This window comes from Roseixanthobacter liquoris, assembly GCF_043195135.2.
GTDB lineage: Bacteria > Pseudomonadota > Alphaproteobacteria > Rhizobiales > Xanthobacteraceae > NCEH01.
On sequence record NZ_CM195537.1, the window covers coordinates 2013175 to 2472683 of the forward strand.

The window sequence follows — 459509 nt, forward strand, 5'->3', positions numbered from 1 at the left end:
TCCTTGGCTTGGGGCGCGGCCTGGGGCTTGGGCTTCGCGGCCGGCTTTGAAGCGTCCGCATCGCCCTTTGCCGCATCGCTTTTGGCGGCGGCATTCCTCGGCTTGGCGGCGGGTGCCTGCGGGTCCGCATTGGCGGTGGCGGCGGGCTTCTTCTTCGGCGCGGGCTTTTCGTCAGGTGCCATGGCCGCGTCGGGCGAGATGGGCGCGTTGCGCGGGCCGACGAAGACCGGGATCGGCGGCATGGAGGGCGGCAGGTTCTGCAGCAATGCCGCGCCCTCGCCCTTGCTGAACCCGGCCGCGACCGCCGCCGACACGGCATAGGAATTCGCGCCCTCGCCCTGGCCGGCGAACAGGTTGTCGTCCTCGTTCTCCGCTGCCGCCACGGCGCGCTTGCGGCCGCAGATCTGGGGCGACATGTCGGTGGGCGCGCCGCCCGTGTCGGCCAGCGTGTCGAGGGTGGGGGAGGAGGCGCCGAAGATCGACCAGGAGGGCTGGAAGCCCTTTTCGAACAGGAGCGCCGCCTGCTCGGTGCGCACCACGGCGGAGGGGGCGCCGAGGATCACCGCGATCAGCCGCTTGTTGCCGCGCGTGGCGGTGGCCACCAGATTGAAGCCCGAGGCGCAGATGAAGCCGGTCTTCATGCCGTCGGCGCCGGGATAGCGGTCGATCAGGCGATTGTAATTGCGCAGCACCCGCTTGCCGATCTTGATGGCCGGGATGCGGAACAGCATTTCATGTTCCGGGAAATGATAGATCAGCGCCCGCGCCAGCACCGCGAGGTCGCGCGCGGTGGTGAACTGGTCGCTATTGGGCAGGCCGTTGGGATTTTCGAAATGGGTGCCGGCCATGCCGAGGCGGGCGGCGGTGTCGTTCATCTCGGCGACGAAGGACGGCACGCTGCCGCCGACCCCTTCGGCGATCACCACCGCCATGTCATTGGCCGACTTGACCAGAAGCATCTTCAGCGCATTGTCGAGCGTCACCTGCGTGCCCGCGGCAAATCCCATCTTGGTGGGCTGCATGGAGGCCGCATAGGGCGAAACCGTCATCAGCGTATCGGGGGTGATGCGCCCCTCGCGCATGGCGTTCAGCGCCACATACACTGTCATCAGCTTGGTGACGGAGGCGGGATACCAGGGCTTGCCGGCTTCCTGCTGTTCCAGAACCTTGCCCGTGTCCGCTTCCACCAGAAGGATCGGGGTGGCGTGGCCTGCGGTCGCGAGCGCGCCGAGGGCGGCGATCGCGAAGGTCAGGCGGCGCAGCGCGCCGCGCGCGGACAGACAGGACAAGCCCGGCAAAGTTGGCTCCGTAGCTGGAAAGACCCCCGTGGCCTTGCTTTCCTTAGCTCTTTTCGGGCCATCCGGAAAGACGAAAGCGGTGCACGCGACCCTGCCATGCAAGCGTCAGCTTGAACGCAGGGCGCCCGCGGCTGCTTGAATCGCGTTTCTCCGCGGCGCGCGTGGCGCGGCGCTGCGGTGCGGCGGCGCTCACGTTTCCGCGAGCGGACGCTCCACATGCGTGCCGTCGTCCAGGAATTGCGCGCGCGCCAGCTCTGCGAACCGCCCGCCGAGCCGCATCAATTGCTCGAAACTCCCCGCCTCGATCACGCGCCCGTCGTCGAACACCAGGATGCGGTCGGCATTGCGCACCGTGGCGAGCCGATGGGCGATGACGAAGGTGGTGCGCCCTTTCATCACCTCGTCCAGAGCCGCCTGCACCTTGGCTTCGGTGGTGGCGTCGAGGGCGCTGGTGGCTTCGTCGAGGATCAGGATCGGCGGATCCTTCAGCAGGGCGCGGGCGATGGAGAGGCGCTGGCGCTCGCCGCCGGACAGTGCGCGCCCGCGCTCGCCCACCAGGGCGCGCAGGCCCTCGGGGTTGCGCTCCACCAGCTCCAGCGCCTGGGCGCGGGACAAGGCGAGGCGCATTTCCTCGCTCGTCGCATCGGGCTTGCCGACGCGCAGATTGTCCTCGATGGAGCGGTTGAACAGCATCGCTTCCTGGAACACCACGCCGATCTGCCGTCGCAGCGAGGAGAGCGTGATGTCCCGAATGTCGGTGCCATCCACGCGCACACGGCCGGACTGCGGATCGAACACCCGGTGCAGCATGGCAAGGGCGGTCGATTTTCCGGCGCCCGTCGTGCCCACCAGCGCGATGGTCTCGCCCGGCGCCGCGTGCAGGCTCACATCGCGCAGCGCCGCCCGCTTGCCGTCATAGGAGAAGGACACGTCCTCGAAGCGCACGTCGCCCTTCACCGCCGCGAGATCCAGCGCGCCGGGCCGGTCCCGCACGGCGCCGACCGTGTCGAGCACCTCGAAGAACTGGCCGAGCCCCGGCGCGCTCATCACCAGGTGGTTCACGAAGCTCACGGTGTGGTCGAGCCGGCCGATCAGCATGGTGGCGAAGCCCACATAGGTGACGATGTCGCCGATCGCCGCCAGGCCTTGCAGATGCAGCCAGGTGCCGATCAGCAGGATGGCGAGGATGGTCAAGGTGGTGGCGGCCTTGGTGGCCATGGAGACCACCGCCCACCACGACAGAACCGGAATCTGCGCCGCGAGGAGCTGGCTCGCGGTGGCGCGCAGGCCGCTCACCTCGGCCTCGATGCGGGTGTAGCTCTGGATCACCGCCACATTGCCCAGAGCGTCGGTGGCGTGCTCGGCGAGGCTGGAATTGTGCTCCTCCACCTCCTGCTGCATCGCCTGGGTGCGGTTCAGCACATAGGCCGTGACGATGCCGAACACCACGATCAGCACGATCAGCACCAGGCCGAGCCGCCAATTGATGTAGATGCCCACGGGCAGCAGCACGAGCAGCGAGACGATCGCCGCGCAATCCTCGCGGAAGAAGGAAAGCCAGGTGCTCCAGAGCGAATCCGTGCCCTGGAGCATCACCTTCAGCAACCGGCCGGAATGGGTCTCGCCATGGAAGGAGAGGGGCAGTTGAAGCACGTGCTCGAAGTATTCGGTCAGCACCCCGAGCCGCCGGCGATGGGCGAGGCGGTCGGCATGCAGCGAGATCAGCACGCCGGCGACGATGTTGAACAGGCCGAAGGCAACCCAGGCCGCGAGCAGCGGGGTCAGGATGGTGACGAGCGAGGGGCCGCCGTCGCGCTGCGCACCGGCCAGCGCCTCGATGATGCGGCCGAACAGGATCGGCTCGGCGAACTGGGCCATGGCGAGGGCGACATTGCCCAGCGCCAGCGCCAGCCCCACCTTCGCCAGCGGCCCCAGCATGCCGAGGGCCCGCGCATAGATGCGTAGCAATTGCATGGGCCGATCCTCCCCGATCGCGGTGCAGCAAAGCGGAGACAGAGCGCGCCCGCAAGGCGGCGAAACCGCGCCTTGGGGCTTATTTCACCGCGCGAGGGCCCGCAAGGCGGCGCAAAGCCCCGCCGCGGAGGCTCACACGTCGACGCTCGCCTTCAGCGCATTCTCCTGGATGAATTCGCGGCGCGGCTCCACCACGTCGCCCATCAGGCGATTGAAGAGATCGCCGGCGGCATCGACCTCCTTCACCTTCACCTGGAGCAGGGAGCGGGCGTTGATGTCGAGCGTGGTTTCCCAGAGCTGACCGGGGTTCATCTCGCCGAGGCCTTTGTAGCGCTGGAGCGAGAGGCCCTTGCGGCCGGCGTCGGTGACCGCGTCGAACAGGTCCACGGCGCCCAGAAGCACGGTCTCGTCGCTCTTGCGCTTGAGCCGCGCTTCGCCGGCGAACACCCCGTCGAGGGCGGCGGCCAGCGTATCGAGACGGCGGGCATCGGGCGAAACCAGGAAGGTGGCGTCGAGGAAATTGGTTTCCAGCACGCCGCGCACGGTGCGCGAGAAGCGGAACCCGGTTTCGTCGGCGACGCCGGTCCAGCCGCGCTCGGTCTCCTCGGCCAGCATGTTGAGGCGGCGCGTGACTTCGGTCATTTCCGCCTGGGCGTCGCGTTCGCGCAGCAGATGCGGCTTCAGCGCGCCGGCAAGCGCCGCCTGTTCCACGATCGCCTTGTTGTAGCGCGGGTGCAGCGCGTTCAGCGCGCCGCGCAATTGGCGCGAGGTCTCCACCACGGCGGCAAGATCGGCCCCGGCGCGCACCTCCCCCGAGGCGAGATGGAGCGCGGCGTCGTCAAGGCCGACATTGATGAGGTAATCCTCAAGCCCGCGCTCGTCCTTGATGTAGGTCTCGGACTTGCCGCGCGCCACTTTGTAGAGCGGCGGCTGGGCGATGTAGAGATGCCCGTTCTCCAGGATTTCCGGCATCTGCCGGAAGAAGAAGGTGAGTAGGAGCGTGCGAATGTGGGAGCCGTCCACGTCCGCGTCGGTCATGATGATGATCTTGTGGTAGCGCAGCTTGGCGATGTCGAAGTCATCGCGGCCGATGCCGGTGCCGAGCGCGGTGATCAGCGTGCCGATCTGCTCGGAGGACAGCATCTTGTCGAAGCGCGCGCGCTCCACATTGAGGATCTTGCCGCGCAGGGGCAGCACGGCCTGGAAGGCGCGGTCGCGGCCCTGCTTGGCGGAGCCGCCGGCCGAGTCACCCTCGACGATGAAGATTTCCGACTTGGCGGGATCGCGTTCCTGGCAGTCGGCAAGCTTGCCGGGCAGGGAGGCGATGTCGAGCGGGTTCTTGCGGCGCGTGAGTTCGCGCGCGCGGCGGGCGGCTTCGCGCGCGGCGGCGGCTTCCGCCACCTTGCCGACCACCGCCTTGGCCTCGGCCGGATTTTCCTCGAGCCAGGAATTCAGCGCCTCGCCCACCAGCGCCTCGACCACCGGGCGCACTTCGGAGGAGACCAGCTTGTCCTTGGTCTGGGACGAGAATTTCGGGTCCGGCACCTTCACGGAGAGCACGGCGGTCAGGCCCTCGCGGCAATCCTCGCCGGAGAGCGTGACCTTCTCCTTCTTGGTGATGCCGGAGCTTTCCGCATAGCCCATCACCTGGCGCGTCAGAGCGGCGGCAAAACCGGTGAAATGGGTGCCGCGATCGCGCTGCGGGATGTTGTTCGTGAAGCACAGGATGGTTTCGTGGTAGCTGTCGTTCCAGGAGAGCGCCGCTTCCACCTGGATGCCGTCGCGCTCCGAGCGGATCACGATGGGCTTGGCGATCACCGCCGTCTTGGAGCGGTCGAGATAGCGCACGAAGGCCTCCACGCCGCCTTCATACATCAGGTCCTCGATCCGCACGTCCGGGGTGCGGGCGTCGGTGAGGCGGATGCGCACGCCGGAATTCAGGAATGCCAGCTCGCGCAGGCGGTGTTCCAGGGTGGCGAAATCGAAGGCGATGTGGGTGAAGGTTTCCGGGCTGGGCGTGAACGTCACCATGGTGCCGCGCTTGCCGGGCGGGGCATCGCCCACCACCACCAGCGGGGCTTCCGCATCGCCATGGCGGAAGCGGATGAAATGCTCCTTGCCATTGCGCCAGATGGTGAGGTCCAGCACCGTGGACAGGGCGTTCACCACCGAGACGCCGACGCCGTGCAGGCCGCCGGAGACCTTGTAGGAATTCTGGTTGAACTTACCGCCGGCATGCAGCTGGGTCATGATGACCTCGGCCGCCGAGACGCCCTCCTCGGGATGCAGGTCGGTGGGAATGCCGCGCCCGTCGTCGGTCACGGTCACCGAGCCGTCGGCATTCAGCGTGACGGTGACTTCATTGGCATAGCCGGCCAGCGCCTCGTCGATGGCGTTGTCCACAACCTCATAGACCATGTGATGCAGGCCGGAGCCGTCATCGGTGTCGCCGATATACATGCCGGGCCGTTTGCGCACGGCATCGAGGCCCTTCAGCACCTGGATGGATTGTGCCCCGTAATCGTCGGGGGATGCCGCGGGCGCGGGTTCGGCCATGATGTGTCTCGAATCGTTGGAACGCTTAGATATCTTTTACCGCAAAGCCGCGGTTATTTGGTGGCAAGTGCCCGTCTCGTGCCCGTCTCGTGGCCCCTGCGACCGCGTGCCGAGGCCCGCGCCGCCAGCGCACGCACCGCCCGGTCGAAAACACGCGCGGCGGGACATGCGAAAACAGCGGCAAAACGGGCAAGGCGCGCCAACATCCATCACGCACGTGTGCGCTCGCGCGCGACCGACGTCAAGCCGGCACGACGTCGCCGCCCCCGCGCGGCCATCGGCATCGGCGAGAGACCGGCGCGCCGCCAGGGGGGCCGCGCGCAAGGGTCAGCGGCCGGCCGGGCGCTTTTCCGTCCCCGCGTCCTTGCGGGCGCTGTAGTGGTCGGCGAGGCAGGCGGAGGCGCCGCGGGTCAGGAGGGTGAATTTCATCAGTTCCTCCATCAGGTCCACCACCTGATCGTAGCAGGCCGACGGCTTCATCCGCCCCTCCTCCTCGAACGCGTTATAGGCTTCGGCGATCGCGCATTGGCTGGGGATGGCGATCATCCCCATGCGCTGGGCGAGAATGCGCATCTGATCGACGGCATTGAGGGTTTGCGACCCGCCGGAGATCTGCATCAGCGCCAGCGTCTTTCCCTGTGTGAGGCCGGGCGCGCCGGCGGGCAGGGGCAGCCAGTCGATCTGCGCCTTGAGGATCGCGGTCATGGCGCCGTTGCTCTCCGGGCTGCACCACACCTGGCCTTCCGACCAGCCGGACAGGGTACGCAGTTCCGCGACCCGGGGATGGTCCGCCGCAGCATCGTCGGGCAAAGGCAGGCCCAGCGGATCGAAGATGCGCACCTCCGCGCCGAATGCCTCCAGCACCATGGCCGCTTCCTGCGTGAGGAGACGGCTATAGGCGCGGGGGCCGGCCGAGCCGTGCAGCAGCAGGATGCGGGGCGGATGGGACGCGGGCGGGGCGAACAGCGCCGGCATGTCGGGCCTGCGAAACGCCTCGACGGAGAGCGGGCCGGGAACGATACGATCAATCAAGCCGGGGCCGGCAGTGGTGGACATGAGCAGGCCTCCTGCGTCTGCAAGTCCGCAGCGTCCCTGTGGGTTCCGCGAATGTCCTGGCATGGGCGAATCCACTGGCGTTCGACGCGACGCGGGGCGGTGATCTCGTGTGCAGCGCACAACCCGGACGTTCCGCGCACGGAGGGACAAGGTATATGCGAAGATCCGGAGGGTGGGATGGGCAGGATTGGCGGACGGCGCGACGCGGGTGAATCAACGGGTGGCATCAATGTAAGGGCCATTCGGCCAATTTTGAACATCGAACTCTTCGCGATGATCTCAAAAAGAACGAAGAGCGACCCGCAGCCGGGACCGCTTTGCCCGCCGCCGAAGCGCAGCGGGCCCGCAACCGGCCGGCGCCACGGGGCCGTCGGGATCGTGCAGGAGGGATCAGGATCGGCCCGAGGGGATCGCACCCGTGCCCCGCGCAATGGCGCGCACCGCGGATAGATCGGCGCCGGAGAGGGGAAGCCGGAGAGGGGAAAGGGGAGAAGAGAGGGCGCGTCGGGTGCGCGATGACCGGCTCCGCGCGGCCTTCCGCAGCGCGTGTGCCGCCGCGCGCCGCTCCCGCAGATGGAACGGCTCCGGTCCATCGCTCGGATGGCTTTTGCGGGCGGAGCGTCGGTCCCTGGCCGTCAGGGCGCGCGAAAGCGCCTGCACCGGCTTGAACTTCGAGACCCGAGGCAGGGCGCGGCGGATGCGTCCGCCCTGCGCCAGCGGTCCTTAAGCGGTCTGGCGGAACTCAGCGCTGGACATAGACCCGCGTGCCCAGCGGAACGCGCTGGTACAGATCGATGATATCCTGGTTCAGCAGGCGAATGCAGCCGCTCGACACCTGCTTGCCGATGCTGTCCGGCTCGATCGTGCCGTGCAGGCGGAACATGGTGTCGCGGTCGCCGTCATAGAGATAGAGCGCGCGCGGGCCGAGCGGGTTGGTCTCGCCGCCCGGCAGGCCGGCGGCATAGGGGCCGTACCGTTCCGGCTGGCGCGCGATCATGTTCGCGGTCGGCGTCCAGTGCGGCCATTTCTCCTTGCGCTTGATGGTCGCCCAGCCGCTGTAGCTGTAGCCCTGCTTGCCCACGCCCACGCCGTAGCGGATCGCCTTGCCGTCCTTCTCGACCAAATAGAGAAACTTGTTCTCGATATCGACGACGATGGTGCCGGGCGGATATTTGGTGGGATAGTCGACGATCTGGCGCAGATAGATCGGGTCGATCTCCGACACGTCCACCGCATCCACCTCGAACGGCTCGCCGGTCACCGGGCCGTAGATCGAAAGCGCCGCCGTGGAGGGGGCACCGCTGTTGTCGGTGACGCAAGCCGCCAGGAACAGCGGTGTGCCGAGAACGAAGAGCCGCCGGCTCAAAACGGCGGTGGGAAGGCTTTCGCTGGGCATGGGTCCCCGAAGCAGCTGCGAATCATGTCCACTTGGGTAGCATGCGCGGATTCGCGACGGGTGGCGAACGCGCCACACAGGGGGAAAAAGCACGGCCGGCCGGGGAAAATCCCGTCCCGCGACGGCGTGCGGCGGGTCACTCTTCCGCTACGACAGAGCCGGGGCTCACGGTGAAGCGCCGGGCGCCCTCCAGCCCCGCGAACACGCTCGGATCGGCCCCCGTCATCCACACCTGCGCGCCGAGCCGGGCCAGCGCGGCGAACAGGCCAAGCCGCCGTTCGGCGTCCAGATAGGCCGCCACATCGTCCAGAAGCACAATGGGCGCAAGGCCTTGCATGGCGGCGACGAGACGCGCGTGGGACAAGGCGAGGCCGATCAGCAGGGACTTCTGCTCCCCGGTGGAGCAGCGCGCCGCCGGCAGGGCCTTTTCCGCATGCGCCACAGTGAGGTCGCACAGATGCGGCCCCTCCAGCGTGCGGCCGGCGGCCCGGTCGCGGGGGCGGCTGTCACGCAAAAGTGCGCGGTAGCTGTCTTCCACCTGCAGGGCCGGCGCGTCGGCGAGCATGCGCTCCACGCTCCCGTCGAGGGCGATCGCGGCGAGCGGAAAGGGCGAGGCGGCGTCGCGGTCCGCCGCGATCTCGGCGCCCAGGCGCCCGACCGTCTCCAGCCGCGCGGCGGCGACGGCGACAGCGAGTTCGGCGACCTCGCGCTCCACCGCGTCGAGGAAGCGCGCGCTGCCGCTTTCCTCCAGCAGGCGGTTGCGCGCCCGCAAGGCGCGCTCCAGCGCGTTCACCCGCGTGCCGTGCGCGCCGTCCACGGCCAGGACCAGCCGGTCGAGAAACCGGCGCCGCTCGGAGGGCGGGCCGATGAACAGGCCGTCCATGTCCGGGGTGAGCCAGACCACCTTCAGATGGTCGAGGAACGCCGTGGCGGAAGCGACGCTTTCCCGTTCGATCCGACAGCGCCGTGCGCCGCTGCCCGCGCCGGGGTGCGCGTCCATGCCGGTCCCGAGATGGGCCGGGCCACAGATCCCCTCGATTTCCGCCGCGACCGCCCAGGAGCCGTCGCCGGGATGCTGCGCCACCGTGTCGAGCGCCGCCCGCCGCAGGCCGCGCCCCGGCGACAGCAGGGAGATCGCCTCCAGCAGATTGGTCTTGCCCGCACCATTGGGCCCGGTGAGGACGATGGGGCCGTGATCCACGCTGAGCTGGGCGGAGCCGTAGGAGCGGAAGCGGGTGAGGCTGAGCTTGCGGACCTGGGCGCGCGGTCCCGTCCGTGCGGGGGCGGGTGCGGCGGCGCCGGACGCGGCATCAGGCGCGCGGGTCATGCGATCTCAAGTCGGTTAAGGAATGGCGAGCGGAGCCCCCAAGATGGGCCTCGCCGCGCCCGACGCAAGGGGCGCCTGGGCAGAAGGCGCGCCTGCGCGGAAGGGGCGCCTGGGTAGAAGGGGCGCCTGCGCGGAAGCGGAACTTGCGCGGAAGGGGCGCGCGTGCGGCGCACCCCGCTCCGCCCGGGATCACACCCGCATGGGCATGAGCACGTAGAGCGCATCCGTCTTGGTGCTGTCGCGCACCAGCGTGGGCGAGCCGGAATCGGCGAGCTTCAATTCCGCCGTGTCGCCTTCGAGCTGGGCCGTGATGTCCAGCAGATAGCGGCTGTTGAAGCCGATATCGAGCGGCTCGGCGGCATAGTCCACTTCCAGCTCCTCGGTGGCGCTGCCGGAATCCGGATTGGTCACGGAAAGCACGAGCTTGCCGTCGTTGAGCGAGAGCTTCACCGCGCGGCCGCGCTCGCTCGATACGGTGGACACGCGGTCCACGGCGGCGGCGAAATCGGCCTTATCCACCAGCAGCACCTTGTCGTTGCCGGCGGGGATGACGCGGTTGTAGTCCGGGAACGTGCCGTCGATCAGCTTGGAGGTCAGGACGATGGCCCCCACCGCCACGCGGATCTTGGTGGTGGAGAGCGAGACGGTGACTTCCGCGTCCTTGTCCTCCAGCAGCTTCTGCACCTCGGCCACGGTCTTGCGGGGCACGATGATGCCCGGCATGCCGGCGGCGCCCTCCGGCGCTTCCAGCTCGGCCTGGGCGAGGCGGTGCCCGTCGGTCGCGACGGCGCGCAAGGTTGCCTTGCCGGCGCCCTTGCCCTCGGCCACGTGCAGGAAGATGCCGTTCAGATAATAGCGCGTCTCCTCGGTGGAGATGGCGAACTGGGTCTTGTCCACCAGACGGCGGAACTCGGCGCCCTTCAGCTTGAAGGCATGGGTGAATTCACCGGCGGCGAGATCGGGAAAATCTTCCTGCGGCAGGGTTTGCAGGGTGAAGCGGGCGCGGCCGGCACGCACCGCGAGGGTGCCGCGATCGCCGCTGGATTCCAGCAGCACCTGCGCGCCCTCCGGCAGCTTGCGCACGATGTCGTAGACGACATGGGCCGGCACCGTGGTGGCCCCTTCCTGGTCCACCTGGGCCGGGACGGTTTCAACCACCTCCAGATCGAGGTCGGTGGCCTTCAGCTCCAGCCCCGACGCGCCGGTGCGGATGAGCACATTGGCCAGGATCGGAATCGTGTTGCGGCGTTCGACGACGCGATGGACGTGGCTGAGCGATTTGAGAAGCTCGGCGCGTTCGACGGTGACCTTCATTGGCCCGGACCCGTAACTCTCGTGCGGGGAAACTAAGCACGCCCTGGCTGGCGCCAGTGCGGCCCGCGACCGGATCGTTCACAACGAACCCGTGGGCCGCAGACATTGCCGCCCGCGCTGCACCAAAGCAAGGGCATCTGGCCGCTTTTTCCCCGTTGCCGACGTGGAAGGCGGGCAATTCCCGCCTGGCGCGCACCGCGCGTGGCCCTCAAGGCCTCGCTTCGGGTGCACGGAATGGATTTTTCGCACCCGATCGGGCGCGGGGCGCGAGGGGCAGGGGGAAACCCTTGCCCGGCGGTCCTCACTCGTTGACGAGCTTCTTCAGCGCCTCGATCTCCTCGGCGAGGGCGCGATCGGTGGCGATCAGGCCGTCGATCTTGCGCACCGCGTGCAGAACCGTGGTGTGATCGCGCCCGCCGAAGCGGCGGCCGATTTCCGGCAGCGAGCGCAGGGTCAGCGTCTTGGCCAGATACATGGCGATCTGGCGCGGCTTGACCACATTGGCGGTGCGCCGCTGGGACAGAAGATCGGCCCGCGAGACATTATAGTGCTTGGCCACGACGCGCAGAATCTCATCCACCCGCACGCGCTTGGGATCGCATGGGCGCACGAGGTCGCGCACCGCGTTTTCGGCCATTTCCATGGTCACGGGCTCGCCCGTGAGCTTGTTGAAGGCGAGCAGCTTGTTGAGCGCGCCGTCCAGGTCGCGCCCGCTCTGGCCCACGGTGCGAGCGAGCAGCTCGAGCACATTGGCGGGCACGGAGAAGCCGCGATGCTGCTCGGCGAGGGCCGAGGAGCGGGTCTTGAGGATCTGGAGGCGCAGTTCCTCCTCCAGCTGGCCGAGCTCCACCACGAGGCCGCCGGCAAGGCGCGAGCGGACCCGGTCGTCGAGCGCGTCCAGCTCCGACGGCGGCCGGTCGGCGGCGACCACCACCTGCCGCCCGGCATCCATCAGGGCGTTGAGCGTATGGCAGAATTCCTGCTGCATATTCTTGCCGGTGAGGAATTGCAGGTCGTCGATCACCAGGGTGTCGATGGACCGCAGCGCATCCTTGAAGGCGATGGCGGCATGGGTCTTCAGCGCGGCGACGAAGCCGTACATGAAGCGCTCGGCGGTGAGATAGACCACGCGCCGTCCGCGGCTCGCGCCGGCCCAGGCCACCGCCTGGAGAAGGTGGGTCTTGCCGAGGCCCACGGCGGCATGGAGATAGAGCGGGTTGAAGATCGGGCCGGCGCCGGGCACGGCCTCCGCCACCTGGCGGGCGGCGGCATGGGCAAGCGTGTTGGACTTGCCCAGCACGAAGGTCTCGAACGTCAGGCGGGCATCGAGCGGCGAGCCCGCGCCCACGTCGGCCGGCATGGCGGTGGCGGCGACAGCCTGGGGGCGCGGCTCGGCGGCGCGCTCGACCACGACTTCGCGATGCTCATTGGCGGCCTTCAGCGGAATGGCGCGGGCGACGGCGGAGCGCACGGAGAGCTCCACCTTGCGGGCGGTGCCGCTTTCCTCCTGCCACAGCTCGGCGAGGCGCTCGACATAATGGTCCTGAATCCAGGCCTTCAGAAAGCGCGTGGGCACCGAGAGATGCACGCGGTCCGCGACCCGGTCCAGCTCGATGCGGGCGAACCAGCTGGTATAGGATTCCTCGCCGATCTCCTCGCGCAGGCGCTGGCGAACCCGGTCCCATTGCTGCGCGCAGAAATCCGCTGCCGAGGGCGCGGTCATAGTGGGGCGAAACTGCGCGACATCCACGGTTTCCGGTTTCAACATGAGGGTCTTTCCCGCCCGGGGCGGGTCCCTGGTTGCGACGCGGAGAGCGTTCGCGCCGGCGACGGCGCGTCTCCAAGTCCAAGTGAATGAGTAAGGTGAAGGTGAAGCGACGAAAGAGGGCTAGGCCCGAGGTTTCGTCACGAGGGCGCCCGGCGGGCGGGGTCCTCGACGGCGCGATCACGGAGCCGCTCATCCCGGTCGCGGCCGACGGTCCCGAAGGCCTGTTCGCGACGAAAATGAAGTGCGTCTTCGCTAGGTCTAGCGCCTGAGAGAGAAGTCATAGCCGCCCCATTCGCCGTCGAACAAAACGTTCTCCGGTTCTCCAATAAATAGAATAGTTTTTTGTTTATTTCTCTGTCCCAGATCAATCAAAGGATCAAAGACAGACTATCCCAAAAACCGGAACAATACGCAGGTGAAATGTACACGCAGCGCGGGAGGGGAGGTGAGACGCTAACGCACATAATACACCCTCCCTCCATCCACGAAGAGTCGTGAAACCGCTGCTCTATTGATGATTTCCTCGGGATGTCCCTCAGAGGTGAGATTGAACATACACAGCGTGTGGGGAGGGTGCAACGGCTTTCCCGGTCGCACTTCAATCCGGTGGAAATCGGGTGACAAACACATTTCTCCCGATGCTTTAGTTCAGCCGGCAAACCTCTGACTCGACTGCGAGATTCGCAATCCTTAACGGTTCGGGAGGCGGTCCTAGGATTCAAATCAAGAAGTATTTTTATACCTCTGGATGAGGCTCCCGCAGAGGTACTTCTCGGCTTGGCCCGTAACCCGTTAAGTCTCATAAGTTTTTCCTGATCGGTCGGGACCCTCGGCCAAACCCCACCCGGAAGGGCGTCGGCTTGACCTCGCTCCGGTTAGCGGCTAGGCGCCGCCCGGGGCAAGAATCGAGGGCCTTTTCGCGGGAAAATCGCCGGCGAGCCTTCGTCGGCTAAAGCGGGCGCCAGGTCCGGTGCCAAGTCCGGCGCGGGGCCCCGGTGCGGGGTCCGCACGCCCGCCGTTCGGCGCGGGAGGGCGCGCGGCGCACGGGGGAACCCGGTCCGCCCGCCGTGCGTCTGCGCCTTCGCGGCGCGGCTTCAAAATAAAAAAGCCCGGCAATGCCGGGCCATTCTATTGCTAAGCTTAGCCGCGGCGCGACGGGCACCGCGATCTTCAGCTCAGATCACGCGCTCAGCTTGCTGACGCGGGCCGCGAGGCGGGAAACCTTGCGGGAGGCGGTGTTCTTGTGAAGAACACCCTTGGTCACCGCCCGCATGATCTCGGGCTCGGCAGCCTTGAAAGCCGCGCTGGCGGCCGTTGCATCGCCCGTCGCGAGGGCGTCTTCCAGCTTGCGCAGAAAGGTGCGGACGCGCGAGCGGCGGTTCCGGTTAACCTCAGTGCGACGCTCGATCTTCCGCGCCGCCTTTTTGGCGGAGGGCGTATTGGCCATCGGCCGTCCTCTATCACGTTATCGCACGCAAACCGTGGCCAATGCGGCCCATTTGCGCTGCGTCTGAATGGCTGAACACGCCGGCAACCTCGGTCGCCAGCGAAGTGTCGGCGCTTATAGGAGCAGGATGGCCGGCAGTCAACTCCAGATCCATCCGTCATGCCAAAGCCGCGCCGATTTGATCCCGCTAAAGGCCGCCATGCCGGATCTTTCCGCTCAATGCCGGTCGTGAGGCTTGCGTCGGCAAGCGTGGTCTACAAAATACAGACGCGCGGAGCGCGGGCGGCATCGCCGCCCTGCGGGCCCGCGCCACCGCACGAAACTCTTTCGGAGGAATGACCATGGTCGCATCCGGCACCGCTGCCAATATCCCCCCGCGCAAGCACCCGCCCGAGACCGCCGTCTCGGATTTCCTGGTGACGCTGAATGCGCTGCTGAAGGACAGCCAATATACCGCCCTTTCCGAAGCGTTCGTTGCCTTCGCGAAGACCCATCCGGGCCTGGACTTCTTCATCGAGGAAGCGATTCCCGCCCGGGTCGCGGACCATGTGCTGAGCAAGACCGGCGCCGCGTCCGCCTTCACGACCTTCACGCTGCAAAATCCCAATTGGGCAGTGGACCTCCAGCGTTCCGCGCTCGATCCGCAGGCTTTCACCCGGATGATCACCGACATCGAGGCCAAGGTGGCTGCGCTCGCCGCCGCCAAGGCCCCGAAGGCGCCGGCCTGATCGGCGCGCCGTTCCGAATCCTGGTTGCGCGGAGCGCCCCAACCGGCGGTCCGCGCCCGAAGGGGGACGAACTGTCCCGCGACGCCGAGGCAACTGGACGAGGCCCCGCGCAATCGCGTATGTCACGCACAAACCTATAGAGCAGGTCGCGGCGTGCGCGCGAGCCGGAGGAATAGGCATGAGCGAAGTGACGGTGGCCGATCGGCCCGTGACGGATAGCCTGGTGACGGTGTTCGGCGGTTCCGGCTTTCTCGGCCGTTATGTGGTGCGCGCCCTGGCCCGCCGCGGCTATCGCATTCGCGTGGCGGTGCGGCGGCCCGATCTTGCGAATTTCCTGCTCCCTTATGGCTATGTGGGCCAGATCCAGCTGGTGCAGGCCAATGTGCGCTTCGCCGATTCGGTGCGCCGGGCGGTGCAGGAGTCCGACATCGTTGTGAATCTCGTGGGCGTGCTGGCCCCGCGCGGCCGCCAGAGCTTCGACGCGGTGCATGTCTATGGTGCCCGCGCCATCGCCACCGCCGCCGCCGAGGTGGGCGCGCGGGTGGTGCATGTCTCGGCCATCGGCGCCGATTCGTCGGCGACCGCCGCTTATGCCCGCACCAAGGGTCTGGGCGAGGAGGCGGTGCGCGCCGCCGTGCCGGACAGCATCATTCTGCGCCCCTCGCTGGTGTTCGGCCCGGAGGACGACTTCTTCAACCGTTTCGCCGCGATGACCCGCTTCGCCTTCGCCCTGCCGTTGATCGGCGGCGGCAAGACGCGCTTCCAGCCGGTGTTCGTGGCGGACGTGGCCGCCGCCGTCGAGCGGGCGGTGGACGGCAAGGCGAAAGCCGCCACGACGTACGAACTCGGCGGGCCGGAAGTGCGCACCTTCCGCGAGCTGATGGAATTGCTGCTGCGGGAAATCGGCAGCCATCGCATCCTGATGGACCTGCCGTTCGGCGTGGCGGACCTGATGGCCCGCGTGCTCGGCTGGGTGCCGGGCGGCAGCGCGCTGCTCACCCGCGACCAGGTGGCGATGCTGCATTTCGACAATGTGGTGTCCGACGCCGCGGTCGCGGAACACCGCACCATCCAGGATCTCGGCATCCTGCCCGCCGCCATGGCGAGTGTGCTGCCGAGCTATCTTTGGCGATTCCGCAAGGCGGGGCAGTTCACCCGCATCGAGACCTGAGGCGGATCTGAAACAAGACAAGGTGCGGCGCGGTGCGCCCGACGGTGGTGAGATGGGCGCGTTGGTTGCGGATGGGCCGAGGCCGGGCATCGAGGTGAAGATCTGCGGCGTCAACAGCGCCGCCGCCCTCGACGCGACGCTGGAGGCCGGCGCCGATCTCGTCGGGTTTGTGCATTTCGCCAGGAGCCCGCGCCATCTCCATTTGTCCGATGCCGCCGCGCTCTCCGCCCAGGTCAACGGCCGCGCCCTGAAGGTGGCGCTGCTGGTCGATCCGGACGACGCCCTGCTCGGCGACATCCTGGAAGCGGTGAAGCCGGATATCCTCCAATTGCACGGGCGCGAGACGGCCGAGCGGGTCGCGGAAATCCGCGCGCGCTTCGGCCTGCCGGTGATGAAGGCGCTCAGCATCGCCCGTGCCGCCGATCTCGATGTCGTCCCTGCCTATGCGGCGGTATCGGACCGCCTGCTGTTCGATGCCAAGCCCGCCCCGGACGATCTTTTGCCCGGCGGCAACGGCCGGGTGTTCGACTGGTCCGTGCTCGACGGCCTTGACCCCGGTCGCCCGATCATGCTTTCGGGTGGTCTGGACCCGGACAATGTGGCGCAGGCGATCGCCCGTGTGCGGGTCGACGGCGTCGATGTCTCCTCCGGCGTTGAAACCGCGCCGGGCGTGAAATCGGCGGAAAAGATCTTTGCCTTCGTCCGCGCCGCGCGCGCGGCGTCCCTTGCCTCCAGGGTGGAAAGTCAAGCCAAGTGACTGCGTTGAATTCCTATCGCACCGGCCCGGACGAGCGCGGTCATTTCGGCATCCATGGCGGGCGTTTCGTCGCCGAGACCCTGATGCCCGCGGTGCTGGAGCTGCAGGCCGCCTATGAGGCGGCCAAGGTCGATCCCGCCTTCAAGGCCGAGATGGACGGCTTTCTCACCCATTATGTGGGGCGGCCCTCGCCGCTCTATTTCGCCGAGCGCCTCACCGCGCATCTCGGCGGCGCGAAAATCTATCTCAAGCGCGAGGAGCTGAACCACACCGGCTCCCACAAGGTGAACAACGTCCTCGGCCAGATCCTGCTCGCCCGCCGCATGGGCAAGAAGCGCATCATCGCGGAGACCGGTGCCGGCCAGCACGGCGTGGCGACGGCGACGCTGTGCGCCCGCTTCGGCCTGGAGTGCGTGGTCTATATGGGCGCGGTGGACGTGGAGCGGCAGAAGCCGAACGTGTTCCGCATGAACATGCTGGGCGCGAGCGTGGTGCCGGTGCAATCGGGCACGCGCACGCTGAAGGATGCCATGAACGAGGCGCTGCGCGACTGGGTCACCAACGTGCACGACACCTTCTATTGCATCGGCACGGTGGCGGGTCCTCACCCCTATCCGGCCATGGTGCGCGACTTCCAGTCGATCATCGGCATCGAGGCGCGGGCGCAGATCCAGGAGATGGAAGGCCGCCTGCCGGATTCCCTGATCGCGGCGGTGGGCGGCGGCTCCAACGCCATCGGCCTGTTCCACGCCTTTCTCGATGATCCCGATGTGGAGATCTACGGCGTCGAGGCGGCGGGCCATGGCATTTCCAGCGGCCAGCATGCGGCCGCCATCATCGGCGGTCGGCCGGGCGTGCTGCACGGCAATCGCACCTATCTGCTGATGGACGACGACGGGCAGATCAAGGATGCCCATTCCATCTCTGCCGGCCTGGATTATCCCGGGATCGGGCCCGAGCATGCCTGGCTGCATGATATCGGCCGGGTGAAATATATTCCCTGCACCGATGCCGAGGCGCTTGAAGGCTTCATGCTGCTGTCGAAGCAGGAAGGCATCATCCCGGCGCTGGAATGCGCGCATGCCGTCGCCAAGGTGATGGAAATCGCGCCCACCAAGCCGAAGGATCATGTCATGATCGTCAATCTGTCGGGCCGCGGCGACAAGGACATCTTTGCCGTGGCGGAGCTTCTGGGGGGCCAGATATGAGATTTACATCTGCTTGCGCGGCCCTGGGTCTTGCCCTTCCGCTGTCTTTTGCCGCTCCGGCCGTGCTGCCCGCCTTCGCGGCGCCGGCCGGCCTCGCCCTGACCACCGGATCGGTGGTCACCGATCCGTCGGGCGCCTTCATCAGCGTGCAGGTGGCCAACAGCGGCACCCTCATGCTGAGCCAGATCGTCGTGACCTGCGATTTCTTCTCCAAGAGCAAGAAGAAGCTCGGCACCTCGTCCACGACGTTGTTTTCCACCTTCCCCGGCCTCACCGGGTCGGATCAGGTGCGCCTGATGGGCGCCACCAGCGCCGCGTCGGCGACCTGCGCCATCACCAGCCCGAACTGAGCGGGTCTCACTTTCCCCGGCCGCGCGCGGCCGGCCCCTTTCGCGGGGGACGAACAAAAGACGCATCATGACCACCCGCATCACCGCCCGTTTCGACACCCTCGCCGCCGAACGCCGTCCCGGCCTCGTCACCTTCATCACGGCGGGCGATCCCGATGCCGCGACCTCATTGGCGATCCTGAAGGCCCTGCCCGCGGCCGGCGCCGACGTGATCGAGCTGGGCGTGCCGTTCACCGATCCCATGGCGGACGGCCCGGCGATCCAGGCCGCCGGCCTGCGTGCGCTCAAGGGCGGGCAGACGCTGGCGAAGACGCTGGCCATGGTGCGCGCCTTCCGCGAGGGCGACGGCGCGACGCCGATCGTGCTGATGGGCTATTACAACCCGATCTATATTTATGGCGTCCCGCGCTTCCTGGCGGATGCGAAGGACGCCGGCGTGGACGGCCTGATCGTCGTCGATCTGCCGCCCGAGGAAGACGACGAACTGTGCCTGCCCGCGCTCGCGGCCGGCCTCGATTTCATCCGCCTCGCCACGCCGACCACGGACGACAAGCGCCTGCCGTCGGTGCTCGCCCATACGGCGGGCTTTGTCTATTACGTCTCGATCACCGGCATCACCGGCTCCGCGACGCCCGACGCCGATCTGGTTTCGGCTGCCGTCGCGCGCATCAAGGGACACACCGACCTGCCGGTGGCGGTGGGCTTCGGCGTGAAGACGCCGGCCCAGGCGGCGGCGATTGCAGCCGGCGCCGACGCCGTGGTGGTGGGCTCGGCCCTGGTGGATGTCGTGCGCACCTCGCTCGACGACGCGGGCGCCGCGACCGCGCAGACCGTTCCGGCCGTGGAAACCCTGGTGCGCGATCTCGCCGCCGCGGTGCGCGGCGTCGCCCGCCAGGCGGCCGAATAGGTCTCCCACGCCGGCCGCAGGCGCGTGCGGGCGGCGGGATCTTGGCGGTGTTGATCCGCCTCATGGCGGCGCGTGCCGGACGGTCGATGCTCCCTCCCGTTCTCATGGGAGGATGGACATGCCCCGCTCGCGCGTCACCCGCTTTATCGCCGCCTTGCTCGCCGGCTCGCTGCTGGCGGCACATCCCGCAGCCGCCTGCACCCGCGCGCTCTATGTCGGGGCCGATGGCCTCGTCATCACCGGCCGCTCGATGGATTGGGCGGAGGATATGCGCACCAATCTCTGGGCTTTTCCCAAAGGCATGGCGCGCGACGGCGCTGCCGGCCCGACGGCGCCGAAATGGGTCTCAAAATACGGCAGCCTGATCGCCTCGGGCTATGATGTGGGCACGGCGGACGGGATCAACGAGGCGGGGCTGGTGGTGAACCTGCTCTATCTCGATGAATCCGACTATGGCCACGACGCCGGCAAGCCGCCCATGTCGATCTCGCTCTGGGCGCAATATGTGCTCGACATGTTCGGCACCGTCTCCGAAGCGGTGGCGGCGCTGGAGGCGGAGCCGTTCCGCATCGTCGCTCCCGTGCTGCCGAACGGCGCCCCGGCGCAACTGCACCTCGCCCTTTCCGACGCCGATGGCGATTCCGCGATCCTCGAATATATCGGCGGCAAGCTCGTCGTTCACCACGGCAAGCAATATCAGGTGATGACCAATTCGCCGACCTTCGACCAGCAACTGGCGCTCAACGCCTATTGGGAGGAGATCGGCGGGCTCACCTTCCTGCCGGGCACGAACCGCGCATCGGATCGCTTTGCCCGGGCCTCGTTCCTCATCCATGCGGTGCCCAAGCAGGCCGATCCGCGCTTCATTTCGGCGGTGCCGGGGCAGAGCTATGCCAATCAGGCGGCGCTCAGCGTGCTCGGGGTCATGCGCAGCGTGGGCGTGCCGCTCGGCATCACCACGCCGAACCAGCCGAACATTTCCTCCTCCCTCTGGCGCACCGTCGCGGACCAGAAGAACAAGGTCTATTTCTTCGATTCCTCCACCAGCCCCAACGCGTTCTGGGTGCCGCTCGCCGACCTCGACCTGAAGGAGGGCGCGCCGGTGAAGAAACTGGTTCTGGAAGGCGGCAAGGTCTATTCCGGCAATGCGGCGGCGCGGTTCGAAGCCGCGACGCCCTTCACCTTCCTGCCGGCGAAGCCGTAAGGCGCGGGAAGCCACAAGGCGGGCCTCGGGCCGGGATCGCTCACCCGGCCCTTAAATCCGTCCCATGCTCCTGCGCCCGGTGCCGTGCGGCCGCCTCAAGCCCGCGCCGTCCGGCGCGGGGCAAGAAGATCGAGCAGCACGGTGCCGAGCGCCGCCACCACCAGATTGGCGGCGAGCGCCAGCAGCCCGACATAGATCGTGTACGACTCGCTGCCGAGGATGACGCGATGCACCGGCACCAGTCCGTCCGAGAAGACGATGAAGGAGCCGCCGCCGATCCCGACCACCCAGCCCGCCAGCAGCGCGCCGGCGCGGAACCAGCGGGTGAACAGGCCGAACACCACCGCCGGGAAGGTCTGGAGAATCCAGAGGCCGCCGAGCAATTGCAGGTCGATGGCGAACTTGGTCGGCAGGAAGATGATGCAGGCGAGCGCGCCCACCTTCACTACCAGCGATACGATCTTGGCCACCTGCGCTTCGCCGGCATCGGTCACCGCCGGGTTCACATAGGCCTTCCACACATTGCGGGTGAACAGGTTTGAGGCGCCGATGGACATCACCGCCGCCGGCACCAGCGCGCCGATGCCGATGGCGGCGAAGGCGAAGCCGGCGAACCAGCTCGGGAACAGGGTCTTGAACAGAACCGGCACCACATCCGTGGGGCTGGTCACCTTCACGCCCGCCGCGTGCGCCATGTAGCCGAGCAAAGCGATCAGGCCCAGCAGCACCGTATAGGCCGGCAGCAGGATCGCGTTCTTGCGGATGGTGTCCGCGCTTTGGGCCGCGAACACGCCGGTCAGGGTGTGGGGATACATGAAGGCGGCGAGCGCCGAGCCGAGCGCAAGCGTCGCGTAGGGCAGCATCTGCTGCGGCTGGAGCGTGAGGCCGGTGGCGCCGCCCTTGGCCGCAAAGGCGAGGTCCGCCGCGTGGAACACGGCGCCATAGCCGCCGAGCACCATCGGCACCAGCACCACCGCCACCAGCACGACCACATAGATCATGATGTCCTTGACGAAGGCGATCAGCGCCGGCGCGCGCAGGCCGGCCGAATAGGTATAGAGCGCGAGGATCAGGAAGGCGGCGATGATCGGGAATTCCCCGGTCAGCCCCATGGCCGAGATCACCGCCTGCATGCCCACCAGCTGAAGCGCGATGTAGGGCATGGTCGCGATGAGCCCGGTGAGCGCGACCACCAGTTCCAGCGCCCGGCTGCCATACATGCCGTGCACCACGTCCGCCGCCGTCACATGGCCGCTGGCATGGGCCACCTTCCACAGCTTCGGCATGACGAGGAAAATGAAGGGATAGACGATGATCGTGTAGGGCAGGGCGAAGAAGCCGTAGGCCCCCACCGCATAGACCAGCGCCGGCACGGCGATGACGGTATAAGCGGTGTAGAAATCGCCGCCCACCAGGAACCAGGTGATCCACACCCCGAACTGGCGGCCGCCGAGGCCCCATTCGTCGAGCTTGGCATGGTTGTCTGCCGCCTTCCAGCGCGAGGCGACGAAGCCCATCACGGTGACGAGCACAAAAAAGAACAGGAAGACCGACAGGGCGGTCCAATCGATGGCGCCGATCATTCCTTGGTCGCCTTATAAACCACATAGGTCAAAAGGGAGGTCAGCGGCACCCAGGCCAGCTGATACCAATAGAAGAACGGGAAGCCGAACAGCTCGGGCAGGCGTTCATTATAGAACGGCACCCACAGCAGCCCGAGGAAGGGCAAGAGCAGGAGGAGTCGCACCCGGGGTAAACCTTCTGGATGACAATCGACGGGCCGCTTAAACCGTTTAGAAAGCACCGTCCAATCAAAAAATCGGGCGTATTTTCATTCCTTAACGGAATAGCGCCTCGCCGCCGTGGTTTCGCCACCATGGGCGCCCAAGCCCTGTCGCGAGATGACGCAAGGGTCGGCGGCGCTCGATTTGCGCAGCGCAGCGCGACCGCACTTCCGTTCCTGCCCGCTCGGTATTACATGGAGCGCGCCACAGCCGGAGCATTCTCCTTGAATTGGATTTCCAACGTCGTCCGCCCGAAGATCCGCGATTTCCTGGCGCGCCGGGATGTGCCGGAGAATCTGTGGGTGAAGTGCCCGGAAACCGGGCAGATGGTGTTCCACAAGGATCTGGAGGCCAATCTCTATGTGATCCCGGGCTCCGGCTATCACATGCGCATGGACGCCACGAAGCGGCTGAAGGCCACCTTCGACGACGGTGCCTATGCGGAGGTCGCGCTTCCCGAGGTCACCATCGACCCGCTGAAGTTCCGCGACGAGCGCCGCTATGCCGACCGCCTCAAGGACGCCCGCACCAAGACCGGCATGCAGGATGCCGTGAAGGTCGCGACCGGCCTGCTGGAAGCCTTGCCGGTGACCATCGCGGTGCAGGATTTCGGATTCATGGGCGGTTCGCTCGGCATGGCCGCCGGCGAGGCGGTGGTGAAGGGGCTCCAGACGGCGGCTGAGAAGGGCACCCCCTTCATCATGTTCGCGGCTTCCGGCGGCGCGCGCATGCAGGAAGGCATTCTTTCCCTGATGCAGATGCCGCGCACCACGGTGGCGATCCAGGAATTGCGCGAGGCCAAGAAGCCTTACATCGTGGTCCTCACCAATCCGACCACCGGCGGCGTCACCGCCTCCTATGCCATGCTGGGTGACATCCAGATTGCCGAACCGGGCGCCCTCATTGGCTTTGCGGGTCCCCGCGTGATCGAGCAGACCATCCGCGAGAAGCTGCCGGACGGTTTCCAGCGGGCGGAATATCTGCGCGAGCACGGCATGATCGACATGGTGGTGCATCGCCACCAGATGCGCGAGACGCTGGGGCGCCTGTGCCGCATCCTGGTGAAGGCGCCGGCCGTGCCGCCCAAGGGGCGTCTGCCGCGCCCCGCCGCAGCCTGATGCCCACCCATCCATTGCGCCGCGCGGCCGAAGCCGCGCAGGGGTAGAAGACGATGTCCCTCTCCCGCCCCGTCGGCGGACCCGACGCCATTCTGGAGCGCCTCGCGGCGCTCCATCCCCAGCGCATCGACTTGTCGCTGGACCGGGTCCACCGTCTGCTTGCCGCGCTCGACCATCCCGAACTGCGCCTGCCGCCCGTGATCCACGTGGCGGGCACCAATGGCAAGGGCTCCACCATCGCCTTCCTGCGCGCGGCGTTGGAGGCGGCGGGCAAGCGCGTGCATGTCTATACCTCGCCCCATCTGGTGCGCTTCAACGAGCGCATCCGCCTCGCCGGCGCGCTGGTGGAGGATGCGGCCCTCTCGGACGCGCTCGACCGGGTGGAAGCGGCCAATGCCGGGGCGCCCATCACCCTGTTCGAGATCACGACGGCGGCCGCCTTCGTCCTGTTCGCCCAGGTGCCGGCGGACGTGCTGCTGCTGGAAGTCGGGCTCGGCGGGCGGCTCGACGCCACCAATGTGGTGGACGCGCCGCTGGCCAGCGTCATCACGCCGCTCTCCATCGACCATGTGGACTTCCTCGGCCCGACGCTGGAGCTGATCGCCGCCGAGAAGGCCGGCATCATCAAGCGCCGCGTGCCGGTCATTGTCGCCGGTCAGCCGGACGAGGCGCTGGCGGTGATTGAGCGCGCCGCCGCGCGCAAGCTCGCGCCCTTGTTCGCGCGGGGCCAGCAATGGACCATGCACGAGGAGGCGGGGCGGCTCGTCTATGCCGACGAGGCGGGCCTCCTCGATTTGCCGCGTCCGCGCCTCATGGGCGCCCACCAGATCGACAATGCCGGGCTTGCGGTGGCGACCTTGCGGGCGCTGCCGCAATTGGGCGTGACCGCCGCCGCCATCGAGGCCGGTCTGCGTGCGGCCGAGTGGCCGGCGCGGCTCCAGCGCCTTGCGCCCGGTCCCCTGACCGCGCGGGCGCCGGCGGACGTGGAAGTGTGGCTCGACGGCGGGCACAACGCCGCCGGCGGCGCCGCGCTTGCCACTGCCTTGGCGGAACTCGAAGAGCGCTATGCGCGCCCCCTGGTGATGATCGTCGGCATGCTGGGGTCCAAGGATGTGACGGCGTTCCTGGCCCCGTTCGCGGGCCTCGCGCGCGAGATCATCGCGGTTCCCGTGCCCGGCGAGCACAAGGGCCTGTCCCCCGAGGAGGTGGCCGCGGCCGCCGCCGCGCTCGGCATGTCCGGCTCGGTGGCGCGCGATGTGGGGGCGGCGCTGGATGGGCTCTCCACCTTTCCCCTCGTGCCGCCGCCCCGGGTGCTGATCGCCGGCTCGCTCTATCTGGCGGGTGCGGTGCTGCAGGAAAACGGCGCCGCCTTGCTCTGAAGGATCCCGCGCGCCGCGCCGCGACGTGCGGTCAGCCGGAGGTCGCATCCTCGTTCGGCCGATGGGGATCGGGCAGGGCGCCGGTGCCGGGTGTCTTGGCGGGATCGGTCAGGGCCGGGTCCGCATGGGGGCCTGCCGCCGGCTTGGCGTGGGGGCCTGCGGCCGGCTTGGCGGCGGCCTTGCCGGCGGGCTTCGACGGGGGCGGGTTGTTTCCGCTGGCGCCCGTGCCGGGCTTGCTCTCGTCGCGGGCGGGGTCTCGCGGTGACGCGGGCATGCGGGGTTCTCCTCTGTAATCCATTGGGATATAACGCGGGCGGACACATCCGGTTGCCTCGGCGGCAGGCGCACCTTGACTTACCGCGCCGCGAAGAGCAGCTTCCGGCCGCGCCATGAGGTGCCGGACGGTTCCGTCCACTCGTTCCCCAAAACCCACGGACAGGCATGCGCAGCTATTTGGACTTCGAGAAGCCGGTGGCCGAGCTCGAGGCGAAGGTGGAAGAACTGCGGGCACTTTCGAGCGGGGACGGCGTCGCCATTGCCGACGACGTGACGCGCCTTGAGGCCAAGGCCGCGGATGCCCTGGCGCAGCTCTATTCCACCCTCACCCCCTGGCAGAAGACCCTCGTGGCGCGCCATCCCGCGCGGCCGCATTTCGGCGATTTCGCCAAGGGCCTGTTCGACGAATTCACCCCCATGGCGGGGGATCGCAAGTATGGCGAGGACGAAGCCATCATCGGCGGCTTCGCGCGCTTCCGGGGCGAGCCCGTGTGCGTGATCGGCCATGAGAAGGGCTCCACCACGGAAACCCGCATCCGTCACAATTTCGGCATGGCGCGGCCCGAGGGCTATCGCAAGGCCGCGCGCCTGATGGAGCTGGCGGACCGCTTCAACCTGCCCATGATCGCGCTGGTGGATACCGCCGGCGCCTATCCCGGCATCGGCGCCGAGGAGCGCGGGCAGGCCGAGGCTATTGCCCGGTCCACCGACGCCTGCCTCGCGCTCGGCGCGCCCAATGTGGCGGTGGTGATCGGCGAGGGGGGCTCCGGCGGCGCCATCGCCATCGCCACGGCCAACACCGTCTTGATGCTGGAGCACGCCATCTACAGCGTGATCTCGCCCGAGGGCGCGGCCTCCATCCTGTGGCGCGACACCGCCAAGGCGCAGGAGGCGGCGACCAACATGAAGATCACCGCCCAGGACCTGGTGCGTTTCGGCGTCGTCGATTCGATCATCAAGGAGCCCACCGGCGGCGCCCATCGCGACCCCAAGGCCGCCATCGCCGCGACCGGGGATGCCATCGCCGAGGCGCTGAGCGGCATGGCCGGGATGGATGCGACTGCGGTGCGGAAGGCGCGGCGCGCCAAGTTCCTGGCGATCGGCCGCACGCTCTAGAGGTGGACACCGGCCGCTTTGTCTGGAACCATCTCATATTGGCCGCAATTCGCCGGTCTTGTGCGGCTAAGGGGCGCTAATTTATCGCTTTTTCGCCATCTTATGGTAACGCGCCGTCAAGGGTGGACCTTGCATCATGGCTCTTAGTGCGCCCGAAACGGACCTTGGAGTTCTGCGTTGAGCCGTCCGCTTCCCTTCTTTTCCCGTCTCCGGCTCGCGGCCCTGGCCGCCACCGCCGCGGTGGTCCTCGCCGGCTGCAACGGGCAGGGCGATCTGTCCCAGCGCGCCAAGCAGCCGCTGTCCCCGCAGATGGTCTCCCTGATCCAGGAAAAGGGCATGACGCCCTCCAGCCCGATCCTGGTGCGCCTCTTCAAGCAGGAATCCGAGCTTGAGGTCTGGAAGGAAAAGACCGACGGCACCTATGCGCTGCTGAAGACCTATCCGATCTGCCGCTGGTCGGGCGAGCTTGGCCCGAAGGTGAAGATGGGCGACCGTCAGGCGCCCGAGGGCTTCTATGCCATCACCCCGGCGCTGATGAATCCCAATTCCAATTATTATCTGGCGATCAACACCGGCTTTCCCAACGCGTTCGACAAGTCCTACGGCCGCACCGGCGAATTCCTGATGATCCACGGGGATTGCTCCTCGTCGGGCTGCTACGCCATGACCGACCAGCAGATCGCCGAGATTTTCGCGTTGGCGCGCGAGAGCTTCGCCGGCGGCCAGCGCTCGTTCCAGCTCCAGGCCATGCCGTTCCGCATGACGCCGAAGAACCTCGCCCGCCACCGCACCAACCCGAACATGGCGTTCTGGCGTAACCTCAAGGAAGGCTACGACAGCTTCGAGGTGACGAAGCAGGAGCCGAAGGTCAACGTGTGCGACCGGCACTATGTGTTCAACGCCCAGGTGGAAGGCGGGCGCGGCTTCGACGCCTCGGCTCCCTGCCCGAGCTATACGGTGCCCGCCGAGATCGCCGGCGCCGTCGCCGCCAAGCGCATGGCCGACGACCAGCAGATCGCCGCTCTGTCCAACTCGCTGCCCGTGGCGCCGGTGAAGACCGGCACCGACGGCGGCATGCACCCGGTGTTCCTCGCCAAGTTCCGTCCCGTCGGCGCCGAGGCGAACGATGCCACGGTGGATGTGAACGGGCCGCCGCCCGGCGAGATGCCCGAGACCACGCGCCCGCCGGGCGTCTCGCCCGAGGCCCAGCTGGCCGAGGCGGGGGGACCCGTGCGTCCCGGGGCGAATGCCTCCACGGCCTCTGCGAGTTTCGCGCCCACCACCTCCGCCACTTCCTCGCCCGCCGGCAGCGGGCCGCGTGTCGGATCGGCGCAGCAGACCGCCAGCCTGAACGGGCAGAACGTCGCCTCCGCGCCGGTCCTGCAAGGCTCCACGACCATCGTCACGCCGGGCGCGTTCTCCAGCGCGCGCTAGGGTCGATCGCCGTTCCTCCACCGCGGCACGGCCGGGCGCGTCCCGGCCCTCCCACGGCGCGCCGGCGCTCCCGATGCAGGCTTGCAGCGCCTGCGAGGCCTGCGGCCCAGGCCTGTCGATCGGTCCTCGGGCGCGTCGATTTTCCCGCCGCAAGGCCCCGCCGGCGCCCGTCGGGAGGCGAAATGTTTCACGTGAAACAATGACTTGGCGCAGACGAAGAGTGGTTTACTGGCGCTTCACCGCGGGTCTTCGGCGCACAGAACCGGCATTTCGGGCGAACGTTCGCCCAGGATGAATCCGGAGCGCCGCTCCGGTTCGGTTTCGCCGGCGCGACCCTTTCCGCCCGTTCCGCGATCCGCATCCCTGGGATAATCGCCAGTCGACGCCCGTTCGCCCGCGCGGCCGCGCCCAGAACGCAAAAACGCCCGGCTTGGCACCGGGCGTTTTCGTTCACAGGGGAGACGCCAGCCTCAGGCGAAGCGGCCGTGGCAGTGCTTGTACTTCTTGCCGGAGCCGCAGGGGCAATTCTCGTTGCGGCCCACCTTGCCCCAGCTCGCGGGATCGTTGGGATCGCGCGCGGCGACCGCGACGTCGCCGGCGATCTCCGGCCGGGGCCGGGTGCCGATGGCGGCGGCGGAGGCGGAAAATTCATCCTCGCCCGTGGTGGCGTCGATATGGTGCGCTTCCATGGCCGGCAGCGCCTCTTCCGGCGGCGGGGAGGTGACGATCTCCACCCGCATCAGCTGCGAGGTGACGATCTCGCGCAGGCGCCCCAGCATGGCGGAGAACAGCTGGAAGGCTTCGGACTTGTATTCGTTCAGCGGGTCGCGCTGGGCATAGCCGCGCAGGCCCACCACCTGGCGCAGATGGTCCAGCATGGCGATGTGCTCGCGCCACAGATGGTCCAGGGTCTGGAGCAGGATCGACTTCTCGATATAGCGCATGAGGTCGGGGCCATACTGGCCCGCCTTGCCCGCCATCCATTCGTCGGCGCGGCGGATGATGCGCTCGGTGACTTCCGGCCCGGCGATGCCTTCTTCCTGCGCCCAGGCTTCCACCGGCAGGTCGAGGGTCAGCACGTCGCGGACGGCGAAGTCCAGGCCCTTCACATCCCATTGCTCGGGATAGGAGTTTTCCGGAATATATTTGGCGACGAGGTCGGTGATGACCGAGTGGCGCATGTCCTCCACGGTCTCGGCGATATCGGCGTCGTTCATCAGGTCGAGCCGCTGCTCGAACACCACCTTGCGCTGATCGTTCAGAACGTCGTCATATTTGAGGACGTTCTTGCGCATGTCGTAATTGCGCGCCTCGACCTTCTGCTGGGCCTTCTCCAACGCCTTGTTGATCCAGGAATGGATGATGGCCTCGCCTTCCTTGAGGCCGAGCTTCTGGAGCATGCCGTCCAGCCGGTCGGACCCGAAGATGCGCATCAGATCGTCGTCGAGGGAGAGGAAGAATTTGGAGCGGCCGGGGTCGCCCTGGCGGCCGGAGCGGCCGCGCAGCTGGTTGTCGATGCGGCGGCTTTCGTGGCGCTCGGTGCCGAGCACGCACAACCCGCCGGCGGCCAGCGCCTTCTGCTTCATCTCGGCGACTTCCGCGCGGATGCGCGCTTCCGCCTCGGCCCGCTCGGGCCCCTCGGGCAGATGCTGCAATTCCTGCGCGACGCGCATCTCCACATTGCCGCCGAGCTGGATGTCGGTGCCGCGGCCGGCCATGTTGGTGGCGATGGTGATGGCGCCGGGCACGCCGGCCTGGGAGACGATATAGGCTTCCTGCTCGTGATAGCGGGCATTCAGCACCGCGAACGCCTTCTCGTGCCCGTGGCCGCTGAACGCGGCGGGGTCTGAGAAGTCCTTCTGCTTCAGGCCCGCCTGCTTGAGCATCTCGGCCAGCAGCTCGGATTTCTCGATCGAGGTGGTGCCCACCAGCACGGGCTGGCCGCGCTCGGCGCAATCCTTGATGACCTCGATGATGGCGGCATATTTCTCGTTGGCGGTGCGATACACCTCGTCGTCATCGTCCTTGCGGGCGATGGGAACGTTGGTGGGCACTTCCACGACGTCGAGCTTGTAGATGTCGCCGAACTCGGCCGCCTCGGTATTGGCGGTGCCGGTCATGCCGCCGAGCTTCTCGTAGAGGCGGAAATAATTCTGGAAGGTGATGGAGGCCAGCGTCTGGTTCTCGGGCTGAACCTGGACGTGCTCCTTGGCTTCCAGGGCCTGGTGCAGGCCTTCCGAATAGCGGCGGCCGGGCATCATGCGGCCGGTGAATTCGTCGATGATGACGACTTCATTGTTGCGGACGATATAGTCCTTGTCGCGCTGGAACAGCGTGTGGGCCCGCAACGCCTGGTTGACGTGGTGCACCACCGACACGTTCTCGATGTCGTAGAGCGAGGTGGATTTCAGCAAATCGGCGGCGGAGAGCATCTGCTCCATCTTCTCCATGCCGGCTTCGGTCATGGAGACGCTGCGCTGCTTCTCGTCCACCTCATAGTCGTCCTTGGTGAGGCGGGGGATATAGGTGTTGATCGTGTTGTAGAAATCCGAGCGGTCGTCGAGCGGGCCGGAAATGATGAGCGGCGTGCGCGCCTCGTCGATGAGGATCGAATCCACTTCGTCGACGATGGCGTAGAAATGCCCGCGCTGCACCATGTGCGCGCGGTCGTATTTCATATTGTCGCGCAGATAGTCGAAGCCCAGCTCGTTGTTGGTGGCATAGGTGACGTCGCTGGCATAGGCGGCGCGGCGCTGGTCGTCGTCCAGGCCGTGGACGATGATGCCGGTGGTGAGGCCGAGGAAATTATAGACCTTCGCCATCCATTCGGCGTCGCGCCGGGCGAGGTAGTCATTCACCGTCACCACGTGCACGCCCTTGCCGGCGAGCGCGTTGAGATAGACCGGCAGGGTGGCGACCAGGGTCTTGCCCTCGCCGGTCTTCATTTCGGCGATGTCGCCATTGTGCAGCACCATGCCGCCGATCAGCTGCACGTCGAACGGGCGCAGGCCGAGCACGCGCTTGGCCGCCTCGCGCACGGTGGCGAAGGCGGGCACCAGCAGGTCGTCCAGCTTCTTGCCGGCGGCGAGCTGGGCGCGGAATTCGGCCGTGCGCGCGCGCAGCTGATCGTCCGAAAGCGCGGAGATTTCGGGTTCGAGCGCGTTGATCGCCGCCACCATGGGGCGAAATCCGCGGACCATGCGGTCGTTCGCGGAGCCGAAGATCTTGCGGGCAAGTCCACCTAGCATCGTGACGTCTCTATTCCGTCCCGTCTCTTGTAGCGGAGGGGCGGAGACGGGCCGCCGGACCCTCCGGTCCATGAACTCGCCTTTCGACACGCGCAATGCGGCGCCAGCAAGTCCACGCTTGATATTCGCTTCACCCGGGGCCGAGCGCGCCCACGTCCGGCTGAAAGGCCGTCACGGTGCACGAGCCCATCCAGGATACGACGGGAGACTTATGAACGGGTCGCAGGCTTGTCAATGAGAGCCGGCCGCGCGGCGCCGCTTCCGGGGCGTTATTCCCCTCCGGCAGAGGCGGCGTCGCGAATTTAACCTGGGTTCCCGCACTGCGGCGGATGGCCTGTCATGGACTTGTCCGAGGGTGCTAAGTAGTATCCCGCACGATTGAGGTCCCGGGGGATTTGCGATGATGGGGCGGGTAACGCGTGTTTGCCGCGTCGGCTTGAATGCTGGCTTGCGCGCAGGCTTGAGTATGGCTGAAACTCCGGCCCGGATCGCGCTCGCGCTGCCGGTGATCGCCGTGGCGCTCGCAGGGTGCGAGGAGAAGAACACCTACGTCGCCCCGCCGCCGCCCAGCGTCACCGTCGCCGAAGCGACCTCCCAGCCCGTGGTGCGCTATCTCGAACTGACCGGCAACACCGCCTCGATCAATACGGTCGACCTCAACGCCCGCGTCCAGGGCTTCCTGACCGACATCAAATATAAGGACGGCGCCCTGGTGAAGAAGGGCACCGTCCTGTTCGTGATCGAGCAGGACCAGTACAAGGCCGACGTGGCCCAGGCCCAGGCGACGCTCTCCGCGAACCAGGCGCTCCAGGTCCAGGCCGAGGCCGAGTTCAACCGGCAGAATCAGCTCGCCAAGCAGGACTTCGCCTCCCAGGCCACCCTCGACCAGGCCCGCGCCAAGCGCGACCAGGCGGTGGCGAACGTGCAGAACGCCCAGGCCGCCCTGGACATCGCCAAGATCAATCTCGGCTACACCGAGGTGACCGCGCCGTTCGATGGCGTGGTGACCGCCCATCTCCAGGACGTCGGCGCCCTGGTCGGCTACAGCGGCCCCACCAAGCTTGCCACCATCGTCGAGGTGAACCCCATCTATGTGTGGTTCTCGCTCTCCGAAACCCAGGTGCTGAACATCAAGGAAGGCCTCGCCAAGCAGGGCCGGACCTTGCAGTCGGTGGCGCAGGACCTCGCCAACATCCCGGTGGAGATCGGCTTGCAGACCGAGCAGGGCTATCCCCACGCCGGCAAGCTCGACTACGTCTCCCCGCAGGTCGATCCCAATACCGGCACGCTGACCGTGCGCGGCATCTTCGACAACAAGGAGCTGGCGCTGATTCCCGGCCTGTTCGCCCGCGTGCGCCTGCCGCTCGGCCCCGCCAGCGACATGGTGGTGGTCAATGACGCGGCCATCGGCACCAATCAGAGCGGCAGCTATGTGCTGACCGTGGATGCCTCCGGCAAGGTGTCGGAGCAGGTGATCCATCTCGGCCAGCTGCAGGACAACGGGTTGCGCGCGCTCGCGTCGGGCCTCACGGCGGGAACCCAGGTGGTGGTCAACGGCCTCCAGCGGGCCGTGCCCGGTTCGAAGGTCACGGTGGAGAAGGGGAGCATGACCCCGGCGCCGCAGAAGAAGCCCATCACGCCGGCGATGAACACGCCGCCGAGCCCGTCCGCGACCACCTCCACCTCCGCGCCCGCTTCGACGGCTGCGCCTGCGGCCGCGACTCCGGTCGCGCCCCCTGCGGCACCCAAGAACTGACGGCCGATCCCTCGAACCACAGGCGGCGAACATGATCTCGCGCTTTTTCATCGAGCGACCGGTCCTTGCCAACGTCCTCGCTCTGCTTTTCGTCCTGATCGGCGCTGTCTGCCTGATCCGCCTGCCGGTGGCGCAATATCCCAATATCGTGCCGCCGACCGTCACGGTGACCACCAGCTATCCGGGTGCGAGCGCCAAGACCATCGTCGATACGGTGGCGCTGCCCATCGAGCAGCAGGTCAACGGCGTCCAGGACATGCTGTACATGCAGTCCTGGGCGGCCAGCGACGGCACCTACACGCTGGTGGTGACCTTCGCCATCGGCACCGACCCGAACATGGCGCAGGTGCTGGTGCAGAACCGCGTCTCCATCGCCATGGCCTCGCTGCCCTCGGCGGTGGCGACCCAGGGCGTCACGGTGCTCCAGAAGGGCACCTCGATCCTGGAATTCGTCGCGCTGACCTCGCCCGACGGGCGCTATGACGGCCTGTTCCTCTCCAACTACGCCGCCATCTATGTCCAGAACGAGCTGGCCCGCCTGAGCGGCGTCGGCAACGTGCTCATCTTCGGCGCCGGCGACTATGCCATGCGCGTCTGGATGGATCCGGACAAGATGCAGTCCGTGGGCCTGACGCCTTCGGACGTGGTCAATGCCATCAAGGGCCAGAGCCAGGAAGTCACCGCCGGCCAGGTGGGCATGCCGCCGGCGCCGGCGGGCACGAACTTCCAATATACGGTCAATATCCAGGGCCGCCTGAACGATGTCCCGGACTATGAGAACATCATCGTCAAGGTGGACAACCAGAACGGCGGGCGCATCCTGCGCGTGAAGGACATCGGCCGCGTCGAGCTGGGGGCGCAGAGCTACAGCAAGACCTTCCAGCTGGACAACAAGCCGGCCACCGGCATCGCCATCTTCCAATTGCCCGACGCCAACGCGCTCGACGTCGCGGCGGCGGTCAAGGCGAAGATGGAGCAGCTGAAGACCTCCTTCCCCGAAGGGGTCGCCTATACCGTCCCCTTCGACACCACGCTGTTCGTCGCCGCCTCCATCGGCGAGGTGTACAAGACGCTCTATGAAGCGGGCATCCTGGTGCTCGTCGTCATCATCCTGTTCCTGCAGGATTGGCGCGCCACCCTGGTGCCGGCGACCACGGTGCCGGTGACCATCATCGGCGCCTTCGCCGCCATGGCGGCCATGGGCTTCACCATCAACCTGTCCACGCTGTTCGCGCTCATCCTCGCCATCGGCATCGTCGTGGACGACGCCATCGTGATCGTGGAGGGCGTGGCGCGCCACATCGAGGAGGGGATGGAAGGCCAGCCGGCCGCCGAAAAGGCCATGGACGAATTGTTCGGCCCGGTCATCGGCATCACGCTGGTGCTGATGTCGGTGTTCCTGCCGGCCTCGTTCATCCCCGGCCTGACGGGCGAGATGTTCAAGCAATTCGCGCTGGTCATCGCCGCCACGGCCTTCATCTCGGCCATCAACGCCGCGACCCTGAAGCCCACCCAGTGCGCCCTGTGGCTGCGCAAGCCGACGCCGCCGGAAAAGCGCAACGTGGTCTATCGCGGCTTCAACGCCATCTATGACCGCTGCGAACGGGCCTATACCGGCCTGATCTCGCGCATGGTGCATGTTTCCGGCCTCATGGTGCTGGTGGCGCTGGCGCTGATCGCGCTCGCCGGCTACGGCTTGACCCGCGTGCCCACCTCGTTCCTGCCCATCGAGGACCAGGGCTATGTGGTGCTCGCGGTGCAATTGCCCGACGGCGCCTCCACCGAACGCACCCAGGCGATCGTCGAACGCGCCTCGGACATCTCCCAGAAGACCCCGGGCGTGAAGGTGGTGCTCGGCATCACCGGCATCTCGGCGCTGGACAATAACGCCACCCTCAGCAGCGCCGGCGTGCTCTATCTGACGTTCGACGACTGGAGCGTGCGCGCAAAGCACGAGGGCCAGGACCTCCTGTCCATCTACACCCACCTGAACACGGAACTGGGCAAGATCCAGGAAGCCAGCATCGCGGTGCTCGTGCCCCCGGCCATCCAGGGCATCGGCAATGCCGCCGGCTTCACCATGCAGCCGCAGATCCGCGACGGCAATTTCGACTATGTGCTGCTGGACCGCGTGGCCAATGCGATCATCGAGAAGGGGGAGGCGCAATCCTCCCTGTCGCATCTGTCCACCTCGTTCCGGGTCGGCGCGCCGCAATTGCAGGTGGACGTCAACCGCATCAAGGCGGAGACGCTGGGCGTCACGGTGAACCAGGTGTTCACCGCGGTCTCCACCTTTGTGGGCTCGGCCTACGTCACCCAGATCAACAAGTTCGGCAATGTGTTCCAGGTCTATGCCCAGGCCGAATCCAAGGCCCGCATCTCGCCGGAGGATCTGAACAATCTGAAGGTGAAGGCGGCCAATGGCACCATGGTGCCGCTGGGGACCTTGATCGACATCCGCGTCATCCCCGGCGCGCCGCTGATCTCGCTGTATAATCTGTACCCGACCGCCACCATCGTCGGCACCAATGCCCCGGGTTTCTCCTCCGGCCAGGCGCTGAGCGTGATGGAGCAGATCGCCAGCGCCACCTTGCCGCCGGGCATGGGCTTCGAATGGACCGCCATGTCCTACCAGGAGAAGCAGGTCGGCTCGCAGATGTACTATGTCTTCGCGCTGGCCATCCTGCTGGTCTACATGGTGCTCGCCGGCCAGTATGAAAGCTGGATCCAGCCCCTGTCGGTGATCCTGGCGGTGCCTCTGGCGCTGCTGGGCACGGTGGGCGCGCTGGTGGGGCTCGGGATCGCGAACAATCTCTACACCCAGATCGGCCTCGTGCTGCTGATCGCGCTTGCCTCCAAGAACGCCATCCTGATCGTCGAATATGCCCGCGAGAAACGGGCGGAGGGCATGGGCATCATGGAAGCGGCGGTGGAGGCCTCGCGCCTGCGGTTCCGGCCGATCCTGATGACCTCGTTCGCCTTCATCCTCGGCGTGCTGCCGCTGGTGTTCGCGACCGGGGCGGGCGCCAATTCGCGCAAGTCCATCGGCATCGCGGTGGTGAGCGGCATGCTCGCCTCCACCTGCCTTGCGGTGCTGTTCGTGCCGTCCTTCTACACGGTGCTCCAGCGCTTCGAGGAAAAGTACATGGGCAAGAAGAAGAAGCCTCACGGCGCGCCGGAAAGCGACGGTCCCGCCGCGCCCCCGGCAGGCCCGGTTTCCGGCCATCCCGCATCCGCCTGATGCGAGGACGGGCAGGGCCGCCCGCGCGGCCCTGCCTCAAAATGAGGCAATGCGCGCCGTAAACTCACGCTTTCTTGAGCCGATGCGCTTGTCTAACCTCAAGCCATGCCGTGCCAACCGGAGCTGGTGACCTGAATGACGATCCTCGCGAGCCTCCACCACGTCACCAGCTATTCCTATGACCGGCCCATCATGCTCGGCCCGCAGACCGTGCGCCTGCGCCCGGCGCCGCACAGCCGCACCGACATTCCCGCCTATTCGCTGAAGATCACGCCGGCCGAGCATTTCATCAACTGGCAGCAGGACCCGTTCGGCAACTGGCTGGCGCGGCTCGTGTTTCCGGAGAAGACCACCGAGTTCAAGGTCGAGGTGGACCTGCTCGCGCGCATGTCGGTGATCAATCCGTTCGACTTCTTCATCGAGGATTATGCCGACCATTTCCCGTTCGAATACGCCGCCGACCTGAAGGCCGAACTCGCCCCCTATCTCGCGCTCGAGGACGGCGGGCCGGCGCTGGACGCCTTCGTCGCCGCCGTGCCGCGCACCAAGACGCGCATGGTGGATTTCCTGGTCGCGCTCAACCAGCGCGTGCAGGCGGACGTCGGCTATGTGATCCGCATGGAACCGGGCGTGCAGACGCCGGACGAGACGCTGACCAGCAAGCTCGGCTCCTGCCGCGATTCCGGCTGGCTGCTGGTGCAGGTGCTGCGCCGCCTCGGCCTCGCCGCCCGCTTCGTCTCCGGCTATCTGATCCAGCTCAAGCCCGACGTGCCGGCGCTCGACGGTCCTTCCGGCACCGACGTGGACTTCACCGACCTGCACGCCTGGGCGGAAGTCTATCTGCCCGGCGCCGGCTGGATCGGCCTTGATGCCACCTCCGGCCTGCTGTGCGGCGAGGGGCATATCCCGCTGGCGGCCACGCCGCATTATCGCTCCGCCGCGCCGATCTCCGGCGGCGTCGAGCCGGCGGAAGTGGAATTCGATTTCGAAATGTCGGTGACCCGCGTCGCCGAGGCGCCGCGCGTGACGCTGCCGTTCTCGGACGAGAGCTGGGCCGCGCTCAACGCGCTCGGCGAGAAGGTCGACGCCGACCTGCTGACCAACGACGTGCGCCTCACCATGGGCGGCGAGCCCACCTTCGTCTCCATCGACGATTACGAGGGCGCGGAATGGAACACCGCCGCCCTCGGCCCGCAGAAGCGGGTGCGGGCGGACGATCTCGCCCGCCGCCTGCGCAAGCGCTTCGCGCCCGGCGGCCTGCTGCATTACGGCCAGGGCAAATGGTATCCCGGCGAGCCGCTGCCGCGCTGGTCGTTCGGCCTGTTCTGGCGCAAGGACGGCAAGCCGATCTGGCATGACGAGACGCTGATCGCCGACGAGGCCCATGATTACGGCGTCACCACCGCGGACGCGGAGCGATTCGCGGTCGCCCTCGCCGAGCGTCTGGGCCTCAGCCGAAAATATGTGCAGCCGGCCTATGAGGACAATGCCCACTTCCTGCTCAAGGAAGCCAATCTGCCGGAAAATCTCGAGCCCGGCGACAAGCGGCTGGCGGATCCCGAATCCCGCATCACCCTCGCGAAGGCGCTGTCCGAGGGGCTCGGCACGCCGCGCGGCTTCGTCATTCCGGTGCAGCGGCTGAATGCCCGCGGCGGCCAGGGCTGGCTGAGCGAGGTGTGGAAATTCCGCCGCGGTCACCTGTTCCTGGTGCCCGGCGACAGCGCCATCGGCTTCCGCCTGCCGCTGGATTCCCTGCCGTATCTTTCGCCGATCCTCTATCCCCACACCATTCCCGCCGACCCGATGGAGCCGCGCGGCCCGCTGCCCGATCCCGACGAGATGGCGCAGGGCTATGAGCGCGACGCGACCACCGGCCATGTGCCCTCCGCCGAGCGGGCGCGGCAGATCCTGTCCGATTATCTGGCGCGCGCGCCGGAGCCGGCCGACCAGGCCGTGCGCACGGCCGTGTCGGTCGAGGCGCGGGACGGGCGGCTGTGCGTGTTCCTGCCGCCGCTGACCACGCTGGAGGATTATCTCGCCTTCGTCTCGGCGGTGGAATCGGTGGCGGCCGAGATGAAGATGCCGGTGCATCTGGAGGGCTATCCGCCCCCGTTCGACCCGCGCCTGCAGGTGATCGGCCTCTCGCCCGATCCCGGCGTGCTGGAAGTGAACATCCATCCCGCCTCCGACTGGAAGGGATGCGTGGAGACCACCCGCATCGTCTATGAGGAGGCGCGCCTCGCCCGCCTCGGCACCGAGAAGTTCATGACCGACGGGCGCCACACCGGCACCGGCGGCGGCAACCACGTGGTGGTGGGCGGCATCACCCCGGCGGACAGCCCGTTCCTGCGCCGGCCGGACCTGCTGAAGAGCCTGCTGCTCTATTGGCAGCGCCACCCCTCGCTGTCCTACATGTTCTCGGGCGTGTTCATCGGCCCCACCTCGCAGCATCCGCGCATCGACGAGGCGCGGCACGACAGCCTGTACGAGCTGGAGATCGCCTTCTCCAAATTCCCCGCCCCGGGCACGGACCTGCCGCCGCCGCCCTGGCTGGTGGATCGCATGCTGCGCAACATCCTGATCGATGTGACGGGCAACACCCACCGCACCGAGATTTCCATCGACAAGCTCTATTCGCCGGACGGCCCCACGGGCCGGCTGGGGCTGGTGGAATTCCGCTGCTTCGAGATGCCGCCGGACTGGCGCATGAGCCTTGCCCAGCAATTGCTGCTGCGGGCGCTCATCGCGGCGCTGTGGCGCAAGCCGCTCTCCGGTTCGCTGGTGCGCTGGGGCACGGCGCTGAACGACCGCTTCATGCTGCCTTATTATGCCTGGGCCGATTTCCAGGACGTGCTCGCCGATTTGCGCGATGCCGGCTACGATTTCGATCCGCTCTGGTTCCAGGCCCAGTTCGAATTCCGCTTCCCGAGCTTCGGCAAGGTGCAGCGGGCGGGCGTGGACATCGAGCTGCGCCAGGCGCTGGAGCCCTGGCACGTGCTCGGCGAGGAAGCGGCCGCCGGCGGCACCGTGCGCTATGTGGACAGTTCGGTGGAGCGCGTGCAGGTGCAGGTGGACGGGTTCAACCCGGCCCGCCACGTGATGACCTGCAACGGGCGGCGCATCCCGCTCGCCCCCACGGGGCGCAACGGCACCTTCGTGGCGGGCGTGCGCTACAAGGCGTGGGATCCCTATTCCGCGCTGCATCCCACCATTCCGGTGCACACGCCTTTGGTGTTCGATCTCATCGACACCTGGAGCGGGCGTTCGCGCGGCGGGTTCGTCTATCACGTCTCCCATCCGGGCGGCCGCAGCTACGACACCTATCCGGTGAATTCCTACGAGGCGGAATCGCGCCGTCTCGCCCGGTTCGTGAACCACGGGCATACGCCGGGCGTGCCGCATGTGCCGGCGGAATCCGCGCCGGACGAATTCCCCACCACCCTCGACCTGCGGCGGCCCAGCGGAATCTGATCGCCCGCCGGCGGTAAAACCTGCCGGCGGAAAAGAAAACCAGCCAAGTCGCGGATAAGATCTTTCCTCGCGGGAAAAGTTCGGCAAGCTAGGGAGGCTGGGGATGGGCGCGCCGTGCGCGGGTCCATCTCCGGTTTCGCGCGCGGGCCGGTGGCGCGTCGGCGGTCGCCGCGCGTGCAAGACGCCGGCCTCGGCCGCGCCTGCCACTTCGACACGGCGGCCTCTCCCACGGTCGCGTGGGAACGCGGGGAGCTGGCGAAGCGGCGAACAAGGGATGATGCGGTGAACGGGCGATGCGGCGGCGCCGCGCGAACCGGCGGTCATGAGTCATACGAGCGGGCTCTCGGGAGGAAAGGCCAAGCGTGGACAAAGTGAGCCTGGCCGAGGACGCCAATCGCGATCCGTTCGCAGCCGCCGCGGTGGAAGCCGTTCTCGACGGCTACCAGACGCTGCCCGGCGTGCGCGACGAGATGATGGGCGCCGACGGCCGGCCGCGCGCCCATTGGCTGCCGTTCCTCACCGCGCTCGCGGAGCTGGGCCCGCAGGACGTGCGCCGGCGCTTCGGCGCCGCCGACCGCTACCTGCGCGACAGCGGCGTGTTCTATCGCGTCTATGACGACAAGGGCGGCGGCGAACGGCCGTGGGCGCTCAGCCATATTCCCCTGCTGCTGGACAAGGCGGACTGGGATGGCCTCGCCGCCGGGCTGGTGGAGCGCGCGCAATTGCTGGAAGCGCTGCTGGCCGATCTCTATGGCCCCGCGCATCTGGTGGAGCAGGGCGCGCTTCCCGCCGCGGCGGTCGCCGGCAGCCCGGAATTCCTGCGCCCCATGGTCGGCACCATGCCGCGCGGGGGCAAATTCCTGCGCTTCTACGCCGCCGACGTGGGGCGCGGCCCGGACGGGCGCTGGTGGGTGCTGTCGGATCGCACCCAGGCGCCCTCGGGCGTCGGCTATGCGCTGGAAAACCGCCTCGCCATGTCGCGTGCCCTGCCGGACATCTCGCGCACCATGCGCATGGACCGGCTGGCGGGCTTCTTCCAGGGCTTCCGCACCTCGCTGCTGAAGCTCGACCGCACCGGGGAGGGCCGGGTCGGCCTGATGACCCCCGGCGCGCTCAACGAAACCTATTTCGAACACGCTTTGCTCGCCCGCTACATGGGTTTCTCCCTGGTGGAGGGCGAGGACCTGGCGGTGCGGGGCGATGCGCTTTACGTGCGCACCGTGGCCGGGCTGAAGCGCGTGGACGTGGTGCTCCGCCGGCTCGATGCGGATTTCGCCGATCCGCTGGAATTGAACGCGCGCTCGCGCCTCGGCGTGCCGGGGCTCGCCCATGTGGCGCGCATCGGCGGGGTGGCGCTGGCCAATGCGCTCGGCTCGGGCCTGGTGGAGGCGCCGGCGCTGATGGCGTTCCTGCCGCGCCTCGCCATCAAGCTGCTCGGCCGTCCGCTCGCTCTGCCGCATGTGGGCACCTGGTGGTGCGGGCAGGCCGCCGAGCGGGCCCAGGTGATGGAGCATCTGGACGAACTCGTGGTCGCCTCCGCCTTCGGCACGCCGGTGCCCGGCATCGGCCGGCGCGGATCGGTGCTCGGCGCGGATCTCGGCCCCCAGGAGCGGCGGCAGCTCTCGGCGGTGATGGCGCGCCGCGGCGCCGACCTGGTGGGCCAGGATGTGGCGCGCATCTCCACCATGCCGGTGTGGACCGGCGACAAGCTCACGCCGCGCCCGTTCACGCTGCGCGTGTTCCTGGCCGCCACCGAGGACGGCTGGACCGTGATGCCCGGCGGCTTCTGCCGCATCTCGGAGCGGCTCGACGCGCGCGCCTTCTCGATCCAGCGCGGCGACCGCTCGGCGGATGTGTGGGTGCTGGCGGACCGCGAGGTGCCGGCCACCAGCCTCCTGCCCAGCCCGGACAATGTGCGGGTGCGCCGCTCCTCCGGCACGTTGCCGAGCCGCTCGGCGGACAATCTGTTCTGGCTCGGCCGCTATGTGGAGCGGGCCGAGGCCACCTTGCGGCTCGTGCGGGCGCTGGTGGGGCGCCTCGCGGAGACCGAGCCTTCCTCAAGCCCGCTGGTGATGCGCCTCATCACGCTGCTCTCGTCCTGGGGCGCGATGCCGCGCGATTTCGCCGGCGCCTCGCCGGGGCGCTATGCCATTGCCGCCCTCACGCGGCACGATCTGCCCGGCGGCCTGCCGCAGGTGGTGAAATCGGCCCGCGCCGCCGCCTCCGTGATCCGCGACCGCTTCTCGCCCGATGCCTGGCGGGCGCTGGTGGATCTGGAGGCCTGCCTCAAGGCGCCGGTGCCGACCGCGCCCACGGAAGCCGACGCCCATGAGCGGGCGGATGCCGCCCTGCGCATCATCGCCGCCTTCTCCGGCCTCGCCAGCGAGAACATGAACCGCCTCACCGGCTGGCGCTTCCTCGAACTCGGACGGCGCATCGAACGGGGCATGGCGCTGCTGCGCTTCGCCCGCACCTTCGCGGAGCAGGGCGCCCCGCGCGGCGCGCTCGACGTGCTGCTGCAACTCGCCGACAGCCAGATCACCTATCGCAGCCGCTATGTGGTGATCGAGGCGCGCGGCCCGGTGCTGGACCTCGTGCTGCTCGACCCGGACAATCCGCGCTCGCTCGCCTTCCAGGTGGAGCGCATCGCCGCCCATCTGCGGGTCCTGCCGGGGCGCGACCCGGACGAGCCGCCGCCGCGCTCGGAGCGCATCGTCGCGCGCATGCGGGCCGATCTCACCGCCGCCACCGCCGAGAGCTTCGACATCGAGGATTTCGACGCGCTGGAAGCCGATCTCGCCCAGCTCTCGGACGAGATCGCGGCGCATTATTTCATCCAGGGTCCGGCGGCGGACGTCGCCTGGCCGGGGCAGGGGTGAGGCGCCATGCTCTATGACATCCGCCAGACCACCACCTATCTCTACGGCGGGCAGGTGCGCGTCGCGCGGCAGGTGCTGCGCATGACCCCGGTGGACCGGCCGCATCACCAGAACGTCCTCTCCCATTCCCTTTCGACCGATCCTTTGGCGAGCGAGATGGAGCAGGGGCTCGATTTCTTCGGCAATGCGATTGCCTGGCTCACGCTCGACACGCCCCACGACCGGCTGGAGATTTCCACCCACAGCCGGGTCGAGGTGAAGGCCGCCCCGCTGCCCGATGTCCAGGCCACCCCGATGGTGGACGCGGTGCGCGAGGCGGCGTTCGCCAGCACCGATCTCGGCCCGAATTCGCCGGTGCACGGCCTCTATGCCAGCCGCTCCATTCCGCTCGATCCCGCCATCACCGACTGGACGGCGGAGAGCTGCGCCCCCGACCGCCCGATCCTCGCCGCCGCCTGGGAGGTGATGGAGCGCATCTATACCGACTTCGCCTATGAGCCCGGCGCCACCGACGTCACCACGCTGCCGCACGAGGCGTTCCTGGCCAAGCGCGGCGTGTGCCAGGATTTCGCCCATGTGATGATCGCCGGCCTGCGCGGGCTCGGCCTGTCCGCGCGCTATGTGTCGGGATATCTGCGCACGGTGCCGCCGGCGGGACAGGAGCGCCTCGCCGGCTCGGATGCCACCCACGCCTGGGCGGAGGTGTGGTGCGGGGAGGATTTGGGCTGGATCGGGCTCGATCCCACCAATGCGATCGCCGCCGGCAACGATCACATCATCCTCGCCGTCGGCCGCGACTATGCCGACGTGGCGCCGGTGGACGGCGTCATCGTCGCCTCGGGCGAGCACCTCCTCGCCGTCGGGGTGGACGTGGTGCCGGTGGAACGGCCCCATGCGGTGGCGCCGGCCTCATAGGGTCGGCGCCTTCATCCGTCCAAAGCCCCTACCGTCCAAAGCCCCTACCGTCCCTTGCCCATGACGAGGTCGGGGAAACCGGTGGCGATCTGGGGGAAGAGGCAGAGCAGGAGGACGGCGAGCATCATCAGCAGCACGAACGGAACGGTGCCCCAGATCACGTCCTTCAGCGGAATGTCGGGCGCGATGTTCTTGATGACGAAGATGTTCAGCCCCACGGGCGGATGGATCAGCCCCATCTCCATGACGATGGTCATCACCACGCCGAACCAGATCAAATCGAAGCCGGCGGCCTTCAGCGGCGGCAGGATGATCGGCGCGGTCATCAATATGATCGACACCGGCGGCAGGAAGAAGCCCAGCACCACCACCAGCACCAGAATGGTCGCCAATAGCAGCCATTTGGAGAGATGCAGCGCCACGATCGCCTGCGCCGCCGCCTGGGAGATGTGCAGATAGCTCATCACATAGGAATAGAGCAGCGACATGCCGATGATCAGCATCAGCATGGTGGCCTCCCGCAAGGTGGAGGTGAGGATCGGCTCGAGATCCTTCGGGGTCCACACCTGGTAGATGAGGGCGATCAGCACCAGGGCCAGGATCCCGCCGAGGCCGGCGGTCTCGGAGGGGGTGGCATAGCCGCCGTAGAGCGCCACCATGACGCCGGTGAGCAGCACCACGAAGGGCAGCACCCGCGGCAGCGCGGCGAAGCGGTCGCGCATGGTGAGGTGCTCTTCGTGCAGGATCGGGGAGGCTTCCCCGGTCTGTTCGTAGAGCAGCTTGGCGCGGGCGAATTCCTGGCGGAAGCGCACCATGGCATAGGCGGCGAACAGCATCACCAGCAGCAGGCCCGGGCCGAGGCCGGCGAGGAACAGGCGGCCGAGCGACTGCTCGGCGGCGACCGCATAGAGGATCATGGTGATGGAGGGCGGCAAAAGGATGCCGAGCGTTCCGCCGGCGGCGATCAGGCCGGCGGCAAAGCCGCCCGAATAGCCGCGCTTGCGCATCTCGGGAATGCCGGCGGAGCCGATGGCCGAGCAGGTGGCGGGGGAGGAGCCGGCCATGGCGGCGAACAGGGCGCAGGCGAACACATTGGCGATGCCGAGCCCGCCGGGGATCTTGTGCATCCAGGCATGGAGCGCGGAATAGAGATCCTGCCCGGCGCGCGACTTGCCGATGGCGGCGCCCTTGAGGATGAACAGGGGAATGGAGAGGAGGGTGATGGAGGCCATCTCCTCATAGACGTTCTGGGTGACCGTATCGAGGGATGCGGCGGGCATGAAGCCGAGCATGAACAGCACCGCCACCGCACCGAGCGCGAACGCGATGGGCATGCCGATGAACATGGTCAGCAGGGTCGCCCCGCCATACATCAGGCCGACGACGAGCGTGCTCATGGGCGCGTCCTCCGCGCGAGGGCGCAGGCGATCTGCAAGGCGATCTGGAACGACAGCAGGCCCATGCCCAGCATCATTACCCCATAGGGGATCCACAAAGGCGGCGCCCAGGTGGAGGAGGAGACATGGCCGTCGATCCAGGCCTCTTCCAGCAATACGAACGACTTCCAGGTGAAGAAGGCGCAGAAGGCGAAGCTGGCGATATCCACCAGCAGGAGGCGCACGGCATTGACGCGCGGCGACAGCAGCGCGCTCAGTGCCTCGATCGCCACATGGCCGCGCCGGCCCTGGACATAGGCCGCCGTCATGAAGGTGGCGCCCACCAGCAGGAACACGGATGCCTCGTCCTGCCAATAGGTGGGCGCATGGAATAGCAGGCGCGTCGCGACGCTGTAGGACAGGATCAGGCTCGCCGCCACGAGGGCGAGCGAGGCCAGGGCGACGATGATCCGGTTGACGAGGGACAGGCCTCCTTCGAGCACGGAGAGGACAGGGGGGAGCGGCTCGCCGGCCGAGGCGCGCGCCCCGGCCGGACCCAGATCAAAACCGTGGCTCATGCCCGCACGTCTTCCGCGAGCTTCAGCAGCTTGGCGGAGAGCGGCGTCTTCGCGGCATAGTCCTTCCAGGCCGTGTCGCGGGCGATGGCGCGCCATTTTTCCACGGTCGCGGCGTCGAGATCGTGGATCTTCGCGCCGGCCTTCTGGAACACCTCGGCGACCTTCTCGTCGTCCGCCATGGCGCCCGCCTTGCCGAACGCTTCCATCTCGGTGCCGACCGTATCGATCAGCTGCTGCTGGTCCTTCGGCAGGCCGTCATAGACCAGCTTGGAGATCAGCAGGGGCTCCAGCATGAACCAATAGGACTTGCCGCGGCCGGTGGTGAGGTTTTTGGACAATTCCTCCAGGCGGAACGAGATCAGGCTGGTGGAGGAGGTGATGCCGGCGTCGCAGGCGCCGGTCTGCATGGCCACATAAAGCTCGTTGGACGGCAGGGAGAGCACCGCCGCGCCGGCGGCCTGGAGCACCATGTCCATCTCGCGCGAGCCGCCGCGCACCTTCATGCCCTTGGCGTCCTCGGGCGACACCAGCGGCCGCTCGCGGCTCGCCACCCCGCCCGCCTGCCAGATCCAGGTGACGATGCGGATGCCCTTGCTTTCCAGATAGGATTCGAACTCCTGGCCCACCGGCTGGGTCTTCCAGGCGAGGCCCTGGTCATAGGAGGACACCAGGCCCGGCATGAGGCCGATATTGCATTCCGGCGCCTCGCCGCCGGCATAGGAGACGGGATACAGCGACATATCCAGCGCGCCCTTCCGCAAGGCGGAGAATTGCGCATTGGTCTTCATCAGCGAGGAGCCGGGATACAGCTCGAACTTCAGCTCGCCATTGGAGCGCTTCTCCACCTGCTCGGCGAACTTGCGGACGAGGCGGTCGCGAAAGTCGCCCTCCTCGCCGCCGGAGCTTGGAAACTGATGGGAGATCTTCAGCGTGGTGGCCGCGCGGGCGGGGCCGGTGAGCTTCAGAATGGCGGGGGCGGCGATGGCGCCGGCCAGCAGGTGGCGTCTCGTGATCAACATGGCGCATGTCCTCCTTGACCCGGAATGGGCGTTCGTCTTGGCGTTTCCTCGAAACCCGCCCCGGTTCGTCCGGGGTCGTGGCCCAGTCTTCTTCAGGCCCCGTCCTTTCCCTTGGCGCGGAAAGGCCGGGGGCAGCGCGCCGCTCAGGCGACGTTGCTGCGGTAAATGTCCTTGTAGGTGTCTCTCAGCACGTTCTTCTGCACCTTGCCCATGGTGTTGCGGGGCAGGTCATCGACGAAGATGATGCGCTTGGGCAGCTTGAACTTCGCGAGCCGGTCTTCCAGCGCGGCGTGGATATCGGCCTCGCCGATCCTGGCCCCGGCGGCGCGCACGACCACCGCCGTCACCCCCTCGCCGAAATCCTTGTGCGGCACGCCGATGACCGCGCTCTCCACCACCCCCGGCAGGGCGTCGATCTCGCCTTCCACTTCCTTGGGATAGACGTTGAAGCCGCCGGTGATGACGAGATCCTTGCCGCGCCCGACGATGTGCACATAGCCGCCCGCGTCGATCTTGCCGAGATCGCCGGTGATGAAGAAGCCGTCGTGGAACTCGCTGGCGGTCTTCTCCGGCAGCTTCCAATAGCCCTTGAACACGTTCGGCCCCTTGACCTCGATGGCGCCGATCTCGTCCGCCGCCAGCACCTTGCCGCTTTCCGGATCGGTGATGCGGATCTCGACGCCCGGCAGGGGGAAGCCCACCGTGCCGGCGCGCCGCTCGCCGTCGTAGGGATTGGAGGTGTTCATCCCGGTCTCGGTCATGCCGTAGCGCTCCAGGATCGCCTGGCCGGTGCGCTCGGCGAAGGCGCGATGGGTCTCGGCGAGCAGCGGGGCGGAGCCGGAGACGAACAGGCGCATGTGGGCGGTCGCCTCCCGCGTCAGGCCCTCCTGGTCCAGCAGGCGGGTGTAGAAGGTGGGCACCCCCATCAGGCAGGTGGCCTTCGGCATCAGGCGCAGCGTCTGGGCGGCGTCGAACTTCGGGCAGAAGATCATGCGGGCGCCGGCGAGCAGGATGATGTTGCTCGCCACGAACAGGCCGTGCGTGTGGAACAGCGGCAGCGCATGGATCAGCACGTCGTCCGCCGTGAAGCGCCAATAATCCCGCAGCGTGACGGCGTTGGAGAGCAGGTTGTCGTGGCTCAGCATGGCGCCCTTGGCGCGGCCGGTCGTGCCCGAGGTGTAGAGGATGCCGGCAAGGTCGTCCGGGCCGCGCGCCACGTCCTCGAACGTGCCGGGATAATCCTGCGCCTTCACGGTGAGCGAGCCGATGCCGTCCGCGCCCAGCGTCTCCACCTGCGGCACGCCGAGGCCGGCGGCGAGCGCGCGCACGTCGGCTTCGATCTCCGGCCGGCACACCACCACGGTCGGCTCGGCATCGGAGAGGAAATAGGACAGCTCCGCCAGCGTATAGGCCGTATTGAGCGGCAGATAGACCGCGCCCGCGCGCACCGCTGCGAGATAGAGCGCCAGCGCCGGCCAGGACTTCTCCACCTGCACCGCCACCCGGTCGCCCGGCTTCACCCCGAGCGCGACCAAAAGGTTCGCCATGCGGGCGGAGAGGGCGAAGGCGTCGGCATAGGTTTCCACCGCCCCGTCGGGATGCAGCACGAGCGGCGTTTCCAGGGCCGGCACCGCGGCCCGCATGGCGGAGAAGAGATGATTGGTTTGGGTCATGGCACAGGCACCAGGGAACGCGAGGCGACTTCGCCCCGCAGGAGTTTCTTGACGGCCGGGCTCGCCACCACCTCGCCCTTGCCGGCGAAGGCTTCGTGGTTCTTCTCGATGTCGGCCAGCACGTAGCGATAATTCACCATCAGGCCGGCGGCCTGGGCGATGCCCTTGGGCGAGAGGTCGCCCATGGGATTGATGCGCTCCAGCCGCGCGCCATTGCCGAGATGGAAGCGCGCCACCGGGTCCACCGGGCGCCCCTTGGCGGTCTTGGCGACGAGGAAATACTGCGCCGCCATGGCGCAGATCACCGGCGTCAGCTCGGCGCGGACATCGTCGCGCTCCTGCCAGTCCGGGGTTTCCAGCAGCTTGAGCGTGGTGCGATCGGCGGGGGTGAGAAGGGGGCTGTCCTCGTTGCGGATCTCGCCGTCGAGCCAGCCGCGGAAGGTGGGGGTGGGCGAGAGCGTGACGAAGGTGGTGAGGGAAGGCATCTCGCGGGAGATTTCCTCGACCACCTGCTTGATCAGGAAATTGCCGAAGCTCACGCCCGCAAGGCCGCGCTGGCAGTTGGAGATGGAATAGAACACCGCCGTGGTCGCGGTGGCGGGATCGAGCGGCGGGCCGCGCTCGGGGTCCAGGATCGGCGCGATGGCGGCCGCCGGCTCCTTCATCAGCGCGACTTCCACGAAGATCAGCGGCTCGTCCACCATGGCCGGGTGGAAGAAGGCGTAGCAGCGCCGGTCCGGGGCATCGACGCGGGCGCGCAGGTCGTTCCAATCCTTGATCTCGTGCACCGCCTCGTAGCGGATGATCTTTTCCAGCACGTTCGCGGGCGTGGACCAGTCGATACGGCGCAGCACCAGGAACCCCCGATTGAACCAGGAGGAGAAGAGATGGCCGAAATCGCGGTCCACCGGGGCGAGGTCCCGGCGGTGGACCATGGCGTCCATCAGATGCTCGCGCATGCGCACGAGGCTCGCCGTGGCGCCGGCGGCCATGTTGAAGCGGCGGAACAATTCCTGCCGGCGCGGCTCGCTGGCGCGGTGGATGGCGGCGATCGCGGCCTCGGCCGCATCGGTCTTGTCGCCGGCCTGCCCATAGGCGGCGATGGCTTGATCGAGCTTCGCCTTGTCCGGCCCGAAGGTGGTCAGCAGCGCCTCGAACAGGGCGATGCGCTCGCCGCTCTTCATGCGGGAATAGCGGTCGAGAATATCGGTGGCCAGCGCCACGCCGGAGGCTTCGCCGCGGCCGGACAGCAGGTCCTCGCAGCGGTCGATCAGGGTCGCGGCGCGGGTGGCGCCGCTGGTGCGGGTGGAGCGGTCCAGCAGCGCGCGCCCGCGTTCCGCGATGGTCGTCAGCAGGTCGCCGAAGAACGAGGTATTGGAACTCATGGCCGCCTTCCCGCAATGCAAGGTCGCCGCCCATGACACAGGGCGCGGCCCTTCCTGGCAAGGGGGCGGGCGCGGCGCGCGAAAATGTTTGACGCAGCGAAAGGGCTTTGCCCGCCCCGCCGGCGCCCGCCGGTCGCATCCGCCGGCCGCTGTCCGTCCCGGCGCGGAGCGCGCAGGCGTACGAAGGCCGGGGGCTTCGCGGCCGGTAGCTTCGGGGCCAGCGGTTCGGGCATCGGCGACCTTCCTGAATGGCGCCGGTATGAAAACCCGCCCTGCATTTCCTGTCAATGATCTTGTATGCAAGATTTGACTGGCTGCATTTTTATCGCCTGCTAAACTCGCCGCATCATCGCGGGAGGCCGATCGTGCGGGGCGAGGCGACACCACGTTTGCGGGAAGCACTGGAGGACGACATCGTCGCCGGCCGGCTGCGGCCGGGCCAGCGGCTGGACGAGGTGAGCCTCGCCGAGCGCTTCAACGTCTCGCGCACGCCGATCCGCGAGGCGCTGATCCAGCTCGCCTCTTCGGGGCTGGTGGAAATCCGACCCCGGCGCGGCGCCTTCGTGCTGCTGCTCGGGCCGCGCGAGCTGATTGAATCCTTCGAGCTGATGGCGGAGATCGAGGCCGCCTGCGCCCGCCTCGCCGCCCGGCGCATGGGGGAGGAGGACCGCGCCGCCCTTGAGAGCGCCCATCACGCCTGCGCGGACGCGGTGCGCGCCTGCGATCCGGAAGCTTATTATCCCACCAATGCGGCCTTTCACGCCGCCATCTACGCCGCCACGGGAAATCGCGTGCTGGCGGCGGAGGCGCTCCGCCTCCAGCGGCGTCTGCAACCCTACCGGCGCCTGCAATTGCGCGTGCCGCGCCGCATGGACGCTTCGTTCGCCGAGCATGAGGCGATCCTTTCGGCGCTTCTGGCGGGCGATGGAGACGCCGCCGCCCAGGAGCTTCGCGACCATGTGCTGGTGCAGGGCGAGCGCTTCATGTCGCTGATCACCGCCTTGCAGGACGAGGCGGAGGTGGTGGCGCGGGCGGGGTGAGCGTCTTCGCGGAAGGGGGACTCTCGCGCCCCGGCCCAGTGGAACGCCGCAGGCGTGGAACGCAGAGCCGGGGTCCAGCGCAATAAACAGCCGGAGGCGCTTCAAACCCGAAGGCGCGTTGCGCGTCCGCCGGCTGTGCCGAATTTTATCCTGGGTCCCGGCCCTGCGTTCCGGCTTCGCCGTCGCTGGACCGGGATACGCAGGGGGGTTTTCCGTGTGAGATCTCGATACGTCTCGCGCTCCAGCCCGGCGGAACCACAGGCTGCCCCGCGATCCGTCATGCGCCGGTGAAGAAATCCACCAGCAGCTTGACGTTGAGCGAGATCACCAGCAGGCCCGCCGCCGCCGCCAGGAAGGTCTGCCAGCGGGGCGCGACGAACACGCCCATCTTGCGCTTGTCGCCCGTGAACATGACCAGCGGCACGATGGCGAACGGCAATTGCAGCGACAGCACCACTTGGCTCAGGATCAGCAGGGACGAGGCGCCGGTCTCCCCATAGGCGATGGTGACCGCCGCCGCCGGCACGATGGCGATACAGCGGGTGATCAGCCGCCGCAGCCAGGGTTCGAGGCGGATGTGGAGGAACCCTTCCATCACCGCCTGCCCGGCGATGGTGGCGGTGACGGTGGAATTCAGCCCGCAGCACAAAAGCGCCACCGCGAACAGGGTGGGGGCAAGCGCGCTGCCGAGCAGCGGGTTCAGCAGTTCGTGCGCCTTGCCGAGGTCCGCCACTTCCCCACCCTGGCCGTGGAAGGCGGCCGCTGCGAGGATGAGGATCGAGGCATTGATGGTGAGCGCGAACATGAGCGCGAAGGTGGAATCCCAGGTCGCATAGCGGATCGCCTGGCGGATGCCGCTTTCGGTCCCGTCGTGCTTGCGGGTCTGCACGATCGCCGAGTGCAGGTAGAGATTGTGCGGCATCACCGTCGCGCCGAGGATGCCGAGCGCGAGATAGAGCATGTCGGGATTGGTGATGATTTCCGTCGTCGGCGCAAACCCGCGGATCACCTCGCCCCAATTGGGATCGGCCAAGGCGATCTGCACGCCGAAGCAGGCGGCGATCACGCCCAGCAGCCCCACCACCAGCGCCTCCACGAAGCGGAAGCCGAGCTTTTGCAGCCACAGGATGAGGAACACGTCCAGCGCGGTGATGATGACGCCGATTTCCAGCGGAATGCCGAACAGCAGATTGAGCCCGATGGCGGTGCCGATCACTTCCGCAAGGTCGGTGGCGCAGATCGCCGCCTCGGCGAGCGCCCACAGCACATAGGCGACCGGGCGGGGGAAGCTGTCGCGGCAGGCCTGGGCGAGATCGCGGCCGGTGGCGACGCCGAGCCGCGAGCACAGCGCCTGGAGCAGGATGGCGATGAGATTGGAGAGCAGCGCCACCGTGAGCAGCGCATAGCCGAAGCGCGAGCCGCCGGCGAGGGAGGTCGCCCAATTGCCGGGGTCCATATAGCCGGTGGCGACCAGATAGCCCGGCCCGAGGAAGGCGAACAGGCGCGCGAAGCCCCGGCGCTTGGTGACATCGATGGTGCCGTGCACATCCGACAGCGAGGGATCGCCCCGCTCGCGACGCCAGCCGTTCAAACCCGCCTGTCGTGAATGATCAAGCATGATGCCACCGCGCAGCGGATGAAGAGAAGCGCGCGCCGCGCGCGCCGAGGAAGCTTCGTTCGACACACCGGCCCGACAGGCGCCGGACCATGCGATTGCGAATGAGTTGCATTATCCTGACCTCCTTCCCGGGGTCTGTCAACTTTATTGCGAATAGTTCGCAAGAACCCTCGCGGCCCCGACATTCATGCAAAAGACGGTCCGCAGTGCGCTGCGCGAAAGCGTCGCGCGGTCTTCTGCGCGGAACTCAGGGCGGAGCCACTCCGCGCGAAGTCACCTGACGCCGCCGGGGCGGCATACATCTTTGGGGGCACGGGTCTGGTGCACGGACCCGGCGGGGGCATGCCAAAGGCGCAGGAGGCCGCCCTTGCGGGGCGGGCGCCGCACCGCCAAAGTCCGTTCCAACAAAAGCGGGAGGGATCGCCATGGTGGCGCCGGGACGTCCGGATACGGGCGCGGATACGTATGATTATATCGTTGTGGGCGCCGGATCGGCGGGCTGCGTGGTCGCGAACCGCCTCTCGGCGGACCCCAATGTGCGAGTCGCCATCGTCGAGGCCGGCGGCAAGGACGACTGGATCTGGTTCCACATTCCGGTGGGCTATCTGTTCGCCATCGGCAATCCGCGCGCGGACTGGTGCTTCAAGACCGAGCCCGAGGCCGGGCTGAACGGGCGCGTGCTCTCCTATCCGCGCGGCAAGACCATCGGCGGCTGCTCGGCCATCAATGCCATGATCTACATGCGCGGGCAGGCGGCCGATTACGACCATTGGCGCCAGCTCGGCCTGCCCGGCTGGGGCTGGGACGATGTGCTGCCGCTCTACAAGAAGCACGAGGACCATTTCCTCGGCCCCAATGCCCATCATGCGACAGGCGGGGAATGGCATGTCGAGTTTCCGCGCATCACCTGGCCGCTTCTCGACAAAGTGCGCGACGCGGCGGCGCAGGACGGCATCGCCGCCATCCCGGATTTCAATACCGGCGACAACGAAGGCTCCTGCTATTTCCACGTGAACCAGAAGCGCGGCCTGCGGTGGAGCGCGGCGCGCGGCTTCCTGAAGCCGGTGCTGTCACGGCGCAACCTCGATCTCATCACCGCCGGCCATGTGGAGAAGGTGCGTATCGAGGACAATCGCGCCACCGGCATCGTGCTGCGCACCCCGCAAGGGCAGCGCACCCTGACCGCCCGGCGCGAGGTGGTGCTGTGCGCCGGCGCGCTCGGCTCGCCGCAGGTGCTCATGCTCTCCGGCATCGGGCCGGGCGAGCACCTCCAGGCGAACGGCATCGCGACCGTGCTGGACAAGCCCGGCGTCGGCTCCAACCTTCAGGACCATCTGCAATTGCGCCTGGTGTTCAAGGTCTCCGGCATCGGCACGCTGAACGAGCGCTACCATTCGCTGGTCGGGCGCGCGGGCATGGGGCTGGAATATGCCTTCCTGCGGCGCGGGCCGCTGACCATGGCGCCGTCCCAGCTCGGCATCTTCACCCGCTCGGATGCGACGCAGGACCGGGCGAACCTGGAATTCCACGTGCAGCCGCTCTCGCTCGACAAGTTCGGCGACCCGCTGCACCGCTTCCCCGCCTTCACCATGAGCGTGTGCAACCTGCGCCCCACCTCGCGCGGCACGATCCGCCTCAAGACGGCGGATGCCGCGACCGCGCCGGCGATCCAGCCGCATTATCTTTCCACCGAGGAGGACCGCACGGTGGCGGCGCAATCGATCCGCGTCGCCCGCCGCATCGTGTCGCGCCCGGCGCTCGCGCCCTATCGGCCGGAAGAGATCCTGCCCGGTCCGGCGGTGGGGGACGATGACGCCTCGCTTGCGACGGCGGCCGGCAATGTGGGCACCACCATCTTCCACCCTGTGGGCACGGCGAAGATGGGCCTGCCCTCCGACCCCATGGCGGTGGTGGATGCGCGGCTGCGGGTGATCGGCATCGACGGGCTGCGGGTGGTGGATGCCTCCATCATGCCCACCATTACCTCCGGAAACACCAATTCCCCGGCCATCATGATCGGCGAGAAGGGGGCCGCCATGATCCTGGAGGATGCGCGCGCATGACATCCGTTCGTTTGCTTGGCGCGGCCGCCCAAGGCTCTGCCGCTCGGCGAGCTGCCGTCCTGCCTGTCCTTGCCTCCTTGCCTTTCCTTGCCGCGCTGCTGGCTCTGGTCGCGCCCCCGGCGCACGCGTCCTCGCCGGCGGCCTGGGCCGAGTTGGAGGGCAAGGCGCGCACGGCCTGCCTTGCGGCGAGCGGGCTCGCGAAGGCCCGTGTGGAAGGCGCGCCTGTGATGTTCGCCGCCCATGTTCTGGTGCTTGTGAAGGGCCACTGGCCGCAGCCGCACATGAAGAACCAGGCCGCGACCTTCGCCTGCCTCTATGACTCGCGCACCGGCACCGCCGAGGCGCAGGAATGGAGCAACGCCCCTTCCAGCCCGCCGCGATAACGGCGGCGCACGCGCCGCTCGCCTCCACTTTCCGCCGCGGCCGGGCGCGCCCGCGCCCCTGTGCCCGCGCGCCTGTTCCCGCTCCCCACGTGCCTGTGCGGTCCCCCTGCCGGGGGCCTGCCGGCTGAGCCTGCCCGGGTGAACGCCCTCCCGCGCGCCCATCGGCCATGTGCACAAGGCGCCGCCCGGCGCCCCCGACGATTGTCAATCGCCAGGGGATGGGTTAGAGCATTTCCCCTCTGTGCAAGCACCCGTAGCTCAGCTGGATAGAGCGCTGCCCTCCGAAGGCGCGTGTCAAGTGAGGCTATGGAAACAAGGAGTTCGAAAAGCACTTAGAATACAGGACTTTGCGAGATCGACCTTCACAGCTTCACACTCGCAAAAATTTCGCGTAAGCACTGCGTAAGCAACAGGCACCCGTAGCTCAGCTGGATAGAGCGCCACCCTCCGAAGGTGGAGGCCACACGTTCGAATCGTGTCGGGTGCGCCATTTTCGTGTGAAGGCGCTCACACTTTGATTCATCCTCTGACCGACGAAGAGGGTGCGTCTCAGAGCCGTCGAATTTTCTGAGCGATCATTTTGCTAAACCGTCACTAGCTGCTCTCAACGCACTGTCGGCCACTGCATTGGAGCAAGGCTTCCGAAAGGATCGCGTGGGGCGACGATCAAGCCAGCATGTCGAAGATCTGCTGCGGCTGGTCAGCCAAGATTCCTGTCCAAGCGACGAGCAACAGGAATGCCGCTCCGTTCATCCGTGCCACCTTGATGTTTCGCATAGCGCGGGCCACGGCGATGAGTCTGTGTAGTGCGGGATTCGAATTCCGCGACGACCAAATCGCACTGGATTCGAGGAATTCCTTATTGTCATTGATCGGCCGAATAATCACATCGGCCGCCGGCGTTCCTAGCGACGATGTGCTAACCAAGCTTAACCCGTAGCCTATCCCGACGAGATTCAGCAGGCTTTCTCGGCCGACGGGCTGGATGCTCACGTTAGGACGAAAGCCCAGTCCGCTGAGTCGCTTGACGAGGTAGTCATGAATCTCCGGCCCGGCGCCTCCATCGCTGACAACGAAGCGCTCATTGCGAATGTCGTCCCATCCAATTTCAGCGTGGTCAGCAAGCGGGTGATCGCGCGGCATGGCAACGCAGACCTGCTCCGTCCAAAACAGTTCAGTAAGATACCCAGGGACGTCGGGCACGCCCGTCGCAAACGCGACGTCGAGATCGCCCACAATCATCGAATGCAAGTTCTCCTGCGGGGTGGCTTCATGAACCACCACGTCGACATCCCCATGCTTTCGTCTGAACAGGGCGAGGAGTTCTCGGAGATAGCCTGAATTGAGGGAGGCGATGATCCCGAGATGGATCGCGCCACGCTCGCCGTCGCTAGCGGATGCAGCCAACTGCACGGCGCGATCAAAGTGGTTAATTCCCTTTGCTGCTTCGGACAAGAAGCGCTCGCCGGCGCGGGTGAGAAGCACTCCGTTCCGCGACCTCTCAAATAGAGAAAAGCCGAGACGATGCTCCAGCATATTTATCCGACGGCTTACCGAGGTCTGAGGAACACCGAGTGTTAGCGCCGCTTGCCGGAAGCTTCCTGTATTTGCCACCGCCATGGCATGACGAAGAAAGCGAAGATCCAGGGCGACGTCAGGCATCGAAATAGAGCCCAGACGACGAGTCGTATGCGGCGAGCAACTGTTGCGTTCGCTGAAATCGGCGTGGGCGTTTCATATTCTTGCTATTGCCAGACCATTGTCCGGTTCTCGACCGTAAATGGAGCCCTTATAGATGCTTCGGGTCGCGCATCAGTCGGTTGATCGCTAGCGAAGAGACCAGGGCGAAAACCGCTACAACCAGTAGCGCCGTCGAGAAGCCGTGCGAGAACGCCGTTCTTGCTTGTTCGATCGCGGTGTCACGCGCTGACCCGGTCAGTCCCGCCACCGCATTCGGGAGATCGCCAGCGACGACGGCGTCGCCGAATGCTGCGCTCCGATCGGGAAACTGGCGGCGAACCACAGTGGCGAGGATGCCGCTAAGCATCGCAAAACCCAGGAGGATGCCAGAGAACCGCGATGTCGTGCTGATGCCGGACGCCATACCGGCGCGTTCCCGAGGAACGACGCTCATGATCGCCTTCTGTGTTTCGCCGTTGAGAAGACCGCCGCCGCTGCCCAGCACCAGCATGCCGGTCATGACGGTCGACCAAGCACCCAGATGGGCTCCGAAGGCCGTCACGGCATTGCCGATCCCGACCAGCACGAGGCCGAGTGAGAGGATGCCTCTGGATGTGAACCGGCCACCGAGCAGTCGTCCCACATGCGGGAAGAGAAGCATCGCGAGTGCGAACGGCAGCATGGATGACCTGAGCCCCTTTTCTCCTCCGGTTTAGGCGAGAGTCCGAGGGTTGATTATTGGCCTCATGCGGCCTGGGTTTCCAGTGCCATTGTTGCGGCGAACTTGGTCGGGGACCGATTGCCGAGAGCTGAATGAGGGCGGTTCAGGTTGTAGTCCTCCTTCCATGTGGCGATGGCGGCACGGGCTTGGCCCAGGCTCGAGAACAGGGTCTCGTTCAGGCATTCGTCCCGGAAGCGACCGTTGAAGCTCTCGACGAAACCGTTCTGCATCGGCTTACCGGGAGCGATGTAGTGCCATTCGACGCCGCTCTGCTGGCACCATTTAAGAACGGCCATCGAGGTCAGTTCCGTTCCGTTGTCGGAAACGATGGTCGCAGGCCTGCCCCGGATGGCGAGCAGCGCGTCGAGCTCGCGCGTCACCCGAAGGCCCGAGAGCGAGGTGTCGGCGACCAGCGCCAGGCATTCCCGGCTGAAGTCGTCGACAACCGCCAGCACCCGGAAGCGGCGGCCATCCGTGAAGGCATCCGACACGAAGTCGAGGCTCCAGCGGACATTGATCCGATCCGGCACCAGGATAGGACGCCTTGTGCCGAGCGCCCGCTTGCGTCCCCCGCGCCGGCGCACCTGGAGCTTCTCCTCCCGGTAGAGCCGGCGCAGCTTCTTGTGGTTCACGACAATGCCCTGGCGCCTCAGCATGACATGGATCCGCCGGTAGCCGAACCGGCGGCGCTCACCGGCCACGGCCTTCATGGCCTCCCGCAGACTTGCATCGTCGCGACGCACACTTCGGTAGCGCACGCTGGTGCGATCGACGCCCAGGGCCTTGCACGCCCGACGCTGGCTCACCCCGTGCGCGGCACAGGCGTGGGCCACGGCTTGACGCCGTGCATCGGGCGTCACCATTTTTTTGCGGCGACATCCTTCAGGATGGCGTTGTCGAGCATCTGCTCGGCGAGCAGCTTCTTCAGGCGGGCGTTCTCATCCTCGAGCGCCTTCAGCCGCCGGGCATCGGACACATCCATGCCGCCGTACTTGGCCTTGAACTTGTAGAAGGTGGCCGGGGAGATGCCGTGCTTGCGGCAAACGTCAGCGGTCTTCGCGCCCGCCTCCTGCTCCTTCAGCATCCCAATGATCTGTTCCTCTGTGAACCGTGAGGCACGCATCGTCCGTCTCCGTGTCGACGGACTCTACCTAAATCTGGAGGAGGATCAGGGGCGCAGGTCAGATGCTCTTGCAGCAGCGGCGCGCAAGCATCACGTCGTCATCACCGTGGGCGTGAATGAGCGTGATCACGGGACGCTTTACAACAGCCTGGTCATCATCGACGCCGATGGCTCACTGCGGCTCAAGCACCGCAAGATCTCGCCGGCCTATCACGAGCGGATGATCTGGGGCGTCGGCGATGGCTCGACGCTACAGGTCGTCGAGACCGCCGTCGGCCGCGTCGGCGGTCTGATCTGCTGGGAACACTACAACCCGCTCGCCCGCTACGCGCTCATGGCCCAGCATGAGGAAATCCATGTCTCCCAATATCCGGGCTCACTGTTCGGTCCGACCTTTGCCGATCAGACTGAGACACAGATGCGTAACCACGCATTGGAGAGCGGTTGCTTCGTGGTCAACGCGACCGCCTGGCTGAGCGAAGAGCAGGTCGTTCAGATCTCCGGCGAGCATGGCGCCGCCGACATGATCCGCGGTGGCTCGATGACCGCGATCATCGATCCCGAGGGACGCCACGTCGTCCCGCCGCTGAGATCGGGCGAAGGAATTCTCATCGCCGATCTCGATCTCAAGCAGAACCTGATGCGCAAACGCGTGATGGATTCGGTTGGCCATTTCTCGCGGCCCGAACTACTGCGCCTGTTGATGACCAATCCGCCGGCAACGCCGATCGTCGATTCGGCCGCTTTGACGTCGGCGCCGCCCGCGCAAGTGCTGCGCGCGGAACTCCCGCATGTCGAGGCTGAACCTCTCTTGCTGACCGGTGCCCGAGACTGATCGAGAGGAACCTATTGGGGGCGTCTGGGATGGGATCGATATGCCCGGCTTCGTGACCGAAGGACGGACGCTCCACTACACACAGGAGGGCGAAGGCCCCGTCCTCCTGTTTCTCCATGGCCTTGGCGGAAACGCCGAGAATTGGATACTGCAGCGGAAAGCATTTTCTGCGGAGCGGCGCGTCGTGGCGCTCGATTTGCCGGGCCATGGACACTCTGACGGGCGCGACGTGGCGTTCAAGGATTATTGGAAGTCGATCCGCGCCCTTTGCAGGCATCTCGATGCCGAGCGGATCACCATCTGCGGTCTCTCCAAGGGAGCCCGCGCCGGCCTGATGCTGGCCGCCCGGCATCCGGAACTGGTCGATCGGATCGCGGTGATCAATGCCTTCGTTCATCTCAATCCCAGCGATGCCCAAATGCGTCGCGACCTCTACAATCTCCTGCTTGAACCCGACGGACCGCGGCGCTGGGCCCTCCGGTTGTTGGACCTGATGGGCGTGAGTGCCCACGGGGCGATCGTACGCGGCTTCCTCCGCTCGCTCGACACGATTGAGCCGAGGCATATCTGGTCGATCTTCCAGGAGCTCTTGGCGTTCGATCAGCGGCCTGAGCTGGCTGAGGTCCGTTGCCCGACCCTGCTCGTTCGTGGCGAACGCGACACCTTCGTTCCGCCCTACTGCGTCGACGAATTAAGGCCGCTGCTTTCGCGCCCCGGTCCTTGTAGAAAATCTCTGTACCGTCCTTGGTCGTCACGAACGACAGGAGTGATGCTTTGGGGTCGGATTGGGTGTGCGTGTCGATGCGGTCAGGGGTGCCGCGCTACCGCGCGACACCCCTGCCTTTTACTTCGAGAGGTGCTCGCGGATGCCGTCGGTCATCTGCTGGATGGCGGCCTCAGTGGAGGGCACATGCCGCAGCGCGTTCAGCAGGACGAAGTCGTGGATCGTACCGTTGTAGCGAACCGCGGCGACCTCGACGCCGGCCTCCTTGAGCTTGCGGGCGTAGGCCTCGCCCTCGTCCCGCAGGGGATCGTTTTCGGCGGTGATCACCAGCGCCGGCGGCAGACCCTTCAGCTCTTCGTTGCTGGCGCGGAGCGGCGAAACGTAGGGATTGTCGCGGGTCTTGGCATCGGGAGCATAGAGGTCCCAGCCATACTTCATGAAGTCACGGGCGAGGAAGTGGCCTTCACCGTATTCGTGATAGGAGGCCGTGTCGACGCTCGCGTCGGTCGCCGGGATCATCAGCACCTGGTAGGAGATCTTCGGACCGTTGCGATCCTTCGCCATGAGCGAAATCGCGGCGGTCATGTCGCCGCCGACGGAGTTGCCCGCAACCGCAATGCGGCTGCCGTCGGCACCGAATTCATCGGCATGCTTGGCGGCCCAGGTCAGCGCCGCATAGGATTCGTCGAGCTGCGTCGGGAACTTCGCCTGCGGCAGCGGGGTGTATTCGACGAAGACGCCGATCTGTCCCGACCCGACAACCAGGTCGCGCAGCAGGCGCTGATGGTTGCTGAAGTTGCCGACGATCCAGACGCCGCCGTGCATGAAGAACAGGATGCCTGGCTTGGCGGCCACATGGTCCGGCTTCATGATGTAGATCTTCACGGTCTTGCCGTCCTGCGTGATCGTCCGTTCGGTGGTCGTCACGCCCGACATATCGACGGTCGACTTGTTCTGGAGACCGGTGAGGATGTCCTGCGGCTGGGGCTGCGGGAGCTTCCAGAACGGGCTCGGGTCCTTGTTCAGCTCGACCAGGAACGAGCGAACGGCGGGATCGAGACGGGTGTCCGTGGCGATGTCCTCAGCATGGGCGGTTTGCGTCATGATAGTGGCTCCGAGCAGAAGAGTGGCGAGTTTGACTTGAAGGGACATGGCTGAATTCCTGACTGACTGTTGCGAGAGCCAGGCATGCCCGGCTGCCGACTGGAGCAGCGAGGCAGTTACTTGCCCGTGTTGTTCCCGGCGACGGACTTGTATTTACCCTCACCGTGACGGCGGATAATTCATGCGAAGGTATTAAGCGCGCGGAAGGTTTCGGCGATCGATGCGCCTAAGCGATTGTTATTTCTAGAACTTATCGTGCCGCAGAGCTGATGCGACGGGTTCATACCTGAGTATGATAGCGTCGGGGTGCGCGTCGGGACCGAGCCGCAAAAGCGCGCTCAACATCTGCCACCGCGCCCCTCGGAACACGGTCCTTAGCGACCGGGTCTTCAGCGACCGGGTCTTCAGCGCTCGGGCCTTCAGAACTCGGTCAGGAAAGCGGCTTCCCGCTGGAAGACCTGCGTCAGGTGGCGCATCACCGCGCGGATGCGGGTCATATATTCCAGGTCCTCATGGACCGAGACATAGATGTCGCGCATCACCACCACGTCCTCGGGCAGTATGGGGACCAGCCGGTCGTTGGACTTGGCCGAGAACAGCGGCAGCAGGGCGATGCCCGCGCCGGCGGCCACCGCGTTCTGCTGGGCGTGCATGCTGGTGGAGCGGAAGGCGACGGCCGGCGGGTCCAGCACGTCCAGCAGCCAGTGCACGGAGCGGATGGACACGAGATCCTCGATATAGTCGACGAAGACGTGGCCGGCGAGATCCTTCGGCTGCAGCGGCATGCCATGCGCCGCCAGATACTCGGCGGAGGCGAACAGGGCGAGGCGCATGCAGCCGGCCTTGCGCACCACCAGGCGCTGCCCGGTGGGCGGCACGAAGCCGATGGAGATGTCCGCCTCCCGCTTCGTCAGATTGATCAGGTGGCGCTCGGTGACCAGCTCGACAACGATGCCGGGCTCCTTCAGGGCGAATTCGGCGAACACCTTCGCCAGGAAAAAGGCGCCGATCCCCTCCATGGAGGCGACGCGGACCCGCCCCGTTGGCGAACTGGGGGCCGCGATGAGCGTTTCCTGGATCTCCGCGGCGTCCTGCTCGATCCGCTCGGCGATGGCGAACAGGCGGTGGCCCTGTTCGGTCAGCACGAAACCATCCGGCTTGCGATCGAACAGCTTGATCGCAAGATCCTTCTCCAGCTCGGAGATGCGGCGGCTCACGGTGGTATGATCGACCTTGAGCCGGCGTGCCGCGGGCATCAGCCGGTTCTGGCGCGCCAGTTCGAGGAAGAAGGTCAGATCGTTCCAGTTGAACACGAAGGGGACCGCCGACTCGCCTGCAGACCCGGGCATCATCCCGAGAAGAGGAGGCCCGTGGCAAGCATCAATACCCGGCCCCCTAGGAGGGGGCGAGGTCGCCCTGCGCGGACGACGCGTCGAGCGGCGCTCCGGCCTCCTGCCCGCGTCCGTCGCGCGGGGCATCCACGAACGCCGCCGGCGCCTGGCGCACGCGGTGAACCTTCAGGTCGAAGACGTCGTAGCGGTTGTAATAGCCGACCACGTCGTGGAACTGCTTCGGCTCGACGCAGCGCGCGAGGTCGAGCTCGGCGTAGAGAATGCCTTCCTCATCCTGCAACACCTCGCCGATCTGGTCGCCGGTGGGCGCGACGAAGAAGGAAGCCGCACGGGGCGTCTCGTCCAGGACCGCGGCGACCGTCCGGTCGCGCTCCACGAGCGCGTCGCGCATGGCCTTGTCCATATAGCCGGCGGTCACGATGCCGAAGGCCTTGGCCTCGAACGAGTGTGCGCTCGCCCGGATGCGGTTCGCGGCCACATTGTTGAAATTGCCGCCGCCGGAGGGCGGGCGCGTCGGCCAGATCGGCGGCCAGCTCGACACATGCACCTGCTCGCCCTGCGCCATGAGGGCATAGCGGGCCAGGGGATTGGTGTTCTCGCCGCAGATCAGCGTGCCGAGACGGCCGATCCGGGTGTCGGCGACGCGCAGGCCCTCGCCGTCGCCCGCCGCCCAGACCAGCTTCTCGTAGAAGGTGGGCACCAGCTTGCGGTGATGAACCAGGATCGCCCCGTCATCGCCGATGATGAGGTTCGTGTTCCAGATGCAGCCGACGCTGGCCCTCGAACGCTCGCTGACGCCGATCGATACGAACACGCCGAGGCGGCGCGCCTCGCGTCGAAGCAGTTCCACTTCCGGGCCGTCGACGAATACGGATTCCTCCACCATGCGGGCGAACAGATCGTGGTTCTGGATCGGCGCCCAGATCGCGGCCCACACGGGAAACGCGGGAATATAGGTCTCGGGAAACGCGACGAACTCCGCGCCCTGCCGCGCCGCCTCGCGCAGGATCGAGATCGCCTTCTCGGTCGTCGCCGCCTTGTCCAGGAAAATGGGGGCGGCATGGACGGCAGCGGCTTTGAAGCGGGGAAGCTTGACCATGTGGGACCTCGGTGATGGCCGGTCGAACGGCGCGAGCCTGGGCGCGCCCGTGCCGAACGCGGCGCGACATGCCGCCGGGATAGCATCCGTGCCGGGGAGCGTTGAGCATGCATCCGTGCAACGCGGCGTGCAGCCACGCACCGTCTGGCGGGCTGCACGGCGCCGTGCCGCCTCGATGATCATCGCTGCGCGGGGGCCATTTGCGTCGGAAAGGCCGCGGGGCCCAAGGTTCCGGCGGTCCGGGCGGCACACGCCCGGCCCGGAAACCGGCGCAAGTGTCCAATGAATGGGCACGGCCTGCACAATCGTTGGCCGGAGCATGTGCAGACGCCTTTGCAGCTTTCCGCAGTGCCCAGGTGCAATCCCCCTGGATATGGTCGCCTCAACCAGAATGAAGGGGAACCAACATGACTTCCAAGCTCGTGGGCCTGCTCTTCGCGGGTCTCGCCATCTTCGCCGTGCCGCCCGTCGCCGCGGCCAAGGATACGGTGAAGATCGCCTTCATCGGCCCGCTGACCGGCGGCAATGCCGCCGCCGGCATGGGCGGCCGCAATTCGGCGCAGCTGGCCGTGCAGCAGCGCAATGAAGATCCGAACGCGAAATATACCTATGAACTCGTGGTGCTCGACGACGAATGCAAGCCGAATATCGGCATCCAGGTCGCGACCAAGGCCGCGTCCGACCGCACCATCACGGCCGGCGTGACGCATTATTGCTCGGCGGTCGGCATCGCCACCGTGGATACCTATGCGAAGTTCAAGTTCCCGGTCGTGGTGTGGGGCGCGATCCTGCCCGAGATCACCTATGGCAATGACTACAAGCAGATCCATCGCGTCAACGGCACGATGATCAACGAGGGCCGGCTCGCCGCGAAGTTCCTGACCGAGCAGGGCGCAAAGACCTTCGTCGTCATCCACGACACCACCGACTACGGCAAGGGCCAGAACAAGTATTTCTCCGAATTCCTGAAGCCCACCGGCGGCGAGATCCTGGCGACCTTCCCGGTGAGCCCGGACCAGCAGGACTTCACGGCCGAGCTGACGCGCATCAAGGAACTGAAGCCGGACTATGTGTTCGTCGGCGGCCTGACCCCGCTCGGCGTGCGCGTGCGCTCGCAAATGGACCGGCTCGGCATCGAATCCCGCATGGCGGGCGTGTCGGGCATCATGACCGCCGGCTTCATCGAGGGCGCCGCGCAGGCGGCCGAAGGCACCATCTCGTTCCACAATGGCGCGCCGCTCTCGCGCTATGCCAGCGGCAAGGCGTTCGCCGACGCCTATGCCAAGGCGGGCTTCCGCGAGGACCCCGACGCCTATGGCCCGTTCGCCTATTCCGCCACCACCTTGATCATGGACGCTGTGGAGAAGGTGGGCCCCGACCGCGCCAAGGTCACCGAGGTGCTCAATGGCACCAAGGGCTACATGGCCCTCGTGGGCGAGATCAATTTCGACGACCATCGCCAGAACCTCGTGGATGCGAACGTCTACGTGGTTCAGGACGGAAAGTGGGTCTATTGGCCGGACAGCGACTATGCCTCCGGCAAGCGCAAGCTGGCCGGCAAGTGATGCCGCGCCGGGTCCCCTCGTCCCCGTCCGGAGCGCGCGCATGGATATAGGCATTCTCGCCCAGCACCTGTTCAACGGGCTGATGCTGGGCATGGTCTACGCGATGGTCGCGGTGGGTTTCTCGCTGTTCTTCGGCGTGCTGGACGTGATCAAGTTCTCGCACGGCGACGTGGTGAGCGTCGGGGCCTTCGCGGCCCTGGGGGGAGCCTCGGTGGTCGGACTGCTGGTCGACATGCCGGGGCTGGCCCTGGTGTTCGGCCTGCTCGCCGCCATCGCGGCGGGCAGCCTGGCCGGGGTGGTGATCGGGGGCGCTTTCGTGCTCCCGCTCCGCAACGCCCCGCCGGTGAACGTGCTGCTGGCCACGCTGATGGCCGGCACCATCCTGCGCGAGGCGATCCGCCTCGGCGTGCCGAACGGGGGCAATCCCAAGCCGTTTCCCGTCCTGTTGCCGCAATGGCAAATCTCCGCCGGCGCGTTCAGCGTGGGCTTCGACAGCGTGGCCATTCTCCTGGCCGGCATCGCCATCATCCTGGCGACGCACCTCCTCATCACCCGCACCCGCCTCGGCCTTGCCATCCGCGCGGTGGCGCAGGACGCGGACGTGGCCCGGCTCGCCGGCATCGACTTCCGCCGCACCGTGCTCGGCACCTTCGCGCTGGGCTCGGCGCTGGCCTCCGTGGCCGGGCTGATGCTCGGGCTCTATTATCGCGAGATCAATTTCAACATGGGCCTGGTGCTCGGCGTCATCGGCTTCGCCGCCGCCGTGGTGGGCGGGCTGGGGAGCCTGCTGGGCCCGATCCTCGGCGGCTTCCTGTTCGCCTTCGTGCAGACGCTCGTCACCATCGCCGTGCCGACGGCCAGCGCCTACAAGGATGTGGTGGCGTTCGCGGTTGTCATCGCGCTGATCGGCCTGTTCCCCACCGGCCTCATCGCCGAGCGCTCGAGCGAGCGGGTCTGACCATGAGCTCAACCAACATCGAAACCTCGCGCATGGGCATCCCGCCCGCCGGGCGCCTTCTTGCGCGCGCCGCCGCCGCCGGACTGCCGCTCGCCGCCTTCGCCGCGCTCGGCTGGCTGCTCCATGCCAAGCAGCAATGGGAAACGGGGCTCATCGTCGTCGGCTTCCTCGTCGCGGTGGTCGCGCTCGATCGCTCGCGGGCGGGCCGGGCGCTGACGCGGGCCTGCCGCAGCGAGGCGAGCATCGCCAACACCTCGGCTCTGCTTGCCACGCTGGCGCTGCTCTGGATCTTCCGGGAGGACCATTACGCCCTCCTGATGGTCGCCACCGTCGCGCTCTATGCCGCCGCGTGCGTCGGGCTCAATATCCAGATGGCGTTCGGCGGCATCGCCAATTTCGCCGCCGCCGCGTTCTTCTCCATCGGCGCCTATACGGCGGCCGTGCTCGCCGGGCATACCGCCCTGCCGCACCTGCTGGTGCTGGCGGCGGGCGGCGTGGCGACGGCGCTGATCGGCGTGCTGATGCTGCTGCCGGTGCTGCGCACCCGCGGGCATTACGTGGCCCTGGTCACCATCGCCTTCGGCGTGCTGCTGCGCACGCTGCTGGAAGTGAATGATACGTTCGGCGGGCCGCAGGGCATGAAAATCCCCGGCTTCGCACCCTTCGGCTTCGATTTCGGCGACGTCTCGACCATCGCCGGGGTCGATGTCTCCTTCTATCTGCCCTATGCCCTTGCCGGCGTGCTGCTGTTCGCGCTGACCTTCCTGGCGGGGCGGATGCTGGAGCGCTCCTGGATCGGCATCGCCATGGACGCGGTGCGCACCGACGAGATCGCCGCTTCCGCCTTCGGCCTGTCCCCCGCTCGGTGGAAGGCCACCGCCTTCCTGATCGGCAACGGCATGATCGGCGCCGCCGGCGCGCTCTACGGCATGATGAACGGCTTCGTGACGCCCAACGGCGCGGGCTTCGGCGAGTCGCTGATCATGCTGTCCATCATCGTGCTCGGCGGCCTCGGCAATTTCTGGGGCGCCATCCTGGCCGGCGCGGTCATGATCGTGCTGCCGGAGAAATTGCAGTCGATCCAGGAATACCGGCTCCTGATCTTCGCGGTGGTGGTCATTGCCATCCTGCGCTTCCGGCCATCCGGCATGCTGCCGCGGCCGCTGCGTGATCTCGGCGCCCGTGCGGGAGGCGCCTCATGAGCGCGCTTCTTGACTGCACGGGACTGTCGAAGCGGTTCGGCGGCCTCCTGGCGCTCGACGGGCTGGACCTCCATGTGGGACGCGGCGAGACCCTCGGCCTCGTCGGACCGAACGGTTCGGGCAAGACCACCTTCTTCAACGTGATCACCGGTCTCTACAATCCTTCCGGCGGCACGGCGGTGCTCGCCGGCGAGGACATCTATGCGAAGTCGCCCCAGTCCATCGGCCGGGCCGGGGTCGCGCGCACCTTCCAGCGCTGCCGCCTCATGCTGGACCAGACGGTGTTCGACAACATCGCGCTCGGGGTCCTGCGCAACAAGCCGCTTGGCCTCGTGGGAACGCTGTTGCGCCGCCGCCGGCTGCGGAGCGACATCGAGGCCACCATCGAGCGCGCGCTTCATCTGTCGCGCGGCTTCAACCCGGCGCTCGGCGACGCGCTGTTCCGCCCGGCGGGCGACCTCACCATGATCGACCGGCGGCGCGTGGAGATCTGCCGGGCGCTGATCGCCAGTCCCCGCCTGCTGCTCCTCGACGAACCGTCCGCCGGCATGACGCCCGACGAGACGCGCCGCCTCATGGACGACCTGCTCGCCTTCCGCGGCGAGGCGCCCGATCTCGCCGTGATCCTGGTTGAGCACGAAATGGATGTCATCCGCCGCGTATCCGACCGCTGCGTCGTGTTGAACTTCGGCCGCAAGATCTTCGACGGAGGCTTCGACGCCATGATCGAGGACGGCGAAGTGCAGACCGCCTATCTGGGGAGCGGACATTGACCAGCCGGACTGTTTCCGCCACCCGCAGCCTGGACGTCGCCGCGGTCACCTCTGGCTACGACCGCGCGGACGTGCTCAAGCAGGTCTCCATCGCCGTCGCGCCGGGGCAGGTGACCTGCATCCTCGGGGCGAACGGGGCCGGGAAGAGCACCCTCATCCGCACCATCCTGGGCCTGAACCGGGTGCGCTCGGGCGAGGTGCGGTTCGGCGACACGGTGCTCAACGATCTGCCGCCCCACAAGATCGTGGCGCTGGGCATCGGCGTCGTGCCCGAGGGCAACCGCGTCCTTCCGCGCATGAGCGTCGTTGAAAATCTTCAGGTCGGCGGCCTGCTGCAACGCGATGCGCGCAAGGTGGCGGCCCGCATGGAGGAGATGTTCGCCATCTTCCCGCGCCTGAAGGAGCGCCGCGCGCAACTGGCGGGCACCTTGTCGGGCGGCGAGCGCTCCATGCTCTCCATTGCGCGCGGGCTGATGACCGAGCCCGAGCTGGTAGTGTTCGACGAGCCCTCGCTCGGCCTGTCGCCGCTGTTCGTCGCCGAGGTGTTCAACATCGTGCGGCGGCTGAAGGAGAGCGGCCTGACCATCCTCCTGGTGGAGCAGAATGTGCGCCAGACGCTGGATGTGGCGGATCACGGCTACGTGCTCTCCCAGGGCCGCGTCGTCGCGTCGGGAGACACCGCGACCCTGCGCGGGGACGCCGAGCTGCATCGCGCCTATTTCGGGGTGCATTGAACGCTCCCCGCCAACGGTCTGCTTTTGCGCAGGCGCTTTTGCGATCTTTGCCACCTGTGCCGGCGGTGCGCCTGGTGCATGCTGGCGACGCGCGTCAGGAAACGAGGGACCGAGCCATGGGCGGTATCGCCATTCGACCGCAGGCAGCCACGGGGCAGGAGGCCCCGAGGTTTCTGGATGCTGCGCCCGCCGAGGCCGTCGGGCCGCAGGAGCGGATCGCGCCGCTGCGCAAGCCTCCCGGCTTCTCGCCGGCGGTGCAGCGCTGGTCGTTCCTGCTTCCCGCCGGGGAGACCGGCTTGCGCGTCGCCTTTTTCGGGGCGCAGGCGGCAATGCCCGAAGCGTTGGCGCATCACCCGCTGCACGATTGGGTGCGGGCACATCTTCTGGGGCACCCGTCCGGTCCCAGCTGCGTCGACTACGCCCGGTCGCGCCTGGCGAGCGGCCATGTGGAGCAGGTTATCTGCGCCTATTGGGTGAGCGAGGCCCGCTTCGGCGCCTGGTGGGCCGATGCGTCGGCGCAGGCGTGGTGGGACGCGCCGGAGCGGCTCAGCGGGCCTTTCGGCAGCTGGCGGGAGATGCTCGCCGTGCCGCGCGACCGGCAGGAAAGCATCTATTGGAAGGATTATCCCGCCGGCCTCATGCGCAGTCCCGACGTGGAGCTCTTCCCGACGCCCTATTGCGGCTATTACGGCGCCATGCGCGACCGCATCCCCCTGGCCGCCGCCGATCCGCTGGAATCCCCGCTGGCCGGCGCGCCGGCTGCCCATGCGGACCGCGCGGGCTTCGGCGAGCGCTGGCGGGTGCGCGTGCCGGCCAATCTCGCCGTCATCCGCTCCGCCAACACCTGGGGCCGGATGGATGGCGAGCAACTGGCCGATTATGAAGCCAAGCTGCGGGTTCCGTTGGAGGCCGGAATGAACTTCCTGGCTGAAAATCCGCTGCCCACCGGGTGCCTTGCCCTGCGCTGGCAGGGGACTGTGACATCGGACGGGGCGCCGGTGCCGGAGGAGCACGCTTTGGCCTATTTCCTGTCCCTGCACCACATGGAGCGCTGGGCGGAGGGGCATGCCACCCATGCCGCCATCTTCGGCGCCGCGATCCAGCGCTATGCCCATTACGGGGCAACCAACCAGCTGCGGACCTGGCACGAAGTCTATGTCCTGCCTGACGGCGGGCAGCTTTTCGAATATTTCAACTGCGCGCCGGACACCGGATTGCTGAACTGGTTCGAAGCCGAACAGCTGGCGCGGATATAGCGCCCGGATCGCGCGCCGGGAATAATCTCGGGCTGGACCTAATCGCGCAGTGTCCCGAGCGCCGCGCCGCTGGGTGACCTACGCCGCGGCTGCGGGCGTGACGTCGGTGGCCCGCGACACTTGGAGCGCTCCGGCCCCCTGCATCGCGCGTCTTGGCAAGCAGGACGCAAGCAGCCCGAATATTCTCGGCTCGGCGAGGCAGAAATCCCGCGCGGTCCCTCGCTCCGCTTGGACCGGTTGGGCCGCGCAGGCGCGGGGGCGTGTTGCATTTTAGATCTGGCGCTCTAAAACCGAGGCGGGTGCAGCGCGAGATCGGTATCAGCCATGGCCAGGCCGAGGGAATTCGACGAGGAGGTCGCACTGCGCGCCGCCGTCGAGTGCTTCTGGGAGCGCGGCTACGAGGCGACGTCGGTGCGCGATCTCGCGACGCGCATGGGGATCACCAATGCGAGCCTCTATAACGCCTTCGGCGACAAGCGCTCGCTCTATCGCCGGGCGCTCGACCGCTATGTGGAGCTCAGCTTCTCGGACCGCGTCGGCCGGTTCGCGGCCCTGCCGCCGCGCGAGGCCATCGGCGCTTTCTTCAAGGAGATCGTCGACCGCTCGGTGGAGGATCAGGGCCGCCGCGGCTGTATGCTGGTCAATTCGGCGCTGGAGGTTTCGCCCTATGATCCCGAATTCCAGCGGGTGGTGACGGAGGTCCTCGTGCAGGTGGAGGGGTTTTTCCGGCACTGCGCCCTGGCCGGACAGGAGGCGGGGACGATCGCCCGCCGCCAGTCCGCCGAGGATATCGGGCGCCTTCTGCTCGGGGTCCTGCTCGGCCTGCGGGTGCTCGCGCGCAACCGGCCGGAGCGCGCGCTGCTGGAAGGGCTGGTGCGCCCGGCCCTGGCCCTGCTGGACGAGACCGCCGATGGCGCGCGGGATGCGCTTGCATGACGCTCGCATCGCGCGAACAGGAATGGGCGGATCTGATGCGCGCCGCGATCGCCGGCGATGCCGCCGCCTATCGCGATTTCCTGCACGCCCTGACCCCGCATCTGCGCGCCATGGCGCGCCGGCGCTGCGACAGCTACGGCTCGCCGCGCAGCGATGCCGAGGACGTGGTCCAGGAAGTCCTGCTGGCGATCCACCTCAAGCGCGGCACCTGGGACCAGAGCCGCCCGCTCGGTCCCTGGCTTTCGGCCATCGTCCGCAACAAGATGGTGGATACGTTGCGGCGCCGGGGCCGGCATATCAATATTCCCATCGAGGATCTGTCCGACGTGCTGCAAGCGGCCGAGCCGACCGACGGCACGCAGGCGCACGATATTGACCGGATCCTGAGTACCTTGAAGGACCCGCAACGTGATATCGTTCGTTCCATATCGGTTGACGGAACCAGCGTGCGGGAAACCGCGGGTCGCTTGAACATGAGCGAAGGCGCAGTGCGCGTGGCCTTGCATCGGGCCTTGCGAACCCTCGCGGCGGCATATCGAGGCAATGTGTGAAGACGGACGATCTGATCGGAGTGCTGGCGCAGGACGCCGCCGTAACCTGGAAGCTGTCGAGCCGTCTGGCGCTGGCGTTCAGCCTGGGAGCGCTGGTCTCCACGCTGCTTTTCGCCCTCGCCGTCGGTGTGCGGCCGGACCTTCTGGCCGCGGGCGGCAGCGCGCGCTTCCTGTTCAAATTCCTGTACGCGTTCGCCTTGTTGCTGGGCGCGGCCGGTGCCGTTACGCGGATCGGCCGCCCGGGGGCGGGGATCGGGCCATGGGCGTTCCTGCTCATCGCGCTGCCCATCGCGCTGGCCCTGGCCGTCATGGTGGAAATGGTCGTGACGCCGGAAGCGCTCTGGGGCACGCGCCTGGTCGGGCGGAACGCCGCTTTCTGCCTCACCGTCATTCCGATCCTGGCGCTGGCGCCCCTGGCGTGCCTGATCGTCGCGCTGCGCGAGGGCGCGCCGTCCCGGCCGGGCCTTGCCGGCGCCCTCGCGGGCCTGGCCGCCAGCGGCATCGCCGCGACGCTCTATGCCTCCCATTGCCCGGACGACAGCCCGCTGTTCGTCGCGGTCTGGTATTCCCTGGCCATCGCCCTGGTGGTGGGCGCGGGCTATCTCATGGGCGCGCGGTTCCTGCGCTGGTGATGTCCGGCCCCGTGGCGCGATAGATCCGCCATCGGCCCGCGGCCTCCTCCACGGGCGTGAACAGCGCCGAGCGCGCGAACGGATCGCGGCTCCAGGCGCCGTCTTCCGGCGTGAGCAGCACGAGCTTGCAATCGAAATCGCGCACCAGGGCCGCAAGATCGTCCGGACTGCCGGTTCCGGCAAAAACCCGTTGGAACAGGTCCGATGCCCGGCCGCGCGCGTCCGCCGGCAAGGCGGCGAAGGCCAGGGTCAGTTCATTGCCCGCGAAGCAGGAGCGACGATCCGCCAGCAGCGCCCAGGACAGATTGACGGGCCAGGGCGCGAGCGTGCGCGTCATGGCGGGATTGCTCGCGATCCGCTCCTGCGGCGTTGAATGGCGGCGCACGGCCGCCCACAGGGCGGGCGCATCGCGGAAGCGGGCCGCGTCGGGCGATAGATCGCCGACGACGTTGGCGCGCAGCAGGACGAAGCCGTCCGGCATGGCGAGGCACGCCAGCACCAGCGCGCCGACGATCCCGGCGATGCGGCGCCCGGCGAGGCATCGCGCGAACCAGGCGCCGGCGCATGCGGTGAGGATCAGCAGGCCGGGCAGGACGGCGCGCCATCCCAGATCATTGTTCTCGCCCACCGTGCTCACCAGCAGCCAGCCGCCACACAGGCTGGCGAACGCCGCCGCCGAGAGGGCGGGCACCAGCGGGTCCTTCAGGCGGAACGCGGCAAGCGCGCCGATGATCCAGACGGCGGGGAACTCGATCGCCAGCAGGACCAGCCAATAAGCCGGAAGGTCGAGCAGACGGCGCCAGTCATCGGGCACCGCCGGGCCGAGGACGGCGAACGGGGAGATCAGCACCGGCAAGCCCCCGCCGCGTCCGGACGCGGCAGCGAGTTGCAGGCTCAGCAGGGGAAAGACGAGCGCGAGTGCGAGCGCGCCGGCAATCACGACCGCAATCACAAAAGGAAGGCGGGCGCCGGCTGGGGCGCTGAGCAGGAGCACGAGCCCCGCCGCGCCGGCGCAGAGCACGAAGGTGACGCCGCCGACCCACAAAGAGCTCTCGAAGCCGGCGGCGATCAGCAGCGCCAGCACGAGCACCAGCGCGAATTTCGGGGCCAGCTTAGGGACAAGGCGCGAGGCGCGAGGCTGGAACGAAGGCGCGTGCGCCAGTCGCTCCATCACCAGCACCGAAAGCACCACGGTTGCGCCCGCGGCGACATGGTGCGGGCTCCAGCTGGTCTGGAACAGCCAGCCGGCAAGGCCCGTGGCGGGCTCCAGCGCCGCATCGACCGCATCTGCGCCGAACAGCGCCGCGAGCACCGGGCGCAGCGATCCACCGAGCGCCGTGACGAGCACGAACAGCGCGCTGGCCCATCGGCCACCGGACAGCCGAAAGGCGAGGCCGCACACCAGAGCGAGGGAGGCAAAGCCGGTGAACCAGGTGGCGGCGATATCCGCCTCCCAGCCGGTTGCGCCCGAAAGGCGCGCAAGCTCGGCCGCGCTGAACAGCCAGAAATAATAATAAGCCGTGCTGCCCGGCCCGTGCGCGGTGCCGAGAAAGGGGTTCGCCGGCGGCACGCCGGTGCGCACGATCTCGTCCACCAGGGCGATCTTCGCATGGTCGTAGATGGAGCTCGCCAGCGCGACGCCTTCCGGCACGAGCTTGGGCAGGATGGCCAGCGCCGGCCCTATCGCCACCACCGCCGCCGCCGCGAAAATCCAGAGCGGCAGGGCGCGCGGGACGGGTTCGCCGTCCTTCGGCGCCGGCAGCAGAAGCGCGGCCGCGCCGGTCAGCAGGGTCGCGGCGAGGATGACGACCGGCGCGAAGCCGGCGAGCATCGCGGTGTGCAGGCCGACGAGGCCCTGCACCGCCCAGCCCAGGATTGGCGCCGCGGCCAGGGCCAGGTCGCGCCCCAGCGACAGGCGACGGGCGATGAGCCAGCCGAGCGGCACCCACAGCAGGAGGGCGAGCAGGGCGCAGAGGATCGCGGCGGATGGCGTGGCCATGAGGTTCCGTGCGGTGATCCTGCCGCGGCTGGGCGACGGCGAGGAGGTTCGGTCAGAGGCCGGCGAACCAGTTGAAGCCCTGATCTTCCCAGAATCCGCCGGGATAGGTGTTGGTCACTTCGATGGCCCGGATCCATTTGGGATTCTTGAAGCCGAGCTTGACAGCGGTGCGCAGGCGCAACGGCGCGCCATACGGGTCGGTGATGGGCTCGCCGGCATATTTGGTGGCGAGGATGGTCTGCGGATGCAGGGCCGAGGCCATGTCGATGCATTCCATGTAATCGTCATTGCCGTGGAAGGCGACATATTTGGCGCTCAGGTCCGCGCCGATGCGCGTCAGGAAGTCCCGCAGGTTCGGGCCGGACCATTGGCCGATATAGTCCCAGCCCTCCACGCAGATATGCTTAATGATGATTTCCTGCTCGGGCAGGGCGTACACTTGATCCAGCGTCCAGGGCCGCTTGTCGGCAATCAGGCCGGCCAGTTCCAGCTTCCATGTGGCAAGGTCGATGGGCTTGACGTCCTCGATCTCGTAATAGGCATTGAAGCGGGGCGGCTTGACCACCTGCTCCACGGAATAGGTCGGCGCGAGCTTGTTGGGATTGAACAGCAGGGACTGAACGCGATCGTTGAAGGACGAGACCGTCCGCAGCGCGCCCTGCACCGACTGGCGATCGGAGATATCGCATCCGGTGAGGAAGCTGAGCGCGCCGAGGCTCATCGCCCCGCGCAGCAGCTTGCGCCGGTCGATCTCCGCGACCAGCTTGCGGTTCTCCACCAGAAGCGATTGGTCCGGCTGGATTTTCGGACGAAAACGGGAGGCGGTGCGGGGGCGGATCATCGTCGGGCCTTCGGCTCAGGGCGTCGGGGAGGTGGGGGCGGGACCTGCGGCCGCACCTGCGGCCACCTGCGGGCCGCCGGTGAGCATGGCCAGGATGGTGCGCGGCACGAGCAGCGCGAGCATCACATGCACCACCATGAACAGGCAGATCGCCGTCATCCCGATGAAATGCGCGAGACGGGCGCCCTGGAAATCGGAGAACAGCGCGACCAGGACAGAGAATTGAACCGGCTTCCAGATCGCCAGGCCCGAGATGACCTGCACGATGATGACCAGGATCACGCCCACATAGAGCACCTTCTGCACCGCATTGTAGTGGGTGAGGTCGGTATGCTTGAGGCGGAAGGTCAGGGCGGCGATTGCTTCCGTGATCACCTCGCGCGGGCGGATGGGCAACAGCATGCGCCGGAAGCGGCCGGAGAACAGGCCATAGGCCAGATAGACGAGGCCGTTGATCATCAGGATCCACATGCCGAAGAAGTGCCATTGCAAGGCGTGCTGCGCCCAGATGCCAAGCACCATCCAGTCCGGGAAATGGAGAAATCCGAACAGGACTTCGTCGTTATAGATCTTCCAGCCGCTGCCGATCATGATGATCATCGCGATCGCATTGGTCCAATGGACGATGCGGATGAGAAGGGGATGCATCTTCATCGCTGTGGGTCCGTTCAATCCTCGAGCGCCAGGGTCAGCGGCGGCTGATTGCGATCCGAATGATCTCGTTCTTGTCGATGGGCTTGCCCTGGCCGGGGTCCCATGTGGCGAGTTTCGGCACGTCCTCGCGCGGGATATCCAGCAGGTTGATGTGCCGCGCGAGGATCGCGACCGTCTCGATGGGGATCGGCACCGGCCGTCCGCCGCGGCCGAACCATGCGCCTTCCGGCATGACGAGCACGATCGCGCCGTCCGGCTTCCTGGCGACTTCGGTCACATAGCCGAGGATGCGGTCGTCGAAGTCCTGGACCGGGATGCCGATCAGATCGCCGACGCGCACCTTCTGCGGGAACCGGGCATTCATCCGCTCTTCCGGCGTCTGCTCATCGTCGCTCACGGCCTGCTGGCCCTGGGTGTGGGCGCCGCCGGGCGCAGGTTCGGGCGAATTCTGCGCCATGAATGAATCCGCCCCGGGCGATGATCTTTTTTTGGCCGATGTCTCCCGCACGGGCGTCAGCCAGGCAGGACGATCGGCCCCGGCGCCCGCGCCGATCGGCTTGCATGAGACGACGGATCGGAGCGCGCGGTCTCCAACTCGTGTTTAGAGCCCGATCGCATCAGGCTCTACGGTGCACGCGAAACGAGGGAGCCCATCCCATGGCAGAACGTTCCGTGAAGCAGCCCTGTCCCGACCACCCCATCACCGTGTCGCGCCATCCGGGGCGGATTGTCGTTACCGCCGGCGGGCGGGTGATCGCCGATACGCGCGAGGCGCTGATGCTGCGTGAGGCGTCCTATCCCGGCGTGGCCTATATTCCCCGCAAGGACGTGGACATGGCGGCGCTCGCGCGCACCGATCACGCCACCTATTGCCCCTATAAGGGCGATTGCGCCTATTTCAGCATTCCCGGCGGAGCGCGGGGCGAAAACGCGGTGTGGACCTACGAGGCGCCGTTCCCGGCGGTGGCCGAGATCGCCGGTCATCTCGCGTTCTATCCCGACCGGGTGGATTCCATCGAGGACAAGCCGCTCACACCCTGAGCGGCTCACGTCCTGACCGGGGATGCTTCAGGCGGTCGGGGCGGGCTTCTGCACCCGCTCGGCCGTGTCGAGCGCCTGGGTGGTGTCGCCGGAAAGATCGGCGGCGAGGAAATCCGCGCTCTCGGGAATGGCGATGCGGAAATCCTCGATCCGCTCCAGGGCGAGCGTGATGGCCTCGCCCGCGCAATCCAGCACATGGCCGCCGAAGCGATGGTCGTCGCTGAGGAAATGCACATGCCAGCCGGGCACGCCGAGGCCCTTGGCATAAGAGGGCGTCCAGAAGCCGATCATGGTGCCGTCCACCTCGCGGCACTCGAACTCGGCCTGATGCGACGTCGCCTGGACCAGCGTCTCATGGGCGCCGGCCTTGCAGGCCACGCGATTGTGCACCCGCGCGAAATGGCCGGAGAGCCGCACGGCGAAGAACACATTGTCCGTGTGCCGCAGCGCGTCGAGCTGCGCCACCAGTTCGTGGATGGAGGCGAACGGCGCCAGCGTCACCGGCGCCTCGGGCGCAAAATGGGTGACGATGGCGAACGGCACCTGCTGGGCATCCTCCGCGCGGCGGATGGAGCCGTCGCCCCGCATCTGGAAGAAGGCGCCGTCGAGCGCGATCATCTCGCCGTCCAGATCGACGAAGGTGCCGAGCCCGAAATCCCCGTGCTCGCGCAGCGTGCCCACGGAGACCACGCCCTGGAACAGCCCCTCCACCAGCGCCCCGGAGGTGGAGACCTGGAACAGCGTGCCGTGGTCCACCTGGAGCGTGTCGGCGAGCGCGCGCGAGACGATGTGGGAGATCGTCTCCCCGCTCGCCGCGGCGGCGGCCTCAAGCGCGGTGGAGAGCGATTGGGAAATCTCGCATTTCAAGGTCGGCATGACGGCCCCCGCTTACGAGACGACATTGTCGTGCATGGCGGCGCCAAGCGCGATGTTGTGGCGATAATCCACCGGGATGTCGATCAGCACCGGCCCCGGCGTTTCCATGGCCTTGCGCAGGATCGGCACGAACTGGTCCGCATGCTCCACGCGGAAGCCGGTGGCGCCGAACGCCTCGGCATATTTCACCGTGTCGATGGCGCCGAAATCGGTGCCCGAATGGCGCTGGTATTTCATCATCTCCTGGAACGCGACCATATTGTAGGTGCCGTCGCGCCAGATCATGTGCACGAAATTGCACTTGAGGCGCACCGCCGTTTCCAGCTCCTGGGCGGAGAACAGGAAACCACCGTCGCCGGAGACCGAGAGCACCTTGTCGTTCGGCCGGGCAAGGCAGGCGGCAATCGCCCAGGGCAGCGCGACGCCAAGGGTCTGCTGGCCGTTGGAGATCAGCAATTGCTCCGGCCGGAAGCTGTAGAGATAGCGCGAATGCCAGATGTAGAACGAGCCGATGTCGAGGGCGAGGGTCACGTCCTCGGTGATGAAGGGTTGCAGGTCGGCGATGATGCGCAGGGGATGCATCGGCATGCCGGCTTCCCGCGCGCCGGCGGCCCGCACCTCCTCCAGCTCGCGCCGGGCCGCATCCAGCGCGGCATGGGGCACGAGGCGCGGGCGGCGCGGCAATAGGGCGGCGATCCGCGCCAGGGTGGCGGCGATGTCGCCGTACAATTCCACCGCCGGGCGGTAATCCATATCCACGGCGGCGATCACATGGTCGATATGGATCACCGGCCGGGTCTTGCCGGCATTCCACAAGGCCGCGTCATATTCGATCGGGTTGTAGCCGATGGCCACCACGAGGTCGGCGGCGTCGAGCAGGCGATCCGAGGGCTGGTTGTGGAACAGGCCGACGCGCCCGCCGAAGCAATCCAGCGCCGCGCGCGGCACCACGCCGGCGCCCTGGTAGGTGCACACGGTGGCGAGCGGATGGGACGCGAGCAGCGCCCGCACGGCGGCGGCATTGGCGGGGCGGCTCGCGTCCATGCCCAGCAGCAGCACCGGCAGGCGCGCCGCCTCGATCAGGCGCACCGCTTCCGCGATCTCCTCCTCCGGCGCGGCGCCGAGGCGCGGGACGCGGGCGGGGGTGAGCACGCGGTCCGGCGCCGGCTCGTTCATCACATCGTTGGGCAGCGAGACATAGGCCGCGCCCCGGCGGCCGGATTCCGCCGCGCGGAAGGCGTTGGCGAGGATCTCGCCGATGGATTCGCCGGCCTCGATCTCGGCCGCATAGCGCGTGACCGGGCGGAACAGATTGACCGTGTCGAGGCTCTGGTGGGTCTGCTTCATGATCTCCGCGCGCGGCACCGAGCCGCCGAGGCCGACCAGCGGCATGCCCTCGGAATTGGCGGTGGCAAAGCCGGTGACGAGATTGGTGCAGCCGGGGCCGGAGGTGACGAGGCACACGCCGGCGTTCCCGGTCATCTTGCCGACACCGGCGGCGATGAAGGCGGCGTTCTGCTCGTGCCGGCAGACCACCGTCTCGATGCCCGAGCCGTTCAGGCAATCATAGACCCGGTCCACCTTCGCGCCGGGAATGCCGAACACATGCTTTACGCCCTGCGCCTTGAGGTTGCGCACCAGCACTTCGGCTCCGCAGACTTCGTCCATGGCGTCCCTCCGTTCGGTCGTTGCCGTAAGCCCCATCGGTGGATCGGACCCTAAAGGCTTCGCATTAACGCGGAATGCCGCCAATGGGGAAAACGGGCCGTGTGCGGCCTCTCAGGTCGGCGCGGCCTCATCCTGCGGTGGGCGGCCGGAGAACAGGTCCGCCACCGGGCGGCTGGCGGGATGGTGGGCGCACAGGGTCAGCCCCGCGATCAGCAGCGGCACGCCGATGAAGGCGCCGGGCACGCCCCACAGGAAGCTCCAGAAAAACACCGCGAACAGCACCATGAAGGGCGAGGCGGCGAGCGCCTTGCCGGCGATGCGCGGCTCCAGATAGCTGCCCGAGAGGAATTGGATCACGTTCAGGCACACGAACACGAACGCCGCGCTCTGCCAGGATTCGAACTGCACCAGCGCGAACAGGGTGGGCAGCAGGGTGGCGACGAACGGGCCGATGAAGGGGATATAATTCATCGAGAAGGCGATGACCCCCCAGGCGGTCGCCAGCTCCATGCCCGAGGCCAGGGTGAAGCCCCACACCACGAGGCCGGTGGCGAGGCTCATGAGCGTGCGCACCAGCATGTAGCGCTGCATCTTCGCGCCGATGTCGGCGCCCGCCGCGAGCATGAACGGGCCGAACGTGCCGCCGCGCAGGCCGGCGAGCTGGCGCTTGAAGATGTCCACCTCCAGCAGGCCGAGGATGACGAACACGAAGGTCACGACCAGGAAGCTGGCGAGGCTCTGCATGCGGCTCGACAGGTCCTGGAACACCAGCAGCAGCCAGCGCACGTCGAAATGCTCGGTGATGATGGAGGCCATGACGAAGCCGTGGCCTTCCAGCCAGTCGTGGGCCTGCCCGTAGAGCGCCTGGAAGCGGGAGGCATTGGCGAACACCCATTGGCCGACGCGGGCAAAGCCCCACACCACCAGGCTGATGATGGTGCCCACCACCGCCAGCGTCGCCAGCAGGGTCGCGAGCGCGGCGACGACGCCCGGCAGGTAGCGCTGGAGCGCCTTCTGGAGCGGCCAGACGATGGCGATGACGAACAAAGCGAACACCACCGGGGCGACGATGGACTGGGCTTCCGAAATGGCGGCGAACGCGATGACCGCCGCGACGATCCCCACCAATACCCTGACCGCGCGATCCTTGATCATTCCCGCCCCTGTGCCCGCTTCTGTTGCTTTCAAAATCACGCCTGCGGCGGCATGGTGCCGTGCCGCACCGACATTTCCATGCCTTTGATCTTTTCGTAAAGCTTGATGTCGCTGGAATAGGGCCACCAGGAATACAGCAGCAGCTCCAGCGGGTGCCACAGCCCCACCCAGCCGGCGATCAGCAGGCCCTCGCCGAACAGATAGCCGAGCAGGCTGTCCGAGCCGAGCCACTTGTCCAGCGCCGTCGACAGGGCGAGGCAGGCGGCGAGGAAGAGCGCGCCGACCCGCAGCGCTCGGCGCCCTTCCAGGCGCACCTCCAGCATCTTGCGGCGGCAATATTGGATCTGGGACTCGCAATAGGTGGCGACCGCGCGGGGCAATTGGCGCACGAGCGCGTCGTCTTCCGTGCCCTGTGGCAGCCAGATCACCGCCTTGGTCCGGCTGGTGCGCCAGTCCTTCTGTGCCCGCATCGCGTCCATCACCTGGTCGATGCCGGACAGATCGATGGTCTCGCCCTCGAACGGGTCGACCTCGGGGACGCGGAAGAAATTCTTGATGTTGCTGAGCTGCAGATGGATTTCGCCGGGCGTCGCGGTCATCGGGTCTTGCCTGGATGGATGGGCCGGAAAACGGGCGGCGGGCTGCGGCGCGGCGGGCGCCGTGCACCATGGTCAAGCTGCGGCTTACACCATTTCGCGCGCGGCGGAAATTCGCCGGATCGCGCAGGCTTGAGGCCGCGGGCGGCGGCCGGCGGGCGGCGGGGGCGCGGTTTTGCTTGAAACGGGCGCGGATTTCCGCTTTGCAGGAAGCGGAACCGTCAGGGGACGAGCCGGGGGAGCGCGTGTCGCCATCGATCAGGGCAGGGCGTGCGTGCGCGACGCACCGCAAGCGGGCCACCGGCGTCGCGGCACGGGGTCTCGTGGCACGGGGTCTTGCGGCGTGCGGTCTGCGCGCGGCGCTGCTGGGCGTGGCGGCGCTGCTGGCGCTCAACGGCTGCACGCCCCATCCCGAGGGCGTCCTGGTGCCGCTCGCCACGGGCACGCCGGTCGCCGCCACGGTGGACATTCTGGCTGCCACCACCCGCGCGCCCACCGACCAGCCGGGAATCCTGTTCACCGGCGAGCGCGGGGACGCGCTCTCACTGACCAATATCGTCGTCTCCATTCCGCCCAACCGCACCGTCGGCTCGATCCAGTGGCCGCAGCCCGGCACCGCCGACCCGGCGCGCGACTTCGCCATTTCCGAGGTCGCGCCGGTGCCGCGCTCCGGCGTGCTGGACTGGTTCAAGGGCGCCAAGGGCAAGAAGCGGCGGGTGCTGATCTTCGTGCACGGCTTCAACACGCGCTTTGATTCCGCCGTGTTCCGCTTCGCCCAGATCGTCCACGACATGAATGCGGACCTGGCGCCGGTGCTGTTCTCCTGGCCCTCGCGCGGGCGCATCCTGGATTATGTCTACGACCGCGAGAGCACGAATTTTTCCCGCGACGACCTCGCCTATGTGATGCGCGCGGCGGCGCGCTCGCCTTATGTGGACGACGTGGTGGTGATGGCCCATTCCATGGGCGCGTGGCTGGCGGTGGAATCCCTGCGCCAGCTCGCGCTCCAGGACGGGCGCATCCCGGCCAAGATCTCCAACGTGGTGCTGGCCTCGCCCGATCTCGACATCGACGTGTTCCGCCGCCAGGTGGCGGAGATGGGCAAGGACCGCCCGCGCATCACCATCTTCGTGTCGCGCAACGATCATGCGCTCGGCCTCTCGCAGCTGATCGCCGGCGGGGTCACGCGCGTCGGCGCCATCGACCTCACGCAGCCCGACAAGGCCGCCCAGCTGGAGCAGGCCACCGGCATCGTGGTGCTCGACCTGTCCGGGCTTGAGAATGGCGACGCGCTCAACCATTCCAAGTTCGCCACCAGCCCCGAAGTGGTGCAATTGCTCGGCACGCGCCTGTCGTCCGGGCAGGATCTCGGAGACCGGGAAGGCGGCGGCGGGGCGGAGGCCGTGCAGGTGCTCGGCGCCGCCGTGGGCGGCGTCGTCACCGCCCCCATCACGGTGTTCACCGGCGGCCTGCGGAACTGACGCGGGGCCGACTTTCGCCGGCCCCGGTGTTTAAAGGCGTCGGAGCGCACCGGCTCAGAACGAGCCGGCTCAGAACGAACCGACCGTGCTGCCCAGCACGATCACCGCCACCAGCGCCAGGATCGCGCCCACCACCGCCACCATGACGATGTCGAAATAGCTCTTCGCGTGGGTCGAGCCGCAAACCGCGAGCAGGGTCACCACCGCGCCATTGTGCGGCAGGCTGTCGAGCGTGCCGGCGCCGATCACCGCCACGCGGTGCATCAGAGCGGGATCGAGCCCGGTTTCCGCCGCGAGCTTCATATAGGACGCGCCGAGCGCATCGAGCGCGATGGTGAGCCCGCCGGAAGCCGAGCCGGTGAGCGCCGCCAATATGTTGGTGGCGATGGCGAGCGACACCAGCGGCCCGCCCTGGATGCCGAGCACCCAGGTGCGCACCAGCTCGAACGCCGGCATGGCCGCCACCACCGCGCCGAAGCCCACCAGGCTCGCGACGCTGAAGGCCGGCAGCACCGAGGCATTGGCGCCCGCGTCCATGGTGGCCCGCAGGTCCGGCAGGCGGGCGAAATTGAACGCCAGCAGCACCAGGATCGCCGCCGTGAGCGCGGTCGCCACCGCCCACACGCCGCCCACGGCGGAGAGCGTGGTGGAGCCGAAGCGCGCTTCGGCGAGGAAGCTCACGTCCAGCCGGGGCAGGATCACCATGGACATCAGCAGGTTCACCAGCACCACCACCACCAGCGGCGTTGCCGCCACGAGGAAGGAGGGGCGGGTCGTGCTGTGGGCGCCGTGGGAGAGTTCCGCCGTGTCGAATTCATGGGAGGCGGTGGCGCGCTCGCGGATGAACTGGTCGTCCGCCACCCCCGCATCGAGCGGCGTCTCGTCGCCGAAGCCCTCGCCCTTCGCCCGCGCGGCACGCTCCGCCCGCATCAGCCACCACATGCCGAAGCCGAGCATGATCAGCGAAGCGATCACGCCCAGCCCCGGCGCCGCGAACGGCGTGGTGCCGAAGAATGGCATGGGGATGGCGTTCTGGATCGCCGGGGTGCCGGGCAGCGCCGACATGGTGAAGGTGGAGGTGCCGAGCGCGATGGCCGCCGGCATCAGGCGGCGCGGAATGCCGGCCGAGCGGAACAGGGCGATGGCCATGGGCGCGAGCACGAAGAAGGCGACGAACAGGCTGACCCCGCCATAGGTCACGATGGCGCCCGCCAGCACCACCGCCAGGATGGCGCGCTTTTCGCCGAGCTTTTCGGTCATGGTGTCGGCGATCACGCTCACCGAGCCGCTGTCGTCCATCAGCTTGCCGAACAGGGCGCCGAGCAGGAACAGCGGAAAGAACTGCGCCACGAAGGTGGCGGCATTGCTCATGAAGGTCTGCGTCCAGTGGGCGAGCAGCGGCTCGCCCGAGAACGCCGCCGCCACCAGCGCCGCGATGGGCGCCAGCAGCAGGATCGACCAGCCCCGGAAGGCCAGGAACAGGAGCAGGCCGAGGCCGAGGAGGATGCCGAGAAGTCCCATGGCTCACACGCCTTCCAGCAGCACGTCGAGATCGATGGAGGAGCGCTTGCCGAGATTGTCCGCATCCTTGGCGAGGAACGCCTCGGCGGACTTGCGGCCCTCGTCGCGCAGCATGGAAAGGAATTCCCATTCCGCATTGAGCTTGGAGGAATAGCCGAGCGTGGACATCAGCGCGTTGGGCACCATGTGGATGCGCATCTTCGCCCATTGCGCGCCCTCGGTGTTGCCGGGGTCGGCGACCTTGCGCAGCAGAGCGATCATGCGCAATTCCTTCAGCAGCACCGCGTTGAAGGATACCTCGTTGAGCCGGTTGAGGATTTCCCGCGCCGAATTGGGCGTGCCGGCGCGCTCGACCGGATTGATGGGGATCAGGATCGTGTCGTCCGAATCCAGCTCGCGCACCAGCGGCGTCATGGTGGGATTGCCGGAATAGCCGCCGTCCCAATAGCTCTCGCCGTCGATCTCGATGGCCTGGAACATGGTGGGCAGGCAGGCGGAGGCGAGCAGCACGTCGGGCGTGATCTCGGAATTGCGGAACACCCGCCCGCGCCCGGTGCGCACATTGGTGGCGGTGATGAACAGGCGGATCGGCGAGGTCTTCAGCCGCTCGAAATTGATCAGGTCGTCGAGGATGCCGCGCAGCGGGTGGGAATTGCCGGGGTTGAGGTCGTAGGGCGAATAGAGGCGCGACATCAGGTCGAGGGTGACGAACAGCGGGGAATTGTCGAGCGTCCAGCGCCCGAGCATCTTGTCGATGGGGCCGCGCTGGAACGGGCTGAAGCGGGCCGCTTCCGCCACGCGCTTCCAATAGGCTTCGAGCGCATCGCGCGCGCCTTGCGCGCCGCCCGCGGCGAAGCCGTCCGCCAGCACCGCCGCGTTCATGGCGCCCGCCGAGGTGCCGGAAATGCCGTCGATGCGCAGCCAGTCCTCTTCCAGCAGGCGGTCGAGCACGCCCCAGGTGAAGGCGCCGTGCGAGCCGCCGCCCTGGAGGGCGAGGTCGATCAAAAGCGGAGCACGCCCGCTGGCGGTTGATCCGGTCTGCATAATGCCTCCAATGTCCCGCGCGTCTCGTGCGCGGCCGGACCGCAGGCTGCGGCCCGGCCCGCTTATGCTAGGCCTTGGCCGCTTCGCCGGTGGGTTCCGGGGCGGCGTCGGGTCCGAACCAGCCGACATAGAGCGCCGGCAGGAAGATCAGGGTCAGCATCGTGCCCACCAGCAGGCCGCCCATGATGGCGAAGGCCATGGGCCCCCAGAACACGGTCGGCGCGATGGGGATCATGCCGAGCACCGTGGAAATGGCGGTGAGCATGATGGGGCGGAAGCGGGTGCAGGCGGCGAGGACCACCGCATCCTGAACCTTCGCCCCGCGCGCCCGCTCGGCCTCGATCTGGCCGATCAGGATCACCGCATTCTTGGTGATCATGCCGATCAAGGCGAGAATGCCGAGGATGGCGACGAAGCCGAGCGGCCGCCCGGAGGCGAGCAGGGCGGCCGAGACGCCGATCAGCCCCAGCGGCGCCACCGAGAGCACCAGCACCAGCCGCGAGAAGCTCTGGAGCTGGAACATCAGCACCGTGAGCATGATCAGCAGCATCACCGGCACCACCGCCAGCACCGAGGCGCGCGATTTCGCGCTCTCCTCCACCGTGCCGCCGGTGACGATGTGGTAGGAGCGCGGCAAGGTCTTCGCCAGCTCCTTGATCTTCGGCGCCAGCGCGCCGACCACCGTCTCGGGCAAGGCGCCGGCGATCACATCCGCCTGGACGGTGAGGGTGGCGACCCGGTCGCGCCGCCACACCACGGGATAGTCCTGCACATATTCGAAGCTGGCGAGCTGGCTCAGCGGCACCGTGCGGCCGCTCGGCAGGGGCACTTGCAGGCTGGCGAGATTGGCCAGCGAGACGCGCTGCTCGTCGGTGGCGCGGGCGACGACGTTCACCAGATAGATGTCGTCGCGCACCTGGGTCACCGGCGTGCCGGTCATCACCGTGTTGAGCACGCCGGCCAGCGCCTGGGTGCTGAGGCCGAGCAGGCGGGCCTGATCCTGGTCCACCGCGATGCGCACCTGCCGGCCGGGCTCGATCCAGTCGAAATTGACCTTCTCCACCTTGGCGTCGGAGGCCATAACGCCGGCAAGCTGGAAGGCGATCTGCCGCACCTTCTCGATATCCGGCCCGCTGACGCGATATTGCACCGGCCAGCCCACGGGCGGGCCGAGCTCCAGGGGATAGATGCGGCCCACCACGTTGGGGAATTGCTCCGCCAGCACCTTTTCCAGCTTCACCCGCAGGCGCTCGCGCGCCGCCACGTCCTTCGCGACGATCACCGACTGGGCGAAGAAATCATTGGGCAATTGCACGTTGAGCGGCAGGTAAAAGCGGATCGCCCCGCGCCCCACATAGGAGCTGAAGCGCTCCGCGTCGGGATCGGCGCGCACGATGGCGTCGAAGCGGTCCGTGATGTCCGCGCTGTTGTAGATCGAGGCATTCTGCGGCAGGCGCAGGTCCACCAGCAGCTCCGGCCGGTCCGAGGACGGGAAGAATTGCTGCGGGATCAGCGGGAGCGCCAGCACGGAGAGCACGAACAGGCCGACCGTGACGGCAACCGTGATCCAGCGCGCCTTCAGCGCCAGCTCAAGCAGCGAGCGGTACATGCCCAGGACCTTGCTGGGCTTTTCCGGCGCGTTCTTCTTGGTCTTGTCCGGCGCTTTCAGGATCACCACGCCCAGCAGCGGCGCGAACAGCACGGCCACGAACCAGGAGACGATGAGCGCGATGGAGACCACCGCGAACAAAGAGAAGGTGTATTCGCCCGCCGAGCTTGCTGCGAAGCCCACCGGCACGAAGCCGGCCACCGTCACGAACGTGCCCGCGAGCATGGCGAAGGCATAGGTGCGGAAGGCAAAGGTCGCCGCGCTCGCCTTGTCGTCGCCGGCCGCGAGGCGGTTCATCATGGCATCGGTGGTGGTCATGGCGTCGTCCACCATGAGCGCCAGAGCGATGATGAGCGCGCCGAGCGAGATGCGCTGCATGTCGATGCCGGCAAGCTCCATCACCGAGAACACCACGGCGAGCGTCAGCGGGATGGAGAGCGCCACCACCATGCCGGCGCGCACGCCGAGGCTGATGAAGCTCACCACCAGGATGATGCCCACCGCCTGCCAGAGCGAGGACATGAACTCGCCGATGGCGGTGTCAACCGTCACCGCCTGGTCGGCCACCAGATGCGGCTCGATGCCGATGGGCAGATCGGCGGTGATCTCCGCCATGGCGCTCTTCAGCCGCGACCCAAGGGCGAGGATATCGCCGCCGTCGCGCATGGCGATGGCAAGGCCGATGGCCGGCTGGCCGTTCACGCGGAACAGCGGCTGCGGCGGGTCGGCATAGGCGCGCCGCACGGTGGCGATATCGGAGAGCCGCAGCACGCGGCCGTTGACGACGAAATTGACGTTGGCGATATCCTGCTCGGAATCGAACGCGCCGGACACGCGCAGCGAGATCGCCTCTTCCCCGGTCTGCACGCTGCCGGCGGGGCTGACGATATTCTGGCTCTGCAGCGCGGCCAGCACCGCCGAGCGGTCGATGCCGAGGCTCGCCAGCTCCTGCATGTTGAACTCGACGAAGATCCGCTCGTCCTGCGCGCCCAGGATCTCGATCTTCGAGACATCGGGCACCTGGAGCAGCTTGGAGCGGACCTCCTCCACATAATCGCGCAATTCGCGCTGGCTGAAGCCGTCGGCGGTGAAACCGTAGATGATGCCGAAGGTGTCGCCGAACTCGTCGTTGAAGCCGGGCCCCTGCACGCCCTGCGGCAAGGTGTGGCGCATGTCGCCGATGCTCTTGCGCACATGGTACCAGATGTCCGGCACCTCCTGGGCGGTGGCGCTGCCCTTGAGGTTGACGAAGATGGTGGTGACGCCGGCGCTGGTATAGCTGCGCAGGAAGTCGAGCTTCGGCGTTTCCTGAAGCGTGCGCTCCAGCCGTTCCGTGACCTGCTTCAGCGTGTCCTCGACCGAGGCGCCGGGCCAGGAGGCCTGGACCACCATGGTCTTGATGATGAAGGTCGGGTCCTCGCCCCGGCCCAGCCGTTCATAGGAGAGCAGCCCCGCGAGCACGGCCACCGCCATGAAATAGATGACGATGGAGCGGTGCTTCAGCGCCCATTCGGAGAGATTGAGGCCGCTCACAGGTTCGCCCCCAGCAAACGCACCTGCTGCCCCGGATGGAGCGCCTGGACGCCCGCCGTCACGACGATTTCCGCGTCCTTGAGGCCGTCGGCCACGGTGACGGTGGCGGGGGAGAAGCGGGCGATGTCCACCGGCCGCAGGGCCACCGTCTTGGTCGAGGGATCGAAGATCCAGACCGCCGGCTTGCTGTCGATGCGGGTGAGCGCGCTCGCCGGGATCTCGATCACCGGGCCGGTGTCCACCGCGACCGCGCCATTGACCGTCGAGCCGAGGCGCATGGCCTCCGGCGGATTGATCAGGCCGACGCGGATCTGGAACGTGCGGGTGACGGGATCGGCCTGGGGCGCCACTTCGCGCACCCGGCCCTTGGCGGTCACGCCGCTGCCGTCCGCGAGCGACACCTGGACCTCGGGATCGGCCGGCAGGTCGCGCAGCACTTGGGCGGAAACGTCGAACACCGCGTCGCGCCCGTCCTTGCGGGCCACCTGGACGATGGCCTGGCCGGGCTGCACCACCTCGCCCTGCTCGGCGCGGCGGGCGGTGACGGTGCCGGGCGCGTCCGCCCGCAGCTCCGTGAAATCGAGCCGGTCGCTGGCGATCTTCACCTGCGCCTCGGCATCTTCCACCCGCGAGCGGGCGGTGAGATAGGCCTGTTCGGCCTGCTCGTACTGGGCGCGCGGGGTGAAGCCGCGGGCGAGCAGGGCGCGCTGGCGCTCATAGGTGTTGCGCGAGACGCCGAGCTGACCCTGGGCCGCGCTCAGCGCCGCCTGGGCCGAGCGCAGGGCGTTGGTCTCGTTCACGGGATCGAGCCGGGCGATGACCTGCCCGGCGTCCACGTGATCGCCCACATTCACCAGCCGCTCGATGATCCGCCCGCCGATGCGGAAGGCGTAGGTGACCTCGTTCATGGCCTCCACATGGCCGGTGAAGGTGAGGCCGTCCGGCGCGGTGCGGGTGGAGACCTTGATCGCGCGCACCGGCCGGATTTCGGGGGCGGCGGCGGTCTGCTCGCCGCCGCAGGCGGCCAGGGCGAGGGGGGAGAGGAGCGCAACCGCCAGCGCGAGCCGCCGTCCGGTGCTGCGCGCCTGTGCGCGCGTCTTCAGTTTGCTTGCGGACACGGAACGCTCCTTTCGGGCCAGTTCGTGCCGGGACGCGCCGAGGCATCACGCATAAAGCACCAACTTGGCATTGGGGTGACAGGGAAGTAACGCGGCGGACCTACAGGCCCCAGGGGGCGATCTACAGTCGCACTCTTCAGTTTCGCCGCGGGAATTGGCGGCCAATTCTTGACTGGGTGCGGTGGTTTCGCGCCGGCGCGCGAAATGTGCGAGCGCATCCTCATGGCGCGCTCCGTGCGGCCAGCGCGAGGGCGATCACGAGGCCGGCAAGCAGCGCTCCCGCCACCCCCCAGCGCCGCAGCACGTCGTCGAGCCGGCCGAGGCTCGCGAGCCCGCGCGCCAGCGAAGGTCCCAGGCGCTCGGCGAGCACCAGCACATCGCCCGCGGGCACTTCGGGAAGCGCCGGGCCGCGCTGGTGCAATGCGAATGCGAGCGCGAGGCCCAGCAGCACCGGCACCGCCGTCTTCTCCACATTCACCAAGGCAAACGCTGCGGCCAGCCGTTCGCCCGTCACCAGCGGATAGAGCGTGAACGGCAAAGCGAGCGCGAGCACGCTCAGCACGATCCAGGGCGCGAGCAGGCCCTGGGAGGGCAGGGGGAAGGCGGCGCGGCCCTTCGCGCTGTCGCGCAGCAGCAGCACGAACTTCGCCATCAGCAAAGTCGTGCCCGCCGCCGAGAGCGCCAGCAGGAAGCCGGCCGCGCCCTTGCCCATGGGGCCCTTGATGGCGAGCTTCGCCAGCGCCCCGCCGGTAAAGGGCAGGCCCGCGAGGCTGAGGCCGAGGAGCCCGGCGAGCCCGAGCACCGGCGTCACCGCCCCCGGCGCGCTCGCCGCCGCGATGCCCACGGCGAGGAACAGCGCGCCCTTCAGCAGGATATGATTGGCGGCATAGAAGGCGGCGATGGCGGCGGCGGCGCTATCGCCCTGCACGAGCGCGCCGCCGATGACCGTCGCGACCACGCCCATCTGGCTCACGGTGGAATAGGCCAGCACGCGCTTGGGATGCTTCTGCGTGAGCCCCAGCGCGATGCCGTAATAGGCGGTGATGATGCCGGCGATGCTCAGCGCAAGGCCCCAGTGGGGCAGCGCCACGCCGAGCGGCAGGAAGCGCAGCAGGCCGATCACGCCGGCCTTCACCACGATGCCGCTCAGCACCGCCGAGGCCGGCACCGGCGCCACGGAATGGGCGAGCGGCATCCACACGTGCAGCGGCACGAGGCCCATCTTCAGGGCGAACCCCACCACCAGCAGCAGGAGGATCGCGTCCCGCCAGGGCGAGAGCGGCCATTGGGCCACCGCGTCGCGGATCAGCGGATTGGCCTGCGGGCTGCCCGAGGCGAGCATGACGAAGGCGGCGATCAGCAGCGCCTCGCCGAGCAGGGTGAGCGCCAGATAGACGATGCCGGCGCGCCGTGCCTCGGCCGTGTCGTCATGGGCGGAGAGGCCGTAGGCGGCGAGGCTCACCAGCGCGAACGCGAGATAGAAGCTCGCCACGTCGGCGACGATGAACACGCCGAAACTGCCCGAGAGCGTGAGCAGCCACCACACGCAGAAGCCGCTCCGGCGCGGGTCCTTCGCCAGATAGGTGGCGGCATAGGCGCCGGCGGCGATCCACAGCAGGGCGGCGCCGCCCAGCAGGATCGCGCCCGGCACATCGAGAAAGAAGCTGATACGGAACGGCGCCGGCGCGACCAGAACGAACACGCCGCGCGGCACCAGCAGGGCGGCCAGCACTCCCGGCACCGCCGCCGGCGCCAGCAGCAGCGGGGCGATGCGGCGCACCGCCTTGAAGGCGCAGGCGAGCGCCAGCAGGAACGGCACCACCGGCGCGGCGATGAGAAGGGCGGCCGAAACAGTCATGGCACGGCTCCGTCCCAGCTCGCCGGACGGCCGATGGCGAGAAACGCCGCCGGCTGGAGCGGCACGAAGCCGAGCGCGACCGCGCCGAGCGCCAGCGCGAGGGCCACCATCTCCCGCCAGCGCGCGACCGGAACCGGCACCACGTCCGCATCGGGCCGTTGCAGCGCCGGCAGCAGCACCCGCAGCACATAGCCGGCGGCGAGCAGCCCGCCGACGAGGATCACGACGGCGATCCACCACGCGCCCTGCTGGACGGCGGAGGTGAGCAGCATGACCTTGGCGACGAACCCGCCGCTCGGCGGCAATCCCATCAGCGAGAGGCCACCGAGCCCAAAGGCGAAGACGCTGATGGGCACGATGCGGCCGATGCCGGAGAGCTGGGCGATGCGATCATGCCCCAGCGTCTCGGCGATCACCCCCGCCGCCATGAACATGGCCGCCTTCGACAGGGCGTGGGAGACGAGGTGCAGCGCCCCGCCGGTCCAGGCGATGGCGCCCCACACGCCTGCGCCGGCACTCGCGGCGGCGAGCGGGAACATGAGGAACAGATAGCCGATCTGCGCCGCCGTCGAATAGGCGATCAGCAGCTTCACCCGCGTCTGCCGCAGCGCGAACACGCCGCACAGCACCACGGCGCCCGCGCCCAGCGCGGCGAGGATCGGGGCTGCGGCGGCGGTCTGCGCGGGGCTCGCGATGTCGTACCAGAAGCGCACCACGAGAAAGATCGGCGCCTTCACCACCACGGCGGAGAGGATCGCACTGGCGGCGGCGGGCGCGCCCGCATGGGCGGCGGGCAGCCACAGATAGAAGGGAAACAGCGCCGCCTTCGCCACCATGCCGGCGGTCATCAGCGCGAGGGCGGCGAGCAGCGCCGGTGCGCCATGGGCGCGCTGCGCCAGCAGGAGAATGTCGAGCGTGCCGTAGGTGCCATAGAGCAGCGCCGCGCCCAGCAGATAGAGCACCGAGCCGAACAGGGCGAACAGCAGATATTGCAGCGCCGCCGAAAGCGTCTGCGCCCGCCCGTCGAGGCAGACCAGCGGCACGGCGGCGAAGGTGAGCAGCTCCAGCGCCACATAGAGCGCGAACAGGTCGTCCGCCACATAGACGAGGTTCAGCGCGCTCCACACGCCGAGCAGCAGCATCCAGAAGGCGAGCGGCAGGCGCGGCGTGTGCGCCCCCGGCGCGGTCATGGCGAACAGGCCGGCGGCGACGATCACCACCGCCGTCACGCCCAGCATGAAGGCGGAAAATCCGTCCGCCCGCAGGCCGACCCCGAGCGGAGGCGGGAAGCCGCCGAGGAAATAGGCGAGCGGCGCGCCGCTGCGCGCCACTTCGAAACAGAGGGCGCACACGATGGCGAGCCCGGCGGCCAGAAAGACCAGCGCGGAGCGTTCGGCGGGTCGCGCCTTCAACAGCAGCAGGGGCGCAAGCCCCAGCAGCGGCACGATGACCGCGAGCACCAGCAGCAGGCCGAGCGGGGAGGCGTGGGCGGCGAGCAGGCTCATGCCGCCTCCTCGCGCTCGCTCGATGCGGCGGGCGCGGCTTCGTCCGCCGGCTCCGGCGGCAGCGCCTGGAGCCGCCGCACCAGCGCGACCGCGAGCGCGGTGGCGGAGAAGGCGACCACGATGCCGGTGATGACCATGGCCTGGGGCACCGGATCGCCGCCGAAGCCGGCGCCCGCGCCGCGCCGCGCGATCACGCCGAACAGCAGGAAGATGCCGCCGCCGAGGATGTTGAACGCCAGGATGCGGCGCAGCGCGTCGCCCTGCACGATCAGCCCGTAAAGGCCGATGGCGACCAGCGCCGCGCCGGCGAGGCCGAACAGGGTGGGAATGGAGACGAGCGCGGTCATGGGGCGCTCCGCCCGTCCCGGACGTCGGGCGCCTGCGGCGGGTCCAGCACCAGCAGGCCCAGCGTCACGGCGATGGATAGGGTGATGGCGATTTCCACGATGACGATGATGGGTTTCGCAAGGCCCTCGGGATAGGCGAGGAACGCGCCCGCGACCACCACGCCGAGCGCGCCGACGGCGAGGAAGGAGAATGGGCCGAGCAGCAGCAGCGCCCGCAGCCCGCGTCCTCCGGCGGCCGGCGGCGCGCGCAGGCCCGCGAGCAGCACCAGCAGCCAGGAGGCGGCGAGCACCGCCCCGCCCTGGAACGCGCCGCCCGGCTTGTCGGCGCCGGTCCAGAACAGATAGAGGCCCATGACAAGCCCGAGCGGCGGCAGGAGGCGCGCCAGGAACACCAGCGGCGGCGTGGGCTCGAACCGCCACAAAGGCGGCGGCGCGCCGGCCCAGTCGCGGTCGGCGGAGAGCGACCACGCGCCGATCAGCGCCAGCAGCAGCACCACGGTTTCCAGCAGCGTATCGAGCGCGCGATAGACCAGCAGCACGGCGGTGACGGGATTGCCGAGCCCGGTCGCCTCCAGATGGGCGGCGGCCTCATCCGCCAGCGAGGGCGCGGGCTCCGGCAAGGTCAGCACCAGGGCCGCAAGGCCGCAGAAGACGGCGAAGGCGAGCAGGGCGGCGAGGCCGCGCACCGCCCCGCCCTGGGGCGCCACCGGCTTCGCGGCGGAAGCCGCGCGCAGCAGCACGAGCCCGGTGACGCCGCTGCCGATGGCGGCCTCGGTGAGCGCCACGTCCACGGCGTCCAGCCGCACCCACGCCAGCGCCAGCACAAGGCCGAGCCCGACAAAGCCGATGGCGGCGGCGAGCGCTTCGCGCGCGAGCAGAACGCGCAAGGCCAGCGCCAGCGCCAGCACGCCGAGAATGCCGTCGAGGACGAAGCTCACGTCGGTGTGCCTCCCCGCTCTTGCTCCGCCGAACCCGCTCCGGCGCCGGGGCTTTCGCCCTGGGCCACCTGCGCGAGCAATTGCGCCACGGTGCCGGAGGCGATCTGCACCAGCACCCAGACCGCCAGCATCTTCGCGCCGTCGAGCACGCTCCCCGCCTGGGGCAACAGGCCGAGCACGATCAGCGCCAGCCCCACATTGTCGGCCTTGGTCAGGGCGTGGAGGCGGGAGAGGGAATCGGGAAAGCGCAGCAGGCCGAGGGTTCCGGCCAGGAAAAAGCCGGTTCCGGCGATCAGGCAGGCGAGGGTGAAGACATCGCGCAGAAGGCTCATGGGGCCGGGCTCCGCTGCGTGGGAGCCTCGCCCGGCGGCGCCACCGCCGCGGGCACCGCGCGCACGCTGTGGAAGGCGGCGGCGGCGAAGGCGGCCAGCAGGGCCAGCAGCAGCGCCACGTCGAGCACCGCCGGCGCGCCCGTTCCGGCCGCGACCAGCAGCAGCACGGCGATGCCCACCGAGCCGAGCATCTGCACCGCCATCATCTGGTCGGCCGCCCCACGGCTGCGCCACAGGCGCGCCAAGGCGGCGGCGGCGAAGGCCAGCAGGACCGCGGCGAATCCGAGGAAGGTCTCAGCCATCGCGGGCGCCGTCCCCGATCGCGGCGCGGAAGGCCGCTTCGTCCCGCCGCAGGTCGTCGCGCACCGCGCTGCCGATGTCGAGGCAGTGCAGCACCAGCCCCGTATCCGACTCGCCGAGCGGCAGGGTGCCGGGCTGGAGCGCCGTGACGGCGCAGAAGGATTGCCGCTCGATCCCCCGCCGGCAGAGCGTCGCGAAGCTGACGAGGCCGGGCTCAATCGGCACCGGGGTGTGGAACGCCCGCCGTCCCACGTCCCACCCGGCGATCACCGAGCGGCCGGCGAAGCGCGTGGCAAAGGCCAGCAATGCGGCCGGCTTGGCCCGGCCCGCGCCGGGCGCCAGCAGGGACAGGCTCGCCCCTGCCGCCAGCGCGCAGATCACCGCGCCCGCGCCGAGATCCAGCGCCGAGACGCGGCCGAGCATGATCCAGAACAGGAAAAAACAGAGCCAGCGGCGGGCGAAGGCGGGGCCTGAACCCGGCTGTTCCGCCGGCGCGGTGCTTGCGGTTTCCGCCCTTCCGGCACCTGCCCTCATGACGGTCTCTCCAGCCCGGCGGACGCAACGTCCGGTGGGACTGTCAGGGTCGAAACGCTCCCGCGCACCCTGCTGATCGACGCGATACGGCAGGAAGCGGCGAGAAGATATTGGAAACTTGTATCGCCCGCCCCTGGGCGTTGCAACGCTCGCGCTCCCGCATCGCACGCGAAACGCGGGCCGCCACCGTCCCCTTGCCTTAGCGGCATGGCCGGCCCGCGCCCGCGCCGCGCCCGCATATCGCTCTGAAAACATCATTTATTTCAGTGCCTTATGTCCGCCTGCGCCGCCGGTCCGCCGGCGGCGGACTGCCAGTGCCGGCGGCGCGCCCCGCTGGAGGTCGGTGAAAATTGGGATGCGGGGAACAAGCGCGGGATTCTGCGCCCATTGCCGGCCCCCCGGAATGCGGCATAACTCGATGGGCCGGCGCACAAATACTGGGCGGGCGCGCAACAGCCCGAGCGGGAATGCGATATCGCACCGCGAAGGACGTCGAATAGTCGCCTGTCTGTTTTGCGTGCGGGTCGGATATTCCTTTGGCGGTTTTATAAAACCTCCACGGTCGCGGAATCAACATCATGAGTCATCTGGTGGTCTTTGGGTTCGATGGCATTCACGCCGCGGACGAGGTCTTGAACAAGCTGCGCTCCCTGCATGTGGAACATCTGATCGACCTCGAGGATGCGTGCGTGGTGGAGCGCGACGCGGAGGGCAAGGTCCATCTCAAGCAGGCGGTGAACCTCACCACCATCGGCGCGGCGCGCGGCGGCATGTCGGGCGCGCTGTGGGGCACGCTGGTGGGCATCCTGTTCCTCAACCCGCTCGCCGGCATGGCGATCGGCGCGGTGGCCGGTGCCGGCACGGGGGCGCTCTCCGGCTCGCTGGTGGATTTCGGCATCAACGACAGCTTCATCAAGGAGTTGGGCGGCACCATTCCGGCCAATTCCTCGGCCCTGTTCGTGCTGGTGCGCTCGGTGACAGAGGACAAGGTCCTGCCCGAGGTCGAGCCCTACAAGCCCCGCATCCTGAAGACCTCGCTCTCCAACGAGGCGGAAGAGCGCCTGCGCAACGCCCTCATCAAGGCCGCCTGAGCGCCAGCGCGAGGATCCGGCGCCCGCCGCGCGCGGGCGCCGACAGAACGAGCTGCCGCAACGGGCAGCCAGGGAGGATTTCATGACGGAGCACACCGGGCCGTCCGGCGAGGCCGGGGCGCATTATGTCTCCACCGGCCATCTGCCGTCGGGCGAGCGCATCGACCAATTGGTGATCGAGGCGCATAAGCGCTTCAAGGACAATGGGGACGGCGCCAATTCCACGGTCTATCCGGCGCTTGCCCGCGTGCCGCGCGACCTGTTCGGCATCTGCGTGGTGGGTACCGACGGCATCGTCCACGAGGTCGGCGACACCGACGTGCCCTTCACCCTCATGAGCGTGTCGAAGCCGTTCGTGTTCGCCTTGGTGTGCCAGGCCATCGGCCCGCGGCTGGCGCGCGAGAAGATCGGCGCCAATGCCACGGGGCTGGCATTCAATTCGCTCTCCGCCGTGGAGCGCAGCGCCGACGGGCTGACCAATCCCATGGTGAATTCCGGCGCCATCGCCACCACCTCGCTGGTGCCGGGCGAAACCGCCGACGCGAAATGGCGCTTCATCCACGAGGGCCTGTCCCGCTTCGCGGGGCGCACGCTGCCGCTGAACGAGGAGGTCTATGGCTGCGCCAGCGACACCAATTTCCGCAACCGCGCCATCGCCCGCCTGCTCCAGAGCCTGTCGCGCATCTATGCCGACCCCAAGGAGGCGACCGACCTCTACACCCGCCAATGCGCGCTCGACGTCACCGCCCACGACCTCGCCGTGATGGGCGCGACGCTGGCCGACGGCGGGGTCAATCCCATCACCAAGGAGCGCGTGGTGGACCCCATGGTCTGCCATTACGCCCTGGCGGTCATGGCCACCGCCGGGCTCTACGAGACCTCGGGCGACTGGCTCTACGAGATCGGCCTTCCGGGCAAGAGCGGCATCGGCGGCGGCATCGTCACGGTGTCGCCGGGCAAGGGCGGCCTCGGCACCTTCGCCCCGCCGCTCGATGCCGCCGGCAACAGCGTGAAGGGCCAGCTGGTGGCGCAATTCCTGTCCCAGAAGCTGGGCATGGACCTGTTCCTCTCGCAGCCCGCGACCTGAGATTTTAACGGCGCGGCGGCCGCGCCGCGTGTCGCACCCACCGGCGGCCCAAGCAGACCGCCGGGCCAATAAGCAAGAATCGGAGAAACGCCATGTCGGCCCACGCCGCGCCCGCGGATGCCTCTTCCGCGCCCTCCTCTTCCGCCCAATCCTGGGTGCCGATGATCGCCATCGCGCTCGGGCAGGTGATCATGTCGTTCAACGTCGCCTCGCTGCCGGTCGCGCTCGGCGGCATGGTGGCGAGCTTCAACGTGCCGCCCACGACGGTGGCCACCGCCATCGTCATGTATTCGCTCTCGGTGGCCGGCTTCGTCATGCTGGGGGCCAAGCTCAACCAGCGGTTCGGCGCGCTGCGGGTGTTCCGCACCGTGGTGGTGCTGTTCGGGTGCGCCCAGGTGCTGATGACCTTCAGCCCCAATGCCACCTTGATGATCCTCGCCCAGGGCCTGTGCGGCGCGGCCGGTGCCGCCTTGGTGCCCGCGCTGGTGGCGCTGATCGCGGAAAACTACACCGGCACCCAGCAGGCGACCGCGCTCGGCGCGCTCGGCTCGGCGCGTGCGGCGGCGGGGGTGACGGCGTTCCTGGTGGGCGGCATCCTCGGCACCTTCATCGGCTGGCGCCCGGCGTTCGGCATCCTGATCGTGCTGTCGGCGGTGGTGTTCGTGCTCAGCTTCCGCCTGAAGCCGGACCATGGCCGGCCGGAGGTGAAGATCGATTTCGTCGGCGTGGTGCTGGCGGCGGCCTCCATCATCATACTCTCGTTCGGCTTCAACAATCTCAACCGCTGGGGCCTCGGCCTCGCGCGGCCGGGGGCGCCGTTCGACGTGTTCGGCCTCTCGCCGGCCCCCATCATGATCATCATCGGCATCGTGCTCGGCCAGGCGTTCCTGGTGTGGACGCGCCGCCGGCAGGCGGCCGGCAAGACGCCGCTGCTGGCGCTGGAGGTGATCGCCTCGCCGCAGGAGCGCGCCGCCGTGTTCGCCATGTTCTCGGTGGTGGCGCTGGAGGCGGCGCTGAACTTCTCGGTGCCGCTCTATATCCAGATCGTCCAGGGCCGCTCGCCGCTCGCCACCGCCATCGCCATGATGCCGTTCAATCTCTCGGTGTTCTTCTCGGCCATGCTGATCGTGCGCTTCTACAAGCGGCTCACCCCGCGCCAGATCGGCCGCGCCGGTTTTCTTCTGTGCACGGTGGCGCTGCTGTGGCTGGCGTTCGTGGTGCATAACGACTGGAGTTCCGGCCCGGTGCTCATCGGCCTCGTCCTGTTCGGCATCGGCCAGGGCTCGCTGGTGACCTTGGTGTTCAACGTGCTCGTCACGGCTTCGCCCAAGGAGCTGGCGGGGGATGTGGGCTCGCTGCGCGGCACCGCCAACAATCTTGCCGCCGCCATCGGCACGGCGGTGGCCGGCGCGCTGCTGGTGGGCCTGCTCTCCGCCAGCATCATGCGCGGGCTCGCCGACAATCCCACCTTGCCGCCGGAAATCCAGGGCCAGGTGGATCTCGACGCCATCACCTTCGTCAGCAACGAGCGCCTCAAGGGCGTCCTGGAGCGCACCACCGCAACCCCGGCGCAAGTGGCGGAAGCGGTGCGCATCAATACCGATGCGCGTCTCGCGGCGCTGAAGATGGGCCTGCTGCTGATGGCGGGCCTGGCCCTCGTCACCATCATTCCGGCCGGGCGGCTGCCGGACTATATCCCCGGCACCCTTCCCGCCGAGGGACTGGACGAGAAGCCCCGCCCCGCCGCCCGGCGCTGAGGCGGCCCCTCACCCGTCCGCTGCGCGGCCGACCTCTCCCCGGCGGGGAGAGGTGAGGCTGGGGCTTGTCCCGACCTCCCCCTCTCCCCGTGGGGGAGAGGGCTGGGGTGAGGGGTGAGCGACCCCTTCGGCGGGCTTGAACTCATCCGGAAAGGCGCGGCCCCTCACCCGACCGCTGCGCGGCCGACCTCTCCCCGTGGGGAGAGGTGAAGCTGAGGCATATCCCGACCTCCCCCTCTCCCCGTGGGGGAGAGGGCTGGGGTGAGGGACCCTTTCGGCGCGCTCGGGACGAGCGGACCGCGCCCAATCCGGCGTCAGCGCACCCAGCGTCCGGGAATGAATACCCATTCGCCGCCGCGCAGCACCCATTGCGGGCCCACGTGGCGGAAGCCGGGGCGGGCGCGCTCCCAGCGGCCGGCGACCCAGACATAGCTGCGGCTGCGCGAGCTCCACATCCAATAGCCGGGCACCCAGACATAGCCGCGCCGGGCCGGCGGACGCGCCTCGCTTCGCGGCGCCGGGGGGCCGTTGAAATTGGGCGAACGGCGGTTGGGGATCTGCCATTGCTGGGCCTGGGCGTCGGGTGCCGCCGCGAGGCTCGCGAGCGGCACGGCGGCCCCCGCCATCAGGGATCTCAGGAAGCTGCGACGCGACAGCATGCTTTTCGTCCTCGCGCGCGCCGGCGGAGCGGCGCCTGAAAGAGCCGGCTTCCCGGAAAGGATGGGCCTCTTTCCGGGAAGCACTCTCGGAGCGGGGGAGCTCCGAGGGCCCTCGACGCACGAGTCGGGGGGGACGCCGGCGAAGAGGGCATCGGCAAGGCTAGGCAGTGTCCCCATAAATTTGCGTGGTCGGGCTTGTCGTGATTCAAGCTCCCGAACGGGGAGCTTGAGAGATGCGCCGCCACGAGTTGACCGACGAGGAATGGGCAATCATCGCCCCGCTGCTGCCGAACAAGGTGCGGGGTGTGGCGCGGGTGGATGACCGCCGGGTGATCAACGGCATCCTCTGGCGCTTCCGCACCGGAGCGCCGTGGCGGGATGTGCCAGAACGCTATGGTCCGCGCACAACCCTCTACAACCGCTTCGTGCGCTGGCGGGCCGCCGGGGTCTGGGACCGGCTGTTGGAAGCGGTCTCGAAAGCCTATGACGGCGACATCGTGATGATCGACAGCTCCTGCGTCCGGGTGCACCAGCACGGCGCCGCGATCAAAAAGGGGGCGAAGGCGGCACCGACGATCGTTGCATGGGACGCTCCCGGGGTGGCCTGACCACCAAAATCCACGCGTTGGTCGATGCTGAAGGCAGGCCCATCCATCTTGCTCTGACCGCCGGACAGGCGGGCGATGCACCGGCGGGGCGCGAGCTGCTGGCCCGGCTTGCTCCAGGCGGCATCCTTCTCGCCGACAAAGCTTACGACACCGACGCCATCCGCGCCGAGACGGCGCAACGCGGCACGTTCGCCAATGTCCCGCCACGCGTCATCCGCAAGCGCACCTTCGCCTTCTGCCCGTGGCTCTACCGGCAGAGAAACCAGATCGAGCGCTTCTTCAATCGGATCAAGCAGATGCGCGGCCTCGCCACGCGCTACGACAGGCGACCCGACAACTTCCTCGCAGCCCTCAAGCTCGCAGCCGTCCGCATCTGGATCAATGCGTTATGAGTCCGCCACCTAGCGCGGCCGGCCGGTCTTGCGATGAGCAAGCCGTCCCGCCTGTATGCGCTCGGTCCCAATCACCATGCGCGCGACGCGGTCCTGCTCCGGCAAATGGAACGTAACGGCAGCGTTCAACCTTGGCCTGTCCTGCGCTAACATGCCGGAGACCTGCGCCGTCAGCAGTCCGGGGGAGCAAGCGGAAACGACGTGTCTTTCGTGGCGATGAAGCAGAATCAGGCCATTGCCCCGCCGGCGCCGCCGGGCGAGCCGGCGGAGCCTTCGCCGCTCGCGCCCCTGCACTTCAGCACGGCCGACATGCCGCCGGCGGAGCAATTCGACGGCTGGCGCGATTTCATCGCATCCACCGTGGACCTCTCGCTCCTGGCCGCGCCCGCCGAGGGGTTCGCCGCCGACCAGACGGTCTGGGATCTCGGCCGCTTCGCCCTGACCTCGGCGCGCATGCCCGGCGCGGGCTATCAGCGCAGCTGGCGCCATCTCGGCAAGGACCCGATCGACCATTGGTGCCTCGTGCTCTACGAAAGCGAAAGTCCCGGCCGCCGCGCGCCGCTGGGGTTTCGCTCGCTGGCGCGGCCGTTCGTCGGCGCGGGCGCCGACCGGCGGGTGCTGAGCCTGTTCATCCCGCGCGACCTGTTCGCCGGCAATAGCGCGGCGCTGGATGCCGCGCCGCCGGACATTCCCGACACCGGGCTCGGCGGGCTGCTCGCGGATTACCTGCTGAGCCTGGAAAAGCAGCTGCCCCGCCTGAGCGCGGCCGATCTGCCCGCCGTCGCCGAGGCGACGCGCACCCTGCTCGCGGCCTGCCTCGCGCCGGGCGCGGATGCGCTGGCCGAGGCCCAGGCGCCGCTGCTGCGCACGACGCTGGAGCGGGCCCGGCGGGTGATCCAAGCCAATCTCAAGTCCCCCGCCCTGACGCCCGCCGGCCTCTGCCGCGAGCTCGGCATTTCCCGGTCGCGCCTGTACCGCCTGTTCGAGGATCTCGGCGGCGTCACGCGCTACATCCAGCGCCAGCGCCTGCTGGCGGCGCTGGCCGCCCTGTCCGATCCGGCCGATGGGCGCGCCATCGGGCAGATCGCGGAGCTGTTCGGCTTCGCCGATGCCTCCGGCTTCAGCCGGGCGTTTCGCGGCGAATTCGGCTTCAGCCCGAGCGATGCCCGCAGCGCCGCGCTCGCCGGACTGCCCCGCGCACCCACGCCGGCGCATCGCCCGCGCCAGGGCGGGATGCGCGACCTGGAAACCATCCTGCGCGGGCTCCAGGCGTGAGGCTTGCGCGCGGGGATGCGCGGCGGCCCATTTCGTCCGATATTGTCATGGAAACGTAACGGTAACCGATCAAGCGTTGTGCCGGAATTGGCGCATGGCGCGCTCGAGGAGGCACATATGGCATCTCGCATCCTGCCGGCGGCGCTGGTTGCCGCCGCACTGGCCTTCGCCGGCCCCGCATCCGCGCAGACCGAGATTCAATGGTGGCACGCCATGTCCGGCGCGCTCGGGGAAAAGCTGGAGAAGATCGCTGGCGATTTCAACGCCTCGCAGGGCGAGTACAAGATCGTTCCGGTGTTCAAGGGCTCCTATCCCGAGACCATGACCGGCGCGATCGCCGCCTTCCGCGCGCGGCAGCATCCCGCCATCGTGCAGGTGTTCGAGGTGGGAACCGCGACCCTGATGGCCGCCAAGGGCGCGGTCTATCCGGTCTACAAGCTGATGGCGGACGCGAACGAGCCGTTCGACCCCAAGGCCTATCTCCCCTCGGTCACCGGCTATTATTCCGACACGGCGGGCAACATGCTCTCCCTGCCGTTCAATTCCTCGACCGTGATCCTCTATTACAACAAGGATCTGTTCGCGAAGGCCGGGCTCGACCCCAACACCCCGCCCAAGACCTGGCCGGAGGTGGAGGCGGATGCCAAGACGCTCCAGGCCGCGGGGGTGCCGTGCGGCTTCACCACTCAATGGCCGTCCTGGGTGAATGTCGAGAATTTCTCCGCCTGGCACAATATTCCCATCGGCACGAAGCAGAACGGCATGGGCGGGCTCGACACCGTGCTGGAGATCGCCAATCCGCTGGTGGAGAGGCATTGGACCGCGCTGGCCATGTGGCAGGGCGCCAAGATCTATGATTACGGCGGACGCCAGTCGAAGGCCGATCCGAAATTCTTCTCCGGCGAATGCGCCATGTCCATCGGCTCGTCGGCGGCGCGGGCGGGCATTCTCGCCAATGCGAAATTCGATCTCGGCTATGGCATGCAGCCCTATTGGCCCGACGTGCAGGGCGCGCCGCAGAATTCCATCATCGGCGGCGCCTCGCTCTGGGTGCTGAACGGGCGGCCGAAGGAGGAATATCGCGGGGTCGCGAAATTCTTCTCCTATCTCTCGCGCGCCGACGTGCAGGCCTGGTGGCACCAGCAGACCGGCTATCTGCCGATCACCCAGGCGGCCTACGACCTGTCGAAAAGCCAGGGCTTCTACGAGAAGAACCCGGGCACCGACATTTCCATCCTCCAGATGACGCTGAACCCGCCCACGGAGAATTCCAAGGGGCTGCGCTTCGGCTCGTTCGTGCAGATCCGCGACGTGATCGAGGAGGAACTGGAAGCGACCCTCGCGGGCAAGAAGACGCCGAAGGAGGCGCTCGCCGCCGCCCAGGCGCGCGGCAACGAGATGCTGCGGGCGTTCGAGAAGGCCAACCAATAGGGGCGGGGCGGGCCGGCGCGGTCGCTGCAACCGGGAGCCGGCCGGCTCCGCCGCGCTGGCCCGACGGACCCTGGGACCAAGCCACATTCGGCGCCGGCATGGATCGTCGAGGCGCCGACGGCAGGTGCACGCGATTGTCGTTCCTCGACGGGGCGTCATCTTTCGCGCGTCATGGCCCGGCCTGGCCATCCCCGCCGCCGGCCGCGCGGATCTTGAAAAGCTGGCGCCAGCGGTACCGCGTGGAGGCACGGGACGGGCCCGTGCGCGACGATGCTCTGCCCCGACGGCATCACGTCTGACCGTCTATGGGGCCTATCCCGCCTGGGGATAGAGCGGGGCGAGGCGCGCGCCTCGGCGCTTGCGGGTGGAGCGGGCGCGCGCGGCGCATTCCGCGGTCACGGCGGAAAGGCAGGCGGCGCCGCTCCAGCGCCCCTGGCCGGCGCCCGAGAACCCGCCCCCGTAAAGATGCTGGCGCAGATCCTCCGCCGCCTTGGCCATGGCCGGCGTGCGGAAGGCGTGCGCGGCGAGTGCCTGCGTGCCCGCTTCGCCGGCGCGGGCCGGGACCGGCGTGCCCTCGGCCCGCGTCCAGGCGAGCAGGGCGGCATGGGCGGCCACCGCGTCGTCGGCCTTGCAGGCGGCGCGCAGATCCTCCAGCGCGGACCCGGCGCCGGCGGGAGCGCGGCCGCGCCTGCCATATGCCGGGCCCCTGGCGCGAGATGGCGCGCGCACGTCCCGAGGCCGGCGGCGGCGCAGCACCAGCGCCGTCAGACCCAGCACCAGCGCGACCACGGCAAGCGTGGCGGCGGCGCGCAGGCTCATCAATTCCCCGAGCCAGGCGCGCAGCTCTCCGAGCCAGGAGGGCAGCACGAGCGGCGTTTCGGCCGTCTCCAGCGGCGCCTGGGGCGCGGGGATCGGCGCGGCCGGCTGCGCCTGAAGCTGAGGGGCGGGGGAGCGGGCCGGCTCGACGGCGGCGACGGCGAAGGTCTCCGCCGGCAGATGGGCGGTTTCCTGGGTCTTGGTGTCGGTGTTCCACCAGCCCACGTCCAGGCCCGGCAGCGTGATGGCGCCGTCGCGCGTCGGCACCACCGAAATGGTCTTGGTCAGCACCGCGCCCGGCTTGCCGTTGATCAGCGCCTGGTCGGAGCGGCTTGATTCCTCGTATTGGCGCACGCCGTCGGCGTCCGCGATCGGCAGGGGCGGCAATTGATTGGGGGTGGCGCCCACCGCTTCCAGGGTGAGGGTGCGCGTCAGCGTCTCGCCCACCTTGGCCTGGGCGAGCGGCGGGTTCCAGGTGCTGGAGAGCGTGACCCCCTGGGCCGGCAGGAACCAGCCCACCGCGTCCGCCGGGCGCGCCTTGACCTCGATGCTCACGGGCGCCGAATGCAGCGTCACCTCGCGGCCGAGATTGGGATCCGCGCCGGCCAGGGGCACGGCGGCGTTGCGCCCGAGCAGGCGCGCCATTTCCGAGGGCAGGCCCCCGCCGGTAAAGCCGGGCAATTGCGCCTCCAGCGTGATCGGCCCGATCTCGATGGTGCCGCTGCGCTGGGGGCGCATGATGTAGCCTTGCTCGATCACCCGGTAGCGCTGGCGGCCCACCACCTTGCCGAACACGCGCTGTTCGCCGACCTTGGTGAAGGTGGCGCCCACCGCTTCCGGCGGCGTCAGGCGGCCGCCCAGCAGGTTTCCGGCGGTGTAGATGCGCACCGCCACGGGCATTTCGCCCTGCACATAGGGCGCGGGGCCCATGGGCTCCACCTGCACGAACAGCGGGCGCGCCTCGGCCGGATCCACGGCGGAGGCGGCATCCACCGACAGGCGGATCGGTGCCGTGCTCTGGCCGGCGAGGGCGAGCGCGGGCACGGTGACCGCGCCCGGACGCTTGGGCGCCAGCGTCAGGATCCATTCATTGACCTGGGTGCGTCGGCCGTTGACCAGTTCCACCCGGCTCGCCCGGTTGCGGTCCAGGATGTCGAAATCGCGCGCCAGCGGCGCGAGATCCGGCGGCTGGGTGCCGTCGCCGCCGATCAGCGAGATGACCAGTTCGAAGCTTTCGCCGACCGACATGGTGGTGCGGTCCACGCGCGCCGTGGGGCCGGCGGCGAACGCGGGCGCGGCGGCGCCGGCCAGCGCCGCCAGCACGAAAGCCAGCGCGAAAGCGCGCGCGAGGGCTCGCAGGGGCGCGGGGCGGCACAGGGCGCGGAGCAGGGGAGGGGGCGCTGTCATCTCTCAGTTCTGCGGCGGGTCGACGACGCCCGCGCCCCCATAATGGCTGCGGATGCGGGCGCGCAAAAGGCCGGTGGGATCGTCGGGCACCAGGCGCAGGGTCTGTGCGCGATTCTGGTCCTCCTCGGTCAAGGGCTTCGGCGCGCCCGGCTGCTGCGGCGGCTGGGGCGGCTCGGGCTGCTGCGGAGGCGGCTCGGGCGGCTTCTGCTCGGGCGGCTTCTGTTCCGGGGGCTTCTGCTCCGGGGGATTGGGCTTCGGCGGTTCAGATTTGGGCGGCTCGGGCTTCTGCGGCTCGGGCTTCTGTGGCTCGGGTTTCTGCGGCTCCGGCTTGGGCGGGGCCTTCGGCGGCTCCGGCTTGGGCGGCTCGGGCTTGGGCTCGGGTTTCTGCGGCGTGCCCTTCGGGTCCGGCGCGGGCGGCGGCTGATCGGGCTTCTTGTCGTCGCCTGGCTTCTGCGGCTTGTCCTTGTTCTCGTCCTTGCCGGGCTCGTCCTTCGGCTTCTGGTCGTTGCCGGATTTCGGATCGGGCTTGTCCTGGTCCTTCTTGTCCTGGTCCTTCTTCTGCTGGTCCTTCTTGCGCTGATCCAGCAGCTTCTGAACCAGATCCCGATTGAACAGGGCATCGGCGCGGATCGGGTCGTCCTGGCCCGGATGGGCGGCGAGCGCCGCGTCATAGGCCTTGAGCGCTTCTTCCAGCTTGCCGGCGCGGGCGAGCGCGTTGCCGCGATTGTAATCCCCGTCCGGCACCGTGGCGTAGGCGGCGGCCGCCTCCTCGAACGCACCGGCCTTATAAAGCGCGCTCGCCTGCCATTGCGGGTTTTCGAAGCTGCGCGCGGCGGCGCCGTAGTCCGCGCGGGCGAACGCGTCGGCGCCCTGCTGGTCGGGGGTGCGCCAAAGGCCGGTCCATGCCTGAGATGGGCCCGCTTCGGGACCGGGACGGCGGCCGGCGCCCTGCGGGTCCTGAGCCTGCGGGTTCTGCGGCTGCGCGCTTTGCCCATCCAGCCCGCGCAGGTCCAAGGTTTGCGCGGGGGCGCCTTGCGGGCCTGCGCCTTGCTGGCCTGTTCCTTGGGCCAGGGCATCGCGCGGGGCCAGCGCGCCGGCGAGCGCCGCCATCAGCAGCACCGCGATCCAGCCGCGGCGGAACGCCAGCGGCGCCAGCGCCAGCACGCCCAGCAGAAGCCAGGGGCCCATGTCCAGCCATTGGTCGGCGGACAGCCCGCTGTCCTGGAGCACCGTATCCAGCGGCGCAGCCGAGCCGGAGGCCTTGGCGAGAACCGTGTCCAGGTCGTTATCGCCGACGGTCATGGCGGAGAAGCTGCCGCGCCCGGCGGCGGCGATCTCCCGCAGGCCCGCTTCGTCCATGCGGGTGGTGAGCACCGTGCCGTCCCGCGCCCGCAGCACGCCGCCGTCGAAGGCCAGGAGCGGGCTCCCCGCCTGCGTCCCGACGCCGATGACATTGACCCGGTAGCCGGCCTGCGCGGCGGCCTTCGCGGCGGCCACCGTTGCCGCCGAATCATCGCCCGCCCCGTCGCTGATCAGCACGATGCGGCCCGCCGGGGCACCGGCATCGCGCAGCAGCGTGGCGGCGCGGCCGATCGCGAGATCCGGCCGGTCCGCGAGCACCGGCATCAGCTCGGTGGAGAGTTCCGGCAGCATCTGCGCGACGATGCGCGCATCCTCGGTCAAGGGCGCGGCGACGAAGGGCGCGTCGGCATAGATCACCAGTCCCACCTGTCCGCCGCGCATGCGGGCGAGGATGTCGTCCACCTTGTGCCGCGCCGCGCCGAGCCGCGAGGGGCTCTGGTCGGCGGCATTCATGGATTGGGCGAGGCTCAGCACGATCACGGTGGGGTCGAGCCGGTCGAGCGCCGGCGTGGGCAGCTTCTCCCAGGCCGGCCCGGCCATGGCGAGCGCGGCGAGCACCCAGCCGAGCAGCAGCGCCAGCGCCGGCCAGCGGCGCGCCCGGGCGGTTTCCTGAACGCTGAGATGGCGCAGCAGATGGGCATCCACCAGATGGCGCCACGGGCTGCCCCCCGCGCCGATCCGATGGAACGCGAGCGCGGCGAGCAGCAGCGCCGGCACGATCGCCAGAAGCCAGCCCGGCCGCAGGAAATGAAAGGTCGCCGGCCCGAAGAAGGCGAACAGATCGTGCAAGGTCTGCGACGCCGGCGTCATGGCCGCCCCCCGGCGCCGGAGGTCGCCTCGCCCGATGCCGCCCCGCCCGATGTCGCCGCGCGCGGCGCGCTGGCGCCGCGGCCACGGGCGAGGGCCGGCGCCAGGAGGATGGCGGCGAGGAGCAGGCTCAGCACCAGGGCGACGCCGAGCGGCCAGTGGAACAGCGCGACCGTGGGCGCGAGAAAAAGCGGCTCGCCCGCCGCTGGCTCCATGCGATTGATGTCGCGATAGATCGCCGCGAGGCCGGCGCTGTCGCGGGCGCGGAAATAGCGTCCGCCGGTCATGGCGGCGATCTGCGCCAGCGCCGCCTCGTCGAGGTCGGCGGAGGGATTGACGATCTGCTGGCCGATGGCGAGGCGGTCGGCGCCGACTCCGATGGCGTAGATCTTCACATGCTCCTGGCGCGCCAGCTCGGCCGCGTGGATCGGATCGAGCACGCCGGAATTATTGGCGCCGTCGGTCAGCAGCACCAGCACGCGCTTGTCCTCCGGCCGGTCCTGCAAGGTCTTCACCGCGAGGGCGATGGCATCGCCGATGGCGGTTTCCTGCCCGGTCATGCCGATGGTGGCCTGGGACAGCAGATCGCGCGTCACGTTGCGGTCGAAGGTCAGCGGGGTCTGGATATAGGCCCGGCTGGAGAACAGGATCAGCCCCACCCGGTCGCCGGAGCGGCGGGCGATGAAATCGTCGGCCACCGCCTTCACCACCGAGAGCCGGTCCGTGGGCAGGCCGTCCTGCGTCAGATCCTGCCGCGCCATGGAACCGGAGAGGTCCACCGCCATCATCAGGTCGCGGCCTTCCACCGGGATCGGCACCGGCTTGCCCACATAGCTCGGGCGCATGGCGGCGAGCACCAAGGCGAGCCAGATCAGCGTGAGCAAGGCGAGCTTGATGCCGCGCCGCAGGATCGCGCCCGCGCCGGTCGTGGGGGCGATCTCGGCGAAGAACGGCACGCGCAGCGCCCCCGCGCGGCTGCGCCGGGCGGCCGGCAGGAGATAGCGCGCGAGCAGGGGCAGCGGGAGCAGCGCGGCGGCCCAGAGCCATTGGAACTGGATCATGCGTTGCTCCGCACCCAGCGCCGCAGGGCGGCCACCAGCGCGTCGCGCGGCACGCCGTCGCCGCCGGGCGCATGGGCCGGCACGTAGGGCGCGGCCGCGACGAAGGCCGCGAGCGGCGGAGCAAGGCCCGCCTTGCCCTGCGCGAGCACGCGTTCCCACTCCGCGCCGGTGAGCGCCGCCGCCGCCGGATCGCCCGCGCGCGTCACCAGGATGCGGCGGATCAGCACCGCGCCGGCGGCGGCCACCGCGCGGGCGTCGCGATGGCGGGCGGTGTCGCGGGCGATGGCCTTCAATTCCTGGTCCACCCGATAGGCGAGCGTCTGGCGGCGGCGCCATTCCAGAACCGCGCCGATCAGGCCCAGCACCACCAGCAGGCCCGCCAGGATCCACCAGCCCGGCGCCAGCGGCCAGAAGGAGACCGCCCCGGGCAGATGGATGTCGCGCAGCCCGGCCAGCGGGTCCTCGGCGGGCGCGCCGGGCAGGGTTGCCGGAGCATCGGGAAGGGAGAAGGCCTGCGCCAGCTTCATGCGGCGGCCTTCCGGGCCTGCCGGCGGGCATTGCGCAGCCGCTCGGGATGCAGCAGCGCGGCCGGATCATCGCCGGTCTGGAGCTGAACGAAGGCCATGCCGCGCTGGCGCGAAAGAGCATCCAGCGCCGCGCGGCGGGCGGCAAAGCGCCCCGCATAGGTCTCGCGCATCGCCCGGTTGTCGCCGTCCAGCAGCCGCACCGCCGCGCCGTCGCTGACCGGATAGGCGCCGCGCGCCGGCATCGCCTCTTCCAGCGCGTCATAGACGAAGAGGTTCGTCACCTGCGCCTGGAGCGCCAGCCGGCTCAGCTCGCGCGCGGCGGCTTCGGTGAAATCGTGGAAATCGCTGATCAGGAAGACCAAGGTGCCGGGCCGCGCGGTGCGGCGCAGGCGCGCGACGGCCTCGGCGAGGGAAGGTTCGGGCGGTGCGGACGCGCCTTTCGCCGGCCTCGGGGCGGGCGAAAGCGCAAATCCCTCCTGCGTGCCGTCGGCCATGGCCTTGACGAAGCCGAGGACGCGCGCGCGGCTGCGCTGGGGGCTATAGGAATGAAGTCCGGAAGGGGCGGCGATCACCCCACCCACCCGGTCGCCGGCCTCGATGGAAATCCAGGTCAGCACCGCCGCCGCCTTCGCCGCGAGCACGGACTTGAACGTGTCGCGCGTGCCGAACCGCATGAAGCTGCGGCAATCCAGCAGGATCAGGACCGGGCGCTCGCGCTCTTCCTGGAACAGCTTGGTGTGGGTGCGCCCGGTGCGCGCCGTCACCCGCCAGTCGATGGTGCGGATGTCGTCGCCGGCCTGATAGAGGCGCACTTCGTCGAATTCCATGCCGCGGCCGCGGAACGCCGAGCGATAGCCGCCGAACTGCTGGCTGCGCACCTTGCCGCGCGGCGCGAACGCGCTTTTCCCGCCCTCCGGCCGCGCCGCGATCAAGTCCTCGAGGCGGGCGATGAGGCCATAGCTGGCGTCGGCTTCGGCATCGCTCATCTCTGGTCCTCGGGGCGGTTCACTTCACCGGCACGCGGGCGATCAGCGTGTCGAGGAAATCGTCGGCGCTCATGCCGTCGGCCTGGGCCTCGAAGGTCAGCAGGATGCGGTGGCGCAGCGCCGACTTGGCGATCGCCTGCACATCCTCCGGCACCACATAGTCCCGCCCGCGCAGCCAGGCGAAGGCGCGCGCGCAGCGGTCGAGCGCGATGGTGCCGCGCGGGCTGGCGCCGAACGCGATGACCCCGGCCAAGTCCTTCCCATAGCGCTGCGGCGTGCGGGTGGCGAACACGAATTGCAGGATATATTCCTCCACCGCCTCCGACATATAGGTGGCGAGCGCATCGCGCCGGGCGGCGAAGATGGCGGTCTGCGATACCCGTTCGCCGAAATCGATCACCTCGCCCTGCGCTTCCCCGCGCACCAGCCGCAGGATCTGCCGCTCGGCGGCGATGTCGGGATAATCCAGCTTCACATGCAGCAGGAAGCGGTCGAGCTGGGCCTCGGGCAGGGGATAGGTGCCTTCCTGCTCGATCGGGTTCTGGGTCGCCATCACCAGGAACAGCTTGGGCAGCACATAGGTCTTTCCGCCCACCGTCACCTGCCGCTCGGCCATCGCTTCCAGCAGCGCCGCCTGCACCTTGGCGGGGGCGCGGTTGATCTCGTCCGCCAGGATGAAATTGTGGAACACCGGGCCGGGCTGGAAGCGGAAGGAGCCGTCTTCCGGCCGGTAGATGTCGGTGCCGGTGAGATCGGACGGCAGAAGGTCCGGCGTGAACTGGATGCGCTGGTCGTCGCAATCGATGGCCCGGGCGAGCGCCTTGATGGCCTTGGTCTTGGCGAGGCCGGGCGCGCCTTCCACCAGCAGATGCCCGTCGGCCAGCACCGCCACCAGCAGCAGTTCCACGAACGCCGGCTGGCCGAGGATGCAGGTGTTCATATAGGCCGCGAGGCGTTCGAACACGAGATGCAGGTCCATGAGGCGCAGGTCGTCGGAGCCGGCCGCAGGGGGGGCAAGATGGGCGTGTGCGGCGTCGCGGGTCGGGTTCATCAAGGCTCAATCCGGTCTGGGTTAGCGACTCTATAGCCAGTGCTGCGTCGCACCGCACCGTGGGACAGATGATTTTTATGTAATGTGAAGCCGCAAGAACGGTATCATGAAGCCGTTCTTGCCGCGTACGTGATCCGAACGGCGCCTGGATGGGCGCCCCGGGGCGTCGGAGCGTTGGGGCCCGCTTGGCCGCGCGCGGTGCGGCATGGCGCTTGCATCGACCCCTCTGAGAGCCAGGAATTGACGCAAACGCGCCAATCCGCTGCAAGATCGGGGGCGACGACATGACCGATATGGTCGAACTGCAAAAGCGCAAGCAGCCGATCAATCTGGCCGTGGTGCATGTGGACCCGGACGCATTTGTCGCAAGCTTCATGGGCTGGCTGGAAATCACCGCCTTCATTACCGCCCAGCGCGCCGGCACCGCCACCATCCCCGCCGACGGGGTGACGCCCGCTTTGACCGCGGAAGACCTGAAAAGCCCCGGTGTCCGCAATGTCGGAAACGATGCGCTGTTCGCCTTCTGCATGACGGCGGCGCTGAAGGGCGACAAGGCGGCGGTGGAGGCCGTGGACACCGCGCTGAAAGCCAGCATGGGCGAGGATTATCCCGGCGCGCTCGCGGTCGGCTATTTCCGCGCCCACAACGAAAATCCGATCCTGCTGGAGGATTTCGTCGGCGTCGCCGGGCGCAAATGGCTGGAAGGCGACAGGCCGCCGCCGCCCATGCGGGCGCGGGAGGATTGGAACACCGGCCTGCGCTTCTTCGAGAAGGCCCGGCAATCCAATTTCATCCAGGAGGTGATCTATCCCCTCGCGCGCTGGATGCGGGCGCGCTGGAGCCTGATCGCGGAGAAGGAAGCCGCCTTCCTGCATCATATCGAGGACAATCTTCCGGTGCTGCGCGAGGCCCTGGAAGAGCCGCGCAACGACCAGCCCTTCATCGCCAACCTGCTGCTGAAGGCGGCGCCGGCGGTCGATATGGAATTGACCGAGGAATATCAGGGTTTTCTGCGCTCGCTGGCGCGGCGCTAGGGCGGCTTCGGCGCGCCGCGCGCAGGCCCTTGCGCGAGATCCAAACCCGACAGGCGCGCGGCGCCGGGTCGCACAATGTCCGCTTTCCCACACGCCGCACGCGTTCGACTTTGAAAGGCAGGGTCCATGAACGAATTGTTCGCCATCTGCTCCACCTATGAGATCGACGACGGCGGCGCGCGCGGCTTCGTGCTCGCGCGGCTGGACGAGACCGGGGCCAGCAAGCCCTGGCCGATCATCGTCACGCGCAAGTCCAACGCCTTCTTCGGCTTCGAGAACGCCTGCCCGCACCAGGGCGCGCGGCTCGACACCATTCCCGGCGAGTTCCTGGACGAGGACGGCAATTTCCTCACCTGCGGCAAGCACCGCGCCCAGTTCGACCTCGATACCGGCCATTGCTTCATCGGCCCGTGCCAGGGCCAGACGCTTACCCCGGTGGAGCTCGTCATCGACGATGGCGACGTGTGCCTGGTGGGCATCGAGCTGGCCGAGGAGGACGGGCTCGACATCGAGGAGCCCGACACCTTTCCCGAGGTGATGATCACCAGCGACTGACGCGCCGCACGCCGGCTTTCCGCTTGATTTTGCGACCCCTTTTGCGCCCCGCGACAGGCGCGTTTTCTCCCGACGTCGCGGGTCGCCCCGGCTCTGATCCGCCGATGCGAACGACGGCCACGCCTCGACGAGCCCCGTCGATTCCATCGAAGGACGACCCCCATGACCTCCGTTTCCGACACGCCTTTCGCCAAGCTTGAAACCGAGGGGCGGCTGTTGAAGCCGCTTCTGAGCGCCGATACCCATGTGGCCGGCCGCTTCGGCTATCGCGGCGACATCGCCTTCGACGGACCGGAGACCCTGTTGAAGGAAGTATTCTCGGTGTGCGAGAGCGGCAAGCCGGCGATCGGCTTCCTGGCCGGCTCCATCAAGGAATATGCGAGCCTGCCCAAGCTGGTCGAGACCTTCGGCGATGCCTTCGACGGCGCGGGAAACTATTTCATCTATATCGCCGATCTGCCGCAGGGAAACCGCTTCTACATCCGCTTCGGCGACGTGAAGGTGTTCGCCATCTATATCGACGAGACCAGCGTCTATAACGAGCTGATCGACACTTTCTATGTCGACAAGATCAAGCTGAAGAAGTTCGATACCTCGGCCAAGCTCGACGCCCTCGCCGATGTGGGTCTGAAGTATTCGAGCCTCTCGGACTATAAGGAGATGTCGTTCGAGGACGGCTTGAAGGTCAAGAACGCGGCCTGAGGGGCGTGCGATCCGGCCCTCAAGGTAAAGCTTGGTCAGTCCTGCGTACTGCTGCTCCAGGTGGTATGCAGGACGCCCGGCTGCTTCTCGATTTCGGCGATCACCGCATCGATCTCGGCGGCGTCCACGGCCGTGCTGACCAGGGTGGCGAGGATTTCCACTTTGTCGTTGCTGCGCTCGGTCACCTCCACGTCGCCGACCGGATAATGGGCCGCCTCCAGGCGCTCCACCAGCAGGTCGCGCACCTCGTCCAGGGCCGTGCTGGTGGTGATGACGAGCACCTCGTAGGTCTGCTCGGCGCTCTTGTCGTTGATGGGGATGCGGTTGATCAGATTCACCACCGGCCGCAGCAAGGTATTGCCGGCCAATACGAAAGCGGTGAGCAGGGCGGCTTCCGCGAGCATGTCCGTGCCGGCGCACGCGCCCACCGCCGCCGAGCACCACAAGGTGGCGGCGGTGTTGAGGCCGCGCACGTTCATGCCTTCCTTCATGATCACGCCGGCGCCCAAAAAGCCAATGCCTGAAACCACATAGGAGATGACCCGCACCGCCTCCGTCGTTCCGGCGATGCGCTGGGCCAGGTCCACGAAGGCGGCGGCGCCGATGGCCACCAGGACGTTGGTCCGCAGCCCCGCCGTGCGCTGGCGATACTGGCGTTCCGCGCCGATCAGCAGGCCGAAGACGAACGCCGCGGAGAAGCTGATGAACGTGTCAAAAAACTGTAACAAATCAAAAGTTTCGGCGAATTTCATGATTTCGCGGTCCCGCACGCGCCAGCTGGCCCAGCCTTAGCAGTCCGGGCGGAAATTGCCACCGTCGCGGACGCGGAAAAATCGCCGCCGCGCCAGCGACCGGGCGCGGCGCGCGCACCTCAGCCTGGGGCAAGGATGGCGGTTCAACGTGGGCGTGTCGCCGAACCGTCTCGGCGCGCAATCCGTGCCCCCGAGGAGGGCCGCCCATGGTCTCGCCCGCCGACCCCCGCTCCGTTGCGCCCTCGCCCATGGAGAGCCACGATTTCGACCCCGGCACCGCCTTCTGCGTGCGCTGCGGCTGCCATCGCAACATGGTGCTGCGGTTCGAGCGCGCCTGTATCGAGGCGACCAATGTCGTGGCCATGTCCCATCTGCGCGCCCGTGCCCGGATGCGCGAGGCGCTGGACGAACGGGCCTTCACCTCCTTGCGGTGATCCTCCTCGAAGCGTGTAGGAAATTAGTCCTTGACAGCGATGCGCTGTAGGACTATGGTCAGTTCATGTTCGAGAGTTGCGCCTGGCGCCGGCGGCCTGATCCGCCGATGCGTCGCGCTTCCCGCTTCGGACGACCGCTTCCAATCGCGAGATCCCCATGTCCCGCATCCCGCCCAAGGCGGCGGGTCAGGCGCGCGCCCTCTATGAGGCCGGCACGCCGATCCGCCAGATTGCCGCCGAAACCGGCCTGTCCCTCGCCTCGGTCTATTTCTGGGCCGATCGCATCGTCGAGAAGGACGGCACGGTGCATCACGCGCCCGCCCCGCGCCGCTATGTGGGCCGCACCACCAAGTCGCCGAGCCGCAGCCGCCGGCGTGCCTTCCTGGCGCGCCTGTGGCACGCCGCCGAGCGGCAGATGGATGAAATCGATGCCCGCATCGCCGCCTTGGACGCGGCCGATGCCTCGCCCGCCCGCCCGGGCGCGCGCGGCCCCGGCGCGCGCGACAGTGAGAAGGATGCGAAGGCGCTCGCGGTGCTGGCGCGCGTGGTGCGCGAACTCGGCGCCCTCGATGGCGAGGGCGCGGCGGGAAAAGCGTCCGCAGCGGCGAAAAGCGGCGCGGCCGCGCCATCGGAGGAGGGCCTGCGTGGACGAAACCTCGACACCTTCCGCCGCGAGCTTGCGCGCCGCCTTGATCGCCTGCGCGAAGGCGGGGACGGCGCCGAGCCTGCTGGCTGAACTGCCCGAGGCCGATGCCCGCCTGCTGCTCGCCGACTGGGAAATGTGGGCGCGGCCGGACCAATTGCCCCCCGATGTCGCCCAGGGCGGCGGCCCCTGGTCCACCTGGCTGGTGCTGGGCGGGCGCGGCGCCGGCAAGACCCGCGCCGGGGCGGAATGGGTGCGCGGCCTCGCGCTCGGCCGCCCGCCGTTCGCCGAACGCCCGGTGGGGCGCATCGCCCTGGTGGCGGAAACCATGTCGGACGTGCGCGAGGTGATGGTGGAGGGCGTCTCCGGCCTCCTCTCTGTCCATGGCGAGGGCGAGCGCCCATCCTGGGAGCCCACCCGGCGCCGGCTCGTGTGGCGCAACGGCGCGGTGGCCCAGGGCTTTTCCGCCGAGGACCCGGAAAGCCTGCGCGGTCCGCAATTCGAGGCCGCCTGGCTGGACGAGCTGGCCAAATGGCGGCGGGCGGACTCCACCTTCGACATGCTGCAATTCGGCCTGCGGCTCGGCGATCGGCCGCGCCAGATGATCACCACCACGCCGCGCCCCTCCGCTTTGCTCCGGCGCCTTTTGGCGGACCCGTCCACCGCCGTCAGCCGCGCCCGCACGGCGCAGAACGCGCTGCATCTCGCCCCCGGCTTTCTCGATGCGGTGCTGGCGCGCTATGGCGGCACCCGCCTCGGCCGGCAGGAGCTGGACGGCGAACTGATCGAGGACCGGCCCGACGCGCTCTGGTCCCGTCCGGCGCTGGAAGCGGCGCGCGAGGCGGAGGCGCCGCCGCTGGTGCGCATTGTCGTGGGTGTCGATCCGCCGGCATCATCGCGCGCCGGGGCGGATGCCTGCGGCCTGGTGTGCGCGGGCATCGATGCCTCCGGCATCGTCCATGTGCTGGCGGACGCGAGCGAAAGCGGCCTGCGCCCGGCGCTCTGGGCGGCCCGCGCGGTGGCGCTGTTCCGCCGCTTCGCGGCCGACCGGATCGTCGCCGAGGTGAACCAGGGCGGCGAGATGGTGAGCGCCGTGCTCGCCGAAGTGGACCCTTCCGTTCCGGTGGAGCAGGTGCGCGCCACGCGCGGAAAATTCCTGCGCGCCGAGCCGGTGGCCGCGCTCTACGAGCAGGGCCGCGTGCGCCATGCCGGCGCGTTTCCGGCGCTGGAGGACGAGATGTGCGATTTCGCCTTGGACGGGCTTTCCAGCGGCCGCTCGCCGGACCGCCTGGATGCGCTGGTCTGGGCCGTCACCGCCTTGGCCTTGGGCGTGAAATCCGCGCCGCCCCGGGTGCGGGGGCTTTAGGCGCGGGCATGGCCTGGAGGCGGCGCGTCCGTTCGAACGCCCTCCGGCCCCCTCCCTGACCCTCCCCCTCCGGCCCCCTCCCTGACCCTCCCCCTCCGGCCCCCTCCCTGACCCTCCCCCTCCGGCCCCCTCCCTGACCCTCCCCCTCCGGCCCCCTCCCTAACCCTCCCCCGCAAGCGGGAGAGGGGATCTGTCGTGCAGGTGGAGATGGCATCTCCTCGCCAGAACCTTCGTGCTCCCTCTCCCGCTTGCGGGGGAGGGAATCCATCGTGCAAAGGGAGACGGCATCTCGCCGCCGGAACCTTCGTGCTCCCTCTCCCGCTTGCGGGGGAGGGGTGGGGAGGGGGAACCCGTCGGCACCGCACGAACGCTATCCTCACGCCGGTCGGCCGGGCCGTTCGCGGCGCGGCGGGGGTCCCGAACACACGGCAGCCCCCTCCCTGACCCTCCCCCGCACGCGGGAGAGGGGATCTGTCGTGCAGGTGGAGATGGCATCTCGCCGCCGGAACCTTCGTGCTCCCTCTCCCGCTTGCGGGGGAGGGGTGGGGAGGGGGAACCCGTCGGCACCGCACGAACGCTATCCTCACGCCGGTCGGCCGGGCCGTTCGCGGCGCGGCGGGGGTCCCGAACACACGGCAGCCCCCTCCCTGACCTCCCCCACACGCGGGAGAGGGAATCCATCGTGCAAAGGGAGACGGCATCTCGCTGCCGGAAACCTTCCTGCTCCCTCTCCCGCTTGCGGGGGAGGGGTGGGGAGGGGGAACCCGTCCGCACCGCACGAACGCTATCCCCACGCCAACCGGCCGGGCCGTTCGCGGCGCGGCGGGGTTCCCGAACACACGGCAGCCCCCTCCCTAACCTGCCCCACACGCGGGAGAGGGGATCTGTCGTGCAAAGGGAGACGGCATCTCGCCGCCGGAACCTTCCTGCTCCCTCTCCCGCTTGCGGGGGAGGGGTGGGGAGGGGGAACCCGTCCGCACCGCACGCACACCATCCTCACGCCAACCGGTCGGGTCGCTCCCGACGCCGCGCGGTCTCGCCGGCCGGGGGCGGCGCGTCCGGGTCGAAACGCGACCAGCCGTCCTTGCGATAATCGTTCGCGCGGGCTGAGGGGTCCACTGCCGGCGGGGCGCGCAGGATGGTGCGGGCGGCGTCCAGCCGCAGGGCGTCCACCTTCGCCACCACCAGCGTCCCGCCGCGCCGGACGCTTTCGGCGCACAGATGGGCATCCTCCTCGGAAACGCCGCCGTCCATGAGCGCGCCGATGATGCCGCCCGCAGCCCCGCCCACGGCCGCGCCGGCCAACGCGCCGGCCGCCGTCGAAAGCAGCCAGCCGCCCGCGAGCACCGGGCCGATGCCGGGAATGGCGATGATGCCGAGCCCGGCCAGCAGCCCGCCCGCGCCGCCGATGCCGGCGCCGATGCCCGCCCCCGCGCCGGCATCGTGGATCACCTCGGCCACGTGGTCCGCGTGGTCCCGGTCCGCGTGCCCCTGCTCCGCGTTTTCCTGCTCCGCCGCGTCCTGCGGAGCGGCTTCCGCGCCCTTGGCGATGATCGAGATCGCCTCGCGCGGAATGCCGGCCATCTGGAGCGCGCGCACCGCCGCGACGGCATCGTCCTGGCTGTCGTAAAGGGCGGTCACGGTGGTGGTCATCGCGCTGGGCTCCTCGCTCGCATCGCAGGCGTCCCGACGGGACGGACCGTCGCGGGGTCGAAGCTTCGATCTTGCCTGCCAAATCCGCTTTGTGAAATCCGGCGCCGCGCAATCTCCGCGCCCCGGAGGCTCGCCTCTCAACGTATTGACCGCCGCCGCGTTCCAGGCGGCCCTTCAAGGAGCTTCCCGCATGCTCGCCTCCTTCCTCGCGCCGTTCCGCGCACGCCCCGCGGAGGCTTACGCACGCCCCGCGGAGGCGAAAGCCAGCCGCACGGCCTCGCTGGTCGCGGTCTTCAGCCAGGGGCGGGCGCGCTGGTCGCCGCGCGACTATGGCTCGCTGGCGCGCGAGGGGTTCCTGCGCAACGCCATCGCCTATCGCGCCGTGCGCATGGTGGGCGAGGCCGCCGCCAGCGTACCGCTGCTGCTCATGCAAGGCCCGCGCGAGCTCGACCGCCATCCGCTGCTGGATCTGCTCGCCCGCCCCAATCCGCGCGCCCAGGGCGCCGATCTGCTGGAGGCGCTGTGCGGCCATCTGATGGTGGCCGGAAACGCCTATCTGGAGGCGGTGGCGGTGGACGGCGCGGTGCGCGAACTGCACGTGCTGCGCCCCGACCGGGTGCGCGTGGTGCCCGGCCCGGAAGGCTGGCCGGAGGCGTTCGACTATACGCTCGATGGCCGCACCCTGCGCATCCACCAGGATGGCGCGGACACCGCCGGCGTGCCGCCGATCCTGCATCTCACCTTTTTCAATCCGCTGGACGATCATTACGGCTTCGCCCCGCTGGAGGCGGCCGCCCAGGCGCTCGACCTGCACAATGCCGCCACCGCCTGGAACAAGGCGCTGCTGGACAATGCCGCGCGCCCTTCCGGCGCCCTGGTCTATGGCGGGGCGGGATCGCTGAGCGACGAGCAGTTCGCGCGGCTGAAAGACGAATTGGAGGCGAGCTTCCAGGGCCCGACCAATGCCGGTCGCCCGCTGCTGCTGGAAGGCGGGCTCGACTGGAAGCCGCTCGCCATGAGCCCCAAGGACATGGATTTCGAGGCCGCCCGCAACGGCGCGGCGCGCGAGATCGCGCTGGCGCTCGGCGTGCCGCCCATGCTGCTCGGCATTCCCGGCGACAACACCTATGCCAATTATGCCGAGGCCCATCGCGCCCTGTGGCGGCTCACCGTTCTGCCCCTGGTGAAGCGGCTCGCGGCCTCGCTCTCCGCCTGGCTGGCGCCGGCCTATGGGGAGGGCCTCGTCCTGGTGCCGGACCTCGACCAGGTGGAGGCGCTCTCCTCCGAGCGCTCCGACCTCTGGGCGCGGGTGGGCGCGGCGGATTTCCTCACCGATGCGGAAAAGCGCGCGGCCGTGGGCTACGGCACCCGCGCGCCGGGCGTCTAGGCATCCCCATGGACGCCCTGATCCGCATCTTCGCCGAGCGCGGCGATCTGGCCCATCTCGCGCTGCTGCTGTGGGCGGCCAGCGCCTCTGCGGTGGCGTTCCGGGCGCTCGCGGGTCTGGCGAAGGCCACCGAGCGGCTGGATGATTTCGTGCGCGAGCTGGCACGCTTCAACGCCCGCCACGGCGGCGAGTGAGCGCTTGCCTGTCCCGGCCCAGCGACGGCTTTGCCGGAGCGCCGAGCCGGGACCCAGCGCATGAGTTCTGCGCAGCAGTCGAACGCGCTGCGCGCATTTGGATTGAAGCGCCTGCGGCGGTCCGTTGCGCTGGGTCCCGCCGCGCGTTCCACGCCTGCGGCGCTCCGCTTGGCCGGGACGCGAGGGTCGCGCTCCCGATCCCTGCGAGCTGGCCCGCTTCAACGCCCGGCACGGGAGCGAGTGAGCGCTTGCGTGTCCCGGCCCAGCGACGGCATCGCCGGAGCGCCGAGCCGGGACCCAGCGCATGAGTTCTGCGCAGCAGCCGAAAGCGCCGCGCGCACTTGGATTGAAGCGCCTGCGGCGGTCCCTTGCGCTGGGTCCCGGCGCGCGCTCCACGCCTGCGGCGTTCCGCTTGGCCGGGACGTGAGGGTCGCTCGTGACCCTGGTGTGCGGAATCAAGAGGCAGGCGCGCCGCGATCCCCGCGTGTCCCGGCCCAGCGACGGCTTTGCCGGAGCGCCGCGCCGGGACACGGCGCACGAGTTCTGCGCAGCAGCCGAAAGCGCCGCGCGCTTTGGATTGAAGCGCCTGCGGCGGTTCCCTGCGCTGGGTCCCGGCTCGCGTTCCACGCCCGTGGCGTTCCACTTGGCCGGGACGCGGGCGTTCGCTCCCCGCCATTCCCCCATCCCCAAACCGGAGATCCTCCATGCGTGCTCCCGGCCGCAAGGCGTCCATGCCGCGCATTCGTGCGTTCGGCCCGACCTTCCATCGCTCCACCGCAGCGCCGAGCGCGCCGGCCCCCGGCGGGGTGTTCCGCGAGTTCGTCGCGGCGCTGGAAAAGCTTGAGCGCGCCAAGCGCCGCAAGCCGCGCGGCGCCGATCCGAAGGGCGCATGAGCCCCCGTGTGCGCGATGCGCAGCTCCCGCCCGGCGCGGGGGAAGCGGGCGCCGACATCGCCGGCTATGCCTGCCGCTTCGAGATGCTCGACCTCGGCCGCGACATCATCGAGCGCGGCGCCTTCGCCGCCTGCCTCGCCGCGCGCGGGCCGGGCGCGGTGCGCATGCTCTATCAGCACGACCCCGCCGAACCCATCGGCGTGTGGACCCATATCGCGGAGGATGCGCGCGGGCTCTATGTGCGCGGGCGCCTCGCCGGCGACGTGGAGCGGGCGCGCGAGGTGGCGAGCCTGATCCGCCTCGGCGCGCTCGACGGGCTCTCCATCGGCTTCAAGGCCGCCGCCGCCCGCACCGATCCGCGCACCCGCGTGCGCCGCATCTCCCGCATTGATCTGTGGGAGATTTCCATCGTCACCTTCCCCATGCAGCCCGACGCCCGCGTGGTCCTCTCACCGGGCGGGCCGGCGGCGGCGTTCGACGGGGCGCGCACGGCCGCCCCGCGCGGCCGCGCCATTGCCGGCGGCGTGCCGGCCTGACGCGCGGCCCTTCTCCCGACCCTGCCGGCCGACCCGCCGGCCCTCTTTCCCACCCGGCCGACCCTGCCGGCCCGGCCTTCCTCTCCTCCTCCCACAGGACCGATCCATGACCCATCCCCTGAGCGCCCCCGAGACCAAGGTGACCACCCCCGAGGCGAACGAGGCGCATTTCGACCTCATGCTCGCGTTCGAGGCCTATAAGGCCGCCAACGAGCAGCGCCTGGGCGAGATCGAGCGGCGCGCCGCCGATCCCCTGACGCAGGAGAAGCTGGCGCGCCTCGATGCCGCCCTCGACAGCCAGAAGGCGCGCCTGGACGCCCATGTCACGAAGAGCCGCCGTCCCGCCCTCGGCGGCGCCCCGGAGCAGCGCGCGGGCGCGGCGCTGGAGCATGGCGACGCCTTTTCCGCTTATGTCCGCACCGGCGAGAGCGCCGGCCTGAAGGCGCTGGAGGCCAAGGCGCTCTCCGTCGGCAGCGGTGCCGATGGGGGCTATCTGGTGCCGGCGGAAACCGAGCATGAGATCGGCCGCCGCCTCACCCAGCTCTCCCCCATCCGCGCGCTCGCCAGCGTGCGCACCATCGGTTCGGGCACCTACAAGAAGCCGTTCATGAAGAGCGGCCCGGTGAGCGGCTGGGCGGCCGAGACCGCGGCCCGTCCCCAGACCGACAGCCCGGTGCTGGCCGAGCTCGCCTTCCCCGCCATGGAGCTTTACGCCATGCCGGCGGCCACCCAGGCGCTGCTCGACGACGCCCAGGTGAATCTGGAGGAATGGATCGCCGCCGAGGTGGACAGCGCCTTCGCCGACCAGGAGGGCGCGGCCTTCGTCAACGGCGACGGCATCGCCAAGCCCAAGGGGTTCCTCGCTTATGCCAAGGTGGCCGAGAGCGCCTGGACCTGGGACAAGGTGGGCTATGTGGCGAGCGGCGTCGCCGGTGCGTTTCCCGCCACCAATCCGTCCGATCCTCTGGTGGACCTGGTCTATGCGCTGAAGGGCGGCTATCGCCAGAATGCGAGCTTCGTGCTCAACCGCCGCACCCAGGCGGCGGTGCGCAAGCTGAAGGATGAGAGCGGCGATTATCTGTGGGCACCGCCCGCCGTGGCGGGCCAGGGCGCGAGCCTGATGGGCTTCCCGGTCGCCGAGAGCGAGGACATGCCGGACATCGCGGCCGATGCGTTTTCCATCGCCTTCGGCGATTTCCGCCGCTTCTACCTGGTGGTCGACCGCGCCGGCGTGCGGGTGCTGCGCGATCCGTATTCCGCCAAGCCCTATGTGCTGTTCTACACCACCAAGCGGGTGGGCGGCGGGATCCAGGATTTCGACGCCGCCAAGCTGCTGAAGTTCGCCGCGAGCTGAGCGCGGCGGGGCAGGGGCGGGCGGCTTGCGTCCGGCGCCGCGGGTCTGCGCTTGCGACCTTTCCCCCACCCCAACCCTCCCCCGCACGCGGGAGAGGGGGCTTATGGATTTTCGGGCGAGGGCGGCTCTTGCCACTATAGCGGCCGAACCCTCTCCCGCGTGCGGGGGAGGGCAGGGAGGGGGCGGTGCGCAGCACCGTGGTGCAGGTCGGACGCAGCGGTGCGGGAGCGCCGGGTTCGGCGTCTTCGATGCCGTCATGGCCGGGCCTGTCCCGGCCATCCAGGCGGCGCCGCGGGTCTGCGCTTGCGGCCTTCCCCCACCCCAACCCTCCCCCGCACGCGGGAGAGGGGGCCTGTGGTTCCGGTGGGAGGGTGGTTCTCGCCGCCAGAACGGAAAAACCCTCTCCCGCTTGCGGGGGAGGGCAGGGAGGGGGTGGCGCGTAGCGCCGTGGTGCGGGTCGGTGCTCCGGCGATACCGTCGCCGGTCCGCGATGCGACGATCTCCCGTCCTCAGTTCGCCAGCACGATGCAGGCGCCGCCGGCCTTGTGCAGGCGGGCGCAGAGGGCGTTCGCGTCGGCCCGCGTCTGGGCCGGAAGCCGCACCCGGTAGAATGGGCCGCGTCCGCGCCCCGGCACGCGGGTGCCGATGACCATGGGCGATGTCTCGCCGATCACGGCGGCAAAGCGCGTCGCGGCGCGGCTGTAGGCGGCGAGCGCCACGCTTTTCGAGAAGGCGCCCGCCACCTGCACGCCCCAGGGCGCGAAATCCGGGCTTTCGCTCGCGGAGGCGAGCGCCGGCTCGCCCTGGCGCAGGGAGGCCACCACCATGAGACAGCTCTTTCCCTCGTCGGAGAAAACCTTGCCCTCGCCGGAAAGACTCTTGCCCTCGCCGGAGAAAGCCCGCGCCGTGCCGGACCTCGCCTCGGTTCCCGAGGGCGCGTCCGTCTGCGCGGTCGCGCCGGTGTCGGGGCGCGTGTCCGGGGTGGACGGCTTGCCCGTCTGCGGTGCGCCCTGCACCGGCTTTTCGCCGCGCTTGACCGCCGCCCAGTCCTCGGCGCTGCGGCCGGTGATGAGGCGCACATACAGCCGCGTTTCCGAGGGCAGGCCGGAACGGCCGGCGAGGAATGCGTCCACGCGCGCGGGGCCGGCATTATAGGCCGCCGCCGCAAGGCCGAGATTGCCGAACCGGCGTTGAAGATCGGCCAAGAGGCTCGCCGCCGCCGGAAGCGCGGCTTCCGGATCGAACGGGTTCTTCAACCCGCGCTCGGCGGCCGTGCCGGGCATGAACTGGGCGATGCCCTGCGCGCCCTTGGAACTCACCACATGGCTGCGGAACGAACTTTCGCGCCAGATCAGGCGGGTGAGGAAGGCGGCGGGCAGGGCTTCCCGGCGCGCCGCATCCTCGATCAGGCGGCAGAGCGCCTGGTCCACGCTTTCCCCGCCCGCCGCCTCGGCCGAAGGCGCGCCGAGGGCGGCGGCGATGCAGACGCAGGCCAATGATCGCACCGCGCGGCCCCATGCGCGGGCGCGGGCCATCTCAGCCCTTCACCGGGCTGCCGAGGGCGCGGGCGGTGGAGGTGATCCAGTCGCGATGCAGGCCCACCAGCGTCACGCCCGTGACGCCGCCGCAGCCGCGCGCACCATTGGGGCCGGTGGCCCAGCCGATGACGCCCGCGACCTCGCCTTCCTGGAACGCCGGGCCGCCGCTGTCGCCCACGCAGCCGCCGGCGAGCCCGCTTTGCGGCGACAGGCGCGCCATGATGCCGCCGGTGGTGCCGATGGAGGGCAGCAGCGCGGTGCGCAGCTTGCCCGCGCTCTTCTCCGCCCCGTCGGCGGTGACGCCGAAGCCGGCGATGAGGAAGAATGATCCGCGCGCCGGCAGCCCGCCGTTGGCGATCCGCACCGGGCTGAAGCGCTCCGGCAGCGGCTCGGACAGCTTCACCAAGGCGAGGTCCGGAGTCGGCCGGCGGGTGCGGAATTGCTCGCCGTTGAAGGACGGATGGATCGCGATGCGCAGCGCCGGCAGGAGGCGCGGCGTGCCCTCGCCGATCAGCGCCACGGCATAGTCGCCGGCCGGCTGCACGCAATGGGCGGCGGTGAGCACCAAATCCTGCGCCACCACGCTGCCGGTGCAGGAGGCGCCGCGCGTCGAGACGATCAGCACCGTGTGCGCGGCGATCTCCTCCGGCGCCGCCTCGCCGCCGACGATGGCATGCACCGGAAGCGCGCTGAGGCTCAGCAGTCCCGCCAGCAGCAGGCCGGCAAGCAGCGCCGGCCCGCGCCGTCGGCGGCCGGGGCGGGCGGGGGTGGGCGATGGATCTGTCGCGTCGAAGGTCATCGCCCGTTTCTGCCGGCCCGCCGGGCCGTTCGTCAATGCCGCGCCGTCGGCCGGCACCCTCTTTTCATCCCGCGGAGACCCCCATGCCCGAACGCATCGACGGGCCTTCGGCCGAGCCTTTGACGCTCGCCGAGGCCAAGGCCTTCCTGCGCATCGACACCGATGCCGAGGACGCGGTCGTGTCCGCCCTCATCGCCGCCGCGCGGCAATGGGTGGAGAGCGAGACCCACCAGATCCTGCTGCACCAGACCTGGCGATTGACCCGCGACGCCTGGCCGCCGAGCGGCCTGATCGCCGCGCCGCTGGCGCCGGTGCGCGCGGTGCTCGCGGCCCGCATCGTCGCGGGCGACGGCGCCGCCACCGAGCTGCCGCTCGATCTCTTCACCGTGCGCGGCACCCGCATGCCGCCGTTGATCGCCGTGGACCTGACGCGCGCGCCAGTGCCGTCCCGCCCCCTCGGCGGCATCGTGCTGGAGCTGCAGGTGGGCTACGGCGCCACCGCCGCCGGCGTGCCGGCCGATCTGCTGCAGGCGGTGCGCCAGCTCGTCGCCTTCCTTCATGAGCATCGCGACGAACCGGGCGACCAGGGCCGCATGCCGGACAGCATCCTGGCGCTGCTGCGGCCTTATCGCGCGGTGCGGCTGTGAGCGGCGCCGGCGATCTGCGCCACCGCATCGTCCACCAGACGGCGGTGAGCCTGCCCGACGGCGCGGGCGGGGCGAGCACCACCTATCTCGCCGTGGACCAGATCTGGGGCCGCATCGAGACGCCTCCGGGCGACCCGGCGTTGAGCGCCGAGCGGCGGATGGCGACCCTGATCCACCGCATCACCGTGCGTGCGCCCAACACCATTTCGCGCGGCGACCGGCTGACGCTGGGCGCCCGCATCTTCGCCGTGGAGGCGCTGAGCGACCCGGACGGGCGCGGGCGCTTCACGCGCTGCCTGTGCCGGGAGGAGCAGACATGAGCACGCCCGTTTCCGGCCTCGACGGCCTTGCCCGCCGGCTCGAAGCGGCGTTCGCTGCGCGCCTCGCCGAACAGGCCGTGGAAGCGGCTGCGCGCGACCTTGCGGCGCGCCTCGCGCCCGCGCTCGGCTACCCGCCATCGGTGATCGTCGAGGGCGCCGCGCGCCGTGTCGGCACGGACGATCCCGCAGCGGTGGCGCGCGAGACCGGCACCCTGGCGCGGCCCGCCAATCCCTGGCTGGCGCCGGTGCTCGCCGAATTGCGCAGGAGCACATCATGAGCCCGCCCCTCACCAGCCCGGCTCTGGCGCTGCGCACCGCCATCCGCGCGCGTCTCGCCGCCGACGGGCCGCTGCTCGCGCTGCTCGGCGGGCCCAGGGTCTACGACCTGCCGCCGAAGGATGCCGCCTTTCCCTTCCTCACCCTGGGCGAGGCGGTGGTGGCGGACTGGTCCACCGCCACCGAGGCCGGCACCGAGCAGAGCCTGACCTTGCACGCCTGGTCGCGCGAGAGCGGACGGGCGGAAGCCTTCGCGCTCGCCGCCGCCGTGCAATCGGCGCTGCACGACGCGCCGCTCGCCCTGAACGGCCACCGCCTCGCCAATCTGCGCGCCACCACCGCCGAGGTGCGGCGCGACGAGGACGGGCGGACCTTCCACGCTCTGGTGCGCTTTCGCGCCGTCACCGAACCTGCTTGACGAGGAGAAAACCATGGCCGCGCAGAAGGGCAAGGACCTGCTGCTGAAGATGCACGACGGCGCCACCTACGTGACCGTGGCGGGCCTGCGCTCGCGCACGCTCGCCTTCAACGCCCAGAGCGTCGACATCACCCATTCGGACTCCGCCGGCCGCTGGCGCGAATTGCTCGCCGGGGCGGGGGTGAAGCGGGCCAGCGTCGCCGGCAGCGGCGTCTTCAAGGACGCCGCCTCCGACGCTTTGGTGCGCACCGCCTTCTTCGATGGGGCGCTGCGCGACTGCCAGGTGCTGATCCCGGATTTCGGCACCGTCTCCGGGCCGTTCCAGGTGACGGCGCTGGAGGTGGGCGCCGAGCACGACCGGGAAGTGACCTTCGACCTGACGCTGGAAAGCGCCGGCGAGATCAGCTTCGCCGCGCTCTGAGCGGCCTCCCCTGTTCCGCTCCCTCTCCCGCTTGCGGGGGAGGGCCGGAGAGGGGGAATGCCGCCATACCCGACAAAAATCCCATGAGGAGATCCCCATGCCGAACGCCCATCGCGGCGAGATCGAAGGCGTGCTCGACGGCCGGCCGCGCACTTTGGTGCTCACCCTCGGCGCGCTCGCCGAGCTGGAGCACGCGTTCGGCGCGAGCGACCTCGTGGCGCTCGCCGAGCGGTTCGAGACCGGGCGCCTGACGGCGCAGGACGTGGTGCGCATCATCGCCGCCGGCCTGCGCGGCGCCGGCGAAACGGTGAGCGACGCCGAGGTCGGCGCCATGCGCGCGGACGGCGGGGCGGTGGGCTATGCGCGCATCGTCTCGCGCCTGCTCGCCGCCACCTTCGCAGGTGCCGATCCGGCCCGCCCTCAGCCGCCGCAGACGGCCTGAGCGCGCCCGCGCGGCCCTTCCCCTGGGAAGGCGCCATGCGGGCCGGGCTCGGGCTTCTGCGGCTATCCTCAGAGCAATTCTGGCGCATGACGCCGCGCGAGCTTTCCGCCGCCGTGTCGGCCTTCACGCCGGCGCCGCACGCGAGGCTCGACCGCGCCGGCCTCGCCGCGCTGATGCAGCGCTTTCCCGATGCGGTTTGAGCAGGAGAAACCCATGACCCCGATGGACGGCATTTCGGTCAAGGTCGATGCCGACACCCGCCCGTTCCGCGACGCCCTGGCCGACAGCGAGCGGCTGGCACGCGGCTTCGCCAGCACCCTGGGCAACGCCTTCACCAGCATCGCCGTGAAGGGCAAGGATGTGGGCGACGTGGTCGAGGGCATCGGCACGCGGCTTTCGAGCCTGGCGTTGAATCTCGCCCTGAAGCCGGTGGAGCAGGGGATCTCGAACCTGTTTTCGAGCCTGCTGGAAGGCAAGGCGTTCGCGCGTGGCGGGGTGGTTGCGGAAGGGGCGGTGCGGCCGTTCGCGACCGGCGGCGTCCTGCAGGCGGCGGGCGGGGAGGGCCTGCAGGTACGCGCGTTCGCCAAGGGCGGTGTGGTCGCCGCGCCGACCTATTTTCCGCTCGGCAGCGGTGCCGGCCTGATGGGGGAACGCGGGGCGGAAGCGATCCTGCCGCTGGCGCGCGGCGCCGACGGCGCGCTCGGCGTGCGCACCCAGGACGGGGGCGCGCGGTCTTCCGTGACCGTGAACGTCAGCACGCCCGACGTGGGCAGTTTCCGCCGCTCGGACGCCTATCTCTCCGGCCTCGTGGCGCGGGCCGTGGCGCGGGCGCAGCGCGGCGCCTGAGCCGGCGGGACCGGCCTCAATCGGCCGTTTACTTGACCGTCTTCCAGGGATCGTAGGCGGGGCCGGGATTGCCGCTGGTGGTGGTGCTGGTGCCCGGATTTGGCGCGTTGCCCACCGCGGTGCCCGAGCCCGCATCCATGCGCACCGCGCCGCCCACCTTGATGCAGGTGTCGGTGCCCGGCGCAGGCTGGAACCCGGCGCCGAACTGGGCGCAGGGGTTTGCGCCGGGCTTCGCGGCATCGCCGGCAAGGGCGGCTCCCGCGCCGAACGTTCCGACCAGCACCGCGAGGGCGAGGCGGCGGCGCAGCGCGCCGGTCCGGCGCACGGAGGGGAAACGAGCGAACGGAAGACCCATGGCATCCTCGTGACGCGGCCCGGCCGGGCAAGATCGGGGGAACCCTTCGCGCAGTTTAGACCGGCAGATCGTGGCGCGTCCAAGGCGGAAACGGCAGCGCGCGGGAGGCCATCGCCGCCCCGAGCCGCCCCCCTGGCCCGAGGCGCCCGCCGCCTGCGAGACCGACCCGGCCGGCCATATCCTGACCTTGGCCTGACATGCCGTGGCTCGCTGCGCGAGATGCGCGCCGCGTCACTTCGTGCCTCGACGTCACTCCGTGCCTCAGCGTCACTCCGCGCCTCGACGCGACATGCCGTCGCCGGATGCACTTCGGCCGGATGCGCCTTGCCGCGACGCGTCCATAGTCCGGCGCGAGAGCGGGACGGGTTTCCCCGCAGCCGCGCCCCGGCACGCGGTGTCCTCGTTGGCAGGTGCGCTCGTTGGCAGGGGCCGGCTGGGAGCAGCAGGTGGCGGTTTCCGGACGGCCGGAACGGGCGGGGATTCTCCCGCGCCTGCGGGCGCCACGCAACGCTGCGCGGCCCGCGTCGAGCCTGCGGAACAGCCTCGCGGGGGCAATCGCATGGGACCAATCCCATCGGCCGAAGAACGCCGGTTCCGCGCCTCGCAGCTTTTGCGGCGGGTGGTTGCGGGTGCGTGGTTCAGGGCGCGCCGCCGGCGAACACGCGGCGGGAAGTCGCCGCCCTGGAGCGCGCCGTCATCGAACGTGCGGCTCTGGAGAATACGGCCCGGGAGCACGCGGCCCTGGAGAATACGGTCCTGAAGCACGGCCCAAGGGCGATGTCCGGGAGACGCGCTCCGGGAGCGGGGTGTTGAGAACACCACCGGCCGGACAATCCGGCCGGATGTCTTGGTCCTGCCTGCGCCGCAGCGCGGGCCGTTTGCGACATCAACATGCGCAGGATCCGCGCAGACACAAATTCCGCGCAGACGCATCATCCGCATGCGCCGAGGCCGATCCGGCCCCAGCCCTTCTTGTCAGCCCTTGGCGTCAGCTTTTCTTGGCCGCCGCCTTGGCCTTGGGCGCGGCTTTCGCGGGCGCCTTCGCAGCAGCCTTCGCCGGTGCCTTGGGCGCCGGTTCGGCGGCCTTCTTGGCGGCGGCGGACTTGTCCGCTGCGGCCTTGATGGCTGCGACCTTGCTCGCCGTGCTGGTCTTGGCGGGGGCCTTCGCCGTGGCCGCCTTGGGGGCCGGGGCCGGAGCGGCTTCCGCCTTCACGGCGGCGGCCTTGGGCGCAGCCGCCTTGGGAGCCGCGGGCTTGGGAGCGGCGGGCTTCTTCGCGGCGGGCTTGGCTGCCGGCTTTGCCGCCGGCTTTTTAGCAGCGGGGGCCTTGGCGGCCGCAGGCGCTTCGGCGGGCGCGGCGGCAGCGGGCGCCGGCGCGGCTTTGGCCTTCGCGGCGGGCTTCGCCGCAGCCTTCGCAGCCGGCTTGGCCGGTGCGGATTTCACTTCGGCGGCGGCCTTCGGCGCGGCGGCTTTCGGCGCGGCTGCCTTGGCCGCCGGCTTCTTGGCGGGCGCTGCCTCCGCCGCCGGCTTTGCGGCGGCCTTCGGGGCGGCGGCCTTCGCGGCCGCCGGCTTCGCCGCTGCGGATTTGGGGGCTGCGGCCTTTGCCGCAGGAGCCTTCATCGCAGGGGCCTTCACAGCAGGGGACTTGGGTGCTGCCGCGGGCTTCGCTGCGGCGGGTTCCGGCGCTTTCGCCGGGGCGGCGGCGGCGGGCTTTTTCGCGGTCTTCGTGGCCATGCTTCGGCTCCATCCTCAACGAGGAGTTGGAAGTCAAAGCTTCCCACTAATCTATGTCAAGACGCTGGATACTGAAAACACCTCAGAATTGGGAGGTTTTGAAACAATATGGCATCCTTTCATGAGGTTTTGTTCCCGCTGGACGTCGCCTTGGGCGCTTCGGGCGGGCCGGAGCGGGTCACGCAGGTGGTGACGAGCGCCTCCGGGCGCGAGGAGCGCAACGCCCGCTGCGCTGATTCGCGGCGTCGGTTCGACGCCGGCTACGGCGTGAAAACCCTCGCCGCTTTGCACGCCGTTCTGGCCTTCTTCGAGGAGCGGCGCGGGCGTCTCTACGGCTTCCGCTGGCGCGACCGGCTGGACCATTCCTCCGCCCCGCCGGGCAGCACGATTTCGCCCCTCGACCAGGCCCTCGGCACCGGCGATGGGGCACGCGCGGTGTTCGCCCTGACGAAGACCTACGGCGCCTTCCACGCCCCCTATGCGCGGGCCATCGCAAAGCCGGTCGCGGGCACCGTGCGGGTCGCCGTCGACGGGGTCGAGCAGGCGGAGGGCACGGCGTTCGGATGCGACCCCGCGAGCGGCCGCGTGACCTTCCTGCCGGGACATGTTCCCGGCCTCGGCGCGCGGGTCAGCGCGGGGTTCCAGTTCGACGTGCCGGTGCGCTTCGACACCGATTTCCTCGAGGTCAATCTCACCGCCTTCGCGGCCGGGGACATCCCCCGCATTCCGGTGATCGAAATCCGCTGACAGGAGCCGCCATGCGCCCCGTGCCGAATGCCCTTCAGGCCGCCCTCGACGGCGGCGCCACCACCTTCTGCCACGGCTGGCGTATCGCCCGCCGCGACGGCGTCACGCTCGGCTTCACAGACCATGACAACGACCTGCGCGTGGAGGGCCTCACGTTCCACGCGGCGGGCGGCATCGCGGGCAGCGAAAGCGTTGTCGCACAAGGCCTCGGCGTCACCGGCGCGGAGGTCTCCGGGGCGCTCTGCGCCGATACCTTGAGCGAGGCGGACCTCGCCGCCGGCCGCTTCGACGGCGCGCGCATCGAGCATCTGCTGATCGACTGGAGCGCGCCGGAAAATCACCTGCTGCTCCGGCGCGGAACGCTCGGCGAGGTGCGGCGCGAGGGCGCCGCCTTCACGGCCGAAATCCGCTCCCCCGCCGATGCGCTCAACCAGACCCGCGGGCGACTGTTTTCCGCCCTCTGCGATGCCGATCTCGGAGACGCGCGCTGCGGGGTGGACCTCACCGTCGCGCCCCATCTGCGCACGGGTGTGGTGGCCGGCGTGGAAGGCGCGCTCCGGCTGCGCCTGGCCGGGCTCGGAAGCATCGCCGCGCAGGCCTTCCTGGCCGGGCGGCTCAGCTTCACCTCGGGCCTCAACGCGGGCTTCTCCACCGAGGTGAAGCTGCACGAGGCGCAGGGCGAGACGCCGCTGTTTCAGCTCTGGCAGCGGCCGCCGGAAACCGTCAGTCCGGGCGATGGCGTCGTGCTCACGGCGGGCTGCGACAAGCGCTTTTTCACCTGCCGCGACCGGTTCGCCAATGCGCTCAATTTCCGCGGCTGCCCGCACATGCCGGGCAATGATTTCGTCATCACCATCGCCGTGCCCGGCGAGGGCGGATACGACGGCGGTGCGCTCTCGTGAGCCGCGGTCCCATCCTCTCCGCTTGCGTCACCCGCGCGTGCATCGTCGACGCGGCGCGGACCTGGCTCGGCACGCCCTATCTGCACCGGGCGTCGGTGCGGGGCGCGGGAGCCGATTGCCTCGGCCTCGTGCGCGGGGTCTGGCGCGGCCTGTACGGCGCCGAGCCGGAACCGCTCGCGCCCTATGCGCCGGACTGGGCGGAGGCCTCCCGCTGCGAGACCCTGGCGCTCTGCGCCGGGCGTCATCTGCGGGCGGTTCCGGTGGCGCAGGCGCAACCCGGCGACGTGGTGCTGTTCCGCTTCCGCGCGCATCTTCCGGCCAAGCACGCGGCCATTCTCTCCGCCCCCGGATTCATGATCCACGCCTATGACGGCGTCGCCGTGTGCGAAGGCCATCTGACGCCCTGGTGGCGCCGGCACCTGGCCTATGCCTTCGCGTTTCCGGGGGTGGAATAGGGTCGGGCCTGCGCCTGCGGCATCATCGCATGCCCCCTCCCCAACCCTCCCCCGCACGCGGGAGAGGGGCCTGTTGCGTGGGCGGTGAGAGCCGCTCATGCCGCCATGTGGGCGCGCTCCCTCTCCCGCGTGCGGGGGAGGGTCGGGGAGGGGGAAGCCCCACGCGCCGTATGCGCGCGCACCTTTCTTCATCCCCCCAACCCAATCGGAGATCCTCAATGGCGACGCTGCTTCTCGGCGCGGCCGGCTCGCTCGTGGGCGGCGCCTTTTTCGGGCCGCTCGGCGCGGTCGCCGGGCGCGCGCTCGGGGCGCTCGGCGGATCGATGGTGGACGGCGCGCTGCTTGGCGGCAGCCGCTCCAACGTGGTGCAGGGCGCCCGCCTGTCCGACCTCGACGTAATGACCTCCAGTGCCGGCGCGCCGGTGCCGCGCATCTATGGCCGCGTGCGCCTCGCCGGACAGGTGATCTGGGCGACGCGGCTGGAGGAGGTGGTCTCCACGAAGGTGCAGTCCAGTGGCGGCAAATCGAGCCGCGCGCAGAAGGTGACGACCACCACCATCTCCTATTCCTACTTCGCCAGCTTCGCCCTCGGCCTGTGCGAGGGCGAGGTGACCCGCATCGGCCGCATCTGGGCCGACGGCAAGCCGCTCGACACCTCGGGCCTCACGATGCGCGCCTATCTCGGCAGCGCCGACCAGCCCCCCGATCCCTGGATCGAGGCCAAGCAGGGGGCGGGCAATGTGCCGGCCTATCGCGGCCTTGCCTATCTCGTGTTCGAGCGCCTGCCGCTGGCGAAATTCGGCAATCGCGTGCCGCAGATCACGGTGGAAGTGGAGCGCGCGGTGGGGCGCCTCGAACCCCTGGTGAAGGCGGTGACCTTGATCCCCGGCGCCACCGAATTCGGCTATGAGCCGGGGCAGGTGCAGCGGGTGCTGGGACGCGGCGCCTATGGCGCGGAGAACCGCCACGTGACCAGCGCCGAGAGCGATCTGGACGCCGCGCTGGACCAGCTCCAGGCGGCCTGTCCCAACCTGCGGCGCGTCTCGCTCGTGGTCACCTGGTTCGGCGACGATCTGCGGGCCGGCATCTGCACCGTGCGGCCCAAGGTGGAGCGCGCGGTGAAGGACACCATCCCCTACGCCTGGACGGTCGGCTGGTTGCCGCGCCTGCTGGCGCCCATCGTCAGCGACCATGAGGGCCGCCCGGCCTATGGCGGCACGCCGAGCGATGCCAGCGTCATCGCGGCGATCCAGGCCCTGAAGGCGCGTGGCCTGGAGGTGACGCTGAACCCGTTCGTGATGATGGACATCGCGCCCGGCAACGGCCGGCCCGATCCGTGGACCGGGCAAGCCTCCCAGCCGGCCTATCCCTGGCGCGGACGCATCACCTGCGATCCCGCGCCGGGGCGCTCCGGTTCGCCCGATGGCGGGGCAGGTGCGGATGCGCAGGTGGCAGCGCTGTTCGGCACCGCGCAGCCCGCGCATTTCTCCAATTATTTCGGCGGCATCCTCTACATGGGGCCGGCCGAATGGAGCCTGCGCCGCATGGTGCTGCATTACGCCTTCCTCGCGCAGATGGCGGGGGGCGTGGAAACCTTCCTCATCGGCTCGGAATTCGCCGCGCTCACCCGCGTGCGCGGCGCCGGCGGCTCCTTTCCGGCGGCCCAGGCGCTGCGCGCGCTGGCGCAGGATGTCAAAGCCATGGTCGGCCCCGGAACCAAGGTGTCCTATGGCGCCGACTGGACCGAGTACGGCGCGCAGAGCTTTGCGAACGGCGATGTGCGCTTTCCGCTCGATGCGCTGTGGGCCTCGTCCGCCGTGGACTTCATCGGGGTGGATTATTATCCCCCGCTCGCCGACTGGCGCGACGGCCGCGCCCATCTCGATGCGGCCCTGGCGGAAGGTCCCTACGACCTCGATTATCTCACCGCCAACACCCGGCGCGGCGAAGCCTTCGACTGGTATTACGCCGATGATGCCGCCCGCGCCGCGCAGGTCCGCTCGCCCATTACCGACGGGGCTTATGGCGAGCCCTGGATCTATCGCCAGAAGGATCTCTGGTCGTTCTGGAGCCAGCCCCATCACGAGCGCGCGGCCGGCGTGCGCGCGGCGGTGCCGACCGCCTGGACGCCCGGCTCCAAGCCGTTCCGCCTGACCGAGGCGGGGTGCCCGGCGGTGGACAAGGGTGCCAACCGGCCGAGCACCTTTCCCGATGCGAAATCGGTGGAAGGCGGCCTGCCGCCCTTCTCCAACGGGGCCCGCGACGACCTGATGCAGCGCCGCACGCTGGAAGCGCTGCTCGGCGCCTTCGATCCCGACGCGGGCGCGGACGATGCCGACAACCCGCCCGCGCCGGCCTATGGCGGACGCATGGTGGAGGAGGGCGGCATCTTCCTGTGGACCTGGGACGCGCGGCCCTATCCGCAATTTCCGCTGGCCCGCGACGTGTGGGCGGACGGCGCCAATTGGGAGACCGGCCATTGGCTCACCGGCCGGCTCGGCGCCGCGCCGCTTTCAGCCGTCATCGAGACGGTGTGTGCCGACCATGGGGTCGAGAATGTCTCGGCGACCGGCGTGCTCGGCGTGGTGAGCGGCTTCATCGTGGATCGGCCCATGTCGGCCCGCAGCGCGCTCGAACCGCTGGCGCGCGCTTTTTCCTTCGACGCCCGCGAGGAGGGCGGCATCCTCGCTTTCCGCCCGCGCGGCGGGGCGGTCGCGGCGCGCATCGATGCCGCCGACCTGGTGGCGGGCGAGGATGGGGCGACTCTCTCGCTCGTGCGCGCGCAGGAGAGCGAGCTGCCGCTGGAAGTGGGCCTCAGCTTCATCGACGCGGGCGCCGATTATCGCACCGCCAGCGTCGGCTCGCGGCGCCTGGTGGGCGCGAGCCGACATGTGGCGCAGACCGAGATTCCCGTCGTCGCCTCGGACGCGGTGATGGTGCGCGCCGCCGACATCTGGCTTCAGGACCTGTGGGCCGGGCGCGAGAGCGCCACCTTCGCCCTGCCGCCGTCCCACATCGGCCTTGTGCCCGGCGACGTGGTGGAGATTGTCGACGGCGCACGCACGCGGATGCTGGAAATCATCCGCATCGAGGATGCGGACGCACGCGCCGTCACCGCCCGTTCCATCGAGCCGGAGGTGTTCGACACCCCCCTTCAGGGCGTGGCGACGGGCAGCGTGGCCCTGCCGCCGGCCTATGGCCCGCCGGCCGTCCAAGTGCTCGACCTGCCGCTGCTGTCGGCGGGCGATCCGGTGCCGCTGCAAGCGCTCGCCGCCGCCGCCGCGCCCTGGCCCGGCACGCTCGCCGTATGGCGCTCCGCCGACGGCGCGAGCTTCGAGGCGGTGGCCGCCTTCAGCTCTTCCTGCACCATGGGCGAGACGCTGGAGGATCTCGCGCCCGGCCCGCTCTGGCGGTTCGATCGCTCGACACCGCTACGGGTGCGGCTGGATGGCGGGCTGCTGCTCGGCGCCAGCGAGGGGCAGGTGCTGGAGGGGGCGAACGCCCTCGTTCTGCTGGCCGAGGGGCGGGCGCCGGAAATCCTGCAATTCACCCAGGCGGAGCTGGTGGACGGCGGGCTGTTCGTGCTGTCCGGCCTGCTGCGCGGGCAGGCCGGCACCGAGGCGGCGGGCGCCGCCGCATGGCCGGCGGGCACCGGCTTCGTTCTGCTGGACGGCAATATCGCCAGCGTGGCGAGCGGCGTTTCCGCCTTTGGCCGCGCCTATGTCTATCGCGTGGGCCGCGCGGACCGCGACCATGGCGACGCCTTCGTGACGCAGGTGAGCGCGCAGGTGGGCGGCGCGGCGCTGAAGCCCTATGCGCCGGTGCATCTTTCCGCCCGCCGGCAGGGCGGCGATATCGCGCTCGCCTGGATCCGCCGCACCCGCACCGACGGCGATGGATGGGATGCCGTCGACGTGCCGCTGGGCGAGGCGGTGGAAGCCTATCGGCTGGAGATTTTGTCCGGCGCCGCGGTGGTGCGGGCGGTGGAGGTGGCCGCGCCCGCCTTCACCTATCCCGCGAGCGCCGAGACGGCGGATTTCGGCGGCCCGCAAGCCGCGCTGAGCTTCCGCGTCGCCCAGCTCTCGGCGGTGCTCGGCGCGGGCGCGTTCGCCCAGGCGACGCTGGCGGTGTGAGGCTAATCGGGACGGAGTGCTTCCTCTGACGGAGGCGGACTTTGCCCCGTCTGCACGGGTCCTTCCCCTCTTCGGCAGGCCGCCACTCCCTCTCCCGCTTGCGGGGGAGGGCTGGGGAGGGGGCATCGCACTCCTTCTCGCGCCGAAGCCTTTGGGCGGAACACCCCTCACCTCAACGACCACCCCTCACCCCAGCCGCCGGCGGGAGGGGGGACCGGGTGGCGCGTGGGGCTCTCGCCCTGCGGGCTTCACGCCGCTCCTTAGCTTCCCCGCCATAGAGCTTCACCTCTTCCCGGCGGGGAGAGGCCGACTGCGGAGCGGGCGGGCGAGGGGCTTGCGCCTCGCGCGCCCAGACGCCCGGCTCACGCACCCGCAACCCCATTCCTTCCCACCCCAAGGAGGCTCCATGTCGTCCGACCAGTCCGCGCGCCTCGCGCTGCCCTATCTCGCGGCGGCGCAGGCGCAGAAGCATGTCACGCACAATGCCGCCGTGCGCGCACTCGACGCGCTGGTTCAACTGGTGCTCCAGAGCGTGACCCAGGCAAGCCCGCCCGGCGCCCCCTCCGACGGCCAATGCTGGTACGTCCCGGCGGGCGCCACCGGCCTGTGGAGCGGGAAGGCCGGCAGCATCGCCACCTATGACACCGGCGCCTGGGACTATCTGCCCTGCCGCGCCGGGTTCCTCGCCTATGTGGAAGACCAGGGCGCGCTGCTGATGTTCGGCGGCAGCGCGTGGGCGGCGCCGTTCGCCGGCAGCGGCGGCCAACTCGCGATCAGCCTGCACGGCGCCGCCATCCGCGCGCAGGTGCTGGAGGAGGATTGCCCCCTGTCCGGCGCCAGCGTCGACACCAGCATGGTCATTCCCGACCGCGCCATCGTGCTGGGCGTGACCAGCCGCACGCTGACCGCCATCACCGGCGCCGCCTCCTATGATGTCGGCATCGCCGCCGAGCGGGCGAAGTTCGGCGGCTCGCTCGGCATCGCCGCCGGCTCGACCAACGGCGGGGTGATCGGCCCCACCGCCTTCTATGCCCCCACCGCCCTGCGCATCAGCGCCAATGGCGGCGCCTTCACCGGCGGCAGCGTGCGCCTCGCCCTGCATCTGCTGCTGTGTCCCGGCCCCTCGGCCTGAGCCCTCGCGCCTCGCCCGACCGTGCATCCCCAGATGGAAAGACCCCAACCATGGCCTATGATTCCGCCCGCGATCCCCTGCGCGGCCATGCCGCCTCGGCTTCCTCTCCGGCCCGCGTCGTGCGCGTACTGGTGCCGTCCGACACGCTCGACCTCGATCCCTATGCCAAGAGCCTGTGGCTCTACGTGCCGCCGGACGTGGCGGGCGGCGTCGCCAGCGTGCGCGTCACGGCCGCCGGCGCCGCGAGCGACGCCGACACCGTGGACTTCCGCGCCCTGAGCGGCCTCCAGCCGCTGCCCCCGGTGCAGATCCGCCGCGTGTGGAGCACCGGCACCACGGCCGGCGTCATCCTCTATGCGCTGGCGGACCAATGATGCGGCTCGGCCTCTCGCTCCCCAGCGCCGCGCTCTATCGCCAGCGCAGCCAGCCCCCGGCGCCGGAGACCCTGGGTCTGCTGGCGCGCATGAGCGTTCCGCCGAGCCCGGCGCGGCGCACCCAGATCGACACGCTGGTGAAGGGCCTCATCGCCGCCGGCCTCTGGACCAAGCTCGATGCCTTGTACCTGACCGCCGCCCATGACGCGCAGGCGGCCCGGCTGAACCTCGTGCCCTGGACCGGCACGGTGACCAATCTCCTGCCCAACAGCACGATGCAGGGTGCCAATGTCGGCACAAATACGACACCGACAGGGTGGGCCGTCGGTGGACCGCCTGGCATCACGCGCTCCCTTGTTGGCCTAGGGACTGTAGGGGGGCTGCCTTATATCGATGTGCGGTACTCCGGGACCCTCAACATGTCTGGGTTTATCGCCGCGATCACGTTCTCACCGTCTCTGACGGGGACACCCGGCGGGCGCTATACGCACAGCGGATATTTTGCGCTGGTGGCGGGTTCATTTGGTGCAACAACCGCGTCGGTCAATATTCAGACCTTGGCTGCCGATGGGATCACGACGGTCGACAATTTCAGCGGGTCGGAGTTTTTCACGGGCCTCAATTCAACCATAGGGCGCCGGCTGGTTACGGCCGTCGCGGGCGGGACCGCCGCCTATGTGGTCCCACGCCTCCGCATGGTGTTCGGCTCCTCCGGTTCCGTGGTGGATTTCACCCTGCGCATCGCCGCACCCCAGCTTGTGCGGATGGACGTGCCGGGCAATTTCGTCCCCACCAGCGGGGCGGCGGCCTCCCAGGTGCAGACGCTGGCGCGGTTTGACCTCAGCGCGGTCAACTCGCCCCTGTTCACCGTGGATCGCGGCTACAGCGGCAACGGCACCACCAGCTATCTGGATACGAACGCCAATCCGGCCCAGGACTTCAACCGGCTCTCGTTGAATTCGGCGACCTATGGAACGTGGGTGCCCAGCGAGATTGCGATCACCTCCATGTCGATGGGCGATGCCGCCAATCTGGTGCTGATCCAGCCGAGGAACGACACGGGCGCGGTGGCGGCGCGGATCAATGATGGCGGGGGCATCACCCGTTCGGTGGCGAGTTCCGTCGGCCTGACGGCCGGCGACCGAGCGGCGGCGGCGGCCCGTTCGCTCTATAAGAACGGCGTCGAACTCGCCTCCGATACGACCGGCGTGTCGGTGGCGATGCCGACCGAACTCTACCTGCTGCGGCGCGGCGTCACCTTCTACCCCGGACAGGTCTCGGCGGCGTTTGCCGGTGCCTCCCTGACGGCCGCGCAGCATCTCGCGCTCTATTCCGCCCTGCGCACCTATCTCATCGCCCTGGGAGCCGCCGCATGAGCGACATCTATCTGCTGCTGACGGCGGAACTGGCCGAGGCGGTGCGCGGCCCGACGTCTCCGGGCGCCGCGCTGGCGCCGGTGCTGCTTGCCGATGCGGTGACATGGGTTCTGCCCATGGGGGTGCTCGACGATCCCGCCCATGCCGTGCGCCGGCCGCAGCTCGCCGCCTGCGCGACGCGAATCGTCCTGCCGCAGGAGTGGTGCACGGCCGATCCGGACAGTCTGGACTAGGCGGTCAGTACACGTCCTGCCAGACGTTGCAATAGGGATTTCCGTTATATTGCGTTGTTTTATACACGGATGTCCCGGTGAAGTAATAGCAGTCAAGCTCGTTGTCGCGTGCCAGATAGCTGTAAACCAGGCCGATCGAGTTGACTTCAAGATAAAATGAGAAACTCACGAACATAAGCGTGAAAATCAAAAACATTCGCCCCAGCGTGTGTTCCACGTGACATCCCCATTATTGGCGAAGCGGTGCCCGTGACCGAAATGGTCGTGCCGCGCCAATCAAATCCAAATCTTAACGAAAAATTATAGGAGGTGTGCATGGTAGCGTCCAGTTTCGACGCGGCCTTGGCGCGCGTGCTCGTCCACGAGGGCGGCTATAGCGATCACCCCGCCGATCCCGGCGGCCCCACCATGCAGGGCGTGATCCAGCGGGTCTACGATGCCTATCGCGCGTCCAAGGGCGCGCCGCGCCGCTCGGTGCGCCTGCTGGAGCGCGCCGAACTGGTGGAGATCTACCGGCGGCAATATTGGGATGCGGTGCGCGCCGACGACCTGCCGCCCGGGATCGATTATGTGGTGTTCGACGGCGCGGTGAATTCCGGCCCCGCCCAATCGCTGAAATGGCTTCAGCGTGCGCTCGGCGTTCCGGCCGACGGGGCGATTGGCGCGGTGACGCTCGCGGCGGCGGACGCCTGCGCCGATCGCGCCGCTCTGGTGGACGCGATCTGCGACCGCCGTCTGGCCATGCTGAAGAGCCTCGCCACGTTCAAGGTGTTCGGTGCGGGCTGGAGCCGGCGCGTCGCCGACGTGCAGCAGGCCGGGCGGGCCTGGGCGCGCGCCGGCGACGATGCCGCCGTTTCGCGGGTCCCGGTGCTGCCCCTGGATGCCGGCCCGGCGGGGGCGAAGGCGCCGGCCTCCAGCGCCGTCCCGCTTCCCGGTCCGCAGGCCGGCGCGAGCGCCGCGGCCGGCGGCCTCATGGCCTCGGCCCTCGCGGAGGCGGCGCGGCAGGTGGCGCCGCTGGCGAGCGGCTCACCCTCCCTGTCGCTGGTGTTCACCGGCCTGACCCTCGCCGGGCTGGTGCTCACCTGCGTGGGCATCGGTGCCGTCTGGTGGGCGGACCATGCCCGCACCCGGCAGGCGGGCGTGCTCGATCTCGCCGAGACGGGAGGCCCGCGCGCCGGCGCGCGGGGGCAGCCATGAGCCTGCTCGCGGAAGCGCTCGTCTACCAGGTGCCGTGGTGGCTGCTCGCCCTGCTTGGCGTTGCGGCCGCGCTGGCGGCCGGCTGGTTCCTGGGGCTGCGGGCGGCGCTCGCGGTGGGGCTCGCCGGCCTCGTCTTCATCGCCGGGCGCCGGGGCGCCCAGCAGGGTTGGACCGATCGCGAAGCCAAGGGAGAACGCGATGCGCAAAGGGCCATCGATGCGGCGCGCGGCGCGCGTGCTGCTGCTGAGCGGGACGGCCGCGATGCTGGGCGGCTGCGCGACGACGACGGGTGGCGGCGAGACTAAGGTGTTCTGCGCCAGCGCGGCGCCGATCACCTGGTCGCGCGCCGACACGGACGCCACCATCCGCCAGGCCAAGGCGCACAATGCGGTGGGCGTCGCCCTGTGCGGCTGGCGGTGATTCCGCCGCATTGATGCGCCTGACATCGCGGCCGCGCTCTGGCATGGTGGGCGGACACGGAAAAGCGGGGAACAGCGTGCGGCTGCTGGTAGTCGAAGATGATCCGGACCTCAATCGCCAATTGGTGACGGCGCTTGGCGATGCCGGCTATGCGGTGGACACCGCCTTCGATGGCGAGGAGGGGCGCCATCTCGGCGAGACCGAGCCCTATGACGCCGTGGTGCTGGATATCGGCCTGCCCAAGCTCGACGGGATCTCGGTGCTGGAAGCCTGGCGCCGCGCCCGCCGCACCATGCCGGTGCTGATCCTCACCGCGCGCGACCGCTGGAGCGACAAGGTGCAGGGCTTCGATGCCGGCGCCGACGATTATGTCGCCAAGCCGTTCCACATGGAGGAGGTGCTGGCCCGCATCCGTGCCCTGCTGCGGCGGGCCACCGGGCATGCCACGAGCGAACTGGTGTGCGGCACGGTGCGGCTCGACACGCGCTCGGGCCGGGTGACGGTGGCGGGCAATGCGATCAAGCTGACCAGCCACGAATATCGCCTGCTGTCCTATCTGATGCACCACACCGGCCGGGTGGTGTCGCGCGCGGAACTGGTGGAGCATCTGTACGACCAGGATTTCGACCGCGATTCAAACACGATCGAGGTGTTCGTGGGCCGTCTGCGCAAGAAGATCGATTGCGATCTCATCCAGACGGTGCGCGGCCTCGGCTATCTGCTCGCGGCGCCGGACGCGCCGCGATGAGGCGGCGCGTCGCTCAAGCCGGATCTGCCCACCTTGAAGCGCCCGAGGCGATGCAATGTGGGCAGTGAATCCGCCTCAATTCCATAAGTTGGAGGGCGATTCACCGCCCATATGGACCCCTCGAGCGGGTCCATATGGGCGGATCGCGCTCTAGGGGTGGAAACCCTGACCGAACCCATGGGCCGGGACCGCGCCAGCGGGTCCCTGGCGTTCCGCCTGTTCCTGTCGGCGGTGGTGGTGACGGCGGCGGTGCTGCTGATCGTCGGCTTCGTGCTGTCCTCGCTGTATCGCGGCAGCACCGAGCGCGCCTTCGACCGCCGGCTCGACATCTATCTGAAGACCATCGTGGCCGAGATCGCCGGCGGGCCGGCCTCGGTGGGCAGCGAGCTGCCCGCGCCGCAGGTCCTCGGAGACCCGCTGTTCCTGTTCCCGCTCTCCGGCTGGTATTGGCAGGTGGCGCGGGTGGACCGGGGCGGCCAGCGGCTTTTGACCTCGCGCTCGCTGGTGGAAACCGTGCTGCCCTCGCTCGGCGGGGCGGATCTTTCCGTGGTCCGCGAGGGGCTTCAGGAAGGCTATCTGCCGGGTCCGGAGGGCCAGCGCCTGCGGGTGGTGGAACGGGTGCTGGACCTCGGCGAAGAGGGGCGCTTCATCATTTCCGTGGCCGGGGACGCCTCCGAGATCGACGAGGAAAGCGCCAGCTTCAATATGGCGCTGTTCGGCACCTTCGGGGTGCTCGGGCTGGCGTTCCTGCTGATCGTGGCGTTCCAGGTGCGCTTCGGCCTGCGGCCGCTGGCGCGGCTGTCCCTGGCGCTGGCGGCGGTGCGCTCGGGCGCCACCGAGCGGCTGGAGGGCAGCTATCCCGAGGAGGTTGCGCCCCTGGTGCGGGAGGTGAACGCGCTGATCGACGCCAACAAGGAAGTGGTCGAGCGCGCGCGCACCCATGTGGGCAATCTCGCCCATGCGCTGAAGACCCCGCTTTCGGTGCTGATGAACGAGGCGGGCGGGCGCGACGATCCCCTGGCCGCGCGCGTCCGCGACCAGGCGGGCCTGATGAGCGACCAGGTGTCCCACCATCTCCAGCGCGCCCGCATGGCGGCGCGCGTCTCCCTGCCGACCACCGCCTGCGATCTGCGGCCGATCCTGGTTTCGCTCGCCCGCACCATGGAGAAAATCCACCGCGACCGGAACCTGACCATCGAGCTGCGGATCACCGACGACCTGCGCTTTCGCGGCGAACGGCAGGACGTGGAGGAGATGCTCGGCAATCTCGTGGACAATGCCTGCAAATGGGCCATGAGCCGGGTGGAGGTGGAGATGTTCGCCGAATTCCCCCGCTCCCCGGCCGATCGCGCCTATGTGCGCTTCGTCATCGACGACGACGGCCCGGGCCTCACCCCGGCCAAGCGCGCCGAGGTGGGCCGGCGCGGCCGGCGGCTCGACGAGAGCAAGCCCGGCTCGGGCCTCGGGCTTTCCATCGTGCAGGAATTGTCCGCGCTCTATGGCGGGCGGCTGGATCTCGGCACCGCGCCGATCGGTGGATTGCGGGTGGAACTGATCCTGCCGGCGCTCCAGGTGTGATGCGCCCGGCGGGGCGGCGGGCAGGTGCGGCACCGCCCGCGCTTGCCAAAGTTTTCCATTCGCCTAAATCCTTGGCATGGATCGTTGCCCGTGTCCCGCCGCGGCAGGGCCGGGCCGTGGCAGCGGAGAAATGAGGCTTTCATGGGCGTGCGAATGGGGATGGCGGTCGCCAGGCTGAGTGCCGTCCTGGGGGCCGCCGTGTGGCTCTCCGCCTGCGCGAGCAGCGGCGGCACGGGGGGGCCGGCGGCCAATGCGCTCGCGCTGCCGTCGCTGGATACCGGCGCCGGCGATGCGGGCGGTCCCGGCGGCCTCGTGGGGGGACCGCTGGGCCGCGGCCTCGACGAGCAGGATCGCCAGCGCGCCTATGCGGCGGAATTAAATGCGTTGGACAATGGCGGCCCCGGTTCGCCGGTGGGCTGGCGCGGCGAGAGCGGCGCCTATGGCACGGTCATCGCCGGCCCGGCCTATTCGCGGCCGGGCTATCTGAAATGCCGCGATTACTCTCATACCATCTACGTGCAGGGCAAGCCGCAGGCGGCGCGCGGCATCGCCTGCGTCGCCCGCGAAGGCAGCTGGACGTCCGTTGCGCCCTAGCGCCTGCGCCTCAGGCCGACGGCGGGGTTTCCAGCGCGCCGTTCGGGCTCAGCTTGTCGATCAGGCCGGGCAGATACTGGGCCATCAGATTGGGCAGCATGTCGGCGGGCAGGCCGAGACGGCCGGCCATTTCCGCGAGCACGGGCATGTCCAGCGCATTGGTCAGGTCCGCGGCGCTGATGGGCAGGTTCTCGCCGTTGGACAGCCAGGAGGTCACCTGCGCGCCGAGGCCGGCCGACTTGAGCTGCTCCAGCAGGCCGTCGAGATTGCCGTAGGGCGTGTTGGCGAGCGCGCTATTGAGCATGGCGGGCAGGTTCTGCCCGAGGCTGCCGCCGAGGACGGAGTTCAGCAGGCCGCCGAACAGGCCGCCGCCTTGGCCAAGCGCGCCGAGCGAATCGAACAGTCCCATGGTGTTCCCCTGTGTGCGGCCCATGCGGGCAGGAAGCCTGTATCCGGTTCCTTTACCAGATGCCCGCCCGCGCCGCGACCGTTGCCGGCGGAACGAACTGCGCCACGGGCCTGCGGCGCGGCGCCGCCGCGACGGAAAGCATCCTTTGCAGCGCCGCGTTACTCGGCTAACGCCTGGGCACGATGATGCCGTCTTCCCTGTTCGCAGCCTTCGCCCTCATGACCGCCGCGGCGGTGATGGCGGTGCTGTGGCCGCTGGCCCGCCGCCGGCCGCTGAAGGACGAGAAGGCGGCGGATCTGGCCGTCTACCGCGACCAATTGACCGAGCTGGAGCGCGACCAGGCCGCCGGCCGGCTTCCCGCCGCGCAGGCCGAGGCCGCGCGCATCGAGGTGGCGCGCCGCATGCTCGCCGCCGCGGAAGCTGCACCCGAGCCGGCGCAGGATCCGGTTCGTGCGGGGATCCGCAGGCGCATCGCCGCCGGCCTCGCTCTGGTGGGCGTACCGCTGGCGGCCATCGGACTTTATGTGATGCTCGGCACGCCCGGCCTGCCCGGTGCGCCGCTCGCCGCGCGCCTCGCCGCGCCGCCGGACCGCACCGATGTGGCGATCCTGGTGCGCAAGGTGGAGGACCATCTCGCCGCCAATCCCGGCGATGGGCAGGGCTATGAAATCCTCGCCCCGATCTATCTGCGGCTTGGCCGCGTGGACGATGCGGTGCGCGCCTACGCCCAGGCCATCCGCTATCTCGGCGACAGCGCGGAACGGCGCGCGGCCTTGGGCGAGGCGCTGGTGGTGCAGGGCAATGGCATCGTCACCAGGGAGGCCGCCGCGGCCTTCCAGGCGGCGCTCGCGCTCGATCCGACCTCGCCGCGCGCCCGCTATTTCCTCGGCCTCGCCGCCGAGCAGGACGGCCGCAAGGACGAAGCGGCGGCGATCTGGACCAAGCTGGTGCAGGATTCCCCGCCGAACGCGCCCTGGCTCGGCCTGGTGCGCACCGCGCTCGGGCGCATCGGGGCGCCCGTGCCGCCGCCCCCCTCGGCGGCCGCTCCTTCCGGCTCCGTGATGCGCCGGGACGCCGGCTCGGCCGCTCCGGCCGTCGGCGCGCCGCCCGGTCCCAGCGCGCAGGATGTGGAGGCGGCCGCCCAGCTCGACGCCGCCGGCCGCGCGCAGATGATCCAGGGGATGGTGGACCGCCTTCAGCAGCGCCTTGATGCCGACCCGAAGGACCTCGACGGCTGGTTGCGCCTGGTGCGCGCCCGCACGGTGCTGGGCGAACGCGACAAGGCGGTGTCGGCGCTCGCCGCCGCCCGGGCCGCGTTCGCGGAGGATGTCGCCGCCCAGGCGCGCCTTTCCGCGCTTGCCGATGAATTGAAGATCGGGCCCGGAGCGAGCAATTGAGAATGCGCGCGCCCCGCACCATCTTAGCCGACACATGCGGGAGCCGCCGCCTCAGGCCGTGCGCTTCGGGAGCAGATCGACGTGACGCGTAAAGGCCGCCGCCTCATCCTCATCGGGTCCGCCCTGGCCGTGCTGGCGCTCGCCGCCGGGCTGATCCTGACTGCGCTCAACGACACCATCGTGTTCTTCCGCTCGCCGAGCGAGATCGCCGAACACAAGGTCGCCCCCGGCACCCGGCTTCGGCTCGGCGGTCTCGTGGAGGCGGGCAGCGTGAGCAAGCAGGGCGCGGCGGTGCGCTTCACCGTCACCGACGGCAATGCGCAGGTTCCGGTGACCTATACCGGCATCCTGCCGGACCTGTTCCGGGAAGGGCAGGGCGTGGTGGCCGAGGGTGTGGTCGGGACCGACGGCGCGTTCAAGGCCGATACCGTGCTCGCCAAGCACGACGAGCGCTACATGCCGCGCGAAGTCGCCGACGCGTTGAAGAAGCAGGGGCACTGGAAAGAGGGCGAGCCCGGCGGGCCGCCCGCGCCGGCGCCCGGTCGGAGCACCGTGCAATGATCGCGGAAATCGGCCAATACGCCCTGATCCTCGCCCTCGCTTTGGCCCTGGTGCAGATGGTGGTGCCCGCCTGGGGTGCCGCCAAGGGCGATCCCGTGCTCATGGGCGTCGCCGCGCCGGTCGCCCTGGCCATGCTGCTGTTCGTCGGCGGCGCCTTCGCCTGCCTCGTGATGCTCTATGTGACCTCGGATTTCTCGGTCGCCAATGTGGTCGAGAATTCCCACTCGCAAATGCCGCTGGTCTATAAGATCACCAGCACCTGGGGCAATCACGAGGGCTCCATGCTGCTGTGGGCGCTGGTGCTGTCGGTATTCGGCGCGCTGGTGGCCCTGTTCGGCGGCAATCTGCCGGATCGGTTGAAAGCGAACGTGCTGGCGGTGCAGGCGTCCATCGCCACCGCCTTCCTGCTGTTCATCCTGCTCACCTCGAACCCGTTCCTGCGGGTGCTCTCGCCGCCGGGCGAGGGGCGCGATCTCAATCCCGTGCTCCAGGATCCCGGCCTCGCGATCCACCCGCCGCTGCTCTATCTCGGCTATGTCGGGCTCTCCATCGCCTTCGCCTTCGCCATAGCCGCCTTGATCGAGGGGCGGATCGACGCCGCCTGGGCGCGCTGGGTGCGGCCCTGGACGCTCACCGCCTGGATCTTCCTCACCCTCGGGATCGCCATGGGCTCCTACTGGGCCTATTACGAATTGGGCTGGGGCGGCTGGTGGTTCTGGGACCCGGTGGAGAATGCTTCCCTCATGCCGTGGCTCGCCGCCACCGCGCTGCTGCATTCCGCCGTGGTGATGGAAAAGCGCGACGCCCTGAAGGTGTGGACCATCCTTTTGGCGATCCTCGCCTTCTCCCTCTCCCTCATCGGCACCTTCCTGGTGCGCTCGGGCGTGCTCACCTCGGTGCACGCGTTCGCGACCGATCCGCTGCGCGGCGTGTTCATCCTTGCCATCCTGGTGATTTTCATCGGCGGCAGCCTCGCCCTGTTCGCGCTGCGGGCCGGGGAATTGCGCCAGGGCGGCCTGTTCGCGCCGATCTCGCGCGAGGGCGCGCTGGTGTTCAATAACCTCTTCCTCACCGCCGCCACCGCCTCGGTGTTCGTCGGCACGCTCTATCCCCTCGCGCTCGAGGCGCTGACCGGGGACAAGATCACCGTGGGTCCCCCCTTCTTCAATCTCACCTTCGGCGGGCTGATGCTGCCGCTGGTGTTCGCCATGCCGTTCGGCCCGCTGCTGGCCTGGAAGCGCGGCGACCTGCTCGGGGTCGCCCAGCGGCTGATGCTCGCGGCCGGCTTCGCGGTGGTGGCTGCGGTGGTGACCGCGGCCGCGACGGCGGCGGTGAGCGAGGAGCGCGGGCCGGTCCTGGCGCCGGTCGCCATCGGGCTGGCGGTGTTCATCATCGCCGGGGCGCTGACCGACATCGCCGAGCGCGCCGGCATCGGCCGCGTCTCCGCCCGCCTCGCGGTGCGCCGTCTCACCGGCCTGCCGCGCTCCACCTTCGGCACCGCCATCGCCCATCTCGGGGTCGGCATCTGCCTGCTCGGCATCGTGAGCGAGACCGCCTGGAGCCTGGAGAAGATCGCCGCCGTGCGGGTCGGCGAAACGGTGACCATCGGCACCCGCGACCTCACCCTGGCGCGCGTCGAGAACCGCGCCGGACCCAATTTCACCTCCCGCGTGGCGGTGTTCGAGATCCGCGACGGCGGCCTCTCCCAGGGCACGGTGGAAGCCGCCAAGCGCCAGTTCGCCGCCCGCCAGATGGCCACCACCGAATCCGGCATTCGCACCTTCGGCTTCAGCCAGCTCTATGTCTCCATCGGCGAGGAGCATCCGGACGGCACCCTTTCCATGCGCGCCACCTGGAAGCCGTTCGTGACCCTGATCTGGCTCGGCGCGGTGGTGATGGCGCTCGGCGGCCTGCTCTCGCTCGCGGACCGGCGGCTGCGCGTCGGGGCGCCGAAGCCGGCGCGCATGCGGCGCGGCTCCCTTCCGGCGGCGGCGGAATAAGCCGATGCGCCGCCTGGTCGCCCTTGTCCTCCTGCTGCCGCTGGCCTTCGGCGCCCTCGGGGCGCTTGGCGCGGCCCCGGCGTTCGCGGTGCAGCCGGACGAGGTGCTGGGCGATCCGGTGCTGGAGGCGCGGGCGCGCGATCTCTCCAGGGAATTGCGCTGCATGGTCTGCCAGAACCAGTCCATCGACGACAGCGACGCGCCGCTCGCGCGCGATTTGCGCCTGCTCGTGCGGGATCGTCTGAAGGCCGGCGACAGCGACCAGCAGGTGCTCGATTTCCTGGTGGCGCGCTATGGCGAGTTCGTGCTGATGCGCCCCGCGCTCTCCTGGCGCAATGCCTTGCTGTGGGGCGCGCCGCTGCTGGTGCTGGCGGCAGGGGCGCTCGCTGCCTCTCTGGCGATCCAGCGCCGCCGCCGCGCCGCGCCGGACACCGTGCCCCTGACCCCGGACGAGGAAGAGCGGGTGCGCCGGATCCTCACCCAGGCCGCCCCCGCCTCGCCCCCCGCACCGCCGGGCGCAAGCTGACGCGGCCGTCGCCGGGCCGGCGCGGCGCGCTGTCTTAAGGAAGCTCACGCAGCCGTGACGCGCCTTAACGATCGGTAATCCGGCCGCCAGCCGGCTGTAAGTTTCCCGGCCCTATGTTCGCTCTCGACCTTGCCCCACGGGGGGCAGACAGAAGAGAGACGAACGATCCCATGACCGGCTTCCCGCGCAAGTCCACCCTCATCCGTCGCCGCCGCTCCGCTCTGCTCGGCGGGGTCTTCGGCCTGGCTGTGACCGGCATCGTTGTCGGCCAGTTCATCCCGCCCTATTCCATGCCGGCCAACGCGCAGATCACCACCAGCCAGCCCGCCGGCACGTTCTCCTTCGCCGATACGGTGGAGAAGGTCTCGCCCGCCGTGGTCTCGGTGAAGGTCAAGAAGGACGTCAACGCCCAGGAAATGGCCATGGGCGAAGAGGGCCCGTTCGGCAACGACGTGCCCCCGCAGATCGAGCGTTTCCTGAAGCGCTTCGGCCTGGAAGGCCAGGGCGGCCCGCAGGGCCAGATGCCCCAGCGCCCCCGCGCCGATCGCGGCGACAAGGGTGAGCGCCGCGTGGTCGGCCAGGGCTCGGGCTTCATCATCTCCGCCGACGGCTATGTGGTCACCAACAACCACGTGGTGGACGGCGCGAGCGAAGTGGACGTGACCACCACCGACGGCAAGGAATACACCGCCAAGGTGATCGGCGCGGACCCGCGCACCGACGTTGCCCTGCTCAAGATCGAGGGCAAGACCGACCTGCCGTGGGTGAAGCTCGCCGATGGCGCGCCCCGCGTCGGCGACTGGGTGATCGCGGTCGGCAATCCGTTCGGCCTCGGCGGAACGGTGACGGCGGGCATCGTCTCGGCGCGCGGCCGCGATATCGGCTCGGGCCCGTATGACGACTTCATCCAGATCGACGCGCCGATCAATCGCGGCAATTCCGGCGGCCCGACCTTCAGCCTCAACGGCGAGGTCATCGGCATGAACACCGCCATCGTCTCCCCCTCGGGCGGCAATGTGGGCATCGCCTTCGCCATTCCCTCCGAGACCGTGAAGACGGTGGTGAACCAGCTCCGCGACAGCGGCAAGGTGGCGCGCGGCTATATCGGCGTGCAGATCCAGCCGGTGACCGACGATCTCGCCTCGGGCCTCGGCCTGAGCACGTCGGAAGGCGCGCTGGTGGCCCAGGTCCAGCCCGGCACCCCCGGTGCCAAGGCCGGCCTGAAGAGCGGCGACGTGGTGGCCAAGGTGAACGGCGAGACCATCAAGGACGCCCGCGACCTGACCCGCAAGATCGGCATGATGAAGCCGGGCGCCAATGTCGACCTGACGGTGATCCGCGACAACAAGCCGATCAACGTCGCGGTGACGCTGGAGCAGATCCCCAACGAGCAGCAGGCGAGCCTGAGCCCGGGCGAGAGCGACCAGGCCCCCGGCGCCGACGTGCCGCGCCTCGGCCTCCAGCTTGCTCCGGCCAAGTCGGTCAAGGGCGCCGGCGCGGACGGCGTGGTCGTCACCGAGGTGGAGCCGAACGGCCCGGCCGCCCAGCGCGGCATCCGCTCCGGCGACGTGATCCTGGACGTGGGCGGCAAGACCGTCTCCAGCCCCAAGGATGTGCGCGACGGCCTCGCCGCCGCCAAGGCCGAGAACCGCAAGGCGGTGCTCATGCGGGTGAAGGGCGAACAGGGCGTGCGCTTCGTCGCCATCGCCATCGACGCCAAGGCGAAGGGCTGACCGTCTCTTCCCCGATCCTAACGGCGGGCTTTGCCCGCCGCTTCGGGGCGGCACCGGAGTAGTTCGTTCCGTCACCCTGTGCCGTTCCGATCCCCGCGGTGCGGGAAGCCGCAGCGCTTCCCGCACCGCGCTTTTGTTCGACACCTCTTCGCGCGGCCCGTTTCGGGCCGTTCCCCGGCTCGCTTTCGGCGCTAGGATGAGATGGACGCGAATCTCGAACAAGGTCTGACCTTCTCCATGCGCCTGCTCCTCATCGAGGACGACCGCGACGCGGCGGACTATCTGCGCAAGGCTTTCCGCGAGGCCGGCCATGTGGTGGACCATGCCGGCGACGGGGAGGAGGGGCTCGCCCTCGCCCTCGACGGCAAGTACGACGTGCTGGTGGTGGACCGCATGCTGCCGCTCAAGGACGGACTCAGCATCGTCTCCGACCTGCGGCGGCGGGGCGACACCACGCCGGCGCTGATCCTCTCCGCGCTGGGGCAGGTGGACGACCGGGTGGTGGGCCTGCGCGCCGGGGGCGACGATTATCTGCCGAAGCCCTATGCCTTCACCGAATTGCTGGCGCGCGTGGAAGCTCTCTCCCGGCGCGGCGCGCCGCAGGCGGCGGAGACCATCTACCGGGTCGGCGACCTGGAGCTGGACCGCCTCGCCCATCGCGTCAGCCGGGGCGGCAAGGACATTCCGCTCCAGCCCCGCGAATTCCGCCTGCTGGAATATCTCATGCGCCATGCCGGACAGGTGGTGACGCGCACCATGCTGCTGGAAAACGTGTGGGATTATCATTTCGACCCGCAGACCAACGTGATCGACGTCCATGTCTCGCGCCTGCGCTCGAAGATCGACAAGGGCTTCGACGTGCCGTTGCTGCACACGGTGCGCGGCGCCGGCTACATGATCCGGGTCGGGCTGCGCTGATGGCCGAGCGCCATCGCCCCGCCCTCCAGGCGGCCTGACGCCACCATGCGGATGCCCCGGAACCTGCTGCAATTGGTGCGCACCACGGCGTTCAAGCTGCTGGCCGCCTATCTCGTGGTGTTCGCGCTCTTCTCGGTGGCCATGATCGCCTATGTGGCGTGGCACACGCGCGCGCTGATCGAGAGCCAGGTGGCGGAGAATGTGGAAGGCGAGGTGCGGTTCCTGGCCGAGCAATATCGCATCGGCGGCATCCAGCGCCTCGTCATCGCCATCGACCGCCGCACCCGCCGGCCGGGCTCCTCGATCTACCTGCTCACCAATTTCACCGGCGAGGTGATGGCCTCCAACGTGTCGGACCTGCCCATCGGGCTGCTCGACAAGGCGGGCACGCGGATCACGCCCTACCGCCGTTCCGACGAGCCGGGGGCGAAGGAATTCCTCGCCTTCGTGCAGGTGTTCCAACTGCCCGGCGGGTACCGCCTGCTGGTGGGCCGCGACATCGAGGAGCGCGACACCCTGCGCCAATTGGTGGTGCGCCCCGCCCAAGGCGCGCTGGTGCTGATCCTGGTGCTGGGGCTCGCCGGCGGCATCTTCGTGACGCGGCGGGTGCTCAAGCGCATCGAATCCATGACCGCAACCTCCGAAACCATCATGGCCGGGGATCTCTCCGGCCGGCTGGCCGTGGACGGCACCGGCGACGAGTTCGACCGCCTCGCCCAGAGCCTCAACACCATGCTGGACCGCATCGAGGGGCTGATGGTCGGCCTCAAGGAGGTGTCCGACAACATCGCCCACGACCTCAAGACGCCGCTCACGCGCCTGCGCAACCGCGCGGAAGAGGCGCTGCGCGGCGCCCATTCGGAGGAGGAGTGGCGCGCCGCGCTGGAGACCACCATCGAGGAAAGCGATTCCCTCATGCGCACCTTCGACGCGCTGCTGATGATCGCGCGCGCGGAGGCCGGCCAGGCGCGGGACAATATGGTGGACCTCGACCTTGCCGCCATCGCCGAGAACGTCGCCGAGCTGTATGAGCCGCTCGCGGACGAGCAGGGCATGGACCTTTCGGTGGAGGCGCAGCCGGTGGAGGTTCACGGCATGCGCGAACTGCTCGCCCAGGCGCTCGCCAATCTGGTGGACAACGCCCTCAAATACGGCCGGGCGGCCGAGGGCACGCGCGGGGAGATCCGCGTCAGCCTGCGCCGCGAGGGCGATGAGGCCGTGCTTGAGGTGGGCGATCGCGGGCCGGGCATTGCGCCGCAGGATCGCGAACGGGTGGTGGAGCGTTTCGTGCGGTTGGACACCAGCCGCTCGCGCCCCGGTTCCGGTCTCGGCCTGTCGTTGGTGGCCGCCGTGGCACGGCTCCATGGTGGCAGTCTCGCCTTTTCCGACAACGCGCCGGGCCTGCGGGCGACCCTTCGTTTGCCCGCGAAAACGCCATAAGGGCTTGCGCTTAGGCACGGCCTCATGCCTTTAAGTGAGGCAAATGTCCGCTTCCTCCACTTCGCCCCCTATTGCTGCCGCCTCGCTTGCCGCCTTGCTGTGGGAAGGCCCTGTGCTGTGCGATGCTGAGGCGGCAAAGGTCAGGCTCGGCTACGCGCTCGAGGGCCTGGATTCGGCCGGGCGCGCGCGGGTGGACCAGATCCTCGCGGCCTATCCTCGGGCGCGCGATGTCCTGCTCGGCGTCGCCGAATCCTCGCCGTTCCTCCACGATCTCATTCGCGCCGATCCCGGGCGGCTGCTGCGGGCGCTGGAATGCGCCCCGGCGGCCCATATCGCCGCGCTTACCGCCGCCTGCCGGCAGGCGGTCGCCCAAGCCGCCGACGAGGCGCAGGCGATGACGGCGCTGCGCAAGATGCGGGCGGAAGCCGCGCTCACCATTGCTCTGGCCGATATCGGCGGGGCCATGGACCTGGTGCAGGTGACGGGCGCGCTCACCGACATCGCCGACACGGCGCTCGGCGCGGCGCTCGATTTCCTGCTGGCCGAGGCCGCTGCCGCCGGCAAGCTCCGGCCTCCCGACCCCGCGCATCCGGCCATGGGCTGCGGCCTCGCCGTGATCGCCATGGGCAAGCACGGCGCGCGCGAGCTGAACTATTCCTCCGACGTGGATCTGATCGTGGTCTACGACCGCGACGTGGCGCCCCTCGCCGAGGGCGTGGAACCCTCCCCCTTCTTCGTGAAGATCACCCGCGCCCTGGTGCGCATGCTCCAGGAGCGCACCGGCGACGGCTATGTGCTGCGGGTGGACCTGCGCCTGCGGCCGGACCCCGGCTCGACGCAAGTGGCGCTCTCCACCGCCGCGGCGCTGGCCTATTACGAGCGCGAGGGCGCGACCTGGGAGCGCGCCGCCTATATCAAGGCGCGCCCGGTGGCCGGCGATCTCGCGGTGGGCCGCGAATTCCTCTCCGATCTCGCCCCCTTCGTCTGGCGCCGGGTGCTGGACTACCGCGCCATCGCCGACGTGCATGCCATGAAGCGCGAGATCCATGCGTTTCGCGGGCACGACGTGGTGGCGGTGGAAGGCCACAATGTGAAGCTCGGGCGCGGCGGCATCCGCGAGGTGGAATTCTTCGTCCAGACCCAGCAGCTCATCGCCGGGGGCCGGGATCCGAACCTGCGCTCCCCGCGCACCCTGGAGGCGCTCGACGCGCTGGTGCGGGATTTCTGGATCGCCGGGACCGTGCGCGACGAACTGGCCGAGGCCTACCTCTTCCTGCGCCGGGTCGAGCACCGCATCCAGATGGTGGCGGATGCCCAGACCCACACCTTGCCGGAGCAGACCGACGCGCTGGGCGCCTTCGCCCGCTTCATGGGCTACCAGACCCGCGACGCCTTCGCCGCCGCCCTGGTGGATCGCCTGAAGCGGGTGCAGCACCATTATGCCCAATTGTTCGAAGACAGTCCGCCCCCCGCGGTGCTGGACGGGCAGCTGCTCTTTCCCCCCGATCATGACGATCGCCAGACGCTGGCCGTGCTCTCGCGCCTCGGCTTCCGCGATCCGCCCGCCGCCAGCACCGTGGTGCGCGGCTGGATGGCGGGGCGCCATCGCGTTCTGCGCAGCGACGTGGCGCGCGGGCAGCTCGCCAGCATCGCGCCGCTGCTGCTGGAGCAATTGTCGCGCGGCGGCGACCCCGACGGGGCATTGATCGCAGCCGACAATTTCTTCGCCGAGCTTTCCGGCGGCCATCTGATCCACGCCTTGCAGCGCCATCCCGATCTGGTGCGGCTGCTCGCCACCATCCTCACGGTTGCCCCGCGCCTCGGCGAAACGCTGGCGCGGCGGCCCTCGCTGCTCGATGCCCTGCTGGACCCGGCCTTCTTCAACAAGCTCCCCGACCAGGCGAGCCTGGAGCAGCATCTGGAAATCCTGCTCGACACCGCCGAGAGCGATGAAGAGCAGCTCGACCGCGCGCGCCGCTTCCGCCAGGAACAGCATGTGCTGATCGGCGTGCGCATCGCCTCCGGCACGCTGCCCGCCGCGCGCGCGGGCGAGGCCTATGCGCGCCTCGCCGAGGTGATCATTCGCGCCCTGCACGCGCGGGTCTGGGCGCGGTTCCAGGAGGCGCACGGCACCATCGCGGGGGCCGAGACGGCCGTTCTCTCCATGGGCAAGCTCGGCAGCCGGGAAATGACCGCCGGCTCCGATCTCGACCTGATCGTGCTCTATGATTTCGACCCGGATGCCGACCCCACCTCCGACGGTCCGCGCCCGCTGCACGGCGCGCAATATTTCGCCCGCTTCACCCAGCGCCTGGTCACCGCCCTCACCAGCCTGACGAACGCCGGCAAGCTCTATGACGTAGACCTGCGCCTGCGCCCCTCGGGGCGCTCGGGCCCGGTGGCGACGCGGCTGCGCTCATTCGAGAATTACCAGCGCGACGAGGCCTGGACCTGGGAACACATGGCGCTCACCCGCGCCCGCGTGATCTCGGCGCATTCGGATTTCTGCACCCGGGTGGAAACGGTGATCCGCCACGTGCTGGCCCGCCCGCGCGATCCGCGCCGGATCGCCGGCGACATTCTCGACATGCGCGGCGCCATCGCCGCCGAGAAGGGCGAGGCCGACCGCTGGAACCTCAAGCATGCCCTCGGCGGGCAGGTGGATGTGGAGTTCCTGGCGCAATATCTGGTGCTGGTGCACGCCGCCCAGCATCCGCAGATCGTCGATACGGCGACCGCGCGCATCATCGCCGTGGCGGGCGAACTCCACCTGTTGCCGGCGGAGGACATTCACCTCCTCGCCAATGCCTGCCGTCTCTACCAGGATCTGACGCAGGTGCTGCGGCTGGCGCTCGACACCCATTTCCTTCCCGCTGAGGCGAGCCCGGCCCTGAAGGCGCTCCTCGCCCGCGCCGGCGAGATGCCGGACTTCGCCACCCTGGACGCCCATCTGCGCGAAACCCAGGACCGGGTGCGCGAGATTTTCACCCGCGTGCTGGAGCAGGCGGCGGCCTGATTTCAATCCACATTCGAGGAAGAATGGGCTTTCACCCTCCCCCCTTGTGGGGGAGGGGTGGGGAGGGGGGTAGCGTGCCGCAAGCACCAGCGCTGCTCGGACAAACGCAGCAGACCCCCGCGCAATCCTCCACCGCAAGGGGGGAGGGCGGTGCGGTTCGAACGTCATCGCTTTTTCCCGGGGTGCCAGTGGCCCCGCGCAAGCGAGGGTGTCGCCTCACATCACCGAGGTGAGGCGCGGCGTCTCGTTGGAATTGGCCGCGCCGCCGTCCAGCGGCAGGCGGATGATGACGGTGGTGCCCACCCCTTCCTGCGAGCGGATGCGCATGGCCCCGCCGTGCAGCTCGGTCAGCGACTTGGCGATCGCGAGACCCAGGCCCGAGCCCTTGTGGGTCTTGGTGAACTGGCTTTCCACCTGCTCGAACGGCCGCCCCAGCTTGGCAAGCGCATGCTTGGCGATGCCGATGCCGCTGTCCTCGATGGCGATCACCGCCGCCCCGCCGTTCACCCGCGCCTTGATGGCGATGCGTCCGCCCTCGGGCGTGAACTTCACCGCATTGGAGAGCAGGTTCAGCAGGATCTGCTTGAGCGCCCGCTTGTCCGCCCGCACGGCGAGCCCTTCGCCCGCCTCGGCGGTGACGGAGATCTGCTTTTCCTGCCCCTTGAGCGCCATGACGCGCAGGGCATCCGTGACGATCTCGTCCAGCCGCACATCCTCCAGCTCCAGCTGCATGCGGCCGGCCTCGATCTTCGACATGTCCAGGATGTCGTTGATGACGTCCAGCAGATAGGTGCCGGAGCCTTTGATGTCGCCGCAATATTCCGCGTACTTCTCCGAGCCGAGCGGGCCGAACATGCCGCTCTCCATGATTTCGGAAAAGCCGATGATGGCATTGAGCGGCGTGCGCAATTCGTGGCTCATATTGGCCATGAATTCGCTCTTGGCGCGGTTGGCGTCCTCGGCCCGGTTCTTCTCTTCCGAATATTTCTCCGCCAGCTCGGCCAGCTGCTGGGCCTGAAGCTCCAGGGTCTGCTGGGATTTGCGCAGGTCGGCGACCAGCGCCATCAGGCGCTTCTCATTGTCCATGAGGCGTTCCTCATGGCGCTTGAGCGGGGTGATGTCCGTGCCCACCGACACGTAGCCGCCGTCTTTCGTGCGGCGCTCGGCGATCTTCAGCCAGCGGCCGTTGGAGAGCTGCGCCTCGAACGCCCGCGAGCCCTCTTCCGGCTTGTCCTCCGGCTTCAGCGGCGTGCGCGTGACCGGGTGGCGACCGACCGTGGCGATGGTGTCGAACGAGGTGCCGACCTGGATCGCATCGTCCGGCAGTTCATGCAGGCTCTGGAACTTGGAATTGCAGAGCACGAGGCGGTTCTGGCTGTCCCACAGCACGAAGGCTTCCGAGATGCTCTCGATGGCGTCGCGCAGGCGGGTGTCGGCGGTCACCGTGCGTTCCGCCATGCGCTGGGCCTCGGTGACATCCATGGCGATGCCGATCAGGTGCGGGCCGTCCTCGCCGCCCTGCTGCACCACTTCCGCGCGCATGCGCAGCCACACGAAGTCGCCGCGCGCGGTGCGCATGCGGAACACCCGGTCCACCGAGGCGCCGGGCCGGTCCGCGAGGTCCTGGGCCAGCTCATAGAGGTTCACGTCGTCGGGATGCACCAGCTTGGCGATGTCGCCGAACGAGAGCAGGTCGTCGCGCCGGTCCAGCCCGAGGATCTCGAACATGGTGTCGGACCAGTACATGCGGCCGCGCGCCATGTCCCAATCCCACATGCCGCAGCGGCCGCGGTTCAGCGCGGTGTCGATGCGCACGCGCACGGTGTCGTAGATGTGGTCCGCCTCGCGCGCCCGGCTCGCCTGCCAGTGGAAGGAGAAGCCGAGGATCAGCAGCACCGCGCCGGTGGTGGTGAACAGCGTCACCGTCAGCGTGGTACTCTCCGACCAGGTGGCGAGCGCCCGCGCCATGGGCTGCACATAGATGATCTGGCCGAGCGGCGGGTTGAGGTTGCGCACGGTGGCGAGGGCGCTGTCGTCGCCGAACGGGATCTCCAGCACGCCGGCGCGCTCGGCGAACACCGTGAGGGGCTGGGAGGGATCGAGCACGTCGGCCAGCGTCGTCGCCGCCGGCAGGCCCTGCGGCGCCGAGGCGAGGATGCGCCCCTGCGGATCGGTCACATAGATCCGGCGCCCGCCCAGCGTCGCGCGGGGCGGAAGGGAATCCTGCAAGGCCTGGTTGGCGCGCGCCAGGTTGCCGCCCAGGCGCTGGCTCAGCCCCTCCGCGGTTGCGAGCGCGAGGAGACTCAGATCATCCTTGGCGTTGTCGATCACGGCCTGGCGGTGGCTGTGCACCTGCACAACGGCGCCGATGCCGATGACGACCAGGAAGGTGATGATCAGCGCCGGGACGATCCGGCGCAGAAAAGGCTCGGCTTCGAGAAGCCGTTGGTAGGCGGGTCGTGCTACGGATTTTGCCAATCCACCTATGGCATGACCGCGCACACCGACGCTCTCAGCGTTGGCGCGTGCCATCGCCGGCCCCTCCTCCGGTGTCCGGTCTCAGGGCGGCCACGCCCCTCGACCTATCGTCCTCACAAGACTTGGAGGGACGTGCCGCATCTCTCCGAATCGGGGTCGATTGGACTCGAATCGGGGGGGTGTTGTCTAGAGTCCGGGAGAGTCAAGACCGCAAAAATTCACGTAATACGCGGGTTCTTTTTACCGCCTCCCAGTGTTTGACGGTGCCGCTCAAGCTGCGTTGAGGGTGCGGGGCGCGCCGCGCTGCGCCGCCAAGACCAGCGCGGGCGATTCAGCCGGGCGTATCCATCGCGAATAGACTTCAACCATGAAGTCCACGAACACCCGCACCTTCAGGTCCTGGGTGGCGCGGGCGGGGAACAGGGCCACCGTTTCCAGCGGCGCCCGGCGCTGCCAGTCGGGAAGCACCACCTCCAGCTCCCCGGCTTCGACCCGCCGACGGGCGAGGCAGCGCGAGATCATCAGGATGCCGGCGCCGCTCAGCGTCTGGCGCAGGGCCATGATGGGATCGTTGGTGACGAGCGCGGGCTGGATCTGCAAATCCATCGGCCCGCCGGGGCCGTCGAGGTCCCAATGCAGCGGTCCCGGGCGGCTGCGGATCGCGACCAGGTCGTGCAGCCCGAGTTCGCTCGGGTGGGAGGGGCGGCCCTTGCGGTCGAGATAGGACGGGCTCGCCAGCAGGCTGAGGGTCTGCAATCCGAGCGAGCGCACATGATAGCTGGAATCGCGCACCGGCCCCGGCCGCACCGCGACGTCATAGCCGTGCTCGGCGAGGTCGAGCGGGTGGTTGTCCAGCGTCAGGTTCAGCTGCACCTTGGGATAGCGGGCGCGGAAGGTGGCGATTTCCGGCTCCAGGATCAGGATCGCGGGGGCATAGGTGATGAGCACCTTCAGCGGGCCCTCCGGCTCCTTGGTGAGCGCGCGGGCGCTGGCTTCGGCGCGGTCCAGCGCCGCAATCGCATCGACGCACTGGTTGTAATAGGCCTGCCCCGCCTCGCTCGGCCAGACCCGGCGCGTGGTGCGGTGGAGCAATTGCACCCCGAGCCGATCCTCGAGCGTCTTCAGCTTGCGGCTCACCGAGGTTGCGGGAAGACCGAGCTGCGCGGCGGCGGCGCTGAAGCTGCCGCGCTCCACCACCCGCAGGAACACCTCAATATCATCGAAGCGCGCCATGGCGTTGCTTCCTCTTACACACGGAAACGGACGCGGCGCGCATCGCTGCGCACCGCGCCCTGGTCCGGACCTTTAACCCTATATGGGTGTCACTCGGCCGCGCCGCCAATGCCACGGTTGCCGATATGCAGCTGGGCGCGGTCGGCCTCGCTCATGGTCGTCGGCCGCGCATTCTGGGCCGGGAAGATGGCGTTCAGGGGATGGCTGGCGGTCGGGGTCGCCGCATAGCCGAGGGGCGCGACCGCGAAGGGATCGGTGGCCGGGGCTTCGCGGGCGGATTCGGCCGCGACCGCATAGGCCTCCTTGTTCAGGGCGGTGACGTATTCGTCGGCGCTGGCGGCGCCGGAAACGGTCAGGGCGGTGCCGATGGCAAGGGCGGCGAGGGTGAGATTGCGCATGGAAAGTCTCCTGCATGTGAAAGCCGGCGGGGCCGGCGTGTCGATACGGGAAACCTAGTCCTTGGCCAGGGACGGGATAATAAGCCAATTGCGCAGCTTATTATCCCGTTTTTGTCGATAATTTCTGCGTTATCCGAGCGAACGCATCGCAATATCGGCCACATCTTCGGACAGCCCGGGCGTTTCGGCAACCCGTCGCAGCGCGCGTTCCGCATGGGCGGCGCGGCCCGCCTCCAATTGCCGCCAGGTCTTGAAGGCGGAGAGCATGCGGGAGGCCACCTGCGGGTTGGTGCCATCCAGGCCCAGCACCACCTCCACCAGGAAATCGTAGCCCGCTCCGTCGGCGCGATTGAACTGGGTGGCATTGCCGGTGGCGAAGGCGCCGATGAGCGCCCGCACCCGGTTCGGATTGGTCATGGAGAAGAAGGGCATCAGCGACAGGCGCTTCACCCGCTCCAGGGTCCCGGTCTCGGGAATCATGGCCTGGAGGCTCAGCCATTTGTCGATCACCAGCGGGTCGTTCTCGAACCGGCGGAAGAAGGCGTCCAGCGCCTGCGCCCGCTCGGGCGTGTCGTGCTGGGACAGAACCGAGAGGGCGGCGAAGCGGTCGGTCATGTTGTCCGCCGCCTCGAATTGCGCCATGGCGCGGGCCAGCGCCTCGGGCGTGCCGGCCACGGTGAGATAGTCGAGGCTGAGATTGCGCAGCGCGCGGCGGCCGGCGGAAGCCGCGTCCGGGGCATAGGGGCGGGGCGTGCCCAGGGCCGCGTACGCCTCGGCGAACAAATCGCCCAGCCCCTCGGCGAACGCCTTGCGCAGGGCCTTGCGGGCGGCGAAGACGGCGTCAGGGTCGACGTCGCGCGCCAGTTCCCGCGCGACTTCACCTTCCCCTGGCAAGGCCAGGGCCTGGGCCTTGAAGGCGGGGTCCAGGGCGGGATCGGAAAGCAGCAGGCGGGCGGCCTCAACCAGTGCCTTGGGATCCGGCAGGACGCCGGTGCGCGCGCCATCCTTCAGCAGGGCGAAAGCGAGGGCCTGGATGGCGTCGAAGCGGTTGAACGGATCGCTGTCGTGGGCCGCGAGGAACACCAGGTCCTCGCTCGTGAGATTGGACGACAGATTGACCGGCGCCGAGAAGCCGCGATTGAGCGAGGCCACCGGGCGCGTGCCGATGCCGGTGAAGACGAAGCTCTGCCGCGGCGCCGTGACTTCCAGCACGCCGTCCAGCACCGCCGTGCCGTCCTCCAGAACCAGCGGCATGTCGCTGCCATTGGGGCCGACGAGCCCGAGCGCGAGGGGAATGACCAGCGGCTTCTTCTCGCTCTGGCCCGGCGTCGGCGGGGTGGATTGGGCGACGTCCAGGCGGAACGTGCCGGCGGCCGCGTCATAGGCGCCGGTGACGTCGAGCCGGGGCGTGCCGGCCTGCGCGTACCAGAGCGCGAAAGCATCGAGGTCGCGGCCCGTGGCGTCCGCGAAGCATTTCAGGAAATCCTCGATGGTGGCCGCGTGCCCGTCGTGGCGGGTGAAATAGAGATCCATGCCGGCGCGGAATCCCTCTTCGCCCAGCAGGGTCTTCAGCATCCGCACCACTTCGGCGCCCTTCTCATAGACGGTCGCCGTGTAGAAATTATTGATCTCGCGATAGACCTGCGGCCGCACCGGATGGGACAGCGGCCCGGCATCCTCGGTGAATTGCTGGGCTTTCAGCAGGCGCACGTCGGCGATGCGCTTCACCGGGCGCGAGCGCTGGTCGGAGGAGAATTCCTGGTCGCGGAAGACGGTCAGGCCCTCCTTCAGGCACAGCTGGAACCAGTCGCGGCAGGTGATGCGGTTGCCGCTCCAATTGTGGAAATATTCGTGGGCGATGATCGCCTCGATATTGGCATAGTCCGCATCGGTCGCGGTCTCGGGCGTGGCGAGCACGTATTTGTCGTTGAAGACGTTGAGGCCCTTGTTCTCCATGGCGCCCATGTTGAAATCCGACACGGCGACGATGTTGAACACGTCGAGATCGTATTCGCGGCCGAACGCCTGCTCGTCCCAGCGCATGGCGCGCTTCAGCGCGTCCATGGCATAGGCGGCGCGATCCGCCTTTCCGGGCTCCACATAGATGCCCAGCTCCACCGGGCGGCCGGAGGCGGTGACGAAATGGCTCGGCACCTTGTCCAGCTTGCCGCCCACGAGCGCGAACAGATAGCTCGGCTTGGGCCACGGGTCGTGCCAGACCGCATAATGGCGGTTGGTGCCGGCGATCGGCCCGCTCTTCTCCAGATTGCCGTTGCCGAGCAGGATCGGCGCCTCGTCCTTATCCGCCTCGATGCGGGTGGTGTAGACGGCGAGCACGTCCGAGCGGTCGGGGAAATAGGTGATGCGGCGGAAGCCCTCGGGCTCGCACTGGGTGCAATAATTCGCGCTGGTGCGGAACAGGCCCATGAGCTGGGTGTTCGCCGTGGGGTCCACCAGGGTTTCGATTTCCAGCATCAGGCGGTCCGCCGGCGGGGCGGGAATCACCAGCGCCTGGGGCGTCGCCTCATAGGCGCCCCCGGCCAGAGGCGTGCCGTTGATGGCCACGCGCACCAGCGTCAGGCCGTCGCCGTCCAGCGCGATGGGAGCGCCGGCGATGCCGGCGGGATTGCGGCGCAGGGCGAGGCGGGAGACCACGCGGGTCGCGGTGGGATGCAGGGAAATATCGAGATCGACGGTATCCACCAGCCATTCGGGCGGGCGGTAATCGGCCAGGCGCACGGGTTGGGGCTCGGCTTCACGCATCGATCACTCCGGGACAAGCAACGGTCTGTGCGCCTGCGGCGCGCGGGGAAGACTAGGCCGTCGCAATGGGCGGGGGAAGGGGCGCGCGCGCTTGGGGCGAAACCGGGGAGGTTCCCCCTTTTCGCAACGGCCAAGGTAGAAATATTCAACAAAGCCGTGCCATGAAGTATCCGCATTTCGGACAAGGCTTCTCCTCATGGGAACCTTCGGCGCGCCTCCGGCTTTTCAGCACCGGAGGTATGTTTCATGGTTCGCTTCAAAGCTCTGGATGCTTGGCGTGGGATCTGCGCGCTATTGGTGGTGCTTTTCCACTTCTGCTTTGTGTTCCATTCACCCCTCATGGGGGCGCCGATCATCACGAACGCATTTTTGTTCGTGGACTTTTTCTTCGTCCTCAGCGGCTTCGTGGTGTGCCACGCCTATCGCGACCGGCTGGGGGATGCGCCGTCCTGGCGCGCCTTCGTGGTGCGGCGGTTCGGCCGCCTGTGGCCGCTGCATGCCGCCATGCTCGCGCTGTTCGTCGGCTTCATCGCCCTGGTGAACCTGCTGCCGCACCCCGAGCGCTTCGCCTTCACCCTTGGGCCGAGCGAATATTCCGCCATCGCCATTCCCATCCACCTGCTGCTGCTGAATGCGGTGGACCTGCACGGCATGGCCTGGAATGCGCCGAGCTGGAGCATCGGTGCGGAATTCTACACCTACCTTCTGTTCGGCGCGGTGTGCGTGCTGGCGCTGCCCCGTCTCAGCCTCGCCGCCGCCGGGCTGGTGCTGGCGAGCCTTGCCCTGCTCGCCGCCGTCTCTCCCACCTACATGAATTCGACCGCCGATTTCGGCCTCATCCGCTGCGTGGCCGGCTTCTTCACCGGCGTCGCCGCCTATCGCCTCCATGAGATGTGGGGCGATCGGCGCCTGCCGCTTGCCACCGCGTGGGAGGTCGGCGTGGTCCTGCTGGTGGGGGCTTTCGTGATCCGCTCCAGCCATGGGCCGGATGCGGTGCGGGCGCTCAGCCTCGCCGCGCCGCTGGCGTTCGCGGCGGCGGTGCTGGTGTTCGCGCGCGAACAGGGCGTGATCTCGCGCCTGTTGCAGGCGCCCCCGTTCGCCGCGCTCGGGCGCTGGTCCTATTCCATCTACATGAGCCACCAACTGGTGCTGATGGCGGCGGCTTTCCTGGCCTGGAGCCTGGCGGGCGCGGCCGGTGTCGCGCTGGAGCGGGAGGTGGTGGTCGCGGGGCACGCGAAGACGCTCTACGACCTCGGCGGCGTGTGGCAGAGCCATGCGGCGCTGGCGGGCGTGCTCGTGGTGGTGCTGGCGCTCTCGGCGCTCACCTATTCCCGCATCGAGGAGCCGGCGCGGCTCGCCTTCAACGCCCTGGCCAAGCGCATGGAGCGCGGGGACGCCGTGCGCAGGGTGTTCGACCAGGCGCGCGCCCGGCGGATCGCCGACACGGCGTGAGCGGACATCAACTCATTCAATCTGGCGCGGCCGGCGGGAGCTTCCCGCCGGCCGCGCCATTTTTGCGTTCAGGACTTCAGCGCGTCCAGCTCTTCCACCAGTTCGGCGACGGTGCGATCGATCATGGAGCGGGCGAAATCGTCGATCGGCAGGCCGGTGACGCGCTCATAGCTGCCGTTGGCGCAGATCGCCGGGACGCCCGCATAGAGGCCCTCGGGAATGCCATAGCTGCCGTCCGAGGGCACGCCCATGGAAACCCAGTCGCCGTTCGAGCCCTGGAACCAGTCGTGCATGTGGTCGATGGCGGCGTTCGCGGCGGACGCGGCCGAGGAGGCGCCGCGCGCTTCGATGATCGCCGTGCCGCGCTTGGCCACCGTGGGGATGAACGTGTCGCGATACCAGGCTTCGTCGTTGATCAGCTCGGGCAGGGCCTTGCCGCCGGAGGTGGCGAAGCGCCAGTCGGCGAACATGGTGGGCGAATGATTGCCCCATACGGCCATCTTCCGGATGCTGGCCACCTCGATGCCGGCCTTGGCGGCGAGCTGGGAGAGCGCGCGGTTATGATCCAGGCGGAGCATCGCGTTGATGTTCTCGCGCGGGAAGTCCGGCGCGTTCTGGGCGAGGATCGCCGCATTGGTGTTGGCGGGATTGCCGACCACCAGCACGCGGGCGTCGCGGCTCGCCGCTTCGTTCAGGGCGCGGCCCTGCACCTTGAAGATCTCGCCATTGGCGAGCAGAAGGTCGCGCCGCTCCATGCCCTTGGTGCGGGGTCGCGAGCCCACCAGGATGGCGGCATCCACGTCGCGGAAGGCGACCTTGGGATCGTCGGTGATGGTGACGCCGGCGAGCAGCGGGAACGCGCAGTCTTCCAGTTCCATCACCACGCCGCCCACGGCCGCCTGGGCCTGCGGCAGGTCGAGCAGCTGAAGCACCACCGGCTGGTCGGCGCCGAACACGTCACCGTGTGCCAGACGAAACAGCAGGGAATAGCAAATCTGGCCGGCGGCGCCGGTCACTGCGATACGCTTGGCGGGACGTGTCATGAGGCTGAGCTCCAAAACGGGATCGGACGCGGATGTGTCCGGCTCCGGCTTATAAGACGGCTTTCATGACGTTTCAGCAGGCAATTGTTCTAAAGCGCGCGGCCCTCAGCTGGAGGCGAGGCGCGCTTCCAGCGCCTCGAACAGCGGATTGTCGGAGGCGAACACATATTCCAGCGCCCCCACCGTCACCATGCTGGCGCCCTCGGCGCGCAGGAAGGTGGCGAGGCCGTGCAGCGTGTCCGGCGGGCAGTGCAGGGTGAGCATGCCCGAGGAGGTCGGCCCGCCGAACGGCGCCACGCAGCGGAACCGTTCCACCGCCTGCGCCACCAGGTCGGCATCGCACGAGCTGAAGCGGGTGCGCACCTCGCGCATGGTGCGGGCGCGCTTTTCCGCCGCCATGCGATCGAAGATGGCGCGGGCGACGGCGCGCGTTCCCGCCGTCCAGGGGGCGGTGAGGGAGGCCACGAGATTAGCTTCCGAGCGCAGCATCACGCCGTCGTCCACCACCTTCAGCGCATTGGCGGACAAGGTGGCGCCGGTGGTGGTGATGTCGACGATCAATTCGGCGCTGCCGGCCGCCGGCGTGCCCTCGGTCGCGCCCGCGCTCTCGACGATGCGATAATCGACGATGCCGTGCCGCGCGAAGAAGGCGCGGGTGAGGTTCACATATTTGGTCGCGACGCGGATGCGCCGGCCGGTGCGGCTGTGGAAATGGCTCGCCACATCGTCCAGGTCGTCCATGGTGCGCACGTCGATCCAGGCCTGCGGCACCGCGACCACCACATTGGCATGGCCGAAGCCGAGCTTCTCCAGCAGCGCGACGCGGGTGTCGGCGTGGGAGATGTTCTCGCGCACCAGATCCTCGCCCGTGACGCCCACATGGGCGGTGCCGGAGGCGAGCGCGGCGGCGATCTCGGAGGCCGAGAGATAGGCCACCTCCACATGCTCCACCCCGCCGATGGCGCCGCGATAGTCGCGGGCGCCGCGCGCCTGGAGCAGCGGCATGCCGGCGCGGGCGAAGAACGCCTGCACGTTTTCCTGGAGCCGGCCCTTGGAGGGAACGGCGAGAATCAAGGTGTCGCTCATCGTCCCGCCTCCCCATCGGCCGGGCGCGCCGCGGCCTTGTCCATCGCGGCGTCATCCAGCTGCGCGAGGCGCTCGACCCAGGCGGCGAGGCCCACGGCGGGCACCACCGCGCCGCCGCCGAGCCGCTCCAGCAGGCGATCGTAGCGCCCGCCCGCCACCAGCGGCCCGTCCACGCGCCCGTGCGGATCGTGCAGCTCGAACACCATGCCGCTGTAATAATCGAGCGGCCGGCCGAAGGCGGCCGAGAACTGGATATCCGAAAGGGCGATGCCGTGGGCGCTGATGAAGCCGGCGCGGCGGTCGAACGCATCGAGCGCGGCGTCGAGCGCGATGCCGGCGTCCTTCGCCAGGGCCCGCAGGCGCGCCGAGGCATCGTCCGGATTGCCGGTGATGTTCAGATAGCGTCCGAGGATCACCGCCGTTTCCGACGACAGGCCGTTGCCGGCGTCGAGCGAGGCCTGTTCCAGGAACCGCTCGGCGATCTCCGAGACGCTGCGGCCGCCCACCGTGGTGATGCCGGCGATGGAGAGCAGGTCGGTGATCAGGGCGCGCGCGCCTTCCGGATCGGAGCCGGTGAGCGCGTTCAGCACGCCGGCATGGCTCGCGCCATTGCTCGCGCGCTCGGCATTGAGGCGGGTGAGGTCGGCGTCCAGGCTGCTCTGGCCGAAATCCTTCAGCAGCCGCCGCCGCCACGCCGGGGGCAGGGGCAGGGCGTCCAGCAAGGCCGCGAACAGGGCGACGTCGCCCAGCTGGATCGCCGGCGCGGGCATGTTGTAGATGGCGCAGGTCTCCAGCCCGAGGGCGAGAATCTCCGCGTCCGCGGCCTCAAGGTCGGTGCGGCCGAAGGATTCGACGCCGGCATGGCGGAACTCGCCGCAGCTTTCGCCGCGAAAGCGGAACACCGGGCCGAGATAGCTCACGAAGGTCGGCAGCGGCGCGCCGGACTGGAGCACCTGCCGCGCCACCGGGATCGTCAGATCCGGCCGCAGGCAGAGTTCCTGCCCCTCCATGTCCGTGGTGAGATAGAGCTGGCGGCGGATGGATTCGCCCGAAAGGTCCAGGAACACGTCCGCCGGCTGGAGAATGGGCGTGTCGATGCGCACGAAGCCGGCGGCCTCGTAGCGTGCGAGAAGGGCATCGTCCAGGGCGCGGCCTTTGCGCTCGGGAAATCGGCTGTGCGCCTGGGAGGGCATGGAATTCGTCCGCCGGGTCCGGATGGGGGCTGAAGTGTTCGCGCGGCTTCTAGCAAAGGCGAAGCCCTCAGGCCACCCCGGCCTGCCCGAAGGGTGCTTAAGCCTCGCGCCCGGCTCGGCTATGGTGCGCGCAACGAAGCCGGGAATCGGCGGGCCCGTCCGCAGGCCCGCCCGCCGCACGCGAAAGGAAAGCCCATGGCCGACGCTCCCAAGACCGACGCCCTGAAAGCCCCCCCGCAGGCCAAAGGCGCCGGCGCCGGCCCGGCGGTCGCGACCCTCTCCTTCGAAATGGCCCTGGCGGAGCTGGAAGGCATCGTGCAGCGCCTGGAGCGCGGCGACGTGCCCCTGGAGGAGAGCATCGCCATCTATGAGCGCGGCGAACTGCTGAAAGCCCGCTGCGACGCCCTGCTGAAGGAGGCCGAGGCGCGGGTCGAGACCATCACCCGCGATGCCGACGGCCGGCCGAGCGGCACGGCGCCCCTCGATGCGGGCTGAACTGTCCCGGTGCGGGACAGGGCGCGCGGAGCGGGCGAACGGGCGGCGAACAGAACGGGCGCGAATCGCGCGCCGCGCCGGGTGCGGGCTTTGTTCCTTTCGGCGATGCCAGCTCAGTAGAGGCCGGGAATGATGCGCTTGGTGCGCGCGCAATAGGCGTCATATTGCGCGCCGAAGGTCTCGCGCATCATCGCCTCCTCCTGCCCGACGCGGAAGAAGAACAGGATGCCGAAGCCGACGAGGCCGGAAAATCCGGCCAGCAGGTTCGGCAGCAGCAGCGCCTGCGCCACCGCCCACAGGAAGAAGGCGGAATACATGGGGTGGCGCACCTGCGCATAGACCCCCGAGGTCACCAATTGGTGCGCGTCCTTGATCTCCAGCGTCACCGACCAGTTGCGGCCGAGATCGCGATGGGTGCGCCAGAACAGCCAGAGCGAGACCGCGAACACGGCGATGCCGGCGGCCACCTGAAGCGGGGCGGGGGCATAGCCGAGCCCATGGGGAAAGCCGGTGGCCGCATAGATCGCCGGAATGATGCCGAGCCCGAGCGTGGAGATGGACAGCAGCACCATTTCCCGCGTCGTGCGATGGCGCCGGTCGGCGACCCTGGCCTTGCGTGCCTTGCGCTCGAACGGGATGCGGATGACGTACCAGGCGATGACGCCGAGCGCCCAGGCCAGTTTCGCGATGGCGAGCGTGCTCATGGGCGCTTCCTGTTCCTGCTGTTGGGGTTGGGCCGGACGCGGCGGCCGGATCCGGGACGCGCCTTGGCGGGTGCGGGCGTCTTCGCGGCCGGCTTTTCAGGCTTTGCTGTCTTTGCCGTCTTGGCCGGGGCCTCGCCGCCCACGGCGGTGGACATGCGGTCGGCGAGGGGAATGAGCGCCCCGTCCTGCGCAAAGATCGCCAGCGGCCCGTCGATCTGGCGCACCAGCTCGTCGAAGGTCACGGGCGCGCAGACGAAGGCATAGAAATCGTACGTCGCCCTGCGGTCGTTCGCGAGGAAGAACTGGCAGTGCAGCCGCATCACGTCGAAGCGGAAGCGGGCATAGGTCTTCGGCGTCAGCAGGCCGCGAATGGTGATCTGCCGCACGAACGGCCGGCGCCGCCCGTCCGCATTGCCGGCATGGCCGAGCGTGACCGGATTGACCTTGTAGAAGCTGACGATGTCGTCGCGCGCCTGGAATTCCGCCCAGCCCACCGCCGGGGCGGCATGCACCTTGTGGGCGGCCGCCCGCAGGCGGGTGCCGGCGGGATGCAAAGCGAATTTCGCCGTGGTGGAGCCGAGGGTCAGCAGGCGGATCGGGATCCGCGTGCCGAATTTCGGATCGCGCGCCAGCACCTGCGCCATCAGGCTCACCACATGCATGGCGCCGAGGCTGTGGCCCGCGATGACGATTTCGTCCACGCCGCCCTGCCGCGCCACCTCGCGCACCCGCGCCGCAAAGGCGACGATCCGCGCGTCGATGTCGGGATGCCGGCCGCGCGCGTAATCCACCGAGAATTCCGCAAGGTCCAGCGATTGCTTGAGCCGCAGCCGCTTGCCCAGCGTCGCCATGAGGCCGAAGAACACCCCGCCGGCCGCCAGCGCGCCGAGGAGAAGCGCCGGGATGGGGCCGAGCGGCGCAGCGGAAACATAAGCCGCGCCAGAGCCGGCGGCGAGCGCTGCGGCCGTGATGGCGAGCAGCACCACATAGGTGAGCACGAAGAAGATGCCGTAGCGGTGGCTGAGGCGGAAATAGCGCACCACCGTTCCGCTGGCGATCATGTCGGCCAGCGCCCGTGTCGTGCCGAGGATGTGCGACCAGCGGCTGCGCGCCATGTCGGCGCGCACGAATTCGTCCCAGGCGAGCAGCTCGAACCGGGTCTGCGTGGACCAGCCGGCGCCGCGCGCCTGGGCATTCCACACGGCGCCGGTCGCGGTGGGCGCGATCGCCTGATCGCAGCCGGTCTCGACGTTCCACACCTTGGCGAATCGCGCGATCTCGCGGGTGAAGACCTTGTGATGGCCTTCCGCGCTCATGGGATCGAAGCCCGCCACGAAGAAGAAATGGCGGCGGAGCGTCTGGTCTGGTTCGTGCGGGGCCATGGTCGTTGGCCTTCTACCGGAGCCCGGCGCGCGATGAAAGGCCCCGCGCCCGCACGGGCCGGCGACGGCGTGTTGTGGGGCCGCGTGTTGTCAGCGGTGCGTTGTGGCGTGGCGCGGCGGGATGCTACCACGATGCGGCAAGCGCCGCGTGGAGAAGCCATGACCCCGAACGAGACTGAGGCCGCGGACACCGGGGCTGCGGACGCGCCTGCGGTCAGCGTCATCCTGGTGTCCTACAACAGCGGGGCGGTGATCGGCCGCGCCATCGCCTCCGTGCCCGCGGGGTGCGAGGTGATCGTGGTGGACAATGCGAGCCCGCAGGGCACCCCCTTCATGGCCGATCTGGCGCGTCCCGCCCGGCTGATCGCTCTGCCGCGCAACCTCGGCTTCGGCACCGCCTGCAACACCGGGGCACGGGCCGCGCGCGGGGACTATGTGTTCTTCCTCAATCCCGATGCGGCCCTGGCGCCGGACGCGCTGGATCGCCTGGTGGCGGCCGAGCGCGCCTATGGCCCGGCGATCATCATGCCTTCCATCCTCGGCGACACCGGTCGGCCCATGCGCAAGGAAGGCTCGATCCTCGAACCGGTGCCGCGCGCGGCCCGGCTGAAGGCGGAGGAGATCGCCGGCGATTATTGCACGCGCTTCGTGCACGGCGCCGCCTTCCTCATGAAGCGCCAGGAGTTTCTGGACCTCGGCGGGTTCGACGAGCAGATTTTCCTCTATCACGAGGACGACGACCTCGCCTTGCGGGCGCTCGCGCGCGACCTGCCGATCGTCGTGGTCCCGGGCGCGCAGGTGTCCCACAGCGGCGGAAAATCCAGCACCGGCTCCTGGGGCGCCACCTTCGCCATCAACCGCTACAAGAAGCGCTCGGAACTCTATGTCCGCCGCAAGTACGGGCGCCGGCCCCATCTGGCGAAGGACGCGCTGCGCCTCGCCGGCGGGTGCCTGCTGGCGCTGGCGACCCTGGACATGCACCGCTTCATGATCCGCGCCGGCAAGCTCGCCGGCCTGCTCGACGGGCCGGGGGTGCCCACCGGGCCGGGGCGGGAAGGGCGGTCTTAGGCGCGCTGGATCTCGTCCGGTATCCGTGAGCCGTCTCGCACCCGCGCCCTGGCCGGGCGCGTCCGGCCAACCGCGCCGCGCGGGCCGGGCGGGCCTTGAAAAAGCAGGCGCCGGCGGCTCCGCGTGGATGCACGGGACGAGCCCGTGCATGACCATGTTCCGCCCTGCAGGCCGCGCCGGACCTGGAACAGGGACGCGCCTTGGGAAGAGCCGCCATGCGCATCTATGGTTAACGGGTCTGGCCGTGTGCGTTGCACATGCCCATCTGTGTGTGTAAGGCTTTTTCTCCCGGCGCGCCGGGTGCGATCCCCGGCTCAGCCGCACGGGTCGGCGCGAGGACCGGCGGGACCGCCGGATTTGGGCCGGCGACGCCGGAAGACGACCAGGGCCGGCGACGCCGGCGGATGAACAGGGCCGGCGGTGCCGGCAGATATCAGGGCCGGCGGTGCCGGCATGTGCGGAGTGTTCCGTGACCGCTTCCAAGACCCCGCTTCTCGATACGGTGCGCAGCCCCGCTGATGTGCGACGCCTGCCCGACGATAAGCTGCCCCAGCTCGCCGACGAACTGCGGCTCGAAACCATCGACGCCGTCTCCGTCACCGGCGGGCACCTCGGCGCGGGTCTCGGCGTGGTGGAATTGTCGGTGGCGCTGCATCACGTTTTCGATACCCCGCACGACCGCCTGATCTGGGACGTGGGGCACCAGTGCTATCCCCACAAGATCCTCACCGAGCGGCGCGACCGCATCCGCACGCTGCGCCAGGGCGGAGGCCTCTCCGGCTTCACCCAGCGCGCCGAGAGCGTGTACGACCCGTTCGGCGCCGCCCATTCCTCCACCTCCATTTCCGCCGGCCTCGGCATGGCGGTGGCGCGCGACCTCTCGGGCGAGGAGCGCAACATCGTCTGCGTCATCGGCGACGGCGCCATGTCGGCGGGCATGGCCTATGAGGCCATGAACAATGCCGGCGCCATGGACAGCCGGCTGATCGTCATCCTCAACGACAACGACATGTCCATCGCCCCGCCCACGGGCGCCATGTCGGCCTATCTGGCGCGGCTCATTTCCGGGCGGACCTATCTCTCGCTCCGCGAGATCGGCAAGCAGCTCGCCGGCCACATGCCGAAATTCGTCGAGCGCGGCGCCCAGCGGGCGGAGGAGTTCGCGCGCGGCTTCTGGACCGGCGGCACGCTGTTCGAGGAGATGGGCTTCTATTACGTGGGGCCCATCGACGGCCATAATTTCGAGCACCTGCTGCCCGTGCTGCGCAATGTGCGCGACGCCAAGACCGGGCCGATCCTGGTTCATGTGGTGACGCAGAAGGGCAAGGGCTACGCCCCCGCCGAGGCCTCCGCCGACAAGTATCATGGCGTCGTGAAGTTCGACGTGGTGACGGGCGCGCAGGTCAAGGCCAAGTCCAATGCGCCGACCTATACCCGCGTGTTCGCCGAGAGCCTGATCAACGAGGCGCGGCACGACGACAAGGTGGTGGCCATCACCGCCGCCATGCCGAGCGGTACCGGGCTCGATCTGTTCGGCCAGGCGTTCCCGAGCCGCACCTTCGACGTCGCGATCGCCGAGCAGCATGCGGTGACGTTTGCGGCCGGGCTCGCGGCGGAGGGCTACAAGCCGTTCTGCGCGCTCTATTCCACCTTCCTCCAGCGCGCCTATGACCAGGTGGTGCACGATGTGGCGCTCCAGGGCCTTCCGGTGCGCTTCGCCATCGACCGGGCCGGCCTCGTGGGTGCGGACGGGGCGACCCATGCCGGCGCCTACGATGTCGCCTTTCTCGGCTGCCTGCCGGGCTTCACCATCATGGCCCCGTCCGACGAGGCCGAACTGACCCATATGATCGCAACCGCGGTCGCGTTCGACGAGGGGCCGAGCGCCATCCGCTTCCCGCGCGGGGAAGGCGTGGGCGTGGAGCGGCCGGAGCGGGGCGAGGTGCTGCCCATCGGGCGCGGCCGGATGCTGCGCGAGGGCACGGACGTGGCGCTGGTCGGCCTCGGCACGCGGGTCGCGGCTTGCCTTGCTGCGGCGGAGCGGCTGGCGGACCTCGGCATTTCCGCGAGCGTCGCCGACGCGCGCTTCGCCAAGCCCATCGACCAGGACCTGATCGGCCGCCTGGCGCGCGCCCATGAGGCGCTGATCACGGTGGAGGAGGGCTCCATCGGCGGTTTCGGCAGCCAGGTGATGCAATTCCTGAGCGAGGCCGGGGTGCTGGATCGCGGCCTGAAGCTGCGCGCCATGGTGCTGCCCGACATCTATATCGACCAGGAGACGCCCGCCCGCCAGATCGCCCAGGCCGGTCTCGACGCCGACGGCATCGTCGCGAAGGTGCTGTCGGTGCTGCCCAAAGGCGACCGCATCGGCCTGACCCGGCGCGCCTGAGGCGGGGTCTGGCGATCCGAACCAACAGGGTCTGCGGGCGGCTCACCTCGGGATTTGAGCGACTCTCTGCTTGAAGGCGGTGAGCAGATGGGAGTCCAATTCCGACAGGTCTGTCACCAAAACTTCTTCTTGGGCGCCAGAATCTGTAGGAAATACGAACTTCATGCGCAGGTCGCGAGCGCCGGCTTTTGGCTCGTAAAAATCAAACATTCGGCCAACGCGGCTTTTCTTGTAGAAGACAGCGAAGTTTCCTTGAAAGTCCTGATAAGATACATGCTCGATTTCTTTAAAAAGCTTCTCGTCGTTAACTAGAAATGCGAGGCGGTGTTTCACCCATCCGAAAATTTTTAACTCAATTTCGGTGGTCGTAATTTTATCTTCCATCGGTACTGCGGGTTGAGGCGGCGGGTTGGCCTGTATTTCGCTGGGGCGCGAGCCGCCCTCCATCTGCGGAAGATCCAGTCTTTGCAGAATGCGCCGACTGATGAAGTCTCGGAATGCGGCCTTCACCGTCGGCCTATATTCTTCGATGGTCCGTTGCGATACGCGGGGAAAACCGGCGCTGCTCAAAAGATCGCGAATGAATTGTTCGGACGGCTCTTCGGCAAGTGTCGTAATCTGGACAAGAACAGAGTTGTAAACATGTTTTCTTTTTGCTTCCGCGCCAATATTTTCTGGATCGAACGCCGCTTTTCCTAGAGCGAAAAGGCCTTCAAGTATGGAATCGTCCACTTGGCCTTTGGCAATCTCTTTCATATCAAATCGAAGGAACGCATTTTCATCCATCATGTTAGGTGAATCGGAATCGGCATAGAATTCCCAAGTCAATCCATCGGTTAATATTCCCATCTTAACCGTCGGGGCCGCGTTGAAATAGCTGCGCAATTGGCCGCGATCATCGCGCATCGTCTGCGCACCGGCTTGTTTGCACTCGACCGCAATGATGGGATGGCCGTTGCGGAAGATTGCGTAATCTACTTTATTTTTATATTTTTCGGAAAAATCGCAATGGTGTTCAGGGAATACTTCGTTCGGATCAAGGTGATCGTAACCGAGAAAGCCGATCAGCGGCAGGACGAGGAACATTTTCGTCGCTTCTTCATTCTGGCAGCGGGGGGCGTTCACGATCGCCCGCCGCGCCAGCTCAACCAGCTTTTCTCTGAAGTCCGACGGAACCGTTACCTTGATATCCATGGTGCCCTCCCCGTTTTTGTCGCGCTATGGTTGCGCGCCCCAGGGGAATTGTCGAGCACTGGCTGTGGGATCGTTCTGATTCGAGAGGCAATATCGTCTTGAAATGCACGCAGGCCCAGTGCGTTTGCCGACAAGCTGGGCCTGTCGGCAAAGTGTAGCGTTGCCGTTCCGCCGCGCGCTGCGGCGTCAGTTCGCCTTGCAGGCGCCTTCGAACTGGCTGAAGGCTTCCGGCGCGCCGGCCAGCGCCACTTGCTGCTTGGCGCCCTTGGTCTCGACCACGAGAAGCTTGCTGCTGGCGAGCAGGGCCTTGATGTCGGCCATCTTGGCGCCGGCTTCCACATCCACCGCGCCGCTTTCCTCATTGGCGACGGCGCGGCCGGCGAGGTCCTTCTTCACCTTCCCGGCGGTCAGCACGATGCGCGCGGCGTCCTCCGCCTTCAGCCCCTTGGAGCCGATATAGGCGCTGACAAGCACCATGTCCTTGCCCTTGTCGCAGGTGAAGCTGACGATCGACTCGTCCGTTTCCGGCACGCCGAAGGTCAAGGTCGCCCCGGTATCGCTGTTGCTGCTGGCCCACTGCATCTTCACCTGGGCCGCCGCGGGCATCGCGGAGGCGGCGAGAAGCGCGAGCGCGAGGACCTTACGATACATGATCAATTCCTCACAAAATGGCGCGGGATCATAACCGTCCGCCAGAAAAGGGGAAGCCGATGGCGCCCCGCCCATCCCAGCGTGGTGAATATGGGTCCTATGTTACCGTAACGCGAGGCAGGAGCGCTCGAAATCCTGAAGCCGGGCGCGGGCGCCCGCCAGCGGCAGCGTCTGCGTCTGGCCCGCCAGCCGGATGGTGAGGGTGTCCCCGTCGCGGAAAATGTCGAACACGCGCGGGTCCAGGGTCACCGCCGCCTCCACCACCAGCAGGCCGTCGCTGGAGCCGAGAAAGGCGCTCGCCGCCAGTTCCAGATGCCGTTTGCCGCTGGAGAGCGAGAGCGCAACCCCGTCGCCGGAGCGGATCTTGGTGGAATTCACCTCCAGCGCGATCTGAAGCAATTGCGCCGAGGGCTGGCACGTGGCCGCGAACACCGGATCGGTGGCGCGGGGCTGGGCGAAGCGCAGCACATAGGTGTCGTCCCCGCGCACCAGGCTCCACACGCGCGTGTCGGCGGGCATCTGCGTCTTGGCGGCGTTGCCCTTGGACGCGCTGGCCTTTGCGGCATTGGCCTTTGCGGAGCCGGATTTGCCCGAACCGGATTTCCCGGTGGCGGATTGGGATGTGTTGGCCTGGGCAACGCCGGCACCGACGGGCACCGCGGCGAGCACCAGGGCGCAGCAGGCTGCGAGGGCGATACGCATACATTCTCCCATCAGGCAGCCGGCGCGTCCCCTGAAGGGCCGCCTGCTCCGTCGCTTGCCGTTTGCCTCTCCCCCAGCCATCGCATATCACGACCGGCCGGCCGCGCGCGATCAGATTTGCGCGGCTGGCTTAATGCGGGCGGGCTTCCCGGGGCGCGCGGTCCGGGTGCGCGCTGTCTCCCCGGGACGCGGGCGGTTTCTTTTACGGCGGGTATGGGTCATGGCGCGGCAGCGCATCGACAAGCTTCTGGTGGCGCGCGGCCTGTTCGACAGCCGGGCGCGCGCACAGGCCGCCATATTGGCGGGGCAGGTGCATGTCGACGGCAAGCCGGTCGCCAAGCCCTCCGAGGAAGTGGCGGAGGACGCGGCCATCGAGGCGCGGGACATTCACCCCTTCGTCTCGCGCGGCGGGCTGAAGCTGGAAGCCGCGCTGGACGCCTTCGCCATCGATCCCGCCGGGTGCGTGGCGCTGGATGTGGGCGCCTCCACCGGCGGTTTCACGGATGTGCTGCTGCGGCGCGGGGCAAAGCGCGTTTATGCCGTGGACGTGGGGCACGACCAGTTCCACGCCCGCCTGCGCGGCCATCCCGACGTGGTGCTGCTGGAAGGCACCGATGCCCGCAGCCTGGACCGCGAAAAGGTGCCCGAGCCGGTCGATCTGGTGGTGATCGACGTCAGCTTCATCTCGCTCGCCCTGGTTCTGCCGGCGGCGCTTGCCCTGGCCGCGCCCGGCGCCCGCCTCGCGGCGCTGGTGAAGCCGCAGTTCGAGGCCGGCCCGGCCCATGTGCGCAAGGGAATCGTGCGCGATGCCGCGACCCATGCCGCCGTCTGCGCCCGCGTGCGCGAGACCGTGGAAGGACTGGGCTGGCGCGTTGCGGGCCTCATTCCCTCGCCCATCACCGGGGGCGACGGCAATCACGAATTCCTGATCGGGGCGGTGAAGCCATGATGCAAGCCGTCATCGCCCGCATGGGCGCCCAGGGGGATGCCATCGCCGAGAGCGCGGACGGCCCCCTGTTCGTCGCTTATGCCCTGCCGGGGGAAACCGTCGCGGGCGTGCGCGACAAGGACCGGCTGAAGGTGGAGACCATCGTTTCCGCCAGCCCGGACCGCGCAGTGCCGGTCTGCTCCCATTTCGGCGTGTGCGGCGGGTGCCTGCTCCAGCACTGGCAAGCCGCGCCCTATCAGACCTGGAAGCGCGGCCTGGTGGTGGAGGCGCTGGCGCGCGAGGGCATCCAAGCGCCCGTGGGCGAACTGATCGACGCCCATGGCGCCGGCCGGCGGCGGGCGATCTTCCATGCCCGCCAATATGGCGCGCGCACCGTCGTGGGCTTCGCCGAGCGCAAGTCCCACGCCATGGTGGCGCTGCGCGAATGCCCGGTGCTCGCGCCGGGCCTTGCCCGCGCGCTCGCGGCCGCCCAGGCGGTGGCCGATGCTCTGGCGCCCCTGAAGAAGCCGCTGGACCTGCATGTCACCGCCACCGAGACCGGGCTTGATCTCGACGTGCGCGGCTCCGGCCCGCTGCCGCCGGACCTGATGGTCGACCTCGGCGCGCTGGCAGAACGATTCGACCTCGCCCGCCTGACCCGCCATGGGGAATTGGTGCTCCAGCGCAGCGCGCCGGCGCTGACCATGGGGCTGGCGCGGGTCGAGCTGCCGCCGGCCTCCTTCCTCCAGGCGACGCAGATGGGCGAGGAGACGCTGGCCGGGCTGGCGCTGGGCGCGGTCGAGGGGGCAAAGCGCGTCGCCGACCTGTTCTGCGGCGTCGGCACCTTCGCCCTCCGCCTCGCCCAGACGGCGCGGGTGAGCGCCTATGAGAGCAACGCCCCGGCGGTGGCGGCCCTGCAGCGCGCCGCCAAGGCCACCGCCCGCCTCAAGGGCGTGGGCGGCGAGGTGCGCGACCTGTTCCGCCGGCCGCTGGTGGCGGAGGAACTGGCCCGCTTCGACGCGGTGGTGATCGACCCCCCGCGCCAGGGGGCGGAAGCCCAGGCCCGCGAGCTGGCGCGATCCAAGGTGGCGCGGCTGGCCTATGTCTCGTGCAGCGCGCTCACCTTCGCCCGCGACGCCCGCCTCCTCGCCGAGGGCGGGTTCGTGTTGCGGTCGGTGACGCCGGTGGACCAGTTCCGCTATTCGCCCCATGTGGAACTGGTGGGCGTGTTCTCCCGGTAGGGGGCGAATTCAGCCCTCGCCGAAATGAGCCAATATTCGGCTGAAATGGCGGTTTGTTCCGGCGGCAGGGCGCGGAGAGGGGCCACTAAACCGATGTTCGTCTGATCCAAGTCATTGTTTCACGTGAAACATTTTGCTTTCGGCCGGGGGCGGGGTGCAGCTTTCGGCCGGATCAATTGTTCCAGTGCTCCTGCCACAACCGCTCGCCGATGAGGCAGGAGACGCGGGCCGGCTGCACCACCTTGATGACCGGCAGGCGCGGCGGCGGCCGCTCCACCCCCGCCACCTCCAGCACCAGCTTGGTCTTGATGGCACGGGCGAATTCCGCCTGTTCCCGCACCGGGATGACGAAGGCGCCGGGGCCGCCGATCACGCAATCCTCGTAATAGAGATCGAGGTCGGCGATATCGAGGACCGAGTTTCCGGCCCGTTTCAGCAGCAACGGCAAGCCGTTGATGGTGATGCCGCGGGCCACCACCTGGTCGCGCGCCTGTTCCACCGGCCGCCCCTGGTTGTTCATCCCGTCCCCCGAGACGTCGATGACCTTGCGCAAGGGGCGAAAGCCGCTGTCCTTGAAGAGATCTGCGGCGAACAGCAAGCCGCCGGAAATGGAGGTCCGGTAGATCCGTCGCAGGGGCGCCGCGCGAATCGCCTCGGACACGACCCGCGCGCTCTCCGGTCCGTCGATCACCTGCCAGGGCAGGACCACCTTCTGCTCGTGCTCTCCCGCCCATTCCATATAGGTCACCGCGATCCGGCCGTTGGGGCCGAGCCGCAGGGCATCCAGGAATTCAGCGGAGACAAGGGCTGAGGCATAGCCCTCGCGCTGAAGCGCCTGCTCGTCCGGGTCCATGGAGAAGGACACGTCCACCGCCAGCACCAGCTGGACGTCGACCGGCAGGTCCGCCGCGGCGGCGGGGCGCAGGGCCAGCATCAGCAGGCCCAGGATGGCAAGCCAAAGAGTCGGGGCGCCAGGGTGGCGAACGATCCGCTGTGTCATGGCGCCTCCGGGAGGTGTCAGCCGCGACGAACGATCGACGCATGCTGCCACCTTCCCGGGCGGTAAAAAAGAGGTTAGCCGCCGCTTTTATGGGGCGCCGGCTTTTCCGTCGGCTTTCCAGTTCGTTAGCTTTCCAGGTGCTCGGTCTCGACGATCTCGATGCCGAAGCCGGCAAGGCCCACATAGGTGCGGGCCTTCGACGCCAGCAGGCGGATGGAGACGATGCCGAGATCGCGCAGGATCTGTGCGCCGAGGCCCACCTCGCGCCAGTGGCGGTCACGCTCCAACTCGCTCGGCGTCTTCTCGCCCGGACCCATCGCGGTGGGCGGAACGCCGGCCGTACCGTCGCGCAGATAGACCAGCACGCCCCGGCCTTCCGCCTTGATGCGCTCCAACGCCTTCTGGAGCACCTTCGCACCCATGAAGGCATCGGCGACCGGGTCGGCGCGATGCAGGCGCACCAGCACCTTCTCGCCATCGCCGATGCGGCCATGGACCAGCGCCAGATGATTCACGGAATCGAACGGGGTGATGAAGGAGAAGCCCTGCAATTCGCCGACGCTGGTGGGCACCGGGAATTCGGCCGAACGGGTCACCAGCTTTTCGCGCGCCTGGCGATAGGAGATGAGGTCCGCAACGGAAATGCGGTGCAGATTGTGCTTTTCCGCGAACGTCGTCACCTGGGGTCCGCGCTGAACCGTGCCGTCGTCGTTGACCAGCTCGGCGATCACGCCGATGGGCGGCAGGCCGGCGAGGCGGCACAGATCCACCGCCGCTTCCGTGTGGCCGGAGCGCATGAGCACGCCGCCGTCCTTGGCGATCAGCGGGAAGACGTGGCCCGGACGCACGAAATCGCCGGCGCCCATGTTGGGATTGGCGAGCGCGCGCACGGTGTTGGTGCGCTCCTCCGCCGAGATGCCGGTGGTGGTGCCGTGCCGCACGTCGATGGAAACGGTGAAGGCGGTGCCCATGGGGGCGTCATTGTTCGCCACCATGGGTTCCAGGCGCAGGCGCTTGGCCTCCGAGGCCGGCACCGGCGTGCAGACGATGCCGGAGGTGTTGCGGATGACGAAAGCCATCTTCTCGGGCGTCGCGAGGGAGGCGGCGAGGATGAGGTCGCCCTCGTTCTCGCGGTCGTCGTCGTCGGTGACCACGACCATCTCGCCACGGGCGATGGCTTCGATGGCAAGCTGAACGCGGGATTGAACGGTATCGGTCACGGGCAAACCTCGGATGCGGGGCGCGGGAAGGCCGAGAAAGTCGTTGGGCGTGACGGCATGGCCCGTGGCCTCGGCGATCCGCTCGGCGGTTTCGCGGGAGATCCACGCGCGCGCGTCATTGCACAGCGCCGTCACGCTGGCGGGCGAGAGCCCGACCTGCCTTGCAAAGGCGCTTCGCTTGGTCCCGGTGCTTTCGAGCCATTCCGCGAGCTTCATTCCACGAAGCTAGCAGCCCTGGTTTTCAGTGACAATGAAATATTGAAAAATTCACCTTCACTGAAATCAGCCCTTCGGGAAGGGCCAGGCGGGCGCCGTGCCCACCTGCCCACGATGGCGCAGCAGGTGGTCCGCCAACACGCACCGCATCATGGCTTCCCCCACCGGCACGGCGCGGATGCCGACGCAGGGGTCGTGCCGGCCCTTGGTGATGAGGTCGGTCTCGGTGCCGAACTTGTCCACGGTGCGCCGGGGCGTCAGGATGGAGGAGGTGGGCTTCACCGCGAACCGGGCGACGATGGGCGCCCCCGTGGAAATCCCGCCGAGGATGCCGCCGGCATGGTTCGAGAGAAAGGCCGGGTGCCCCTCATTGCCGAGCCGCATCTCGTCGGCATTCTCTTCCCCGGTGAGGCGGGCGGCGTTGAAGCCTTCGCCGACCTCGACTCCTTTGACCGCATTGATGCCCATGAAGGCGGCGGCAAGGTCGGCATCCAGCTTGGCGTAGAGCGGCGCGCCCAGGCCGGCGGGCACGCCTTCCGCCACCACTTCCACCACCGCGCCGACAGACGAGCCGCGCTTGCGGATGGCGTCCAGATAGTCCGTCCACAAGGGCACGGTGTCGGCGTCGGGGCAGAAGAAGGGGTTCTCGTTCACCTGCGCCCAGTCCCAGCGGGTGCGGTCGATCTCGATCTCGCCGATGCGCACCAGAGCGGCGCGCACCTGCGCCTGCGGCAGCACCTTGGCGGCCAGAGCCCCCGCCGCGACCCGCGTGGCGGTCTCGCGCGCGGAGGAGCGCCCGCCGCCGCGATGATCGCGGATGCCGTATTTGATGTCGTAGGTGAAATCCGCGTGCCCCGGCCGGTAGCTGCCGGCGATGTCGGAATAATCCTTCGAGCGCTGGTCCACATTCTCGATCAGCAGGGCGACTGGTGTGCCGGTGGTCACGAGCCCGCCCTCGGGATGATCCAGCGTGCCGGAGAGAATGCGCACCTCGTCCGGCTCGCGGCGCTGGGTGGTGAAGCGCGACTGGCCGGGCCGACGGCGATCGAGCGCGGCCTGGATGTCCTCCACCGCGAACCGAAGGCCCGGCGGGCAGCCATCCACCACGCAGCCGATGGCGATGCCGTGGCTCTCGCCGAATGTGGTGACCCGGAACATATGGCCGAACGTATTGAAGGACATGGCCTGCCTGTGTGATGTGCTGAGGTTGTCTAGGTCGCTCCAGGCAAAAGCACAATGTCTCCGACGGGCCGGCCGGGCGCGCGCCCGCCGCGATAAAGCCGCGCGGTTTCGCGAAAATACCACACGCTCTCGCCCATTGTGGCGCGGCTGTGCTATGGAGGGGCGGACGGAAGGGTCCGATTTTCCCGCCATGCCCATCATCGAAATTGTTATTGTCCTTTTCCTCGTTCTCCTGAACGCCGTTCTTGCTGCCGCGGAACTGTCCATCGTCTCGGCCCGCCCCGCGCGGCTGCGCCACAAGGCGGACAATGGCCACAAGGGCGCCAAGGCAGCGCTCGCCCTGGGGGCGGAGCCCGGTCGCTTCCTGTCCACCGTCCAGATCGGCATCACGCTGATCGGCATCCTTGCCGGCGCCTTCTCCGGCGCGAGCCTCGGCGCCTATCTGGGGCAGGTCCTGGAGGGCGCGGGCCTCGCCGCGCGGCTCGCCGAGCCGATCGGCTATGCCGTGGCGGTCGCGGGCATCACCTATGTGTCGCTGGTGGTGGGAGAGCTCATTCCCAAGCGGCTCGCGCTCCAGAACCCCGAACGCCTCGCCTGCATCGTCGCGCCCATGATGGTGGGCCTCGCCAAGGTCGGCGCCCCCGTGGTGTGGGTGCTCGACATCTCGACCCGCGGCGTGCTGCGGCTGCTCGGCAATTCGGGCGGCCAGGAAGGCGGCGTCACGGACGAGGAAATCCGCGCCATCATCAACGAGGCCGAGACCGCCGGCGTGATCGAGCCCGCCGAGCGGCGCATGATCTCCGGCGTCATGCGCCTCGCGGACCGCCCCGTGACCGCGATCATGACCCCGCGGCCCGACGTGGAATGGGTGGATATCTCAGGCAGCGCGGAGGACGTGCGCGACATCATCCTCTCCACCCCGCACAGCCGCCTGCCGGCCTGCGACAAATCCCCCGAGGAGACGGTGGGCGTGATCCAGGCCAAGCGCCTGCTCGACGCCTATCTCAAGGGCGAGACGCCCGATCCGCGCACCTTCGTGCAGCCGGTCACCTTCCTGGTGGAGACCGTGGGCGCGCTGGAGGCCATGCGGACCCTGCGCGGCGCCGAGGTGCCCATGGGCATCGTCGTCGACGAATATGGCGACATGGTCGGCGTGGTGACGGGCTATGACCTGCTCGCGGCCATCACGGGGTCGATCTCCGACGACAACCTGCACGACGAGCCCCATGTGGTGGAACGCCAGGACGGCTCGTTCCTGATCTCCGGCGATGCGCCCGTGGACGAGCTGCGCGAAGTGCTCCAGCTGAATTTCCCGGTCGAGCGGGGCTTCCACACGGTGGCCGGTTTCGCGCTGTCGCAGATCAAGGAATTGCCGCAGGTGGGCGCGGTGTTCGACTCGCTCGGCTGGCGCTTCGAGATCGTCGACATGGACGGGCGGCGGATCGACAAGCTGCTGGTCTCACGGCCCCCGGTGCTGCACCGGCAGAAAACCGCCGGCGCGGCGCATTGATCCGCGCCCCGCGCCTCCGCTGCGATTCGCCCAGGTCCGGCTCGGCTTATTCGGCGACGCGGAACCCGCCGCCCGCCAGCACGTAGACCGCGCCCTGGCGCACCGGCAAGAGCGCCGCCTCTTCCTGCGGCATGCCGGCCTTCGTGTGCAGCAAAGCGCGAATAACGCCGCCGTGGGTCACCACGACCGCATCCTCGTCCTTCAAGCGGTCCAGCGCGGTGCCGGCGCGCACGCTCAGCATCTCATAGCTTTCCCCGTCTGGCGGCACGAAGGTCCAGGGCGCCAGTTCGCGCGCCCGCACCGCGAGGTGATCGCGCCGCTTCAACTCGGGCCAGGTGCTGCCCTCCCAGCGCCCGAACGACAGTTCGGCGAGGTGGGGATCCAGATGATAGCCCGCCGCCGGCAGATCGAGCGTGGTGCGCAGGATGCGCATCGTCTCCACCGCCCGCATCAGCGGGCTGGAGACGAAGGTGAGCGCCGCGACGTCGCCCGCTAGCTGATGGAGCACGCGGCCCACCTGCGCGGCCTGGGCGCGGCCGAGACTGTTCAGCGGGATATCGTGCCGGCCTTGCAGCCGGCCGGCGACGTTCCAATCGGTTTCCCCATGGCGGACCAGGAACAGGCGCGCCATCTCACCGGCCCGGAAGGGTCAGGGTGTGGGTGTACCATTGGCCGATCGGCGGATAGGTGACGCGGATCTGCGCGGTCCCCGAGCCGGTGCCGGTGACGACGACGCCTGGAATGCGCTGGCCCTGGCACACCATGTAGCCATAGTCCGTGCCGGTCACCACGAAGGTGCCGGGCCGGATCGAGAGGCGCACCCCGGGGGAGGCACTGATCACGTCGATGGTAGGCGCGCCGAGATTCATGCAGGCCTGATTGGTGGTGCCCGCCGCGAACAGGACACCGCCGGTGCCGCCGCCGGTATAATAATTGGTCACATAGGCGTCGGGATCATTGTCGCGCCCGGCCGCGGCCGGAGCCGCCGCGACCACGGCAGCCAGCGAGAGGACGGCTGCCGCCAGCTTCCCCGCCTTGAACTGCGCCCTCATCGCCCCCTCCATTATGCCTGGCCCCTGGCCGGGCGCCGCCCCGCCCGGGGGCGCCACGCCTCAGCGGGCCGGGATATTGACCTGGTGGTCGTACCACGCCCCGATGGGCGGATAGGTCACGCGCAGCACCACGGCACCGCCCGCGCGCGGCCCCTTGCCGGAGATGCGCACGACGTTGCCGACCATGGGCTTGCCGTAGCACAGCGTGGAGCCGGCATCGGTCCCGGTCACCGTGAAGGCGCCGGGCCCGACGGACAGTTTGGCGCCCGGCGGGGCGCTGATCACCTTGATCTGCGGCCGGCCGGCGGGCTGGCACAGGAGATCGGCCGTGCCCGCGCCGAACAGGACGCCCGGAGCGCCGCCGATCACATAGGCCGGCGGGCTGCCTGCGGGCGCGCCTTCATCCGGCGGATTGACGTAGTCGGGAAAGACGGCCCCACCCGGACCGAGCAGGCGGTCGCGGAGCGGATAGGCGTTAAAATCGGGAGGGGCGCCGCCTGAGCCCATCGGCACCTGGATCTGCATCTGGGTCTGCGCCTCGGCGGCTCCGCCGCCAGCGAGCAGGGCAAGGCCCAGGATGAGTGCACGGGTACGAGCAGTGGCGGAGCGAATCATCGGCGTCTCCTCAATCCCGCACGAGCGCCAGGTCCGGCGCGTCGGGATGCTTCATGCCAACGATATGATAACCCGCGTCCACATGATGTATCTCGCCGGTGACACCGCGGGACAGATCGGAGATCAGATACACGCCGGCGTCGCCCACCTCGTCCGTGGTGACGGTGCGGCGAAGCGGCGAGTTCAGCTCGTTCCATTTGAGGATGTAACGGAAATCGCCGATTCCGGAGGCCGCCAGCGTCTTGATGGGACCGGCGGAAATGGCGTTGACGCGGATGTTCTTCGGGCCGAGGTCAGCGGCGAGATAGCGCACCGAGGCTTCCAGGGCTGCCTTTGCGACACCCATGACATTGTAGTGGGGCATCCACTTCTCGGCGCCGTAATAGGTCAGCGTCACCAGCGAGCCGCCGTTCGTCATCAGCTTCTCGGCCCGCTGGGCGATCGCCGTGAACGAGTAGCAGGAGATGAACATGGTCTTGGCGAAATTGTCCGCCGTCGTATCCACATAGCGGCCGTCCAGCTCGTCCTTGTTGGAGAAGGCGATGCAGTGGACCAGGAAATCGATGCTGCCGAACAGCTTTTGCGTCTCGGCGAAGACCGCGTCGAGGGTGGCGGGCTCGGTGACGTCGCAATGACCGACCAGATGGGCGCCCAGTTCCGTCGCCAGAGGCTCCACGCGCTTCCTCAGCGCCTCGCCCTGGTAGGTGAGGGCGATCTCGGCGCCGTGGGCGCGGGCGGACTTGGCGATGCCGTAGGCGATCGACCGATTGTTAGCGACGCCGAGAATCAGCCCGCGCTTGCCTTTCATGAGACCGCTCGCGTTGCTGTCGCTCGACATTCCACCACTCCTCACTCGTTGTCCTGTAACAGGCGGCCTCCTATGGCACGCGGGCGATGGGGGTTCAAGCGAAGGCGAAACGACAGCTTCCGCAAGAACCCGCTTGCCTCCCTGCCAAAACGCATGCTAGAGGCAGCGCCCTGGTTCGGAGTGTAGCGCAGTCCGGTAGCGCACCACGTTCGGGACGTGGGGGTCGCAGGTTCAAATCCTGCCACTCCGACCAAGGATTTAGAACGGTTTCCCGCCCGTTCGCTTCACGCACAAATCCACGTCCCAGTTCGCCGCGCTAACCCGCGAGGCAACACAATCCTTATCCCATGGCGCTTTGCCGCCGGTCGCGGCCGCAATGCGGGACGCGCGCGAATCGCCGGCGGGCAGGCCGCGTCCTTACGCGCGATTCGCGCCGCCTCGGCCAAAGCCCGCCCGTGCGGGGCGCGAATCGCGCGGGTGAAAAAGAAAAACCCCGCGCCGGAGGACCGGGCGGGGTCTGCAATCTCAAAAAAGGCTTGGGCCTACCAGCGGCAGTGGAGGCCGCCATAAGGGCCGCGATAGCAACCACCCCGGCCGGCCACCCACCAATCGATGAACAGGCTGGCGGATTCGCCGGATTTGGGGCCGGCGTCGCTCAGCACCTTGATCGTGTAGGTGAGGGTATCGCCGGACAGTTCCGGGTCGGTCAGTTCGACCACGGAAACCTCGCTCTTGCCGTCCACGGTCACCGAAACGGTGGCGTTGGGCGGGTCCTTCTGGAAGCTGTCCTTGCCGACGGTCCAGAACTTCACGAAATCCGCCGTGGCGGTGTCGCCGGTCATGCGCTCGGGGCGGTCGGCGAACATCACCGTCTGGGGCGCGACGCCCTTGAGGGTCATCTTGTTCCCGCTGACCGTCACGGAATCGGCCACCTGGACGAACAACCAGTTCGCGGGGGGCATCGGCTGCGAATTCGCGGGCAGGCTCTTGGCGTCCTGCGCCAGGGCCGGCGCCACGGCGCAGGTCAGGCTGATAAGGAGGGCACCCCATATCGATTTCATCGATCTTCCCCTAGGTTATTTCGTGAACTTCTGCTGGTCACAGCGCTCTAGCATGAACCTGTGACAGTCCCACGCAAGACGCGATGCGTCCGCAGCGCCCCGTTACCGCATTCCAGCCGCTGATCGACGCTGCGCCGATCAGCTTTCCTTGCGCAGGAGCAGCGCCGCCAGGGTAAAGAGGCCACACGCGAAGGCGGCGAACAGCGCAAGTCCGTGCAAGGTCAGCTGCATGGCGAAACCGGCCGCCAGCGGCCCGATCAGCGCGCCGCCGCCCCAGGTGAGCCCCATCACCGCATAGATGCCCACCAGCGCGCTGCCCTGGAAGCGGCTGCCCACCACGGTCAGCATGATGGTGTAGATGCCCACAAAGGCGCCGCCCCAAAGAAACAGCAGGGCATAGGTCGTCAGCGGGCTTTGCAGCGCCAGCGGCCACAGAAGCGCGCCGCCGGTCGCCGTCGCCGCCAGTGCGATGACGAGGTGCCGGCGGTTCATCTTGTCGCCCAGCCAGCCGATGGGAAGCTGGAGCACGATGGCGCCCAGCATCATGCAGGACATGAGCCGCGCCGCATCCTGCTCGACCCAGCCGAGATTGATCGCATACAGCGCCAGGAAGGACAGTCCGGCCGCCTCGATGGCGGCATTCAGCACGGTCGCCGACATGGCGAGCGGGGCGAGGCGAAGATAGTGCATCGGGTTGGAATGGCTCGGCGCCTCGAACACCGGCGCCTCCACCTTCGGCGAAGCGATGAACATCGCGGCCGTCAGCGCCATGCCGGCCCCCACGGCATAGGGCAGGATACCCTGCGCCCCCACCAGCGAGAGAATGAGCGGCCCAAGGGCGAAGCCGATGGACAGCGCTGCGGTATAGGCCGCCATGGCCCGCGCGCGCGTCTGCTCCGTGGACAGGGCGTTGATCCATGTCTCCGACAGCACGAACAGGGATTCCGACGCCGCGCCCAGGACGAAGCGCAACGGAAACCACAGCCAGACCGCCGGTGTGAGCGGGAATGCCAGCAGCGTCAGCGCTGCGAGCCCCAGGGCGGACAGGATGAGGCGGCGCGGGCCCACGCTCGCCACCAGGCGCGGAAGGACGAGGGCGGTGGCCAGGACGCCAACGGCGTGCATGGCCGCATTGGCGCCGATGACGGCGTCGCTGATGCCGCGCCCGGCCAGGTCGAGGGCGATCAGCGCCGCGCTCAGGCTGTAGGTGAGGCCGAACATCATGGCGGTGAGAATCACTGCCCCGCGCGACAGCAGGTGCGCGGGCGCAGGCGTGCCGGCCTCGGAGGATGTCATGCGGCGGGAGCTTTCGATTTGGGGAGAAGGAAGGCGAGCGCGCCCTTCAGGCGCTCGAACCAGGTCATGCGCGTCGGCTCCACGAGGCGATGGAGGGCGCGCGCGTAATCGAGCACGAGGCCGGGCGTCCAGGTCATGGCTTCGGCATGGGCGCGGATCGCGGCCGCGACCCAGAGGTCGGGATTGCACATGAGGCGCAGCAGGCGCAACCAGGGGTAGGGGGAGGCGAGGGTGCCCTCAAGCGCCGCGTCGAGCGCGGAGGCGACCGCGACCGAGCAATTGCGATTGGTGAGATTGTACGTATTTTCCTGGCGATAGCCGATCCAGAACGCCCGCAGGCGGCGGGCATTGAAGTTACGGAACGCCACGGCGGCATCGGCGTCGCACCAGCCCGCCCGCTCCACCTCGTAGGACGGTTGGAAACGCCCGGGGATATCGTTGTCGGCGGTGGCGCGCAGCGCATTCATGAACGCTCCGGCGCTCTGCTCGATCTCCTGCGCGGGATAATGGCTGATATAGACGTCCGGCGGCAATTCCAGCGCGGAATGGCCCGTGGATATGGTGCCGTGGCGGTCGAGCGCGGCGATGTACCGGTCCACGAGCACGCGGCGGTTCGCGACATCCGCCGAGCCCACCGGCGTCCATACCCGCACCACCATGGCTTCGCGGGATTTCGGATTGGGGTCCTCCCCGAGCAGCACCGGGGCATGGTCGTACCAGGCACGAGCGCCGAACATGGGCAGGGTGAGGATCGCCGCCTCCGGCTCCAGCGTCTTGATCATCAGGCTCATGCGTATCAGCACCCAGCCGGAGAACAGCAGAAGCAGGCCGACGCAGAAATGGATGTTCTTCGCCCGCGGGATCGGCCAGTCGGCGGCGATCAGCAACGCCAGCAGCAATTCGAACGTCCCCCACGCCACCACCACCCGCCAGTTGCGGAAACGAACCACGCTCGCGGTGGCGATCCGCGTCGCACCGTCGAAGCCGAAGGCGGCGGAGAAGAGGATCGTGAGGATGTAGGTGTTCGTGTCGGGATACTGGATGATCAGATAGCCGATCACCATCAGCCCGGCCGCCTTGAGCGTCGCGATGGCGCGGCTGACCCCCGCCTGGCCCGCGAGCGCCGTGAGAATCGCGAACACGCCTTCCAGCAGAAAGACGAAGCCGAGAACCCCGTTCGGCAGGAGGGTCTCGCCGTCCTGGGCATCGACGATCAGGAAGCCGCCGGCAGCGACCAGCAGGGCGCCGAGCCCCGCCATCACGAACCATCGCTGGCGTATGGAGTCCGAGCCGATGAGAAGAAACGCGAGCTGCCCCATGAGTGACCTGTCGCCGATGGGCCGAAGCCCCTGCGCGTGCGTCTGCACGCAGACTATCTAGCTAGCTTCGGTCGCTTGCGCCGTCCAGAGGGCCTGCCGGGGCGCGGCGTGCGCTGGAACACACGCCGCGTTACGCCGTTGATCTGTCCAGCAGACACGAACGAAGCGGAGGCCGGAATGGGCGACAGGGATATCGAACGGCTGAAGGCCGATGCCTCGGGGAACACCGCCTTGAGCGAGACCCTGGAGAATGCGGTCGCGGATTTCGTGACCGCCGACGACGCGGTGAATTTTCTCGCCGCGCGCGGCTTCGACCTCTCCGCCCGCGATCTGACGGAAGCCGCCGCCGCCGAAGCGCGCGAGGAAGTGCCGGTCGGCGAGGGCGAGGGCGGGTATGGCGCGCTGATGAAGTTCATCGTCAACCACTGACGCGGAGCCGCGCGTTCGAAAAAGGGGCGGGACCTTCGCGGTTCCCGCCCCTTGGTCTTTTCAACGGCCGTGCCGCACGCTCAAAGGATGGTGCCGCGCAGGATCGCGTAGGCGACGCTGAAATAGATGATCAGGCCGGTCACATCCACGAGCGTCGCGACGAACGGGGCGGATGCGCTTGCCGGATCGAAGCCGACGCGCTTGAGGATGAAGGGCAGCATGGATCCCGCGAACGAGCCGAAGGTGACGATGCCGATCAGCGCGGCGCCGATGGTGATCGCCAGCAGCTGCCAATGCTCGCCATAGTCGAAAATGCCCAGTTCCTGCCAGACCACGATGCGGATGATGCCGATGACGCCCAGGATGGACCCGAGCACGATGCCGGTCGGGATTTCGCGCAAGACCACGCGGTACCAATCCTTCAGCCGGACTTCGCGCAGGGCGAGTGCGCGGATGATGAGCGAGGTGGCCTGGGACCCGGAATTGCCGCCCGAGCTCATGACCAGCGGAATGAATAGCGCGAGGACGATCGCCTTTTCCAGCTCGTCCGAATAGACCTGCATGGCGCTGGCGGTCAGCATCTCTGAGAGGAAGAGAACGCACAGCCAGCCGGCGCGCTTCTTGATCATCTGCAGGAATGAGATCTGCATGTAAGGCTCGTCGATGGCCTCCATGCCGCCCATGCGTTGCACGTCCTCCGTCTGCTCGGCGATCATGGCGTCGATCATGTCGTCGAAGGTGACGATGCCGAGCAGATGGTGGGTGCTGTCCACCACCGGCAGGGCGATGAGGTCGTACTTCGCCATCTGCCGCGCCACGTCCTCGCGGTCGGTGAGCGGCTTGGTGGTGATGACCTCGTAGGGTTGGGCTACCGACAGCATGGTGTCGCTCGGATTGGCCGAGATCAGCCGGCGCAGCCGCACCACGTTCACCAAGCGCTTGGTGGCGGGGTCCAGCAGGTAGATGGCATAAATGGTTTCACGTGAGGCCTCGACCTCGCGCAGATGGACCAGGGTCTGTTCCACGGTCCAGTCGGCGGGAACGCTGACATATTCGGTGGTCATCAGGCCGCCGGCGGTGTTCTCCGGATAGGTCAGCAGATGAGCGATGGCGGTGCGCGTGTCGGGCGAAAGGCGATGCTGCAATTCGCCGCGCGCCGGATCCTCGATCCAGCGCAGGATATCGGCCGCCCGGTCGGTGGACATGCCTTCCAGCAGCGCCACCGCCTTTTCCTGCGGCAGGGTCTCGATTACTTCGCAGGCGAGGTCGAAGTCGGGCTGGTCGAGGACCTCGACCGCCCATTCGTTCGGCAAGGTGGTGATGAATTGCACCACCTCCTCAAGCTCTTTCTGGTTGAGAAACTCCACGATATCCGCGACGTGGCGGCGCCCGGCATTTTCAGGCAACAGAGTCGCCTGCACCGGATCGATGGTGTCCTGCTTCATGATCCTGAGCTCCCAGCCCGGCGTGTGACGCCACGCACGATGTCAAATCAAGCCTGTATGATGAAGCAGTAAAGCGCGTGTGACAGGAGGTCTGTGGCGCGCAGGTATCATGCGGCATGAAACGCGCCGTCGGCTCCGAGCAGTTCCAGCTTTCCGGTGGCGACGCCGAAATAGGCGCCGTGCAGGGCAAGCTTCCCCGCGGCGACCCGCTCGCTCAGCCAGGGAAACGTGCTGAGATTCCGCAGCGACAGGCGCACGCAGCACAATTCGCAGAAGCGCTGGCGTTCTGCGGGGGGCAGGTTGGCTTCCAGGGTCTCCGTGCGCGCCGGCTCGGCGATGGTGATCCAGCTCGCGACGAAATCGCGCGCGAGCGCCGGGGCGCCCTCCAGCAGAGCGTGGACGCCGCCGCACTGGGCGTGGCCGAGTACGACGATGCGCTCCACCTCCAGCACCCGCACCGCGAATTCCAGGGCCGCGCTGGTGCCGTGATAATTTCCGTCCGGCTCATAGGGCGGCACGAGATTGGCGACGTTGCGGACCACGAACAGTTCGCCCGGGCCGGCATCGAAAATCAGCTGCGGATCAACCCGGCTGTCGGAGCATGCGACCACGAAGGTATGCGGCTTCTGGCCACGCGCCGCGAGGCGCTCGAACAGATCCTTATGGGTGGGCCACGAGATTTCGCGAAACCGCCGGTATCCTTCGAGCAGAGTGTCCATGCTTTTCCTCGCAGCGTGCAAACGCGCCACAAAAGAGCGTGCTGGGCTTGCGGTCAAGTTTTCCGCAACGCAGCGCGGTGGATTGCGCTCGCCGCGCGGGGAACGCTTCCGCGCACGCGGCGTTTTCATTTCAGAAAGTGAAAACGTAAAGGAGTGAAGACGATGCGCGGATTTGTACTGTGGCTTCTGGGCGTGCCGTTTTCGGTGATCGTTCTGCTTTACTTGTTCAACGTTCTTTAACCGGTGGGCCCGCGATCCGCCTGGAAAGCGGGCCGTCGCCTCGGCGATGGGGCAACGCCCCGTCTCTGAAGCCTATTTTTTGTGCATTAGTCCAATATTTAATCAATCAGGCCCGACTGTATACAAATTAGGCGGGGCGCCCCGAGCGCCGAGTGGCGCTGCTTAACCTTCTCGGCGTTTGGCGGAATTGTGGCACGTCCCTTGCTCTCCGTGGTTGCTGGCTTCGCGCCGGCCGACGAACACGGAGAGAGCGTATGCTCGAATTTCTGGGACGGACCACCAAAGGCATCGGGGCGCTGGCGGCAGCGGCCGCCCTCGCGGCAAGCCTCAGCGCCGCCAAAGCGGAAGAGACCATCAAGGTCGGTATCCTGCATTCCCTTTCCGGCACCATGGCGATCAGCGAAACCACGCTGAAGAATGTCATGCTGATGCTGATCGACGAGCAGAACAAGAAGGGCGGCGTGCTCGGCAAGAAGCTGGAGGCGGTCGTGGTCGACCCCGCTTCGAACTGGCCCCTGTTCGCGGAAAAGGCGCGCGAGCTGATCACCAAGGACAAGGTTTCCGTGGTGTTCGGTTGCTGGACCTCGGTGAGCCGCAAGTCGGTTCTGCCGGTGTTCAAGGAGCTGAACTCGATCCTGTTCTACCCCGTGCAATATGAGGGCGAGGAGAGCGAGCGCAACGTGTTCTACACCGGCGCTGCTCCCAACCAGCAGGCCATTCCGGCGGTAGATTACCTCGCCAAGGAAGAGAAGGTCGAGCGCTGGGTGCTCGCGGGCACCGACTATGTCTATCCCCGCACCACCAACAAAATCCTGGAAGCCTATCTGAAGTCCAAGGGCGTGAAGTCCGAGGACATCATGATCAACTACACCCCGTTCGGTCAGTCCGACTGGCAGACCATCGTCGCCGACATCAAGAAGTTCGGATCGGCTGGCAAGAAGACGGCGGTGGTTTCCACCATCAACGGCGATGCCAACGTGCCGTTCTACAAGGAGCTGGCGAACCAGGGCATCAAGGCCACCGACATTCCCGTCGTCGCCTTCTCGGTCGGCGAGGAAGAGCTGGCCGGCATCGACACCAAGCCGCTGGTTGGCCATCTCGCGGCGTGGAACTATTTCATGTCGATCAAGACGCCCGAGAACGACGCCTTCATCAAGCAGTGGCAGACCTTCATGAAGAATCCGAAGGCCGTCACCAACGATCCCATGGAAGCCCATTACATCGGCTTCAACATGTGGGTCCAGGCCGTGACCAAGGCCGGCTCGGTTGATCCGGACAAGGTGATCGACGCGCTGCCCGGCACCAAGCAGCCGAACCTCACCGGCGGCGTCTCGGAAATGCTCCCGAACCACCACATCACCAAGCCCGTCTTCATCGGCGAGATCGAGGACAACGGCCAGTTCAACGTGGTGTGGAAGACCGAGAACCTGATCCCCGGCGAAGCCTGGTCCAAGCAGCTGGAAGGCTCGAAGGATCTGGTGGCCGACTGGGTGCAGCTGAAGTGCGGCAACTACGATTCGGTCAAGAAGGTCTGCCTCGGCACCGCGACCAAGTGAGCGCCTGAGCGTTCCAAAAGCCGTCCCACCGCGCCGATCCGCGCGGTGGGTGAGCCTTCGAAAGAAGGCGAGTCGCGGCGTCGTCCGTCTGCTTCGGGGGGAGCGGACGGACGCAACGCCGCCGCTTTCCAGGCGAGGCCGACATGACGATTTCCTTGATGCGGCTGGCCCTGACCGCGCTGCTGGGGCTGGTTCTCCTCGGCGCGGGGCCGGGCTTCGTGAGCGAGGGCCGCAGCCAGACCGCCGCCGATCTCGCGCCGGCCGTGGCGCGGTTTGCTGCGGACAGCTATTCCGACACCGAGGCCGGGCTCGCCGCCCTGGCCCTCATCCCCGGTCCCCAGGCCGCCGCCATCGTCGATGCGGTGGGGGACGGGCGGCTCCTGTTCGATCCCGCCACCAAGGCGGTCTTCGTGAAGACCAAGGCCGGCGCCCTGACCGATGTGGCGACGGGTGCCGCCGTGACAGCGGCCCCGGCCGATCTCAAGGCGGTGCGCCTCAACAACCGCGTGCGCCGCGCAGTGGAGGCCGCCGCCGGAGCGCTGGCCCTCGCCAGCCCGGACGCGGCGAAGCGGATCGATGCCGCCGGCGCTGTGTTCAAGTCGCGCGATGCCGCCGCGCTCCCCGCCCTCGACGCCGCGATCGCCCGCGAACGCGACGCGGACGTGAAGGCGGCGCTCGCCCAGGCCCGGGCCGCGATCATCCTCACCAAGGCCGATGCGCCGGAGGCCGAGCGCGTTGCCGCCACCAAATTGATCGTCGATCGCGGGGACCAGGAAGCGCTGGCCCTGCTTGCCGGCGTCCCTGCCGATGCCTCGCCCGCCCTGCGCTCGGCGGCCGATGCGGGGATCGAGAAGATTAACCGCTCGCTCGCCTTCTGGGGCGTGGCGCAGAATATCTGGTACGGGCTTTCCCTGGGCTCGGTGCTGCTGCTGGCGGCCATCGGCCTTGCCATCACCTTCGGCGTGATGGGCGTCATCAACATGGCCCATGGCGAGATGGTGATGCTCGGGGCCTATACCACCTTCGTGGTGCAGGAGCTGATCCGCACCAAGGCGCCCTATCTGTTCGACTGGTCGCTGGCCATCGCGCTGCCGCTGGCGTTCCTGTTCACCGGCCTCGTGGGCATCGCCATCGAGCGAACGGTGATCCGTTTTCTCTACGGCCGCCCGCTGGAAACCCTGCTGGCGACCTGGGGAATCTCGCTGATGTTGCAGCAGGCGACGCGCACCATCTTCGGCCCCACCAACAAGGAGGTCGGGGCGCCGTCCTGGATGTCGGGGGCGTTCCAGCTCGGGCAATTGTCCATCACCTACAACCGCCTGTGCATCATCATCTTCGCGCTGGGCGTGTTCTTCGCCTTGCTGGTGGTGCTGAAGCGCACCTCGCTCGGGCTCTATGTGCGGGCGGTCACGCAGAACCGCCGCATGGCGGGTGCCATGGGCATTCGCACCGGGCGCATCGACGCGCTCACCTTCGGCCTCGGCTCGGGCATTGCGGGGATCGCCGGCGTGGCGCTTTCGCAGATCGATAATGTGAGCCCCAATCTCGGCCAGGGCTATATCATCGACAGCTTCATGGTGGTGGTGTTCGGCGGCGTGGGCAATCTGTGGGGCACGCTGGTTGCGGCCTTCAGCCTGGGCATCGCCAACAAGCTGCTGGAGCCCTTCGCCGGCGCCGTGCTCGCGAAGATCGCGCTGCTGGTTTTCATCATCCTGTTCATTCAGAAGCGCCCGCGCGGCCTGTTCGCGCTCAAGGGCCGGGCGGTGGAATCATGAAGGGCCTCGGCATCGTGGATCGCCCGGGGGCGATCTTCCTCGTCCTCGTCGCCGCGGCCGCCGTCCTGGTGCCCATCGCCAATCTGGTGGTGCCGGAAGGCAACCCGTTCCACATCTCCAATTATCTCGTGCCCCTGCTCGGAAAATATCTCTGCTACGCCTTGCTGGCGGTGGCCGTGGATCTGGTGTGGGGCTATTGCGGCGTGCTCTCGCTCGGCCATGGGGCGTTCTTCGCGCTCGGCGGCTATGCCATGGGCATGTACCTGATGCGCCAGATCGGCGCGCGGGGCGTCTATGGCAATCCGGTGCTGCCGGATTTCATGGTGTTCCTGAATTACAAGGAACTGCCCTGGTTCTGGTATGGGTTCGACTGGTTCCCCTTCGCCATGATCATGGCGCTGGTGGTTCCCGGCGTCCTCGCCTTCGCCTTCGGCTGGTTCGCCTTCCGCTCGCGCGTGACGGGCGTCTATCTCTCCATCATCACCCAGGCCATGACGTTCGCCCTCATGCTGGCGTTCTTCCGCAACGACATGGGCTTCGGCGGCAATAACGGCCTGACCGATTTCAAGGACATCCTCGGCTTTTCCATCTCCGCCGACAGCACCCGCGTGACCTTGTTCGTGCTCTCTGCGGTGGCGCTGGCGGCGGGATACCTGCTGTGCCGGGCGTTGGTGACCTCCAAATACGGCAAGGTGCTGGTGGCGGTGCGGGACGCGGAAAGCCGCACGCGGTTCCTGGGCTACCGGGTGGCGAACTACAAGCTGCTCGCCTGGACCGTCTCGGCCATGCTCGCCGGCGCGGCGGGGGCGCTGTATGTGCCGCAGGTGGGCATCATCAATCCCGGCGAGTTCGCCCCAGCCAATTCCATCGAGATCGTCATCTGGGTGGCGGTCGGCGGGCGCGGCACGCTGGTGGGCGCGGCGCTCGGCGCGCTGATCGTGAATGCGGGCAAGACCTGGTTTACGGGCGTGCTGCCGGAAGCCTGGTTGTTCGCCCTTGGGGCACTGTTCGTGCTGGTCACCTTGTTCCTGCCACGCGGCGTGCTCGGCCTGTGGGGCAGCCTTTCGGCCAGACGCCACAAGCCCGTGCCCGATGCGCTGGCATCGGCCAAGCCGGCGGAGTGAGACCATGGAAGCAAGCCAAGCGCTCACCCCGATCCTTGCCCAATCGCTGCTGTATCTCGACAATGTCTCGGTGGTGTTCGACGGTTTCCGGGCGTTGAACGCCCTCTCGCTCACCATCGAGGAAGCCGAGATGCGGGCCATCATCGGCCCCAATGGCGCCGGCAAGACCACCATGATGGACGTGATCACCGGCAAGACCCGCCCCACCAAGGGGGAAGCCCTGTTCGCCGGCGTGCACGATCTGACGCGCCTGGACGAGGCGGCGATCGCCGAACTCGGCATCGGCCGCAAGTTCCAGACCCCGACCGTGTTCGACATGCACACGGTGGAAGACAATCTGCTGCTGGCGGTGAAGGCGGACCGCCGGCCCTTCTCGAACATCTATTGGCGCCGTACCGCGCGTGAGCGCGAGCGTATCGACGCTCTGCTGGAGCGCATTCGCCTGAAGGATCATCGCGCGCGCAAGGCCTCCGAGCTCAGCCACGGGCAGAAGCAATGGCTGGAGATCGGCATGCTGCTGGCGCAGGAGCCGCGGCTTCTGCTGGTGGACGAGCCGGCCGCCGGCATGACCGACCAGGAGACCGCCGACACCGCCGAATTGCTGCGCGAGATCGCGCAGACCCGCGCGGTGGTGGTGGTGGAGCACGACATGCAGTTCGTGCGCGACCTCGGCGTGAAGGTGACTGTGTTGCACGAGGGCTCCGTCCTGGCCGAAGGGCCGCTCGATCAGGTGAGCGCCGACGAGCGCGTCATCGAAGTCTATCTGGGGAGGTGAGGATGGGTCCTCTTCCCTTCCTCGCCCACTTGCTCACCGAGAACCCTCCCCCCTTGAGGGGGAGGGCAGGGTGGGGGGTATCTCTCCACTTGCCCTGGTGCAGGGTTTGCAGGCGGCACCATACCCCCCACCCCAACCCTCCCCCTCAAGGGGGGAGGGGGCAGAACGCACTCGGCGGAGACCTCCCATGCTGAAGGTCGAGAACCTCGATCTCTATTACGGCGCCGCCCACACCCTGCGCAGCGTCTCGCTGGAGGCCATGCCGGGGCAGGTGACGTGCGTGCTCGGCCGCAACGGGGTCGGCAAAACCTCGCTGCTGCGCGCCATTGTCGGCCAGCGCGCCATCGCCGGCGGCTCGATAAATTTCGATGGCCGCGACATCACCCGCCTGCCGACCCCGGACCGGGCCGCGCTCGGCATCGGCTTCGTGCCCCAGGGGCGGGAAGTGTTTCCGCTGCTGAGCGTGAAGGAGAATCTGGAGACCGGCTTCGCCCGTCTCGCCCGCAAGGACAAATATGTGCCGGACGAGATTTTCGAACTCTTCCCGGTGCTGAAATCCATGATGGGCCGGCGCGGCGGCGATCTGTCCGGCGGGCAGCAGCAGCAATTGGCCATCGGCCGCGCTCTGGTGACGCGTCCGCGCCTGCTGGTGCTGGACGAGCCGACCGAGGGCATCCAGCCGTCCATCATCAAGGACATCGGCCGCGCCATTTCCTATTTGCGCGACAAAGGGGATATGGCCATCGTACTGGTGGAGCAATATTTTGAGTTCGCCCGCGATCTGGCCGACCGCTTTATCCTGATGGAGCGCGGCGAGGTGGTGGCGAGCGGGGACCGGAGCGGGCTTGATGGGGATGACGTCCGCCGCCTCATGGCGATCTGAGGATTTGCCCCCGATTTTGGTGAAGAGCGCACCCAGGCGCCAGCGCAGCGTGGGCCGCCTGCGGCTCGTCGCAGCCGGCGCGGGCGGGCGCACGCACCTGGTGGAGCTGGAGGAGCAAGGCGCGTTGCGCGGCCGCTTGCCGCGCAGCGACGGCGGCGACATGGAAGCCGTGATGGTGAATACCTCCGGCGGCGTCGCCTGCGGCGATACCTTCGCCGTCGAGATCGAGGCGCGCGAGGCTGCCCGGCTGACCGTGTCCACCCCCGCCGCGGAGAAGGTTTACCGGTCCGATGCCGATGAGGCGTCGATCCATGTGCGGCTCATCGTCGGGCATGGCGCCGCCCTGCATTGGTTGCCGCAGGAAACAATCCTGTTCGACCAAGCCCGCCTGGCCCGCCGCTACGAGGTGGACCTTGCCCCCGTGAGCCAGTTCCTCGCGTTCGAGGCGCTGGTTCTGGGGCGCGCGGCGCGGGGCGAAATCATGTCCGGCGGACAGCTCACGGATCAGTGGCGGGTGCGGCGCGGCGGCGGCCTGATCTATGCCGACGCGCTGCGGCTGTCCGGCGCCATCGGCGCGCTTCTGGCCAAGCCCGCGATCGCCAATGGCCGGCATGCGCTGGCGACCCTGCTCTATGTCGCGCCCGACGCCGAGGCGCGGATTGACGAGGTGCGCGCGGCATTGGAGTCCTGCGCCAGCGCGTGCGGGGCGAGCGCCTGGAATGGGCTTCTCGTGGTGCGCTGGCTCGCCGCCGACAGCGAGATGTTGCGGCGCGACGCCACCTCGTTTTTGATGAAATTCCGGGGCGCGCCCTTGCCGCGCGTCTGGGCTTCCTGAGGAGATCGCTCTTGCTGCTCACGCCGCGCGAAAAGGACAAGCTGCTCATCGCCATGGCGGCCGAAGTGGCGCGCAAGCGCCTCGCCCGCGGGGTGAAGCTGAACTTCCCCGAGGCGGTGGCCCTGATCACCGATTTCGTGGTGGAAGGGGCGCGGGACGGGCGCACGGTGGCCGATCTCATGGCTGCCGGCGCCCATGTGCTCACCACCGATCAAGTGATGCCGGGCATCGCCGAGATGCTCCACGATATCCAGGTGGAGGCGACCTTTCCCGACGGCACCAAGCTCGTCACCGTGCACCATCCCATTCGGGGAGAAGCCTCCGACGACGTGCCGGGGGAGATCACCACCGCCCCGGGGCAGATCGTGTTCAACGAAGGCGCGGAACGGGTCGCGCTCACGGTCGCGAACACCGGCGACCGGCCGATCCAGGTCGGCAGCCATTACCACTTCTTCGAGACCAATCCAGCGCTCGCGTTCGACCGCGACAAGGCGCGCGGCATGCGCCTCGACATCGCCGCCGGCACCGCCGTGCGCTTCGAGCCGGGCGCAACGCGGGAGGTCACGCTGGTGCCGTTCGGCGGCAAGCGCGAAGTGTTCGGCTTCCGGGCTGCGGTCTCGGGAAAATTGTAACCCCCGCCCGCCGGCATTCAACGGCCTGAACGGCCGGATCATCGCCTTCAATGAACCGGCACCATCGGTTCTGACTAGGATGAGCCCATGTCCACCCCCGCCCATCTGCCCCGTTCCGCCTATGCCCACATGTTCGGCCCCACCACCGGCGACAAGATCCGCCTCGCCGACACCTCCCTGGTGATCGAGGTGGAAAAGGACTTCACCACCTATGGCGAGGAGGTGAAGTTCGGCGGCGGCAAGGTGATCCGCGATGGCATGGGCCAGAGCCAGGTCACCAATGCCGATGGTGCGGTGGATACGGTCATCACCAATGCGGTGGTGCTGGACCATTGGGGCGTGGTGAAATGCGACGTGGGCCTTTCCGGCGGCCGCATCGTGAAGCTCGGCAAGGCCGGCAATCCCGACGTGCAGGGCGGGGTGGACATCATCATCGGCCCCGGCACCGAGGTGATCGCCGGCGAGGGCAAGATCCTCACCGCCGGCGGTTTCGACAGCCACATTCATTTCATCTGCCCGCAGCAGATCGAGGAGGCGCTGGCCTCCGGCGTCACCACCATGCTAGGCGGCGGAACCGGGCCGGCCACCGGCACCTTCGCCACCACCTGCACGCCCGGCCCCTGGCACATCGCCCGCATGATCGAGGCGGCGGACGCCTTTCCGATGAACCTCGCCTTCGCCGGCAAGGGCAATGCCTCCCTGCCGGCTTCGCTGGAGGAGATGGTGCGGGCGGGCGCCTGCGCGCTGAAGCTTCATGAGGATTGGGGCACGACGCCCGCCGCCATCGATTGCTGCCTTTCGGTGGCGGACGCCTTCGACGTGCAGGTGATGATCCATTCCGACACGCTGAACGAGAGCGGCTTTGTCGAGGACACCATCGCCGCCTTCAAGGGGCGCACCATCCACGCCTTCCACACCGAAGGCGCGGGCGGCGGGCATGCCCCCGACATCATCAAGGTGGCAGGCCTGCCGAACGTGCTGCCGTCCTCCACCAATCCGACCCGGCCCTATACCCGCAACACCATCGACGAGCATCTCGACATGCTCATGGTGTGCCACCATCTCGACCCGTCCATCGCCGAGGACCTCGCTTTCGCGGAAAGCCGCATCCGCAAGGAGACCATTGCGGCGGAAGACATTCTCCACGATCTCGGCGCCCTCTCCATGATGAGTTCGGACAGCCAGGCCATGGGCCGCGTGGGCGAGGTGGTGATCCGCACCTGGCAGACCGCCGACAAGATGAAGCGCCAGCGCGGCGCCCTGCCGGGCGAGCGGGGCGACAACGACAATCTGCGTGCCCGCCGCTATATCGCGAAATACACCATCAATCCCGCCATCGCCCATGGCATGTCGAAGCACATCGGCTCGGTCGAGGCGGGCAAGCTCGCCGACCTCGTGCTCTGGTCGCCGGCGTTCTTCGGCGTGAAGCCGGATCTGGTGCTGAAGGGCGGGGTGATCGCGGTCGCCCAGATGGGCGATCCGAACGCCTCCATTCCCACCCCGCAGCCGGTGCATTATCGCCCCATGTTCGGCGCCTATGGGCGGGCGCGGACGGGCTCTTCGCTGACTTTCGTTTCCAAGGCGGCGATCGAGGACGGGCTGGCGGCGAGGCTCCAGGTGGCCAAGCAATTGGTGGCGGTGGAAAATGTGCGCGGCGGCATAGGCAAGAAGGATATGGTGCTGAACGACGCGACGCCCCATATCGAGGTGGACGCCGAGACCTATGACGTGCGCGCGGACGGGGAATTGCTCGTCTGCGAGCCGGCGGAGGTTCTCCCCATGGCCCAGCGCTATTTCCTGTTCTGAGGTTTTCCCATGCTCCGAGCCACCACCGTCGTTCGCCGTCCTGCTGTCCGCGAGGAGAAGGTGGTGGACACCATCCTGCTCGATCATCAGGCCCGGCATCGCCGCCGCGTCGCCATGACCGGCGCCAAGGGCCTGGAATTCCTGCTGGATCTGGAAAAAGCGACGCTGCTGGATCACGGCGATGCGCTGAAGCTGGAGGACGGCTCGCTGGTGCGGGTCGAAGCGGCGCCCGAGAAGCTGATCGAGGTGCGCACGGGCAGTCCGCTGCGTCTGATGAAGGTGGGCTGGCACCTGGGCAACCGCCATGTGCCGACCGAGATCACCGAGGACGCGCTCTATATCGCCTATGACCATGTGCTGGTGGAGATGGTGCGCGGCCTTGGCGCCAGCGCCGCCCCGGTGCTGCGTCCGTTCCGCCCCGAGCGCGGCGCCTATGAGGCGGCGGAGGCCCATGGGCACGGCCACGATCATGGGCATTCCCATGACCACGAGCACGAGCATGCGGGCCATGACCATCATGCGCATGAGCATCACGCTCATGCCGAGGCGCACGCGGGCGCGCAGGCCTGCGGCTGCGGCCACGACCACGGGCATGATCACAGCCACGGCCATGCCCATCACGACGCCGGCCACGATCACACCCACACGGATCATGCGCATCATGATCACGGGCACCACGGCGCAGCCTCGGCCGCGTCCGCCAGCGCCTCCGCTAGCGCCTCCGCCCATGTGCATGGCCCAGAGTGCGGCCACGACCATTCCCACGATCAGTCCCACGGCGGGGATCCGTCCCATCGCCATGGCTGATCCTGCCGACGCCCCGCAGACCGGGCCGGCCGATAGTCTCCCGCTGCTGGTGTGGCTGTCCCCCGCCTTTCCGGTGGGCGCCTATGCCTATTCCCATGCCCTGGAATGGGCCGTGGAAGCCGGTGACATCCGCGCCGAGGCGAGCCTTGCCGACTGGCTGGAAACCCTGCTGTTCCACGGCTTGGGCCGCAACGACGGCATCCTGTTCGCCCAGGCGATGGCGGCCGCCGGGGAGGGCGACAGTGTGCGGCTGGTCGAGGTGAACGCGCTCGCCGTTGCGCTCGCGCCTTCGGCCGAACTGCGGCTGGAGACCTGCCAGCAAGGCCGCAGCTTTCTCGATGCGGTCTGCGCCGCCTGGCGGGAACCGGGGCTGCTCGCGCAGGCTGCCCTGCTCGATGGCGAAATCGCCTATCCCGTCGCGGTGGGCCTTGCCGCCGCCGCCCATGGCGTGCCCGCCGCGCCCGCGCTCGAGGCTTTCCTCCTGGCGATGATGCAGAATCTGGTGTCCGCCGCGATCCGCCTCGCGCCCATCGGCCAGACCGCGGGCACGCGGGTGGTGGCCGCCCTGGCGCCCAAGGTGCGGGGGCTTGCAGCGCAGGTGCGCACGCTCACGCTGGACGATCTCGGCAGCGCGACCTTCCGGGCCGATCTCGGCTCGTTTCGACACGAAACCCAATATACGAGGCTGTTCCGCTCATGAGCACATCGGCAAATGGTCCGCTCCGCGTCGGCATCGGCGGCCCGGTCGGGTCGGGCAAGACGGCGCTCATGGAAGCGCTCTGCAAGGCGTTCCGCGCCCGCTACGACATTTGCGCCATCACCAACGACATCTACACCAAGGAGGATGCGCGCATCCTCACGGTCGCCGGAGCCTTGGAGCCGGAGCGGATTTTAGGTGTTGAAACAGGGGGGTGCCCGCACACGGCGATCCGCGAGGACGCCTCCATCAACCTGCGGGCGGTGGCCGACATGCAGGCGAAATTCCCCAATCTGGACATCGTGCTGATCGAGTCCGGCGGCGACAACCTCGCCGCGACCTTTTCCCCGGAACTGGCCGATCTCACCATCTATGTCATTGATGTTGCGGGCGGAGAGAAGATCCCGCGCAAGGGCGGGCCGGGCATCACGCGCTCGGACCTGCTGGTGGTGAACAAGACCGACCTTGCTCCCCTGGTGGGCGCCGACCTTTCGGTGATGGAGGCGGACACCCAGCGCATGCGCGCCGGCCGACCCTATGTGTTCTCGTCCATTCGCAACGGGATCGGGGTCGAGGTCGTGACGCGTTTCATCGAGACGGCGGGGGGCCTCACGCCGCGGTGACCTTCGTGTTCGCCGGGGCGGCGGGAGAGAAATCTTATATGTCCTAAGGCCTTAGCGGGCGATGCGGGGGAGCGTCCGGGCGCCGAGCAGCAGCCCGGAGACGGCGGCGATCACGCCTGCCTCCAGATAGGGCTTGTGGAGAACGGGCACCGCGCGCAGGTGCGGGGGCAGGCGCGAATCCTCCCCGTAACCGCTGCAAAACAAAAGGGGAATCCCCCGGGCGAACAGGATTTCCGCGGCCGGCAGCACGTCCACGCCGTAGAGGTTGCGGTCCAGGATGGCGGCATCGAGCGGCAGGGCGCGGGCGGCCTCAAGGGTCTGGTCCAGCGTGGCCATGGGGCCGATGACGGTACAATCATGCTGCAACAGGGCATCCTCCAGAAGGAGCCCCACCAGCACTTCGTCCTCGGCCACGAGGATGCGCTTGCCCGACAAATTCATGTTTAAAGCCACCCCTCAGCACATCTCCGCAGCGCTAAACGGTGAATTCGGCAAAATGTTCCGTCACGAATGAATCCGCCGAAAATGACTCAGCCGGAAATGAAAATGCGCGCCACCCGCCGGCAGCGCGCATATTCCACATCTCGAAAAAGTAAAACGATCCGCGCAAACCGCCGCCGGGGAGGGGTCAGTCCTTGGCGCGTTCCACATAGGAGGCGTCGGCGGTCATCACCACCACGCGGGTGCCGGTGGCGACGTGGGGCGGCACCATGGTGCGCACGCCGTTGGAGAGCATGGCCGGCTTATAAGAGGAGGAGGCGGTCTGCCCCTTCACGGTCGGCTCGGTGTCGACGATTTCCAGCGTCACGCGCTGCGGCAGCTCGATGGCGATGGCGACGCCGTTGTGCATGGAGACCATGCATTCCATGCCTTCCTGGAGATAGACCGCCATGTCGCCGAGCACGTCCTTCGGCACGGTGATCTGGTCGTAATTCTCCGGGTTCATGAAGGTGTAGCCGTCGCTGTCCTGGTAGAGATAGGTGTGCGGACGGTCTTCCACATAGGCGCGCTCCACCTGCTCGGTGGTGCGATAGCGCTCGGAGATCTTCACGCCGTCGGAAATGCGGCGCATGTCCATCTGGGTGACGGGCGTGCCCTTGCCGGGATGGATGTTCTCGGCGCTCAGGATGACGTAGAGCTTGTCGTCGATTTCGACCACATTGCCTTTGCGCAGAGAGCTGGCGATGACCTTGACCACGGTGTTTCTTCCTCGAACGGCTTGGGGCGCCCGGGCGCCCTTGATCGGGGCGCAACATAGCGATCTTCTCGCTTTTCGCCACCCTTGCCGGCTGCTTTTGTGCGCCGATGCAAGTGTTTTTCCGCGCGGCCCACAGCTTTGAGCGCCCCGTCCTCCCCCTGGTGGAGCCCGGATCGCCACCAGGATCGGCGCCCCTTCCTCGCCGCCCGTGGCCGCATCACGAAGGCGATCCGCGCCCATTTCGAGGCCGAGGGCTTCACGGAGGTGGAGACCCCCATCCTCCAGATCTCGCCCGGCAACGAGGCGCATCTGCACGCGTTTTCAACCACTTGGCGCGCGCCGGATGGAGCGTTGACGCCTCTTTTCCTGCGCACCTCGCCCGAGTTCACGGCCAAGAAGCTGCTGGCGGCGGGGGAGACGCGCATCTTCGAACTGGCGCGCGTGTTTCGCGATCGCGAGCGGGGGGCCACCCACCATCCCGAATTCACCATGCTGGAATGGTATCGGGCGGGGGAACCCTATGAAACCCTGATGGAGGATTGCGCCGCGCTCCTGGCGCTCGCGGCGCGGGCGGGGGGCGTCGCGCGCTTTTCCTGGCGCGGACAGGAGTGCGACCCGTTCGCGCCGCCCGAGCGGCTCACTCTGGTGGAGGCGTTCGCCCGCCATGCCGGCATCGCCCTTTCGCCCTTGCTGGCGGCGCCGGGGCAGGAGCCGCAGGCGGCCCCCCTGGCGCAGGCGGCGCGCGCGGCCGGGGTGCGGGTGGCGGAGGACGACACCTGGGCGGACATCTTCTCCAAGGTGCTGGTGGAGCGCGTCGAGCCCCATCTTGGCCGGGGGCGGGCGACGCTTTTGTGCGAATACCCCACCAGCGAGGCGGCGCTGGCCCGGCCGAAGCCCGCCGACCCGCGCGTCGCCGAGCGGTTCGAGCTTTATGCCTGCGGGGTGGAACTGGCCAATGCCTTCGGCGAACTGACCGACCCGCACGAGCAGCGCCGGCGCTTCGAGGTGGAGATGGCGGAAAAGGCCCGCCTCTATGGCGAGCGCTATCCCCTGGACGAAGGTTTTTTGGCCGCCCTCGCCCTCATGCCCCCCGCCAGCGGCTGCGCCCTGGGGCTGGACCGCCTGGCGATGCTGGCGAGCGGCGCGCGCAGCGTGGACGATGTGCTGTGGGCGCCGGTGGAGGTTTGAGGGGGGAGGAGGGAATACAATGAACATAACCTGTCAATTTAATGATCGAGTATCAAATTAAATTTCCCGAAAAATTCTGTTTCAAGTTTTAATTTTTGATAAATATTTAATTTGGCATTGTATTGTGCCAGTGCTAAATATTTTCCACTTATCGATCTTCCGTCAAAAGACATTGCGGCCTTTATAAAAAGGTCGCCTGATAGATCGCATTCCGCCTCCGTAAGTCCGCCGAACAACGTTCGGGGCATCATTGCTCCTTTGGATACGGAAAAGTCCTTAGTCGATTCAAAAATTGTCGGGTTTGTTTCATTTTTCGATAAAAATTCGTCAGCCGTTGCAAAAAATGCATGATCAATCCCCATCATTTTCATGGCAGCATCATTTTCTTTTGTAACACCTCTAAAATACATGTCGGCGACAATGCGCCCATCTTCCATACGTTCAATATTTCCATCTGTAACCTGTAAATCAAAGTGAGTCTTAAGAAGGTCTAATTGTTGAGTCATTGTAGAAAATTCTGGAATGAGCGATATCATTTCATCGGTTATTTTTTCGTCATTCAAATATATTGTATAGTAATAATCCGATAAATTGTATTGACCAGATCGTAAGCGGGCTGAAGAGCTTAGTCCGTCGCAGAGTTTCAATTTTTTATCGAATCTGATCGCGCAATTTTTTTCGAGTGATTTGGGGGACAAAATATTTTCTAACTCATGAAATTTGTCGTTAATTTTGGAAATCGCAATAGATGTTATTGGGTCCGCATTCGGCCCTGAAAGGGTTCCGTAGATTTTTATTTCTATTCCATTGCATAATATGAAGAAATTTGCTCCCACTTGGGCGTGGGAAGCGTACGAGTGAGCCTGTTCCACCTCTAGTTTTGTTATTGGCACTCGGCCAGCTTTGGCTTCGACAATGAAGCTACCGCGAGCGCCTTTCAAGCCGGCCCGATAATCGGGAAAGCCAAGAGGTAGATCCTTTTTAGGGGATCTCCCGCCAATATGAAAATAGGGGTATTCAAGTTTCTCTTCTAAAAAAAGATAGACATCTTCGCTGTCGGGATAGCCTAAATGTCTGAGTATCGGATCAATAATATGAAACCGGATCTCTGCTTCTTTGTATTTTGGTGCATTTTCGAGAGTATTCTTTTTGATAATTTCCATCTGATTACCTAGTTATATGGGATTAGATCGGAGTTAGATTTTACTAGTCCGGCGAATTTAGAATTTGACTGCTCCGAATCAGACTTTAGCGATTCACAGATGGCATTTCAGCAATGCCTCTCATTCTTGCGATTCCGGAGAACCATCGATGAAAGCAGCGGTGATCTGTCGTAGATATAAGGCAAAGAGAAATATATTTTCTTCATTATTAACTGTGCCACAAATGACCGGTTGCCGTCTAGTTCAGGTTTGCTTCGAAAGCTTATACCCACGATCGGCCTTTGGTCTTAAGCCAGCCCCCTTCCTCCCTTCCTCTCGGCCGGCGAACGCCCACCCCCCGATCACGCGCAGGTGTTCGCCGCTTCCGGTAATCCAAAACCTTCCCCCCTACCTCCCGGCCGCGTCCCGTGGCACAGGACGGGGGCCGCTGCTGCCGGCGGCGTGAATGAGGAGATCGCCATGGATTCCACGCCCATCGCGCCCGCCGCCGATCCCGCCCTCGAAGGGCTCGAGGGATTGGTGCGCGAACCCCTGTCCCGGCGCGGCTTCGTCATGACAGGCCTGATCGCCGGCTTCACCCTCGCCACCACCTCGGTGCAGGCGCAGGCCATCCACACCGATGGCGCCGGCCTCGTCGCCGGGGAAGTGAAGATCCCCACCGCCGATGGCGACATGCCCGGCTATCGCGCCATGCCCGAGGGCAACGGCCCGTTCCCCCTGGTGATCGTGGTGGAGGAGATTTTCGGCGTCCACGAATATATCAAGGACATCTGCCGCCGCCTCGCCAAGCAGGGCTATTGCGCGGTGGCGCCCGAGCTTTATGCCCGCCAGGGCGATCTCACGGGCATGACCGACATCCAGCAGATCGTCCGCGACGTTATCTCCAAGAAGCCCGACGCGGAAATGCTCTCCGATCTCGACGCGGCCGTGGCCTGGGCGGTGAAAAGCTCCAAGGCGGACGAAAACCGGCTCGGCATCACCGGCTTCTGCCGCGGCGGGCGCTCGGTGTGGCTCTATGCGGCGCATAATCCCAAGCTGAAGGCGGCCGTCGCTTGGTACGGCCCCATCGGCGGCGCGCGCACCGACATCCAGCCCAAGACGGCCGGCGATGTCGCCGCCGATCTCAAGGCCCCCGTGCTCGGCCTTTATGGCGCCGCCGATACCGGCATTCCGGTCGCCGACGTGGAAAAGCAGCGCGACACGGCGCGGGCCGCCGGCAAGACGGTGGAGATCGTGCTCTATCCCGATACGCCCCACGCCTTCCATGCCGACTACCGCCCGAGCTATCGCAAGGACGCGGCCGAGGACGGCTGGAAGCGCATGCTCGCCTGGTTCAAGCAATACGGCGTCGCCTGAGGGCGGCCTCGCCCGTGCCCGGCCTCTGGCCGGGCGCATCTGTCCCAGGGCCGGGCGGGCGCCGTGCGGCCCGCCTTCCAAATGCCGGGGCGGCCTCTAAGCTGAGCGCAGAGACGGGCGCGGGCGCCAGGGTTGCCCGCGCCAAACCCGGGAGAGCCCTCATGCCGCGCCGTTCCGATCGATCCTTATCCCGCGCCCCGGCTACGGCCCTGGGCGCTTCCGCGATCGGTGCCTCCGCCGTGGGCACCGCCTCGCTGGGCGCGCTTGCCCTCGGGGCTCTGGCGGTGGGCGCGCTCGCCATCGGGGCGCTGGCCATCGGCCGGCTCGCCATCAAGCGGGCGCGCATCCGCTCGCTCACCATCGACGAGCTGACGGTGAAGAAGCTCACCATCCTCCCGCAGGCGGGTGAACCGCAGGCAGGCGGACCGCAGGCGGGTGCGCCGCAGGCCTGACGGAGCCGGGCCGTCTATCGCACCGGCACAACGGGCATTTGCGGCGCGGCCGGTGCCGTGACCGCGGCGGGCAGCAGGCCGATATTCTGGTTGACGCCGGAAATCTGGATGCCGTCCAGCTCGATCGTGTCCGGCTTGGCGCCGACCAATGCGCCATGGGCGGCGAGCTGGCCGCGCAGGGTGGGGGCGAGCTGCGCCAGCTGGGCGAACTTGCCGTGGTTCATGGGGTCCATGGCCTTCACATTGGTCATGTCGATGACCACCGCGCCGAGGGCCACCAATTCCTCGTCATTGGTGTAATTGCCGAGCCGCACCTTGCCGCCGGCCAGGAAATCGGAGAAGCCGAGCGCCTTGTCGTCGCGCGAGACGATGACGATGAAGGGCTTTTCCGGTTTGCCGAAGCGCTTCAGCTGCGACTTGAACACGTCCACGTCGATGTCGGGCGCGGCAAGGATGACATTGCCGATGCGATTCGGCGGCAGGCCCTTGCCGCCGATCTTCATCTGGCGCAGGGCCTCCACGGTCACCCAATTGCCCATGGAATGGGCCATGATGGTGATCTTCTCCGCCTTGCTGGAGGCCACCAGGGAGAGCGTGCGCTCCAGATTATCCCGCGCGGCGGTGGCGCTGTTGTTGTCGTAGACATAATCCTCGGTCTTGCCGCGCGAGGCCCAGCTGAACAGCACCGGCACGCCCGGCACGTCGGAATCATGGGCCATCTGGGTCAGGCGGTAGAGCGCCTCCGAGAACATGGTGTTGTAGCCGTGCACGAACACCAGCACATTGCGGCTGCCGGCCGGCAGCAGGGCGAGCTGGGCATTGAGGTCGCGCACGAAATCCTGGTCGGTGTCGCGATAGACAGCTTCATGCACGACGAAATCGGTGGCCGGATTGCCGGGCGGCTGCTTGGGCCATTCGATGCCGCCGGGCTGGTGCGAGGGCGGCACGCTGAGGGTGACGGTGGCGAAATCCAGTCCCTGTCCGCGCTCGCCGTTGAACAGCGTGCCGGGGCGCACGTCGCGGGCGCGGGTGGTGGCGACGAGGACGGTATGCGGCTTGGCGCCCGGCGCCTCGGCGAGGCCCGGCGTCAGCACATCGGCGCCCGGACGATCGGCGCAGGCGGAAAGCAGGGGCGCGGCGGCGAGCAGGAGGGCGAGAAAGGGCAGGGCGGAGAGGAGGGGCGCACGCTTGGTCTGCACAATGGCGGCGCAGCCGGCGCCTCGTGACATCTGCCTGGATATGAAAATCACTGAACGTCCGCCTCGATCCCCGTCGCTCCGACGCTTGAGCATAGCAGAAGCGCCGGCCGGACGGCGATTGGCATTTCTTAGCCGCATAGGGATGCTTAACGGGAACCGGCGGGTGTACCGGGCCAGGCGTGTTTGCGGGACCTCCCCCTCACCCCTGCCCTCTCCCCGTGGGGGAGAGGGGGAGATCGGGCCTGGATCGTCGTTCCGGGGACGAGGCGGGGAGATCACCTCTCCCCGTGGGGGAGAGGTCGGCCGCGCAGCGGACGGGTGAGGGGCAGCCGCAGCGCCGGCCGGACGGCGATTGGCATTTCTTAGCCGCATAGGGATGCTTAACGGGAACCGGCGGGTGTACCGGGCCAGGCGTGTTTGCGGGGCCTCCCCCTCACCCCGGCCCTCTCCCCGTGGGGGAGAGGGGGAGATCGGGCCTGGATCGTCGTTCCGGGGACGAAGCGGGGTTTTAGAGGAGATCACCTCTCCCCGTCGAGGAGAGGTCGGCCGCGCAGCGGACGGGTGAGGGGGCAGCCGCGCGGCTCAGCCGCGCTCGTCGAGCGGATGGGTGCGCAGGCGCAGCGGATCGTAGAACGGCGTGCGCACCACGTTCGCCTCATAGCTCTTGCCGTCATCCACCACGGTCACTGCGGTGCCGAGCGCGGTGAGGCTGGGCACGAGCGAGACCATGGCCAGCGACTTCATGAGATGCTGGCTGAACACGGTGGAATTCACCGTGCCCACCTCCTGCCCGTCCTTGAAGATCTTGGCGCCGGGCGTGATGGCGGCGGAATGCAGAACTTCGAGGCCCGCCTGGTGGGTGCGCTCGGTGCCCTTGCGGCGGATGAGGGCGTCCTTGCCGCGAAAATCCGGCTTGGAGAGGTCCACCGTCCAGTCCATCAGCACTTCCCAGGGGGTCGTGTCCTTGTGGGGCATGTCGAACGGGAAGAACAGCAGGCCGGCTTCCACGCGGCCGATGTCCAGGCAATCCCACGACACCGGCATAATGCCGAACGGCTTGCCGGCTTCCAGGATCTTGTCCCACACCGCGACCGCGTCCTTGGCCTTCACGAACACCTCATAGCCGCGCTCGCCGGAATAGCCGCCGCGCGCGATCGAGACCTCGATGCCGTAGAGGGTGGTCGGCGCGTGGCCGAAATAGGGGATGGCGGCCACGTCCAGCGGCGTGTCCGGCTGGAGGATCTGAAGCGCCTTCGGCCCTTGCAGGGAGAGGATATGCACGTCGTCGTCGCGCGCGTAGGTGACATCCAGTCCCTCGGTCAGCAGCGGCAGCACCTCCTCGGTGGCGCCCCCGCCGTGGGAGAGGCGATAGGCGGTGGGGCTGTCGCAATAGATCAGCACGTCGTCGATCAGCCCGCCGTCCTCCCCCACCATGGAGGAGATCATGGAGCGGCCGGGCGCGATCTTTGCAACGTCGGAGGTGACAAGGCGGTTGAGGAAGGCGGTGGCGTCGGGACCCGAGACATTGACGATCTTCAGCGCCGACACGTCGATGAGGCCGGCGCGGGTGCGCACCGCCGTCGTCTCCTCATAGGGATCGGTGGCGTAATGCTGGGGCAAAGCGGTGTCGTTCCAGGATTCTTCCAGCTTCGATCCGAGCGCGCGGTGGCGCTCGTTCAGGATCGACTGGCGCAACTGCGTCGGGCTCATTCTTTGCGTCCCCTCAGGCTCTGCAAGGCGCGCCATCCTTGTGCGAGGGGGATTTTCTGTCAATTACTTTTCCTGAGAAGAAATCTTTTGGCTAAGCTGCCTAATATGAGGGCGATGTAAAAACGCTAAGCCGTTGCTTTTGAATATTTTGCCTAAAATGCAGGCGTTTACGTGCCTGCTTTTGGTTCTTGCGTCCGACCGTGCATTTGGCAATCTGTTTCTACGGCGGCAAAAAAGTTCACTGAGGGGAACAGCTACGCCGGGGACATTCACCGCTCGCGTGCTGAAGCGCCGGGCGTTCGGAGCAAGCGTCATGTCGCAAGTCAAAATGTGGGGCCAGGAGGAATTCTGGGGCCTCGGGTTCGAGTGGGACCCGCAATGGCTTCTCACCCCCGCCCAGAAGGAATTGCAGGCCAAGCTCATCGCCTTGTGCGAGACCACGCTGCGCGCCAATGCGGTGGAGAGTGACGCGGACTATGTCTATCCGCGCAAGAATTTCGAGGCGCTGGCCAGCCTCGGCCTGCTGGGCCTGACGGTGCCCAAGGCGCTCGGCGGCCTCGCCGAAAGCCATGTGTGCGCGGCCATGGTGGTGGAAACCATCGCCCGCTACGGCTGCCCCTCCACCGCCATGTGCTACACCATGCATCTCGGCGCGGTCGCCGCCGCATTGCTGCGCCATCATGAAAACGCCCGCCTCACCGACATCCTCAAGCGCCTCGATGCCGACGTCCTGATCGGCACGCTTTCGTTCTCCGACCCCGAAACCGGCTCGCACTTCTGGTATCCCATCTCCTCCAAGGCGGAAGCCTATGGCGACGGCTGGAAGATCACCAAGAAGGCCTCCTGGACCACCTCTGGCGGCTTCGCCGACTGGTACATCCTCCAGACCACCAGCCCCGGCTTCTCGGGCGATTATTCCGATCTCTCCTGCTTCCTCGTGCTCAAGGACGACGTGCAGGCCAACCCGTCCGAATGGGACGGCCTCGGCCTGCGCGGCAACCAGTCCGGCCCGATCCAGGTGGAAGGCGTCGTCATCGCCAAGGACGCCATGGTCGGCCCCATCGGCGACGGCGCAAAATCCAACGACGAAGTGGTGGACCCGTTCTTCCTCGTCTGCTCGTCCGCCTGCTGGAACGGCATCTCCATGGCGGTGATCGACATCGCCAAGCGCCACACCACCCGCAAGACCCACAATGACGTGGGCATGCGCGTCGCCGATTATCCGACCATCCAGGATTATGTCGGCGAAGCGATCATGGACACCAATGCGTGCCGCGCCTTCGTCTTCCAGATGGCCCAGGCGCTCGACAGCGTGACCAACAATTGCGACTGGTCGATCCACAAGGATCTCGACGTTCTGCCGCGCTCGGCGCTGCTGCACTGGCTGTGGCAGGTGAAGTTCGAATCCGCCAAGAACGTGACCCATGTCACCGACAAGATGCTGCATGCCTGCGGCGGCACGGGCTATCGCCCCGCGCTCCAGATCGAGCGCTACCTGCGCGACGGCAAGGCCGGCTGGGTGATGGGCCCCACCAACGAAGTGCTGCGCCAGTTCGTCGGCAAGGCCTCGCTGCTCGGCTTCGAGAGCCTGGATTACTGGAACAAGTCCATCAACCAGCGGATGCTCAACAATGAAGTGAAGAAGATGGACGACGCGCAGAAGCGCGCCTTCGCCGAGAAGCTCCTCGCCGAGCTTCAGCCGGCCAAGGTGGCGTGAGCGCCGCCGCCATGCCGCCGGACGCGGGCCTGCGGGGTCCGGCCGCGCAACATGGGGGACAAGGCTTGTCCCCCATGCCGGCTTCCGTCACCTTCCCGGCATCGGGCGTTCCGCACGGCGCCGGCGGCCTTGCCGTCGCCGGCGAACGCGGGAACGAGGAGCGCCTTCACCGCATGACCCGCATCGATCTCGACGCCCGCTTCGACCCGCGCGAACTGCGCAATGTGCTCGGCCGGTTCGCAACCGGCATCGCCGTGGTGCTGGGCCGCGACGAGGAGGGGCCGCTGGGCGTGACGGTGAATTCCTTCTCCTCCGTCTCGCTCGATCCGCCGCTGATCCTGTTCTCCATGGCCCGCTCGCTGCATTCGCTGGCGCGGCTGGAGAAGCTTGAATTCTTCACGGTCAACGTGCTGCTGGAGGGGCAGGAGGAGCTGTCCAACCGCTTCGCGCGCGGCGGCGGCGACAAGTTCGCCAATCTCCAGCTCCACGAGGGCCATTCGGGTGCGCCTTTGCTGCGCCCGGCCCATGCCGCCTTCGAATGCGCCGCCTATGCCCATTACGACGGCGGGGACCATGAGATCTTCGTCGGCCGCGTGGTGCATTTCCATGCCGAGGGCGAGGGCGCCCCGCTCATCTATTACCGCGGGCGCTATCGCTCGCTCACCGATCCGGACTGAAGCCCATGGATGCCCGCACCGCGCCTGCCCAGTCATCCGGTCCGCCCGCCGCGCCCCGCTCGCCCGCCGAGCGCCGCGTGGTGCCGGGCGGCGGCTGCGCCGCCTTCGCCCTGAAGGCGGGCGATGACATCCGCATCACCGATCCCGAGGGCCTCCAGGCCGCCGACATCTTCGCCTTCGACGCCGCCGGTGCGGATGCCGCGCCGGCGCTGGGGCTCGATGCGGCGCCGCGCGGCGCGCCGCTCTCAGCGCGCCTGGCCGGGGAGGGCGGGGCGGAGGTCGCCCGCCTGCTGGCGCAGCGCGGCATCGACACCCAGACGCCCGCCCGCCTCCTGCTGGCCGAGAGCGATGTCCCGGGCACCCAGGCGCGCCTCACCGCGCTCAACGACCTGCTGGTGGTGATCGCCGCCGGCGGCCCGCCGATGGCGCCGGACGAGCAGAGCCCGCCGACCGAATTGAAGGTGGAGGTCTCCCGCGTCGCCGGCTCCCTGCCCGAACTGCCGCCGCCGCTGGGCGAGGTGGTGCTGGACCTGCGCATTCCCGCCGCCCGCGCCAAGGCCTATTGCGTGAAGGCCGGCGACTACATCCAGATCATCGACGTGGAAGGCCGGCAATGTTCCGACTTCCTCGCCTTCGACGCCAAGGCGCTGGACGAGGAGGGGCTGGAATACGGCCTCGATTCCACCACCACGCGCACGCTCATGGGCTCTGCTTTTCCCGGCCCCGGCCTGCATTCGAAATATTTCGACGAGCGCCAGATGCCGCTGGTGGAAGTGGTGCGCGACACGGTGGGGCGGCACGACACCTTCGCGCTCGCCTGCTCCGCCAAATATTACGAGGACATGGGCTATCCCGGCCACGACAATTGCTCGGACAATTTCAACCTCGTCCTGAAGCCGTACGGCATCAAGGAAAAGCGCGGCTGGCCGGCGATCAACTTCTTCTTCAATACCTGCGTTGAAAGCTCCAACGCCCTGACCATGGACGAGCCCTGGTCGCGCCCCGGCGATTATGTGCTGCTGCGGGCCATGACCGACCTCGTCTGCGCCTCCTCCTCGTGCGCCGACGACATCGATTCCGCCAACGCCTGGCACCCGACCGACATCCATGTGCGCGTCTATGACGGCGGCACCCCCATCTCCAAAGGAACCGCGTTCCGCATGAGCCCCGAAGCCGAGCCGCGCCTGACGCGGGAGAGCGCCTTCCACCCGAGGATCGCCGAGCAGACCCGCAATTTCGTGGAATATCGCGGCTTCTGGCTGCCCACCTGCTTCACCGGCGCGGGGCCGATCGCAGAATATTGGGCGTGCCGCGAAAAGGCGGCGGTGATGGACCTCTCGCCCCTGCGCAAGTTCGAGGTGACCGGCCCGGACGCGGAAGTGCTGCTCCAGCGCACGGTGACGCGCGACATCCGCAAGCTCTCGGTCGGGCAGGTGGTCTATACCGCGCTCTGCTACGAGCACGGCGGGATGATCGACGATGCCACGGTGTTCCGCCTCGGCCCGGCGAATTTCCGCGTGGTGTGCGGCGAGGAATTCACCGGCAAGTGGCTGCGCGACAAGGCGGCGGAATGGGGCCTGAAAGCCTTCGTCAAATCCTCCACCGACCAGCTCCACAACATCGCCGTGCAGGGACCGCTGAGCCGCGAGATCCTCGCCGAGATCATCTGGACCTCGCCGGTCCAGCCTTCGATCGTCGAGCTGAAATGGTTCCGCTTCGCCATCGCCCGTCTCGGCGGGCCGCAGGGGCCGGCGCTGATCGTCTCGCGCACCGGCTATACCGGCGAACTCGGGTTCGAGATCTGGTGCCATCCCAAGGATGCGACCGCGCTGTGGGATGCGGTGTGGAAGGCCGGCGCGCCCAAGGGCATGAGCCCGCTCGGCCTCACGGCGCTGGATATGCTGCGGGTGGAGGCCGGACTGGTGTTCGCGGGTTATGATTTCTGCGACCAGACCGACCCGTTCGAGGCCGGCATCGGCTTTGCGGTAGCCAATAAGGACGAAGATTTCGTCGGCCGCGAGGCGCTGTTGCGCCGCAAGGCCAATCCGGCGCGCAAGATGGTGGGGCTGCTCATCGGCTCCAACGACGATGTCGGCCATGGCGACCCGATCTATAGCGGCCGCGCCCAGGTGGGCGTCGTCACCAGCGCCACCAAGTCGCCAATCCTGAAGCAGAATATCGCGCTCGCCCGGCTGGACATTGCGGCGGCGGAGGCGGGCGGGCCGATCGAGATCGGCAAGCTGGACGGCCACCAGAAGCGCATTCCCGCGCAGATCGTGCCGTTTCCGCATTTCGACCCGCAGAAGACGCGGGTGCGGGCTTAAGGAGGCGCGATGCCCCCTCCCTGACCCCCCGCAAGCGGGAGAGGGGATTGGCGATGGGGCGTGCGAGGCATCCTGTTTCCCAATCCCGGCGTGCTCCCTCTCCCGCTTGCGGGGGAGGGCTGGGGAGGGGGAAGCGGGCGTAAGCAGGCCCGAGCGTCTCGGCCCGTTTCCTGCTTGCCCGACAGTGTGAACTGAACCGGAAGGCATCATGAGCGATCAAGGCATCAAGAGCCGGCCCAGATACGCCCCGCTGGAACTGGACCCGGCGGGCCGGCACCATCTGCTGGTGGTGGAAGGGTCCGTGCTGCCGGCGGAGGCCGTGGCCGAGGGGTTCGAGCCCACCGCGTGCGAAACCTGGACCGTGGTGAACCGCAGCGCGCTCTTGCCCGTCTCCGTGGTGGACCCGCAGGGCGAGAGCGTGCGGCCGTTCCGCTCCAACGGCCATCTGTTCTCGGCCCTGGAAGAGCGGCTGGCGCGCGAGACCATGGGGCTGCGGCTCTACGGCGCCGGCACCGAGCCGTTCCTGTGGGATGTGGCGCGCATCGCCGATGGCGCCGGCATGAGCCGGCAAGAAATCCGCCTCGCCCACGCGGGTTCCAAGGCGCGGCGCGTGTTCTGCGTGCATTGCCGCACCTATGGTGAAAACGTCACCACCTCCATCTTCACCTGCGCCGGCTGCGGGGCAAGCCTGTTCGTGCGCGATCATTTCTCGCGCCGGCACGCGGCCTTCATGGGCGTGCAGGTGGATGCCGAGGTTCCCGGCGACGTTCCTGACGCGGAGGAGCTTTACGCATGATCGCCTCAGGTCCGATCCCGGTCCGGGTCCATGAGATCGAGCAGCTGTCGCCCACCCTGAAGCGCTTCGCCTTCGAGCCCTTGCACGGCGGGCCGCTGCCGACGCCCTCCGCCGGCGCCCATGTCATGGTCACCCTGCGCGCCGAGGGGCGGGTGATGAAGAATGCCTATTCCCTGGTTTGCCCTCCGGAGAGCCGGGCGCGCTATGAAATCATCGTGCGGCACGTGGCCCAGTCGCGCGGCGGCTCGCGGTTTCTGCACCAAAGCGTTTCGCGCGGCGATGTGATCGAGATCGGCGTTCCGGCCAATCTGTTTCCGCTCGCCGCCAAGGCCCGGAAGCATCTTTTGATCGCGGGCGGCATCGGCATCACGCCGCTCCTGTCCTATGTGCCCGCGCTGAAAGCGCGCGGCGCGCGGTTCGAGCTGCACCAGCTCTGCACGGCGGACGAGGCGCCGGTGTTCGAGAAGCTGCTGGCGCCGCACGCCGCAGGCGAGGACATCTTCATCCACGGCAACGGGCGCGCGGCGTTCGATCTCGCGGGGATCTTGGCGCGCCAGCCGCTCGGCACCCATGTCTATACCTGCGGCCCGCGCGCGCTGATGGATGCGGTGGTCTCCAGCGCCGCCGCCCTCGGCTGGCCCGCCGGCAAGATCCATCGCGAAAGCTTCGGCGATGCCTCCGGCGGCCTGCCGTTCAAGGCGGTGCTGGCCAAATCCGGCATCGAGGTGCAGGTCGCGGACAACCAGACCCTGCTGGAGGCGATCGAGGCGCAGGGCATCGCGGCACCCTGCCTGTGCCGGGGCGGGGCCTGCGGGGAATGCAAGCTCGACGTGCTCGACGGCGAGGTGGAGCATCGCGACGACTTCCTTTCGGCGGAGGAGAAGGCCTCGCAGAAATTCATCATGCCCTGCGTTTCGCGCGCCCGCACCGCGGAGGTGGTGCTGGATTTTTAGCGGCGAGGCACTCCCTCTCCCGCTTGCGGGGGAGGGGTGGGGAGGGGGGTGGGGAAGCCCATTTGGCGAGCGTGATCGTCGGGAAAGGCTCCGCCCCCTCACCCGTCCGCTGCGCGGCCGACCTCTCCCCGTCGGGGAGAGGTAAAACCGAGCGGCCACCTCTCTGGGGTGAGCCCGGCTAGCTCCCTCTCCCCGAGGGGGAGAGGGCTGGGGTGAGGGGGCGCTTCTCACGCCGTGCCGATGCTCCGGCGGGGGACGCTGATGCTGCAAGACGCCATTGATCTTCGTGACCGGAAGGATGTTCCATGACCCTTCAATTCAAGCCCAACGAGACCTTCCGCCGCGACTTCACCTATCGCAATTCCAGCGCGGCGATCCTGCACTTCCCGTTCCCGTTTCCCGAAGACCAGTACATGTATTCGGTGAACATCGAGCCCCATGTGAAGGGCGGCGCGAGCCCGGCCTATGACCATGTGTTCGACGTGGACGAGCATTATGTCGCCGAATGCCGCGAGCGCGCGCAGGTGCTGGCGGAAGATCCCAAGCGCTGCCAGGTGCTGCCGCACATGATGGCGGCGCAATGGGACACGCTCGAACTCATCATGGAAAGCCTCGCCGCCGATTACCCCGAGCATTTCTCGCTCACCAAGGCGGGAGATCTGTGGACCTGGATCAACCGGCCGCTGGGCCTCCACCAGAGCTTCACCTTCGGCAAGGCGGAAACCCTGCCGTGCCCGCCGTTCGAATATATCACCCGCCAGGCCCAGGGCGATTTCACCCTGCAGGACCAGCGCGAGGACAATCTCTATGTGGACGGCGGCATGGTCACCACCCAGGCCGACTGGTCGTTCGAATTCGACATCGGCATGAGCTTCCACGAATGGCACGGCCCGGTGCCGCTGGCGCACGAGAAGGGCGTGTTCGACCGGGCGCTGAAATATCTGCTGCGCCTGCAATATGGCGCGCCGGTGCGGCGGCTGAACTGGACCATGACCATCAATCCCCGCCTCGATACCTCGCCGGAGAATTATCCCGTCTGGGGGCCGGACAAGGCCAGCGTCACGCCGGAGAACGTCGGGCACAAGGTGCATCTGCGCGTGGAATTGCAGACCCTGTTCCGCCTGCCGCGTTCCAACGCGATCCTGTTCGGCATCCGCTGCTATCTGGCGAGCCTGGAGGAGGTGGCGCGGGTACCCAAATGGGGCAAGCGGCTGCACCGCGTGCTGCGCGACCTGCACCCCGATATCCAGGCCTACAAGGGCCTGCCGCGGTTCCGTCAGCTGGCGGTGGACTATCTCGCCACGCTCGACGACGGCGCCGAGCTTTCCAAGGGCATCCAGAGCGAGCTGACCTCGCTCTGAGCATTTCATTGTTTCACAGACACAATGAAACGCTCCTCATTGCTTTTTCGCATTTTCTTCACGCGAACCGGTATCCACTTCGCTCGAAAATGCGCTGAGCCGAAGGGGGCAGGGCCGCACGGCCCCGCCCTTTAAGCGCTTACGCCGGTGCGGCGGCTTCCTGCACGCCGACGATTTCCTTCGCTTCCCGCACCATCATCGCCGCCGCGAGGCCTACCAGCGAGATCGCCGGCAGCATCAGGATGGCGTAATGATAGGCCTGCGCCGAATATTGCCCGGTGTCGCCCGAGCCGCCGACCAGATCCAGCACCAGGCCGAACGCCCATTCCGCGACCCCGCCCAGCAGCATGATGATCATGTTGGTGGAGGCAAGCGCGGTGCCCGTGACGGTCTGGGGATTATGCTCCACCACCGTCGCGAAGCAGATCACCTGCGAGCATGAGGCGAGCCCCAGCAGCAGCAGCAGCAGATAGGCCACCGGCAGCGACATGTTGGGAACGACCGCGATCACGAAGGTCACCACCAGCGTCGCCGCGCTGGCATAGAGCAGGATCGGCCGGCGGATGCCGAGCTTGTCCGAGGTGTAGCCGGCGAGCGGCCCGCCCACCAGCCAGCCCACATACATCATGGACACCGCGCCGGTGGCCTCCAGCTTCGAGGCGCCGGTGATGGCGGAGATATATTCCGCGCCCCACAGCGCGCCGAGGATCGACAGCGGCATGTAGAGCGCCGCGCCGATGATGCCGAGATACCAGCTCTGCGGGTTCGCATAGACGATGCGCAGCGCCCGCAGCACGTTGGGCTTGTAGGGATGGGGCACGTCCGTGCCGGTGGGCGGCCGGCTCGGAATGACGAACACGATCAGCGCGGTGACGGCGATGCCGACGAAGCCTGCCCCGATCAACGCGCTCTGCCAGCCGAGCGTTTCCACCATGCGCGCGATGCCGGCATTGCCGATGATGGCGCCCGCCATGCCGAGCGAGGTGGTGAGGCCCGAGAGCCGCGCCAGCATGGAGCGGGGAAACCATTCCGCCGCGATATACATGGTGCCGACGAAGGCGAAGGCCGAGCCGAAGCCCTGCGCGAACCGCGCCGCCACCAGGAAGAAGCTGCTGGAGCCGATGATCTCCAGGAACGCGCCGGAGGTGCAGATCAGCGCCGAGACCACCAGCACCTGCTTCACGCCGAAGCGGTCGATGATGGTGCCCGAGATGAGCTGCATGGGCGAATAGACGAGATAATAGGTGCCCGCCGCCGCGCCTAGGGCCGCCGCCGAGAGGCCGAAATGGGTTTGCAGCTCCGGCTCCATGGCGGAGGGAGCGACGCGGACGAAGAATTCATACAGGTAGAACAGGGCCGCGGTGCCCCAGATCATCCAGCCGTGCAGGGTGGCCTTTCCCTGAAAGCCGGGTCCGCGATCCTCGATAAGCATATCCCCCGCTCCCATGCGACCCGTTTTGCGCAAGGTCCCATGAAGCAATCGGCAGGCCAAGTCCTTTTGCGGCCGCGCCGCGGCCGGCGGCGCGGCGAATGTGGACAAATCTCAGATGCTTGAGCGCGGCCGTGGGGATCTCAGCCCGGGCTTGCCAGCACATGCACGCTGAACAGACGCTCCGGGTCGGTCCAGGCCGCCTCGCTTTCCCAGCCGGCATTGGCGGCGAGGTCCGCGAACCCCTCCAGCGTGTATTTGTAGCTGCATTCGGTGTGGAGGCTTTCCCCCGCCGCGAAATGATAGGCGGCCCCGTCCAGGTGCACGGTCTGCGCCTCCGCGCTGACGAGGTGCATCTCGATCCGGCTCGCCGGCGCGTTGAAGAAGGCGCGGTGCACGAAGGCGGAAAGCTCGAAATCGGTGCCCAGCTCGCGATTGGCGCGGGCGAGCACATTCGTGTTGAACCGGGCGGTCACGCCCGCCGCGTCATTATAGGCGGCGTGAAGCCGGCGCGGATCCTTCACCAGGTCCACGCCGACGATCATGCGGCTGCCGGGGCCGAGGGTCTCGCGGGCATGGGCGAGGAAGTCGCGGGCATCGGCCGGTTCGAAATTGCCGATGGTGGAGCCCGGGAAGAAGCCCAGCAGCGGCCGCCCGCGCGCCATCTGCGGCAGGGCGAAGCGCTGGGTGAAATCATCCGCCAGCGGCAGGATCTCGATGCCCGGATAGGCGCGGCGCAGGTCGGTGGCGGTGCGCTCCAGGAATTCGGCGGAAATATCCACCGGCACATAGGCCGCGAGATGGGGGATGCGGTCCAGCAGCAGGCGCACCTTCACGCTGGCGCCGCTGCCGAATTCCACCAGCACCCCGCCGGGCGGCAGCAGGGCCGCCAGATCTTCCGCATGATCGCGCAGGATGCCGATCTCGGTGCGGGTGGGATAATATTCGTCGAGCTGCGTGATCTGCTCGAACAGGGCCGAGCCGGTGGCATCGTAGAAATATTTCGGTGCGAGGCGCTTGGTGCGGGCGGACAGCGCGAGGGCGAGATCGCGGGCGAATTCCGCGCTCGGGGCCAGGGGCTCGGCCCGTTCGGCGGCGTGGGGCAGGGACATGATGTCTCCTAAGGTCAGATCGCGTCGTCGGCGAGGCGCAGCCCGCTGAACTGCCAGCGCTGATGGGGATGGAAGAAATTGCGATAGGTCGCGCGCTCATGGCCGTGCGGCGTGGCGAGCGAGGAACCGCGCAACACCATCTGGTTGATCATGAACTTGCCGTTGTATTCGCCGAGCGCGCCGGGGGCCGCGCGGTAGCCGGGATAGGCGCCGTAGAAGCTGCGCGTCCATTGCCACACCACGCCGAACGCGTCCGCCAGCAGCCCCTTGCCGGCCGCCACCTCGAATGCCTCTTCGGTGGGCAGGGACCGGCCGGCGAAACGCGCGAAGGCGTCGGCCTCGTAATAGCTCACGTGGCACACCGGGGCGGTGAGATCCACCGGGCGCAGGCCGCCGAGGGTGAGCGCGAACCATTGTCCGTCCACCTGCCGCCAATAGAGCGGGGCCTCCCAGCCGCCCGCCTGGGCGGCGCCGAAACCTTCCGACAGCCACAGCAGCGGGTCGGCATAGCCGCCGGCCTCCATGAAGGCGAGCCAGTCGCCATTGGTGACGAGATGCCGGTCGATCCGGGTGGGCGGCACCAGCACCTGATGGGCGGGGCCCTCATTGTCGAACGAAAAGCCAGGCCCCTCGTGGCCGATGCGATAGAGGCCGCCGGCGACCAGCACCTGTTCGCGCGGGTCCTCGCCGACGTCCGGCCCGGTGGCGGGCGCGGTCCAGGTGGGATCATAGGCGGGGTCGGTGGGATTCTGGGAAAAGGCGTGGAGGATGTCGGTCAGCATCAGTTCCTGATGCTGCTGCTCGTGGTTGAAGCCGATCTCCATCACCGCGGCGAGGGCGGGCAGGTGAGCCGCGTCCACTTCTTCGAGCAGCGGGATCACCGCCGCGTCCACATGGGCGCGATAGGCGCCGACCTCCTGTGCGGTGGGGCGCGAGATCAGCCCGCGCTTCGGCCGCTCGTGACGCGGGCCGGCGGCGACATAATAGGAATTGAACAGGAAGGCGAAGCGATCGTCGAACGGCACATAGGCCGGCGCATGCGCCCGCAGGACGAATTGCTCGAAGAACCAGGTGGTGTGGGCGCGATGCCATTTGATGGGGCTCGCGTCCGGCATGGACTGGAGGATCTGGTCCTCGGCGGACAGGGGAGCGGACCGCCGCTCGGTTTCCCCGCGCACCGCCCGATAGGCCGCGACCAGGCTGGAACGCGCGCGCGGGGCCTCGGTGTCGGGTGCGGAGTGCGATGCGGCACGCGCGGCCTGGGATGGCCAGGACATGGGCTTCTCCATTTTCCGCCGGGCAGGATGCCTCACCGGGACGTTGATTGGGTCAAACGTCGGGTCGGCGTGCCGGTTCCGAAAGGGGGCGCATGATTTTTTTCGTCGGCGGGGCCCTTATGACAGCGCATGGCCTCATAATGAGGGGAGGGAGATTCTTTTTCAAAAAATGCCGATAACGTCCGACAAACCCTCGCTGCGCCGCCTGCAATATGCCGCCTTGCCGTATCGGCAGCGGCAGGATGGGGAAGTGCAGATTCGCCTGATCACGTCGCGCGAGACGCGCCGCTGGGTGGTGCCCAAGGGCTGGCCCATCAAGGGGCTGACGCCGCCGCAGACGGCCGCGCGCGAAGCCTATGAGGAAGCCGGGCTGATCGGCGCCATGTCGCAGGCCGCGGCCGGCCTCTACAGCTATGAGAAGCGCCTCTCGCCCACCCGCTCGGTGCCGTGCGACGTGATGGTGTTTCCCATGAAGGTGAAGCGCTATGTGAAGAAATGGCCGGAGCGGCTGGAGCGCGTCGGCTTCTGGTTCAGTGCCGATAGCGCCGCCGCGGCGGTGCAGGAAGAGGGGCTGGCCCAGATCATCCTCCAGTTCGCCGCGGCGCTTACCGCGCGACACGCAGCGAAGGTCGCGGCGCGGGAAGAGGAACTGGCCGCCCAGGCGGCGGCCAAACGGAAGGCGGCCGCGAAGGGGAAGGCCTCGACGAAGCAGAAGGCGCCGGCGGCACCCGCGGCTTCCCCCATCGAGGCCGCGCCGGCCGATCTCGCGCCGGCCGCACCCGCCGTCGCGGCGGGCCCCGGCAAGGCCGCGGGGAAGAAAGCCGAAGCCCGGAAATCCGGGATCAAGAAGCCGGAGGTCAAGAAACCCGAGGTCAAGAAGCCCGAGGCCAAGAAGCCCGAGGCCAAGAAGCCCGAGGCCAAGAAGCCCGAGGCCAAGAAGCCCGAGGTCAAGAAATCCGAGGGCGGGAAATCCAAGGCCGAGAAGCCCAAGGCCGGTGGCGCCGCGACCGGGACCGCCAAAGCCGGAAAGGCCATGCCGCAGGCGGTGGGCGTTTCGCCCGCGGTGGTGGGAGCCGACTCGTCTTCGGACGAGGAAGGCGGGGCCGGCTCCGGGGGCGAGGCCATGGGTGGGGCATCGGCAACGGCCGGGGCACACGCCTCGCGGGCCGAGACGGCGTCTGCCAAAAAAGCGCCGCCCGAGAAAGCGCCGCCCAAGAAATCGCAGCCGAAGAAATCGCAGCCGAAGAAATTGCCCCCCGAGAAGTCGCCCCCCAAGGCGCGGGATGCGAAAGCCCAGACCGTGAAAGCCGAGGATGCGGCTGCCCTTCGCCCTGCGCCGATTCTGCATGCGCCGGCTTCGCCGCTGCCGGACGCCGACAGCGCCTCGCCGGCCGCCGGCAAGAAGGCCGCCGCAAAGGCGCAGCAGGGCGACAGGCGCGAAGATGGGAAGCGTGAGAGCAAGAAGGGGAGCGCCAAGAAGGCGAGCGCCAAAAAGGCGGGGACAAAGAAAGCCGCGCACAAACCCGGGCCGGGTGAAATCCCGGGCGATGCGCGCGCGGCAGACGGCCGAAACGCGCAGCGGCCCGGCAACGCCCTGGCGTCCGAACTCTAGGATCGCGGCCCGGCCGGCGGGGGTTTCGCTTCCTTTACGTCATCTTGGCGTCTCGCGATCCGAGCCGCCGCGCAGCGGCCGCGCTTGCGCTTCCGCTGTTTGAAATGACACGAAACCATGTCACACATGCCCCGGCTTCCGGCGCGCGGGCGGCTTTCAGGCGGGCGAATTCCCGCCGGCACCTGCGGCCGAAGCTGCCGTGCCGCGCCGGATGGGCGCGGTCCGTAAACGCAGCAAGCTTGAAGGAAACCGGCCATGAGCGATCTTGTCTTCATCGCCTTCCCCACGGAACAGCGGGCCGTCGAGGTTCGCGACAAGATCCTGGGCATGCAGAAGGAATATCTCATCGAGCTCGGCGATGCGGTCATCGCCGTCAAGGATGAGAACGGCCACATCAAGCTGAACCAGCTGATCAACACCACCGCCACCGGCGCCATGTCCGGCGCGCTGTGGGGCACGCTGATCGGCTTCATCTTCATGATGCCGCTGGTGGGCACGGCCATCGGCGCCGCCTCGGGTGCGCTCGGTGGCGCGCTGACCGATGTCGGCATCAACGACCAGTTCGTGAAGGATGCCGCCGGCGCGCTTCAGCCCGGCACCGCCGGCCTGTTCCTGCTGATCCGCAAGATGACCACGGACAAGGTCCTGGAAGACCTGCGCGGCGTCGGCGGCACGGTGATGAGCACCTCGTTCGACCACACCAAGGAAAACGCCCTGCGCGACGCGCTCGCCGCCCATGCGGCGGGCGAGACCAGCTCCGAGACTCCCGCCGCGCCGGCCGTCGGCGCCGCGCCGGCTGCGCCGACCGCCTGAGCGGCCGGTCCATCGGACTGAAAAGCAGAGGGACCGTTCGCCGGGGGGCGAACGGTCCCTTTTTCATGCGCGGTTCAGCGCGGAAGGCTCAGCGCCACCAGCCGCCCGGGCGATAGACCCAGGTATTGCCCCGGCGCACCCAGGTGCCATCGCGATAGCGATAGCCGGGACGGCCGGCGACCCAGCGGCCGGGCACCCACACATAAGTGCGGCGCCGCGCATCCCAGGTCCAGAAGCCGGACACCCAGACCCAGCCGGGACGGGGCGGCGGGGGGCGGCGCTCGACGCGCAGCGGCGGCGGCGGCGGCTGGATGAAAATCTGGGCATCGGCCTGGCTCGACGCGGCGATGGGCGCGGCGGCGGCGAGACCGGCGGTCAGCAGACCACCGAGGAGGGACCGTCGAGAGATCATGGGAGGCATTTCCTTGAATTCGTCCGGCGGGCCGGTGCGGAATCAGGCATTCCCCGCCGGCGGCCGGTGGCGTGTTTGGCAGGCCCTTATGGCGTTTTTGCGCGGGATCGTGCCATCGCGAAGGCGCGGGTGAGACGTTCCGGCACGGCGCTGGCCCATAAGTGCTTGAAGCCGCGATGGCAGCTACAGGGCGGGGATGAAGATCGCGTTAACCCTGCCGGGAGAAAGGGCCGGGGCGCGGCCGATGCCGGCCCCTCGGCCTCGCTGTTCAGCCCCGACAGTCAGGGGTGGGGGGACCTGAGAGCGGGCGCCTTCGGTTCCGCGGTCTCTCGGCCACCGTCTCTCGGTCACCGTCTCTTGTGGTCGTCTCTCGCGCGTCATGGCCGGGCCTGTCCCGGCCATGACGCCGCGCCGCCTGCGCGCGCCCACGCGCCTTGGAACCCACGCGCCTTGGAAAGCTGGCGCCGGCGGCTCCGCGCGGATGCACGGGACGAGGCCGGGCATGACGATTGCCCGGCTTCGTGGCGCGGGATCCGCGCGCCGGGCTCAGTGCGCCAGGAACAGCGGCACCGGCGAACGCTCGATCAAGGCGCGGGTGAAGCCGCCGAGCACCCATTGCTGAAGCCGCGAGTGCACGAACGCGCCCATCACCACCATGTCGCCGCGGAACAGGCCCACCTGGCCGCGCAGGGTCTCGGCCGCATCGCCATCGCGCACGCTGATGTCGTTCACGCTCACCTTCACGCCGTGCCGCGCGAGGTTCGGTGCGAGTTCTGCGCCGGGGACGGCGTGGGCGAGATCCTTCTCGCCCTTGATGCAGAGGATTTCCACCTCCTGCGCGGCCTTCAGCAGCGGCAGGGCGAAGGCGACCGCGCGGGCGGCGCGCTCGCTGCCGTCCCAGGCGATGACGATGCGCTCGGCGCGGAACGCGGTCACGCCCGGCGGCACGGCGAGCACCGGGCGGCCGCCGCGGGTGACCACGTTTTCGATGATGTCGCGGCCGATTTCCATCGGCTCTGGCGTGGTTTCGAGCACGGCGATGTCATGCACGCGCGCCTGGCCGACGAAGGCGTCCAGCAGTTCCGCCAGGGGCAATTGCAGGGTCTCCACCGAGCAGGTGAGGCCCGAGGCATCGGCCTCGCCGCGCGCGCGCTCCACGGTCGCGACCGCCGCCTCCCGCACCCGGCGATTTTCCGAGCCGGCGAGTTCCGCAGCGAAATGGCCGACGGCGCTGCGCGGCACGCTCACCTTCAGCGCCGCCGCCTGAACCGTGATGTGCGCCCCCGCCGCCTGGGCGAAGGAGAGCCCGTAGGCCAGGGCGGAACTGGCGCGGTCCGTGCCTTCTTCGGTGATGCCGACAAGGATGCTCTTGAAATCTGAGACAGAGGCCACGGCGTTGCTCCTCAATGTATTCATTATATTCTTACGCTACGGCATTTGATGCGTGTGCTTGTATGATTCAAGTCAAAAGCGCGCGCGGGTCGCGTCGGTTCTTGGCTCCGCCGGGCGCGAAGCCGCCCGCTAGAACGGCACGGAGAGGCGGGCGCTGAGTTCCTGGGCGAGGAAATCATTGCCCACCTGCGCCTTATATTCGGCCCGCACCTCATAGCGCTTGGCATTCACCAGCTGGAGGCCGGCCGTCAGGTCCAGCAGCGTCGCCGGCATGGGCACGGAATTGGTGAAGTCGGGCACGGACGGCGCGGCGCCGGCAAGGCTGCTCTGGAAGTTGAGCCTGTCGTTGGACAGGAAGGTCACCCCGACGCTGCCATAGGGCCGCAGCCAATAGTCCGGACTGAGGTCGACCCGGGCGCCGATTTCCACCGCCGGGCTGAAGGCGAGCGTCCATTCCTGGAGCGAGGCGATGGAGAGGTTCAGCGGCCCCGCCTGGGTCTCCGAATAGCCGGGCATATAGGTGTAGAGCAGGTCGAGATCGGCATAGGGCCGCAGGTACCAATTGGCGAAGCCGAACTCGTAGGAGGCGCGGGCCCGCGCGCCGGAGGTGAACACGCTGGCGCTGCCTTCCGCGATCCAGCGATTGGTGCCGATGAAGATGTTGCGGGTGTTGTCATAGCTGCCGAAACCGGCGTGCCCGGCGAGCGAGAACAGCCACGGGCCCACCTGGTGCTTCACCGACAGCGCGACATCCGCGCCCTGGCCATCGGAAGAGCCGAAGCCGCTATTGGTTGTGAGCGAGGTGTCCGAATAGCCGACGGTCGCGCCCACGAACCAGTCGGTCATCACCTCCTTCTGGGTGCCGACGCGATAGGTGAGGGCATCCAGAGTGAAGCCGCTGCCGCTGGTGTCGGAATATTGCTCCGCGCGGGTGCCGATCACCCGGGCCCAGGTGCAGTCGGTCTCGGCGAGAAGGGTTCCGCTGCCGGAGAAAACCGGGCAGCTCAGCGCCGCCGTCAGCGAGGTACGGGCGCCGCGGGTCTGGTTCACGGCGGCGGCCTGCATCTGGTCGCCGGAGAGGTTCTGCAAGGCGCGCTCGTAGCCGGCGGCGGTCTGCACATTGGCGAGGCTGGCGAACACCGAGGACAGTCCGGTCGACGTGGCGTTCCAGGATTGCTGGAGCGACTGCGCCATCGCCGCCTCGTTGGCGGTGAGGGAGACGCCCGACGGGGTGAAATTGGCCGTGGGCGTGAGCAGCAGCGTATTGTCCACCTGGGTGAGGCCGAAGCTGACGACCCCGAGGGCGGACGGCTGGAGGAGCTGCGCGCTGCCGGTCATCGCGTCCGTGCTGGTGAGAATGGTGTAGGTGAGCGGCAGAAGGTTCGCGCCCACCAGCGGTTGCACGCTGCCGCCGAGGCTCGTGGTGCCGGAGACGTTCAGCACGTCGTTGGTCTGCCCCGCATTGACGGCGGCATTGATGTCGATGCCCAGGATGCCGCCGGGGCTTTGCACGTAGCTGCCTTGCAGCATGGTGGAAAGCTCCACATTGCGGCCGCCCGGGTTCAGCGTTCCGGCATTGGTGAAGGTGCCGCCATAGGGCACGCCCTCGAACGTGGTGCTGGTGCCGAGCCCCACCAGCGTGCCGGGGTTGAAGTGCGCGCCGGCGGCGTTCTGGAACGTGCTGGCCTGGGCCTGCGTGAGGTCCACATTGCCCGAGAGGGTGCCGGCATTGGTGATGGCGAATGCTTCGTACGTGCCGATGATCGCCGTGCCGGAAAGGGCGCTCACCTTGCTGCCCGCGCCGAAGGTCACGGTGTTGTCGGGATTTCCGCCCTGCAGCACCAGCGCGGCGCCGGTGCCGCTGCCGCCGGTCAGCGTGCCGGTGAAGTTCACGTTGATGGCGCCGCCGCCGCCGATGATGGCGCCGTTCACGGCCTGGAATCCGCTTTGGGCAAAGATGCCGGCCGCGCCTGCGCCGGTGGCGGAAATGGTGCCGGAAAGGTCGATGCTCACGCCCCCGGCGCCGCCGGCATACACGCCGTAATCGGCGCGCGGGGCGCCGGTGGCGGGCGGGAGCGCGATGCCCTGGGTGGAACCGATGGCGCCGCCGCCCGCGCTGAGGCTCTGGGCGAAAATGCCGTGCGCATTGGCGCCGGTGGTGGCGATCAGCATGCCGCCCTGCGCGTCCGGCGCCATGGCGATGCTCACCGCGCCGCCGAGCATGGACGTGAGGTCCGGGTTGGCATTCGGCGGCAGCACAGTCATGCCGGCCGTGTTCATGGCGCCGCTATAGCCGCCGCCCCCGCCGATGGATTGGGCGAAGATGCCGATCGCGCCCGTGCCCGTGGTGCGGATGGAGCTGCCGCCGCCGAGCAGGATGTTCACGCCGCCGCCATTGCCGAGCCCGCTGCCGCCGACGCCGCCGCTCACGGTGACCGGCATGGCCGGACCCGCCCCGTCGGTCGCGAAACCGCCGCCGCCGCCGATGGATTGGGCCAGGATGCCGAACGCATTGTCGCCGCTGGTGGTGAGCATGCCCGTGTGGGTGATGTTCACGATGCCGCCGCCGCCGTTCGTCAGCGCCGAGCCGCCGATGGTGAGCGCCAGGGTGCCGCTCGCGGCATATAATTGCTGCGCATAGGCGCTGGCGATGCCGTTGAGATCCACGCCGAGGCCCAGCAGGCCCTGGACGATCTGGTTCTCCAGGGAGACGATCTCGGTGTTGGTCGGCCCGTTCAGGCCGGGCTGTTCGGGATTGACGATGAACACCCCGCCGCCGCCGCCGATCGCCTGCCCGACGATGCCATGGGATTCGCTGCCGGTGGTCTTGATGGTCCCGGCATTGGTGATCTGAACCGTGTCCGCGCCGCCGGTCGCGCCCTGCTGGACATTGTTGTTGTTCGCATTCGCGGCGGTGGAGCCGCCGACCGTGATGGAGGCCGTGAGCGAAAGGCTGGTGGAATCCACCGCCAGCCCGCCGACCCCGCCGCCGCCGCCCACGCTCTGGCCGAGGATGCCGAAGGCGGAATCGCCCTGGGTGCTGATCAGGCCCGTGTTGGTGACGGTCACGAGATTGCCGGTGCCCGCGGCGCCGCCGGCGCCGCCGACCCCCACATTCACGTTGATGACGTTGCTGCCCGCGAGCGTGGCGCCGCCGCCATTGCCGCCGCCGCCGCCCACCGACTGGGCGAAGATGCCGAAGGCCGCGTCGTTCTGCGTGGTGATGGTGCCGGCGTTGGAGACGGTGACCACGCCTCCGTTGCCCGCCGCGCCGCCCGCGCCGCCCACCGCGATGTTCGCCTCGGTGGTCGGAAACGAGAGCTTGAGGGCCTCGGACGCGGCATAGGCCGGGAGCTTGGCGGCGAGGATCGCCTTCAGCTCGGATTCGATCGTGTCGGCGAGCACGCCGGCGAGCGCGCCCGCGGGATCGGACGAGGCGGTGCCGCCGCTGCCGCCGCCGCCGCCCACCGACTGCGCCTCGATGCCATGGGCCCCGTCGGCGGTGGTCGCGATGCTGGCGCCGGCGGTGTTCGTCACCGTCACCGCGCCGCCGTCGCCACCGCTTCCGCCCTTGCCGCCCACCGAGAGGTTGAGCTGGTAGTCGTCGGTGCCCGCCGCCTGGCCCGCCGCCGCCGTGCCGCCGCCGCCGCCCACCGATTGGGCGAAGATGCCGCGCGCATCGACGCCGGAGGTGCTGATGAAGCCGTTGTTTGTGACGTTCACCGCCCCGCCGATATTGCCCGAACCGCCGGATCCGCCGACACCGATGGACGCGGCGAAGGATTCGTTGAACGAGAATGGAATGATACTGGTGCTGAGATCGACGCCGTTCTGCTGGCCCGACCAGGACCAGGGCAGGCTCACCGAGGTCGCGGCCGTGCCGGTGCCGCCATTGCCGCCGCCGCCGCCAATGCTGGCGGCATAGATCGCGTCGGCCGCGAAGCCGGCGGTGCTCAGCGTCGCATTGGCATTGTTGAGGACGGTGACGCCCTGGCCGATGCCACCGCCACCGCCGCCGCCGCCCACGCTCACCGAGAGGGCGAGGACCAGCGAGGAGCCATAGGTGTAGGTGGAGGTCGCCGCATTGCCGCCATTGCCGCCGCCGCCGCCGATGGATTGGGCGAGGATGGCATAGGCCTGGTCGCTCTGGGTGCTGATGTAATTGAGGTTGGCGGCGGTGATCTGGCCGCCGTTGCCGCCATAGGCGCCGGTGCCGCCGATGCCGATGGTGACGCCGATGTTCGGCACTTCTCCATAGCCGAGGCTGTAGGAGCTGGAATCCGCATTGCCGCCCGAACCGCCGCCGCCGCCGATGCTGAGCGCGGCGATGCCGGCCGCGTCCAGGCCCTGGGTGGTGATGGTCCCGGCGTTGGTGACCCCGATGGCGCCCCCATTGCCGCCGAAGCCGCCGCCGCCGCCCAACGCCACCGCCACGCTCGGCACCACGAAGGAGGCCGACGTGGTGCCGACCGTGCCGCCCGCTCCGCCCGCGCCGCCGACGCTCAGCGCATACATGCCGATGGCGGAATCATTGGTGGTGGCGATCAGCCCGGCATTGAGCAGGTTCAGCCCGCCGCCCGCCCCGCCGCCGCTGCCGTTGCCGCCCACCGTGATGGAGATCGGCCCGAGCCCGTTGACCGCCCCGCCGGAATCCCCGCCGCCGCCGATGGACTGGCCGAACATGCCGTAGCCCTGGTTGCCCGAGGTGGTGATGGTGCCCGTGTTGGTGAGCGAAATGCCGGCGCCCGCCCCGCCGCTTCCCGCATTGCCGCCCTGTTCGTAGACATGTCCGTTGGCCGCCCCACCGGCGCCGCCGCCGCCGCCCTGGCTGAGGCCGTAGATGCCATAGCCGGCGGTGCCGCTGGTGGTGATGGTGGCGGAATTGGTCACCGTCACCGCGAAGTCCACCGAGACGGAGCCGCCCGAGCCGCCATCCCCGCCCGCGCCGCCGTCGGAATCGAACGTCTCCGACGAGAGGCCGCCGGCGCCGCCGTTGCCGCCGAGCGCGGCGGCATAGATGCCGTAGGAGGACGTGCCATAGGTGGTGATGGCTGCGGCATTGGTGACGAATACCGTATCGCCGTTGCCGCCGGCCCCGCCACTGCCGGCATTGCCCACCGTGCCGTTCTGCTGGGAGCCGGACCCGGCATTGCCGCCCGCGCTGATCGCCACGAGGCCGGACGAGGCGGCGCCGTAGGTGGTCACGGACGTGCCGGCATAGGCGGTCACCACGCTGTTGCCGGCGCTGCCGCCGGCCCCGCCTCTGCCGCCGTTGGCGTCGCCCGCATTGGCCTCTGCGCCGTCGCCCCCGGCGCCGCCCTGGCTGAGCGCGCCGAGCGCGGGCGAACCGATGCCGTAGGTCACCGCCTGGGCCACGGCGCCGGAAGAGTTGCCGAAATTCAGGGTTGCCGCGACCGCCCCGCCGCCCGCCCCGCCATGGGCGCCGGTGCCGTCCACCGCCGCGCCGCCCGCGCCACCCGTGCTGGCGATCCACGCCGCAGGGGAGTGGGTGTAGTTGCCGCCCGCGAGACTCGTGCCGGTGACGACGCTTCCGGTGAGATTGAGCGTGACGGCGCCGCCGGCGCCGCCCGCGCTGCCGGAGCTGGCCCCGGCGCCCGCGCCGCCGGTGGATTCGAGCAGCAGGCCGGCCGAGCTTTCCGCCGCCGTCGTGGCGCCGCTGCCGGGCAGGGCGAGATTGGCGGTGACGGTCACTGCGCCGCCCGCTCCGCCCACGCCGGCGGTGGTGCTGATGCCGCCGTGGCTGGTGGCGCGCAGCGCCGGGGAACTCGCGGCACCGGTGGAAATGACGCCGCCGGCGGTGACGGTGACCGATCCGCCTGTGCCGCCCGAGGCATCCGCCCGGATCGCCGAGGACGAGGCGCCCCGGGTCGCGATCACCGACGAGGCGGTGGTCGTGACGGTGACCGACCCGCCGGCTCCCGCAAAACCATCGCCCAGCGCCGCCGTGCCGGCGGCCCCGCCGTTCGCCTTTGCCAGGATGCCGTCGGACGCCGCGCCGGTGGTGAGGATCGTCCCGCTGTTGGTGACGGTCACCGCGCCGCCGCCGCCGCCGTTTCCGCCATAGCCCTGGAGATTGCTCGAATCCGGGTGCGGATTGCTGCCGCCGTCCCCGCCGTTGGCGGTGGCGAGGAGGCCAGCGCCGGACTGTCCGCCGGTGGTGATCGCGGCGGCGTTTGTGACTTGCGTGGTGCCCCCGGTGCCGCCGGTGCCGCCGAAGGAAAAGCTGCCGCCCTGGCCGCCCACCCCGCCATCGCTGGAGGCATGGAGCCCCTCGGACCTTGCGCCCGTGGCCGTCACGATGCTGCCGGCGTAAGTGAGCAGGGTGGCTGTGCCGCCGCCCCCGCCCGCCCCGCCGTTGCCGCCGTCGCCTTCGCCGTCTCCGGGCGATGCCGCCGAGCCCGCCCCGCCGCGGCTCATCGCGGCGGCGGCCGGGGAGGAGGTGCCGGTGGTGGAGAGCAGGGCCACCCCGCCCTGGGGCGTCCCCAGGGTCACGTTGGCGCTGCCGCCGGTTCCGCCGAGGCTGCCGCCATTGTCGCGCGAGGCGGTGCTGGCCCCCGCCGCGCCGCCATCCGCCTCTGCCCGCACCGCCGACGCGGCGGTGTCGCCCGTGGTCGCGAGCGTGCCGGTGACGAATGCCGCCGCCGACCCGCCATTGCCGCCGATGCCGCCGGTATCCGCCGCGCCGCCCTTGCCGCCGTTCGCCTTCACCAGAAGTCCGTCCGACTTGGTGCCGGAGGTTGTGGGCGCGCCATTGGCATTGGCCGTAATATAGACGCTGGCGACGGCCGTGCCGCCGTCTCCGCCCTTGCTGCCGCTGGCATGCGCGCCGCTGAGGCCGCCATCCCCGCCGACGGCCAGCACGCCGATGCCCGGCGCTTCGGCGCCCGAGGTCGCGACCGTGCCGAGCAGGGTGACGCCGGCCGTGCCGGCGTTTCCGCCGCTTCCGCCCGCGCCCGGCGCGTCGGCCCCGGCGTCCTGACCGCCGCCCTTGCCGCCCTTGCCGCCGTTCGCCTGGGCATAGATGCCGAAAGACGACGCGCCGCTGGTCAGGATGGTGGAGGTGGCCGTGGTGCTGATGGCGGCGGTGCCGCCCGTGAGCCCGGCGCCGCCGCTGGAGCCCATGGAATTGTATTCGCTGGCGCCATAGCCGCCGTGCCCGCCATCGCCGCCCGCCGCGTCGGCGCCGAGGCCATAGGACGATCCCCCGCTGGTGCGGATGGTGCCGGAATTCACGAGGGTGACGCTGCCGCCGGTTCCGCCCGCGGCTCCGGCGGAGCCGGACCCTTCGTCGTCGCCGCCCGCGCCGCCGCTGCCGCCGACGGCGGCCGCCCAAATGCCGGCGGAGCTATCGCCCGATGTGGTGAGGCTGCCGTTGTTGGTGGCGACGATGGTGCCGGCATTGCCGCCGCCGCCGGCGCTGCCGGCGCCATACGAGTTTCCCGGCCCCTCTCCTTTGGCGCCGGCCCCGCCCATCGCATAAAGCAGGATCGCCGCCGCGTCCGACCCTGCGGTGCTGATCGTGGCGCCTGCGGTATTGGTGGCGTTTGCCGTTCCGCCATTGCCGCCACCGCCGCCATTGCCCGCGCCGGAGGCGAAGCCGCCGTCGCCGCCCATCGCGCCATTGCCGCCATTGGCGACGGAAACGAGGCCGCTGGCGGTGTTCGAGACCAGGGTCAGGCTGCCGCTGTTGATGGCGGTCGCGGTGCCCGCCGCGCCGCCGGAGCCGCCGTCCGAGCCTCCGTTGGAGCCGGATCCGCCCTGGCTGGCGCCGCCGCCGCCGCCCGAGGCATCGGCATTGACCGCCGAACGCACGGTCGCGGCGCCCGCCGGAATGGAAATGATGCCGCTGTTGGTGGCGTCGGCGATGTTCCCCGTGCCGCCGGAACCGCCGTTGGAAGGGCCATTGAGGAAATGGTCGCCGTCGAGGCCCGCCTCGGCGCCGCTGCCGCCCAGGCCGCCGATCGAAGTGGCGTAGATGGCGATCGCGGTGGCCGACGCGTTGCCGACCTGAGCCAGGGCACCGGGATTGCCCGGTCCGCCGGGATAATCATTGTCCGACGAATTCGTCCCCTGCGTGCCGTTGCTGTCGGCCGTGTACCAGGTCGCATTATCGGTGAGGCAGGCGGTGGCGACGCAGGTGAAGCCTTGCCCCGCCGCGCCGCTGGTGGAGAGCAGGAGCGCCAGCGAGCCGCCGAGAACGGCAGATGCAAGCGATGTGGATGCCAGCGATGTGGATGCCAGAAAACGCGATGCCAGAAAACGCGACGCACGTGCGGACCGCTCTTCGCCGGCCCGCTCCCCCAATGGCAAATCCATCTCCCGCCCCCGAAAGAGACCCACCCCACACGCCGCTTGTCGCGGAAGCTTTGCTTTGGATAGCAGGGCTTTGAAGGCGCGTCACCGGGGGCGGGCCAAAGAGCGGGGGGCGGGATCCTTTTGCCGACGCGCAGCGTCTTTTCAAGGATGTCCGCTGGTTGCGCCGGAGGGGTGAAGCAATCCCCGGAAGGGGAGGGGCGCCGCCGGCCGCTGCGCGCCCGGAGTTCGGCGCAAGAGGTTCTCACCGCGGGGGCAGTGGGGGTCGGGAAGAGGTGGAGAAGAGTTTCGAAACCCCTCCCATGGTTTGTCGCGTAGCGCCATGGCCTGCGGGGCAGGCGTGCGTGAGTAAAAAATCAAGTAATATCAATAAGTAAAACCAAAAAGAGGGTCGCCATGCGACGCGCAGGCGGCTTGTCGGCCCACGCAAAGTGTGCCAAACCGCCGCTGCTGCAAGAGGATGCAATTTTCAATGCATAATCAAATCGAGCCCAGAGACCGGATAGCTCTCGCGCCGATCGTGCCGCTGCTGATTTGCGTTTCGTTGCTTCTGGTATTTCTGTTCGAGCGCCCGCTGACAATTATCGTTCAAAAAATATTCTCAACATCCGTTCCTTACACGATGTCGAAAGCGGAGGGGGAGAACATCTATCATTTTGCGGTCGACAAAAAATATGCCGATAAAATCAATTATTTCAGAGTCTCGTTCCGCTTTAAATTAAATAAAACGCCGGAACTCGATAATCTATTTCAGACAGCCGACGTGAATTCGGGAATACGAGCAGAAATGGGTGGGCCTGCTCTCGGTCTTGTGCTCCCTGAAAGTTCGGATGCCACAAAACTAAAGGGATTTGCTTTGTCGGACGCGATAGAGGTCGGAAGATGGTATGATTTTAGTCTGTCCGCCATCCGGGGGAGTTCATTATCTGCCGCAATCGACGGAAGACATGTCCTCTCCGCTCTGGATTATCGCCCGAATTTCAGGGTGAACAATATCGTGGTCGGGTCTGGATTCAGCCTGACGCGCCCCTTTGGCGGGGCGATCGCGGATGTGCATGTGAACCTCGGGTCTGCGCCATCAAGAAACACGGCCCTTCTCATCATTCTCGCCCTGAAAGCCATTTTGGTCGGCGCGGTTCTGGTGTCGGTTCGCTACGCCCGATGGCCAGCCGTCGCGGCGGCACCACGCGGTCCGGCTGTCCGCCGGGCCTATGATCCGCTTCTGGTGTTGAGAGCCATTGCCTGCGCCCTGGTGGTCGTCGGGCATGGGATCATGATCGCGTTTCGTCCTGCGGATTTCCAGCAAATGGTGCAGCAGAACGGCCTATCGGGGATCTTGTCCGCGTCGCCGTGGGGCGGCGTCTGGGTGTTCTTCACCCTCTCCGGATACCTGATGGGCAAGGCGTTCTTTCTCGAACGTTATCCGCTCTCCCATGAGGGAATATTTGCGTTTTATAGAAATCGCGTGCTGCGAATCGTGCCGATCTATTGGGTGTCCATACTTTTTGTGTTTGCGTTCGAACTGCCCGGCGTATTTCTTGGGGAGAATTTTCCCTCCGTCATAAGGATTTTATTGCTTGATAATGATGGAGAGCTGGATATCAACCCCATTGGGGCGCTTTGGTCCATATGTACGGAAATGCAGTTTTACATGCTCGCACCCCTTATATTCTTCCAGATATCGAAAATAACGAGCGTTCCCAGAAACGTCGTTCTATGCCTGATCGCGATTGTTGCATTCGGTCTCGCTTTCAGGTTCGGATCTATCGAGGTGTTCGGGTGGGGGCTCTGGCACAGGGAAGTTTACAAAACACTTATCGGAAATATCGATCTGTTCATGATGGGGTTTATGCTCAATGTCCTGCTGTCCGGGAGACTGGGGACAGGAACATACTTTGCCGCTTTTGCAGGGTATGTCGTGTTGGCGCTCGCCGTTGCTGTCATGTCCTGGATCTCAGCCCAGGGCATGGTGATCGAAAAGCCGTTCTGGCATGCCTTCCTGTTCCAGGCTACGCCCACGCTGGTGGCGCTCTGCGTCTGCGCCGTGATCTTCCTGTTCGAAGTATCGCCCGCACATCCGCAGCCCACGCTTCTGTCGCTTCCCGGGCGGGCCATCGGCTGGCTGGGTCTGATGACCTATGCCATCTATGTCTGGCATGAGCCGTTGATCGTTTCGTTCGCACGCCACACGGCCCAGGCGCAGAATATGGGCGAGGCCTATGTTCAGCTCGCGCTCTCGATGATCCCGATCATGCTCGTGGCGTTCGTGATGTGGAAATATATCGAAGTGCCGTTTGAGCGCATGAAGCATTTTGCCCGCATCGTCCGCGCGGACACCACGCCGCGGCGCTGAGGGCCGATGCGGCCTTCACAAGCGGGCCTGGACGTGGACACGCCCGCTTATAGGTAGCGCGGCGCGAAATGCGGCCGGCGATGAGCCCGAGCAGCCCTGTGCCGCCGCAGACGAGATCGCCCGCGCGCGCCTTGGCGACGTGGAGCAGCGGATCGCGAGCCTGACCGCACTCCGCAAGGAACTCGAGCGCATGGTCGATGGCTGTGCGCACGGCAAAGTCGCCGAATGCCGCGTCGTCGAAATCTTGGCGAATCACGGGAAATGTCACATCATCATGGTGCCTGACGCCGTGAAGCGGCAGGTCCGCATGGGCGCCGATCAAATGGGACCGCGGACGGGCACGATCATGGCCGCAGACCAACGCCCGAGGTGAGCTGAGATGACCTGGCCGCCTTTTCCGCCGGGACCGACGCGCGCGTGATTTTCATTTCCGATCAAGCGGTTCCGGGTCAAACAGCATCGCCATTTTTGTCGAAGGGGTGAAGGTCATCGGCGCCGTAGCCCACGGTGTGGGGGCGATTGAGATCCATCGCATACCCCGCCGGCACGAGGACGCTCAGGGGACCGACGGGGGTGACGAGATGGCAATAGCTGCGATCGCCGAGGTTCTCGATCCCCATCACGCGAAGCGTGCCGGCCTCGAAGCTCAAGCTGTTTTCGGCCGGAGGCCCGTCAAGGACAACGTGCTCGGGCCTGATCCCGATGTGCGTCGCGGGCTCCGGCAGCCGCCGGCCGATTTTCACCACGGCGCCGCTTTTCAAGACGAACGCCGTCTCGTGGGCATCGCTCCTGATGTCCGCGACATCGAACATATTCATGGCAGGCGAGCCGATGAAGCCGGCGACGAACCGGTTCGCCGGCTTGCGGTAGATCTCGAGCGGTGCGCCAACCTGCTGGATGACGCCACCGCGCAGGATGACGATCCGGTCGGCGAGGGTCATCGCCTCCACCTGGTCGTGGGTGACGAAGATCATCGTGGCGGAAAGCTCGCGTTGCAGGCGGCTGATCTCCAGCCGCAGGCGCACGCGCAGCTCCGCGTCGAGGTTCGACAAGGGTTCGTCGAACAGGAACACCTTGGGCTGGCGGATCATGGCCCGGCCCATGGCGACGCGCTGCCGCTGGCCGCCGGAAAGGTCCTTCGGGCGACGATCCAGCAGCTCGGAGATGTGGAGCTGGCGGGCGATCTCCTCCACCCGCCGCTTGATCTCGACGGCGCCCTTCCGCTCCATGCGAAGCGGAAAGGCGAGGTTCTCGAACACCGATTTATGCGGGTAGAGCGCATAATTCTGGAACACCATGGCGCAGCCCCGTTCCTTCGGGCCGAGGTCGTTCACCACGGTGCCGTCGATCCGGATCTCGCCGGAAGACACCTCCTCCAGCCCCGCCACCAGTCGCAGGAGGGTGGATTTTCCGCACCCCGACGGTCCCAGCAGGACCGTGAGCTTGCGGTCCGGGATTTCGAGGTCGAGGGACCGCAGCACCTCGATCGTGCCGAAGCGCTTGGCGACCGCGTTCAATTGGATCGACGCCATGGGATGTTCCTCGCCTCTGCGGGTCAGACGATGGCGCCTTGCCGCGTCAGGCTCTGGCGCAGCGCATCCACGTCCACATGGCGCGGCTGGGTGTTGCCCTTTACGCACATGGCCGCGGCGGTGCCCGCCGCCTGTCCCATCGCCTGGACATGGGCCTGATTGCGCGCCGAGCCGTTGGCGAAACGCTCGGACGACAGGCAGCGTCCGGCCACCAGCACGCCGTCGAGCGCGACGGGCACGAGGCAGCCGTAGGGAATGCCATAGGATTCCCCGCCTTCCACATGCTTGTGCTCGATGATGCCGGATGCCTGATGCACATCCAGGCAATAGGCGCCGCGCGCGATGTCGCGCTCGCTCTTCGTGCCGGCCACGCACCAGTCGTCGGTGAGAGTTTCCATGCCGACGATGCGCCGGCTCTCGCGTACACCGAGCGCGGACGCGGAATCGAGCACGAAGGAATTCTCGAAGCCCGGCACATACTTCTTGTAGAAATCCGCCACCTTGTAGATCTGCTCGCGCCCCTCGATGGCGGCCTTTGTCAAATCATCGCCATCCACCGGGTTGAGGCCAAGCATGGAGGTTGAATTGAGCGTCACGACGCCCGGAATGGGCGTGATGCTGAAGACGACGCGCTGGCGGTTCGGATGGAACTCGCCTTTTTTCTGCGCTTCCTTCACCGCGGTATAATGGCCGGTGACGAGGGGAAAATCCTTCCATTCCTTCAGCTCGGCAGCCTTCTCGGCCTTGGTCTTGCCGATATAGGGATCTTCCGCGAGCATGAATTCCTGCGGATTTTCCTTCACATATTCAAAATGCTTCTGCAGGTCCACATTGCCGAGGCGCGAGAACAGGCTGATGGACATGGTGCGGCCCTGGCTGTCGCCCTGCAACACGGCGCCGCCGCCCTTCGCCACCACGTCCGCATCGCCGCTGCAATCGATGACGATCTTGGCGCCGTACTCGATTTCGCCGCTCTTGTTCACCGCGCGCACGCCGGTGACCCGCTCGCCCTCCATCAGGGGGCCCATGGTGTAGGTATTGAGCGCGAGGGTGACGCCCGCTTCCAGGCACATCTTCTGCGCCACCAGCTTCAGCGCCTCACCGTCGATGGGCGTCACCGAATAGGCATTGCCATAAGCGTTTGGCAGATGCCCGTCGTGCTCCTTGAAGGCGCCGCCGATGGCGATGCAGCCATCGACCACCTCCTGGGCGATGCCATCGCAGATCTTCTCACCCTTCATATTGTGGAAGGTCAGGAAATTGCCCAGCAAACCTGCGGTCACGTTGCCGCCGAGAAACGTATAGCGGTCGATGAGAAGGGTTTTCGAGCCGTTGCGCGCGGCCGCGATGGCGGCGCACACGCCTGCCATGCCCGCGCCCACAACCACCACATCGAAATCCTGGCGTAGCGTCGTCATGATGACTTTTCTCCTGTTTCAAAAATCCGTCGGGATCGAAAAAAATCAGCCCTTTACCGATCCCGAGGTGAGACCCTCGATGAGGTATCTCTGGGCAAGGATGAGGACGGCCACGATGGGCACGAGCTGGATGGTTGCGGCGGCGAACAGCACGCCCCAATCCACCCCCGTGGCCGATCCCATGATTTCGCTGAGCACCACCGGTGCGGTCTTCGCCGCCGTGGTCGTGAAGATGAAGGCGAAGAGATATTCATTCCAGGCGAAGATGAAGACGAAGACTCCCGCCGCGATCATCCCCGGCACCCCCAGTGGCATGGAGATGTGGCGCAGGATTTCGACGAACGACGCGCCGTCCACCGCCCCGGCCTCCTCCAGTTCGCGCGGAACCTGGTCGAATGAGGCCTTCATGATCCATGAGCCGAGACTGATGAAGAAGGTGGCGTACAGCAGGATCAGGATGAGATGCGTGTCGTTGAGCCCCACATAATTCACCAGCGGAAACAGCGGCAAAGTAATCACGATGGGCGGCAGAAGGCGCAGCACGATCATGGAGAAGGCGGAGAGCGTCAGGAAGCGGCTCGAAAAACGCGAGAACACCCAGCCTGCAAGCGCCGATGCGACGATGGTGAGAAGCGTCGCGCCCACGGTTACGATGATGCTGTTGATCAGCCCGTCGAAGAAGACCGGCCAGTCGTTCCAGAGGCGGACGTAGTTTTCCAGCGTCGGCTGGAAGATCAAACGCGGCGGAACCTCGAATATATCTCGGGCCGGCTTGAACGAGGAGGCGACCACCAGATAAAGCGGGAAGATCGACCAGGCCAGGAACACGCCGAGCGCCACCCAGCGCCCGGCGGTGCCGAGAGACTTGAGCAGCCGTTTAGCGCGCATCGACGAACATCCTCTTGTACATGAGCCGCAGATACGGTGTCGCGATAAGAAGAGACAGGATGACCATGGCCCAGGCGGTCGCCGCGGCGAGGCCGAAATCGTCGTAGCTGAAGGCCGATTTGTAGAGATAGACGGCGAGCACCTCGGTCTGCCGCGCGGGGCCCCCGCGGGTCAGCAGCCAGACCTCGACGAAGATGCGGAAGGCGAAGATGTAGCGGAACAGAAGCGCGATGAGCACCGCGGGAAGCAACAGCGGGAAGGTGACGTTCGTGAAGCGCCGCCAGGCGTTGGCCCCGTCCACCCGCGCCGCCTCGTAAAGCTCGCCCGGCAAGCTCAGCCGCGCGGTGTAGACGATCAGGAAGGTGAAGGGCACATGGTGCCAGACGCTGAGCAGGATCACCAGGGCGAGCGCCTGGTTTGGCTGCGTGGTCCAGGCGATTTCCGGCAGGCCGAGGCTGGTGAGCGCCCGCGACGCCATGCCGACGCCGGGGTCGAACATGAACTTCACCATGAGCACGCCCACCACCTCGCTTACGGCATAGGGCAAGAGAAGCAGCGTGATGATGGTGCGCCGAAAATGGTGCGTGGACATGAGCAGGACGGTGAGCCCGAGCGCCAGCGCCAGCTCGATATAGACCACGGCGTTGACGACGATGAACGTGTTCCAGGACGCCCGCCAGAAATACGGATCGCTCAGCAGCGTGGCGTAATTGGCAAGGCCGACGAAGGTCGGCGCGGTGCCATAGCTCGACGCCGAAAAGCTCAGCACGAGCACATAGATCGCCGGGATCACGATGAAGATGCCGGAAAGCGCGTTGGCCGGCGATGTCAGCAGAAAGGGGATGGCACTGAGCCGGCGCATGCAAGCCTCTCATGAACTTTGAACGGGCCGCTCCGCGTCATGCGGAAAGGGGAAGAAGCGAAGGCGCGGGCGAGCGGACGGCTTCGGCATTCCGGCCGCATGTCGTTCTCGCACCTTTTCCTTCCCCGATCAGGGACGGGGAGGGCGGCTCATTTGGGCAGTAGCGGCTGGATGCGTCGCTTGAGCTGGTCCGCGGCCGCCTGGGGTTCCACCAGGCCGAGCATCACCGCCTCGAATGTCTCTTTCCAGATGTCGGCCGCCTTCGTGGCATTGTCGAAGGTTGGAATGGGCAAGGAGCCGGAGAGGAATGCCTTTCGCTCGTCATCGGCATAGGGCATGGCCTTGCGCACGCGCGGGTCGTCATAGGTGGAGGCGCGGATCGGCCCGTTGCCGTTCAAGGTCTCGCGGATCGTGCTGTCGGGGGACGAGAGCTGCTTGATGAAGCTCCAGGACAGATCCTTGTTCTTGCTGTTCTTCGGAATGCCCATGGCCCAGAATTCATATTGGCCCGGCGCCGTTGCCAGGCCGCTGTCCTTCGCCGGCGGCACGGCTATCGTGGTGATGCGGCCGGGATACTTGGACATGCTCGGATTGTTCATCTGGGCATTGCGGGCGGTCGGATAGATCACCATTGCCGCCCGGCCTTGCAGCATCCATTCCAGTGGTGTGTTCTGGTCGAACGTGGGGGTCGCCTCGGGCAGCACGCCGTCCTTGAAGAGGGCGCGGATGGTGGCGAAATAGGCGGCGAGCTTCGCGGTATCGCCGAATTTCAGGTCGGGCGTGATGAATTCGCCGCCCATGGCCCGCAGCAAGGTGAGCTGGTGCGAATAGGCGCCGAGCACGAGGCCATAGACCTTCGTGCCGTCCGGCCGTGTGAAGGTGAGCTTGCGCGCGTCGTCCAGCACCTCCTCGATGGTTTTCGGCGGCCCGGTAACGCCGCGCTCCTCGAAGATGGCTTCGTTATAGTTCAGGCCTTGCGTTGCCTGCCGATAGGGGATCGCATAGATCTTTCCATCGAAGGTCAGCGCCGCGACCGGCCCCTTGACCACGTCGTCCCAATTCTCGATCGGATCCTTGGCGAGATAATCGTTCAGCGGCTCGAACAGCTTGGCGATCTGGGGCGTGGCCTGGGTATTCAGGATGAAACCCACATTGACCGAGGTGGTGCCGAGGCTGAGCTCGCGAAACAGCCGCTCGCGCAGCGGGTCGGTGCCGAGGGTGATCCAGTCGACGCCGGCGTCCTTCGCCTGCTTCCATTGCGCGGTGACATCGCCGCCGGGTCCGACGGTGGCGGAATCCTGGTGCACCTTGTGGCCCATGACCACCAGGGTATCCTTGGCAAAAGCGGGGGCGTGAAATCCCGTTGCCAGCAGAGCGCAGACCGCGCCGGCACGAAGGCCGCGCGCCGCGTAGAACGCAGCAGACGCCACCGTTTCCTCCCAGTTTATTGGCCGGGCGTTTGATTGGCGTTCGCCCGTGCCGCGCAATCATATCGCGGTTTTGGAATTTTCAAACATTTTTTTGGGTCGGCCTCGAAACCGGTCGGAAGCATATCTCCCGATCTAAAATCCATATGAGCCCGCAATTTCCTGGTATTCTTGACCTTGCCGGCCGCCATCGCCGTTCCTCAGCGGAAATTGCTTTTCCGCAATTCCAACGGAATATGTAACTTAGCTACAATTTGGCGAACGCGCTCCTGGCGTGTATCAGTTGAGATCCCAGGAGGGCGGGATGACGGCACGGATGAATCTGCTTCGGCGTATCGACGAGGTGCGCCCGCAGCTGCGCAAATCGGAGCAGAAGGTCGCGGATCTCATTCTCGCGGCGCCGAGCCCGGTCATCCACATGAGCATCGCCTCCCTCTCCGCCGAGGTGGACGTGAGCGAGCCGACGATCCTGCGCTTCTGCCGCGCCATCGGCTGTGACGGGTTTCCGGACTTCAAGCTGAAACTGGCGCAGAGCCTGGTCTCCGGCACGCCCTATGTGCATGCCGACATCGAGGCCGGGGATGACATGCTCGGCATCACCTCGAAGGTCTTCAACAGCGCCATCAACACGCTGGGCTCGGTGCGCGAGCGCATCAATTTCGCCGCCATGGAAGAGGCGGTCCAATTGCTCAATTCCGCGAAGCGAATCGACGTGTTCGCGCTCGGCCTCACCAGCGCGGTCGGCCTCGATGCGCAGCAAAAATTCCTGCGCTTCGACATTCCCGTGGTGCACCATATGGACTCGTCCCTGCAGACCATGGCGGCGGCGACGCTGAAGAGCGGGGATGTGGCGCTGATGTTCTCCTATCATGGCCAGCAGAAGGAATTGCTGCGCACCGCGGAAGTCGCGAAGGCGAACGGCGCAAGCATCGTCTGCGTCACCCGCACCGGCTCGCGCCTCGCGCGCATCGCCCATGTGGTGGTGAACATCGATACCGAGGAAGACACCTTCATCTATGCCCCCATGACCACGCGCATCGCCCATATGGCCATCGTGGATGCGCTCGCCACGGGCGTTGCCTTGCAACGGGGTCCGGCGGCGGTGGAGCGCTTCAAGAAGATCAAGGCGACGCTGCGCCACGAACAATGGCCGGAGGAAGCCGCGGACTGATGCGGCCTTCCGGGCGATGACGGTGCGACCACGGCGCCGGCCAAAACCCAGCCCCCAGCCCCCACCCCACGCATATGTGTTCGCTGAAGCGGCGGCGCCATTGCCGGCGCGGGCCCGCCCATGCTCGGGCCTGCGCTTCCCCGCCAGGCCCAAAGGGCGCCGCCGGTTCTGTGCCTGCGCCACCCGCGCGTGCGTTCTCAAAATCCGGCCGCCGCCACCAGCGGCGAGGGCCCCGCCACGCGATTGGGCGCGATGGTCCGGGAACCCATCCGCGGCACGCGCATTCAGTTCGTGGGGCCCGCGGTGACCGATCGATCTCCCGCGGGCGGGCGGAATTCACCCCGGCCCCGGCCGAGAAGGATCGGATCAGATATGCAGAGGCTTTCCGAACCAGGCATCTCGCGGCGCGATCTCATCGCCGCCGGTGTTGCAACGATCGCCGCCGGCACGGCCGTTTCCCATGTCCATGCTGAAGAGGCCGAAAATCTTCGTTCATCCGCGAGCGAGCCCGTATCGGCTCCCGTTCGCACGGCGGTCCGCTTCACCGTAAACGGTGAACCGCGCGAGCTGGATCTGGACACCCGCACGTCTCTGCTGGACGCCTTGCGGGAGCATCTTCACCTCACCGGCACCAAGAAGGGCTGCGACCATGGCCAGTGCGGTGCATGCACGGTCATGGTGGACGGCGTGCGGATCAATTCCTGCCTCACCCTCGCGGTCATGCACGAGGGAGCCAGCGTGACCACAATCGAGGGCTTGGGGGTGCCCGGAAAGCTGCACCCGATGCAGGCCGCCTTCGTCAGGCACGACGGCTATCAGTGCGGCTATTGCACCCCCGGCCAGATCTGCTCGGCCGTGGCGGTGCTCGGCGAGATCAAGGCGGGCATCCCCAGTCATGTCACCGGCGATCTTCTGAGCGCGCCGGCGCTCTCGAACGACGAGCTGCGGGAACGGATGAGCGGCAATATCTGTCGCTGCGGCGCCTATTCCAACATCATCGAAGCCATCACCGAAGTGGCGGGGAGGCCGGCATGAAGCCCTTCAGCTACGAACGGGCCCGCTCGCCCGCCGAAGCCGCCGCGGCGGCGGCCCGTACACCCGGCGCGAAATTCATCGCGGGCGGCACCAACCTGCTCGATCTGATGAAGCTCCAGATCGAGACCCCGGCTCACCTCATCGATGTCAACCGGCTCGGTCTCGATACCATCGAACCCACGTCGGAGGGTGGCCTGCGCATCGGCGCGCTGGTCAGCAACACCGCGCTTGCCGCGGATGCCCGCGTGCGACGCGACTATGCGCTTTTGTCTCGTGCGTTGCTGGCGGGCGCCTCGGGCCAGCTGCGCAACAAGGCGACGACGGCGGGCAACCTGCTTCAGCGCACGCGCTGTCCCTATTTTTACGACACGGCTCAGCCCTGCAACAAGCGCCTGCCCGGCAGCGGCTGCGCGGCCATCGGCGGCATTACGCGGCAGCTGGGCGTGATCGGCACGAGCACGGCCTGTATCGCCACGCACCCCAGCGACATGGCGGTCGCGCTGCGGGCGCTCGACGCGGAGATCGAGACGATGCGCCCGGACGGGACGGCGCGGCGCATCGCGATGGCGGATTTCCACCGCCTGCCGGGGGATACTCCGCACATCGAGACCACGCTCGCTGCGGGCGAGCTGATCACGGCGGTGGTTCTGCCCCAGCCACCCGGCGGCACGCATATCTACCGCAAAGTGCGCGACCGCGCCTCCTACGCGTTCGCTCTGGTCTCGATCGGCGCCATCGTGCAACCGGACGGCTCGGGCCGGGTCGCCGTGGGCGGCGTCGCCCCCAAGCCCTGGCGCAGCGTCGAGGCGGACGCCGCGTTGCCGCGCGGCGCCCGCGCCGTCACCGAGCGCCTGCTCGCCGGTGCCCGACCGACGCGGGACAACGGGTTCAAGATCACCCTGGTCGAGCGCACGCTCGGCGCGGTCCTCATGCAAGCAAAGGGCTGAGCCATGAAGTTCGAAACGCCCGCCGGCGCCAATCCGATCGATCGCCTGAAGATCGTCGGTCAACCGCTCGACCGCATTGACGGCCCGCTCAAGACCACCGGCACCGCGCCCTATGCCTATGAGCGACATGATGTCGTGGCCGATCCTGCCTACGGCCATGTCGTCGGCGCCGGCATCGCCAAGGGTCGCATTGCCCGCATGGACCTCGCCGCCGCGCGCCGGGCGCCGGGTGTGATTGCCATCGTGACCGCGCAGAATGCCGGCCGACTCGACAAGGGGAGCCACAACACGGCGAAGCTTCTCGGCGGACCGCAGATCGAGCATTATCATCAGGCGGTCGCGCTGGTGGTGGCCGAGACCTTCGAACAGGCCCGCGCTGCCGCCGAGCTGGTGCATATCGATTATGCGGTCGAGAGCGGCGTCTTCGATCTGGAGGCGGCCAAGGGGGCGGCGTCTCAGCCGGGGGAGAAGAGCTCTTCCGGCCCGGCCGAGACGCATTTCGGCAACTTCGCTTCCGCTTTCGCGCAGGCCCCGGTAACGCTGGACGCGACCTACACCACGCCCGATCATTCGCACGCCATGATGGAGCCCCACGCTTCGCTCGCGTCTTGGGACGGCGACCGGCTGACGGTGTGGACCTCCAATCAGATGATCGCCTGGGCAAACGCCGATCTTGCCAAGAGCCTGGGCATTTCCAAGGACAAGGTCCGGGTGGTCTCGCCCTTCGTGGGGGGCGGGTTTGGCGGCAAGCTCTTCCTGCGGGCCGATGTCTTGCTCGCCGCGCTCGGTGCGCGGGCGGCGGGCCGGCCGGTCAAGGTGGCGCTCCATCGCCCGCTGATCGCCAACAACACCACGCATCGTCCCGCCACCATCCAGCGCATTCGCATTGGCGCGCGCCCGGACGGCGTCATCACGGCGCTGGCGCATGAAAGCTGGTCCGGTGATCTGAAGGACGGCAGGCCGGAGACGGCGGTCAACCAGAGCCGCCTGCTCTATGCCGGCGCGAACCGGATGACGGCGATGCGGCTTGCGGTGCTCGACCTGCCGGAAGGGAATTCGATGCGCGCTCCGGGCGAAGCCCCCGGCATGATGGCGCTGGAGATCGCGATGGACGAGATGGCGGAGAAACTCGGCCTCGATCCGGTCGCGTTCCGCATCCGCAACGACACCCAGGTCGATCCGGAAAAACCAGGGCGGCCGTTTTCCGCGCGCCCGTTTATCCAATGCCTGCGTCTGGGCGCGGAAACCTTCGGCTGGAGCGCGCGCCATGCGCGGCCGGGCCAGCGGCGCGACGGCCAATGGCTCATAGGCCTCGGCATGGCGGCGGCCTTCCGCAACAACCTGCTGGTGAAATCCGGCGCCCGCGTCCGGCTCGATGCTTCGGGCCGGGTGACCGTGGAAACGGACATGACCGACATCGGCACCGGCAGCTACACCATCATTGGCCAGACCGCCGCCGAGATGATGGGCGTGCCGATCGACAAGGTGACGGTACGGCTCGGCGATTCACAATTTCCGGTGTCCGCCGGTTCCGGCGGGCAGTTCGGTGCCAATAACGCGACCGCGGGCGTCTATGCCGCGTGCATGAAGCTGCGTGAGGCGATCGCCCAGAAGCTCGGGTTCAATTCCGAGGATGTCGATTTCGTCGATGGCGAGGTGCGCGCGGGCAATCGCTCGGTCTCGCTCGGCGCGGCGGCGGCCGACGGGGAGATCACCGCTGAAGATGCCATCGAATATGGTGATCTGGACCGGAAATATCAGCAATCGACCTTCGGGGCCCATTTCGCGGAGGTGGCGGTGGATGCCGCCACCGGCGAGACGCGGATTCGCCGTATGCTGGCCGTCTGCGCCGCCGGCCGCATCCTCAATCCGAAATCGGCCCGCAGCCAGGTGATCGGCGCCATGACCATGGGTGCCGGCGCCGCGCTGATGGAGGCCTTGGCGGTGGACACGAGCCGCGGCTTCTTCGTCAACCACGACCTCGCCGGATACGAGGTGCCGGTCCATGCCGACATCCCGCATCAGGAGGTGATCTTTCTCGACGAGACAGACCCGATCTCCTCGCCGATGAAGGCAAAGGGCGTGGGCGAGCTTGGCATCTGCGGGGTCGGCGCGGCGCTCGCGAACGCGGTGTACAACGCCACCGGGGTTCGCGTTCGCGAATACCCCATGACCCTCGACAAATATCTCGACCGCCTGCCGGACGTTGCTTGAGGTCTTCTGCGGACCGCTTCTCGACCGGCCGGTGCACGAGATCACCGCTCTGGACGTGGCCGAGATCCTGAAGTCGGTGTGGGAGGCAAAGCCGGAAGTCGCACGGAAGCTCCATCCAGCGATCCGCCGGGTGTTTGATTGCGCCCGGGTGGTGCTGAAGGCCAAGCACAACATTCAGATGCTGGAGAACCCTGCCAACTGGGTAGACTTGAAGGCACAGGGCTTCTCGCGACCCAAGGAGCTCTCCCGAGGGCGGCATCCATCGCTGCCGTACCCGAGAATGAAGCCCTTCATGCAAGGCTTTGCGGGCGCGCGATGCAGCAGCAGCGCGGGCTCTGGAATTTTTAATCCTGACGAACGTGAGAACGGACACCGCATTGAGGGCGGAGTGGCGGGAATTCGACCTGGTCGGCGCCGTTTGGCCGATCCCGCCACGCAGAATGTCGGCCGCCTGCCAGAGGTGGGTATCCAGTTGGGATAACGCCAGCGCCATTCTTATTCCCCGCCTCTTCCCCAGCACCGAGCGCGAAGCCGAATCACCGGAGCTTATGTCGCGGGCAAATTTACGCCTTCCAAGCTTGATCCTGACCTCGGCAATTCGTATCCCTATTGCAAGCAGTGGTCGTGGGCGGGGCATGTGAGCAACTGTTTGACGGCTAAGAATGGCTGGACGGACTCGCCACCAGGGGCCTTGCTGGACCATATTCTTGCGGCCCCGGTGGGTGAGGTGCTTTCGCTTGACGGGCTGAGCTTGGCGGACTTGCGCGTCGAACTCGGTGCCGATGAACCCGCGCTGACGCGCCGCAGACTTATTCTCGTACCGATCGCCCCTGCCGTTTCCGCCTCTGCGGTGGCGGAAGCCGTTGTCTCTAGCCTCGCCGATGTCGCACTGAAGCTGTGGCCATTCTGGTACGGAGACGCACCGCTGACGAAAGGCGGTACCGATACGCTCGGAAGAATGGCCGCTGCCGCTGCGGTGCGGCGCGCCGCTGCCCCGGTCGGCGGTGCTCTATTGAGTTGGGCGGACGCCGCTGCGCAACTGGCGGCACAAGGGCGACGACCTGAGGTTTTGCGGACGCCGATCGCAATCCAATTGGAGCAATTGGGCCGCGTGATCGCTCCCGACGGTCTGGTCATCGCGACGGAAATCGTGCCGTCTGCCCTCAGCCTGGCGCAGGCGGTGACCTTCGTCCACGCACTGGAATGGATTGCCCGGAACCTTAAGGGAACCGTGGTGGCCTTGTTCTCACGCCCCCCGGCAAACCCGGATCCGTTTCTGCGCATCCGTCACCGGGGGCTGCGCGTATCTGGGGCTTTGGAGGACGGACCTTCCGAGGCGGGCGCGCAGTCCGGCGGATTGGCCGATGACCCTGTCTGGTTCCTGCCCTGGCGCGGCCGGCCGCATCCTCTGAGCGCGGTGGAAAAGCGCATGGCCAGCCTGCTGGGCGCGGATGCCGAACTCGGTCCGCTGTTTCAGTTCAATCAAGCGGTCGAGACCGTGCGCGGCTCGCGCCCGAAGGTCGACATCATCTGGCCGGCGGGCCGCCTTGTGGTGGAGCTGGACGGCTATGCCGATCACGGGACCCGCGCTGCGTTCGTGCGCGATCGCCACCGCGACTATGAGCTGACTCTAAGCGGCTACACCGTGTTGCGCCTGCCTAACGATGAGATCGTGCGGGACTGCTGGCTGGCCCTCGAAAAGATCCGCGACCTCGTCCGGCACCGCCGGGAGGTTCTGCCGCAGGAGGCAAGGGGTGGTTGAACAAAAGAGCGTTGAAACGAAACCGCAGAGGTCCAACGACAGTCGTCGGAAGGAGAGGGAAAGCCTGATCCTGCTGCATCTGATCGCGGCACATGGGGGCGCCGCGGCACAGAAAGAGCTCACCGACCGGAAGGTGAAATGCGATCCTGCCGAACGCGGTCCTTTGGAGGATGCAGGCCTGATCCGCACCATGAAGCGGGGCCGCGGCAATTTCATCGAGGTGACGGACAAGGGCTGGGACCATGCCGGCAAGAATCTCCGCACTCTGCTGCCGGGGGATGCGGAAGGCGCGGGCGCCGTGCTGTACGCTTGGCTCGGGCGGCTCCATGCATTCATCGAGGGGCAGGGCAAGGTGCTCGCAGACCTGATGGTATCGCCCGCGCCGCCGGAACCCACCCCCGAACTGCCCCCCGTTTCGCCCGAAGGCTTGCCGAAACGCATCCGCGACACCTATCTCGCGGTGACCGGCGGGAGCCTCAATGTCCGTGTCCTGCTTGCGGACCTGCGCCCGTGCCTGGCCGATGTGCCCCGCGCGACGCTCGACGCCGCACTGATCGCGATGCAGCGCGAAGGCAACGCCATTCTGTATCGGATGGACAACAGCGCGGCCCTCAGCGGCGCTGATCGTGATGCCGCTCTTTCCATCGCGGGAGAGCCTCGCCACATGCTGTGGATTCCGAAATGACCCCACGATCGCAGCCAGAGACCCAGCCGACCGCCCTCGAGGCATTCCGCGCCGTCGACTTTGAATCCACCCGCAACCTGAAAAGCATCTGGCGCGACGTGCCCTATGAGGTGTCCGACCTTCATGCCGATTGCCTGGGGGAAATTCTCACCTATTTCGACAAAACGACGCGCGATCCGGAGCCAAGCCCCGAGCCGCGCGGCTATGTGGTGGTCGGGCCGGCGGGCCATGGCAAGACCCATCTCATCGGACGTTTGCGCCAGAAGGTCTGGCAGCGGGGCGGCTGGTTCGTGCTCCTGGACCTCGTGGGGGTCAAGGACTTCTGGTCTTCGGTGGCGCTAGGTTTCGTCAACTCGCTGCAGGTGAAGCGTGGCGACGGGATGACCCAGTACGATGGGCTCATCTTGAAGATCGCCGAGCATCTCGGAATCGCCGATCGCGTTGGCGCCCTTGCCGCCAGCCACCAGAACGGGTCGGGTGAACTCATGGCGGAGCTGGTGAAGCTCTTCCTCAAGGCCTTGGGGAAGAGCTACCCGCAGGAGACCATCCGTCATAGGGACGTGGTGACCGCTCTCATTCTCCTGACGTCCGACGACCTTGATCAGCAGAGCATCGCCCATTCCTGGCTTCAGGGCGTGCCGCTCGATCCGCAGGACCTGCGGTCGCTCGGCTTCAAGGGCAGCAATGCGCCGATCTTGGTGGTGAAGGGGTTGTCCTGGCTCATGAGTCTCGTCGGCCCGACGCTCATTGGCGTGGACCAGATCGATGCCATTGTCTCCGCGGCCAACGCCCGCGCCCGCGCGGAGGAAAGCATGCAGGAGGCCGCCGAGACAGCCTCCATTGTGGAGCAGCTGCGCCAAGGCCTTATGGACCTCTATGATGTGAAGTGCCGGGCCGTTGTTGTCGTCTCCTGCCTTGAAGCAACCTGGCAGATCCTGCGCGACGGATCGACGGTTGCGGTGACCCATCGCTTCCTCGATCCCCTGGCGCTGCCCGGTCTGCCACACCGAGCGCCCGCGGCTGCCCTCATCGCGGCGCGGCTCGCAACGGCCTATCGGGAGGCGGGATTTGCGCCATTGTATCCGACTTGGCCGTTTCGGCCGGAGGCCTTCGTCGACGCGACGGGGCTGACACCTCGCGAGCTTCTGCGGGCGTGCGAGCGCCATCAGCTCAAATGCGTTCGCGATCGGGAGGTGACGGAACTCATCCGCTTCGGCGGCGCGCCAGAGCCCGTCGGATCGCTGCCCGCCGAGCTCGACGCTCTCTATGCCCAGGCCCGCCAGGCGGCGGATGTGAAGGGTCTTTTGGATGAAAGCCGCGAGGAAGATTTACGGGCCTTGTTCGCCGAGGCGCTCCAACATTTCGAACGGCAGCTCGATCTGCCCGACACCGTGTCCGGGACAGTGCAATTCGAAACGATCCAGAAACGCCCTTCGCTTCACGGCCGGCTGAGCTTCACTTTCCATGCCAAAGGGGATGTGGAGCACCATTATTGCTTCCGTGTGCTCGCCCATGCCAACGATCGTGCATTCCAGTCGCGTATCGCCGCCGCCATCACCGATTCCGGAATCAGCTCGGGGCTCGCCGCCCGCCACCTGTTCTTGCTGCGCGCATCAGATCCACCGCAGGGGCCAAAGTCGCGGCAGCTCACCACTGAATTCCTCGGCGCCGGCGGCCGCTTCATTCGCCCGGTGGATGACGACCTGCGGGCTTTCCTGGCGCTGCGCGGCCTCAGCGGCCATCCCGATTTCTCTCAATGGCTACGGCAACGCAAGCCGCTGTTCGATGTGCCCCTGTTCAAGGCGGCAGGCTTGTGTCCGCCTCCGTTTCTCGTGACTCCCAGCCCCGATCCCCAGCCGCCGGTATCACACGCGCCCCCGGCGCCAGAGACGCCCTCTGGTCCGGGGCCTTCGGGACTCCCGCCCGCACCGCAGCATCGCATCATCCTCGGGCATCGTGTGGGAGGTGAAGGCGCCAACGAGCCTGTCGGCCTCGCGGCGGAACTGCTCAACCGGCACGTGGCGGCATTCGCCGGCTCCGGCTCCGGCAAGACGGTGCTGCTCCGGCGCCTGGTTGAGGAAGCGGCTCTGCTGGGCATTCCTGCCATCGTGCTTGACGTCAATAACGATCTTGCCCGCATGGGCGTGCCATGGCCCGTGGTCCCCGCGGACTTTACCAAGGAGGATATCGAGCACGCGGCGCGCTATCACGAAAAAGCCGACGTGGTAATTTGGACTCCCGGTGTTTCCAGCGGCAATCCTCTCTCCCTCGCGCTATTGCCGGACTTTTCCGCCATCGGCGAGGGGCGCGACAGCGAGAGCGAGGACGAGCGCAGCCAAGCGGTGGAGATGGCGCGTGCCACGCTGGAGCCCTATGTGGTTGGCGGCGGCCAAAAGGCGAAGCTGAAGCAAGGCGTACTTGCGGGCGCCCTGCGGCGGTTCGCTTTGAATGGCGGGCAGGAATTGAAGGATTTCATCGCCCTGCTCTCCGACCTGCCGGACGGCATAAGTGAAATCAGCAGCGCCGAGAAACTGGCGCAGGCGATGGCCGACCAGCTCCGCGCCGCTGTCGATACCAATCCCCTGCTGCGCTCCAGTGGCGCGCGGCTCGATCCCGCCTTGCTGTTCCACGGACCGGACCCGGCGCGCACCCGCATTTCCGTCGTCAATCTTGCCGGCCTCGCCACCGACGCTGCACGCCAGGCCTTTGTGAATCAGCTGCAAATGGCGCTCTTCACTTGGGTCAAGCAGAATCCCAGCACCACCGGGCGTCTCTATGTTCTGGACGAGGCGCAAAACTTCGCGCCATCGCAGGCGTCCACTGCTTGCAAGGCGAGTACCAGGTCGTTGGCAGCGCAAGCCCGCAAGTACGGGCTGGGAATGGTGTTCGCAACCCAGCTGCCCCGGGGGATCGACAGCGGCATCGTCTCCAACTGCACGACGCATATCTATGGCCGCATGAGCGCGCCGGTGACCATCGAGGCGACGCGCGAGCTCATGGCGGCCAAGGGTGGTGCGGCCGACGACCTCGCTAAACTGGAACGCGGCGTGTTCTATTTCTCAACCGAAGGGCTGCGACGGCCGGTGAAGATCCGCACCCCCTTGTGCCTCTCCTGGCACCCGGCCAATCCGCCGACGGCCGCGGAAGTGGTCAAAGCCGCACGAGATTGCCTGGCGCGTAAGGGGTGAGCTCCGTCGCAAGTTTGGCGCCCTGTCGGAGCACCTGGTGGAGTCCCGGTCCGGGGTTACGTGTTCGCCGGTTCTACGGACCCGTTGCGGACGTCCGGCCGCGGGCTCATTGCGGAAAACAGCCGGCCACGCACCCGACGGGTGCCGCGCCGACGATGTGGCGTTCCCATGGATGCCGTTGTCCTCGACCGAGCGGCCCGCAGCGTGCCGACTCACAATCGTGCAGTCCCGCGAGGGGCGCCAAAATAGAGCTGGGTGAACCGAAAGTTGCCACAGATTGCCAATGGGCGATTCATTCCCTTGGACTTTCGGTCTTTCAGCCGCGCTCGCCTCTCACTGCGGAGTGATTGCATGACCCGCATCGACAGCCGCCCGGCACCTGCCATTTTTATTCATCGTTTGCACGCAAGGGCAGGGAGGATCTTCACGCTGGCTACGTCGCACCGACCGGCGCTCCCGATCGACGGTACCGGAATGCGGTCGGTCTCGCGCCATCCCAAAGTTCCCCGGAGCGCGCAGTCGGGCGAGTTTGTGGGCTGGAATAACTGTACGTCAGCCAAATAACTGAAATTAAAGATTTTTTCGTCAATGTAATGGTGCCGCAAGAGGGATTCGAACCCCCGACCCCCTCATTACGAATGAGGTGCTCTACCAGCTGAGCTATTGCGGCCCTGAAGCGTTCAAGGCTTCCTGTTCCGGGCTTGCGGGCGGGAAAATCCGCGCTGCCGAAATCCGCGTCGTCCTGCGTGCGAGCACGCAACGGCGCGGCCCGAAGGCCGAAACAGGCGCTCCTCATACGTGGAGCCGTCGCGAGATTCAAGGGTGCCGTGCGACGGGGCCCGCGCCATCCCCGGCAAAAACAGCCCGGGACGGCTCTTGCCCCTGATACGTGACGCATTCTCCGCGATGCACGATGCTAGCCTCACGATCCTAGCCTCACGATCCTTGCCTCACGATCCTTGCCTCACGATCCCGGCGCGGCTAACCCTTGGCCATGGCCTCCGATCCCAAGACGCCCGCCCAGGATAAGTCCGCCCGCCTTGCCCAGGCCTTGCGGGCCAATCTTGCGCGCCGCAAGGCGCAGGGCCGCGCGCGCAAGGAGGAGGCGGCCCACCCGGCCGACGGCCATGCGGGATCGGCAAGCGACACCGGGCCGGACGCCCCCACCCTCGATGGCGACACGCCCGCCCGGGACACCGACGGGACGGCCTGAATTGCCGTTTCGCAACGCCGGCGGATCCGGTCGCCGGTGGATTGGAGCCGGCCATCATTGTGCCCGAGGGCGAGCCTTGCTAGATAACGCGTTTACTCGACGGCCGTGACGAGGGGCAGGGCGGCCACCGGGCACCAGGAGCGTTCAGCGCATGGATAAAATTCGCATTGTCGGCGGGTCTTCCCTTGAAGGCACGATTCCCATCTCGGGCGCCAAGAATGCCGCCTTGCCGCTGATGATCGCGAGCCTGCTGTCCGAAGAGAAGCTGATCCTCGAGAATGTGCCGCGGCTCGCCGACGTGGCCCTGCTCCAGCGCATTCTCGGCAATCACGGCGTCGATATCACCACCAACGGCAAGCGCAACGGGGACGATCCCCATGCCGGCCAGACGCTGGAGATCGACGCGCGGGTGATTGTCGATACCACGGCGCCCTATGACCTCGTCTCGCGCATGCGGGCGAGCTTCTGGGTGGTCGGCCCGTTGCTGGCGCGCATGGGCGAGGCGAAGGTTTCGCTGCCCGGCGGCTGCGCCATCGGCACCCGTCCGGTGGATTTCCACCTCGACGCCCTGCGGGCGCTGGGCGCGGACATCGAAATCGACGCTGGCTATGTGCTTGCCCGCGCCCCCAAGGGGCTGCAAGGCGCGCACATCGTGTTTCCCAAGGTCTCGGTGGGGGCGACCCATACCGCCATTATGGCGGCCGCCGTCGCCCACGGCGACACGGTGATTGAGAATGCCGCCTGCGAGCCGGAAGTGGTCGATCTGGCGGACTGCCTGGTGAAGATGGGCGCCCGCATTGCCGGCGCCGGCACGCCGCGGATCGAGATCCAGGGTGTGCCGCGCCTGCGCGGGGCGCGCCACGCGGTGCTGCCGGATCGCATCGAGACCGGCACCTATGCCATGGCCACCGCCATGGTCGGGGGCGACGTGATGCTCTCCGGCGCGCGGCCGGACCTGCTGGAAAGCGCGCTCGACACGCTGCGGGCGGCCGGCGCGGAGATCGACGCCACCGATGAAGGTATCCGCGTGCGCCGCAACGGAGCGGGTATCACGGCCGTTGATGTGACGACCGCCCCGTTCCCCGGCTTTCCCACCGATCTTCAGGCCCAGTTCATGGCGCTGATGACCCGCGCCAAGGGCCGCTCGCGCATCACCGAAACCATTTTCGAAAACCGCTTCATGCATGTGCAGGAACTGGCGCGGCTCGGCGCGAAGATCCATCTCGACGGCGACACCGCGACCGTCGAGGGCACGGAGCGTCTCACCGGCGCGCCGGTGATGGCCACCGATCTGCGGGCCTCGGTCTCGCTGGTGATCGCCGGCCTCGCGGCCGAGGGCGAGACCATGGTGCAGCGGGTCTACCATCTCGATCGCGGCTTCGAGCGGCTGGAAGAGAAGCTTTCGCGCTGTGGCGCCCAGATCGAGCGCATCAGCGGCTGAGGATTTCGCGCCCGCAGCATTGCGTACCGCGATGGGGTGGCAAGCAAATGCGACGCCGTCCCTTGATGGATGGCGGGGGCGTCGCCATCTGCCATTCATCACAAGAAGCGATAAGAAGGCCGCACGCCGATGGAAAGTCTCAAGCTCCTCGCCATGGATGGCGAAGACCTCGCCATCATCTCGGCTCATCTTCAGGATGCGGTGATCAAGGTCGAGGATATCGGCTTCCTGCCGAGTTGCCGCCGGTTCGCTCTGCTGCTCAACCGGTTCGACTGGGACCAGATGGAAACCGCGGACGAACTCGTGCGCCGGCGCGCCGGGCTGCATTTCGAGCGCGTCAGCGCCGTGCAGGCGCGCGGCTTCGACCCGCGCAACAGCGGCACGGTTCTGAACCTGCTCGCGGTGACGTTCGAGCCGACGGACGAGCCGTCGGGCTACGTGCTGCTGACCTTCTCCGGCGGCGCGGAAATCCGCCTCGCCGTGGAATGCATCGAGGCGCGGCTGAGCGATCTCGGCCCGGCCTGGGGGTGCACGTGTGCGCCCAAGCACGATCCGCTGCCGGACCTGAAAGCCGGCTGAGCCGGGCAGGGGCGATGCGTCGCGCCATGCCTCGCACCCGCCACGAGCGGGAGCGGAGCGGAAAAGGCATTCAACTTTTCCGGCACATGCTCTAGGGAGACGGCATGCCGATCCGTCTTCATACTCAGCAGAGCGATTTTCCCGCCGCCTTCGCCGCATTTCTCGCCAGCAAGCGGGAAACCGACGCGGACGTCGCCGCCGTCGTGGCGCAGATCATCGCCGACATCCGCGCGCGGGGCGATGACGCCCTGATTGAAATCTCCGCCCGGCTGGATCGGGTGGATCTTGCCGAACGGGGCATCCGCGTCACCGACGCGGAGATCGACGCCGCGCTGGCCGCGATTCCCCCCGAGACGCGCGAAGCGCTGGAATTCGCCAAGGCCCGGATCTTTTCCCATCATGCGCGGCAGAAGCCGCAGGACGAGCGCTATACCGATTCGGTCGGCGTGGAGCTCGGCCAGCGCTGGACCAGCGTGGACGCGGTGGGGCTTTACGTGCCCGGCGGCACGGCCGCCTATCCCTCCTCGGTGCTGATGAACGCCGTGCCGGCCAAGGTCGCGGGCGTGCCGCGCGTGGTGATGGTGGTGCCGGCGCCGGACGGGGAGATCGCGCCCCTGGTGCTGGCCGCGGCCCGTCTCGCCGGTGTCGACGAGGTGTACCGCGTGGGCGGTGCCCAGGCCGTGGCCGCGCTCGCCTATGGTACGCAGACCATCGCGGCGGTGGACAAGATCGTCGGTCCCGGCAATGCCTATGTGGCGGCCGCCAAGCGGCAGGTGTTCGGCAAGGTGGGCATCGACATGGTGGCCGGCCCGTCCGAGGTGCTGATCCTCGCGGACGGGGAGGCCAATCCGGACTGGATCGCCGCCGATCTGCTGGCGCAGGCCGAGCACGACACCGCCGCCCAGTCGATCCTCGTGACCGACAGCCCCGCGCTCGCCGAGCAGGTGGAGCGTGCGGTGGAAAGCATGCTCGCCACCTTGCCGCGCGCCGAGATCGCCCGCGCCTCGTGGCGCGACCATGGCGCCATCATCCTGGTGGACGACCTCGCCGCCGCGGTCCCGCTGGTGGACCGGGTCGCGCCCGAGCATCTGGAGATCCACGCCGCCGATGCCGAGGCGCTCGCCGCGCGCATCCGCCATGCCGGCGCGATCTTCATCGGCGCTTATACGCCCGAGGCGATCGGCGATTATGTGGGCGGCACGAACCATGTGCTGCCGACCGCGCGCTCGGCTCGCTTTTCCTCCGGGCTCGGCGTGCTGGATTTCATGAAGCGCACCTCGCTGCTGAAATGCACCCCGGAAGCCCTGCGGGTGATCGGCGGCGCGGCGGTGCGTCTCGCCGAGGTGGAGCGCCTCCAGGCCCACGGGCGCTCGGTCCTCATCCGTTCCAACGCCGGCAGCCCGGACGCCTGATGCCATGACGCAAAGCTCCCGCACCGACCGCCTGAGTAACGTCACCCTGGACGACGCCTCCATCGGGCGTGGCGGGCCGGATGTGGAGCACGAGCGCGCCACCGCCATCTATGATCTGCTGGAAGACAACCGGTTCGCGCTCGCCGCCGACCCGGGCGAGGGTCCCTATGCGCTGCACATCGGCCTGATGGACAACCGTCTGGTGCTGGACATCAAGCGCGAGAGCGGCGATCCGGTGGTCCAGCATCATCTTTCGCTCACCCCGTTCCGGAAGGTGGTGAAGGACTATTTCCTGGTGTGCGAGAGCTATTACGACGCCATCCGCACCGCTTCGCCGACCCAGATCGAAGCCATCGACATGGGCCGTCGCGGGCTCCACAACGAGGGGTCGGAACTCCTGCTGGAGCGGTTGAAGGACAAGATCGAGGTCGATTTCGACACCGCGCGCCGCCTGTTCACCCTGATCTGCGCGCTCCATTGGAGAGGATAAGTTGGACGAGCCTCCCGCGGCGTCTTCGCGCTCAGCGCGGCCGCAATCGGTTCTCTTTATCTGCGGGCAGAATGTGGTGCGCTCCGTCATGGCCTCCGCCTGGGCGAAGCATCTGTTCGGCAAGTCGCTCTATGTGGGCTCGGCCGGCGTGATCGCGGGCGAGGCGGATCCGTTCGTCACTGCGGTGATGGAGGAGGTGGGCCTCGACGTGCACCGCCATCGCCCCAAGAGCGTGGAAGAACTGGAGGAACTGGAGGGGCTGGGGTTCGACCTCGCCATCTCGCTGTCGCCGGACGCCCACCACCGCGCGCTGGAAATCACCCGCACCAATGCGCTGGGCGTGGAATATTGGCCCACGGCCGATCCCACGCTCGAGACCGGCAATCGCGAGCAGCGCCTCGCTGCCTATCGCACCGTGCGCGACGAACTGGAGCGGCACGTGCGCGCCCGCTTCCGCCAGGGATGAGGAGACCTCCTCCCTGAGGGCTCGATCTGCCCCACAGGCGAAACGGACAGAGGGACACGGGCGCATGTCGAGCACGGCTGCGCTCGCCTCTCGTGTGCGGGCGGGGGCGGGGCGCCGCCCGCACGGGGCCGGCGGGCCGGAGCGTGGGGCGGCCGCCGCGAAGATCTCCCCGTCGGCGGCTCGCCCCGAACCCTCAGTGCATCAGGTCCAGGCCCTTCAGCAGCGCCGCGTTGAAACCCGCCGGGTCCTGGATCTGCGGCGCGTGCCCATAATCGGCGAATTCCACCAGCGTCGCGCCGGGAATGGCCTTTGCCGCCGCCTTGCCGAGTTCGGGATAATTGCCGAGCGTCTTCTGCACGTCCGCCGGCGCCGCGGCCTTGCCGATGGCGGTGTTGTCCTTCATGCCGATCAGCAGGAGGGTCGGCGCCGTGATGTTGTGCAATTCGTGCACCACCGGCTGGCTCAGCACCATGTCCGAGGTGAGCGCCTGGTCATAGGCCACCTTGTCCTTGCCGGCGCCGAGATACATGCCGGCCAGCATGTCCACCCATTTGTCGTACTCGGGCTTCCAGGTGCCGGCATAATAGGTGTTCTGCTGGTATTTCTTCATGCCCTCGAAATTGTTGCGCTGCTCGCCCGCGAACCACTGGTCCACCGTGAGCGAGGGCACGCCCTTCTCGCGCCAGTCCTCAAGCCCGATGGGATTGACGAGGACCAGCCCGGACAGGTCCTGCGGAAAGGTGAGGGCATAGCGGATCGCCAGCATGCCGCCCATGGAATGACCCATGATGATGGGCTTTTCCACGTCGAGCTGCGCCAGCAGGGCGTGGGTGTTGGCGGCGAGCTGGTGCAGGGAGAATTGGTAATCCTGCGGCTTGGAGGATTTGCAGAAGCCGATCTGGTCCGGCACCACCACGCGATAGCCGGCCTTGGCCAGCGGGCCGATCACCCCGTCCCAGGTGGCGCCGCAGAAATTCTTGCCGTGCAGCAGCACGATGGTGCGCCCGTTCGCCTGCGCCGCCTGCGGCTTCACGTCCATATAGGCCATGTGCAGGGGCTGGCGCTGGGAGGTGAAGTCGAATCGCCCCACGGGGTAGGGATAATCGAAGCCCTCCAGCTCGGGGCCATAGGCGACGCCGCTCTGGGCGGCGGCCGGCAGCGCGGAAAGGGCGAGCAGGAGGCCGGTGGCTGCGAAACTCAGGCGCATTGCGCGTGTCCTCGTTCCAAATCCCCCCGGCGCGCCTTCTAGCAGTGCTTTATGAACGCTCGGCGGCACCGGGATGATGGCAGCCCCACGCGCGGCCGTCGAACCGGTGCCGGCCTGATGCGCGCAAACGGGCGTTCACACGCGCAACCCTTTGCGCTAGCGTCCGCGCGCCGCCTGCCCCGTGCTGCGCGGTTTCTCTTTCGGCCGGTTCGAGGTGACGCAGACGTGAACGACAGGGTGAAGCTCGTACTGGCCTCCGGCTCGCCCCGCAGGCTCGCTCTGCTCAACCAGGCCGGCATCGAGCCGGACCTGCTCATGCCCGCCGACGTGGACGAGACGCCCGACAAGGGCGAGCTGCCGCGCCACCTCGCCTTGCGTCTGGCCCAGCAGAAGGGCGAACTGGTGGCGGCGCGCGCCAAGGAGGCCGGCATGTCGGCCATCGTGGTTTCCGCGGATACCGTGGTGGCGGTGGGCCGGCGCATCCTGCCCAAGCCGGAGCTTCAGGGCGAGGCGGAAGAATGCCTGCGACTGCTGTCGGGGCGGGCGCACCGGGTGTTCACAGGGCTCTGCGTGGTCTCGGCGCGCGGGCGTTCGCGCACGCGCCTCGTGGAAACGCGCCTGCGCTTCCGCCGCCTCTCGCATGACGACATCGCCGCCTATCTCGCCTGCGGGGAATGGCGCGGCAAGGCGGGGGGCTATGCCATCCAGGGCATTGCCGGCTCGTTCGTGGTGAAGCTCATGGGCTCGTACACCTCGGTGGTGGGTCTGCCGCTTGCGGAAACCGTCGCGCTTCTGTCGGGCGAGGGCTATCCCGTGCGCGCCGGATGGGCGGAGCGGGCGGCGTGAACGACAACGAGCCCAAACGCGTAGCGGGCGCCAGCGTGCCGTTCGTCTCCAAGCCGTGCCCGATCTGCGCCAAGCCCTCGGTGGAGCGCTACCGGCCATTCTGCTCGAAGCGCTGTGCCGATGTGGACCTCAACCGCTGGCTGAAGGGCGCCTATGCCATTCCCGTGGTCGAGGACGAGGACGAGGACGGTGAAGGCAGTGCTCCCGAGCGGGAGGGCTGAGGGCTCTCGCCCCGTCGCCCGGGTGTGGACGGCGCTGTCTCTTTCGTCAGGTCTCCCCCGTTTTCCCGCTCCCTGACCCCCCCGCCAGACCGAGAGGGCAGCCGGTGGTGTGGGGAGAGACTTTCGCCCGCGATGCCACATGCCTCCTCGCCGGCTCGCGGGAGCCGTGGCGGGGGCGCGGCGCAGATCCATCTTGTTCGATCCGCCTGACCTTTGGTCGCCCCGCCTTGACGGTGCCGGGGGACAAAGGCGAGGGTGCCTTCCGCGTCAACACGGCCCCGTTTGCAGGAGTAAGCCATGAGCGTCAGTGCCCTTGCCGCCGGATCGGCTGCCCTCTCGTTCCGCACCGACGCCTTCATCAACGGCCGTTTCGTGCCGGCGGCGAGCGGCAAGCGCTTTGCGGCCATCAACCCCGCCACGGGGCAGGAGCTGGGCCGGGTCGCCGCCTGCGACGGCATTGACGTGGATCGCGCGGTTTGCGCCGCTCGCGCCGCCTTCGAGGATCGCCGCTGGGCCGGGTTGAAGCCGGCCGAGCGCAAGCGCGTCCTGCTGCGCTTCGCCGATCTCGTCCGCGAGCATCGCGATGAACTGGCGCTGCTTGAGACCCTCAACATGGGCAAGCCGATCTCGGATGCCAAATCCATCGACGTGCGCGCCACCGCCGATTGCATCGCCTATTACGGGGAGGCGGCGGACAAGATCTATGGCGAGGTGGCGCCCACCAATGACGAAAATCTCGCGCTGATCCTGCGCGAGCCGCTCGGCGTCGTCGGTTGCGTGACGCCGTGGAACTTCCCCATGATCATGGCCGGGTGGAAATTCGCGCCCGCGCTCGCCATGGGCAATTCGGTGATCCTGAAGCCGGCGGAGGAATCCCCGCTCACCGCTTTGCGGCTGGCCGAGCTGGCCCAGGAATCCGGCATCCCGGACGGTGTGTTCAACGTGGTGACCGGCCTCGGCGAGGAGGCGGGGGCCGCCCTCGGCCGGCATATGGATGTGGATGCCATCGCCTTCACCGGCTCCACCGAGGTGGGGCGCTATTTCATGCGCTATTCTGCCGATACCAATCTGAAGCGCGTCGGCCTCGAACTCGGCGGCAAGACCGGCTTCGTGGTGGCCCATGACGCGCCGGATCTGGACGCGGTGGCCGAGGCGGCGGCGGCCGGCATCTTCTTCAACCAGGGCGAAATGTGCACCGCCGGTTCGCGCCTGCTGGTGGACAATCGCATCAAGGACGATCTGGTGGAGCGCATCGCCGCCGCCGCCGCCCAATGGATGCCCGGCGATCCGCTGGATCCCCAGGCGAAGGCCGGCGCGGTGGTGAGCCGCGCGCATCAGGGCCGCATCCTGGCCGCGATCGACCAGGGGCTCGCGGAAGGCGCCCGCCTCGTCGCGGGCGGCACGGCGGTGCGCGAGGAGACCGGAGGCGCCTTCGTCGCCCCCACCATCTTCGACGATGTCGCGCCCGGCTCATCCCTGGAGCAGAAGGAGATCTTCGGCCCGGTGCTTTCGGTGATCGGCTTCGATGGGTTGGATGAGGCGGTGAAGATCGCCAACGGCACCGTCTACGGCCTCGGCGCGGCCATCTGGAGCGGCGACCTCGCGGCCGCCCACAAGGTGGCGCGGCGCTTCAAGGCGGGCATCGTCTATGTGAACTGCTTCGATGCCGACGACATGACGGTGCCGTTCGGCGGCGTCAAGCAATCCGGGTTCGGGAGGGACAAATCCCTCCACGCGCTGGAGAAATATTCCGACCTCAAGACGGTGTGGACGCGCCTGTAGGCGCCGCTTCCCCGCTGCGGCGGCGGAGCAGGAGCACCCGTTCCCAGGCCTCGCACGCGCCCTTCAGGCCGCCGGGGACCTCGACGCTGTCCAGCGCGCGGAGATCATGGGTGGCCCCGTAAAGCATCCGGGCGTGCGCCGGGCTCACCGCGAACGGCGGGCCGGCGATCAGGGATTGGTCATAATCGAAGCAGATCAGGAGCTGCGGCGCAGCCGCGCTGATCTCCACGAGATGGGCGGCATAACGCGCCCGCAAGGGCTCCGGTAGCGCCACGAGCGCCGCCCTGTCATAGACCGCATCCACGGGGCCGAGCCTCTCGCGGGTCACCTCGAAAATGTCGCCGATGAAGATGTCGATGCCAGGGGCGCTGCACTTCCTGAGCGGACCGAGATCGGACATCTCGGGCGAGAGGTCGAGGTCGGCGAACAAATGTTCGACCGCCAGCGGGCTCACCTCGGCGCCCACGACTTCAAAGCCTTGCGAAAGCAGCCAGAAGATATCTTTCGTCTTGCCGCACAAGGGCACGAAGATGCGGGCGCCGGGGTTGAGATCGAGCTGGGCGAGGTGCTTCACCAGGAGCGCATTGGGGGTGCCTTCGTGAAAGGCGATCTGGTTGTTTTCCCATTTGGAGCGCCAGAAATCCAAATCCATAGGGTCGTCTCCGGTGCGCGCGCTTTGGCGGTCTGGGGCGTGTTCTAGCAGGTTGGGAAGCGCGGTGGGCGGATTGTCTCCAGCCCCGGACCTTCGGCCGCCTCCCGCCTTTCGCCTCCCGCCTGACGGGTCGTAAAGGCGCGCTTGTTAAAAGCCGGGGGCGGCCGTAAGGAAAATCGGTCCTTTCGGTTCTGAAGGAGCATCGCAATCGTGACGTCTGTCCCCCCCTCCAATTCGACCGCCCATTGGCGCCATCTGGACGCCGCGCACCATCTTCATCCCTTCTCGGACACGAAGGCGCTGAATGCGGAAGGGGTGCGGGTGATCACCCACGCGGAGGGGAATTTCATCTTCGATTCCGAGGGCAATAAGATCCTCGACGGCATGTCGGGCCTCTGGTGCTCCCAGGTCGGGCACGGCCGGCATGCGATCGTGGATGCGATCGCCGATCAGCTGCGCAAGCTCGATTATTACAACACCTTCTTCAAGACCACGCACCCGGCCGCCGCCGAGCTTGCGGCGGCCATCGCGGCCGTGGCCCCCGCGGGGATGAACCGCGTGTTTTTCACCTCGGGCGGGTCCGAGGCGGTGGATACGGTCATTCGCATGGTGCGGCATTATTGGGCCGCGCTGGGCAAGCCGGAGAAGCATATCTTCATCGCCCGCAAGAATGCCTACCACGGCTCCACCGTCGGCGGTGCGAGCCTCGGCGGCATGGCGCCCATGCATGCCCAGGGCGGGTTGCCCATTCCCGGCATCATCCATGTGCAGCAGCCCTATTGGTGGGCCGAGGGCGGCGACATGGACCGCGAGGCGTTCGGCCTGTTCGCCGCCCGCGAAGTGGCGCGCGCCATCGACGAGGCGGGGCCGGAAAACGTGGCCGCCTTCATCGGCGAGCCGATCCAGGGCGCCGGCGGCGTGATCATCCCGCCCGCGAGCTATTGGCCGGAAGTGCAGAAAATCTGCCGCGAGCGCGACGTGCTCCTGGTGTGCGACGAGGTGATCTGCGGCTTCGGCCGCACGGGCGAATGGTTCGGCTGCCAATATATGGGCGTCGAGCCGGACCTGATTACGTTCGCCAAGGGCATCACCTCCGGCTATTTCCCCCTGGGCGGCGTGATCGTGGGCGATCGGGTCGCGGAGGGCTTCATCGAGCACGGCGGCGATTTCAACCACGGCTTCACCTATAGCGGCCATCCCGGCGGCTGCGCGGCGGCGCTGGCCAACCTCAAGATCATGCATGAGGAAAATCTGGTCGCGCGGGTGAAGGACGATATCGGCCCCTATCTCCAGGAGCGCTGGCTGAAGCTCGCCGCGCACCCCCTGGTGGGCGAGGCGCGGATGGTCGGCCTGATCGGCGCCCTCGAACTCACTCCCGACAAGGCGCGCCGCGCGAAATTCGCGGGCGAGCAAGGCACGGTCGGCCTCATCGCGCGCGATTTTTCCTTCGCCGAAGGATTGGTCATGCGGGCGGTACGGGATGGGCTGATCCTCGCCCCTCCTTTCACCCTGAGCCATGCCGAGGCGGACCAGATCGTGGCCACCGCGTGGCGGGTGCTGGACCTGACGCTCGCCGAACTGAAGCAGCGGGATCTGCTCAAGGCTGCGTGATGTGAAGAAGAAATGTCGCTCGATCCGCGTCTACGGCGAAGCTTTCGCTGTTTATCGATTGCGGCGCGGGTCGAGCGGCTGTGGGTTGAAACTGAGAAGCTAGGCCGTAAAACAAACCCGATTCGCGTCACTTAGGAATCACGTCGGAATATTTCATCTCTTCACGTTTCTCCTCTCACGGGAACGAAGTGCCTTGGGCTTCGTTTGAACCATCGACCAACCGTCGTGAGGAGATCAATATGAAGTCCCCGATCTATATTGCTGCCCTGGCTCTGGCCATCGCGTCCCCGAGTGCCGTCTTCGCTCAGGCCTCCACCGCCACTGGTGCCGTGGGCGGTGCCGCTGTCGGCGCCGTCGTGGGCGGCCCCGTCGGTGCCGTCGTCGGTGGCGCGGTGGGTGCCACCATGGGCGCGGCGGCCGAGCCCCCGCAGGAGGTTCGCTCGTACGTGATCCGTGAGAACCGCCCGTCCATCGCCTACCAGCGCGAAGTGGTGGTGGGTGAGCCGCTTCCCCCCAGCGTCCAGGTCTATTCCGTGCCGAACCACGACGAATATGCCTATACGGTCGTCAACGACCGTCGGGTGATCGTGGATCGCGGCACCCGCAAGGTGATCCAGGTCGTCACGCCCTGACTCTCCTGACCTCCCGGTCCGGCGCCGCTTTGCGCGCCGGGCGATGGGACCATCGTGAAAAATCCCGGCCGGACCCCCCGGCCGGGATTTTTTTGCACGCGCATCCTAAAATTGCATCCGATTTGGATCGGGAGGGCCCGGTGAGGCGCCAAACTGGATGGGATTGGCCGCGCCGATCGCGGGTCGTTATGTGAAGATGGACCCATCGTCATCATGAGGAGAATGGGTCGGCCGCGGACGGGAAATGGCCTCGCCCAGCTGCCCTGAATGAGATCGATGAAGACATTCTGGGTCCATGTCGTTCTGCTGCTGTGCGCGCTGGTCGGCCTGGACGACGCCAGTGCGGCGCAGACCCTGTCGCTCACCTGGCGCACCGCCGGAGGTGTCCTGGTCGGGGAACGGCAGGTCGCCCTCGCGGAGCTGGAAGCTTTTCCGCGTTTCCATATCGATACCGCCACACCCTGGACGCTTGGCCGCCAGGCCTTCGATGGGCCGAGCCTCCTGGATTTGGCGCGGCTTGTGCCGGCGGATATTCGCGGCGCCCGCGTGGAGGCGCTCAACGACTATTCGGCGATCATCCCGGCCGAAGACATGACCCATGCCGGCCCGATCCTGGCCACCCGCCGCAATCAGCTTGAGATGCCGGTGCGCGACAAGGGGCCGTTCTGGATCATTTATCCCATCGACGCGGAGCCCAGGTACAATTCCGCGACCTTCCGAGAGCGCATGGTTTGGCAGGTAAAGTCCATTGAATTTATCGTTCGGTAAGCTGACAACGCGCAGCATGCATGTCGTTTCAGCCATCATGGTGCTGACGACGATCGTGTTTTTCGTTGCGACGGTGTTGGTTTATCATTCAACCGACAATCAGCGCGCGATGCTGGCGAAGAAGATCCATAATTCAGGCTGGATCGTCTACCAGGCGCAGCTCGAATTTCTCAAGGCGACATCTCGCCTGCGCCTTGCCGCAGTCTCGCCCGGGCCCGGCGAGTTCGACGCGCTGAAGCTGCGCCTGGAACTGCTGCGCTCGCGCCTGCCGGTTCTCTACGAATCCGACGAAGCTGATCTGCTGCCGGGGCTCACGGACTACAAGCCGGAATTGCAGGTTTTCGAGCAGCGGCTCGACGGCATGATCGATGCCCTCGTCCATCCCGATCTGTTCGAGGTCAGCGGCCCCGAGGTGTTCCATGAATGGGACATCGAATTGCAGCCGCTGGGGCGCCTCTTGCAGCGCGTCCTGCTGTCGTCGGTCTCCTACAACGAGGCGACGGCGCAGATCGAGGCTGAGCTCGATGCGAATCCGGCGCGCATTCCGCTGCTGTTCCTCTTCGCGTCCGGCTCCATCCTGGTGCTCATTCTGCTGGCGATGGAGCGCCGCGTGCAGATGCGCCTTTCGGAGGTCATGGAGGGGCAGGCCGCGTTGCAGTCCATGGAAGCGAGCCTGCTGGCGGTGATCCAGGCGACGCCGGCCTGCGTCATCGTATTCGATCCCGCAAGCGAGGAGGTGCGGCTGGTCAATCCGGCCGCGCTGGCGGTCGTGGATGCGCCGCTGAGCGATCCGGATTGGCAACGCCTGACGCGGGCGGCCCGCGAGGTGGCGGTCGATACCAACGGCAACGCGTGGGGCGGCATCACCATGACGTTCTCGCGCCGGCAGGGCGATGTCGTCTCCCTGCGCGGCAGTCTGTGCGAGGTGCTCTGGCACGGCACGCCGCAGGCCTTGCTGGTCGTGGCGGACACCAGCCGCATCCGCCATGCCGAGCTTCAGGTGATGCAGGCCGCAAAGCTCGCGACCCTGGGCGAGATGGCCACGGCCATCGCCCACGAGCTGAACCAGCCGCTGGCCGTGATCAAGATGGCGGCCGCCAACGCCGCCCGCCTGGTGCAATCGGGCGCCGGTCCCGCTGCGGTGCAGGCGAAGCTTGAGCGCATTCAGGGACAGGTGGATCGCGCCAAGCGCATCACCGACCAGGTGCGCCGCTATGCCCGCATGCCCACCGACCATTCCACCAGCTTTTCCATACGGGCCGCGCTGGAGCTGGCCGCTGGATTCGTGGCCGAGCAATATCGCGCCGCCGGCATTCATCTGCTGCTGCGGTTCAATGTGTCGCCGGATGTCATGGTCGTGGGCGAACAGACCATGTTCGAGCAATTGATCGTCAACCTGCTGGTGAATGCGCGCGATGCCTGCGAGAGCCATCCCGCGGCACCGCTTGGGCCTCCGCCCCGGGTTATCGTGCATTGCCGGGTGGAGGATGACCGCGTCATCATCGAGGTGGACGACAATGCCGGCGGCATCGCGCCGGATATCCTGCCGCACCTGTTCGAAGCCTTCACCACCACGAAGCCCGCGGACAAGGGGACCGGCCTCGGCCTTTCCCTGTCGCGGACCGTCGTGCGGGACATGGGCGGCACCATCAGTGCGTCCAATGTCGGAGAGGGGGCGCGCTTCACGGTGGATCTGCCTCGGCTCGTGGTGCCCGCGCCGGAAATGGCGGAATGAGCTTGCGCCGCACTCTGCTGATCTGCGACGACGAGCCCGAGCTCGCGGAGGAGATAGGGGAATTCTTCACCGCGGCAGGATGGTCCGTGCGGACCTGCCATTCCGCGCCCGACGCGCTCATGGCGCTGCTTGAGGGTTACCATCCTCTCTGCCTGATCACCGATCTTCGCGTCGGCGAGCACGATGGCGCCGAGCTGGTGACAGCGGCTCGATTGCTGCCCAAGGACTTGCAGCCCCAGGTCGTCGTGATCATCACGGGGCATATTGTCAACGAGGCAGAGGCGCAGGATTTCGACGCGGACCTGCTATATGTGAAGCCTCTCGACCCAATCATGATGGCCGACCAGATAGAAGCCGTCCTCGCGCAAGCTGCGGGCGCTACCAGCTTGTAGCTGCGAGGTAGCAATGACAGCGCGGGCCCGATCCGTTTTCATTCTGGATGACGAAGAACCCTTGTGTGAGGACCTGTGTGAGCTGATTTCAGCCGCGGGCCATCGCGCGCGTTGGGCTACGGATCCGCGCAGCCTGGATATGTCCGAACTCGCAGCCTTCGATGTGGTGTTGCTCGATCTCGGCCTGCCGGCCATGGACGGCATCGACATCATGAACCGCCTCGCCGGTTTCCCGAAGACGCCCCGGCTCATTTTCATCAGCGGTGTCGGCGAGGATGTGCTTCGGGTGGTGGCGCAAGTGGCGGGCGAGCAAAAGCTCGACGTCCTCGGGGCGCTTGCCAAGCCCTTCGATCCGCAGCAATTGCTGCAGCTCCTGGACTATCCCGATTGCGGGGCCGTGAAGCCCGCCGCGCCGCGCCAGGCCCAGGGCGCCATCCTGCCGGCCCTGAAGTCAAGCCTTGCCGCAGGCACCTTGCCGGTGAGCTTCCAGCCGAAGGTGGATGTGGAGACGCTCGGCTTCGCCGGCGCGGAAGCGCTGTTGGCGGGCGTCGTGCCGAATGTGGGGCCGGTCAGCCCCCTCGATATTGTCGCCGCGGCCGCATCCGACCCGCCGGCGCTGGTGCAGCTGACCCATCATGTCCTCGGCGTCGCCGCGCGCGGCTGCGCGGCATGGACGAAGGCGGGCTGGCAGGGCCCGATCAGCGTCAACCTGCCCCTGGAGGTGCTGCTCCAGCCGGATTCGCTGCGCAAGCTGATCGAGACCGTGGAATCGGCCCATGTCACGCCTGCCGACGTCATTTTCGAGCTCACCGAGGATTCGCTCTACGATTCCTGCGCCGAAGCCATGTCGATGCTGGCGCGCCTGCGCATGGCCGGCTTCGGGCTGGCGCTGGACGATGTGGGGCGGCGCCAGAGCGGCCTGCTTCAGCTTTCCGCGCTTCCGGTGACGGAAATCAAAATCGATCTTCAGATCGTGCGCGACGCACGGACCTGGACGAAGGCCCGCAACATACTCGCATCGATCGCAGAATTGGGTCGGAAGCTCGGCGTTAAGGTAGTTGCGGAAGGGGTTGAATTCCCCGAGGATCTTAACCTCGCACGCACTTTCCCGATCGATTATGTTCAAGGTTACTTGATTTCGCCGAAGCGCCCCCTGCCGGATTTGTTGCGCATGCTCAGTGCGCGTGCAGGGCAGGAGGCGGGAAGGGGCGACTGAAGACTGGGGGCCAAGATTATGGAACAAGACATCGAAACGGCACCTCGGGTCCTCCTGGTCGATGACGATCCTGACGTGCTGGCGGAGCTGAGCGAGGGCCTGCTGGCGCTCGACATGCCGACGCGCACCGCGGAGACCGCCGTGGAGGCGCTGGATCTGGTGGCACGCCACAACGAGCTTCAAGTCATCGTCACCGACCTGCACATGCCGCGCATCGACGGTATCGAGCTGCTCCAAAAGCTCGCCGTGCGTCGGCGCATCAAGCCGCTCGCCGCCATCGTCATTACCGGCCATGCCTCGCTGGATCGTGCGGTCGGCGCGCTGCGCCTGCATGCGGTGGACTTCCTGCAAAAGCCGCTCTCCGCCGAAGAGGTGAAGCACGCCGTCGAGCGCGCGCTCTCCCTGGTGGAGGACGAATCCAGCGTTTCGCCCCAGGCGCCGATCGTCATGCCCACGGCGCGGCCGAACTATCTCAAGGCGCTGGTCGCCGCGCGCGCAGACCGGGATGCGATCTTCCAGGCCGGCCTGTTCTCCGATCCCGCCTGGGACATGCTGCTCGATCTCGCGGTGGCGGAGGCCACGGGGCGGCCGATTTCCGTCACCAGCCTGTGCATCGCCTCCGGCGTGCCCACCACCACCGCCTTGCGCCGCATCGAGGATTTGAAGGAGGCCGGGCTGTTGGACCGCCTTCCGGATCCCGGCGATCGCCGCCGCGTCCTGGTGGCGCTGACCGATGTGGGGCGCGAGCGCATGGAAGCCTTCGTCCAGCGCCAGGCGGGGCGGCTTGGCTTGAAGATCGGCTGAAGCCGAACCGCCGCCCGCTTGCCAAAAGCCCGCGCCCTGGCGCGGGTTTTTGCGTTCTGTGGCGCGGGCTGTGGCGCGGGATCATCTGCCCTGCAAAACGGTCTGGCGGCACACGCCAAAACCGGCGCTGCAAAATCGGCCCGCAAGCTGGCGCCCCGTGCAAGCCTCGCGCAAGCTTGCCGGTCTAGGGTCTGATCCATGGAAGGTTGACTGCTTGAACGAGCAGAGCGCCAATCAAGATGAGATTGGCCCCAAAGGCATGATGCCGCCCTTCCATGCCGGTTGAAGTCCGGCATGTCCCCCCGAAATCACCAATCCATCAAACCCAATCGTGGGACATTTCGCCATGACCAGCATGATCACCAACACCTCCGCGATGGTCGCTCTCCAGACCCTGCGGAGCATCAATACCTCGCTCGACACGACCAACAACCACGTCTCCACCGGCAAGCGCATCAACTCTGCTTCCGACGGCGCGGCTTATTGGTCCATCGCCACCACGCTGACCTCCGACAACGGCGCGCTCGGTGCGGTGAAGAACGCCATGAGCCTCGACAAGAACTCGGTCGATGCGGCGAGCGGCGGCGTCAACGCCATCATCTCCACCCTGGGCAACATCAAGAACGACCTGACCGCGGCCCTGTCGCCGAACGTCGATCGCACCAAGCTCCAGACGGAAATCTCGTCCTTCATCAGCCAGATCAAGACGACCTCCGACAACTCGGTGATGAACGGCAGCAACTGGCTCTCCGTCGACAGCAGCGCGACCGGCTTCAACGGCACGAAGAACCTGCTCTCGTCCTTCTCCCGGACCGGCAGCTCCGTGACGGTCGGCTCCACCGCCATCGACACCGGCGCGTTCGCCATCTACGACGCGGCGACCGCCGGCACCTCGAGCGGCACCGCCTCCACGACCGACGTGGCCGTGACGGCCGTTGCCACCGCGGCCAGCGTGTCGGGCGGCGCGACTGTCAGCGTCGATACCGCGGCCGGCAGCCTGAAGGGCTTCATGGACACGAAGTATGTGATCGGCGGCACGGCCACGTCCGGCACCGAAGCGATCAAGGACTTCGACGTCTCCGCGCTTGGCAATACCGATGCGGACCTCGCCAAGATCCAGGCCTATGTGAAGATCGTCGATGCGACGATGCAGCAGCTCCAGAATGGCGCCACCACGCTCGGCACCACCTCGACCCGGCTGACCTCGCAGCAGACCTTCGCGCAGAGCCTGATCGACCTCAACACCTCCTCCATCGGCTCGCTCGTCGATGCCAACATGGAAGAGGAATCCACCAAGCTGAAGGCGCTCCAGACCCAGCAGCAGCTGGCGGTGCAGTCCCTCAGCATCGCGAACAACTCCACGCAGAACGTGATGACGCTGTTCCGTTGATCGCATAAGAGCCGCCGCGCCGCTCGCCGGCGCGGCGGTTCTCCGCGTAGTCCGTTTTTTGCGCGGTGTGCCGCGCCTTTTCAAGCTCCTCCGTCGTCCTCGCCCGGACGGCCGACTTGGCCACGTTCCAGTCTCTGGAGCGTGGCCTTTGTGTTTGCAACGTCCAGGCAAGATTAAGTCCCGAGATTGCACGTCAGGCACATGCAGCGCCGAAGCCAACCGGCTGACGCGCGTGCCCGATCGACCTCCGCCGAAGGCACCGTCCGCTTCCCTCCGGAAGACGGTCGCGCAGCTCCCAAGGACGCAATCGAGATGAGATCCCGCCGATGATCGGCCGTGAGCAACTGACCACCCTGTGGAACAACCTGATGGCGCTCGGCGCCCGGCGCCTGATCGCGCTCGGTGTGATCGGCCTCACCGTGGTTGCGGTGGTGGGCCTCGGGGCCTATTTCCTCAGCCAGCCGGAGCGCGAGACGCTCTATGCCAACCTCAACCGCGAGGATGTCAGCCGCATCGGCGGCGCCCTCAAGGATGCCGGCATTTCCTTCGATGTCAGCGCCGACGGGGCGGCGGTGCTGGTCGGGCATTCCGACACCGCCCGCGCGCGCATGCTACTGGCGGTCAAGGGCCTGCCCCAGAGCAGCAATTCCGGTTACGAACTGTTCAACGACGTGCGCTCGTTCGGCCTCACCTCGTTCATGCAGGAGGTGACCCGCGTGCGCGCCCTGGAAGGCGAGCTGGCGCGCACCATCCAGACCATGAAGGGCATCAAGGCGGCCCGGGTGCACATCGTGCTGCCCGACCGGGGCTCGTTCCGCCGCGACCAGCAGACCGCGTCCGCCTCCGTCGTCATCCGCACCGAGAATTCCGACGATGCCTCCACCGCCCAGGCGATCCGCCGGCTCGTCGCCTCGGCGATCCCGGGCATGAAGATCGATACCGTGTCGGTGCTCAACACCGACGGTGCCGTGCTCGGCGCAAGCGATGGCGAAGGCGCGGCCGCCGGGCGCAAGTCGCTGTTGCAGCAGCAGGTCAATCGCGAGGTAGAAGAGAAGATCCGCCGCACCCTGACCCCGTATCTCGGCCTCGGGAATTTCGAGATTTCCGTCTCCTCGCGCCTCAATACGGACCAGACCACCACCCACGAAACCATCTATGACCCGGCCTCCAAGTCCGAGCGCTCGATCCGCACGGTGAAGGAAAGCGGCCAGTCGCAGAACCGCACCAAGCAGCCGAACACCTCGGTGCAGCAGAACGTCCCGGCGGCGCAGACCGCCAATGACGCGAGCGCCGATTCCAACGAGAACAACACCCACAAGGAAGAGATCACCAATTTCGAGATCTCCTCCCGCACGGTTCAGACCGTCCACGAGGGCTATTCGCTTCAGAACCTTTCCATCGCGGTGCTGCTGAACAAGGATCGCCTGACGGCCGCGGGCGCCCAGGGGACGGACGCCGCGCCGGTGGAACAGCAGCTTTACGAAATCGAGCAATTGGTCGGATCGGCGGCGGGCTTCGACAAGGAGCGCGGCGACAAGATGAAGGTGTCTGCCGTCTCCTTCGCCGATGGCGGCCGCGCGCTCGAGCCCATCCCGCCGCTGCCCTGGACCGAACTGCTGCTGCGCCAGGCCGGCACGCTGATCAATGCCTTCACCATCCTGATCGTGGCGAGCCTGCTGATCTGGTTCGGCCTGCGTCCTGCGGTTCGCGCGATCCTGGCCCGTCCCGAGATCGAGGCGGAGACGGACGACGCGGCGGCCATCGAGGCCGCGATGCTCGCCCCGCCGAGCGTTCCGGCCGTGGCCGGCCCGGCCGGCCTGCCCGTAGAGGCAAGGGGGGAGGGCGAACCGGAGCCGCTCGGCGCCACCACCGTCAATCTGATCGAGGATCTCACCAGCCGCATGAACCGCTCGCCGCAGAAGCGGCTGGAACAGATCGTCGAATTCGATGAGGCCCAGGCGGCGGCCATCCTGCGGCAATGGCTGCGCCAGGAGGCGAAGGTCTGATCATGCATGCCCTGTCGCGCCACCTTCCCCATTTCGGCCCCGTGCGGGCGAGCTCCGGCACGCCGCAGGCCCGCGTCGCCAGCGTGATCGAGACCATGACGCGGCCCCCCGCGCCGGGTGTCGGCTCCGCGGCGCCCGCCCGTGGCGCGCCCGCGCCGGCGGCGCCGGCCGCGAAGGCTGCCGCTCCCGCCCCGGCGAGCGAGGCTCCGCGTCCCGATCCGACGCCCCGCGTCACACAGGAAGACCTGGAGCGGGCGGTTGCCTCCGCGCGCAGCGAAGCCAGTGCCGCACTCGCCGCGGCCAACGAGGCGGCGGCCCAAGCGCGGCTCCAGGACCGGGCCGAGTTCGACGCCCGCCTCGTCGAAGCCCGCGCCGGCTGGGCGCGCGATGAAGGCGAGGTCCTGGCCCGGCACATTTCCGAGGCCGTCGGCGTGCTGGAGCGCAACATCGGCGACACCGTGGCCCATGTGCTGACGCCGTTTCTGGCCGGCGAGATCCGCGCCAAGGCGGTCACGGACCTGTGCGCCCTGGTGCGGGCCCGCCTCGGCGGCGCTTCCGGCGCGGCGGTGCGCATCAGCGCCCCCCCCGATTTGCTGGAGGCGATGCGCGCCGGCCTGGGCGAGCGCCCGGGCCTTGCCTTCGAGCACGACGAGGGGGCCGAGATTCGCGTCGTCGCCGACGACACGCTGATGGAAACACAGCTTGCCGCGTGGTCCGAGCGCCTGCGCGCGACCCCGGCTTGAGGAAGCATCATGTCCGACAAGGCCGAGCACGGCGAGATCATCATCATCAAGCGCCACCACGACGAGGAGCACGAAGCCCATTCGAGCGCCTGGAAGGTTGCGCACGCGGACTTCATGACGGCCATGATGGCGTTCTTCCTCATCATGTGGCTCATCAATGCCACCGACAAGGATACCCGCAAGGCGATCGCCAACTACTTCAATCCGGTGGATCTTGCTTCCTCCATCACGGAGATCAAGGGCCTGAACGATCCCGAGGACACGCAGGCCAAGGGAACATCGTCGGAGGGCGACAAGCAGAATTCGCTCAAGAACACCACCGGCGCCAAGACCGGAGCGGGTGACGACCGCCAGCAGGGCGACAAGGAGCGCAGCGCGTTCCAGGATCCCTATGCGGTGCTCAACAAGCTCGCGGGCGATGCCGACCCGAGCCCCGGCAACGTCACGGCGGATACCGCGATCGGCGACATCGGGTCGCCGGGCAGCGGCGCCGGGGACACCTCCCGCGATCCGTTCGACCCGGTTTATTGGCAGACCAACGCCGCCCGCAAGACGAAGACGGATACGGCGGGCGCCGTCAAATCCAACGCCGCTCCCGCCGGGGCGCGGCCCGACGCCACCGCGCCGCGGGCCGACGCATCGCTCCCCCGCGACAAGGAGGCTGCCCAAGCCGCCGACGCGTCGCAAGCCGCCGCCAAGGGGCAGGGTGCCGGCGCCGTGCTCAAGGCCGGTTCCGCCGCCGCCGGGCAGGCGCAGAGCGGGCAAGCGCAGAGCGGGCAGGCCCAAAGCGGCCAGGCGCAAAGCGGACAGATGCAGAGCGGGCAGCAGGCGTCCGGCCAAGGCTCCGCGGCGCAGACACCGGTGGCACAGACCCAGGCAACGCAGATCCAGGCCGCCCAGGCGCTTCAGGCCGAGCTGGGCGCGGCGCTGAAATCCACCATGGGCGCGTCCCATGCGCCGAACCTGGAAGTGAAGGCCACCAAGGAAGGTCTCGTTATCAACCTGACCGACGACATCGATTATTCCATGTTCGGTGTCGGCTCGGCGATCCCCGATGCCAAGCTCGTGCGGGCCATGGAGAAGGTGGCGAAAATCCTGGCCGCGCGGCCGGGCGAGATCGTCTTGCGCGGCCATACTGACGGGCGGCCGTTCCGTTCCGAAACCTATGACAATTGGCGCCTCTCCACGGCGCGCGCGCAGATGGCCTATTACATGCTGGTGCGCGGCGGGCTCGAAGAGGCGCGCGTGCGCCGCATCGAGGGCGTGGCCGATCGCGACCTGAAAAACCGGGTCGATCCCTATGCGGCCGCCAACCGCCGCATTGAAATTCTTCTGCGCGAGCCCGCGCCATGAATGCACGCGCCCGCATTCTGCTCGCGGGGGCGAGCCTGCTCTGCCTGCTGTCGGCGCCTGCGGCCGCGCTCGATCCCTGGGCGGGCACGCGCGCGCCCGGCGAGCAACCGGCGCCCAATCTGCCCGAAAAGCCGCCAGTGCCGGCCGCGCGCCCCAATCCGCCGGCGGCGCCCCCTGCGTCTGCGTCGACCACACCCACCACACCCACCACACCCGTTGCGCCCGTGGGCACCCCGCCCGCCACGGCGCGCCTGCCCCTGCCGCAAGCCCCCATTCCCTTGCCGGTCGCCGCGCCGTTGGAGATCCGCCGCGCTGAAGTCGCGAGCGGGGGTGAGACCGTATCGGCTCCCCCTGTGTCCACACCCTCCAGCCCGGCCGTCGCGGCTGCACCGGCGGCGGTGCAGACGGACCGCGCGATGGGCGAGGCGCTGGTGCGCGCGCTTCCGAGCGCCGCATTGCCCTTGCTGCCGCCGCCGAGCGTATCGAGCCCCTATGCTCCGGTGCCCGTGCCCCAGCAGGCGCCGGAACGCGCCCCCTTCGCGAGCCTTGCCGGCGGCGCCGATGCCCTCGTCGATGAGGCAAGCCGACCGGACCGCGACGATCTGCGCCCGGTCCTCCCTGCGCCGGTTCCACCCGCACAGCCGGCCCCGTTCGCGGTGGCGCCCGCGCCAGCCCTCCCCGCGCCAGCCCTCCCCGTGGCAGCGTCCGTGGAGGCGCCGGCTGCGGTGCCGCATGACCTTCCCGGTGAACCGGCAGAGGCCGCGACGACGCCGGCCCCGCAGGGCCATGCCGAGACGGAACCCGCCGAGAAGCCGGGGGATGTCGCCCACGCCGACGCGGGTCACGGCGAATCCGCTCCCGCCGACGCGGCTCATGGGGCGGCCCCCGACGCTCACGGAACGGCCGATTCCCACGCCAAGGAGCCGGCCGACGCGGCCGCCCACGACCAGGCCGAGAAAGACGCCCACGGCGGCGGCGACCACAAGGCCGACGGCAAGGCGCCCCCGCCGCCCGTGAAAGCCCTTGTCGTTTCCCCGCCGCCGGCCATGGCGAGCGGCATTTCGCCCATGGAGGCGGTTCGCGCCCTGCAGCGCTTGCAGGACAAGGTCGCCGCGGGCTCCGTGGAAGCCGTCGATGGCCAGCGGCGCATGCTTGCGCAGATCGATCAGGACTTCAAAGCCGCGCCGGCGGCGGTGTGGCAGGATCCGCGCAATGCCCGTGCGCTGGTGATCCACGTGCTCAGTGGCGGCAATCCTGCCGTGCTGCGCGGCATCCTCGCCCAGGAGCCTCTCCCGGCCCTCGACGAACGGCTGCTGCGCGGTGCGCTCGCCTATGTGGAAGGCCGCGAGGAGCAGGCCCTGCGCCTGTTCGGCGAGATCGATGCCCGCACCTTGCCGAACGCGCTCGGCGCGCAGGTGGCGATCGCCCAGGCGGCGACGACGGTGCGCAAGGACCCCGCGAAGGCCGCGCGCCTGCTCGATCTGGCTCGCCTTCTCATGCCCGGAACTCTGGTCGAGGAAGCGGCGCTGCGGCGCGAGATCCTGGTTGCCAGCCAGAGCGGCGACACCGACCAGTTCGCCCGCCTCTCCAAGCAATATCTCGATCGCTTCGCCCACTCGGTCTATGCGGGGAATTTCCGCCAGCGCTTTGCCGCGGCCTTGACCCGCATGCCCTTCATCGATGCTCCGGACGGCTTTCAGCGCCTCGACAGCCTGTTGCAGCCGCTCGACGAAGCCAGCCGGCGCGAAATATTCCTGCTGGTGGCGCGCAGCGCGGTCATCCAGGGCAAGGCGAGGACCACCATCACCGCCGCGGAACGCGCGCTCGCCAGCGCGCCCCCGCTGAGCAGCGATGCCGAGCGCGCGCGCCTCTATAAAGCTGCCGCGCAGGCCGCCACCCATGACGGGTTTCAACAAGCCCAGGCCGATCTCGCGACGCTGGATCGCGATCGGCTGACGCCGCCCGACGCGGCTTTGCTGGACGCCGCGCTGGTGGCCGCCGATCTGGTGCGCACCGCCCCGAACATCGCGGATGCAAGCCCCGCAACCGCGCCGAAGATGCCCGAGGCCGCGCCCGCGCGCGCATCGGCGCAGGCTGCCGCGCCGCAGGCGACGGCGTCGAGCGCTCCGCCCACGGCGGCTCCCGCTCCGGCCGCGTCGCCGCAAACGACGCTGCCGCAAGCCCCCGCGCCGCAAAACGCGGCGCTCCAGGCGCCGCGCCCGCCGGCGCCGGCGACGCCCGCGCCTTCCCCCCCGCCGGCCGTCGCCCCGTCCGCCACCGCCCTGGCAGAACCCGCACCCTCCGCCATCGAGGAGCAGGCGCGCGGCACATTGGCCAAGATCGACAAGCTTCTGAAGGAGGCTCCGCGATGACAGCGCTGGACTATTCCATCGGCCCGGGCGCCGGGCGCGGTGATATTGCCGCCGGCAAGGGCGCCGCGCGCGTCGGCGCCACGCCGGGCAATCCTGCCGAGGGCCTCGACGGCGCGGCCGGCCAGGGCTTTGCGGCGGTATTCAAGCAGATGTCCGCGCCCGCGCAGGATGCGGGCGACACGAGTGGAGCCGGCCGCGACATGCCTCAGCCCGGCGCGGATGCGCAGGCGCGCGAGCGCGAGGAGCCGGCGCTGACCGCTCCCGACGAGACGGCGAACGATGCTCCGGCGCCGGTGGTCGAGCGACATGCACATGCCGTCCGCGCCGCCAGGACCAATGGTCCGGGTTCGCTGTCCCAATTGCTCGCGGCCCTGAACCGCCCGGCCCGCACGCCGGTGACATCCGAGCCCGCGAAGGCGGAGCAGACCGACGCTCCGGCCACGGCCCGCGATCGCGCCCCGCAGGATCTCGTGGCCCTCCAAAATCCCCTGACGTTCCAAGATCTTGCGGCGTCCCAGCAGCCGGCGATGCCGCAGGATCGCCCGCCTGCTTCCGACGCGTCTCAGACCATGAAAGGCGCCGATGCGGCGACGGTGCCGGTCCCCGCTGCCGGTTCGGATGAACGCGCGGAAGCCGCGCCCCATGCACCGACGCGGGCGGAGCAGGATGCCGCCGGCGCGGCCTTCGTCACGGCGCTCGCCCGCGCCGATGCGGCTCCCGCGGCGCTGCCGACGGGTCCATCCGAGGCGGGTGCCGGGTCCGCCGGCGCTCAAGCCGGCGATTCCTTGCCTTCCGATCCCTCGGCTGGAGAACCGGGGCCGGCGATCCAGGTCTCCGTGATCTCGCGGGAAACCCATTTTGCGCCGATCCGCAGCCTGACCGGCCAGGCCCTGCCGTTCGCGCCGGCCAGCGGGCTCGGCGCGATGCCCGGCCTTGTTGCCGGTGCCCCGCCGACGCCGCCCGTCCGCAACGGGCAGGCGCCGTGGTCGGTTCGCGCCGACCTCGATGGACCGCCCGCTGCCGCCTCGCGTCCTTGGGGTGCCACGGAGTACGCGCAAGGCGCCACCGACGCATCCTCCGAGCCGGGCGCGACCGGCTCGGTCCTGCTTCCGCACGAACGCACCGTAGCGGACAGGGGCCGGCAGAGCGTCGCGGCACGCGCGGCGGAGGCGCGCCACGTCACCCATGATGAGCCGACCGGGCCGGCAGATCCGGCCGGGGACGCCCATGCCGCGCGTGGGGAAGCGCAGGACGTCGCGGCGAAGGGCCCTGCCTCCGCCGAGGCGTCGCCGGGGCCCCAGGGTCCGCAGGTTGCCGGGGCGGCGCCCCTGCCGTCGCAGGCGGGCATGCGGGCGCTCGCCGAAATGCCCACGGTGCGCCAGGTGGCCGAAGCGATTTCTTCCGAGATGGCGACCCTGGGCGCTCCGGACACCGCCGACGCGGCCGCCGGCTCGCTGGCCGGGCCGGTGCGGGTGCTGGAGATTCAGCTTCATCCCGACGACCTCGGCACGGTGAATGTGCGCATGCGCCTGACCCCCCAGGGCCTGGAGGTGCGCCTGCGCGCCAGCAATCCCGATACGGCGCGCATGTTGGAGCAGGATCGCGCCGCTTTGGGCGAGCTTCTGCGCTCCATCGGCTACCAGCCCGGCGACATCCAGATCGTCACCACCGACGGCAGCGGATTCACCGGGCTCACGGGGCATGAGACCGCGCCGTTCACGCCCGCGCCGCCCTCGGCTCCCGAAGAGCGCGGCAACGAACGCCAGCCGGGCGGCGGCTCCGGGCGCCAGCCCTCCGATTCCTCCGAACAGAAAGGTGCACGACGCGATGAAACGGGCGATCGCGACAGCTTTGGCCGGGGCGATTTCCCTCGCTGACCCCCTCTGCGCGCAAACATTCTCCACCGGCATTCCCGAGCCCATAGGGGCACGAAGTACGGCCGCGCCGCCCCCTTCCGCCCCGGCGGAAACCCCCATGGGGACGATCGCCCGCGCGCCCGCCAAGCCGGCGCAGACGACGCCGCTCGCAAAACCCGCGCAGCCGACCCCGGTCGTGCGGGCGGCGTCCGCCGTTCAACCGGGCAAGACCAGGCGCGACGCGGCCTCTACCTCGAATGTGTGTGAGCGCGAGCTGGCGCGCGCGTCGGCGACCTACAACATTCCGCTGCCCGTACTCTATGCGGTGGGATTGCAGGAGACCGGGGTGAACGGCCATCTCCAGCAATATATGCTGAACATCGCCGGCAAGGACTATCTCGCCACATCCCTGGCGGACGGCATGCGGGCCTTCAACGAGGCGCGCGCGGGGCATCAAGCTGATCGATATCGGCTGTCTGCAGGTGAATTACTATTATCACGGGCAAAAATTCCGCTCCGTCGAGCAGATGTTCGATCCACGGCTGAATGTGGACGTGGCGGCGCAGGAATTGCGCGACTGGCGCAAGAGCCAAGGCAATTGGACCATGGCGGTCGCGCGCTACAATGCCTCAAAAAACAATGTGGCGGGCCAGAAGCGCTATGTGTGCGCCGTCATCCGCCGCCTCGTGGACACGGGGATGGGCGACTGGACGCCTGAAGCGCGCAGCCTCTGCAGCGGCTGAGAGAGCGCGCGGGCAAGGCTCCCGTCATGCGGTGTCTTGATCTTGCATCCACGCACAGAAAAACCCCGCGCCCGCACGTGATGAACACGGCGGGCGCGGGGTTTTTATTTCGGAGATCAGTTGAACAGGGAGTCGATATCGTCCTGCGACACCACATTGGCATCGTCGGCGAGCGAGGGGCCGTTCAGCAGGGCGGCATCGCCCTCGCGGACCTGGGGAATGATGGAATTCGCCGTCGCCACCTCGGCCGCGCCGCCCCAGATGTTCGCCATGCTGGCGATGCGCTCCTCGACGAAGCGCAGCAGCTTCACCACCTTGCCGATGCGCTGGCCGGAAATATCCTGGAAGTTGCAGGCCTCGAACACCTTGATGGTCTGGGCCTGGATCGCCTCCGCCAGCGCCAGGTCATCGCCCACCAGGGAGCGCGACAGCTTGGTGGCCAGGGCCTCGATATCCTCGGCCGCGCTCAGAATGGTTTCAGTCGCCGTTTCGGTGGCGGCAACCACCGCATCCAGCTCGTCGGTGGCGCGGAACAATTGCTCGCCCCCACCCCCTTCGGCATGCAGGGCGGCGATCTCGGATTTGGTATTCTGGATCGCTTCCTGGATGGTCTCCAGCCCCGCCCACAGGGCGTTGCGATCGCGCTCCTTGTCCATGAGCGGGTTGCGATACTTGAAGGTCTCGATCTCCCCCCGCATCTGGGAGAGCTCGGCCAGAATGCGATCCAGCTGGCCATCGACCGGGCTGGGCTGACCGAAGTCGGCATCAGCGGGCATGCGCGTCGAAGCTTCAATGCGAAACGGTCGCCGACTCGCGGACATCCCGACCTCCAGTATTCGAAGATTAAGTTGTCTCTTTATATTTCAAACACCCCTCCGAACACCAGCCCACCGCCTGCGACGCTGCAAGCTTCGCGCAAGGCGACCTCCGGTAAAAGAAACGACAAGAGCCGATGAGACATCTCTCGGTCGGCATTTCTTATGCCCTCAAACGGAGCGTCCCATGGCGGTAGACCTTTCGATGAAAATTCTTGTGGTGGACGACTACAAGACCATGGTTCGGATCATTCGGAACCTCCTGAAGCAGATAGGCTTCGAGGATGTCGACGAGGCGTCCGACGGCACCGAGGCGCTCTCGCTGCTCAAGGTGAACAAATACGGCCTCGTGATCTCCGACTGGAACATGGAGCCCATGACCGGATATGAATTGCTGAAGCGCGTGCGCGACGACGAGGTGCTCAAGGAAACCCCGTTCATCATGGTGACCGCCGAAGCCAAATCGGAAAACGTCATCGCGGCGAAGAAGGCGGGCGTCAGCAATTATATCGTCAAGCCGTTCAATGCGCAGACGCTGAAGGGCAAGATCGACACCGTGTTCGAGGCCTGATCTTCCGATCTGCGTTCGGCGCGTATGGACCTGCGCGCGTCGCAAACCAAGCCATCCCGAGTAGTACCTCCAGCGCCCGGCCCTCGTGCCGGGCGTTTGGATTCTGAGCCCCGCGACCGGGCGCGCCAGCCCTCCTGTTCCCGGCCGTGCGGCCGGTGCCGAGGGTCCTCCGGGCGGGTCCGCCCCAGGTCCGCCACTGGCCGGCGGCGAATGCATCCACCTCACATTCGAAAGATTCCAAATCCACCCAGAATGGAGGGAATAGCGCCCGGAAACGGAAGCATGCCTCCCCGCATAATACCGACTGGATCAATCTTCCTCACCAGAACACCGTTTGGGCTGAAAAACCCGCTCCAGATCGTGCCGCTAAGCCGAAACCACCGCTGATGGTGCTCCAAATCAGCACCAACTCTCGTTGTGGCAGAAGCAATTACTTCATACCAATTCAACAACGGAACGGGAGCTGCTGGCTCTTACCGGAAAAACATCCCGCACCAAGAATTAAGATTGAGCCTGAACGGCCGAAATTCTGAGGAGCAGTGCCATGTATGTGGTTGTCGATCCCCGCGCATCTGTCGCCGAGAGCTATGTTTCCGGATTTTCTCGCGAAGGATTTTCATCCCTCGGCTTCGGGCATGGTGAATTCAAGGAATGGCTGCAATCCGCATCCGACCAAGACTTGGGCGCGGTTCAGGGTTTCTTGCCGGGCGACTTTGAGTCCCGCAATTCCTATCCGGAAATGATCCGCACCCACTCCCGTGCGCCGGTGATCGCGCTGGAAGACATCAAGTCGCTGTCCCAGACGCTCGAGCTCTACACTGCCGGCATCGATGACGTGGTGCGCAAGCCGGTTCATGTCCGTGAGATCGTCGCCCGGTCGGACGCCGTGTGGCGCCGCATGAACACCAATAACGGCCCCGCCACCACGGGCCGGCTCAGCGTGTATTTCGACGGCCGCGATCCGGCGGTGGACGGCGTGCCGCTCCCCTTGCCCCGCCGCGAGCGCCATATCCTCGAATACCTGGTCAAGAACAGCAAGCGCCGCGTCACCAAGACCCAGATCTTCAACACCATCTACGGCATCTTCAACGAGGACGTCGACGAGAGCGTGATCGAAGGCCACATGAGCAAGCTGCGCAAGAAGCTGCGCATGCGCCTCGGCCACGACGTCATCGATGCCAAGCGCTACATCGGTTACCAATTCGTCGGTTGATCTCCCACAGCCCGACGTCACTGGCCGCCTCGTCGCCCCCCCGACGAGGCGGCTTTTCTTTTTTCGGCCAGCGTGTTGCGGGGCCGGCGGGCCGGGGCTCGCAAGCTTCGGTCCAGCTTCCGCGTTTAAGACCGGTTCGATCCTGACTGCCACATGCGACGGCAGGACCTGCCTGGACTTGCCTTTCCGGAGACACACATGCGCCTCACCCTCAAAACTTCGCTTATCGGAACCGTGCTGATTCTGCTGGTCTGCCTGCTCGGGCAAGTGGTGATCGCAACAGTGGTGCTCAATCGCGTCAACACCTCCGCTCAGGACATCTCAACCAATTGGCTGCCGAGCGTGCGTGTCCTGGGCGAACTGAAGTACCAGCTCGCGCGCATCCGGGTCGCGGGCGTCCGCAAGGCGGTCATGACGAACCCGGCCGACATCAAGGCCCTCGATGTGCGCGTGGAGAAGCTCCAGAGCGAACTCAAGGCGACCAGCGCGACCTATGAAAAGCTGATCAGCTCGCCCGAGGAACAGCAATTGTGGAATACGGTCAAGGAGAAGATCACCCTTTATAATGCCGCGATGGATCGCGTGTTTGCCGCCCAGAGCGCCGGCGATACGGAATTGACCTTGAAGCTGGTCGGTGATGCCTCCACCGCCTTCGACGCTCTGCTTGTTCCGCTGGAAGCCGACGTCAAGCTCAACAATGACGGCGCCGACCTTGCTGCCCAAACCGCCGAATCCGCCTTCACCACGGCGCGCGCCAGCATGCTCGGCGCCAGCGCTTTCGCCATCGCCGTGTCGGCGTTCGCGATCGCCTTCATCTTCTTCGGCGTCACGCGTCCGCTGACCAATATCACCGAAGCCATGAAGCGCATCTCCGGCGGCGCGCTCGAGACCGAGATCATGGGCCTGACGAAGTCCAACGAACTCGGCGAGATGGCCCGCGCCCTGAGCGTGTTCCGCGACAATCTCGTGGATAACGAGCGCCTGCGCCTCGAGCAGATCCGCAAGGATGAGGAGATGACCGCGAAGATCATCGCCGAGCGCAATGCCATCGCCAATGCGTTCCAGCAGACCATGGGCAGCCTTGCCGAGCGCTTCGCCTCCTCGTCCAACGAAGTGGCCGACGCGGCGCGGGGGCTCTCCGCGAGCGCCGAGGAAACCTCGCGCCAGGCCCATGCGGTGTCCAGCGCGGCGGAAGGCGCCTCCACCAACGTGCAGACCGTCGCCGCCTCCGCCGAGGAGCTTTCCGCCTCGATCCGCGAAGTGAGCGAGCAGGTGGCGAATTCCGCCAAGATCGCCCACTCGGCCGCCGACGAGGCCGGCCGCACCAGCGACAATATCCGCGCCCTTTCGGCGGCCGCCAATTCGATCGGCGGCGTGCTGAACCTGATCAAGGACATCGCCGAGCAGACCAACCTGCTCGCCCTCAACGCCACCATCGAGGCGGCACGGGCCGGGGATGCGGGGCGCGGCTTCGCCGTGGTCGCCGCCGAGGTCAAGGAACTGGCGGCCCAGACCGCCAAGGCCACCGACGAGATCGCCGCCAAGATCGGCGAGATCCAGGAGGCGACCGGCGCCACCGTGACGTCGATCGGCTCCATCGTCTCGACCATCAACTCCATCCGTGACGTGACGGGCGCCATTTCCAACGCCATCGAGGAACAGCGCGTCGCCACCAGCGAAATCGCCGGCAACACCCATCGTGCCGCCGAGGGCGCGAGCCAGGTGACGCTCAACATGACCGAAGTCGGCAAGGCCGCCGGCTCCACCGGTTCCGCCGCGACCCAGCTGATGAGCCTGTCGTCGGCCCTGTCCGAGCAGTCGCAATCCATGGAGACCGAGGTCACCCGGTTCGTCAGCTCGCTCCGCGCCGCCTGAACGCCGCGCATCCGAAAAGCAAGGCGGTGCCCGCCGGGCGCCGCCTTCATTTTGTTTAGACGCCCCTCGCACGCCACCGCCTTCTTCCGCCCCCTGCTGCGGACACCGGTGAAGCCCGGCACGATCGGCCCCCCGATTACCCCCGCGTCCCCCTGATGGGCGCGGCCTGCCGCGGAACATCTCCCTTCTGTGCCCTCGCGCCGGGCGGCCACTGGCGCCCATCCGTATCGACAGCCGCGCCCGCCGGCGCCTTTTGGTGCCGGCTTGGCGGTCTTTGACGGCGAGGGCGTCGGCGCGCCGGCTCCGGTACGGCAGCCATCGCCAAATTCGATCCCACACCGCCGAGATCCAGCCCGATGCGCCCGTCCCCTTCGTCCGCGGGGTGTGGCCGGGCGCGGGGAGGCGGGGTGCGAAGCCGACGCCTCAGCCGTGCCGCCATCCTGCGCGACCGGTTCCTCCCGGCAGAGCCAATCGGCCGCCGGTGGCCCCTTTCTCCCGCCGCTCCGCGATGTCCTCAAGGCCGAGAAGGCCAGGGCTCGGCGCGTCCTCGCCCGGTCCGGCGGAAGCAGGGGATCTGAAGTCCCTCGCGTGCCGGCCGGAGGTTGGGCGATCCAGGCGGGACGAGCGCAGGGCGCCGTATGGTCCGGCGGAGCGCATGTCTTTGCGCATGGAGGCGCGCACAGGGACGGGAAGGGCGGGAGCATCCATGCGCGCTTGCCCGGCCGGGCCACCTTGCCATGGAGAGATCGGGACGATCGTCCGCCTGCTCTCAGCAGGGCACTTGCCCGCGTGCGTCGCACAGCGGGAAGCGTCAAGCCCAGCACGCCGCGCAAAAATAAACCCCGCCGGATTGCGGCGGGGCTGGTCGGCTGCGCGGGTGCGCCCGATGGGCGCTTGCCACGAATGCTGTCCGGACAGGCCGCCGGCGCAGGTGGGCCTTGGGGCGTCGTCAGTAGGTCGTCAGTAGAAGGAGCGCACCAGCCCGCTCACCAGGATGTTCCAGCCGTCGATCAGGATGAAGAACAGGATCTTGAACGGCAGCGAGATCACCGAGGGCGGCATCATCATCATGCCCATGGACATCACCAGCGTCGCCACGATCATATCGATGATCAGGAACGGCAGCACGATCAGGAAGCCGATCTCGAAGCCGCGCCGCAGCTCGGAAATCATGAAGGCCGGGATCAGGACGCGCATGTCGATCTTCTCCTCCGGCGCGTTCGCCGCCTTCGGCGGGGCCGGCAGGGGGGCGGCAAGCTTGCGGTCGGTCTTCTCGGCATTCGCCTGGGCGATGTCCGCGAACAATTGAAGATCCTTGCCGCGCACCTGGGAGAGCATGAAATCGCGGAACGGATCGGCGATCCGCGCGATCGCTTCTTCTTCCGTGATCTTCTGCTCGGTCAGCGGGCGCACGCCCTCCTGCCAGGCGCGATCGAAGGTCGGACCCATGATGTAGAAGGTCATGAACAGCGACAGGCTGATCAGCACGAGGTTCGCCGGCGTCGATTGCAGGCCGAGGCCGGAGCGCAGGAAGGATAGGGCGATGGCGAGGCGCGTGAAGCTCGTCATCATGATGAGCAGGCCCGGCGCCACCGACAGAACCGTCAGCAGCGCCACCATCTGGATGATGCGCCCGCTGGTGCTGCCGCCGCCGCTGTCGGGCAGCAATTGGTCGAGATTGAGGGTCTGCGCCGCGGCCGGCTCGGCGGCGAGCAGCAGGCCGCCGGCGAGCAGCAGGGCGCAGGCGGGCAGGGCGGGCCGGTTCACTGCACCACCAGGGTTTCGAGCACGAGTTCGCTGACCTTGCCTTCGGAGCGGATGCCGGCGCGTTCGTTGAGATCTTCGCGCAGGTGCTGGAGCGCGCTCGGTCCCTCCAGCTGGCTGAGCGAGAGCGTGCGCACATAGGCCATGATGTCTTCGCGGATCTCGCTGGCGGTCACCTGCGGGTTTGCCAGCGCGCCGGTCTTGAAGATGATCGTGGATTCGAGGCGCGCGAAGGTTCCCGAGGGGGCGGCCAGGTTCACAACCACCGGCTTCAGGGCCTGCGCGGTCAGGGTGCCGGAATAGGCGAGCGGCTCCGGCTTCTTCTCCGGCTCGACCGGCGGCTTTGCGGCGACCACCTTTTCCACCGTGCCCGCGAGCTGATAGCCGAGCCCGCCGCCCATCACCACGCCGAGCACGGTGAGGATGAGCAGCGCGAGAATCATGCCCCCGCCCTTCTTGGCAGGGGCGGCCCCGGGCTCGGGGGTGGCTTTCTTGGCGGGTGCGGCGGCCATTTTTTCTGTTTTCTCCACCTAGAAGGGAACGACCATGTCGTAGATGCGCTGGCCCCAGGCGGGCTGCTGGACATCGGTCTGGCGACCGCGTCCGGCGTAGGAAATGCGCGCCTCGGCGATCTTGTCGTAGGGGATGATATTGTTCGCGGAGACGTCGAGCGGATTGACGATGCCGCCGATGTTCAGGACGCGCACCTCATAGTTGACCAGGATTTCCTGCGAGCCGCTGATGACGAGATTGCCGTCGGGCATCACCTCGGTGACCACCACCGCGATGGACAGCCGCAGCTTTTCCGAGCGGTCGATGGTGCCCTTGCCGGTGGTGCTGGTGGACGAGTTCGTATCCAGATTGCCCGAGCCGGCGGCCGCGTTCGCGCCCTTGCCGAAACCCGAAAGGTTCAGCGCGGCATCGGCGCCGAGCTTGGTCTTGGAATCCCGCGAGCGGTCGGTCGCATTGTCGAACTGCGCCTTATCGTCGATGGCGATCGCCACGCGGATCACGTCGCCCACCTTGGAGGCGCGCAGGTCGCGGTACATGCTCTGCCCGTTGGCCTGGTCCCAGGTCGAGCGGAAGCTGCGCTGCGCCGGCTGGCGGAAGGCCATGGGCACCGGCTGGCGCGTGGTGTCGAGCCCGGTTCCCACCGGGGTCAGCGCAGGCCCGAAGGCGAGGCTGTCATAGGTGGTCTGGCAGCCCGCCAGCGCGATCGCAAGGCCGAGGGCGGACGCCACGCGGGCGACGCGCGGGCGATTCGAAATCAGGTGCATCAGCTGGCCCGCCCGTCGACCGTCCGGCGGCCGAGGCCGACCATGATGGAGGTGAGGCGCGCCGCGCGGGGCGGGTCCATCTCGTTGAGGATGGCGCTTGCGACGCGCGGGGTCAGCTTGGCCAGCACGGCGGCCGCGGCTTCCTCGCCCATGGCGGAGATCTGCGCGGAGGCGGCATCCGGGCGCATCTGGGAGATGACGGAGATGAGCGAATCGTCGGCCTTCTTCAGGAACACTTCGCGGCGTTGCAGCCAGTCCTGATATTCCGCGCGCTTGGCTTCCAGCGCGGCGATGCGGGCTTCGATGTCCTTCTCCATGGCCGCCAGGGCCTCCTTCTGCCGCGCGAAGCGGGCGTCGGAGGCGGCGTTGACGATGGAGCGGCAATATTGGATGGCATTGTCCTCGCGCCCGGCATCGGCGACGGCCACCTCCTGCGGCTTGGCCGCGGGGGCGCTCTGGGCACGCGCCTCCTGGCCGACGCCGACCAACACGGTGCAGAGCACCAGCAGCAGGGGCAGCGTCAAGGCGCGGGGGCGGGCCGGGGCGTCCTTGCGGGCGTTGTCGCGCCGCATGAGGATCGCGCCGTCGAGCAGTTCGATGAGATAGCGCTTGTCCTCGCGCAGGCGCTTCATCTGCGCCTGCACCAGCAGGGAGATGCAGGCCGCGCCGGTGGCAAGGCCGGTCATGAAGATCAGCAGAGATGGAAGCAGAGCGGACATGGTTGCGGTCATCGAGCATCCTCCCGTCGAATTGGGCACGGGCTCTGCGGCGGCGGGCGGCCGTTGCCGTCGCCGGCAGCAGAGGGCGCGGGTTTCAGGATCAAAGCCGGATATCGCCGAGACAGGCTTTTCGCGCTGTCGTGCAGGTCTCGCAGAATGGTGTTCCATTCTTGCGCGCGGGTGGCTTTGCGCCGCCTCACGTCCCGCCTCTCTCCATGATTCCGTTCTAGGGGGAGTGGCTTGCGCGACGCTGACCGCCGCGCCGTCCTCGCGGGCTCTACTGGAAGACCAGCTCGGCCTGGAGCGCGCCGGAGGTCTTCACCGCCTGGAGGATCGAGATGATGTCGTTCGGCTTCAGGCCGAAGCGGTTGAGCCCGTTCACCAGGGTTTGCAGATTGGTGCCGGAGACGATGCCGATCGGCCCGCCGGTTTCCTGCGCATTGATGTCGGTGCGCGGCACCACCACGGTCTCGCCATAGGAGAAGGGTGCGGGCTGTGACACCACCGGGGTTTCCTGCACCTGCACCGTGAGATTGCCTTGCGTGACGGCAAAGGTGGAAACCTGCACGTTGCGCCCGATCACAACGGTGCCCGTGCGCTGGTCCACCACCACCTTGGCCGGGGTGTCGGGAGTGACGGTGAGGTCACCCAGCTCGGCGATGAAACGGGCGGGATTGGCCTGCGGCGGGCGCTGCACCACCACGGTGCGCAGGTCGCGCTCGCGGGCGAGCGGGCGGCCGTAGCGCTCGCGGGTATAGGCATTGATCACGTCCGCCATCATGGCGGCGGTCTTGAAATCGGGATTGTTGAGATCGATGACGATCTCCGGCAGATCGCGCAGCTGGCCGGAGAGCTGGCGTTCCACCAGCGCGCCATTGGCGATGCGCCCGGCCGTGGGCACGCCCTGGGTCAGGGTTTCCGCCTGGCCGGTGATGGCGATGCCGGATACCAGCTGGCCTTGCGCCACCGCATAGACGAGATTGTCGGCGCCGCTGAGCGGGGTGGTGAGCAAGGTGCCGCCGCGCAGCGAGGTGGCATCGCCGAGCGAGGCGATGGTGACGTCGATGCGGGTGCCGATGGCGGCAAAAGCCGGGAGATTCGCGGTCACCGCCACGGCGGCGATGTTGCGGGCGCGCAATTGCAGCCCCTGCACATTGATGCCCATGCGGTCGAGCATGGATTGCAGGGCCTGTTCGGTGAACGGGGAATTGCGCAGCGTGTCGCCGGTGCCCTGAAGGCCGATGACGAGGCCGTAGCCGATCAGCTGATTGTCGCGCACGCCCTGGATGCTGGAAATGTCCTTGATCCGCGTGCCGCCCGCGGCGGCGGAAGCCCCGCCGGCCATGCCGGCGGTGAGCAGCAGGCCGAACGCGACCAGAAGATGGGGAAGCGCGCGAAGGCGCGGCAGCGCGCGGGCCTTCATTTCATGCTCACGCGCACGGAGCCGTCGGTCTGCACGACGCCCAGGATGGTCTGGCCGCTGTCCATGTTCTTGAGGCGGACGACGGCGCCGGCGACACCGGATTCCAGCGCGGTCGCATAGCCGGAAATCGAAAGGCCGCCTTCCTCCAGGCGCACCCGCGTCGCGGCGCCCTTGGTGACGAGGGGAACCTCGGAAACCGAATTGAGCGGAATCGGCTGCCCCGCCACCAGCAGGCGGCGGGCGGCCTTGCCGATCAGCGAAGGCGTGCCGGCCATCGTGCCCGAGCGGGCGACGGCGGATTGCGGCATCATGCGCTCGGTGAGCATGCCGGCGGTGATGACGTCGCCGGGGAAGATCGTCACGGCGGGAACCGGCACCGGAATGTCCTCGCTCGCCGCGACGGTCGGCGCGGGCGGGCGCGGTGCGGCGACATCGCCGGTGCTCGGCGCCGGAGGCGTCGGCTCGCGGCTGGCTTCCGCCTGCGCCGCCATGGCGGAGATGGTCTGCGCGCGGCCGGCGACAGGCAGCGCGCAGAACAGCGCGAACAGGCCGAGCGCAGCCCAGGACGCCGGACTGCGGGTGAAGCGTCGCGCCATGTGCGCACCTTCGGTGCGGGACGCGCGAAGCGGCGCCGGCGCGGGGAGATGTGCGGACATGGGGAGCCTCATGGCGATCAGCGGATGCCCTTGGAAACCGTGCTCGCCATTTCGTCGGCGGCCTGGATCACCTTCGAGTTCATTTCATAGGCGCGCTGGGCGGAGATCAGCTCGGTGATTTCCTTGACCGGGTCGACGTTGGAGCCCTCCAGATAGCCTTGCTGGATGGTGCCGAAGCCCACGTCGCCGGCGACGCTCACCACAGGCTGGCCGGAGGCTGCGGTCTCGCGATACAGGTTGTTCCCCAGAGGATCGAGGCCGGAATCATTGGCGAAGTTCGCGACGCTGAGCTGGCCCAGCAATTGCGGATTCTGCTGGTTCGGGATCTGGGCATAGACCTGCCCGGAATCGTTGATGACGATGCCCGTCGCATTGGCGGGGAAGGTGATGGCCGGCATCACCGCATAGCCGTCGGAGGTGACGAGCTGGCCGGCTGGCCCCTTGTTGAAGGAACCGGCGCGCGTGTAGAGCGTCTCGCCCGACGGGCTTGTGACCTCGAACCAGCCGCGCCCGTTAATGGCGAGATCGAGCGGGTTGCCGGTCTGCGCGAGCGGACCCTGGATGTGCAGATTGCGGATGCCGACCGTGCGCACGCCGAGGCCGATGCGGGCGCCCTCGGGGATCGGCCCGGCGCCATCCTGGTTGGGCACGCCCTGGGCGCGTTCGGCCTGATACAGCAGATCGGAGAATTCCGCGCGGGCGCGCTTGAATCCGGTGGTGTTGATGTTCGCGATATTGTTCGCGATCACCTCCACATTGGTCTGCTGGGCGGACATTCCGGTGGCGGCAATAGCTAGGGCGCGCATGTCTTATCCTCAGATCGCCATCCGGCTGATTTCCTGGTAGGCGGCGACAACCTTGTCGCGCACCGCGATCGCAGTTTGCAGGGTCTGTTCCGCCGACATGATCGCCTCCACCACGTGATGGACCGAGGCCTTGCCGGCGATGCCCGAGATCGCCGCGCTCTCGCCCTGCTTGAGGGTGGTCACGGCGTTGGACGACATCTGCGAGAGCATGTCGGTGAAATCGGACGGGGCCGGGCCGGCGCCGGGCGCGACCTGGGACGCCGTCTGCGTCGTCATCTGGGTGTCGGTGCGCGTCGCGCCGAGGCTGGTGCTGGAGCTGCGCGAGAGCGCGCTGAAATTGACCGCGTCGATCATGCTCAACTCCTCAGGAGGTCGATGGTCATCGCCACCATGGAGCGGGCCTGCTTGATCATCTGGAGGTTGGCCTCATAGGAGCGGCCCGCCTCGCGCATGTCGGCCATTTCCAGCAGCGTGTTCACGTTCGGCATTTTCACCTGCCCGGAGGCATCGGCGGCGGGATTGCCGGGGTCGTATTCGGTCTGGAACGGCGCGCGGTCGCGGCCCAGGGACTTCACGCGAACCGTGGAGGCGCCGAGCGCGCGGTCCAGTTCGGCGGAGAACTGGACGGTCTTGCGCGCGTAGGGATCGGCGCCCGGCGCATTGCCGGTGGAACGCGCATTGGCGACGTTTTCCGCCGCGATGCGCAGGCGCGTGGACTGGGCCTCCAGGCCGGCGGCGGCGATCCCGGAGGCGGCCCGCAGCGGATCGAGGGTGAGGACGGTCATGCTCAGGTCTTCACGCTGGCGAGCATCATGCGCTGGAACGAGCGCACGACGTTCGTGTTGAGAGAGAAGGCGCGGTTCACCTCGTCGGCCTTGAGCATTTCCTGCTCCAGGCTCACGCTGTTGCCGGAATGGTTCACATCCCAGCCGTCGCGCTTGGACACCTTGCTGGTCGGCGCGCCGATGTTGGCGACGTCCATATGCTGGGCCGACGTGCGGTTCATGGACAGATGCGTCTTGTCGAGCACCGCGGTGAAGGGTTCCACATCCGTGGCCTTGAAGCCGGGGGTGTTGGCGTTGGCGATGTTCCCAGAAATGGCGGCCTGACGGACCGACGCCCATTGGGCGTGGCGCGATGCGAGGCTGAACAGAAATAGGGGCTCCAAACCGACCTCCCGGATAACCTGTCCGCAAGCTAGGATCAGAACCTTGCCCCAGGCTGGCGATCGCCGGGCCGGGGATCTATTGCTTGGTGATGCGCATGTCTTCCAGCGCCGCCGCGAAGCAGGCGAGGTCTTCCTCGGGCGAGCCGGTGGCGCGGGCGAAGCGGATCGAATCGATGTCCACGCCGATGGCGAACTGATCGAACACCAGCCGGAAAAAGGCGCTCAGCGTGGCGTGATGCAGCTCCAGGCTCAGGCTCATGACCGGTGCGGTGCCCCATTCGGCGCTGCTGGTCGCCTGGTGCCCGTAGCGCAGGATGCCCGGCTTCAAGGACATTTCCGCCGACGAGGCGAGGATATCGGCGATGATGCTTTCCTGGCCCGCGCTCACATAGGACAGCATCAACCCGGCGTTGGTGAACGCAAGCTCGGTGATGACCTGCTTCAGCGCATTGGCAAGCAGTTTCTCGTATCGCTCGATCTCCGCATGGTCCAGGTGCTGGATCTCGAGGATGTGGGTGCCGTTATGGGCGCGCATTGGGCTTCCTCGAATAAATGAAGTAAAGTATCTTCGCCACCGGGCGATAGAATTCGTTGGGAATCCATTGATCGACCTGGACCGCGTCATACATGGCGCGGGCGAGGGCCCGGTCCTCGATCACGGGAATGTCGTTGCGCTCGGCGATCTCGCGGATTTTCAGCGCGATCAGGTCCATGCCCTTGGCCACCACCAGCGGGGCGCCGCCCTTGGCGCGGTCGTATTGCAGGGCGATGGCGTAGTGGGTGGGGTTGGCGATCACCAGCGAGGCCTTGGGCACATTGGTGAGCATGCGCTGGCGCGCCCGCTGCTGGGCGAGCGCGCGCATGCGTGCCTTCACCATGGGGTCGCCTTCGGCTTGCTTGAACTCGTCCTTCAATTCCTGGTGCGACATGCGCAGATCGGCGCGCCAATGGAAGCGGGACCACGCCAGGTCGGCCCCCACCAGCGTGATCGTCCCGATGCAGACCGCCGAGACAAGGCGCGTGGACAGGGAGAGCACGACGGAGGGAATCAGCAGCGGATCGGAGAACATCGCGTTCACCATCTGATACTGCTGCGAATAAAGCAGGATCGCGCAGACCAGGCCGATGACGAAGAACTTGAACAGCGACTTGCCGAATTCGACATGGCCCTGGGTGCCGAAGATGCGCGACCAGCCTTCGACCGGAGACACCCGCGACCATTTGGGGGTGATACGGTCCAGCACCACGCGCGGCATGTTCTGGAACACGGTCGCCACCACGCCGGCCAGCGCGAGAATGATGACGATGGGCGTGAGGAAGCGCGCCGCCACCATGAGCAGGCTCATCAGCAGATCCACCGCGTCGCCGCTCTCCTCCAGGCGGAAGCCGCCGGGATCGTCGATGAAGCGCGCGAGATCGTCCGCGAGGCGGCGCACGGGGTTCGAGGCGAAGAACGTCAGGCAAAGGAGGATGCCCACCAGGGAGGCGAACAGCGTCACTTCGCGCGAAAACGGCACGTTGCCCTTTTCGACCGCGTCGTTGATCTTCTTTTCGCTCGCCTCTTCTGTCTGGCTCTCCTTGTCCGGGGCTTCAGACATCGGCCGACGCCCTAGCGCACATAAGTGTCTTCCTCATTGCCGGAATTGAGCTCGATTTCGCCGCGCCCGGCCATGTCGAGCGCGAGGTCGGTGACGGTGCGGCGGGCGTCGTGCACGTCGCGCTGGGCCACCGGCTCGCCGCCGCCGAGTTCCTGTTCCACCATCCGGCGCACGCGGGCGCCGAGCGATTGCAGGATGATTTCGCGGAAGTCGAGGTCGGTGCCCTTGAGGGCGAGGATCAGCTTGTCGTTCGGCACCTGGTCGAACAACGCGGTGCGGGCCTTCGGGGTCAGCTTGATGATGTCGTCGAAGGTGAACAGGAGCCCCTTGAGGATCTCGGCGGACTTGGGGCGCGTCGCAGCAAGGCTGTTCAGCACCATATCCATGTCGTCGCGCTCCATCTTGTTGATGATGTCCGCCATGCGCGCATGCGGATCGGCGCCGGCGTTGCGCGAGAAATTCATCATGAAGTCTTCGTGCACGGTCTTTTCGATGACCTGCATGGTGCTGTCGACGATCGGCTTGAAGGTGAGCATGCGCCGCATGATGCCGTTGCGCCTCTCCTCGGGAATAAACCCCATCACCTTGGCGGCGCAGGCCGGCTTCACCTTGGACAGCATCAGCGCCGCGGTCTGCGGGTGCTCCTTCATGATATAAGTGGCGAGCACGTTTTCCGTGACCGTGGAGATGCGATCCCAGATCGTATGGTTGGACGCGCCGCGCAGCTCCAGCATAAGCTCGGCGATCTGCTCCGGCGGCAGTACGCCGGTCAGCAGCCGCTCCACATCCGCCGCCGTGCCGACCAGATTGGCGCCGGCGACGAAATGGGTCGCGAAGTCCTCGATCAGGGTTTCGATCTGCGCGTTGCTGACCGGCTTCAGTTCGGCGATCGAGCGGGTGACAAGCTTGATCTCGTCCGCCTCGAAATGCTTCATGATCCGGTTGGCGACCGGCGCGCCCATGGTCATGAGCAGCGCCGCCACCTTGTCGGTGCCGTGGAGCGGCCGGCTTTTGCTGGCCGCGTAGGAGGGGGATGAGCTGGGCATGGGGCGGCCTTATCAGGCGGTCTCGGGGCCGCTCGGGCCGACGATCTCGGTGAGGGAGACGCCGAAGCGCGAATTGTCGTCCTCCACCACCATCACCTCGCCGCGGGCGATGATGCGTCCGTTCACGACCACGTCCACCGGCTCGCCGACCCGGTGGTCGAGCGGCACGATGGCGCCGCGACCGAGCTTCAGCAGGTTCGACACCGGCATCGAGGCCGAGCCGAGCACCACCTGGAGCAGGACCGGGATGCGCATGACCGATTCCAGGCCGCGCCCGGTGGCGAGGGTCTCCTCGCGCACGCCGCCCACGCGCGCCAGAAGCGCTTCGTCCTGGGCATTGGCGGCGGATTCGTTCAATTCCATTTCATCGACGGGCAGATTGGCCATGGGAACTCCCCCTTTTTGAGTATTGGCGTGGTGGCTTCGTGTATCTTGAAGTAGAGACGTCCTCAGCGGCGCCGTGCGTCGCCGGAGGGCGGGCGCGCGGTCTTGCCCGCTGAAAGCTGCTCGCCGCCGCGGCGGTCGATCTCGTCGATCAGGGCATGGGCCTGGTCGATGCGGGTGGCGAGGAGGATCAGCGTTTCCTTGCCGTCCAGGTCCAGCGTCACCAGCGCGTCGCGCGCCGCGGTTAGGGCGCGCGAGGTGTCCGCGAGCGCCCGCTCGTAATCGGCGTTCAGCACGTCGAGCCGCTGGAGCTTGCGATGGACCATCACCACGCAGACCGTGGTGGCGAGCAGGGCTGCCAGCAGCAGCAGGTCAGCGGGGAAAGAGGTCATTCAGAAATTCCTGTTCTGGGCTGATGAGGTCGTCCACCCGCAGCACGTAGGAGCCTTCCGCCTGGCCGAGGTGGCACCAGAACAGCGGCTGATCCTTGCTCTCCAGCTTGATGCGCGTGCGCGGCGTGGCCTGGAGCTTGATGACCTGCCCGACCTTCAGCTCGGCGATCTCGCCGAGCGGGAAATGCCGCTCCTCCAGGATCGCGCGGACCTTCACCTGGGTGCGATTGACCTCGCCGCGGATCTGCTGCGTCCATTTCGGATCGCGCCCGCTGGATTCCGCCGAGGTGGTGCGCGACAGGGCCTGGCGCATGGGGGTCAGGGCGGATTGCGGGATGATGACGAACATCTCTCCCCCGCGGTTCAGCGCCTGGAGCAGGAATTTCGTGACGATCGCGAGGTTGTTGCGCCGTCCGATCACGGCGAAATCCATCCGGGTTTCCTGGCGCTCGAAGGTGAAGGTCGTGTCGGTCACGGGTGCGAAGCTCGAGCGCAGCACCTTGCTCATCTGCTCGAACAGCAATTGCGCCACGCGCGATTCGATGTTGGAGAAGCTGCGCTCGTCGTCCACCGGCGGCTCGGAGCCGTCGGCGCCGAACAGCACTTCCATCATGGTGAAGATGAAGTCGCGGTCGAAGCCGACGATGATGTGGCTATCCCAGCTCGGGGCGTGGAAAATGCCCGCCACCGCCATGCCCTCGTACATTTCCAGCACGTCGCCGATGCGCCCGCTCTCCACGCTGGAGAGCGAATAATAGGCCTGCGATGCGGCCAGCGTGCGCAGGCTGTCGGCGCAGAACGTGCTCATGCGGTCGAAGATGACGTGCAGCATCGGCAGGCGGTCGAGCGAGAGCCCGGCCGCGTCCAGCAGCATGTCGCGAATGTCCTGGTGCTTGTGTTCGCTCATGGTCAGGCGGCCTGCTGCTGGGGCGCGGAGGAGGAGGACGGCGCGGAGGAGATGACCTCGCTCTCGACCTCATCGATGCTCGGCCGGTCGCCGGCGGAAATGGTCTTGCGGCCGTGTTCCAGCGCGATCGGAGGCAGGGCACCGTTCATGAAGGCGATCAGCGTCTGCTTGGCGATGATGAAGGGCGCGCACTGCTTCTCGCGCGTGATCTTCACCTTATTGGCAAGCGGGCCGAGGATCGCGTAGGACGAATAGATGCCGAAGAAGGTTCCGATCAGCGCCGAGCCGATGTAATGGCCGAGGATTTCCGGCGACTGGTCGATGGCGCCCATGGCCTTCACGATGCCGAGCACCGCCGCGCAGATGCCGAGCGCGGGCAGGCCCTCGGCCACCGTGCTGAGCGCGCCGGCGGGCTTGGTCTTGTGCTTCTTGATGGTGGAGATTTCCTGCTCCATCAGGCCCTCGATCTCGTGCGACTTGGCGTTGCCGATGATGATGAGGCGGGCATAGTCGCAGATGAACTGCGTCAGCTCCTTGTCCTTCAGGATGGTCGGGAAGTGCGCGAACAGGGTGGATTCGCCCGGATTGTCGATATGGGCTTCCACCTCGTTGCGCGGCTTCTGGCGCATGTCGCGCATCAGGGTGTAGAGCAGGCCGAGCAGGGCGATGAAGTCCTTGCGCTTGGGGGCGACCCCCATCGCGCCCTGCATCACCGCCTTGCCCGTGTCCTTGATGGTGGACATGGGATTCGCGATGATGAAGGTGCCGAGGGCGATGCCCCCGATGATCACGTATTCGAAGGGCTGCCACACCACGTCGATGTGACCGCCCATGGCCATGAAGCCGCCGAATGTCGCGACGAGGCCTAGGATGATGCCGATCAGGACGCCCAAGGCGCTTCTCCTCCTGTGCTGTTGAGCGGTGGTACGGCGCGTGGGTTGCGCGAGGCTGGAGTGCGCATGCGCGGCGGCTTGAAGCGGGCCGGCGGCGGGGAAAACATCGCGCGGCGCTGAATGCGCGGGCGCGGCGAGCAAAGGCTCGAGCAAGCTTCCCCGGCCAAGGTCCGGGCGATGCGAAGGGTCGGCGCGCTCGATCAGCCGTCGGCCGCCCGCCCGCAATCGCCCCCGGAGGCAGCCCATGTCGTCAAGCGCCTATGTCGCGCTTTCCGCCCAGATGGCGACGGATCGTCGTCTCGCGACCGTCGCGAACAATATCGCGAATGCGAATACGGCCGGCTTTCGCGCCGAGCAGATCCGTTTCGAGACGCTGGTGTCCGAGGCGGGGGGGCGTTCGGTTGCGTTCACCTCGCCGGGCGAGACCTATACCTCGCTGCGGGCCGGGCCGGTGAGCTACACCGGCAATCCGCTCGACGTCGCCGTGCAAGGGCAGGGCTGGTTCGCGGTGAAGGGGCCGGACGGCACGGCCTACACCCGCGACGGGCGCATGCATCTCGACGACCAGGGCCAGCTGAAGTCCGTCAATAATTACCCGGTGCTCGACAATAGCGGCGGGCCGATCACCCTCAATCCGGCCGCCGGGCCGGTCGGCATCGGCTCGGACGGCAGCATCACCCAGGGCGGCAACACGGTGGGGTCGATCGGGGTGTTCCTCGTTCCGCCCTCGGCCAAGCTCACGCGCGGCGACAATTGCACCGTGATCCCGGACGCACCGGCAGAGCCGGTCCGCGATTTCACCCACAACAAGGTCGCGCAGGGCTATGTGGAGGGCTCGAATGTCGATCCCATCATGGAGATGACGCGCCTCATCCTGGTGCAGCGCGCGTTCGAGGAAGCGGCGACCGCCGTTCAGCAGAGCGAAAGCGGCACGGATTCGGCCATCCGCACCCTCGGCCCCACATGATCGCCCGCGCTTCCTGTCGCCCGCACGCGAGGACCCGCCCATGAATGCCCTGCTGAAGCTGCGCGCGAGCCTCGAGTCCGGGCTGGAGGACAGCCCGCCGGTGCGCATCGGCGGCGTCGTGCGCGAGGTGGCGCCGACCCATTTTCGCGTCTGCGGCCTGTCGCATCTGGTGAAGCTCGGCGAGCGCGTCGGCATCGACGTGGACGGGCGCATGCGCATCGGCGAAGTGGTGCGCGTGGACGATGCGGGCGCCGTGGTGAAGCCGTTCGACGAACGCGCCAGCATCGGCGTCGGCGCCACGGCCTATCGCATCGGTCCGCTCACCCTGGCCCCGGATGCCAGCTGGAAGGGGCGGGTGGTGAACGCGCTCGGCGTGCCGCTCGACGACCACGGGCCGCTGATCCGCGGGGCGATGCGGATGCCGCTGGATGCCGAGCCGCCGGCCGCCATGAGCCGCAACCGCATCGAAAAGCCGCTGCGCACCGGGGTGCGGGTGATCGACATCTCCACCCCCATCTGCGAGGGCCAGCGCATCGGTATATTTGCCGGCTCAGGTGTTGGTAAGTCGACTCTGCTGTCCATGTTCGCCGGCTGTTCCGGCTTCGATACGGTGGTGGTCGCCCTGGTGGGCGAGCGCGGCCGCGAGGTGCGCGAATTCCTCGAAGGCCCGCTGGCGCCCAATCGCGACAAGGCGGTGGTCGTGGTCTCCACCAGCGACGAAAGCCCCATGATGCGCCGTCTCGCGCCCCAGGCGGCGCTCGGCATCGCCGAATATTTCCGCGATCAGGGCGAATCGGTCCTGCTGATCGTGGATTCCGTCACCCGCTACGCCCATGCGGCGCGGGACGTGGCGCTGGCCGCCGGCGAACCGGCGGTGGCGCGCGGCTACGCGCCGAGCGTGTTCTCCACCTTGCCGAAGCTGCTGGAGCGCGCCGGCCCGGGTCCAAGGGGGGCGGGCAGCATCTCCGGCGTGTTCTCGGTGCTGGTGGACGGCGACGACCACAACGACCCCGTCGCCGATGCCATCCGCGGCACGCTCGACGGACATATCGTGCTCGACCGCGCGATCGCCGACCAGGGCCGCTTCCCCGCTGTCAACGTGCTCGGCTCCATCTCGCGCCTCGCCGATCTGGTCTGGACGCGGCCGGAGCGCGACCTCGTGCAGAAGCTCAAGGGCATGATCGCACGGTTCGAGGATACGCGGGACCTGCGGCTGATGGGCGGCTATCAGCCCGGCAGCGATCTCGACCTCGACCGGGCGGTGGACCTGGTGCCGCGGATCTACGACTGCCTGCGCCAGGATCCCCATTCCCCGCCCAGCATCGACCCGTTCCGGGAACTGGCCGAGGCGATCCAGGGCTGAGGCCCGGCAGTTTCACACAAGCTAAGTTTGATCAGATGGCCCGAGGGGTGAAAGCCCAAGGCAAGCCCAAGCCGTTCCGGCGTCGCGCCAAATCGAGGACAGAGATACATGAGCCTTTATGGAATGCTGCGCACGAGCGTGTCCGGAATGAATGCCCAGTCGAACCTGCTGGGCACGGTTTCCGACAACATCGCCAATTCCGGCACCACCGGCTACAAGAGTTCCTCTACGGAATTCTCCTCGCTGCTGCTTCAGACTGAAGCGACCTCCTACGAGCCCGGCTCCGTGGTCACCGATGTGCGCCACGCCATCAGCCAGCAGGGCAACCTCTCCTATTCCGGCACGTCCACGGACCTTGCGGTGCAGGGCAACGGCTTCTTCATGGTGCAGGACCGCTCCGGCCAGACGCTGCTAACGCGCGCCGGCGGGTTCCAGGTGGACGCCGCCACCGGCAACCTCACCAACAGCGCCGGCCTGACGCTGATGGGGTACGACATCGCCAACGGCAAGAGCCCGAACGTGGTGCTGAACGGTGCCGGCGGGCTTGCGCCGATCAACCTCCAGAACACCAAGCTGGCCGCCAATCCCTCGACGACCGGCGCGTTCGCGGCCAACCTGCCGTCCAACGCGGCGGTTGTCTCCGCGCCGACGGCGGGGGCCAATTCATCGCGACGCCGTTCATCACCGCGGGCGGCATGCTGCTGCTCTACGCGAGCATGGACCAGTTGCTTGCGGGGTTCATGATGGCGTTCAGCCAATGGCTGGCGGCCGGGTAGGGGAGGGCAGCAGCGCATGCAGGACCGCCGGGCAGCCACCAGGCGCATTGTCGCCGTGCGGGCGCAGATGCACCGCACCGCCGAATGGGAACTCGCCCGCATCCGCCGCGAGCAGGCGGAGCTGGAGCAAAATCGCGCCGGCGTCATGGAGACGCTGAACAGCACCCTGTTCGGCCCACTCCTGGTGGACATGGTCTCGCGCACCTTGAAGCGCCTCTCGCTGGAGGCGACGCGCCTCGCCGCCGACGCGGAGGCCCAGGCCGAGCGCGTGCAGGCGCAGGCCTTCGCGCTCAAGCGGGCCGAGCGCATGGCCGAGCGGGTGGAGCGCGAGACGCGCGCGCATGAGGACCGTAAGGCCTTTCAGGAACTGGCGGAATCCGCCGCGTTGCGGCCCGGCGCGGCGGCGTCGAAGGATGCAAGCCTCACATAAGCAAGTCCCCGCAAACTGCCCTGATCGAAACACCGTTGATGATCGGGCCATGGGCATTCAACTCACCACAGATATTGTGATGGACGTGGTCAAGGCCGGGAATCCGGCCCGTACCCAGAAGATCACGTCGAACCTCAAGGCGCTCGGTTCCGGCTTCTCCCAGGCGATGAGCCAGGAGGGAGCCGTCGGGGCCGCGAACGGGCTGGCTTACGCGCCCACGTCCACCGTCGGGCTTCAGAACGCGACCGCGTTGACGAAGACCGCCGCCTCCGGACCGGCCGCCGCCGCCCATCGGCGCTTCGAGAGCATGGTCCTCTCGCAATTCGTCCAATCCATGCTGCCGAGCAAGGCCGCCGCCGTCTATGGCAGCGGCAATGCCGGGCAGATCTGGAAGTCCATGCTGGCCGAGAAGGTCGCCGACCAGGTGGCCAAGCATGGCGGCATCGGCATCGCGGATCGCCTCGCGTCCGCCCAGGCGCGGCTCACGGCGTCGGCCGTCGCCGCGTCTTCGCCCGCGGTCGCCTCCGCGACCGTCCCCGGCGCCGCGGCCTGAGGATGCGCCAGATGAGACACGACGAGTCCACCGCCCTGCCGCGTCTGCTGAGCCCGGAAGGCCCCGCGCGCGATACCATGATCGCGGCCCTCGACCGGCTCGAGGAGATCATCGACCAGGAAACCGGCTCGCTTGAAGCTCATCTGCCGATCGACCTGCACGAGGTGAACCGCCGCAAGAGCCGCAGCCTGCTGGAGTTGAGCCGCGCCAGCCGGGCGCTGCCCCGCGAGCCCGACCCGGCGGTCGCGCTCCGCCTTGGAACGGTGCGGGAGAAGCTGGCCCGCAATCTCTATCTGCTTTCCATCAACCTCGCGGCCTCGCAGGAAATCAGCGGCATCCTCGCCACGGCCCTGCGCGACGCGGAATCCGACGGCACCTATTCCAGCGCGCTCTCCAGGGACGGGGTCTGAGCGATGGTGCGCTTCATCATCATCGGCCTGTGGGTGTGCGTGGTCGCGCTCGGCTCCAGCTACGGCGCGGCCTATTGGGCGGCCGGAGCGGCCAAGGCGAAGTCCAGCGAACCCTATATGCCGGGGCTCGAATACAAGCGCCTTCCGCCGATCACCGTGCCGATGATCATCGACGGCCAGGTCAAAGGCTATGTGCTCGCCAGGCTGGTGTTCACCGCCGATGCGACCACCCTGCGCCAGCTGCCGCTGGATCCGGCGATCTTCGTCGTAAACGACGCCTTCTCCGAGATCTACAACAACGGCCGGGTCGATACCGGAAAACTATCGAAATACAATATCAAGGACATGATGGATCGCATCAAGGCGAACACGAATGCGCATTTGAACGGCGATGTCATTCAAGAAGTGCTCGTCGATTCCATAAATTACATCGACAAGACCGACATGCGAGCCGCAGCCGGCAGCAACGCCCCTGTAAAACCGACAGAATCCGCCGCGCCGCCGAAGGCAGCGCACTAGCAATACGAGGCCGAACCGTGAAGATCATTGGGAAAATCTACAGCATCGTCGGTGTGCTCGGGTGCGCGACGGCGCTCGTGTGCATGGTCTCCCTCTGGGGGTTGAACCGTGAGGCGGACATCTCCGCGAGCTTCGCGCAGGCATCCCACCGGGCGTTCCTCACCGAGCGGCTCAACGGCGAAGTGACCGCCGTGGTGATGGAATCGCGCGGCCTGTACATGGCGGCGGACCAGACGGCCGCCAAGGCCTTCGCCGCCGGCCTCCTGAAGTCCCTCGACAAGATCGATGCGATGACGGCCGAGCTGAAGGCCACGACGCCGCCCGCCGACGCCGCCACCTTCGCCCGCGTCGTCGCCGATCTCGCCAAGTTCCGCGAATTTCGCGCCGAGACCGCGCGGCTTGCGGTGAGCGAGGGGCCGGCGGCCGCGAACCTCCAGGGCAACACCGACGCCAACCGCAACAACCGCAAGGCCTTGCAGGAATCCCTGCGGGCCTTCACATCGGCGATCGAGAACACGCTGGCGCCCATGCGCGCCGAGCAGGAATCCGTGCAGAGCAACGTCCGGGCGACGGTCATCGCGATCTTCGTCATCGGCCTCGCGATCGGCCTCGCGATCGCCCTGTACATCGGCAATCGCATGCTCAGCGGTCCCATCATCCGCGTCTCCCGCACGCTGCACGAACTCGCGTCCGGCAAGCTCGACGTCGCCCTGGAGCAGCCGCGGACGCGAGATGAGATCGCCGACCTGTGGAACAGCACCAAGCAATTGGTGGCGAAGCTGCGGGCCGCCGAGGATCTGCGCTCGCAGCAGGACGTCGCCGCCGCCCAGGCCGAAACCGACAAGCGCGCCGCCATGGAGCGCCTCGCGGACCAGTTCGACGCCGAGGTTTCCGGCGTGGTGCGCACCGTGGCCGACGCCGTCACCCTGCTGGAGCGCAACGCCAGCTCCATGAGCAGCTCGGCCGCCGAGACCAGCCGCCAGTCCACCATCGTCGCCGCCGCCGCCGAGGAGGCGACCGGCAACGTGCAGACCGCCGCCTCCGCCGCCGAGGAGCTTGCCGCCTCGGTGCGCGAGATCGGCGCCCAGGTCTCTTCCGCGGCGAAGATCGCGGGTGAAGCCACCGACCAGGCCAGCGAGACCGCCGAAGTGGTGCGGGGCCTCGCCGCCAGCGCCGCGCGCATCGGGCAGGTGGTGAACCTCATCACCGACATCGCCTCGCAGACCAACCTGCTGGCGCTGAACGCCACCATCGAGGCGGCCCGGGCCGGGGAAGCCGGCCGCGGCTTCGCCGTGGTGGCCCAGGAGGTGAAGACCCTGGCGGAACAGACCTCGAAGGCCACCGACGAGATTTCCGCGCAGATCTCCGCCGTCCAGGGGGCCACCAATGAGGTGGTGCGCGCCATCGAGGGCATTTCCGGCACCATCCGCCGCATCGACGAAATCTCCACGGCCATCGCCACCTCCATCGAGGAGCAAGGCGCGGCGACCGGCGAGATCGCGAAGAACGTCCATCAGGCGGCGCGGGGAACGCAGGAGGTGTCCTCCAGCATCACCCAGGTCAGCTCGGTTGCCGCCACCACCGGCAAGGTCTCCGGCGACATCGTTCACGCCGCCACCGATCTGTCCTCGCAGGCCGCGACCCTGCGCCGGCAGGTGAACATCTTCATCGAGCGCGTGCGCGCGGCCTGATCGGCCCCGCCGTCTCCCGCGGGCAGCGGCCTTGCCGCTTCCCGTGATCGAAACCCGAGGCCGGCGATCCGGCCTCCCCCGTGTGCGCGTGCCAACCCCGCCGCTGTTCCGGCGGGCCCCGGCGGTGCCGCGGATTGCCTGAACTGCCTGTCTTCGACCCGGAGTTGAACCCCATGGACGATCTGCTGCGAGAGTTCCTGACTGAGACGAATGAGAGCCTCGACGTTGCGGACGTCGAGTTGGTGAAGTTCGAGCAGGACCCGAACAACGCTCAGATTCTCAACAACATCTTCCGCCTCGTGCATACGATGAAGGGCACCTGCGGCTTCATCGGCCTGTCGCGCCTCGCAACCCTCGCCCATGCCGCCGAAACCCTGATGGACCAGTTCCGCCAGGGCATTCCGGTGACCACCGAGGCGGTCGACCTGGTGCTGATCACGGTGGACCGGATCAAGGAAATCCTGGTGGAGATCGAGGCGTCGGAGGGCACCGAGCCGCCCGGTTCGGATGAGGACCTGATCTCCCAGCTCGACGCGCTCTCCGCAGCTCCCGCCGCCGCCATCGCCGTGCCGCCCCCGGCCCCGCCGGCGCCCCCGGCGCCTGTCGCGGCCCCCGTCGTCGCGCCGGTTTCCGCGCCCGCAAAATCGGGCCTGAACGGCGCCGCACCCGTCAGCGAGCCCAAGCCGGGCGTGGCGGCGGTGATGCAGCAGCTGGAACGCGCCCTGAAGCCCGGCGAGGTCTCGCTGGATGAGCTGGAGCGGGTGTTCCGCGAAACCGCCGTCGAGGTGCCCGCCGCCCGCGCCAAGCTCGTCGAACTCGACAATGCGAAGGCCGCCACCGCCGTCCCGTCCGCCGCCCCCGCGCCGGCCGCCGCGCTGCCTGCGGTGCACGATGGCGCGCACACGCCCGCCGCCGAGCACGATGCCAAGGGCGCGCGCGCCGAAGACCATGCGCTGAGCGTCTCCAACCAGTCCATCCGCGTCAACGTGACCTTGCTCGAACACCTGATGACCATGGTGTCCGAACTCGTTCTGACGCGGAACCAGTTGCTTGAAATCGCCCGCCGCGACGAAAGCTCCGATTTCAAGGTCGCCCTCCAGCGGCTCTCCAACGTGACCGGCGAGTTGCAGGGCGCGATCATGCGCACCCGCATGCAGCCCATCGGCAATGCCTGGCAGAAGCTGCCGCGCATCGTGCGCGACCTCGCGCAGGAGCTGGGCAAGCATATCGAGCTGGAGCAGATCGGCGCGGAAACCGAGCTGGACCGGCAGGTGCTGGAGCAGATCAAGGATCCGCTCACCCACATGGTGCGCAATTCCGCCGACCACGGGCTGGAGAGCACCGAGGAACGCCGCCGCGCGGGCAAGCCCGACAAGGGCACGATCCGCCTCTCCGCCTATCACCAGGGCGGCCATGTCATCGTCGAGATCTCCGACGACGGCAAGGGCCTGGATGTGGCGCGGATCAAGGCCAAGGCCCTGGAAAACGGCCTCGCGACCGCTGCCGAACTGGCCAAGATGCCGGATTCGCAGGTGTTCCGCTTCATCTTCGCCGCCGGCTTCTCCACCGCCGCGAAGATCACCAACGTATCCGGCCGGGGCGTCGGCATGGATGTGGTGCGCAGCAATATCGAGGTGATCGGCGGGGCGGTGGACGTCACCTCCCGTCCCGGCGCCGGCTGCACCTTCACGATCAAGATTCCGCTCACCCTCGCCATCGTCCCGGCCCTGATCGTCGAGGCCATGGACGAGCGGTTCGCCCTGCCGCAGAGCTCGGTGGTGGAGCTGGTGCGCGTGCAGCCCAATTCCTTCCACCAGGTGAAGCGCCTGAAGGATGCGCCGGTGCTGTGCCTGCGCGAAAAGCTGCTGCCCATCGTGCCGCTCGCGCAATTGCTCGGCATCGCCGACGAGAGCAAGGAGCAGAGTTTCGACGATGCGCTGATCGTCGTGCTCCAGGTCGGCAACCAATTGTTCGGCGTGGTGGTGGATGCGGTTTCCCACACCGAGGAAATCGTCGTGAAGCCCATGGCCTCGGTGCTGCGCCAGCTGCCCATGGTGTCGGGCAGCACCATCCTGGGCGACGGCCGGGTGATCATGATCGTTGACCCGGTCGGCCTCGCCAAGGTCGCCGCCTCGCCCGACGAGACCCTCGGCTCCGACCTGCACAACACGGCCGCCGCCGCGACCGCCGCGCAGGGTCACACGACGCCGCTGCTGCTGATCCGCGCCGGCTCGCAGGAGCTGAAGGCGGTGCCGCTGTCGCTGGTGACGCGCCTCGAAGAGCTGGAGGCGAACAAGCTGGAGCATGTGAACGGCCATCCGGTGATCCAGTATCGCGGGGCGCTGATCCCGATCGTCTATGTCAACGAGAAGGTGAAGCGCGCCGCCACCGGCACCCAGCCCATGCTGATCTTCTCGGACGAGGGCCAGACCATGGGCCTGGTGGTCGACGAGATCGTGGACGTGGTGGATGCCCACCTGGACATGCAGTTGTCCTCGGACGCCGAGAACCTGCTGGGCGCGGCGATCATCGACGGCCAGGCCGCCGAGATCCTCGATGTCGGCCATTATATCGACCAGGCCTTCGGCAGCTGGTTCAAGCGGCTCGCCGGCACGCGCGACAAGCCCGGCGGCAAGCTGCTGGTGGTGGATGACAGCGCCTTCTATCGCAACCTCATCGAGCCGGTGCTGAAGGGCAACGGCTTCGAGGTGACCGCCTGCGGCTCGGCGCGCGAGGCGCTGGACCGGCTCGGCGGCGAAACCCGCTTCGACATCATCGTCAGCGACGTGGAGATGCCCGGCATGGACGGCTTCCAGTTCGCCCAGGCGGTGCGCGGCGATCCGCAGATCCGCAACGTGCCGATCATCGCTTTGGCGAGCGAGGGTGCCTACGACCTGGTGGAACGCGGCCGTGCCGCTGGGTTCACCGACTATATCGCCAAGTCCGATCGCGCGGGCCTGATCGCCGCGCTCAAGGAATTCACCGGCGCCATCCACGGAGAAGCGGCATGAGCCAGCACGTCGTCATCAAGCAGGACGTGAGCCCCGGCGGCTCGCAGTTCGTCACCGTCCGCATCGGGCCGCAATTGTTCGGCCTGCCCATCGAGGCGGTGCAGGAAGTGTTCGTGCCCGACCACATCACCCATGTGCCGCTCTGCATTCCGCAGATCGAGGGGGTGCTGAACCTGCGCGGCCGCATCGTCACCATGGTGAACATGCGCCGCCTGCTGGGCCTGCCCGACGGCGGACGCGCGAGCATGGCCGTCGGCATCGAGCACAAGGGGGAATCCTACGGCCTCATCATCGATTCCATGGGCGAGGTGATGATGCTCGACCACGCCTCGCGCGAGGCCAATCCCACCAACCTCGACCCGCAATGGGCCGGTCTTGCGACCGGCGTCCATCGCCTGCCGAGCGAGCTTCTGCTGGTGCTGGATGTCGAACTCGCCCTGGCACGCCTCACCACCGACCGCGCGGCGTGACGCCCGGCCGACCGACAGGATGAACCCATGAAGACTTGCCTTGTGGTCGATGATTCCGGCGTCGTGCGCAAAGTCGCGCGGCGGATGCTGGAAGACTTGTCCTTCAGCGTGACCGAAGCGGCGAACGGGCAGGAAGCCCTCGCGGCCTGCGATATCGCCTTGCCCGACGTCATCTTGCTGGACTGGAACATGCCGGTGGTGGATGGCCTCGGCTTCCTCACGCGGCTGCGGTCGCGGCCGGCGGGCATGCTCCCGCGGGTGATCTTCTGCTCGACCGAGAACGATCCCGATCACATCTCGACGGCGATCGCCGCCGGCGCGAACGAATACATCATGAAACCTTTCGATTCCGATCTGCTTCGCGAGAAGCTGGAGGAAGTCGGCGCATTGGAAAAGGCCGTGACATGAGCCCGCAGCTGCTGACGACCCCGGGGGCCCCGCCCGCCGGCGGGCCGATACGCGTGATGATCGTGGACGATTCCGTGTTCGTCCGCGGCATTATTTCCAGCTGGCTGGACGGCGACAAGAGCTTCGAGGTCGTGGCGACCCATTCCAATGGGAAGCGTGCGGCCGACGACGTCGTCCGCGCCGCGCCCGATGCCATCATCCTCGATCTCGAAATGCCCGAGATGGACGGCCTCACCGCCCTGCCGCTGATCCTGGAGCGCCGGCCCAACACGGTGGTGCTCGTCGCCTCCGCGCTCACCCGGCGCGGGGCCGAGATCAGCCTCAAGGCGTTGAACCTCGGCGCCGCCGATTATCTCGCCAAGCCCGATGCGGGGCGCGGCAACATCGCGGCGGAGGAATTCCGTACCGAGCTGCTGGGCAAGCTGCGCGGGCTGGTGGATCGCGCGCGCCGGCGGAGCGTGTCGTCGTCCGCCGCCGCGGCCTCCGCGCGCCCGGCGACGGCGCAGGTGGCGGTCTCCTCCCCCGCCTTCGCCACCGCCACCGCGCCGGCCACCGCGCCGATGGCCAAGGCCCCGGCAGCCCCGGCAGCGCCCCAGGCGCCGGCGCTCGCACGGCCCGCCGTCTCCACCGCCCCGGCCGGCGCCGCCGGGACAGGCGCGGCGCAGAAGACGGTGCGCAAGCGGCCCTATTCCATGTCGCCCGTCGAGATCATCGCGGTCGGCAGTTCCACCGGCGGCCCGCAGGCGCTGACGCGCATCTTCAGCGATTTCGGCCCGGCCATCGCCAATGTGCCGGTGGTGATTGCCCAGCACATGCCGCCCACCTTCACCGCGATCCTGGCCGAGCACGTGGGGCGCGCGGCGGCCCGCACCGCCGGCGAGGGCGTGGACGGAGAGATCCTCAAGCCGGGCCGCATCTATGTGGCGCCCGGCGGCAAGCACATGGTGGTCGCCAAGTCGGGCAGCGACACCGTGATCCGCCTGTCGGACGGGCCGCCGGTGAACTTCTGCAAGCCCGCCGTCGATCCGCTGTTCGACAGCGTGGCGGCGATCTACGGCGCCCATGTGCTCGCCATCGTGCTCACCGGCATGGGCAGCGACGGGTCCAAGGGCGCGGGCGTGATCGCCGATGCCGGCGGCAGCGTGATCGTGCAGGACGAGGAATCCAGCGTCGTCTGGGGCATGCCCGGGGCCACGTATGCGGCCGGCAATGCCAGCGAACTGATTTCAGTGAGTAATATCGGCGCCAAGGTCACGCGCCTGCTGATGGGGGGACGGGCATGATCTCAGCAGTCGATTTCGAGTCGGTTTCCAGGTTCCTGAAGCTTCATTCCGGGCTGATCCTCGGAAGCGACAAGCAGTATCTGCTGGAAAGCCGCCTTCTGCCCCTGCTGCGGAAGTTCGAGCTCGCCGATTTCGCGCGCCTGGCCTCGATCATTCGCGATCAGCCGTCGGGCGTCATCGCCGAGGCGGTGCTGGAGGCGATGACCACCAATGAATCGCTGTTCTTCCGCGACAAGTCGCCGTTCGAGCATTTCACCAAGATCATGCTGCCGAAGCTGAACGCGACGCGCCGGCCCGGCGATCCGTTGCGCATCTGGTGCGCCGCCGCCTCCACCGGGCAGGAGCCCTATTCGATCGCCATGCTGCTGCTGGAGAACCCCCACCTCACGGGCGGGCGGCGGGTGGAGATCGTCGGCACCGACCTGTCCGGCGAGGTGCTGGACCGGGCGCGGCAGGGACGCTACACCCAGTTCGAGGTGCAGCGCGGCATGCCGGTGCAATTGCTTCTCAAATACTTCGAGAAGGATGGCGAAAATTGGCAGGTGAAGTCGGACCTGCGGTCCATGGTGGATTATCGCAAGCTCAACCTTCTGCACAATTTCAGCCATCTCGGCGTGTTCGACATCGTGTTCTGCCGCAACGTGCTGATCTATTTCGACGCCGCCACCAAGCGGGACATCCTCGGCCGCGTCGCCCGCGTCCTCCGTCCGGACGGCTATCTGCTGCTGGGCGGGGCCGAGACCGTGCTGGGGCTTTCCGATGCCTTCCGCTCGGTGCCGTCGCAGCCGGGCTTTTACGTGCCGAACGTGCCGGCCATGGCGGGCGCCTAGGCGACCTCGCGCGGCCGCCGCGATCCGTCGGAGAAGAGAAGGGCGCCCGAAAGGGCGCCTTTTTTCATGCGTGCGGCCCTGCGTGGGCATGGCCCTGCGTGCGCGCGGCTCTTGCGTGGGCGTGGCTCTTGCGCGGGGGCGGTCCTCGCAGGGCGCGTGGCTTGCCTCGGAGCCGGCCCGATGCCGCGCCCGGCCGATCCCGGGGAGGGCGCCAGGGGACTCCTGGGGGATGCCGACGCGCGCGGCGCGGCTTCGGCAGCTCAGGTGGTCGTGGCGCTTGCCCCATACTGGGGTTGGATCTCCCCGGTCATCTCCGGGGGCACCGCGGGCAGCGTGATGGTGAAGACCGCGCCGGTGTCGTCATTCTCCACGCTCAGCGTGCCGCCGTGGTCGCGGATGATGCCGAAGCTCACCGACAGGCCGAGGCCGGTGCCCTTGCCCACCGGCTTGGTGGTGAAGAAGGGCTGGAACACCTTTTCGATCACCTCGTCCGGCACGCCGCCGGCATTGTCCTTCACGCGGATGCGGACCATCGGCTTTGCGCCCTCCGCCTGGCAATGGGAGACCAGCAGCTCGATAGTATCAAGCCCGTTGTCCGCACCGCCCCGGGTGCGCTTCTCGTTGATCGCGTCGGCGGCGTTCTGAAGCAGGTTGATGAGCACCTGCTCAAGCTGGTCCTGGCGACACATGACCCATTGGTGGTTGCTGTGGCCCTGCACCTTGACGTTGATATTCTGGAGCCGCAGCTGGGCGCCCACCACCTGGAGCGCGCCTTCGATGGATTCGGTCGGCTCCGAGGGGGCGAACACCTCGTCGCTGGTGCGGCCGAAGATCCGCATATGGTCGATGATCCGGCTCATGCGGATGGTCTGCTGAAGGATGCGGTTGAGCTTGGATTCCAGATGCTCGTGCGAGAGGCCGCGGCGCAGCCCGGTGAGGCCGTTCGCCGCCGCGAGGCGGATCACGCCCAGCGGCTGGTTGATCTCGTGCGCGAGCCCGGTCGCGACCTCGCCGAGCGAGGCGAGCTTGGACATCTGGTAGAGCTTGTTCGCCTCGATGCGCTGCGAGGTCTGGTCGAGCGCGAACACCACCACCTCCTGCGCCGGAGCGGGGTGCGCGCCGGGCCGGATCGGCTCCAGCGGTGCGATCGCTACCTGTACCTCGTATTCCTTTCCCTCGCGGGTGAAATGCTCAAGGCTCAAGAGCGGGCGGCGCAGCATGGAGAGGGTGGCGCGGAAGGTGTCGGTGGAGACGAAATCCACCATCAGCTCGGCGATCACCGAATCCTCGTCCTCGCTCACCTGCGCCACCCCGTCGACCGTGACATGGATGACGCACACCCCCGGCACCCGGCCGATGGCATGGAGGAACATCGCCTCGCGCTGGCGCGCGCTGGCCTCGATGACGCCGGTGCGCACGCTGTCTTGCAACTGGATGTAGCGCGCCGCGATCACCGCCACGGCCGCCAGCATCAGGAACAGGCCGCTGAAGGTGAGCCAGATCATCTGGCGGAAATCGTTCGTCTGGGCCCAGACGAACGCCTTGTCGAATGCCACCACGACGATGATCGGATAGCGCTGGGAGCGCACGAAATAGCCGATGCGGTCGATGCCGTCGATGACGCTGCTGGTCTCGTACGTGCCCTCGTTCATGGTCAGCATGCGCTTGAAGGTCGGGCTGCCGGAGACATCGCCGCCGAAACTGGTGGCGGCACTCGCCCGCGCGCGCACGACGCCATCGAACCCGATCAGCGCGATCAGGGCGTTGGGCTCGGTGCGCACGCGGCTGTAGAGATTGAGGAATTCCTGGATATTGAAGGAGGCCACCACCACGCCGGCGAAGCTGCCATCTTCGGCATGCAGGGCGCGGGTGAACTGGATCGTCCATTGCTTGGAGACCCGGCCGAGCACCGGCCGGGACACGAACATGCTCTCGCCGGCGCTGCCGTCCATGTGCACGCGCACATGCTCGCGATCGGAAAGATCGATCTGCGGGGCGGAATAGTCCGGCTCCTCGGAACTGGTGGCGACAAGCCGGCCGTTGCGGTCGATGACGCTCAGCAGCACGATGGAACTTGGCAAGCTGAACGCGCGCACCGCCTGATAGACCTGCTGCCGGTTCCAGGTCGCCGAGAATTCCCGGTCGAAATTCTGCAAGGCCGCGTCGATCGGCGCCACCGTCTGCTCGAAGCTGCTGAGCACCAGATAGGCGTTGCGCTGCGCCAGCTCGCGGAATTCCTTGGTCTCCGCATCATGGTGCAGCGTGAACAGAAGGATCGCCCCCAGCAGGGTGATGGAGCCAAGCAGCATGATGGCCCCCAGGATCACCAGGGAGCGGCGTCCCAGCCGCTGGGCGTGAAGGAGCAGGGAACCCAGGCCCACGCCCTCAGCTCTTTCCATCGTCATGGCCGAGTTCCAGGACGCGGTTCAGCACGCGCTGAAGGTCCTCCATCACGAGCGGCTTGGGAAGGCAGGCCTCCACGCCGGCATTCACCGCCCGCGAAATGTCCTCGGCGGAGGCATGGCCCGTCATGACGATGAATTTGAACGCGCGTTCGGGATAGCGCAGCTGGATTTCATTGAGCAGGCGGATGCCGTCGAGATCCGGCATGCGGATGTCGGTCAGCACCACGTTGACCTGCGGATGCGTGTGGACAAGCTCCAGCGCCTGCACCGCGCTGCGGGCAGAATGGGCCTTCAGGTCGTCGAACCCCAAGGCCTCGATCAGTTCGTCGAGATATTCGGGCTCATCATCCACAATCAGCAGATGGGACATTTTCTCACCGCGCCTCGGCCGCCCTCCAGGTTTTCCTCCTGAGCGAACTGCACCCGTGGTTCGATGCAGCCAGAAGCGGCAAGCAGAACCGCGCTCAGCCAGCACCCGGAGCGACGTGAGGTCAAGGCGAGATGCTTCCGCTTTGGAAGCATTACCGCCGGCGCGGTCGCCGGCGGCTGCCGGCTCAGCTGGGCCGGCTGGCGGCGAACACCGGGCAGCGGGCGGAAAAGCGTTCCAGCCAGCCGACCAGCCCCGGATGGCCCTCGCGCCAGGTGCCGGGGAGGCGGAAGTCCAGATATTCGAGCGCACACGCGAGCGTGATGTCGCCCACATTGGGTTCGCCCTCGCTCGGCAGGTCGGCTTCCAATTCGGCGAGCGCGCGGGCCACCTTGCCGGCCTGGATCTCAACCCAGCTTTCGACGCGCTTGTCGGCGCTGCGATAGCGGCCTTCGTAGACCTGAAGCAGGGCGGCATCCATGATGCCGTCGGCCAGCGCTTCCAGCCGCAGGGCGGTGAAGCGGGCCTCGGCCTCCTCGGGCAGGATGCGGCCGCCGCCGGCGACATGGTCGAGATAGGCGAGAATCACCGGCGAATCGAACAGCGACGGGGCGTTGTCGCGCAGCAGGACGGGGATTTTGCCGAGCGGGTTCTGTTGGCGGACGGTGTCTTCCGCATTCATGGTGTCGGCGGTTTCCAGCTCCAGCGGAATGCCGAGATGGGCGGCGGCGACGCGCGTCTTGCGGGCGAAGGGCGAGGAGGGCGAGTAACGCAGGCGCATGAGGCTGGCTCTTCTGGCGTGAGGATCCCGCAGCAGAGCTAAACCCCTTTGCCATATGCGAGAAGGGGCCTCGGCGCATTTTTTCGCGCCGAAGCGGGCCGCGCCGCACCGCGCCGGGGCGGGCCGCCTCAGCGCTCGGGGACGATCCAGGAAATGCGCGAGCGCCCCTTGCCGTCATGGGCCAGCAGCGGCGCGAGCGCGGTGAGGATGGTGCGCATCTCGTCCGCGAGCGTGAAGGGCGGATTGACGATGATCAGCCCGCTGCCGGACAGCGCCGTGGTGGTGCGCACCTCGGCGAAATCCAGCTCCACCCGCAGGGTCTTGGGCAGGCCCACCTGGGCCACCTCGCGGCGGAACGCATCCACGGCGCGCAGGTCCTTGATGGGATACCACAGCATCAGGATGCCGGTGGCGAAACGCTCGTGGAAGGTGGTGAGGGCGCCGACGAGGCGCTGGAACTCGCCGCCTTCCTCGAACGGCGGGTCCACCAGCACCAGGCCGCGCCGCTCGCGCGGCGGCAGGTGGGCGGCGATGGCGTTCCAGCCGTCCTGCGACAGCACCTTCACGCGCGGATCGCCGCCGACATGCTTCTCCAGCTTCGCCCGTTCCTCGAAATGCAGCTCCGAGAACAGGAAGCGATCCTGCGGCCGGGCGAGCGCCAGGGCGAGCGCGGGGGAGCCGGGATAGCGCCGCGCGCCGGCATGGCTGCGCAGCTGGCGCACCGCGTCCAGATAGGGCGCCAGAAGCTCCGCCGCCGGGGCGGGAAGCTCCGCCTCCAGCACCCGCTCGATGCCCGCTTCCGCTTCGCCCGTGCGCTGGGCCGAGACGCCGCCGAGATCGTAGAGCCCGGCGCCCGCGTGGGTGTCGAGCACGCGATAGGGCGTGTCCTTCTTATTGAGATAGGCGAGCACGCGGGCGAGGGCGGCGTGTTTCATCACGTCGGCGGCGTTTCCCGCGTGGAAGGCGTGGCGATAATTCATCGGCGATCATTCATGAGCGGCACTTCGTGGGCGGCATTTCGGGAGGGAACTCGGGCTGCGCCGCGCCCTATCTATCGGGCGGGGGACGCCGGCCCGGAGGACGCCGGCACCGAGGATGCCTGCACCGGAGGAACCTCCAGCGCGCGCCCGGCCCGGCATCCGCGCCGGTCCGCTTCGGGGCAGGGCCGGAACGCGAGGTCCTTGCTGAAGCAAACCCGCACCTCGCGCAAGCGGTTGGCGCCGCAATCGACCGCGATCATCTCGGAGGTCAGGCCGGGATTGGCGGCGATGAAGGCGGCTTCCACCTCGGCCGGCGTGACGGTGCTGGGCTGCGTGGGCGCGACGAAGGCCGGGGGAATCGTGATTTTCTCGCGCGCCGCCCGCAGCTTGGCGAAGAAGGCGTCGGGCGTCAGGCCCGAGCAGGTGCCGTGCCGGCGCCATTCGTGGATCACGAGCCCGCGGCTCGGCATCAGGTCCAGCACATCGTTCAGCGTGCCGGCGGGAATGAAGGGCGGCGGCGTCTGGCAGGATTGGGGATAGCCGCGCTCGTGCTGCGGCCACAGGCCATGGACGATGAAGCCGAACGGCCGCCCGCTGCGGCATTGGGCGCCGTCCGTGCGGGTCTGCTCGGCGCAATAGGTCGGCGACCAGGACAAGGCGAGGATATAGAAATCGAACGCGCCGGGCGTGCCCGGCGGCTCGGCCCGCGCCGCGCCCGCCGCCGCGAGCAGCAGCAGGACAGCGGCGCAGAAGCGTCGAATCACGGACGGGCCATCTTGCAGCCGGGGGCATAGGCCAGATTGCGATCCAGCCCGCTGACGCACCATTCCACGCCCCAGGTATAGCCCTGGAAGCTCGAGTCCTCGATGATGGAATAGTCGATCTGGTGCACCTTGTTGTCCGAGAGCACCACCTTGGCGGTGCAATAGCGGCGCGGCTGGAACGCCTCGCCCCAGGGGCGGTAGGCGGTTTCGCGCACGTTGGAATAGGACACGATGTTCAGCGGCGCGTTCCAATACATGCGCTCGGTCTCGGCGAAGCGCATGGAGATGGTGCCGAGGGCGAGCGGCTCGGTGCACGCCGGAAGGTCGCCGCTGTAGCTGTCGTTGGGCAGCCAGAAATTGTCGAGAATGCTCGCGGCCTTGGCAGGCACTCCCACGGCGAGACCGGCCAACAGGGCCGCGACCCCGGCAAAAGCCCGCCCGCTGCGCATCGTGCGACCCATTCCCACTCTCCCGTCACTTCAATCCGATATTTGGCGGGACGATGGAACCGGCGCTTGTCCCGGTCAAGCGCAGCGGAGACACACCCCGGCGAAAAAGCGTTCGGCCGCCATCCTTGTGCTGCGAAATTCCGCCATCATGCCACCTCGGCCCACACTTGCGCCCGCCCGGGCGCAACGGGACGGCGCCGCCCGCCATCACGCTCCCGCAGCGTCAACGAAAGGGATGCCCGCATGTCGCACGCCCGCTTCGCCCCCGAGATCATCGGCGCATCGCAAGCGGCGAAAGGCACCGCCGCGAGCCTGGAGCGCTTCGAGACCGGACGCGAGGCGGCGCTGCGCTTGCGGCCGGACCAGCCGCTCTATTGCTTTCGCCCCGCGGTTCTGCGGGCGGATGCGCGCGCCTTTCTCTCCGCCTTTCCCGGCAAGACCGCTTATGCGGTGAAGACCAATGGCGAGCCCATGGTGCTGGAAACCCTCGCCGGCCTCGGCATCGCCGCCTTCGACGTGGCGAGCCCGGCGGAATTCGCCGCCGCCCGCGCCGCGGCGCCGCGGGCCGAGCTGCTCTACATGCACCCGGTGAAGGCGCAGTCGGATATCCGCCTGGCGCTGGAGCGCTACGGCATTTCCGTCCTGGCGCTGGACCATGAGGACGAGGTCGCCAAGATCCTGCGCATGGTGCGGGCGCTCGATCTCGACCCGACGCAGATCACCTTGTTCGTGCGCATCGCCAGCAAGGGGGAGGCGGCCTACGAACTCTCCAAGAAGTTCGGCGCGGCCCCCATGCACGCGGCCGAACTGCTCCAGCGCATCCACCACATCGGCTTTCGCTGCGGCATCGCCTTTCACGTGGGCAGCCAGATGGTGGACCCCGCCACCTATGAGCGCGCCATCGCGACCGCCGCCGAGGTGCGCGCCATCGCCGCCGTGCCGATCGCGGCGCTCGACATCGGCGGCGGGTTCCCCGCCCATTATGCCGAGGACCCGCGCCGCCCGGCGCCGGCCCTGCCACCGTTGCCGGAGCTGATGGGCACCGTGATGGACGCGGTGAAGCGCCACGGCTTCGCCGATACGCCCCTGGTGGCGGAGCCGGGGCGGGTGATCGTCGCCCGCGCCTTTTCGGTGATCGTGCGGGTGCTGCTGAAGAAGGGGCAGCGACTTTACATCAACGACGGCATCTGGGCGTCGCTGTCCGACAGCTGGACCGGCAAGATCCTGCTGCCGGCCCGCCATATTCCCGACCCCGCCCGCCGGCGGCGCGCGGGCTCCTCGGACAAGGTGGTGCCGTTCCGCATCTATGGCGCCACCTGCGACAGCGTGGACGTGCTCTCGCGCCCCTTCTATCTCCCCGAGAGCATCGATACCGGCGACTGGATCGAGATCGGCCATATCGGCGCCTATTCCCTCTCCCTGCGCACCCATTTCAACGGCTTCTACCCGGACACCTTCGTGGAGGTGGCGCGCCCGTTCGAGGCGGATGGAACGGTCGCCGGCTTCGCCGAGCCGGAGCGGCGGGCGAACGTAGAGGAAGCGTGACCTTCGCACGGCCGAAATCGGCGCAATGGCAACAAAATGCCGACCGATTTCCTGGTTAATCCTGCATCATCCGACTGTTCCTACAGACATTGATGCCGCCTCGCGGGGCGAGCATGGAGATCGCCATGGCCACGGCCCTGCGGGATGGTGTGCGTCAGCTTGAGACGACGGCGCGCATCTGCTTGATGGTGCTTGCCCTTGCAAGCGGTGTTTATACTTATATCGGCGTGCGCGACCTGCTGGACGGCAGCGCCACGGCGGTGTTCTTCGCGGCGATCATCTATTCGGTCGCGGTCTCGGTCGGCATCTATGCCTTCTGGACCTTCATGATGCGCTTCCTGCCCCATGTGGAGGATGCAGCGAGCCGGGCCCTGATGTTCGGCGCCATGGCGCTGGGATCTTTGATGATCGTCGCCATGTGCTCGTGGCTCAACGCGAGTGCGCTGGCGGGCTCCGCCGCCATCGAGCAGCATATGGGCCGGGCGATCGAGGATTACGACCGCGCGCTCACCGAAAACCACGGCAAGGCGCTGGCCGCGCAGGGCCTTGCGCCCGACATCGCCATGGCGGCGGCGCGCTTCTCCCAATTGGCGGATGCTGAGCGCACCGGCTCGCTCACCGGCACCACCGGGTCCGGCACCGTGGTGCAGCTGCTGACGCAGATGGCAAGCCAGCTCGGCGCGCTTTCGAAGGAGGTCGCGGCCTCCGGCGACAAGGTGAAGGAGGCCTATGACCAGGGCGCCAAGCATCTCGCCGCCATGCGCGAGCTGGCTTCCGGGTCGGGACGGGTGACGCCGCGCGCCGATGCGTTCGGCGGCGAGGCGACTGCGCTCGCGGGCGTGCTGACGAGCCTCCAGCAGGCATCGATCGCGCCGGCGGTGAAACGCGCCGCCACCGATTTCGCCTCCGGCTTCATCGCCCCCGCCGCCGACGGGCGGTCCCCCGATGTGGTGGGGCGGCAGAATGAGGTGGTGGGCCGGGTGCAGGGGGCGGTGGCGGCGCAGTCGAAGGCGCTCGCGGGCGCGGCGGACAAGGTGATCGCGATGCCGGCCTATGTTCCCGCGCGGTTCGAGCAGATCTCCCCCGCCGAAGCCGTGCTGCGCTACGCCTCCGATTTCATCCCGAGCTGGGCGGGTGCCATCTCCATCGACCTGCTGCCGGCCGTGCTGGTGTTCATCCTGTGCATCGTCCATGCGAGCCTGCGGCGCGAGGGCCAGCCCCAGGCCGGGGCCGACACCATGACCGCCGGCGAGCTGCTCGCCGCTTTGCGCATGGCCCGCGCGGTCGAACTGGCGCACGCCGATCTGCGCGCGCCGCTGGTTCCCGAGCTCGCGCCCGCGCCGGCCGCGCCGCATGATGCCGAAAGCGCCGAACGGGAGCAGGTTGCCCACCGGGCGGCCCATGCTGAGGCGCCCCGAGCGGCGGCGCCTCAGCCGACGCCGCCTTCCGAGCCGGCGGATGAAGAAAAGGTCACGACCTTGCACGGCCACGGCCTGCGTCCGGCCAAGCGCGACTGATCGCCATGACCCCGGCCGTCTTCCTCCAGGCGCTGCGCGACTGGCGCCGGCGCCCCGACGATGCGCTGCTGCATCTGCTGTTCGCGGTGCTGCTGATCGCCAGCGCCGCCATGCTGGTGCAGGATTTCGGCCAGCTGCGCCAAGCAAAGGCCGCGCTTTCCGCCCCGGCTCCGGGACAGGTGGAAACGCCACCCGCCGCCCCCCTGGTCCCGGCGCGGGAGGGCGGGCCGGAGGCGCCCGCGCCCGATGGCGCGCTCAACGCGCCCATGACCTTCGACCTGCAAGGCGACGGCCGTCTTGCCGCGACCGGAACCATCGCGCCCGGCACGGCGGCCCTGTTCGCGGCGGAGGTTGAGAAGCGCGGCTCCTATGTGAAGACCGTGGTGCTGCGCTCGCCCGGCGGCTCGGTTCAGGATGCGCTCGCCATGGGCCGGCTGATCCGCGCCAGGGGATTTGCCACCGAAGTGCCGGCGGGCGCCTATTGCGCCTCCTCCTGCCCGCTGGTGTTCGCCGGCGGGGTGGAGCGGCGGGCCGGCCGCAAGGCGGCGCTCGGCGTGCACCAGGTCTATGGCGCCACTCCGCCGGCCGGTGCCGCGCCGCCGGACGGCATGGCGCAGGCGCAGCAGGTCTCGGCGCAATGCCAGCGCTATCTGCGCGACATGGGGGTGGATCTGGACGTGTGGCTGCGCGCCATGGAGACGCCGAAGGACAAGCTGTTCTATTTCACGCCCGAGGAGATGGCGCGGCTGAACCTCACCACGCCGGCCCCGGGCCCGCTTTCGGTCCCGGCGCCGCTTTCGGCTCCGGCGGCGGCACCCGTGCCGCCGCGCGGGTAAGGCGCTCACATATAGAGCTTTTCCTTCGCCAGCCCGGTGTAGAGCGCGGCGACATATTCCCCGTAGCCGTTATAGAGCAGGGTGGGGCGGCGCTCGCCCGTGGCGATGTCCTTCTCGGTCGCCTGGCTCCAGCGGGGATGGGAGACCTCCGGGTTCACATTCGCCCAGAAACCATATTCCGCGCTCTGCACCACTTCCCAGAAGCTCTTCGGCCGCTTGTCCACGAACGAGACCTTCACGATCGCCTTGATGGACTTGAAGCCATACTTCCAGGGCAGGGCGAGGCGCAGGGGCGCGCCGAACTGGTTGGGCGTCGGCTTGCCGTAAATGCCCGTGACCATGAAGGCGAGGTCGTTGGTGGCTTCCTCGATGGTCACGCCTTCCACATAGGGCCAGGGATAGAAGCGGCCGTATTGGCCGGGCGCCACGTCGCGGTCGAGGAAGGTCTCGAACCGCACATATTTCGCCCCGCTCGTGGGCTTGGCGTAATCCACCAGCGCCTTCAAGGGGAAGCCGGTCCAGGGCACGGCCATGGACCAGGCTTCCACGCAGCGGTGGCGATAGAGCCGCTCTTCCAGGGGCATGGCCTTGAGCAGATCGTCGATGGCGACGTCGCGCGGCTGCTCCACGAGCCCGTCGATGCGCATGGTCCAGGGGCGCACCTTCAGCTTGGCGGCGGCCTTGGCGACGTCGTAATTGGTGCCGAACTCGTAATAATTGTTGAGCGTGCTGGCCGCGCTCTCCGGGGTCACCGGACGGTCGAGCGTGTAGGTGGGGTTGCGCTTGGCGGGATAGAGGCTGGCGGACGGATCGGCGGGACCCGCGCTCTGCGCCGCCGCGCGGCCGGAAAGGGCTCCGGCGCCGATCAATCCCGCGCCAGCGCCGAGCAGCGCGCGTCGCGAGAGAAAGACGCTTTCGGGCGTCGCCTGGCTTTCCGGGATTTCCCAGCCGCGTTTACGTCGAATGAGCATGAATGGCCTCCATCGCGGCGCAGCATTGGAGCCTGCGCAGGGGGAGACAATTCAAACGCCCGTGTGAACGGTATCCACATAGGGGTCTCACGGTGCCGTGAGACCTCCGCGCTTCCCAACGGGCATTCTCAGCGCGAGAGCACCTGCTCGTTGGTGCGCACCGGCGGCAAGGTGGCGCGCAGGGTGAGGGTGGCTGCGGCGAGCGAGATGCTCAGCCCGCTGTCTGCGGACACGCTGAGCGGCTGCAAGGCGATGCCGAGCTTGGCATCCTTGGCCATCAGCACGTTGGCGGAAAAGCCCGGGCCGAGCGAGGCGCCGCTGGAGAGGCCGACATATTGGCCGGAGAGCGCGCCGGGGCCGAGCTTCGGCGTGGTGGCGAGCACCGCCCACAGCATGCTGCCCTGGTCCGAAACGCCGAAATCCAGGCCCGCGCGGTCGAGGGTGCCGGTGTAATATTGGTTCATGCCGACGGTGGCGCGGAACTCGCAGTCGACCTTCCGCGAGGAGCCGAAGCCATAGGCGATGGCGGATTCGCCCCGGCATTCCAGCAGGCCGGATTCCACTTTCTGCAGGTCGCTCTTCGCCGGCTCCGGGGCCGCCGCCGGGGCGGGCGGGGCAGGCACTGCGGCGGGCGCCGGAAGCGGCGCCTGGACCGCCTGGATGGTGGGCAGTTGAACGGTGGTCTGGGCCGGGGCGGGCTGATCCGCTCCCGGCACCAGTTCCAGTTGCGCGGCCGAGAGCGGCGCGCCGAGCGCCGGCATCAGAGCCGAACCGAGGAGAAGGGAGCGGAGGATCGAGGCCATGTCGTGTCCTCCGTTCGGCTTCACTTCGCCGGGGTCAGGGTTAGGTCGGAAACGCCGGCGGCGAGGGTGACGCCGGTGGTGCCCTGGATCGAAAGCGGCTGGAGCGCGATGGTGCTCTGGGAGCCGCCGAGCAGCACGTTCGCGCCGCCGCCGAGGCCCCAGGCCGCGTCCGCGCTCGCGCCGACATATTTGCCCGCGAGATCGCTGGCGGCCGGCGCGGTGTTGGGGGCGAACACGGCCCAGCTGAGGGTGCCGGCATTGCTGACGCCGATATCGATGCCGAAGCGCGCCACGGTGCCCTTATAGGACGCGCGCACGACGGGCGCGGTCGGCGTGCCGGTGAGCAGCTGGCAGCTCATGTCCCGCACGGAACCGATGATGAAGCCGACCGCAGGCGCGACCTTGCATTGCAGGACGCCGACCTGAATTTTCGGCGCGGTCTGCGCCTGGGCGGCGGAGGCCATCAGGCCACCGGCCAAAAGGGCGCCGAGTACCGTATAGATTCGCATGGAATCCCCCAAATGTCTGACGCTTCAGTCCTACGTCCGCGACGGGAGGGGTACAATAGCGGAATAGACCCGACGGGCCGCGCAAGCGGCCCGGAAAGCCCCGCCGCCGGAGCGGCGGGGCAAGCTGCGACGATCGGCGCGCCGTGGCGCCGGGGTCGTCAGGCTCAGCGTAGGGTCAGGTCGGCGACGCCGAGGGCGAGGTTCACGCCGGTCTGGGCTTCGACCGAGAGCGGCTGAAGCGCGATGGTGTTGTTGGAACCACCGACCAGCGCGTTGGCACCGAGGCCGACGCCGAAAGCGGCATTGGCGGAAGCGCCCACATAGGTGCCGCGCAGGTCGTTCGGGCTGATCTTGCGGGTCGGCGCGAGCACCGTCCACACCAGGGTGCCCTGGCCGTTCACGCCGATATCCAGGCCGAAGCGGCGCACGGTGCCGGCGTAGGAGGCGCGGGGAACGCCGCGAACCGCCGGACGCAGGGTGCAGGACATTTCACGGATCGAACCGATGATGAACGCCACGTTCGGCGCCATCTGGCAGACCAGGGTGCCGACCTGGATGCGGGTCTGGGCAGCCGCGGGGGCCGCGCCGAGCGCGAGGGCGGACGCGGCGAGAGCGGCGGCGAAGCCGGCCTTCAGAGCAATCTTCATGATATGCTTCCTCCAATAAAACGCCGGCTGGCGGGGGGACAGGGCCGGCGCCGTTAAGCCTTAGCCTGGACCAAGTGTTCCGCCAACGCTTACGAAAGGCTCAGGTTCCATGGCCGGCGCGCGGTTTGCGAAGAATCCGCGCGCCCTGCGACGAAAAAGTCACGCCGAAGGTGGCGCGGCTCAGCTGAGGGCGCCGCAGAACCGCTGGATGCGCGTGCAGGCCTCTTCCAGGTCCGTGGTGGCGGTGGCGTAGGAGATGCGGAACGCCGGGCCGAGGCCGAAGGCCGAGCCGTGCACCACCGCCACATTCTCCGCTTCCAGCAATTCGGTCGCGAAGTCCTCGTCGCTCGAGATCACCTTGCCCGAAGGTGCCACCTTGCCGATGGCGCCCGCGCAGAAGGGGAAAACGTAGAACGCGCCTTCCGGCTTGGGGCAGGTGAGCCCCTTCGCCTGGTTGAGCATGGACACCACGAGGTCGCGCCGCTCCTTGAACACCGCATTGTTGCGGGGGATGAAGTCCTGCGGCCCGTTCAGCGCTTCCACCGCCGCCCATTGGGCGATCGAGGAGGGGTTGGACGTGGACTGCGACTGAAGCGTGCCCATGGCCTTGATGAGCGCCTCTGGCCCGGCCGCATAGCCGATGCGCCAGCCGGTCATGCAATAGGCCTTCGACACGCCGTTCAGCGTGAGCGTGCGGTCATACAGGCTCGGCTCCACCTGGGCCGGGGTGGCGAACTTGAAGTCGTCATAGACGAGGTGCTCGTACATGTCGTCCGTGAGCACCCACACATGGGGATGGCGCACCAGCACGTCGGTGATGGCCTTGAGCTCGTCATGGGTATAGGCGGCGCCCGAGGGGTTGGACGGCGAGTTGAAGATCAGCCACTTGGTCTTGGGCGTGATGGCGGCTTCCAGCGCCTCGGCGCGCAGCTTGAAATTGTCTTCCAGCGTGGTCGGGACGCTCACCGGGGTGCCGCCGCAGAATTCCACGATGTCGGGATAGCTCACCCAGTACGGCGCCGGGATGATGACCTCGTCGCCGGGGCCGACGGTGGCCACCAGCGCATTGAACAGCACCTGCTTGCCGCCGGTGCCGACGGAGACCTGGCTCGGCTTGTAGGTGAGGCCGTTGTCGCGCTTGAACTTGGCGACGATGGCGGCCTTCAACTCGGGAATGCCGTCGACCGCGGTATAGCGCGTCTCGCCGCGGCGGATGGCGGCGATGGCGGCTTCCTTGATGTTGTCGGGGGTCTCGAAGTCCGGCTCGCCGGCGCTGAGCGCGATCACGTCGCGGCCGGCCGCTTTCAGCTCCCGCGCCTTGTTGGAGATGGAGATGGTCGGCGAGGGCTTGATGCGCTTCAAAGCGGGCGAAAGGAGGCTCATGGCCTTTGACTCCGGACGCAGGCCGGCGGCGCCGTACGCGAGTGCGCTGGTTCCGTCGGACGCGAAGGGTGAGACGAAGCGCCGGTCCGCCGCGAGGCAAGCCGGCATGCGGCACTTTATTAGTCGAGGGCGATTTCCCGAACAAGCAAGCATTGTGAATGGGTGGCCCGCCGTGCACTGATGGATCGCCGGCGCGCGCTTTCCCGCCCGTCTTGCGGGGCGCCGGGACAGCCTCCATCTAGGCGGGGGCCAAGAGGAAACGCCGTGCTGACGCTCTATTCCACCCAGGCATCGGGAAATTCGTACAAGGTGCGAATGCTGCTGGCGAAGCTCGGCCTGCCGTTCCGCCTGATGGAGGTGGACATTCTTTCCGGCGAGCATCGCACCCCCGAATTCCTCGCCAAGAATGCCGATGGCCGCGTTCCGCTGCTGGAACTGCCGGGCGGCGCGACGCTCGCCGAGTCGAATGCGATCCTGTTCTATCTCGCCGACGGTACGCCCCTGCTGCCCCCCGCTCCCCTGGCGCGGGCGGAGACCCTGCGCTGGATGTTCTTCGAGCAGAACAACCACGAGCCGGGCATCGGGCAGGCGCGCTTCTGGCTCCAGCAGGTGCGCGGCGGGCGCGACCTGCGCACCCACGACATCGACCGTTGGATGGAGGAGGGCTATGGCGCGCTGAAGGTGATGGAGCGCCATCTCCAGGGCCGCGACTTCTTCGTCGGCGATGCGATGACCATCGCCGACATCGCGCTCTACGCCCACACCCACCTTGCCCCCGAGGGCGAGTTCGACCTTTCCCCCTTCGCGGCCGTGCGCCGCTGGTTGAAGCGGGTCGCGCGCGAGCCCGATCATGTGGAGATCGACTGGCGGCCGCTGGACCAGGCGGCCTGACGCAAGCTCCAGCGCGTAATGACAGACTGCGCGCGGAAGAATCGGATCGCGCGCGCTACAACCGCAACCGACGGCAAAGATCGCGCTTGCGTGATCTAAGCCACGAAAACGCCACGCTTATTCCAGCACGTGCCGTCGCGTCGCCACAATCGCGGCTTGCTTCAAGAGCAACTCTTGGTGAGTCGCAGGGAACCGATTCGCGGCATTCCGGCTTCTAGAGGTCAGTCGAACCGTCCGAGGCGAAGCGATGTCTGAGTTTCGTGAGTTTGCCATCCTTGAGAATGGCGTTTCATCCGCAGATCCCGAAGCCCTGGCGCGCGCGGTGCGCAATCACAAGGCCGGCGACGCCCTCGCGCAGGTCGCGCTCACGATTGCGTTGATGTTGGCGATTTGCGCCGTAACCGTGGTACTGTCCTTCGATCGCGCAAGCGCTTCGGTCCTCAACGCCGCGGAGGCGACCATGTCCAGTTCGCTCCTCTCCACCTCGCTGCTGTCTCTCTCGCTGTTCGGCCTCGTGGCCCTCGCGGGTGCGGCGATGCTGACGCGCCTGCGGGTCGCGCGGCTCCAGCCGGTGCGCATCCGCGCTTCCCGTCCGCGCCTGCCGCGCTGAGTTTCTGCGCGCTGAGTCCCCGCCGCCCTGGATTCCTGCCGCGGCGGGTGTCGGGCCGGATCGTTTCGGGCCGCCTTTCGGCCTTTTGCGCGCGGCCGAGCGGCCGCGCCTTCTCTCCATGGATCCCCCCAGCGCGATCCCCAGCGCCCGGTCTTCAGAATTTCTGGAAGATGAAATAGGCGCCGAGCGCGATGAAGCTGAACCCCAAGGCGTGGTTCCAGCCGAGCGGCTCTTTCAGGTACAGCACCGAAAATCCCGCGAACACCACCAGCGTGATGACCTCCTGCATGGTCTTGAGCTGCGCGGTGGAATAGGTCGCCGAACCGATGCGGTTCGCCGGCACGGCCAGGCAATACTCAAAGAAGGCGATGGCCCAGCTCGCGACGATCGCCAGCAGGATCGGCGAGGATTTGTATTTCAGGTGGCCATACCAGGCGAACGTCATGAACACGTTGGACGCGATCAGGAGGCCGATCGGCAGGAGCGCGGTGGCGGAAAACGGCATGGCGGTTCCATCTGAAAGAAGGGGGCAGGCCTGCGCGCCCGGGGGCGGCGAGAATAGCCGGGCGGCGGATCGGCTTGAGGTGTTTTTATACCGGCAAATTTACATTCCCCCGATCCTTTGCTGGCACTACACTTTAACCTCCGGGGTGCGAGGCAAAGTGGGTGTGGCGTACGGTGGATGGGGTGAAGCTCTGGGGGGAAAGCCCTTTATTCAAGCTTGTGGACGCGGCGCTGCTGGTGCTCGGCGACGTGTCCATGATGATCGAGGCGGCAAATCCAGCCGCCGCGCGCCTGTTGGGCCCCGAACTGGGCACGCTGCCCTGCGCCGCCGCGATCCTCGGCACCACGGTGCCGCTGGCACTGAGCGCGGTGATCCAGGGTGCCAAGCGGCGCGCGGACACCCATGCGGTGCTGCGCCTGCCGTGCCGCACCGCCTATGGCAGCCGCACCCTGACCTTCTCCCTCGCCGCCTTGCCGGAGGCGCCGGGGCGCTGGCTTGCCACCGTTACCCCCGCCGTGGTGGGGCAAGGCGATTGGCCCGGGTCGTTCGCCGAGATCCTGCATGCCCTTCCCGTCGGCGTCGAGCTCTATGACCGGGACCTCAACGCGCTGTTCTACAACAAGGCGTCGGACGATCTGTTCCTGTACCAGGAGCATGCGGTCGTGCATTTCGAGGATTGGTGGAGCCTCGGCTTTCCCGATCCGCAGGTGCGGGCGCGGGTGGTGGAGGAATGGCACCAGCGCATGGCCGCCGCCGAGCGCGAGCCGGAGTCGATCCAGCAGACCGAATGGGTGGTGCGCTGCCGCGACGGCATCGACCGGGCGGTCCAGTTCCGCTTTCGCTGGGTCGGCCAGACCTATGTGCTGGTGGTCTCGGACGTGACCGCCCAGCGCCAGCTGGAACAGGACCTGCGGCGCCTCGCGGGCTCCGATCCGCTGACCGGACTTCTGAACCGCCGCCGATTCCTGGAGCAGGCGGAGGAGGTGTTTTCCGCGCGCTCCGAGGCCGGCGCCTTTTCCATGCTGATGCTGGACATCGACCGCTTCAAGTCGATCAACGACGCCCATGGCCATGCCGCCGGGGATGCGGTGATTTCCATCGTTGCCGCGCTGTGCCGCGAGGCCCTGCGCGACGAGGACAGCATCGCGCGCATGGGCGGGGAGGAATTCGCGGTGCTGATGCCGCAGGCGGGGCCGCAGATGGCCATGGCGCTCGCCGAGCGGCTCATCGCCGAGGTGTCCCGGGCGCCGGTGGAGGTGGACGGGCGGGGAATCGCGGTGCAACTCAGCATCGGCGGCACCTCGCGCGGCCCCGAGGATCGGAGCGTGTTCGACGTGCTCGCCCGCGCCGATCGCGCGCTCTATGCCGCCAAGCACGGCGGGCGCAACCGGGCGATCTTCATGTCCTAGGCCCGATCGGCAGTCATGGCTTGACGCTGTTCGGGAGAGATCGTCCTGCACGGGCTTGTCCCGTGCATCCACGCGGCACCGGCGCTTCAAGGCCTGCACGTTCGGCCCGGTGTGGATGGCCGGGACAGGCCTGGCCATGACGGGCGGTGAAAGAAAGACAATCGCGCGCGCCCGGCGTCAGGCGCCTCGATGAGGCACGGCACCGCTGAATCTCGATCGGCCCCGGGGCGGTTCCGGCGCCGACCCGCGGCGCCGGCGCTCATTGGCCGGCGGAGCCGGAATCGGGCGCCGGAATCACCCGCACCGGCCGCCGGCCGGGCTGTTCGGCGGCGGGCGCCAGGGGCGCGGCCGAGGTGGGCGGCACGGGGTCGAGCGGGGCCGCCGCGGGGCGCGTGGCGGACGCCGCCTTGCCCTTGGCGCCGGCGGAGGCCGGATCGCCGGCCGGCCGGGGCTGCGACATTTCCTTCGCCTGCTCCTCGGTCACCAGGATGTCGCCCTTCTGCAGGGTGGAGGCATCCTCCAGGCCGGAGAGCGCCTGCGACCAGGATTGGCCGGGCGCGCGGCACGAGCAGGACGGCACCAATTGCTTGCGATACATCAGCGCCGTCGGCAGCGACATGTAGGACTTGCCGTTGATCGAGGTCGCCTGCTGGATGTCCTCGCCGGGGTTGCGATAGCTGAAGAGCTGGGCTTCCGTGGCCGGGCACAGGCGCCGGCACAGGGCATCGTCGCTGGCAAAGCGCGAGGGCACGGTGGCGTAGGAAATCGGGAAATAGAAGCCGTCGCAGGTGCGCACGCACACGGTGCGATAGGTGGAGGATTTCGGCAGCTCCATCGGCGCGACGTCGAGGCCGGGCCCGCCTTCCTCCGGCTCGCTGTTCACCGGGCCGCCGAACAGGGCCTCGAAGAAATTGCGCTGCCGCGGCGGCTGGCGCTGCGCCGGCTGGCCGGCCCCCATCGCCTGGGCGGCGGCGCGATATTGCTGGCCGCAATTGCCCTGCGCCAGGGCCAGGATCAATTGGCGACGCTGGCTGTCCTGGTCGCCGCCGCCGCGCTCGGCGCTGGCGATGGAGGCGCGCAGGCGCGAGATCTGGTCGTCGATGACATCGCACTGGGGCGGGCGCGGCGGCCCCTGGAAGATGAAGAAGCCGCGCGGCGCATCGCAGCTCATCTGCTTGGCCTGGCTGGTCAGCCGGTCCAGATCGCCGCGCATGCGCGCCAGCTGCGCCGCGCGCCCGTTGTTGGGATCGTTGGAGCTGCGGTCGAGCGAGGCGAGGGCGCCTTCCAGTTGCAGGCAGCTCGGGCCGCCGGCCTGGCCGCCCTGCGGCTGGCCCTGGGCCTGGGCCTGCTGGCCGCCGTAGCCCGGAGGCGGCGCGCCATAGCCGGGCGGCGGCGCGCCATAGCTTTGGCCGGGGGCCTGCGCCAGCGCCGGGCCAGACATGAGGGCCAGACAAAGGCCGAACACGCGAACCGATTTCATTCTCAACCCTGTTCGGACCCACCCAGGCCGATCACCGAGCGCCCTTATAGCGCCATTCGGGGCGGTCAATGGTGACGAAAGTTTGATCGTGGCGGGAAAAGTCCGTCCGGTCTCACGAGCGCCCGCGCATGCGGATGTTGAAGCTGTCGTAGGAATATTCCGCGATCTGCCACCACAGGAGCTGTTCGGAGCGGATGCTGACCAGGCTCTCCAGGGCTTGCTTGAAGCTCGGATTCTGCGCCGCCAGCGTATTGTAGAGCTCGAACGAGGCCTTGTAGCCCGCTTCCAGAATGGGCGTGGAGAAGGCGCGCAGTTCCGCCCCCTGCTGCACCAGACGGCGCAGGGCGGGCGGGTTGACGGCGTCATATTTCGCCAGCATCCAATTGTTGGCCGCCTCGCAGGCATTGCTGAGAATGGCCTGGTAATGCTTGGGCAGCTTGTCCCACTGGTCCTTGTTGATGAGCAGGTGGAGCATGGCGCCGCCCTCCCACCAGCCGGGATAATAATAATATTTCGCCACCTTCACGAGGCCGAGCTTCTCGTCGTCATAGGGCCCGACGAATTCCGCCGCATCGATGGTGCCGCGTTCCAGCGCGGGATAGACGTCGCTCGGCGGCAATTGCTGCGGCACCACGCCGAGCTTGGCCAGGACCTGCCCGCCGATGCCGCCGATTCGGAATTTCAGCCCCTTCAGATCCTCGACGGTATTGATTTCCTTGCGGAAGAAGCCGCCCATCTGGGTGCCGGAATTGCCCATGGGAATGCCGAGTGTGTTGTATTTCGCCAGCACGCCGTTGATGATGTCGGCGCCGCCGCTGAAGAACCACCAGGAATGCTGCTGGCGCGAATTGAAGCCGAACGGCACGCCGGTGCCGAAGGCCAGCGTCGGGTCCTTGCCGATATAGAAATATGTGGCGCTCTGGGCGCATTCGACCGTGCCGTTCTGCACCGCGTCGAGCGCCTGGAGGCCGGGCACGATCTCGCCGGCGGGAAAGGTCTGGATCTGGAACTTGCCGTCGGTCGCCTCGCTCACCATTTTCGAAAGCGTCTGGGCGGTGCCGAAGATGGTATCGAGCGAGCGCGGGAACGAAGAGGTCAGGCGCCACTTCACCTCGGGCTGGCTCTGCGCCAGGGCCGGCATGGCGAGGGTGGTGGCTGCGGTCGCGGCGATCGCGGTGCCGGAAGCGCCGAGGAAGCGGCGGCGTGCGGTATCCATGGGGATCTCCTGGGCGTCTTCGTTCTTACGTCTTGGCTTGGGGCGTCTTGATTTTGTCGCGGGAGAGGTGTCACGACGGGGCGGTGGCGTCAATCGCGGCGTCCGCCCGCCGCATCGCAGCATCGTGAACCCGCGTCCACCTGTGAGGATTGAGCTTATGTTTCGGCCGACCTGGATTGCCGCTTTGCTGGCGCTCGCCCTTGCCGTTCCCTCCGCGGCGGGCGCGCAGGAGCCGGACCTGATCTTCAAGAAGTCCACGGTGTGGAAATTCCTGACCCCCGACGACAAGCTCGCGGTCTATGGCATCGACGATCCGGTGGTCTCGGGCGTCGCCTGCCATTACACGACGCCGGAAAAGGGCGGTCTCTCGGGCATGGTCGGGGTGGCGGAGCAGACCTCCGACATCTCGCTCGCCTGCCGCCAGATCGGGCCGATCGCCTTCACCAAGAAGTTCGAGCAGGGCGACGTGGTGTTCCGCGAGAGCCGCTCCTTCTTCTTCAAGAAGATGCAGATCGTGCGGGGCTGCGATACCAAGCGCAACGTGCTGGTCTATCTGGTCTATTCCGACAAGCTGATCGACGGCAGCCCGAAGAATTCCACCTCCACCGTGCCGATCATGCCCTGGGGCACCACCGGCGAGGTGCCGCGCTGCGCCGACTTCCTGAAGTAGCGCCGGGCCGCGTCCGCGCATGCGACTGCGGCGCGCGCGGATTCGTCGGGTTCAGCTTCAGCGGGTGCAGATTCACCGCGTACAGGTGATGGCGACGACGGCCGGGCAGTTGAGCCCGGTGCAGACCGCGCGCGGGGTCTGCTGGGTGCTGGCGATGGGAACGATGCCGCTGGCGTCCGCGACCTTCCCATAGTCCAGGGCCCGGGAATAATCATGGGTGCGGCACCAGGCGGTGGCGAGCCGTTCGCCGCACTGCTCGCCGTTGGCGAGGCACATGTCGACGCCGTACGCGTCGGAATTCTCGATCAGGAAGATTCGCGTCTCCGCCGACGCGGCGCTCGAAGCGAGCATGAGAGCGGCGGCGAGAAGCAAAGCGGGTTTCTGCATGGGCAGGTCGGGGACCTCTGAGGGACCCGAGGGCCTGATGCGAAATCAGGCGCGGGGGCCGAAGGAATGACGCGCGGTGACAGATACGCGATACCGAAGCGGGAGTGGCATAGCCGCGTCGCAGCATTTTGGTCAACCCTCTCCCTGGGGCATGCGAAAGAGGCTGTGGCCCACAAAGCGGCCGCCTGCACGCGGAATCGGCTTGACGCTTGCGTGATCGCCTCCCATTGTCCCGCGCCATGAACGGCCAGATCTCAGCGCGTCCGCGCGCCCACCTGTCGATTATCTGCGGTTAGCCCGAATAGCTGGCCGCGGCCGTCCTATGCTGCACCCCTCTTGAGGAGTTTGGACGCCCCGGCCGGCACCGGAGCGGCGCTTGCGCGTCCTTAAAAGGTCCAAAGGGGAGCACACGATCCATGGAGCTGCGGCTCTACAACACCCTGACCCGGTCGAAAGACCCGTTCCGGCCCATCGATCCCGCCAATGTGCGGATGTATGTGTGCGGCCCCACGGTCTACGACCACGCTCATATCGGCAATGCGCGGCCGGTGATCGTGTTCGACGTGCTGTTCCGCCTGCTGCGGCGCCTCTATGGCGAGCGGCATGTGACCTATGTGCGCAACATCACGGACGTGGACGACAAGATCAACGCCCGCGCCGCCGACCGCGGCATCTCCATCCGCGACCTGACGGAGGAGACCTACGACTGGTTCCGCAAGGATACGGCGGAGCTGGGCTGCCTGCGCCCCACCGTGGAGCCGCGCGCCACCGAGCATATCGCGGAGATGAGGACCCTCATCGAGCGGCTGGTCGCCTCCGGCCACGCCTATGTGGCGGAGGATCACGTCCTGTTCAACGTGCCGGCCATGCCGGACTATGGCCGCCTCTCGCGCCGCCCGCTGGACGAGATGATCGCCGGCGCGCGCGTGGATGTGGCGCCCTACAAGCGCGACGCCATGGATTTCGTGCTGTGGAAGCCGAGCGCCGAGGGCACGCCGGGCTGGGAGTCGCCCTGCGGCATCGCCGTGCCGGGGCGGCCCGGCTGGCATATCGAATGCTCGGCCATGTCGTGGAAGCATCTCGGCGAAACCTTCGACATCCACGGCGGCGGCATCGATCTCGTGTTCCCCCATCATGAGAACGAGATCGCCCAGTCGCGCTGCGCCTTCGACAGCGCCGTGATGGCGCGCACCTGGATGCACAACGGCTTCCTGATGCTGGAAGGCGAGAAGATGTCCAAGTCGCTGGGCAATTTCGTCACCATCCGCGAATTGCTGAACGACTGGCCGGGCGAGGTGCTGCGCCTCGCCATGCTCTCCACCCATTACCGCCAGCCCATCAACTGGACCCGGCAGGGCATCGGGTTCGCCGCCAAGACGCTGGACAAATGGTATCGCATCGTCGGCGACGAGCCGGCGCAGCGCGAGGGCGAGGGCGAAAACCCGTTCGAGGCGGAGATCGCCGAGCGGCTGGGGGACGACCTGAATTCCCCGTCCGCCATCAGCCACCTGCACCATCTCGCCACGGTCGCGGAGGACGTGGACACCTCCTCGGCCCTGAAGCGGCGGTTCAAGGCGGCGGCCAATCTCATGGGCCTGTTGCAGGAAACCGAGAGCGAGTGGCGCGCCCGCCAGGCCCAGGATGCGGCGGTGGACGCGGCCATGGTCGAGGAGCTGATCGCCGCCCGCAATGCCGCGCGCAAGGCCCGCGACTTCGCCGCGGCGGATCATATCCGCGAGCAATTGGCGGCCAAGGGCGTGGTGCTGATGGACGGCAAGGACGGAACCACCTCGTGGGAGGTTGCACGATGATGGCGAAGACCCCGGACTCCCGGACCAAAGAGAACCTGCCGCGTCCGGCCCTGCGGCCCCTGCTGCCCGCCGATACGCAAGCGCTCGCGGCCATCTTCCGCGCCTCCGTCGAGGAACTGACCGGGGAGGATTACGACACCGACCAGCAGGACGCCTGGATCGGCGTCGCCGACGACGAGGCGGCCTTCGGCGCGCGGCTCGCCGAGGAGCTGACCCTGGTGGCCACCATGGAGGGCGCCCCGGTGGGCTTCATCGCGCTCAAGGGCGATGTGATGATCGACATGCTCTATGTGCATCCGGCCGTGGCGGGGCAGGGTGTCGGCACACTGCTGTGCGAGGCGGCGGAGACCATCGCCAAGGCGCGCGGCAAGGACACCCTCACGGTCGATGCCAGCGACACCGCCCAGCGCTTCTTCGCCCGGCGCGGCTACGTGCCCCAGCGCCGCAACACGGTGACGCTCGGCGATGCGTGGCTCGGCAACACCACCATGCAGAAGACCTTGCCGGAGCTGAAAGCGCCGTCATGACCGACGCCGTCATCAGCGGCGTCCCGCAGAGGGCGGGCGAACCCGCATGGAGCCCCGCGCGCGAACGCCTCTATCTCTACGACACCACCCTGCGCGACGGGGCGCAGACCCAGGGCGTCGATTTCACCCTGGCCGACAAGCTGACCGTGCTCGGCCTGCTGGACCGGCTCGGCATCGATTATGCGGAAGCCGGCTATCCCGGCGCCAATCCCACCGACACCGCCCTGTTCGCGGAAACACGGGCCGCGCGGGCGAAGATCGCCGCCTTCGGCATGACCCGGCGGCCGGGGCGCTCGGTGTCCAACGATCCCGGCCTCGCCGCGCTGGTCGGGGCGCAGGCGGATGCGGTGTGCCTGGTGGCCAAGGCCTCGGCCTTCCAGGTGCGGGTGGCGCTGGAGACCAGCGAAGAGGAGAACCTCGCCGCGATCCGCGAGAGCGTCGCGGCGGTGGTGGCCGCCGGGCGCGAGGCGCTGGTGGATTGCGAGCACTTCTTCGACGGCTACAAGGAAAATCCCGATTTCGCCCTGGCCTGCGCCCGCGCCGCTCATGAGGCCGGCGCGCGCTGGGTGGTGCTGTGCGACACCAATGGCGGCAGCCTGCCGCATGAGGTGACGCGGATCGTCGGCGCGGTGACGGCCGTTGTGCCGGGCGATCATGTGGGCATCCATGCCCATAACGACACCGAGCAGGCGGTCGCCAATTCGCTGGCGGCGGTTCTGGCCGGCGCGCGGCAGATCCAGGGCACGCTGAACGGTCTCGGCGAGCGCTGCGGCAATGCCAATCTGTGCTCGCTGCTGCCGACCTTGGCGCTGAAAGAGCCGTTCGCGAGCCGCTTCGATCTCGGCCCGGCGGCGAGGGCGCTGGCGGACCTCGCCCCGGTCTCGCGCCATCTCGACGAGATGCTGAACCGCGCGCCGAACCGCCATGCGCCTTACGTGGGCGAGAGCGCGTTCGCCACCAAGGCCGGCATCCACGCCTCGGCGCTGATGAAGGACCCCACGACCTACGAGCACGTCCCGCCGGAAAAAGTGGGCAACCGGCGGAAGGTGCTGGTGTCCGACCAGGCGGGCCGGTCCAACGTGCTTTCCGAGCTGGAGCGGCTCGGCGTCGACGTGGACAAGGCCGACCCGCGCCTGGTGCGCCTGTTGGACGAGGTGAAGCAGCGCGAGCACCTCGGCTATGCCTATGAGGCGGCGGACGCCTCCTTCGCCCTGCTGGCGCGGCGCATGCTGGGCTCGGTGCCGGATTTCTTCTTCGTCGAGCGGTTTTCCGTGCAGGTGGAACGGCGCTACAACGCGCGCGGCGAGCTGGCCACGGTTGCCGAGGCGGTCGTGAAGGTGAAGGTGGACGCGGAGACCCTGATCTCCGCCGCCGAGGGCAACGGCCCGGTGAACGCGCTCGACCTCGCTTTGCGCAAGGATCTGGGCAAGTACCAGCCCTATATCGCCGGCCTGCGGCTCACCGACTACCGGGTGCGCATCCTCGACGGCGGCACGGGCGCCGTGACGCGGGTGCTGATCGAGAGCGCCGACGAGACCGGCGCGCGCTGGACCACGGTCGGCGTCTCCCCCAACATCATCGATGCCTCGTTCGAGGCGCTGCTGGATTCCATCACCTGGAAGCTGATCCAGGCGGGCGCACCGGCGGCGCGGGGCTGAACGCCCGGGACCGGGCGTTTAAGCCTTCACATGCCCTGGATGGCCGTGCTCGCGGCGGCGTGGATATCGGTTTCCTTCACCCCGGCGGCGGCGGCCTGGAGCATGGGCAGGATCTGCCCCGCATCTTCCGCCACCAGCAGGTTCACCGGCGCCATGCCCCGGATGAAGGCGTTCGCCCGCATATGGTCCAGCAGCGACAGGAACGGGTCCCAGAAGCCGGCGATGTTCGCCACCAGGATCGGCTTGCGATGCTGGCCGAGCTGGGCCCAGGTGAGCTGCTCCACCAGTTCCTCCAGCGTGCCGACCCCGCCCGGCAAGGCGACGAAGGCGTCCGCGCGCTCGAACATCAGCTTCTTGCGCTCGTGCATGTCGGTGGTGACGACGAGTTCGCCGCCATGGTCGAAGGCGCGTTCGCGGGAGATCAGGAATTGCGGGATGATGCCCGTCACCTCCCCGCCATTGCGCGCCACGGCGGTCGCGACTTCCCCCATCAGCCCCACGCCGCCGCCGCCATAGACGAGGCGCACCCCGCTGCGGGCGAGGATTTCGCCGAACCGGCGCGCCTCCTCCACGAAGATCGGGTCCGAGCCGGGGGAGGAACCGCAATAGACGCACACGCTTTCGATACGTGCCATGGGGCCTGCTTTGGTATGTCTGTTCACTGTCTCACATGGCCGACGTTACCCGTCGGCTCCTTCAAATTGATGATGCGCCGCGACGAAATCGTGACGCGGGAGAAAACAACGTCTTTGCCTTGTTTTGGTTCGGATCATCGTTTATCGCCGATGGCCGATGACTGATGCTTTCCCTTCCTCGGCCGAGTCGGAGCTTCTGGCGGCGCAATTGCGGGCGCTGGCCCATCCGGCGCGCCTCAAGGTGCTCGAGACCCTCGCGCGGCACGAGGCCTGCGTGTGCGGTGAAATCGTCGCCGGTCTGCCCCTGGCGCAATCGACCGTGTCGCAACACATAAAGGTTCTCGCGGACGCGGGCCTCATTCGCGTGACGGTCGATGGCCCGCGATCCTGCTATTGCATCGACCACGCGGCGCTGCGCGCCCTGCGCGGCCGTCTGGATGGCCTGTTCGCCGCGCTCGCTCCGGCGGGCGATGCCGCGCGCACGGCAGCGCTTCAAGATTAAGTAGGTTTTGATGTCCGATTCTTCAACGTCCCGCGCCGCGCGCGAGAATGCACGCGGCGCCTTCAAGGCGGTCGCGGCCGCCGGTGGCGCCCTGACGAAGACCGTCGCGGCCCTCTGGCCCTATCTCTGGCCGCAGGATCGTGCCGATCTCAAGGCCCGGGTGGTGGCGACCAGCGCGCTGATCGTGCTCGCCAAGCTCGCCACCATGGCGGTGCCGTTCTTCTTCAAATGGGCGACCGATGCCCTCACCACCCGGCCGGACGGGCAGGGCGACATCGACATCGCCTGGTTCCTCGCCGCCCCGGTGCTGCTGACTTTGGCCTATGGCGGCGCGCGCCTCGTGATGGCCGGCATCACCCAATTGCGCGACGGCATCTTCGCCAAGGTGGCGCTGCATGCGGTGCGCAAGCTGGCGCTCCAGACCTTCGAGCACATGCATGCGCTCTCCCTGCGCTTCCATCTGGAGCGCAAGACCGGCGGGCTGACCCGCGTGCTGGAGCGGGCGCGCGAGGGCATCGAGACCATCGTGCGCATGCTGGTGCTCCAGCTCGCGCCGACGGTGTTGGAAATGCTGCTGGTGCTGCTCGTCCTCGCCTTCGCGTTCGACTGGCGCTATGTCGCCGTCGTGGCGGTGACGGTGGCGCTCTACACCTGGTTCACCTATGCCGCGAGCGAATGGCGCATTCAAATCCGCCGCGACATGAACGAGAGCGACACCGAGGCCAACACCAAGGCCGTGGACAGCCTGCTCAATTACGAGACCGTGAAATATTTCGGCGCCGAGCGCTGGGAGACCGCGCGCTATGACCGCTCGGTCGCGCGCTACGAGAACGCCACGGTGCGCACCTTCACCTCGCTGGCATGGCTCAACGCGGGCCAGGCGGCGATCTTCACCCTGGGCCTCACCTCCACCATGGTGCTGGCGGCGTTCGACGTGCGCGCCGGGCGGCAGAGCCTGGGCGGCTTCGTCATGGTCAATGCCATGATGATCCAGCTCTACCAGCCGCTGAACTTCCTCGGCATGATCTATCGCGAGATCAAGCAGGCCATCGTCGATATCGAGGCCATGTTCGCCGTGCTCTCGCGCGATCCCGAGATCGAGGACAAGCCGGGCGCCGGGGCGCTCCAGGTGAATGGCGGCACGGTGCGTTTCGAGGATGTGCGTTTTTCCTACGAGGCCGACCGCGAGATCCTGAAGGGCATTTCCTTCGAGGTGCCGGCGGGCCGCACGGTGGCCATCGTCGGGCCGTCCGGCGCCGGCAAGAGCACGATTTCGCGCCTCATGTTCCGCTTCTATGACGTGAAGAGCGGCCGCATCACCATCGACGGGCAGGACATCCGCGAGGTGACGCAGGAGAGCCTGCGCGCCGCCATCGGCATGGTGCCGCAGGACACCGTGCTGTTCAACGACACCATCGCCTACAACATCCGCTACGGTCGGCAGGATGCCTCCGAGGCCGAGGTGGAGGAGGCGGCGAGGCTCGCGCAGATCGATCCCTTCATCCGCGCCATGCCCAAGGGCTACAAGACTGAGGTGGGCGAGCGCGGGCTGAAGCTCTCCGGCGGCGAGAAGCAGCGCGTCGCCATCGCCCGCACCATCCTGAAGGCCCCGCCGATCCTGCTGCTGGACGAGGCGACCTCCGCCTTGGACAGCCATACGGAGAAGGAAATCCAGAACGCGCTGGAGCGGGTGTCCGAAGGGCGCACGACCCTGGTCATCGCGCACCGCCTCTCCACCGTGATCGGCGCCGACGAGATCCTGGTCCTGTCGCAGGGCACGGTGGCCGAGCGCGGCAGCCATGCCGAGCTCCTCGCCAAGGGCGGGCTTTATGCCGCGCTCTGGCGGCGCCAGCGCGAAGCGGACGACGCCCGCGAGAAGCTCGCCGCCGCCCAGGAAAGCGACGTGCCGGTGCTCGACAAGGATGCCGCGCCGGCGGTCCGGCTGGTGGATCATCACGAGGACGAGGCGAGCTCCGCCGCCTGAGGACGGGCGGCTCGCCGGGGCGCGCCTTTGCTGGCAGCGCAGCCCCCTCACCCCAACCCTCTCCCCGCCGGGGAGAGGGGGCCTTTGCGGTATGGCGACTGGCACCCACCGGACCTCCGTCTCTCCTGAGAGAAAGAGGGCTTTTCCGGACGCCGCCCACCGGACCTCCACCTCTCCCCCCCGGGGAGAGGTCGCCCGCGCAGCGGGCGGGTGAGGGGCCGGCGTGGCCGCCGGGCCGTCCCGGCTCCCTCTCCCGCGTGCGGGGGAGGGTTGGGGAGGGGGACCTCCCTCCACCGGAACCAGCACTTCGGAAACCGGGCGCACCTCCCTGCTCCGTCCTCGGCTAGCCCCCTCCCTGTCCCTCCCCCGCAAGCGGGAGAGGGAATGCCGCACGGGCACCGTCGCATCGGCGGTGCGGCTGGTGGACCCTCCCACGGACGAGGCGAGCTCGGCGGTCTGAGGGCGGGCGGCTGGCCGGGGTGCGTTTTGCGGCAGCGCAGCCCCCTCACTCCCAACCCTCTCCCCGCCGGGGAGAGGGGGCCCTTGCGGGATGGCGACTGGCACCCACCGCAATCCACCTCTCCTCACCGGGGAGAGGGGGATTTTTCAGGACGCGGGGCGCGGACCCATCCACCTCTCCCCCACGGGGAGAGGTCGCCCGCGCAGCGGGCGGGTGAGGGGCCGGCGTGGCCACCGGGCCGTCCCGGCTCCCTCTCCCGCGTGCGGGGGAGGGTTGGGGAGGGGGACCTCCCTCCACCGAAACCAGCACTTCGGAAACCGGGCGCACCTCCCTGCTCCGTCCTCGGCTAGCCCCCTCCCTGTCCCTCCCCCGCAAGCGGGAGAGGGAATGCCCCCGACCGGCGCCGTCGCATCGGCGGTGCGGCTGGTGGACCCACCCGCGGACGAGGCGAGTTCGGCGGCCTGAGGGCGGGCGGCTCGCCGGGGCGCGTTTTGCGGCAGCGCAGCCCCCTCACCCCCAACCCTCTCCCCGCCGGGGAGAGGGGGGCCTTTGCGGGATGGCGGCTGGCATCCACCGGACCTTCACCTCTCCCCCATGGGGAGAGGTCGCCCGCGCAGCGGGCGGGTGAGGGGGCTGCGTGGCTGCCGCGCCGTCCCGGCTCCCTCTCCCGCGTGCGGGGGAGGGCTGGGGAGGGGGCCCTCCCTCCACCGGAACCCCCTGCCTAATTTAAAGGCGCTGCCTCGCCGCTCCGACCCGCCGCCCGCGCGGAAAGGTCGATGCTTGGACCCGCGCGCGCGTTGCCGAAATTGGCCCCCGAACGTTCGCCCGAAATGGCGGTTTCGTCCGGCGCAAAGTCGCGGAGGAGCGTCACGAAACCACTCTTCGTCTGCGGCAAGTCCCTGGTTTCACGTGAAACATTTTCCCGGATGTCGCGCCGCGCCCGGCCGCCCGGCAGCTGTCCACCGCCCGGCACGCACGGGCGGGCCCCGCGAAAAGGACCGGCGTGGATGATCCCCGCTCCGTCCGGCGCCCCCGCCGGGCCGCGCGCCGCACGATCGTCATTTGACGGCGGGGCAGGGGGTGACTACCTGTTTCCCCCGCGCCCCGAACGCGCGGCCTGATCCGGAGACTTGAGTGTCCATCGTCGCGTCCGTCCGCAAAAGCCTCGTTCCCATCCATCGCGAGGGCTATCCCTTCATCGCCATCGCGGTGGTGATCGCCCTCGGCCTGCTGATGGTCTCCACCTTCTTCGGCATGATCGCGCTGGGGCTCGCGCTCTGGACGACCCTGTTCTTCCGCGATCCCCCGCGCGTGACCCCGCTGCGCGAAGGGCTGGTGGTGGCGCCCGCCGACGGCACGGTGTCGCAGATTTCGCTCGCCATCCCGCCACGCGAGCTCGACCTTTCCGACACCCCGCTGCTGCGCGTGTCGATCTTCATGAACGTGTTCAACGTGCACGTGAATCGTGCCCCGGTCTCGGGCCGCATCGCGCGCGTCGCTTACAAGCCGGGCATCTTTCTCAACGCCGATCTCGACAAGGCGAGCGAGGACAATGAGCGCAACGGCCTGGTGTTCCGCACCGCCGCCGGCCCGGTCGGCTGCGTTCAGATCGCCGGCCTGATCGCCCGGCGCATCGTGTGTTTCGTGCGCGAGGGCGAGGAACTGGGCGCGGGCGAGCGCTTCGGCCTCATCCGGTTCGGCTCGCGGGTGGATGTGTACCTGCCCATCGGCACGCGGGTGCAGGTGGCGGAAGGCCAGCTGACCACCGCCGGCGAGACCGTCATCGCCGATTTCGCTGCGCCCGGTGCGCGCGACACCGCCTATCGCGTGAGCTGAGAGATGGCCGCTTCCCTTCCCCCGCTCGATCCGCACGGCGCGCCGCCGGTGTGGCGCCTCGGCAAGATCCCGGTGCGCGTGCTGCTGCCGAACCTCGTGACCTTGCTCGCCTTGTGCTCGGGCCTCACCGCGGTGCGCATGGCGATCGAGGGGCGGCTGGAACTGGCGCTCGCGGCGATCGTGTTCGCCGCCATCCTGGACGGGGTGGACGGGCGCCTGGCGCGGGCGCTGAAGGGCACCTCGCGCTTCGGCGCGGAGCTGGACAGCCTCGCCGACTTCGTCAATTTCGGCTGCGCGCCGGCGCTGATCCTGTATCTGTGGGGGCTCGACACGGTGGGCTCCATCGGCTGGCTGGTGGTGCTGATCTTCGCCATCTGCGCCGCGCTGCGCCTCGCCCGCTTCAACGTGATGCTGGACGATCCCAACCGGCCGGCGTTCGCGGCGGATTTCTTCACCGGCATTCCCGCCCCCGCGGGCGCCATCGTGGCGCTGCTGCCGGTCTATCTCGACCTGCTCGGCCTGCCGCGCGGCGGCGCCACGGCCCCGGTCGCGCTGGTCTATTGCCTCGGCATCGGCCTCCTGATGATCTCCAAGGTGCCGGCCTATTCCGGCAAGACCCTGGGCAAAAGGGTGCGGCGGGACATGGTGCTGCCGCTGTTCGTGGTGGTGGCGATGTTCGTCGGCCTGCTGGCGAGCTACCCCTGGACCGTGCTTGCGGTGTGCAGCCTGCTGTATCTGGGCTTCCTGCCCTTCTCCTTCCTGCGCTATCGCCGGCTGATGGCGGAGCATGTGGCGCAAACCGAACCCGCCGCCCCCTCTCCCGACCTGTAGCCGACCGCCGGACCCTCCGTTCGGCCGGGTGAAGAGGGTTGTGTCGTAGTTGTCCTATTTATAGGATATTCGCATCTCGACCTCGGGATGCAGATGCATGCAATAGCGCCATCTGTGCCTATTTTGCGTGCAAAACCGAACGCTGATGCCTCGTCCCGACTGATGATTTGTACCATTAAGTCTCTGAACAATAACAATATATAAAAAGTGGTATGCAATTGGCACACCCCTTGAATGAGAGAGCGCAGGCACGCTTTTTCTCAGACGGGGACCCCAGGCATGAATCGTCGCGAGTTTCTCAAAACGGCTTCCGTGACCGCAACCGCCAGCGCGGCGGGTGTGGCGGCACCGGCGGTGTTCTCCTCTGCCCAGGCGCAGGCGCGCTCGGAAACCCTGCTGATCGTCTCCGAGAGCGGGCCGAACAATCTGGACGTCCAGGGCGTCGGCACCAATGTGCCCGGCTATGAAGTCAGCTGGAACTGCTATGACCGCCTGATCACCCATCCCATGAAGGATGTGAACGGCACGCCCTATTACGACCGCGACAAAATCGAGGGAGAACTGGCCGAGGACATGACCCTCGGGGACATGTCCGCGACCTTCAAGCTGAAAAAGAACGCCACCTTCCAGGACGGCACGCCGGTGACCGCCAAGGACGTGAAATGGTCCATGGACCGGGCGGTCAGCGTCGGCGGCTTTCCCACCTTCCAGATGAAGGCCGGATCGCTGGAGAAGCCGGAGCAGTTCGTGGTGGTGGACGACCACACCTTCCGCGTCGATTTCCTGCGCAAGGATCGCCTCACCATCCCAGATCTCGCGGTGGTGGTGCCGTGCGTCATGAATTCAGAACTGGTGAAGAAGAACGCCACCGCACAGGACCCCTGGGGCCTGGAATACGCCAAGCAGAACACCGTCGGCTCCGGCGCCTACAAGGTCACCAAATGGACCCCCGGCACCGAAGTGGTGTTCGAGCGCAACGAAAAATGGGTCGGCGGCCCGATGCCGAAGATCAAGCGGGTGATCTGGCGCATGGTGCCCTCGGCCGGCAATCGGCGCGCGCTGCTGGAGCGCGGCGACGCCGATATTTCCTATGACCTGCCCAACAAGGACTTCGTGGAACTGAAGGACAGCGGCAAGCTGACCATCATCTCCACGCCTTATTCCAACGGCCTGCAATATATCGGCATGAACGTCACCAAGCCGCCGTTCGACAATCTGAAGGTGCGGCAGGCCATTGCCTATGCCATCCCCTATCAGAAGATCATGGATGCGGTGCTGTTCGGGCTCGGCAAGCCCATGTTCGGTGCAACTCCGGGCGGCGTGAGCCAGCCGGTGTGGCCGCAGCCCGCCCCGTTCACCACCGATCTCGGCAAGGCCAAGCAATTGCTGGCGGAGGCCGGCTATCCCAACGGGCTTGAAACCACGATTTCGTTCGACCTTGGCTTTGCCGGCGTGAACGAGCCGCTGTGCGTGCTGCTGCAGGAAAATCTGCAGGAACTCGGCATCAAGACCACGATCAACAAGATCCCCGGCGCCAACTGGCGCACCGAGCTGAACAAGAAAGAGCTGCCGCTCTTCACCAACGTGTTTTCCGGCTGGCTGGATTATCCCGAATACTTCTTCTTCTGGTGCTATCACGGGCAGAATTCCGTGTTCAACACCATGAGCTACAAGTCGGCGGCGATGGATGCGTTCATCGACGGCGCCCGCGCCGCGGCGGCGAACGGCGACAAGGTGGCCTACGATGCGGACGTGAAGGGCATGATCGATCTTGCCTTCGCCGATGTGCCGCGCATCCCGCTCTACCAGCCCTATGTGAACATCGCGATGCAGAAGAACGTGACCGGCTACGAATACTGGTTCCACCGCCGGCTGGACTATCGCGCGTTCGCGAAGAGCTGAGGATTTTCATCGTTCGCGCGTCTCCCTCGCCCGCCTCTCTCCCCGTGGGGGCGAGGGGCGGGAAGGGGGCAGGCGGGGGCGCGTCCCCAACCGGGCCGAAAAGGAAGCCGTGATGTTGAAGCTCATCGCCAGCCGCATCGCCACCGCGATCCCGAGCCTGATCGGCGTGGTGATCGTGACCTTCATGCTCACTCGCGTGCTGCCGGGGGACGCCGCAGCCTATTTCGCCGGTCCCGCCGCGACGCCGCAGGCGATCGCGGAAATCCGCACCAAGCTCGGGCTCGACAAGCCGCTGCCGGTGCAGTTCGTGGATTATGTGACGGCGCTGGCGAAGGGCGACCTCGGCTCCTCGCTCTCCACCGGGCAGCCGGTGGCGGCGGAGATCGCGAGCCGGCTGCCAGCCTCCGCCGAACTGACCCTGTCGGGCCTCATCCTGGCGCTCGCCATCGCCATTCCCTTCGGCATCATGGCGGCGGTCAAGCAGGGCACCTGGGTTGACCACGCCTGCCGCGTCATCACAACGGCCGGGGTCTCGCTGCCGGTGTTCTTCACCGGCCTGCTGCTGGTCTATGTGTTCTATTTCAAGCTCGGCTGGGCGCCGGCGCCGCTCGGGCGGCTGGATGTGTTCTTCACCGCGCCGCCCACGGTCACCGGCTTCTATCTCATCGACAGCCTGATTGCCGGGGATTTCGAGACCTTCCGTTCGGCCGCCGCCCAATTGGCGATCCCGACCGTGACGCTCGCCATTTTCGCGCTGGCGCCGATCGCCCGCATCACGCGCGCCTCCATGCTCTCGGTGCTGTCGTCGGAATTTGTGCGCACGGCCCGGGCGGCGGGGCTGACGCCCTACAAGGTCATTATGATCTATGCGTTCCGCAATGCCATGCTGCCGGTGATCACCACGCTCGGCATGGTGTTCTCCTTCCTGCTCGGCGCCAATGTGCTGGTGGAGAAGGTGTTCGCCTGGCCGGGCATCGGCTCCTATGCGGTCGAGGCGCTGATCTCCTCGGACTACGCGCCGGTGCAGGGCTTCGTGCTCGCCATGGCGATTCTCTACATCATCCTCAATCTCGTGATCGACCTCGCCTATGGCGTCATCGATCCGCGCGCACGGAGCGAAGCATGACCCTCGCCAATCCGGCCGATCGCGGATCGGCGCCTTCTTCCAGCGGCCTCGCGGCAACGCTGCGCCATGCGAAATATGTGATCTCTGAGAACCCGGTCACGGGCCTCGCCTTCGGCATGTTCCTGGTGCTGATCGTGGCGGCCGCCATCGGTCCCTATATCGTGCCTTACGATCCGCTCGCCAGCGACACCAAGGCGGCGCTCCAGGCGCCATCCTGGGCCCATTGGTTCGGCACCGACCAGCTCGGCCGCGACATGTTCTCCCGCGTCGTCGTGGCGACGCGGCTCGACATGGGCATCGCCATCTTCTCGGTGGCCCTGGTGTTCGCGGCGGGGGGCATCGCGGGGATTGCCGCCGGCTTCTTCGGCGGCTGGACGGACCGCATCGTCGGCCGCATCTCCGACACCATCATGGCCTTTCCGCTGTTCGTGCTGGCCATGGGCATCGTGGCGGCGCTGGGCAATACGGTGACCAACATCGTGATCGCCACGGCGATCATCAATTTCCCGCTCTATGCCCGCGTGGCCCGGGCGGAAGCGGCGATCCGCCGCCAGTCCGGCTTCATCCAGGCGGCCCGGCTCACGGGAAACAGCGAATGGCGCATCCTGCTCACGCAGATCCTGCCCAACATCCTGCCCATCATGATGGTGCAGATGTCGCTGACCATGGGCTACGCCATCCTGAACGCCGCCGGCCTCTCCTTCATCGGCCTCGGCGTGCGTCCGCCCACCCCGGAATGGGGGATCATGGTGGCGGAGGGCTCGGCCTTCATCGTTTCCGGGGAATGGTGGATCGCGCTGTTTCCCGGCCTCGCGCTGATGTTCGCGGTGTTCTGCTTCAACCTGCTGGGGGACGGTCTGCGCGACATCGTCGATCCCCAGCGCCGCACCTGAGGGGCGCGCCATGCATGGTGTGATCGATATGACACAGGCGGCCATCCCCACCCCCGCCGAAGAGGCGCGCGGTCCGCTGCTGGAGGTGCATCACCTCACGGTGGAGTTCGCCACCCGCAAGGGCATCGTCACCGCGGTCAAGCGCGTGGACCTCACCGTCCGCAAGGGCGAAACCGTCGGAATCGTGGGCGAGAGCGGCTCCGGCAAGTCGGTGACCTCGTACACCCTCATGCGCATCCTCGACCGGGCGGGGCGGATCGCGGAAGGCACCATCACCTTCTCCGGCATCGATGTCGCCAACGCCAGCGAGCGCACCATGCGCGACCTGCGCGGACGGGAGATCTCCATGATCTTCCAGAACCCGCGCGCGGCGCTCAATCCCATCCGCAAGGTCGGCGACCAGATCGGCGACGTGCTGCTGCACCACCTCCAGGCCGAGCCGCGCAATGTGAAGGCGAAGGTGATCGAGATCCTGGAGCAGGTGCGCATCGCCCGGCCCGAGGAGCGCTATCACGCCTATCCGTTCGAGCTTTCCGGCGGCATGTGCCAGCGCATCGTGATCGCGCTCGCGCTCGCCTGCCAGCCGCAATTGCTGATCGCGGACGAGCCCACCACCGGCCTCGACGTGACCACGCAGAAGGCGGTGATGGACCTCGTGACCGAGCTGACGCGGGCGCGCGGGATGTCCACCATCCTCATCACCCACGACCTCGGCCTCGCCGCCACCTATTGCGACACTGTGGTGGTGATGGAAAAGGGCAGGGTGGTGGAGACCGCGCCGGCCGAGCAGATTTTCCGTTCGCCGCAGCACCCCTATACGCAGAAACTGGTGCGTGCGACGCCGCGGCCGGGGATCAAGCTGAGCGACCTGCTGCCGGAAGGTGCTCTCCCGGCCGGCCCCCTCCCCAACCCTCCCCCGCAAGCGGGAGAGGGGGCTTATGTTGCGCTTGCCGGTGAAGCTGCGTCTTCAGAACTGAGAACCGACCCCGCCGTTAGCAGCCCTCTCCCGCTTGCGGGGGAGGGTTGGGAGGGGGGCGCCGCGCCAGCGGCGGTTCCCCTCCTCAAGGTGGAAAACCTGCTGAAGGAATATCCCCGCCAGGGCGTGCCGATGGGCTTTTTCGCCGGCCTGATGGGCAAGAAGGCGCCGCCGGAGGACGCCATCTTCCGCGCCGTCGACGGGCTCTCCTTCCAGGTGAACAAGGGCGAGAGCGTCGGCCTCGTCGGCGAGAGCGGGTGCGGCAAGTCCACCACCTCCACCATCGTCATGCGGCTGATCGATCCCACCTCGGGCAAGATCACCTTCGACGGCACGGACATCGGCGCGATCCCGGCGAAGGAATTCGCGCACCATCCCATGCGCCGGCGCATCCAGATGGTGTTTCAGGACCCGACCGACAGCCTCAATCCCCGCTACACCGCCGCCCGCGCCATCGCCGATCCGCTGTTGCGCATGGGCGAGCAGTTCGGCATTCGCGGCGCCGCGCAGATGCGCGCCAAGGTGGAGGAGCTCGCCACCATGGCCGGCCTGCCGCTCGACCTGCTGGACCGCTTTCCGCACCAGCTCTCCGGCGGCCAGAAGGCGCGCGTCGGGATCGCCCGCGCCATCGCGCTCAAGCCGGACCTGGTGATTTTGGACGAGCCCACCGCCGCGCTCGACGTGTCGGTGCAGGCGGTGGTGCTGAACCTGCTGGAGGAACTGAAGCAGACCCTCGGCATGAGCTATCTCTTCGTCTCGCACGACCTGCATGTGGTGCGCCTGCTGTGCGACCGGGTCATCGTCATGCGCCAGGGCAAGATGGTGGAGGAGGGCACCTCCGAGCAGGTGCTGGAGGCCCCCAAGGCCGCCTATACGCGCGAACTGATCGCCGCCATTCCCCATCCGCCGGCTTAGGGAGCTGATATGTCCCATCCTGTCGAAAGGACCATTCCCGCCGTGTCCGACGGGGCGCTGGAACTGATGCTGGACGGTGCGATCGAGGCGTTCGCGCTCAAGATCGAGCCGGACTGGCGGGCGGAAGCCCTGGTCAACCTGCGGCTGATCGCGGATGCGGCCAATCTGGTGCGCGGCCTCGATCTTGGCGATGAATTCGATCCAGCCCCGGTGTATCGCCCATGAATCTCGCCCTCGATCCCAAGGCGACGGCGGGCGTGCTGTCCGCATCCGCGACCGCCGCCGAAATCGCCGCTGCCGTCAGCGCCGGAACGGTCACGGCCCGCGCGGTGATCGATGCGGCGCTCGCCCGCATCGCCGCCCTCGACCCCAAGGTGAATGCCTTCACCGACGTGACGGCGGCCCGTGCCCGCGCCCGAGCCGATGCGCTGGACGCCGCGCGCGCGCAGGGGCAGAACGTCGGTCCGCTCGCGGGGGTGCCGTTCGCGGTGAAGAATCTGTTCGACATCGCCGGCCTGCCCACCCGCGCCGGCTCGAAGATCAACCGCGAGCTGCCGCCCGCCCGCCGCGACGCCACGCTCGTGGAGCGGCTGGAGGCGGCCGGCGCGGTATTGGTCGGCGGGCTGAACATGGGCGAATACGCCTATGATTTCACCGGCGAGAATGTCCATGACGGCGCCTCGCGCAATCCCCATGCGCTGGACCACATGACGGGCGGCTCCTCCGGCGGCTCCGGTGCTGCGATCGCGTCCGGCGAGGTGCCGCTCGCGCTCGGCTCGGACACGAACGGCTCGATCCGCGTGCCGTCGTCGCTCTGCGGCATCTTCGGCCTGAAGCCGACCTATGGCCGGCTTTCACGGGCGCGCAGCTTTCCGTTCGTGACCGCGTTCGATCATCTCGGCCCCTTCGCCCGTTCGGCGGCCGATCTCGCGCTCGCCTATGACGCCATGCAAGGGGCGGATGGAGATGATCCCGCCGTCGCCGACCAGCCCGTGGAGCCTGCCTTTCCCAGCCTGACGCAGGGGATCAGCGGGCTGCGCATCGCGGTTGCCGGCGGCTATTTCCGCCATCGGGCCATGCCGGAGGCTCTGGCAGCCGTGGATGCGGTGGCGCAGGCGCTTGGCGCGACACGCACCATGGATATCCCGGACGCCGCACGGGCCCGCGCCTCGGCCTATATCATCACGGCGGCGGACGGGGCGGCGCTTCATGCGGAACGGCTGCGGACCCGTCCGCAGGACTATGATCCGGCCGTGCGCGACCGTTTGATCGCCGGGCTTGCCATCCCCGCCGCCTGGACGACCGCAGCGCAGCGCTTTCGCCGCCATTTCCGCGCGCAGATGCTCGCCCTGTTCGAGGAGGTGGACATCCTGCTCGCGCCCGCGACGCCCACCCGCGCGCCCAGGCTCGGCCAGAAGACGTTCGTGCTCGATGGGATCACCTTGCCGGTGCGCCCCAATCTCGGCCTGTTCACCCAGCCGATTTCCTTCATCGGCCTGCCCGTGGTGGCGGTGCCGGTGTGGCCCGACGATGGCCTGCCGCTCGCTGTGCAGGTGATCGCCCCGCCCTGGCGGGAAGATCTTGCCCTGCGGGTTGCCCATGACCTCGAAGCCCGCGGCATCGCTCGCGCGCCGGTCGCATCGCTTTAGGAGCGCGCATGGAGATCGACATTCCCGAAGTCGTGGCCGAGGTCGCGGAAGCCTTCGCGCGCTATGAGGCGGCGTTGGTGGGCAACGATGTGTCGACGCTGGAAGATCTGTTCTTCGACGATCCTCGGACCATTCGATACGGCGGCGGGGAGAATCTTTACGGCATGGAGGCCATCCGCGCGTTTCGCCGGGCGCGCGCGGCCGCCGGGCTCATGCGCGCGCTGAGCCAAACCGTCATCACCACCTACGGCCGGGATTTCGCCATCGCCTCCACCCTGTTCGAGCGCGCCTCCACGCCGGGGCAGATCGGCCGCCAGCAGCAGAGCTGGGTGCGCTTTCCGCACGGATGGAAGGTGGTGGCGGCCCATGTCAGCTCCATTCCCCGCCCGCCCGACGGTGCAGTCTGACTGCCTCAGGCAAGGTCTTTTCCCCGTGTCCCGCGAATCCGGTAGCGTTGCGTCATGAGCCTTCCAGCGTCCTCCACCGAGGCGGTTGCCCGCGTCGCGCGGCCCCGCCGGCGTCGCGCCCAGACGCGCGGCGTCACGCGCACCGAGGAATTGCGCCTGCAAATCGCCGACGACATCGTCGGCGGCCGCATCGCGCCCGGCACGCCGCTGGAGGAGATGGAAATCGCACGCCGCTATGGGGTCTCCCGCACGCCGGTGCGCGAGGTCATCCGCGATCTCGCCGCCTCCGGCCTCGTGGAGACCCGTCCTCATCGCAGCGCTTTGGTGGCGAAGCCCAGCGTCGAGCGCCTGCGCGGCATGTTCGATGTAATGGCGGAGCTGGAGGCGCTGTGCGCGGGCCTGTGCGCGCTCCATATGACGCCGGCGGAGCGCGGCCAGCTCCAGGCCATCCATGCGGATCTCGCCGACCTCACCCGCAGGGGCGACGAGACCAACTACACCTTCCTGAACGAGCGCTTCCACACCTTCCTGTATGGCGGGGCGCATAATGATTATCTGGCCGAGATCACGCTCGCGACGCGGGCGCGGCTCCAGCCGTTCCGGCGCGCGCAATTCCGCAATCTCGGCCGTCTCGCGCTGTCCTATGCGGAGCACGACCAGGTGGTCACCGCGATCCTGCGCGGCGACAAGGCGGAGGCCGCGAGCGCCATGCGCGCGCACATCATCACGGTCGAGATCGCCTATGAGCGCTATGCCGAAAGCGTGTGAGGCCGCGCTTGGCGGCCTCAAACCGCAGGGTCAGGCGGACTTAGCGGCAAGACTCTCCACATAGGGGCGGAAACCCCCGAAGGCGGTGATGTCGATGCACCCCTCGACGCCGGCCGCCTCGGCCAGGAAGCCGGCGACGCGCGTTCCGTCCGCCAGGACGACGTTGCCGAGGCCGAGCGGCGCGGGAATCTGCGCCAGCAGGCGGCCGACCCCCTCGAACGGCAGGGACCACACTTCGCCCGCAAGCGATGCGCCGCCCGCACTGACGCGGGTGACCCCCGGACGGGGCACGCCGCCGGACAGCAGTGACATGCGATAGAGCGGCGCCGTCTCCACCGCTCCGACCAGCCGTCCGCCAAGGGCAACCAGTTCCCCGTTCAAGCCCATGCCGGACAAGTGGGCGCCGAACACGCAGATATCGAGCCTCCCTTCCTCGGCGGCGGGCGGCAGCGGCGCGACTGGCGGGGCGGTTTCCCCGCTCGCACCCAGCGGCAGGCCGGTTGCGGCCGCGAAGGTGCGGGCGATGGCGGCAAGCTTGGCATCATTGCCGGCGGGAGCCAGCAGCGTGATGCCATACGGCACGCCACTTGCGGCGATTGCGGCCGGCACGGCTGTGCCGCACATGTCCAGCAGATTGACGAAATTGGTGTAGGTGCCGTTGTGCGAATTGAGGCGGATCGGGTCCGCCAGCACGGCTTCCAGCGTATAGGCCGTGGGCGCGGTCGGCAGGACGATGGCATCGAGCGATGCGAGCACCGGCTTCACCTTGGCCTTCAGCTCCTGCAGGCGATAGAGCGCGCGGAACAGGTCGGCAGCGCTCGCCTTGGCGCCCGCTTCCGTGATCGTGCGCGTCACCGGATGGACGGCTTCGGGATTGGTCGTGAGCAGCTTTTCGGCGACAATCCAGCGCTCGGTCACCCAGGGGCCTTCATAGAGCAGCCGCGCGGTTTCGGCGAAGGGCGCATAGTCGAATTCCACCAGCTCCGCGCCCAGGGCCTTGAGCCGATCGAGCGCATCCTCGTAGGCCTTGGCGGCGTCTTCATCGCCGAAGAATTCGCGCTGCGCCGCCGGCAGGATGCCGAGCACTGGCACCGCCGGCGCCGCCATCGGCCCAAGCGGCAGGGCACGGGAAAAGGCGTCCGCCGGGTCGAAGCCCGCCATCACCTGAAGCGCCGCCATGGCATCGTCCACCGTCAACGCGAAGATGGAGATGGCGTCCAGCGTGCGGCAGGCGGGCACGAGGCCGGTATTGGGCACGAGGCCGAGGCTCGGCTTCACGCCGACGATGTTCTGAAGCATGGCCGGAACCCGGCCCGAGCCGGCGGTGTCCGTGCCCAGCGCCAACGGCACGATGCCGGCAGAGACCGCCGAGGCCGAGCCGGAGGACGAGCCGCCCGGCACGAGGTCGGCTTTGAAGGCATTGCGCGGGATGCCATAGGGCGAGCGCGTGCCGACGAGGCCGGTGGCGAACTGGTCGAGATTGGTCTTGCCGATGATGAGCCCGCCCGCCGCCTTCAGCCGGGCGATGACCGTGGCATCGGCGTCCGGCTGGTATGCGAAGGCAGGGCAGGCGGCGGTGGTGGGCAGGCCGGCGACGTCGATATTGTCCTTCACCGCGATGGGAATGCCGTACAGCGGCAGGTGCGTGTCGCCGGTCCGCTCCAGCGCGGCCGCATCCGCCAGCACGTCCGCTTCCGGGCGCAGGGTGATGAACATCGCCGGGTCGTTATGGGCGGCGATGCGTGCATAGGTCTGGCGTACGGTGTCGCTGGGCGAGCCTGTTCCTTGGCGGTGGGCGGCGAGAAGACTGGCGACCGTTTGCATGCGCAACTCCGAAGCGTATTCGCCATGCGCCAAGCAGGAACCGGGCCAGACCGGGCGGTCAGGACGCGCGCCCCGCGCGCCTCCGGAAAGGCGCGCGGGCACGGGAAAAGCAGACCGCCACCGCGGGTGGCGCGGCCGTTTCAACGGGAAAGGATCCCCCTTCGCCGCACCCGAATGGCGTCCAAAAATTATGCAAATGCATTTTTAATAGACGTTCAAATCGCCATTGCATGCACTCTGTCAGCGAACCGGATTGGACGGCGTGACGCCCGGTGGCGTGGCGGGCGAGGTGGTGGGCGGCGCGGGATCGGTGACCGAGGGCACATTGCGCGGCGCGGTTTCCGTCGGATCAGGTGTTCCGCGACCGGAAAACAGAACCGCCGCCGTCATGGCCGCGACCAGGACGACGGCTCCCATGGTGAGGGTTGTTCCGCGAGACATGGTCTTCTCCAGGGCTGTTTGACCTAACGTCATAAACGCTGGAGGCGCGGTCTGGTTCACTGGATCCGGGCACGGGCGCCGGCTGGGCGCCGCCGACGGGGTCAGTCGCGGAAGACCACGGTCTTGTGGCCGTTGGGAATCACCCGGTCCTGCACATGCCAGGAGAGCGCGCGCGCCAGCACCCGCCGCTCGATGTCGCGGCCCTTGCGCACCAAATCTTCCGGGCTGTCCTGGTGGCTGATGCGCTCCACGTCCTGTTCGATGATCGGGCCTTCGTCGAGGTCCGAGGTCACGTAATGGGCCGTGGCGCCGATCAGCTTCACGCCCCGCAAATGGGCCTGGTGATAGGGCTTGGCGCCCTTGAAGCCGGGCAGGAAGGAATGGTGGATATTGATGCACTTGCCCGACAGCTTGGCCGAGAGCCCGTCGGAGAGCACCTGCATGTAGCGCGCAAGCACCGCCAGATCCGAGCGGGTGGATTGGAACAGGCCCCAGATCTGGGTTTCCTGCTCCAGCTTGGTCGCCTTTGTCACCGGCAGGTGGTGGAACGGGATGCCGTCGAAATCCAGATGCGCATAGGTCTCGCGCGGATGGTTGGAGATGATCCCCGTCACCTCCATGGGGATTTCCCCGATGCGCCAGCGATATAGCAGATCCGCGAGGCAATGGTCGAACTTGGAGGCGAGCAGCAGCACGCGCCGCTTCTCGTTCGGCGAGCGCAGCGTCCATTGCAGGTTCAGCGGCTGCGCCACCTCCTCGAACTGGGCGCGAAGGGAGGCGAGGGTCGCATCGCCCTCCACAACGTTGAACACCACGCGCATGAAGAAGCGGCCGCTCTCCGTATCGTCGAACTGCTGGGCTTCCAGAATGTTGCAGCCGTGCTGGAACAGGAAGGTCGAGACGCCGGCGACGATGCCGGGGCGGTTGGGGCAGGAAAAGGCGAGAACGAACTGGTCGGAAGGCGTGGTCATGGGACATCCATCACGTCGAAGGGGAATGCGGGCGGGGAGCGGAAAGCGCGCGGCGCGCCGCCTTCAACCTCGCCCCGTGCCCGTGAGCTGAAGGCCGAATTCCGCGCCCGCTCCGACCAGCGCCCGCAGGAATGCTGGCAAGAAGGAGCGCGGCACCGCGAAACGATAGGTGGGCGCCCCATCCGTCTGCCAGATCAAAACGGGGATCAGCGCCACCAGTGTCGCCGCCGCATCGCCGGCCTTAAAGGCGCTCGGGTCGAGATCGAGCGGCACCAGCTTGGCAAGCGCATCGCGGGTGCGCGGACCGGAAAGCTGAATCACCATCTGGCCGTCGCTCTGGTCCGTGAGCGCGGCGGTCTTGCCGAAGGCATGGGCCAGCCGCGCCAGCAGCGGATCGCCGGTGATGCCCTCGCCAACGACCAGGAACCGCCCCGGCCCGGTGCCCACCAGCGTGAGATCGCCGGCGGATGCGGTGCGCGGCCCGCGCGGCAGCATGACGCCAAGCCGCTCCAGCGCAAGCTCGGCCACGGTGTCGAGCCCTTCCCGGCGCACCACCACATTGGCGAGCGCGAGCGGGCTGAGCAGCGCCGCCACGACACCGGGCGCGGATCCGCGCACGCCGTAATATCCCTCGGGTATGAGAGCGCTTGGGGAAATTTCTGCAAGAAGGTCAGACACGCAGCCGCTCCCCTTCCGGATCGACGAAGCCCGGATCGCACACTTCCACCGTGATGTCGCCGCCCCGGACCGGGTCATAGGCGCGCACCTTCTGGCCGATCCGTGCCCGGCCGCCCTTCAGGAACCCGAGGCCGATCCAATGGCCGAGGGTGGGCGAATAGGCGACCGAACTCATATAGCCCTCGTCGTTCGCCATCACCGGCGCGGCGCCAAGGGGCAGAAAATGGGCGCCGGCCCGCAGACGCTGCGATCGGTCTACCGGCTTGAAACCGATGAAGCCCGGACGATCGGGATCGGCGAAGGCGGGCCGCGCGGCCATGACGCGGCCGATATAATCCTTCTTCGTCGACGCCATCTTGCCGAGGCCGAGATCGCGCGCGCTGGTTTGCCCGGTCAGTTCGTTGCCGGAGACATGACCCTTCTCGATGCGCATCACGCCCAGCGCCTCAGTGCCGTAGGGGGTGATGCCGAACGGCGCGCCCGCGGCCATCAGCGCCCGCGTCAGCGCTTCGCCGTGGCGGGTGGGGACGGCGATCTCGTACCCCAGCTCGCCGGAGAAGGAGAGGCGGAAGATGCGCGCTTTCACGCCGCCCATCACCTTGCCCTCCACCGCGCCCATGAAGGGCAGGCCGGTGTTGGAGACGTTGAGCGGCGCATCCACCACCTTGGCCAGCACCTCGCGGGATTTCGGCCCGGCGATGGCGATCTGCGCCCATTGTTCGGAGATGGAGGCGAGCTGAACGTCGAGCTCCGGCCACAGCACCTGGAGGCAGAATTCCAGGTGCTGATAGACTTTCGCGGCGTTGGCCGTGGTGGTGGTCATCACATAATGGTCGTCGGCGAGGCGGGCGGTGGTGCCGTCGTCCATCACGAGGCCGTCCTCGCGCAGCATCACGCCATAGCGGGCCTTGCCCACCGCCAGGGTGGAGAAGGTGTTGATATAGACCCGGTCGAGGAAGGTTCCCACGTCCGGCCCCTGGAGGTCGATCTTGCCGAAGGTGGAGACATCGATCAGGCCGACCGACGAGCGCACCGCCTTGACCTCGCGGGTGACGGTTTCCAGCCAGTCCGTTTCGCCGGGCTTGGGGAAATATTGCGCGCGCAGCCAGAGCCCGGTTTCCACGAACACGGCGCCCTGCTTGCGCGCCCAGTCATGGGTGGGGGTGGGCCGCGTGGGGCGGAAGTCCTTCTCGCGATGGTGGCCCGCGAGCGCGCCCAGCGCCACCGGTGTGAAGGGCGGGCGGAACAAGGTGGTACCGGTCTCGCCGATGCCCAGGCCGGTCAGTTCGGCCATGATGGCGAGCCCCGCCATGTTGGAGGACTTGCCCTGGTCGGTCGCCATGCCGAGCGTGGTGTAGCGCTTCAGCAATTCCACCGCGCGGAAACCCTCCTTATGGGCGATGGCGATATCCTTGGCCGAGACGTCGTTCTGGAAATCCACGAACGCCAGCCCTTTCGAACCCTCCACATGCCAGAAGGCGGACAGGGAGGTCGGCGTATCGCCGGCCTCGGGCAGCGGCGCCGGCTCGGCGGCGAAGCCCGCATCGCGTGCCGCCGCAGCGCCCTGCGCGGCGCCAGTGGCAAAGCATTGGGCGAGCGAAAATTGCCCTGCCGCTGCGCCAGCCACGCTGAGCCCGGGCGGGGTGGTATCGGGGACGAAGGCGGCGATGGCGACCTCGTATTTCGGCCGGCCGCCGAAATAACTGGTCAGAGCCAGGTTCGGCGTCGCGCCGCCGGAGATGGCGAGAACCTGGGCGGCGATCGTCTCAGTGCCGGAGGGGCTGCGGACGGTGAGGGACGACAGCCGCTTGCCCGAGGTCGCGACCACCGCGCCTGCGGCGATCACGCGGATATTGCGGGCCTTGGCGCCGGCAACGAGCGCTGCCGGCGGGCTCTCGCGCACATCCACGATGGCCGAGACCTTCATTCCGGCATCGGCGGTATCGAAGGCAGCGCTCCAGGCGTGGTCGTTATTGGCGAATACGACGGCATTGCTGCCCGGCGCCACCGCATAGCGCACCGCATAGGTGCGCAGTGCCTGGACGGACATGACGCCCGGCCGGTCGTTGCCGCCGAACACGATGGGCCGGTCGAAGGCGCCGGCGCACAGGATGGCGCGCTTCGCGACGATCTTCCAATAGCGCTGGCGCGGCTGGAACGGCGCCGGCACCGGCAGATGGTCGCTCACCCGTTCCAGCGCGCCATAGGTGCCGCCGTCATAGACGCCGAACACCGTGGTGCGCGGCATCACCCGCACATTGGGAAGCGCTTCGAGTTCCGCCCGCGTCGTAGCAAGGAAGGCATCTGGCGCGGCGCCGTCGATGATGGTGCGCTCGCTGTTCAGCCGGCCGCCGAGGATCGCGTCCTCGTCGGCCAGGATCACCCGTGCCCCGGCGCGCCCGGCGGTGAGCGCCGCGAGCAGGCCTGAGGGCCCGCCGCCGATCACCAGCACGTCGCAGAAGGCGAACGCCTTCTCATAGCTGTCCGGGTCCGCCTCTTCCGCCGCACGCCCAAGCCCCGCGGCGCGGCGGATGGCGGGCTCGTACAGCTTTTCCCACAGCGCCGCCGGCCACATGAAGGTCTTGTAGTAGAATCCGGCGCCGAGGAAGGACGAGAACCATTGGTTCACGCTCAGAAGATCGAAGGCGAGCGAGGGCCAGCGGTTCTGGCTGGTCGCTTCCAGTCCCTCGTATAATTCCGCCGTGGTGGCGCGGGTATTGGGTTCGCGCCGGGCGCCGGAGCGCAATTCAACCAGCGCGTTCGGCTCCTCCGAGCCGGCGGAGAAGATGCCGCGCGGGCGGTGATATTTGAACGAGCGGCCCACCAGCCGCACGTCGTTGGCGAGCAGGGCGGAGGCGAGCGTGTCGCCCGCAAACCCTTTGTAGGACGTGCCGTCGAAGGTGAAGGCGAGTGGTCTTGCGCGGTCGATCAGGCCGCCGGAGGACAGGCGGCTCACGGCGTCACCTCGGCTTCGGAAGCGTCGGGCCTCGGGGCCGCCTTGGGCGCGCGGGCGAAGCGGGCGCCCGAAATCGCGTGGGTGCGGGTGTCGCGGCTCACCACCAGCCACTGCCGGCAGCCGGCGGCGTGATACCACAACTCCTCATGGGGCCCGGCCGGATTGTCGCGCAGGTACACATATTGGAAGAACGCCTCCGGCGCGTTCGCGGCCTCAGGGTCCGGACGCGTAAGCGTGGCGTCGCCGAGATAGGAGAATTCGTGGGCGTCGCGAAGCCCGCAATAGGGACAGGGAATGCGCATGTCAGTGCAGGTTCGGCTGGGCGCCGACCCCCTTCTCGTCGATCAGATGGCCGGTGCGGAAACGATCCAGGCGGAAGGCGGCGTTGAATGCGTGGGGCGCGTCCTTCGCCAGCGTGTGCGCGAAGCACCAGCCCGAAGCCGGCGTCGCCTTGAACCCGCCATAGCACCAGCCGGCATTGAGATAGAGACCCGGCAGGTGGGTTTTGTCGATGATCGGCGAGCCGTCCATGGACATGTCCATGATGCCGCCCCAATGGCGCAGGATGCGCAGCCGGCCGATGCGCGGAAACAGCGCCATGCCCGCTTCGCATACATCCTCGATCACCGGCAAGTTGCCGCGCTGGGCGTAGGAATTATAGCCGTCGATGTCGCCGCCGAAGACCAGGCCGCCCTTGTCCGACTGGCTGATGTAGAAATGCCCCGCGCCGAAGGTGATGACGCCCGGCACCAGCGGCTTCAGCCCTTCCGAAACAAAGGCCTGAAGGACATGGCTTTCGATCGGCAGGCGCATGTCCAGCAGCCGCGTCAGGCGCGAGGAGGAGCCGGCCACGGCGAGTCCCACCTTGCCGGCGCGGATTGGGCCGCGGGTCGTCTCGACGCCCACCACCGCATCGCCCGCGCGGATGAAGCCGGTCACCTCGCAATTCTGAACGATATCCACGCCAAGCTTGCTCGCCGCGCGGGCATAGCCCCACACCACCGCATCGTGCCGCGCCGTGCCGCCGCGCTTTTGCAGCAGGCCGCCCTGGATGGGGAATCGCGACTGCTCGAAATTCAAGAACGGCGCCATGTCGCGCACCTGATCGCGGTCCAGGAGTTCGCTGTCCGCGCCGTTGAGCCGCATGGCGTTGCCGCGCCGCGCATAGGCATCGCGCTGGGCGTCGGAATGATAGAGGTTGAGCACGCCGCGCTGGGAGACCATGGCGTTGTAGTTCAGGTCCTGTTCCAGTCCCTCCCACAGCTTCATCGACCATTCGTAGAACGGCTCATTGCCGGGCAGCAGGTAGTTGGAGCGAATGATGGTGGTGTTGCGGCCGGCATTGCCCGAGCCGATATGCCCCTTCTCCAGCACCGCCACGTTGCGGATGCCGTGCTCCTTGGCGAGGTAATAGGCTGTCGCGAGGCCATGTCCGCCGCCGCCCACCACGATCACATCATAGGCGGGCTTGGGGGCCGCGTCGCGCCAGGCCGGCGTCCAGCCCTTCTGGCCGTTGAAGGCATTCGCGAGAATGGAAAGGACGGAATAATGCGACATGCCGGGCGGCTCACTCATCCAGGGCAGATCACCCCTGTACGAATCCATACCGCACCTTAAAACAAGGCATGATATAATTATTGCTTATAGTACGGGAGCCGGCTCATGGCCTTGCGCGGTATCGCCCAGCGGGCGGAGGCTTTGCCATTCGATCTGCGCACGTTGGAAATATTTCTGGCGGTGTGCGAGCAGGGGGCGATGGCCGGCGCCGCCCGCCAGCTCGGCCTGACCCAGCCGGCGGTGTCCCAGGCCATAGCGGATCTGGAGGCGCGCACCGGCGCGGTCTTGTTCGACCGCTCCGTGCGGCCGCTCGGCCTCACTCCGGCGGGCGGGGTGCTGCGCCAGCGGGCGAGCGCGCTGCTTTCCGAAGCGCGCCAGATCGCGCCCATGCTGCGGGAGACTGAACACAGCCGGCTGCCGCTGCTGCGGGTCGGGCTGGTGGATTCCCTCTCGCGCGCGCTTGCCGCACCGCTCGGCGCCCATCTGATGGCCCTCGCGGACCAGGTGTCGATCCTCTCCGGGCTGACCTCCTCCCACGCGTCCGCCTTGCTGACGCGGCAGCTGGATCTGCTGCTCGCGCCGGACGAACTGGAGGAGATCGAGGGGTTGGAGCGGTTCGCGTTGCTGTCCGAGCCCTATATCCTGATCGCGCCTGCCGGCACGGCGAAGCCGGCACGGGTGGACGATCTCGCGGACCTCGCGGGGCGCCTGCCTCTGGTGCGCTTCTCCGCACGCTCGAAGACCGGCATCGAAGTGGAACGCCACCTGCGCCGGCTGAAGCTGGATCTGCCGCGCCGGCTGGAATTCGACACGCCCCAATGCGTCACGGCCATGGTGGCGCAGGGGGCCGGCTTCGCCGTCACGACGCCGCTATGTCTGCTGGAAGCGGCGGTGCCCATGGAGCAACTGGCCTGCTGGCCATTGCCGGGTCCGATTTTCTCGCGGAGCCTGACCCTGATCTCACGGCGTCAGGAACTCGGCCGGCTCCCCCGCGAGGTGGCGGCCTTTTGTCGGGGGCAGCTGGAGGGCGAAAGCTGGCCCTCCTTGCGGGCCGCCATGCCGTGGCTCAGCCCCGTGCCAGCGTGAGCCTTCGCACCCGCCCGGCATCGTGTCCGAGCCGAGCCGGCGGCACGTGGCTTTTGCTGGATTAGTTGCAGGATTCGCGGCGCACGGTCGTGGAATCGCCCATGCCGTTCTCGCTGTGGACGGTCTTGGACGAGCAATTGATGGAGCCCGTGGTATCGGGATCGCGGTGCTCGATATAGACCCGGTCGCGATCGCGGTGCGAGGCTGCTCCGCCGGCCGCCGCTCCCGCGCCGGCGCCCACTGCCGCGCCCACCGGGCCACCCACCGCCGCACCGGCCGCGCCGCCGGCGATCGCGCCAGCTGCGGCCCCTTCTTCACCGGCATAGGCCGAGGAGCCGGCCAGAAGCGCCGCGAGGGCAATCGTGCATGCGATCTTCTTCATGGGAACCTCCTGTTGCATTTGTTGAAGTAACGGCACGTGTGCACCTGTGTTCCACTGGAAGTTGGAGCAGAACGACCTTTTGTGTGCATCATGCGGTCAAGGTTTCGCTTATGTCCGCGCGGAAGCACCGCGTAAATCGGCGCCTCATGCCGAAGGGAAAAACAAAAAAGGCCCGGCACAGCGCCGGGCCTTCGGTGTTCTTTCTGGGGCGGTCGCGCGGACGTCAGATATCCAGCGTGGTTTCCCGCTCCCATTGGGTGAGATGGTGGGAATAGGCGTTCCACTCTTCCATCTTCAGCTTGACGAAACCGGACACAAAGCTTGGCCCCAGGCTTTCGGCGAGAACCGACGAGGTTTCCAGCGCCCGCAGCGCGTCCAGCAGGTTGAGCGGCAGCTTTTTCGCGCCCTCCACCTTGTGGCCGTCGGTATACATGTTGATATCGAGCCGTTCGCCGGGATCGCGGCCATTGGTGATGCCGTCGAGCCCCGCCGCCAGCACGCCGGCCTGGAGCAGGTAGGGGTTGGCCGCGCCGTCGGCGAGGCGGAACTCGAACCGGCCGGCGTCCGGAATGCGGATCATGTGGGTGCGGTTGTTGCCGGTATAGGTCACCGTATTGGGCGCCCAGGTGGCCCCGGAAATGGTGCGCGGGGCATTGATGCGCTTGTAGGAATTCACCGTCGGATTGGTGAGGGCGCACAGCGCGTCGGCATTGTGGATGAGCCCGCCGATGAAGCTGTAGCCGAGGTCCGACACGCCGAGCTTGCCGGCCTTGTCGGCGAACGCATTCTTGCCGTCCTTGTCCCACAGCGAGACATGGCAATGGCAGCCGGAGCCGGTGAGATTGATGAACGGCTTCGGCATGAAGGTCGCGCGCAGGCCGTGCTTCTCGGCGATGCTCTTGACCATGAATTTGAAGAACACGTGCCGGTCGGCGGTGACGAGGGCGTTGTCGTAGTTCCAGTTCATCTCGAACTGGCCGTTGGCGTCCTCATGGTCGTTCTGGTAGGCGCCCCAGCCGAGCGACAGCATGGCGTCGCAGATTTCCTTGATGACCGGATACTGGCGCATCAAGGCGGACTGATCGTAGCAGGGCTTCACCGCCGTGTCGGCGGCATCATGGATGCCCGTGCCATCGGCATTGGTGAGGAAATATTCGCACTCCACGCCGCTCTTCATCTCGTAGCCGAGGGCGGCGGCAGCGGCGAGTTGCTGCTTCAGCACCGTGCGCGGCGCCTGCTCCACCAGCTTGCCTTCCATGTACAGGTCGGAGGCGAGCCAGCCGATTTCCGGGTTCCACGGCAGCTGGATCAGCGAGGTGGGGTCCGGCACGGCGAACAGGTCCGGGTCGGCCGGGGTCATGTCCAGCCAGGTGGCGAAGCCGGCGAAGCCGGCGCCGTTCTTCTGCATGTCGGCGATGCCGGCGGTCGGCACGAGCTTGGCCCGCAGCCCGCCGAACAGGTCCACATAGGAAATTAGGAAATATTTGATGCCCCGTTCCTGGGCGACCTTTTCCAGATCGGCATCGGGGGCGAGGGCGGCGACTGCGGCGCGGCCATCGGCTTCGCGCATGGGTTCAGGCAAGCGGATCATGTCAAATCCTCTGGGAAGGTCTTGTTTTCTTGTCGTCGTCGCCAGCGCGCCGGGTTGTGGCGCGCCGGTCCGGCCGGGCGATCAGTAGGCGCCGCCCTTGCCGGGAATCCAGTTTGTGCCTGCAAGCGGCACGCCAGCCATGGCGGCCGATTCCACCGTGAGGGCGACGAGGTCCTCCGGCTCAAGATTGTGCAGATGGCTCTTGCCGCAGGCACGGGCGATGGTCTGCGCCTCCAGCGTCATGACGCTCAGGTAATTCGCGAGCCGCCGGCCGGCCTTCACAGGGTCGAGCCGCGCCGAGAGCACGGGATCCTGGGTGGTGATGCCCGCCGGGTCCAGGCCCTCGTGCCAGTCGTCATAGGCGCCGGCGGTGCTGCCGAGGGCCGCGTATTCCGCTTCATATTGCGGGTCGTTGTCGCCCAGCGCCACCAGCGCGGCCGTGCCGATGGCAACGGCGTCCGCACCCAGCGCGAGCGCCTTCGCCACATCCGCCCCGTTGCGGATGCCGCCGGAGACGATGAGCTGCACCTTGCGATGCAGGCCGAGATCGCGCAGCGCCTGGACCGCCGGACCGATGGCGGAGAGGATCGGGAGGCCCACATGCTCGATGAACACGTCCTGGGTCGCCGCCGTGCCGCCCTGCATGCCGTCCAGCACCACCACGTCGGCGCCGGACTTCACCGCCAGTGAGATATCATAATAGGGGCGGGAGGCGCCGACCTTCACATAGATCGGCTTTTCCCAATCGGTGATCTCGCGCAATTCGCCGATCTTGATCTCCAGATCGTCCGGCCCGGTCCAGTCCGGGTGGCGGCAGGCGGAGCGCTGGTCGATGCCTTGCGGCAGGTTGCGCATGGCGGCGACGCGATCGGAAATCTTCTGGCCCAGCAGCATGCCGCCGCCGCCGGGCTTGGCGCCCTGGCCGATCACGATCTCGATCGCGTCCGCCTTGCGCAAATCGTTGGGGTTCATGCCGTAGCGCGAGGGCAAGTACTGATAGACCAGGGTCTGGGAATGGCCGCGCTCTTCGCTCGTCATGCCGCCGTCGCCGGTGGTCGTGGAGGTTCCGACCGCCGAGGCGCCGCGCCCCAGCGCTTCCTTCGCCTGCGCGGAGAGGGCGCCGAAGCTCATGCCCGCGATGGTGACCGGGGTCTTGAGCGTAATCGGCTTCTTGGCGAAGCGGGTGCCGAGCACCACGTCGGTGCCGCACTTTTCACGATAGCCTTCCAGCGGATAGCGCGAGACCGAGGCGCCGAGAAACAGCAGGTCGTCGAAATGGGGCAGCTTGCGCTTGGTGCCGGCGCCGCGGATGTCATAGATGCCGGTCGCCGCCGCGCGCCGGATCTCCGACAAGGTGTGCGGGTCGAAGGTCGCGGAGAAGCGGGGCAGGGTGCGGGGGACGTTGGAGTGGGCGCTCATGATGGGATCGTCCTCACGCATCAATAGGCATCGACATTGTCGATGTGGAAATTGTAAAGCCGGCGGGCCGAGCCGTATCGCTTGAACTCGGACACGTCGATGGTGCCGGCAAGACCCGCCGCCGCCAGTTTTTCGCTGAGCAATTGCTTGTGCTCGTCGCGCAATTCCTTCTCGATGCAATCGGCGCCCAGGCTCTTCACCGAGCCGCGCACGAACAGCTTGGCCTCATAGAGGCTGTCGCCCAGCGCCTCGCCGGCATCGCCGAACACGATGAGATTGCCCGACTGGCCCATGAAGGCGCTCATGTGGCCGATGGAGCCCTTCACGATGATGTCCACGCCCTTCATGGAAATGCCGCAGCGGGCCGAGGCATTGCCGTCGATGCGGAGCATGCCGCCATGGGCCGTGGCGCCGGCCGCTTGGCTGGCGTCCCCCAGCACATGGACGAAGCCGCTCATCATGTTCTCGGCGACGCCGACCCCGGCATTGCCGTGGATGATGATGCTCGCCTGCTGGTTCATGCCGGCGCAATAATAGCCCACATGACCCTCCACCTGGATGGTGAGGGGCGCGTCCACGCCGGCCGCCAAGGCATGGCGGCCGTTGGGGTTGAGCACCCGCCAGAGCTTGGCATTGGTCTCGCCGGTCGCCTTGTGCAGCGCGCCGTTCAGCTCGCGCAGCTCGCTTTGGGCGAGGTCGAAAGTGATGTCGGGGCTGAAGGCGTTCATGCGGCGCGGTCCCAGAAATAGACGGTTGCGGGCTCGGGCTCGAACACGCGGGCATCGGCGATGCCGGGCAGGTTCACCAGAGCGCGGTATTCGGAGGCAAAGGCCACATATTGGTCGGTCTCGGCCATCACGGCCGGCTTGCAGGCGATGGGATCGCGCAGCACGCCGAAGCCGCTTTCCGTGCCGACGACGAAAGTGAAGAAACCGTCCAGATCCTTCAGGCCGGCTTCCAGCGCCTCGCCCAGGGTTGCGCCGTTCTTCATGCGCCAGGTGAGATATCCGGCGGCGACTTCGCTGTCGTTCTCGGTGGCGAAGGAAATCCCCTCACGCTTCAACTGGCGGCGCAGGTCATTGTGATTGGAGAGCGAGCCATTGTGCACCAGGCATTGGTCGGCACCGGTGGAGAAGGGGTGCGCACCGGCGGTGGTCACCGCGCTTTCGGTGGCCATGCGGGTGTGGCCGATGCCATGGGTGCCGCTCATGTTCGGCAGGTCGAAGCGCTCGGCGACCTCGCTTGGCAGGCCGATTTCCTTGAAGATTTCCATGCGCGCGCCGGTGCCGACGATGGCGACCTCGGGGTGATGGGCCGCAAGCGCCGCGCGCACGGCGGTTTCCTGTTCCGCCGGGACCTCGATCACCGCATGGCTGGCCCGCACCACGAGGCGCGGATCGCCGCCGACCAGGACCGAGAGCGAATGGGAGAGGCCTTCGAAATCATAGCCTTCCACCGCCCGCAGGGAGAGCTTCACATGGTCCGCCGCACCGGCGCCATAGATGGCGAAGCCGGCGCTGTCCGGCCCGCGGTCGGTCATCACGCACAGCATAGAGGAGAGCATTTGCCCAAGCTCGGGCTCGAGCTTGGGGTCCTTCAGAAAGATACCGACGATGCCGCACATGGCTGAACTCCGGTGGCCGAAACATGGCCGTCTCCAGAGTGGTACGCCCCAAGCGCCGCCCCGTCAACGCGGGCGGAATAAAATTTTCTCTCTAGGAAAAAGATGCCGATGGGAGAGGTGCGCTCGGCCAGGTTCAGCGCGGGTCGCGGCTGTAGACGATCACCGAGAGATAGGACATGGGCGTCACGATGAGATCCTCGGGGCCGTGGGCGGCACCGGAATCGAACATCAGGGAGTCTCCCGGCCGCAAGTGATAGGTGCGGTCGGCGTGGCGATAGACCACCTCGCCGCTCAGCATGTAGATGAACTCGACCCCGGCATGGCGAAAGCCGGTATAGGCCGCCGCCTCTTGCGACAGCGTGATCAGATAAGGCTCGACCACGATATCGCCGCCCAGCCCGTGGCCGAGCAATTCATATTGATGGCCCACCTTGGTGCCGCGCCGCTCGATGATGACGCCCTGGTGCGCGCGTACGAACGAGCAGTCGCGCCGCTCCTCGAAGGTGGAGAACAAGGTGGTGATGGGCACATTCAGGGCTTTGGAAATGGCCTGGAGTGTCGCAAGGGAAGGCGAAATCTGTCCATTCTCGATCTTGGACAGCATTCCCACCGAAATCCCCGCTGCGCCCGCAAGATCGGAAACGGTGAGATCCAATTGCCTGCGGATGGCGCGCACCTGAATGCCGAGGGCGTCTTCCAGCGTGCTGGCAATCGCGGCGGGAGCGCCCGACCCGGTCTGATAATCGACCACCTCGGCCGCCTCGCTTGCGGCCTTCGACTTGCGCTCTGCCACTCTCTTGCCCCTGGTCCCGCGGAAGTGTTTTTCGCGTCCATCTTCCCGTGTCTTGGGCGCGAAGGCCAGCGTTTCTACATGCGCCGCCGCGCGGGTGTCCGCATCGGCGAACGTCGCATGCAGGTCAGGCGGCGGATCCATTGGATTGGGACGACACGCCGCCCTCGCGCTGCAAGCGGTCGAGATGCTGCCGGATGTGCGCGGCCTCCGCCGCCGAGGAGGCGAGCGCGATCGCGTGGCCGAAGGCGATTCGCGCCTCTTCCGCGCGGCCGAGATCCGACAGGAGCGCGCCCTTGAGGCCGAAGAAGTGGAAATAGCCGGACAGGCGCTGGCCCAGCGGTTCGATCATCGCGAGCGCCGCGCCGGGGCCGCGCACCTTCGAAACCGCCACGGCCCGGTTGAGCGTCACAACCGGGGAGGGCTGGAGCTGCTCCAGCATGGCATAGAGCAGATCGATCTGGCCCCAGTCGGTGTCTTGCGGGCGCTCTGCGCGCGCATGCAAGGCGGCAATGGCGGCCTGCACCAGATAGGGGCCGGGCTGGCGGTGGCGCATCGCCTTGTCGATCAGGGCGAGCCCCTCCGCGATCATGGTCGGATTCCACAAGGTCCGGTCCTGATCGTCCATCAGGATGATGGCGCCGTCGTCATCCAGCCGTGCTGCCGAGCGCGCATGCTGAAGCAGCAGCAGGGCAAGCAGTCCCATGATCTCCGGCTCGGCCTGGAACAGGCGCAGCAGCAGGCGGGCGAGGCGGATTGCCTCGTCGCACAGGGGACGACGTGCTCCGGCGTCGGCGCCGGTCGCGGAATACCCCTCGTTGAACAGCAGGTAGATCATGGCGGCGACCGCCGCGAGGCGCTCCGCGCGCTCCGCCGCGCCGGGCGTCTCGAACGGCACGCTCGCCCGCGCGATGCGGCTCTTGGCGCGGGTGATGCGCTGTTCCATGGCGGCTTCGCTCACCAGGAACGCCCGGGCGATCTGCGGCACGCTGAGCCCGGAGACGATGCGCAAGGCCAGCGCGACCTGTTGCGTCGCCGGCAGTTCGGGATGGCAGCAGATGAACAGCAGGCGCAGCACGTCGTCGCGATAATGATCGCCGTCGAGCCGCTCCGCGAGGTCGTCCTCGGCGTCGCCGAGATCGGAGAGATGCTCCTCCGGCGGCAGCGGCGTGAGCTTGGCGCGCCGCCGGGTCTCGTCGATGCCGGAATTGCGGCCCACCATGATGAGCCAGGCGGCGGGATCGCGCGGCGGGCCATTCTTCGGCCAGGTGCGCAGGGCCCGCAGGCAGGCTTCCTGAACCGCTTCCTCGGCGAAATCCAGATTTCGGAAATAGCGCAGGAGGGCGGCGACCGCCTGCGGACGCGCGGCGGCCAGCGTCGCGTCGATCCAGCCGAGATCGCTCACGCCCCCGCGGTCCCGGGATGGAACAGCGCGATGGGCCGGATCTCATAGGCGCCGCCGGGATTCGCGCGGCCGAGCTCGCGCGCGGCCTCCAGCGCTTCCTCCAGCGTGTCGAATTCGACCACATAGAAGCCGAGCAATTGTTCCTTGGTTTCGGCGAACGGCCCGTCGATCACGAGGGGCGGGTCCTGGTCCTTGCGCAGCGTGGTGGCGGCGGTGGTTGGCAGCAGCCGCGCCACCGGCCCCAGCCGGCCGTCCCGTTCCAATTTCTCATGAACGGTCATGAGCTTGGCCATGACGGCGTCGTCCTCCTCCTTGGACCAGGAACAGACGACATCCTCGGAATGATAGCAAAGAATGGCATAGAGCATCGGGCAGCATCCTCGTCCTGTCTAAGACGGGCAAGGTTACCCGCAGCCGACAGGTGCGCGGAATTAAAACCGGAATTCTATTGCATTCCCATAGGGAAAGTTGCTTCGATGCGATTTGGCGGCCGCACGTCAAACGCCCACGCACGGCGCGGCCGCAACCGGCGTCGGACACTCAGTCTGGCGGGGATGGAAGCGCGGATCAGGCGCGCTTTTTGCCAATGGCGATGCTGGGCATCTGGACCGGCATGCCTTCGGGGCGGGGAATGAGGCGGATATCGCTTTCGAGAACCACGCGCTCATGCTTTTCCGCCGAGGCGCGCACGCGATACGAACATTCCCCTCGTTCGAAAGGCATCAGCGCAACGATATCGTATGCGCCCGCTGTGGCCCGATAAAACGGACCAATGGAAAGTTCGACGTGGTCGCCGAGCGAAAATTTATGAATTGACATGAAAATACTATACGCTCTTCGCGTCCGTAGGGCTACGACTTTACCGATACGCCCGCGCGTTTGTTTTCGTGTGCCCCGCAGCCGGCGAGGCGCGGCAGAAAGGCACGGCGGCCCGTTCGGCGCCCGCCTCTCGCCTTGTCACAGCGAGAGAGGATATCCCCCATGACACCGCTTGTGCTGGCCCTGTTGACCGGGATCCTGTGCGGGTTGCGCACCATGACCCCGCTGGCGATGGTGAGCTGGGCGGCCGCCCTCGGCGCGCTCTCGCTCGACGGCTCCTGGCTGGCCTTTCTCGGCTCCTCCGTGGCGGTCTGGGTGCTCACGATTTTCGCCCTCGGTGAATTGGTGGCCGACAAGCTGCCCTTCACGCCCAGCCGAAAGGTGCCCATGCAGTTCGGCGCCCGCATCGTCAGCGGCGCCATCTGCGGCGCGGCGCTTGCGACCCCCGCAGGGCTGGCCCTGGCCGGCGCGGGGCTGGGCATTGCGGGTGCGATCATCGGCACCCTCGGCGGCGCGGCGGTGCGCGCCCGCCTGGCCGCGCGGCTCGGCCGCGACCTGCCCGCCGCCTTGATCGAGGATGTCATCGCGGTCTTCGGCGCGCTGCTGATCCTGGGAGGCCTCCAATGAACCAGAGCTTCGATGCCATCATCATCGGCGCCGGCCAGGCCGGTCCGCCGCTCGCCGGCCGCCTGACCGGGGCGGGGATGAAGGTGGCGCTCATCGAGCGGCATCTCATCGGCGGCACCTGCGTCAATACCGGTTGCATGCCCACCAAGGCCCTGGTCGCGAGCGCCTATGCCGCCCACATGGCGCGTCGCGCGGCGGATTTCGGGGTGGTCCTGCCCGGCGCGGTCGGCATCGACATGAAGCGCGTTCATGCCCGCGCGCATCAGGTGACGATGAACGCGCGCACCGGCCTGACCGCCTGGATGGAAGCCATGGCGGGGCTTACCCTGTTTCGCGGCCATGCCCGGTTCGAAAGCCCGACGGCCGTGCGGGTCGGCGAGGCTCTGCTCAGCGCGCCTCGGATCTTCGTCGATGTCGGCGGCCGTGCCCTGGTGCCCGACCTGCCGGGCCTTGCCGACATCGATTACCTCACCAACACGAGCATGCTCGAACTCGACGCGGTGCCGCGCCATCTGGTGGTGGTGGGCGGCAGCTATATCGGGCTCGAATTCGCCCAGGCCTTCCGGCGCTTCGGCGCCGAAGTCACGGTGCTGGAGAAGGGCCCGCGTCTCGTCGCCCGCGAGGATGAGGACATCTCCGCCGAGATCGCGCGCTTCCTCGCGGCCGAGGGCATTGCGGTGCGCACGGGCGTCGATGTTCTGTCCTTCGCCAAGGAGGGCGACGACATTCGCATCGAGGCGAAAGGAGACGGCGGGGCGCCGGAGATCCGCGCCAGCCATGTGCTGGTCGCCATCGGCCGGGTGCCCAATACCGGCGATCTCGGGCTCGACGCGGCGGGCATCGCGCGCGATGAGCGCGGCTATATCCGGGTCGACGATACGTTGCGGACCAATGTGAGCGGCATCTGGGCGATGGGGGATTGCAACGGCCGCGGCGCCTTCACCCATACGGCCTACAATGATTTCGAGATCATCGCCGCCAACCTCCTCGACGGTGCGGACCGGCGGCTCTCCGCCCGCATTCCCGCCTATGCGCTCTATACCGACCCGCCCTTGGGGCGCGTCGGGATGAGCGAGGCGCAGGCGCGCGCGACCGGCCGGCCGCTGCTGGTCTCCTCCCGGCCCATGGCGCGGGTCGGGCGCGCCGTGGAAAAGGGCGAGACCATCGGCTTCATGAAGATGGTGGCCGACGCGCAGACGAAGCGCATTCTGGGCGCGGCCATCCTCGGCACGTCGGGCGACGAGGCGATCCACGGCATCCTCGACATGATGCATGCGGACCAGCCTTACGACGTCCTGCAATGGGCCGTGCCGATCCATCCCACCGTGTCGGAACTCATTCCCACCCTGATCGGCGATCTCAAGCCGGCTCGCTGAGCGACAGGGGCAGAGCGCGCGAAAATATCTGCTGCGGCGCATCATTTTTCGTGGCATCTGCTATTGCGATGCAGCAAGAAGGGCCCCATCTGCCATCCAGTGGGATGGTCAGGGGATGGTTGCCATGACGATGCTGGCCAAGGACATTCGGCCCAAGGGGCCGGACACGGAAAAGATCACGATCAATCTCGGCTTCGTGGACCTGGGTCATATCGACCTGCTGGTGCAGGAGAATTTCTATTCCAACCGAACCGATTTCATCCGCACCGCGATCCGCAACCAGCTGGATCGCCATGCGGAGACGGTGCAGAAGTCGGTGGCGCGCAATCAGCTCGATCTCGGCCTGCGCCACTTCAGCCGCCAGGATCTGGAAACCGTTCAGGCCGCCGGTGAGCGGCTGGATATCCAGGTGCTGGGGCTCGCCGTGATCGCACCCGACGTGCCGCCGGAACTGGCGCGCGGGACCATTTCCTCCCTCCACATCCTCGGGGCCCTCCAGGCCAGCCCGGCGGTGAAGGCGGCGCTGAGCGACCGCATGCGCTGACCGGTTCCGCCTGCGCAAGCTTGGGCCCTTATTTTGCTTCCAACAGGAAGGCGGTCCGGCCGTGTCGGAAGCCTTTCAGTCCAGGACGTTTTCAATGCATATGCCCACCAAGATCGACATGCTGGAAGCCACGCGGCTGACCCGGGAAGGCCGGCTGGAAGAGGCCATGGCCATTCTGCGCGGTGCCATCGCCGAAGGGCACGCGCGGCCGGCGCCGGCCGGCGCGCCAGCCCCGGGGCGGGAGGGCATCGATCTTGCCCCGCCGCGGAACGGCGGCGCATGGTCCCTGCCGTTCGAGGCGGCTCCCGGCGCCCCGGTGGGGAAATCGGTGGCCGATTATCTGCCCGAGGCGCTGCGCGGCCTGCTTTCCCCCGATGCCCCTTCCGCTCCGGCAGTCGAGAAGGGGACGTTTGCGGAGCATGTCTATTCCAATGCCGCCGGCAGCCGCAGCTACAAGCTTTACGTGCCCAGCCTCTATCGCGGGCAGCGCCTGCCGCTGATCGTGATGCTGCATGGCTGCACCCAGTCGCCGGACGATTTCGCCGCCGGAACGCGGATGAACGAGATCGCCGAGGAGCATGGCCTGTTCGTCGCCTATCCCGCCCAGGTGCAATCCGCCAACGCCTCCAAATGCTGGAACTGGTTCAACACCGGCGACCAGAAGCGCGGGCAGGGGGAGCCCTCGCTGATCGCCGGCATCACCCGCCAGGTGATGCAGCAATATGAGGTGGCGCCCGGCCGGGTATATGTGGCCGGCCTTTCCGCCGGCGGCGCGGTGGCGGCCATCATGGGCACCACCTATCCCGATCTTTATTCCGCCATCGGCGTGCATTCCGGGCTGGCCTGCGGGGCGGCGAGCGACATGTCGTCGGCCTTCATGGCCATGCGCCAGGGAAGTCCGGTGCCGTTCGTCGCCCGCACCCAGGGCGCGCGCGACGGCAACGGCATCGTGCCGACCATCGTGTTCCATGGCGACCGGGACACGACGGTCCATCCGGTCAACGGCGATCACGTGGTGCTCCAGTCGCGCGGCGGCGCCGAGCTGGAGGAGGTGGTGACCCAAGGCAAGAGCGCGGACGGCACCAGCTACAGCCGCACCATCCTCACCGATCCACGCGGCCGCGTGGCGCTTGAACATTGGGTGCTGCACGGCCTCGGCCACGCATGGTCCGGCGGCAGCGCGAAGGGCAGCTTCACCGATCCGCGCGGCCCCGATGCCAGCCGCGAAATGGTCCGCTTTTTCCTGCGCCACGCCCACGCCGCCTCCGCGGCCTGAAGCGGCGCCGAGCCCGCGCCGCCTCGGTTTTCCCGTGTGCCGGCGATCCGTTTGTGCGCGGCCGGTCTGCGGATCGACCGCGCGGATAAAACATTCCTGCCGTAGCGGTGTCGGGCATTGATCTGAGGTCGAGCGCCGTGGCTAAATGGCGCCGGATCATCCCTCCGGCCGGTGCCCCATGACCACTCTCAACGTCAACCTCAGTGCGCAACTGCAACAAACGCTGGGGCAGCAAGGCGTGTGGGCCTATTCGGTCTATTTCGACTCCAGCGGCGCGCCCGTGTGGACCACCCTGGTCGAGAATGGCGCCGTCACCGCGAGCAGCGCCATCGTCCTGCCGGAGCCCTACAACAGTGGAAAAGTCTACTTCCTCGTCCAGAGCCAGGACCCGTCCCAGCCCAACAATCTTCAGACGCTGATCACGGGCGAGCAGGACATCTCCTGGAACAGCGCCGCGACTTATGATTTCCGCTACGACAGCTTCGAGGTGACGCTGAAGAACCAGCCGGGCGACGTGGGGAACCTGACCTCGGTGGAAGGCTTCGGCCTGCCGATGCAGCTCGGCGTCACCTATGGGACCGGCGGGAGCGCGACCACCGATACCCGCGGCTACGGCATTACCGGCGCCAACCTGTTCCAGGCCATCGCCGATATCAATTCCAGCCACACCTACGTCTACGACTATACCAGCGGTCCGTTGCAGGGCGACCACCGGGCCGGCATCTCGCCCTCCCAGGCGGTGAGCGTGAACGCGCCCAACAGCTTCAGCGCCTCCGACTGGAGCGGCTACGTCACGAGCCTCGAGAGCACCGTCGCGAACCAGCCGATCTCGATTGCCGGCTTCTTCAACGGCGCCCCGGACGCCAATAACAACTGGCACAATGCCGGCTTCTTCTCCTATTCCCTGCAATGGGACGGAACGAATTTCTGGCTCGCGCCAGACGCCAGCAGCCAGATCCAGGGCTATATCAAGATCTCGCCCGCGAATTTGGAAAACAGCATCTATTCGACCCTCGGCTCGGTCGAGATCTACACCAACCAGACCGACGCGACGCCCTATCAGATATATGGCGACCCCACGCCGCAGATGAACACGGGCGAGAACAACCAATGGGGCGAGGTGCTCACCCAGTTCCTCACCGGCTTCACCGCCGGCTTCTACAATACCACCGGCCAATCCTATAATTCCGCGGTCCCCACGCCCATCGATCTCAATTCCAACTGGAACTGGGACCCGACCTATGCGTTCGGGAAAAACCTCACGACCGGCGTGACGCCGACCTACATGGACCCCTATTCGGAGATTTATTACTTCAATTCCAACTCCTACGGGTCCGGCTATTCCGACAATCTGATGAAGCAGTACAGCGTCGGAGGACCGCTGATCTCGGTCTATGATCCCTCGCTGGGCACCAATGTCTCCACCATCAACCTCACCCTGTACGACGATGGCGAGCAGCCGCAGGGTTATATTCCGCCGGCCATCTACAATTACATCCCGCCGGGTTCGGGCGGCTATTCCGAGCCGGTGTGGGTGGGCGACGGCACCAATATCGTCATGTCGTTCGCCAACCAGAACATGGTGCTGGCGGATGGCACCCCCATCACGCTCAAATTCTATGCCGGGGAAAGCAATTCCGTTCCCCAGTGGCAGCAGGTGACGATCACCCCGCCGGCCGGGTCCACCCTCTGGCAGAACTGGAACCTCACCTACGATTCCACGACCGGCACCTATTCCGCGAGCCCGCAGGCCGGCTCCTCCCAGCCGGAAGGCAGCATCCTGATCAACAATATTCCCAAGGCCGCCGATGGGGTTGCCTGGTATCAGGTGCTGGTGGGCGAGGGCGACGCGCAGAAGACGTTCAACCTCTACACTACCATGTCGGGCTCGCAATTCCTCAATCCGGACTATGCCGGGCAGGACGGAAGCCTCGCCATCGACGGGCTCGCCCTGGTTACGCCGCCCTCGTCCGGCACCCAGACCATCCCGACCTTCACCCTCAGCTTCGCCTATAGCGGCACCACGACGCTCGATCCCGCGCTGCTGGTGCAGAACACGAATGCGAGCTTCATCGCCACCTTGCCGGCGCCCAACGCCCCGGTGGCGGGGACCCTGGCCGGGGAGGTCTTCACCGCTGCGGCCAACCAGGTGAACCAGGTCAGCAACGCCATCACGGTCGCCGACGCGGAGGTGGCGTTCGGCTGGACCGGGCTGAATTCCGCAACCGGCACAAGCTCCTGGGTGTCCGGCTACACCAATAAGATCGGCGCGCTCAATGTCGCGCAGATCAGCTTCGCCGGCCAGGGCGTGAGCGGGCCGCAGCCGATCACGGCGCTGGCGGATATCGACGGCCAATGGGTCACCTCGGCCGCGCAGCAATTCGGCAACGGCACCTATGCCGTGACGATGCATGAATATTCCGCCGCCGACACCGGGTTTACGACGCCGCTCGGCCCGGTCTCCAGCCCGCTGACGCTCACCGTGAACGTGGCCGACCTGGCGCTTCAGGCGGCGGGCGGCGGCGGGCTCTCGCTGGTGGCGGCGGGCGGCACCACTGGCAATTGGGTGCGGCTCGACGTGCTGCACGCGACCCAGGCGAGCGGCGCCACGCTGCTGCTCTATGCCGTGGATTCCCACGGCCAGTTGATCGGCCGCGACGGTGCGGTGGGCGGCGGGGTGACGCTCCAGGACGCGATCCTGGCGAGCGTCGGCGCGGCGCCCGACGACCACGGGGTGAACCTGCTCAAGGGCGGGCAATCGGTCTGGCTTGGGGTGGGCGAGCAATTGCGCTTCGCGGTCCTGACCGGGGATCACGTGCTCAACCCGAACCCGGCGGTGGATGTCTCCGGCGCGCCGGGCGGCGGGCTGCATATCGCCGTCGCGGGCCTGGAACTCAACGCCAGCACCGACAACACCCTGGCCGATGCGGCGGTGCTCGCCGGTAGCCAGCGCATGAGCGGCCTGCCGGTGGTCTATCTCCAGCATGGCGAGGCGCTCGACGTCCAGATCACCGGCAGCAGCGCGAACACCAATACGCTCGGCTTCGTGCATATCGACGTGGATGCCGCGACCGGCGACTGGAGCGTGGGCGGGGTGCCGGCGGGCGATACGGAGGCCTATCTCGCGGCGGTGCGCAGCCATATGGACCCCGGCCTCACGGCGACCAGCGGCGGCGCCTTCAACCAGCTCACCCATTGGACGGTTTCCGGCGCGACCGGCTTCTACGCGCCGGTGCTCCTCACGCCCTCGGGGGAAACCTTCGTTATCGGCGAGAACAATCCCGGCGGGCGCGAGCAGGTGCGCATGTATGGCGAGAACACCTTCGGGTTCGAGGACCTCGCCTACAACCAGGGATCGGATTTCGACTATAACGACATGATCGTGCGGCTGACCCCATCCTCCGGCTTCTTCATTTGAAAACCCTGCGTTTCCGGTCGGCGGAGCGGAAAATGTTTCACGTGAAACAATAGGTTAGCGCGGACGAATTGTGGTTTCGTGGCCCTTCACCGCGCCCCTTCGGCGGTCGAAACCGTCAATTCGGGCGAAGTTCTCGACTTGAATTTCGGCGAGCCCGGCACCGGGCATGCGCGCGGTGCCGGCACCCCCAGGGATCGCGGCGCGGGCGCAGCCTGCCCGGCGGGGTGCCTCACCGCATTACCGGAGCGGCGAAGGCGGTGGCGGGGTGCCGCACGACGCCTCGCCACCGCAGGAAATTTTAGCGACCGTCTCCGAAAGCGCCGTGCAATTCAGGCGCTGAGACGATAGTATTGTCTGTATAAATAGAAAAATATCGGCCGCCGGCGGGTTTCGTCGCGGTTGCAGCGTGTCTTCACGCCGGAAAATCCTTTTGGGGGGAATATGAGACGCTACCAACGACCCTTGCAGGCGTTCGCGATTTCATGCCTGACCCTGCTGGGCGGCGGAAGCGCTGGCGTTGCCGTAGCCGCTGAGGCGCCGCCCTTCATGAACATCATCGTCGGCGGGGCGCCGCCCAGCGCCGCCGAGACGGCCAAGCAGAACGTGCTGGCGCTGAACACCGCGATGTTCGCGCTCTATGGCGATTCAGGGCGGATCATTTCGGAGAATATCCTCGCCCAGCATCCGGTGATCCTGGCGCTGTTTTCCGGCGCCGGCGGGCGCTTCCTGCTGTATCGGCCGGGCCAGCCGCGCCTGGAGGCGCCGCCGGTGCCGGAGGTGTACCAGCTGCTCAAATCCATCGGCCACAGCACCATGGTGCTCTCGGTGCTCGCCGGGCCGCATGTGGACAAGCCCACCGACCTCAGCTGGGTGTCCCCCATGACCGCCTTCCGCGCGCAGATGCAGGCGGCGCTGGACAGCCTCGACAAGACCTCCATGCCGGCCGAGTGGCGGGCGAACAACGCGCAGATCCTGAAGGACAATATCGCCTTCATGGACGAAAGCCTGAAGGCCGGCGTCATCACGTTCGACGCGCTGGCCGCCTTCACCAAGAAGCAGGGGCCGCAGCTGAAGAAAAGCATCGCCTGGGCCGCGCAGACCCAGGTCAACCACTGGATGGGCGTCGTCGCCGAATGGAAGGCCATGCTCGGCCCGGATTGGGACAAGACCTATGCCGCCAGCAATACCATCTATGTCGCCCGGCAGAACAATATTCTCTACAGCGTGCTCGCCCAGTTCTTCGGCCCGGAAGCGATCAATTCGCGCCTCATCCTGATCGAGACCGTGTCCTTCACCACCACGCCGGAAGACATGCTGGGCTCGCTCACCCGCATCATCGCGGATCGCACCGTGGGCGGCCTGTTCTTCGGCAATAATGCGGTGATGGATTACGAATTGATGGGCGGGGATGCGCGCGACGCCATCATCGCCGACGCCACCAAGCGCGGCATGACGCCCTTCCTGCCGCCTTTGGTGCCGTTCGGCTCCAAGCAATGGCCGACCCTGATCACCCCCGGCCCCGGCCCGGCGACCCTGTCGCAATTGCCGTAGGACGGATCGACCTTCGGGCGAGGCGCCTGCGCCCCGCCGCGTGCCGTTCTCCGTCGTCATAGCCGGGTTTGTCCCGGCCATCCACGCCGCGCCGATCGCACCGGACTTTCGAGGCTGGCACCGGCGGCACCGCGTGAATGCACGGGACAAGCCCGTGCATGACAAGAGTGGGCGGCAGTGCCGGCGGTGCTGACACGGCGATTTGCCGGGGCATTCAGCGATCAGCCGGCGTTGTGGGCCGATCGCAAAGCGCGTTCTTCGTCCTCACGGCGGAGTGCGGCGAAGCTTGAACCCGGCGCGTGCCTGGCGCGCCGGGCACCTGATCCGCGAAACCCTTGCGTCACGGCGACGGAGCGATTGCTGTCATGGACATCAACACCATTCGCCAGATCCAGCGCCCGCGCGCGGCGGGCGAAGTGAGCCAGTGGCGCGCGGGCCTCGCCTGGCTGTCCGGGGGCACCTGGCTGTTCTCCGAGCCCCAGCCAGCCCTCGACACGCTGATCGACCTGCGGGCATTCGACTGGCCCGACTTCGCATTGGCGCCGGACGGCCTGGAGATCGCCGCCACCGCCCGCATCGGCGCGCTGGATGGCCTCGCCCTTCCGCCGGAATGGACCGCAGGGCCGCTGCTTTCCCTGTGCTGCCGGGCGCTGTTGATGTCGTTCAAGATCGCCCATGAGGCGAGCGTCGGCGGCAACATCTGCATGGCGCTGCCGGCCGGCGCCATGATCTCGCTCACCGTCGCGCTCGAAGGCACCTATACCTTGTGGCCGCGCGATGGCGCGCCGCGCACGGTGAAGGCGGTGGATTTCGTCACCGGCAACCATGCCAATATCCTGGCGCCGGGCGAATTGCTGCGCGCCATCCATCTGCCGGCGGCCGCGCTGAAGAAGCGCTTCGCCTTCCGCCGGTCCTCGCTCTATCACCTCGGCCGCTCGGCGGCGCTGCTGATCGGCACTGCGGGTCCCGACGGCGACCTGCTGCTGACCATCACCGCGGCCACCTTCCGCCCGGTGCAGCTGCATTTTGCGGCCCCGCCGCAAGCGGAGGAGGTGCGGCACGCCATCGACGCGGCGATCCCGCAGGACGGCTATTTCGACGACGTCAACGGGCTGCCCGCCTATCGGCGGCATCTGACCTATCATTTCGCCGAGGAGATCCGCGCGGAACTCGCCGGGCCGGGAACTGCTGCGAGAGGAGCTGCCGCATGAACTTCTCCATCGACGGACACAGCTTTTCCGCCGAGCCGCGCCCCGGCCAGTGCCTGCGCACGTTCTTGCGCGAGCGCGGCGATTTCGGCGTCAAGAAGGGCTGCGACCAGGGCGATTGCGGCGCCTGCACCGTGTGGGTGGACGGGGCGCCGGTCCATTCCTGCCTGATGCCCGCCTTCCGCGCCGCCGGCCGGGAGGTCACCACCATCCAGGGGCTCGCTAGCGGTGAGGACCTGCACCCGGTGCAGCGCGCCTTCCTGGACGCCCAGGCGTTCCAGTGCGGCTATTGCTCGGCTGGCATGATCATGACCATCGCCGCGCTCGACGAGGACCAGCGCGCCGACCTGCCGCGCCATCTCAAGGGCAATCTGTGCCGCTGCACCGGCTATGCGTCGATCCGCGACGCCATCGACGGCGTGGTGAACGTGGGCGAAGACATCGCCGGCAACGCCTGCGGGGCGAGCCTGCCCAATCCGTTCGGGCCGGGCATCGTCACCGGCCATGCGCGCTACACCATGGATGTGGAGGTCGCGGGCCTCGCCTATCTGAAGGTGCTGCGCGCGCCCCATGCCCACGCGCGCATCGTCTCCATCGACAAGGCGCCGGCGCTGGCGGTGCCCGGCGTGCTGGCGGTGTTCACCTGGGAAGACGTGCCGCGCCGGCTCTACAGCACCGCGACCCACGAGGACCATCTGGTCGACCCCGACGACACCTACATGCTCGACGACGTGGTGCGCTTCGTCGGCCAGCGGGTGGCGGCGGTGGCCGCCGAGAGCGAGGCGGCGGCCGAAGCCGGCTGCCGTGCGCTGAAGGTGGACTACGAAATTCTGCCGGCCGTGTTCGATCCCGAAAGCGCCATGGCCCCGCAGGCGCCGATCCTGCACCAAAAGGGCGGCGAGGCGCATGGCAATGTGTTCGCGGAAATCCGCGGCGAGGTGGGCAATATCGCCGCCGGCTTCGCTGAGGCCGATGCCATCCACGAGCGCACCTATACCACGTCGCGCGTCCAGCATGTGCATCTGGAGACCCACGGCTCCATCGCCTGGAAGAGCGAAGACGGGCGCATCCATGTGCGCACCTCCTCCCAGGCGCCCTTCATCGCCCATGAGAAGCTGTGCCATCTGTTCGGCCTCGTGCCGGCGGACCTGCATGTCTTCACCGAGCGCGTGGGCGGCGGGTTCGGCGGCAAGCAGGAGATGCTGACCGAGGATCTGTGCGTCCTCGCCATGATGAAGCTCGGCCGGCCGGTGAAGTGGGAATATACCCGCGAGGAGCAGTTCATCGGCGCCAGCACGCGCCACCAGATGACCACCCGCGTGAAGCTGGGGGCGAAGGCGGACGGCACGCTGACCGCCATCGAGATCAGGGTCGTGTCCAATACCGGCGCCTATGGCGGCCACGCCAGCGAAACCCTGGCCGCCTCGCTCTCCAGCCCCATGAGCGCCTATCGCTGCGCCAACAAGAAGGGCGAGGGCTTGGTCGTCTATACCAACATGGTGCCGGCGGGCGGGTTTCGCGGCTATGGCGCCTCGCAGACCACGTTTGCCATCGAATGCGCCATGGACGATCTCGCCCGGCTCCTCGGCATCGATCCCTTCACCCTGCGCCGCCGCAACATGGTGACCGCCGACGACTGGATCGAGGCGATCTGGAGCGGGGTGTCGGACGTGGAATTCGGCAGCTACGGGCTCGACCAATGCATGGACCTGGTGGAAAACGCCCTCGCCACCGGCGCGCGGCGCCCCAAGCCGGAGGGCCCGCACTGGGCCGAGGGCACCGGCATCGCCCTCGCCATGCTGGAATCCGGCCCGCCCACGGAGCACCGTTCCGGCGCGGTGATGGAATTGCTTCCCGACGGGCGCTATCACCTCGCCGTCGGCTCCACGGAAATGGGCAACGGCTCGGTGACCTCCCATCGCCAGCTGGCCGCGAGCGTGCTCGCCACGCGCGCGGAAGACATCGACATCATCAATGCCGACACCGACAAGGCCCCGTTCGACACCGGCACCTTCGCCAGCACCGGCACGGTGGTGGCCGGGCAGGCGGTGACGCTGACCGCGACCGCGCTGCGCCAGAACATCCTCTCCTATGTCGCCCGCATCACCGGCACCGCGCCCGGCGACTGGGTGCTGGAGGCGGGCGCGGTGGTGAACGGCAACACCCGCATCGCGCTGCCCGAGCTTCACGCCACGGGCACGGCGGCGGGCCATCGCTTCCAGGCCAAGCGCAAGGCCTATCTCGCCCCGCGCACGGTGGCGTTCAACGTGCAGGGCATCCGCCTTGCGGTGCATCGCATCACCGGCGACATCGAGATCCTGCAAAGCGTGCATGCCGCCGATATCGGCCGGCTCATCAATCCCATGCAGTGCCGCGGTCAGATCAACGGCTCCATCACGATGGGGCTCGGCTGGGCGCTGACCGAGCACATGGATTATGACGAGGGCGGCCACATGAAGAATGCGGCGCTGCGCAATTACCGCATCCCGAGCTTCGCCGACGCGCCGCGCACCCAGATCCTGTTCGCCGATACCTATGACACCATCGGCCCGCTGGGCGCGAAGGCGCAGGGGGAATGCGCCATCAATCCCATCGCGCCGGCGGTCTCGAACGCCCTGTTCAATGCGACGGGGGTGCGGTTCGCCAGCCTGCCGTTCACGCCCGATCGCATCTTCGACCAGTTGCAGCCGTGCCCATGAGCCCGACGCCCATGAGCACGCCTCCCACTCCCACGTCCGCCGTCACCATCGTGACGCAGACCCGCGTGCTGCCCGGTTTCGAGGAGGCGTTCGCGGTGTGGCAGGAGCAGACCAGCGCCTCCATCGCCGCGCTGCCGGGATTTCTCGGCCAGACCCTGATGCGCCCGAGCCCGCCGGCGCAGGTGGATTGGGTGATCCTCCAGCGCTTCGAAAGCAGCGCCGCCGCCATCGCCTGGCTCAATTCGCCGGCCCGCCTCGCGCGCATCGCCGGCGCCCAATCCATGCTGGTGGGCCGCGACGACGTGCATATCGTGCCGGACGGCGCCTCCGGCGTGCTGCCCGCCGCGGTCTCGGCGGTGATCTCGACGCGCATCAAGCCGGGGCAGGAACTGGCCTATCGCGCCTGGGAACAGCGCATCGCCTCGGCCCAGACGCGGGCGCCGGGCTTCCAGGGTTATCGCTTCGAGCCGCCGATCCCCGGCGTGCAGGACGACTGGCTCTCGATCTTGCGGTTCGACAGCGAGGAGAATCTCCAGGCCTGGCTCACCTCTCCCGAGCGCAAGGCGCTGCTGGCGGAAGCCGCCCCCTTCACGGAGGAATTCCACGCCCGCATCGCCCGCTCCGGTTTCGACCAATGGTTCGCCTCCGGCCCCAAGGGGCAGCCGCCGGCAGCGGTGTGGAAGCAGAACATGATCGTCCTGATGCTGCTATACCCGGTGGTATACCTGTTCGGCATCGCGGTGCAGAACCCGGTGCTGATGGGATGGGCGGGGCTGGCCTTTCCCGTCGCGCTGTTCATCGGCAACGTGGTGAGCGTGGTGCTGCTGAACTCCCTCGTGCCGTGGGCGAGCGGCCGCTTCGGCTGGTGGCTCAGCCCGGCTCAGCCCTCGCGCGGCATCGATCTGCGCGGCGCGGCGATCATCGCCGCCATCTATGCCGCCCTGCTGGTGGTGTTCACCCTCGGGTCCTGACGGGGCCGAAAATCGCATGCCCGCCTCGCTCAGCGATGGGTGAAGGCAGGCGCGCGCTTCTGCGCAAAGGCGGCCATCCCCTCCTTCTGGTCGGCGGTGCCGAACAGGGCGTGGAACACCCGCCGCTCGAACCGCAGGCCCTCGGACAACGGCGTCTCGAAGGCGCGATTGATGCTTTCCTTGATGACCATGAGGCCCGGCAGGGATTTTTCCGCGATCGTCTCGGCGACGGACGCGGCTTCCGCGAGCAGGGCATCGGCGGGCACGATGCGCGCCAAGTGCTGCGGCTGGACGCCGCCCTGCGCATGCAGGCGCGATGAGCGCCTGAAGTTCCGAGCCGCGCGCGCCCGCCGCGCCGGCGGGTCGGGGCGGCGGCGGGTAGGTGGCCCGCAAGCGCCGCAAACCCATCCGGCGCAACGATTGCCGGACCTGTCATCCACAGGTGTGCCTGTCGTCTCTGCCGGCTATGGACAGCGCGCCAGGGAGACACTATACACACCCGTCTCCAAGAGGTTCCGGCCTTGCGGACGCCCAGGTAGCTCAGTTGGTAGAGCATGCGACTGAAAATCGCAGTGTCGGTGGTTCGATTCCGCCCCTGGGCACCATTTTACCTCACCGAACATATCCGGGACCGCGCAACCCTCTGCGATAACGGGGTCTTTCAAAAGTCCGGCTCCGGATCTTGCGCGCTCAGTTTCCGATCTCGGACGGCATTCGGGCCGATCGCGGGCGGGTGACGGCAAGCCAGATGCCGGCGAGGACGGTGACGATCCCGGCGACGAGGTTCCAGCGCAGCGGTTCGTTCAGCACGATTGCCCCGGCAAGCGCCGCGATGACGGGATTGACGGTCACCGAGACGGCGACCCGCGTCGGGGTCGTGTGCTCCAGCGCGAAGGCCCAGAGATAGAAGGTCAGGGCGCTGCCGATGGCGCCGAGATAGAGCGCCGCGCCCCATTGCGGCGCGCCGAGCTGGGCGAGGGGCGCGAAGCTTCCCCGCGCCCAGGAGATGGCGACAAGGCACAGAGCGCCCACCCCCATGGACATCACCGTGAACGGCACCGGCCCCGAGCGGCCGATCAGCGGCTTCGACCAGATGCCGTAGAGCGCCATGCACAGGGCGGCCGCCACCATCAGCAGATCGCCGCGCCACGCACCGTCCGGAGCCACGCTGAGGCCGGAGAGGAGCGACAGCGCCACGCCGCCCGTGGCGATCAGCACGCCGGCGGTCTTGCGCCCCGTGAGCGCCTCCCGGCCCAGGAGCCGGCCCATCACGAGACTCAGCAAGGGCAGGGTGGAGAGGCAGAGCGCGCCGCGCCCCGCCGTGGTGAAGATGAGCGAGGCGTTGAACAGGAGGGGGAACAGGGCGAAGAACAGCAGCCCGAGCCCGACCGTCGCCGCCCAGTCGCGCCGCGCCGGCCAGGACGCCTTGCCCAGCAGCGCGACCGGCAGCAGGAGAAGGACGCCAATGCCGAACCGGAAAGAGCCGATGGCGAGCGGGTCGAGGGCGCCGGCGAGATAGCGCGTCGCCACGATGGAGGAGCCGCCGAGCGCGCTCGAAAACACCGCCGCCAGGATACCCAGTGTCTCTCCCATGGTCCCCCTCACGGCTCTTGCGCCGATCTTAGGGAGCGCGGTAGTGATCATGGAATGGCATTTATCTGATCCCATAAATCACGGGCCGTGATGAGCATTCCCCTTCTCGATCCGGACCTCCTGAAGGCCTTCGTGGCGGTGGCGGACCAGCGCTCGTTTACCCGCGCCGCGACCCATCTCAACCGCACCCAGTCGGCGGTGAGCATGCAGATCCGCCGGCTGGAGGAGCGGCTCCAGGTGGAGCTGTTCCATCGCAGCACGATCCATGTGGAGCTGAGCGCTGCGGGCGAAGGGCTCATCGGCTATGCGCGCCGGATCCTGACCTTGAACGAGGAGGCGGTGGGCCGCCTGCGCGAGCACAAGGTCGAGGGCGCGGTGCGGCTCGGGGTCATGGACGATTACGGGACCCTGCTGGTGCCGGCGCTGCTGGCGCGCTTCGCGGCCGCCTATCCCCTGGTGCGGGTGCAGATGGAGACGGGTCTCACCGCCACCATGCCGGACCGGCTCGGCGAGAGCTACGACCTGGTCGTCGCCATGCACCCGGCGGGGCAGGCGGAAGGCCAGTTCCTGCGGCGCGAGCAGGCGGTATGGGCGGCAGGGCCCGAACCGGGCATCGAGGGCCGCACGCCGCTGCCGGTGGCGCTCTATCCGCACGGCTGCCTGTTCCGGAAATGGGCGATCGAGGCGCTCGATGCGGCGCGGCGCCCCTGGCGGCTCGCCTTCGTGAGCCACAGCCTCGCGGCGGTGGAGGCGGTCGCCGCCCAGGGCCTGGCGGTCACCGTCGTGAAGTCCGGCACCTTCCCCCACGGGCTCCGGGCGCTCGGCGAGCGGGACGAGCTGCCGCCGCTGCCGGCGGCCGATATCCGCCTGCATCGCGCGCCGGCGCTTTCCAAGGCGGGCCTGCTGCTGGCGGACCATCTCGCCGCCGGCCTGTCGAAGCCGGCCTGAGCGTCGCCTTCAGTCGCGCGCCCATTGCGCCGGCGCGCTGCCGAGGGCGCGGGCGCCGGTGTTGAACCGCATCGGCGCCCCGGCGACCTGGAGCGGCGCGCGCAGCCGCAGCGCCGGCCCCCAGGATGTCGTCTCCACCGCCGCATCGAGATCTGCGGCGGTCTCCGGTGCGATCGGCGCGGCAGCGGGATCGGCAGGATGGGCCGCCAGCACCGCGGCGGTGCGCGCCAGCGAGGTGCGGGCCGCGCTGCCGCGTCCGGTGCGCAGGCGCGTGCACAGCCCGCGGATCGCAGCCGCCGCCATCAGATAGCCCGTGGCATGGTCGAGCGCCTGCACGGGTAGCGGGGTCGGCCGGTCGCGACCGAGGCCGCGCATGCCCGCCTCGGCGATGCCGGCGCTCATCTGGACCAGGCTGTCGAAGCCGCGCCGCCCGGCCCAGGGGCCGCTCCAGCCATAAGCGTCGAGACTCACCTCGACGAGGCCCGGACGGAGCGCCCGCCGCGCGTCTGCGCCGAGCCCGAGCCCTTCGAGCGCCCCCGGCCTGTAGCCATGCACCAGGACGTCGGCCTGGCGGATCAATCCGCAGAGCTGCGCCTTCCGGGCGGGATCGGTCAGGTCGAGCCGCGCGCAGCTCTTGCCCGCCGTCACTTCCGGCACCACGCCCGGCTCCTCCCACCCGGGCGGGTCGATGCGCAGCACCGTGGCCCCGTAGCCGGCGAGGAAGCGCGTCGCCACCGGGCCCGCGAGCACGCGGGTGAGGTCGAGCACGCGCACGCCCGACAGCGGACGCTCGGGCCGGAAGCGGGCCTCTGCCGTCCCGCCGGCTTCGCCCGCCTGCCATGCGAACAGGGGCTCGGCGCCGACGGCCGCCCCCTGGGGATGGGCGCGCCAGGCTTCGAGGCTGCGCATGGCGGCCGCGCATCCGCCGGCAGCCACCACGGCCGCCTCGAGATCATCGGCGGCCCATGTGCCGACCGCGCGCGCGACCGCCTCCTTCTGCTCCTCCGCGCCGAGCACCGAAAGGGCGGCGGCGCGGTGATGCGGCGCATTGGTGTGCAGACGGATCCAGCCGTCGGCGGCGCGATAATCGCCGGCGATGGGATCCCAGGGCGGCGGCACGCTCCAGCCTTGCGGGCGCAGGGAGGTGCCGAACCAGAGCGAGGCAAGCCGCCGGTCGACCCGAACCTGCGGCCGTGCGCCGCCATGCAGCTCCACCAGCTCCGCGACCGCGAGCCCCGCCGCGCCCACCGAGGCGGCGGCAAGCGCCGTGACCGGGAAGACGGACGGCAGCGCCCCCGCGCCGGAGAAGACCACATGCTGCGCCCGCGACCCGGCGCCGCCGAGGGCGGCCCACAGATCCGAAAGAAGTGCCACTTCCATGGCGCCGCCTTATTCAGGGTTCGAGCGCGGCGCGGATGCGCGCGGCCTGGGCCGCCAGCACCTGCGGTTCGGCCCGCGCGCCGGCATGGGGCGCCCAGTCCGCGCCGGAATAGCGCGGGAGGACATGGACGTGCAGGTGGAAGATGGTCTGGCCGGCGGGCGCCTCGTTGAACTGCATCACCACGACGCCGTCGGCCTCCATCGCCGTCTTCACCGCCTGCGCCACCTTGCGCACGGCGTCCATCAGCGGCCCGAGCACGGCGGGATCGGTATCGAGGAGATTGCGCCCTGCGCGCTTCGGCACCACCACCGCGTGGCCCGCGCTCTGGGGCATGATGTCCATGAAGGCGATCGCATGCGCATCCTCGTAGAGCCGCTCGCAGGGCAGCTCGCCACGCACGATGCGCGCGAAGATGTTGTCGGGGTCGTATGGCGGCGTGGCGGTCTGCATGCGCGGGCTCGTCCTCGTCGGGATGACGGGCGACCATCTTAGCGGCGCGTGCCGGACGCATTCATGAAATGTGGTGATCGGGCTCATCAGCGCCGCGCGTCCATGCCTGACGCCTGCCGTCGTCGCGGACCATATGGATCGAGGCGTCAGCCGGCCTTCGGCCACACCGGGCCAATCAGGCCGCATGGAGCGTCCGAGGGGCGGTCAACAATACCTGCCTCAGCCCGCCGGGGCCGCAGGCGGTAACAGATAAGGCATGCGTCGCGTGGAGATGGGCATCTGCCCGCATCGGCGGCTATTGTCGCCCATTGGGACTTGCGAAGAGGCTGCCGTGACCGGACTCCCGAAGAAGAGCGATTTTCCCGTGGGCCAGGTGCGGCGCTATCTGGAGCCCGGCCCGATCGTGCTGGTGTCGTCGAAGTGGCAGGGCGCGACGAACATCATGACGCTGGGCTGGCACACGATCCTGGAGTTCGCCCCCTCCCTCGTCGGGCTGATGATCTCGGGCGGCAACCACAGTCACCGCATGATCCGCGAGAGCCGGGAATGCGTCGTAAATCTGCCGACCACGGCGCTGACGGACACGGTGGTGGGGATCGGCAATACGACGGGCGCGAAGATCGACAAGTTTGCGCGCTTTAATCTGACCGCCCAGGACGCCAGCACGGTCGATGCGCCCCTGATCGGCGAATGCCATGCCAGCTTCGAGTGCCGCCTTCACGACGATGCGCTGGTGGAGCGCTACAACTTCTTCATCTTCGAGGTGGTGAAGGCCCATGTGGCCTCTTCGCCAAAGCATCCGGAAACGCTTCACTACACAGGCGACGGCGTGTTCATGGTGTCCGGCAGGATCATCAGTCGCCGGTCGCACTTCCGGCCCGAGATGCTGGGCTAAGACAGGAGGGATTTGATCCGTTCTGCATCCTCGGGCGTGGCCGGATTGTAGACGACCATGGTGAGGTCCGTTCGGCCATCGACCGAAAAGGCGGAATATTCGAACGACAGAGGGCCGACAACCGCATGGCGTATATGCTTCACGGCTTCGCCGGGCGGGCCCTGAACATCATTGTCGCGCCACATCCTTGCGAAGTCCGGACTGAGTCGGCAGAGCTCTTCCACAAGAGGCTTCACCTCGTCGGCGGCTCCGGCGCGGGCCGTATCCACCCGGAACGAGCCCAGCGCGAAGCGCGCCACGCTTTCCCAATCGTACTGCGCCGCCCGGGCGCGCGGGTCGAGGAAGATGTAGCGCAGGATGTTGCGCTGGTCGGGGGGCAGCGAGGCATAATCCATCAGCATGACGGTCGCCGCGCGGTTCCAGGCGAGGACGTTCCAGAGCGCCGTCCGGATGAGCGCAGGGCTGGGATCGAGCGCGTCGAGGACGCGTTGCAGGCGCGGCGTGACGCCCTCGCTCTTCTGGTAGCGCACCTCGGGCGGATGACCGAGACCCAGCAGGAAGAGGTGCTCGCGCTCGACGTCGGTCAGCATGAGCGCGCGGGCCAGGCGATTGAGCACATCGGGCGATGCCGCGCCGCCACGGCCCTGCTCCAGGCACGTGTACCAGGTGGGGCTGATGTTGGCGCGCTGCGCCACCTCCTCACGGCGCAGGCCGAGCGTGCGGCGGCGTTCCGAGGAAAATCCGAGTGCGATCGGATCGAGCTTGGCGCGGCGATCCCGGAGATAGAGGCCGAGCTGGTTCTCGGCACCAGGGCGCCCATTCAGCCTGTCAGTCATTGTACTACGATAAGCTCCAGACTTTACCAGCATAACGAGCCCGGCAATGCTTGTCTCCAGTGAAGCTTGGAGACCTTGGGCATGCGTGTGTTCGTAACCGGCGCGACAGGAAATATCGGCTCGCGCGTGGTCAGGGAACTGATCGCGGCGGGCCATCAGGTGATCGGCCTCTGCCGTTCGGACGACAAGGCGCCGGCCCTGGCGGCGGCCGGCGCCGAGGTCTATCGCGGGTCGATTGCCGACCCCGACAGCCTCAAGGACGGCGCCGCGCGCTCCGACGGCGTCATCCATCTCGCCTTCAACCACGACTTTTCGCGCTTCGTCCAGAATTGCGAAGACGACCGCCGCGTGATCCGGGCGCTCGGCTCCGTTCTCGCCGGCTCCGGCCGTCCGCTGATCGTGACCTCGGGGACCGGGATCGCCAACACGGTGCCGGGCGCGCCGGCCAAGGAGGACAATCCCATCGTCGGCTCAGCCACCCATCCCCGGGCGGCCTCGGAAGAGGCGGCCGCCGCTGTGGCCGCGGAGGGCGTCAACGTGTCGGTGGTGCGGCTCCCGCAGGTCCACGACCCGGTCACGCAGGGGCTGATCACGCCCGCCATCGCGATGTATCGCGAGAAGGGCGTGTGCGCCTATGTGGGGAACGGGCTCAACCGCTGGCCGTCGGCCCATGTCGTCGACGTGGCGCGCCTCTACCGGCTCGCCATCGAGAAAGCCGAGCCGAATGCGAAATATCACGCGGTGGCGGAGGAAGGCGTGCCCGTGCGCGAGATTGCCGAAGCCATCGGCCGGCGGCTGAACCTGCCGGCGAAATCCATCGCCGCGGAAGAGACGCCCGCCTATTTTGGCTGGCTGGCGATGTTCGCCGGCCTCGACATGCCCGCCTCCAGCGCGCAGACGCGGGAAAAGCTGGGGTGGGAGCCGACCGGACCCGGGCTGATCGCCGATCTCGAACGGCTCGAACTTCCCGAAAGCTGAAGCCCGCGCAGCCGTCTTCGATGGCTGACGCAGGTGCCGGTCGCGCCCCGGGGTTGCCCGGGGCGCGTCCTCGTCAGAAGCGTTCGTGGACGAGTTCCTCGCTCTTCCGCCACAACGCCTCTGCACGCGTCGCATCGAGGGCATAGGGCCGCACGCCGGCGCGAATGCCTTCGCCGTCCTGCACATCCGCCACATGGCAGTCCTCGCAATAGCGACCGCCGACCGCATTGGCATCGGCGACGGCCGCAGCCCAGACCGTGGTCGCGGCACCTTGCGGGATTGTCTTGTACGCGAACGGCGGCAGGCCGGCTGTGGCCTGGGCGGCGTTGATGGAGGCGATCAGCGCCTCCTCGTCGGCCGCGGTCATATGCCGGCCGAGCTCGGTGCGGATGCCGCCGGGATGCACCGCCGCGGCGCGCACGCCGCGATCGCGGTGCCTGCGGTCGAACGCGACCGCGAACAGGGCATTGGCCGTCTTGGAACGGCCGTATCCGATCCACGGGTCATAGGCGGTCCGTTCGAAATTGGGATCCTCGAGGTCGACATCGGCGAAGCGGTGGCCGGCCGATGACAGGTTCACCAGCCGCCCGCCTGCGCCGAGCAGCCCGGCGATCCGGTTGACCAGCACGAAGTGGCCGAGATGGTTCGTGCCGAACTGGGTTTCGAAGCCGTCGGCGGTCCGGCCGAGCGGAGGCGCCATGACACCGGCGTTCGCAATCACGATGTCGAACCGCCGCCCGTCCGCCAGCAGCCGGTCCGCACAGGCGCGCACGCTCGACAGGGAGGCGAGGTCCAGCGCGATCAGCTCGAAACTGCCCTCGTTCGCGCGGGCGGCCTCCCGGACGCCGGCCGTCGCCCCCTCGGCCTTGGCGAGGTCGCGCGCCGCGCCGACCACGTTCGCGCCATGTGCCGCGAGCGCCCTGGCCGTCTCGATGCCGAGCCCCGCCGACGTCCCCGTCACCAGTATGCGTTTGCCCCGGAGATCGACACCGGCGAGCACCTCGTCCGTCGTCGATGTCGCACCGAATACGTCACTCATGATCCATTCCCGATCGCTTGAAGCTGGGCGGTCGCGCCGCCCTTCACCCATATGGTTGGCGGCACGGGGAGTTGAGCGCCCGATCGTATCAACGCCTTGCCTGATCCTATCAGGAGGCTTGCTGCGCGGGCCGGGAAGGGCGATCTTCGCGCCATGCAGAATCTGATCGATCGCATGTGCGAGCGCATCTCGCGCCATACCGACGGCATGCGCTTGGAGACGCCGGTGCCGCGTGTGGGAATAGGCGTCGCCCGCCAGCACAGCGCGCCGGTGGCGACGCTCTACGAGCCGATGATCTGCGTGGTGCTGAAAGGCGCCAAGCAGGTCCTGATCGGCGACCGCATGCTGCGCTACGGCCCGGCGAGCTGCTTCATCGCCTCGCTCGAACTGCCCGCCACCGGATGCGTGATCGAAGCGGCCACGCACGAGCCCTACGTGGTCGCGAGCCTCGCCCTCGACCGGGATGCGCTGACGAGCCTGCTTGCCGACCTGCCGCCCGCCCCGGCCGCAAGGCCCGCGGCCGGCTTCGGCGTGGCGCCCGTCACGGCCGAGCTGCTGGAGGCCTGGGACCATCTGCTCGCGCTGCTGGACGCGCCCGACGACATCCCGTTCCTTGCTCCATCGCGCGAGCGCGAGGTGCTCTACCGTCTCCTGCAGGGTGCCCACGGCCCCATCCTCCGGCAGGTGGGGCGCGACGACAGCCGCCTGTCGCAGGTCCGCCGCGCGATCGGCTGGATCCGCCGCAACTTCGACCAGCCGCTGCGGACCGAGACCCTGGCCGAGATCGCCGGCATGAGCGTGCCGTCCTTCCACCGCCATTTCAAAGCGGCGACAGCCATGAGCCCGCTGCAATACCAGAAGACCCTGCGCCTTCAGGCGGCCCGGCGGCTGCTGACCACCAATACCGATGCGGCACGGGCCGCCTATGCCGTCGGCTATGAGAGCGCATCGCAATTCAGCCGCGAGTATGCGCGCCTGTTTGGCGCGCCGCCCTCACGCGACGCGGAGCGCCTGCGCAGCGCCTCCTACGAGATCTGACCTGCGCCAATGCTGACCCGGCGCGGGCGGTGCAAAATCGGGGGCGTTCTCAAAGGCTTGGCGTCAGAGGCTTGGCGTCAGGGTCTTGGCGATTGCGCGGGTAGCGATCCCTCAGGCCGAGCCATGAGCCACATCTAACGGAGCTTGGCGATGCCGATGCCATCGAGTTTGGCGCGGTCTTTGATGGATTCCTCGCTGCGCGTCATCGCTTTCGAAATCGCCTTCAGTGCCATGCCCTTCTTGGCAAGCAGCTTCAGCTTTTCGAGTTCCTCATGGGTCCAAGGTTGGCGGTGCCGTTCAAATCTCTCGGCCATGATCTGCCTCTACTCCGCCGGGACATGTCCGGCCTTCGCGGCATCTATAGCAGCAATGGCGATGAACAGGCCGCACCTATGGAGGCCTGCCGACCCATGCGGCCGCCGGCGCAAGGCAAGGGCGGCGGCGCGGCGGGGTGCGGCGCGCGCTGTGTTGCGGCCGGAGGTGCCCTGCGCTATAGGGAGCGCGTCGGAAAAGGCAGACTTGGCTTGGTCAGCCCAAGTCCTTTCGGTAACGAAAGCTCTGGTCTTTGGCTTCGGGCCTGAGATCCCCACGACGAACGTCGGGCGCTGTTGAGGCGCTGTTGCGTTCGTCCGTGCGGTCTCGGAACCGAGGAACGCTCCGGTCGAACATCTTCGACACAGGAGTATTCCAGGCCCATGTCCCACGCTCACATCCACGACGTCATTATCGCAGGCGCCGGCCCGGTCGGGCTGTTTCTCGCCTGCGAGCTGCGGCTCGCACATGTCTCCGTGCTCGTGCTGGAGCAGGCGGATGATCCGCGCTCACCCCTGAAGACATTGCCGTTCGGGATGCGCGGCCTGTCGGCACCGACCATCGAGGCTTTGTATCGCCGCGGCCTGCTCGATGAAATCATGGCGACACAGCACGCGAACGATGCCGCAGGCGCGACCCGGGCCTCCGCCCACTGGATGCAGCAGGAGCGGCGGCCTGCGGGGCACTTCGCCGGCATCCCGTTCTTCCATGAGGACATCGACGCTTCGAGATGGGCCCATCGGCTGCAAAGTCCGGCCGGGGTGAACCTCGCGGTGGATATGCAGTCCCTCGAATCCCTCCTGGCCACACGGGCGACGGCGATGGGGGCCGAGATCCGGCGCGGCGTCGGTGTCGAAGACTTCCACGAGACCGACGTCGGCGTGGTCGTCCGCGCCGGGGGAGAGACGTTCCACACGCGCTGGCTGGTCGGTTGCGACGGCGGGCGCAGCACGGTGCGCAAGGCCGGCGGCTTTCCGTTCGATGGCACCGATCCCGAGTTCACCGGCTATTCGGTCAAGGCCGACCTGGCCGATCCGGATGCGCTGCGCGCGGGACGCACCTACACCGCCGCGGGCATGTACACCTATGCCAAGCCCGGCGTGATCGCGATGGTCGATTTCGACGGAGGCGCCTTCCACAGGACGCGGCCGATCACGCGCGAGCACGTTCAGGCGGCGTTGCGCCGGATCTCGGGCACCGACGTTGCTCTCACCGCATTGCACCTCGCAGCCACCTGGACGGACCGCGCCTGCCAGGCGACGGCCTACCGCCGGGGCCGGGTGCTGCTCGCCGGCGACGCGGCGCATATCCATTCGCCCCTTGGCGGCCAAGGTCTCAATCTCGGCCTGGGCGACGCTATGAACCTGGGCTGGAAGCTGGCGGCCACCATCCATGGCCGAGCGCCGGCCGGACTGCTCGACAGCTATTTCACCGAGCGGCATCCGGAGGGAGCGCGGGTCCTTGACTGGTCGCGCGCGCAGGTCGCCCTCCTGCGGCCCACGCCGAGCACCCGCGCGCTTGCAGCCATCGTTCGCGATCTCATGGGGACGCGGGACGGGGCAACCTATTTCGCCGGAAAAGTGTGGGGCGTATCCCTGCGCTATGATCTTGGCAGCGGCCACCCGCTCGTCGGCCAGAGCATCCCCGATTTTGAACTCGCCGATGGGACGCGGGCGGGAAACCTTCTGCGAGACGGCCGTGGCCTGCTGCTCGACTTCGCCTCCCATGCCCCGCTCCGGGCGCTCGCGAACCGCTGGCAGGGACGGATCACCTATCTCTCGTCCGATGTGAAGGACCGTCTGGGATTGAGCGCGGTGCTGGTGCGCCCCGATGGCTTTTTCGCCTGGGCCAGCGAGGCCGCCGCCGATGAGGACGGCGCCCTGCAAGCCGCGACACGCTGGTTCGGCGCACCCGGCTGATCCGTATCGCCCGCAAAGCCGCCACCGCACGCTTTTCCAGCGCTACATCCGCGATGTCGGCTGAAACCGTCGTAACCGCCTGCAATGATGAGGCAACCTGCGCACGCCAGGATGTCGGCAGAAGTCTTAGATAAATTGCCTATACCATTGTCCGCCGTCTCGTCGGACGGCGGTCAACTTCTCTCGTCGCGATGCGGAGAGCGTGCGATGCGCTGTTCAGGCCGGGTGGGCGGCGCGCCTCCACAAGGCCGGTGTCAGTCCGGTGGCGCGCCGGAATGCCCGCGTGAAGTGGCTCTGGTCGGCGAACCCGCACCGCAGCGCGATGTCGGCCAGCGCAAGCCGCCGGTCGGAAAGCAGCCCGCGAGCACGCTCGATTCGGCGCGCCTGAAGCCAGGCATGAGGGGGCATTCCCGTGGATACCTTGAAAGCGCGCGCGAAATAGGAGGTTGAGAGACCGCAGGCCTCGGCAACGGCGTGCAGCGACACCTCGCCGGAGAGGCTCTGCGAAAGCAGCTCCTGGGCCCGCCTGAGCTGCCAGGGCGCAAGGCTGCCGCGCCTCGGGCGCATGGGCCGCAGCCCGCCATAGGTGGAGGCGACATGGGCAGCCATCGCGAGGACCAGATGGTCGATATAGGCCTGCGCGAGTCGCCCCGGCGCCTCGGCGGCGGCGGCCAGGAGCGGCGAGAGCTGCCGGGCGATCTCGTCGCTGGTGCTCCATTCCCCATCCAAGGTCAGGGTGCCAACGGGCGTTGCGCCGGCATCGATCGCAAGTCCTTCGAGCGCTTCCCGCGGCAGGTGAAGGTGCAGGCTGTCGAGCCGCTCGGTGAAGAGCGCGGAAGAGTCCCGGCGAAGATCCACGATGCTCAGGCTGCCCCTGGGAGCGCGCGGAACCGGGATGTGCCTGTCGTCGGCCCAGAAATCGTGCGCGGGCTGGTCCTGCAATTGCAGGATCACCAGATGCGCATCCTGCGCGGGAGCGCTCACCGCCGTCTGGCCGGCGGCATCGATGCGGTGGCGGGAAACGCCGATGCGCGCGCCGCCCATGGCCGTGCCGAGCGGGCAGCGCGTCTTGGGAGAGCCGTCGAAAAGAAGCTGACGTTGCATGTGGTGCCCTCGAAGGCCCTTCTGTTCGGCCCCCTCCGCCGCGGATCCCCCAAGGTCACCCAGATGGAACAACCGACCCGGCCTTGCAAGGCCAGCCCAACGCCGGTGCGGCGCGACACGCCGGTTTTCGACGAAACACGGCGCGCAGGGTCAATATTATTCCCCGGCCGGCCGGCATGGATGCCTCATCTCAAACGAGGTGACCCCATGACGAACCATGTTTTCCTCCAGCAACCCCTCTTTGCGACCGGCGAGAACCTGCGCTGGCACGAGCCCTTCCCGGGCGAGCGGATCGCGCTTCGGATCGACGGCCGGGACACCGGCGGCCGGTACGGCGTGGCCGAGGGAATCATCGAGCCCATGATCGGGCCGCCTTTGCACATCCACCACGATGCCGATGAGATCATCTATGTGTTGGATGGCACCGTGGACTTCGAGGTGGCCGGGCGGCGCCTGCGTTCCGCAAAGGGCGGCATCGTGCTCATCCCCCGCGGGACGCCCCATGCCTTCCGCAATTTTGGCGCCGAGCCCGCGCGGCTGCTGGGCTTCTTCACGCCGGGCGGCCTGGAGCGGATGTTCCCGGCGATGGAGGGACGTCCGCTGGAGGACTTCCCGCGGGTTGCCGCGGAATTCTCCGTGGAGATCGTCGGGCCGCCGCTCGAACCGGCAGCCTGACGGGCCGGGGAAAGGGCACAGGCGTGCCCTTTCCCGTGTCGGCCTCCCAGGCGTGTCCACGGGATGCGCGAAAGCCTTCGGTTTGCGGTCCACCGGCCTGTCAGGGGGCCGTCTGCGACAAGGGCGAGAGAAGGACGAGCAGGCGCCTGCGGACGTTTCTTACTGTGGCTTCCCACTGTGGCGCAGGCGCGAAATTTCGACTCAGGATCAGCCGAGCACGTCAACCAGATGGTTCAGCACGACGCGCGTCTTGGGCGGCATGCGGCGGCCCAGCGGGATGAGGGCGTGCACGGGTGGCCCCTCCACGTCCGCTTCCGGGAGGACATGGACAAGCTCTCCCGCCGCGACATGCGGATCCGCCACTCGATCATAGATCTGCCCGATGCCGAGACCGTTTATGGTGGCGTCCACATAGGCTCTCCCATCTCCCGTGACGAGGCTGGCCTCGGGCGAGATCTGAACCATCTTCCCGGCATCGGCCACGAACCACGGTCGCAGTGTGCCGGAGCCGGAGCGGAAGACGATGCCCTCATGGTCTCGAAGCTCGGCGACGGTCCCGATTGGGCCGCGCCGCTTCAGATAGTCCGGCGAAGCATAAAGGCCGAGGCGGATGTCGCACAGCTTGCGAACGGTCATGCTGCTGTCCGCCGCAAGCGCGCCGGCACGGATGACGATGTCCCAGCCCTCTCCCACCGCATCGGACTGGCGGTCGCTCAGGGACAGTTCGAGCGTCACCTTCGGATAGCGCGCCCGCACGGAGGCGAACGTCGGCAGCAGCAGCTTGCCGAAGCCGATGGGCGCGTCCATCCGCACGCGCCCCACGGGCTCCGAGCGGCGGGCCGAGAGGGCGACCTCCGCCTCCCCGAGAGTGTCCAAGGCCCCGCGGGCTGCGTCGAGATAGGTCTCGCCCTCCTCCGTGAGGCGCACGGCGCGCGTTGTGCGTTGAAAGAGTCGGGTGCCGAGCCGCGCCTCCAGGCGCTGCACCGCCTTGCCCACATTGGACTTGCTGGTGGCGAGCTGCTCGGCGGCGCGCGTGAAGCTGGCATTTTCGGCCACGGCCACGAAGGCGGCGATATCCTGGATCGGCGGAGGGCTGCGGTTCATTGGAAGCTCGCGGGCGGATAAGCTGCGCTGAATTCAGAATTATCACCTTATCGGCTCCAATCCCATCCCGATCCTCATCTGTCGGTCGGATTGGAGTTATAAAAACTGTTTAACTTCAACATGTTAATTCGTCTGTCTCCGCGCGGGATATAGAGCGTCGCCATTCTCCAAGTTTATCGCGCCCAGGCACCAGCGCATATCCATCGCACACCGACAATGGCGCCGATGCGCCCGCCGCGTGCGAGAGCAAGATGCAAAGACACATTCTCACCCGGGAACTGATAGAGACCGACGGCATCGATGCGATCGCCGCCCGTGACGCGCCCACGCTGCGGATCCTCTCGCCTTCGGAGCGCGCAACCTCGCTGCGCGAGACCCTTGCCGAGCGGCCGGAAGGCGATGTCTGGCTATTCGGCTACGGCTCGTTGATCTGGAATCCGTCGATCCAATTCGCGGAGCGCCGCACCGCGCGCGTCGAAGGTTGGCATCGCGCCTTCTGCCTTTCCGCTTTGGTGGGTCGAGGCTCGATGGACAATCCGGGGCTCGTTCTCGGCCTCGACGAGGGCGGCTCATGCGCGGGTGTCGCGTTCCGCATCGCCGAGAAGATGCTGGAGGCTGAGCTCTCTCTTGTTTGGAAGCGCGAGATGCTCGCCGCCGCCTACGTTCCCCGTTGGGTGGATGTGCGCGACGATGCCGGTGCGCGCTTCGGCAATGCCATCGCCTTCACCATCGACAAGGCAGGCCGCCATTATGCCGGCGGCCTCCCGGAAAACGAGGCGATCCAACGTATCGCCACCGCTTCGGGTGCGCTCGGCTCCTCGGCCGACTATCTGTTCCAGACCTGCGAAGGACTGCGCGCCCACGGGATCCCGGACACGGAGCTGGAAGAGCTTGCGGCCCGCGTCGCCGCGGTGCAAGCCGCCGCTGCGGATTGATCACTGTCGCCTCAAGGGAGACAGAGCATCGCGTTCGGATGCGTTTATCCGGCGCACAGCAAGGACCAAGTCGGAGACTTCCGCGGCTGCGTGCCGCTTCTGGATAAGCCTCCCTCATGGACCAATCGTTACCCCCACCGGTTTCGGGCCGGATTTCCGTCGTCGCCATCGTGTGCCTGGCGGCCCTGATCCTCCCTCTCAGCTTCTCCGGCGGCGCTGTCGCAACCCCGGCCATCGGCCGCGATCTCGGCGGCGATGCGGCGGCGCTGACCTGGATCACCAACGCCTTCATGCTCACATTCGGCAGCCTGCTCATGACCGCCGGCGCCCTCGCCGACAGGTTCGGCCGCAAGATGGTTTTCACCGGCGGCGTCGCGCTATTCGTGGCCTTCTCCCTGGCGCTGAGCTTCGCGCCGTCCATCGTCGCCATCGACGTCCTGCGCGCCGCGCAAGGGATCGGCGCCGCGGGCGCGCTGGCCGGTGGTTCTTCTGTCATGGCCCAGGAATTCCAGGGGCGTCGGCGTGCGCTCGCATTCAGCATGCTGGGCACCACTTTTGGCCTTGGGCTCGCCTTGGGGCCCGTCATTGCCGGCCTTCTTATCGATGCTTTCGGGTGGCGATCCATCTTCCTCACCAGCACCGGCATCGGCGCGCTCTCCCTTCTCCTCGCCTTGCCGGCCTTGCGCGAGACGCGGGATCCCGATGCCACGCGCCTTGACCTTCCCGGCGCGCTGAGCTTCACCGCAACGCTCTCGCTCTTCACCTTCGCCGTCATCGAGGGGCCCGGGCGGGGCTGGGGCGATGCGCGGGTGCTGGCGCTTTTCGCCGGCGCGGCGCTGATGTTCGGAGCGTTCATCTGTATCGAGGTCCGGGCAACGCGCCCCATGCTGGATCTCAGCTTGTTCCGCTATCCCCGTTTCCTGGGGGTCCAGCTCCTGCCGGTCGCCACCTGTTACTCCTATGTGGTGCTGCTCATCCTGCTTCCGCTGCGCTTCATCGGCATCGAGGGCATGAGCGAGGTCGAAGCCGGGTGGCTCATGACGGCTCTTTCCGCGCCGATGCTGGTTGTCCCTTCTCTCGCCGCGACGGCCACTCGGTGGATCTCGGCCGGCCTCATGTCCGCCATCGGGCTTGCTGCAGCATCGGTCGGGCTCGTCTGGCTCGGTTCCGTGCCTTCGGGCGCAGGCCTCGGCTTCGTCCCGCCCATGCTTGTCATTGGGCTTGGCGCCGGCGTGCCTTGGGGACTGATGGACGGTCTGGCCGTGAGCGTCGTGCCGAAAGAGCGCGCCGGGATGGCAGCAGGCATCTTCAACACGTCGCGCGTGGCGGGGGAGGGCATTGCGCTCGCCGGCGTCAGCGCAGCTCTGGCCACCCTCACCGCGCTCGGTGCGGGCATCCTCGCGCCGGACCTGCCGCCGGCCCAGCTTGCCGAGATCGCGCAGCGCTTGGCTGCGGGTGACCTCGCTCACGCCCTGGCTGCGGCACCAGGCGTGCCCGCCGCGCAGCTCGTGGCGAGCTACAGCCGCGCCTTCGCCGGACTTGCCGGTGGGCTCGCGGTCATCACGCTCCTCTCAGCTTTCGCCATCTACATGTTCCTGCGGCAGACCGCTCCGGCGACGAGAGAGCCGGGCGGTGCGAGCGAAGCGACCATTGCCGGCTGACGGAGCCGGCCGGTCGCGGTCATGCACATTCCGAACACAAGCGAAGGGGGCCGCGCGTGCCGGCCCCCCTTCTCGCGCCTCGTGCATTTCACCGGCGATGTTCGGCCTGGACGGCGGCGCGCCCCCATTGTCTCCGCCAAAGAGACAGAGCATGGCAGTGCAGCTTGTTTATCTCTCCGGTGCGAGCGGCCATGTTGCCACCACGGGCGGCCATCAGGCCGAAACCTCCACAAGAGTAATTTCGAACCCATCCGTTCAGAACTCAAGGCGCGAAAGTATTGGCGAAGGCCGGCAGCGAAGTCGGCGGGCGTCGATGGCATTCGCCCGGACGACAGAAAGTCCCGAACATGAAGCGACCCATCTTGTCTCTACAGCTCGCGGCGGTCAGCCTTCTTGCGCTGATGGTGGCCGCCTGCGAGCCGACCACCGTTGCAGCGCCCGCGCCTCCGACCGTCTCCGCCAGCATGCCCATGCAGCGGGAAGTCACGGGCTGGGACACGTTCACCGGCCGGCTGGAAGCCGTCGACACCATCGAAGTGCGCCCGCGCGTGGGCGGATATGTCGAGAAGGTCGCGTTCCGCGACGGCGATTACGTCCGCCGCGGCGACCTGCTGTTCGTCATCGATCCGCGGCCCTATCAGGCGGCGGTGACCCAGGCCGAGGGGCAGCTCGCCCAGGCCCACGCCCAGCTCGATCTCGCCGGGAAGGAGCTTGAGCGTGCCACCTCGCTGGTGAAGACCCAGGCGATCTCGACCGCCACCGTGGACCAGCGCCAGCAGGCGCAGGACGAGGCCAAGGCGGCGGTCATGACCGCGACCGGGGCCCTGGATCGCGCGAAGCTCGATCTCGAATTCACCGGCATCCACGCGCCCATCGACGGCCGGATCAGCCGCAAGCTGGTGGGCGCGGGCAATCTCGTGGCCGGCGGCGATGCCGGCGCGACGCTGCTCACCACCATCGTCTCGCTCGACACCATCGACGCCTATTTCGACATCGATGAGCAGAGCTATCTGCGTTACCGCAGGCTGGCCGAGAAGGACGGCAGCACCTCGATGGTGGAGCTCGGCGGCCAGGTGCAGGTGGCCCTTCCGGGCGAGAGCACCGCGCGCTTCACCGGCACGCTGAACTTCGCCGAGAACCGGCTGGATGCCTCCACCGGCACGCTGCGCCTGCGGGCGCGCATCGCCAATCCCGGCCATGCGCTCAATCCGGGCCAGTTCGTCCGCATCTCCATGGTGGCGGACGCCCCGCATCCGGCCCTGCTTGTGCCCGCCTCCGCGGTGACGAGCGATAGCGCCCAGCAGGTCCTCTATGTGGTCGGCACGGACGACAGCATCGTCGCCCGCCCGGTTACGCTCGGCCGGGTGTTCGGGAAGATGCGCGAGGTCACGGGCGGTCTGGAGGCGGGCGACCGCGTGGTCGTCTCCGGCCTCCAGCGGGCCCAGCCCGGCGCCAAGGTCAATGTGAAGGTCGAAACCCTGGATCCCAAGCAATTCGCGTTGAATGGAGGTGTGTTATGAACCTCGGACAACTCTCCGTCAGGCAGCCGATCCTGGCGATCGTCCTTTCCATCGTGACCATCATCGTCGGCGGCATCGCTTATCTGAGCTTGCCGGTCACGGAATATCCCGATGTCGTGCCGCCCACCGTGGTGGTGTCGACGAGCTATCCCGGCGCCTCCGCGCAGACGGTCGCGGACACCATCGCGACCCCCATCGAGCAGGAGGTGAACGGCGTTGAGGACATGCTGTATCTCTACAGCCAGGCCACCTCCGACGGCGGCCTCACCCTGACCGTGACCTTCAAGAGCGGCACCGATCTCGACAAGGCGCAGGTGCTGGTCCAGAACCGCGTGGCGCTCGCCGTCCCGCGCCTGCCCGAGCCGGTGCAGCGCAACGGCGTGTCGGTGAAGAAGTCGTCGCCGACCATCCTCTCCGGCGTTTTCCTCTATTCGCCGGACGGCAGCTACGACCAGCTCTATGTCTCCAACTTCGCCTTGCGGCGCGTGGTGGACGTCATCAAGCGCATCGACGGCGTGGGCGACATCCAGCTGTTCGGCGTGCGGGAATATTCCATGCGCATCTGGCTCGATCCGGAGCGCGCCGCTTCCTTCAACCTGACCCCGGCCGACATCCGCCAGGCGATCAACGCCCAGAACACGCAGGTCGCGGGCGGCGTGGTCGCCGAGCCGCCGGTCGCGAGCCAGGCCTTCCAGCCCACCCTCATCTTCGAGGGACGCCTGAAGAAGCCGGCCGAGTTCGGCGAGATCATCGTCAAGCGCGGCGCGGGCGGACGGATCGTGCGCCTGAAGGACGTTGCGCGCACCGAGATCGGCGCACTCACCTACACCACGGACAGCTATCTCGGCGACAAGCCGGCGGTGGCGCTCGCGGTGCTCCAGCGCCCCGGCGCGAACGCGCTCTCCACCCAGGATGCCATCGCCCGCACCATGGCGGAGCTGAAGAAGGATTTTCCGCGCGGCATCGACTACGACATCGGCTACAACCCCACCGCCTTCATCGGCGACAGCATCCATGAATTGGTGAAGACCATCTACGAAGCCATGGTGCTGGTGGTGCTGGTGGTGGTCGTGTTCCTCCAGGGCTGGCGCCCTTCCATCATCCCCATCCTGGCCATTCCGGTCTCGCTGGTTGGCACCATGGCGGTGATGGCGGCGCTGGGCTTCTCCATCAACAATCTCAGCCTGTTCGGCCTCGTGCTGGCGGTCGGCGTGGTGGTGGATGATGCCATCGTCGTGGTGGAGAACGTGGAGCGGCACCTCGCCGAGGGCAAGACGGCGCGCGAGGCGACGCTTCTGACCATGCAGGAAGTGGGCGGCGCACTGGTGGCGATCGCCTTGGTGCTCGCCTCGGTGTTCGTGCCCACCGCCTTCATTCCCGGCCTGTCGGGCCAGTTCTTTCGCCAGTTCGGCATCACCATTGCCGTGGCCACCATCATCTCGCTGTTTAACTCCTTCACGCTCTCGCCGGCCCTGGCCTCCATGATGCTGAAGCGGCATGCGGCCCATGACGAGAACCACGCGCCCAAGCGTGGCCTCGCCGCCCTGGGCACCCGCGCCGCGGACCTGTTCAATGCCGGCTTCGAGCGGCTCTCCGGCCTCTATGGCGCGGCCGTGGTCCGGCTCGTGGCGCATTGGAAGGTCATGCTGGCGCTCTACGTCGTCCTGCTGGGCGCGACCGCCTATCTCCTCGTGACCACGCCCAAGGGCTACATCCCCACACAGGATCGCGGCTACATCATCGCGATCCCGCAGCTTCCGGCTGGGGCATCGCTGGAGCGCACCACGGAGGTCGCCAAGGACGTGGGGCGCATCGCGCTCGAAATCCCCGGCGTCTCGCACCTGCCGACCTTCGCGGGCTTCTCCGGCGCCACCCAGACCATATCGTCTTCCTCGGCCGCCGCCTATGTGGTGCTGGAGCCGTTCGAGGAGCGGATGAAGCATGGACAGACGGCCCAGTCGATCCTGGAGGAACTGAAGACGCGCGTTGCCCACATCACCGGCGCCAGCATCCTTGTTGTGCCGCCGCCACCGGTGTCGGGCATCGGCAGCGCCGGGGGCTTCTCCATGCGGCTCGAGGATCGCGGCGGCGTCGGCACCGAGGCGCTCGACAAGGCGACCAACGACCTTGTCGCAGCAGCCAATGCAACGCCCGGGCTGGTGGGCGTCTACACCACCTTCTCGGCCAACACGCCCCAGATCAAGGTCGCCATCGACCGTGAGCGGGCGGAAATGCTCTCCGTGGCGAGCGCGGACGTGAACAGCGCCATCGAGAGCTATTTCGGCTCCAGCTACATCAACGACTTCAACCTCTACGGCCGCACCTATCGCGTCACCGCCCAGGCCGACCTTCCGTTCCGCACCACGGCGGAGGATCTGGCCCGGATCAAGGTGCGCAATGCGGCGGGCGACATGGTGCCGCTCGGCAATGTGGTGACGCTCGCCGATGCCTTCGGCGCCGACCGCGTGCCGCGCTACAACCTCTATCCCGCGACCGAGGTGAACGGCGACACCTTGGCCGGCTTCGGCGCGGCCTATGGCATCGCCAAGATGGAGGAATTGGCGAAGCAGGTGCTGCCTGCGGGCGTCAGCTTCGAATGGACGGACCTCAGCTACCAGCAGACCACCGCGGGGAGTATCGGCCTCCTGGTGTTTCCGCTGTGCGTCGTGTTCGTCTATCTCGTGCTGGCCGCCCAGTATGGAAGCTGGAGCCTGCCGCTCTCCATCCTCCTGATCGTCCCCATGGTGCTGCTCGCCGGTTCGGCCGGCGTGCTGGCGCTGGGGCAGGACATGAACATCCTGACCCAGATCGGCTTCATCGTGCTCGTCGGCCTTGCCGCCAAGAACGCGATCCTGATCGTCGAGGTGGCGCGCCAGCTCGAGCAGGAGGGCAGCGCCACCGTGGACGCGGTGGTGAAGGCTGCCCGGCTGCGGCTCCGCCCCATCCTCATGACCTCCTTCGCCTTCATCCTCGGCGTGCTACCGCTGGTGACCTCCAGCGGGCCGGGCGCCGAGATGCGGCAGGCCATGGGCGTCGCGGTGTTCTCCGGCATGCTCGGCGTCACCTTCTTCGGCCTCGTCTTCACGCCCGTCTTCTACGTGGTGATCCGGCGGCTGAGCGGGGGGCGCAAGCCGCGCGTGGAAGCGATCCCCTCCGAGGCCGTCCACGCCTGACCGGGGCGGGGCGAAGGTAAAGACCAGGCGTCGCGGGGCATTCCGCGGCGCCTTTTTTCATTTCTTCATTGTCGCTCCAAAAGCGAAAGAGCGTCCGATTTTGGAGTGTTTATCGCCAGGGCTACGACGTCGATAAAGGGCCATCACACGCGGCGTCGAACGACGCGCCGCCCACAGCAAGGACGCTTCTCATGAAACTCTACATCGCCGACAACACCTGCTCCCAGGCGGTCCAGATCGTCGCCAACGAGCTTGGGATCGATCTCGACCTCGTGCATTTCGACGTCGTGGGCAAGACCACCTCCAATGGCGAGGACTTCGCCGCCCTCAATCCCATGCTCTACGTGCCGGTGCTGAAGACCGGCGATGGACGGGACGATCTCCTCTCCGAGACGATCGTCATCACCTCCTACCTCGCGGACCAGCATCCGGATGCCGGACTGATCCCGGCGCGGGGCACGTTCGAGCGGGCGAAGTTCGACCAGCTCCTGGTCTTCATCGCCACCGAGATCGCGCAGAAGCACATCCCCCTGATGCGCAAGCTCATGAGCGAGGAGGGCATCGCCTGGGCCCGCGGCAAGATCGTCAGCGCCTACAAGATGCTCGACGACCGCCTCGCCGACGGCCGCCCCTTCCTGACCGGCGAGAAGGTGAGCGTGGCGGACGCCTATCTCTGGGCCACCTTCTGGCACAAGCGCTCCGGCGCGCCCATCGAGCACCTCAAGCATGTGATGGCCTGGAAGGCTCGCATGGATGCGCTTCCCTCGGTGCGCAAGGCGCTTCGAGAGGAGGCCGCGGTGGTCGCGCAGCACAGGGACCGGCTCGCGGCTTGATCCGTGATCGCCAAAAGCGAGGGGCCGCGGCGTGCCGCGGCCCCTTTTCGTTTGCTCTCATTCCGCAGCCGGATTCGGCGGCGGGTTGAGGCCGTTAAAGATCAGGCGAGATCGAAGCGATCGAGGTTCATCACCTTGGTCCAGGCGGCGACGAAGTCGGTCACGAACTTCTCCTTCGCGTCCGAGGCGGCATAGACCTCGGCCAGGGCCCGCAGGATGGAGTTCGAGCCGAACACCAGGTCGGCGCGGCTGCCGGTCCACTTGAGCTCGCCGGTCTTGCGGTCACGTCCTTCGTACACGTCCGTGGTGTCCGGGGCGGCCTTCCACTTCGTGCCCATGTCCAGCAGGTTGACGAAGAAGTCGTTGGTCAGCACGCCCGGGTTGTCGACGAGGACGGCGCCCCCGCCCACATTGATGTTGATGGCGCGCAGGCCGCCGACCAGGACGGTCATCTCCGGCGCGGTCAGCGTCAGGAGCTGGGCCTTGTCGATCAGCGCGACCTCGCCGGGCACCGCATAGCCCGACTTGTGGAAGTTGCGGAAGCCGTCGGCCTTCGGCTCCAGCCACTGGAAGGAGTCCACGTCGGTCTCGGCCTGCGAGGCGTCGGTGCGGCCGGGCGAGAACGGAACGGCGACATCGTGGCCCGCCGCCTTCGCGGCTTCCTCGACGCCGGCATTGCCGGCGAGCACGATCAGGTCGGCCAGCGAGACCTTCTTGCCGCCGGTCGCGTTGAGATTGAACTCGCCCTGGATGCGCTGGAGAACCTTCAGCACCTTGTCGAGCTGCTCGGGCTGGTTGACCTCCCAGTCCTTCTGCGGGGCGAGGCGGATGCGTGCGCCATTGGCGCCGCCGCGCTTGTCGCCGCCGCGGAAGGTGGAGGCGGAGGCCCAGGCGGTGCCCACCAGCTCGGAGACGGTGAGGCCGGAGGCGAGGACCTTGGCCTTCAGCTCCGCCGCGTCCGCCGCGTCGATCAGCGGGTGATCCACGGCCGGAACGGGATCCTGCCAGATCAGCACTTCGCGGGGCACTTCCGGGCCGAGATAGCGCGAGCGCGGGCCGAGATCGCGATGGGTCAGCTTGAACCACGCCCGGGCGAACGCCTCGGCGAAGGCCTGCGGGTTTTCCAGGAAGCGGCGCGAGATCTTCTCGTAGATCGGATCGAAGCGCAGCGACAGGTCGGTGGTCAGCATGGTCGGCTTGTGCTTCTTCGCCGGATCGTGCGCATCCGGGATCACCTCCGACCCATCCTTCGCCTCCCACTGGATGGCGCCGGCCGGGCTGCGGGTCTGCACCCATTCATACTTGAACAGGTTCTCGAAGAAGAAATTGCTCCATTGGGCGGGGGTCTGGGTCCAGGTGACTTCCAGGCCCGAGCCGATGGCATCCGCGCCGAAGCCCGTGCCGTAGTCGCTGGCCCAGCCGAGGCCCTGGGCTTCGAGCTGCGCGGCCTCCGGGTCCGGCCCCTTGTGGGATTCAGGCGCCGCGCCATGGGTCTTGCCGAAGGTGTGGCCGCCGCCGATGAGCGCGACCGTCTCTTCGTCGTTCATCGCCATGCGGGCGAAGGTCTCGCGGATGAAGGCGGCGGCGGAGAGGGGATCGCCGTCGCGGTTCGGGCCTTCCGGGTTGACGTAGATGAGGCCCATCTCGGTGGCGCTCAGCGGCGCGTTGAACTTGTCCAGCGCGCGATGAGTGAGCCAGGCGGTTTCCGAACCCCAGAACACGTCCTGGTCCGGCTCCCAGGTGTCTTCGCGGCCGGCGGCGAAGCCGAACGTGCGGAAGCCCATGGTCTCCAGCGCCACGTTGCCGGTGAGGATCAGCAGGTCGGCCCAGGAAATCTTCTGGCCGTACTTCTTCTTGATCGGCCACAGCAGGCGGCGGGACTTGTCGATGTTGACATTGTCCGGCCAGCTGTTCAGCGGGGCGAAGCGCTGCTGGCCGCGGCCGCCGCCGCCGCGGCCGTCCGCGAGGCGATAGGTGCCGGCGCTGTGCCAGGACATGCGGACGAACTGGGGACCATAATTGCCGAAGTCGGCCGGCCACCAATCCTGCGAGTCGGTCATCAGCTTGCGCAGGTCGCTCTTCAGCGCCTCATAGTCGAGCTTCTTGAACTCCTCGCGGTAGTTGAAAGCCCGGCCGAGCGGATCGGACTTGGAGGAGTGCTGGTTCAGCAGGTCCACACGCAGCCCGTTGGGCCACCAATCGCGGTTCTGGGTGCCGCCGGTGCCGTGGGCCACCGGGCATTTGCCCGTGCTCTCCTCAGTCGTCGCGTTCATGCTTCCCTCCGATCCAGGCTGCGGGCAAATCGAGACAATCGACCCACCCGAGCTTCACACGCAGGGCTCTTAGCAAATCTCATTCATTAGATTAATTCCGATTTACTGATTGCGTTGATAAGATGCGCTTATGAAGAATCTGACTTTCAAGCAGCTCCGCTATTTCGAGGCGCTGGCACGACACGGCCATTTCCGGCACGCGGCGGAGGCCTGCGGCATCTCGCAGCCGGCCTTGTCCATGCAGATCAAGGAATTGGAACGGGAGGTGGGCACCGAGCTGTTCGAGCGCGGCCCGCGCCAGGTGCGCCTCACCCGCTTCGGCGAGGCGTTCGCCCCGCGCATCCGCGACATTTTGCGCTCCATCGACGAACTGGGGGATCTCGCCCGCGCCTCGCGCGACCGGCTGATGGGGCGGCTGCGCATTGGCGTCATTCCCACCGTCGCGCCCTATCTGCTTCCGACCCTTCTCGGCAATCTGAGCCGGCTGCACGAAGGCCTGGACATCCATGTGCGCGAGACGCAGACGCCGCGCCTGCTCCAGGAATTGGAAGACGGCCGGCTGGACACGGCCATCGTCGCCCTGCCGGCCTCCGAACCCTCCCTGATGGAAATTCCTTTGTTCACGGAGAGCTTCGTTCTGGTCCGGCCCGGCGCGGACGCGGGCAAGCCGGTTCCCGACCCCGACGCGCTCCGCGAAATGCGGCTGCTCCTCCTGGAGGAGGGGCATTGCTTTCGCGACCAGGCCCTGTCGTTCTGCAACGTGGACATTCGTGCCACGCCGCGCGACTTCCTGGAGGCGAGTTCCCTTTCCACCCTCGTTCAGATGGTGGATGCGGGCATCGGCGTCACCTTGATCCCGGAGATGGCGGTGACGGTGGAAACCCGCTCCGCCTCGGTTTCCGTGGTGCGGTTCGGCAATCCCCAGCCGTCCCGCACCATCGGCATGGTCTGGCGCCGGACGAGCCCGCTCGCGAAGCAGTTGTTTCAGATATCGGAGGTGGTGCGCCACACCACCGACCTCCTGCGCCAGCACGGGGATGGACCCGTTACCCGCCAGCTCTCGGCCGATTAGCGGTTGGCCTGTCGGCGCTTGGCCTGTCGGCGCTTGGCCTGCCGGCATTCGCGAACCGGGAAGCGCCGCCGGCGAGGGCGAGCCCCGCCTCAGGTGCCGCAAAAGGTGCGCAGAACCTCTTCGCCGGGCGCGGGCGGGGCGGCATAGGGCGCGTTGCCGGGCTGGTCCGCAAAGGGCGCGGCAAGGGTCGCGACGAGGGCGTGGAAGGGCCCATAATCGCCATCGGTGACGGCGGCGCGGATGACGGCTTCGATCCGATGATTGCGCGGGATGAAGCGCGGGTTGACCCCCCGCATCGCCTGCGCCCGCTCGTCCGGCGAGACCGGATCCTGCCGCAGCCGCGCGGCGTACCGCGCGTGCCAGGCATTGATCCCCGCCGGGTCTCGGAACAGGGCGGCGAGATCGGCGAACGCATCTTCGTCCGACGCACGCCGCGACAGGGTGCGGAAGGTGAGGGTGAAATCGGCCCGTCCCTCGTGCATGGCGGCCAGCAAGTCGTCGATGAGACCGGCATCCTCCGCCAGGGCGGTCGTGAGGCCGAGCTTCGCCCGCATGCGGCCGAGATGGGCGTCCTCGAACCGGGGTGCGAACCCCCTCAGCACCTCCTCGGCGGCGGCGACCGCCTGATCCGGAGTCTCGTCGATCAGCGGTAGCAGGGTTTCGGCGAGCCGCGCCAGGTTCCAGAGGGCGATGCGGGGCTGGTTGCCGAACGCATAGCGGCCGAATTCATCGATCGAACTGAACACCTTGGCCGGGTCGTAGGCGTCCAGGAAGGCGCAGGGGCCGTAGTCGATGGTTTCGCCCGAGATCGCCATGTTGTCGGTATTCATCACGCCGTGGATGAAGCCGAGCGACATCCAGTGCGCGATCAGGCTGGCCTGGGAGCGAACCGCGTGATCGAGCAGGGCGAGATAGGGATTGTCCGCAGCGGCGGCCGCGGGGAAATGGCGCGCGATGACATAATTCGCGAGGCTCTTCAGCCCCTCCGCATCGCCCCGCGCCGCTGCATATTGGAACGTCCCCACCCGAATGTGGCTGGCGGCAACGCGGGTGAGAACCGCGCCGGGAAGCCCGGTCTCGCGCTGGACCCGGTCGCCGGTGGCAACGGCCGCGAGGGCGCGCGTGGTCGGCACGCCCAGCGCCGCCATGGCCTCGCTGACGATATATTCGCGCAGAACCGGCCCGAGGGCGGCGCGCCCGTCGCCCCTGCGCGAATAGGGCGTGCGCCCGGCGCCCTTCAGCTGGATATCGCGCCGCCTGCCGCTCCGGTCCACCACCTCGCCCAGAAGGATGGCGCGGCCGTCTCCGAGGCGGGGGACGAAATTGCCGAACTGGTGTCCGGCATAGGCCAGCGCGATCGGCGTGGAGGTGTCCGGAACCGCATTGCCCGAGAGCGCGGCGAGCCCTTCGGCGCTGCGCAGCCATTGCGTGTCCAGACCCAAGGCGTCGGCGAGGGGCTCGTTCAGTCGGATCAGGGCCGGCTGCCGCACGGCGCTCGGATGCACGGGCGAGAACAGGCTCTCGGGAAGCGAACGAAACGTGCTCTCGAATGCGATCGCCATGACCGGACCTGCCTCGTTTGGATGGGTGCAGCACAGATGGGCACGAACACCCGGCCGGGCAACGGGCGGGCGGCCGTGCGCGCCTCATTCGGTCATTTTTGAAGCAGGCACGCACAGCGGGTGCGGACAAATCCCGCGAATCAATGGTCAGCGGCACCGCTCTCCCTTATGGTGCCGCGGTTTTTTCAGCCCGACCTCTCGCCGTGACACCCGCCGCCCGTCTGCAAGCCACCCTCGACCTGATGCAGGAAGTCGACAGTGTCGCGCGCCCCGCCGATGCCGTCGTCTCGGCGTGGTTTCGCGCCCGCCGCCATATCGGCGAGGAGGATCGCGGCGCCATTCTGGATCTGCTCTATGCGTTGCTGCGCCATCACGCCCGATTGGGCTGGTGGCTGGCGAGGCACGGGCGCCCGGACCTGCCGCGCAACCGGCTGCTGGCCTGGCTCGTCCTCGACGGCGGCAAGACGCGCGATCAGGTGCAGGGGCTGTTCAACGGCGGCAAGTTCTCGCCTGCGGTCTTAAGCGACAATGAGCGCGGGCTGGTGGTGAAATTGCAGGGCGGCACCATCGACCATCCGGCCATGCCGGACGAGGTGCGCCTGGAATGTCCATCCTGGGCGGCGGACCTTTTGCGGCGCCGGTTCCAGGCCGCGTTCGGCGCCGAGATGGCCGCGCTCCTGGCGCCGGCTCCGCTTGATCTGCGCGTCAATCCGCTCAAGTCCACGCGCGCGGACGTGCTGGACGCGCTGCGCACGCTCGGCCTCAAGGCCGAGCCCTCGCCCCTGGCGCCTTACGGGATCCGCCTGAGGGAGCGGCCCTCGCTCGCCGGCTTGCCGATGCTGAAAAGCGGCGAGGTCGAGATTCAGGACGAGGGCTCGCAGCTCGTCGCGCTGCTGGTCGACGCGCGCGCGGGCGAACGCGTGGTGGATTTCTGCGCCGGGGCGGGGGGCAAGACGCTGGCGATCGCCGCGCAAATGGCGAACAAGGGCCATGTCATCGCCTGCGACGTCTCGGCGGCGCGCTTGCAGCGCAGCGCCGAGCGTTTCCGGCGCGCCGGCCTGCACAATATCGAGACCCGCCTTCTGGCCGGCGAACGGGATCGCTGGGTGAAGCGCCACAAGGGCGCCTTCGATCGCGTGCTGGTGGATGCGCCGTGCAGCGGCACCGGCACCTGGCGGCGCAATCCCGATGCACGCTGGCGCGCGCTCGGGCCCGGACTGGACAATCTCCTGCCGCTGCAAGCCGCAATATTGGCCAGCGCCGCGCGGCTGGTGAAGCCCGGCGGGCGGCTCGTCTACGCCACATGCTCGCTGCTGCCGGAGGAGAATGAGGAGCAGGTGGCCGCGTTCCTTGCCGCGCATCCGGCGTTTCATGTGGTGCCGCTGCGCGCGGCCGCGCCGCAGCTCCCCGCATCGGCGCATCCCGAGCATCTGGCGTTGACCCCCGCGCGCCACGACACCGACGGCTTCTTCGCCGCCGTCATGCAGCTTGAGGGTCCCCCACCGGCCGCCTGAGCGCGAACCGCCTGGGCTTTCACTTTCTCAGGGGAACGCCCTTCGTGGTGAAGCGCTGCGCCCCGACGGGACGGCTCGTGGGCCGCTTCGTGCCGGCGGCCTTGCCGGTTCCGGGGGGCTGGAAGGCGGGCACCAGCTGCTCGGGGCGCGAGCCGATGAGATCGGCGCGGCCCATCTCCTTCAGCGCCTCGCGCAGCAGCGGCCAATTGTCGGGATCGTGGTAGCGCAGGAACGCCTTGTGCAGCCGCCGCTGCCGACCGCCCTTGATCGCCTCGACCTTCTCGCTCGCCCCGCGCCGCACGCCGCGCAGCGTGTTGACGCCGGTATGGTACATGGCGGTCGCCGTGGCCATGGGCGAGGGCAGGAAGGTCTGCACCTGGTCGGCGCGATAGCGGTTCTTCTTGAGCCAGAGCGCGAGGTTCATCATGTCCTCGTCGGTCGTGCCCGGATGCGCGGCGATGAAATAGGGGATCAGATAGTATTTCTTGCCGGCCTGCTTGGCCGCCGCGTCGAACATTTCCTTGAAGCGGTCATAGGTGCCGATGCCCGGCTTCATCATCTTGTCGAGCGGGCCGCGCTCGGTATGTTCGGGCGCGATCTTCAGATAGCCGCCGACGTGATGGGTCACCAGCTCCTTGATATATTCGGGGCTCGTCACCGCCAGATCGTAGCGCACGCCGGAGGCGACCATCACCTTCTTGACGCCGTCCACCTCGCGCACCTTGCGATAGAGGCGGATCAGATCGTCGTGCGAGGTGTTGAGGTTCGGGCAGATGTCGGGGAACACGCAGGACGGCAGCCGGCATGCCGCCTCGATCTTCGGATCCTTGCAGGCCATGCGGTACATGTTGGCGGTCGGCCCGCCGATGTCCGAGATGACGCCCGTGAAGCCCGGCGTCTTGTCGCGGATCTTCTCGATCTCCTTCAGGATCGAGCCTTCCGAGCGGTTCTGGATGATGCGGCCCTCATGCTCCGTGATGGAGCAGAAGGTACAGCCGCCGAAGCAGCCGCGCATGACCGTCACCGAGAACTTGATCATGTCCCAGGCGGGGATCTTCGCATCGCCGTAGGAGGGATGCGGCGCGCGGGCGTAGGGCAGGTCATAGACCGCATCCATCTCGTCCGAGGTGAGCGGGATCGGCGGCGGGTTCAGCCACAGGTCGCGGTCGCCGTGGCGCTGGACGAGGGGGCGCGCATTGCCGGGATTGGCCTCCCGGTGCAGCACGCGCGAGGCGCGGGCATAGGCTTCCTTGTCCTGCTCCACCTGCTCGTAGGAGGGCAGGCGGATCACGGTGTCGCCCGAATGGCGGGCCGCCGCCTCGTCGGCGGAATCGAGATCGTCGGCGTGCAGCTCCACATAATGCTCGGGCACCTTGCGGAACAGCGCCACGCCGCGGATGGAGTCCAGCGCGCGCGGCGCTTCTCCGGCGGCGAGGCGGTTCGCGACCTCGACGACGGCGCGCTCGGCATTGCCGTAGACCAGCAGGTCCGCCTTGGCGTCCGCCAGGATCGAGCGGCGCACCTTGTCGGACCAGTAATCGTAATGGGCGATGCGGCGCAGCGAGGCCTCGATGCCGCCGAGCACGATCGGCACGTCCTTGTACGCCTCGCGGCAGCGCTGGGTGTAGACGATGGTGCAGCGATCCGGCCGCTTGCCGCCTTCGCCGCCCGCCGTATAGGCATCGTCGTGGCGCAGACGGCGGTCGGAGGTGTAGCGGTTCACCATCGAGTCCAGGTTGCCGCCGGTGACGCCGAAGAACAGGGTGGGCTTGCCCAGCGCCTTGAACGGCTCCGCCGACTGCCAGTCCGGCTGGGCGATGATGCCGACCCTGAAGCCCTGGGATTCCAGCAGCCGGCCGATGATCGCCATGCCGAAGCTCGGATGGTCCACATAGGCGTCGCCCGTCACCAGCACGATGTCGCACGCGTCCCAGCCGAGCGCGGTCATCTCGGCGCGGCTCATGGGCAGGAACGGCGCCGCCGTGCCGGAATGCGGCCGGAGCAGGGGCGGGGCGATCGAGGTTTTTTCGGCGAGGGCCAGGGTATCCATGGCGCCACGCATAAGGCGCCCCCACTGCGAATTCAACCAAAGCGGTTGCCGCTGCGGCCGGCGCGACCGGTTCAAGGCTGAGGCTGCGCCGGGTGCGGAGGTTCGATGCCGGCGAAAGCTTCGCACTCCGCCTCGCGCATCATCCGCGCGGCGGCGGAGCGAAGGGAGGCGGATACAAGGGCGGCGGGGCGACAGGGTGCGCGCCGCCGCGCGAACCGCAGGCCCCACGTGCCTCGCCGCCTCTCGCCGGCCGGCGGGCCAGGGGCGCAGGCATCACGAATTTTTGATCTGGATCAAATTTAGATCCTGGGCGGGGGTCTCGCTGCGGCTGAGCAGGGCGTCGAGCCGGCGGCCTTGTTCGGTCAGGCTATATTCCACATGCAGCGGCAGGGCGCCGATATCCTTGCGGAGAAGGAAACCGTTTGCTTCCAGGTCCTTGAGACGGCCCGAAAGCACGCGGGCGGAAATCGGCCCGGGCAGGGCGCGGCGCAGCGCGCCGAACCGCATCGTTGTGTTGCGGCCCAAGGCCCACACGATATGGCTCATCCATTCCTGCGCGAGGAACTTCAACAGATGATCGAGCTGACATCCCGCCGGCTCACCAAGTGTTTCGCCCTTGCCAGACACTTTTTCATCCATAGTATCTTCCCGGTTACTACTTTTTTTCCGGCCCGAAGTGTGGCGCATAGGGGCGGAATTTGGATTGCCAAGTTCCGTTGCAACCAAAAGGTGGCCGCATGCTCCAAGCATCCCCCATTCCGGGCAAGGGACTGCTTTCGCCCGATGACCACACCCTGATCCTGATCGACCATCAATCCCAGATGGCGTTCGCCACCAAGTCCATCGATGCGGTCCTGCTGCGCAACAATGCCGCCATGGTGGCAGCCGCCGCGGCCGGATTCAACGTCTCCACCATCCTAACCACGGTGGCGGAGAAGACCTTCTCCGGACCCATGTTCGACGAGATCAAGGCCGCGTTCCCGACCGCGACGCCCATCGACCGCACCAGCATGAACAGCTGGGAAGACAAGAACATCACAGCCGCCGTCACCGCCGCCGGCAAGGGGCGGATCGTGCTCGGCGGGCTGTGGACCTCGGTGTGCATCGTCGGGCCGGCGCTGTCGGCCATCGACCAGGGGTTCGAGGTCTATGTGATCGCGGATGCCTGCGGCGACGTTTCCGACGAGGCGCACGAGCGCGCCATGCAGCGCATGATCCAGGCCGGGGCGCGGCCCATGACGGCGCTGCAATATCTGCTGGAACTCCAGCGCGACTGGGCGCGCGGGGCGACCTACGACCTCACCACCGGGATCGCGAAGGTGCACGGCGGCGGCTACGGCCTCGGCATCATCTACGCGAAGAGCATGTTCGGCGCCTCGGAGGCGCATTGAGCCGGCGCCCGCGCGGTCGCGACATGGAGCAGTCACAGGATGACCACACACTCACCCCGCTCGCCGGACGTTCCCGACCGTCGGGATGTCCTGCGGCTTGGTGCCGGTGCCGCCGTTCTTTCGGTGCTGCCGGCCTCGCTCGCCGCCGCGCAATCGCCGGCCGCGCCCCGTTCCCAGTCCACCCTCGAAAGGACCGATACCATGGGCTTCGTCACCACCAAGGACGGCGTTGAGATCTTCTACAAGGATTGGGGTCCGAAAAGCGGCCAGCCGATCATGTTCCACCATGGCTGGCCCCTGTCGTCCGACGATTGGGACGCGCAGATGCTGTTCTTCGTCTACCAGGGCTTCCGCGTGATCGCCCACGACCGGCGCGGCCACGGCCGCTCGTCGCAGGTGAGCGATGGCCACGACATGGACCATTACGCCGCCGACGCGTTCGCCGTCGTCGAGCATCTCGACCTGAAGAATGCGGTCCATATCGGCCATTCCACGGGCGGCGGCGAAGTCGCCCGCTATGTCGCCAAGCACGGCCAGCCGGCCGGCCGCGTCGCCAAGGCGGTGCTGGTCAGCGCCGTTCCCCCGCTCATGGTGAAGACCGAGGCCAATCCCGGCGGCCTGCCGATCGAGGTGTTCGACGGGCTGCGCGCCGGGCTCGCGGCCAATCGCGCGCAATTCTTCGTCGATGTGCCCGCCGGCCCCTTCTATGGCTTCAACCGGCCGGGCGCGACCGTGTCCCAGGGCGTCATCGACAATTGGTGGCGCCAGGGCATGATGGGCAGCGCCAAGGCCCATTACGAAGGCATCAAGGCGTTTTCGGAAACCGACCAGACCGAGGACCTGAAGACCATCACGGTCCCGACCCTCGTGCTGCACGGCACCGACGACCAGATCGTGCCGATCGCCGATTCCGCGCTGCTGTCCATCAAGCTGCTGAAGAACGGCACGCTCAAGACCTATGAGGGCTATCCTCACGGCATGCTCACCACCCATGCCGAGGTGATCAACCCCGACCTGCTCGCGTTCGTGAAGGGCTGACCGCGACGGCCGGCGCGCCTGCCGCGCCGGCCGCTCGCGCCCCACGGCGCCGAAGGGAGCTCTCCGGCGGGCCGATCGCCGGCGCCCGCGGCCAAGTTGTCGGAGGGCGGGGCGGGCGCCCGTCCTCCCCGTCTCAGGAGGGTTTCATGAAGCTTTATGTCGTCTCGCTGGCCGTCGGCGTTCTCGTCGGCGTCATCTATGCCCTGCTCGATGTGAAATCCCCTGCGCCGCCCGTGGTCGCCCTGATCGGGCTGCTGGGCATATTGATCGGCGAACAGGCGGTGCCCGTGGTGAAGCGGGCGCTCAGCGGGCAGCCGGTCACACTGTCCTGGTTCATGAGCGAATGCGCGCCGCCGATCCTCGGGGCGCCGCCCCGCGATGCGCGGCCTTCCGCTTCCGCCTCGAAGCCGGAGCGATCCTCATGAGCCTGACCCGCCGCACCCTGACCACCGGCGCCGCAGCCATCGGCGCGGCATCCCTCGTCGGCGGCCCCGCGGCCGCGCAAACCTCAGATCCCAAGGGTTCGTCCATGACCGCCGAAAAGCCCGCCGCCCCGGCGACCGCCGACCTGCTCCTGGTCAACGGCCGCTTCACCACGCTGGACCGCTCCAATCCCGCGCCCGAGGCGGTGGCCATTGCGGGCGGGGTGTTCCTCAGCGCCGGCACCGAGGCGGAGATGCGCGCGCTGGCCGGCCCGCAGACCCAGGTGATCGACCTCGGCGGACGCCGCGCCGTGCCCGGCCTTATCGACAGCCATATGCACATCATCCGCGGCGGGCTGAACTACAATCTGGAACTGCGGTGGGACGGCGTGCGCTCGCTTGCGCAGGCCATGGAAATGCTGATTCAGCAGGTGGCGAAAACCCCCGCGCCCCAATGGGTGCGGGTGGTCGGCGGCTTCACCGCGCACCAGTTCGCGGAAAAGCGCCTGCCGACGCTGGAAGAGATCAATCTCGCGGCGCCCGACACGCCCGTGTTCATTCTCCATCTGTACGACCGGGCCTTGCTGAACGGCGCGGCGCTGCGCGCGGCGGGCTATACCAAGGACACGCCGAATCCGCCCGGCGGCGAGATCCAGCGCGACGCCAATGGCAATCCCACCGGCCTGCTGCTGGCGCGGCCCAATGCGACGATCCTCTATGCGACCCTCGCCAAGGGCCCGAAGCTGCCGCCCGAATACCAGATCAATTCCACCCGCCATTTCATGCGGGAGATGAACCGCCTCGGCGTCACCACCATCATCGACGCCGGCGGCGGGTTCCAGAATTATCCGGAAGATTATTCGATCATCGAGAAGCTGCACGCCGACGGCCAACTGACCGTGCGCATCGCCTACAACCTGTTCACCCAGAAGCCGAAGCAGGAACTGGCGGATTTCGAGAGCTGGTCGAAGCAGGTGAAGCCGGGGCAGGGCGACGATCTCTATCGCCATAACGGAGCCGGCGAGATGCTGGTCTATTCGGCGGCGGATTTCGAGGATTTCAGCTTCGAGCGGCCGGACATGCCGCCCTCCATGGAAGGCGATCTGGAACCCGTGGTGCGCCTGCTGGCGCAGAACCGCTGGCCCTGGCGGCTGCACGCCACCTATAACGAAACCATCACCCGCGCCCTCGACGTGTTCGAGACGGTGAACCGGGACGTGCCGCTTAAGGGCCTCAACTGGTTCTTCGACCATTGCGAGACCATTTCCGACCGCAACATCGATCGCATTGCCGCGCTCGGCGGGGGCATTGCGGTTCAGCATCGCATGATGTTCCAGGGCGAGGATTTCGTGGAGCGCTACGGCGCCAAGGCGGCCGAGCGGACCCCGCCCATCAAGCGCATGCTGGAGGCCGGGGTTCCGGTCGGCGCGGGCACGGACGCGACCCGCGTCGCAAGCTACAATCCCTGGGTTTCGCTGTCCTGGCTGGTGACCGGACAGACGCTGGGCGGCCTGAAGCTCTATCCCCAGCAGAACCTGCTGAACCGGGAAGACGCGCTGCGCCTGTGGACCGAGGCCAACACCTGGTTCTCCACCGAAGTCGGCAAGAAGGGGCAGATCAAGGCCGGGCAACTGGCCGATCTGATCGTGCTGGATAAGGATTATTTCTCGGTGCCGGAAGATCAGATCCAAGACATCGAGAGCGTGCTGACCCTGCTCGGCGGCAAGCCGGTGCATGGCGTCGGCGAATATGCCGGCCTTGCCCCGCCGCTGCCGCCCGCCATGCCCGATTGGTCGCCGGTGCGCACCTTCGGCGGCTATCAGAAGCGGGCTGAGAGCGAGGACCGCCGCTATGCCTTCACGGGCTGCGGCTGCGCCAGCGCGTGCGGCGTGCATGGGCACGCCCATGCCAAGGCGCTCGCTTCCGCCGCGCCGGCCCGCGACGAAGGCGCCTTCTGGGGCGCGCTCGGCTGTTCCTGCTGGGCGTTCTGAAACGCGCCGCCGCACCCCGCCCGGGGCGGCGGCCAGATGAGGCGAAGGCCATGGCGACAAGCATCCTCGGCGGCGTTCAGGCGTGCGCCGATGCGCTCCTGCGATCCCCCGCGACGGCGCTTCTGGCGCGCGTCGCGGTGGCGGCGCCGTTCCTCTTCAGCGGCTTTGCGAAGCTCGCCGATTTCGGCGGCGCCATGGACGAGGTGCGCGCCCTCACGGGGCTGGAGCCGGCGGCGCTGGTCGCGGTGCTGGTGATCGCGACCCAGCTCGGCGGCTCGGCCCTGCTCGTCGCGGGTGGGCGGATGACCTGGATCGGGGCCGGCCTGCTCGCGGCCTTCACGGCGGTGGCGACGCTGAGCGCCCATGCCTTCTGGCTCAAGCCGGCGGCGGAACAGGTGCTCAACCGCAACATCTTCATCGAGCATATTTCGATCATCGGCGGGCTCGCGGCGGTGGCGATCCTCGCCGCGCGGCCTCTGGCGCGCGGGCGTTAGACCACGCCGCCACGCGGGAAAGCTGAGCGTCAGCGGTCGCCCTTGAAGGCGAAGCTCGGCAGGCGCAGCACCCATTCGCCGGAGCGCTTGAGATGCTGGCGCATCTCGTGTTCGGCGCGGTCGCCATCGCCGTCGAGAATGGCTTGCGCCACCCGCACATGGTCCTGGTGCGAGCTTTCCATATTCTCCGGCTGCATCACCTGGCCCACCTGGAACATCACCACCGGCAGGTGCAGCGTTTCGATGAGGTCGGACAGCATGGTGTTGCCGCTGATCTTGACGATGCAGCGGTGGAACAGGCGGTTGTGCTCCATGAAGAGATGCGTGCGCAGCATCTCGCCCGTGGGGCGCACGGTGTTCCACACGCTGGTGAAATAGCTGCGGTTGGACTCGGTGCCGATATGTTCGGCCGCGAGCCGTGCGGCGAGGCTCTCCAGGTTTTCCCGGATCTGGAACAATTCGCGCACCTGATCGCGCGACAGCCGCCGCACCACCGCGCCGCGATTGGGAATGATCTCCAGCAGCCCGTCGGCCTCCAGGCGGCGGAACGCCTCGCGCACCGTGCCGCGGCTGATGCCGATCTCGGCCGTCAGGTCGCCGGCGATCAGCCGCTGGCCGGGAACGAGCCGGCCGGCGAAGATCGCATCGCGCAGCCGCTGGACCGTATGTTCCACGGTCTGGCCGTGCCGGGCATCGAGGCCCTCTCCATTCAGCTCCATCGCCACCCTCTCACCGCTTCGACCGGATTATCACAAGAGGCCTTGACAGGATATCTATCCAACAAGATTATCCTACAATCCTGGCTGAAACGAAATCAAACATAAAGCCGGGTGGGGCCAGCAGCCCCGGAGAGAAACGCCGCCGCCCGCAAGGGTAAACCCCGTACGGGCAAACCCCTCACGGGCCAGTCCCGCGCAGGCATGTTCCCGACGACCCGCCTCGCAAAGACGGGTCGCGCCGGATCGTGTCCCGCGCAGGCAATCGAGGTGCCCCATGGTTCCAGACTCCTTCTGAGGCGTTGCGCGCCTGCGCCGGCCGGTCTCCCGCGGAGCGGCCGATGCGCCCGGCGCGCATGCAGAGCCTTTCCCGAACCGCATGCGTTCCGCAGGCCGCGCCCGTCCGGGCGCAGCTGGCCGGCGGCGGTGCAATGCCTTCGTGCGCTTGCTTCCGGCCCGGCTGGTTCGGGGCCGCCGGCGCACGCCCCGAACCTCCGGCGCGCCTTGCCGTGCCGGCCGAAAGACGCGGCCATGGGGCCGCTGGATTTTCACCTCAAAGGACGACACACATGGATCTTGGGATCAAAGGGCGGGTGGCCATCGTGAGCGGCGGCAGCCGTGGCATCGGCCGCGAGGCGGCGCGCGAATTCCTGGAAGCGGGGGTCAAGGTGATGATCTCCTCGCGGCACGGCGACCAGGCGGCGGCCACGGCTGCGGAACTCGCGCAGCAGACCGGCGGCGAGATCCGCGCCACCCAGGCGGATTCCCGCCAGCAGGCCGATGTCGAGAACCTGGTGAAGGAGACGCTGGCCGCCTACGGCACCGTGGACATTCTCGTGAACTGCGCCGGCGAGATGTATTCCGGCCGCTTCGAGGAAATGACCGACGAGGGCCTGCAGAACCAGCTCAACACCAAGCTGTTCGGCTGGATGCGGGCGATCCGCGCGGTGGCGCCCATCATGCGGGAGAAGAAGTGGGGCCGCATCGTCAGCCTCATCGGCGGCGCCGGCAAGGAGCCCGATCCCTACATGTTCGGCTCGGCCATCACCAACAGCGCCCTGCTCAACATGACCAAGTCGCTCTCCACCGAATTCGGGCCGGACAATGTGCTGGTCAACGCCATCTGCCCCGGCTGGGTCGCGACCGACCTGTGGCGGCGCAACGAGGAGGGCCTGAAGAAGGACCTCGGCGTCCAGTCCACCGAAGAAGCGCGCAAGCTCGCCGCCAAGAAGAACGCGCTCGGCCGCTTCGGCCGGCCGGAGGAACTGGCGAATGCCATCGCCTTCCTGTGTTCCGAGCGCGCCAGCTACATCACCGGCGTGTCGCTGAACACGGACGGCGGCCGGCTGAAGGGGCTCTGGTGAGCTTATGGATCTCGCGCTGACAGACCGCACGGCGATCGTCACCGGAGCATCGCGCGGGATCGGCTTTGCCATCGCCGCGCGCCTGCTCGCGGAGGGGGCGCGCGTGGCGATCTGCGGGCGCGATGCCGCCCGGCTCGATGCGGCGGCCGAAAGGCTGCGCGCGTCGGGTGGGCGCGAGGCGGGCAGGGCGGGGGGAGCCGTGCTCGCGGTGTCGGCGGATACGTCCGTGTCCGCCGACCGCGCCCGCCTCGTGAACGCGACGCTGGAGCGGTTCGGGCGGGTGGATATCCTCGTCAACAATGCGGGCACCCACGTGCGCGCCACCGTGGACGACATGACCGACGCGCAGCTCCAGGGCCAGCTCGACGACAAGCTGTTCGGCTTCCTCGGCATGATCCGCGCGGTGCTGCCCGGCATGCGGGCGCGCGGCGATGGCCGGGTCGTGAACATCATCGGCCAGGCGACGCGGCATCCCCATCCCGACCGGCTGCCCTCCGGCATCGCCAATGCGGCGGCGCAGGCCATGTCGAAAGCGCTCGCGGATGCGCTGGCGCGGGAGAACATCCGCATCAACACGGTGTGCCCGCAATATATCGAGACCGATATTCTCGCCGGCGTCATCGCCAAGGAAATGGCCGACCGTGGCCTCGACCGGGCGAGCGCGGCGTCCGGTTTCACCCGCGCCAACGTGCTCGGGCGCCTCGGCACGGCCGAGGAGGTGGCGGACCTCGTGGCCTTCCTGGTTTCCGACCGGGCGGACCATGTCAGCGGCAGTTCGGTGTCGATCGATGGCGGCTATCACCGCCATGTCTTCGGATAGGCGGGCACCATGGATCTGAGCTTGTCCGGGAAAACCGCCATCGTCTCCAACGGCTGTTCCCCGTTCGGATCGGCGGTGGCCGCGCGGCTCCTTCAGGAGGGCGCGCGGGTCGCCGTCGGCGGGCGCGATGCGCGCGCGCTCTGGGCGGCCCTGGTGGCGCTCGGGGCCCATGGGGAGGCGCGGGCGATCCCCATGCCGGACGGCGATCCGGCCGCGGGCATGCCGCAGATGGTGCGCGCCGCCGTGGTCACGTTCGGCGCACCGGACATCCTGGTGGCGGATGTGTGCGCGCCGCTGGAAGGGACGCTCGATACGGTGACGCCGGAGCGCCTTGCGGCCTATCTGCGGGACGGGCTGGTGGCGCTCTGGGCCTTCGTCCAGGAAGGCGCCGCCCATATGCCGCAGGGCGGGGGCGGGCGGATCGTCGTGCTGATCAATGCGGCGGGGAAGATTCCGGGCCGGGACTTTCTGGCTGCGGCCGTGCTTGGCGCCGCGCAGCATGCCTTCGTAAAGTCGGTGTCCGATCATTTCGGACCCCGGGGCATTACGGTCAATGCGGTGTGCGTCGGCGCCGTGGACCCCGGCGCGGCCGGCGGGGGGATCGGCACCGAAGCTTATCTCGGCCGCGGCCTCGGCCAGCAGGAAAGCGGATGGGGCGCCGCACCGCCCCTCGGGCGCTGGTGCACGCCCGACCAGGTGGCCGACGCCGTGGCCTTCCTCGCCTCGGCCCGCGCCGGCTTCGTGACCGGCGCCAATATCGACGTGGACGGCGGCCAGCAACGCATGATCTTCTGAACGGGAAACAGGCATGATCGAGCTTCAGCACATCAGCAAGACGTTCAAGAAGAAGGAGAGTGCGCTTCATGCCGTGCAGGATGTGAACCTGACGATCGCGCCAAGATCCATCGTTGCGCTGATCGGCCCCTCCGGCTGCGGGAAATCCACGCTGCTCAACATGATCGCCGGCCTCTATGCGCCGAGCGAGGGGCAGGTGTTCTACGATGGAAGACGCGTCACCGACGTCAATACCAACGTCGGCTACATGACGCAGAAGGACAATCTGCTGCCCTGGCGCACGGTGCTGGACAATGTCGCCTTCCCCCTGGAGGTCGCCGGAGTGCCGCAGGCGGAGCGCTATGCCGCCGCCGCGAAACTGATCGACCTCGTGGGCCTCTCCGGCTTCGAGCAGAAATATTCGCACGAATTGTCCGGCGGCATGCGCAAGCGGGTCTGCCTCGCGCGCATGCTGATCTACAAGCCGAACGCGCTGCTGCTGGACGAGCCGTTCGCGGCGCTCGACGCGCAATTGCGCATCGCCATGCATGCGCTGCTCATGCGCCTGTGGGAGGAGCAGCAGCAGACCATCCTGTTCGTGACCCACGACCTCGTGGAGGCGATCACGCTCGCCGACCGGGTCGTGGTGTTCACGCGCCGGCCCGCCAGCGTGGTGCTGGAGCAGGACATCGACCTGCCGCGCCCGCGCGATGTTCACGAAGTGCGCTTCACGGAACCCTTCCACCGCATCCACAATGCCCTGTGGGACCGCCTGCGCACGCAATATGACGAGGTGCGCCTATGAGCCCGGCGAAGGCGACGGCAGAACCGGAGACCAGCCTCATGCAGACTCCCCGCTCCGGCCGCGACGTGCCGCCCGCCACCGACGCCCCCCATCGGCTGGCCGACATGGGCACCAGCCGGATGATGGTGTTCCAGGTCCTGCTCGGGGTCGCGCTGCTGATCGTGTGGCAACTCGTCTCCGGCCGCCTGGTGGACAATTTCCTCATCAGCAATCCCATTTCCATCGCCTCCCGGCTCTGGACCTGGACGCTGAACGGCTCGATCTTCATCCACATCTGGGCGACGGTGTACGCGACCGTCCTCGGCTTCGTGATCGGCGCGGTGGCGGGCGTGGCGGGGGGCGTGTGGCTCGGCCTGTCGCCGTTCATGAGCCGCCTGCTCAATCCCTATATCTGGGCGTTCAACGCGGTGCCGAAGGTGGCGCTGGCGCCGCTGTTCATCCTGTGGTTCGGCCTCGGCATCGAATCCAAGGTGGCGCTGGCCGCGATCCTGGTGGTGTTCCTGGTGTTCGTGAACACTTATGCCGGCGTGCGCGAGGTGGACCAGGACCTGATCGACGGCGCCCGCCTCATGCGCGCCTCCAAGCGGCAGATCCTGATGAAGGTGATCCTGCCGTCCTCGCTCGCCTGGATCTTCGTCGGCTTGAAGACGGCGGTGCCGTTCGCGCTCATCGGCACCATCATCGGCGAGATGATCGCGGCGAACCGGGGCCTCGGCTATCTCGTCCAGCGCGCCGGCAGCGATTTCGACACGGCCGGGGTGTTCGCGGCGCTGGTGGCGATCGCCGCCCTCGCCGTGGTGTTCAACGAGATCGTCGGCACGGTCCAGGCGAAGATGGACGGCTGGAAGGTCATCAGCCGCTGAGCCGGGGCGCCCGGCCGGATCAAGAGAAGAAGAAGGCCGAGCCTCGCAAAAAAAAGAGGCCGGCATATCGGGAGGAACAGATGAAACAGCACCTGAAACTGGCGCTGGCGGCCTTGTGCGCCAGCTTTCTCTGGCAAGGGGCGGCGCGCGCGCAGGAAACCGTGCGCATCGCCAATATCGGCCATGGCTATTATGCCGGACCGCTCTACGTGGCCATGCGCGAGGGCCTGTTCGAGAAGCACGGGCTCAAGGCGGACGTCACCTTCATCAAGGGCGGCGCCCTGGTGTTCCAGGCCGTGCTCGGGCGCAGCGCCGATTTCGGCGTGCTGAGCTATGAGCATGTGCTGACCGCGGCGGCGCAGGGCAAGAACATCGTCTCGGTGTTCAACGTCACCACCCGGCCGCTGAACAATCTCATCGCCACCAACGCCTTTTACGATGCCTATCCCAACGCCACCATCGAGCAGAAGGTGCGGGCGCTGAAGGGCAAGAAGGTGGGCGCGCCCTCCGCCGGCGGATCGGGCGAGAAGATGCTCGGCGTGCTGGCGAAGCGCTACGGCCTCGCGCTGCCGGGCGACGTGGAGCTGGTCTATCTCGGCACGGATGCCGCCTCCTATGTGGGCGCGTTCCGCGGCAAGCTGGTGGATGCCGGCATTCCGTTCGAGCCGGCGGGCGCCGTGGTCGAGCAGGAGGGGCTGGGCAAGATCTTCATCAATCTGATGAACGGCGAGATCCCCGAGTTCCGCGACCTGGTGTTCATGACGCTCGCCACCCATCCCGACATGCTGCGCGAGCGGCCGGAGACGGTGCGCAAGGTGGTGGCGGTGTTCGTGGAAGCGCAGAAGATCCTGCTCGATCCGGCGCGCGGCAAGGCCATCATGGCCGCCGAATTCCCCGACATGTCGTCCGCCACCAACGACAAGGCCTATGAGATCGTCCGCCAGATCTGGAGCCCGGACGGCCGCATGACCCTGGAGGGGGCGAAGAAGGTGTTCGACTTCCTCCAGCCCGCCGGCACCACGCCGATCGTCTACGAGAACACCTTCACGAACGCGTTCCTGCCCAAGAACTGAGGCGATCGCCATGTCCGAAATCCAAAGCGAGGAACACTGGGCCCAGAAGGGCCCGGTGTCCCTGTTCCTGTGGCGCAAGCGCCTGGCGAAACCCGCTCCGGAGGGCCGGCCGCCGATCATCCTCGTGCACGGCTCCTCCACCTGCGGCATCCCCTCGTTCGATCTCCAGGTGCCGGGGCAGGCGGATTATTCCTTCATGGACTGGCTGGCCCGGCGCGGCTGGGACGTGTGGACGCTCGACCACGAGGGCTACGGCCGTTCCTCCATGACCCTCGGCAATTCCAACGTCGCGAGCGGCGCGCAGGATCTCGCGGCGGCGCAGGCCGTGATCGCGCGCGAGACCGGCTCGCCCCATGCCCATGTCTATGGCATGTCCTCCGGGGCGCTGCGGGCGGCGCTGTTCGCGCAGAATGCCCCGGAGGTGGTGCAGCGCCTCGTGCTCGACGCCTTCGTGTGGACCGGCGAGGGCTCGCCCACGCTCGCCAAGCGCAAGGAGGGCGTCGCCTCGTTCCGCGCCAGCAATCGCCGGCCGATCAGCGCCGCCTATATCGAGAGCATCTTCACCCGCGACCTGCCGGGCACCACCCATCCCGCGGTGATTGCGGCGTGCGCGCAGGCGCAGATGGCGCTCGGCGACAGCGTGCCCACCGGCACCTATCTCGACATGACCACCAACCTGCCCCTGGTGGACCCGCTCAAGATCGCCGCGCCGACCCTGATCGTGCGCGGCGAGCACGACGGCATCGCCACCATCGAGGACCTGCTGGCGTTCTTCCGCCTGCTTCCGAGCGGCGACAAGCGCTTCGCCAGCCTGCCGGGCATCGCCCATGTGAGCCCGCTCGGCATCAAGCGCCATCTGCTGTGGAATGCGGTGGATGACTTCCTCGCCGCCGGCACGGCCTGAGCGGGGCGGGGCCGACGCCCCCATTCAAATGCAGAAGCCGGAGCGCGCGAGCGCCCCGGCTTTTTTCTTGTCGATGCTTTTCCTGCGGATGCGTGGCGCGCCCGCGCTCACTCCTTCACGGCGCCGGCCAGCGAGGAGACGTAGTGGTTCACGAAGAAGGAATAGAGGATGCAGATCGGCAGCGAGCCCACCAGCGCCCCGGACATCAGCGCCCCCCAGCGATAATTGTCGCCGTCGGTGAACACCGTCACGATGGCGATGGGCACGGTCTTGTTCGCTTCCGACTGGATGAACACCAGCGCATAGATGAATTCGTTCCAGCACAAGGTGAAGCAGAAGATGCCGGCCGAGATCAGCCCCGGCACCGCCAGCGGCAGGATGATCTTGATGAGGATCTGTAGCCGCGAGGCGCCGTCCATCAGCGCGCACTCTTCCAGCTCGTAGGGAATGGTCTTGAAATAGCCGATCAGCAGCCAGGTGGAGAACGGGATCAGGATGGTCGGATAGGTCAGGATCAGGGCGAACGGGCTGTCGAACAGGCCGTAGGCCGAGACCACGACCGCGAGCGGGATGAACAGCACCGAGGGCGGCACGAGATAGGCGAAGAAGATCATCACCCCGACGAACCGCGCGCCACGAAAGCGGATGCGCGTGATGGCATAGGCCGCGAGCACGCTCGCCGCCAGGGAGAGGGCGGTCGCCGTCACCGAAACCATCATGGTGTTGAGCAGCCAGCGCGGATAATGCGAGCCGAACAGCAGGTCCTTGAGATGCTGCAAGGTCGGCTGCCACACCCAGAACGGGTTGAAGGTGTTGAAATCCGTGAGTTCCGCCGTCGACTTGAACGAGGTCAGCGTCATCCAATAGAAGGGGAACAGCAGCACGAACAGGATGATGGTGAGCGGGACATAGAGATAGACCACCCGCTTCGGCAGGGTCTCCAGATAATCCATGCCCTCGCCCTCGGGCGCCGACTTGATCTTGCGCCCGAGCCGGGTCGCCGATGTATCCGTCATGGTCGCCTCCGTGGAGTGGGTCATTGGTCGTTCCCCTGCTGCCATTTCTGCCGTTGCAGGCCGAACCAGGAAATCATGATGGCGCCGAGCAGGAACGGGATCATCGCCACCGCGATGGCCGATCCCTCGCCGAGCTGCCCGCCGAGGATCGCGCGCTGGTAGGAGAGCGTCGCCATCAGGTCGGTGGCATTGGCCGGTCCGCCGCGCGTCAGCACCCAGATCAGCTGGAATTCGGTGAAGGTGAACAGCACCGAAAAGGTCATCACCACGGCGATGATGGGCGTGAGCATGGGATAGGTGATGCGGCGGAACATCTGCCAGCTCGACGCGCCGTCGATGGTGGCGGCCTCATAGAGCGAGACCGGCACGGTCTGCAGCCCGGCCAGCAGGGTGATGGCGATGAACGGGATGCCGCGCCACACGTTGGCGAAGATCACGGAGGCGCGCGCAAGGTCGCGATCGCCGAGGAAGTTGATGTTGTGGTCGATCAGCCCGAGCGACTTCAGCGACCAGGAGATCACCGAGAACTGGCTGTCCAGGATCCACCAGAAGGCGATGGCCGAGAGCGCGGTCGGCACGATCCAGGGCAGCAGCACCACCGCGCGGATCAGCGCCTTGAAGGGCAGGCGCTTGTTCAGCAGGATCGCGAGATAGAAGCCGATGGCGAATTTGAAGATGCTCGCGCCGGCCGTGAAGATCAGGGTGTTCATCACCGCGATGATGAAAACCGGGTCGTCGATCAGCCAGATGTAATTGCCGAGGCCGATGAATTCGCCGGGGCTGCCCATGCGCGTGTCGGTGAAGCTCAGCCACACGCCATAGGCGAGCGGATAGGCCAGGAACAGGATCAGAAACGCCACCGCCGGCAGCATGAACCAGAGGGCCTGGAAGTTTCGATTTCCGCTCAGCGCCATCCACCGCGAGCGGCGGACGGGCGTTTCCGGCTTCGTTGCCACGTTCGCAATGGCGTCTTGGGCGTTCATGATGAGGCTCATCCTGGCTCTCTGCGCTGTCCGCGGGCATCGGGACCGCCCGGCGGGGAACGCCGGGCGGCCGGTCGAGGGGCGAGGCGGCTCAGCGATAGATGCGCTGGGCCGAACGCGCCGCGTTCGCCATGGCTTCCTTCTCGTTGGAGCGGCCGGTCGCCACGGAGGCGAACATGTCGACGATGATGAAGTCGGCCAGCGCGGCCGCCGCGCGCCGGTCGAGCGCGCCGCGGAAGCCGGGCCAGAGGCTGCGGGCGGTGGCCTCGCGGAAGATCTTGATCTTCGGGTCGGAATTCCAAACCGGGTTGGAATCATAGGCGTTCAGCGTCTGGGTCAGATAGCCGCGCGAGCTTTCCAGCCACGGGTTCATCTGGTTGGCTTCCATGAGGAAGGCCATGAACGCCTTACAGGCCTGCGGATACTTGGTGTATTTGAACGCCACCAGCGGGAAGGCGAGTTGCAGCTCGGTCGGCTTGCCGGCGACGCCGATGGGATAGACCGCATGGTCCATGTCGGCGGCGAGCGCCGCCATCTTGGCGGCCTGCTCCTTGGCGCCGGCGTCCGCGCCCTCCGGCACCTTCGATTGCGCCAGCGCGTTCTGGTAGATCGAGCAGCCGTTGTTGGTGAGATAGCATTCGCCGGCCGCGAACGCCGCATTGTTGGTGGGGTCGAGCCAGGAGGCGGTGCCGGGCAGGAAGGTCTCGTAGAGCGCCTTCACATAGCGCAGCGCATCGGCGGTTTCCGGCGCGTCGATGATGACCTTGCCCTTCTCGTCCACCAGCGAGGCATTGTGGCTCCACAGCGCCCAGTGCAGCCACGCATTGGCGTCGGCGGTGGCGCGGCCGAGCGGCAGGCCGGCCGGGGTGTTGTTGGCCTTCATCGCCTTGCACAGTTCGAGGAAGGCGGCGTTGGTGGTCGGGAATTCGGAGAACCCGGCCTTCTTCACCGCGGAGATGCGGTAATTGAGATAATTGCCGTTCACCGCGACCGGGATGCAGATCCACTTGTCGCCGCTGCGGCCGAAGGTCGACGAAGCGCCGATCCAGCCGCCGTATTTGCCGCCGAGGTAAGTGGCGACGTCGGTGACGTCCACCGCATGGTCCGGAAACAGGTGGGGCAGGGAGAACAGGCCCCAGAACATGTCCGGGCCGCTGCCCACGTTCACCGCCACCGAGGCCTTGGGCTGGATGTCGTCCCAATTCTCGGACACCACCGTGATCTTGGTGCCGGTGGCCTTGGTGAAGGCCTCGGTGATCGCCATGAAGGCCTTGTCCTCGGCCTCCAGATAGCGGCGCCACCGCGTGATCCGCAATTCGGACCCCGCCTCGGGCGTCCAGGAATTGGTGGCGGCCCAGGCCTTCGCGAAGGAGAGAAGATCGGTGCTTGCGGCAAGGCCGACGCCGGCGGCCCCGGTCAGGAATGTTCGACGGTCCAGTGTCATCAGGCTTTCCTCCCACCAGGATCTTCGGAAGCGAGATCCCTTGTTTTTGAGCTTCGGTTGCGCAGCTAGTTCAGCCGCGCGCCCGTGTCGGCATCGAACAGGTGTTCGATGCCCGCGTCGGGCGCGACGGTGAGCCGGTCGCCCGGCGCGATCGCGAGCCGCTCGCGCAGCACGCAATTGATGTCCTGACCGGCGACGCGCGCGACCACATGAGTCTCCGCGCCGGTGGGCTCGACCACCACCACCTCCACCGGCACGCCCTTGGGATCGAGCCGCAGATGTTCCGGCCGCACGCCGTACACAGCCGGCCCGGCCTTCGCCGCGCGGGTCTGGAGCGGCAGCACGATGCCGTCCCCGAGCGCGAAGCCGGAGGGCGTGATCCGGCCATTGAGGAAATTCATGGCCGGCGAGCCGATGAAGCCGGCGACGAACTGGTTGGCCGGAGTGTCGTAAAGCTCCAGCGGGGCGCCGATCTGCTCCACCTGGCCGTCGCGCATCACCACGATCTTGTCGGCCATGGTCATGGCCTCGATCTGGTCGTGGGTGACGTAGATCATGGTGGTGCCGAGCTTCTGGTGCAGCTCCTTGATTTCGGCCCGCATGGTCACGCGCAGCTTGGCGTCGAGGTTGGAGAGCGGCTCGTCGAACAGGAACAACTGCGGATCGCGCACGATCGCCCGGCCCATGGCGACGCGCTGGCGCTGGCCGCCGGACAATTGGCGCGGGAAGCGGTCCAGCAGATGGGAAAGCCCGAGGATCTGGGCGGCGCGGTCCACCCGCTCCTCGACCTTGGCCTTGGGCGCGCGCTGCAAATCCAGCGAGAAGCCCATGTTGGCGCGCACCGTCATGTGCGGGTAGAGGGCATAGTTCTGGAACACCATGGCGATGTCGCGCTGCTTGGGCGGCACCTCGTTCACCACCCGGTCGGCGATGCGGATCTCGCCGTCGGAAATGCTCTCCAGCCCCGCGATCATGCGCAGCAGGGTGGATTTCCCGCAGCCCGACGGGCCGACCAGAACGACGAATTCGCCGTCGGTAATGTCGATCGACACGCCGTCGATGATCGCGGCGGCGCCGAACCGCTTCCTGACGTCACGAACTTCGACCGAGGCCATGTCTTCATCTCCCTGTTGGTGCGAACCGCGTTGGCGCGGATGTGGTGTTGGGCCGGCGGCGCGCGCCGGCCGGACGCGTCAGTGGATGAATTGCCCGCCGTTCACGTCGAGGATGGAGCCGGTGACGAAACGGGCGAGGTCGGAGGCCAGGAACAGGCAGACGCAGGCGACGTCGTCCGCCGCGCCGAGGCGGCCGAGCGGGATGTCGGCGGCAATCTGCGCCTTGCGCTCCGCGCTCATCTTGCCCTGGAAGATGTCGGTATCGATGGTCCCGGGCGAGACGGCATTGACGCGGATGCGGTCCTTGCCGAGTTCGCGCGCCAGGGATTTCGTCAGGCTGTGCACCCCGCCCTTGGCGGCGGCGTAGTGCGGCCCGCCGAACAGGCCGCCGCCGCGCTGGGCGGCGACGGAGCCGAAGCACACGATGCTGCCGCCGCTTTCGCGCATGTGCGGCACCGCCGCCTGGCACATGTTGAGGCTGCCGCGCAGGCTCACGTCGATCACGAGGTCGAACTTCTCCTGCGTGATCTCCATCAGGCTGTCGCTCTGGCTGACGCCCGCGGCATTCACCACGATGTCGATCTGCCCGTATTCCGCCAGCACGGCGGCGATCAGCGCGTGGCACTGGTCCGGGTCGGCGACGTCGCAGGCGAAGCCGCGATGCGCGGCGCCGAGGGCGGCGGCGGCGGCTTCGGCGGCGAGGGCGTCGAGATCGACGATCACCACCCGCGCGCCTTCATCGGCGAACCGCTTCGCCGTGGCGCGGCCGATCCCGCGTTCGGAGGCCGCACCGGTTATGATGGCGACCTTGCCTTCGAGCAGCATGAAACACACTCCATTTGTGGGCGGCGCCGTCAGTCGGCGGTCCAGCCGCCGTCGATCACGAGGGACGAGCCGGTCATCAGGGCGGAGGCATCGGAGGCGAGGAACACCACCGCGCCGATCAGGTCTTCCACCTTGCCGATGCGGCCGAGCTTGATCTTGTTCAGCACCTCGGCGCGGAACGCGGGATTGCTCAGGAAATTCCCGGAGAGCGGCGTCTCGATGAAGGTCGGGCACAGCGTGTTGACGCGGATGCCGTAGGGCGCGAGGTCGACCGCCATGGCCTTGCTCATGCCCTCCATGGCCCATTTCGAGGCGCAATAGACGGTGCGCGTGGCGGCGCCCACATGGCCCATCTGCGAGGACATGTGGATGATCGAGCCGCCTCGGCCCGCCGCCACCATGCCGCGCGCCACCGCCTGCGCCATGAAATAGGCGGCCCGAACGTTGAGCCCCATGATGACGTCGAAATCCTCCACCGGCACGTCGAGGAACGGCTTGGTGCGGTTCGTGCCGGCGTTGTTCACCAGGATGTCGTAGGGCGCGTGTGCCTCCAGCGCGGCGGGAATGGTCTCCACCGCGCTCACGTCCAGGGTCAGCGTATCGGCCGAGCCGCCGGCGCGGGCGATCTCGTCCGCCGCCGCTTCGATCTCGTCCGCCGTCCGGGCGGCGAGGGTGACATGGGCGCCCATGGCCGCGAGCGTGCGCGCCGAGGCGAGGCCGATGCCGCGCCCGGCGCCGCTGATGAGGGCGCGCTTGCCGGTGAGGTTGAAGGCGGGCGCGTAGCCGCCCGCGGTGCTGTCGAGGACGTTCATGTGCGCCCCCTATTCCGCCGCCGTGGCATAGGGGATATTGCGCCCGCCATAGCGCCGCACGCGGATGTTGGCCTGCTCGGCATGGCCGGCGAAGCCTTCCAGCATGCACAGGCGCGAGCAATATTCCCCGATCATCGCCGAAGCGGCGTCGGTGAGCACCTTCTGGTAGGTGACGGTCTTGATGAACTTGCCCACCCAGAGCCCGCCGGTGTAGCGGGCGGCGCCCAGCGTCGGCAGGGTGTGATTGGTGCCGATCACCTTGTCGCCGAACGCCACATTGGTGCGCGGGCCGAGGAACAGGGCGCCGTAATTGCGCATGTTGTTGAGGAAATAATCCGGGTCGCGGGTCATCACCTGCACGTGCTCGGAGGCGATGCGGTCGGCCTCGCGGACCATTTCCTCATAATCGTCGCACACGATCACGGCGCCGTAATCGGCCCAGGATTTCGCGGCGATCTCGCCCGTGGGCAGGATGGTCAGCAGGCGTTCCACCTCCGCCATGGTCTCGCGCGCCAGCTTCTCGGAATTGGTGAGGAGAATGGCGGGGGAGTTGGGCCCGTGCTCCGCCTGGCCGAGCAGGTCGGTGGCGCACATTTCCGCATCCACGCTCTCGTCGGCGATGACGAGGGTTTCCGTGGGGCCGGCGAACAGGTCGATGCCCACACGGCCGAACAGCTGGCGCTTGGCTTCCGCGACGAAGGCGTTTCCGGGGCCGACCAGCATGTCCACCGGCGAAATGGTCTGGGTGCCGATGGCCATGGCGCCGACCGCCTGCACACCGCCGAAGCAATAGATCACGTCCGCGCCGGCGAGATGCTGGGCAGCGACGATGGCGGGCGCCGGCTTGCCGTGGAACGGCGGGGCGCAGGTGACGATATTCGGCACGCCCGCCACCTTCGCCGTGACAACGGACATATGGGCGGAGGCGAGCAGCGGATATTTGCCGCCCGGCACGTAGCAGCCGACCGAATTCACCGGGATGTTCTTATGGCCGAGCACGACGCCCGGCAGGGTTTCCACCTCGATGTCCAGGAGCGCCGCGCGCTGGTGCTGGGCAAAATTGCGCACCTGCTCCTGGGCGAACTTGATGTCCTCGATATCGCGGGCCGAAAGCTCACTCAGGCAGTCGCGGATCTCGCGGTCGGTGAGGCGATAGTCGGCGCGGTCCCAGCCGTCGAACTTCACCGAAAGCGCGCGCACCGCCTCGTCGCCGCGCGCCTCGATGTCGGCGAGAATGCCTTCCACCACGGCGCGCACCTTGGCCTGGTCGGCTGCCTTGTCGGCGCTCTGGCGCCCTTCCTTGAGTATCCGCATGGTCTGCTCCCGCCACCTCGCGTGGCCTGTTGGATTGTGAAAAGACTGCGGCTCAGGCCGCGTCGCGCGTCTTGGGGGGCGCCGGCTCGACGCCGGCCCAGTCCTCGATCACCGCGGAGATGCGCGAGCAATCATCCTTGCCCATGCCCTGGCTCATGAAAAACTGCCACATCTGCCGCACCGAGGCGCCGAGCCACATGGGCACGCCGGCGCGGTCCGCCTCTTCCAGGCACAGCACCACGTCCTTGTGCATCAGCTCGGTGCGGAAATTCTGGTTGTAGGTGCGCGGCACGACGAAGTTGGGATAGGCCACTTCCGACACCCAGGAGCGGCCCGAGCCGGCATTGATCACCTGGAACAGCAGCGCGGGATCGATGCCGCCCTTCTCCGCGAACGCCATCGCCTCGCCCACGGCGATCATGTTGGTGGCGGTGAGGATGTTGTTCGCAAGCTTGACCGTCTGCGCCTGGCCGACCTCGGTGCTGATCTCCACCACGGTGCGGGCGAAGCTGTCGAAGAACGGGCGCGCCTTTTCCACCGTCGCCTTCGGGCCGGCGGTCATCACCGCCAGCGTGCCGTTGACGACGCCGATGGGGCCGCCGCTCACCGGCGCATCCAGGGTGGCGATGCCGCGCTTTCCGAGCACCTCCGCCACATGGCGGATCATGGTCGGGCCGATGGTGGACATATCGATGTAATGGCGCAGCGCGCCGCCGTCGCAGAGGCCGTTCTCGCCCAGCGCCACATGTTCCACGATGGCCGGGGTCGGCAGGGACGAGAAGACGATCTCGGCCACGTCGGCCACCGCGCGCGGGCTGGCGGCGGCGGTGGCGCCGAGCGCGACGGCGCGCTCCACGGCACCCTGGTCGAGATCATAGACATGGACGGCGAGGCCCTTGCCGCGCGCGCGCTCCACCATGGCCGCGCCCATGGCGCCGAGCCCGACGAAGCCGTAGGTCTGCGGGAGGTTCGAGGTGCTGGAAGACATCGCTAGCTTTCCTTCGCTGGGCCTCACTCACGCCGAAGCGTGGCGCGGCTGCGCATCGTGATCGTAGAGTTCGAGAATGGCCGAGGTGTCGCGCTCGCTGCCGCCGAGGGCGACGTAGCGGTCGTAGAGGCGCAGCGCCTCGTCCATCATGGGGGTCGGGGCGCCGGCGGCGTCCGCCAGCTCCTTCACCATGTGCATGTCCTTGACCAGCTGGCGGGTATAGGCGCGCGGGCGGAAATCCCGCTCGGCGAAGCGCGGGAAGATCTGGCGCAGCAATTCCCCGTCCGCATGCCCGCCGGCGACGCAGGCGGGAATGCGGGCCACATCGATGCCCGCCCGTTCGGCGAGCTTCGCGCCTTCCGCCAGCACGACATAGAGGCAGGACACCATCAATTGGCTGACCATCTTGGCGGTCAGCCCGGCACCGGTGGGCCCGACATGGGTGAAGGCCGAGGAAATGTCGGCGAACAGCGGCGCGAGGCGGGCGATCTCGCCGTCCGGGCCACCGGCCATGACGGCGAGTTTCCCTTCAGCCGAAGCGGGGGGACCGCCGGAAACCGGGGCGTCGATCCACGCGCAGCGGGTCCGGTCCGAAAGGCGGGCGGCGAAGGCGCGGCAGCGCTCCACCTCGATGGTGGAGAAATCCACCAGCACCTGCGGCGGGCGCATGACCCGCGCGACGCCGTCCGGGCCGAACACCGCCTGCTCGACCGCGGCCGGCGTCGGCAAATTGAGCAGCACGGCCGTCGCGCCAGCCACCGCATCGGCGGGATCGAGAGCGGGCCGGGCGCCCGCAGCCACGGCCTGGGCGAGGCGCTCGGCGCTGACGTCATAGGCGTGCACCTCGTGCCCGCACGCGACGAGACGCGCGGCCATGGGGCCGCCCATCAGGCCGACGCCGATATAGGCGAATGTGAGCCTAGTCGATGGCATAGAAGCGGATCGCATTGTCGTGGAACAGCTTGGTGCGCTCTTCCAGGGAGAAGCCCGAGGTGATGGTCTTGTAGCCGCTGAAGATCGTATCGAGATCGCCGCAGACGCTGTCGACCGGGAAGTTGCTGCCGAACATGCAGCGGTCCACGCCGAAGAAATCGATGATGGAGAGGACGATGTCGCGGTTGTTCTCCACCGTCCAGGGAATGCCCGGCAGGCCGATGCCGGAGATCTTCACCGCAACGTTCGGGCACTTGGCGAAGGCGCGCATGGCGGCCTTCCAGCCGGTGATGCCGTTTTCGCTGCGGTTCGCCGGCAGGCCGGAATGCAGCAGAATGATCTGCGTGTCGGGATAGGCGCGGGCGAGGTCCGCGGCATCGTCCAGGTGCCACCAATGGGTCTGGAGATCGAAGCTGAGGCCGTTTTCCTTCAGGCGCGCGAAGCCCTTCCGCCACACCGGGTCCATCATGGTGCTCTGCACCGAGGTGCCCGGCGTCTTGCTGCCGACGGGCTTGTGGCGCACGCCGCGCACGAACGGGAAGGCGGCGAGGCGCGCCAGCACCTCGGCGACATCGGGCTGGTCCATCCAGGCCTGCCCGACGGCGACGTTCGGCCAGCCGGTCTGCTTGCGCATCTCGGCGATGAATTCCATCTCGCCGATGGGATCGGTGGGGTCCCATTCCGCCTCGATATAGACGGTCTTCACCACCTGGTGGCCCTTGGCGTCCTTCTTATAGTCCTCGGGATAGTATTTGCGGCAGATCGCCGAGTAATCGCCGTAGCGGAACGGAATCAGCGGCTTCTCGCACAGCCAGGGATAATTCTGGGTGGTCGGATCCCAGAAATGGACGTGCGCGTCTACCATCGGGAAAGAATCCACGACAACAATCTCCCTTATTCTTCGTCGCTCGATGACCCCTCAGGCGGAGGCGGCGGCGCTTGACGTCACAATTGGGGCAGGGGCCGCCCTGCCGGATGCGAGGCTTGCGGCCAGCAGCAGCGTGGCGCGCATGGCGCCCGGATGCGCCTTGCCTTCGCCCGCGATGTCGTAGGCGGTGCCGTGGGCCGGCGTGCAGATGGGGAAGGGGAAGCCGCCGAACAGGACCACGCCCTTCTCGAAATTCATCAGCTTCATCGCGATCTGACCCTGGTCGTGATACATGGTCAGCACGGAATTGAAGTCGCCCCGGCTGGCGCGCACGAACACCGTGTCCGGGGAGAACGGCCCGTCGCAATCGATGCCGCGGGCGCGGCCCTCGGCGACGGCGGGGGCGATCACCTCGATTTCCTCGCGGCCGAAATTGCCGTTGTCGCCGGCGTGGGGATTGAGCCCCGCCACCGCGATCTTCGGATGGGCGACCCCGCCGGCGCGCATGATGCGATCCGTCATCACGAGCCGCCCCAGCACCGCCTCGCGGGTGATGAGCGGGGCGACCTGCGAGAGCGGCACATGGGAGGTGACGCGCCCGGTCCAGATGTCGGCGACGTTGAATTCCGCGACCCCGGTGCCCGGGCCGAGGATCTCCGAAATGAAGACGATCTCGTCCTGGTACGGGGGATAGGCGAGGCGCATCGCGTATTTGTTGAAGGGCGTGAAGCACAGCGCGTCCAGCACGCCCGCATGGGCGAGGCGGATGCCGGTGCGGAAATTCTCCAGCGCGAAGGCGCCGCCCTCGCGGGTCGGTTCGCCGGCCGGCAGGTGGCTGAGATCGGCCGGCCCGCCCACCTCCACCATCAGATGGCGGCCGACGGCAGCGATGGCGTCGCGCGTCAAGCCCTCAAGCGGAAGGGCGGGAAGATCGAGGTGGACGCCGCAGGTTGCCGCGCCGGCATCCAGCATCCACCGGTTGCCAAGAACCACCAGCTGCATGGCGGCGCTGACGACGGGGTCGGTGAGCATCTTGGCGGCAAGCTCGGCGCCGATGCCACCGGGGTCGCCCATGGCGAGGCCCATGACACACCGATCCTGCCCGCTGATGGCGGCGGAAAATCCCATGCTCGGCTCCTCCCAAGGGGCGATCTGTCGCCGCCCTCTCAAAGTGCATACAGTGTTCTGCACGCAGTGGGCAGCCGCTTGCAAGCATTTTTTTTTGCGCTAGACACGAGAGGGAACAACTTCGAGTTTGCCGTGACCTTGCTCCGTGGGCCAACCGCCGCCGTGGATTATCAGGAGGTGCCGATTCAGCAGCGCACGCTGCATGATGAAGTCGCCATGCGTATTCGCGACATGATCGTGGAAGGGCGCCTGGATCCCGGAAGCAGGATCAATGAAGTTCAGTTGGGAAAATCACTCGGCGTTTCCCGAACGCCTTTGCGCGAGGCGTTGAAGACGCTCGCCAGCGAAGGTCTGGTGGACCTGGTGCGCAACAAGGGCGCCATCATCCGCAAGTTTGCGCTGGTCGAGACCATCGACATGATGCGCGCGCTGGGCGCGATCGAGCAGACCTGCGCGCGCATCGCGTGCGAAATCGCGAGCGACGATGAGATCGCCCACTTCCGCAGCACCCATGACGAGATGATCGCCGACTTCGAGGCGCGCAATCGCCTCGCTTATTTCAAGCGGAACCAGCAACTGCACCAATTACTGGTGGATATGTCCCACAACGAGACGCTCGCGCGGTTTCACCGCACCGTGCAGGAGCGGCTGCGCCGGGTGCGGTTCATCGGCAACGACAAGCCGAAAATCTGGACCGAGGCGGTCAAGCAGCATATCGAAATGACGGCTGCACTGGAGGCGCGGGACAAGGAAAGATTGCATCTCGTGCTGGAGCGCCATCTGGACCTGACGCTCCGCCGCCTCCAGGAGGCCTCGCAGGAAAGCGAGCTTTAGCCGCGCCCGCGAACTTCAGCCCAGCAGAGCCTTGTCCGGCCCGAAGAAGGGATGCGGCCCGTCGTAGGTTCCGATGAAACTCGTATGGGTTACGAGCCGTTCGTCGGCGAATCGGTGCAGGTGCAGGGCGGGCGGCTCCAGGTGGAAGGTCGGCGCGCCGGCCGGGTCGAAATCGAGCGTCACCGCATGGGCCGTCGACGGGCAGATGGAGGCCGTCACTCCGGCGAAGCGGGTGAAAACGGTGCGGTGGACATGCCCGCACACCACCGCGAGAACCTGGGCGTGCCGCGACACAACCTGTTCCAAGGCGTCCGCATCGCGCAGGTTCTGCACGTCCATATGGTTGATGCCGGTGAGGAACGGCGGATGGTGCAGGGCGATCAGCGCCGGCCGGTCCGGCGCCGTGGCCAGCGTCGCGTCCAGCCAGGCGAGGGTTGCCGCGCCGAGTTCGCCGTGGGAGGCGCCGGACACGGACGAATCCAGCATCACGAGGCGAACGGGAAACGCCTCCTCCACATAGTTCAGCTTGCCGGCCTGCGCCCGCGCCGCGATCTCAGGGAACGCCGTCGCGACGCCGCTTGTGCTGTCGTGATTGCCGGGAATGGGCAGCAGCGGTATGGGCACCGCGGCCGTGAGCGCGCGGAAGCGGGCATATTCCTCCGGCTGGTCGAAATCGGTGAGGTCTCCCGTCACCAGCACCACGTCGGGCCGCGGGGCGAGCGTCATCAGATGGGCCACCGCCCGTTCGAGGAAGGCGGCGGTGTCCACCACCCCATAGGCCAGCGCGCCGGGCGTGCGGATATGGGTATCGGTGATCTGGGCAATGAGCATGAGGGTTACACCGGAACGAGGCGGGAAGGGTCGATGGCGAGGCCCACGCGCGCGCCGAGCGCCAGCGGTTCCTCGGGAGCGGTTTCAACGATGATGCGGCTGCCGTCGGGCGCGGCGAGCACCACGCGCTGGCGCGCGCCGAGGAAATGCACCTGGGCGATGGTGAAGTGAAGGCCGGTCTCCTCCGGCGGGCAGATGCGCGCCACTTCCGGGCGGAAGGCCAGCGCCGCCTGCGCCGTATCCGCGCCGGCATGGGGCAGGACGCCGGCGGCGGTCTCGAAGCGGCCGTTCCGGATGCTGCCCTCCAGGCGGTTCGTGGTGCCGACGAAGCCGGCGACGAAGGCGTCGGCGGGGTGAAAATAGATCTCCCGCGGGGTGCCGATCTGGGCGATGGCGCCCTGGCGCATCACCACGATCCGGTCGCCCAGCGCGAGCGCTTCCGCCTGATCGTGGGTGACATAAATGGCGGTGATGGCGAGCGAGCGCAAAAGCGCGTCGATCTCCGTGCGCAGATGTTCCCGCAAGGCGGCGTCGAGCGCGGTGAGGGGTTCGTCCAGCAGGATCGCGCGGGGCCGCACGGCAAGCGCCCGGGCGAGCGCGACGCGCTGGCGCTGGCCGCCGGAGAGTTGGTCGATGTGGCGGGTCGCGAGCTGATCGATGCGCATCATCTCCAGCACCTCGGCGGCGCGCTTCAGCCGCTCCGCCTTGGGCACGCCGCGCACGCGCAGGCCATAGGAGACGTTCTCCACCACATTCATGTTGGGGAACAAAGCATAGGATTGGAACACCATGCCCACGTGGCGTTTCTCGATGGGCAGGGCGGTCACGTCGGCGCCGTCGAAGGTCACGGTGCCGCCGGCATCGGGGGCTTCGAGACCCGCGATGATGCGCAGGGTGGTGGTCTTGCCGCAGCCCGAGGGGCCGAGCAGCACCAGCGTCTCGCCGGCCGCGATGGAGAGATCCAGCGGCTCCAGGGCGCGGGTGCCGTCGGCGAAGGTTTTCGCGCAGCGCGTCAGCGCGATGGCGGCGCCCTGGACCGCGAGGGCGGGCGCGGAGAGGGGGGATTGGCTCACGGGCGGGTCTTCCGGTCCATGGCCCGGCGCTCGCCGCCGACGAACTGGATGGCGAGCAGCAGGGGCACGATCATGATGAAGAAGACGAGCGTATAGGCGCTCGCGATTTCGAGCCGCATGGAGGCATAGCTGTCGGCCAGCCCCACCGGCAAAGTGGCGGTCAGAGGGGTGTGCAGCATCCAGGTGAGGTTGAATTCGCCGATGGAGAGCGTCACCACCATGAGCGCGCCGGCAAGGATGCCGGGCCGCGCATTGGGCACCACCACCTGGATGAAACGCTGCCAGGGCGAGGCGCCCAGACTCGCCGCGCCTTCCTCCAGCGTGCGCACGTCCACCGCCGCGAGCACCGCCATCACCGCGCGCAGCATGAAGGGCAAGGTGTAGAGCACATGCCCGACCAGGATGAAGGCATCGCTCGCCCGGAACGCGCGGATGCCGCCATAGGCGAGGATCAGCGCCAGCGCCAGCGCAAGGCCGGGGATGGCGACGGGCAGGGTCACGATCTCCTCCACCAGCCGCGAGAAGCGGCCGGGCTTCCTCACCAGCGCCCAGGCGGCGGGCACGCCGATCAGCAAGGTGACGGCCAGCGTGCCGAGGGCGATCAGGATCGAGCGGAAGATGGTCGGGGCATAAAGCCCCCACACCTGCGCCACCCATTCCAGGGTGAGGCCGGAGCGCACCCCCTGGAAATAATTGACCGTAAGGCCCGCAAGTATGCTCGTGAGGGCCGGTACAACCAGAAAAGCGGCCGCAAGCAGCGTGATCAGCAGCTGGAAGCCGAAGACGAGAGGGTTCGCGCGCATATCCCTCACCCCGCCGCCGCGACGCCGGCACCGGCGAAATTGCGAGTCGCCGCCAGCACGCCCCAGGTGATCAGCCCGAGCGCCAGCGACAAAGCGCAGGCGCTGGAGAAGTTCGCCGCCAGGGTGAATTCCGTATAGATCGTCATCGCCAGCACATCGATGCGGGTGGCGAGCGTGAACGCGGTGCCGAACGCCCCCATGGCGGTGGCGAACGCGATGGCGCCGCAGGCCATCAGCGCCGGCGCGAGCCCCGGCAGGATCACGTCGCGCAGCACCTCGAACCGTCCCGCGCCCAGCGAGCGCGCGGCCTCCGACAACGCCGGATCGAGCTTTTCCGCCGCCGCCATCAGCGTCACCAGCACGCGCGGCAGGGAGAAATACACATAGCCCGCGAACAGGCCGGCCATGGAATAGGCGAACACCAGCCTGCCCAGCCCGAGGCTCTGGGTGAGGCCGCCGAGCAATCCTTGCCGGCCGGCCAGCAGGATGATCATGAAGCCCACTACGACGCCGGGAAAGGCGAGCGGCAAGGTGAGCAGGGAGACGAGGAAGGGACGGCCGTAAAAGCGGTTCTGCGCCAGGAACAGCGCCACCACCGTGCCGATGGCGAGCGTCGCCAGCGTCACCCCGGCGGAGAGCGTGAGGGTGGCGATGAGGGTCGCGAAATGGCGGGGATTGGTGAGGATGACCAGATATTCCGCCACCCCGTTCGGCCCCTCGCCGGCCACCGCCACCACCCGCACCAAAGGCAGCAGGAAGAAGGCGAGCACGAACACGCCGAGCGGCAGCAGCAGGATATTGGCCAGTCGATCGGCGCTGTTCATGGAAGTGCCTGTGTCGGGGATCAGAATTGGCTCCCTCTCCCGCGTGCGGGGGAGGTTTTTTTGGGGTGGGACGGCATCCCGCGTGGCTGAACCCGCGTCCGCTCCCTCTCCCGCGTGCGGGGGAGGGCTGGGGAGGGGGAATGCGGCCGGGCACGGCACGCTTCCGCCCGTCGCAAGATCCCCTGCGGCGCCGAAGCCTTAGACCGTCGGCGGCTTAGCTTCCCGCCGCGCTCCGGCCCCCTCCGCCCTCACCCGCCCGCTGGCGCCTCCCTCTCCCGCTTGCGGGGGAGGGCTGGGGAGGGGGAATGCTCCCGCTTGCGGGGGAGGGCTGGGGAGGGGGAATGCGGCCGGCTACGGCACGCTTCCGCCCGTGGCAGGATCCCTTGCGGCGCCGAAGCCTTAGACCGTCGGCGGCTTAGCTTCCCGCCGCGCTCCGGCCCCCTCCCAACCCTCCCCCGCAGGCGGGAGAGGGCTTTCAGGGGCGGGGCGGGCCTATTTCACCTCGGCGAGATACTTGTCCGAGAAGCCCTTCTGCACGCTCTCCATCTTGCCGTAGTCCACCGGCTTGGCGCGGGCGTAATCGGCGGCGGGCAGGAAGCGGTCGGCGACCTCCTTCGGCAGCGTCCCGCCGCGCTCCGGCCCCCTCCGCCCTCACCCGCCCGCTGGCGCCTCCCTCTCCCGCGTGCGGGGGAGGGCTGGGGAGGGGGAATGCAGCCGGCTACGGCACGCTTCCGCCCGTGGCAGGATCCCTTGCGGCGCCGAAGCCTTAGACCGTCGGCGGCTTAGCGTCCCGCCGCGCTCCGGCCCCCTCCCAACCCTCCCCCGCAGGCGGGAGAGGGCTTTTGTGGGGCGCCCGTGGCGGGGCGGGCCTATTTCACCTCGGCGAGATACTTGTCCGAAAAGCCCTTCTGCACGCTCTCCATCTTGCCGTAGTCCACCGGCTTGGCGCGGGCGTAATCGGCGGCGGGCAGGAAGCGGTCGGCGACTTCCTTCGGCAGCGGCACGTCGCGCACCGGGCGCAGATAGGCGGCGGCCCACATGGCCTGTCCCTTGTCGGACAGCACATAGTCCAGCACCTTCTTGGCCGCTTCGGGGTGCGGGTCGTTCTTCACCATGGTCATCACATAGGGAACGACGATCGAGCCCTCGCAGGGGATGACGAAGGCGAAATTGCCCTTCTCGCTGTATTTGGCGCGATAGGCGTTGAAGTCATAATCGAACAGGATCGGGATCTCGCCGGAGACCACACGGGCATAGGAGGTCTGCTTCGGCACGATCGGCTGGTTGGCGGCGAGCTTCTTGAAGAAGTCGAGGCCGGGGCCGAAATTCTCCAGCGAGCCGCCGAGCGCGTTGTTCACCGCCACCGCGCCCACATAGCCCACGAAGGCGCTGGACGGGTCGAGATAGCCCACCATGCCCTTGTATTCGGGCTTCAGGAGGTCCGCCCAGCAGGCCGGCACCGGCGCGCCGCCGAGCGCATCCTTGTTGATGAACAGGCCGAGCGTGCCGGAATGGATGGTGAACCAATGGCCCTCGGGATCCTTCAGGCCGGCGGGGATCTGCGAGAAATTCTTCGGCTCATAGGCCTGGGTGACGCCGGCTTCCTTGGCCTTGATGCCGAAGGTGACGCCGAGATAGGCGACATCCGCCACCGGGCTCGCCTTCTCGGCGATGATCTGGGCCAGGGACTGGCCGGAATTCTTGTTGTCCGGCGGCACCTCGACGCCGGTGTCGGCCTTGATGGCCTTGAGCATGCTGCCCCAATCGGCCCATTCGGTGGGGCAATTGTAGCAGATGGCATCCGCCGCCTGGGCGGGGGCGAGGGTGGCGGGCAGCACGGCGGCCGCGAGCAGCGGCGCGGCGAGCAGGGACTTCAGCGCTGAGAAGGTCATGCCTTGGTCTTTCATGTGGTCGCACAAAGGGGTGCCCGGCCGGGCGAGCCGGACGGGGTCGCAAACGCGGTACGAAAGGCGGGCCGTCAGGCGGCCGGGGTGCGCGATCCGCCCGCGGGCGAACCGGAGAAACGGGGGGCGGCGCCGGGGTCCGGCGGCGCGGCGGCCAGGGTGCCGGTGAGGCGCAGATGATAGGGCAGGTGTTCCACCGCCCGTCCCGTCGCGCCCTCGAACATGTCGAACAGCCGCTCGATGGCGCGCGCGCCCATGAGGCGGGTCGGCTGGTCCACGGTGGAGAGTTCCGGCGTCACCAGCCGACCGATGGCGATGCCGTCGAACCCCGCCACCGACATGTCGCCGGGCACGCAAAGCCCCATGGCGCGCACGGCGGCGATGATGGAGAGCGCCAGCAGATCGTTGGAACAGATCATCGCGGTGGGCCGCGCCCGGGCGGCGAACAGGCCTTCCAGCGCCGCGCGATGGGCCGGGGCGTCGGCGATATAGTCCAGTTCCAGCACCGGCTCAGGGGGAAGGCCGGCCGCGCCCATGGCGGCGAGATAGCCCTGGTGGCGCAACCGCGAGCGATCGGACGAGGAGAAGCGGCCGGCAATGAACAGGATGCGCCGGTGCCCCTGGGCGATCAGCGCCTCGGTGAGGGCGCGGGTGGCGCCGGCATTGTCCACCGTCACGGCGGGGCGGGAAATGCGCTGCGGCTCGTTATAGACCAGGACATAGGGGATGGCCTCGGCATCCAGCATGTCGAGGGTGGAATTGGCATCCGGATCGGCCACGGTGAGCACGAGCCCGGCCACGCTCTGGGCCACCAGCGTGTCCACCACGGCGCGCTCGCGGGCTGGGTCGTAGTCGGTGGCGGTCACCAGCAGCGCATGGCCGCGCACGCGCGCTTCCGCCTCGATGCCGGCGACGGAGCTGGCGAACACCGGATTGGTCAGGCTGGGGATGACCACGCCGACGGTGCGGGTGCGCAGGGTCTTCAGCGAACGGCCGATCTCGCTCGGGCGGAAGCTCAGCTCGGCGATGGCGGCGCGCACGCGCGCCTCCGCCTCCGCGCTCGCCCGCGCCGTGCCGTTGATGACGCGGCTGACGGTGGCGATGGAGCAGCCGGCGCGCTCGGCGACGGTGCGGATGGTGACGGTGCGCGCCAAGCCGGCTCCTCGGATGTATGTAACCGTTTACACGGCTCTCCTAGGGCCGCGATGTTACAGCCGTATGACGCGGCGGAGACCTGCGCTTCGATGCGCATTTCGGCGCCGAAAAGCGCATTGAAATTTCGGCGCGCGGAAGATTCACGGAAACTTAGCGATAAGCGCCGAACTTGACCGGAACATATTGCGAACATCGAACAAAACAGGTACAAATTCGGGCGTAAACGAATAATCCTTGCACGCGGCGGAGAGCACAGCGATGACTCAGTCCACACTCAGACTCGTCGAAGGTTCCTCCATGGATAAGACGAAAGCGCTCGACGCCGCGCTCTCACAGATCGAGCGGCATTTCGGCAAGGGCTCGATCATGCGGCTCGGCAAGAGCGGCAAAGCCATTGAAATTGAAAGCATTCCTTCCGGGTCGCTGGGATTGGACATCGCGCTGGGCATCGGCGGTCTGCCGCGCGGACGGGTGGTCGAGATCTTCGGCCCCGAATCGTCCGGCAAGACCACGCTGGCCCTGCATACCGTTGCAGAAGCTCAGAAAAAGGGCGGCGTTTGCGCCTTCATCGATGCCGAGCACGCGCTTGATCCCATCTATGCCCGCAAGCTGGGTGTGAACCTGGACGATCTCCTTATTTCCCAACCGGATGCGGGCGAGCAGGCGCTGGAGATCTGCGACACGCTGGTGCGCTCCGGCGCGGTGGATGTGCTGGTGGTCGATTCGGTCGCCGCCCTCACCCCCCGCGCCGAACTGGACGGCGAGATGGGCGACAGCCAGCCCGGCATGCAGGCCCGCCTGATGAGCCAGGCCCTGCGCAAGCTGACGGCGTCCATCTCCAAATCCAACACCATGGTGATCTTCATCAACCAGATCCGCATGAAGATCGGCGTGATGTATGGGTCGCCGGAAACCACGACCGGTGGCAACGCCTTGAAATTCTACGCCTCCGTCCGCCTCGACATCCGCCGCATCGGGATGATCAAGGAGCGCGACGAGGTGATCGGCAACCAGACCCGCGTCAAGGTGGTGAAGAACAAGCTGGCCCCCCCGTTCAAGCAGGTGGAATTCGACATCATCTATGGCGAAGGCGTCTCGAAGACCGGCGAATTGCTCGATCTCGGCGTGCGCGCTGGGGTGGTGGAAAAGTCCGGCTCCTGGTTTTCCTATGACAGCCAGAGGCTTGGCCAGGGGCGCGAGAACGCCAAGACCTTCTTGAAGCAGAACGCCGAAGTTGCCGGGCGAATCGAAGCGGCCGTGCGCCAGAATGCCGGTCTGATCGCCGAGCAGATCCTCGCCGGTCCCGACGATGACGACTCCGCCGAGGCCGCCGAGGATTGAGCATCGGCCTGGATTTCCAGGAACAGGAAGGCGGAGCCCGGTTCCGCCTTCCGCGTCCGCCCTCAGCGCTTTTATCCCGCAGATGGGGCGAGGCGATGGGCGGGCAATAATCACCATGGCGCGAAGGCGCCGGAAACGCTTTTCTGGACAAGCGGAAACGGCATCGTTAAACGATCTTCGCTTGCGCATGAGGGCTTTGGCGTTTGTCCGGGCCGTGTGAGAACCGACGTCGCGCCCGTCCGCGCGTCGGGGGAAATCCAGTCAAGGGTATGGTGGCCGGCACATGAGCGGCGTGAATGAGATCCGGTCGACCTTCGTCGATTATTTCGTGAGGCAGGGCCACGAGGCGGTGCCCTCCTCGCCGCTGGTGCCGCGCAACGACCCGACGCTCATGTTCACCAATGCGGGCATGGTGCAGTTCAAGAATGTCTTTACCGGCATGGAAAAGCGCCCCTATTCGCGGGCGGTGACCTCGCAGAAATGCGTCCGCGCCGGCGGCAAGCACAATGATCTGGACAATGTCGGCTATACGGCCCGGCACCATACCTTCTTCGAAATGCTCGGCAATTTCTCGTTCGGCGATTATTTCAAGGACCGCGCCATCGAGCTCGCCTGGAACCTTGTGACGCGCGAGTTCGAGCTTGCGAAGGACCGTCTCCTGGTCACGGTCTATTCCGAAGACGACGAAGCACACGCCCTGTGGAAGAAGATCGCCGGCCTGCCCGACGAGCGCATCATCCGCATTTCCACCTCTGACAATTTCTGGGCCATGGGCGACACCGGCCCCTGCGGTCCGTGTTCGGAAATTTTCTTCGATCACGGCGCGCACATTCCCGGCGGCCCTCCGGGCTCGGCCGATGCCGATGGCGACCGCTTCATCGAGATCTGGAATCTCGTGTTCATGCAGTATGAGCAGCTTCCCGGCGGGGAACGCCTGGCGCTGCCGCGGCCCTCGATCGATACCGGCATGGGCCTTGAGCGCATCTCCGCCCTGCTGCAAGGCACCCACGACAATTACGAAACCGACCTGATGCGTGCGATCATCGCCGAGGTCGCCGAATTGACCGGCGTTTCCCCGGACGGTCCGCAGAAGGCCAGCCATCGCGTCATCGCCGATCATCTGCGCGCCTCCGTCTTCCTGACCGCGGATGGCGTGCTGCCCTCCAATGAAGGGCGCGGCTACGTCCTGCGGCGAATCATGCGCCGTGCCATGCGCCACGCCCAGCTTTTGGGCGCGCGCGATCCGCTGCTGCATCGCCTGGTTCCGATCCTGGTGCGGGAGATGGGCCGCGCTTATCCCGAGATCGTCCGGGCCGAGGCGCTCGCCACCGAGACGCTGCTGCTGGAGGAGCGCCGGTTCCGCCGTACCCTCGAGCGGGGTCTGCTGATCCTGGAGGAGGAGAGCGCCGGCCTCACCAGCGGCGCGCGCTTCCCCGGAGATGTGGCCTTTAAGCTTTACGATACCTATGGTTTTCCGCTCGACCTGACCGAGGACGCGTTGCGCGGCCGCGGCATCCATGTGGACACCGATGCCTTCAAGGCCGCCATGGAGCGGCAGAAGGCGGACGCGCGCGCGGCGTGGCAAGGCTCCGGCGAGGCGGCCACGGATGCGGTCTGGTTCGCCCTGCGCGAACGCGAGGGGGCAACGGAATTCCTCGGCTACGACACGGAGAGCGCGGAAGGCGTGGTGCGCGCCCTGGTTCGTGACGGGGCCGAGGTTGCCGAACTGGAGGCGGGCGAGCAGGGCCTGCTGGTGATGAACCAGACCCCCTTCTATGGGGAGTCCGGCGGGCAGGTGGGCGATAGCGGACGGCTTGCGGGCGAGGGCGTCGTCGCTGATATCCTCGGCACCCAGAAGAAGCTGGGCGACCTGTTCGTCCACGATGTCAGGGTGAAGGAAGGTTCGCTCCGGGTCGGTGCGGCGGTTTCGCTGTCGGTGGACCATGAGCGACGTTCGGCCGTCCGGGCAAACCATTCGGCCACCCACCTGCTGCACGAAGCGCTGCGCCGCGTGCTCGGTGACCATGTGGCCCAGAAGGGCTCGCTCGTGGCGCCGGACCGGCTGCGGTTCGATTTCAGCCATCCCAAGCCCTTGTCCGACGCCGAGGTTGCGCAGGTGGAGGACATCGCCAACGCCTATGTGCTGCGGAACGAGCCCGTCGACACCCGTCTCATGGCGGTGGACGAAGCCATCGAATCCGGGGCGCGGGCGCTGTTCGGCGAGAAATATGGCGACGAGGTTCGGGTCGTCTCCATGGGGACCGACCCCGGCAATGGCGCGCCGTATTCGGTGGAATTGTGCGGCGGCACCCATGTGTCGCGCACCGGCGATATCGGTATCGTTTCGATCGTGTCGGAGAGCGCGGTTGCGTCCGGCGTGCGGCGCATCGAAGCGCTGACAGCAACGACCGCCCGCCACCACCTCAATGCGGCCAATGCCGCCTTGCAGTCGGCGTCCGCGAGCCTGAAGACCGTTCCGGCGGATCTGGATGCGCGCATCATGGCCCTGGTGGAAGAGCGGCGCAAGCTGGAGCGCGACCTTGCAGACGCCCGCAAGCGCCTCGCCATGGGCGGCGCCGGTGGCGAAGAGCCGCTGCGCACCGTGGGCGATGTGAAACTGATGGCGAAACAGGTCTCGGGAATTGAGCTCAAGGATCTGAAGAGCCTGGTCGACGAGGGCAAGAAGCGCCTGGGCTCGGGCGTGGTCGCGATCGTCGGCGTCACCGATGATGGCAAGGCCGGCCTCGTGGTGGGAGTGACGGCCGATCTCGTCGCGCGGTTCGATGCGCAAAAGCTCGTGCGCGCCGGCGTCGAGGCGCTCGGCGGCAAGGGGGGTGGCGGTCGGCCGGACATGGCGCAGGGCGGCGGGCCCGATGCCAGCAAGGCGGACGCGGCCTTGGCGGCCATCGAAGGTGCGCTCGGCGCGTGACGCAGGACCGAATGCCGGTGGCGCTTTTGGGCCGGGGGGTGGCGTAGGCGGGCCGCTCCGTGGTCACGGGGTTTCCGCCGGAAGGCCGGCCAAGGTTTGCCGGAGGCGAGAGGGCGGTCCGGCCGGCGTTCTTGGGGTGACCGCGAGACGTGCCCGCCGGTTCGGTCCGCGCGTATCGGTGCGGCATGCTGCTGTCGCTCCGCCGGGGAGGCCCGCATTATCCATGCTGCGGCTTGGTGTCGGGCGGCGTGAATTTGGCTTTGTCGGCAGGCCCGGCATCGTGCCACGATAAGGTGTTGCGCGTTCGGGTGGGGCCATTCGGGCGCGGCAGCCGGCTTTAAGGGAGAACCGGCCACAGATGCCGGCCGAAGGGCAGAACCCGCCCCCTCAGCTTTCGCTCTGGCGCCTGCCGCGGCACGCCATGCGCAGGCGTATGTTCGCGATCCTGGAGCGCGATGCGGTCCATGATCCCACGGCCCAGGTCGTGCACACCCTTCTGATTGCGCTCATTCTTGGCAATACCTTCGCCGCCGTCGTGGAAACCGTGCCGAGCATCGGCGTGCCCTATCGCGCCGGCCTGCATGTGTTCGAGCTGGTGTCGTTCGTGGTCTTCGCGGCCGAATATGGCCTGCGCCTCTGGGCGGCGCCGGAAAACCCGCGGTTTCGCGGAATGCGTTCGGGACGGGCCCGGCTCAGCTATGCCGCGACCCCTGCCGCCATCATCGATCTTCTGGCGGTCATGCCGTTCGGCTTGGTGCTGCTGCTGAATGCAGACCTGCGCATTTTTGCGCTTTTCCGCCTTGTGCGCTTCATGAAGCTGGCGCGCTATTCGCCGGGCATCGCCTCGCTCTTGGAAGCCATCCGGCTGGAGCGGCATGCCTTGCTAGCGTGCCTCGGCATCATTGCCGCCGTCGTGCTGCTCGCCGCCTCGGTCATGTATGTGGTGGAGCACGAGGCGCAGCCGGACAAGTTCGGGTCCATTCCCCTTGCCGCCTGGTGGGCGGTGGTCACCGTCACGACGGTCGGCTACGGCGATGTGGTGCCGATCACCCTCGCGGGCCGGATGGTGGCGGGTGTCACCATGATCACGGGCCTGGTCATGATTGCCCTGCCGGTGGGCATCATCACGTCCGCGTTTGCGGATGTGATCCGCCGCCGCGAATTCGTGGTGAGCTGGGGCATGGTGGCGCGCGTGCCGCTGTTCGCGGAACTGGACGCGGCGGGGATCGGGGAAATCCTGCGTCTCCTCTCCTCCCACACGGCCGAGCCCGGCGAAGTGCTCATGCGGCGCGGGGATGTGGCGCGCTCCATGTTCTTCATCCTCTCGGGCGAGGTGCAGATCGAGTTGGAAGCCGGGCCGCTCCGCCTGGGCGAGGGGCATTTCTTCGGCGAAATGGCCTTGCGCACGGGCCGCTTGCGCAGCGCCACGGTGCGGGCGCTCTCGCGCACCCAATTGCTGATCCTTGAAGGGAAGGATTTCGCCGATCTGTTGGCCCGGCGTCCGGAAATCGCGGGCCGGATCGCGGATCTCGAACATCGCGAGGAGGCCCCGCATTCGCTGCGGCCGCGCGGCGATATTTCCCCGGAAGAACTCGACGAGGCGGATCGCCAGCCCTCTTCGGATGCGTAAAGAAAAACGGGGCGCGCAAGGCGCCCCGTCCGATGCGTTACAGCCGGCCTTCTCTCAGGCGGCCATGGCCTTGGTCAGATTATCGGAAACCTTGTCCAGGAAGCCGGTGGTGGAGAGCCACTTCTGGTCGGCGCCGACCAGCAGGGCCAGATCCTTGGTCATGTCGCCGGCTTCCACCGTGTCCACGCAGACCTTTTCCAGCGTGTCGGCGAACTTGGCCAGTTCGTCATTGCCGTCCAGCTTGGCGCGGTGGGCAAGGCCCCGCGTCCAGGCGAAGATGGAGGCGATGGAATTGGTGGAGGTCTCCTTGCCCTTCTGATGCTCGCGATAATGGCGGGTCACGGTGCCGTGAGCGGCTTCCGCTTCCACCGTCATGCCATCGGGAGTCATGAGCACGGAGGTCATGAGGCCGAGCGACCCGAAGCCCTGGGCCACGATGTCGGACTGCACGTCGCCGTCATAATTCTTGCAGGCCCACACATAGCCGCCGGACCATTTGAGCGCGGACGCGACCATGTCGTCGATCAGGCGGTGTTCGTAGGTGAGCTTGCGCTTCTCGAACTCTTCCTTGAACTCGGCGTCGTAAATCTCCTGGAAGATGTCCTTGAAGCGGCCGTCATAGGCCTTCAGGATCGTGTTCTTGGTGGAGAGATAGACGGGATAATTGCGGTTCAGGCCGTAGTTCAGCGAAGCGCGGGCGAAATCGCGGATCGACTCGTCCAGGTTGTACATGGAGAGGGCGACGCCGGCGCCGGGGAACTTGTAGACTTCCTTCTCGATCTTGGTGCCGTCTTCGCCCACGAAGGAGATGGTCAGCGTGCCCTTGCCGGGGACCTTGAAATCGGTGGCGCGGTACTGGTCGCCGAAGGCATGGCGACCGACGATGATCGGCTGCGTCCAGCCCGGCACGAGGCGGGGCACGTTCTTGCAGATGATGGGCTCGCGGAAGATGACGCCGCCGAGGATGTTGCGGATGGTGCCGTTGGGCGACTTCCACATTTCCTTCAGGTTGAATTCCTTCACGCGCGCTTCGTCGGGCGTGATGGTGGCGCACTTCACGCCGACGCCATGCTTCTTGATCGCCTCGGCAGCGTCGATCGTCACCTGGTCGTTGGTGGCATCGCGATTTTCGACCGAGAGATCGTAATATTCCAGGTCGATATCGAGATAGGGGTGGATCAGCTTGTCCTTGATGTACTGCCAGATGATCCGAGTCATCTCATCGCCGTCGAGTTCGACGACAGGATTTGCCACCTTGATCTTCGCCATGTGGACGACCTTTCGGGGCGCTCTGAGAGCGTAAAGAGGGTCTATGGGAGATGCCGTATCGGCCCGCGCCCCGCTGGCGCCGACGACACCTCGCCCGGCGAGGCCGCTATAGCATTCACGCAGCAGAAGAAGAAGCGCATGACACCTCGACTTTGGCCGTGCCCGCGGGCTAGAGAGCCGATAAAGGGAAAAAATGATGCCCGGCGCAGGAACTGACAGCACGAAGCCCTGGATCGGCGGCGGTCCGGTGGTGATTTTGGTGGAACCGCAGCTCGGCGACAATATCGGCTCGGCGGCGCGGGCCATGGGCAATTTCGGCCTGTCGCGCCTGCGCCTCGTCAATCCGCGCAACGGTTGGCCGGACGAGCGCGCTCGAATCTTCGCCGCCGGCGCCGACCGCATCCTGGAGGAGGCGACGCTGTTCCCGGACCTGCGGGCGGCGCTCGCGGATGTGAATTATGCCATCGCCGCGACCGCCCGCGAACGCGGCATGGCCAAGGCAGTGCTCGGCGCCGACGAGGCCGCCGGGGAGGCCGCGGCGCGGCTCGCCCAGCACGAGGACGTGGCCCTCGTGTTCGGACGCGAGCGCACCGGCCTCTATACGGAAGAGGTCTCGCTCTGCGATGTGATCCTGACCTTGCCGGTGAACCCGGCGTTCGCCTCGCTGAACCTCGCGACCGCGGTTTCGGTGGTGGCCTACGAATGGTTCAAGCGCGCGACCGGCGGCGCGCTGCCCTTTGCCTCGGCGGAAAAATCGCCGGTGGCCGAGAAAAAGGACCTCCTGGCTTTCTTCGACCATCTGGAAGGCGAGCTGGAGGCCGCGGCCTTCTTTCGCTCGGCCGACAAGCAGCCCTCCACGACGCGGAACATCCGCAACATCTTTCACCGTATCGCGCTCTCCAAGCAGGATCTTGCAACCCTGCACGGCATGATCACCTCGCTGGTTGAGGGGCGGATCGGCCGGGAGAAGCGCAAGAGCGAGCGCAATGAAAAGGCGGCCCAGAAACGCGCCCGCGCCCTTGCGGGCCATGGATCTTCGCCGCCGGACGGCGACGCGTGAGGCCGCGCCGTCCACAGGCAAATGAAATTGGGGCGCTTTTTTTGAAGCGAGGGGTTTCCTTCCCGGGTCGGCATTGTTACATACACGTCACTGACGCCGGTTCGCCGGCAAATCGTCAGCTCTGACGCGGGGTGGAGCAGCCCGGTAGCTCGTCAGGCTCATAACCTGAAGGTCACAGGTTCAAATCCTGTCCCCGCAACCATCTTGACTTGCGATCGGCCCGCCCCTCCGGCGGGCCGTTTTCTTTTGAGAGAAATCGCAAGAATTCCAGCCAGATCACCTCGCACGTCGACCTGGAGCTCGCCTTCCGCCGGCGTAAGGATGATCTCCCTCACCAGCGATCGAATCAGGTCGGCCGCAGTCATCCGCTTTTCCTCCGAATCCTCCCGAAGCGCCGCATACAGTTCGTCCACCTGGACGTGGTAGTGATGCGCCATATTCGGATGCAGGAGGGGCGGCGGCTCCTGGGCGTCCTGCAGGAACGCTTTCAGCTCCTTCTGGCGAGCCTCAAGCTCCTTCATCTGCTTCATCATCCGGGTGGGTGCGTCGTCGCTGTCGGATGCGAGGATGAGCTTCATCAGCTTGTCCAGCTCCCGGTCGATTCGCTTAATCTCGGCCTCGGCCGCATCGATCGACGCTCGGCCGTCCATACGCAGCCGATTCATCTCGCGGGTGAATTCCTCGCAGAATTCTTTGAACAGCGCTGGGTCCATCAGGTGATGGCGCAGCGCGTTCAGGACGCGCGCTTCGAACTGATCACGCCGGATGTTCCTGCGATTGTCGCAGGTGCCCTTGTTCCGGGCCGTGGAGCAGCCAACCAGGTCAGCCGAGATCATCGAATAGCCACCGCCACAGCAGGCGCACTTGGTCAGGCCCGAGAAAAGGTATTTGGGGCGCCGACGTTCCCGGAAGTGGTTCTCGGTCTCGCCGTCGTCGCTACGGTTCAGTTTGACAGCTTTCTGGCGATCCTTGACTGCCTGCCACAGCTCGTCGTCAAGGATGCGCAACTCGGGCACATCCTGGGTGATCCAGTCCCCTTCCGGGTTTATGCGCGCTTGGCGCTTGCCAGTGTCCGGGTCTTTGATGAAGCGCTGACGGTTCCAGACCAGCTTGCCAACATACATCTCGTTATTGAGGATTCCGTTGCCTCGCTTCGGATTGCCGTTGATCGTGCTGAAGCCCCATTCTCCGCCGCCCGGCGCAGAGATGCTCTCCTTGTTCAGCTCGAAGGCGATTCGCTTCGCCGACTTTCCGGCCGCATAGTCACGGAAGATGCGGCGGATGACGCCCGCCTGGAACTCGTTGATGGTCCGGTCGCCACGTATCGGCTCGCCGCTGGCGTCGAACTTCTTCACCACATCATAGCCATAGGCGTTGCCTCCGCCGGACTTGCCCATCTCGACGCGCCCGCGCTGGCCGCGGCGGGTCTTGTCGGCGAGATCCTTAAGGAACAGGGCGTTCATCGTGCCCTTGAGGCCGACATGCAGATGCGTGACTTCGCCCTCGGAGAGCGTGACGATCTTCACGTCCGCATAGGCCATGCGCTTGTAGAGGCCGGCGATGTCCTCCTGATCGCGCGACAGACGATCCATCGCCTCGGCCAGCACGTACTGGAAGCGGCCGCGCGCCGCGTCCGAGATTAGAGCTTGGATGCCGGGACGGAGAAGCGAGGCGCCGGAAATTGCGTGGTCGGTATATTCCTCGACCACCTGCCAACCCTGCTTCTCGGCATGGAGGCGGCAGATGCGGATCTGGTCGGCGATGGAGGCGTCGCGCTGATTGTCGGACGAATAGCGGGCGTAGATCGCGACTTTCAAAGCGCACTCTCCTGAGGTGTCAGGAGCGCGTCGTGCTGCGTTCCTTCATCTGCTCCTCGAACACCTCCCGCGCGGCACGACGGGCGAGCAGGCGAGCCAACTCGCTCAGGCGCGGGTCGGGACCGTCGCCGCGGCGCACGAGCGACAGTTCCGGCTCGACGAGCCGAAGCGCACTCCTTTGCTGCTGGCGTGTGTCCTGGTCCATCGTTGCGCCGTTCGATAGCGATTGCAAGTTGATCGGCTTCACGATTGTCGTGAATCGAAGTATAAGCAACGGAAATCAACGGAGAGTATCCGACGGTATTCAGCATGTTGTTGCCGGTGCTAGCGCCGTCTGGCGTAGAAAAGCGCATCGCAGCAGACGGAAAATACCGGCGTCGGATAGCACGGCGATCCGCTCTCTGGCCAAGCCTGTCTGAAACGCGTTTCGCCATTGCGTCCTCGCTTGTTTGTACAACAAACTCGGACTATATATCCAGATATAGAGTGGAGGATGGCCATGGGCAATGCTGCACAGAAGAGAGCGATCCAGAATTACCGCGCGCGTCTGACGCAGCGCGGCTTCACTCGCTTCGAGATCATGGCGCTCGAATCCGATCGCGAGCTGATACGCGCTCTTGCCCGTCGCCTAGCTGAGGAAGGGCCGGAAGCGGAGCAGGTTCGCGTGGCCGTGAAGACAGTCGTCGCTGGTGAGCCACCCAAGCCCGGCGGCATCCTCACCGCTTTACGCCGCTCGCCGCTGGTGGGCGCGGAGCTTGATCTTTCCCGCCCGCGTGAAGATGGGCGTAAGGTCGATCTGTGACGCGCTATCTCCTCGATACCAACATCATCAGCAATATCGTCAAGCCGCAGCCGTCGGCGTCGTTGCTGGCTTGGATGGCAGCGCAGCGCGACGAGGACCTGTTTATTGCTTCACTGACAGTCGCTGAAATTCGACGTGGCGTTCTGGAAAAGCCCCGCGGCAAGAAACGCGATGCGCTCGACGCCTGGTTTGTCGGGTCGGAGGGACCGCAGGCGCTGTTCACAGGCCGTATTTTATCATTCGACGCCAAGGCCGGCCTGATCTGGGCGCGGCTGATGGCGCAGGGCAAGGTGGCGGGTCGTCCCCGTAGTGGTCTCGACATGATCATCGCCGCTGTCGCCGGTGCGAATGAATTCGTGGTGGTGACTGACAATGAGAGGGACTTCGCCGGGCTCCAGATCATCAATCCATTGCGTGGCGGCTTGGAGGGGGAGAATGATGACGGCAACGCCGCCTGTACCTATCGAGTACCAGCTCATCGGTCCGACCGAAGACGGCAACGTTGGCGATCTCCTCCTTGGGCTTGACCAGAAACAGGGGCATGAACCGCGCCGTGTTCGCCGGAGGCCATTTGGTTTGAATCAGGCCGCCCGGGAACTGGCTTCAATCCATTGACTGTCCGAATGATGCACCAGACCGCCGCGATGGACCGGTCGTCGTTCGTGCCGGGCAAGCCAATCCGACGTGCTCCCGGTTGAGCCGCCGCCAGACTTTGCGCGCGCCATGCGCCTCGAAGTTCGCGGCGAAGACGCGCCTGATCTCCGGCTTCAACTCTAGGTCCCGCTTCGCCCGCACCGACAGCTTCTCGGAATCGGCGCGTTTGGCGACATGATCAAGGTCGACGGAGCGATCGGCAGCGCCCTGCACATCGGCTCGTCGTCAGTGCGAAGACCTCAAAATCGAGGACCTGCATTTCCACGATCTTCGGCACGAAGGCACCAGCCGGCTTTTTGAAGCGGGATTTACGATCGAACAAGTCGCGCTTGTGACCGGTCACAAGGATTGGAAGATGCTGCGACGCTATACCCACCT

At 67.7% G+C, this 459509-nt stretch carries 403 protein-coding genes, 5 tRNA genes and 5 pseudogenes (2 of these 413 only partly in view); 227 read left to right on the forward strand and 186 right to left on the reverse strand.

The genetic code is table 11. The annotated features are described in order from the left end of the window. From V5F84_RS08880 to rpsT, 9 genes are all read right to left on the reverse strand, one after another. A protein-coding gene (locus tag V5F84_RS08880) for a D-alanyl-D-alanine carboxypeptidase family protein (RefSeq protein ID WP_394044290.1) crosses the window boundary here: on the reverse strand, positions 1-1289 show its 5' portion. Its footprint begins 184 nt before the window's first position; 1289 of the gene's 1473 nt are visible here — the first part of the coding sequence; it begins with the start codon at positions 1287-1289; its stop codon lies off the left edge, out of view. 198 nt (positions 1290-1487) lie between these two features. Then, positions 1488-3272, reverse strand: a complete 1785-nt coding sequence (locus V5F84_RS08885; RefSeq protein WP_394044291.1) for a glucan ABC transporter ATP-binding protein/ permease — start codon at positions 3270-3272, stop codon at positions 1488-1490. 132 nt (positions 3273-3404) lie between these two features. Continuing rightward, positions 3405-5828: a DNA topoisomerase (ATP-hydrolyzing) subunit B gene (gene gyrB / locus V5F84_RS08890; RefSeq protein ID WP_394044292.1), complete on the reverse strand. Its 2424-nt coding sequence runs from the start codon at positions 5826-5828 to the stop codon at positions 3405-3407. 327 nt (positions 5829-6155) lie between these two features. Beyond that, entirely contained in the window at positions 6156-6803 is a 648-nt protein-coding gene (gene arsH, locus V5F84_RS08895; protein WP_509277203.1) for an arsenical resistance protein ArsH, read from the reverse strand. A gap of 823 nt (positions 6804-7626) precedes the next feature. Then, entirely contained in the window at positions 7627-8280 is a 654-nt protein-coding gene (locus V5F84_RS08900) for a L,D-transpeptidase (protein WP_394044294.1), read from the reverse strand. Between the two features lie 136 nt (positions 8281-8416). Then, positions 8417-9607 (reverse strand): DNA replication/repair protein RecF, encoded by a 1191-nt coding sequence (gene recF / locus V5F84_RS08905; protein WP_394044295.1) that lies wholly within the window; start codon positions 9605-9607, stop codon positions 8417-8419. 189 nt (positions 9608-9796) lie between these two features. Further along, the gene (dnaN, locus tag V5F84_RS08910; protein ID WP_394044296.1) at positions 9797-10921 is read right to left on the reverse strand and encodes a DNA polymerase III subunit beta; all 1125 of its coding nucleotides are present in this window, start codon (positions 10919-10921) and stop codon (positions 9797-9799) included. A gap of 301 nt (positions 10922-11222) precedes the next feature. Beyond that, positions 11223-12644, reverse strand: a complete 1422-nt coding sequence (gene dnaA / locus V5F84_RS08915; RefSeq protein WP_394044322.1) for a chromosomal replication initiator protein DnaA — start codon at positions 12642-12644, stop codon at positions 11223-11225. 1225 nt (positions 12645-13869) lie between these two features. Beyond that, positions 13870-14136, reverse strand: a complete 267-nt coding sequence (gene rpsT / locus V5F84_RS08920; RefSeq protein WP_394044297.1) for a 30S ribosomal protein S20 — start codon at positions 14134-14136, stop codon at positions 13870-13872. 335 nt (positions 14137-14471) lie between these two features. Between rpsT and V5F84_RS08925 the strand changes: the two genes are divergently transcribed. The 7 genes from V5F84_RS08925 (at position 14472) to V5F84_RS08955 (ending at position 20461) form a co-directional block, all read left to right on the forward strand. Then, on the forward strand, positions 14472-14864 hold the full coding sequence (locus V5F84_RS08925; RefSeq protein ID WP_394044298.1) for a hypothetical protein: 393 nt from the start codon (positions 14472-14474) through the stop codon (positions 14862-14864). 187 nt (positions 14865-15051) lie between these two features. Further along, a complete protein-coding gene (locus tag V5F84_RS08930; RefSeq protein ID WP_394044323.1) occupies positions 15052-16035 on the forward strand; it encodes a complex I NDUFA9 subunit family protein in 984 nt (327 codons plus the stop codon). A 52-nt stretch (positions 16036-16087) separates the two neighbouring features. Next, positions 16088-16792, forward strand: coding sequence for a phosphoribosylanthranilate isomerase (locus V5F84_RS08935; protein ID WP_394044299.1), 705 nt, complete (start codon positions 16088-16090; stop codon positions 16790-16792). Further along, positions 16789-18000, forward strand: coding sequence for a tryptophan synthase subunit beta (gene trpB, locus V5F84_RS08940; RefSeq protein ID WP_394044300.1), 1212 nt, complete (start codon positions 16789-16791; stop codon positions 17998-18000). The genes V5F84_RS08935 and trpB overlap by 4 nt, the downstream gene beginning before the upstream one ends. Further along, positions 17997-18350, forward strand: a complete 354-nt coding sequence (locus V5F84_RS08945; RefSeq protein ID WP_394044301.1) for a hypothetical protein — start codon at positions 17997-17999, stop codon at positions 18348-18350. The genes trpB and V5F84_RS08945 overlap by 4 nt, the downstream gene beginning before the upstream one ends. 67 nt (positions 18351-18417) lie before the next feature. Further along, the gene (gene trpA / locus V5F84_RS08950) at positions 18418-19257 is read left to right on the forward strand and encodes a tryptophan synthase subunit alpha (protein WP_394044302.1); all 840 of its coding nucleotides are present in this window, start codon (positions 18418-18420) and stop codon (positions 19255-19257) included. 118 nt (positions 19258-19375) lie between these two features. Further along, positions 19376-20461, forward strand: a complete 1086-nt coding sequence (locus V5F84_RS08955; RefSeq protein WP_394044303.1) for a linear amide C-N hydrolase — start codon at positions 19376-19378, stop codon at positions 20459-20461. Positions 20462-20556: 95 nt separating this feature from the next. Here the strand turns inward: V5F84_RS08955 and mctP are convergent, their stop codons facing one another. After that, complete coding sequence (gene mctP, locus V5F84_RS08960; protein ID WP_394044304.1) at positions 20557-22044, reverse strand: monocarboxylate uptake permease MctP; 1488 nt, start codon at positions 22042-22044, stop codon at positions 20557-20559. Then, positions 22041-22208, reverse strand: coding sequence for a DUF3311 domain-containing protein (locus V5F84_RS08965; RefSeq protein ID WP_394044305.1), 168 nt, complete (start codon positions 22206-22208; stop codon positions 22041-22043). The genes mctP and V5F84_RS08965 overlap by 4 nt, the downstream gene beginning before the upstream one ends. Before the next feature lie 261 nt (positions 22209-22469). Between V5F84_RS08965 and accD the strand changes: the two genes are divergently transcribed. Both accD and V5F84_RS08975 read left to right on the forward strand, forming a co-directional pair. Continuing rightward, positions 22470-23363, forward strand: a complete 894-nt coding sequence (gene accD / locus V5F84_RS08970) for an acetyl-CoA carboxylase, carboxyltransferase subunit beta (RefSeq protein ID WP_394044306.1) — start codon at positions 22470-22472, stop codon at positions 23361-23363. 53 nt (positions 23364-23416) lie between these two features. Further along, positions 23417-24742 (forward strand): bifunctional folylpolyglutamate synthase/dihydrofolate synthase, encoded by a 1326-nt coding sequence (locus tag V5F84_RS08975; RefSeq protein ID WP_394044307.1) that lies wholly within the window; start codon positions 23417-23419, stop codon positions 24740-24742. A 31-nt stretch (positions 24743-24773) separates the two neighbouring features. On the opposite strand, the gene V5F84_RS08980 is transcribed toward V5F84_RS08975, so the two are convergent. Further along, positions 24774-25016 carry a hypothetical protein gene (locus tag V5F84_RS08980; RefSeq protein ID WP_394044308.1) on the reverse strand — a complete coding sequence of 81 codons (243 nt, stop codon included), beginning with the start codon at positions 25014-25016 and terminating at the stop codon, positions 24774-24776. Between the two features lie 167 nt (positions 25017-25183). Between V5F84_RS08980 and V5F84_RS08985 the strand changes: the two genes are divergently transcribed. Together V5F84_RS08985 and V5F84_RS08990 are read left to right on the forward strand one after the other, a co-directional pair. Next, complete coding sequence (locus V5F84_RS08985; protein WP_394044309.1) at positions 25184-26134, forward strand: acetyl-CoA carboxylase carboxyltransferase subunit alpha; 951 nt, start codon at positions 25184-25186, stop codon at positions 26132-26134. 177 nt (positions 26135-26311) lie between these two features. Continuing rightward, on the forward strand, positions 26312-27568 hold the full coding sequence (locus tag V5F84_RS08990; RefSeq protein WP_394044310.1) for a L,D-transpeptidase family protein: 1257 nt from the start codon (positions 26312-26314) through the stop codon (positions 27566-27568). 470 nt (positions 27569-28038) lie between these two features. On the opposite strand, the gene secA is transcribed toward V5F84_RS08990, so the two are convergent. Further along, on the reverse strand, positions 28039-30816 hold the full coding sequence (gene secA, locus V5F84_RS08995; protein ID WP_394044311.1) for a preprotein translocase subunit SecA: 2778 nt from the start codon (positions 30814-30816) through the stop codon (positions 28039-28041). Between the two features lie 466 nt (positions 30817-31282). Here secA and V5F84_RS09000 point away from each other — a divergent pair, with 466 nt between their 5' ends. The 5 genes from V5F84_RS09000 to V5F84_RS09020 all read left to right on the forward strand — a co-directional run bounded on the left by V5F84_RS09000 (position 31283) and on the right by V5F84_RS09020 (position 43078). Beyond that, positions 31283-32572: an efflux RND transporter periplasmic adaptor subunit gene (locus V5F84_RS09000; protein WP_509277190.1), complete on the forward strand. Its 1290-nt coding sequence runs from the start codon at positions 31283-31285 to the stop codon at positions 32570-32572. Between the two features lie 31 nt (positions 32573-32603). Further along, positions 32604-35813 (forward strand): efflux RND transporter permease subunit, encoded by a 3210-nt coding sequence (locus V5F84_RS09005; RefSeq protein WP_394044313.1) that lies wholly within the window; start codon positions 32604-32606, stop codon positions 35811-35813. 135 nt (positions 35814-35948) lie between these two features. After that, the gene (locus V5F84_RS09010) at positions 35949-39284 is read left to right on the forward strand and encodes a transglutaminase family protein (RefSeq protein WP_394044314.1); all 3336 of its coding nucleotides are present in this window, start codon (positions 35949-35951) and stop codon (positions 39282-39284) included. Between the two features lie 362 nt (positions 39285-39646). Continuing rightward, on the forward strand, positions 39647-42163 hold the full coding sequence (locus tag V5F84_RS09015; RefSeq protein WP_394044315.1) for a circularly permuted type 2 ATP-grasp protein: 2517 nt from the start codon (positions 39647-39649) through the stop codon (positions 42161-42163). Between the two features lie 6 nt (positions 42164-42169). After that, on the forward strand, positions 42170-43078 hold the full coding sequence (locus V5F84_RS09020; RefSeq protein WP_394044316.1) for a transglutaminase family protein: 909 nt from the start codon (positions 42170-42172) through the stop codon (positions 43076-43078). A 44-nt stretch (positions 43079-43122) separates the two neighbouring features. On the opposite strand, the gene V5F84_RS09025 is transcribed toward V5F84_RS09020, so the two are convergent. From V5F84_RS09025 to V5F84_RS09045, 5 genes are all read right to left on the reverse strand, one after another. Continuing rightward, positions 43123-44475 (reverse strand): TRAP transporter large permease subunit, encoded by a 1353-nt coding sequence (locus V5F84_RS09025; protein ID WP_509277159.1) that lies wholly within the window; start codon positions 44473-44475, stop codon positions 43123-43125. Continuing rightward, positions 44472-45032 carry a TRAP transporter small permease gene (locus tag V5F84_RS09030; RefSeq protein ID WP_394046872.1) on the reverse strand — a complete coding sequence of 187 codons (561 nt, stop codon included), beginning with the start codon at positions 45030-45032 and terminating at the stop codon, positions 44472-44474. The genes V5F84_RS09025 and V5F84_RS09030 overlap by 4 nt, the downstream gene beginning before the upstream one ends. Further along, entirely contained in the window at positions 45029-46048 is a 1020-nt protein-coding gene (dctP, locus tag V5F84_RS09035; RefSeq protein ID WP_394046874.1) for a TRAP transporter substrate-binding protein DctP, read from the reverse strand. The genes V5F84_RS09030 and dctP overlap by 4 nt, the downstream gene beginning before the upstream one ends. A gap of 146 nt (positions 46049-46194) precedes the next feature. Beyond that, entirely contained in the window at positions 46195-47724 is a 1530-nt protein-coding gene (locus tag V5F84_RS09040) for a malonate--CoA ligase (protein ID WP_394046870.1), read from the reverse strand. Continuing rightward, a complete protein-coding gene (locus V5F84_RS09045; protein ID WP_394046868.1) occupies positions 47721-49109 on the reverse strand; it encodes a malonyl-CoA decarboxylase in 1389 nt (462 codons plus the stop codon). Before V5F84_RS09045 ends, V5F84_RS09040 begins: the two co-directional genes overlap by 4 nt. A 365-nt stretch (positions 49110-49474) precedes the next feature. Between V5F84_RS09045 and V5F84_RS09050 the strand changes: the two genes are divergently transcribed. Continuing rightward, positions 49475-50149 carry a GntR family transcriptional regulator gene (locus V5F84_RS09050; protein ID WP_394046866.1) on the forward strand — a complete coding sequence of 225 codons (675 nt, stop codon included), beginning with the start codon at positions 49475-49477 and terminating at the stop codon, positions 50147-50149. A gap of 277 nt (positions 50150-50426) precedes the next feature. Here the strand turns inward: V5F84_RS09050 and V5F84_RS09055 are convergent, their stop codons facing one another. Further along, entirely contained in the window at positions 50427-51767 is a 1341-nt protein-coding gene (locus tag V5F84_RS09055; protein WP_394046864.1) for an Nramp family divalent metal transporter, read from the reverse strand. A 425-nt stretch (positions 51768-52192) separates the two neighbouring features. On the opposite strand from V5F84_RS09055, the gene V5F84_RS09060 reads away from it, so the two are divergent. The 3 genes from V5F84_RS09060 to V5F84_RS09070 all read left to right on the forward strand — a co-directional run bounded on the left by V5F84_RS09060 (position 52193) and on the right by V5F84_RS09070 (position 54703). Further along, on the forward strand, positions 52193-53830 hold the full coding sequence (locus tag V5F84_RS09060; protein ID WP_394046862.1) for a GMC family oxidoreductase: 1638 nt from the start codon (positions 52193-52195) through the stop codon (positions 53828-53830). 77 nt (positions 53831-53907) lie between these two features. After that, positions 53908-54213: a hypothetical protein gene (locus V5F84_RS09065; RefSeq protein WP_394046857.1), complete on the forward strand. Its 306-nt coding sequence runs from the start codon at positions 53908-53910 to the stop codon at positions 54211-54213. Between the two features lie 413 nt (positions 54214-54626). After that, positions 54627-54703 (forward strand) — tRNA-Arg (locus tag V5F84_RS09070). A gap of 176 nt (positions 54704-54879) precedes the next feature. On the opposite strand, the gene V5F84_RS09075 is transcribed toward V5F84_RS09070, so the two are convergent. The 3 genes from V5F84_RS09075 to V5F84_RS09085 all read right to left on the reverse strand — a co-directional run bounded on the left by V5F84_RS09075 (position 54880) and on the right by V5F84_RS09085 (position 57737). Next, positions 54880-55875: a LysR family transcriptional regulator gene (locus tag V5F84_RS09075; RefSeq protein ID WP_394046855.1), complete on the reverse strand. Its 996-nt coding sequence runs from the start codon at positions 55873-55875 to the stop codon at positions 54880-54882. A 127-nt stretch (positions 55876-56002) separates the two neighbouring features. Then, a complete protein-coding gene (locus tag V5F84_RS09080) occupies positions 56003-56575 on the reverse strand; it encodes an MFS transporter (RefSeq protein WP_509277191.1) in 573 nt (190 codons plus the stop codon). A gap of 62 nt (positions 56576-56637) precedes the next feature. Then, a protein-coding gene (locus V5F84_RS09085) for an IS3 family transposase (RefSeq protein WP_509277155.1) occupies positions 56638-57737 on the reverse strand; the annotation gives its coding sequence in 2 pieces (ribosomal slippage) (positions 56638-57476 and positions 57476-57737; 1101 coding nt in all). 34 nt (positions 57738-57771) lie between these two features. Here V5F84_RS09085 and V5F84_RS09090 point away from each other — a divergent pair. Together V5F84_RS09090 and V5F84_RS09095 are read left to right on the forward strand one after the other, a co-directional pair. Further along, the gene (locus tag V5F84_RS09090; RefSeq protein ID WP_509277204.1) at positions 57772-58572 is read left to right on the forward strand and encodes a nitrilase-related carbon-nitrogen hydrolase; all 801 of its coding nucleotides are present in this window, start codon (positions 57772-57774) and stop codon (positions 58570-58572) included. A 40-nt stretch (positions 58573-58612) separates the two neighbouring features. Next, a pseudogene (locus V5F84_RS09095) lies at positions 58613-59209 on the forward strand (alpha/beta fold hydrolase); the annotation flags it as partial. Positions 59210-59416: 207 nt separating this feature from the next. Here V5F84_RS09095 and V5F84_RS09100 read toward each other — a convergent pair. From V5F84_RS09100 to V5F84_RS09110, 3 genes are all read right to left on the reverse strand, one after another. After that, a complete protein-coding gene (locus V5F84_RS09100; RefSeq protein WP_394046391.1) occupies positions 59417-60400 on the reverse strand; it encodes an alpha/beta hydrolase in 984 nt (327 codons plus the stop codon). A gap of 419 nt (positions 60401-60819) precedes the next feature. Beyond that, on the reverse strand, positions 60820-61713 hold the full coding sequence (locus V5F84_RS09105) for a LysR family transcriptional regulator (protein WP_394046463.1): 894 nt from the start codon (positions 61711-61713) through the stop codon (positions 60820-60822). Positions 61714-61795: 82 nt separating this feature from the next. Continuing rightward, entirely contained in the window at positions 61796-62851 is a 1056-nt protein-coding gene (locus tag V5F84_RS09110) for a carbon-nitrogen hydrolase family protein (protein ID WP_394046393.1), read from the reverse strand. Positions 62852-63258: 407 nt separating this feature from the next. On the opposite strand from V5F84_RS09110, the gene V5F84_RS09115 reads away from it, so the two are divergent. The 9 genes from V5F84_RS09115 to V5F84_RS09155 all read left to right on the forward strand — a co-directional run bounded on the left by V5F84_RS09115 (position 63259) and on the right by V5F84_RS09155 (position 71458). Further along, positions 63259-64416: a branched-chain amino acid ABC transporter substrate-binding protein gene (locus V5F84_RS09115; protein ID WP_394046395.1), complete on the forward strand. Its 1158-nt coding sequence runs from the start codon at positions 63259-63261 to the stop codon at positions 64414-64416. A gap of 40 nt (positions 64417-64456) precedes the next feature. After that, entirely contained in the window at positions 64457-65374 is a 918-nt protein-coding gene (locus tag V5F84_RS09120; protein ID WP_394046397.1) for a branched-chain amino acid ABC transporter permease, read from the forward strand. A 2-nt stretch (positions 65375-65376) separates the two neighbouring features. Continuing rightward, positions 65377-66576, forward strand: a complete 1200-nt coding sequence (locus tag V5F84_RS09125; RefSeq protein ID WP_394046399.1) for a branched-chain amino acid ABC transporter permease — start codon at positions 65377-65379, stop codon at positions 66574-66576. Next, positions 66573-67349, forward strand: a complete 777-nt coding sequence (locus V5F84_RS09130; protein ID WP_394046401.1) for an ABC transporter ATP-binding protein — start codon at positions 66573-66575, stop codon at positions 67347-67349. Before V5F84_RS09125 ends, V5F84_RS09130 begins: the two co-directional genes overlap by 4 nt. After that, entirely contained in the window at positions 67346-68083 is a 738-nt protein-coding gene (locus V5F84_RS09135) for an ABC transporter ATP-binding protein (protein ID WP_394046403.1), read from the forward strand. The genes V5F84_RS09130 and V5F84_RS09135 overlap by 4 nt, the downstream gene beginning before the upstream one ends. 116 nt (positions 68084-68199) lie before the next feature. Beyond that, positions 68200-69339, forward strand: coding sequence for a phenylacetaldoxime dehydratase family protein (locus V5F84_RS09140; RefSeq protein WP_394046405.1), 1140 nt, complete (start codon positions 68200-68202; stop codon positions 69337-69339). A 324-nt stretch (positions 69340-69663) separates the two neighbouring features. Continuing rightward, positions 69664-70275 (forward strand): TetR/AcrR family transcriptional regulator, encoded by a 612-nt coding sequence (locus tag V5F84_RS09145; protein WP_394046407.1) that lies wholly within the window; start codon positions 69664-69666, stop codon positions 70273-70275. After that, entirely contained in the window at positions 70272-70826 is a 555-nt protein-coding gene (locus tag V5F84_RS09150; protein ID WP_394046409.1) for a sigma-70 family RNA polymerase sigma factor, read from the forward strand. Before V5F84_RS09145 ends, V5F84_RS09150 begins: the two co-directional genes overlap by 4 nt. Continuing rightward, the gene (locus V5F84_RS09155; protein WP_394046411.1) at positions 70823-71458 is read left to right on the forward strand and encodes an NrsF family protein; all 636 of its coding nucleotides are present in this window, start codon (positions 70823-70825) and stop codon (positions 71456-71458) included. The genes V5F84_RS09150 and V5F84_RS09155 overlap by 4 nt, the downstream gene beginning before the upstream one ends. Here the strand turns inward: V5F84_RS09155 and V5F84_RS09160 are convergent. Genes V5F84_RS09160 through V5F84_RS09175 form a run of 4 tightly spaced genes read right to left on the reverse strand, consistent with a single transcriptional unit; the run spans position 71430 to position 75409 of the window. Beyond that, the gene (locus tag V5F84_RS09160) at positions 71430-73457 is read right to left on the reverse strand and encodes a hypothetical protein (RefSeq protein WP_394046413.1); all 2028 of its coding nucleotides are present in this window, start codon (positions 73455-73457) and stop codon (positions 71430-71432) included. The genes V5F84_RS09155 and V5F84_RS09160 overlap by 29 nt on opposite strands. Positions 73458-73509: 52 nt before the next feature. Beyond that, on the reverse strand, positions 73510-74298 hold the full coding sequence (locus V5F84_RS09165) for a molybdopterin-dependent oxidoreductase (protein ID WP_394046415.1): 789 nt from the start codon (positions 74296-74298) through the stop codon (positions 73510-73512). 15 nt (positions 74299-74313) lie between these two features. Continuing rightward, the gene (locus V5F84_RS09170; RefSeq protein WP_394046417.1) at positions 74314-74952 is read right to left on the reverse strand and encodes a cytochrome b/b6 domain-containing protein; all 639 of its coding nucleotides are present in this window, start codon (positions 74950-74952) and stop codon (positions 74314-74316) included. Between the two features lie 34 nt (positions 74953-74986). Next, complete coding sequence (locus V5F84_RS09175; RefSeq protein ID WP_394046419.1) at positions 74987-75409, reverse strand: PRC-barrel domain-containing protein; 423 nt, start codon at positions 75407-75409, stop codon at positions 74987-74989. Between the two features lie 200 nt (positions 75410-75609). Here V5F84_RS09175 and V5F84_RS09180 point away from each other — a divergent pair, with 200 nt between their 5' ends. Beyond that, complete coding sequence (locus V5F84_RS09180) at positions 75610-75993, forward strand: DUF427 domain-containing protein (protein WP_394046421.1); 384 nt, start codon at positions 75610-75612, stop codon at positions 75991-75993. Between the two features lie 27 nt (positions 75994-76020). Here the strand turns inward: V5F84_RS09180 and budA are convergent, their stop codons facing one another. From budA to V5F84_RS09200, 4 genes are all read right to left on the reverse strand, one after another. Further along, positions 76021-76869 (reverse strand): acetolactate decarboxylase, encoded by an 849-nt coding sequence (budA, locus tag V5F84_RS09185; protein ID WP_394046423.1) that lies wholly within the window; start codon positions 76867-76869, stop codon positions 76021-76023. A 12-nt stretch (positions 76870-76881) separates the two neighbouring features. After that, the gene (gene alsS / locus V5F84_RS09190) at positions 76882-78537 is read right to left on the reverse strand and encodes an acetolactate synthase AlsS (RefSeq protein ID WP_394046425.1); all 1656 of its coding nucleotides are present in this window, start codon (positions 78535-78537) and stop codon (positions 76882-76884) included. 111 nt (positions 78538-78648) lie between these two features. Next, positions 78649-79692: an AI-2E family transporter gene (locus V5F84_RS09195; protein WP_394046427.1), complete on the reverse strand. Its 1044-nt coding sequence runs from the start codon at positions 79690-79692 to the stop codon at positions 78649-78651. Positions 79693-79727: 35 nt separating this feature from the next. Then, positions 79728-80291: a hypothetical protein gene (locus V5F84_RS09200; RefSeq protein ID WP_394046429.1), complete on the reverse strand. Its 564-nt coding sequence runs from the start codon at positions 80289-80291 to the stop codon at positions 79728-79730. A 320-nt stretch (positions 80292-80611) separates the two neighbouring features. On the opposite strand from V5F84_RS09200, the gene V5F84_RS09205 reads away from it, so the two are divergent. Further along, positions 80612-81769 (forward strand): alpha/beta hydrolase, encoded by a 1158-nt coding sequence (locus V5F84_RS09205; RefSeq protein WP_394046431.1) that lies wholly within the window; start codon positions 80612-80614, stop codon positions 81767-81769. Between the two features lie 69 nt (positions 81770-81838). On the opposite strand, the gene V5F84_RS09210 is transcribed toward V5F84_RS09205, so the two are convergent. The 11 genes from V5F84_RS09210 to V5F84_RS09260 all read right to left on the reverse strand — a co-directional run bounded on the left by V5F84_RS09210 (position 81839) and on the right by V5F84_RS09260 (position 94408). Continuing rightward, entirely contained in the window at positions 81839-83290 is a 1452-nt protein-coding gene (locus V5F84_RS09210; RefSeq protein WP_394046433.1) for a GntP family permease, read from the reverse strand. 3 nt (positions 83291-83293) lie between these two features. Continuing rightward, positions 83294-84334 (reverse strand): patatin-like phospholipase family protein, encoded by a 1041-nt coding sequence (locus tag V5F84_RS09215; RefSeq protein ID WP_394046435.1) that lies wholly within the window; start codon positions 84332-84334, stop codon positions 83294-83296. 67 nt (positions 84335-84401) lie between these two features. Continuing rightward, positions 84402-87476: an efflux RND transporter permease subunit gene (locus tag V5F84_RS09220; RefSeq protein WP_394046437.1), complete on the reverse strand. Its 3075-nt coding sequence runs from the start codon at positions 87474-87476 to the stop codon at positions 84402-84404. Then, positions 87473-88594, reverse strand: coding sequence for an efflux RND transporter periplasmic adaptor subunit (locus V5F84_RS09225; RefSeq protein ID WP_394046439.1), 1122 nt, complete (start codon positions 88592-88594; stop codon positions 87473-87475). The genes V5F84_RS09220 and V5F84_RS09225 overlap by 4 nt, the downstream gene beginning before the upstream one ends. A 220-nt stretch (positions 88595-88814) precedes the next feature. Next, positions 88815-90452 (reverse strand): complex I subunit 5 family protein, encoded by a 1638-nt coding sequence (locus V5F84_RS09230; RefSeq protein ID WP_394046441.1) that lies wholly within the window; start codon positions 90450-90452, stop codon positions 88815-88817. Then, positions 90449-91957: a complex I subunit 5 family protein gene (locus tag V5F84_RS09235; RefSeq protein WP_394046443.1), complete on the reverse strand. Its 1509-nt coding sequence runs from the start codon at positions 91955-91957 to the stop codon at positions 90449-90451. Before V5F84_RS09235 ends, V5F84_RS09230 begins: the two co-directional genes overlap by 4 nt. Then, the gene (locus V5F84_RS09240; RefSeq protein WP_394046445.1) at positions 91954-92304 is read right to left on the reverse strand and encodes an NADH-quinone oxidoreductase subunit K; all 351 of its coding nucleotides are present in this window, start codon (positions 92302-92304) and stop codon (positions 91954-91956) included. The genes V5F84_RS09235 and V5F84_RS09240 overlap by 4 nt, the downstream gene beginning before the upstream one ends. After that, positions 92301-93242 carry a hydrogenase subunit MbhD domain-containing protein gene (locus V5F84_RS09245; RefSeq protein WP_394046447.1) on the reverse strand — a complete coding sequence of 314 codons (942 nt, stop codon included), beginning with the start codon at positions 93240-93242 and terminating at the stop codon, positions 92301-92303. The genes V5F84_RS09240 and V5F84_RS09245 overlap by 4 nt, the downstream gene beginning before the upstream one ends. Then, positions 93239-93574 carry a cation:proton antiporter gene (locus V5F84_RS09250; RefSeq protein ID WP_394046449.1) on the reverse strand — a complete coding sequence of 112 codons (336 nt, stop codon included), beginning with the start codon at positions 93572-93574 and terminating at the stop codon, positions 93239-93241. The genes V5F84_RS09245 and V5F84_RS09250 overlap by 4 nt, the downstream gene beginning before the upstream one ends. After that, entirely contained in the window at positions 93571-93876 is a 306-nt protein-coding gene (locus V5F84_RS09255; RefSeq protein WP_394046451.1) for a monovalent cation/H+ antiporter complex subunit F, read from the reverse strand. The genes V5F84_RS09250 and V5F84_RS09255 overlap by 4 nt, the downstream gene beginning before the upstream one ends. Then, complete coding sequence (locus V5F84_RS09260) at positions 93869-94408, reverse strand: Na+/H+ antiporter subunit E (protein WP_394046453.1); 540 nt, start codon at positions 94406-94408, stop codon at positions 93869-93871. Before V5F84_RS09260 ends, V5F84_RS09255 begins: the two co-directional genes overlap by 8 nt. A gap of 578 nt (positions 94409-94986) precedes the next feature. On the opposite strand from V5F84_RS09260, the gene V5F84_RS09265 reads away from it, so the two are divergent. The 3 genes from V5F84_RS09265 to V5F84_RS09275 all read left to right on the forward strand — a co-directional run bounded on the left by V5F84_RS09265 (position 94987) and on the right by V5F84_RS09275 (position 98343). Continuing rightward, complete coding sequence (locus tag V5F84_RS09265) at positions 94987-95499, forward strand: DUF1269 domain-containing protein (protein ID WP_394046455.1); 513 nt, start codon at positions 94987-94989, stop codon at positions 95497-95499. Positions 95500-95581: 82 nt separating this feature from the next. Beyond that, positions 95582-96586 (forward strand): glutaminase A, encoded by a 1005-nt coding sequence (glsA, locus tag V5F84_RS09270; RefSeq protein ID WP_394046457.1) that lies wholly within the window; start codon positions 95582-95584, stop codon positions 96584-96586. 92 nt (positions 96587-96678) lie between these two features. Beyond that, entirely contained in the window at positions 96679-98343 is a 1665-nt protein-coding gene (locus V5F84_RS09275) for an MFS transporter (RefSeq protein ID WP_394046459.1), read from the forward strand. 314 nt (positions 98344-98657) lie between these two features. On the opposite strand, the gene V5F84_RS09280 is transcribed toward V5F84_RS09275, so the two are convergent. Beyond that, positions 98658-99002: a YXWGXW repeat-containing protein gene (locus V5F84_RS09280; protein WP_394046461.1), complete on the reverse strand. Its 345-nt coding sequence runs from the start codon at positions 99000-99002 to the stop codon at positions 98658-98660. Positions 99003-99235: 233 nt separating this feature from the next. On the opposite strand from V5F84_RS09280, the gene V5F84_RS09285 reads away from it, so the two are divergent. The 3 genes from V5F84_RS09285 (at position 99236) to ugpB (ending at position 102708) form a co-directional block, all read left to right on the forward strand. Further along, positions 99236-100002 (forward strand): IS5 family transposase gene (locus tag V5F84_RS09285; protein ID WP_509277127.1). Its coding sequence is split into 2 segments (ribosomal slippage): positions 99236-99556 and positions 99559-100002, totalling 765 coding nucleotides; the frame shifts between segments, so codons are not numbered across the junction. A 201-nt stretch (positions 100003-100203) separates the two neighbouring features. Beyond that, on the forward strand, positions 100204-101277 hold the full coding sequence (locus V5F84_RS09290; RefSeq protein WP_394046849.1) for a helix-turn-helix domain-containing protein: 1074 nt from the start codon (positions 100204-100206) through the stop codon (positions 101275-101277). A gap of 117 nt (positions 101278-101394) precedes the next feature. Then, positions 101395-102708 carry a sn-glycerol-3-phosphate ABC transporter substrate-binding protein UgpB gene (gene ugpB, locus V5F84_RS09295; RefSeq protein WP_394046847.1) on the forward strand — a complete coding sequence of 438 codons (1314 nt, stop codon included), beginning with the start codon at positions 101395-101397 and terminating at the stop codon, positions 102706-102708. 312 nt (positions 102709-103020) lie between these two features. On the opposite strand, the gene V5F84_RS09300 is transcribed toward ugpB, so the two are convergent. Genes V5F84_RS09300 through V5F84_RS09325 form a run of 6 tightly spaced genes read right to left on the reverse strand, consistent with a single transcriptional unit; the run spans position 103021 to position 110653 of the window. Then, on the reverse strand, positions 103021-104931 hold the full coding sequence (locus tag V5F84_RS09300; protein WP_394046845.1) for a BatD family protein: 1911 nt from the start codon (positions 104929-104931) through the stop codon (positions 103021-103023). Between the two features lie 3 nt (positions 104932-104934). Next, the gene (locus V5F84_RS09305) at positions 104935-107103 is read right to left on the reverse strand and encodes a VWA domain-containing protein (RefSeq protein WP_394046843.1); all 2169 of its coding nucleotides are present in this window, start codon (positions 107101-107103) and stop codon (positions 104935-104937) included. After that, entirely contained in the window at positions 107100-108161 is a 1062-nt protein-coding gene (locus V5F84_RS09310) for a vWA domain-containing protein (protein WP_394046841.1), read from the reverse strand. Before V5F84_RS09310 ends, V5F84_RS09305 begins: the two co-directional genes overlap by 4 nt. Then, complete coding sequence (locus V5F84_RS09315) at positions 108158-108688, reverse strand: DUF4381 domain-containing protein (protein ID WP_394046839.1); 531 nt, start codon at positions 108686-108688, stop codon at positions 108158-108160. Before V5F84_RS09315 ends, V5F84_RS09310 begins: the two co-directional genes overlap by 4 nt. After that, entirely contained in the window at positions 108685-109674 is a 990-nt protein-coding gene (locus V5F84_RS09320) for a DUF58 domain-containing protein (protein WP_394046837.1), read from the reverse strand. The genes V5F84_RS09315 and V5F84_RS09320 overlap by 4 nt, the downstream gene beginning before the upstream one ends. A 19-nt stretch (positions 109675-109693) precedes the next feature. Next, complete coding sequence (locus tag V5F84_RS09325) at positions 109694-110653, reverse strand: AAA family ATPase (RefSeq protein WP_394046853.1); 960 nt, start codon at positions 110651-110653, stop codon at positions 109694-109696. A gap of 356 nt (positions 110654-111009) precedes the next feature. On the opposite strand from V5F84_RS09325, the gene V5F84_RS09330 reads away from it, so the two are divergent. The 3 genes from V5F84_RS09330 (at position 111010) to V5F84_RS09340 (ending at position 113016) form a co-directional block, all read left to right on the forward strand. Then, entirely contained in the window at positions 111010-111759 is a 750-nt protein-coding gene (locus V5F84_RS09330; RefSeq protein ID WP_394046835.1) for a hypothetical protein, read from the forward strand. A gap of 126 nt (positions 111760-111885) precedes the next feature. Next, positions 111886-112314: a Rieske (2Fe-2S) protein gene (locus tag V5F84_RS09335; RefSeq protein ID WP_394046833.1), complete on the forward strand. Its 429-nt coding sequence runs from the start codon at positions 111886-111888 to the stop codon at positions 112312-112314. A 162-nt stretch (positions 112315-112476) separates the two neighbouring features. Then, positions 112477-113016 (forward strand): hypothetical protein, encoded by a 540-nt coding sequence (locus tag V5F84_RS09340; RefSeq protein ID WP_394046831.1) that lies wholly within the window; start codon positions 112477-112479, stop codon positions 113014-113016. A 35-nt stretch (positions 113017-113051) separates the two neighbouring features. Here V5F84_RS09340 and V5F84_RS09345 read toward each other — a convergent pair whose 3' ends face one another. Beyond that, complete coding sequence (locus V5F84_RS09345) at positions 113052-113768, reverse strand: MgtC/SapB family protein (protein ID WP_394046829.1); 717 nt, start codon at positions 113766-113768, stop codon at positions 113052-113054. A gap of 206 nt (positions 113769-113974) precedes the next feature. Between V5F84_RS09345 and V5F84_RS09350 the strand changes: the two genes are divergently transcribed. The 3 genes from V5F84_RS09350 to V5F84_RS09360 all read left to right on the forward strand — a co-directional run bounded on the left by V5F84_RS09350 (position 113975) and on the right by V5F84_RS09360 (position 116211). Further along, positions 113975-114202, forward strand: coding sequence for a hypothetical protein (locus tag V5F84_RS09350; protein WP_394046827.1), 228 nt, complete (start codon positions 113975-113977; stop codon positions 114200-114202). A 157-nt stretch (positions 114203-114359) separates the two neighbouring features. Then, entirely contained in the window at positions 114360-114938 is a 579-nt protein-coding gene (locus V5F84_RS09355; RefSeq protein ID WP_394046825.1) for a helix-turn-helix domain-containing protein, read from the forward strand. Between the two features lie 43 nt (positions 114939-114981). Then, positions 114982-116211, forward strand: a complete 1230-nt coding sequence (locus V5F84_RS09360) for a DNA-packaging protein (protein WP_394046851.1) — start codon at positions 114982-114984, stop codon at positions 116209-116211. Between the two features lie 996 nt (positions 116212-117207). Here V5F84_RS09360 and V5F84_RS09365 read toward each other — a convergent pair. Further along, a complete protein-coding gene (locus V5F84_RS09365) occupies positions 117208-117864 on the reverse strand; it encodes a general stress protein (protein ID WP_394045833.1) in 657 nt (218 codons plus the stop codon). Positions 117865-118054: 190 nt separating this feature from the next. Here V5F84_RS09365 and V5F84_RS09370 point away from each other — a divergent pair, with 190 nt between their 5' ends. From V5F84_RS09370 to V5F84_RS09390, 5 genes are all read left to right on the forward strand, one after another. Further along, entirely contained in the window at positions 118055-119251 is a 1197-nt protein-coding gene (locus V5F84_RS09370) for a phage portal protein (RefSeq protein ID WP_394045835.1), read from the forward strand. An 8-nt stretch (positions 119252-119259) separates the two neighbouring features. Beyond that, positions 119260-119445 (forward strand): hypothetical protein, encoded by a 186-nt coding sequence (locus V5F84_RS09375; protein WP_394045837.1) that lies wholly within the window; start codon positions 119260-119262, stop codon positions 119443-119445. 704 nt (positions 119446-120149) lie between these two features. Beyond that, entirely contained in the window at positions 120150-120338 is a 189-nt protein-coding gene (locus V5F84_RS09380) for a hypothetical protein (protein ID WP_394045839.1), read from the forward strand. Further along, positions 120335-120874, forward strand: coding sequence for an HK97 family phage prohead protease (locus tag V5F84_RS09385; protein WP_394045841.1), 540 nt, complete (start codon positions 120335-120337; stop codon positions 120872-120874). Before V5F84_RS09380 ends, V5F84_RS09385 begins: the two co-directional genes overlap by 4 nt. A 106-nt stretch (positions 120875-120980) precedes the next feature. Continuing rightward, positions 120981-122228, forward strand: coding sequence for a phage major capsid protein (locus V5F84_RS09390; RefSeq protein ID WP_394045843.1), 1248 nt, complete (start codon positions 120981-120983; stop codon positions 122226-122228). A 509-nt stretch (positions 122229-122737) separates the two neighbouring features. Here V5F84_RS09390 and V5F84_RS09395 read toward each other — a convergent pair. Beyond that, the gene (locus tag V5F84_RS09395; protein ID WP_394045845.1) at positions 122738-123763 is read right to left on the reverse strand and encodes a transglycosylase SLT domain-containing protein; all 1026 of its coding nucleotides are present in this window, start codon (positions 123761-123763) and stop codon (positions 122738-122740) included. A 1-nt stretch (position 123764) separates the two neighbouring features. Continuing rightward, positions 123765-124565 (reverse strand): S1 family peptidase, encoded by an 801-nt coding sequence (locus tag V5F84_RS09400; RefSeq protein WP_394045847.1) that lies wholly within the window; start codon positions 124563-124565, stop codon positions 123765-123767. A gap of 83 nt (positions 124566-124648) precedes the next feature. On the opposite strand from V5F84_RS09400, the gene V5F84_RS09405 reads away from it, so the two are divergent. The 8 genes from V5F84_RS09405 to V5F84_RS09440 all read left to right on the forward strand — a co-directional run bounded on the left by V5F84_RS09405 (position 124649) and on the right by V5F84_RS09440 (position 127935). Further along, positions 124649-125212 (forward strand): head-tail connector protein, encoded by a 564-nt coding sequence (locus V5F84_RS09405; protein WP_394045849.1) that lies wholly within the window; start codon positions 124649-124651, stop codon positions 125210-125212. Further along, on the forward strand, positions 125209-125532 hold the full coding sequence (locus tag V5F84_RS09410) for a phage head closure protein (RefSeq protein ID WP_394045851.1): 324 nt from the start codon (positions 125209-125211) through the stop codon (positions 125530-125532). The genes V5F84_RS09405 and V5F84_RS09410 overlap by 4 nt, the downstream gene beginning before the upstream one ends. Beyond that, positions 125529-125810, forward strand: coding sequence for a hypothetical protein (locus V5F84_RS09415; protein ID WP_394045853.1), 282 nt, complete (start codon positions 125529-125531; stop codon positions 125808-125810). The genes V5F84_RS09410 and V5F84_RS09415 overlap by 4 nt, the downstream gene beginning before the upstream one ends. Next, on the forward strand, positions 125807-126226 hold the full coding sequence (locus V5F84_RS09420; protein WP_394045855.1) for a DUF3168 domain-containing protein: 420 nt from the start codon (positions 125807-125809) through the stop codon (positions 126224-126226). Before V5F84_RS09415 ends, V5F84_RS09420 begins: the two co-directional genes overlap by 4 nt. A gap of 13 nt (positions 126227-126239) precedes the next feature. Next, positions 126240-126647 (forward strand): phage major tail protein, TP901-1 family, encoded by a 408-nt coding sequence (locus tag V5F84_RS09425; RefSeq protein ID WP_394045857.1) that lies wholly within the window; start codon positions 126240-126242, stop codon positions 126645-126647. A 97-nt stretch (positions 126648-126744) separates the two neighbouring features. Further along, positions 126745-127089: a gene transfer agent family protein gene (locus V5F84_RS09430; protein WP_394045859.1), complete on the forward strand. Its 345-nt coding sequence runs from the start codon at positions 126745-126747 to the stop codon at positions 127087-127089. A gap of 35 nt (positions 127090-127124) precedes the next feature. Next, the gene (locus V5F84_RS09435; RefSeq protein WP_509277192.1) at positions 127125-127289 is read left to right on the forward strand and encodes a rcc01693 family protein; all 165 of its coding nucleotides are present in this window, start codon (positions 127125-127127) and stop codon (positions 127287-127289) included. Positions 127290-127302: 13 nt separating this feature from the next. Continuing rightward, the gene (locus V5F84_RS09440) at positions 127303-127935 is read left to right on the forward strand and encodes a phage tail tape measure protein (RefSeq protein ID WP_394045861.1); all 633 of its coding nucleotides are present in this window, start codon (positions 127303-127305) and stop codon (positions 127933-127935) included. 28 nt (positions 127936-127963) lie between these two features. Here the strand turns inward: V5F84_RS09440 and V5F84_RS09445 are convergent, their stop codons facing one another. Both V5F84_RS09445 and V5F84_RS09450 read right to left on the reverse strand, forming a co-directional pair. Then, positions 127964-128290: a porin gene (locus tag V5F84_RS09445; protein WP_394045863.1), complete on the reverse strand. Its 327-nt coding sequence runs from the start codon at positions 128288-128290 to the stop codon at positions 127964-127966. 988 nt (positions 128291-129278) lie between these two features. After that, entirely contained in the window at positions 129279-130022 is a 744-nt protein-coding gene (locus V5F84_RS09450; RefSeq protein ID WP_394045865.1) for a hypothetical protein, read from the reverse strand. A 108-nt stretch (positions 130023-130130) separates the two neighbouring features. Here V5F84_RS09450 and V5F84_RS09455 point away from each other — a divergent pair, with 108 nt between their 5' ends. The 8 genes from V5F84_RS09455 (at position 130131) to V5F84_RS09490 (ending at position 139374) form a co-directional block, all read left to right on the forward strand. Next, positions 130131-130769, forward strand: coding sequence for a phage distal tail protein, Rcc01695 family (locus V5F84_RS09455; protein WP_394045867.1), 639 nt, complete (start codon positions 130131-130133; stop codon positions 130767-130769). Between the two features lie 11 nt (positions 130770-130780). Continuing rightward, positions 130781-131671, forward strand: coding sequence for a phage/gene transfer agent baseplate hub protein (locus V5F84_RS09460; RefSeq protein WP_394045869.1), 891 nt, complete (start codon positions 130781-130783; stop codon positions 131669-131671). Then, on the forward strand, positions 131668-132126 hold the full coding sequence (locus V5F84_RS09465; protein WP_394045871.1) for an NlpC/P60 family protein: 459 nt from the start codon (positions 131668-131670) through the stop codon (positions 132124-132126). The genes V5F84_RS09460 and V5F84_RS09465 overlap by 4 nt, the downstream gene beginning before the upstream one ends. Before the next feature lie 218 nt (positions 132127-132344). Then, positions 132345-136259 (forward strand): baseplate multidomain protein megatron, encoded by a 3915-nt coding sequence (locus V5F84_RS09470; protein ID WP_394045873.1) that lies wholly within the window; start codon positions 132345-132347, stop codon positions 136257-136259. Positions 136260-136665: 406 nt separating this feature from the next. Continuing rightward, a complete protein-coding gene (locus V5F84_RS09475; RefSeq protein WP_394045875.1) occupies positions 136666-137391 on the forward strand; it encodes a DUF2793 domain-containing protein in 726 nt (241 codons plus the stop codon). Between the two features lie 50 nt (positions 137392-137441). Next, complete coding sequence (locus V5F84_RS09480) at positions 137442-137765, forward strand: spike base protein, RCAP_Rcc01079 family (protein ID WP_394045877.1); 324 nt, start codon at positions 137442-137444, stop codon at positions 137763-137765. Next, complete coding sequence (locus V5F84_RS09485) at positions 137762-139141, forward strand: hypothetical protein (protein WP_394045879.1); 1380 nt, start codon at positions 137762-137764, stop codon at positions 139139-139141. Before V5F84_RS09480 ends, V5F84_RS09485 begins: the two co-directional genes overlap by 4 nt. Next, entirely contained in the window at positions 139138-139374 is a 237-nt protein-coding gene (locus tag V5F84_RS09490) for a hypothetical protein (protein ID WP_394045881.1), read from the forward strand. Before V5F84_RS09485 ends, V5F84_RS09490 begins: the two co-directional genes overlap by 4 nt. 4 nt (positions 139375-139378) lie before the next feature. On the opposite strand, the gene V5F84_RS09495 is transcribed toward V5F84_RS09490, so the two are convergent. Beyond that, positions 139379-139591 carry a hypothetical protein gene (locus V5F84_RS09495; protein ID WP_394045883.1) on the reverse strand — a complete coding sequence of 71 codons (213 nt, stop codon included), beginning with the start codon at positions 139589-139591 and terminating at the stop codon, positions 139379-139381. Positions 139592-139689: 98 nt separating this feature from the next. Between V5F84_RS09495 and V5F84_RS09500 the strand changes: the two genes are divergently transcribed. The 5 genes from V5F84_RS09500 (at position 139690) to V5F84_RS09520 (ending at position 143911) form a co-directional block, all read left to right on the forward strand. After that, entirely contained in the window at positions 139690-140571 is an 882-nt protein-coding gene (locus tag V5F84_RS09500; protein WP_394045885.1) for a glycoside hydrolase family 108 protein, read from the forward strand. Next, positions 140568-140876 (forward strand): hypothetical protein, encoded by a 309-nt coding sequence (locus V5F84_RS09505; protein ID WP_394045887.1) that lies wholly within the window; start codon positions 140568-140570, stop codon positions 140874-140876. Before V5F84_RS09500 ends, V5F84_RS09505 begins: the two co-directional genes overlap by 4 nt. Positions 140877-141067: 191 nt before the next feature. After that, positions 141068-141739, forward strand: coding sequence for a response regulator transcription factor (locus V5F84_RS09510; protein ID WP_394045889.1), 672 nt, complete (start codon positions 141068-141070; stop codon positions 141737-141739). 177 nt (positions 141740-141916) lie between these two features. After that, on the forward strand, positions 141917-143317 hold the full coding sequence (locus V5F84_RS09515; RefSeq protein WP_394046012.1) for an ATP-binding protein: 1401 nt from the start codon (positions 141917-141919) through the stop codon (positions 143315-143317). A gap of 141 nt (positions 143318-143458) precedes the next feature. After that, positions 143459-143911, forward strand: coding sequence for a hypothetical protein (locus V5F84_RS09520; RefSeq protein ID WP_394045891.1), 453 nt, complete (start codon positions 143459-143461; stop codon positions 143909-143911). Positions 143912-143921: 10 nt separating this feature from the next. Here V5F84_RS09520 and V5F84_RS09525 read toward each other — a convergent pair whose 3' ends face one another. Beyond that, positions 143922-144320: a YidB family protein gene (locus V5F84_RS09525; protein ID WP_509277193.1), complete on the reverse strand. Its 399-nt coding sequence runs from the start codon at positions 144318-144320 to the stop codon at positions 143922-143924. A gap of 185 nt (positions 144321-144505) precedes the next feature. Between V5F84_RS09525 and ccmI the strand changes: the two genes are divergently transcribed. The 8 genes from ccmI (at position 144506) to V5F84_RS09565 (ending at position 155911) form a co-directional block, all read left to right on the forward strand. Next, on the forward strand, positions 144506-145717 hold the full coding sequence (ccmI, locus tag V5F84_RS09530) for a c-type cytochrome biogenesis protein CcmI (RefSeq protein ID WP_394045895.1): 1212 nt from the start codon (positions 144506-144508) through the stop codon (positions 145715-145717). An 81-nt stretch (positions 145718-145798) separates the two neighbouring features. Next, the gene (gene ccmE, locus V5F84_RS09535; protein ID WP_394045897.1) at positions 145799-146278 is read left to right on the forward strand and encodes a cytochrome c maturation protein CcmE; all 480 of its coding nucleotides are present in this window, start codon (positions 145799-145801) and stop codon (positions 146276-146278) included. Next, positions 146275-148278 (forward strand): heme lyase CcmF/NrfE family subunit, encoded by a 2004-nt coding sequence (locus V5F84_RS09540; RefSeq protein ID WP_394045899.1) that lies wholly within the window; start codon positions 146275-146277, stop codon positions 148276-148278. The genes ccmE and V5F84_RS09540 overlap by 4 nt, the downstream gene beginning before the upstream one ends. 4 nt (positions 148279-148282) lie before the next feature. Then, a complete protein-coding gene (locus V5F84_RS09545; RefSeq protein WP_394045901.1) occupies positions 148283-148804 on the forward strand; it encodes a cytochrome c-type biogenesis protein in 522 nt (173 codons plus the stop codon). Positions 148805-148974: 170 nt separating this feature from the next. After that, positions 148975-150537: a Do family serine endopeptidase gene (locus V5F84_RS09550; RefSeq protein ID WP_394045903.1), complete on the forward strand. Its 1563-nt coding sequence runs from the start codon at positions 148975-148977 to the stop codon at positions 150535-150537. 201 nt (positions 150538-150738) lie between these two features. Then, complete coding sequence (locus V5F84_RS09555) at positions 150739-151455, forward strand: response regulator transcription factor (RefSeq protein ID WP_348846118.1); 717 nt, start codon at positions 150739-150741, stop codon at positions 151453-151455. A 45-nt stretch (positions 151456-151500) separates the two neighbouring features. Then, positions 151501-152895: an ATP-binding protein gene (locus tag V5F84_RS09560; RefSeq protein ID WP_394045905.1), complete on the forward strand. Its 1395-nt coding sequence runs from the start codon at positions 151501-151503 to the stop codon at positions 152893-152895. Between the two features lie 43 nt (positions 152896-152938). Next, a complete protein-coding gene (locus V5F84_RS09565) occupies positions 152939-155911 on the forward strand; it encodes a bifunctional [glutamine synthetase] adenylyltransferase/[glutamine synthetase]-adenylyl-L-tyrosine phosphorylase (RefSeq protein ID WP_394045907.1) in 2973 nt (990 codons plus the stop codon). A 216-nt stretch (positions 155912-156127) separates the two neighbouring features. On the opposite strand, the gene V5F84_RS09570 is transcribed toward V5F84_RS09565, so the two are convergent. The 4 genes from V5F84_RS09570 to pepN form a co-directional block, all read right to left on the reverse strand. Next, a complete protein-coding gene (locus V5F84_RS09570) occupies positions 156128-158443 on the reverse strand; it encodes an ATP-binding protein (RefSeq protein ID WP_394045909.1) in 2316 nt (771 codons plus the stop codon). 216 nt (positions 158444-158659) lie between these two features. Then, positions 158660-159622, reverse strand: coding sequence for a LysR family transcriptional regulator (locus V5F84_RS09575; RefSeq protein ID WP_394045911.1), 963 nt, complete (start codon positions 159620-159622; stop codon positions 158660-158662). Positions 159623-159711: 89 nt separating this feature from the next. Continuing rightward, positions 159712-160020, reverse strand: coding sequence for a hypothetical protein (locus V5F84_RS09580; RefSeq protein WP_394045913.1), 309 nt, complete (start codon positions 160018-160020; stop codon positions 159712-159714). Positions 160021-160149: 129 nt separating this feature from the next. Beyond that, on the reverse strand, positions 160150-162783 hold the full coding sequence (pepN, locus tag V5F84_RS09585) for an aminopeptidase N (protein WP_394045915.1): 2634 nt from the start codon (positions 162781-162783) through the stop codon (positions 160150-160152). 246 nt (positions 162784-163029) lie between these two features. Between pepN and V5F84_RS09590 the strand changes: the two genes are divergently transcribed. Next, complete coding sequence (locus V5F84_RS09590; RefSeq protein ID WP_394045917.1) at positions 163030-164235, forward strand: acyltransferase family protein; 1206 nt, start codon at positions 163030-163032, stop codon at positions 164233-164235. Between the two features lie 68 nt (positions 164236-164303). On the opposite strand, the gene V5F84_RS09595 is transcribed toward V5F84_RS09590, so the two are convergent. From V5F84_RS09595 to V5F84_RS09605, 3 genes are all read right to left on the reverse strand, one after another. Next, positions 164304-165278 carry a malate dehydrogenase gene (locus tag V5F84_RS09595; RefSeq protein ID WP_394045919.1) on the reverse strand — a complete coding sequence of 325 codons (975 nt, stop codon included), beginning with the start codon at positions 165276-165278 and terminating at the stop codon, positions 164304-164306. A gap of 105 nt (positions 165279-165383) precedes the next feature. Continuing rightward, a complete protein-coding gene (hisG, locus tag V5F84_RS09600; protein ID WP_394045921.1) occupies positions 165384-166364 on the reverse strand; it encodes an ATP phosphoribosyltransferase in 981 nt (326 codons plus the stop codon). After that, the gene (locus V5F84_RS09605) at positions 166361-167557 is read right to left on the reverse strand and encodes an ATP phosphoribosyltransferase regulatory subunit (RefSeq protein ID WP_394045923.1); all 1197 of its coding nucleotides are present in this window, start codon (positions 167555-167557) and stop codon (positions 166361-166363) included. The genes hisG and V5F84_RS09605 overlap by 4 nt, the downstream gene beginning before the upstream one ends. A gap of 288 nt (positions 167558-167845) precedes the next feature. On the opposite strand from V5F84_RS09605, the gene V5F84_RS09610 reads away from it, so the two are divergent. Continuing rightward, a complete protein-coding gene (locus V5F84_RS09610) occupies positions 167846-168052 on the forward strand; it encodes an exodeoxyribonuclease VII small subunit (RefSeq protein ID WP_509277205.1) in 207 nt (68 codons plus the stop codon). 113 nt (positions 168053-168165) lie between these two features. On the opposite strand, the gene V5F84_RS09615 is transcribed toward V5F84_RS09610, so the two are convergent. Together V5F84_RS09615 and V5F84_RS09620 are read right to left on the reverse strand one after the other, a co-directional pair. Beyond that, positions 168166-168756, reverse strand: coding sequence for a protein-S-isoprenylcysteine O-methyltransferase (locus V5F84_RS09615; protein ID WP_394045927.1), 591 nt, complete (start codon positions 168754-168756; stop codon positions 168166-168168). Continuing rightward, positions 168753-170138, reverse strand: coding sequence for an alpha/beta hydrolase family protein (locus V5F84_RS09620; protein ID WP_394045929.1), 1386 nt, complete (start codon positions 170136-170138; stop codon positions 168753-168755). Before V5F84_RS09620 ends, V5F84_RS09615 begins: the two co-directional genes overlap by 4 nt. Positions 170139-170297: 159 nt before the next feature. Between V5F84_RS09620 and V5F84_RS09625 the strand changes: the two genes are divergently transcribed. Both V5F84_RS09625 and dxs read left to right on the forward strand, forming a co-directional pair. Continuing rightward, positions 170298-171206, forward strand: coding sequence for a glycosyltransferase family 2 protein (locus V5F84_RS09625; protein ID WP_394045931.1), 909 nt, complete (start codon positions 170298-170300; stop codon positions 171204-171206). 469 nt (positions 171207-171675) lie between these two features. After that, on the forward strand, positions 171676-173595 hold the full coding sequence (gene dxs / locus V5F84_RS09630) for a 1-deoxy-D-xylulose-5-phosphate synthase (protein ID WP_394045933.1): 1920 nt from the start codon (positions 171676-171678) through the stop codon (positions 173593-173595). 42 nt (positions 173596-173637) lie between these two features. Here the strand turns inward: dxs and V5F84_RS09635 are convergent, their stop codons facing one another. The 3 genes from V5F84_RS09635 to V5F84_RS09645 form a co-directional block, all read right to left on the reverse strand. Continuing rightward, positions 173638-174789: a type I restriction endonuclease gene (locus tag V5F84_RS09635; RefSeq protein ID WP_394045935.1), complete on the reverse strand. Its 1152-nt coding sequence runs from the start codon at positions 174787-174789 to the stop codon at positions 173638-173640. A 186-nt stretch (positions 174790-174975) separates the two neighbouring features. Continuing rightward, complete coding sequence (locus tag V5F84_RS09640; RefSeq protein ID WP_394045937.1) at positions 174976-175440, reverse strand: hypothetical protein; 465 nt, start codon at positions 175438-175440, stop codon at positions 174976-174978. Between the two features lie 102 nt (positions 175441-175542). Then, positions 175543-176142 (reverse strand): hypothetical protein, encoded by a 600-nt coding sequence (locus tag V5F84_RS09645; protein WP_394045939.1) that lies wholly within the window; start codon positions 176140-176142, stop codon positions 175543-175545. Between the two features lie 220 nt (positions 176143-176362). On the opposite strand from V5F84_RS09645, the gene V5F84_RS09650 reads away from it, so the two are divergent. Both V5F84_RS09650 and V5F84_RS09655 read left to right on the forward strand, forming a co-directional pair. Further along, complete coding sequence (locus V5F84_RS09650; protein WP_394045941.1) at positions 176363-177091, forward strand: TlyA family RNA methyltransferase; 729 nt, start codon at positions 176363-176365, stop codon at positions 177089-177091. Further along, positions 177088-178311, forward strand: coding sequence for a class I SAM-dependent RNA methyltransferase (locus V5F84_RS09655; RefSeq protein ID WP_394045943.1), 1224 nt, complete (start codon positions 177088-177090; stop codon positions 178309-178311). The genes V5F84_RS09650 and V5F84_RS09655 overlap by 4 nt, the downstream gene beginning before the upstream one ends. A 172-nt stretch (positions 178312-178483) precedes the next feature. On the opposite strand, the gene V5F84_RS09660 is transcribed toward V5F84_RS09655, so the two are convergent. The 3 genes from V5F84_RS09660 to aroC all read right to left on the reverse strand — a co-directional run bounded on the left by V5F84_RS09660 (position 178484) and on the right by aroC (position 181929). Further along, a complete protein-coding gene (locus V5F84_RS09660; RefSeq protein WP_394045945.1) occupies positions 178484-179311 on the reverse strand; it encodes a DUF1194 domain-containing protein in 828 nt (275 codons plus the stop codon). Positions 179312-179436: 125 nt separating this feature from the next. Further along, entirely contained in the window at positions 179437-180747 is a 1311-nt protein-coding gene (gene ribB, locus V5F84_RS09665; protein WP_394045947.1) for a 3,4-dihydroxy-2-butanone-4-phosphate synthase, read from the reverse strand. A 66-nt stretch (positions 180748-180813) separates the two neighbouring features. After that, complete coding sequence (gene aroC / locus V5F84_RS09670; protein WP_394045949.1) at positions 180814-181929, reverse strand: chorismate synthase; 1116 nt, start codon at positions 181927-181929, stop codon at positions 180814-180816. A gap of 190 nt (positions 181930-182119) precedes the next feature. On the opposite strand from aroC, the gene V5F84_RS09675 reads away from it, so the two are divergent. Beyond that, positions 182120-183439 carry a hemolysin family protein gene (locus tag V5F84_RS09675; protein ID WP_394045951.1) on the forward strand — a complete coding sequence of 440 codons (1320 nt, stop codon included), beginning with the start codon at positions 182120-182122 and terminating at the stop codon, positions 183437-183439. A gap of 46 nt (positions 183440-183485) precedes the next feature. On the opposite strand, the gene V5F84_RS09680 is transcribed toward V5F84_RS09675, so the two are convergent. From V5F84_RS09680 to fabI, 4 genes are read right to left on the reverse strand one after another with little or no spacing between them, the layout of a single operon-like run. Next, positions 183486-184070, reverse strand: coding sequence for a histidine phosphatase family protein (locus V5F84_RS09680; protein WP_394045953.1), 585 nt, complete (start codon positions 184068-184070; stop codon positions 183486-183488). A gap of 1 nt (position 184071) precedes the next feature. After that, positions 184072-184491, reverse strand: coding sequence for a hypothetical protein (locus V5F84_RS09685; RefSeq protein ID WP_394045955.1), 420 nt, complete (start codon positions 184489-184491; stop codon positions 184072-184074). A gap of 60 nt (positions 184492-184551) precedes the next feature. After that, positions 184552-185106, reverse strand: a complete 555-nt coding sequence (locus tag V5F84_RS09690; RefSeq protein WP_394045957.1) for a hypothetical protein — start codon at positions 185104-185106, stop codon at positions 184552-184554. 10 nt (positions 185107-185116) lie between these two features. Then, on the reverse strand, positions 185117-185944 hold the full coding sequence (gene fabI / locus V5F84_RS09695) for an enoyl-ACP reductase FabI (RefSeq protein ID WP_394045959.1): 828 nt from the start codon (positions 185942-185944) through the stop codon (positions 185117-185119). A gap of 146 nt (positions 185945-186090) precedes the next feature. Here fabI and V5F84_RS09700 point away from each other — a divergent pair. Next, positions 186091-186167, forward strand: a tRNA-Pro gene (locus V5F84_RS09700). 289 nt (positions 186168-186456) lie between these two features. Here V5F84_RS09700 and V5F84_RS09705 read toward each other — a convergent pair. The 3 genes from V5F84_RS09705 to V5F84_RS09715 all read right to left on the reverse strand — a co-directional run bounded on the left by V5F84_RS09705 (position 186457) and on the right by V5F84_RS09715 (position 189638). Beyond that, the gene (locus V5F84_RS09705; RefSeq protein ID WP_394045961.1) at positions 186457-186975 is read right to left on the reverse strand and encodes a hypothetical protein; all 519 of its coding nucleotides are present in this window, start codon (positions 186973-186975) and stop codon (positions 186457-186459) included. A gap of 138 nt (positions 186976-187113) precedes the next feature. Beyond that, positions 187114-188271, reverse strand: coding sequence for an MFS transporter (locus V5F84_RS09710; RefSeq protein ID WP_394045963.1), 1158 nt, complete (start codon positions 188269-188271; stop codon positions 187114-187116). Further along, positions 188268-189638, reverse strand: coding sequence for an HdeD family acid-resistance protein (locus tag V5F84_RS09715; RefSeq protein WP_394045965.1), 1371 nt, complete (start codon positions 189636-189638; stop codon positions 188268-188270). Before V5F84_RS09715 ends, V5F84_RS09710 begins: the two co-directional genes overlap by 4 nt. 129 nt (positions 189639-189767) lie before the next feature. Between V5F84_RS09715 and V5F84_RS09720 the strand changes: the two genes are divergently transcribed. Then, complete coding sequence (locus V5F84_RS09720) at positions 189768-190019, forward strand: hypothetical protein (protein ID WP_394045967.1); 252 nt, start codon at positions 189768-189770, stop codon at positions 190017-190019. Between the two features lie 80 nt (positions 190020-190099). Here V5F84_RS09720 and mgtE read toward each other — a convergent pair whose 3' ends face one another. Both mgtE and V5F84_RS09730 read right to left on the reverse strand, forming a co-directional pair. Further along, positions 190100-191464 (reverse strand): magnesium transporter, encoded by a 1365-nt coding sequence (mgtE, locus tag V5F84_RS09725; RefSeq protein ID WP_394045969.1) that lies wholly within the window; start codon positions 191462-191464, stop codon positions 190100-190102. A gap of 107 nt (positions 191465-191571) precedes the next feature. After that, positions 191572-192183, reverse strand: coding sequence for a carbonic anhydrase (locus V5F84_RS09730; RefSeq protein WP_394045972.1), 612 nt, complete (start codon positions 192181-192183; stop codon positions 191572-191574). A gap of 494 nt (positions 192184-192677) precedes the next feature. On the opposite strand from V5F84_RS09730, the gene urtA reads away from it, so the two are divergent. From urtA to ureG, 11 genes are all read left to right on the forward strand, one after another. Then, complete coding sequence (gene urtA / locus V5F84_RS09735) at positions 192678-193979, forward strand: urea ABC transporter substrate-binding protein (protein WP_394045974.1); 1302 nt, start codon at positions 192678-192680, stop codon at positions 193977-193979. Between the two features lie 143 nt (positions 193980-194122). Continuing rightward, positions 194123-195754: an urea ABC transporter permease subunit UrtB gene (gene urtB / locus V5F84_RS09740; protein ID WP_394045976.1), complete on the forward strand. Its 1632-nt coding sequence runs from the start codon at positions 194123-194125 to the stop codon at positions 195752-195754. Then, positions 195751-196878: an urea ABC transporter permease subunit UrtC gene (urtC, locus tag V5F84_RS09745; RefSeq protein ID WP_394045978.1), complete on the forward strand. Its 1128-nt coding sequence runs from the start codon at positions 195751-195753 to the stop codon at positions 196876-196878. Before urtB ends, urtC begins: the two co-directional genes overlap by 4 nt. Positions 196879-196882: 4 nt before the next feature. Further along, positions 196883-197653: an urea ABC transporter ATP-binding protein UrtD gene (gene urtD / locus V5F84_RS09750; protein WP_394045980.1), complete on the forward strand. Its 771-nt coding sequence runs from the start codon at positions 196883-196885 to the stop codon at positions 197651-197653. Positions 197654-197840: 187 nt separating this feature from the next. Then, on the forward strand, positions 197841-198536 hold the full coding sequence (gene urtE / locus V5F84_RS09755) for an urea ABC transporter ATP-binding subunit UrtE (RefSeq protein ID WP_394045982.1): 696 nt from the start codon (positions 197841-197843) through the stop codon (positions 198534-198536). A gap of 19 nt (positions 198537-198555) precedes the next feature. Continuing rightward, complete coding sequence (locus V5F84_RS09760; protein ID WP_394045984.1) at positions 198556-199371, forward strand: urease accessory protein UreD; 816 nt, start codon at positions 198556-198558, stop codon at positions 199369-199371. Between the two features lie 11 nt (positions 199372-199382). Continuing rightward, positions 199383-200003, forward strand: coding sequence for an urease subunit gamma (locus V5F84_RS09765; protein WP_394045986.1), 621 nt, complete (start codon positions 199383-199385; stop codon positions 200001-200003). 87 nt (positions 200004-200090) lie between these two features. Continuing rightward, entirely contained in the window at positions 200091-201809 is a 1719-nt protein-coding gene (gene ureC, locus V5F84_RS09770) for an urease subunit alpha (protein ID WP_394045988.1), read from the forward strand. A 9-nt stretch (positions 201810-201818) separates the two neighbouring features. After that, positions 201819-202616 carry an urease accessory protein UreE gene (ureE, locus tag V5F84_RS09775; RefSeq protein WP_394045990.1) on the forward strand — a complete coding sequence of 266 codons (798 nt, stop codon included), beginning with the start codon at positions 201819-201821 and terminating at the stop codon, positions 202614-202616. Continuing rightward, positions 202609-203316 (forward strand): urease accessory protein UreF, encoded by a 708-nt coding sequence (locus tag V5F84_RS09780; protein WP_394045992.1) that lies wholly within the window; start codon positions 202609-202611, stop codon positions 203314-203316. Before ureE ends, V5F84_RS09780 begins: the two co-directional genes overlap by 8 nt. After that, positions 203313-203936: an urease accessory protein UreG gene (gene ureG / locus V5F84_RS09785; protein ID WP_394045994.1), complete on the forward strand. Its 624-nt coding sequence runs from the start codon at positions 203313-203315 to the stop codon at positions 203934-203936. Before V5F84_RS09780 ends, ureG begins: the two co-directional genes overlap by 4 nt. A gap of 51 nt (positions 203937-203987) precedes the next feature. Here the strand turns inward: ureG and V5F84_RS09790 are convergent, their stop codons facing one another. Together V5F84_RS09790 and efp are read right to left on the reverse strand one after the other, a co-directional pair. Then, complete coding sequence (locus V5F84_RS09790) at positions 203988-204377, reverse strand: response regulator (protein ID WP_394045996.1); 390 nt, start codon at positions 204375-204377, stop codon at positions 203988-203990. A 187-nt stretch (positions 204378-204564) separates the two neighbouring features. Beyond that, entirely contained in the window at positions 204565-205134 is a 570-nt protein-coding gene (gene efp, locus V5F84_RS09795; RefSeq protein ID WP_394045998.1) for an elongation factor P, read from the reverse strand. 138 nt (positions 205135-205272) lie between these two features. Here efp and epmA point away from each other — a divergent pair, with 138 nt between their 5' ends. After that, entirely contained in the window at positions 205273-206322 is a 1050-nt protein-coding gene (epmA, locus tag V5F84_RS09800; RefSeq protein ID WP_394046000.1) for an EF-P lysine aminoacylase EpmA, read from the forward strand. Between the two features lie 38 nt (positions 206323-206360). Here epmA and V5F84_RS09805 read toward each other — a convergent pair whose 3' ends face one another. Continuing rightward, positions 206361-207485 (reverse strand): hypothetical protein, encoded by a 1125-nt coding sequence (locus V5F84_RS09805; RefSeq protein ID WP_394046002.1) that lies wholly within the window; start codon positions 207483-207485, stop codon positions 206361-206363. Positions 207486-207944: 459 nt separating this feature from the next. Here V5F84_RS09805 and V5F84_RS09810 point away from each other — a divergent pair, with 459 nt between their 5' ends. Together V5F84_RS09810 and V5F84_RS09815 are read left to right on the forward strand one after the other, a co-directional pair. After that, complete coding sequence (locus V5F84_RS09810) at positions 207945-208841, forward strand: dienelactone hydrolase family protein (protein WP_394046004.1); 897 nt, start codon at positions 207945-207947, stop codon at positions 208839-208841. A gap of 161 nt (positions 208842-209002) precedes the next feature. Then, complete coding sequence (locus tag V5F84_RS09815; RefSeq protein ID WP_394046006.1) at positions 209003-209293, forward strand: hypothetical protein; 291 nt, start codon at positions 209003-209005, stop codon at positions 209291-209293. Positions 209294-209307: 14 nt separating this feature from the next. Here the strand turns inward: V5F84_RS09815 and V5F84_RS09820 are convergent, their stop codons facing one another. Together V5F84_RS09820 and V5F84_RS09825 are read right to left on the reverse strand one after the other, a co-directional pair. After that, positions 209308-210522, reverse strand: a complete 1215-nt coding sequence (locus V5F84_RS09820; protein ID WP_394046008.1) for an alpha/beta hydrolase — start codon at positions 210520-210522, stop codon at positions 209308-209310. Positions 210523-211074: 552 nt separating this feature from the next. Beyond that, positions 211075-212202, reverse strand: a complete 1128-nt coding sequence (locus tag V5F84_RS09825; RefSeq protein WP_394042780.1) for an aminomethyl transferase family protein — start codon at positions 212200-212202, stop codon at positions 211075-211077. A 313-nt stretch (positions 212203-212515) separates the two neighbouring features. Between V5F84_RS09825 and V5F84_RS09830 the strand changes: the two genes are divergently transcribed. The 6 genes from V5F84_RS09830 (at position 212516) to V5F84_RS09855 (ending at position 220030) form a co-directional block, all read left to right on the forward strand. Continuing rightward, positions 212516-213919 (forward strand): acyl-CoA dehydrogenase family protein, encoded by a 1404-nt coding sequence (locus V5F84_RS09830; protein ID WP_394042779.1) that lies wholly within the window; start codon positions 212516-212518, stop codon positions 213917-213919. Between the two features lie 74 nt (positions 213920-213993). Further along, positions 213994-214596: a flavin reductase family protein gene (locus V5F84_RS09835; protein ID WP_394042778.1), complete on the forward strand. Its 603-nt coding sequence runs from the start codon at positions 213994-213996 to the stop codon at positions 214594-214596. A 5-nt stretch (positions 214597-214601) separates the two neighbouring features. Continuing rightward, positions 214602-216920 (forward strand): trimethylamine N-oxide demethylase, encoded by a 2319-nt coding sequence (locus V5F84_RS09840; protein ID WP_394042777.1) that lies wholly within the window; start codon positions 214602-214604, stop codon positions 216918-216920. 208 nt (positions 216921-217128) lie between these two features. After that, positions 217129-217716, forward strand: a complete 588-nt coding sequence (locus tag V5F84_RS09845) for a dimethylamine monooxygenase subunit DmmA family protein (protein ID WP_394042776.1) — start codon at positions 217129-217131, stop codon at positions 217714-217716. Then, positions 217713-218669 carry a PDR/VanB family oxidoreductase gene (locus V5F84_RS09850; RefSeq protein WP_394042775.1) on the forward strand — a complete coding sequence of 319 codons (957 nt, stop codon included), beginning with the start codon at positions 217713-217715 and terminating at the stop codon, positions 218667-218669. Before V5F84_RS09845 ends, V5F84_RS09850 begins: the two co-directional genes overlap by 4 nt. Positions 218670-218974: 305 nt before the next feature. Next, entirely contained in the window at positions 218975-220030 is a 1056-nt protein-coding gene (locus tag V5F84_RS09855) for a heme-dependent oxidative N-demethylase family protein (protein WP_394042774.1), read from the forward strand. 139 nt (positions 220031-220169) lie between these two features. On the opposite strand, the gene V5F84_RS09860 is transcribed toward V5F84_RS09855, so the two are convergent. The 3 genes from V5F84_RS09860 to egtB form a co-directional block, all read right to left on the reverse strand. Beyond that, entirely contained in the window at positions 220170-221462 is a 1293-nt protein-coding gene (locus tag V5F84_RS09860) for an MFS transporter (protein WP_394042773.1), read from the reverse strand. A gap of 140 nt (positions 221463-221602) precedes the next feature. After that, positions 221603-222571: an L-histidine N(alpha)-methyltransferase gene (gene egtD, locus V5F84_RS09865; protein WP_394042772.1), complete on the reverse strand. Its 969-nt coding sequence runs from the start codon at positions 222569-222571 to the stop codon at positions 221603-221605. Positions 222572-222585: 14 nt separating this feature from the next. Next, positions 222586-223848 (reverse strand): ergothioneine biosynthesis protein EgtB, encoded by a 1263-nt coding sequence (gene egtB, locus V5F84_RS09870; RefSeq protein ID WP_394042771.1) that lies wholly within the window; start codon positions 223846-223848, stop codon positions 222586-222588. On the opposite strand from egtB, the gene V5F84_RS09875 reads away from it, so the two are divergent. Both V5F84_RS09875 and V5F84_RS09880 read left to right on the forward strand, forming a co-directional pair. Next, complete coding sequence (locus V5F84_RS09875; protein WP_394042769.1) at positions 223847-225460, forward strand: NUDIX hydrolase; 1614 nt, start codon at positions 223847-223849, stop codon at positions 225458-225460. The genes egtB and V5F84_RS09875 overlap by 2 nt on opposite strands. 255 nt (positions 225461-225715) lie before the next feature. Further along, positions 225716-226273: a DUF1269 domain-containing protein gene (locus V5F84_RS09880; RefSeq protein WP_394042768.1), complete on the forward strand. Its 558-nt coding sequence runs from the start codon at positions 225716-225718 to the stop codon at positions 226271-226273. Positions 226274-226361: 88 nt separating this feature from the next. On the opposite strand, the gene V5F84_RS09885 is transcribed toward V5F84_RS09880, so the two are convergent. From V5F84_RS09885 to V5F84_RS09895, 3 genes are all read right to left on the reverse strand, one after another. Next, complete coding sequence (locus V5F84_RS09885; protein WP_394042767.1) at positions 226362-226685, reverse strand: hypothetical protein; 324 nt, start codon at positions 226683-226685, stop codon at positions 226362-226364. 546 nt (positions 226686-227231) lie between these two features. Next, positions 227232-228077, reverse strand: a complete 846-nt coding sequence (locus V5F84_RS09890) for a universal stress protein (protein ID WP_394042766.1) — start codon at positions 228075-228077, stop codon at positions 227232-227234. A 129-nt stretch (positions 228078-228206) separates the two neighbouring features. Then, positions 228207-236414 carry a hypothetical protein gene (locus V5F84_RS09895; RefSeq protein ID WP_394042765.1) on the reverse strand — a complete coding sequence of 2736 codons (8208 nt, stop codon included), beginning with the start codon at positions 236412-236414 and terminating at the stop codon, positions 228207-228209. Between the two features lie 469 nt (positions 236415-236883). On the opposite strand from V5F84_RS09895, the gene V5F84_RS09900 reads away from it, so the two are divergent. Further along, positions 236884-238764 carry an acyltransferase family protein gene (locus V5F84_RS09900; protein ID WP_394042764.1) on the forward strand — a complete coding sequence of 627 codons (1881 nt, stop codon included), beginning with the start codon at positions 236884-236886 and terminating at the stop codon, positions 238762-238764. Positions 238765-238843: 79 nt separating this feature from the next. Further along, positions 238844-239137 (forward strand): annotated as a pseudogene (locus V5F84_RS09905) (MerR family DNA-binding protein); the annotation flags it as partial. A gap of 76 nt (positions 239138-239213) precedes the next feature. Here the strand turns inward: V5F84_RS09905 and V5F84_RS09910 are convergent. From V5F84_RS09910 to V5F84_RS09930, 5 genes are all read right to left on the reverse strand, one after another. Beyond that, the gene (locus V5F84_RS09910; protein ID WP_394042763.1) at positions 239214-240296 is read right to left on the reverse strand and encodes an ABC transporter ATP-binding protein; all 1083 of its coding nucleotides are present in this window, start codon (positions 240294-240296) and stop codon (positions 239214-239216) included. A gap of 23 nt (positions 240297-240319) precedes the next feature. Continuing rightward, positions 240320-241714: an FAD-dependent oxidoreductase gene (locus V5F84_RS09915; RefSeq protein WP_394042762.1), complete on the reverse strand. Its 1395-nt coding sequence runs from the start codon at positions 241712-241714 to the stop codon at positions 240320-240322. 45 nt (positions 241715-241759) lie between these two features. Next, positions 241760-242602 (reverse strand): carbohydrate ABC transporter permease, encoded by an 843-nt coding sequence (locus V5F84_RS09920; RefSeq protein ID WP_394042760.1) that lies wholly within the window; start codon positions 242600-242602, stop codon positions 241760-241762. Beyond that, positions 242592-243464, reverse strand: a complete 873-nt coding sequence (locus tag V5F84_RS09925) for a carbohydrate ABC transporter permease (protein WP_394042759.1) — start codon at positions 243462-243464, stop codon at positions 242592-242594. The genes V5F84_RS09920 and V5F84_RS09925 overlap by 11 nt, the downstream gene beginning before the upstream one ends. Positions 243465-243613: 149 nt before the next feature. Beyond that, positions 243614-244894 (reverse strand): ABC transporter substrate-binding protein, encoded by a 1281-nt coding sequence (locus tag V5F84_RS09930; RefSeq protein ID WP_394042758.1) that lies wholly within the window; start codon positions 244892-244894, stop codon positions 243614-243616. A gap of 301 nt (positions 244895-245195) precedes the next feature. On the opposite strand from V5F84_RS09930, the gene hexR reads away from it, so the two are divergent. The 8 genes from hexR (at position 245196) to V5F84_RS09970 (ending at position 255893) form a co-directional block, all read left to right on the forward strand. Continuing rightward, positions 245196-246062, forward strand: a complete 867-nt coding sequence (gene hexR, locus V5F84_RS09935; RefSeq protein ID WP_394042757.1) for a transcriptional regulator HexR — start codon at positions 245196-245198, stop codon at positions 246060-246062. A gap of 372 nt (positions 246063-246434) precedes the next feature. Further along, positions 246435-247097, forward strand: a complete 663-nt coding sequence (paoA, locus tag V5F84_RS09940; RefSeq protein WP_394042756.1) for an aldehyde dehydrogenase iron-sulfur subunit PaoA — start codon at positions 246435-246437, stop codon at positions 247095-247097. Next, the gene (locus V5F84_RS09945; protein ID WP_394042755.1) at positions 247094-248044 is read left to right on the forward strand and encodes an FAD binding domain-containing protein; all 951 of its coding nucleotides are present in this window, start codon (positions 247094-247096) and stop codon (positions 248042-248044) included. The genes paoA and V5F84_RS09945 overlap by 4 nt, the downstream gene beginning before the upstream one ends. A 3-nt stretch (positions 248045-248047) precedes the next feature. After that, on the forward strand, positions 248048-250258 hold the full coding sequence (gene paoC / locus V5F84_RS09950; protein WP_394042754.1) for an aldehyde oxidoreductase molybdenum-binding subunit PaoC: 2211 nt from the start codon (positions 248048-248050) through the stop codon (positions 250256-250258). A 31-nt stretch (positions 250259-250289) separates the two neighbouring features. Beyond that, positions 250290-250739: a hypothetical protein gene (locus V5F84_RS09955; protein ID WP_394042753.1), complete on the forward strand. Its 450-nt coding sequence runs from the start codon at positions 250290-250292 to the stop codon at positions 250737-250739. Between the two features lie 210 nt (positions 250740-250949). Continuing rightward, the gene (locus V5F84_RS09960; protein WP_394042752.1) at positions 250950-252020 is read left to right on the forward strand and encodes an endonuclease domain-containing protein; all 1071 of its coding nucleotides are present in this window, start codon (positions 250950-250952) and stop codon (positions 252018-252020) included. Continuing rightward, positions 252013-252705: a hypothetical protein gene (locus V5F84_RS09965; protein ID WP_394042751.1), complete on the forward strand. Its 693-nt coding sequence runs from the start codon at positions 252013-252015 to the stop codon at positions 252703-252705. The genes V5F84_RS09960 and V5F84_RS09965 overlap by 8 nt, the downstream gene beginning before the upstream one ends. Further along, the gene (locus tag V5F84_RS09970; RefSeq protein WP_394042750.1) at positions 252702-255893 is read left to right on the forward strand and encodes a helicase HerA-like domain-containing protein; all 3192 of its coding nucleotides are present in this window, start codon (positions 252702-252704) and stop codon (positions 255891-255893) included. The genes V5F84_RS09965 and V5F84_RS09970 overlap by 4 nt, the downstream gene beginning before the upstream one ends. 594 nt (positions 255894-256487) lie before the next feature. Here the strand turns inward: V5F84_RS09970 and V5F84_RS09975 are convergent. After that, positions 256488-256563, reverse strand: a tRNA-Thr gene (locus tag V5F84_RS09975). 324 nt (positions 256564-256887) lie between these two features. Between V5F84_RS09975 and V5F84_RS09980 the strand changes: the two genes are divergently transcribed. From V5F84_RS09980 to V5F84_RS10005, 6 genes are all read left to right on the forward strand, one after another. Next, positions 256888-257106: a hypothetical protein gene (locus tag V5F84_RS09980; protein ID WP_394042797.1), complete on the forward strand. Its 219-nt coding sequence runs from the start codon at positions 256888-256890 to the stop codon at positions 257104-257106. Positions 257107-257257: 151 nt separating this feature from the next. Next, positions 257258-258547, forward strand: a complete 1290-nt coding sequence (gene murA / locus V5F84_RS09985) for a UDP-N-acetylglucosamine 1-carboxyvinyltransferase (protein ID WP_394042749.1) — start codon at positions 257258-257260, stop codon at positions 258545-258547. 129 nt (positions 258548-258676) lie between these two features. Beyond that, positions 258677-259126 (forward strand): DUF2948 family protein, encoded by a 450-nt coding sequence (locus V5F84_RS09990; RefSeq protein WP_394042748.1) that lies wholly within the window; start codon positions 258677-258679, stop codon positions 259124-259126. Between the two features lie 104 nt (positions 259127-259230). Then, entirely contained in the window at positions 259231-260538 is a 1308-nt protein-coding gene (hisD, locus tag V5F84_RS09995) for a histidinol dehydrogenase (RefSeq protein ID WP_394042747.1), read from the forward strand. A gap of 4 nt (positions 260539-260542) precedes the next feature. After that, positions 260543-261028, forward strand: coding sequence for a UPF0262 family protein (locus V5F84_RS10000; protein WP_394042746.1), 486 nt, complete (start codon positions 260543-260545; stop codon positions 261026-261028). A gap of 88 nt (positions 261029-261116) precedes the next feature. Then, complete coding sequence (locus V5F84_RS10005; RefSeq protein WP_509277194.1) at positions 261117-261494, forward strand: arsenate reductase/protein-tyrosine-phosphatase family protein; 378 nt, start codon at positions 261117-261119, stop codon at positions 261492-261494. Positions 261495-261687: 193 nt separating this feature from the next. On the opposite strand, the gene V5F84_RS10010 is transcribed toward V5F84_RS10005, so the two are convergent. Beyond that, entirely contained in the window at positions 261688-262701 is a 1014-nt protein-coding gene (locus V5F84_RS10010) for an alpha/beta fold hydrolase (RefSeq protein ID WP_394042744.1), read from the reverse strand. 225 nt (positions 262702-262926) lie between these two features. Here V5F84_RS10010 and V5F84_RS10015 point away from each other — a divergent pair, with 225 nt between their 5' ends. The 3 genes from V5F84_RS10015 to V5F84_RS10025 all read left to right on the forward strand — a co-directional run bounded on the left by V5F84_RS10015 (position 262927) and on the right by V5F84_RS10025 (position 265550). Further along, positions 262927-263547, forward strand: a complete 621-nt coding sequence (locus V5F84_RS10015) for a Maf-like protein (RefSeq protein ID WP_394042743.1) — start codon at positions 262927-262929, stop codon at positions 263545-263547. Further along, positions 263526-263768 (forward strand): DNA gyrase inhibitor YacG, encoded by a 243-nt coding sequence (yacG, locus tag V5F84_RS10020; RefSeq protein ID WP_394042742.1) that lies wholly within the window; start codon positions 263526-263528, stop codon positions 263766-263768. Before V5F84_RS10015 ends, yacG begins: the two co-directional genes overlap by 22 nt. Positions 263769-264065: 297 nt before the next feature. Beyond that, on the forward strand, positions 264066-265550 hold the full coding sequence (locus tag V5F84_RS10025) for an aldehyde dehydrogenase (protein ID WP_394042741.1): 1485 nt from the start codon (positions 264066-264068) through the stop codon (positions 265548-265550). Here V5F84_RS10025 and tmpT read toward each other — a convergent pair. Beyond that, positions 265525-266202, reverse strand: a complete 678-nt coding sequence (gene tmpT / locus V5F84_RS10030) for a thiopurine S-methyltransferase (RefSeq protein WP_394042740.1) — start codon at positions 266200-266202, stop codon at positions 265525-265527. The genes V5F84_RS10025 and tmpT overlap by 26 nt on opposite strands. Before the next feature lie 210 nt (positions 266203-266412). Between tmpT and V5F84_RS10035 the strand changes: the two genes are divergently transcribed. From V5F84_RS10035 to V5F84_RS10100, 14 genes are all read left to right on the forward strand, one after another. Beyond that, a complete protein-coding gene (locus V5F84_RS10035; RefSeq protein ID WP_394042739.1) occupies positions 266413-267813 on the forward strand; it encodes an aspartate aminotransferase family protein in 1401 nt (466 codons plus the stop codon). 239 nt (positions 267814-268052) lie between these two features. After that, positions 268053-268445, forward strand: coding sequence for a DUF1236 domain-containing protein (locus V5F84_RS10040; protein WP_394042738.1), 393 nt, complete (start codon positions 268053-268055; stop codon positions 268443-268445). Between the two features lie 276 nt (positions 268446-268721). Further along, on the forward strand, positions 268722-269213 hold the full coding sequence (locus tag V5F84_RS10045) for a putative pterin-binding protein (RefSeq protein ID WP_394042737.1): 492 nt from the start codon (positions 268722-268724) through the stop codon (positions 269211-269213). 16 nt (positions 269214-269229) lie between these two features. Continuing rightward, the gene (locus V5F84_RS10050) at positions 269230-270948 is read left to right on the forward strand and encodes a sensor histidine kinase (protein ID WP_394042735.1); all 1719 of its coding nucleotides are present in this window, start codon (positions 269230-269232) and stop codon (positions 270946-270948) included. Continuing rightward, positions 270945-271340: a response regulator gene (locus V5F84_RS10055; RefSeq protein ID WP_394042734.1), complete on the forward strand. Its 396-nt coding sequence runs from the start codon at positions 270945-270947 to the stop codon at positions 271338-271340. Before V5F84_RS10050 ends, V5F84_RS10055 begins: the two co-directional genes overlap by 4 nt. A gap of 13 nt (positions 271341-271353) precedes the next feature. Beyond that, the gene (locus V5F84_RS10060) at positions 271354-272556 is read left to right on the forward strand and encodes an EAL domain-containing response regulator (protein WP_394042733.1); all 1203 of its coding nucleotides are present in this window, start codon (positions 271354-271356) and stop codon (positions 272554-272556) included. An 18-nt stretch (positions 272557-272574) separates the two neighbouring features. Next, complete coding sequence (locus tag V5F84_RS10065) at positions 272575-273360, forward strand: response regulator (protein WP_394042732.1); 786 nt, start codon at positions 272575-272577, stop codon at positions 273358-273360. 346 nt (positions 273361-273706) lie between these two features. Then, a complete protein-coding gene (locus V5F84_RS10070; RefSeq protein WP_394042731.1) occupies positions 273707-274750 on the forward strand; it encodes a flagellin N-terminal helical domain-containing protein in 1044 nt (347 codons plus the stop codon). A gap of 326 nt (positions 274751-275076) precedes the next feature. Next, positions 275077-276756, forward strand: a complete 1680-nt coding sequence (fliF, locus tag V5F84_RS10075; protein ID WP_394042730.1) for a flagellar basal-body MS-ring/collar protein FliF — start codon at positions 275077-275079, stop codon at positions 276754-276756. Positions 276757-276758: 2 nt separating this feature from the next. Then, entirely contained in the window at positions 276759-277499 is a 741-nt protein-coding gene (locus tag V5F84_RS10080; RefSeq protein WP_394042729.1) for a hypothetical protein, read from the forward strand. 9 nt (positions 277500-277508) lie between these two features. After that, positions 277509-278852, forward strand: a complete 1344-nt coding sequence (locus V5F84_RS10085; protein ID WP_394042728.1) for a MotB family protein — start codon at positions 277509-277511, stop codon at positions 278850-278852. Then, entirely contained in the window at positions 278849-281224 is a 2376-nt protein-coding gene (locus V5F84_RS10090; protein WP_394042726.1) for a MotC family chemotaxis protein, read from the forward strand. The genes V5F84_RS10085 and V5F84_RS10090 overlap by 4 nt, the downstream gene beginning before the upstream one ends. Then, positions 281221-283101 (forward strand): flagellar hook-length control protein FliK, encoded by a 1881-nt coding sequence (fliK, locus tag V5F84_RS10095; RefSeq protein ID WP_394042725.1) that lies wholly within the window; start codon positions 281221-281223, stop codon positions 283099-283101. The genes V5F84_RS10090 and fliK overlap by 4 nt, the downstream gene beginning before the upstream one ends. A 461-nt stretch (positions 283102-283562) precedes the next feature. Then, positions 283563-283823 carry a transglycosylase SLT domain-containing protein gene (locus V5F84_RS10100; protein WP_394042724.1) on the forward strand — a complete coding sequence of 87 codons (261 nt, stop codon included), beginning with the start codon at positions 283563-283565 and terminating at the stop codon, positions 283821-283823. A 116-nt stretch (positions 283824-283939) separates the two neighbouring features. Here the strand turns inward: V5F84_RS10100 and V5F84_RS10105 are convergent, their stop codons facing one another. Further along, positions 283940-284599 (reverse strand): protein phosphatase CheZ, encoded by a 660-nt coding sequence (locus tag V5F84_RS10105; protein WP_394042722.1) that lies wholly within the window; start codon positions 284597-284599, stop codon positions 283940-283942. Between the two features lie 226 nt (positions 284600-284825). On the opposite strand from V5F84_RS10105, the gene V5F84_RS10110 reads away from it, so the two are divergent. From V5F84_RS10110 to V5F84_RS10120, 3 genes are all read left to right on the forward strand, one after another. Beyond that, the gene (locus tag V5F84_RS10110; RefSeq protein WP_348846252.1) at positions 284826-285209 is read left to right on the forward strand and encodes a response regulator; all 384 of its coding nucleotides are present in this window, start codon (positions 284826-284828) and stop codon (positions 285207-285209) included. 544 nt (positions 285210-285753) lie between these two features. Continuing rightward, positions 285754-286422, forward strand: a complete 669-nt coding sequence (locus tag V5F84_RS10115) for a response regulator transcription factor (protein ID WP_394042721.1) — start codon at positions 285754-285756, stop codon at positions 286420-286422. Positions 286423-286620: 198 nt separating this feature from the next. Beyond that, positions 286621-288297, forward strand: coding sequence for a methyl-accepting chemotaxis protein (locus tag V5F84_RS10120; protein WP_394042719.1), 1677 nt, complete (start codon positions 286621-286623; stop codon positions 288295-288297). A 960-nt stretch (positions 288298-289257) separates the two neighbouring features. On the opposite strand, the gene fliP is transcribed toward V5F84_RS10120, so the two are convergent. From fliP to motA, 17 genes are all read right to left on the reverse strand, one after another. Beyond that, positions 289258-290064 (reverse strand): flagellar type III secretion system pore protein FliP, encoded by an 807-nt coding sequence (gene fliP, locus V5F84_RS10125; RefSeq protein ID WP_394042718.1) that lies wholly within the window; start codon positions 290062-290064, stop codon positions 289258-289260. After that, positions 290061-290573, reverse strand: coding sequence for a flagellar basal body-associated FliL family protein (locus tag V5F84_RS10130; protein WP_394042717.1), 513 nt, complete (start codon positions 290571-290573; stop codon positions 290061-290063). Before V5F84_RS10130 ends, fliP begins: the two co-directional genes overlap by 4 nt. Before the next feature lie 18 nt (positions 290574-290591). Continuing rightward, entirely contained in the window at positions 290592-291338 is a 747-nt protein-coding gene (locus V5F84_RS10135; RefSeq protein ID WP_394042716.1) for a flagellar basal body L-ring protein FlgH, read from the reverse strand. After that, the gene (locus V5F84_RS10140) at positions 291338-292069 is read right to left on the reverse strand and encodes a MotE family protein (RefSeq protein WP_394042715.1); all 732 of its coding nucleotides are present in this window, start codon (positions 292067-292069) and stop codon (positions 291338-291340) included. Before V5F84_RS10140 ends, V5F84_RS10135 begins: the two co-directional genes overlap by 1 nt. 265 nt (positions 292070-292334) lie before the next feature. Continuing rightward, positions 292335-293480, reverse strand: coding sequence for a flagellar basal body P-ring protein FlgI (gene flgI, locus V5F84_RS10145; protein ID WP_394042714.1), 1146 nt, complete (start codon positions 293478-293480; stop codon positions 292335-292337). Beyond that, positions 293477-294136 carry a flagellar basal body P-ring formation chaperone FlgA gene (flgA, locus tag V5F84_RS10150; RefSeq protein WP_394042713.1) on the reverse strand — a complete coding sequence of 220 codons (660 nt, stop codon included), beginning with the start codon at positions 294134-294136 and terminating at the stop codon, positions 293477-293479. Before flgA ends, flgI begins: the two co-directional genes overlap by 4 nt. 17 nt (positions 294137-294153) lie before the next feature. Then, positions 294154-294942 carry a flagellar basal-body rod protein FlgG gene (flgG, locus tag V5F84_RS10155; RefSeq protein ID WP_394042712.1) on the reverse strand — a complete coding sequence of 263 codons (789 nt, stop codon included), beginning with the start codon at positions 294940-294942 and terminating at the stop codon, positions 294154-294156. Positions 294943-294951: 9 nt separating this feature from the next. Beyond that, positions 294952-295296 carry a flagellar hook-basal body complex protein FliE gene (gene fliE / locus V5F84_RS10160; RefSeq protein WP_394042711.1) on the reverse strand — a complete coding sequence of 115 codons (345 nt, stop codon included), beginning with the start codon at positions 295294-295296 and terminating at the stop codon, positions 294952-294954. Between the two features lie 2 nt (positions 295297-295298). Continuing rightward, positions 295299-295727: a flagellar basal body rod protein FlgC gene (gene flgC / locus V5F84_RS10165; RefSeq protein ID WP_394042710.1), complete on the reverse strand. Its 429-nt coding sequence runs from the start codon at positions 295725-295727 to the stop codon at positions 295299-295301. 2 nt (positions 295728-295729) lie between these two features. Further along, positions 295730-296110 carry a flagellar basal body rod protein FlgB gene (gene flgB / locus V5F84_RS10170; protein WP_394042709.1) on the reverse strand — a complete coding sequence of 127 codons (381 nt, stop codon included), beginning with the start codon at positions 296108-296110 and terminating at the stop codon, positions 295730-295732. A gap of 76 nt (positions 296111-296186) precedes the next feature. Further along, positions 296187-296645, reverse strand: coding sequence for a BspJ family T4SS effector nucleomodulin (locus tag V5F84_RS10175; RefSeq protein WP_394042708.1), 459 nt, complete (start codon positions 296643-296645; stop codon positions 296187-296189). Next, on the reverse strand, positions 296632-297708 hold the full coding sequence (gene flhB, locus V5F84_RS10180; RefSeq protein WP_394042707.1) for a flagellar biosynthesis protein FlhB: 1077 nt from the start codon (positions 297706-297708) through the stop codon (positions 296632-296634). Before flhB ends, V5F84_RS10175 begins: the two co-directional genes overlap by 14 nt. Positions 297709-297719: 11 nt before the next feature. Further along, positions 297720-298754, reverse strand: coding sequence for a flagellar motor switch protein FliG (locus tag V5F84_RS10185; RefSeq protein ID WP_394042705.1), 1035 nt, complete (start codon positions 298752-298754; stop codon positions 297720-297722). A gap of 12 nt (positions 298755-298766) precedes the next feature. Next, the gene (fliN, locus tag V5F84_RS10190; RefSeq protein WP_394042704.1) at positions 298767-299141 is read right to left on the reverse strand and encodes a flagellar motor switch protein FliN; all 375 of its coding nucleotides are present in this window, start codon (positions 299139-299141) and stop codon (positions 298767-298769) included. 62 nt (positions 299142-299203) lie between these two features. After that, entirely contained in the window at positions 299204-299530 is a 327-nt protein-coding gene (locus tag V5F84_RS10195; protein ID WP_394042703.1) for a hypothetical protein, read from the reverse strand. After that, positions 299511-300437: a flagellar motor switch protein FliM gene (locus tag V5F84_RS10200; RefSeq protein ID WP_394042702.1), complete on the reverse strand. Its 927-nt coding sequence runs from the start codon at positions 300435-300437 to the stop codon at positions 299511-299513. Before V5F84_RS10200 ends, V5F84_RS10195 begins: the two co-directional genes overlap by 20 nt. A gap of 2 nt (positions 300438-300439) precedes the next feature. Next, positions 300440-301330: a flagellar motor stator protein MotA gene (motA, locus tag V5F84_RS10205; protein ID WP_394042701.1), complete on the reverse strand. Its 891-nt coding sequence runs from the start codon at positions 301328-301330 to the stop codon at positions 300440-300442. Positions 301331-301574: 244 nt separating this feature from the next. Between motA and flgF the strand changes: the two genes are divergently transcribed. From flgF to V5F84_RS10270, 13 genes are all read left to right on the forward strand, one after another. Then, a complete protein-coding gene (gene flgF, locus V5F84_RS10210; protein WP_394042700.1) occupies positions 301575-302297 on the forward strand; it encodes a flagellar basal-body rod protein FlgF in 723 nt (240 codons plus the stop codon). A 40-nt stretch (positions 302298-302337) separates the two neighbouring features. Beyond that, positions 302338-303660 (forward strand): flagellar protein export ATPase FliI, encoded by a 1323-nt coding sequence (gene fliI / locus V5F84_RS10215; protein WP_394042699.1) that lies wholly within the window; start codon positions 302338-302340, stop codon positions 303658-303660. Positions 303661-303768: 108 nt separating this feature from the next. Beyond that, positions 303769-304404 (forward strand): flagellar hook-basal body complex protein, encoded by a 636-nt coding sequence (locus tag V5F84_RS10220; RefSeq protein ID WP_394042698.1) that lies wholly within the window; start codon positions 303769-303771, stop codon positions 304402-304404. Between the two features lie 48 nt (positions 304405-304452). Then, positions 304453-304866 (forward strand): hypothetical protein, encoded by a 414-nt coding sequence (locus V5F84_RS10225; protein ID WP_394042697.1) that lies wholly within the window; start codon positions 304453-304455, stop codon positions 304864-304866. 49 nt (positions 304867-304915) lie between these two features. After that, positions 304916-305419, forward strand: a complete 504-nt coding sequence (locus V5F84_RS10230; RefSeq protein ID WP_394042696.1) for a rod-binding protein — start codon at positions 304916-304918, stop codon at positions 305417-305419. A gap of 11 nt (positions 305420-305430) precedes the next feature. After that, positions 305431-305829 carry a hypothetical protein gene (locus V5F84_RS10235; RefSeq protein ID WP_394042695.1) on the forward strand — a complete coding sequence of 133 codons (399 nt, stop codon included), beginning with the start codon at positions 305431-305433 and terminating at the stop codon, positions 305827-305829. A gap of 3 nt (positions 305830-305832) precedes the next feature. Continuing rightward, entirely contained in the window at positions 305833-306348 is a 516-nt protein-coding gene (locus V5F84_RS10240) for a hypothetical protein (protein ID WP_394042694.1), read from the forward strand. Between the two features lie 17 nt (positions 306349-306365). Then, positions 306366-308039: a methyl-accepting chemotaxis protein gene (locus V5F84_RS10245; RefSeq protein WP_394042693.1), complete on the forward strand. Its 1674-nt coding sequence runs from the start codon at positions 306366-306368 to the stop codon at positions 308037-308039. 173 nt (positions 308040-308212) lie between these two features. Next, the gene (locus V5F84_RS10250; RefSeq protein WP_394042692.1) at positions 308213-311050 is read left to right on the forward strand and encodes a hybrid sensor histidine kinase/response regulator; all 2838 of its coding nucleotides are present in this window, start codon (positions 308213-308215) and stop codon (positions 311048-311050) included. Continuing rightward, entirely contained in the window at positions 311047-311520 is a 474-nt protein-coding gene (locus V5F84_RS10255) for a chemotaxis protein CheW (RefSeq protein ID WP_394042691.1), read from the forward strand. The genes V5F84_RS10250 and V5F84_RS10255 overlap by 4 nt, the downstream gene beginning before the upstream one ends. Before the next feature lie 27 nt (positions 311521-311547). Then, positions 311548-311928, forward strand: coding sequence for a response regulator (locus V5F84_RS10260; protein ID WP_394042690.1), 381 nt, complete (start codon positions 311548-311550; stop codon positions 311926-311928). Then, a complete protein-coding gene (locus V5F84_RS10265; protein ID WP_394042689.1) occupies positions 311925-313211 on the forward strand; it encodes a protein-glutamate methylesterase/protein-glutamine glutaminase in 1287 nt (428 codons plus the stop codon). The genes V5F84_RS10260 and V5F84_RS10265 overlap by 4 nt, the downstream gene beginning before the upstream one ends. After that, positions 313208-314041: a CheR family methyltransferase gene (locus tag V5F84_RS10270; RefSeq protein ID WP_394042688.1), complete on the forward strand. Its 834-nt coding sequence runs from the start codon at positions 313208-313210 to the stop codon at positions 314039-314041. The genes V5F84_RS10265 and V5F84_RS10270 overlap by 4 nt, the downstream gene beginning before the upstream one ends. Before the next feature lie 260 nt (positions 314042-314301). Here V5F84_RS10270 and V5F84_RS10275 read toward each other — a convergent pair whose 3' ends face one another. The 6 genes from V5F84_RS10275 to V5F84_RS10300 form a co-directional block, all read right to left on the reverse strand. Then, the gene (locus tag V5F84_RS10275; protein WP_394042687.1) at positions 314302-316422 is read right to left on the reverse strand and encodes an ATP-binding protein; all 2121 of its coding nucleotides are present in this window, start codon (positions 316420-316422) and stop codon (positions 314302-314304) included. A 4-nt stretch (positions 316423-316426) separates the two neighbouring features. Further along, positions 316427-316816, reverse strand: coding sequence for a response regulator (locus V5F84_RS10280; RefSeq protein ID WP_394042685.1), 390 nt, complete (start codon positions 316814-316816; stop codon positions 316427-316429). A 184-nt stretch (positions 316817-317000) separates the two neighbouring features. After that, positions 317001-317594, reverse strand: a complete 594-nt coding sequence (locus V5F84_RS10285; protein ID WP_394042684.1) for a glutathione S-transferase — start codon at positions 317592-317594, stop codon at positions 317001-317003. A gap of 128 nt (positions 317595-317722) precedes the next feature. Continuing rightward, a complete protein-coding gene (locus tag V5F84_RS10290; protein WP_394042682.1) occupies positions 317723-318574 on the reverse strand; it encodes a 23S rRNA (adenine(2030)-N(6))-methyltransferase RlmJ in 852 nt (283 codons plus the stop codon). Between the two features lie 71 nt (positions 318575-318645). After that, a complete protein-coding gene (locus V5F84_RS10295; RefSeq protein WP_394042681.1) occupies positions 318646-319338 on the reverse strand; it encodes a ribonuclease T2 family protein in 693 nt (230 codons plus the stop codon). Beyond that, positions 319335-319799 carry a hypothetical protein gene (locus V5F84_RS10300; protein ID WP_394042680.1) on the reverse strand — a complete coding sequence of 155 codons (465 nt, stop codon included), beginning with the start codon at positions 319797-319799 and terminating at the stop codon, positions 319335-319337. Before V5F84_RS10300 ends, V5F84_RS10295 begins: the two co-directional genes overlap by 4 nt. Before the next feature lie 300 nt (positions 319800-320099). On the opposite strand from V5F84_RS10300, the gene V5F84_RS10305 reads away from it, so the two are divergent. The 3 genes from V5F84_RS10305 (at position 320100) to V5F84_RS10315 (ending at position 323685) form a co-directional block, all read left to right on the forward strand. Next, a complete protein-coding gene (locus V5F84_RS10305; protein WP_394042796.1) occupies positions 320100-321332 on the forward strand; it encodes a type III PLP-dependent enzyme domain-containing protein in 1233 nt (410 codons plus the stop codon). A 125-nt stretch (positions 321333-321457) separates the two neighbouring features. Next, positions 321458-322849: a hypothetical protein gene (locus V5F84_RS10310; RefSeq protein ID WP_394042679.1), complete on the forward strand. Its 1392-nt coding sequence runs from the start codon at positions 321458-321460 to the stop codon at positions 322847-322849. A 5-nt stretch (positions 322850-322854) separates the two neighbouring features. Continuing rightward, positions 322855-323685: a COG3904 family protein gene (locus V5F84_RS10315; protein ID WP_394042678.1), complete on the forward strand. Its 831-nt coding sequence runs from the start codon at positions 322855-322857 to the stop codon at positions 323683-323685. 5 nt (positions 323686-323690) lie between these two features. Here the strand turns inward: V5F84_RS10315 and msrP are convergent, their stop codons facing one another. The 5 genes from msrP to V5F84_RS10340 form a co-directional block, all read right to left on the reverse strand. Next, complete coding sequence (gene msrP / locus V5F84_RS10320; RefSeq protein ID WP_394042677.1) at positions 323691-324656, reverse strand: protein-methionine-sulfoxide reductase catalytic subunit MsrP; 966 nt, start codon at positions 324654-324656, stop codon at positions 323691-323693. Between the two features lie 128 nt (positions 324657-324784). Beyond that, positions 324785-325459: a DUF992 domain-containing protein gene (locus V5F84_RS10325; protein WP_394042676.1), complete on the reverse strand. Its 675-nt coding sequence runs from the start codon at positions 325457-325459 to the stop codon at positions 324785-324787. 20 nt (positions 325460-325479) lie between these two features. Then, positions 325480-325968 (reverse strand): DUF992 domain-containing protein, encoded by a 489-nt coding sequence (locus tag V5F84_RS10330; RefSeq protein WP_394042675.1) that lies wholly within the window; start codon positions 325966-325968, stop codon positions 325480-325482. Between the two features lie 164 nt (positions 325969-326132). Continuing rightward, on the reverse strand, positions 326133-326615 hold the full coding sequence (locus tag V5F84_RS10335) for a DUF992 domain-containing protein (protein ID WP_394042674.1): 483 nt from the start codon (positions 326613-326615) through the stop codon (positions 326133-326135). 180 nt (positions 326616-326795) lie between these two features. Next, positions 326796-327998 carry a pyridoxal phosphate-dependent aminotransferase gene (locus V5F84_RS10340; protein ID WP_394042673.1) on the reverse strand — a complete coding sequence of 401 codons (1203 nt, stop codon included), beginning with the start codon at positions 327996-327998 and terminating at the stop codon, positions 326796-326798. Positions 327999-328313: 315 nt separating this feature from the next. Between V5F84_RS10340 and V5F84_RS10345 the strand changes: the two genes are divergently transcribed. Beyond that, a complete protein-coding gene (locus tag V5F84_RS10345) occupies positions 328314-328889 on the forward strand; it encodes a glutathione binding-like protein (RefSeq protein WP_509277206.1) in 576 nt (191 codons plus the stop codon). A 460-nt stretch (positions 328890-329349) separates the two neighbouring features. Further along, on the forward strand, positions 329350-329499 hold the full coding sequence (locus V5F84_RS10350) for a hypothetical protein (protein ID WP_394042671.1): 150 nt from the start codon (positions 329350-329352) through the stop codon (positions 329497-329499). Positions 329500-329653: 154 nt separating this feature from the next. Here the strand turns inward: V5F84_RS10350 and V5F84_RS10355 are convergent, their stop codons facing one another. Beyond that, positions 329654-330004, reverse strand: coding sequence for a DMT family protein (locus tag V5F84_RS10355; protein ID WP_394042669.1), 351 nt, complete (start codon positions 330002-330004; stop codon positions 329654-329656). Between the two features lie 161 nt (positions 330005-330165). Here V5F84_RS10355 and V5F84_RS10360 point away from each other — a divergent pair, with 161 nt between their 5' ends. After that, complete coding sequence (locus tag V5F84_RS10360) at positions 330166-331413, forward strand: GGDEF domain-containing protein (RefSeq protein WP_394042668.1); 1248 nt, start codon at positions 330166-330168, stop codon at positions 331411-331413. A gap of 259 nt (positions 331414-331672) precedes the next feature. Here the strand turns inward: V5F84_RS10360 and V5F84_RS10365 are convergent, their stop codons facing one another. Then, complete coding sequence (locus tag V5F84_RS10365) at positions 331673-332893, reverse strand: DUF2865 domain-containing protein (RefSeq protein WP_394042667.1); 1221 nt, start codon at positions 332891-332893, stop codon at positions 331673-331675. A 112-nt stretch (positions 332894-333005) separates the two neighbouring features. Further along, complete coding sequence (locus tag V5F84_RS10370; protein ID WP_394042666.1) at positions 333006-334109, reverse strand: TRAP transporter substrate-binding protein; 1104 nt, start codon at positions 334107-334109, stop codon at positions 333006-333008. 157 nt (positions 334110-334266) lie between these two features. On the opposite strand from V5F84_RS10370, the gene V5F84_RS10375 reads away from it, so the two are divergent. Beyond that, complete coding sequence (locus tag V5F84_RS10375) at positions 334267-334779, forward strand: CreA family protein (RefSeq protein ID WP_394042665.1); 513 nt, start codon at positions 334267-334269, stop codon at positions 334777-334779. 72 nt (positions 334780-334851) lie between these two features. Here V5F84_RS10375 and V5F84_RS10380 read toward each other — a convergent pair whose 3' ends face one another. After that, positions 334852-335166, reverse strand: a complete 315-nt coding sequence (locus V5F84_RS10380) for a hypothetical protein (protein ID WP_394042664.1) — start codon at positions 335164-335166, stop codon at positions 334852-334854. Between the two features lie 416 nt (positions 335167-335582). Here V5F84_RS10380 and cysS point away from each other — a divergent pair, with 416 nt between their 5' ends. The 3 genes from cysS to cimA are packed head-to-tail and all read left to right on the forward strand — an operon-like array spanning position 335583 to position 339162. Next, on the forward strand, positions 335583-336977 hold the full coding sequence (cysS, locus tag V5F84_RS10385) for a cysteine--tRNA ligase (protein WP_394042663.1): 1395 nt from the start codon (positions 335583-335585) through the stop codon (positions 336975-336977). Beyond that, a complete protein-coding gene (locus V5F84_RS10390) occupies positions 336974-337504 on the forward strand; it encodes a GNAT family N-acetyltransferase (protein WP_394042662.1) in 531 nt (176 codons plus the stop codon). Before cysS ends, V5F84_RS10390 begins: the two co-directional genes overlap by 4 nt. After that, positions 337501-339162: a citramalate synthase gene (cimA, locus tag V5F84_RS10395; protein WP_394042661.1), complete on the forward strand. Its 1662-nt coding sequence runs from the start codon at positions 337501-337503 to the stop codon at positions 339160-339162. Before V5F84_RS10390 ends, cimA begins: the two co-directional genes overlap by 4 nt. 26 nt (positions 339163-339188) lie before the next feature. Here the strand turns inward: cimA and V5F84_RS10400 are convergent, their stop codons facing one another. Beyond that, positions 339189-339797: an LOG family protein gene (locus tag V5F84_RS10400; protein ID WP_394042660.1), complete on the reverse strand. Its 609-nt coding sequence runs from the start codon at positions 339795-339797 to the stop codon at positions 339189-339191. 157 nt (positions 339798-339954) lie between these two features. Between V5F84_RS10400 and V5F84_RS10405 the strand changes: the two genes are divergently transcribed. The 12 genes from V5F84_RS10405 to V5F84_RS10460 all read left to right on the forward strand — a co-directional run bounded on the left by V5F84_RS10405 (position 339955) and on the right by V5F84_RS10460 (position 354046). After that, positions 339955-340299: an ArsR/SmtB family transcription factor gene (locus tag V5F84_RS10405; protein ID WP_394042659.1), complete on the forward strand. Its 345-nt coding sequence runs from the start codon at positions 339955-339957 to the stop codon at positions 340297-340299. A gap of 10 nt (positions 340300-340309) precedes the next feature. Then, positions 340310-342283 carry an ABCB family ABC transporter ATP-binding protein/permease gene (locus V5F84_RS10410; protein WP_394042658.1) on the forward strand — a complete coding sequence of 658 codons (1974 nt, stop codon included), beginning with the start codon at positions 340310-340312 and terminating at the stop codon, positions 342281-342283. Between the two features lie 1594 nt (positions 342284-343877). After that, positions 343878-344579 (forward strand): phosphatidylserine decarboxylase, encoded by a 702-nt coding sequence (locus V5F84_RS10415; protein ID WP_394042656.1) that lies wholly within the window; start codon positions 343878-343880, stop codon positions 344577-344579. Positions 344580-344582: 3 nt separating this feature from the next. Then, positions 344583-345410 carry a CDP-diacylglycerol--serine O-phosphatidyltransferase gene (pssA, locus tag V5F84_RS10420; protein ID WP_394042655.1) on the forward strand — a complete coding sequence of 276 codons (828 nt, stop codon included), beginning with the start codon at positions 344583-344585 and terminating at the stop codon, positions 345408-345410. A gap of 279 nt (positions 345411-345689) precedes the next feature. Beyond that, on the forward strand, positions 345690-347312 hold the full coding sequence (locus V5F84_RS10425) for an ABC transporter substrate-binding protein (protein ID WP_394042654.1): 1623 nt from the start codon (positions 345690-345692) through the stop codon (positions 347310-347312). Between the two features lie 112 nt (positions 347313-347424). Continuing rightward, positions 347425-348438 (forward strand): ABC transporter permease, encoded by a 1014-nt coding sequence (locus V5F84_RS10430; RefSeq protein WP_394042653.1) that lies wholly within the window; start codon positions 347425-347427, stop codon positions 348436-348438. Further along, complete coding sequence (locus tag V5F84_RS10435) at positions 348435-349331, forward strand: ABC transporter permease (RefSeq protein ID WP_394042652.1); 897 nt, start codon at positions 348435-348437, stop codon at positions 349329-349331. Before V5F84_RS10430 ends, V5F84_RS10435 begins: the two co-directional genes overlap by 4 nt. A gap of 28 nt (positions 349332-349359) precedes the next feature. Then, positions 349360-351222, forward strand: a complete 1863-nt coding sequence (locus V5F84_RS10440; RefSeq protein ID WP_394042795.1) for a dipeptide ABC transporter ATP-binding protein — start codon at positions 349360-349362, stop codon at positions 351220-351222. Positions 351223-351231: 9 nt separating this feature from the next. Beyond that, positions 351232-351447, forward strand: a complete 216-nt coding sequence (locus V5F84_RS10445) for an AtzG-like protein (RefSeq protein WP_394042651.1) — start codon at positions 351232-351234, stop codon at positions 351445-351447. Then, a complete protein-coding gene (locus V5F84_RS10450; protein WP_394042650.1) occupies positions 351444-352871 on the forward strand; it encodes an AtzE family amidohydrolase in 1428 nt (475 codons plus the stop codon). Before V5F84_RS10445 ends, V5F84_RS10450 begins: the two co-directional genes overlap by 4 nt. 8 nt (positions 352872-352879) lie before the next feature. Next, positions 352880-353278 carry an oxalurate catabolism protein HpxZ gene (hpxZ, locus tag V5F84_RS10455; protein ID WP_394042648.1) on the forward strand — a complete coding sequence of 133 codons (399 nt, stop codon included), beginning with the start codon at positions 352880-352882 and terminating at the stop codon, positions 353276-353278. A gap of 54 nt (positions 353279-353332) precedes the next feature. Next, positions 353333-354046 (forward strand): GntR family transcriptional regulator, encoded by a 714-nt coding sequence (locus V5F84_RS10460; RefSeq protein WP_394042647.1) that lies wholly within the window; start codon positions 353333-353335, stop codon positions 354044-354046. A 30-nt stretch (positions 354047-354076) separates the two neighbouring features. Here V5F84_RS10460 and atzF read toward each other — a convergent pair whose 3' ends face one another. The 7 genes from atzF to V5F84_RS10495 form a co-directional block, all read right to left on the reverse strand. Then, positions 354077-355870, reverse strand: coding sequence for an allophanate hydrolase (gene atzF / locus V5F84_RS10465; RefSeq protein ID WP_394042646.1), 1794 nt, complete (start codon positions 355868-355870; stop codon positions 354077-354079). Between the two features lie 240 nt (positions 355871-356110). Further along, complete coding sequence (locus V5F84_RS10470) at positions 356111-356311, reverse strand: hypothetical protein (protein ID WP_394042645.1); 201 nt, start codon at positions 356309-356311, stop codon at positions 356111-356113. Between the two features lie 101 nt (positions 356312-356412). Beyond that, positions 356413-357282 carry a formyltetrahydrofolate deformylase gene (gene purU, locus V5F84_RS10475; RefSeq protein ID WP_394042644.1) on the reverse strand — a complete coding sequence of 290 codons (870 nt, stop codon included), beginning with the start codon at positions 357280-357282 and terminating at the stop codon, positions 356413-356415. 63 nt (positions 357283-357345) lie between these two features. Then, entirely contained in the window at positions 357346-357900 is a 555-nt protein-coding gene (locus V5F84_RS10480; protein WP_394042643.1) for a sarcosine oxidase subunit gamma, read from the reverse strand. A 52-nt stretch (positions 357901-357952) separates the two neighbouring features. Further along, the gene (locus V5F84_RS10485) at positions 357953-360916 is read right to left on the reverse strand and encodes a sarcosine oxidase subunit alpha family protein (RefSeq protein WP_394042642.1); all 2964 of its coding nucleotides are present in this window, start codon (positions 360914-360916) and stop codon (positions 357953-357955) included. Continuing rightward, the gene (locus V5F84_RS10490; protein WP_394042641.1) at positions 360913-361218 is read right to left on the reverse strand and encodes a sarcosine oxidase subunit delta; all 306 of its coding nucleotides are present in this window, start codon (positions 361216-361218) and stop codon (positions 360913-360915) included. Before V5F84_RS10490 ends, V5F84_RS10485 begins: the two co-directional genes overlap by 4 nt. Before the next feature lies 1 nt (position 361219). Beyond that, on the reverse strand, positions 361220-362473 hold the full coding sequence (locus tag V5F84_RS10495) for a sarcosine oxidase subunit beta family protein (protein WP_394042640.1): 1254 nt from the start codon (positions 362471-362473) through the stop codon (positions 361220-361222). Positions 362474-362578: 105 nt separating this feature from the next. On the opposite strand from V5F84_RS10495, the gene V5F84_RS10500 reads away from it, so the two are divergent. After that, positions 362579-363559, forward strand: a complete 981-nt coding sequence (locus V5F84_RS10500; RefSeq protein ID WP_394042639.1) for a LysR family transcriptional regulator — start codon at positions 362579-362581, stop codon at positions 363557-363559. A 61-nt stretch (positions 363560-363620) separates the two neighbouring features. On the opposite strand, the gene V5F84_RS10505 is transcribed toward V5F84_RS10500, so the two are convergent. The 9 genes from V5F84_RS10505 to V5F84_RS10545 form a co-directional block, all read right to left on the reverse strand. Continuing rightward, complete coding sequence (locus V5F84_RS10505) at positions 363621-363941, reverse strand: hypothetical protein (protein ID WP_394042637.1); 321 nt, start codon at positions 363939-363941, stop codon at positions 363621-363623. Between the two features lie 223 nt (positions 363942-364164). Then, positions 364165-365511, reverse strand: a complete 1347-nt coding sequence (gene glnT / locus V5F84_RS10510; RefSeq protein WP_394042794.1) for a type III glutamate--ammonia ligase — start codon at positions 365509-365511, stop codon at positions 364165-364167. 102 nt (positions 365512-365613) lie between these two features. Beyond that, entirely contained in the window at positions 365614-366951 is a 1338-nt protein-coding gene (locus tag V5F84_RS10515) for an FMN-binding glutamate synthase family protein (RefSeq protein WP_394042636.1), read from the reverse strand. A 20-nt stretch (positions 366952-366971) separates the two neighbouring features. Continuing rightward, positions 366972-367679, reverse strand: a complete 708-nt coding sequence (locus V5F84_RS10520; protein WP_394042635.1) for a protein glxC — start codon at positions 367677-367679, stop codon at positions 366972-366974. Then, positions 367676-368575, reverse strand: a complete 900-nt coding sequence (locus V5F84_RS10525) for a class II glutamine amidotransferase (protein WP_394042634.1) — start codon at positions 368573-368575, stop codon at positions 367676-367678. The genes V5F84_RS10520 and V5F84_RS10525 overlap by 4 nt, the downstream gene beginning before the upstream one ends. 133 nt (positions 368576-368708) lie before the next feature. Beyond that, positions 368709-369368: a helix-turn-helix domain-containing protein gene (locus V5F84_RS10530; RefSeq protein ID WP_394042633.1), complete on the reverse strand. Its 660-nt coding sequence runs from the start codon at positions 369366-369368 to the stop codon at positions 368709-368711. 124 nt (positions 369369-369492) lie between these two features. Then, complete coding sequence (locus V5F84_RS10535; protein ID WP_394042632.1) at positions 369493-370770, reverse strand: RNA polymerase sigma factor; 1278 nt, start codon at positions 370768-370770, stop codon at positions 369493-369495. After that, the gene (locus V5F84_RS10540) at positions 370767-371138 is read right to left on the reverse strand and encodes a YciI family protein (RefSeq protein ID WP_394042631.1); all 372 of its coding nucleotides are present in this window, start codon (positions 371136-371138) and stop codon (positions 370767-370769) included. Before V5F84_RS10540 ends, V5F84_RS10535 begins: the two co-directional genes overlap by 4 nt. A 199-nt stretch (positions 371139-371337) precedes the next feature. Further along, positions 371338-371589 (reverse strand): hypothetical protein, encoded by a 252-nt coding sequence (locus tag V5F84_RS10545; RefSeq protein ID WP_394042630.1) that lies wholly within the window; start codon positions 371587-371589, stop codon positions 371338-371340. A 162-nt stretch (positions 371590-371751) separates the two neighbouring features. Here V5F84_RS10545 and V5F84_RS10550 point away from each other — a divergent pair, with 162 nt between their 5' ends. From V5F84_RS10550 to V5F84_RS10590, 9 genes are all read left to right on the forward strand, one after another. Continuing rightward, positions 371752-372216, forward strand: coding sequence for a DUF4126 family protein (locus tag V5F84_RS10550; RefSeq protein ID WP_394042628.1), 465 nt, complete (start codon positions 371752-371754; stop codon positions 372214-372216). Then, positions 372213-373592 carry an FAD-containing oxidoreductase gene (locus V5F84_RS10555; protein ID WP_394042627.1) on the forward strand — a complete coding sequence of 460 codons (1380 nt, stop codon included), beginning with the start codon at positions 372213-372215 and terminating at the stop codon, positions 373590-373592. Before V5F84_RS10550 ends, V5F84_RS10555 begins: the two co-directional genes overlap by 4 nt. A gap of 124 nt (positions 373593-373716) precedes the next feature. After that, on the forward strand, positions 373717-374136 hold the full coding sequence (locus tag V5F84_RS10560) for a ribbon-helix-helix domain-containing protein (protein WP_509277196.1): 420 nt from the start codon (positions 373717-373719) through the stop codon (positions 374134-374136). 94 nt (positions 374137-374230) lie between these two features. Continuing rightward, complete coding sequence (locus V5F84_RS10565) at positions 374231-375412, forward strand: extracellular catalytic domain type 1 short-chain-length polyhydroxyalkanoate depolymerase (protein WP_394042625.1); 1182 nt, start codon at positions 374231-374233, stop codon at positions 375410-375412. A gap of 178 nt (positions 375413-375590) precedes the next feature. Further along, the gene (locus V5F84_RS10570; protein ID WP_394042624.1) at positions 375591-378830 is read left to right on the forward strand and encodes a hypothetical protein; all 3240 of its coding nucleotides are present in this window, start codon (positions 375591-375593) and stop codon (positions 378828-378830) included. Positions 378831-379376: 546 nt separating this feature from the next. Then, positions 379377-380381: a hypothetical protein gene (locus V5F84_RS10575; RefSeq protein WP_394042623.1), complete on the forward strand. Its 1005-nt coding sequence runs from the start codon at positions 379377-379379 to the stop codon at positions 380379-380381. 365 nt (positions 380382-380746) lie between these two features. Continuing rightward, positions 380747-381592: an FAD binding domain-containing protein gene (locus tag V5F84_RS10580; protein WP_394042622.1), complete on the forward strand. Its 846-nt coding sequence runs from the start codon at positions 380747-380749 to the stop codon at positions 381590-381592. Beyond that, complete coding sequence (locus V5F84_RS10585; RefSeq protein WP_394042620.1) at positions 381589-384288, forward strand: molybdopterin-dependent oxidoreductase; 2700 nt, start codon at positions 381589-381591, stop codon at positions 384286-384288. The genes V5F84_RS10580 and V5F84_RS10585 overlap by 4 nt, the downstream gene beginning before the upstream one ends. 11 nt (positions 384289-384299) lie before the next feature. Continuing rightward, on the forward strand, positions 384300-385259 hold the full coding sequence (locus V5F84_RS10590) for an antibiotic biosynthesis monooxygenase (RefSeq protein ID WP_394042619.1): 960 nt from the start codon (positions 384300-384302) through the stop codon (positions 385257-385259). Between the two features lie 29 nt (positions 385260-385288). Here the strand turns inward: V5F84_RS10590 and V5F84_RS10595 are convergent. Then, positions 385289-385537 (reverse strand): annotated as a pseudogene (locus V5F84_RS10595) (enoyl-CoA hydratase-related protein); the annotation flags it as partial. A 251-nt stretch (positions 385538-385788) separates the two neighbouring features. Here V5F84_RS10595 and V5F84_RS10600 point away from each other — a divergent pair. Then, positions 385789-385864: transfer RNA gene (locus V5F84_RS10600), tRNA-Phe, on the forward strand. 85 nt (positions 385865-385949) lie between these two features. On the opposite strand, the gene V5F84_RS10605 is transcribed toward V5F84_RS10600, so the two are convergent. Next, on the reverse strand, positions 385950-386852 hold the full coding sequence (locus tag V5F84_RS10605; RefSeq protein ID WP_394042618.1) for a DMT family transporter: 903 nt from the start codon (positions 386850-386852) through the stop codon (positions 385950-385952). Positions 386853-386942: 90 nt separating this feature from the next. On the opposite strand from V5F84_RS10605, the gene V5F84_RS10610 reads away from it, so the two are divergent. Further along, positions 386943-387800 carry a LysR family transcriptional regulator gene (locus tag V5F84_RS10610; RefSeq protein ID WP_394042617.1) on the forward strand — a complete coding sequence of 286 codons (858 nt, stop codon included), beginning with the start codon at positions 386943-386945 and terminating at the stop codon, positions 387798-387800. Between the two features lie 9 nt (positions 387801-387809). Here the strand turns inward: V5F84_RS10610 and V5F84_RS10615 are convergent, their stop codons facing one another. Together V5F84_RS10615 and V5F84_RS10620 are read right to left on the reverse strand one after the other, a co-directional pair. Then, the gene (locus V5F84_RS10615; RefSeq protein WP_394042616.1) at positions 387810-389180 is read right to left on the reverse strand and encodes a CoA transferase; all 1371 of its coding nucleotides are present in this window, start codon (positions 389178-389180) and stop codon (positions 387810-387812) included. Positions 389181-389193: 13 nt separating this feature from the next. After that, the gene (locus V5F84_RS10620) at positions 389194-389631 is read right to left on the reverse strand and encodes an HIT family protein (protein WP_394042615.1); all 438 of its coding nucleotides are present in this window, start codon (positions 389629-389631) and stop codon (positions 389194-389196) included. A 331-nt stretch (positions 389632-389962) separates the two neighbouring features. Here V5F84_RS10620 and V5F84_RS10625 point away from each other — a divergent pair, with 331 nt between their 5' ends. Further along, complete coding sequence (locus V5F84_RS10625; RefSeq protein WP_394042614.1) at positions 389963-390526, forward strand: flavin reductase family protein; 564 nt, start codon at positions 389963-389965, stop codon at positions 390524-390526. Here V5F84_RS10625 and V5F84_RS10630 read toward each other — a convergent pair. Next, complete coding sequence (locus V5F84_RS10630; protein ID WP_394042613.1) at positions 390523-391362, reverse strand: helix-turn-helix transcriptional regulator; 840 nt, start codon at positions 391360-391362, stop codon at positions 390523-390525. The two genes, V5F84_RS10625 and V5F84_RS10630, sit on opposite strands and share 4 nt — an antisense overlap. Before the next feature lie 81 nt (positions 391363-391443). On the opposite strand from V5F84_RS10630, the gene V5F84_RS10635 reads away from it, so the two are divergent. Then, a complete protein-coding gene (locus V5F84_RS10635; RefSeq protein ID WP_394042612.1) occupies positions 391444-392340 on the forward strand; it encodes an SDR family oxidoreductase in 897 nt (298 codons plus the stop codon). A 73-nt stretch (positions 392341-392413) separates the two neighbouring features. Here the strand turns inward: V5F84_RS10635 and V5F84_RS10640 are convergent, their stop codons facing one another. Next, positions 392414-393379 (reverse strand): SDR family NAD(P)-dependent oxidoreductase, encoded by a 966-nt coding sequence (locus V5F84_RS10640; protein ID WP_394042611.1) that lies wholly within the window; start codon positions 393377-393379, stop codon positions 392414-392416. A gap of 153 nt (positions 393380-393532) precedes the next feature. Here V5F84_RS10640 and V5F84_RS10645 point away from each other — a divergent pair, with 153 nt between their 5' ends. Then, on the forward strand, positions 393533-394417 hold the full coding sequence (locus tag V5F84_RS10645) for an AraC family transcriptional regulator (protein WP_394042610.1): 885 nt from the start codon (positions 393533-393535) through the stop codon (positions 394415-394417). Between the two features lie 134 nt (positions 394418-394551). On the opposite strand, the gene V5F84_RS10650 is transcribed toward V5F84_RS10645, so the two are convergent. Beyond that, on the reverse strand, positions 394552-394731 hold the full coding sequence (locus V5F84_RS10650) for a Myb-like DNA-binding domain-containing protein (protein ID WP_138397655.1): 180 nt from the start codon (positions 394729-394731) through the stop codon (positions 394552-394554). Between the two features lie 381 nt (positions 394732-395112). Between V5F84_RS10650 and V5F84_RS10655 the strand changes: the two genes are divergently transcribed. Beyond that, complete coding sequence (locus tag V5F84_RS10655) at positions 395113-396648, forward strand: FAD-dependent monooxygenase (RefSeq protein ID WP_394042609.1); 1536 nt, start codon at positions 395113-395115, stop codon at positions 396646-396648. Between the two features lie 216 nt (positions 396649-396864). Here V5F84_RS10655 and V5F84_RS10660 read toward each other — a convergent pair whose 3' ends face one another. Next, a complete protein-coding gene (locus V5F84_RS10660; protein ID WP_394042608.1) occupies positions 396865-397602 on the reverse strand; it encodes a helix-turn-helix transcriptional regulator in 738 nt (245 codons plus the stop codon). Positions 397603-397605: 3 nt separating this feature from the next. Here V5F84_RS10660 and V5F84_RS10665 point away from each other — a divergent pair, with 3 nt between their 5' ends. Then, the gene (locus tag V5F84_RS10665) at positions 397606-398427 is read left to right on the forward strand and encodes a cupin domain-containing protein (protein ID WP_394042607.1); all 822 of its coding nucleotides are present in this window, start codon (positions 397606-397608) and stop codon (positions 398425-398427) included. A gap of 207 nt (positions 398428-398634) precedes the next feature. On the opposite strand, the gene V5F84_RS10670 is transcribed toward V5F84_RS10665, so the two are convergent. Then, entirely contained in the window at positions 398635-399531 is an 897-nt protein-coding gene (locus V5F84_RS10670) for a LysR family transcriptional regulator (protein WP_394042606.1), read from the reverse strand. 251 nt (positions 399532-399782) lie between these two features. Here V5F84_RS10670 and V5F84_RS10675 point away from each other — a divergent pair, with 251 nt between their 5' ends. From V5F84_RS10675 to V5F84_RS10695, 5 genes are all read left to right on the forward strand, one after another. Further along, positions 399783-400466 (forward strand): gamma-glutamylcyclotransferase, encoded by a 684-nt coding sequence (locus V5F84_RS10675; RefSeq protein WP_394042604.1) that lies wholly within the window; start codon positions 399783-399785, stop codon positions 400464-400466. A gap of 116 nt (positions 400467-400582) precedes the next feature. Next, the gene (locus V5F84_RS10680) at positions 400583-402127 is read left to right on the forward strand and encodes an MFS transporter (protein WP_394042603.1); all 1545 of its coding nucleotides are present in this window, start codon (positions 400583-400585) and stop codon (positions 402125-402127) included. 347 nt (positions 402128-402474) lie between these two features. Further along, positions 402475-403647, forward strand: coding sequence for an efflux RND transporter periplasmic adaptor subunit (locus V5F84_RS10685; RefSeq protein ID WP_394042602.1), 1173 nt, complete (start codon positions 402475-402477; stop codon positions 403645-403647). After that, complete coding sequence (locus tag V5F84_RS10690) at positions 403644-406820, forward strand: efflux RND transporter permease subunit (protein ID WP_394042601.1); 3177 nt, start codon at positions 403644-403646, stop codon at positions 406818-406820. The genes V5F84_RS10685 and V5F84_RS10690 overlap by 4 nt, the downstream gene beginning before the upstream one ends. A gap of 191 nt (positions 406821-407011) precedes the next feature. Then, positions 407012-407653 (forward strand): glutathione S-transferase family protein, encoded by a 642-nt coding sequence (locus V5F84_RS10695; protein WP_394042600.1) that lies wholly within the window; start codon positions 407012-407014, stop codon positions 407651-407653. Between the two features lie 101 nt (positions 407654-407754). Here the strand turns inward: V5F84_RS10695 and katG are convergent, their stop codons facing one another. Then, entirely contained in the window at positions 407755-409926 is a 2172-nt protein-coding gene (gene katG / locus V5F84_RS10700; protein WP_394042599.1) for a catalase/peroxidase HPI, read from the reverse strand. A 130-nt stretch (positions 409927-410056) separates the two neighbouring features. Between katG and V5F84_RS10705 the strand changes: the two genes are divergently transcribed. Next, positions 410057-410998, forward strand: coding sequence for a hydrogen peroxide-inducible genes activator (locus V5F84_RS10705; protein ID WP_394042598.1), 942 nt, complete (start codon positions 410057-410059; stop codon positions 410996-410998). Between the two features lie 89 nt (positions 410999-411087). On the opposite strand, the gene V5F84_RS10710 is transcribed toward V5F84_RS10705, so the two are convergent. Further along, positions 411088-412560 (reverse strand): protein adenylyltransferase SelO, encoded by a 1473-nt coding sequence (locus V5F84_RS10710; protein ID WP_394042597.1) that lies wholly within the window; start codon positions 412558-412560, stop codon positions 411088-411090. Positions 412561-412763: 203 nt separating this feature from the next. Between V5F84_RS10710 and V5F84_RS10715 the strand changes: the two genes are divergently transcribed. Beyond that, complete coding sequence (locus V5F84_RS10715; RefSeq protein ID WP_394042595.1) at positions 412764-414074, forward strand: RsmB/NOP family class I SAM-dependent RNA methyltransferase; 1311 nt, start codon at positions 412764-412766, stop codon at positions 414072-414074. A gap of 19 nt (positions 414075-414093) precedes the next feature. Here V5F84_RS10715 and V5F84_RS10720 read toward each other — a convergent pair whose 3' ends face one another. Both V5F84_RS10720 and V5F84_RS10725 read right to left on the reverse strand, forming a co-directional pair. After that, positions 414094-416037: a YgiQ family radical SAM protein gene (locus V5F84_RS10720; protein WP_394042793.1), complete on the reverse strand. Its 1944-nt coding sequence runs from the start codon at positions 416035-416037 to the stop codon at positions 414094-414096. Positions 416038-416397: 360 nt separating this feature from the next. After that, positions 416398-416763, reverse strand: a complete 366-nt coding sequence (locus tag V5F84_RS10725; RefSeq protein WP_394042594.1) for a winged helix-turn-helix transcriptional regulator — start codon at positions 416761-416763, stop codon at positions 416398-416400. A 98-nt stretch (positions 416764-416861) separates the two neighbouring features. Here V5F84_RS10725 and V5F84_RS10730 point away from each other — a divergent pair, with 98 nt between their 5' ends. The 5 genes from V5F84_RS10730 (at position 416862) to V5F84_RS10750 (ending at position 421460) form a co-directional block, all read left to right on the forward strand. After that, positions 416862-417515 (forward strand): hydrolase, encoded by a 654-nt coding sequence (locus V5F84_RS10730; protein ID WP_394042593.1) that lies wholly within the window; start codon positions 416862-416864, stop codon positions 417513-417515. 39 nt (positions 417516-417554) lie between these two features. Then, entirely contained in the window at positions 417555-418553 is a 999-nt protein-coding gene (locus V5F84_RS10735) for an alpha/beta fold hydrolase (protein ID WP_394042592.1), read from the forward strand. Positions 418554-418699: 146 nt separating this feature from the next. Next, positions 418700-418978, forward strand: a complete 279-nt coding sequence (locus tag V5F84_RS10740) for a DUF1427 family protein (protein WP_394042591.1) — start codon at positions 418700-418702, stop codon at positions 418976-418978. A 17-nt stretch (positions 418979-418995) separates the two neighbouring features. After that, a complete protein-coding gene (locus V5F84_RS10745) occupies positions 418996-420966 on the forward strand; it encodes an amidohydrolase (protein ID WP_394042792.1) in 1971 nt (656 codons plus the stop codon). Between the two features lie 50 nt (positions 420967-421016). Next, entirely contained in the window at positions 421017-421460 is a 444-nt protein-coding gene (locus tag V5F84_RS10750) for a DoxX family protein (RefSeq protein ID WP_394042590.1), read from the forward strand. Positions 421461-421489: 29 nt separating this feature from the next. On the opposite strand, the gene V5F84_RS10755 is transcribed toward V5F84_RS10750, so the two are convergent. Then, positions 421490-422179, reverse strand: a complete 690-nt coding sequence (locus V5F84_RS10755; RefSeq protein ID WP_394042589.1) for a GntR family transcriptional regulator — start codon at positions 422177-422179, stop codon at positions 421490-421492. A gap of 566 nt (positions 422180-422745) precedes the next feature. On the opposite strand from V5F84_RS10755, the gene V5F84_RS10760 reads away from it, so the two are divergent. The 7 genes from V5F84_RS10760 to V5F84_RS10790 all read left to right on the forward strand — a co-directional run bounded on the left by V5F84_RS10760 (position 422746) and on the right by V5F84_RS10790 (position 428779). Beyond that, positions 422746-423540: an SDR family NAD(P)-dependent oxidoreductase gene (locus V5F84_RS10760; protein WP_394042588.1), complete on the forward strand. Its 795-nt coding sequence runs from the start codon at positions 422746-422748 to the stop codon at positions 423538-423540. Between the two features lie 4 nt (positions 423541-423544). Beyond that, on the forward strand, positions 423545-424360 hold the full coding sequence (locus V5F84_RS10765) for an SDR family NAD(P)-dependent oxidoreductase (protein ID WP_394042587.1): 816 nt from the start codon (positions 423545-423547) through the stop codon (positions 424358-424360). Positions 424361-424369: 9 nt separating this feature from the next. Then, complete coding sequence (locus V5F84_RS10770) at positions 424370-425155, forward strand: SDR family NAD(P)-dependent oxidoreductase (protein ID WP_394042586.1); 786 nt, start codon at positions 424370-424372, stop codon at positions 425153-425155. Positions 425156-425168: 13 nt separating this feature from the next. Next, positions 425169-425939, forward strand: a complete 771-nt coding sequence (locus tag V5F84_RS10775) for an ABC transporter ATP-binding protein (protein WP_394042585.1) — start codon at positions 425169-425171, stop codon at positions 425937-425939. Between the two features lie 38 nt (positions 425940-425977). Continuing rightward, positions 425978-426802 carry an ABC transporter permease gene (locus tag V5F84_RS10780; RefSeq protein WP_394042584.1) on the forward strand — a complete coding sequence of 275 codons (825 nt, stop codon included), beginning with the start codon at positions 425978-425980 and terminating at the stop codon, positions 426800-426802. Between the two features lie 80 nt (positions 426803-426882). Continuing rightward, a complete protein-coding gene (locus tag V5F84_RS10785) occupies positions 426883-427875 on the forward strand; it encodes an ABC transporter substrate-binding protein (protein WP_394042583.1) in 993 nt (330 codons plus the stop codon). 10 nt (positions 427876-427885) lie between these two features. Then, positions 427886-428779: an alpha/beta hydrolase gene (locus V5F84_RS10790; RefSeq protein WP_394042582.1), complete on the forward strand. Its 894-nt coding sequence runs from the start codon at positions 427886-427888 to the stop codon at positions 428777-428779. 107 nt (positions 428780-428886) lie between these two features. On the opposite strand, the gene V5F84_RS10795 is transcribed toward V5F84_RS10790, so the two are convergent. The 11 genes from V5F84_RS10795 to V5F84_RS10845 form a co-directional block, all read right to left on the reverse strand. Next, positions 428887-429795 carry a carbohydrate ABC transporter permease gene (locus tag V5F84_RS10795; RefSeq protein ID WP_394042581.1) on the reverse strand — a complete coding sequence of 303 codons (909 nt, stop codon included), beginning with the start codon at positions 429793-429795 and terminating at the stop codon, positions 428887-428889. 20 nt (positions 429796-429815) lie between these two features. Further along, on the reverse strand, positions 429816-430709 hold the full coding sequence (locus V5F84_RS10800; RefSeq protein ID WP_394042791.1) for a carbohydrate ABC transporter permease: 894 nt from the start codon (positions 430707-430709) through the stop codon (positions 429816-429818). 160 nt (positions 430710-430869) lie between these two features. Beyond that, positions 430870-432222: an ABC transporter substrate-binding protein gene (locus V5F84_RS10805; protein WP_394042580.1), complete on the reverse strand. Its 1353-nt coding sequence runs from the start codon at positions 432220-432222 to the stop codon at positions 430870-430872. Positions 432223-432287: 65 nt separating this feature from the next. Continuing rightward, the gene (locus V5F84_RS10810; protein ID WP_394042579.1) at positions 432288-433337 is read right to left on the reverse strand and encodes an ABC transporter ATP-binding protein; all 1050 of its coding nucleotides are present in this window, start codon (positions 433335-433337) and stop codon (positions 432288-432290) included. Between the two features lie 78 nt (positions 433338-433415). After that, positions 433416-434162: an SDR family NAD(P)-dependent oxidoreductase gene (locus V5F84_RS10815; RefSeq protein ID WP_394042578.1), complete on the reverse strand. Its 747-nt coding sequence runs from the start codon at positions 434160-434162 to the stop codon at positions 433416-433418. A 29-nt stretch (positions 434163-434191) separates the two neighbouring features. Continuing rightward, complete coding sequence (locus tag V5F84_RS10820) at positions 434192-434974, reverse strand: SDR family NAD(P)-dependent oxidoreductase (protein ID WP_394042577.1); 783 nt, start codon at positions 434972-434974, stop codon at positions 434192-434194. 9 nt (positions 434975-434983) lie between these two features. Then, positions 434984-436288 carry a histidinol dehydrogenase gene (hisD, locus tag V5F84_RS10825; RefSeq protein WP_394042576.1) on the reverse strand — a complete coding sequence of 435 codons (1305 nt, stop codon included), beginning with the start codon at positions 436286-436288 and terminating at the stop codon, positions 434984-434986. A 52-nt stretch (positions 436289-436340) separates the two neighbouring features. Further along, positions 436341-437276: an NAD(P)-dependent oxidoreductase gene (locus V5F84_RS10830; protein WP_394042575.1), complete on the reverse strand. Its 936-nt coding sequence runs from the start codon at positions 437274-437276 to the stop codon at positions 436341-436343. A gap of 27 nt (positions 437277-437303) precedes the next feature. Then, complete coding sequence (locus V5F84_RS10835) at positions 437304-438209, reverse strand: NAD(P)-dependent oxidoreductase (protein WP_394042574.1); 906 nt, start codon at positions 438207-438209, stop codon at positions 437304-437306. Beyond that, a complete protein-coding gene (locus V5F84_RS10840; protein ID WP_394042573.1) occupies positions 438196-439074 on the reverse strand; it encodes an amidohydrolase family protein in 879 nt (292 codons plus the stop codon). The genes V5F84_RS10835 and V5F84_RS10840 overlap by 14 nt, the downstream gene beginning before the upstream one ends. 54 nt (positions 439075-439128) lie before the next feature. Further along, the gene (locus V5F84_RS10845) at positions 439129-440205 is read right to left on the reverse strand and encodes a 4-hydroxythreonine-4-phosphate dehydrogenase PdxA (RefSeq protein ID WP_394042572.1); all 1077 of its coding nucleotides are present in this window, start codon (positions 440203-440205) and stop codon (positions 439129-439131) included. A 162-nt stretch (positions 440206-440367) separates the two neighbouring features. Here V5F84_RS10845 and V5F84_RS10850 point away from each other — a divergent pair, with 162 nt between their 5' ends. Next, the gene (locus V5F84_RS10850) at positions 440368-441039 is read left to right on the forward strand and encodes a GntR family transcriptional regulator (protein ID WP_394042571.1); all 672 of its coding nucleotides are present in this window, start codon (positions 440368-440370) and stop codon (positions 441037-441039) included. Between the two features lie 15 nt (positions 441040-441054). Here the strand turns inward: V5F84_RS10850 and V5F84_RS10855 are convergent, their stop codons facing one another. The 6 genes from V5F84_RS10855 to V5F84_RS10880 form a co-directional block, all read right to left on the reverse strand. Continuing rightward, entirely contained in the window at positions 441055-441870 is an 816-nt protein-coding gene (locus V5F84_RS10855) for a phosphodiesterase (RefSeq protein ID WP_394042570.1), read from the reverse strand. A gap of 5 nt (positions 441871-441875) precedes the next feature. After that, positions 441876-442943: an ABC transporter ATP-binding protein gene (locus tag V5F84_RS10860; protein ID WP_394042569.1), complete on the reverse strand. Its 1068-nt coding sequence runs from the start codon at positions 442941-442943 to the stop codon at positions 441876-441878. Then, on the reverse strand, positions 442940-443746 hold the full coding sequence (locus V5F84_RS10865) for an ABC transporter permease (RefSeq protein ID WP_394042568.1): 807 nt from the start codon (positions 443744-443746) through the stop codon (positions 442940-442942). The genes V5F84_RS10860 and V5F84_RS10865 overlap by 4 nt, the downstream gene beginning before the upstream one ends. A 5-nt stretch (positions 443747-443751) precedes the next feature. Continuing rightward, positions 443752-444570 (reverse strand): ABC transporter permease, encoded by an 819-nt coding sequence (locus tag V5F84_RS10870; RefSeq protein WP_394042567.1) that lies wholly within the window; start codon positions 444568-444570, stop codon positions 443752-443754. An 869-nt stretch (positions 444571-445439) separates the two neighbouring features. Then, positions 445440-446462 (reverse strand): ABC transporter substrate-binding protein, encoded by a 1023-nt coding sequence (locus V5F84_RS10875; RefSeq protein ID WP_394042566.1) that lies wholly within the window; start codon positions 446460-446462, stop codon positions 445440-445442. 86 nt (positions 446463-446548) lie between these two features. Beyond that, entirely contained in the window at positions 446549-447628 is a 1080-nt protein-coding gene (locus tag V5F84_RS10880; protein WP_394042565.1) for a substrate-binding domain-containing protein, read from the reverse strand. A gap of 259 nt (positions 447629-447887) precedes the next feature. Between V5F84_RS10880 and recA the strand changes: the two genes are divergently transcribed. The 3 genes from recA to V5F84_RS10895 all read left to right on the forward strand — a co-directional run bounded on the left by recA (position 447888) and on the right by V5F84_RS10895 (position 453529). Then, positions 447888-448970, forward strand: coding sequence for a recombinase RecA (gene recA, locus V5F84_RS10885; protein ID WP_394042790.1), 1083 nt, complete (start codon positions 447888-447890; stop codon positions 448968-448970). A 283-nt stretch (positions 448971-449253) separates the two neighbouring features. Further along, positions 449254-451899, forward strand: a complete 2646-nt coding sequence (gene alaS, locus V5F84_RS10890; protein WP_394042563.1) for an alanine--tRNA ligase — start codon at positions 449254-449256, stop codon at positions 451897-451899. Positions 451900-452257: 358 nt separating this feature from the next. Continuing rightward, positions 452258-453529 carry a cyclic nucleotide-gated ion channel gene (locus V5F84_RS10895; RefSeq protein ID WP_394042562.1) on the forward strand — a complete coding sequence of 424 codons (1272 nt, stop codon included), beginning with the start codon at positions 452258-452260 and terminating at the stop codon, positions 453527-453529. 54 nt (positions 453530-453583) lie between these two features. Here V5F84_RS10895 and V5F84_RS10900 read toward each other — a convergent pair whose 3' ends face one another. After that, positions 453584-454798 carry an NADP-dependent isocitrate dehydrogenase gene (locus tag V5F84_RS10900; RefSeq protein WP_394042561.1) on the reverse strand — a complete coding sequence of 405 codons (1215 nt, stop codon included), beginning with the start codon at positions 454796-454798 and terminating at the stop codon, positions 453584-453586. A 196-nt stretch (positions 454799-454994) separates the two neighbouring features. On the opposite strand from V5F84_RS10900, the gene V5F84_RS10905 reads away from it, so the two are divergent. Both V5F84_RS10905 and V5F84_RS10910 read left to right on the forward strand, forming a co-directional pair. Further along, on the forward strand, positions 454995-455858 hold the full coding sequence (locus tag V5F84_RS10905) for an RNA methyltransferase (RefSeq protein WP_394042560.1): 864 nt from the start codon (positions 454995-454997) through the stop codon (positions 455856-455858). 125 nt (positions 455859-455983) lie between these two features. After that, positions 455984-456060: transfer RNA gene (locus tag V5F84_RS10910), tRNA-Met, on the forward strand. On the opposite strand, the gene V5F84_RS10915 is transcribed toward V5F84_RS10910, so the two are convergent. Next, positions 456017-457609: a recombinase family protein gene (locus V5F84_RS10915; RefSeq protein WP_394042789.1), complete on the reverse strand. Its 1593-nt coding sequence runs from the start codon at positions 457607-457609 to the stop codon at positions 456017-456019. The two genes, V5F84_RS10910 and V5F84_RS10915, sit on opposite strands and share 44 nt — an antisense overlap. On the opposite strand from V5F84_RS10915, the gene V5F84_RS10920 reads away from it, so the two are divergent. Next, on the forward strand, positions 457544-457690 hold the full coding sequence (locus tag V5F84_RS10920; RefSeq protein WP_394042559.1) for a hypothetical protein: 147 nt from the start codon (positions 457544-457546) through the stop codon (positions 457688-457690). The genes V5F84_RS10915 and V5F84_RS10920 overlap by 66 nt on opposite strands. Before the next feature lie 4 nt (positions 457691-457694). Here V5F84_RS10920 and V5F84_RS10925 read toward each other — a convergent pair whose 3' ends face one another. Further along, entirely contained in the window at positions 457695-457922 is a 228-nt protein-coding gene (locus tag V5F84_RS10925; protein ID WP_394042558.1) for a hypothetical protein, read from the reverse strand. A 252-nt stretch (positions 457923-458174) separates the two neighbouring features. On the opposite strand from V5F84_RS10925, the gene V5F84_RS10930 reads away from it, so the two are divergent. The 3 genes and pseudogenes from V5F84_RS10930 to V5F84_RS10940 form a co-directional block, all read left to right on the forward strand. Beyond that, on the forward strand, positions 458175-458477 hold the full coding sequence (locus tag V5F84_RS10930) for a hypothetical protein (protein ID WP_394042557.1): 303 nt from the start codon (positions 458175-458177) through the stop codon (positions 458475-458477). Then, a pseudogene (locus V5F84_RS10935) lies at positions 458474-458902 on the forward strand (PIN domain-containing protein); the annotation flags it as partial. The gene V5F84_RS10930 and the pseudogene V5F84_RS10935, both read left to right, overlap by 4 nt. A 443-nt stretch (positions 458903-459345) precedes the next feature. Next, positions 459346-459509: pseudogene (locus V5F84_RS10940) on the forward strand (tyrosine-type recombinase/integrase) (its annotated part continues 46 nt past the right edge of the window); the annotation flags it as partial.

Coding starts and splice junctions, on each gene's coding strand:
- V5F84_RS09915 (WP_394042762.1), bottom strand. CDS start 241,714: ATGACGACGCTACGCCAGGATTTCGATGTGGTGGTTGTGGGCGCGGGC.
- V5F84_RS09505 (WP_394045887.1), top strand. CDS start 140,568: ATGAGCCTGCTCGCGGAAGCGCTCGTCTACCAGGTGCCGTGGTGGCTG.
- V5F84_RS10450 (WP_394042650.1), top strand. CDS start 351,444: ATGAATCTCGCCCTCGATCCCAAGGCGACGGCGGGCGTGCTGTCCGCA.
- V5F84_RS10380 (WP_394042664.1), bottom strand. CDS start 335,166: ATGCAGAAACCCGCTTTGCTTCTCGCCGCCGCTCTCATGCTCGCTTCG.
- V5F84_RS09945 (WP_394042755.1), top strand. CDS start 247,094: ATGAAGCCCTTCAGCTACGAACGGGCCCGCTCGCCCGCCGAAGCCGCC.
- V5F84_RS10630 (WP_394042613.1), bottom strand. CDS start 391,362: ATGACTGACAGGCTGAATGGGCGCCCTGGTGCCGAGAACCAGCTCGGC.
- V5F84_RS09160 (WP_394046413.1), bottom strand. CDS start 73,457: ATGGCCACGCCATCCGCCGCGATCCTCTGCGCCCTGCTCGCCCTCCTG.
- V5F84_RS09175 (WP_394046419.1), bottom strand. CDS start 75,409: ATGGCGCAGAATTCGCCCGAACCTGCGCCCGGCGGCGCCCACACCCAG.
- gyrB (WP_394044292.1), bottom strand. CDS start 5,828: ATGGCCGAACCCGCGCCCGCGGCATCCCCCGACGATTACGGGGCACAA.
- V5F84_RS10585 (WP_394042620.1), top strand. CDS start 381,589: ATGAACTTCTCCATCGACGGACACAGCTTTTCCGCCGAGCCGCGCCCC.
- V5F84_RS10590 (WP_394042619.1), top strand. CDS start 384,300: ATGAGCACGCCTCCCACTCCCACGTCCGCCGTCACCATCGTGACGCAG.
- V5F84_RS09830 (WP_394042779.1), top strand. CDS start 212,516: ATGTCGCAAGTCAAAATGTGGGGCCAGGAGGAATTCTGGGGCCTCGGG.
- V5F84_RS09640 (WP_394045937.1), bottom strand. CDS start 175,440: ATGTATCGTAAGGTCCTCGCGCTCGCGCTTCTCGCCGCCTCCGCGATG.
- V5F84_RS10670 (WP_394042606.1), bottom strand. CDS start 399,531: ATGAACCGCAGCCCTCCGCCGATCCAGGATATCGCCGCCTTCGTGGCC.
- V5F84_RS10650 (WP_138397655.1), bottom strand. CDS start 394,731: ATGGCCGAGAGATTTGAACGGCACCGCCAACCTTGGACCCATGAGGAA.
- V5F84_RS10490 (WP_394042641.1), bottom strand. CDS start 361,218: ATGCGCATTCCCTGTCCCTATTGCGGGCTTCGCGACGCCCACGAATTC.
- V5F84_RS09560 (WP_394045905.1), top strand. CDS start 151,501: ATGCGGATGCCCCGGAACCTGCTGCAATTGGTGCGCACCACGGCGTTC.
- V5F84_RS10895 (WP_394042562.1), top strand. CDS start 452,258: ATGCCGGCCGAAGGGCAGAACCCGCCCCCTCAGCTTTCGCTCTGGCGC.
- V5F84_RS10235 (WP_394042695.1), top strand. CDS start 305,431: ATGAGACACGACGAGTCCACCGCCCTGCCGCGTCTGCTGAGCCCGGAA.
- V5F84_RS10635 (WP_394042612.1), top strand. CDS start 391,444: ATGCGTGTGTTCGTAACCGGCGCGACAGGAAATATCGGCTCGCGCGTG.
- V5F84_RS09005 (WP_394044313.1), top strand. CDS start 32,604: ATGATCTCGCGCTTTTTCATCGAGCGACCGGTCCTTGCCAACGTCCTC.
- V5F84_RS10230 (WP_394042696.1), top strand. CDS start 304,916: ATGGGCATTCAACTCACCACAGATATTGTGATGGACGTGGTCAAGGCC.
- V5F84_RS10280 (WP_394042685.1), bottom strand. CDS start 316,816: ATGTCCCATCTGCTGATTGTGGATGATGAGCCCGAATATCTCGACGAA.
- V5F84_RS09840 (WP_394042777.1), top strand. CDS start 214,602: ATGGATGCCCGCACCGCGCCTGCCCAGTCATCCGGTCCGCCCGCCGCG.
- V5F84_RS09195 (WP_394046427.1), bottom strand. CDS start 79,692: ATGATCAAGGATCGCGCGGTCAGGGTATTGGTGGGGATCGTCGCGGCG.
- V5F84_RS09000 (WP_509277190.1), top strand. CDS start 31,283: ATGGCTGAAACTCCGGCCCGGATCGCGCTCGCGCTGCCGGTGATCGCC.
- V5F84_RS10430 (WP_394042653.1), top strand. CDS start 347,425: ATGTTGAAGCTCATCGCCAGCCGCATCGCCACCGCGATCCCGAGCCTG.
- V5F84_RS09435 (WP_509277192.1), top strand. CDS start 127,125: ATGCGGGCCGGGCTCGGGCTTCTGCGGCTATCCTCAGAGCAATTCTGG.
- ureG (WP_394045994.1), top strand. CDS start 203,313: ATGAGCACATCGGCAAATGGTCCGCTCCGCGTCGGCATCGGCGGCCCG.
- V5F84_RS09200 (WP_394046429.1), bottom strand. CDS start 80,291: ATGACCGCGACGCCCGGCGAAATCCATCTGCAGCTCAGCAACATCAAG.
- V5F84_RS10330 (WP_394042675.1), bottom strand. CDS start 325,968: ATGCGAATCTATACGGTACTCGGCGCCCTTTTGGCCGGTGGCCTGATG.
- V5F84_RS09315 (WP_394046839.1), bottom strand. CDS start 108,688: ATGAAGCTGGCGCAGGCCTTCTCCCTTCCCGATGCTCCGGCAACCCTG.
- V5F84_RS09345 (WP_394046829.1), bottom strand. CDS start 113,768: ATGAAATTCGCCGAAACTTTTGATTTGTTACAGTTTTTTGACACGTTC.
- V5F84_RS10870 (WP_394042567.1), bottom strand. CDS start 444,570: ATGAACAGCGCCGATCGACTGGCCAATATCCTGCTGCTGCCGCTCGGC.
- V5F84_RS09300 (WP_394046845.1), bottom strand. CDS start 104,931: ATGACAGCGCCCCCTCCCCTGCTCCGCGCCCTGTGCCGCCCCGCGCCC.
- V5F84_RS10845 (WP_394042572.1), bottom strand. CDS start 440,205: ATGGGATTTTCCGCCGCCATCAGCGGGCAGGATCGGTGTGTCATGGGC.
- paoA (WP_394042756.1), top strand. CDS start 246,435: ATGCAGAGGCTTTCCGAACCAGGCATCTCGCGGCGCGATCTCATCGCC.
- tmpT (WP_394042740.1), bottom strand. CDS start 266,202: ATGGATTTGGATTTCTGGCGCTCCAAATGGGAAAACAACCAGATCGCC.
- egtB (WP_394042771.1), bottom strand. CDS start 223,848: ATGTCCTGGCCATCCCAGGCCGCGCGTGCCGCATCGCACTCCGCACCC.
- V5F84_RS08935 (WP_394044299.1), top strand. CDS start 16,088: ATGGGCGCGTTGGTTGCGGATGGGCCGAGGCCGGGCATCGAGGTGAAG.
- V5F84_RS09480 (WP_394045877.1), top strand. CDS start 137,442: ATGGCCTATGATTCCGCCCGCGATCCCCTGCGCGGCCATGCCGCCTCG.
- V5F84_RS09595 (WP_394045919.1), bottom strand. CDS start 165,278: ATGACACGTCCCGCCAAGCGTATCGCAGTGACCGGCGCCGCCGGCCAG.
- V5F84_RS09275 (WP_394046459.1), top strand. CDS start 96,679: ATGTCGGCCCACGCCGCGCCCGCGGATGCCTCTTCCGCGCCCTCCTCT.
- V5F84_RS09490 (WP_394045881.1), top strand. CDS start 139,138: ATGAGCGACATCTATCTGCTGCTGACGGCGGAACTGGCCGAGGCGGTG.
- glnT (WP_394042794.1), bottom strand. CDS start 365,511: ATGCGCGAAGCCGATGGCCGCGCCGCAGTCGCCGCCCTCGCCCCCGAT.
- V5F84_RS10790 (WP_394042582.1), top strand. CDS start 427,886: ATGTCCGAAATCCAAAGCGAGGAACACTGGGCCCAGAAGGGCCCGGTG.
- msrP (WP_394042677.1), bottom strand. CDS start 324,656: ATGCTCATTCGACGTAAACGCGGCTGGGAAATCCCGGAAAGCCAGGCG.
- V5F84_RS10080 (WP_394042729.1), top strand. CDS start 276,759: ATGCATGCCCTGTCGCGCCACCTTCCCCATTTCGGCCCCGTGCGGGCG.
- V5F84_RS09210 (WP_394046433.1), bottom strand. CDS start 83,290: ATGGGACTTCTCGGCATCCTCCTCGGCCTCGGCCTGCTCCTGTTCCTG.
- purU (WP_394042644.1), bottom strand. CDS start 357,282: ATGACCACGCCTTCCGACCAGTTCGTTCTCGCCTTTTCCTGCCCCAAC.
- V5F84_RS10735 (WP_394042592.1), top strand. CDS start 417,555: ATGACCACACACTCACCCCGCTCGCCGGACGTTCCCGACCGTCGGGAT.
- fliF (WP_394042730.1), top strand. CDS start 275,077: ATGATCGGCCGTGAGCAACTGACCACCCTGTGGAACAACCTGATGGCG.
- V5F84_RS09705 (WP_394045961.1), bottom strand. CDS start 186,975: ATGAAATCGATATGGGGTGCCCTCCTTATCAGCCTGACCTGCGCCGTG.
- V5F84_RS09045 (WP_394046868.1), bottom strand. CDS start 49,109: ATGAGTTCCAATACCTCGTTCTTCGGCGACCTGCTGACGACCATCGCG.
- ureC (WP_394045988.1), top strand. CDS start 200,091: ATGTCCACCCCCGCCCATCTGCCCCGTTCCGCCTATGCCCACATGTTC.
- V5F84_RS08985 (WP_394044309.1), top strand. CDS start 25,184: ATGCGCAGCTATTTGGACTTCGAGAAGCCGGTGGCCGAGCTCGAGGCG.
- V5F84_RS09075 (WP_394046855.1), bottom strand. CDS start 55,875: ATGCCTGACGTCGCCCTGGATCTTCGCTTTCTTCGTCATGCCATGGCG.
- V5F84_RS10310 (WP_394042679.1), top strand. CDS start 321,458: ATGGCCACGGCCCTGCGGGATGGTGTGCGTCAGCTTGAGACGACGGCG.
- urtC (WP_394045978.1), top strand. CDS start 195,751: ATGAAGGGCCTCGGCATCGTGGATCGCCCGGGGGCGATCTTCCTCGTC.
- V5F84_RS09255 (WP_394046451.1), bottom strand. CDS start 93,876: ATGGCTGAGACCTTCCTCGGATTCGCCGCGGTCCTGCTGGCCTTCGCC.
- V5F84_RS09790 (WP_394045996.1), bottom strand. CDS start 204,377: ATGAATTTGTCGGGCAAGCGCATCCTCGTGGCCGAGGACGAAGTGCTG.
- V5F84_RS09895 (WP_394042765.1), bottom strand. CDS start 236,414: ATGGATTTGCCATTGGGGGAGCGGGCCGGCGAAGAGCGGTCCGCACGT.
- V5F84_RS09680 (WP_394045953.1), bottom strand. CDS start 184,070: ATGGCGCGCCTGTTCCTGGTCCGCCATGGGGAAACCGATTGGAACGTC.
- urtD (WP_394045980.1), top strand. CDS start 196,883: ATGGAAGCAAGCCAAGCGCTCACCCCGATCCTTGCCCAATCGCTGCTG.
- V5F84_RS10710 (WP_394042597.1), bottom strand. CDS start 412,560: ATGGCGATCGCATTCGAGAGCACGTTTCGTTCGCTTCCCGAGAGCCTG.
- V5F84_RS10250 (WP_394042692.1), top strand. CDS start 308,213: ATGGACGATCTGCTGCGAGAGTTCCTGACTGAGACGAATGAGAGCCTC.
- V5F84_RS10315 (WP_394042678.1), top strand. CDS start 322,855: ATGACCCCGGCCGTCTTCCTCCAGGCGCTGCGCGACTGGCGCCGGCGC.
- V5F84_RS09440 (WP_394045861.1), top strand. CDS start 127,303: ATGACCCCGATGGACGGCATTTCGGTCAAGGTCGATGCCGACACCCGC.
- V5F84_RS09370 (WP_394045835.1), top strand. CDS start 118,055: ATGCTCGCCTCCTTCCTCGCGCCGTTCCGCGCACGCCCCGCGGAGGCT.
- yacG (WP_394042742.1), top strand. CDS start 263,526: ATGGGCGGAGCGGGCGGCGTGAACGACAACGAGCCCAAACGCGTAGCG.
- V5F84_RS10580 (WP_394042622.1), top strand. CDS start 380,747: ATGGACATCAACACCATTCGCCAGATCCAGCGCCCGCGCGCGGCGGGC.
- V5F84_RS10060 (WP_394042733.1), top strand. CDS start 271,354: ATGACAGCGCGGGCCCGATCCGTTTTCATTCTGGATGACGAAGAACCC.
- V5F84_RS10025 (WP_394042741.1), top strand. CDS start 264,066: ATGAGCGTCAGTGCCCTTGCCGCCGGATCGGCTGCCCTCTCGTTCCGC.
- egtD (WP_394042772.1), bottom strand. CDS start 222,571: ATGTCCCTGCCCCACGCCGCCGAACGGGCCGAGCCCCTGGCCCCGAGC.
- urtB (WP_394045976.1), top strand. CDS start 194,123: ATGACGATTTCCTTGATGCGGCTGGCCCTGACCGCGCTGCTGGGGCTG.
- V5F84_RS09450 (WP_394045865.1), bottom strand. CDS start 130,022: ATGGCCACGAAGACCGCGAAAAAGCCCGCCGCCGCCGCCCCGGCGAAA.
- V5F84_RS10405 (WP_394042659.1), top strand. CDS start 339,955: ATGACTGATGCTTTCCCTTCCTCGGCCGAGTCGGAGCTTCTGGCGGCG.
- V5F84_RS10520 (WP_394042635.1), bottom strand. CDS start 367,679: ATGAACGCCTTCAGCCCCGACATCACTTTCGACCTCGCCCAAAGCGAG.
- V5F84_RS10900 (WP_394042561.1), bottom strand. CDS start 454,798: ATGGCGAAGATCAAGGTGGCAAATCCTGTCGTCGAACTCGACGGCGAT.
- V5F84_RS10515 (WP_394042636.1), bottom strand. CDS start 366,951: ATGAGCGCCCACTCCAACGTCCCCCGCACCCTGCCCCGCTTCTCCGCG.
- dnaA (WP_394044322.1), bottom strand. CDS start 12,644: ATGACCGCGCCCTCGGCAGCGGATTTCTGCGCGCAGCAATGGGACCGG.
- V5F84_RS09820 (WP_394046008.1), bottom strand. CDS start 210,522: ATGTCACGAGGCGCCGGCTGCGCCGCCATTGTGCAGACCAAGCGTGCG.
- V5F84_RS10440 (WP_394042795.1), top strand. CDS start 349,360: ATGACACAGGCGGCCATCCCCACCCCCGCCGAAGAGGCGCGCGGTCCG.
- V5F84_RS09855 (WP_394042774.1), top strand. CDS start 218,975: ATGACCCTTCAATTCAAGCCCAACGAGACCTTCCGCCGCGACTTCACC.
- pepN (WP_394045915.1), bottom strand. CDS start 162,783: ATGCGTGAAGCCGAGCCCCAACCCGTGCGCCTGGCCGATTACCGCCCG.
- V5F84_RS10760 (WP_394042588.1), top strand. CDS start 422,746: ATGGATCTTGGGATCAAAGGGCGGGTGGCCATCGTGAGCGGCGGCAGC.
- V5F84_RS10705 (WP_394042598.1), top strand. CDS start 410,057: ATGAAGAATCTGACTTTCAAGCAGCTCCGCTATTTCGAGGCGCTGGCA.
- V5F84_RS10930 (WP_394042557.1), top strand. CDS start 458,175: ATGGGCAATGCTGCACAGAAGAGAGCGATCCAGAATTACCGCGCGCGT.
- V5F84_RS09080 (WP_509277191.1), bottom strand. CDS start 56,575: ATGCTGCCGTTCGCACTCGCGATGCTTCTCTTCCCGCATGTGGGACGA.
- V5F84_RS09805 (WP_394046002.1), bottom strand. CDS start 207,485: ATGGAAATTATCAAAAAGAATACTCTCGAAAATGCACCAAAATACAAA.
- V5F84_RS09100 (WP_394046391.1), bottom strand. CDS start 60,400: ATGACGCAAACCGCCCATGCTGAGGACATCGCCACGGACACCCGTCTC.
- V5F84_RS10815 (WP_394042578.1), bottom strand. CDS start 434,162: ATGCTGCTCGAAGGCAAGGTCGCCATCATAACCGGTGCGGCCTCCGAA.
- V5F84_RS10225 (WP_394042697.1), top strand. CDS start 304,453: ATGCAGGACCGCCGGGCAGCCACCAGGCGCATTGTCGCCGTGCGGGCG.
- flgC (WP_394042710.1), bottom strand. CDS start 295,727: ATGACCGTCCTCACCCTCGATCCGCTGCGGGCCGCCTCCGGGATCGCC.
- V5F84_RS10770 (WP_394042586.1), top strand. CDS start 424,370: ATGGATCTGAGCTTGTCCGGGAAAACCGCCATCGTCTCCAACGGCTGT.
- V5F84_RS09265 (WP_394046455.1), top strand. CDS start 94,987: ATGAGTCATCTGGTGGTCTTTGGGTTCGATGGCATTCACGCCGCGGAC.
- V5F84_RS10185 (WP_394042705.1), bottom strand. CDS start 298,754: ATGCCCAGCTCATCCCCCTCCTACGCGGCCAGCAAAAGCCGGCCGCTC.
- V5F84_RS09165 (WP_394046415.1), bottom strand. CDS start 74,298: ATGATCCGCCCCCGCACCGCCTCCCGTTTTCGTCCGAAAATCCAGCCG.
- V5F84_RS09425 (WP_394045857.1), top strand. CDS start 126,240: ATGGCCGCGCAGAAGGGCAAGGACCTGCTGCTGAAGATGCACGACGGC.
- V5F84_RS09635 (WP_394045935.1), bottom strand. CDS start 174,789: ATGGATATCAAGGTAACGGTTCCGTCGGACTTCAGAGAAAAGCTGGTT.
- V5F84_RS09150 (WP_394046409.1), top strand. CDS start 70,272: ATGACGCTCGCATCGCGCGAACAGGAATGGGCGGATCTGATGCGCGCC.
- V5F84_RS10410 (WP_394042658.1), top strand. CDS start 340,310: ATGTCCGATTCTTCAACGTCCCGCGCCGCGCGCGAGAATGCACGCGGC.
- hexR (WP_394042757.1), top strand. CDS start 245,196: ATGACGGCACGGATGAATCTGCTTCGGCGTATCGACGAGGTGCGCCCG.
- V5F84_RS10780 (WP_394042584.1), top strand. CDS start 425,978: ATGCAGACTCCCCGCTCCGGCCGCGACGTGCCGCCCGCCACCGACGCC.
- alaS (WP_394042563.1), top strand. CDS start 449,254: ATGAGCGGCGTGAATGAGATCCGGTCGACCTTCGTCGATTATTTCGTG.
- V5F84_RS09885 (WP_394042767.1), bottom strand. CDS start 226,685: ATGATCTCTCGACGGTCCCTCCTCGGTGGTCTGCTGACCGCCGGTCTC.
- V5F84_RS10265 (WP_394042689.1), top strand. CDS start 311,925: ATGAGCCCGCAGCTGCTGACGACCCCGGGGGCCCCGCCCGCCGGCGGG.
- V5F84_RS10345 (WP_509277206.1), top strand. CDS start 328,314: ATGCTGCTGGCGAAGCTCGGCCTGCCGTTCCGCCTGATGGAGGTGGAC.
- V5F84_RS09280 (WP_394046461.1), bottom strand. CDS start 99,002: ATGCTGTCGCGTCGCAGCTTCCTGAGATCCCTGATGGCGGGGGCCGCC.
- V5F84_RS09120 (WP_394046397.1), top strand. CDS start 64,457: ATGGATATAGGCATTCTCGCCCAGCACCTGTTCAACGGGCTGATGCTG.
- V5F84_RS09380 (WP_394045839.1), top strand. CDS start 120,150: ATGCGTGCTCCCGGCCGCAAGGCGTCCATGCCGCGCATTCGTGCGTTC.
- V5F84_RS09430 (WP_394045859.1), top strand. CDS start 126,745: ATGCCGAACGCCCATCGCGGCGAGATCGAAGGCGTGCTCGACGGCCGG.
- fliN (WP_394042704.1), bottom strand. CDS start 299,141: ATGGCCAATCTGCCCGTCGATGAAATGGAATTGAACGAATCCGCCGCC.
- V5F84_RS09010 (WP_394044314.1), top strand. CDS start 35,949: ATGACGATCCTCGCGAGCCTCCACCACGTCACCAGCTATTCCTATGAC.
- V5F84_RS09455 (WP_394045867.1), top strand. CDS start 130,131: ATGGCATCCTTTCATGAGGTTTTGTTCCCGCTGGACGTCGCCTTGGGC.
- V5F84_RS09360 (WP_394046851.1), top strand. CDS start 114,982: ATGTGGGCGCGGCCGGACCAATTGCCCCCCGATGTCGCCCAGGGCGGC.
- V5F84_RS10500 (WP_394042639.1), top strand. CDS start 362,579: ATGGCCTTGCGCGGTATCGCCCAGCGGGCGGAGGCTTTGCCATTCGAT.
- cysS (WP_394042663.1), top strand. CDS start 335,583: ATGGAGCTGCGGCTCTACAACACCCTGACCCGGTCGAAAGACCCGTTC.
- V5F84_RS10690 (WP_394042601.1), top strand. CDS start 403,644: ATGAACCTCGGACAACTCTCCGTCAGGCAGCCGATCCTGGCGATCGTC.
- urtA (WP_394045974.1), top strand. CDS start 192,678: ATGCTCGAATTTCTGGGACGGACCACCAAAGGCATCGGGGCGCTGGCG.
- V5F84_RS10560 (WP_509277196.1), top strand. CDS start 373,717: ATGACGATGCTGGCCAAGGACATTCGGCCCAAGGGGCCGGACACGGAA.
- V5F84_RS10040 (WP_394042738.1), top strand. CDS start 268,053: ATGAAGTCCCCGATCTATATTGCTGCCCTGGCTCTGGCCATCGCGTCC.
- V5F84_RS10140 (WP_394042715.1), bottom strand. CDS start 292,069: ATGACCGCAACCATGTCCGCTCTGCTTCCATCTCTGCTGATCTTCATG.
- atzF (WP_394042646.1), bottom strand. CDS start 355,870: ATGCAAACGGTCGCCAGTCTTCTCGCCGCCCACCGCCAAGGAACAGGC.
- V5F84_RS09645 (WP_394045939.1), bottom strand. CDS start 176,142: ATGCGTATCGCCCTCGCAGCCTGCTGCGCCCTGGTGCTCGCCGCGGTG.
- V5F84_RS09875 (WP_394042769.1), top strand. CDS start 223,847: ATGGGCTTCTCCATTTTCCGCCGGGCAGGATGCCTCACCGGGACGTTG.
- V5F84_RS09025 (WP_509277159.1), bottom strand. CDS start 44,475: ATGAGCACGCTCGTCGTCGGCCTGATGTATGGCGGGGCGACCCTGCTG.
- recF (WP_394044295.1), bottom strand. CDS start 9,607: ATGACCCGCGCGCCTGATGCCGCGTCCGGCGCCGCCGCACCCGCCCCC.
- mctP (WP_394044304.1), bottom strand. CDS start 22,044: ATGATCGGCGCCATCGATTGGACCGCCCTGTCGGTCTTCCTGTTCTTT.
- V5F84_RS09720 (WP_394045967.1), top strand. CDS start 189,768: ATGGGCGACAGGGATATCGAACGGCTGAAGGCCGATGCCTCGGGGAAC.
- V5F84_RS09400 (WP_394045847.1), bottom strand. CDS start 124,565: ATGACCTTCGACGCGACAGATCCATCGCCCACCCCCGCCCGCCCCGGC.
- V5F84_RS09390 (WP_394045843.1), top strand. CDS start 120,981: ATGACCCATCCCCTGAGCGCCCCCGAGACCAAGGTGACCACCCCCGAG.
- V5F84_RS10200 (WP_394042702.1), bottom strand. CDS start 300,437: ATGAGCGAACACAAGCACCAGGACATTCGCGACATGCTGCTGGACGCG.
- V5F84_RS10055 (WP_394042734.1), top strand. CDS start 270,945: ATGAGCTTGCGCCGCACTCTGCTGATCTGCGACGACGAGCCCGAGCTC.
- V5F84_RS10260 (WP_394042690.1), top strand. CDS start 311,548: ATGAAGACTTGCCTTGTGGTCGATGATTCCGGCGTCGTGCGCAAAGTC.
- V5F84_RS09040 (WP_394046870.1), bottom strand. CDS start 47,724: ATGACCCAAACCAATCATCTCTTCTCCGCCATGCGGGCCGCGGTGCCG.
- V5F84_RS10795 (WP_394042581.1), bottom strand. CDS start 429,795: ATGACGGATACATCGGCGACCCGGCTCGGGCGCAAGATCAAGTCGGCG.
- V5F84_RS10575 (WP_394042623.1), top strand. CDS start 379,377: ATGAACATCATCGTCGGCGGGGCGCCGCCCAGCGCCGCCGAGACGGCC.
- V5F84_RS09335 (WP_394046833.1), top strand. CDS start 111,886: ATGAACGAATTGTTCGCCATCTGCTCCACCTATGAGATCGACGACGGC.
- V5F84_RS10445 (WP_394042651.1), top strand. CDS start 351,232: ATGTCCCATCCTGTCGAAAGGACCATTCCCGCCGTGTCCGACGGGGCG.
- V5F84_RS10005 (WP_509277194.1), top strand. CDS start 261,117: ATGGCCTCCGCCTGGGCGAAGCATCTGTTCGGCAAGTCGCTCTATGTG.
- V5F84_RS10550 (WP_394042628.1), top strand. CDS start 371,752: ATGACACCGCTTGTGCTGGCCCTGTTGACCGGGATCCTGTGCGGGTTG.
- V5F84_RS09350 (WP_394046827.1), top strand. CDS start 113,975: ATGGTCTCGCCCGCCGACCCCCGCTCCGTTGCGCCCTCGCCCATGGAG.
- V5F84_RS09825 (WP_394042780.1), bottom strand. CDS start 212,202: ATGAGCCCGACGCAGTTGCGCCAGTCGATCCTGAACGAGCGCCACCGC.
- V5F84_RS09515 (WP_394046012.1), top strand. CDS start 141,917: ATGGGCCGGGACCGCGCCAGCGGGTCCCTGGCGTTCCGCCTGTTCCTG.
- trpA (WP_394044302.1), top strand. CDS start 18,418: ATGACCACCCGCATCACCGCCCGTTTCGACACCCTCGCCGCCGAACGC.
- V5F84_RS09655 (WP_394045943.1), top strand. CDS start 177,088: ATGATGCAAGCCGTCATCGCCCGCATGGGCGCCCAGGGGGATGCCATC.
- V5F84_RS10220 (WP_394042698.1), top strand. CDS start 303,769: ATGAGCCTTTATGGAATGCTGCGCACGAGCGTGTCCGGAATGAATGCC.
- V5F84_RS10335 (WP_394042674.1), bottom strand. CDS start 326,615: ATGAAGATTGCTCTGAAGGCCGGCTTCGCCGCCGCTCTCGCCGCGTCC.
- V5F84_RS09110 (WP_394046393.1), bottom strand. CDS start 62,851: ATGGTCAAGCTTCCCCGCTTCAAAGCCGCTGCCGTCCATGCCGCCCCC.
- murA (WP_394042749.1), top strand. CDS start 257,258: ATGGATAAAATTCGCATTGTCGGCGGGTCTTCCCTTGAAGGCACGATT.
- V5F84_RS09550 (WP_394045903.1), top strand. CDS start 148,975: ATGACCGGCTTCCCGCGCAAGTCCACCCTCATCCGTCGCCGCCGCTCC.
- V5F84_RS08945 (WP_394044301.1), top strand. CDS start 17,997: ATGAGATTTACATCTGCTTGCGCGGCCCTGGGTCTTGCCCTTCCGCTG.
- V5F84_RS10775 (WP_394042585.1), top strand. CDS start 425,169: ATGATCGAGCTTCAGCACATCAGCAAGACGTTCAAGAAGAAGGAGAGT.
- secA (WP_394044311.1), bottom strand. CDS start 30,816: ATGCTAGGTGGACTTGCCCGCAAGATCTTCGGCTCCGCGAACGACCGC.
- V5F84_RS09685 (WP_394045955.1), bottom strand. CDS start 184,491: ATGAGGGCGCAGTTCAAGGCGGGGAAGCTGGCGGCAGCCGTCCTCTCG.
- V5F84_RS10545 (WP_394042630.1), bottom strand. CDS start 371,589: ATGTCAATTCATAAATTTTCGCTCGGCGACCACGTCGAACTTTCCATT.
- V5F84_RS10425 (WP_394042654.1), top strand. CDS start 345,690: ATGAATCGTCGCGAGTTTCTCAAAACGGCTTCCGTGACCGCAACCGCC.
- V5F84_RS10175 (WP_394042708.1), bottom strand. CDS start 296,645: ATGCGCGCCCATAACGGCACCCACATCCTCGAGATCCAGCACCTGGAC.
- V5F84_RS10435 (WP_394042652.1), top strand. CDS start 348,435: ATGACCCTCGCCAATCCGGCCGATCGCGGATCGGCGCCTTCTTCCAGC.
- V5F84_RS10130 (WP_394042717.1), bottom strand. CDS start 290,573: ATGGCCGCCGCACCCGCCAAGAAAGCCACCCCCGAGCCCGGGGCCGCC.
- mgtE (WP_394045969.1), bottom strand. CDS start 191,464: ATGAAGCAGGACACCATCGATCCGGTGCAGGCGACTCTGTTGCCTGAA.
- V5F84_RS09540 (WP_394045899.1), top strand. CDS start 146,275: ATGATCGCGGAAATCGGCCAATACGCCCTGATCCTCGCCCTCGCTTTG.
- hisD (WP_394042576.1), bottom strand. CDS start 436,288: ATGCGGATACTCAAGGAAGGGCGCCAGAGCGCCGACAAGGCAGCCGAC.
- V5F84_RS09650 (WP_394045941.1), top strand. CDS start 176,363: ATGGCGCGGCAGCGCATCGACAAGCTTCTGGTGGCGCGCGGCCTGTTC.
- V5F84_RS10400 (WP_394042660.1), bottom strand. CDS start 339,797: ATGGCACGTATCGAAAGCGTGTGCGTCTATTGCGGTTCCTCCCCCGGC.
- V5F84_RS10750 (WP_394042590.1), top strand. CDS start 421,017: ATGGCGACAAGCATCCTCGGCGGCGTTCAGGCGTGCGCCGATGCGCTC.
- V5F84_RS09565 (WP_394045907.1), top strand. CDS start 152,939: ATGTCCGCTTCCTCCACTTCGCCCCCTATTGCTGCCGCCTCGCTTGCC.
- V5F84_RS09395 (WP_394045845.1), bottom strand. CDS start 123,763: ATGGCCCGCGCCCGCGCATGGGGCCGCGCGGTGCGATCATTGGCCTGC.
- V5F84_RS10820 (WP_394042577.1), bottom strand. CDS start 434,974: ATGAACGTCCTCGACAGCACCGCGGGCGGCTACGCGCCCGCCTTCAAC.
- V5F84_RS09730 (WP_394045972.1), bottom strand. CDS start 192,183: ATGGACACTCTGCTCGAAGGATACCGGCGGTTTCGCGAAATCTCGTGG.
- V5F84_RS08925 (WP_394044298.1), top strand. CDS start 14,472: ATGACCATGGTCGCATCCGGCACCGCTGCCAATATCCCCCCGCGCAAG.
- V5F84_RS09385 (WP_394045841.1), top strand. CDS start 120,335: ATGAGCCCCCGTGTGCGCGATGCGCAGCTCCCGCCCGGCGCGGGGGAA.
- V5F84_RS09910 (WP_394042763.1), bottom strand. CDS start 240,296: ATGGCGTCGATCCAATTGAACGCGGTCGCCAAGCGCTTCGGCACGATC.
- V5F84_RS10340 (WP_394042673.1), bottom strand. CDS start 327,998: ATGAGCCTCCTTTCGCCCGCTTTGAAGCGCATCAAGCCCTCGCCGACC.
- V5F84_RS09710 (WP_394045963.1), bottom strand. CDS start 188,271: ATGACATCCTCCGAGGCCGGCACGCCTGCGCCCGCGCACCTGCTGTCG.
- V5F84_RS09475 (WP_394045875.1), top strand. CDS start 136,666: ATGTCGTCCGACCAGTCCGCGCGCCTCGCGCTGCCCTATCTCGCGGCG.
- hpxZ (WP_394042648.1), top strand. CDS start 352,880: ATGGAGATCGACATTCCCGAAGTCGTGGCCGAGGTCGCGGAAGCCTTC.
- V5F84_RS09140 (WP_394046405.1), top strand. CDS start 68,200: ATGGGCGGTATCGCCATTCGACCGCAGGCAGCCACGGGGCAGGAGGCC.
- hisG (WP_394045921.1), bottom strand. CDS start 166,364: ATGAGCGACACCTTGATTCTCGCCGTTCCCTCCAAGGGCCGGCTCCAG.
- V5F84_RS09055 (WP_394046864.1), bottom strand. CDS start 51,767: ATGCTTGATCATTCACGACAGGCGGGTTTGAACGGCTGGCGTCGCGAG.
- V5F84_RS08900 (WP_394044294.1), bottom strand. CDS start 8,280: ATGCCCAGCGAAAGCCTTCCCACCGCCGTTTTGAGCCGGCGGCTCTTC.
- V5F84_RS09235 (WP_394046443.1), bottom strand. CDS start 91,957: ATGAGCCTGCTCGCCGCCCACGCCTCCCCGCTCGGCCTGCTGCTGGTG.
- V5F84_RS09900 (WP_394042764.1), top strand. CDS start 236,884: ATGCATAATCAAATCGAGCCCAGAGACCGGATAGCTCTCGCGCCGATC.
- glsA (WP_394046457.1), top strand. CDS start 95,582: ATGACGGAGCACACCGGGCCGTCCGGCGAGGCCGGGGCGCATTATGTC.
- V5F84_RS09545 (WP_394045901.1), top strand. CDS start 148,283: ATGCGCCGCCTGGTCGCCCTTGTCCTCCTGCTGCCGCTGGCCTTCGGC.
- V5F84_RS09445 (WP_394045863.1), bottom strand. CDS start 128,290: ATGGGTCTTCCGTTCGCTCGTTTCCCCTCCGTGCGCCGGACCGGCGCG.
- V5F84_RS10540 (WP_394042631.1), bottom strand. CDS start 371,138: ATGCTCTATGCCATTCTTTGCTATCATTCCGAGGATGTCGTCTGTTCC.
- V5F84_RS09375 (WP_394045837.1), top strand. CDS start 119,260: ATGGACGCCCTGATCCGCATCTTCGCCGAGCGCGGCGATCTGGCCCAT.
- V5F84_RS10255 (WP_394042691.1), top strand. CDS start 311,047: ATGAGCCAGCACGTCGTCATCAAGCAGGACGTGAGCCCCGGCGGCTCG.
- V5F84_RS10045 (WP_394042737.1), top strand. CDS start 268,722: ATGAAGACATTCTGGGTCCATGTCGTTCTGCTGCTGTGCGCGCTGGTC.
- V5F84_RS10000 (WP_394042746.1), top strand. CDS start 260,543: ATGACGCAAAGCTCCCGCACCGACCGCCTGAGTAACGTCACCCTGGAC.
- V5F84_RS08885 (WP_394044291.1), bottom strand. CDS start 3,272: ATGCAATTGCTACGCATCTATGCGCGGGCCCTCGGCATGCTGGGGCCG.
- V5F84_RS10050 (WP_394042735.1), top strand. CDS start 269,230: ATGCATGTCGTTTCAGCCATCATGGTGCTGACGACGATCGTGTTTTTC.
- V5F84_RS09625 (WP_394045931.1), top strand. CDS start 170,298: ATGACCCCGAACGAGACTGAGGCCGCGGACACCGGGGCTGCGGACGCG.
- V5F84_RS08955 (WP_394044303.1), top strand. CDS start 19,376: ATGCCCCGCTCGCGCGTCACCCGCTTTATCGCCGCCTTGCTCGCCGGC.
- cimA (WP_394042661.1), top strand. CDS start 337,501: ATGACCGACGCCGTCATCAGCGGCGTCCCGCAGAGGGCGGGCGAACCC.
- katG (WP_394042599.1), bottom strand. CDS start 409,926: ATGAACGCGACGACTGAGGAGAGCACGGGCAAATGCCCGGTGGCCCAC.
- V5F84_RS10470 (WP_394042645.1), bottom strand. CDS start 356,311: ATGTCTCGCGGAACAACCCTCACCATGGGAGCCGTCGTCCTGGTCGCG.
- V5F84_RS09320 (WP_394046837.1), bottom strand. CDS start 109,674: ATGAGCGATGCCGAAGCCGACGCCAGCTATGGCCTCATCGCCCGCCTC.
- flgG (WP_394042712.1), bottom strand. CDS start 294,942: ATGCGCGCCCTAGCTATTGCCGCCACCGGAATGTCCGCCCAGCAGACC.
- V5F84_RS10830 (WP_394042575.1), bottom strand. CDS start 437,276: ATGTCTTCCAGCACCTCGAACCTCCCGCAGACCTACGGCTTCGTCGGG.
- V5F84_RS10300 (WP_394042680.1), bottom strand. CDS start 319,799: ATGGGTCGCACGATGCGCAGCGGGCGGGCTTTTGCCGGGGTCGCGGCC.
- V5F84_RS10645 (WP_394042610.1), top strand. CDS start 393,533: ATGCAGAATCTGATCGATCGCATGTGCGAGCGCATCTCGCGCCATACC.
- budA (WP_394046423.1), bottom strand. CDS start 76,869: ATGCCGACCTTGAAATGCGAGATTTCCCAATCGCTCTCCACCGCGCTT.
- V5F84_RS09575 (WP_394045911.1), bottom strand. CDS start 159,622: ATGGCGCGCTTCGATGATATTGAGGTGTTCCTGCGGGTGGTGGAGCGC.
- V5F84_RS09835 (WP_394042778.1), top strand. CDS start 213,994: ATGCCGGCTTCCGTCACCTTCCCGGCATCGGGCGTTCCGCACGGCGCC.
- V5F84_RS09990 (WP_394042748.1), top strand. CDS start 258,677: ATGGAAAGTCTCAAGCTCCTCGCCATGGATGGCGAAGACCTCGCCATC.
- V5F84_RS09355 (WP_394046825.1), top strand. CDS start 114,360: ATGTCCCGCATCCCGCCCAAGGCGGCGGGTCAGGCGCGCGCCCTCTAT.
- V5F84_RS09310 (WP_394046841.1), bottom strand. CDS start 108,161: ATGATCCAGTTCCAATGGCTCTGGGCCGCCGCGCTGCTCCCGCTGCCC.
- V5F84_RS10505 (WP_394042637.1), bottom strand. CDS start 363,941: ATGAAGAAGATCGCATGCACGATTGCCCTCGCGGCGCTTCTGGCCGGC.
- fliK (WP_394042725.1), top strand. CDS start 281,221: ATGACAGCGCTGGACTATTCCATCGGCCCGGGCGCCGGGCGCGGTGAT.
- recA (WP_394042790.1), top strand. CDS start 447,888: ATGACTCAGTCCACACTCAGACTCGTCGAAGGTTCCTCCATGGATAAG.
- V5F84_RS10875 (WP_394042566.1), bottom strand. CDS start 446,462: ATGACCTTCTCAGCGCTGAAGTCCCTGCTCGCCGCGCCGCTGCTCGCG.
- V5F84_RS10120 (WP_394042719.1), top strand. CDS start 286,621: ATGCGCCTCACCCTCAAAACTTCGCTTATCGGAACCGTGCTGATTCTG.
- V5F84_RS10655 (WP_394042609.1), top strand. CDS start 395,113: ATGTCCCACGCTCACATCCACGACGTCATTATCGCAGGCGCCGGCCCG.
- flgF (WP_394042700.1), top strand. CDS start 301,575: ATGTCGTCAAGCGCCTATGTCGCGCTTTCCGCCCAGATGGCGACGGAT.
- V5F84_RS10615 (WP_394042616.1), bottom strand. CDS start 389,180: ATGGAAGTGGCACTTCTTTCGGATCTGTGGGCCGCCCTCGGCGGCGCC.
- pssA (WP_394042655.1), top strand. CDS start 344,583: ATGGCCGCTTCCCTTCCCCCGCTCGATCCGCACGGCGCGCCGCCGGTG.
- V5F84_RS10010 (WP_394042744.1), bottom strand. CDS start 262,701: ATGCGCCTGAGTTTCGCAGCCACCGGCCTCCTGCTCGCCCTTTCCGCG.
- ugpB (WP_394046847.1), top strand. CDS start 101,395: ATGGCATCTCGCATCCTGCCGGCGGCGCTGGTTGCCGCCGCACTGGCC.
- flgA (WP_394042713.1), bottom strand. CDS start 294,136: ATGTCCGCACATCTCCCCGCGCCGGCGCCGCTTCGCGCGTCCCGCACC.
- V5F84_RS10355 (WP_394042669.1), bottom strand. CDS start 330,004: ATGCCGTTTTCCGCCACCGCGCTCCTGCCGATCGGCCTCCTGATCGCG.
- V5F84_RS09500 (WP_394045885.1), top strand. CDS start 139,690: ATGGTAGCGTCCAGTTTCGACGCGGCCTTGGCGCGCGTGCTCGTCCAC.
- V5F84_RS10495 (WP_394042640.1), bottom strand. CDS start 362,473: ATGTCGCATTATTCCGTCCTTTCCATTCTCGCGAATGCCTTCAACGGC.
- ureE (WP_394045990.1), top strand. CDS start 201,819: ATGCTCCGAGCCACCACCGTCGTTCGCCGTCCTGCTGTCCGCGAGGAG.
- V5F84_RS10765 (WP_394042587.1), top strand. CDS start 423,545: ATGGATCTCGCGCTGACAGACCGCACGGCGATCGTCACCGGAGCATCG.
- V5F84_RS10085 (WP_394042728.1), top strand. CDS start 277,509: ATGTCCGACAAGGCCGAGCACGGCGAGATCATCATCATCAAGCGCCAC.
- V5F84_RS09230 (WP_394046441.1), bottom strand. CDS start 90,452: ATGACTGTTTCGGCCGCCCTTCTCATCGCCGCGCCGGTGGTGCCGTTC.
- flhB (WP_394042707.1), bottom strand. CDS start 297,708: ATGTCTGAAGCCCCGGACAAGGAGAGCCAGACAGAAGAGGCGAGCGAA.
- V5F84_RS10605 (WP_394042618.1), bottom strand. CDS start 386,852: ATGGGAGAGACACTGGGTATCCTGGCGGCGGTGTTTTCGAGCGCGCTC.
- V5F84_RS08975 (WP_394044307.1), top strand. CDS start 23,417: ATGTCCCTCTCCCGCCCCGTCGGCGGACCCGACGCCATTCTGGAGCGC.
- V5F84_RS09470 (WP_394045873.1), top strand. CDS start 132,345: ATGGCGACGCTGCTTCTCGGCGCGGCCGGCTCGCTCGTGGGCGGCGCC.
- V5F84_RS10070 (WP_394042731.1), top strand. CDS start 273,707: ATGACCAGCATGATCACCAACACCTCCGCGATGGTCGCTCTCCAGACC.
- V5F84_RS09240 (WP_394046445.1), bottom strand. CDS start 92,304: ATGACCGCGCTCGTCTCCATTCCCACCCTGTTCGGCCTCGCCGGCGCG.
- V5F84_RS09845 (WP_394042776.1), top strand. CDS start 217,129: ATGAGCGATCAAGGCATCAAGAGCCGGCCCAGATACGCCCCGCTGGAA.
- V5F84_RS09485 (WP_394045879.1), top strand. CDS start 137,762: ATGATGCGGCTCGGCCTCTCGCTCCCCAGCGCCGCGCTCTATCGCCAG.
- V5F84_RS10855 (WP_394042570.1), bottom strand. CDS start 441,870: ATGCTCATTGCCCAGATCACCGATACCCATATCCGCACGCCCGGCGCG.
- V5F84_RS09690 (WP_394045957.1), bottom strand. CDS start 185,106: ATGATTCGCTCCGCCACTGCTCGTACCCGTGCACTCATCCTGGGCCTT.
- V5F84_RS10740 (WP_394042591.1), top strand. CDS start 418,700: ATGAAGCTTTATGTCGTCTCGCTGGCCGTCGGCGTTCTCGTCGGCGTC.
- V5F84_RS10285 (WP_394042684.1), bottom strand. CDS start 317,594: ATGCGCCTGCGTTACTCGCCCTCCTCGCCCTTCGCCCGCAAGACGCGC.
- V5F84_RS10865 (WP_394042568.1), bottom strand. CDS start 443,746: ATGCGCGCGAACCCTCTCGTCTTCGGCTTCCAGCTGCTGATCACGCTG.
- V5F84_RS10135 (WP_394042716.1), bottom strand. CDS start 291,338: ATGCACCTGATTTCGAATCGCCCGCGCGTCGCCCGCGTGGCGTCCGCC.
- V5F84_RS09620 (WP_394045929.1), bottom strand. CDS start 170,138: ATGGCCCCGCACGAACCAGACCAGACGCTCCGCCGCCATTTCTTCTTC.
- arsH (WP_509277203.1), bottom strand. CDS start 6,803: ATGCCGGCGCTGTTCGCCCCGCCCGCGTCCCATCCGCCCCGCATCCTG.
- V5F84_RS10390 (WP_394042662.1), top strand. CDS start 336,974: ATGATGGCGAAGACCCCGGACTCCCGGACCAAAGAGAACCTGCCGCGT.
- V5F84_RS09420 (WP_394045855.1), top strand. CDS start 125,807: ATGAGCCCGCCCCTCACCAGCCCGGCTCTGGCGCTGCGCACCGCCATC.
- V5F84_RS09250 (WP_394046449.1), bottom strand. CDS start 93,574: ATGAGCCTTCTGCGCGATGTCTTCACCCTCGCCTGCCTGATCGCCGGA.
- aroC (WP_394045949.1), bottom strand. CDS start 181,929: ATGTCCTTCAATACGTTCGGCCATATGTTCCGGGTCACCACATTCGGC.
- V5F84_RS10570 (WP_394042624.1), top strand. CDS start 375,591: ATGACCACTCTCAACGTCAACCTCAGTGCGCAACTGCAACAAACGCTG.
- urtE (WP_394045982.1), top strand. CDS start 197,841: ATGCTGAAGGTCGAGAACCTCGATCTCTATTACGGCGCCGCCCACACC.
- V5F84_RS09340 (WP_394046831.1), top strand. CDS start 112,477: ATGACCTCCGTTTCCGACACGCCTTTCGCCAAGCTTGAAACCGAGGGG.
- V5F84_RS09145 (WP_394046407.1), top strand. CDS start 69,664: ATGGCCAGGCCGAGGGAATTCGACGAGGAGGTCGCACTGCGCGCCGCC.
- V5F84_RS09325 (WP_394046853.1), bottom strand. CDS start 110,653: ATGGACCTGCATCTCGTGTTCGAACGCCTCGCGGCCTATATGAACACC.
- ribB (WP_394045947.1), bottom strand. CDS start 180,747: ATGAAGCTCGCGGAATGGCTCGAAAGCACCGGGACCAAGCGAAGCGCC.
- V5F84_RS09415 (WP_394045853.1), top strand. CDS start 125,529: ATGAGCACGCCCGTTTCCGGCCTCGACGGCCTTGCCCGCCGGCTCGAA.
- V5F84_RS10810 (WP_394042579.1), bottom strand. CDS start 433,337: ATGGCCTCGGTCGAAGTTCGTGACGTCAGGAAGCGGTTCGGCGCCGCC.
- V5F84_RS09115 (WP_394046395.1), top strand. CDS start 63,259: ATGACTTCCAAGCTCGTGGGCCTGCTCTTCGCGGGTCTCGCCATCTTC.
- V5F84_RS10730 (WP_394042593.1), top strand. CDS start 416,862: ATGCTCCAAGCATCCCCCATTCCGGGCAAGGGACTGCTTTCGCCCGAT.
- V5F84_RS09880 (WP_394042768.1), top strand. CDS start 225,716: ATGAGCGATCTTGTCTTCATCGCCTTCCCCACGGAACAGCGGGCCGTC.
- V5F84_RS10090 (WP_394042726.1), top strand. CDS start 278,849: ATGAATGCACGCGCCCGCATTCTGCTCGCGGGGGCGAGCCTGCTCTGC.
- V5F84_RS09610 (WP_509277205.1), top strand. CDS start 167,846: ATGGCCCTGGCGGAGCTGGAAGGCATCGTGCAGCGCCTGGAGCGCGGC.
- V5F84_RS10755 (WP_394042589.1), bottom strand. CDS start 422,179: ATGGAGCTGAATGGAGAGGGCCTCGATGCCCGGCACGGCCAGACCGTG.
- V5F84_RS09215 (WP_394046435.1), bottom strand. CDS start 84,334: ATGCAGACCGGATCAACCGCCAGCGGGCGTGCTCCGCTTTTGATCGAC.
- V5F84_RS09555 (WP_348846118.1), top strand. CDS start 150,739: ATGGACGCGAATCTCGAACAAGGTCTGACCTTCTCCATGCGCCTGCTC.
- V5F84_RS10840 (WP_394042573.1), bottom strand. CDS start 439,074: ATGGTAGACGCGCACGTCCATTTCTGGGATCCGACCACCCAGAATTAT.
- V5F84_RS10720 (WP_394042793.1), bottom strand. CDS start 416,037: ATGAGCCGCGCCGAGATGACCGCGCTCGGCTGGGACGCGTGCGACATC.
- V5F84_RS10640 (WP_394042611.1), bottom strand. CDS start 393,379: ATGAGTGACGTATTCGGTGCGACATCGACGACGGACGAGGTGCTCGCC.
- fabI (WP_394045959.1), bottom strand. CDS start 185,944: ATGTCGAGCGACAGCAACGCGAGCGGTCTCATGAAAGGCAAGCGCGGG.
- V5F84_RS09020 (WP_394044316.1), top strand. CDS start 42,170: ATGCTCTATGACATCCGCCAGACCACCACCTATCTCTACGGCGGGCAG.
- V5F84_RS09780 (WP_394045992.1), top strand. CDS start 202,609: ATGGCTGATCCTGCCGACGCCCCGCAGACCGGGCCGGCCGATAGTCTC.
- rpsT (WP_394044297.1), bottom strand. CDS start 14,136: ATGGCCAATACGCCCTCCGCCAAAAAGGCGGCGCGGAAGATCGAGCGT.
- V5F84_RS09170 (WP_394046417.1), bottom strand. CDS start 74,952: ATGAAGATGCATCCCCTTCTCATCCGCATCGTCCATTGGACCAATGCG.
- flgI (WP_394042714.1), bottom strand. CDS start 293,480: ATGAAGGCCCGCGCGCTGCCGCGCCTTCGCGCGCTTCCCCATCTTCTG.
- V5F84_RS10365 (WP_394042667.1), bottom strand. CDS start 332,893: ATGAAATCGGTTCGCGTGTTCGGCCTTTGTCTGGCCCTCATGTCTGGC.
- V5F84_RS09850 (WP_394042775.1), top strand. CDS start 217,713: ATGATCGCCTCAGGTCCGATCCCGGTCCGGGTCCATGAGATCGAGCAG.
- V5F84_RS10115 (WP_394042721.1), top strand. CDS start 285,754: ATGTATGTGGTTGTCGATCCCCGCGCATCTGTCGCCGAGAGCTATGTT.
- V5F84_RS10905 (WP_394042560.1), top strand. CDS start 454,995: ATGCCCGGCGCAGGAACTGACAGCACGAAGCCCTGGATCGGCGGCGGT.
- V5F84_RS09030 (WP_394046872.1), bottom strand. CDS start 45,032: ATGAGCCACGGTTTTGATCTGGGTCCGGCCGGGGCGCGCGCCTCGGCC.
- V5F84_RS10270 (WP_394042688.1), top strand. CDS start 313,208: ATGATCTCAGCAGTCGATTTCGAGTCGGTTTCCAGGTTCCTGAAGCTT.
- V5F84_RS10555 (WP_394042627.1), top strand. CDS start 372,213: ATGAACCAGAGCTTCGATGCCATCATCATCGGCGCCGGCCAGGCCGGT.
- V5F84_RS10195 (WP_394042703.1), bottom strand. CDS start 299,530: ATGACCTCTTTCCCCGCTGACCTGCTGCTGCTGGCAGCCCTGCTCGCC.
- V5F84_RS09130 (WP_394046401.1), top strand. CDS start 66,573: ATGAGCGCGCTTCTTGACTGCACGGGACTGTCGAAGCGGTTCGGCGGC.
- V5F84_RS10565 (WP_394042625.1), top strand. CDS start 374,231: ATGCATATGCCCACCAAGATCGACATGCTGGAAGCCACGCGGCTGACC.
- V5F84_RS10835 (WP_394042574.1), bottom strand. CDS start 438,209: ATGCCATCGACTAGGCTCACATTCGCCTATATCGGCGTCGGCCTGATG.
- V5F84_RS09815 (WP_394046006.1), top strand. CDS start 209,003: ATGCCGCGCCGTTCCGATCGATCCTTATCCCGCGCCCCGGCTACGGCC.
- V5F84_RS09180 (WP_394046421.1), top strand. CDS start 75,610: ATGGCAGAACGTTCCGTGAAGCAGCCCTGTCCCGACCACCCCATCACC.
- V5F84_RS09580 (WP_394045913.1), bottom strand. CDS start 160,020: ATGCGCAATCTCACCCTCGCCGCCCTTGCCATCGGCACCGCCCTGACC.
- V5F84_RS09615 (WP_394045927.1), bottom strand. CDS start 168,756: ATGAGCACGCTCGCCATCGCGAAACTGGCCTGGGCGCTCGGCGTCATC.
- V5F84_RS09570 (WP_394045909.1), bottom strand. CDS start 158,443: ATGGCACGCGCCAACGCTGAGAGCGTCGGTGTGCGCGGTCATGCCATA.
- V5F84_RS10805 (WP_394042580.1), bottom strand. CDS start 432,222: ATGACACTGGACCGTCGAACATTCCTGACCGGGGCCGCCGGCGTCGGC.
- V5F84_RS09305 (WP_394046843.1), bottom strand. CDS start 107,103: ATGACGCCGGCGTCGCAGACCTTGCACGATCTGTTCGCCTTCTTCGGG.
- V5F84_RS10065 (WP_394042732.1), top strand. CDS start 272,575: ATGGAACAAGACATCGAAACGGCACCTCGGGTCCTCCTGGTCGATGAC.
- V5F84_RS10350 (WP_394042671.1), top strand. CDS start 329,350: ATGTCCAGTTCGCTCCTCTCCACCTCGCTGCTGTCTCTCTCGCTGTTC.
- V5F84_RS09365 (WP_394045833.1), bottom strand. CDS start 117,864: ATGACCACCACCGTGACCGCCCTTTACGACAGCCAGGACGATGCCGTC.
- V5F84_RS09460 (WP_394045869.1), top strand. CDS start 130,781: ATGCGCCCCGTGCCGAATGCCCTTCAGGCCGCCCTCGACGGCGGCGCC.
- V5F84_RS10685 (WP_394042602.1), top strand. CDS start 402,475: ATGAAGCGACCCATCTTGTCTCTACAGCTCGCGGCGGTCAGCCTTCTT.
- V5F84_RS10800 (WP_394042791.1), bottom strand. CDS start 430,709: ATGGCGCTGAGCGGAAATCGAAACTTCCAGGCCCTCTGGTTCATGCTG.
- alsS (WP_394046425.1), bottom strand. CDS start 78,537: ATGGACGAAGTCTGCGGAGCCGAAGTGCTGGTGCGCAACCTCAAGGCG.
- V5F84_RS09810 (WP_394046004.1), top strand. CDS start 207,945: ATGGATTCCACGCCCATCGCGCCCGCCGCCGATCCCGCCCTCGAAGGG.
- V5F84_RS09260 (WP_394046453.1), bottom strand. CDS start 94,408: ATGAGGGCAGGTGCCGGAAGGGCGGAAACCGCAAGCACCGCGCCGGCG.
- V5F84_RS09125 (WP_394046399.1), top strand. CDS start 65,377: ATGAGCTCAACCAACATCGAAACCTCGCGCATGGGCATCCCGCCCGCC.
- dnaN (WP_394044296.1), bottom strand. CDS start 10,921: ATGAAGGTCACCGTCGAACGCGCCGAGCTTCTCAAATCGCTCAGCCAC.
- V5F84_RS09525 (WP_509277193.1), bottom strand. CDS start 144,320: ATGGGACTGTTCGATTCGCTCGGCGCGCTTGGCCAAGGCGGCGGCCTG.
- V5F84_RS10610 (WP_394042617.1), top strand. CDS start 386,943: ATGAGCATTCCCCTTCTCGATCCGGACCTCCTGAAGGCCTTCGTGGCG.
- fliI (WP_394042699.1), top strand. CDS start 302,338: ATGAATGCCCTGCTGAAGCTGCGCGCGAGCCTCGAGTCCGGGCTGGAG.
- V5F84_RS10375 (WP_394042665.1), top strand. CDS start 334,267: ATGTTTCGGCCGACCTGGATTGCCGCTTTGCTGGCGCTCGCCCTTGCC.
- V5F84_RS10370 (WP_394042666.1), bottom strand. CDS start 334,109: ATGGATACCGCACGCCGCCGCTTCCTCGGCGCTTCCGGCACCGCGATC.
- hisD (WP_394042747.1), top strand. CDS start 259,231: ATGCCGATCCGTCTTCATACTCAGCAGAGCGATTTTCCCGCCGCCTTC.
- V5F84_RS10240 (WP_394042694.1), top strand. CDS start 305,833: ATGGTGCGCTTCATCATCATCGGCCTGTGGGTGTGCGTGGTCGCGCTC.
- V5F84_RS10110 (WP_348846252.1), top strand. CDS start 284,826: ATGGCGGTAGACCTTTCGATGAAAATTCTTGTGGTGGACGACTACAAG.
- V5F84_RS10325 (WP_394042676.1), bottom strand. CDS start 325,459: ATGGCCTCGATCCTCCGCTCCCTTCTCCTCGGTTCGGCTCTGATGCCG.
- V5F84_RS10785 (WP_394042583.1), top strand. CDS start 426,883: ATGAAACAGCACCTGAAACTGGCGCTGGCGGCCTTGTGCGCCAGCTTT.
- V5F84_RS08980 (WP_394044308.1), bottom strand. CDS start 25,016: ATGCCCGCGTCACCGCGAGACCCCGCCCGCGACGAGAGCAAGCCCGGC.
- V5F84_RS10620 (WP_394042615.1), bottom strand. CDS start 389,631: ATGCAGACCGCCACGCCGCCATACGACCCCGACAACATCTTCGCGCGC.
- V5F84_RS09590 (WP_394045917.1), top strand. CDS start 163,030: ATGGTTCGCTTCAAAGCTCTGGATGCTTGGCGTGGGATCTGCGCGCTA.
- V5F84_RS10675 (WP_394042604.1), top strand. CDS start 399,783: ATGCAAAGACACATTCTCACCCGGGAACTGATAGAGACCGACGGCATC.
- V5F84_RS09660 (WP_394045945.1), bottom strand. CDS start 179,311: ATGACACAGCGGATCGTTCGCCACCCTGGCGCCCCGACTCTTTGGCTT.
- V5F84_RS10105 (WP_394042722.1), bottom strand. CDS start 284,599: ATGCCCGCTGATGCCGACTTCGGTCAGCCCAGCCCGGTCGATGGCCAG.
- V5F84_RS10680 (WP_394042603.1), top strand. CDS start 400,583: ATGGACCAATCGTTACCCCCACCGGTTTCGGGCCGGATTTCCGTCGTC.
- V5F84_RS09920 (WP_394042760.1), bottom strand. CDS start 242,602: ATGCGCGCTAAACGGCTGCTCAAGTCTCTCGGCACCGCCGGGCGCTGG.
- V5F84_RS09970 (WP_394042750.1), top strand. CDS start 252,702: ATGACCCCACGATCGCAGCCAGAGACCCAGCCGACCGCCCTCGAGGCA.
- V5F84_RS10725 (WP_394042594.1), bottom strand. CDS start 416,763: ATGGATGAAAAAGTGTCTGGCAAGGGCGAAACACTTGGTGAGCCGGCG.
- V5F84_RS09405 (WP_394045849.1), top strand. CDS start 124,649: ATGCCCGAACGCATCGACGGGCCTTCGGCCGAGCCTTTGACGCTCGCC.
- V5F84_RS09980 (WP_394042797.1), top strand. CDS start 256,888: ATGGCCTCCGATCCCAAGACGCCCGCCCAGGATAAGTCCGCCCGCCTT.
- V5F84_RS09860 (WP_394042773.1), bottom strand. CDS start 221,462: ATGCTTATCGAGGATCGCGGACCCGGCTTTCAGGGAAAGGCCACCCTG.
- ccmI (WP_394045895.1), top strand. CDS start 144,506: ATGCCGTCTTCCCTGTTCGCAGCCTTCGCCCTCATGACCGCCGCGGCG.
- V5F84_RS09520 (WP_394045891.1), top strand. CDS start 143,459: ATGGGCGTGCGAATGGGGATGGCGGTCGCCAGGCTGAGTGCCGTCCTG.
- fliE (WP_394042711.1), bottom strand. CDS start 295,296: ATGATCGACGCGGTCAATTTCAGCGCGCTCTCGCGCAGCTCCAGCACC.
- V5F84_RS10665 (WP_394042607.1), top strand. CDS start 397,606: ATGCGCATCCTGCGCGGGAGCGCTCACCGCCGTCTGGCCGGCGGCATC.
- V5F84_RS09060 (WP_394046862.1), top strand. CDS start 52,193: ATGGTGGCGCCGGGACGTCCGGATACGGGCGCGGATACGTATGATTAT.
- V5F84_RS10290 (WP_394042682.1), bottom strand. CDS start 318,574: ATGAATTATCGCCACGCCTTCCACGCGGGAAACGCCGCCGACGTGATG.
- V5F84_RS09605 (WP_394045923.1), bottom strand. CDS start 167,557: ATGCCCTCCCAGGCGCACAGCCGATTTCCCGAGCGCAAAGGCCGCGCC.
- paoC (WP_394042754.1), top strand. CDS start 248,048: ATGAAGTTCGAAACGCCCGCCGGCGCCAATCCGATCGATCGCCTGAAG.
- V5F84_RS10695 (WP_394042600.1), top strand. CDS start 407,012: ATGAAACTCTACATCGCCGACAACACCTGCTCCCAGGCGGTCCAGATC.
- V5F84_RS09675 (WP_394045951.1), top strand. CDS start 182,120: ATGCCCATCATCGAAATTGTTATTGTCCTTTTCCTCGTTCTCCTGAAC.
- V5F84_RS09330 (WP_394046835.1), top strand. CDS start 111,010: ATGACCGATATGGTCGAACTGCAAAAGCGCAAGCAGCCGATCAATCTG.
- V5F84_RS10525 (WP_394042634.1), bottom strand. CDS start 368,575: ATGTGCGGCATCGTCGGTATCTTTCTGAAGGACCCCAAGCTCGAGCCC.
- V5F84_RS09925 (WP_394042759.1), bottom strand. CDS start 243,464: ATGCGCCGGCTCAGTGCCATCCCCTTTCTGCTGACATCGCCGGCCAAC.
- V5F84_RS10460 (WP_394042647.1), top strand. CDS start 353,333: ATGAGCCTTCCAGCGTCCTCCACCGAGGCGGTTGCCCGCGTCGCGCGG.